We start from the raw sequence: 451,330 nt of genomic DNA on the forward strand, positions 1-451,330 counted from the left end.
GTAGCCGGCCTGGTCGTAGCCCCGGTCGTCGTAGCCGCCGCGCTGCTGCTGCGGAGGCTCCTGACCGTAGTTGCCGCCCTGGTCGTAGCCGCCGGCGGGCTGGCCGTAGCCGGCCTGGTCGTAGCCCCGGTCGTCGTAGCCGCCGCGCTGCTGCTGCGGAGGCTCCTGACCGTAGTTGCCGCCCTGGTCGTAGCCGCCGGCCGGTTGGCCGTAGCCGCCCTGGTCGTACCTGCCAGCCTCCGGAGCGCCGTATCCTGCGGTCGGCTCGGCGGCGCGACCGCCGTACGGGGCGGCCTCGGGCTGGCCGTACCCCTGCCCCTGCTCGGGCTGGTAGACGCCGGTGGCGTACGGGTCGGCCGGGGCCGGGTACTGGGTGCTGTCGCCGGTGTAACGGCCGGTCGGCTCGTCGAACCGCTCGCCGTAACCGGCTGCGCCGGCGGGAGCCGGCGGGTAGGCGGCGGTGCCGCCCGGGGCGTCGTAATCACGACCGCCGTAGCCGGCACCGGAGGCTGGGGCGGTCCCGTAGCCGGCACCGGAGGCTGGAGCATTGCCGTAACCGGCACCGGGCGCGGCACCGTAGCCGTCACCGGCCGCACCAGCGCCGTAACCGCCCTCGGGGCCGGCCGGGGAGCCGTAGCCGCCACCGGAGGCGGGGGCGTTGCCGTAGCCGCCGGCACCGTACCCAGCGGACGCTGGCTCCTCGCCGTAGCCCGCGCCACCCCAACCCTGCTGACCCGCGCCGCCGTAAGGCTGGGCAGGCGCGGCGTACGGGTCCGGCGGCACGTCGTCGACCACCGGGCGGTGCATCATCGTCGGCGCCTCGCTCAGCGCCGCGCCGCCGACCATCGTCGGATCCGCTCCACCGCCGGGCCGACCGCCGACCACGCGGGTCTGGTCGTCCGGACCGCGGAAACCGCCCCGTGAGGGAGGCACCACACCGCCGCCGACAGCCGCCGGAGCGTCGTCGTCGTCGCCGTTCTCCCTGCGCTTCATCCAGAGCAGCACGATCGTGCCGACACCGGCGGCGACCAGGAGACCACCGAGCAGAATGATCAGGTACGAGCTGAAGCCGCCGCCGTCGTCCTCGCTGTTCGCGGCGTTCGCCGGAGCACCCTGGCTGGCCTCCTCGGTGGGCTCCTCCTCGGTGCCCTCCTCGGTCGCCTCCTCGGTGGGAGTGGCCTCGGGAGTGGCGGACGGCGTGGCGCTGGGCGTCGTCTCGACCTTGATCGCGAGGCTGAGCCGCTGACCGGTGACGGCCTGCCCGGCGGTGGCGTTCAGGGACTTGAACGCCTTGATGTTGTCGAACGACGCGCCGAGGTCGATCCGTCCGGGCGCGATCGGGTTCTGGGTGGTGCCGGTGAACCGGAAGTCACCGCTGCCATTGCTGGTGGCGTCGTAACGGTGACCGGCGGTGTCCTGGAGGACCACGAACGCGTTCGCCACGGCCTTGCCGTCGCCCTGCGCGACCACCTTGCCGGAGACCGACCGCACGGTCTGGTTCTGCGGCGGCGGCGGAGCGGCCTTGCCCTTCACAGTCAGCGAGACGGTGGCGGTGTCCGGGCCCGACTCGGCCTCGACGGCCACCGTGATGGTCGCGGTCGCGTCGCCGGCGTTGTCGTTCGCCGCGATCCTGACCAGCGCCGACCCTGTCGGGTTGCCCAGGCCGCCGCCGGAGAGTTTGACGTCGCCGCAACCACTGGCGCAGGTGACGCCGGACGGCAGGCCGGCGAGGCTGACCTTCGCTGACTCGTCGCCATTACCCCCGGTGACGCGCACGGTGATTGTGGCGTCGCTGCCGGCGTTTACGGTGATCGAGCCGGGGGAAACGCTGACATCTGCGGCCATGGCTGGTGTGGCGGGGACGGCGAGCAGAGCGCCGGCAACCAGCGCTGCGACCACACCGGCCCGCTGCTTCCAGGCACGTCGGTGTGTTGACACGTCCACCGCCTTCCGGGCTGACTTCCCTCTGACCGGCGGGGCGCCGGGCCGGGGATCATCACGGTACGAATACGCCGTCGGCAACTATGCCTTGTCCGACTGCCTGAGCGCGACCCAGGGCCAGCGTCGCGTGTTTGGCCTGGGGGTCGTATCGTCCCGTCGTGTCCTCTCCGCACAGTAAGTCCGCTGCCGTTGCGGCCGCGTTGTCGGCGCTCGACGAGGGTCGTACACCCGAACGGCCGGTGTTCCGAGAGGCGGTCCGGTCGTTGTTGGCCGTCCTCGCGGAGCGCGCCCCCGGCCGATCGGTGGAGGTGCGCGTTCCACCATACGGGGCGATCCAGTGCGTACCGGGGCCTCGACACACCAGGGGAAATCCACCAAACGTGGTCGAGATGGCCCCGAACACCTGGTTGGAGCTGGCAACCGGCAGGGTCGCCTGGGCGGAGGCGGTCACCGACGGTCGCGTCCAGATGAGTGGCAACCGCGCGGACCTCTCGGCGTATCTGCCCCTCTAGTTGTCCCGATGTCCACTCCCCGTGACGCTGAGCAGGGAAATCGTGACTTTCTGTATTGACGCCGATTCGCGTACACTGTCAGGCGATGACAGTGGTCCCGGCAGAGGAGAGTGGATCCGCCCGTGATCCCCGCCCGGCCGGTCCAGACCAGCATGAGGGAGCGGTAGGTGCCCCGAGGCGACGGCCGGCTGAGCCACGACCTTGATCCCCAACGACCTGGCCCCCAGGATGCCTGTGGCGTCTTCGGCGTCTGGGCCCCCGGCGAAGAGGTTGCCAATCTGACCTACTTCGGCCTCTACGCCCTACAGCACCGCGGCCAGGAGGCGGCGGGCATCGCGGTGAGCGATGGCTCGGGCGTGGTGGTCTACAAGGACCTCGGCCTCGTGGCGCAGGTCTTCGACGAGCCCACCCTGGCCAGCCTGCGTGGTCACCTGGCGATCGGTCACGCCCGATACTCCACCACCGGCGCGTCCAACTGGGAGAACGCCCAGCCGACGATCCGGTCGACGACCTCCGGCACGACCATCGCGCTGGCCCACAACGGCAACCTGGTCAACACGGCCGAGTTGGAGAAGGAGGTCGCCGAGCGCGGCCTCATCGCGGACGGCTCGACAAACGACACCTCCCTGGTGACGATGCTGCTCGCCAGCCGACCGGATCTGTCGGTCGAGGCGGCCGCGCTGGAGGTGCTGCCGCAGCTGCGCGGCGCGTTCAGTTTCGTCTTCATGGACGAGTCGACCCTCTACGCGGCCCGCGATCCGCACGGCGTCCGCCCGCTGGTGCTCGGCCGCCTTGAGCGCGGCTGGGTCGTCGCCAGCGAGACGGCCGCCCTGGACATCGTCGGTGCCAGCGTGGTGCGCGAGGTCGAGCCGGGCGAGTTGATCGCGATCGACGAGAACGGGCTGCGCTCCACCCGGTTCGCCGCGCCGGAGCCGAAGGGCTGCCTCTTCGAGTACGTCTACATCGCCCGCCCGGATGCCACCATCGCCGGGCGCAACGTCCACTCGGCGCGGGTGCAGATCGGCCGGCAGTTGGCCAAGGAGCACCCGGTCGAGGCCGACCTGGTGATCCCGGTGCCCGAGTCGGGCACCCCGGCCGCCATCGGGTACGCGGAGGCGTCCGGCATCACGTACGGCGCCGGCCTGATGAAGAACCCGTACGTGGGTCGCACCTTCATCCAGCCGTCGCAGACCCTGCGTCAGCTCGGCATCCGGCTCAAGCTCAACCCGCTGCGGGAGAACGTCCGCGGCAAGCGGTTGGTGGTGGTGGACGACTCGATCGTGCGCGGCAACACCCAGCGCGCCATCGTGCGGATGCTGCGTGAGGCGGGGGCGCTGGAGGTGCACGTCCGGATCTCCTCCCCGCCGGTCAGCTGGCCGTGCTTCTACGGCATCGACTTCGCCACCCGGGCGGAGCTGCTGGCCAACGGGTTGGACAACGACGGCATCCGGCGCTCCATCGGCGCCGACACGCTGGGCTTCGTTTCCCTTCCCGGTCTGATCGCCGCGACCGAGCAGCCGAAGACCAGGTTGTGTCGGGCGTGTTTCGATGGGGAGTACCCGATCGAGTTGCCAGCCGGCAACCTGATCGGTAAGCACCTGCTCGAAGGGGTGGGTCGACGCGTCGCCAACTCGGCGCCGGAGGCCCCGCTCACCAACGGCTCGTCCGTCGCCACTCCGGGTGGCGTTACCGCAAACCGCCCGTAGCACCAACCGGCGCGGCCCGGCTACCGCCGGCGGCACCGAGAACCAAAGGGGAGAACCGTGACGCACGTGTCCGAGCGCAACGGCGCAGGAAGCAGCCCGACCGGCGCCGGTGGCGACCGCCAGCCGTGGACGGGCGGTGCTGGCCGCCAGGCGCGCAAACGCTCGGTCTCGTACGCCGACGCCGGTGTCTCCATCGATGCGGGTGACCGCGCGGTGGAGTTGCTCAAGTCGAAGGTGCGGCAGACCCGCCGTCCCGAGGTGCTCGGTGACCTCGGTGGCTTCGCCGGCCTGTTCCGGCTGGACACGAAGAAGTACAAGAGCCCGATCCTGGCGTCCTCCACCGACGGGGTGGGCACCAAGCTGGTGATCGCCCAGCAGATGGACATTCACGACACGGTCGGCATCGACCTCGTCGCGATGGTCGTCGACGACCTGGTGGCCTGCGGCGCCGAGCCGCTGTTCCTGCTCGACTACATCGCCACCGGCGAGGTGGTGCCGGACAAGGTCGCCGAGATCGGCGCGGGCATCGCCGACGGCTGCCGCTACGCCGGCTGCGCGCTGCTGGGCGGGGAGACCGCCGAGCACCCCGGCGTCCTGCGTCCGGACGAGTACGACATCTCCGCGACCGGCGTGGGCGTGGTCGAGGAAGCCGACATCCTGAGCCCCGAGCGGGTCGAGGTGGGCGACGTCGTGATCGCCATGCGCTCCTCCGGCCTGCACTCCAACGGGTACTCGCTGGTCCGGCACGTGCTGCTGGGCGCGGCCCGGATGCGTCTGGACATCGTGATCGACGACTTCGGTCGGCAGCGGACCCTCGGCGAGGAGCTGCTCACGCCGACCAAGATCTACGCCAAGGACTGCCTCAAGCTGATCGCCGAGGCCGAGGTGCGGGCGCTGTCCCACATCACCGGTGGCGGCATCCCCGGAAACCTGGTCCGGGTGCTGCCCGAGCACGTGGACGCGGTGGTCAACCGGTCCACCTGGAAGCCGCAGCCGATCTTCGACCTGATCCAGACGAAGGGTCGGATCGACGACCACGACATGGAGTCGACCTTCAACATGGGCGTCGGCATGTTCGCGATCGTCTCGGCCGAGGATGCCGACCGGGCGCTGGCCACCCTGACCGGCCGTGGTGTCGAGGCGTGGCAGGCCGGCGAGATCATCGAAGGCACCGGCAACGTGCAGATGGTCGGTCAGCACACCCGAGGATGATCACCCTCCGGTGATCGTACGGGCACCTGATCAGGGCTTCACCCGAGTGGCCAATGCCGCCTAGCCTGAAGGGCTCAGGCTAGGCGGAGGAGGGCAATGGCTGCTCGGGGACAGTCGTTCAGCGGGATGCGCGGCCTTGCCGCCGTCCCGTCGTACGTCGTCATGCAGCCCACCACCCTCTGCAACCTCGACTGCGCGTACTGCTATCTGCCGTTTCGCGCCGCCGACCGCCGGATGCCGGTGGCGGTGGCCGAGGCGGTCGCGGCCGCTGTCAATCCGTGGGCGGCGACTGGTCGGTTCTCCGTCGTGTGGCATGGCGGCGAGCCCCTGGCCGCCGGTCGAGAGCACCTGGCCGATCTGATCGCCCCGTTCGGGCCGGCGGTCGAGCACCACGTGCAGACCAACGCCACCCTCATCGACGACGACTGGTGCGATTTCTTCGCCCGGCACGAGATGCGGGTGAGCGTGAGCGTCGACGGGCCCCGGGCGCGTAACGGCGACCGGGTCAACCGGGGCGGTCAGCCGGCGTACGACCGGATCCTGCACGGCATCTCGGTGCTGCGCCGGCGCGGTCTGCCCTTCTCCGCGCTGGCAGTGGTGTCCCGGCCCGAGCCGGGGCTCGCCACCGAGCTGTACGACTACTTCCTCGAGCTGGGCTGCGACGTGCTGGGCATCAACATCGAGGAGACCGAAGGGGTCAACACCCGCGACAACCGCCACGACCCGTCGGCGGTGTCCGCGTTCTGGGCGGAGTTGGTCGGTGCGTGGCGTCGGGAGCCCCGGATCCACCTCCGCGAGATCGAGTGGTCGTTGCGTTACGCCGCGGCGGTGCTTGACAACTCGGCGGACGGGGTGCTGCCCCGCCATCTGGACCCGATCCCGACGATCGGTCACGACGGCTCGGTGATCGTGCTGTCGCCGGAGTTGGCCGGGTTCACCGACCCCCGCTACGGCGACTTCAGCAGCGGCAACGTGCTGACGACCCCGTTGGCGCAGATCCTCGGCAACGCGGCGTCGACGCCGTGGGTGGGGGAGTTCCTGTCCGGTGTGGAGGCGTGTCGGGCGTCCTGCCCGTACTTCGGCTTCTGCGGTGGTGGTCATGCCGCCAACCGTTACTTCGAACTGGGGCGTTTTGACGGTACGGAGACCGAGCACTGCCGCAACAGCAAGATCCGCCTATTGGAGGGAGTGTTGGAGCATGCCCGAGACCACCAGTCACCGGCGGCCTGAGCGCGAAGCGGACGACGGAGTCACCGAACGGGTGCGGGACGCGGCTCCCGCGCTCGTCGCGCTGCTTCAGGAGGCCGAGGACGCACGGCTGCTGCGTTCGGAGGTGTCGGGCGGAGGGGGCTCCAGCGCGGTCTGCGCCTGGAACCACTTCGAGAACATCCCGACGTTCTACAACTGGAACAATCGCCCGCGCTGAGGGAGCCGTTGTCAGGGGCCTGTCGAGCGGCCGGAGTGGATCCGGTCGGGCCAGGCCCCTGATCGTCGGCGACTGCACCTGCTCGGGACGTGGGTGAGCACGCGGGGGTTACCGCGTGCTCAGCTGCGTCGAGAGGTCAGCGGGTCGGACGGACCCAGGGATCTGGGTCGTCGTCAGCGTGATCCTCATCATCATCGCCGACGGACTCTTTAGAGTCGTCGTCGAAGTGGTGCTCAGACTTACCAGCACCCGCCAGTTCGCGCTGCAAAGCGGTGAGGTCGGTGTTCGGGGAGTGGTACTTCAACTCCCGCGCCACCTTAGTCTGCTTGGCCTTAGCACGGCCGCGCCCCATGGCTCGACCCCCTCGCACAGAATGCGGGGCAGCCCGAAGGCGGGCCCCGATGACGTCAGGCATCTCTCGTGGCTCTTACGGTACATGGGGATGCCATCGTTCGGCACCTCGGGTTACCGTCAGCCGGCTCTGCGCGTCGCGTCGATCCGGCCGTCACCCAGTGTACTGGGTAAGGGGCGGAACGGTTAGCACCCGTGACACCGGACAAACCGCATCAAATTTGACCCCGGCTCAGCTTACCCAGCGAGGCCCGGCACCGGGGCCCGGAGGCGGATCTCGTTCGACCCGCCCCCGGGGACGCGCTCAGCGCAGGTGGATCGCGCGCAGCCGGCCGACGTCCGCCATCCGGCGCTCCGCCAGCCGGTCGGCGGCCACCGCCGGGGGCACGCCCTCCGCGTCAGCCAGGTGCAGGATCTCGCGGGTGGTGTCGTAGATCCGGGTCGCCCGCAGCTTCGCCCGGTCGAAGTTGAAGCCCTCGATCTCGTCGGCCACCTGGATCACGCCGCCCGCGTTGACCACGTAGTCCGGGGTGTAGAGGATGCCCCGGTCGGCCAGCAGCTTCTCGATGCCCGGGTGGGCGAGCTGGTTGTTCGCCGCCCCGGTGACCACCTTGGCGCGCAACGCCGGCACGGTGTCGTCGTTCAGGGCGCCACCCAGCGCGCACGGCGCGTACACGTCGATGTCCGCGGCGACCAGCGCGCTGGCGTCGTCGACGAGGGTGACCTCAGGGTGGTTGCTGCGCACCCACGCCAGCGCCTTCGGGTTGACGTCGGTGGCGACCACCTCGGCGCCGTCCTCCAGCAGGTGCCCGGTGAGGTACTTGCCGACCTTGCCCAGCCCGGCCACGCCGACCCGCCGGCCCCGCAGGCTCGGAGTGCCCCACACGTGCTCGGCAGCGGCCCGCATCCCCTGGAAGACACCCCAGGCGGTGAGGATCGACGAGTCGCCGGCGCCGCCGTGCTCGACGCTGCGCCCGGTCACGTAGCGGGTCTCCCGGGCCACCACGTCCATGTCCGCCACGTACGTGCCGACGTCACAGGCGGTGTAGTAGCGACCGCCCAGCGACTCCACGAAGCGGCCGTACGCGCGCAGGAGCGTCTCGCTCTTGATCTGCTCCGGGTCGCCCCAGATGACGGCCTTGCCGCCGCCCAGGTCCAGCCCGGCGAGCGCGTTCTTGTACGCCATCCCGCGGGACAGGTCCAGCACGTCGGCGAGGGCGTCGTCCTCGCTCGCGTACGGGTAGAAGCGGGTGCCGCCGAGTGCCGGGCCCAGCGCGGTGGAGTAGATCCCGATGATCGCCTTCAGGCCGCTCTGCTTGTCCTGGCAGAACACGACCTGTTCGTGGCCGGTCGATACCGGGTCGTCGGTGCTCGCGAATACGCCCATTGCTGGCTCCTACTGTGGTGTGCGTCCTTGTGGGACGTGGACCTGGTGGACCCCGGCGGGGATGCTGCCGGTGTGACCGAGCCTAGTATCGGCCGCCGGGCAGGCGCTCGACGTGCCTCCGCCGTCCCACGGTGCGGCGCGCGTGCTCCGGCCGCTGACCGCGTACGGGCGTGGTTCGTGGGAGGATCGCGCGGTGCCGTCGCTCTTCGCTTCTTACCTGCGCGTGTACGAACCGCTGGCCGCGTTCGATCGGGACCGGCAGAGCTACTGGCGCCGCTACGTCTCGGAGGGGCGCGCGATCGCCCCGGTCGAGGGGCCCGGTCGGCAGCGGACGGCGGTGATCGAGGCGCTGGGCGCTGGCTGGACCCGGCTGCCGGACCTGCCGGAGGAGGCGTACGTCCTGGAGACGGACGACGGCCTGCTGGTCTGCCCGTGGAACCTGCGCATCCGGGTCGCTGAGGCGGCGCTCAGCGCCCGGGACGGGGTGCCCTCGGTGCTCGCCGACGCCTTCGTGCCGCCGGTGCTCGCCGGGCAGGCCAGGGCAGTGGTGGACGACTGGCGCAGTGGCGCCCGGGTGCTGGAGCACGGGGTGCCCCGGGTGCACGAGCAGATCGCCACCTGGGGCGTACCGCTGCGGTGGTTCGTGCTCTTCGACCCGGCGGAGCGGGACCTGGTCACCCAGCCGGGCCGGCGGGCGTTGCGCTACCGCACCGAGATCTCCAAGGCTCGACGCCGCTCGTCGCGGGCGCTGTCGGTGCTGCGCAAGTCGGTGGGCGAGGCGCCGATCACCGAGGCGGTGGAGGAGGCGGCCCGCTGGCTGGAGGAATTCCATCCGCGGTCCGTGGTCGAGCTGGACTACGGCGGCCTGGTCGACCTGCTCTCCGACGAGACGCTCGCCGCGGACGACTCGCCCGAGCTGGTCGCCGGTGGCCTCGCGGGGCTGTCGCGCGGCGAGGCCGAGGAGGCGTCGGCCGCGTACGACAAATTGGTGGCCCGGTGGCGCGCGGTGCAGCTGTTGGAGCGGTGCAACTAGGGCATATCACCTTAGGAGCGCTCCCAAGGCGAGTTGTGCTCGTAGTTGACGCATCACGAACCGTGATCATGAGTCCTAATAAGGTACTTTCTGCCGTGTAAAAGTCGTAAAAATCGGGCATGGTTCATCCGTCCGTCTAGGGACCTTCATCCGTTCGGCCCATGTCGGACATCGGGGACTAGCCGGACCATGGGAGACGCGTCGGCCGGCGGGACCCCGGCCGATGTCTATACATGTGGAGGAGTGACCGATGGCATCGCGAACGCACGAACCAGAGCCGCTACTCACGCCGGCCGAGGTGGCGTCGATGTTCCGGGTCGACCCGAAGACGGTGACCCGGTGGGCCAAGGCTGGCAAGCTCAGTGCCATCCGCACCCTGGGTGGCCACCGTCGGTACCGTGAGTCGGAGGTCAGGGCGCTTTTGCAGGGCCAGATCCCGCAGCAGCGGCAGGGCGACTGAGCAGCGATAGTTCTTCGAAAGGGGCGGTGGATCTCGATCCGCCGCCCCTTTCGTGTGCGCCGCCGAGCACGACCCCGACCGCGCGTCAGCGCCGCAGGGTCAGCGCCGCAGGGTCAGCGGCGTGGCTCGGCCAACGTCACCCTGATGCCCACCGTGCCGCCCTCGCCGCGACGCAACCGGCTGCTCAGCAGACTCAGTCGACCGATCACGCGGTACTTGTGCTTGAGCAGGTCGCGGATCCGGCCGGTGTCACCACCTCCGTAGAGCGTCGCGTGAGCTGGCACCTCCGCCCCGTGTGGTCGACCCCGGACGTCGCACGGGGCGATGGTCACCTCGCCGTTGCGGCGGATCCGCTTGACCTTGCCGGAGTCGGCCCGGGTCCAGACCGCCAACGCCTCGCCGTCGCGCACCGCCCAGACCGGGGTCGGCACCGCCCGACCGTCCTTGCGGAAGGTCGTGAGCAGGATGTACTTCTCGGCCGACAGTCGGTCCAGCATGGTCACGCCGCCAGGATACGGCCGGTGCGGGGCACTGAGTGGCCAGATAGCGTGAACGTCGTGACGGTGGAGCCCCAGATCGGTGACGTGGTCGGTGAACTGCTGCGGGACACGCTCGCCGTGGCCACCGGGGTGGGCCCCCGGCCCCTGGTCGGTGGTCGACTGCCGCGACCGGTCATCGAGATCATCGAACGGGACGACGGTCTGATCAACGGCGCCCCGTCCGCGCACTACCTGGACGGGCCGGCGGAGTGGCAGCCGTACGACCACCGCGCGGTGGACCGGGCGCACGGCGAGACGCTGGACATCGGCACCGGAGCCGGCCGCATCGCGCTGCTGCTCCAGGAGCGCGGCGTACCGGTCACCGGGCTGGACACCTCCGCCGGCGCGCTGGAGGTGAGCCGGCGTCGCGGTGTCCGGCGGCTGGTGCACGGCACCGTCGACACGCACGTCGCCGACGGGGCGCGGTACGACACGTTCCTGCTGCTCGGCAACAACCTCGGGCTGTTCGAGGGGCGGGAGCGTGCTCCCGAGTTCCTGGCCGCGCTGGCCGCGCTGGCCCGACCGGGGGCGCAGATCATCGCGCAGGGCACCAACCCGTACGGCACCCGCGACCCGCTGCACACCGGCTACCACGAGCGCAACCGTCGACGCGGCCGGTTCGGTGGCCAGCTGCGGCTGCGGCTGCGCTACCGCGAGTTGAGCACCGAGTGGTTCGACTACCTGGTCTGCTCGGCAGACGAGTTCGCCGGCCTGGTGCACGGCACCGGTTGGCGGCTCACCGATGTGGACGACCGTGACGCCCCCTACTACCTGGCCACCCTGCGCCTCGTCGACTGAGCAGGATGGCCCCCGCTCACCGCCGGGCGGAGAGCGGGGGCCGTCCGTACGTCTCAGACCTGGACGGTCGGGGGGAGCTGCTCGGGCGGAAGGCCGCCGTCGCCGTCGACCACCTCGTCCGGTTGGCCGTCCTCGTCGATGTCGACCATGGTGATGTCCACCTTGCCGTCACCGTCGGTGTCGAACTGGAACAGGTCCGCCTTGCCGTCGCCGTCGGTGTCGACCACCCACACGTCGGTCTTGCCGTCGTTGTTGGTGTCGGCGCGCAGCAGTTCGACCCGCTCATCGCCTCGGGTCTCCACGGTCTCCCCGGCGGTGACGCTCTCCGGTGCCTGGCTCATGTCGATGCGGTCCTTCCCTCGGTTGACGGGGCGTCATTACCCGATCCGGCGCTCCCCCACGCATGGTCCGGGTCGTCGCGCTGTCTAGGGTCGCACCATGAGCGAGCGGAGCGGGCGGGACACCCGGTCAGGCGTAGCGGGGACCCCGCGCATCGGCGGGCAGGACAGGGAGGCGTGATGAGCGATCGTTTCGTGGTCGTCGGTGCCGGCACGATGGGGCTTGGCATCGCGTACGTGGCGGCCGGTACCGGGCACGCCGTCGAGTTGGTCGAGGTGGATCCCGAGCGGGGTACGGCCGCGCTGAACCGGCTCGCCGAGCTGTGGGAGCGGGCGGTGCAGCGCGGGAAGTTGAGCGCCGACGAGGCCGCCACGAACCGGCAGCGGGTGACGCTGCGCCCAACCCTCGCCGATGTCGCTCCCGCCCCCCAGGTGATCGTGGAGGCGGTGCCGGAGCGCCTCGAGCTGAAGCGTGCGGTGCTCAGGGACGCCGCCGCGCTGCGTCCGGCTCTGCTGGGCAGCAACACCTCCAGCATCGCCATCGGGGCGCTGGCCGCCGAGTTGGACGCGCCCGAGCGCTTCCTCGGCCTGCACTTCTTCAACCCGGTCTGGGCGATGGCGCTGCTGGAGATCGTGGTCGGCCCGGCCACCGCCGAGGAGACCACCGCCGCGGCCGTCGCGCTCGCCGGCCGGCTCGGCAAGGACCCCGTCGTCGTACGCGACATGCCCGGATTCGCCACCTCCCGGCTCGGGGTCACCCTCGGGCTGGAGGCGATCCGGATGGTCGCCGACGAGGTGGCCAGCCCGGCGGACATCGACAAGGCCATGGTGCTCGGCTACCGGCACCCGATCGGGCCGTTGGAGCTCACCGACCTGGTTGGGCTCGACGTGCGGCTGGACATCGCCCGCACCCTTCAGGCCGCGTACGGGGACCGTTTCGCGCCGCCGCAGATGCTGGTGGAGATGGTGGCCGCCGGGCGGCTGGGCAAGAAGTCCGGGCAGGGCTTCTACCGCTGGGAAGGCGGGGTCAGGCAGTGAGCGGCCTGCGGATCGAGGAACGTCCGGACCGGCTGGTGGTCACGCTGGACCGGCCGGAGAAGCGCAACGCCATCGACGCCGACCTGATCGCCGAGCTGCACCAGGTCTGCGCCGAGTTGGAGGCCCGCCCGCGCCTGCTGCTGCTCACCGGCGGCGCGTCGGGCATCTTCGCCGGTGGCGCCGACATCGGCCAACTGCGCGAACGGGGTCGCACGGACGCCCTCGCCGCGATCAACTCGGCTGCCTTCGCCCGTATCCGGGCGCTGCCGATGCCGACCGTGGCGGCCGTCGACGGCCCGGCGTTGGGCGGTGGCGCCGAGCTGGCGTACGCCTGCGATCTGCGGGTGTGCACGGCGCGGGCGGTCTTCGGGCAACCGGAGGTGCGGTTGGGCATCCTGGCCGGCGCCGGCGCGACCCACCGGCTGCCGGCGTTGATCGGCGAGGGCCGGGCCAAGGAGCTGCTCTTCACGGGCCGGCGGGTGGACGCCGCTGAGGCGCTGCGGATCGGCCTGGTGAACCGGGTGGTGGACGAGCCCGGCGAGCTGCTGACGGTGGCGCACGCGTTGCTGGACGAGATCGCCCTGGGCTCACCGCTGGCGGTGCGGCTGACCAAACTGGCGGTGGACGCGCCGGCCGCCGCGCACCCGCACCTCGACCTGGTCAGCCAGGCGGTGCTCTTCGAGGACGATGAGAAGCACCGCCGGATGACCGAGTTCCTGGAGCGCCGCCGGCCGCGCTGATCCCGCGTACGCAGAAACGGCCGCACCGGCGCGAAGCCGGTGCGGCCGTCGTGGTTTCTGGGCCTGCCTACTGCCGGATCTGCACCCCGGCGTCGGCCAGGCCGCGGATCACCTGGGCGGACTCACCGAAACCGATGATCAGCACGGCGTCCGCGCCGAATTCCTTGATCTCCTTCGCGCCGCCGCTGAAGTCGACCGGAGCGGCCTTCGCGTCGGCCGGCGGCTCGTACGTCAACAGCTTGAGCCGGTCGTTGGCGATACCGGCCTTCTCCAGCTCGTCACGGACGGTGCCCTGGAGACCCTCACCGTAGGAGTCCTTGCGGGCGACGATGACGATCTTCTGTGACCCGTCGCGGAGGATCACGTCGGCCAGCGCCCGGCCCTGGAGGCTGTCCGGCGGGGCGGTACGGAAGTAGAGGCCCTGGTCGTCGACGTCGGTCAGGCTGCTGTCGGTGTTGGACGGGGAGAAGAGAATCTTCCCGGCCTGCACCACGTCCGGCAGCACCGCCCGGGAGATGCCCGAACCGCCGGCACCGATGATCACGCTGACGCCGTCCGTCACGTGCTTGGCCACCGTCGCCTTGGCCACCGCCGGGTTGGTGCCGTCGTCGCCGTCGAGCCACGTCACCGGCTTGCCCAGTGCGCCGCCAGCGGCGTTGACCTCCTTGATCGCCAGCGCCGCGCCGGCGGCCATCGGCGGGTAGGCGATCGAGAGGTCACCGGTCTTCGGCAGCAGGCCGCCCAGGATCAGCGGCTCCTGGTCGGCGGCGGCGCCACCCGGGCGCTGCTTCTTCGGCTTCGGCGGGGCCTTGGTGCTCGCCGCCGACTCGATGCCGGCGCCGACGAACTCGGTCTTGCCGTCGTTGATCTGCTGCCCGTCGAAGGTCAGCGTCGCGTAGCTGGCGGTGGCCGGCTCACCCTTGTCGGTGAAGCCCGCCCGGGTCAGCGACACGCCGCGGTACTCGATGTCCTGCCCGTTGCGGGCCAGCGCGAGACAACTCGTCGGGTCTTCGCAGCGCTGCCCGTCGTTGGTCACCGCGACGATCTGCTTGGTGATGGCGGCCGGGTCGGTGCTCCCTGCCAACTGGGCGGCGAGCACGGCGATCACCACCGCGTCGTACGTCTCCGCGGAGTACACGAAGTCCGTCAGCGCCGGATTGACGGCCCGTAGCCGGCCCTTGAAGTCGTCTGGCAGCGGCACGAGGGGCGTGGTGCCCTTCATCCCGTCGACGAGACTCGCCCGTTCCTTCAACTCCGCTGGATAGGAGTTGAGCATGTTGCCGTCCGTGCCGTAGAGGCGCACCTGTTGGGCGCTGGCCTCTTCGGGCTTGTCATCCCCGCAAGCGCTTGTGGCGAGCAGGATCGTCGCGCAGGCAGCCAGTGTGGCTACCCGCGAGCGGCGTGATACGAACATGGTCGTCCTTCCTCCGGCGAAGGTCCGCTGCGCACATTAGCGTGCCGAGGCCGGCGGCGGGACCGTGGAGGTGGCGTAATGCGCAGGTAGCTCGCGTTGAACACGGACAGTGACGGTTGAGGGGGCGCTTGACCACCCGTCCTACTGTGCGCTGCGTGACGGATCTACCACAGCAGACGTTCGATGACGCGGCCGCCGTGCTCCGTTCGGCGCTGACCGGCGATGGAGACGCGGTGGTGGGAGCCTTCGACGCGGTCGTCAACCGGGCCGGCCTGGACGGCGCGTACGACGTCGCCTGGTGCCTGGCCGCGACGATGCTCGGTGACGCGCCGGCAGCCAGCGGGGCGGCGCTCGACTTTCCGGGGATCGATCAGGCCGGGTACGACACCCGCTGGGTGGCCCGCTTCGTCAGCGCGTACGCGAATCGGGACGAGCCGACCGGGGAGGCGCTGTTCGGCGCGGCGGCCGCCGACGGGCTGCTCCCCGACTGCCTGCTCACACTCGCCGGTTCGACGATCGCCACACTGCGCAGCCGCGCGGAGTGAACCGCCGCCGGGTCGCGGCGTCCGTCGGGGGGCGGACGCCGCGACAGTGCGGGTCGGTCAGAACGCGTGGTACGCGATGAGCGGTTCGTACTCGTAGCGCAGGTTCTCGAAGCGGACCCGGAAGTTGACGCCGTCCCGGACGTTGGTCGCCACCGTGATCCAGCCCGAGTTGGCCGGCAGGTAGGTCCAGTAGTTGCAGGCGCTGGTCTTGTCGACGAAGATCACGCACGCGTCGGTGGCGTACACGCTCGCGTTGCGCACGTTGATGTCGCGGCAGCGCGTCGTGGTGCGGTACTGGCCGGCTGAGCCGCCGTACCGGCCGGTCTCGAAGTACGACCGGACCGCCCCGCCGTAACAGGTGGCGAGCGGGGCGAACACGTTCGGCCCGGAGCTGACCGGCGTGGTCGGTGTGGTCGGCTCCGCCTGGGCGGGCGTGCCGACGGAGAGCAGTGCGGTGGCCGTGGCGACGGCGAGCAGACGAGCGGTCGGGGATGGCATCCGTTCGTTCCTCCAAACAGTTGGTCAACGGTCCGTGTTGGACTGATCATCTGGCCGTGACGATGATACGTATCGATCGACTACCGCGCGGCCCCGGTGATGTCCGGCCCGTGTGGTAGCTCTGTAGGCATGTCCGAGGCCATGCTCAGCAAGGTGCGCAAGCTGTTGGCCCAGGCCGAGGACCCGGCCTGCACGCCGGCCGAGTCCGCCGCGTTCACCGCCAAGGCGACCGAGCTGATCGCCCGCTACGGCGTCGACCGGGCGCTGCTCGCCGCCCGGGACCCGACCACCGATCCGGTCGGCGATCGGGTGCTGGACGTCGTCGCCCCGTACGCCCGCGACAAGGTCGGCCTGCTCGCCGCCGTGGCCGAGCCGCTGCGCTGCCGTTGCGTACGCCGCCGGCAGGGCAACGGCTTCGCCCTGCACCTCTTCGGCTTCGCCAGTGACCTGGAGCGAGTCGACCTGCTCTTCACCTCACTGCTCGTGCAGGCGGCGCACGGCCTGGCCGCCACGGAGGTGCCCGCCGACGACCACCCCGCCGCCTTCCGCCGCTCCTGGCTGGCCGGCTTCGCGGAGGTGGTCGGAGGGCGACTCTGGGCGGCGGAGTCGGCGGCGGCCAGCGAGTCGGGCACCTCGTCGGTGGCGCTGGTGCTGGCCGACCGGTCCGACCGGGTGCAGCGCCGGCTCACCGAGGAGTACCCACGGCTGCGTACGGCACCGCCACGTCGGTTGGGCGGCACCGGCTTCGGTTCGGGGGCGGAGGCCGGCGAACGCGCGAACCTCGGTGGTCGGGACCTCGGCGGCGCCGCTGCCGGTCGGCGGCTCGGCCGCTGACCCGGTAGGCCGTCAGGCCGCCGTGCTGGGGCGATGGCGCGACACCGTGGCGACGTAGCGGGTGAGCAGCTCGTGCCAGCCGGCTGTGAGCGCCTTGCGGTAACCCTCGGCAGCCTCGCCATGCCGGTCGAAGTGCCGGTGCTCCAGTTCGAGCCGGGTCTGTTCCGGCCCCTCGGCATGGAACAGCACCTCGACCTCGCTCGCGCGGGCCGGGTCCGGGACCGGTGCCCGGTCGGGGCCGATCTGCCACACGAAGACCAGCCGGCGAGGCGGATCCCAGGTGAGCACCCGGCCCCAGTCGGCCCGGAAACCGTACGGGCCGATCTCGTAGAGCATGCCGCCGGCCCGAGGCTCCATGCCCAGCTCGGCCAGTGCGTCCGGGCCGGACCAGGTGTATTCGGTGACCCACCAGTCGGTCAGCTCGTCGCTGAAGACCGCGAATGCGTGCTCGGCGGCACCCGGGACGAGAACGCTGCACCGAAGAGAGAACTGGCCGACGTCCTGCCGGATGTCGGCCGGATCAGTCAATTCCTGTCCCATAGGCCCGGACCATACCGGCTGATGCCTCGGTGTGCAGCTTCGCGCGGTGCCCGGTTCCAGACAGAGGGTCGTCGAGTCGTCACGGACGGGATGCCCGGCCGGAAAGCGGGTAACCGCGCGGACGACCGGGACTTTCGTGCGGGCGGGCGGGAGATCATGAGCGAGAACGCGCAGCAACGAGGGCCGGACCGGACCGTCGACGACGCCGCAGACCCGGACGTCCTGCTCGACATTCCGAAGGTCACCGTCGACTCCATCCGACTGGCGGTCGACGGTCTGGAGGCCGACCTGTCGCTGCGGGCCCGGGTGGCCAACCTGCTCCAGGTCGACGCCGGCGTACGGGTGCACCTCAACGGCGGCGAGTTGAACATCGACGGGGTGAACGCCGAGGCGCAGCTGCGGGTGCGGTTGGAGCAGTTGACAAGGATCCTGGGCCGCGCGCTCGACACGCTCGACCACAACCCACACATCATCGAGACGCTCGCGCGCACGGCCGGCACCGCCGTCGACGACATGAACCGCGGTGCCCAGCAGTTGGCCGCAGGCTCAGCGGAGATCAAGGCATCGGGTCGACGCTCGGACGACGTCCGCGACGAGCCGAGCCGGCAGGTCGGCGCAGCCAGCCCAGTGGCCGACCGCGACCAGCTGGGCTCCGACCGGACCGGTCCGGGTCGGCCTTCGGGCTCCGGCCAGCGGGGCCCCGATCGCCATGGTCCCGATCGCCGTGGTCTCGATCGCCGTGGTCTCGATCGCCATGGTCCCGATCGCCGTGGTCTCGATCAGCCGGAGCTGGATCAGCCGGGCCCTGGGCGACCGGCTCCTGACCGGCCGAATGCGGGTCGGGCGGATGCGGGTCGGTCCGGGGCTGGTCCGGTCGGCTCAGGACCGGGTGCCGGCGGTCCTGGACCGCGAGCCGGTGGCCCAGGACCGGCCGACCAGGCGCAGCCGCAGGAGCAGCGTCCGGAGGGCCGTGGGCCGCAGGGCCCGCAGTCGGAGGGGCAGCAGCAGGAGGGCCAGCGTTCGCAGGGCCAGCGTCCGGAGACCGGCCCGCCGGCTGCCGCCCATGGCTCGGAGGGTCAGCGGCACGAGGGTCCGCGTCGCACCGAAGAAGCCCGCAAACAGTCGGATGGGTCGGGGCCGCGCCCGTCCGGTGGCGGTGACGGTGGTCTGCCGGGCGCGGCGCAGGCTGCGGCCCAGAGCGCGGCCCAGTTCGCCGAGCAGGCGGGGGAGACGCTGCGAGAGGCCGGACGCAGCGTGTGGGAGGCGATCCAGGGCAGCGTGGCCCAGCATCGCCCGCAGGGTCGCCGCGACCACTGACGCCGCGCAGTCGCGCGTCACGTCCGGCGCCGCTGTCATGGGTCAATCCGCCGCAGGGTGCGTCACGTCCGCCGCGCTGCCCCCACGCGGAGGCCGCCCCGGGCATGATCGACTCGGTTTCCTTGAATACGCGGTGTCGCGCCAGCCGGGACCCCGCGACTTCCAGAAAGTCGTGTTGACCACACCCGCCAAAGCAAGATCCCCACCTGCGTATTCGCTGGTGGGGATCTCTGTAGCCCGGCGAAAGGCTATGTGGCCAGGGGCGGGGTCGAACCGCCGACCTTCCGATTTTCAGTCGGACGCTCGTACCAACTGAGCTACCTGGCCGTGTCGCTCGGCTCATGTTACCCGGCAACCGGACGAACCGGCGGCAAGGCGACCTGCTCCGATACGCAGAACGCCGCGCGGGGCGCGGCGTCAGCGCTGCGGTCCTGACGGGACTTGAACCCGCGACCTCCGCCTTGACAGGGCGGCGAGCACTCCAACTGCTCCACAGGACCTAGCTTGTGTTGCTCCGGCTTTCGCCGGCCTTGCCCCGGCTTTCGCCGGTCGTGCCCCCAACGGGATTCGAACCCGTGCTACCGCCTTGAAAGGGCGGCGTCCTGGGCCGCTAGACGATGAGGGCGGCCCCGCCATCATTGCACACTCGCAACTTCAAGCGGACTTGCTCCCATCCGGCCCCGCCGGAGGCTTCGAAAGCATACGTGATGCTCCGTCGGTCGACAAAATCGGTATCGGCAAGGGCTTGGGACGGGCAATAACAGCAGGTCAGAGCGGTTCTAGCGGAGTCGGGTTATGCCGAAGCGCTGCTTCAGGTCGGCGATCACCTTTGGGCATGCGGCGAGTGTCGCGGCCCGATCACCGCCTCCGTCATGCAGAAGAACGATCGCACCGGGCCGGGTGGCGGAGTGGACACGCTTGCCGATCGTGGCTGCGGTCGGCTTGTCCCAGTCCTGCGGGTCGACCGACCAGTGCAGTGGACGCATGCCGAGGTCCTTGGCCACCCTGACCACCTCCGACGTCCACCGGCCGCCGGGCTGCCGGTAGAACGACACCTTCGCGCCGGGAACGGCCTTCTGGATGGCCTTGTTGGTGCGGTCCAGGTCGGCCCGGATCTCGCCGACGGGTCGACGGGCGAGCTCGAGGTCGTGTCGCCAGCTGTGGTTGCAGAGCTGGTGTCCCTCCCGGACGATCCGCCGGACCAACTCCGGGTGACGCTGTGCCTCGCGACCGACGACGCAGAAGGTCGCTGTCACCTTGGCGGCCTTCAGCTGGTCGAGCACCTTGGGTGTCCAGGCCGGGCTGGGCCCGTCGTCGAATGTCAGGGCCACCGGGCGTACGCCGGTGTTGCGCCCCAGGCCGGAGGGGAGCTTGGCCGGCAGCGGCCGCAGCGGCGGCTTGGCCGGCTTGGTGACGCTGGGGTGCGGTTTCGGGGTGGGCGGCGGTATCGACTCCACCGGCTTCGGAGCGGCGGCCGGTGTGATGGTGCGGGTTGGCTGGGCGCAGCCGGACAGGAGCAGCGCCACGGCGAGGACGGACGCCAGGATGGCGCGGGCTTGCATGTGCTCGCTCCCGGAGGGTCGGGGTAGGCGGACCCGCCCGACGGTAGTTCACGCCGCGATCCGGCGACAGTGCGATCAGTCACGCCTCGACTGGTCCAGGGAGTCGCGGACGGCGGCGGAGAGCGAGACCGCCTCGGCCAGGTCGACCGGCCGCACCACCCCGGCGGGCAGTGTGTCGGCTCGCCAGCCGGGGCCGGCGGCGAGCACCAGCAACGGGCGCCGGGGGGCAGCGAGCAGCGCGCTGAGTTGGGTCGGGTCGGCGGTGGCCCGGGTGTGCGACCAGAGCACCACGGCGGCCGGTCCGGTCCGGTTGACCGCCTCGACGAGAGCGGCCACCGGCACCCGGGCGCCGAGCATCCGGTAGCTGACACCGGCTTCCGCGAGAGCTGCCGCCAACGCTTCCAGCGGCAGCGTGTGCTGTTCCTCGTCGGCGCAGGAGAGCAGGATCCGGGCCGGCCCGGTGGGGACGTTGGCCCGACTGGCCGCCGCGAGCGCTTCCGAGACGCAGCGGGACATCAGGTGTTCCACCTCGATCAGGCCGGCGGTGGCGGCGTGCCGTTCGCCGATGCCGGCGAGCACCGGGCGCAGCAGGCCCTCCCAGGTGGCCACGACTCCGTTGGTGGCCAGGGCGTGCGCGATCGTCTCGCTGATCGCCGCCGTGTCCAGTCGCATGGCGGCCCGGGCCAGGCCGCGCGCCGCCGGACCGGCACGGCCGACCGGGATGGAGCCGCCGCCGTCCCGGCCGGTCGGGTGGATCCGGGCGGGGGCGACGGTGCCGTTGGGCATCGGGTCCGGTGCCTGGCGGGCCCAGCGGGCCGCCTCGGCGGGGCTCACTCCCTCGGCGGTGAGCCGTCGCATGATTTCGAGACGGGCCAGATCGGTGGGTGTGTACCGGCGGTGGTGACCGGGGATGTGTTCGCTGGGCCCGAGCCCGTAGCGCTGGTGCCAGGTGCGGAGGGTCGTCACCGCGACCCCCAACCGACGTGCGACGGCGCCCGCGCTCAGCGCCTCATCGACCACCCGACCGCTCCGCCGTGTCATCCGCCGACGATCCGGGCAGCGTCATGGCCGGGCCGGTTGCGCCCGACCGGGACTCCGCGGGGCGGAGCAGCCGGTGCACCACCCCGCCCAGCCAGGGCGCGTACGACCGGGGGTCGAGCTTCAACTCGGCCTCCAACGCGGCGGGGTCGGCCCACCGCAGCTCGGCCACCTCGTCCGGGTCGGGCAGCAGCGGAGCGCCGGGCAGGAACTCGCCGCGCAGCACGTGGTCGTACTCGAACTCGACCCGACCGGTCGCCGGGTCCTCGGCGTAGTAGACGTAGATGCCGACCTCGGTCAGCTCGACCGGGCCCGCGCCCAACTCCTCGCGCAGCCGTCGGTTGGCCGCCTCGGCGAGCGACTCGCCAGGCTGTGGGTGGCCGCAGCAGGAGTTGGCCCAGCGCAGCGGGAACCGGGTCTTGACGGCGGCTCGGCGCTGGAGCAGCACCTGGCCGTCCGGGTCCACCAGCAACACCGAGAAGGCCCGGTGCAGCTGCCCCGGTGGTTGGTGCGCGGCCGCGACGGTCGTCTCGCCGTGGGCCGTGCCGGTCTCGTCGACCAGCTCGACGAGGTGCTTCTCGCGGCTGCTCATCGGCCTTCCCCGGTGATCCGGCCGGCGGCGAGCTTGCCGGAGATGAGCACCATCGGTACGCCGACGCCGGGTTGGGTCCCGGAGCCGACGAAGACCACGTTCGACAGGCCGCGGTGCAGGTTGGACGGGCGGAACGGGCCGGTCTGGAAGAGGGTGTGCGCGGCGGCGAACGGAGTGCCGGCGGCCATCCCCTGCTCCTCCCACTCGGCGGGGGTGATCGCCCGGAGCACCTCGACCCCGGCGCCGAAGCCGACGTAGCCGCGCTCCTCCAGGGTGCCGATGAGCTGGTCGGTGTAGCGCTGGGTCAGGTCGCCGCGCCACTCGAACGGCGCCCGGTGCAGGTTGGGCACCGGGGCGAGCACGTAGTAGGTGTGTCGGTCCGGCGGGGCCACCGCGGGGTCGGTCCGGCTGGGGTTGGTCACCAGCAGCGACGGATCGGTCATCAGCTCACCCCGTCGGATGACCTCATCGAAGGTGCCCTTCCACGCGCGCCCGAAGTGGATGTTGTGATGGGCGATCTTCGCATAGGCCTGTCGGGAGCCGACGTGCAGAACGACGCAGGACGGCGAGTAGGTGAGCCGGCGCTGCGGCGCGGCGGGGAGCAGGTCCCGGTAGGCGACCGGCAGGTCGGGGTTGAGCACCACCACGTCCGCCGGCACCAGGTCGCCGTCGGCGGTGAGCACTCCGGTGGCGCGGCCGTTGACGGTCTCCACCCGGGTCACTGTGGTGTCGTACCGGATCTGCACGCCGTGCTTCTCGGCCGCGCCGGCCATCGCCCTGGAGACCGCGTGGATGCCGCCGCGGGGGAAGTAGACCCCGGCCACCGAGTCGAGGTACGCGATCACCGCGTAGATGGCCAGCGCGTCGTGTGGCGCGAGGCCGGCGTACATCGCCTGGAACGAGAAGATCCGCTGGGTACGCGGGTCCCGGAAGAACTGGTTGATCTTCGTCTGGAGGCGCCGGAAAGCCCCGCCGCTGAGCAACTTGAGCAGGTTGCCGGTGATCAGGTCGGTCGGCGCGTCCAGGTTGCGCTCGATGAAGTCGGTGCGCTCCAGCCGCCACAGCTCTCGCGCGTACTCGACGAACCGCAGGTAGCCGTCGGCCTCCCGGGGCCCGCACACCCGGGAGATCTCGGCCGCCATCCGGGTGGTGTCGGTGAGCACGTCGAGGGTCGAGCCATCCGGGTAGTACGCCCGGTAGGCGGGGTCGAGCGGGGTCAGGTCCAGCCAGTCGTGCAGCTCCTCGCCGACCGCGCCGAGCGCCTCGGCGATCAGGTCGGGCATGGTGAGCACGGTCGGGCCCGTGTCGAACTCGTAGCCGTCAACGCCGAGGCGTCCGGCCCGCCCGCCGGGCACCGGCTCGCGTTCCAGCACCGTCACCTGTCGACCGCTGCCGGCCAGGTGCAGCGCGCAGGCGAGCCCGCCCAGCCCGGCCCCGACGACCACCACCCGGTCCGTCCGTCCTGTCACCGTCCGCACGTGACCACCTCCTCGCTCAAGTCGCTCATCAGGCCCGCCGGTTGGCAGCGGCGGTGGCCAGCCCGGTCAACGCTGTCCGCGCCGTCTGGTCCACGGGTGCGGCGTCGAGCGCGGCCAGCGCGTCGCTGACCCGCTCGGCGATCATCTGCTCCACCCGGGTCACCGCGCCGGTCTCGGCGACCAGCTCGGCGAGTGCGTCGACCGATCCGTCGGCGGCCCGCTCCAACGCCGCGAGCTGGGCCGGGGTGGCCAGCTCACGGGCCAGCGTGAGCAGCGTGGTCGGCTTGCCGGTGCGCAGGTCGTCCCCGGCCGGTTTGCCGGTGGCCGCCGGGTCGCCGTAGACGCCCAGCAGGTCGTCGCGGAGCTGGAACGCTTCGCCGACAGCCAGGCCGTAGCGGGAGTACGCGGAGACCAGCGGGTCGTCGGCGGGCACCCCGGCCAGGCAGGCGCCGAAGAGCAGTGGTCGCTGGACTGTGTAGCTGGCGGTCTTGTAGCGGGCCACCCGTAGCGCCCGGTCGACCGACCAGCTGGCCGGGTCGTTCTCACCGAGCACGTCGAGATACTGCCCGGCGACCGTCTCGACCCGCATCTGGTCGTAGCAGCGGCGCACCTCGAAGAGCCGGCTCGACGGAACCGAGGCGTGGGCCAGCAACTGGTCGGCCCAGACCATGCAGAGGTCGCCGATGAGCACGGCGACGGCCTCACCGAACCGGCCGGGATCTCCCCGGTGGCCGGCGGCGACGTGCTGTTCGGCGAGCGCGACGTGGGCGGTGGGCCGGCCACGGCGGGTGGTGGACGCGTCCATCACGTCGTCGTGCACCAGCGCGAAGGTGTGCAGCAGCTCGAGCGCGGCCAGCGCGGGCAGCACCGGTGGCAGCGCCGCGGTGCCGCCGACGGCCCCACGCCAGCCCCAGTAGGCGAACGTGGACCGGATCCGCTTGCCGCCGGTCAGGACGGCTTCCCGCGCGGTGGCGGCGAAACTGCCCATCGACGCGTCGATCTCGGTGAGGGCGTCGACCTCGGCGGTGAGGAAAGTGTCAAGGATTTCATCGACCGCCGTGACCAGATCGTGGGTATAAGCAGCCAGAACGGCGCGGACCGGATCGTCTCCGTCGGCCGGCCCTGCCGGCGCCACGCGGGTCACGTTGCCCGCAACTGCGTCGTTGGCCATGCGGCTGAGCGTACCCTAGGCTACGAGTTGCGTCGATTGGTGCGTCGATAATGGAGGAGGGCCGGTGGAAACTGATCTCACCGCTGCCTATGACCGGTGCCGTGAGCTGCACAAACGCCACGGCCGCACCTACTATCTCGCCACCCGCCTGCTTCCCGCGTGGAAACGACGACATGTGCACGCCCTCTACGGGTTCACGCGCTACGCGGACGAGATCGTCGACAGCACCGAGGACCTGCCGCCGGCCGAGCGGGCCGCTCTGCTGGACCGCTGGGCCAGCCAGTTCGTGGCCGGTCTGCACGGTGCGCCGGTCGACGACCCACTGTTGCCGGCGGTGCTGCACACGATCGCCGTCTTCGATCTCGACCGGGACGACTTTGCGTCGTTTCTGAAGAGCATGGCGATGGACCTGACCGTCACCGCATACCCGACCTACGACCACCTGCTCGACTACATGGAGGGCTCGGCGGCGGTCATCGGCACCATGATGCTGCCGATCCTGGGCAGCTCCGACCCGGTGGCAGCCCGGGAGCCGGCCCGGCAACTCGGCTTCGCCTTCCAGCTCACCAACTTCATCCGGGACGTCGCCGAGGACCTCGACCGGGGCCGCACCTACCTGCCGGACGAGGACATGGCGAAGTTCGGGGTCACCCGCGAGGAGTTGGCCGAGGCCCGCGCCCGAGGTCACGTCACCCCCCGGATCCGCGAGCTGATCGAGTACGAGGTGACCCGCGCCCAGGCGCACTACGCCGCCGCCGCACCGGGCATCACCATGCTGGCGCCCGCCTCGCAGGCCTGCATGCGCACCGCGTACGCCCTCTATGGCGGCATCCTCGACGAGGTGGCCGCGCAGGACTACGACGTCTTCGTCCAGCGGGCCCTGGTGCCGCAGCGGCGACGGATGGCGGTGGCCGCGCGGGCCCTGCTCACCTCGACGGGTACGCCGGTCGTCATCCCCGGGCCGACGATCGAGCCGGAGAGCCGGTGACCGCGAGTACGGCGATCGTGCTCTTCACCCGCGACCTGCGGGTGAACGACCACCCGGCGCTGGCCACCACCTGTGCGGCGTTCGACCAGGTGGTGCCGCTGTACGTGCTCGACCCGGCGCTGGCCGACCTCTCCGCCAACCGCACCCGCTTCCTGCACCAGGCCCTCGCCGACCTGCGCGACCAACTCCGTGAGCGTGGCGGCGACCTGGTGGTCCGGCACGGCGACCCGGTGGCCGAGACGATCCGGCTGGCCGACGAGGTCGGGGCCACCGCCGTCGCGCTCTCGGCCGACGTCAGCCACTACGCGGGCCGCCGGGAGCGGCGACTACGCGCCGAGTGCGAGCGGCATGGGCTGCACCTGCGCCTGTTTCCCGGGTTGACGGTTGTCGAGCCGGGCGCGTTGCGCCCCGGTGGCGGCGGCGACCACTACCGGGTGTTCAGCCCGTACCACCGGGCCTGGGCGGCCAACCGGTGGCGCGAGGAGCTGGCCGCGCCTCGGCGGATCGCGCTGCCCGACCGGGTACGCGTGGGTCGGTTGCCGGCGCTGCCGAACGGCGACTCGCCCGACGCGGCCATCGGAGGCGAGCGGGTCGCCCGCCAGCGGCTCACCGACTGGCTGCCCGACCTGAACCGGTACGGCGATCAGCACGACGACATGGCCGGCGACGACACCTCCCGGCTCAGCCCGTACCTGCGCTTCGGCTGCGTGTCACCGCTGGCGGTGGCGAACCGCGCCGGCGACCGGTCCGGCCCGTTCGTCAGGCAGCTCTGCTGGCGGGACTTCTACTACCAGGTCACCGCCGCCTTCCCGGAGATCTCGACCGCGGCGTACCGGCGGGGTGCCACCGAGCAGTGGCGCTACGACGACGACGCGTTGGCGGCCTGGACCGAGGGACGCACCGGGATGCCGATCGTCGACGCCGGGATGCGGCAGATGCTGGCCCAGGGCTGGATGCACAACCGGGCCCGGCTGATCACCGCCGGCTACCTGACCAAGCACCTCGGGCAGGACTGGCGGTCCGGGGTGGCGGTCTTCTTCCGCTGGCTGCTCGACGGGGACGTGGCGAACAACTCCGGCAACTGGCAGTGGGTCGCCGGCACCGGCAACGACACGAAGCCGTACCGGGGGTTCAACCCCGTCCGGCAGGCCGAACGGTACGACCCGGACGGCGACTACGTGCGCCGGTGGGTGCCGGAGCTGGCCGCGGTGCAGGGCAAGGCCATCCACCAGCCGTGGCGGCTGCCCGAGGCCCTGCGCCAGACGCTCGACTACCCGCCGCCCCTCTCGGTGCCCGGCACCGACCCCGTCTGGCTGCGCTGATCAGAGCACCGAGTGCAACACCTCGACCAGTTCGTCGACCCGGTCGTGCTCGGCGAGGTGCGCCGTGGCGTACGCGAAGGTGTAGCCCCGCTCGGGGTCGGCCCACGCGCTGCTGCCGCCGATGCCGCCCATGCCCCAACTGCCGTCCGGCTCCCGTTGCATACCCAACGTCCAGCGGGCGTCGCGGTCCAACACCAGGTCCGGTCCGTCGTACTGGACCCGGGTCGCCTCCGCGATCAGATCCGGGCTGAACAGCCGAACCCCGTCCAGGACACCACCGGCCAGCAGGCCGGCGTAGAGCCGGGCCAGGCCAGCCGAGGTGGCGTGCAGGTTGACCGCTGGCACCTCGGCACCCCGCCAGAGCGGGCTGTTCAGCACGGCGAGGTCCAGCCCGCCAGCCGGGTTGCCCATCGCTCGCGCTCGCAGCGAGCCCGGCTCGCCGAGCGCTCGAACCGGCCACTGCGGGTCGCCGTAGCGCAGCTCGGCGCAGCGCCGCTGGTCCGGCTCGGACAGCCCGAAGCCGAGGTCGAGCTGCCACCGGTCGGCGATCTCCTCGGCCAGGAAACGGCCCACCGACCGCCCGTCGACGCGGCGGACCACCTCGCCCACCAGGTGCCCGTACGTCCAGGCGTGTTCCCCGGCGACAGTGCCCGGCGACCACTCGGGGTCGGCGGCGGCCAGGTCGCCGGTGAGCAGCGCCCAGTCGGCGATCGCGGTGGTCGGTCGGGGCACCGGGAAGGCCGGCAGCCCGGCGGTGTGCGACAGCACCTGGCGCACTGTGGCGGGGGTGCGGAACTCCGGCCAGTACGTGTTGACGGGCGAGTCGAGGTCGACCTTCTCCCGGTCGACGAGCATCAGCAGGCAGAGCGCAGCCACCGGCTTGCCGACCGAGTAGACGTTGACCAGCGAGTCCGGCAGCCACGGCTCGCCGCCCGGCCCGTGGCCGCTGCGGGAGCCGCCGGTCAGGTCCACGACCGGTTGCCCGTCGTACCAGACGGTCAGGGCGGCGCCGGTTTCCCGGCCGGAGGCGAGCAGGTCGTGGAAGCAGTCCCGGACCGGAGCGAAGCGTGCGTGCATCCGGCCACGGTAGGCGTCCGGGCCGGTGCGCGTGCCGATTTTTCCGGCGACCCCGGTGGTTGGTGTGGTGTCGCCGGGGGATGCTGTTCGGTGTGGCGGAACCGGAGCTGGTGGATGTCGTCGTGGTCGGGCTCGGGGTCGGCGGCGAGGAGGTGGCCGAGCGACTTGCCGAGGCCGGCTTGAGCGTGGTCGGCGTCGAACGGGATCTCGTCGGCGGGGAATGCCCGTACTGGGGCTGCATCCCGAGCAAGATGATGATCAGAGCCGCCAACGCGCTCGCCGAGGCTCGCCGGGTCGACGGGCTCGCCGGGACGGCGCAGGTCCAGCCGGACTGGGCGCCGGTGGCGAAGCGGATCCGCGAGGAAGCCACCGACACCTGGGACGACACAGTCGCGGCGGAGCGGTTCATCGGCAAGGGTGGCCGACTCGTGCGGGGCAGCGGTCGGCTCGACGGTCCACGCCGGGTCCGCGTCGGTGACCAGGTGTTCGAGGCCCGACACGGGGTGGTGCTGGGCACCGGCACCCGCCCGTCGGTGCCGCCGATCGACGGCTTGGCCGACACGCCGTACTGGACCAACCACCAGGCGATCGAGGTCGAGGAGCTGCCACAGACGCTGCTCGTGCTGGGTGGCGGCGCGATCGGCCTGGAGTTGGCGCAGGTCTTCGCCCGCTTCGGGGTCCGGGTCACAGTGGTCGAGGCGCTCGACCGTGTGCTGGCCGTCGAGGAACCCGAGGCGTCCGAGGTCGCCGCCGCGGCGCTGCGCGCGGACGGCGTGGAGATCCACACCGGGGTACGCGCCGAACGGGTCGAGCACGACGGGACCAGATTCACCCTGCACGGTGGCGGCGGCGCGGAGTTCACCGCCGACCGGCTGCTGGTGGTGACCGGCCGCAAGGCCCACCTCGCCGAGCTGGGCCTGGACACGATCGGCCTGGACGCCAGCCAGCGTTACCTCCCGGTGGACGACCGTCTGCACGTCACCGACCACGTCTGGGCGGTCGGCGACATCACCGGCGAGGGTGCCTTCACGCACATCGCCATGTACCAGGCGGGAATCGTCATCGCCGACATCCTGGCCCGCGCCCGGCAGGCGAAGGCGGGCGCGGACGCCAGCGGCACCTCCAGCGTGGTCGGCGGAGCGATGGGCGCGTCCAGCTCGCTGGCCGCCAGCGGATCGAGCGGGTCAGCAGGCACCATCCCGCGAGCCGACTACCGCGCGCTGCCCCGGGTGACCTTCACCGATCCCGAGATCGGCGCGGTCGGGCTCACCGAGCAGCAGGCCCGCGAACGCGGCATCAACGTGCAGGTCGGTTTCACCAAATTGAGCAGTTCGACGCGGGGCTGGATCCACCGGGTCGGCGACGACGGTTTCATCAAGGTCGTGGCGGACGCCGACCAGGGCGTGCTGATCGGCGCGACCTCGGCCGGCCCGGCCGGCGGCGAGGTGTTGTCCGCGCTGGTGGTGGCGGTACACGCGGCGGTGCCACTGAGTCAGCTCCGGCACATGATCTACGCGTACCCGACCTTCCACAGGGCCATCGAAACCGCTCTACAAGACCTGTCCTGACCTCAGATCAGCCGGTGGGCAGCAAGCGCAGCGCATTTTGCTGTTCATTTCTTTCATGCAAGTGACGTACCATTGCGGTCGTGACCAAGCGGTTGACTGAAGTTGCCAAGAAGGCGGGCGTCAGCGAGGCCACCGTCAGCCGGGTGCTCAACGGCCGCGACGGCGTCTCCGAGGCGACCCGCACCGCAGTGCTCACGGCGCTGGACGTGCTCGGTTACGAGCGGCCGACCAAGCTTCGCGGCGAACGCGCCCGGCTGGTCGGGCTGGTGCTGCCCGAGTTGCAGAACCCGATCTTCCCGGCGCTGGCCGAGGTGGTCACCGGCACTCTCGCCCAGCGCGGCTACACCCCGGCGCTCTGTGCCCGCACCATCGGCGGCGTCTCCGAGATGGACTATGTGGAGATGCTCCTCGACCACCAGGTCTCCGGGGTGATCTTCGCTGGCGGGTCGTACGCGCTCGCCGACGCCAAACACGACCACTACCGTCGGCTGACCGACCGAGGGCTTCCGGTCGTGCTGGTCAACGCCGGCGTGGACGAGTTGGGGTTCCCCCGGGTCTCCACCGACGACGCGGTGGCGGTGGAGCAGGCGTACGGGCACCTGCGCTCGCTCGGGCACGAACGCATCGGCATGGTGCTCGGCCCGGAGGGACATGTGCCGTCCCGACGCAAGCTCGACGCGATGATGAAGGCCGCGGGCTGGGACGAGGGTGACGCCGAGTGCGTCGAGCGTTCGAGCTTCTCGATGGAGGGTGCGCGGGTCGCCGCGACCAAGTTGGTCGAGAGGGGCGTGACCGGCATCATCTGCGCCAGTGACGTGCTGGCGCTGGGCACGATCCGCGCGGCCCGGCGGTTAGGGCGTTCGGTTCCGGCCGACGTGTCGGTGGTGGGTTTCGACGACTCCGCCTTCATGACGTGCACCGATCCGCCGTTGACCACCGTGCGGCAGCCGATCGAGACGATGGGGCAGGCCGCCGTGGATCTGCTGGTCACCCAGATAGAGGGCGCCGGCGTCCTCCAGGACGAGCTGCTGTTCGAGCCGGAGTTGGTGGTGCGGGGTTCCACCGCGCCAGCCCCCGGCCGCTAGGCACCACACCGAACGACGCTTCGGCCGTCGACCGCCTCTCGCGGTCGGCGGCCGTTTTCGTCGTTGCTCGCCGCCGTCGGCATCGACCGGGCCGAATGACCGGTCATAGACCATCAATAGCTAACAAGTCGGGCCTCTTTCAGCGTCTTGCCAACATCTGTCGTAACCACGTCGTGTCCTTTCGGAACAGCGTCGATACCTTGCCGAAATGAGTCGGCCTCGTTACAGTGACTCCACTCACACCTGGCTCCGACGCAGCTACTGGGCGTCAGGTCGTATCACCGCAGATCAGCGAAGGTCATTGGAGTCACCCGTTCCCGAAGGGATGGACAGATGTCCGTACCGCACTACCGAAAGGCTGCGGCGGTTGCGCTCGTGGCCGGCCTGGGGCTCAGCCTCACGGCATGCTCCACGAAGAGCGACGACAAGGGCTCGAACGCCAGCGGCAAGGTCACCATCACTGTCGACTGCCAGCCGGTCGGCGCCCAGAAGGAGCTGCTGAAGAACTGGAACGACGACGTCGCCGAGTTCCAGAAGCAGAACCCGGACATCACCATCAAGAGCGTCAGCGTCGGCGAGCAGTGCAACAACCCGCCGGACTTCACCGCCCGCCTCGCCGGCGGCACCGTGACCGACGTGTTCTACGGGTACATGACCGATCTCCAGCAGGTGCTCGACTCCGGTCAGGCGATGGACATCAGCCAGTACGCCAACAAGGACACCGTCCCGACCTGGGACAGCGTCGACCCCGCGCTCAAGGAGGTCTTCACCGACGGCGGCAAGCTCTACGCCGTTCCGGTGAAGAACTACTCGATGGGTCTGGTCTACAACAAGGCCCTGTTCCAGCAGGCCGGGCTGGACGTGAACAGCCCGCCCAAGACCTGGGCCGAGGTCCGTGCCGCCGCCAAGAAGATCTCCGCACTCGGCAAGGGCATCGCCGGTTACTCCGAGTACAGCGCCGGCAACACCGGCGGCTGGCACTTCACCTCCCTGCTCTACTCGCAGGGCGGCAAGGTGCTGAGCGAGGACGGCAAGAAGGCCGACTTCAACAACCCCATGGGCAAGCAGGTCCTGCAGAACCTCAAGGACATGCGGTACGGCGACAACAGCATGGGCGCCCGTCAGCTGCTCCAGTGGGGCGACCTGCTGACGAACGCCGGCGCGGGCAAGGTCGGCATGTTCATCGGCGCGCCGGACGCCACCCAGGCGATCGTCAGCCAGTTCCAGGGCAAGTTCCAGGACTGGGCGATGGCTCCGCTGCCCGGACAGGACGGCGCGGCGAAGGGGACGCTCGGTGGTGGCGAGGGCTACTTCTTCAAGAAGGACCTCACTCCCGAGCAGGTCAAGGCCGGTCTGAAGTGGGTCGCGTACCAGAAGCTCACCCCGGGCAAGGGCCAGTTCGACTACGTCCGGGCCAAGCCGCAGAACTACCCGGTTGGTCTGCCCCAGCCGCTGCTCTTCGCCAACGGCAGTGACGCGCAGAAGCAGGAGTTGGAGCTGCGTAAGGCGAACGCGAACGTCGACACGACGAACTTCGCGCTCTTCGAGGCGACCCCGGTTCCGATCAAGGGTGAGCCGCGCAACGCCCAGGCCGTCTACGCGGTGCTCGATGCCGCGATGTCGGGTGTGCTGACCAACCCGAACTCGAACATCGACGCACTGCTCAAGACCGCCGAGGAGAAGGTCAACCAGCTCCTCGCCGCCGAGAGCTGACCGATCGTGTGGGGGCCGGTACGCCGACCCGGCCCCCACACTCCCCACCCCGCGCCATCGACGTCACCGACTCACCCAGGAGTTGCCTTGGCGATCACCACCGTCCCGGAGACCCGCAGGAAACCGGGCCGCCCGCCGTCGCCGTACTCGGCGAGGCCGCAGCGCACCAGCCTCGGCCGCAAGGTACGGGACAACCTGACCGGTCACGCGTTCCTGATCGGGGCGGTGCTCTGCTTCGTCGTCTTCTCCTGGTACCCGATGATCCGCGGCATCGTCATGAGCTTCCAGCGGACCCGGCGCGGCGAGACCACCTGGGTGGGCTGGGACAACTACTCCCGCATCATCGCCGACCCGAGCTTCTGGACGGCCTGGCAGAACACCTTCTACTTCACGGTGCTCGCGCTCGCCCTCGGCTACGTGGTGCCGTTCTTCGTGGCGATCCTGCTCAACGAGTTCCGCCACGCCAAGGGGTACCTGCGGATCCTGGTCTACCTGCCGGTGATGCTGCCGCCGGCCTCGGCGCTGTTCCTCTTCAAGTTCTACGCGTACGACCCCAGCGAGGCCGGGCTCTTCAACGCGATCCTCAAGGCGCTGCACCTGCCCACCTCGCAGTGGATGCAGTCGCCCGAGATGACGATGCCGGCCATGGTGGTCGCGTCGACCTGGATGAACATGGGCGGCGCGGTGCTCATCTACCTGGCGTCGTTGCAGAACATCCCCGGCGAGCTCTACGAGGCCGCCGAGCTGGACGGCGCCGGGATCTGGCGGCGGATCGTGCACGTCACGATCCCGCAGACCCGGCTCATCCTCGCGCTCCTGGCGATGCTCCAGATCGTCGCCACGATGCAGCTCTTCATCGAGCCCCTGATCCTCGCCAACGGTGCGGGCGCGGAGGACTCCGCGACCTCGGTGGCGTACCTCATCTACCAGCACGGGTTCTTCCAGAACGACCTCAACGGCGCCGCCGCGCTGGGCGTGATCATGCTCGTGGTGCTGGCCGGCTTCTCCGCCGTGTACGTGCGGCTGACTGCGAAACAGGACTAGGACGGCGAGGAATGGCACAGGATTCCGGAACCCGGACCCTCATCTCCCACTCCCAGCTGAGTCGGGGGCGCGGCAAGGTCATCTACTGGACGCTGCTGGTCATCGTCGTGGCGGGGTTCACCCTCGTGTTCCTCGGCCCGCTCTACTGGATGGTCACCGGCGCGCTCAAGTCCGGCCAGGAGATCGCGCAGACCCCGCCCTCGCTGTTCCCGAAGGACCCGCAGCCGCAGAACTACATCGACGCCTGGAACAACCTGGCCCTCGCCAAGCTGCTGTTCAACACCTTCTACTACGCGATCGGCGCGGTGCTGTTCCAACTGGTCTTCGACAGCGCGGCGGCGTACTCGTTGTCCAAGCTCCGGCCGATCTTCGGCAACGCGATCCTCGGCCTGATGCTGGCGACGCTGATGATCCCGGCGATGGTCCTCATCGTGCCGCAGTACGTGACGGTGCTCGACCTGCCGATCCTGCACATCAACCTGCTGGACTCGCCGTTCGCCATCTGGCTGCCGATGGTCGCCAACGCGTTCAACATCTTCCTGCTGAAGCGGTTCTTCGACTCGATCCCCGAGGAGCTGATGGCCGCCGCCCTCATGGACGGGGCGTCGTCGCTGCGTACGCTCTGGTCGATCATCCTGCCGCTGTCGCGTCCCATCCTCGGCGTCGTCTCGATCTTCGCCGTGACGGCGGTGTGGAAGGACTTCCTCTGGCCGAAGCTGGTCATGCCCTCGCCCGAGACCCGGACGGTGAGCGTCGGCATCTACACCTTCGCCGGCGGCACACCGATGAACGTGGTGATCGCCGCGTCGGTCATCGCCGCGATCCCGACGGTCATCATCTTCCTGATCTTCCAACGGAACATCATGTCCGGTCTGACCACGGGCAGCATCAAGGGATAACCACCACCGCATCCTTCCGCGGCGAACAACGACCGTTCGCCCGACACATGACCAGGTCCGGCGAACCCGCCGACGTACTGACGCAGAAAGCAGGTGCTCGTGTCCACAGCTGACAGAAGTCCGTGGTGGCGTGGAGCCGTGATCTACCAGGTGTATCCCCGGAGCTTCGCCGACGGTAACGGCGACGGCATCGGAGACATCGCCGGCATCCGGTCCCGGCTGAACCACCTGTCCGCGCTCGGCGTCGACGCGATCTGGTTCAGCCCCTGGTACCCGTCGCCGATGGCGGACGCCGGCTACGACGTCTCCGACTACCGCGACATCGACCCGGTCTTCGGCACCCTGGCCGAGGTGGAGGCGCTGATCGCGGAGGCGCACGCGCTGGGCATCCGGACCATCGTCGACGTGGTGCCCAACCACTGCTCCGACGCGCACCCCTGGTTCCAGGCCGCGCTCGCCGGCGGACCCGGCGCGCCCGAACGGGACCTGTTCTGGTTCCGGCCCGGCCGGGGCCCCAACGGCGACGAGCGACCCACCGACTGGATCGGCGAGTTCGGCGGCGAGACCTGGACCCGCACCACCAACCCGGACGGCACCCCCGGCGACTGGTACCTGCACCTGTTCGCCCCCCAGCAGCCGGACTTCAACTGGGACCACCCCCGGGTGCGGGAGGAGTTCGAGGACATCCTGCGGTTCTGGTTCGACCGGGGCGTGGACGGCATCCGGATCGACTCGGCCGGGCTCCTGGTCAAGGACGGGACGCTGCCCGAGGTCCGCGAGGACGAGCCGCACCCGTTCCACGACCTCGACGGCGTGCACGACATCTACCGGGGCTGGCGTCGGGTCGCCGACGAGTACGCCGACCGGGCGCTGATCGGTGAGGTGTGGTTGCCGGACCGGCAGCGGTTCGCCAACTACCTGCGCCCGGACGAGCTGCACGCCGCGTTCAACTTCGACTTTCTCGGCTGCGCCTGGGACGCCGCGGCGCTGCGGGAGAGCATCGACGGGACGTTGAGCGCGCACGCGCCGGTCAACGCGCCGGCCACCTGGGTGCTCTCGAACCACGACGTCACCCGGCACGTCACTCGCTACGGTCGCGCGGACACGCGGTTCAGCTTCGCCGCCAAGCGCGAGGGCACCCCCACCGACCTGGAGCTGGGCACCCACCGGGCCCGCGCCGCCGCGCTGCTCTCGCTGTCGCTGCCCGGTGCCGCCTACGTCTACCAGGGCGAGGAACTGGGCCTCTACGAGGTCGAGGACATCCCGTACGCGATGCGGCAGGACCCCATGTGGGAGCGGTCCGGCCGGATCGACCCCGGTCGGGACGGCTGCCGCGTGCCGCTGCCGTGGGCCGGGGACGAGCCGCCGTTCGAGTTCAGCCCCGAGGGTTCCGCGGCGCCCTGGCTGCCGCAGCCGGCCGACTGGAAGGAGCGGACGGCCAGCGCGCAGACCGGCGACTCGGCCTCGATGCTGGAGCTGTACCGGGCGGCGATCCAGGCCCGCAAGGCCGACCCGGCGCTCGGTGACGGTGAGCTGACCTGGCTGCCCGCCCCGGACGGGGTGTTGGCGTTCAGCCGTGGCGGGGGCTTCACCTGCCTGGTCAACCTGTCCGCCGCGCCGGTGCCGATGCCAGCTCAGGGGGAGTTGCTGCTGGCCAGCGGGCCGCTCGACGACGGGTTGCTGCCGGCCGACACAGCGGTCTGGCTGCGTACCGCCGAATCCACCGACGGGCCGCGCGGGGCGGACGGCCCGGCCTGACCTGACTCTGCTCGCCGTGGTGCCGGCGGCCCGTCCCGGCCGCCGGCACCACGCCACCCAGGAAGGGAGAACCGAGGGGGGACGCGCGACACCGCACCGACACGGGGGGATCTGGCCTGCCTGACGAAAGGGAGAGCGCAGCTCATGGCCAACCACACCACCGGCACCCCGCACCACCTTCGACACCCGACCAGGGCACTGTTGGCCGCCATCTCCGCCACAGTGCTCGCCGCCACCTCGGTGACCGTCCTCGCGGTCACCGGCACCGCGACCCCGGCCTCGGCGGCGGGGTTGTCCCCCTTCGACATCCCCAACCGGGGCGCCACTGTGCCGTTCATCGAGCACGAGGCGGAGAAGGTCGCCCACAACGGCACGAAGATCGGCCCGGACCGGCGCTACGGCACGCTGCCGTCCGAGGCGTCCGGCCGGGAGGCGGTCACCCTGGACGCCGTCGGTGAGTACGTCGAGTTCACCCTCACCGCCCCGGCCAACGCTGTCACCTTCCGCTACAGCCTGCCGGACAACTCGGCCGGCACCGGCCGGGATGCCGCCATCGACCTGCGGGCCAACGGCAACCTGCTGAAGTCGGTCCCGGTGACGTCGAAGTACGGCTGGTACTACGGCGGATACCCGTTCAACAACAACCCGGGTGACACCAACCCGCACCACTTCTACGACGAGACCCGGGCGCTGTTCGGCAGCACCCAGCCGGCCGGCACGAAGATCCGGCTCCAGGTCTCCTCGACGGCGCAGTCGCCCACCTTCACCATCGACCTGGCCGACTTCGAGCTTGTCGCGCCGATCGCCAAGCCCTCCGGTGTCATCGACGTGGTCACCGACTTCGGGGCCGATCCGAGCGGCGCGACCGACTCGACGGCGAAGTTCCAGGCGGCTGTCGACGCCGGCAAGGCGCAGGGCCGGGCGGTCTGGATCCCGACCGGCACCTTCACCCTCTGGGATCACGTGGTGGTCGACGGGGTGACTCTGCGCGGCGCGGGCCCCTGGTATTCGGTGCTCGGCGGCCGGCACCCCACCGAGCGGAACAGGTCCGTCGGCATCTACGGCAAGTACGTTCCCGGTGGCGGCTACACCGGCCCGGTCCGCTCGCACGAGGCGAACGGGCCCAGCCGCAACGTCACGCTGCGCGACTTCGCCATCATCGGCGACATCCGGGAACGGGTCGACGACGACCAGGTCAACGCCCTGGGCGGGGCGATGACCAACTCGGTGGTGGACAACCTCTGGCTGGAGAACACGAAGGTCGGGGCGTGGATGGACGGCCCGATGGACAACTTCACCATCCGCAACAGCCGGATCCTGGACCAGACCGCGGACGGGGTGAACTTCCACACCGGGGTGACGAACTCGACGGTGACGAACACGTTCGTCCGCAACACCGGTGACGACGCGTTGGCGATGTGGGCGCAGAGCGTGCCGAACGTCAACAACTCCTTCACCCGCAACACCATCGGCGTGACCCTGCTGGCGAACCACCTGGTCAGCTACGGTGGTCGCGACATCAAGATCACCGACAACGTGACCGCCGACTCGCTGACCAACGGCGGCGGCATCCACGTCGCGAACCGCTATCCGGGTGTGCAGGGCGACACAGCGGTCCGAGGCACCTGGACGATCGCCCGGAACACGTTGATCCGCAACGGCAACTCGGACTACAACTGGAACTTCGGCGTCGGGGCGATCTGGTTCTCCGCCCTCAACGAGTCGTTCCAGCAGGCCACCATCAACATCACCGACACCGACATCCTGGACAGCTCCTACGCGGCGCTGCACTGGATCGAGGGTCAGACCAGCGGCATCAACCTCTCCAACGTGCGGATCGACGGCGCCGGCACGTACGCGCTCCAGGTGCAGGCACCCAGCCAGGTGTCCTTCACCAACGTGCGGGCCACCAACATCGCGCAGAGCAACCCGATGCACAACTGCGTGGGCGGTGGCTTCCAGATCACCCAGGGCTCCGGCAACTCCGGCTGGTACACCCCGACCCCGTACTGCGGCCCGTGGCCCGACCCCCAGTGGGGTGGCGGACCCACCTCGCCGCCGCCCACCACGACCCCGCCCCCGACGACGCCGCCGCCGACCACCCCACCGCCCACCACGCCGCCCCCGACCAGCGGGAACCTGGCGCTGGGCCGGTCGACGACCGCCACCAGCACCAACCAGAGCTACACGGCCGCCAACGTGGTGGACGGCAACGCGTCGACGTACTGGGAGAGCGCCAACAACGCCTTCCCCCAGTCGGTGACCATCGACCTGGGTGCGTCCCGGTCGGTCGACCGGGTGGCGCTCAAGCTGCCCAGCGGTTGGGAGCAACGCACCCAGACCCTGTCGGTGCTCGGCTCCACCGACGGCTCGTCGTACACCACACTGGCGTCGTCCGCCGGTCGGGTCTTCGCCCCCGGCTCGGGCAACACGGTGTCGATCGGGCTGCCGTCCGGTGACCGCCGCTACATCCGGGTCACCGTCACCGGCAACAGCGGCTGGCCGGCCGCGCAACTCTCCGAGGTCGAGGTGTACGGCGGCACCCAGACCACCCCGCCGCCGACCACCCCGCCCCCGACCACGCCGCCCCCGACCACACCGCCCCCGACCACGCCGCCGCCCAGCGGCAACCTCGCGGCCGGACGGTCGATCACCGAGACCAGCCACTCCGACGTGTACGCCGCCCCCAACGCGGTGGACGGCAACGCGAACACCTACTGGGAGAGCGCCAACAACGCGTTCCCGCAGTCGCTGACGGTGGACCTGGGCGCCGACCGGTCGGTGTCCCGGGTCGTGCTGAAGCTCCCACCCTCATCGGCCTGGCAGACGCGTACGCAGACGCTGGCGGTGCTCGGCTCCACGAACGGGTCGACGTTCAGCACGCTGAAGGCGTCCGCCGGCTACAGCTTCAACCCGGCCAGCGGCAACACGGTCACCGTGACCTTCACGGCGACCACCCAGCGGTACCTGCGGCTGACCGTCACCGGCAACAGCGGCTGGCCGGCCGGCCAGCTCAGCGAGTTCGAGATCTACTCCAGCTAGGTCCGGTGCCTCCGCCCGGACCGGGCGGGGGCATCCGGTCCGGGCGTCCCGGCGCAACGCCGCGCCGGCCGTCCAACCCCGTCCCCACCCAGCACCGTCCCCCACCTGTCGCGGAACGACGGGAGTACCCCTGCACCCGTCGCCGGGCAACGCACCCACACCCACCCCCGAAAGAGGTGTAGCGACCCCATGTCCAGTAACGGCACCAGACGAGGCACGCCGCCAACCGGCGCGCTCAATCCCGTCTCCCGCACGGGCCACCGACGGCTGCTCGCCGGCGTACTCGCCGGCGTGCTCCTCGCCACCGCCCCGGTCGTCACCCCCATGGCGAGCGCGGCACCAACGGCCGACCCGTCCGCAGCCGCCGCCCGCGTGGCCATGCTCGCCGGGCTCTCCGCCACCATGACCGCCAGCAGCTACAACCAGAACTACGTGGCGGGCAACGCCAACGACGGCAACGCGTCGACCTACTGGGAGAGCGCCAACAACGCGTTCCCGCAGTGGATCCAGGCTGATCTGGGCGCCACTGTCAGCGTGGACCGGGTGGTGCTCAAGCTGCCACCCGCGTCGGACTGGCAGACCCGTACGCAGACGCTGTCGGTCCTGGGCTCGACGAACGGCTCGTCCTTCACCACCCTGAAGGCGTCCGCCGGCTACACCTTCAACCCGAGCAGCGGCAACACCGCGACCGTCAGCTTCACCGCCGCCAGCACCCGCTACGTACGCGTGCAGGTCACCGGCAACACCGGTTGGCCGGCCGCCCAGCTGTCCGAGGTCGAGGTGTACGGCGCGACCGGCAGCACCGACACCCAGGCTCCCAGCGTGCCGGGCAACCTGGCCTACACCCAGCCGGCCAGCGGACAGATCCGGCTCGCCTGGTCGGCGTCGACCGACAACGTCGGGGTGACCGGCTACGACGTCTACGCCAACGGTGCGCTGCGCGGCAGCGTCAGCGGTTCGACGCTCACGTACACCGACAGCCAGGCGGACAGCGCCACGGTGTCGTACTACGTGCGGGCCAAGGACGCCGCCGGCAACCAGTCGGCGAACAGCAACACCGTGACCCGGACCGGCACCGGCAACCCGCCGACCGGCTCCAACCTGGCGATCGGCAAGCCGATCAGCGCCTCCGGGTTCGTGCACACGTTCGTGGCCACCAACGCCAACGACAACAACGTGGCCACCTACTGGGAGGGCAACGGCAACCCGAGCACGCTGACCGTGCAGCTCGGCGCGAACGCCACCCTCAGCCAGGTCGTCGTGAAGCTCAACCCGGACTCGGCGTGGGGCGCGCGTACCCAGAACATCACTGTGCTCGGCCGGGACCAGGGCTCGTCGAGCTTCACCACCCTGGTCGGCGCGGCGAACTACAACTTCAACCCGGGCAGCGGCAACACGGTGACCATCCCGGTCTCCGGCGCGGCGGCCGACGTACGGCTCTCGATCGCCTCGAACACCGGTGCCCCAGCCGGTCAGGTGGCCGAGTTCCAGGTCTTCGGCACCCCGGCCCCGAACCCGGACCTGACCGTTACCGGCATGTCGTTCAGCCCGTCCGCACCGGTGGAGACCAGCACCATCACGCTCTCCGCGACGGTACGTAACGCGGGCTCGGCGGCCTCCGGCGCGACCAACGTCAACTTCTACCTGGGCTCCACCCGGGTGGGCACGGCCTCGGTCGGCGGTCTCGCGGCCGGTGCCTCGACCACTGTCAGCGCCAGCATCGGCACCCGGGACTCGGGCAGCTACCCGCTCAGCGCCAAGGTCGACGAGTCGAACACCGTCGTCGAGCAGGACGACACCAACAACAGCTACACCAACCCCAGCCCGCTGGTCGTCGCCGCGGTCGCCAGCTCCGACCTGGTCGCCTCGGCGGTCGCCTGGTCGCCGGGCAACCCGTCGGCGGGCAACACTGTGACCTTCTCCGTGTCCGTCCGCAACGCCGGCAACCAGGCTTCCGCCTCCGGTGCGCACGGCATCACCCTGACCGTGCTCAACGAGTCCGGCACCGTGGTCCGTACCCTGACCGGCTCCTACTCCGGCGTGATCAACGCCGGTGCCACGGTCGGCCCGATCAGCCTGGGCACCTGGACCGCCGCGAACGGCAAGTACACCGTCCGGGTGGTGCTCGCCGTGGACGGCAACGAGCTGCCGGTGAAGCAGGCCAACAACACCAGTGACCGGCCGCTCTTCGTCGGTCGCGGTGCCAACATGCCGTACGACATGTACGAGGCCGAGGACGGCGTCGTCGGCGGCGGCGCGGCGGTCGTCGGACCGAACCGGGAGATCGGCGACCTGGCCGGCGAGGCGTCCGGCCGGCGGGCGGTGACCCTCAACTCGACCGGCAGCTACGTCGAGTTCACCACCCGGGCCAGCACCAACACGCTGGTCACCCGCTTCTCCATCCCGGATGCGCCGGGCGGCGGTGGAATCACCTCGACACTGAACGTCTACGTCAACGGCACCTTCCACAAGGCCATCGACCTGACCTCCCGGTACGCCTGGCTGTACGGCAGCGAGGCCAGCCCGGGCAACTCGCCGAGCGCGGGCGGACCGCGGCACATCTACGACGAAGCCAACGTCATGCTCAACTCCACCGTCCCGGCCGGCAGCAAGATCCGTCTTCAGAAGGACCCGGCCAACACCACCACGTACGCCATCGACTTCATCAACACGGAGCAGGTGGCGCCGATCGCCAACCCGGACCCGGCGCGCTACACCACCCCGACCGGCTTCACCCACCAGGACGTGCAGAACGCCCTGGACCGGGTGCGGATGGACACCACCGGCAACCTGGTCGGGGTGTACCTGCCGGCTGGTAACTACTCCACCTCGTCGAAGTTCCAGGTGTACGGCAAGGCCGTCCAGGTGACCGGCGCCGGCCCCTGGTACACCCGGTTCAACGCTCCGTCGGGCCAGGACAACACCGACATCGGCTTCCGGGCCGAGAACTCGGCGGCGAACTCCTCCTTCAAGAACTTCGCCTACTTCGGCAACTACACCTCCCGGATCGACGGTCCGGGCAAGGTGTTCGACTTCGCCAACGTGTCGAACATCGTGATCGACAACATCTGGAACGAGCACATGGTGTGCCTCTACTGGGGCGCGAACACCGACTACATGACGATCAAGAACTCCCGGATCCGGAACATGTTCGCCGACGGCATCAACATGACCAACGGGAGCACCAACAACCTGGTCAGCAACAACGACGCCCGGGCCACCGGCGACGACAGCTTCGCGCTGTTCTCGGCCATCGACGCGGGCGGCGCCGACATGAAGGACAACATCTACGAGAACCTGACCTCGACCCTGACCTGGCGGGCCGCCGGTGTCGCCGTGTACGGCGGCTACGGCAACACGTTCCGCAACATCTACATCGCGGACACCCTGGTCTACTCGGGCATCACCATCAGCTCGCTCGACTTCGGCTACCCGATGAACGGCTTCGGTGCCAACCCGCCGACCCGGTTCGAGAACATCTCGATCGTGCGGGCCGGTGGGCACTTCTGGGGTGGGCAGACCTTCCCGGCGATCTGGGTCTTCTCTGCCTCGAAGGTGTTCCAGGGCATCCGGGTCAGCGATGTCGACATCATCGATCCGACCTACAGCGGCATCATGTTCCAGACCAACTACGTCGGTGGGCAGCCGCAGAACCCGATCACCGACACGGTCTTCACGAACGTCTCGATCAGCGGTGCCCGGAAGAGCGGGGACGCCTACGACGCGAAGTCCGGCTTCGCCATCTGGGCGAACCCCATGCCGGAGGCGGGGCAGGGGCCGGCTGTCGGCTCGGTCACCTTCAACAACCTGCGGCTGAGCAACAACGCCGTGGACATCCAGAACCCCACGACGACCTTCACCATCAACCGCAACTGATTCACCCGGTAGCCGACGCCGTCGGGGGGACCCACCCTCCCGGCGGCGTCGCGCCGTGTCGGCCCTCGCCCGCGGCGAACCGGGCCGCGCCGGCCGCCGCGTCAGTGGCCAGCGAATCCATCCCGTACGCCAACTCGGTCGCCAGCGCTTCCGACTCGGGTCGTCCCGCACCGGCCAGCAGTGCGGCGCGGTCGTTGCGCAGGCAGGTCTGCGGATGCCGGGCAATCACCGCCGCCAACTCCTCGGCCGCGGCCCGCGCCTGGCCGGGTGGCACCAACCGATTGACCAACCCCATCGAGTACGCCTCGTCGGCCGGCACCGGCCGGCCGGTGAGGATCAGGTCCATGGCCCGACTCTCGCCGATCAACCGGGGCAGCCGGACGGTGCCACCGTCGATCAGCGGCACTCCCCAGCGGCGGCAGAAGACCCCGAGAGTCGCGTCGGACTCGGCGACCCGCAGGTCACACCAGAGCGCCAGTTCGAGCCCGCCCGCCACCGCGTACCCGGAGATCGCCGCGATCACCGGTTTGCTGAGCGTCATCCGGGTCGGACCCATCGGGCCGTCCCCCTCGGGCTCGACCCGGTTGCCGCTCGGTGTGCCGATCGCCTTGAGGTCGGCACCGGCGCAGAACGTCCCACCGGCGCCCCAGAGCACTGCCACCAACGCGTCCGGATCAGCCTCGAAGGCCCGAAACGCGTCCGCCAGCGCCCGAGCCGTAGGACCGTCCACGGCGTTCCGAGCGTCCGCCCGGTCCAGCACCACTGTGGTGACCGCCCCGACCCGCTCCACCCGTACACCCATCCCGCCAGCATGCCGGCCCGGCCCCACCCCCACAATCCCCGTCGATCTTGCACTTTGGGTTGTCGATTCGCCCCTTGTGACCCGGGTTTTGTGAGCACAAACTGCAAGATCGGCGGCCTGGGTGATGCGGCAGGTTTGTCGCCGCTGGCCGGTTTGCGACGGCGAACGCCGGGAAGTCGGTACGCGTGCGAGCACTTTTGACGAAAGTTGAACAGGACTCCCGGCTGGACCGCGCGGGTGACCGGTTGCAGAAGGTCGTTCTGGGGACGCTACGTCCACGTCGGCTGCGCGACCTGTTGCACGGGGTGACCCTCGGGCATCCGCTGCACCCGGCGATGGTGCAGGTGCCGGTCGGCGCGTGGATCAGCGCCGCGGTGCTGGACCTCATGCCCGGGCAGCGCCGGCCCGCCACGGTGCTGGTCGGTCTGGGCACCGTCAGCGCGCTGCCAGCGGCGGTCGCCGGTCTGAACGACTGGGCGGCACTCGCCCGGGACCAGCGCCGGGTCGGCCTGGTGCACGCCGCCGCCAACACCGTCGGCATGACGCTCTACGCCGGCTCGCTGGCCGCCCGGCTGTCCGGCCGCCACGGAATGGGTCGTGCCCTCGGCTTTCTCGGGCTCTCCACGGTGAGCCTCGGCGCGTACATCGGGGGTCACCTGGCGTACAAGCAGGGAGCGCAGGTCAACCAGAGCGTCTCAGAGCTGCACCGGATGACCGATGGCTGGCACTCGCTGGCCGACATGGCGACGCTGCCGCAACGCACCCTGATCACCCGAGAGGTGGACGACGACATCTCGGTGATCCTCTACCGGCACGGTGACGAGGTGACAGTGATGTTGGAGCGCTGCCCGCACCAGAGCGGGCCGCTCGGCGAGGGTGAGGTGCAGGAGATCGACGGCCACGCCTGCGTGGTCTGCCCGTGGCACGGCAGCGCATTCCGGCTCAACGGCGGCGAGGTCGTACAGGGGCCCTCCGGCAACGACCAGCAGACCCTGCCCACCCGGATCCAGAACGGCGTGCTTCAGACCCGCCTGCCCTGACCCGTTCCGCGCTGGCCCGCCCGCGCTGGCCCGCCCGCGCTGGCCCGCCCGCGCTGGCCCGTTCGCGCTGGCCCGCCCGCGCCGTAGCCTGGCCCGGGCGCCTGGGGCGTGGGGATGCCTCACCTCACGCAGATGCTCCGCATCCAAGGCAGTAACTCCTTCGACGCTGATGTCTGTGAGTCATCATGATGACTCACAGACATCTCGCTCTCCGGGACGTTGCCCCGGCCGCCCCGCCAGGGCGGCGTGACCAGACCGCTTCGGCGCGATCGGCGCGACGTGAAGGAACCAGGTCCAGCGTGGGGTGGCCAGCCGCGTGCAGGCGCGGCGTGGGGCCGGCGGACGCCGCCGACCGGGGCGGCCAGCCGCGTCGCAGGCGTGGCGTGCGGGCCGCTCAGGTGCGTCGGTGTCGGCCGACCGGCGGACCGTCCGGTACCGAGTCCAGGCCGTGCCCGCCGTCGAACAGCCCGCCCTCGCCGCCAACGCCAGCCCAGCCCTCGTCACCACCCCGGCCCGCAGGGCCGGCGGCCGTCATTCCGCCACGGGGTGCCGTGCCACCGGAAAGTGCCATCCCGCTGCCCGGGAACGCCGTGCTGCCGGGGTAAGCCATTCCGCTGCCGGCGGGTGCCACCTCGCTGCCGGCGGGCATCGCCCCAATGCCAGTAGGTGCGACCCCGCTACTGGCGGGTGTCATCCCACTGCCGGGCGTCATCCCACTGCCGGGCGTCACCCCACTGGCGGGCGTCACCCCACTGCCCAGAGGTGCGACCCCACTGCCGACAGGCGTCGTCCCGCCGCCGCGAGGTGCGAAGTCGCTCCCGCCCGGTGCCCCGCCGCCGTGCGGTGTCGCCGGGCCTTCGATGGCCGCGGCCGCCCGGCTGGCAGCCCAGGCGGCACCGCTCCCGGCCGCCCCACCACCGCCACGCCGGCCCGCGCCACTGCCTTGGCCTACGCCCCTGTCACCCTGGCCCGCGCCCCTGTCACCCTGGCCCGTGCCACTGCCACCCTGGCCCGCGCCACTGCTTCGGCCCGTGCTTCGGCCCGAGCCACTGCTTCGGCCCGAGCCACCGTTTCGGTCCGAGCCACCGTTTCGGTCCGAGCCACCGTTTCGGTCCGAGCCACTGCTTCGGCCCGTGCCTGCGCCGCTTCGGCCCGCACCGCGGCGTGATGTGCGGGAGGACGCGGCCAGTCGGGGAGCCGCCCCTGCGGTGGCTGGACGGCGGCGCAGCCCCAGGACTGCGCCGATCTGAGCGCCGACGATGCTCGCCACGGCCAGCACGGCAGAGACCGCCAGCGGGCGGTTCACCCGATCGGCGGGACCGACCCGGGCTGCACCGACCGTCATCGCTGGTGGTTGGCCCGCTGACTCCGTACCGCTGGGTGGTGCCGGGGCCACCCGCGGCGGTGCGGCCCGCTCGGGCGCGGGCCGGGGCGCGGGCGGCTTCGGCGCCGCGGCCCTGTCGACGAGCCGACCGGTGGCGTGCTGTCGGGACCCCTGGTCGGCGGCCTCCGTGGGCAGTCGGAGCAGTTGGCCGGGGCGGATCCGGTCCGGGTCGTCGAGCTTGTTCAGCTTGGCGAGCTGTCGGTAGTCGTCGAACTCGTCCAGGTACCGTTCGGCCACCTCCCCGAGGTAGTCGCCCCGGGCCACCCGGTACACCGGTGCGGGCTCGTCGTTCGCCGCCGAGGCGCCGGGTGCGGCCAGCCCCGTCCCAGCCAGGCCGAGCGGGCCGCCCCGGGCCACCGGCGCTGCCGTGTCTGGTGTCGTCGCGGCTCGGCTCGGCGCGGCCAGGGTGGTGACGGACGTTGCGCTCGGACTCGCGTACACGGGAGTGCTGTAGATCGCTGCGGCGCTGGCGGCGGCCGGGCTGGCGACCAGGATCAGCGCGACCGAGCCGACCAGCGCGGCGGCGGCCTTCTGCTGGCGGCCCATCCGGGGCAGCTTCGGCGCCGGCCGGCGCAGGGTCTGTGCGCCCAGTTCGACGAGGACGGAGAAGGCGAACGTGGCCCAGCCGAACCACCCGGCCAGGGCCAACGCCCGCAGGAAGAGCTGACCGTCGTCCCGGCTGGTCAGCGCGGTGCCCACCTCGCTGATCGTGGGGAGGTGATCGGGCAGCGGGTTACCGGCGAAGGCCAGCAACGCGATCGGCGCGCCGACCAGCAGCACCAGGAGCACGGCCAGCGCGCCGATGCCGGTGAGGATCCGTCCGGTCCGCCGTACGACGGACCCACCCGATACGGGCATGGCTGCCTTCCTTCCTACGGTGTTGCGGTGATGGCACGCGCGGTCGCCTCGCCGGTGACGGTGACCGTCTTCTCCTGGATGAACGGCCCGATCATGGAGCGCTGGTAGGTGATGGAGACAGTCACCCGGATCAGGGTCTCCCCGTCGACATCGGGGAAGTTCACGGTGTGGCCTGCGGTTTTCACGGCGTTCAGGTAGTTGGCCACCGCCTTGCGCGCCTCCGGCTCGTCGATCCGCTTCGGCCCGCCCTCGATGGCGGTGGCCCGGTCGATGGCCTGACCGCCGGCCCGGGCCGCCTCGGCGGCCAGGTTCTGGGCGTGTTGCAGGGTGCGGAGCTGCCCGGCGGCGTCGAAGGAGAGGCCGATGATGGCCAGTACGCCGACCATCGTCACAGCGAGAAAGATGCTCACCCGGCCGTGCTCACCTGCCCGCGAGGGCCGGGCAGCCGACGTGGTCGCCGTCATTGCCGACTCCGGTAACGGTCAAGTGGGGAGGTGAACTCCGCGGTGATCAGCCGATCACTCTTCATTCCGGGCAGGATGCCGAGGGTGATGTCCTTGAAGGACACCAGGCAGCTGATCTTCACCGTCACGGTGGCGTTCGAACCGACCGAGCTGCTGAAGGCCTCGTCGAAGCTGGAGTCGTTGCCGGGCGACTTGCCGGTGAACGTCGGGGCCAGGTCGTTGGCGCAGGCCAGGCCATGCCAGTCCAACTGGTCCTGGGCGGCTTCCAGCGCGTTCTCCCGGGCGGTGTCGGCATTCCGGGAGATCGAGGCGGCCCGGGCGGCGTCGTGCGCGGCGGTCTGGAGCGTCTCCGCTGCCACGGCGCTGCGCCCGACCACGCCGGCCAGCACCATCAGCGCGATGAACGCGGGCGCGAGGACCGCCACCTCGATGGAGACCGAGCCCCGCTCGGCGGTACGGGTCATGGCGGTGTCACCCTCTCCACCGTTCCATGGGCGGTCTGCTGAATTGCGAAGTCCACGCCCGGCACCACGGACAGGGACCGGCCGCTGACCGTGCAGGTCACGTCGGTCGTGGTGGTCTCGCAGGTCGGCCCGGCCTTCTCCCAGCCCACCAGCCAGCCGCCGGCGCCCTTCAGGAAGCGGGAGGCGCTCTCCACCCCGGCACCGTTGCCCGCCTGGTACGTCCGCTGGGCGTTGACGCCACTCTGCGCGGCGTTCAACGCGGTGGAGCGGGCGAGGAAGACGGCCGCGACCTGGATCGAGGCGAAGAGCAGCACCAGGATCAGCGGCATCATCACGGCGAGTTCCACCGGGTTCGCGCCCCGCTCGCGGTCGCCGGCCGCGAGGCGGCGCCGGGCGGCGGTGACCGCCCGGCTCCACCTCGGGTACCCGGCTCGACGCATCCCGGCTACTTCGGGTCCGTGTGGTTCGGGATGCCGGTCATCCAGTTGTTGGCCTTGGTCAGGGCCAGGGCGGTGACGGCCATGGCGACCGCGACCAGACCGGCGATGATCACCGCGGTGGGCACCGGGCTGTCGCCACGCTCACCGTCGCGGCGCAGTTCGGCCAGGCGCGTCGTCACCACGACGTGCAGGTAGCTGAGGATGGACATGGCGTTCTCTCCTTCAGGGGGCGGGGTCAGACACGGGCGATGAACGGATAGAGGACGAACCCGAGCAGCACGAAGACGAGCAGCGCGCCCGGGATGTCGAGCTTGCTGGTGATCCCCTCGGCGCGGGCGAGGTTGTCGGTGCGGATCTGGTCGCGGAGCGAGTCGGCCCGGCTGCGCAGCGTCTCGTGCACCTGCGCGCCCTCGCTGCCGGAGGAACGCATGATCGCGCCGACGTCGCCCAGCTCGGGAATGCCGATCTTGTCGGCGAGGTCGCGCAGTTCGTCCCAGGGCGCGTGCATCTGCATCTGGGCGATCCGCAGCGACTCCTGGAGCCGGTCGAACACCCAGCCGTCGCAGACCGCAGCCGCCCGCTCCAGCGACTGCACCGGCCCGTGCGCCGCGGAGAGCTGCAACGCCACCAGGTCGAGGTAGGTACAGACCGCCTGGCGGAACTCGTCGCGGGCGGCGGCAGCCTTGGTCAGTACGGCGCGGTGCGCCAGCAGGGCGGCCAGCAACGCCAGGCCGAGGCTGCCCAGCACCGGCACCACCAGCGGGAACGGAATGCCGAGCGCCCACAGCACCACCCCGAGCAGTGTCGGTGTGGCCAACCCGATCAGCGCGGAGAGCAGCACCGACAACGCGTACTGCTCGGGCGTCTGACCGATCAGGGCGAGCTGCATCTGCGGGGGTCGCAGCCAGCGGGACATCCCGGTCAGCCAGTCGAGTCGCCGGGACGCGGGCGTGGACACCCGGCCGGTGCCCGGCGGCTGATGCAGCCGGCGCAGCGCGGGCCCGAGCGCCGGTGTAGCCGGCACCAACTCCCGGACCACCAGGAACACACCCAGACCGATCCCGGCGCCACCGCAGACCGCGAGGGCGAACTGCCAGTTCACGATCACGCGAGCCGCCTCTCGCTCGCGACTGCGGGGCTCCGCTGCGCTGCACTCCTCGCCCTCACGCGATCACCTCGCTAGGGTTGGGCGCCGGCAGGAACCGGGCCGGCCGTTGCGGCTGGCTCATCGACCGCACCCAGGCCAGCAGGCCGATGAAGGCGGCGCCGAGGGCGGCCATCACCAGCTGACCCACCGGGGTGCCGTACGGCCTGATGTACTCGGTGTTGATCAGCCCGTACGCCAGGGTCGCCAGCGTCATCCCGGTGAGGAAGCGGACCGCGAACCGGGGCTGGGTGCGCTTGGCCTCGATCTCCCGCCGGGTGGCCACCTCCGCGGACGCCGCGCCGGCGATCGAGCCGAGCACGTCACCCAGCCGCTCACCCCGGTCGGACAGGTGCAGGATCAGCGCCGCGACCACCTGGTCGCAGACCGGGTCGGCGATCTCGTCGGCGAACGCCAGCAGCGCGGAGCGGGCCATCCAGCCGGCCTGGAGGCGGGCCGCGAGCAGCCGCACCTCGTCCTCGACGCCGGGTGGCACGCTGCCGATCGTGCCGATGATCGCCTGCTGGAGGCCCTGCCCGGTGCCGGAGACGTCCTTGAGCCGGCGGGTCCACTCGCCGACCGCCTCGATCCGGGCGATGGCCCGCTGTTCGGCCTTGCCGACCCCGAACAGCCACGGGGTGCCGGGCACCGCCACCGCCACCAGCAGGCCCACCACCGGCAACCCGGTCAGCAGGAACGCCAACGCGCCGGCGACCAGCGCGGCGACCAGCAGCGCCTGATACGCGCGCTGCTCAGCCGGCGTGCTGCCTGGCCCGCGCCACAGTCGGCTCAGCCCCGGCCCGCTGCCCGGCCCTGGCCCGGGGGGGCGACGGGTGCCGACCAGGGCGACCACGGCCAGCAGCAGCCCGGCCACACAGGCGGCGCCGGAGACCACCGCGATCACCTCGAGGCTGTCGAACATCAGGTCACCCGCCGGGCCAGTCGGGTCTGCCGAGGCCGCCGCCAGGCACCGGCACCGGCCTCGACCCACCGGGTCAGCAGCCGCGCGTCGTAACCCACCCGCAGCAACTGGTCGCGGACCCGTTCCGGCAGGTGCCGGGGGACCGCGCGACCGTCCGGGCCGGGCCCGAAGACGGTGGTGGTGGTGATGCGACCGGCTTCGCCGGCCCCGATCACCTCCTCCACGTGCGAGACGAACCGGTGCTTCCGCCCGCCGATCGCGGTCTCGTCCTCGATGGTGACGTAGACGATCAGGTCGAGCGCGTTGCCGGCCATCCGGCGGGCCTGGTCGACTGTCATCTCGCGGCCGTGCGCCAGGGCCAGCTCGACGATCCGTTCACCGACACCGGCGGCGGTACGGGCGTGGATGGTGCACATCGACCCCCGGCTGGTGGTCATCGCCTGGAGCATCGGCACGATCTCGCGGGACCGCACTTCGCCCACGATGATCCGTAGGACGCCCATCCGCAGGGACAACGGGATCAGGTCGGCGATGGTCACCTCACCGGCCGGGCGGCCGTCGAAGCCGCGCTCACCGTGCCCCTCGCGGGCCTCGAAGCTCATCACCGCCCGGTGCCGCTCCCGGCGGCGGGCCGGGAGCAGTTCCCGACTCTCCTCCAGCAGCACGTACGGCTCATCCTGCGGAATCTCGTTCATCAGCGCGCGGATGACAGTGGTCTTTCCGGCACCGGCCAACCCGGCGACCATGATGTTCAGACCGGCGCGCATCGCGGCGCGGAGGAAGTCGCGCAGCAGCGGATCGATCATCTCGTCCAGGTCACCTCGGGCGCCCGCGAGGTCGTCGAGGCTGACGTCCAGGGTGTTGTGCTTGCGGATCACCGCGTACGGGCGGTGACTGACCAGGAACACCGCGGCCAGCCGGCTGCCGTCGGGCAGTTGCAGGTCGAGGGTGGGCTTCACCGTGGAGAGGGACCGCTCGGTCGCGCCCGCCCGACGGGCCGCCGCCTGGAGGATCTCCACCAGCTCGGCGTCGCTGTCGGCGATCGGCTCGGCCCAGTCCACCCCACCGCCGTGCCGGGTGATGCGTACCTGGTCGCAGCCGAGGATGTGCACCTCTTCGATGGTGTCGTCGACGAGCAGCGTCTGTAGCCGGCCGAGCCCGACCAGCTCGGCGGTCACCTGGTCGAGCAGCATGCGTTCGTCGCCGGCGGCCATCGGCGTGCCGGACCGGCGCACCGAGTCCGCGTACGCGGCGACCACAGTGACGGCGAGCCGGGCCCGCTCGGTGTCCTCTTCGTCGACAGTGAACTCCCGGCCGCGCTGCCATACGGTGAGCCGTTCGGTGAGTTCCCGGCGCAGCTCGCGGACCACCTGGAAGTCCATCCGGGCCCGAGGTGGCGACTCGGGCGGCGGGGTGGTCGCGGGCGTCGACGGCGGCTGCGGCCCGGACTGGTGGTGCCGGCCGTTCGGCAGGGCCAGGGGCGGCGCGGTGGAGGTCACTGCCGGTGGCTGCTGGCGCGGATCGGTGGAGACCGGCTCAAACCGCATCCGGCACCCCCTGCTGCACGGGCCACGCCAACCGGGCCCGTCGCCGCTCCAGGAGCGACCCGATCGGGACCTCCAGCGCCGCCGCCGCGCGCATCAGCGGCCGACCGGCCCGCACGGTCCCGCCCAGGGCGAGCACCCCGGCGGTACGCGCATCGTGCGGCAGCCGTGCGATGACGGGCAGTTTCAGGGCGCGGCTGATCTCGGCCCGCCCGTGCCCGTCGCCGACCAGCAGCAGCCGCAGGGTGCCCGGGGGCACCCGGTGCTCGGCGAAGTCCCGTTCGATCGCGGTGACCACCGCGCGGGTGCCGGAGAGGTCCGGCAGGTTCGCCCGGGTCACCAACAGCACCACCGAGGCGGCCCGCAGCACCGGCCAGGGAGGCCCGGTCACGTGCAGCCGACCACAGTCGACAAGGACGTCGTAGCCGGGGGTGCCACGGTCGAGGGCGTCGAAGTAGTCGGCGAAGCGCTGCCACAGCGGGGTGACGCTGCCGCTCTGGGCCGGGTCGACGAGGCCGGGCAGCAGCAGTCGTTCCCGGCGTGGGGCGTCCAGGTCGACCAACTGGGACCAGAACGCGGTCTCCAGGTTGCCGTCGCGCAACTCGCCGACGGCCAGCTCTCCGATGCCTCGTGGGCCGTCCAGTTGGCCGCCGAGGTATCCGGCGAGTATCGAGCCGCCGGCCGGGTCGCATTCGGCTACCACCAGCCGCCGGTGCCAGGCCAGCGCGCAGGCCAGTGCCGAGGTGGTGACGCCGGGTGAACCCTTCGCGGACACCAGCGCGATGATCGCCATGCTCAGGCCGCCTCGGTCAGTACGACGGCGAGCCGTTCCTGTGCGGCGAGCGCCACCACCGCTGGCACATCACGGGTCAGTAGCGCCAGGTACAGGACCCTGTCGTCGTTGGCTGGGCTGACCATGTCGATGACGGTGGCCGAGAACCGGGTGCCGGCGGCGGCCGGGTCTCCGTCGGCATCGTTGTCCGGGGTGCTGACCAGCAGGACCTTGTCGCCGGGGTGCAGTTCGCGGGCCGGCACCTGGGCGGTCTTCAGGCCGAGCGCGATCTGCTGCTGGCCGGGGCCGAGCAGCGGGTCGTCGGTGACCTGTCCCAGGGTGAGCAGCGTGCCCGGAAGCAGCGCGACAGCGGCCCGTTTGCCGACCACCTCGTCGAGCCGTGCGGCGGGCACCGGGCGCAACCCCTGGCCGCCGGCGACCTGCACGGTGACCAGGTCGGCCGCGCTGATCTCCCGGCCCACCTCGACCGGTCGTGCCACCGCCAGATAGCTGCCGGTGGCCCGTACCGAGGTGACCGCGAAGGCCGCGCCCAGCCCGCCCAGCGCGATCAGGAGGACGGCGAGACCGAGCAGCCCGGGACGCACCCGGCGCTGGCGGACCACTGTGGGCGGGTTGACGGGTGCGTCCACTGACGGGGTCCCGTTGCGCGTTGCGAGGCTCATCTGGTGACCACCTGGAGTTCGTTGATCTGGATCTGCACGATGCCGCTTCTCCGGGTCTGCGGGATCACCCGCCTTGTGGCGTCGCTGTTGGTCCACCAGCTCACCGTCCAGTGCGTGGTGGCGGTGACGTCGTAGGTGTCTGCCTTCGGGTAGCCCTTGTCGTAGCCGCAGTCCGGGGAGGTGGAACCCGCCCGCGTGCCCGTGGCCTTGTACTCGGTGCCGGCGCTGTAACAGGGGACCGTCTTGCCGTTGCCCATGTCCCAGTCGATCCGGTCGACCTTCGCTTCGATGTAGACGGTCAGACCCCGGTCGGACTCGTCGGCGTAGAGCGGGCCGAAGTAGTTCTTCCCCGGGGTTGCCCACATCCAGACGGGCAGGCCGACCAGGCCGGGGCCGATGCTCTTTCGGGGTGCCACCTTCAGCCGGGCCGGCAGCAGACTGATCGACGCCAGGGCGCGACGGGCCAGCTCCTCCGGGTCCGGCGGTGCGCCGAAGCCGGCCGGCGGGTCGGCCAGCGACACCACCTCCTGGGCACCCAGGTCGCCGCCGTTGCAGGTTTGCAGGTACCACTGCTCACCCTCGGGGGGTTCGACAGGCCCCTCGGTCAGCTTGTAGTAGCACCCGTCGCCGCTGTTGAACCAGCCCAGGTCCTCGTCGTAGCAGGGGATGGTCCGCCCGTTCCACTGGCAGACGCCGCTCCCGCCGCCGCCCCCGTCGTCTCCGCCCCCACCGTTGTCCCCGCCGCCGCCGGGATCACCGGGGTTGCCGGGCTCGTCGTCCCAGACGCTGCAGTCGGGTTGGTCGGGCGGGCAGCCGGCTCCCGGGTCGGCCCGTAGGGCGGCGGTGGCCGGCGGGGCCGCACCCACCACCAGCAGGAGCGTGAGGCCGATCCCGGCGAGCGCGCGTCGGGTTGTCACGGCCCGGCTCAGCACGGCTGGTCCCGGTGCGTCGCGCCGTAGTTGATCAGCCAGCGACCGTTCGGATATCGGGTCGCGGTGGCGGTGGAGAGGTGTCTGCCGCCACCGCTGCCCGGCACAGCGCGCTTGTCCTTGGCGTAGACCAGCCGGTAGCCGGTCGTGTCCAGGCAGTCCTGGATCTCCACCGTGGCCGGCTTCGCGTCCAGGCTGACGGCGGTCACGGTCGGGTCGGACTTGAACGTCCCGGTACGCATAGCGCCGTGCTCCTTGGCCTCGCGAATTGACACCCGGACCCGAGTCAAAAGTGGATCACCGAGGAACCGGGACAGTTCCGGTGAACGCGGATCACTGCGCAGGCCGGCCGTGCGCGAGGCCGCGAGATAACCGGAGTACGCGTCAAGTGCCGCCTTTTCGGCAGCGCGTCGTTCGACGTCGGAATCGGTCCGGGGTCCGTTGTCGCGGACTTCCGTCGGCCGTTCGACCGCCTCCCGTCCACTGGCGCAGGCGGTGACCGGCATCGCCGCCACGCCCACCAGCAGGCAGATTGCCGCTCTTCTGAGCTGCCTTCCGCGCACCGTCGAGCCTCCTCGTGGTCGCCCGGGGCGGTGAGGGTTCACCGCCGTCGGGCATACGGAAGCGCGCCCGGATCAGCACATCCGGAGCCTTCATTGCGCTTCTGTATTCACCGATACGGATCTTCTACAAATTGGGGGTCCTGTGTCGTCCGATGGTGAAGGTGAGGCTTGCGTCACACCCAAGGGGCGAGCATAGGCTGACGCTCGCCGATGCAACAGAGGCAATTCAAGCGAACACTCAGCGTGATGACAGGTGGTGGTGGCAGGTGTCGACACTGCTCCCCGGGCAATGGGCGAGCGATCTGTCGTTATTGATGGGGCGTCGCCGGGCCGGACGAGTTCACCACAGTCGCGTCACCGGTCGCGGGAGTGGGACATCGCGGTCTCATCCCGGCATTCGACCGACGTCGGCACCCCGTCGGCGGGCTGCCTCGTCCGACGGCATGCCTGACTCGGAACTGGTCGAAAGCGCCCGCGCGGGCTCCGGTCGGCAGGTCGCTTTCTGCGCCATCCGCTACACCGCAGCGAGCGTGCGATCACGATCCGTGTTCACCGTCGCAGGGGAGCAGTCAGCCGCAATGGAGGAGACATGGCGCTGACCGGACCACCGGCGGCCACCCCCGGTCGGGAAGACCGACCCGATCGGAGTCCGGCACCCCGGCCGTCCGGTGCCACGACGGAACCCGCAGGCCAGGCGACGCCCGCTCCGCCGCGCGAACGACCGGGCGACCTCGCCTCGGCGGGGGCACGCACCCGGGTCTCGACAGTGTTCGCGATCCTCGCGATCAGTCCGCTGATGCGCTTGGCGGCGCTGCGCCACGCCGTACCCCCGGGTCTGCCCAGCCGGAGTGGTTGCGACGCCTGCGGCGCGCCGGTCGGCCTGACCCACCCCTGGCCGGCGCTGGGCCCGGCGGCCCGGTGCGGTCAGTGCCGCGCCCGGGTCGGCCCACCGCCGGCCACCGTCGAGCTGGCACTGCTCGCGGCGGCGGTGCTGCTGGCCATCGCCGGTCCACCGGGCGGGGCGCTGCCGGCGCTGATCTGGTGGCTGGGCTGGACCATCCCGGCGATCCTCGTCGACCTGGCCGTGCACCGGTTGCCGGATCGGCTCACACTGCCCGCGGCGGCCGGGACCTGGCTGCTGCTCGGCGTGGCAGCGCTCGACGCCGACCCGGGGCACTGGCTGCGAGTTGTCATCGGTGGCACCGGGCTGGCGCTCTTCTTCGCCAGCACGGCGGTGCTGCTCGGCCGCCGCGGCTTCGGGCTGGGCGACGCCAAGCTGGCGCTCAGCGTCGGCGCGCTGCTCGGCTGGTACGGCTGGCCGGTGCTGCTGTTCGGGCTGGTGCTCACCTTCGGGCTCTCCGCCCTGGTGAGTCTGGTCCTGCTGGCCACCCGCCGTGCCAACTGGAGCACCCACCTGCCGTTCGGCCCGTTCCTGCTGCTCGGCACAACGGCCGCCCTCCTGCTGGCGACCTGACCCGCCTCGTCGCTGGTCAGGGGCGGGATCGGCTGGCGAGCTTGGGGGCCGGGCTGCCGGAACGGTTGGCCCTGCGGCGGAGCACCTCGCTGGTCGGGCGGGCCAGCAACGGGGTGAGCACCACGGCGACCAGGGCGCCGAGCAGCACACCCGCGATCACGTCGTGCGGGTAGTGCACGCCCACGAAGACCCGTGAGAAGGCGCCGAGCGCGGCCAGGGGCAGCGCGATCAGGCCGAGTCGGCGGGAGAGCAGCAACGTGGTGACCGCCAACGCGCCGGCGATGGTGGCGTGGTTGCTGGGGAACGACCAGTCGCCCGGCGGTGGGCAGACGCCCGCGATGATCTCCCGACCGATCGACCGGCAGGGGCGATCCTCGTCCACCACAGTCTTGAGGAACTCACTGCCCACGTACGCCAGTACGGCCGGCACAGGCGCGATCAGGGCCAGTGCCCGGTCGTGCGGGCCGCCGGAACGGCGGCTCAGCGCGGCCATCACCAGCAGCGCGCCGAGTAGCAGGATCACCCCCTCGGTGGCGTGCCCGACGAACCACTGCACCGGCTCTGGGCTACCGGCGGCGGCGTCGACGACGTCGCTGTACCACTCGGCGCTGATCTCCGGAACGTCAATGCTGCCGTTGTCGACCATGCATCACCTCACTTCACGTTCATACCCCGTTCACCCTGGGAACACCCTAGGAACGCGGCAGAGGACACTGCTCCTGTCGAAGGTCGGGTGGGCTGCACGACCTTCGTCCAGGATTCGCACAGCCGGCTCTGGTTGCCTGTTGCAGGAGGACGTCGACATTCACAGGAGGCTTCGTGCAGACCGGTTCGGCCACCGAACAACCGCAGTCCACCGCCGCTACCGCGGACGACGAGACCTGGCGGATCCGGCGCACGGAGGCCGACATGGACCGGCTCGGCGAGACCGAGTCGATCTTCGCGTTGGGCAACGGGTGGATCGGCTGGCGTGGGGTGCTCGACGAGGGTGCCCCTTGCGGGATGCCGGGCAGTTACGTCAGTGGCTTCCACGAGCGGCGTGAGCTGAGCTATCCCGAGGAGGGGTACGCGTTCCCGCCGGCCAGCGACACCGTCATCAGCGCACCGAACGCCGCACTGATCCGGCTCTGGGTCGACGACGAGCCGTTGGATCTCCGGACCGGGTCGCTGCACAGCCATGAACGGGTGCTCGATCTGCGTACCGGCGTGCTGCGCCGGGAGACCGAGTGGATCTCACCGGCCGGGCGGGGCGTACGCATCCGCAGCACCCGGTTGGTGTCCCTGCCGCGTCGCCCGGTGGCTGCCGTCCGGTACGAGGTCGAGCCGTTGGACACCGCCGTCGAGCTGAGGGTCAGCTCGGACCTGCTGGCCAACGAGAAGGTGCCGGAGCGTTCGGACGACCCTCGGGCCGCCTCGGTGCCCACCGACCCGTTGACCGCCGAGACGTACAGCGCGACCGGCCTCGACGGCGTGCTGGTGCACCGCACCGAGCGCAGCGGCCAGCGTGTGGCGGTCGCGGTCAGTCACCTGCTGGAAGGCCCGGGCACTGTGACGACCAGCGGCGACTGCACCCCGGACCGGGTACGGCTGACCGTGACGGGTCGCCTGCACCCGGGGGAGCGGTTGCGGCTGACGAAGTTCGCCGCCTACGAGTGGGCGGCGGTCGACGCGACGCCCGCTGACGAGTTGGCCGCCCTGGTCGCCGCCGAGGCGGACGCGGCGCGCGCGGACGGCTTCGACGCCCTGCTCACCGACCAGCGCGCCGCCCTGGACGCGGCCTGGCAGGTCGCCGACGTGCGGCTCGACGGCGATCCGGAGCTTCAGCAGGCCGTCCGGTTCGCGATGTTCCACCTGATCCAGGCCGGTCGCCCGGACTCCGACCGGACCATCTCGGCCAAGGGGTTGACCGGCAACGGCTACGACGGGCACGTCCTCTGGGACACCGAGAGTTACGTCCTGCCGGTGCTCACCTACCTGGCCCCGGCAGTGGCCCGCTCGGCGTTGAGGTGGCGGCACGCCCACCTGCCCGAGGCGCGGGAGCGGGCCGCCGAGCTGCGGTTGACCGGCGCGACCTTCCCGTGGCGCACCATCGGCGGCCGGGAAAGCTCCGGCTACTGGCCGGCGGGCACCGCAGCGCTGCACGTCAACGCCGACATCGCCGACGCGGTGCTGCGCTACCTGGCGGCCACCGACGACCAGCGGTTCCTGGCCGAGGCGGGGCTGGAACTGCTGGTCGAGACCGCCCGGCTCTGGCACGGCTTCGGCCACTGGTCGGGCGATGGCGGCTTCCACCTGCACGGGGTGACCGGCCCGGACGAGTACGCCGCGCTGGTCGACGACAACGTGTTCACCAACCTGATGGCGAAGCGCAACCTGCGCGGCGCGGCGGACGCCGCCGAGGGGCATCCCGAGCTGGCCGACCGGCTCGGCGTGGACCGCGACGAGGTGGCCGGCTGGCGAGCCGCCGCCGACGCGATGGCCATCCCGTACGACAGCGAGCGCGGGGTGCACCAGCAGGCCGCCGGCTTCACTGAACAGCCCGAGTGGGATTTCGCGAACACCGGTGACGACGACTACCCGCTGCTGCTGCACTTTCCGTACCTGGAGCTGTACCGCAAGCAGGTGGTGAAGCAGGCCGATCTGGTGCTGGCCATGCAGCTCTGCCCCGGTGAGTTCACCGCCGACGAGAAGGCCCGCAACCTGGCCTACTACGAGGCCCGCACGGTCCGCGACTCCTCGCTGTCGGCGGCCCCGCAGGCCGTACTGGCCGCCGAGGTCGGGCACCTGGATCTGGCGTACGACCTGTTCGCCGAGTCGGTCCTGCAGGACCTGGCCGACCTGGGCGACAAGACCGCCGACGGGCTGCACCTGGCTTCGCTGGCCGGCGCGTGGCTGGCCCTGGTGCAGGGCTTCGGTGGGCTGCGCGACGACCGGAGGGTGCTCTCCTTCGACCCCCGGCTGCCGCGCCGGATCGACAGACTGGCGTTCAGCCTGCGCTGGCGTGGCCACCTGCTGCGGGTCACGTTGACTCCGGCCGAGGCCCGCTACGAGCTGCCCGACGCCGCCGCGGACGCCGAGGTCGAGCTGTTGCACCACGGCGAGTCGCTGCGGGTCACCGGCGCCGAGCCGGTCACCCGGCCGATGCCGCCGGTGCCCGACCCCGGTCCGGAACCGCCCTCCCCGCCCGGCCGCCGCCCCACCCGCCGCTCAGCCGACTGAGTCGCCCCGACCGGTTCGGGCCGGCAGGCGCGGCTTCGTCCCGAGTCGGCGCGGGCTCCAGCTCAGGTCGGGGCGGGACCGCCGGCCATCCGCTCGCGGACGGTCTCCAGCGCCTCGAAGGCGTACGCCCAGTTGTGGCACTTGAAGCTGCGCAGGCCGTCGATCGCTGTGTGACAGTCGGAGCAGCGCACCCCGGCGATGGCGTCCGGGATCTCGGTGTTGACGTACTTGCGCTCGCCCAGGATGACCGTGGCGATCATGGCCTTGTCGTGCAGGCCGGAGAGCGCCGACGAGACGATGTCGTACCAGGTGACCCGTCGGCGGCACTTCGGGCAGTCAGGTTCGTCGCCGCTGACCCAGAGCGGGGCGCCGATGCTGCGCGCTGGCATGCCGAGCAGTTTCTCCAGCCGCCGGACGTCCGACTCGGGGGTGGTCCAGCGGTGTCGGCCGGGCAGTGATGCGGGCGAGTCGTACACGGCGCGGAACAGGTCGTTGTCGACCTGCACGGTCTCGCGCTGAGCGGTCATCGGCGTCCCTCCTCGTTGAGTCGGCGCCCCCACCGTGGCCAGCGGTGACCATGGGCGCAGCCGGATCAACGACACGAGGGGGCGGTGGGTCGTCGCTCCGCCGCTGACCGCTTTCGCCTCCGGTGGCCGGCCTCGGGTGGTACGACGGACACAGGGCGTGCGTCGGCGGGAGGAGCGCCGATGGCGGGCAGACCCGAACGGTTGCTGCGGGGCGGCAACTCGCCGCTGAGCGCCTCGTTCCTGGAGCTGTTCTTCGACCTGGCGTTCGTGCTCGCCCTCAGTCAGTTGGCCGCCCACCTGCTGCACGACCTCAGCCTGGCCGGCGCGCTGCGTACCGCCCTGCTGTTGGCGGGTGTCTGGTGGATCTGGGTGCCCACCACCTGGTTCGCCGACTGGTACGACCCGGAGAGTCCGGCGGTGCGCTGGTTGCTGGTGGGTGCCGCGCTGGGCAGCCTGCTGGCCGGGGTGGCGATCCCGCAGGCGCTGGACGGGCGGGGCCTGCTCTTCGCCGGCGCGTACGTCTCGGTGCACATCGCCCGGGGCGTTGTCACCGCCGTCGGGCTGCGTGGTCATCCGCGACAGATTCGAACGCTGCGCATCCTCTGCTGGTTCAGCGTCTCCGCCGTACCGTGGTTGGTCGGTGGGCTTCTGCCGCAGTGGCGGGAGCCGCTCTGGCTGCTCGCCCTCGCCATCGACCTCACCGGCCCGCGACTCCGCTGGCCCACGCCGGGGATGGGCCGGACCGGGCGGCAGGAGCTGCACCTGGCTGGCGAGCACTTCGCCGAGCGGTACCAGCAGATCATGATCATCGCGCTCGGCGAGCTCGTCCTGGTCGCCGGCCTCTCGTACGCCGGCACCGATCTCCACTTCCCGCAGACTGTCGCGTTCCTGCTGGTCTTCGCCACCGCCGTGCTGATCGGTCTGCTCTATGTCACGCCCGCCGGCCAGCGCCTCGGCCCCGCCATCGAGCGTGCCGATCCGGCCCGTCTCGGCGTCATCACCGGATATCTGCACCTGGTGATGATCGCCGGGCTGGTGGTCACCTCAGTGGGCGCCGAGCTGAGCATCGCGCACCCTCTGCGAACTGGTGACCTCACAGCGGTCCTGTTCATCCTGAGCGGCCCGATGCTGTTCCTCCTCGGGCGGATCCTCTTCTCGGCGGCGATCCACCGGCGACTCTCCTGGCCCCGGGTCGCCGCCCTGTTCGTGCTGGCCGGCGCGGCGGTTGTTCTGCGGATGCCGCTGCTGGCGGTCAGCGCGGTCGCCACCGGGGTGGCGCTCGCCGTGGTCGCCCTGGACCACGCCGGCATCGGGTCCTACCGCCACCGAGCTGGCGCGTAGTCAAGAAGCCTGACTAAAGTCAGGCATATGGACTCGGCTCTCATCGCCGCCGTGCGGCGCTTCAACCGGACGGTCACCCAACGGGTGGGCGCGCTCGACGACGAGTACATGGCCCAGGGGCGCCCTCTCGGGCAGGCTCGGCTGCTCTGGGAGATCGGCCCCGCCGGTGCCGAGGTCGCCGCGCTACGGGCCCGGCTCGGCCTGGACTCCGGATATCTCAGTCGACTCCTGCGCACCCTCGAGAACGACGGCCTCGTCACCGTCGGACCGGTCGACCAGACCGGCGCCGACGGCCGGGTCCGCGTCGCCACGCTCACCGAGGCCGGCCGGACCCAGTGGGCCGACCTCGACCAGCGGTCGGACAATCTCGCCGCCTCGATCCTCGAACCACTCACCGAACACCGCCGCGAACGACTCGTCACCGCCATGGCCGAGGTCGAACGGCTGCTCATGGGCTCGATGGTCGTCATCGAGCCGTGCCCGCCGAGCGACCCGCGAGCCCGTGCGTGCCTGCGGGCCTACGCCCGCGACATCGCACGACGATTCGACGACGGGTTCGACCCCGCACTGAGCAAACCGCTCCCCGACGAAGCGCTCGTCCCGCCCAACGGGGTGCTCCTGCTCGCCACCCTCAACAGCGAACCGATCGGCTGCGGCGCGGTCAAACTCCACCCCGACGCGCCCGCCGAGGTCAAACGGGTGTGGGTGTCCGACACCGTACGCGGGCTCGGCGTCGGGCGACGACTGCTGGGCGAGCTGGAACGGTACGCCGCCGAGCGCGGCGCGACAGCGGTCCGGCTGGACACCAACCGCAACCTCACCGAGGCGATCGCCCTGTACCGGGCGACCGGTTACCGGGAGATCGAGGCGTACAACACCGAGCCGTACGCCCACCACTGGTTCGAGAAGCAGCTGGGGCACTGACGGCCGCAACCGTCCGGTGATCGGGCGTCGCGTTCGCGGCGGCTACAGCCGCTCGAAGCTCTCTATGCCGGCGAGTTTCAGCACCTCGGTCCGGGTCGCCGGGCATTCCCTGCGGGTCTGGTCGTCGATGTCACGGCCGTTGGGTACAGGGCCCTGCTTCTCGTACCAGGAATAGAGGTTCACTGTGAGGTTCGCCATCGCGCCCGTCTCGGACCCGATTCCCTTGAGCGTCGGCACCTGGCCGTCCAGGTAGGCGCACACGTCCTTCGCCGACACCGGAGAGCCGTCGGCCGGAGCGGATCCGGCCGCGCTGGTCGGTCCTGTCGTGTCTTGCACCGCAGTGGGCTCGGGCGCGTCGGCCTCGGTGCACGCCGTCAGGGCGAGCACGAGGCAGATTGCTGGTGCGAGCGGTCGGAACGTACTCATTGGATTTTGTCCTCACGGGGTTCGCGGTGGGTAGGGGTTCCGGCGGCGTTCGCGGCGACGAGCCAGAGGCCGGTGGGCAGCCGGTAGCCGACGCCGGGCTCACGGAACCGGCCGAGCAGCCGGGCGACCCCCGCCCGGGCCGAGGCCTGACCAGCCGGCGGAGCCGCCCGGTAGGCGGCACCGGCCGGGCCGACCTCGATGAGCCATTCGGCCACCGCGTCGGCGTCGTCAGGAGTTTCCAGGGCGACATCGCACGGTGTGATCGTGACGGCGGTGAAGCCGGCGGCGGTGAGGATCCGGGTGGGCCGCGCCGGGTCGGCGAACGCGAACGGACCGGGCTCGTCACCGACCGGGAGTGGTGGTAACGGCCCGAGATGCGGTGCGGCGCCGAGCATCGCCGCGGACAGCCACGGGTTGACGCCACTGTCGCGGAAGACGGTCGCGGCGAGGCGCCCTCCCGGGCGCAGTGATCGCCGGATCGTGCGGCAGCCGGCAACCGGGTCCGCCAACAACATCAGGGTCATTCGTGAGAACGCCGCGTCGAACGGGGCACCAGGCACGACATCGAGAGTGTCGATGTCGGCCACATGAAATTGGATGGCCGGGTACCCGTCAGTGGGAAATCGGCGTCGAGCGGCGGTCACCATCGCCTCGTCGATGTCGACACCGATCGCCGCGCCGGTCTCGCCGACTGCGACGGCGATCTCGGCCGTGGTGCCGCCGCAGCCGCAGCCCACATCGAGGATTCGCTCGGCGGGTCGTGCGGCCAGTCGATCCATGGCAGCCGCGCCCAACGGCCGACCGGTCTCGTCCTGCCGAACGGCGTGGCGAATCCAGCCAGCTGCCGCGCCCGCCCAGAAAGCGGCGCCGCGAGCCCGCAGGCTGGCGGTGTCGGCCATCAGAACGGCATCTCGGCGCCGTCGACGCTCATCGAGCGGAAGTGAGCCGCCTTCGTCGGGTCGAAGCCGTCCTCCTGCGCCGCCAAGCCAGCAGCCCGGACCAGCCGTTCGGACTGGAACCGGCGGAATGCCGCCTCGTCCTGCCAGATGTTGATGATCCGCCAGCCGTCCTCCGTCGGCCCGGCGACATGCGCGACAAGGCCCGGCGGTCGGTCCGGTCCGAGGTGTCGTTCCACCTGCCGGTACTCCGCCTCGCTGACGCCGGGCATCTCCTGCAACACACCGAACGGCATGGCCGCCACCTCTCGATAGAGTTAAACTCTATCCAATAGAGCACTACACTCGAGAGGTGGTTGTCAAGAGACGTTATGACTCTTCCCGCCGACAGGAGCAGGCCCGACAGACCCGGCGAGCGATCCTCGAAGCGGCTGGCCGGCTGTTCGTCGACCCGGGCTACGCGGCCACACCGCTGACCGCTGTCGCCGTGGAAGCCGGCGTCGCGGTCCAGACCCTGTACGCGGTGTTCGGCAGCAAGCGGCAACTGCTCTCCCAGCTGGTCGACGTCACCCTGGCCGGCGACGACGAACCGGTGGCCCTGCCGGACCGGCCCTTCGTCGCCGAGATCCGCGCCCTCGCCGACCCCCAGGCCAAGCTCGCCCGCTACGCACGTCACCTTGCCGAGGTCAACGCCCGGCAGGCCCAGGTGATGCTCGCGCTGGCCGGCGCTGCCACGGCCGATCCGGACGCCGCCGAGATCTGGCGCAAGAACGTCGACGACCGCCGCCGCGGCATGGCCATGTTCGCCGCCGAACTAGTCGGCACGGGAGGCGTATGCCCCGACCTGGGCGTCGACCAGGTGGCCGACATCCTCTGGTTGGCCCAGGACGTCCGCAACTTCGACTGGCTCGTCCGGCAATGCGGATGGACGATCGAGCAGTACCAGCGGTGGTATGTGGACACGGTCAGCGGCGCAATCATCGCCGGCGCCGAATGACGGAGAGCGCCGGTCATGGCGTGCTGCCGAAGCTGTGGCCACTTGGCCCGCCGACGCGGCGGGCTATTCGACGGGGTGAAGACCCCGCGCGTTGCTGGCGAAGGAGCGGATGAGTTCCGTCTCGCTGCCGGTACGCCAGATCAGCCCCCACCGGCCCGGAGGAGCGTCGTGGATGGGCACGTAGGCGATGTCCGGCCTCGCGTAGTAGCGCGCAGCCTGGGCGTGTACCGGCGAGACGGCTTCGCCCGTGACGAGGATCGGGATCATCTCCTGGAAGTTGGAGACCGACGGGCCGATCGGGATCAACCGCCCGCTGGGTGTGCGTACGGGCACCAGGGTCTCCCGCCAGTAGTCCGGCCGGGCCCCGCCCATGACCGTCTCGTCCGCCAGGTCCTCGTAGGAGACCGATGTGCGGCCCGCCAACCGGTGCGTTGCCCCTACGGCCAGCACGATGGGCTCGGTGTAGATCACCGGGCCGACGGTGAGGTCCGGTTCCCTCACGGGCAGCCACACGATCTGCACGTCGATGTCGCCGGCGCGCAGCCGACCGAAGGGATCGCCGAAGTCGACATGCCGGAGCTGCACCTCACACTCAGGGTGGTCCTTCGCGAACCCGTCGAACAACTCGCGGAAGTCATGGAGGTTGACGGCGATGGACCCGACCCGCAGCACCCCGGTCTTGCCGCGTGCGGCGAGCCTGGCCCGGTCCATGCCCTCGTGCAGACCTCGGTACATGGGCTCGATGTCGTCGAAGAGCCGTTTGCCGATCGGTGTGAGTGCCACCTGCCGGTTGTTCCGCTCGAACAGCGCGGCACCGATCCGACGTTCCTGCTTCTTGATCGCCTGGCTGACCCGGGCCTGGGTCACGTGCAGCCGCTCGGCGGTGCGGGTGAAGTGAAGTTCCTCCGCCAGGGTCAGAAAGATCTCGATGTCGCGGAGTTCCATGTGCCGTTCCCGATCCACGCATTAGCGAAGGGTTATGGCACGTTACCAGTTGTGATCTTGTAGCCCGGTGTCTTGCCGGGCAGGCTGATGGACGTCGTCGCCGAACAGCGACCGGCAGCCTGAACGAGGAGATCGTCGTGCGCAAGCTCGTGTATTACATCGCAGCCACCCTGGACGGCTTCATCGCCGGCCCCGACGGCGCCGACCCGACCGGCCCCGGCGGGTTCTGGCCCATTCCGGACGACTACCTGCGCCACCTCGTCGCGGAGTACCCGGAGACCCTCCCCGGTCCGGCCCGGCAGGCGTTCGGCATCACCGATCAGGGCAGCCGGTTCGACACCGTGGTGGAAGGGCGCAACTCCTACGAGGTGGGCCTGAAGGCCGGTGTGACCGACGCGTACCCGCACCTGCGCCACCTGGTGTTCTCCCGGACGCTGGGCAGCAGCCCGGACCCGGCCGTCGAGGTCATCGGCCAAGATCCGATCGCCACGGTACGAGAGTTGAAGCGCCACGACGGCAAGGACGTCTGGGTGATCGGCGGCGGCGCGCTGGCCGGTGCCCTCTACTCCGAGATCGACCAGCTGATCATCAAGCTTGCCCCGCTGACCATTGGCGCCGGCATCCCGCTCTTCGGCCGTGACGCCGTCTTCGCACCACGCACCTGGCGCCTGACCGACCACACAGTTCTGGACAGTGGCGCACTCTTCCTCACCTACGCCCGTGCACAGACCGGAACCGAGACCGCGTGAGGGCACCGCACCCATGACCAACGCCCTCGCCCGGGCCATCAACATGACCTGGACGTGAGCGGCGGCCACGCGTGCCGGCACCCGTTCCTGCTCCCCGCGGCGAGGTAAAGGTGCGCGACGACTCGGGGCTTGGCTCTACGCTCCTCACCATGTTCGCACCAGTGAAGATCATCTCAAGTGGTCTGGAGATCCGTGAGTTCGGCCCGCAGGACGCCGGCCAGCTGGCGGCGTTCGTGGCCGCCGATGATCGGACCGGACTGCCGCCAGGCTCACCGCAACGGTCCGTTGTCGGGCCGCTGGTGCCGATCGCGCACCAGCGGCCCGTCGGCTCACCCCTTCACCGCGCCGGCGGTGAGCCCTTCGGTCAGGAAGCGCTGCCCCAGGGCGTACATGATCACCACGGGGATGCTGACCAGCAGCGACGCCGCGGCGAGTTGTCCCTGCGGCACGACGTCTCCGGCGATCATGGATTGCATCCCCACCGGGAGCGTCTTGTACTCGTCCTTCGTGATGAACACGAAGGCGAAGAGGAACTCGTTCCAGGCGTTGGTCAGGGTGAAGAGCGCGACCGCCAGCAGCCCTGGCTTGGCCAGCGGCAGCACCACCCGGCCGAATGCCTGGATGCGGCTGCAACCGTCGACCAGGGCGGCCTCCTCCAACTCGATGGGGATCGACGAGAAGTACCCCACCAGCAGCCAGGTGGCGAACGGCAGTGTGAAGGTCGGGTACGTCACCACCAGGGACCACAACGAGTCGGTGAGCCGGGCGCCGATGAGCATCTGGTACAGCGGGATGAACAGCAGCGCGCCCGGCATCACGTAGGTGAGCAGCACCGTGACGGTGAAGCCCTGCGCCCCGCGGAACCGCAGCCGGGCCAGCGCGTAGCCCGCCAGGGCGGCGCAGACCAGTGCCACAGCGGTCGACGCCGCGGACACCAGCAGGGTGTTGAGATACCAGCGGCCGAACGGTTGGTTGTCGAACAGGGCGCCGAACTGCTCAAGCGTCCACGGCGTCGGCCACAGGTCGTCGGTACGCATGACGACCTGACCCTCGGACTTGAAGGCCGTGACGAAGATCCAGTACAGCGGGCCCAGCACGAAGAAGAGCAAGCCAGCCAGCGCAGCCCAGGAACCCACACCCGAGACCACTGTCGACGAACGGCGACCACCTCGGGACTGGAGGGTCGAGACCACCCGGCCGACCCCCGCCGCGATCAGCAGGATCACACCGAGGACCACCGCCGCCTTCCAGAAGATCTGCGGTGATGCCCAGAGCAGCAGACCGGTGACCAGTGCGGTGACGACCCACGGCAGCGCCCGCCGCGCCGTCCCGGCCCAGCGCTGTGCGCCGATCCTCAGCGCTGTGCGGCGTCGCCGGGGCAGTTTGATGTTGGTGTCCTGGCGCAACAACCGGACCAGGACGAACACCAGCCCGCCGATGATCGGCAGCATGACGAGCGTTACCGCCGCGCCCGCGCCGTACTGCAGCTGCAGGATGGCCTTCGAGTAGGCGATGAGCACGTACGGCGCCGTCACGTCGCCAGGGCCGCCCTGCGTCAGCAACCAGACGAGGTCGAAGTTGTTGAACGTCCAGATCGACGACAGGGTCACCGTCACGGTGATCACGTGGCGCAGTCCGGGCAGCGTCACGCTTCTGAACCGCTGCCACGCCGAGGCGCCGTCGATGGTCGCCGCCTCGTAGAGGTCCGCCGGGATGGCCTTCAACCCGGCGAGGAAACACACTGTGAAGAACGGCACCCCCTTCCAGACGTTGACGAGGATCACCGACGGCATGGCCAGCGACGGGTCGGACAGCCAGCCCGCGGGCCAGCTGTCGACAAGATGCGCGCTGGCCAGCAGCGGCCCGATCCCGGTGGCGGTGAGCAGCGTGTTGACGCTGCCGAAGATCGGGTCGAGCAGCGCGCGCCAGCTGAACGCCGTCACCACCGTCGGCACCACCCACGGCACCAGGAGCAGCCCGGCCAGCACGGCCCGCCCACGTCGGCGATGGTGCAGCAGCAGGGCGGCGGCCAACCCCAGCACGACCTTGAAAATCTCGGCGTACGCGGTGAATACGAACGAGTTCACCACGCCGGTGTGGAACTGGTCGTCGCCGACGAGCGCGAGGTAGTTGTCCAGGCCGACGAAGACGGTGTCCTGCCCGTGCCGTTCCGTGGTGCTGGTGATGATCGACCGGGCGATCGGCACGAGGACGAGCCCGCCGACCAGCACCGCCATCGGTGCCAGGAACAGGGCCGCGAGTCGCCAGTCGCGGCCCAGCCGCCGCTGGACTGCGGTGAGGGAGCCGGGCCCCGACGGCGAGGATTTCCTCGCCGCCGGGACCCGGGCAGGACGGACAGACCTCACTGCGGCAGCCCCTGCTGGTTGAAGATCTGCACCATCTTCGCGTGGGCGGCCGACACGGCCTGCGCCGGCGCGGTGCCCTGCACGACCTGCTGCATCATGTCGGTGAGGACGTAGGCCGACCCCACCGCCTGCTGGCCCGCGCTGGCCTTCTGCGGGAAGGTCAGGCCGTTCTTCGTGTTCAGCGGCAGCTTCAATTCAGTGATTCTGCGCAGCATGGGGAACGCCGGGTCGCCACTGGTGAAGAACGGGTCGGCGTCCCAGACCTTTTCCCAGGCGGGCATCACCAGGCCGGGCGCCTCCTTCGCCACACCGAGCAGCGCGGGCGCGCTGACCAGGTACTGCGCCAGGAGCTTGGCGAGTGCCGGGTTCTTGGCACCCTTGAAGACGACGAAGCCCTGCGACTGGCCGAGCAGCAGCGGATTGTCGGTCGCCGGCCCGATGCAGTCGGAGAACACGTGGGTGTTCGCGTGCACCGGGTTCTTCTTGGTCCTGGAGTCCGCGTACACGCTGAACTGGTTGCGGGTGTAGCCGAGGATCCCGGCGAGCCAGTTCTCGTTGTTGCTGGTGTCGGTCCAGCTCGCGATCCCCGGTGGCAACATCGGCTTGTACTTCGGGTTGGTGTAGATGTCGCCGAGGAAGGTCACCGCCTGCACGGTCTCCGGGGAGTTGAAGGTGACCTTCCGGCCGTCGTTGGCGGCGATCGACCCGCCGTAGGCGTTGATCAGCGCCTCGATCATGCCGTTGCCGTCACCGGACCGGTTCACCGTCATGCCCCAGCCGAACCGGCGCTTGGCCGGATCGGAGATCTCCAGGCACAGGTCCCGCAGCTCCTCCCAGCTGTAGATGTCCTTGGGGGTGATGCCCTTGTCCTGCATCCAGTCCTTGCGCAGGAACGACCCGATCCCGATGAAGTGGTACGGGATGGCGAACCACTTGCCGTCGAAGACGCAGAAGTTCTTGGCCTCGGCGCAGGGCTCGCCGTACTTGGCGGTCAGCGCCGTGACGACGTCCGTCACGTCCTCCAGGTCGCCCAGCGCCTGGAACTGGGCGACGAACCGCGAGTCGGTCATGAACGCCAGGTCACGGGCTACCCCGCCCTTGACCTCGGCGTCGATCTTGGCCACCACGTCACCGGCGTCGGCCTGGACCAGACTGTTTTCGATCTTCGTGCCGGTGGTGTCGGCGAACTTCTTGATCGAGCTGTCGAGGGCTTCGTTCGCCGCCGTCGAGTACAGCTTCTGCGACAGCATGCCCATCGAGGAGCCCTTCACCGCCGCCGCGGCGTCAATCAGCTCCTGCGGAACCTCCGGCTGCACCCTGCTGGGCGGATCGGAGTCGCCACCGCACGCGGCCAGACCGGCCGCGCCGAGCACCCCAACCCCCATCCCCAGAAAGCCGCGCCGTGACCACCCCGACTTGTTCTCCATGGACATTCGCCTCCTTCATCTCTCCGCGCACGGCTGCACGCCGAAGGCACAGCTGGCGGACACCGCGACGGTTGTGTTCCAGTTGGTTTCTGCCGGCGACCACCGAGGGTCGCCCGTCGAGATCAGTGCGTCGGTGGGTCGCCACGGTGGTGAGCGGGCCCGCCCGTCACCGTGGGACGGCCACTGCCGCGCGCTTCGTCGGTGCCACCCGAGACATGTCGGGTGCCGCTCGTCGGATGGCGCGACGGGGTCGAGGCGATCGGCGACCGGGCCGAGGCAGTAGCGCTGACGTTCCAGTTCGGTCGGGTCACGGGACCACCGCCGTTCGAGATTTCGAACTAGGTTCGATATACCGGATCGAGTGGTCGCGACGCTAGAACAGTGCGAAGAGCGATGTCAATGTTTCGATGTTGTTTCGAACCGAAAGCGGGAGGCGCCCTATCGAGGCTGCGCCCGGTAGCCCATGCGAGCCGACAACGCGGCCGCCCCCTCGCGGACCAACCCGGTCCACTCCACCTGCACCTGAGGCGTCCAACGGATGATCGGCGCGGACAGGCTCATCCCAGCGATGATGGCGCCGGTGTGGTCCCGGATCCCCGCGGCGACGCACCGCATCGCAGTGTCCGACTCACCGATGTCGACAGCGACGCCCTCCACCCGGACCCGGTCCAGATGTTCACGAAGAAGATCCGGATCGGTGATGCTGTCCGGCGTCATACCCGGCAGGGGGTCCTTCAGCAGGACGGCATCCAGGTCCGCCTCATCGAGGGCCGACAGCAGCACCTTGCCCACGGCCGTGCAGTGGGCGGGCAGCCGCAGCCCGACCCCGGAAACCATCCGAACCGGGTGGGTGCTGTCAAACTTGACGAGGTAGATCACATCGGCGCCGTCGAGCACCGCCACATGAACCGCCTCGTCGCACGCGGCGGCCACGTCCCGCGCGACGCCCTGCGCCTCGCGTACCAGATCAAGCCGACCCGCGAACGCCGCGCCCAACTGGAACAGCGGCATGCCGAGCCGATACTGCACGGGCTGACCCGGTATGGAGATCAGGTACGCACGAGCCTCAAGCGTCACGAGCAACTCGTGGACGGTCGTGCGGGGCAGATCGAGGCGCTCCATCACCTGGCGGGCCGACAGTTGGGGGCAGTCCAGAAACAGTTCCAGGACGTCGAGTGCGCGGATGACCGCCGGTACCACACGGGGCATGTTCGATAGTCCCTTCGCAGTGCCGGACCCGTGTCAACGATCTCCACACGAGCCAGCACCTGAAGAGGATATCTACGTCAGCCCGCGGCGCCAGGTGCCAACCTCGTCGTTGATCCGCTGCAACGCGCCCGGATTTGCGGGCGTTCAGGACCCGGTCGTCTGGAATCTGTGGAGCGCGGCCTCGGCCACCCGGGTGAGGTGTTCGGCGCCGCCGGGCTTGTTGCCCTCCGCCTGAACGACCACCAAGGTGGTGCCGGTCCGGACGAGGATGACGTCCCACTCCAGCGTGTCAGGACCCGACGTCGTGGCGTTGGTGACGTGAAGGCTGTCATCGCCCAACTGCGGCCCGGCCGCGACCGCGACCGCGAAGCGATGACTGCCGCCCTGGTCGGGCAGCACGAGGGTCGGGCAACTGCCGATGAACATCCGCAGGTCCGCCATCGCTCGCCGTGCGCCGTCGTCGGTGTAGGTCCTGAGGACTTCCGTTCCCACCCACAGGTCATCGGGACCCGCGTCGAAGCTGAGGGTGGCTGCGGCTATCGCTGACGGAGTCCCGGTCAGTCGCCTCGCCGACAGCAGCGGGATCACGCTGCGCGAACACGACGCGTCGACGTCTGGACGTCGATCGCCAGCATCGAGTGCCATGGTGGTCGCGATGTCCACGGTGAAGCCGGGCGGTAGCGACTCCGGGGTCACCAGGCGTGCGGACAGCGCGGCGGAGTACCCGGGCCCGCCGGTCGCCGGAACCGCCGGCGAGGGCGACTTCGTGGCTGTCGCCTGCTTCCTTGCCTGCGCGGATGGATCCGCTCCGGGAGCCGCCGGAGAACCGCAGGCGGCCGCCACGGAGACGGTCGCCACCGCGACGAACCCACGCAGCAGAATCCTGTGCACCGGGCAGCCTCCGCCTCTCGCCGAAAGGCGTCAGGCTACCAGCGCGCGACGTCTGCCATCAGTCAGCGAATGTGACCCACCGGGGGCGTCGCCGATCAAGCTGACGTTACACAGAGCCGGTGTCAGTTGTGCCTGTCCCCTACGCTGCGCCAGGCAGTTGGTGCGAGCAGTCCATTAGGGAGCGCGGAGCCGCATGGTCGACGAGATCAAGTACGAGTACAAGACCGTACGGCCAGTTCGCGGCACCGACGGCTGGGTCATCTCGAAGATGCAGAAGGATGGCTGGGAGCTCGTGCAACAGACCCCAGGCACGCTTCGCTCCACCGTCAACTTCCGTCGGTCGAAGAAGCCGCAGCCGTGGCTCCTGATCGGCGCGGCTGCCGCCGTCCTCGTGATCCTGGCCATCGTCATCGGCACTGCCTCGGCACTCAGTGGCGGAGACGAAAAGGAGGACGGGCCAGAAAAGTCGACGGCTGCGGTGGGCGAGAAACCGTCTGCTACGCCGGCTCCGACCGCTGTCGAGTCGGCTGCCACTGAGGTGATCACGCCGCAGAACAATCCGGAGTTCGCCGCGCTGCTGAAGGCAGACGATTGCGACGACGCGAATCTTGCCTTCGCGACCAGGTACGAGGGCAAGACGGTCGCGTTCAACGGCTCGATCGTGAACGTGGCGCCCCACGGCGACTACGACACCCGCTACGACTTCCTCCTGGGCCCCGGCGACATGGGACCGAACACGACGGTCGGCCCAGCCTTCAAGTACGAGGACGTCAACATCCTCGACCTGAAACTAACCGGCAAGAAGATCCCCGCCGCTGTCGGCGTTGGCGACAAGTTCCGCTTCGTCGCCGAGGTAGGTAAGTTCAACCCCGCCCAGTGCCTCTTCTTCCTCGACCCGGTCTCGACGGAAGCCCGGTAGCCAAGATGGGCAGCGCGCTGGAGCGGTGCAACCCGGGGCCCTAGCCGTTGGCCGGCACCAGACCGGTCCGTCGGTCCTCCTCGCTAGGGTGCTGCCGTGGATCACGATGGTCGTACCCTGCCGACTCCGCTGTCCGAAGCTCACGAAGTCGGCTTCGACTACAGGGACGGCGTCGGCGTCGATTTCGAGCCGTACCCGCACTTCCTCGACTCGGGCGAGATTGCCGAGTGGTGGAGAGCGTGGACCGGAAACGCCGAGCTGGACGGTTCCGAGTTCCGGGTCTTCGGGCAGGACGGCACCGGCGGCCTCGCCGCGTTCTGGCTGGTGCGTCACGGTGAGCCGATCGAGCAGCAGCCGGTGGTGTTTCTCGGTTCGGAGGGCGAAACGGGGGTCGTGGCGCAAACCCTGTGGGACTACCTGTGGCTCGTCGCCGACGGTTTCGGTCCGTGGGAAGCTACGGTCTATCCCGATCACGAACACGAGCCTCGTACGGATGCCCGCCTTGCGGAGATCGCCCAACGCTGGGCACCGTCGCGTCGCAGGTCGGCGGATGACGTCATTACCGCAGCGCGGGAAGAGTTCCCCGGCTTTGATGAGCTGATCGGCTCACTGTGCCGGTAGTTGCGAGGGGTGCTCGACAAGAGTGGGACCGACGAGAGCCCACCGCCCAACTCTTTGATGATCTGGGCCTTCCTCACGCGCGTGCGGGAGGACAGCGAGCGGCGGCAACCTCCACCGCTGCCGACCCTTCAGGCGTGGGCTGACGCACAGAGCGCGGGCAGGCGCTCCACCGCATCCGATGCTATGCCGACCACCAGTTTCCCGGAACGGCCGACCGAACGCCGGGGTAGGCGCGACGCTGGAACCGAACGGCAGTCGATTGGCTGACACGTGCGGAGGTGGCAACGCATGCCCGACGATCCCCGATACCAGCAGGCCCTCGACACCGCGGAACGCCTCCTCGGCCAACCGTTGACCCTGCCGCTGGCCGACGGGGAACCCGCGGTCGGTCAGGACTTCCGGCGGTTGGCGACCGAGCACACCTTCGGCGACTCGTGGCCGCGACCGGGCCTGGACCTGCGGAGCCGCTGCCTGATCTCGGTGGCCGTCGCGGCGGCGCTGGGTACCCACGAGCCGCTGCGGGGGCAGTTGCGCATCGCGCTGACGTCCGGCGTGACCAAGGAGGAGATCGTCGAGCTCTTCATCCACCTTGAGGCGTACGCCGGGGCGGCCCGGGCGTTCGACAGCTACCAGGTGGCCGCGGCGGTCTTCGGCGAGCACCGCTGACGACGCTGCCACCATCCCGTCTGCCGCAGCGGAACTGGCCGCCCATCTCATCACGCCTGAGTTGTGTCCTGGCCGTGCCCGATGATCTTCGGTCGGAGTTGTCGCAGCTCAGAGGCGCTGAATGGTGGGCCGCCAGGGACTCGAACCCTGAACCTATGGATTAAAAGTCCACAGCTCTGCCATTGAGCTAGCGGCCCGCGCGCTCAGGTTACCCGACCGTCTGCGGCCCGGCTGATGTCCGCCCCCGGTCCGGCGGAGCGATGCCGGTCTACGCCCGCGCCACAGGACCTCCGTCGACGGTGCAGGGCTCAGCGACCCGCTCGCGCACCGGCCTGACGTCTCCGGCAAACTCCCACACCACTTTGTCACCGGTATAGCTTCATCACCGATATATTGACGTCATGCCCACACCCACGCCGCTGCGGGAACCCACCTTCTTGATCCTCACCGCGCTCGCACGGGAACCCATGCACGGCTACGGCATCACCAGCGACGTCGCGGCCCTCTCCGGTGGGCGGTTGGCGCTGCGGCCCGGCACCCTCTACGGCGCACTCGACCGCCTCGCCGACGAGGGGCTGGTCGAGCGGGACCGCGAGGAGGTCGTCGAGGGTCGGCTGCGCCGCTACTACCGGCTCACCGAGGTTGGCCGGTCCGTGCTCACAGCCGAAACCGAACGACTGCGCCGCAACGTCGAGGCCGCCACGCAGCGGTTACGTGCTCGACCTGCGGACAACCGCGCCGCCGATGGCATCACACGCGGCCCTCTGACGGTTGCCCGCCCCATCCTTCGACCGACCGGAGGCCCGGCATGAACCAGCCCAACCCCGCGCAGGATCAGGCCGGGTCGCCGTTGGAGTCCCGCTACCGGCGGCTGCTGTGGGTCTACCCGGGTGACTACCAGGCTGAGCGGGGCGACGAGATCGTCGGCACGTACCTCGACACCGTCGATCCGGGGCGGCGCTGGCCATCCCCACACGACGCCGTCGACCTGCTCGGCGCCGGGCTCCGGGAGCGACTGCGCGGGTACGGCGCTCTCGGGCTGGTTGCGGCTCTCCCGCTGGCCGCGACCGCCGCGCTGAACACCCTGGTCGCGGTCTCCGTCTTCCTGCTCCTGCAGATCGAGTTCGAAGATCCCCGCTTCGCCGGGCTGGATCCGGTCGGCCCGTTCCAGACCCTCGGGGCCGTGATCTGGCTGGGCTGGCTGCTCGTCGCCCTCACCGCCACGGCGCTGCCCGGGGCCTGGGCCCGCTCTGTCGCGGCCGGCGGTCTCCTGCTGACCGTCGTCGTGCCGCCCGTGGCCGCCGTCACCGGGCAGCCCGGGCCGCCGCTGTTCGTGCTGGTTCCTGCCGTCGCGCTCGGCTTGGCCACGCTCGCGCTGCCCTCCCATCCCGGCTGGGTGGCGCGTGGCCTGCCGCCGCTCACTGCCGGTTGTGTAACGGTCGCATCGGTGGCATTCAGCGCCGCCGAGAACGGCGGGAACATGTTCACCTCGTACGGCTCGACCCCCGAGCTGTTGGCGATGGTCGGGGGGTTGATGTTCGCGCTGGTCCTGCTCGTCGGCCTCGGTCGCGCCCTGCGAGCGGACGACGCTGGCCTCTGGGCGACAGTGCTGCTCGCCACCCCGGCCGCCCTGTTCGGCGCCAACCAGCTCAGCCAAGGGATCTGGGGCAGCCAGGGAGGTGGACCGACCTCGGCGGCCTACGCCACCACGACCGGGTCGATCCTTCTTGTCGGCGCGGCGCTGCTGGCAGCGGCCCTCGCCGGCCAGGCCGCACGACACCAGACCGTACGTCGGCGAGTGCTCGACGACGCCTGCCCAACCTGCGGACACCGCTCGACCGCTACGGCACGGGCCTGACGTCGGGCAGGACCCAGGTGGCGGGACTCGGGATCCCGGAAGTTGGGCGCTTCTGGGCGCTCGGATGCCGCGACTTTCAGGAAGTCGAGTGGATCAAGGGGTGGGGCGGGCCACCGCGCTGGTGGGTGGTTGAGCTGCTGCTGGGCGGGTACGGGGTCGGGCATGCGGATCGTGGTGGTGGGGGCGAGCGGCAACGTCGGTACGGCGCTGCTCCGGCGGCTGCGCCGGGAGCGGGGCGTCGAGCTGGCCGGGGTCGTTCGACGGTTGCCCGGCCCGGATGCCGGCGAGCCGTACGACCAGGTTGAGTGGCACTCCTGCGACATCGGCGCGCCGGGCGCGGCCGGGCAGCTCGCCGAGGTGTTCGCGGGTGCGGACGCGGTGGTGCACCTGGCCTGGCAGATCCAGCCCAGCCACGACCAGCGGGTGCTGCGCCGGACCAACGTCGAGGGCAGCCGGGCGGTGATCAACGCGGTGGTCCAGGCCGGCGTGCCAGCCCTGGTGTACGCCTCGTCGGTCGGCACCTACGCGCCCGGCCCGAAGGACCACCCGATCAGTGAGCGCTGGCCGGCCACCGGTGTGCCCGGTTCGTCGTACAGCGAGCACAAGGCGGAGGTGGAGGCGCTGCTGGACGGGCTCGAACGGGATCACCCGACGCTGCGGGTGGTACGGATGCGCCCCGGGTTGATCTTCCAGCGGGCCGCCGGTGCGGAGATCACGCGTTACTTCCTCGGCCCGTTGGCGCCGGTGCGGCTGCTGCGCTTCGGCCGGATCCCGCTGGTGCCGGCGAACCGCCGGTTGCGGATGCAGGCGGTGCACGCCGACGACGTGGCTGACGCGTACGCCCGGGCGGTGTTGGGTGATGTTCGCGGCGCCTTCAACGTCGCCGCGGACCCGGTGCTTACTCCGGAGCTGGTGGCTCGGCACTTCCACGGTTGGACGGTGCCGGTCGCCGCGCCCGTGCTGCGGGCGGCGGCGGCGCTGAGCTGGCGGGCGCGGCTGCAACCGGTCGACGCGGGCTGGGTGGAGCTGGGTCTGAACGCCCCGCTGATGTCCAGCGAGCGTGCGGAGACCGAGCTGGGCTGGCAGCCGAAGATCAGCGCGCTGACGGCGCTCAAGGAACTCTTCGCCGGGATGGCCGACGGCGACCACACATCGAGCCCTCCGATGTCCGGCGCACCGAACCTGCCCGGCCGCCCCGCCGCCCTCCTCCACGCCCGCCCCCCAGGCGAAGGAAACCCCTACTGAGGTACGCGGCCTCAGCTCAGTTTGGAGCCCGTCACAGTGGGGTTGCGGGCGCCCAGGAAGAAGATGCCGGGGAAGCCACGGGTCTCGAACTTGGCGCTGGGGTTGCGCCGCAGGGTCGAGTTTTCGATCCTCATCGTGCCGGTGCGGTTGTTGCTCACGAAGAAGACCGCGCCGCCGCCCTCGTTGGCAGTGTTGTTCTCGATGATCGTGCCGGCGATCCGTACGGTGAACTCGTTGCCGTCGCAGTAGATCGCGCCGCCGCTGCCGCCGCCGGGCGTACCGGACTTGGCCGGGTTGGCGCCGCTGCCGATTGCCTCGTTGTTCCTGAGCAGGCTGTTCAGCACCACCCACGACACACCGATGCTGCTCAGCGCCCCACCGTTGGAGCAGGAGCCGCCGTCGAAGGTGCTGCCCACCACGTACACCGGCTTGTTCTCGTACTGGCTCAGCACCCGGACGCCCGCGCCACCCAGGTCGGGGCCGGTGCGGTCGCAGCGGTTGCGGACGAAGCGCGAGTTGACCACCTTCAGCCGGCCGCCGCGTACGAAGATCGCCCCACCGCCGCCGCCCTCGGCCTTCTCGCCTGTGGAGTTGCCGTCGGCGAAGGTGAGGTTCTGGACGGTGAGCTGCGGGTGATCCTGGTTCTGGCAGTGCGAGGTGGTGAAGCCCTGGGCCTCGTCGCAGGTGTTCATGTAGAGGATGCGGCGCTGCCCCTGGCCGCTCAGCGTGACGGTGCCGCCGCCGTCCAGCACGATCTTCGGCCCGTTGGCGTTGCGGACCTTGGCGGTGGCGGCCATCTTGATCGTCACCGGGGCCGGTCCACAGTTGAATGTGATGACTCCGCCGGCCGCGACGGCCTTCACCACCGCCGCGGAGGTGCAACTCGCCGGGGTGCCCGTGCCGATTCTCCGGGTCGGCTTCGAGGTGTCCACCGCGCGCGCCTCGGCCGGCACGGTGGCCCTGCCGTTCGGGTTGCCGGCGGCGAGCACCTTGTTGGCGGGCTTCGGGCTGGCGCTGGCCCCCGGGCCGCCGAGGCCGTCGCGAGCCCCCAACGCCTCACCCTGACCGCCGGTGGGCAGGGCCGTCGGCGAGGCGGTCGAGCCGGCCTCGAAGGTGGGGGCCGGGTCGTTGGGCGCGCAGGCGGGCAGGGTCGCGGTGGCGACACCGAGGACGAGGAGAGCGGCAAGCGACGTCATGCGCACCCCCGTGATGCTAGGAGCCACGACGGCATCGCGACGAATCCGCCGAGCCGTTTTAATGCACTGCTAAGCCACGTCCGCCGCCCGCCGCGCCGGATCCGGTGCGGTGAGCGGTGGTCAGGCGTGGGAGAGGGCGAAGGCGGTCAGGAAGCCGGCGACGGTGATCAAACCGACCAGCAGGTGAGCGTTCTCGAACGCCTCCGGGATCATGGTGTCGGTGATCATGGCGAGGATCGCGCCGGCGGCCAACGCGGTGATTGCGGCCATCACCTCCGGCGGCGCGCCCCCCAGCAGCGTGTTGCCGACCAGCGCGGCGACGCCACTGATCAGCGCGATCCCGGTCCAGAGCAGGAACACGTACCGTCGGGTGCGGCCGGCCTGGCGCATGCCGGCGGCGCTGGACAGCCCCTCCGGGACGTTGCTGAGGAACACCGCCGCCACCGTGACCAGGCTGACCGCGCCGCCGCCGAGCAGGCTGGCGCCGATAACGACCGATTCCGGTACGCCGTCGAGCAGCGCGCCGACGGCGAGCGCCGAGCCAGAACCAGGCTGCTCGCTCTCGGAGGGTTGCTGGTCGCCGGACCGCTTCCGGTGCCGGGCGCCGTGTCGGGCGAGAGCCAGGTTGGCCACTGTGTAGACCACCGCGCCGGCGGCAGCGCCGAGAGCGGTGGGCAGGAGCCCGCCCTGCGCGTGCGCCTCGGCGATCAACTCGAACGACACGGCGGAGAGCAGCACTCCCGCGCCGAACGCCATGATCGACGCGATGAGGCGCTGCGGCACCCGGGCGAACCAGCCGACCGCCGCCCCGACCAGCAGAGCCGACCCGGCCAGCAACCCCCATCCACCCGCCTGTAACCACTCCGGCATTCGCGGGACCGTACCCACGTTCGCCGAGGCGACAAACCCGTTTGTGAGGAGGGCTCAGAAGTCGGCGAAGAGGTACGGCACCCGCCGGGGGAAGAGGCTGCGCAACTCCGTGGCGGCGTCCACCGGCACCTCGCCCAGACCGCGCAGTGGCAGCTCGGCCGGGTCCAGCACCCCGTACGCGAGGGCGGAGAGACCGGCTGCGGTGAGCGTGGCGGTCGGCGCGCGGCCGGTGCTGTCGTCGACCAATTCCAGCGCCCCGGTCGTGCCGTCGAGCAGGTGGGTGCCGGCCAACCAGCGGTCCCCGGTCAGCTCGATCCGCACCCGGCCCGGGCCTGCGGGCAGCCCGCTCAGCGCGTTCAGCGACAGCAGCCGGGCCATCGGCGCGGACGCACCCGGCACCTGGGTACGGGCCTCGACGTGCACGTCCAGGTCGGTCAGCCACAGCTCGGGCAACTCGTCCGGCGGAACCTGAACGGTGATCCGCTGGATCTGGTCGACGTGCCGGGCGAAGAACTGCAACAGCAGCGCCCGCGCGAGCGGGTCGGTGACCAGCAGTTCGTTGCCGTGCAGCGTGCCGCCGTAATCCTCGATCCGGTACGTCACCGCGCCGGTGACCTCCCCGCCGACCCGGGCGGTGAGCAGCCAGTACTCGTCACGGTCACGCATCCCGACCCCTCGGTAGTCCGGGAAGATCGCGAAGCCGTGTCGTTCCTGGAGGTTGCGTTCGGTGAACGCCCGCCACGCCGGATAGCCGGCGGCGACGCGTTCCCAGCCGACCTCGCCGGGCAGGTCCACCCGGAGCAGCGAGCCCAGGTTGGCCGGGGTGAAGGTGACCCGGCGCGGCTTGGGTAGCCCGATGTAGCCGAACCGGGCGTAGAAGCTGGGCCGGAACGGATAGAGCGCGCTGAGCGGATGGCCCTCGTCGCGCATCTCGTCGAGGAGTTGGTGCAGCAACGTCCGGACGTGTCCCTGCCGGCGGGCCAGCGGATGGGTCGCCACCCCGGCGACACCGGCCATCGGCAGCACCACCCCGCGCAGGTTCTGTCGCATCGGGATGGCCGAGACGGCGGCCAACGTGGTGCCGTCCTCCTCGGCGATCAACGTCCGGTTGCCCTGGTTGTAGGGCAGGTAGTCGCGGAACTCCGCCGTCCGGGCGGCGCTGAGCGGCGAGGACTCGAAGGCGTACGCGGCAAGCGGAAAGCTGGTGGTGAGACGGTCGTCGTCGGTCACCCGGCGAATGGTCATTCGCCCATCTCAACCCGCCGCGCGGGTCGCAGCAACCGGATTGGCCCGATCCACGGCCGGCCCGGCGTCAGCCGACCGGCAGGTGCCGCAGGTGGCGACGGCGGCGCAGGCGGACGCTGGCCACCGCGGCCACGCCCAGAGCCAGAAGGGCGGTGACGGCGACCCCGTGCAGCAGGCCACGGGAGAGGTAGCCCTGGTCGGTGTTGTCGACCGTCCAGGTGGCGATCTCCCGGCTCGACCAGAACGGCGTCAACCTCGCCCCCGACCCGGCCGGGTCGATCAGCATCTGCACCGTCACCACTGTGAGCAGCAGCAGCGTGCCCTCCAACTCGCGGGGCAGCAGCGCACCGATCAGCATTCCGAACGGCGCCGCCACCGCGACGGAACAGAGCAGCGCCGCCGCCAGGCCGCCGTACCGCAGGTCCGCGCCGTCGATCATCGGGAGCAGGAAGAAGGGTACGGAGATGACCAGTCCCACCGTCCACAGGCCGAGCATCCGACCGAGATAGAGATGGTGCGGGCGGTAGCCGGCCAGCCGCAGCCTCGGCTCCAACTCGCGGGCCGCGGTCGTGGCGAACAGCGCGGCGGTGCTCACCGCCCAACCCACGCCGAGCAGCAGCGAGCGAACCGACTGCCCGAGGTAGGCGTCCCGCCGAATCAGGTAGAAGGTCAACGGCATCATCAACAACAGCAGGAGTACGCCTCGACGCCGCAGCAGCTCCCGCACTGTCATCTCGGCGACGGTGACGAGCCGGTTCACGGGCGGCCTCCCTGGATGCCGGGCGCGTGCCACCCGGACTCGTGTGCCGGGGTCAGGTCGAGCACGATGTCCACCCGGTCGAGTTGGTTGAGCAGGTGGGTCACCACGACGATGGCCGTGCCGGCGTCGCGCAACCTGCTGAGCTGGTCCCAGAAGTTGACGTACGTGCCCTGGTCGAAGCCCTGGTACGGCTCGTCGAGCAGGAGCACGTCGGGGGCGCTGAGCGTGGACATGGTCAGGTTGAGCTTCTGTCGGGTGCCGCCGGAGAGGTGGCGGGCCTGCACGTCGCCGCCCGCTTCCCAGCCGAGCTGCCGGGCCGCCGCCCGACCGGCGCGGCGGGCCGGGCCCCGGGCCACACCCTGACCGGCGCCGACCAGCACGAAATGCTCGTCGGCGAGCAGGAAGTCGGCGGTGCCGCCGGATTGCGGGCAGTAGCCGAGCCGCCCGGAAACGGTCACCTCACCGGCGTCCGGCGACATGAGGCCGGCGCAGATCCGGAGGAAGGTGCTCTTGCCGCAGCCGTTCGCGCCGACGACGGCGGCGATCTGTCCGGCCCGGACGGTGAGCGTGGCGTCGCGCAGCACGGTTCGCCGTCCGTACCGCTTGGTGATGCCTGCCGCGTGCAGCCGGACCGGCCCGGGGCGCGGGCCGGGCGCGGTGCCGATGCTCTCCACGACAGCGCCCGCGTACTGCTGGGGTGGGCCGAAGACGACCCAGGGGTCGCCGCCGCCCTCGCGTAGGTGCGTGGCGGCCTCGGCGACCACGTGCCGTGCGGCGTCCGCCGCGACCCGGCGCTGGTGCAGCTCGGCTGTGAGGGTACGCAGCCAATCGTCGGCGTTCACCGGGTGACCCCCTTCGTGACGATGTCGTTCACCGGCCGGACGAAGGTGAGCCAGGCGCTGCCGCCGGCGTGGAGCGCCGCGTGCCCGTCGTCGGTGAGCCGGTAGTACTTGCGGGCCGGCCCGGCGTTGCCCTCCCGCCACTGCGCGGTCACCAGGCCGGTCTTCTGTAGGCGCAGCAGCACCGGGTAGAGCGTGCCGCCCTGGATCGGCCCGACGCCCGCCGCGTCGAGCGCCTGGGCGAGTTGGTAGCCGTAGGACTCGCCTTTGGACAGCAGGGCCAGGACGCAGATGTCGAGCACCCCCCGCAGCCACTGCCCGCGCCGGTCGGAATCCACCCGTCGGACAGTAGCGGTGCTAGCTAGATGGCACAACCACCTACTGTGGCAGCGGTACCCGAACCAGTCGGTTCGGGTGAGCCGCCGAGGGAGCCGTACGGGTCAGCGGGCGACGACGTCGGAGACCACGACTGTGACGTTGTCCGGTGCGCCGGCGTGGTGAGCCAGCTTCACCAGCTGCTCACCGCACTGCTGGCGGTCGGCGTACATGCCCAGGGCCGCGGCGATGGCCTCGTCCTCGACGTAGTCGGAGAGCCCGTCGCTGCACAGCAGCAGCCGGTCACCGGCGACCACGGTGAGCACCCCGACCGCCGGTGGGGTGTCGGCGCCCTGCACGGCCCGGGTCACCAGGGACCGCTGCGGGTGGTGGCGGGCCTGCTCGGGAGAGAGGGTCCCCTGATCGACAAGCGCCTGCACGAACGTGTCGTCCCGGGTGAGCTGGGTCAGCTCCCCCTCACGCAGCAGGTAGCAGCGGGAGTCGCCCACCTGGGCCAGCACCAGCGTCTCCCCGGCCAGCAGCGCCGCGGTGAGCGTCGTACCCATGCCGTCCCGGCTCGGGTCGACGGTGATGGCGGCGTGGATGCGCTGGTTGGCGGTGCTGACCACGGCACGCAGCGCGTCGGCGGCGCCGTCGGGGTCGGTGGGGGGAGCCAGCTCGTCCAGGATCCGGATCACGATCTCGCTCGCCACCTCGCCCGCAGGCAGCCCACCCATGCCGTCGGCGACCGCGATCAGGCGGTCACCGGCGAGGGCGGAGTCCTCGTTGTTGGTGCGCACCAAGCCGATGTCGTTGAGGATGACCGAGCGGAGGATCAGCGTCATGGGGTCAAGCTTGCCAAGAACAACCGGCATTCGTCTCTACGCCTCCTACCTAGGTCGAGAAATGATTGCGATTATCGTCGACGAGGTCGACGGTCCGTGACCGATCGGCGCGGTCTCAGCGGCGCGGATAGCGCAGCAGCAGGCTCGCGGCGACCTCCTCGTCGCCCACCGCCGCGTAGCTGTGTGGCACGTCCGACACCCAGCGGAGGTGGCCACCGGCCGTGGCCGTCAGCGGTGCGTCGGCCGGCCCGGCGCGCAGCACCCCGGCGAACACGGTGACGTGCTCGGTGACTCCCGCCGGGTGGGCGGGCGAGAGCTGGCCGGCGCCGGGCGCGACCCGCATCCGGTACAGCTCGTAGGTCGCGTCGGTGTCGGTGAAGACCTCCAGCAGGGTGGCGGTGACCGCGGCGCCGTGCACGGTGGGCCCGGCGGCGGGCTCCGCCAGCACCGCCGTCAGCGGTACGCCGAGCTGCGCGGTGACCGCCCAGAGCGTCTCCAGGGTCGGGTTGCGGGTGCCGTGCTCCAGGCCGGAGAGGGTGGCCTTTCCGACACCGGCGAGCCGGGCGAGTGTGGACAGCGACATCCCCTGCTCCTCGCGCAGGGTGCGGACCCGGCGCCCGACGACGGCGGGATCCACGTCGAGGCCCGGGCGGGGGGCTGGTGGTGGGTGCGGCACCCGGCTATCGTGCTACACGCTTCCGTTCCGTAAACGGAACAGTCGGGAGGAGTGTGGTGGCCGGACGCGTGCAACCGGTGCTGGCAGGGGCAGTGACCGCGCTGGTGGGCTTCGCCAGCTCGTTCACCGTCGTGCTGGCCGGGCTCCGAGCGGCAGGCGCGTCGGACGCACAAGCCGCCTCCGGCCTGCTCGCTCTCTGCGTGGCATGTGGGTTCGCCGCCGCCTGGCTGGGCTGGCGGTACCGGATACCGATGAGCGTGGCCTGGTCCACTCCGGGCGCGGCGCTGCTGGTGGCGACCGGGCCACCGCCGGGAGGATGGCCGGTAGCGGTGGGCGCCTTCCTCGTCTCCGGTGTGCTGATCGTCGCGGCCGGGTTGTTCCCGCCGCTCGGCCGTGCGGTAGCCGCCATCCCCAAGCCGGTGGCCGGCGCCATGCTCGCCGGGGTGCTGTTGCCGCTGTGCACCGCCCCGGTCCGCGCGCTGGTCGAGCTGCCGGTGGTGGCCGGATCGGTGGTGGTCGGTTGGCTGCTGCTGCACCGGTTCGCCCGACGCTGGGCGGTGCCCGGTGCGCTGGTGGTGGCCGTGGCGGCGATCGCACTGACCGCACCGCCGACCGGCCTTACCGCTGCCGCCCTGATCCCGTCGGTCACGCTGACCGCGCCAGCCTGGAACGCGTCCGCACTCGTCGGGGTGGCACTGCCACTGTTCCTGGTCACCATGGCCGCGCAGAACGTGCCCGGCATGGCGGTGCTGGTCGGCTACGGCTACCGGCCGCCGTTCGGCGCCGCACTGCGGACCACCGGCCTGGCCAGTCTGCTCGCCGCCCCGGCCGGTGGGCACGCGGTGAACCTCGCGGCGATCACCGCCGCGCTGGCCGCCGGCCCCGACGCGCACCCCGACCCGGAGCGCCGATGGGTCGCCTCGGTCACCGCAGGTGTCGGGCTGGCCGTGCTCGGACTGGGCGCCGGCGTGGCCACCACGCTGGTGGCGGTCGCCCCTCCGATCCTCATCGAGGCGGTCGCCGGGCTGGCGCTGCTGGGCGCCCTCGCCACCGCGCTCGCTGCGGCGGTGACCGAGCCGGCGACCCGGGAGGCCGCCGTGGTCACCTTCGTGGTGACCGCGTCCGGGGTGACGCTGATCGGCGTGGGCGGCGCGTTCTGGGGCCTGGTCGCGGGCTGCCTGATGCTGCTTCTCTTCCACCGCCGCCAACCCGCCCCGGCCGCGCCCGCCTCCGCCGCGCCGGACGAGTCCGCTCACGCCGCGCCGGACGAGCCTGCCCCGGCCGCGTCGGGCGAGCCTGCCCCAGCCGCGCCGGACGAGCCTGCCCCGGCCGCGCCGGGCAGATCCACTCGGGTTTCATGAAGTCGGGCCGTCCCGAGGCTCCGGACACCCCGATTTCCGTGAACCTGAGTCGATCAGGGCCGTTGGGTCACTCCTCGGGCGGCAGGTCGGCCACCCCGACGGCCAGGAGGACCCGACCGTCGGCCACCGACCCGATCCGATCGGCCGGTACGTAGACCGCGCCCGTGCGGGTCAGGTCGGTCGAGACCTTCAGATAGCCGCTGTGCAGCAGTCGCGCCGCCAGATCTGCTGGGACGTCCGGCTCCTCGACCGCGGTCGCCTCGATCAGCTCGTCCAGGCTGCTGCCCGGGTCGGCGGTCGGTGTCTGGACGGTCACCGCGTTCGGGTCACCCCGCTGGACGAGGTCCACGGTGCCGACCTCGGTGCCAGCTGAGTCGATCACCGGCATCCCGGTGGTGATCCGCGAGATGGTCGCCTGCTGCTCGTCCTGCTGGTCCATCCCGGTGCGGTTCCCAGGGCGACGCGCCGCTAAACGCCGCCGCCAACCCACCCCGCCAATCCGCTGCCGGCCCGCCTGCCCGTCCCTCCCACCCGCCGCGCAGCGGCAGCGGCAGCCGTGGCCTCGGTGTGGTCGCACCTCGTTCCAGAGCAGTGGCTCAGAGGTGGCCGGTCCGGAGGCGGTGGGCCGGGGGAGGCGATGGGCTCGGAGGCTGTGGGCCCGGGAGGGGCGATGGGCGGAGGCGATGGGCCGGGGGAGGCGATGGGCTGGGGGGCGATGGGCTCGGGAGCGTGATGACTGTGAGTCATATTTATGCCTCAGAGTCATCACCGCCAAAAGCAATACCGCCTCCACGGCCCGCGCAAGGTGGCGGCGGCAGGCCGCCACGCCAGTGGCACGCAGTAGACGGCACGCAGCGGCACGCAGCGCCCGGCACGCAGCATGCAGTGACGGCATCCAGCGCCCGGCACGCAGCAGACGGCACCCAGCACGCAGCGCCCGGCACCCTCGCCCGTGCACGTGTTCCGCGCACTCAGGTGTTCGGGAGGGTCCAGCCGCCGGGCGGGCGGGGGGACAGCTCCCGCCAGGTGTCCGGGCCGTCGAGCAGCGCCCGGACGGTGTCCTCGGCCTCGTCCGCACTGCCGTACTCGTAGAAACGGGAGATGCCCTCGGCGCCGCCGGCCCGCTGCTCGACGTGCCAGCGGTCGGCGTCCACCCGCAGGAAGACATCCCGCCGGGCCAGCCGCCCCCACTTCCCGTTCCACCAGTGCTTTCGCTGCTCCATGGCGGGACTCTATCGAACACACGTACGAGAAGATGCGGCCCCTGCGGGATTCCCGCAGGGGCCGATGTGCATCCGTTCGGGTCAGCGCTGCGTCGGCGGCTCCGGGCGGCGGCCCAGCACGTCGTCCAGCGCCCCACGCTGCTGGCCAGGGGTGGTGTGGCCGGCAGAGACCAGGGCGTCCCGGATCTCCGTGAGCAGCTTGACCTCCTCGCTCGGCGCCGAGGGCGGCGGCTCTTCGCCCCGCTTGCGCCGCTCGGCCAGCCGGTTCATCGGGTAGACGACCAGGAAGTACAGCGCCAGTGCGGTGAGCAGGAAGGTGATCACCGCGTTGACGAAGGCGATCCAGTCGAACGGGATGCCACGGAAGCTGGGTGCCGTGCCGGCCAAACCCTTGTCGCTGCCGGTGATGAGCAGCACGAAGACCCGGATCAGTGGGTCGAGGAACGACTTGGTGAGCTGGGTGACCACGCCCGTGAACGCGGCGCCGATGACGACACCGACCGCCAGGTCGACGACGTTGCCGCGCATGATGAAGTCTTTGAAGCCCTTGAGCATTCGTACTCCCGAGGTGTCCGCTTTTCTGTCGGGCACAACCTATGCCCGTTCGGCGGGTTCCAGAAAAGCGCCGGCTTCGAGCGCCGCCCGGCCGGGATCGCCGGCCCGGATCGCCTCGACCAGCCGGGTGTGGTCGACGTAGCGCTCGGGCGTGAGTTCCCCGCCCATGGCCTGGGCGACTGTGCTGCGCAGTGCGGTGCCCACCGAGGCGTACAGCTCGGCGAGCATGGCGTTGTGCGCGGCGGCGACCACCGCCGTGTGCAGTGCCGCGTCGGCCTCGACGAACGCGTCGACCCGGCCGCCGTGCCAGGCGGCCTCGCGCTGGGCGAGCGCGCCGTCGAGCGCCGCCAGGTCCTCCGGGGTACGCCGCAACGCGGCGAGCCGGGCGGCCTCCACCTCGAAGGCGCGGCGTACCTCGATGACCTCGGTCATCCGGTCGTCGCCGAGTCGGCGGGCGACCACCGGGGCCAGTTCGTCGGTGGACACCACGTAGGTGCCGGAGCCCTGCCGGCACTCCAGCACCCCGGCGTGCACCAGGGCGCGGACCGCCTCGCGGACCGTGTTGCGCCCGACGCCCAGCGCGGCGACCAGTTGTGGCTCGGTGGGGATGCGCCCTCCGACGGGCCATTCGCCGCCCAGGATGCGGACGCGGAGCTGCTCGGTGGTCTGCCGGACCCGGTGGCCGCGCGGTGGCACAGCGGGCTGGCCGCGGGGCGGTGCCGGCGGCGCGGAGGGGAATTCAACCGACGGTGGCACTGGTTACATCACCGGTCCCAAATTCATCCCATGATTGTAGGTTAGCGGTCATGACCCCGCCACCAACCGCCGCTCCGGCGCTGCCCGCCCCCGTCGCCGTCGACCCTCGTCCGACGCGGGACCCCGGCACCGGCCGGCGGACGCACCCGGCGACCGGTGGCGCGCTGGTGCTGGTCGGGATGCTGCTGGTCGCGCTCAACCTGCGCGCCGTGGTGACGAGCCTCGGCGCACTGCTCGACGAGGTCCGCGACGGGCTGGGCCTCTCCGGCGTCACCGCCGGCCTCGTCACCACGTTGCCGACCATCGCGTTCGCCGGGCTCGGCGCGCTCACCCCGTGGCTGGTCCGCCGGGTGGCGCCGGCCCGGGTGCTGGTGGTCGCCATGCTCGCCCTCGCCGTCGGCCAGGTGCTCCGGGTCGCCACCGACTCGGCCCTGATCTTCGTGCTCACCAGCGCGCTGGCGCTGTCCGGCATCGCGGTCGCCAACATCCTGCTGCCGATGCTGGTCAAGCAGCACTTCCCGCACCGCACCGGCCTGGTCACCGGCGCGTACACGATGGCGTTGACAGTGGGCACGACGGTGGCCGCCGCCTCCGCGGTGCCGATCGCGCACGCCTTCGGGTCGTGGCGGGCCGGGCTCGGCGTGTGGGCCGCGATGGCCGCGGTGGCCGTACTCCCGTGGGTGCCGCTGGCGCTGCGGGCCCGCGCCGCGGCGCGGCGGGCGACCCCGACGGCGGCCGTCGCCACGCCCACGCGGGTCCGGCCGGCGCGGACCCGGCTCGGTTGGGCGATGGCCGTCTACTTCGGGGCGCAGTCGCTCAGCGGGTACGCGATCATGGGCTGGCTGGCCCAACTGTTCCGCGACGCCGGCTACCAGCCGGAGTCGGCCGGGCTGCTGCTCGCCGGGGTGACCGCGCTCGGCGTGCCGATCGCGCTGCTGATGCCCACCCTGGCCGGTCGGCTCGGCAGCCTGCGGCCGCTGGTGCTCGGGCTCACCACCGCGTCGGCACTGGCCTACCTGGGGTTGGCGCTCGCACCGCACGGTGCCGCGCTGCTCTGGGTCGCCCTCCTGGCGATCGGGCAGGGCGCGTTCCCGATGATCCTGACCGCCATCGGCCTACGCGCCCGCACCGCCGAGGGCACCGTCGCGCTCTCCGCGTTCGCGCAGAGCACGGGGTACGTGATCGCCGCCCTGGGCCCGCTGATGGTCGGCATCCTCTACGAGGCCACCGGCGGCTGGACCGCGCCGATCGGGTTCCTGCTGGGTGCCCTCGCCGTGCAGACGACGGCGGGCATGGCGATCGCTCGTCCCCGTTACGTCGAGGACGAGTGACGCACGCCGACGGTCAGGTCAGGAGGAAGCCGGCGTCGGTTCGCCGGCGACTGCCTCATCCACCGTCGGGTAGGTGTGCAGCACCTCGACCAGCCCGCTCACCTCAAGGATGCGCAGCACGCCGCGCTGCGGGGCGGCCAGCCGGACCACGCCGCCGGCCTCGTCGCAGCTGTTCTTGGCGCGGACGAAGACCGACAGGCCGGTCGAGTCGCAGAACGAGACGTCCGCCAGGTCGAACACCAGCCGGTTGCGGCCCTTGTCGAGCAGGTCGGTGATCTGGTCCTGCAGCTGCGGTGCGGTGGCCATGTCCAGCTCGCCCGCGACCGCTACGACGACCACGTCGCCGCGTTGTTCCGTGTGCACCGTCAACGACATTCGCCAGACCTCCTGTTATCGGGGGAACGGTATCCCACGACCACCCTCAGAGGTAGAACGGGAGCCGTCATCCGGTGGCCATCGTCATTCCGTTGCTACGGGGCAAGTAGTTGATCAGACCCCGGTGATAGAGTCCGCCCGGTCCAGGTCAAGGGGGTTCGAAATGGCGTTGAGCACCGAAGAAAGTGGTCGGCTCGCCGCGCTGCTCAGCGGGCAGGACGAACGGGTCACGACTCGGTGGACCGAGATCGTCACCAGTTCGTTGCGGGGCCGGCTGAGCCAGGCAGAGCTGCGCCGGCAGGTCCAGGATCTGCACGGCGCCATCGTCGCCACGAGCGAGCAGGGCACCATCGACCTGTCCGCCGAAAGCGCCGGCGAACTGCGCGCCGCGCTCTCCGAGCTGTCTCGTGGCCGGGCCCGGCAGGGCTTCTCCGCCACCGAGACCACGATCAGCGTCTTCGCGCTGAAGGACGTGCTGGCCGAACTGGTGCAGGAGGCCGGGGGCCCGAACGCGCTGCAGGACTACGTCGCCTTCTCGAAGTTGATCGACGAGATGGGCCTGTTCACCTTCGAGAGCTTCGTCCGCACCCGGGAGAGCCTGATCGCCGACCAGGCCGAGCAGTTGCTCGAGCTCTCCACGCCGGTGGTCAAGCTCTGGGAGGGCGTCGTCGCCGTGCCGCTGGTCGGCACCCTGGACTCGGCCCGGGCCCAGGTGGTCATGGAGCGCCTGCTGCAGACCCTCGTCGACACCGGCTCGCCGTACGCGATCATCGACATCACCGGCGTACCGGCGGTGGACACCCAGGTCGCCCAGCACATCCTGAAGACCGTGGTGGCCGCCCGACTGATGGGTGCCGACTGCATCATCTCGGGCATCCGCCCGCAGATCGCGCAGACCATCGTGGCGCTCGGCATCGAGTTCGGTGACATCGCCACCAAGGCGAGTCTCGCCGACGCGTTGCGCCACGTGCTGCGGCTCAACGGGGTGGAGACCGCCCGTCGCCAGCCGCGCCGGGGCTTCTGATGGAACGCGTACCGATCCTCAAGATCGGCGACATCCTGCTCGTCTCCATCCAGCTCGACATGTCCGACCAGACGGCGGTCCAGCTCCAGGAGGATCTGGCCGAGCGGATCGTGGACACCGGCTGCCACGGCGTCATCATCGACATCACCGCGCTGGACATCGTCGACTCCTTCGTGGGGCGGATGCTCTCCGCCATCGCGTCGATCTCCAAGGTGCTCGACGCCGAGACGGTGGTGGTCGGGATGCGTCCGGCCGTCGCCATCACCCTTGTCGAACTCGGGCTGTCGCTGAACGGCATCCGTACCGCGCTGAACGTCGAGCGCGGCATGGAACTGATCGCGGCTGCCCACGCCGACGAGCTCGACCACCAGCTCGACGACGATCCGGACGCCGAGACGGCCACGCCGTGACCGCGGGCGTCGACCTGGGCCAGCCGCAGGCGCAGTCGGTCCGCAGCGATGAGGACGTGGTGCGCGTCCGGCAGCTGGTCCGCGCCGTGGCGGTGGCCAGCAAGCTGTCCCTCGTCGACCAGACCAAGGTGGTCACCGCGGCGAGCGAGTTGGCCCGCAACACCCTGGTGTACGGCGGCGGCGGTTCGGTCGAGGTGACGATCGTGGACAACGGTCGACGCAAGGGCGTGCAGATCGTGTTCGCCGACTCCGGGCCGGGTATCGCCGACCTCGATCTGGCCATGACCGACGGCTACACCAGCGGCGGCGGCCTCGGCCTCGGGCTCAGTGGGTCGCGACGCCTGGTCGACGAGTTCCAGATCGAGACGTCGGCGGGGACCGGTACGCGGATCACTGTCACCAAGTGGTCCAGGTGAACGCCGACGCGGTCACCGACAGTGGCATCTGGTTCCGAGTGGAGTCCAGCAGCGCCGCGAGTGCCGTCCGGCGTGCCGCCGAACGGCTCGGCGCGCAGGTGGAGATGAGCGGGGCCCGCATCGCCGACCTGGCCATCGTCGCCGCCGAGCTGACCAGCAACCTGGTCAAGCACGCCGACGACGGTGTCCTGCTGCTCCGACCGGTACGCCGGGCCGGGCAGGCCGGTGTGGAGTTGGTGGCGATCGACTCCGGGCCCGGCATGGCCGACCTGACCGTCTCGTCCCAGGACGGGCACTCCACCACCGGCACACTCGGCATCGGTCTCGGTGCCATCGTCCGGCAGGCCAGCTGGTTCGACGGATACTCGCTGCCCGGCCGGGGCACAGCCCTCGCCGTGCAGGTCTGGCCGGCCGAGGCGGCGCGGCCGTCCTGGGCCGGCGCCCTCAGCCGACCGATCACCGGCGAGGCGATCAGCGGCGACGGCTACGCCGTGCGGGTCGTCGACGGGCGGCACCAGGTGCTGGTGAGCGACGGGTTGGGGCACGGCCCGCTGGCCGGGGCCGCCACCGACGCGGCGCTCGCCGCGTTCCGCAACGCCCCGGCCGGCCCACCGGCGACGGTGGTCGGTCACCTGCACCGCGGCATGTCGCACACCCGTGGTGCCGCACTCGCGGTCGCCGAGTTGGCACCCGAGGCCGGGGTGCTGCACTACGCGGGCCTGGGCAACATCTCCGGCGTGGTCGTCGAGGGAGACGGCAAACGGCGAGGGCTGGTGTCACTGCCCGGCATCGCCGGGCACCAGCGACCGACAATCCGGGAGTACGACTACCCGTTCGGTCCGGACGCCCGGCTGGTGATGCACAGCGACGGGGTGGTCGACCGTTGGCGGTTGGCCGACTACCCGGGCCTGGCGGAGCGGTCCCCGCTGGTGATGGCGGCGACCCTGCTCCGTGACGCCGGTGTGCGACGTGACGACGCCTGCGTGCTGGTCGCGAGGTCCTGGACATGACCGGCGAGCCGGCCGCGCTGCCGCTGCTGCAGATGGCGCTGCGGGTCGAACAGGACATCTTCGTGATCCGCCAACGGGGGCGCGAGGTGGCCGCGGTGGTCGGCCTCGAACACCAGGACCAGGTGCGGATCGCCACAGCGCTCAGCGAGGTCGCCCGAGACCTGCTGCGGACGGCCGGGGGAGCGGACGTCTCGTTCCACGTCGACGCGGGCGCCGACGGCCGGTTCCACCTGCGCGCCGACCTGGCCCCGGTGTCCCCGCTGCCGGACGACCGCTACCAACCGCAGTCCGGCGCGGTGTCCCGACTGGTCGACACACTGAGCGTGTCGACCGTCGAGGGGGTTACGGTCGTACGGATGTCCCGACGAGTCCCGGCCAACGCGCCGATGCCGACCCCGGAGCGGTTCGCCGAGTTCCGTACGGAACTCGGCCGCACCGCGCCGAGCAGTGCGCTGGACGAGTTGACAGTGCAGAACGGGCAGCTCATCTCCGCACTGGACGAGGTGCGCAGTCAGCGCGACGAGCTGGCCGTGCTGAACGAGGAGCTGGCCGAGACCAACCGCGGCGTGCTGGCGCTCTACAACCAGCTCACCGAGGAGTTGGAGGAGACCAACCGGGGCGTCGTCGCCCTCTACGCCGAGCTGGACGAGAAGTCGGCCCAGCTCCGCGCGGCGAGTGAGTCGAAGAGCCGGTTCCTGGCCAACGTGAGCCACGAGCTGCGCGCGCCGGTCACCGCGATCATCGGCCTGGGGCGGCTGCTCACCGACTCCGCCTCCGACCCGCTCACCGACGAGCAGGGCCGCCAGGTCGATCTGATCCGCTCATCGGCGGCGGACCTGCTCAACCTGGTCAACGAACTCCTCGACCTGGCCAAGGCGGAGTCCGGTCGGATCGAGCCGGACGTGACCGAGGTCGACCTGCGGCCGCTCTTCGGTCAACTACGCGGCACCCTGCGCGCGCTGGCCACCCGCCCGGAGGTGGAGCTCGTCGTGGAGGAGCTCACCGGGCCAGCCCTGCTGCGCACCGACGAGGTGCTGCTCGGTCAGGTGCTGCGCAACCTGCTGCACAACGGGTTGAAGTTCACCGAGCGCGGCGAGGTGCGGCTGCGGGCCAGCCAACACGGCGACCGTTGGCAGTTCGAGGTCAGCGACACCGGGCCGGGCATCGCCCCGGAGCTGCACGACCGGATCTTCGAGGAGTTCTACCAGATCCCCGGCGCCACCCGGGTCGGCGGCACCGGCCTCGGTCTGCCGTACGCCCGGCGGTTGGTGACGCTGCTCGGCGGGTCACTGGAGCTGACCAGCGCGGCCGGCGAAGGCAGCACGTTCACCGTCTCCCTGCCCACAGGCGGGGCGTGACGGCGTGGACGGCATGCCGACAACCATCCTGGTGGTCGACGACAGTCGTACCAAGCGTTATCTGCTGGTCAGCTGGCTGACCCGGGCCGGGTTCACGGTGCTGGAGGCCGAGAACGGCGCCGAGGCGTTGGCTCGGGTCGAGGTGGACCGGATCGACCTGGTGGTCCTCGACGTCCGGCTGCCCGACCTGAGTGGCTACGAGGTCTGCGAACAGATCAAGGTTCGGCACCCGGCGATGCCGGTCATCCACGCGTCGGCGCACGCCGTGGACGTGTCCGACCGCGCTCAGGGGCTGACCCGGGGCGCTGACGCGTACCTGACCGAGCCGATCGAGCCCGAGGAGCTGATCGCCACCACCCGGGCGGTGTTGCGCTACTACCAGGCGCGGCAGCGTGCCGAACTGCTCGCCGAGCGGCTGCTCGGGTTGGCCGACACGACAGTCGCGGTGCACGCCGCGCCGACCTTCGCGCGTCTGCTGGAAGCCGCCGCCGAGGGCGCCGCCCAGATCTTCAGGAGCCCGGCGGCGGTGGTCGCCGAAACCTTCGACGGTGACTGCCTCGCGGGCGTCTGCGGCGGTCCCGGCACGGCGGCCACCGTGGTGCCGTGGGTCGTCGACGACACCGGGGTGCCCACCGGCGCCACGGTGCGGGTGGAGGCCCCGGAGAGCTGGGCTCTCGTCGACTGGCCGGCGGACGACACTGTGACAGTCGCCGCCGCCCGACTGCGCGAGGATCGGGCACCGCTGTACGTGGTAGTTCCGACCGCCACCCAGACCGCGCAGACCCCGGTGCTCAAGCAACTGGCCCAGGCGGTGGCGGCGGCCGTGGAGGGGCAGCGTTCGTTCGACGAGGAGCACCGGATCGCTGTCACCCTCCAACGCAGCCTGCTCCCGCGAGGGCTGCCCACGGTGGCCGGCCTGGACCTCGCGGTGCGCTACGAGCCGGCCAGCGCGCAGACCGAGGTGGGCGGCGACTTCTACGAGCTGGTGATGCTCGACGGTCACCTGCTGCTCGCGATCGGGGACGTCGCCGGCCACTCGCTGCACGCGGCGACAGTGATGGCCGAGCTGCGGCACGCGGTGCGGGCGTACGCGGTCGAGGGCCACCAGCCCGGCGAGATCCTGCACCGCGTCAACGAGCTGATGCGGACACTGCTGCCGGACGAGGTGGCGACGCTCTGCGTGCTGCTGCTGCACCCGCCGACCGGACGGGTCCGGCTGGCCAGTGCCGGGCACCTTCCACCGCTACTGGTCAGGGACGGCACTGTCGAGTTCGTGCAGCATTCCGCGCCGCTGCTCGGCGTTCGCGCCCCGCGCCCGGCCGACCTGGAGTTCGTGGTGCCGGCCGGGGCCACGCTGGTCTTCTACACCGACGGGCTGATCGAGCGACGGGACGCCACCATCGACGAGGGGCTGGCCGCACTGGCCGGGGTCGCCGCGACTGTCGACGGTGACCTGGACCAGTTCTGCGCCCGTCTGCTGGTGGAACTGGCCCCACCGGAGATCCAGGACGACGTCGCTGTGGTCGTCCTGCGTCGTCGCTGATCTGCGGCTTTCTCAGCTCTGCAAGCTTCCCGGCTTTCTCAGCGCACCGAGCGGGCGTACGCGGCGGGGGACACCCCGGCCACGGCGGTGAAGTCACGGACCAGGTGGGCCTGGTCGCTGTAGCCGAGGTCGGCGGCGAGGTCGGCCCAGCTCAGCGGGCCACCGGTGGCCTGTTCGACCGCCTCCTGAAGCCGGTAGCGGCGGATCACCCACTTCGGCCCGACCCCCACGTACTCGATGAACAGCCGCTGCAACCGGCGGACCGGAACGTCGTGCCGCGCGGCGAGGTCGTCGACGCGCAGCACAGTGCGGTCGGTACGGATCGCCTCGGCCAGTCGGACGGCCTCCTCGGCCAGCGGGTCCGGCTCCGGCTGCCAGGCGGTGAGGAGGGTGTCCAGCGCCCGGCAGCGCTCGTCGTCGCTGGCCGCCGAGGTGGGGGATGCGCCCACGCCCACCGGGACGTCCGGGTGGGTCAACCGGCCGAAGGGCAGCGGCTCCCTACGGCCGGTCAGTTCGCTGACTGACCGCCGCCAGAACGGGTGGAAGCCGCCGGGGCGGAACTGCACCCCCGACACCCGGCCGGTGCAGTTGAGCGTGATCCGGAACAGGTCGCGGCCCACCCCGGCCACCTCGCCGGACTCGGGCCCGTCGCCGTCCCGTCGAAACACCACGTTGACCGCCGGGTGCGGCACGACCCGTTGCTCGAACGGCGCGCACAACGCCCAGTCGATCAACCAGTAGTGCTCGACCCACGGGCGCAGCGACTCCGCCGGCAGATGTCGGCGGAAGCGCATCTCGCGCAGCAGGCGTCCGGGGTCGAGAATTCCCCGGCTGTCGCCACGCGGTCGCTGTCGCATTTGTTCAAGACCACCCTCATACGCTGGCCGTATGTCCACTCAGACTAGCGAGCTGCTGGCGGCCGCCGCGCCGCGAACCGTCGATGTCGTACGGGGTGTCTCCGACGACCAACTGGACCTGCCCACCCCGTGCAGCGACTATCTGGTCCGTGATCTGCTCAACCATCTCTTCCAGGTGGTGGTCAACTTTCAGGATCTGGCCGAGAAGCGAGAGGTGGAGTGGGCCGAGAAGCCCGATCACCTGGGCGATGGCTGGCGGGACCGCTTCGAGGCGGAGACCGGCCGGTTGGTGACCGCCTGGTCGGATCCGTCCACCCTGGAGGGTGTGTCGCCGGGCATGGGCATGCCGCAGTCCGTCATCGGCGGCATGGCCCTGCTGGACCTGACAGTGCACGGTTGGGATCTCGCGGTCGCCACCGGCCAGCCGTACCAGCCAGCCCCGGAGGCGGTGGCCGAGCTGCACGCGCTGGTGGAGCAGTTGGGCCCCACCGCCCGCAAGATGGGCGTCTTCGCCGACCCACCCCCCACCCCACCCCCCACCCCCACCCCCAACCTGGCCCACCTCCTGACCCAGACCGGCCGCACCCCCACCTGGCCCCAAACCCCCTAACCCCCGGGGTACGCCCTTCTCTCGTTGATCATGAAGTTATTGCCCTCGGTCTCGGCGTGTCGGCGCAATAACTTCATGATCAACGGGGTGGGGGTGGGGGTGGGGGTGGGGGTGGGGGGTTGTTGACTTGGGTATTCGCTGGGTGAATAGTGGGCGGGGTGTCTACGCCGCATGTTCTGCTCGGGTTGCTCGCTGGGGGCAGCCGGCACGGGTATGAACTGAAGCGTGCGCACGACGAGCGGCTGCCGCGCGCTCGGCCGCTGGCCTTCGGGCAGGTCTACGCCACTCTCGGCCGCCTCGAACGTGACGGGCTGGTGGCTGCCGCCGGCCAGGACCGGGTGGCCGGGCCGGATCGCACGGCGTACGAGCTGACCGATCAGGGGCGGGACGCGCTGGACCAGTGGCTGTCCACTGTGGAAGCACCAATGCCGTACGTGGCCAGCACGCTCTTCGCCAAGGTCGTGGTCGCGCTGCTGGTCGCCGATGTCGATCGGGCCCGGTCGTACCTGATCGCCCAGCGGGCCGCGCACACCGCACGGTTGCGTGAGTTGACCGCGGTCAAGGGCGAACCGTCCGCCACCCTCAGCGATGTGGTCGCGGCCGATTTCGCGATCGCCCACCTCGACGCGGATCTGCGGTGGTTGCACGCCACCCTGCTCCGGGTCGCCGACTGGCACCGGGAGGTCCATCCGTGACGCAACTCCAGGCTCGCGGCGTGGTTCGGGCGTACGGCCCGACGCCCGCACTGCGCGGCGTGACGCTCGACCTGGCCGAGGGCGAGATCGTCGCCGTCACCGGGCCGAGTGGCTGCGGCAAGTCGACACTGCTGCACTGCCTGGCCGGGATTCTCCGGCCGGACGCCGGCGAGGTCACCTGGCGTGGGCACCGCATCGACACCTGGTCGGAGGCGGCCCGGTCCCGGCTGCGGCGCACCGAGTTCGGGGTGCTGTTCCAGTTCGGTCAGCTGGTGGCCGAGTTGACCGCCGCCGAGAACGTCGCCCTGCCCCTGCTCCTCGCCGGCACGGGGCGGCGAGAGGCACGGACGGCGGCGCTCACCTGGCTGGAACGGTTCGGGGTGGCTGAGGTGGCCGACGTCCGGCCGGGTGAGATGTCCGGGGGTCAGCAGCAACGTTGCGCCACGGCGCGGGCGCTGGTGACCGAGCCTCGGGTGCTCTTCGCCGACGAGCCGACCGGCGCACTGGACACGCTCACCGGCGAGCAGGTCCTCACCCAACTGGTCCGGCTCGCCCGCGAGCAGCGCACCGCCGTCGTGCTGGTCACCCACGAGCCGCGGATCGCCGCGTACGCGGATCGGGAGATCGTGCTGCGTGACGGCCTGGTGGACCACACCGGCCTGGGGCTCGACGTGCCGCTGGCCGGCGGTGCCCGGTGAGGCCGACGACGCTGCTCCGCCTCGCGCTCGCCGGCACCCGCACCGACACCGCCCGGGTGGTGCTCACCGCGCTCAGCGCCCTGTTGGCCACCCTGGCCGGGCTCGCGGCGCTCACCGTGCTGGCCATCGAGAAACCCGCCGGCGACGCCTGGGAGCAGTCCGAGCAGTACCGCAACGCGCTGCTGCGGGAGCCGGGGTTGCGCGGCGGCACGGCGTTCGCGCTGCTGATGCTGATGGTCCCGGTGCTGGCGCTGGCCGGCCAGTGCGCGCGGCTCGGCGCGCCGGCCCGGGACCGCCGGTTGGCGGCGATCCGGCTCGCTGGCGCCACTCCGGGCCAGGTCACCAGACTTGTGGTGTTGGAGACCGGCGTGGCCGCGCTGCTCGGCACGCTCGTCGGGCTGGGTGTCTACCTGGTCGGCCGCGACCTGCTGCACCGCCCGGACGCGCAAGGTCGACTGGCCCTGCCCACCGACGTGCTGCCGTCGACCGGCGCGCTGGCCGGCGTGGTGCTCGGTCTGCCGGTCGTGGCGGCGCTGGCCACCGCCCTGATGCTGCGTACGGTCACCACCAGCCCGCTCGGGGTGAGTCGTAAGGCCGCCCGCGAGCGCGGGCCAGGCCCGTGGGCCGGGCTCCTGATCGGGTTCGGCGTGGTCTCGTTCGCGCTGATCCGCCCGGTGGTCTACCGGGTCGCCGACGGGCAGATGGCGGGCCGGCTGGTGCCACTGCTGTTCGCGGTGGGCGCGCTCGCCGCGATGATCGGGGTGGTGATCGGCACCGGCTGGCTGTCGTACCACTGCGGGCGGTTGTTACGTCGGCACGCCCGCAGGCCCGCTGCCCTGCTCGCGGCGGGCCGGCTGATGGCCGATCCGTGGGCGGGCAGCCGTACGTTCGCGGCGCTGCTCGCCGCCCTGATCTTCGGCGCGGGTGCGGCAGCCCAGCGCGCCTACTTCGCCACGAAGGACCAGATCGAGCGGGAGCAGAGCCGACTCGCCGGGGCGGACGGTGCCGCCAACCCCTTCTACCTGTCGACGATGGATCTCGTCGACGGCGCGATCGCCGTGGCCATCCTTATCGCGACGGGCGGGCTGATCGTCGCGCTGGTCGAGGGGATCGTCGCCCGACGCCGCGCCTACGCCGCGTTGGTCGCCACCGGGGTGCCCCGCGCCACGCTGGGCCGTTCGGTGGCCTGGCAGGCGTTGGTGCCGGCCGTGCCGGCGATCCTGCTCGCGCTCACCGTTGGCACGCTGCTCGGCCGAGGGCTCGTCGCGGACGTGTCGGAGGGCGGCGGTTCGACGTTGATCTGCGAGGCCCCGGCCGCGCTCTGCGACGACCCTGCCACCCGGGACCAGTACTCCCGCATCGTGTACTACCCCTCGGTGCAGCGAGCCGTTCCCGTACCTCTGGAGCACCTGGCGTGGCTCGGCGCCGGCGCCCTGGCGGCGGTGCTGGTGACGGTCGGTGTCGGCCTGCTCTTCCTGCGCGCCAGCACCGCTTTGGACGAGCTGCGGACGACCTGATCCGAACGGCCCCGCCGGCCGGCCTGACCCAGCCCTCGGGTCAGGCGGCGAGCAGGCCGGAGGAGAGTGCGATCAAGGCGCCGACCACTGCCGAACAACAGCAGACCAGCAGCCCGGCGACCACCGCGAGGATCAGCCAGACCCGGCGGTCCCGCGCCACCGCCGCCACGCTCGGTCGGCGGACGTCCTCGGCCGCTTCGCCGTCACTATCCGTAGCCCCGGTCACCCCGGAAGTCTAGGCCGCGACATCCGCCACGACCCGGAAAGGCCCGGCCGCGCATGCGCGACTCGGCCATGATCGCGCCCGATCGTCGGAGTGGCTGGTCTCCCAGAGCTGCCGAGGGAACCACTCCCACCACCGAACGCGATCATGCCGACCCGTCGGGTCAGGCGTGGCCGATGCGGTCCAGGATCCAGGCGTTGATGAACGCCTCCTCGCGCCACGAGTCGTAGCGTCCGCTCGGGCCGCCGTGCCCGGCACCCATCTCGGTCTTCAGCAGGTAGTCGCCGCCCGGGGCGACCGCCCGCAGCCGGGCGATCCACTTCGCCGGCTCCGAGTAGAGCACCCGGGTGTCGTTGAGGCTGGTCACCGCGAGGATCGCGGGATAGTCAACAGCGGCCACGTTCTCGTACGGGGTGTAGGACTTCATGTACGCGTACACCTCGGGGTCGTCGAGGGGGTTGCCCCACTCCTCCCACTCGGTGACGGTCAGCGGCAGCGACGGGTCGAGGATCGACGTGAGCGCGTCCACGAACGGCACCTGCGCCACGATCCCGGCGAACGCGTCCGGCGCGAGGTTGGCCACCGCGCCCATCAGCAGGCCACCGGCCGACGCGCCCCGGGCGACAAGCCTGTCGCTGGCCGTCCAGCCGGCCTTGACGAGGTGCTGTGCGCACGCCACGAAGTCGGTGAAGGTGTTCTTCTTGGCCAGCAGCTTGCCCTGGTCGTACCACCGTCGGCCCAGCTCACCGCCACCCCGGGTGTGCGCCACCGCGAAGACCACGCCCCGGTCCAACAGGGACAGCCGGGCCACCGAGAACCACGGGTCCATGCTGGCCTCGTAGGAGCCGTAGCCGTACAGCTCGCAGGGCGCCGAACCGTCCCGGGGGGTGCCGATGCGGCAGACCAGTGAGATCGGCACCCGGGTGCCGTCGTCGGCGAGCGCCCAGTCACGGTGCTGCTCGTACTCGGCCGGGTCGTACGGTCGCCCGTCCGGACCGGGCAGCACCGGCTTCTGCTTCAGCAGCACCATCTGCCGGGTGACCAGGTCGTAGTCGTACACCGAGTCGGGAGTGATCAGCGAGGAGTAGCGCAGCCGGACCTGGCCGGTGCGGTACTCCGGGTTGGCGTCCAACCCGACGCTGTAGAGCGGCTCGGGGAAGTCGATGTCGTACCCGTCGTCACTGCCCACCGGCAGCACCCGCAGCCCGGTGAGCCCGTCGGTGCGCAGCGACACCACCAGGTGGTTGGCGAAGGCGTCGACGGCCTCCAGTCGGGTGCCGGGGGTGTGCTCGATCAGCGGCACCCAGTCGCCCGGTACGTCCGCCGAGGTGAACGCCAGCGCGAAGTCCTCCGCGCCGTCGTTGTGCAGGATCAGGAAACGGTGGCCGTGGTGCTCCACCGTGTATTCGACGCCCTGTCGGCGGGGGGCGACCACAGCCGGCGCGCCGGTCGGGTTGCCGGCGGGGATCACCAGCACCTCGCTGGTCACCTTGCTGTGCACGTCGATGAGGATGAACTTCTCCGACCGGGTCAGCTCCACCCCCACCCAGAACCGCTCGTCGTCCTCCTGGTGGACCACCACGTCGTCGGCGGCGGCGGAGCCGATGGTGTGCCGCCAGACCCGGTTCGGCCGCCAGGCGTCGTCCACAGTCACGTAGAACAGCACCGAGGCGTCCGACGACCAGGCGGTGCCGTAGAACGTGTCAGGCACCTCGTCCGGCAGCAGCTCGCCGGTGGTCAGGTCCTTCACCCGCAGAGTGAACCGCTCGTCACCGGAGAAGTCGGTGGAGTAGGCCAGCCAGCGACCGTCCGGGCTGACGTCGAATGCGCCGAGCGAGAAGAAGTCGTGCCCCTCGGCCAGCAGGTTGCCGTCGAGCAGCACCTCCTCGCCGTCGAGCGGGGCGCCGTCCGCGCTGACCGGCGGGTCGGTCTCACCGTCGCGGACCGCCCGGCGACACTGCACTCCGTACTGTTGTCCCTCGACCGTCCGGGTGTAGTACCAGTGCCCGCCCTTGCGGGTCGGCACTGACAGGTCGGTCTCCTGGGTGCGTCGGCGAGTCTCCTCGAACAGGTCGGCCCGCAGGTCGGCCAGGTGTGCGGTGCGCGCGTCGGTGTACTCGTTCTCGGCGGTCAGGTAGGCGATCGTCTCCGGGTCGTCCTTGACGGCGAGCCAGGCGTACTCGTCGACGACGGTGTCGCCGTGGTGGGTGCGCTCGCTGGGCACCCGCTTCGCCGCGGGCGGGGCAGTCTCGGTGGTCACGGCGGCCACGTTACCGGCCGGCAGCCGCAGCGCGCCGGACCAGCGGCATCCCGATACTCGCCGCCACGGCTTTCGAACACATGTACGATGGCCGGCATGGCGGCAGCAGCGAGTTCCCTAGGCCGGTCCGGAGCCCTCGAGATCACCCGGCGGTTGGCGGCGATCTGCGGTCCACCGTTCTCCCGGCTGGCCGGGCCCGCCGACGAGGTGGCGGGGCGCCCGGCGCGCTGGGTCGCCGTCCCGGGCGGCCCGCACGCCGCCGCCGAGGTGCTGCGGCTGGCCGCCGTGCACGATCTGACTGTGGTGCCCCGAGGCGCGGGCACGAAGATCGACTGGGGCGCCGCCCCCGTCCAGGTCGACATCCTGCTCGACACCGGCCGGTTGGCCGGCATCGGTCACGAGCCGGTCGACTCGCTCGTGGCCGACGTGGGTGCCGGCACTCCACTGCGGGCGGTGCAGGCCACCCTGGAGCGCACCGGGCAGCGGCTCGCCATGGACGCCCCCTCACCCGGCGCGACACTGGGCGGTGTGCTCGCCGCCGGCGAGGCCGGCCCGCTGCGCCACCGTCACGGCAGCCCCTGCGACCAACTGCTCGGTGTGCGTTACCTCGCCGCCGACGGCGAGCTGATCAGCGTCGGTGGCGGCGCGCCCGGGCTCGACCTGGCCCGCCTGCTCTGCGGCTCCCAGGGAGCGCTCGGCGTGCTGGTGTCGGCGAGCCTGCGGGTGCAGCCGGTGCCGGCGAGCAGGCTCTGGGTGTCCCGCCCGGTGTGGACGCCCTTGGAGGTGCACGACCTGGTCCGGACGATCCTCGCCGCTCGGCTGGAGCCGTCGGCCATCGAGCTGGACCTGCCCGGAGGCACCCCCCGCCCCCGTACGTCGTACCCGCCCGGTCACCCGGCGGCCACCGCCCGGGAGCGCCACCCGTCGATGTCAGGCCGGGCCGGCGCCCCGTCCCGGGCCGGCAGCCTGGTGGTGCTGCTTGAGGGCGGCCCCGCCGACGTCAATGAGCGCGCCGAGCGGTTGGTCGGGCTGCTGCACGGGGAGGCGACGATCGCGCACTCCGCGCCGACGTGGTGGCGCCGCTACCCGTTCGCCCCCGGCGACACGGCGCTGCGGCTGGAGGTGCCGATCGGCGACCTGCACGCGGCCGTCTACGCGCTGCGCGACGCGGCCGGTGCGCCGGTGCCGGTGCGCGGCTCGGCCGGGCTGGGCGTGGTGCACGCGGCACTGCCCGGGGCGCTGGCAGCCGACCGGGTGGCGTCCATCCTGGCCGCCGTCAGAGGGGTGCTGTTGGCCCGGCAGGGTCGCTGCGTGGTGGTCTCCGCTCCGGCGGCGGTCCGCCAGGCGGTCGACCTCTGGGGCGAGCTGGCCGGCCTGGCCCAGTTGCGGGCCGCGAAGCGGCACCTGGATCCGGAGCACCGGCTCGCGCCCGGCCGGCTCCCCGGCGGCCTGTGAGACCGGGCCGGGCAGAGGGTCAGTCCATCCACCACCGGTGCATGTCCAGCAGCGGCGGGGTGAGACGGGCCACCATCACCAGCAGGCCGCCCACCGCGCCGGCCAGCAGCAGTGACCGGGTCACCCGGGGCAGGACCGCGCGCTCCCGGGCGACCACCGCCCCCGCGACGATCGCCAACGGCAGCCCGAGCACCGCGCCCGTCAGGTAGAGCACCGCCACCACGGGGTGGAGCACACCGAAGAAGGCGATGTCCTTCGGGTCGTACGCGCCGGTCAGCATCTCGGCCGGGCCGACGCCGGCGCTCGTCATCCGTCCGACGTAGAGCAGAAGCACGGCGAGGAACCCGCCGATGGTCGCTAACTGCGCGGCGATCAGGGCCCGGACCGCCGGCCGGGAGTACGACGTGACCTGCGCGACGCTCGTCATGGCCGTCAATCTACCCAGCGGGCCGACGTCCGGGGGCCCGTGCGGCGGTCAGGTCGCGTCGTTGCGGAGCACCAGGACGGCGATGTCGTCCCGGGGCGGCTCGACCGAGAAGTTGATCGCTGCGGCGCGCAGCCGGGCGGCCACCACGTCGGCCGAATATCCGGCCAGGGGCGCGGCGGCGTCCCGCAGCCGGTCGGTGCCGAACAGCTCCCGGCCGCGCCTCCGCTCGGTGACGCCATCGGTGTAGAAGATCAGCGAGTCGCCCGGCGCGAGCGTGATCTCCGCCGTCGGCGAGGTGATCGTGTCGAGCAGGCCGAGCGCGGTGCCGCCGGTGCCGACGAACCCGGCGCCGCCCGCTGCGGCAAGCAGCACCGGCCGGTCGTGCCCGGCAAGGTGCAGCGAGACGTCCAACTGGTCACCCTCGCCCGGCCCGACCGCTGCCAGCGCCAGCGTGCAGTAGCGACCGCCACCGCGCTCGACAAGTGTCTCGTTGAGCCGCGCCAGCGCCTCCGGTAACGGTTTGCCGTCGCCGACCAGCACGCGGATCACGTCCCGGACCAGCCCGGTCACCGCGGCGGCCTGGACACCCTTGCCCGAGACGTCACCGATCACCACCAGCCAGCGCCCGTCCGGCAGCGGCACCACGTCGTAGAAGTCGCCACCCACCTCGGCGTCGTCGCCGGTCGGGACGTACTCGGCGGCGAAACCGATCCCGTCGACCAGCGGCAGCACCGGCGGCAGCAGAGACTGCTGGAGCGTCTGCGCCACCCGACGGCGTTCGGCGTGGATCCGGGCGTTCTCGATGGCCAGCGCGGCCCGTCGGGCCACGTCCTCCAACACGGCCACCTCGTCCGGGTCGTGCCGGTGCCGCTGGTGCCGCCCTACCGCCAGGGTCCCGAGTCGCTGCCCGCGCGCGATCAGCGGAACGGCGAAACCCTCCATCGGCCCGCCCAGGGGAATCTGCGCCGCGCTGCGGGACGCCTCGCGCAGGCGGGCCTGGATCGAGTCCGGACCGGTCTCGGCCAGCACCTTGTGCAGTTGCGGAAGCATCGACTCGTCGGCGTGGCTGGCCGCCGCCAGCCGGAGCCGACCCCACTCGTCAGTGGTGTGCACCGCGCACCACTGACCGAGTCGCGGCACCACCAACTGCGGCACCAGCGCCATGGTCAGGTCGACGTCGAGCGACTGGGCCAGCAGCTCGCTCGCCTCGGCCAGGAAGGTCAGCCACACCTGCCGGCGGACGTCGGCCCGGCGCAGTCGGTCGTTCTCCAGGTGCAGCGACAGCCGCTCGGCGGTGAGCACCGCCAACGGTTGGGCGTACGCCGACGGGGCGGCGTCCAACTCCAACTCCCCGGCGTACGGGCGCTGCACAGTCAGTGGCACCCGGAGCAGTTCGCTGCCGGGGCGGGGTGGCCGACCGAAGCGGGCCAGCACCTGGCTGCCCTGCCCGTCGCCCCGGTCCAGGCGGATCGTGCCGCCGGCTGCGCCGACCATCTCGGCGACCCGGCTGAGCAGGCTGGTGGCGAAGTCGGGCAACGGGTCGTCCCCGTACAGGTCGGGGGCGGTCTGCATGAGTTCGCTCATCGCGCTGGCGCTCGGCGCGGACCCGTCGGTGCCCGTCCAGGGGCCGGCGTTGGCCGGTGTCGACTCGCTGATGGTCCCGCTGGTGGGCAGGTCGGTGCCGGGGCGGTCCAGCCGGAACCAGACGCCCTTGCCGGTGGGCAGGTACGTGGTGCCCCAGCGGCTGGCGAAGTGGTCGACGAGCAACAGGCCCCGGCCCCGCACGGAGACCTCGTTGATCTCGGCGGAGTCGTTGCGGTCGCCGACGGTCAGCTCGTCGCCGGAACCGGGCGCGAAGTCGGAGACGGTGACGGTCAGCCCGATCTCGTCCGCGACGACCTCGATGTCCAGTTCGGTACGGGCGTGCTCGACGGCGTTGGTGGTCAGCTCGGTGGTGAGCAGCAGCGCCTCGTTGGCCAGCTCGTCCAGGTGTGACTCGGTCAACACCGAGCGGACCACGGCGCGGGCGGCGGCCGGTGTGCGCCGGTCGGCGGGCAGCCGGACGCGCCGGACGGCCCCGTCCTGGGCCCCGGCCGTCGCGGGCCCAACCTCGCCTGACACCCCCGTATCCTCCACCGTCGCACTGCCGGGTGCCAAGCCGATCAACGATCCGGTGCTGTCGCGTCGCTCAGCGGCACCGCTGGTGGCGCTGGGGGCGGACGCGTCGAAACGATTGGCGCGGGAGCCGGGCGAGGTTTGCGGCGCGGCGTGCCGGCTCGACGCCGATCGGGCGGGTCGCCGGGGCGATCGATGCCACCTGGCGGGTCGCACACCCTGGCACCACGGCGCGCGCGGGCACAATATGGGGTGCCGGTGTGTCCGCACGGACCGGCGCCCCCCGAGTTGAGCGAGGAATGATGACCACGTCGAAGCAGTCGGTGGCGGATCCGTCCGCGCTCGACAACGAGGCGCTCCTCGGTGAGTTGACCGAGGCACTGCGACGGATCGGGCGGGGCGACCTGAAGGTCCGGCTTCCCCGCCGGGCCGGCGCGGCCGGTGAGGTGGCGGACGCCTTCAACGAGGTGGTCTCGCTCCAGGAGCGGCAGTACCTGGACCTGCGGCGGATCAGTCGGATCGTCGGTCGCGACGGCCGGCTCACCGAGCGGCTCGACGACGAGGGGCTGGACGGCTCCTGGGCGGAGGGGCAGCGGGCGATCAACTCGCTGATCGACGACCTGGGTCGACCGACCACGGAGATCGCCCGGGTGATCGTTGCGGTCGCCGACGGTGACCTGTCCCAGCACATGGCGTTGGAGATCGACGGTCGGCCGCTGCGCGGTGAGTACCTGCGCATCGGGCGCACCGTGAACACGATGGTGGACCAGCTGTCGTCGTTCTCCAACGAGGTGACCCGGGTGGCCCGTGAGGTGGGCACCGAGGGCAAGTTGGGTGGCCAGGCCGATGTGCGGGGCGTCGCCGGCACCTGGAAGGACCTCACCGACTCGGTGAACACCATGGCGTCGAACCTGACCGGTCAGGTGCGGTCGATCTCGCAGGTGGCGACGGCGGTGGCCAAGGGTGACCTGTCGCAGAAGATCACCGTCGGCGCGCGTGGTGAGGTGGCCGAGCTGGCCGCCACGATGAACTACCTCACCGACACGCTGCGGCTCTTCGCCGAGCAGGTGACCCGGGTGGCCCGTGAGGTCGGCACCGAGGGCAAGTTGGGCGGCCAGGCCGAGGTGCCGAACGTGGCCGGCACCTGGAAGGACCTGACCGACAGCGTCAACTCGATGGCGTCGAACCTGACCGCCCAGGTCCGTAACATCGCGCAGGTCTCCACGGCGGTGGCGCGCGGCGACCTGTCGCAGAAGATCACGGTGGCGGCGCAGGGCGAGATCCTGGAGCTGAAGGACACCGTCAACACGATGGTGGACCAGTTGTCGTCGTTCGCCGACGAGGTGACCCGGGTCGCGCGTGAGGTGGGCATCGAGGGCAAGTTGGGCGGCCAGGCCCAGGTGCGCGGCGTCTCCGGCACCTGGCGGGACCTCACCGAGAACGTCAACCAGTTGGCCGGCAACCTGACCAGCCAGGTCCGCAACATTTCCCAGGTCTCCACCGCCGTGGCGAAGGGCGACCTGTCGCAGAAGATCACGGTGGACGCCCAGGGCGAGATCCTGGAGCTGAAGAACACCGTCAACACGATGGTCGACCAGTTGTCGTCGTTCGCCGACGAGGTGACCCGGGTGGCCCGTGAGGTGGGCACCGAGGGCAACCTGGGCGGTCAGGCGCAGGTGAAGGGCGTTTCCGGCACCTGGCGGGACCTGACCGACAACGTGAACTCGATGGCGTCGAACCTGACCAGTCAGGTCCGCAACATCGCCTCGGTGACCACCGCGGTGGCGAAGGGTGACCTGTCGCAGAAGATCACGGTGGACGCGCGGGGCGAGATCCTGGAGCTGAAGTCGACTGTCAACACGATGGTGGATCAGTTGTCGTCGTTCGCCGACGAGGTGACCCGGGTCGCGCGTGAGGTGGGCACCGAGGGCAAGCTCGGTGGTCAGGCGCAGGTGCGCGGGGTCGCCGGCACCTGGCGCGACCTGACCGACAACGTGAACTCGATGGCGTCGAACCTTACCGCCCAGGTCCGCAACATCGCCCAGGTCTCGACGGCAGTGGCGAAGGGTGACCTGTCGCAGAAGATCACGGTGGACGCGCGGGGCGAGATCCTGGAGCTGAAGTCGACTGTCAACACGATGGTGGACCAGTTGTCGTCGTTCGCCGACGAGGTGACCCGGGTGGCCCGCGAGGTGGGCACCGAGGGCAAGCTCGGTGGTCAGGCGCAGGTGAAGGGCGTTTCCGGCACCTGGCGCGACTTGACCGACAACGTGAACTCGATGGCGTCGAACCTGACCAGTCAGGTCCGCAACATCGCCTCGGTGACCACCGCCGTGGCGAAGGGCGACCTGTCGCAGAAGATCACGGTGGACGCCCAGGGCGAGATCCTGGAGCTGAAGTCGACAGTCAACACGATGGTCGATCAGCTGTCGTCGTTCGCCGACGAGGTGACCCGGGTGGCCCGCGAGGTCGGTATCGAGGGCAAGCTCGGTGGTCAGGCGCAGGTGAAGGGCGTCTCCGGCACCTGGCGCGACCTCACCGAGAACGTCAACCAGCTCGCCTCGACGCTGACCACGCAGTTGCGGGCCATCGCCCAGGTGTCCACGTCGGTGACCCGGGGCGACCTGACCCAGCGGATCGCGGTCAAGGCGCAGGGCGAGGTCGCCGAGCTGAAGGACAACATCAACCAGATGATCGTCACCCTCCGGGAGACGACCAAGAAGAACGCCGAGCAGGGCTGGCTGGACTCCAACCTCGCCCGGATCGGCGGCCTGTTGCAGGGCCAGCGCGACCTCGGCGAGGTCTGCCGCATGATCATGACGGAGGTGACTCCGCTGGTCGACGCCCAGCTCGGCGCCTTCTTCCTGGCCGACGACACCGACGGCAGCATGCGGCTGCGGCTGACCTCCTCGTACGGGTACGTGGCGCGGGGGCACGACGTCACCTTCGGGCCGGGTGAGGGGCTGGTCGGGCAGACCGCGCTCTCCCGACGCACGATCCGGGTCAGCGCCTCCCCGAACAGTCGGCTCACCCTCCGGTCCGGCCTGGCCGAGACACCCCCGTCCGACCTGGTGGTGCTCCCCGTCCTGTTCGAGGGCGAGCTGCTCGGGGTGATCGAGTTCGCCAGCGTGTCGGCCTTCTCCGAACTGCACCTGTCGTTCCTGGAGCGCTTGGTGCTCACCATCGGCATCGCTGTCAACACCATCCAGGCCAACCGGCGTACGGAGGAGCTGCTGGCCCAGTCGCAGCGGCTGGCGCACGAGATGCAGGAGCAGTCGGCGGAGTTGCAGCGCACCAACGCCGAGCTGGAGGAGAAGGCCACTCTGCTGTCCGAGCAGAAGGGCAACATCGAGACGAAGAACCGGGAGATCGAGCTGGCGCGGCTGGGCCTGGAGGAGAAGGCGCAGCAGCTGACCCGGGCGTCGGCGTACAAGTCGGAGTTCCTGGCCAACATGAGCCACGAACTGCGGACTCCGCTGAACTCGTTGTTGCTGCTGGCCCGCCTGCTGGCCGAGAACTCGGAGCAGAACCTCAGCCCGAAGCAGATCGAGTTCGCCCGGACCATCCACGGGTCCGGCTCCGATCTGCTGCGACTGATCGACGACATCCTCGACCTGTCCAAGATCGAGGCGGGCCGGATGGACGTCGAGCCGACCGAGATCCGCTTCACCGAGCTGCGCGGCTACGTCGAGCAGGCGTTCGCCCCGCAGGCCGAGGAGAAGAACCTGGACTTCCAGGTACGGGTGAGCAAGGACCTGCCGCCGGCGTTGGTGACCGACGCGCAGCGGTTGCAGCAGATCCTGCGCAACCTGCTCTCCAACGCGGTGAAGTTCACCGACAACGGTGCGGTGACGCTGCGGATCGCCCCGGCCGCGGAGAACGCGGTGTTCGACGTGCCGGCGCTGACGAACGCTCAGCAGGTGATCGCCTTCACCGTGATCGACACCGGGATCGGCATCTCCGACGACAAGTTGTCGATCATCTTCGAGGCGTTCCAGCAGGCCGACGGCACGACCAGTCGCCGGTACGGCGGCACCGGGCTGGGCCTGTCGATCAGCCGCGATCTGGCCCGACTGATCGGCGGCACCATCACCGTCTCGTCCGCGCCCGGCCAGGGCTCGACCTTCACGCTGTTCGTGCCGCAGGTGCTGGCCCCGGACGCGGTGGTCGTGCCGCAGATGCCGTCGCCGCAGCGCGCCGGGCTGCCGTCGTCGCTGCTGATGCCGCCACTGGAGCTGCTGCCGGAACGGCCGGAGGCACCGGCCACCCGTCAACTGGACGGTGCCACGGTGCTGATCGTGGACGACGACGTACGCAACGTCTTCGCCTTGACCAGCGCGTTGGAGCTGCACGGGATGACCGTGCTGTACTCGGACAACGGGGCGGACGGTGTCCGTCTGCTGGCCGAGCATCCGGAGGTGGACATCGTGCTGATGGACGCCATGATGCCCGACCAGGACGGTTACGAGACCACCCGCCAGATTCGCCGCAACCACCGGTTCGCCGACCTTCCGGTGGTCTTCCTGACCGCGAAGGCGATGCCGGGTGACCGTGAGTCGGCGCTCGCTGCCGGGGGCAGCGACTACATCACCAAGCCGGTCGACCTGGACGACCTGATCGAACTGATGTCGTCCTGGATCAACGGCAGCCGGACCGAGGAGACTTCGTGACCCAGATGGCCAAAGCGCTGCTCGTTGACGACCGGCGGCAGAACCTGACGGCCCTGGAGGCGATTCTTCAGGGCCTGCCGGTCCAGTCCGTGGCGGTGGAGAGCGGCGAGGCGGCGCTCAAGCAACTGCTGGTGGACGACTTCGCGGTGATCCTGTTGGACGCGCAGATGCCGGACATGGACGGCTTCGAGACGGCGAGCCACATCAAGCGCCGCGAGCGGACCCGGCACGTGCCGATCATCTTTCTCACCGCCGCCGACCGGGACGCCCAGCTCGCCCTCCGGGGTTACCAGGTGGGCGCTGTGGACTACCTCACCAAGCCGTTCGACCCGTGGGTGCTCCGGGCCAAGGTGTCGGTCTTCGTCGAGCTGTGGGTGAAGACCCGGCAGTTGGCCACCCAGTCGGATCTGGTCCGGGAGCGCGACACGCAGTGGCGGCGGCTCACCGAAGCGGTCGACGAGGCGACCGCCCAGCTCCGCTCGGACGACCCGGAGGTCCGCGACCGGGCGGTGCGGCTGCTCGAGCAGGCCCGCTGGGGGAACACCGCCTGACGCGGCGGGACGGGACGGCTCAGCCGGTGGGCTGGTCGTTACGGATCATCAGGGCACTGCGCAGGCCGGTGATGTCCAGTACGCGGATCAGGAAGTCGCCCACGTGCGTCAGCATCAGCAGGCTCTGCGCGTGGCTGGCCTTGCGGCTGAGCACGACAAGGGTGCCCAGCCCCTGCGAGTCGCAGAAGGTGACGCCACCGAGGTCGAGGATGATCTTCGGGGGTGGGTCGGCCAGCACCTCGTTGACGACGGTGGAGAGCTGGGCCGCTGTGAGCATGTCGATCTCACCGGCCAGGCGCAAGACTGCTTCGTCGCCCGTCCGGTGTAGCGTGATGGACAGTTCGGCACGATCCACCCGGTCAGCCTAGCGCGATCCGACCGACCTGGCCTGTCGAGGCCGCGAGCCGCTGCCGTCCAGGCCACGAGGCCCCCGTGTCGGCGCTGCTGACCGGCGCGGGTCACAGGTGAGCCGGGTAACCCCACCACGGGGTGGCTGCTGGTTGACCGTCCGGCGCTGTCACAATGGCGGCATCGTGACCGACATCTTTCCCGCCGGATCCGGCCGCTACCCAGCCGATGCGCCGGCCTCCGAGGCCCTGTTCGACCGCGCCCGCGCCATCGTGCCGGGCGGGGTGAACTCCCCTGTGCGTGCCTTCCAGGCGGTCGGCGGCACCCCGCGTTTCATGGTCCGTGGTGAGGGCCCGTGGCTGTACGACGCCGACGGTCGCCGCTACGTCGACCTGGTCTGCTCCTGGGGTCCGCTGATCCTCGGGCACGCCCACCCGGAGGTGGTGGAGGCCGTCCAGGCCGCCGCCGCCCGGGGCACCAGCTTCGGCACGCCCACCCCCGGTGAGGTGGAGTTGGCCGCCGAGATCGTCGCCCGGACCCCGGTCGAGCAGGTCCGCCTGGTCAACTCCGGCACCGAGGCGACAATGTCGGCGATCCGGCTGGCCCGCGGCTTCACCGGCCGCTCGAAGATCATCAAGTTCGCCGGTTGCTACCACGGTCACGTCGACGCGCTGCTCGCCGCCGCCGGCTCCGGCGTGGCCACCCTGGGCCTGCCCGACTCGCCCGGCGTGACCGGCGCGGCGGCCAGCGAGACGATAGTGCTTCCGTACAACGACATCCGGGCCGTCGAGGAGGCCTTCGCCGCCGAGGGCCCGCACATCGCCGCGGTGATCACCGAGGCCGCCGCCGGCAACATGGGTGTGGTGGCCCCCCGCGACGGCTTCAACCAGCAGCTCGCCCGGATCGCGCACGCCCACGGCGCCCTGCTGGTGGTGGACGAGGTGATGACCGGGTTCCGGGTCTCCCGCGCCGGGTGGCACGGCCTCGACGCCTCCGACGCGGACCTGTGGACGTACGGCAAGGTCATGGGTGGCGGCCTGCCCGCCGCGGCGTTCGGCGGGCGCGCGGACATCATGGAGCGGCTCGCGCCGGCCGGCCCGGTCTACCAGGCCGGCACCCTCTCCGGTAACCCGCTGGCCTGCGCCGCCGGCCTGGCGACCCTGCGGCTCGCCGACGACGCGCTGTACCAGCGCCTCGACGAGACGGCCGCCGTGGTGGGCAAGCTCGCGTCCGACGCGTTGGCCGCCGCCGGGGTCCCGCACCGACTGTCGTACGCGGGCAGCATGTTCTCGATCTTCTTCACCGACGCCGACGTGGTCGACTACGACAGCGCGCGCACCCAGCAGGTGCCCGCGTTCAAGGCGTTCTTCCACGCGATGCTCGCCGCCGGCGTCTACCTGCCGCCGAGCGCGTTCGAGTCGTGGTTCGTCTCGGCGGCGCTCGACGACGCCGCTCTGGAGCACATCGCCGCCGCGCTGCCCACCGCGGCGAACGCGGCGGCAGCGGCTGGTCACGGGGGGTAGACAACGTTGAGCAAGACTGTGGTTCACGTGCTGCGGCACGGCGAGGTGCACAACCCCGACCAGATCCTCTACGGCCGGCTGCCCGGTTTCCGCCTCTCCGAGCTGGGTGTGCAGATGGCCAAGGCCGCCGCGGAGGGCCTGGCCGAGCGGGAGATCGTGCACGTGGTGGCCAGCCCGCTGGAGCGCGCCCAGCAGACCGCCGAGCCGATCGCCGCCCAGTTCGGGCTGCCGGTCGGGGTGGACGAGCGGCTCATCGAGAGCGCCAACTGGTTCGAGGGCAAGAAGGTCTCCCCGGGTGACGGGTCGTTCCGCGACCCGCGCAACTGGTGGGTGCTGCGCGACCCGGTGACCCCGTCCTGGGGTGAGGCGTACCGGGTGATCGCCGAGCGGATGTTCGCCGCCGTGCACGCCGCCCGGGTCGCCGCCGAGGGACGCGAGGCGGTGCTGGTGTCGCACCAGCTCCCGATCTGGACGCTGCGCCGTCACGTCGAGCGCAAGCGGCTCTGGCACGACCCGCGCAAGCGGCAGTGCGGCCTGGCGAGTCTCACCTCGTTCCACTTCGACGGCGCGAAGGTGGCGGGCATCGGCTACAGCGAGCCGGCCGCGCACCTGATCGCTCTCTCCGCGACCGCCCGGACGGCCAAGGGGGCCTGATGAACGCCCGGAGGTGGACCGCCGGTCTGCTCGCCACCGTCGCCGCGGTGGCGCTGGTCGGCTGCACGTCCGGGGGCGGCGGGGAGAAGCAGTGCACCAGCGACGGCCTCACGATCACCTGTGCGCCGGACCAGCGGTCGAAGACGCCCAAGGTGGTCGGCGAACTGCTCACCGGTGGCCGGTACGACGTCTCGCAGGCGCGCGGTCAGGTCGTCGTCGTCAACTTCTGGGGTTCCTGGTGCGCGCCCTGCCGCGCGGAGGCTGACGACCTGGAGGACACCTACCAGGCCACCAAGGCGACCGGGGTGACCTTCCTGGGCGTCAACGTGCAGGACAGCAAGGACAAGGCGATCGCCTTCGAGCGGGGGCGGGTCACCTACCCGAGCATCTTCGACCCGTCCAGCAGTCAGGCGCTGAACTTCGACATCCCGCCCAACTCCACGCCGGCGACGGTGGTCCTCGATCGCGACGGCCGGATCGCCGTGGTGATCCGTCGCGCCACGACCAGGGACGAGCTACGGCCGATCGTCGAACGGGTCGCCGCCGAGAAGCCGGCGTCGAACTGATGGGCGAGACCTTCCGGGAGTTGGCCCTCAGCGGGCCGCTGCTGCTGGCCATCGGCGCGGCGGCGCTCGCCGGCCTGGTCAGCTTCCTCTCCCCGTGCGTCCTCCCGCTCGTCCCCGGCTACCTGTCGTACGTGACCGGTCTGGCCGGCGCGGACCTGGAGGGCCGGCGGCCGCAGGCCGATCCCGCGCCGGCCGGCGGGGGTGTCGCGGTCAAGGAACGGGTCGCGCGGGTCGGCGCGGTCAAGGGTCGGGTGCTCGCCGGGACGCTGCTCTTCATCGGCGGCTTCACAGTCGTCTTCGTGGCCTCCGCGATCCTCTTCGCCAGCATCGGGCGGGTGTTCTTCGACTACAAGCGCGAGTTGCAGATCGGCGTCGGTGTGCTGATCATCGTGGCGGGGTTGAGCTACCTCGGGATGATCCCGGCCCTGCAACGGGAGTTCCGGATCTCCCGGTTGCCGTCGGCGGGGCTGCTCGGCGCACCGGTCTTCGGGGCGGTCTTCGCGCTCAGCTGGGTGCCCTGCACCGGCCCCACCCTCGGCGCGGTGATGATGATGGCCACCGCCAGCGGCCAGACCGACCGGGCCGTGGTGCTCGCCGTGGCGTACTGCCTCGGGTTGGGGATACCGTTCATCGTCTTCGGGCTGGGCTTCGAACGCCTGCTCGGGGTCTTCCGCGCCGTTCGGCGCAACAGCCGCTGGGTCACCCGGGTCGGCGGTGCCCTGCTCATCCTGATCGGTCTGGCCCTGGTCACCGGCGGATGGCAGAGCTTCGTGATCTGGCTGCAGACCACCGTCGGGGTGGGCGAGGTGAGCATCTGATGACGGTCGTCGACGACCGACCGGAGACCGCGGCGCCCGCGCCACGCCGCCGGCCGAACCGGCTGCTGGCCCTGCTGCGCAACTCGTGGCGGCAGCTCACCAGCATGCGTACGGCGCTGATCCTGCTCTTCCTGCTGGCGATCGCCGCCATTCCCGGCTCGGTGCTGCCGCAGCGCGGAATCAGCCCGGAGAAGGTCAACGAGTACTTCGTCGACCACCCCGACTGGGCCCCTCGACTGGACCGGATCGGCGCGTTCGAGGTCTTCGGGTCGGTCTGGTTCTCCGCGATCTACCTGCTGCTGTTCACCTCCCTGATCGGCTGCATCACGCCCCGGCTGCGCGACCACGTCCGCACGCTGCGGTCCCGTCCGCCGGCCGCGCCGAAGCGGATGGCCCGGCTGCCGCAGCACACAGTGCTGTCCGCCCCGCCCGGTGGGGCGGCGGCGATCGCGGAGGTGCTGCGCAAGCGGCGCTGGCGCGTCGAGGTGCGCGGCGACGAGGTCTCCGCCGAGAAGGGCTACCTCAAGGAGACCGGCAACCTGCTGTTCCACACCTCGCTGATCGCGGTGCTGATCGGGGTGGCGCTCGGTTCCTGGTACGGCTGGAGCGGCAACCGGCTGCTGGTGGCCGGCGCGGACAACGCGTTCTGCAACACCCGCCAGCAGTACGCCGAGGCGAAGCTCGGCCCCCAGGTGGACAGCGCCGACCTGCCCGGCTTCTGCCTGCGGCTGGACGACTTCCAGGCCCGGTTCCTGGCCTCCGGCCAGCCGGAGTTCTTCAACGCCAGGGTGACAGTCAACGGTCCGGACGAGCCGACCCGCAGCGCCGACTTCTCGGTGAACTCGCCGCTGCGGCTGAACGACGCGAGCGTCTACCTGCTCGGCCACGGGTACGCCCCGGTGATCCGCTACACCGACCGGTTCGGCAACAGCCAGATCAGTGACGAGCCGTTCCTGACCACCGGCGACATGGGCCTGACCAGCGAGGGGCTGGCGGCCTTCCCGGACGCGAACGTCGACCCGGCGACCGGCCAGCGCGCACCGGATCTGCAGATGGCGTTCACCGGCATCTACCTGCCCACCGCGCCCGAGCAGGCGCCGTTCGTCCGCTCGCAGTACCCGACCGAGCGCAACCCTGCGCTGAACCTGGTCGCCTACCGCGGCAACCTCGGCCTGGACGCCGGTATCCCCGGCTCGGTCTACCAGCTCGACCAGCGGCAGGTGCGGGCCGGCAAGGTCAAGGAAGTCGGCACCAAACTGCTCCGCAAGGGCGAGACCTGGAAGCTGGACGACGGCACGACAGTCGAGTTCCTGGGCACCGAGCGGTACGTCACCCTCTCCGTCCGGCACGACCCCGGCTCGACGATGCTGCTGGTCAGCTGCGGCGTCCTGCTGATCGGGCTGATGGGTTCGCTGTTCGGAAAGCGCCGCCGGGTGTTCTTCCGGGTGGTGTCGGCCGACCCCGGGAACGGATCTCCGACGAGCGGTAGTAGCTTGATGGAGGTCGGTGGGTTGCCACGCACCGACTATCCAGGGTTCGCCGACGAGTTCACCCAGCTGGTCGCCGCCGTCAGCGGTGCCGACCGGGCTGGTGCTGGCGCTGACACCGCTGACCGGGCCGGCGTGCGAGAAGGAGCCGAGTGATGTCCGCACTCTCCGACAATCTGGTGACATTCGCGATCCTGGCGTACCTGGTCGCGATGATCGGCCACGCCGTCGAGTACGCGCTGGGCAACGCCCGTACCCGGGTCGCCACGGCGGCTCCGGTACGCGAGTTGGTAGGTGCCGGTGGCGTCCCGACGCCGTCCGCGCCGGTCCCTTCGCCACCGACGGTCGACCGCTCGGCCGGGCGGGCGCGGCTCGCGGGCCTGATCGGGGTGGGTGCCACCGCGGTGGCCGCCGCGCTGCACCTGGGGGCACTGGTCACCCGTGGGCTCGCCGCGGACCGGATGCCGTGGGGCAACATGTACGAGTTCGTGCTCACCGTGACGTTCATCGGGGTGGCCGCCTGGCTGGTGGTGCTCTGGAAGCGGCCGTCGCTGCGCAAGCTCGGGCTCTTCCTCACCCTGGTGATGGTGTTGCTGGTCGCCACCGCCGAGCTGGTGCTGTACGTGCCGATCGTGCCGCTGGTCCCGGCGCTGAACTCGTACTGGTTCATCATCCACGTCTCGACGATCGTCTTCGCGTCCGGCATCTTCCTGCTCGGCGTGGTGCCGGCGGTCGGCTTCCTGATGCGCAGCGGGTACGAGCAGGGCAAGCGGAGTTTCCCGTACATCCTGGCGAAGCGGCTGCCCGGTGCGGCCGGCCTGGAGCGGCTGACCTTCGCGCTGCACGCCTTCGCGTTCCCGATCTTCACCTTCGCGGTGATCGCCGGTGCCATCTGGGCCGAGGCGGCCTGGGGTCGGCCGTGGGGCTGGGACCCGAAGGAGACCTGGGCGTTCATCTCCTGGGTGGTCTACGCCGGCTACCTGCACGCCCGCGCGACGCCCAGCGTGAAGCGCAACGTGGCCACCTGGATCGCGGTGCTCGGCTTCCTCACCGTGCTGATGAACCTGTTCGGCGTGAACATCTTCTTCACCGGCCTGCACTCGTACGGCGGGCTGGACTGAACCACAGTTGGCAGAATGTAGAACTACACTTCTTAGAAGCGTAGTTCTACATTTTGTAGGGGTGGTAGTGAAGCTCTCCAAACCAGCGGAAATCTTCGACCGCGACGCCGAATGGGCGGAGCTGGTCCGGTTCGCCACGGACGACCGGGCCGGTGCGACGCTGGGCGTGGTCAGCGGCCGTCGCCGGCAGGGCAAGACACTGCTGTTGTACGAGTTGGCCCGCGCTACCCACGGCTTCTACTTCGGGGCGACCGAGGCGACCCCGGCAGAGTCCCTGCGTCGACTCGGGGAGGCACTCGGCCGGCACACCGACGCGCCTGGCCCGCTCCGCCTGGAAGACTGGTCGGGTGCGGTCGACGCGCTGCTCGCACTCGGCCAGCGCCGCCCGGTCACCGTGGTGATCGACGAGTTCCCCTACCTTGCTCGATCCAGTCGGGAACTCCCGTCGATCATTCAGCACGCCCTCACGCCGGGCCGGGTCGAGCGCACCGAATCTCGTACGCGCCTGCTGCTGTGCGGTTCGGCACTGTCGTTCATGGGTGGCCTGCTTGCCGGTTCGGCTCCGCTGCGCGGACGGGCCGGGCTGGAACTGCCCGTGCCACCGCTGGACTACCGGGCAGCCGCAAAATTCTGGGGGATCGATGACCCTTCACTCGCCGCCCGCGTGTTCGCCATCGTCGGAGGCACACCGGCCTACCGACGGGAGTACGTCCAGGACGATGTACCCGACGGGCCAGACGATTTTGACGATTGGGTAGTGCGCGCGGTGCTGAATCCAGCCCGCCCGTTGTTCCGCGAGGCTCGCTATCTGCTCGCCGAGGATCCCGACCTGCGGGACACCGCGCTCTACCATTCCGTACTGTCTGCGGTCGCCGAAGGCAACGGCACCCGAGGGGGGATCGCCGGGTACATCGGACGGAAGGCCACCGACCTCCAGCACCCGCTCACCGTCCTTGAGGACGCCGGCCTCCTCATCCGCGAGCCCGATCCGCTCCGTAGCGGGCGTAGCCGTTACCGCATCGCCGAACCCCTGATCACCTTCTATCAGGCGGTCATGCGGCCCTCCTGGACGGCCTTGGAGCAACGGCGTGGCACGGACGTCTGGAGGCGTTCCAACCGCCGGTACTCAAGCGGGGTGCTGGGTCCGGCATTCGAGGAGATCGTTCGGCAGTGGGCTCTGCGCTTCGCCACGCCGGAGACGTTCGGCGGTGTCGTCGCGGAGGCCAGCGCGGCCGTCCTCAGCGATCCCTCCACTCGCACCAGCCTGGAACTCGACCTGGTTGCATTCGGGGAGCCACCGTTCGGCGACGGCCCTCGGCCGCTGCTCGCCATCGGCGAGATCAAGTGGGGTCGCACGCTGGGTCGGGCCGAGTTGGATCGACTGGGCCGGGCACGTGACCTGCTCGCCGCGCGTCCCGGCCTGGACGCGCGGGACGCCCGGTTGCTGCTGGCAAGCGCCGCGGGCTTCACCGACGAACTTCGGCACGCGGCAGGTCAGCGTCCCGATGTCGTCCTTGTCGACCCGTCGCGGCTCTATTCGGGCGACTGAGGGCGCCCGGGCCGCAGGGGAGGATGTCGACGGCTGCGGGTGCTGCGCAGGGTCTCGTCCACGCGCAGAGTGACCTGGTACGACACCTCCGGCAGGTCAACCAGCTCGATCCGTTCGCCGCGCAGCGCCAGTTGGGCGTGCAGCTCCCGGGCGATGGCGTCGCGAAGCGCGACCAGCAGAGGAGACAGCCCGTCCGGGTCACCAACGACGAAGGCGTCAGACATGGATCCACCCTGCCCCCGCGTCCCGCCGATCCGCCACCGGGGGTGAGATGTGTCCGCCAGGCTTGACCCGGCTCGGGCTGAGCCGCCCAACCCCCCGATATCCGCGTCATGTGATGACACGTTCAGCGCTCGCTACCGTGCGGCAGGTGGGTCGGGTGACCCACCGATCGCGGCGGAAGGTGGGTGCGGTGACCACAGTGGTGTCGACGGCGGCGCTGATCCGGGAGCAGCTCCGGCGGTCCCGGCTCGCGGCCGGGCTGACTCAGGAGGAGTACGGCAAACGGGCGCACTACTCGCCGTCCATGGTGTCGGCCGTCGAGCTGGGGCAGACGGCACCCAACGAGGCGTACCTGAAGCGGGCCGACGAGGTGCTCGACACCGGTGGCTTGCTGACCTCGCTCCGCGACCTGGGCCGGCGCGACGGCGAGCCGGTCTGGTTCCGTCCGTGGCTGGAGGTCGAGCGGGTCGCCACACAGCTGCGCTGCTTCGAGGCGACGATGATTCCCGGGCTGTTGCAGACCGCCGACTACGCCCGGGCGGTGTTCCGGCTCGACCTGGGGCTGACCGCAGACCGGGTGGAGGAGTTGGTGGCGGCCCGGCTGGAGCGGCAGACGATCCTCGACCGGGAGCACCCGCCGCAGCTCACCGCTGTGATCGACGAGGCCGCGTTGCAGCGCTTCGCGGAGGGCTGCGCCGGGGTGCTGGCCGACCAGTTGCGGCACCTGGTGGCGTGCGCCCGCCGCCCGCACATCAGGGTGCACGTGCTGCCGCAGGGTGTGGGTCTGCACGCCGGCCTCTTCGGGCCGTTCATCCTCGGCCGCACCGCCGACGGCAGTTGGCTCGGCTTCCTCGACAACCAGACCGGTGGCACCGCCGTGGACGACATCTTCGAGGTGGCGACCCTGCTCGGAAGGTGGGAGAGTCTGCGCAGTGACGCGCTGCCCCGGCAGCAGTCGATCGACCTGCTCGAGGAGATCGTGAAGCCATGGATCTGACCGGAGCCCGCTGGCGCAAGTCCACCCGGAGCGGCAACAACAGCGGTGCGTGCGTCGAGGTCGCCGACAACCTGGCCGGCCGGGTGCACGTCCGCGATTCCAAGGACCGCGACGGCGGCCTGCTGACCTTCACCCCGGCCGCGTGGCGGGCCTTCGTCGAGCTGGCCCGCACCCACTGACCATCCGCTGAACCGGTCGGCCGGTAGCCGCGATCAGCCCCTCAACCAGCCGGCCGGCAGTCGCGGTCAGCCGCTGAAACAGCCGGCCGGCAATCCGCGATCAGCCGCCGAACCGGTCGGCCGACAATCCGCGGTCAGCCGTTGGACCGGTCGGCCGGCGGCCCGCGATCAGCCGCCGAACCAGCCGGGCACGTCGAGCCGGAACCAGTTGGCCGAGGCCATCGTGCCGAGGTCGTCTTCCATCGCGGTGACCCGTTCCGGGCCGAGCGTGTCTGCCCACTGTGCACGCAGCCGGTCGAAGATCTCGGCCGAGCGGCGTAGCCCGTCGGCGCCGCGCGGGGTCACCCGGACCAGCCGCCGTCGGGCGTCGGTGGGGTCGTCGACCCGCTCCAGGTAGCCGACGGCCACCAACCGGTCGACGGTCTTGCCGGCGGCCTGTTTGGAGATGCCCAGCCGCTGGCCCAGCTCGGTGGCGGTGGTGCCCTCCGCGCCGACCGCCTGGAGCACGAACCCGTGCATCGGTCGCAGCTCCGGATGCCCCTCCCGGGCCAGCTCGGCGTGCAGGTCGTCGATCAGCGTCCGGAAGCCGGCCAGCAGCAACAGCGGCAGCGCGAAGCCGGGGCGCGCGGGATCAGCGGTTGCCATCTTCGACAACCACGTTTACTATTTCGTCAACCACGTTGACCATCTTACGTCGTCCGATCCGAGCTCTGGAAAGTAGGCAGCCATGTCCGTCTTCACCGCTCACACCGCCGAAACCGCGCCCGCCGCCGCCCGACGAGCCATCAAGGGCGTGCACGGCCGGTTCGGCTGGCTGCCCAGCGCGGTGGCGCTGATAGCCGACTCGCCGCAGTTGCTCACCGGCTTCCTCACCGCCAGCGCGGGCTTCGAGCAGACCGACCTCGCCCCGCTGGAGCGGGAGGTGGTCATCCTGGCGGTCTCCACCAGTCACGAATGCCATTTTTGCGTCGCCCTGCACAGCGGCAAGCTCACCCAACTCGGCGCGACCGCCGAGCTGATCACCGCGCTGCGTGCCGGCTCGGCGCTGCCCGACCCACGACTGGAGGCGCTGCGCCGATTCACACTGGCCGTGCTCGACCACCGGGGCGCAGTGCCGGACGACGAACTGGACGACTTCCTGGCCGCCGGCTACCAGCCCCGGCACGCGCTGGACGTGGTGCTGGGCGTCGGCGCGTACACCATGTCCACCTTTGCCAACCGGCTCACCCGGGCACCGCTCGACCCGCCACTGGCCGCCCACGCCTGGACGCCCGCCGCCTGACCGCTGACACCTGCGGGCCCTGCTCAGGCCGCCTGGAGGAAGTCGCGCAACAGGGCGAGCATCTCGTCCGGACGCTCCTCGTACAGCCAGTGCCCGCAGTCCTCGATCACCTCGCCGCGCACCGTGTCGGCGTACCGGCGGACCTGCTCGGCGACCTGCCCACCGAGGCTGGCCGCCGCCCCGACGGCCAGCACCGGCATGGTCAGCTTCGTGCCCCGGTACGCAGCGTTGTCCGCGATGTCCTGCTCGAACGCCCGGAAGTAGGCGAAGCTGGCCCGCAGATGTGCCGGGTCGCGCAGATGGCTGGCGAACTCCTCGATGTCGGGCGCGCTGATGCTGCCCTTGCGCACCATCAGCGCGTCGGTGAACCTGTCCACCCAGAGCGACTCCCGCCCGTCGACCAGCGCCTCCGGAAGCCCGTTGCCGAGGGAGAAGTAGCCAAAGTTCCACACCCCGGGCCCGGCCGAGGTGAGCGCAGGGAACGTGTAGATGCTCTCGTCGGGGATCGGCGCCTCGGTGAGCGCCAGCCGGCTCACCCGCTGCGGATGGGCGGCGGCGTACGCGTACGCCACCATGGTCCCCAGGTCGTGCCCGACCAGTCGAAGGTCACTGACCAGGCCGAGTTGGTCGAGTAGTCCGTGCAGGTCGGCGGCGACCGTCTTCTTGTCGTACCCGCCGTCCGGGGCGTCGCTGCCCCCGAAGCCGCGCAGGTCGGGCGCTACCACGTCGAAGGAGCGCCTCAACTCGGGCAGCAGGTGCCGCCACATGTACCAGCACTGCGGGTATCCGTGCAGCAGCACCAGCGGCGGGCCGGCGCCGCCACGGACGTAGTTCATGGTGATCTGGCCGACCCGAGCCCGCTGCTCGGTGAACCCCGCCGGAACCCGTTCCACGCCCATCGCCGCCTCCGCCCGCTGTCCGTCTGCCCGGCTACCCGCTCAACCGCCCGCCATGCCCGCGAGGTTCGGGTTCTGCCGGTTGATCCACTCGCCTTCCTTGAAGTCGCGGTGTCCGGCGGCCTGGGACACCGCGACTTCCTGAAAGCCGAGTCGATCTACGGGCGATCGCGAGCGTCACAGCACCCGGCTTGGGCCGTTCGGGAGCCCGTGCGGGAGACTGGGTGACATGGCGGCTCGTGGCTTCCCGTACACCGATCTCAAGGACTTCCTCGCGGCGCTGGAGCGCGCGGGGGAGTTGCGCCGGGTCGACGTCCCGGTCGATCCGACCCTGGAGATCAGCGAGGTGGTCACCCGCACGGTGCGGGCCGGCGGCCCGGCGCTGCTCTTTGAGCGTCCGACCCGGGGCGAGATGCCGGTGGCGATCAACCTGTTCGGCACCGAGAAGCGGATGGCGATGGCCCTCGGGGTGGAGAACCTCGACGAGATCGGCGCGCGGATCGGCGAGATGCTCAAGCCGGAACTGCCGCAGGGCTTCTCGGGCATGATGGGCGGGCTCGGCAAGGTCATGCAGCTCAAGTCCATGCCGCCGAAGAAGGTCAAGACGGCCCCCTGCCAGCAGGTGGTCTACCGCGGCGACGACGTCGACCTCAATCGGTTGCCCGGGCTGCAGGTCTGGCCGGGCGACGGCGGGATCTTCCACAACTTCGGGCTGACCCACACCAAGCACCCCGAGACGGGCAAGCGCAACCTCGGGCTCTACCGCCTGCAGCAGCACTCGCACAACACCATCGGTATGCACTGGCAGATCCACAAGAACTCCACGGCGCACCACGCGGTCGCCGAGCGGCTCGGGCAGCGCCTGCCGGTCGCGATCGCCATCGGTGCCGACCCCGCGGTCGCCTACTCGGCCAGCGCGCCACTGCCTGCGGACATCGACGAGTACCTGTTCGCCGGTTTCCTGAGCGGCGAGCGGGTGGAGATGGTCGACTGCCTGACCGTGCCGCTGCAGGTGCCGGCGCACGCGCAGATCGTGCTGGAGGGTTACATCGAGCCGGGCGAGCGACTGCCGGAGGGCCCGTTCGGCGACCACACCGGCTTCTACACGCCGGTCGAGCCGTTCCCGGTGATGCACATCGAAGCGATGACCATGCAGCGCAACCCCGTCTACCACTCGATCGTCACGTCGCAGCCGCCGCAGGAGGACCACGGCCTCGGCAAGGCCACCGAGCGGATCTTCGCACCACTGCTGCGCTTCCTGATCCCGGACATCGTCGATTACAACCTGCCCGCCGCCGGGGTCTTCCACAACTGCGCGATCGTGTCGATCCGTAAGCGCTACCCGAAGCACGCGCAGAAGGTGATGAACGCGATCTGGGGCGCGCACATGATGTCGCTGACCAAGCTGATCGTGATCGTCGACGAGGACTGCGACGTGCACGACTACAACGAGGTGGCCTTCCGCGCCTTCGGCAACGTCGACTACGGCCGCGACCTGCTGCTCACCGAAGGGCCCGTCGATCACCTCGACCACGCTTCGTACCAGCAGTTCTGGGGTGGCAAGGCCGGCGTCGACGCGACCCGCAAGCTGCCCACCGAGGGCTACACCCGCGGCTGGCCGGAGGGGATGATCATGAGTCCCGAGGTCACGTCCCTGGTCGACAAGCGCTGGAAGGAGTACGGAATCTGATGGCCGTTCTCGACGCACCGGCCGAGAAGCCGGGCCGGGTCAAGTCCTTCCTCAAGCTCGTGGCGATCGAGCACTCGGTGTTCGCGCTGCCCTTCGCGTACCTGTCGGCGCTGAGCGCCATGCAGGTCAACGGTGGGCGCGTGCGCTGGTGGGACCTGCTGCTGATCACCGTGGCGATGGTCGGGGCGCGGACGTTCGCGATGGCCGCCAACCGGATCCTCGATCGCAAGATCGACGCGCGGAACCCGCGTACCGCCGGCCGGGAACTGGTCACCGGAGCGGTGAGCGTGCGGACGGCCTGGACCGGCGCGGCCGTCGCGCTGGTGGTCTTCCTCGCCGCAGCGGCTCTGCTCAACCCGCTCTGCCTGGTGCTCGCGCCGCTGGCCGTGGTGCCACTGGTCGTCTACCCCTACGCCAAGCGGTTCACCAACTGGCCGCACGCCATCCTCGGGATCGCCCAGGCGGTCGGCCCGGTCGGCGCCTGGCTCGCGGTCACCGGCACCCTGGACGGCTCCTGGCCGGCCTGGCTGCTCGGCGTGGGGGTCGGGCTGTGGATCGGCGGCTTCGACCTGATCTACGCCTGTCAGGATTCCGAGATCGACCAGGAGATCGGCGTGCACAGCGTGCCGGCCCGGTACGGTCGGCGCTTCGCCCTGCACGCCTCCACTGTCGCGCACGTGGTGACCTTCGGGTTGTTCGTCTGGTTCGGCGCGCTGATCGGTTTCGGCTGGCTCTGGTGGATCGGGCTGGCGTTGACCGCTGTCGCGTTCGGCTACCAGCACCTGGTGGTCACGCCGACCGACCTGAGCAAGGTCAACCGGGCGTTCTTCACCGCCAACGGGTTCGTCGGCATCGCGCTGTTCGTGTTCGCCCTGCTCGATCTTGTGGTGCGGCTCGGCCTGAGCGGCTAGTCCTGGCCGCTGTGGCGGCGGCCGACGGCGGCGGTGCGCTCGGCACCGCCGCCGTCGGCGTTTCCCGGCGAGGGTCTGCTCGTCGAGCGGACCGGCGAGCGTTCGATCGTCGTCACGGTGGCCGACGCCGGCACCGCCGCCGCCCTGCTCAACACCCTCGCCGACCGTCACCGGCGGACCCTTTGACCCGGTAGCCCACCCCCCCGGGGATCAGCTCCAGGACGCCGAATATCGATCGCTCTCCAGCGACCAGTCGATCGTGCCGCGCACCGAGCGGGCGACCCCCTCAACGTGCGCGGCCACCGCCGGATCCAGTTCCGGGCCGAAGGACGGGATCGTGGCCCGCAGCTCCATGAACCGCCCCATCGCCGTGCGCCAGCGATCCACCGCCGCTTCCACTGCCCGCTCGTCCGGCAGGCGCTGCTCCCTCGCGATGGCCAGCACCAGGTTGTGCCCGCCTGAGATGACGCGGTCCTTCTCCAACGACACCAGGTCGTTGAACCAGGAGAGCAGGTCGTTGCCGGTTGCCGCCAGTGCCCGTAGCGCCGGGTGGTGGTAGACGGGGTCTGGCAGCGCGTGACCGGTGACGAACTCGATCATGGTGTACGACACGTACGCCGCCGAGGTCGCCCGGCGCAGCGCAACGTATTCGGCGACAGTGGGGAAGTGGCTCCTGGTCTTGTTCTCCGCCTCCGTACGGTCGCCTTCCAGGTGGTGGGCGACCGCGTCGGCGAAGCGCTGCTGCCAGGACGGGGGCATCCGGGCACGCGGCGCCTGCCACGCGTCCGCGAGCATCCGGCGCAGCGGTCCCCGAAACCCCGCCGTGCGGGCGCCGGGGCCGTGGCGCAGCACCTGGAGCACGCCGTCCCGCAGGGCAGCGACGTCCGCGCCGCTCGCACCGTGCGGTCCGTCGCAGGCGTCGTCGAGCAGGAAGAACCAGGTCCAGAGAGCGGCGACCGTACGCAGATCGGCGGCGCCGGCGTCAGGGTAGAGCCGACCCGCATACCAGGCGATGCGACCGGCGTCCAGCCGACACAGCTCGTCGTCGTCCAGCGGCAGGTCGAAACGGCGCACCCAGCCCGCCAGCCACTCCTGGGTCTCCTCGGCATGCGGCGAGCACCGCGAGGGAAGGGGACATTCGGCACGTAGTGTGCGGGCTGCCGCCACCGTCATCGGTCGTACCGTCCCTCCGGTTGCTGCACAGAGGTTTCCCCCAGCCGAGCATGTCAGAAATCGGCTGTCGATGATGTCCGTCGTGGGCCGGGAGGACGGCGGACGGGCGAGGGCGGGGGCCACGGCACGGCGCCCGGCCGGACCAGGCAGGCTGGGGGCATGCGGGAACCATGGGTGGTCGGGGTCTCCGGTGCCTCCGGCACGCCGTACGCGGCGGCCGTCATCGGCGGACTGCTCGACGCGGGCGAGCCGGTGGACCTGATCGTGTCCCGGGCGGCACGACTCACAGTGCTCGACGAGACCGGCCGCCCCTTCCGTGACGGGCACTGGGCCGAAGACCTCGCCGCCTGGCTGGATCGGGACCTGACCGCGGCGGATGTGCGGCACTGGCCGGCCGGCGACCTGGCCGCCGGGCCGAGCAGCGGCTCCTACCGGGTACGCGGAATGGCAGTGGTCCCGGCCAGCACTGCCGCCTGCGCGGGCATCGCGATCGGGCTCTCGAAGGACCTGTTGCAGCGCGCCGCCGAGGTCAACCTCAAGGAACGCCGTCCCGTGGTGCTGGTCCCCCGGGAGACACCGGTGACCCGCAGCCACCTGGAGCACCTCATCGCCCTGCACGACGCGGGCGCGGTGGTGCTGCCGGCCAGCCCCGGCTTCTACGGCGCCGGGGCGGCGGCCAGCGCGCAGCAACTGGTCGACTTCGTGGCCGGCAAGGTGCTGGACGCGCTCGGCGTCCCGCACACCCTGTTCCGGCGGTGGTCCGGCCAGCTCGGCGCGGCCCGGAGCTGAGCCGTCCCGCGCGTGCTGCGCCGTCCCGCTCGCGCTGCGCCGTCCCGCTCGCGCTGTGCCGTCCCGCTCGCGCTGGGCATTGTTGTGCTGCTCAGCACGAGCGGTGCTGCCGCCCGGCGGTTGGCCGAAGCGGGACGCGGACCGGACTGGTGTCCGGTCCGCGTGGCGTTGTCCGCACCAGTTCAGTACATGCCGGCGTTGGCCGGACCCGGCCCCGTGGATGCTGCCGGCCCCACATTGCGTGGCTTACCGACCTCATCCACTTCGTCCAGCATGCCCTCCCCCTCAAGCAGGGCTCGCACCTCGGATTCCCGAAACCGGCGATGCCCGCCTGGAGTCCGGATGCTTCCTATCCGGCCGGCCGCCGCCCATCTCGTCACAGTTTTCGGGTCTACCCGAAACAGCGCGGCGACCTCACCCGGTGTCAGCAGGCGATCTCCAGTGTCCACAGCCCCCTCCTCGCGTCGACGAAGCCCCCGGCTGAACACACTGCCCCCGGCTGGTGCGTAGCCCAGAGCCGTCATGAGGGACGTATGGCAATTACAGCACCAGGGACATGGCCTGTCCGCCCAAACGCGAAAAATGCACTGAGTGGGGAGTTAGTAATGTTACTGGTGCTACCTCGACCCTGACCGGTGGTTTGTGAACAGTGACTCACCGCTCAGTCCAACGGGTGCCGAAGGCCGCACGTTACGCGTCAGCGGTTAAGGTGACTCTCTGTGGATGCCATCGACCTGAGCCTCGTCGACCTGCTGCGCGGCAACGCCCGCCTCTCGTACGCCGAGTTGGCCCGTCAGGTGGGTCTCTCGGCGCCGGCCGTGCACGAGCGGGTCGGCAAGCTGGAGAGCAGCGGCGTCGTCCGGGGTTACCGCGCGGATGTGGCCCCGGAGTCGATCGGGTTGGGTGTCACGGCGCTGATCGGCATCGTCGAGGACTCCGGTGCCGACAGCGACGACATGCTGGAGTCGCTGCGGGTGCTGCCCGAGATCGAGTCCTGCTACTTCATGGCCGGCGTGGAGTCGTTCCTGCTCAAGGCGCGGGTCGGCACGATCGCCGAGCTGGAGCAGTTGATCGTGCGGTTGAACCGGACGCCGGGGGTGGCCTCCACCCGTACCGCCATCGCGCTCTCCACGAAGTGGGAGAACCGCCCCCAGCCGGTCGGCCCGCCCGCGGCCTGACCGCCGCGTACCCCTGGTGTCGCCCGGGCGGCCAGCGGTAGCGTGCGCCGATGACCCAGCCTGCGCGCCCCGTGGCCGTGGTGACCGGCGCTGCCGGCGGCCTGGGCCGTGCCATCGCCACCGCGCTGCACACCGACGGTTGGTCGGTGCTGCTCACCGACCTCGACCCGGTGGCGGTCCAGAGCGCCGCCGCGCCGCTCGGCGGCTGGTCGGCCGCCCTGGACGTCCGGGACGAGGCCGCGTGCGCCGCCGTCGCCGCGACCGCGGCAGGCCGGGGTGACCTGGCCCTCTGGGTCAACAACGCCGGCATCCTGGTGACCGGTGCGTCGTGGGAGCACGACGCCGCGACCCGCCGTCGGCTGCTCGACGTGAACACCCACGGGGCCATGAACGGCACCCTCGCCGCGCTGACCGTGATGCGCGCCCAGGGTCACGGCCACGTGCTCAACGTCGTCTCGCTGGCCGGGCTGATCGCCGCGCCCGGCGAGACGGTGTACGCGGCCAGCAAGCACGCTCTGCTGGCCTTCAGCCTCGGCACCCTGTCCGACCTGCGGATGGCCGGGTACCGGCGGGTGCACGTCTCCTGCCTCTGCCCGGACGGCATCTGGACCCCGATGCTGCACGACCGGCTGGACGACCCGGGGGCGGTGGCCTCGTTCACCGGATCGATGCTGACCGCGCAGCAGGTGGCGGCGCGGGTCGTCCGGCTGGCCCGCCGGCCACGTCCGGTGGTCAGCCTGCCCCGCTGGCGGGGAGCGCAGGTGCGCCTGTTGGACGCACTGCCCAGGCTGGCCGTCGCACTCACCCCGATCGTCCGGGCCGCCGGCCGCGCCGGTCAGCGCCGCCAACGCCGCAGGTCAACGCCGCCGGACCCGCGCTGACCACCGCTGGCCCGCTTGCTAGGTTTCCGAGCGTGACTCATCTCGACCGGTGCGACGAATCCAGCCGAACCTGGGTGACCGAGGCGATCGCCGCCGTCGAGGCAGACGCCAACCGGTCCGCCGACACCCACCTGCTGCCGTTCCCGCTGCCCAGGGAATGGGGGATCGACCTCTACCTCAAGGACGAGTCGTCACACCCCACCGGCTCGCTGAAGCACCGGCTGGCCCGTTCACTGTTCCTCTACGGGCTCTGCAACGGCTGGATCGGGCCGCGCACCACGATCGTCGAGGCGTCGTCGGGTTCCACGGCGGTCTCCGAGGCGTACTTCGCCCGGATGCTGGGCCTGCCGTTCATCGCGGTGATGCCCGCCTCCACCTCGCCCGAGAAGATCACGCAGATCGAGTTCCAGGGCGGCCGGTGCCACCTGGTCGACGACCCGGCGAGCGTGGTGGTCGAGGCCCGGTGGCTCGCCGAGGACTCCGGCGGGCACTTCATGGACCAGTTCACCTACGCCGAGCGGGCGACCGACTGGCGGGGCAACAACAACATCGCCGAGTCGATCTACGCGCAGTTGGAGCTGGAGCGGCACCCGATCCCCGCCTGGGTCGTGGTGGGCGCCGGCACCGGGGGCACCAGCGCGACCATCGGCCGCTACGCCCGGTACCGCCGGCTCGCCACCAAGCTCTGCGTCGTCGACCCGGAGAACTCGGCGTTCTACCCGGCCTGGCTGGCCGCCGACTGGTCGGTACGCACCGGGAAGGGCTCCCGCATCGAGGGGATCGGCCGGCCCACCGTGGAGGCGTCGTTCCTGCCCTCGGTGGTGGACCGGATGGTCCAGGTGCCGGACGCGGCGTCCCTGGCCGCCATGCGCGCCGGCTCGGCCCTGCTCGGCCGCCGGGTGGGCGGGTCCACCGGCACCAACCTGTGGGGCGCGTTCGGACTGATCGCCGCGATGCTCGCCGAGCGTCGGACCGGCTCGGTGGTCACCCTGATCTGCGACCCGGGCGACCGGTACGCCGACACGTACTACGCCGACGACTGGGTGGCCGCCCAGGGCCTCGACCTGGCTCCGCACCTGGCCACCATCGAACGCTTCCTGGCCAGCGGGACCTGGCCCGCCTGAAGCGGTCAGCGGATCCCGGCCCCCCCGGGCGGCCGAGCCACTGGCCCGCCACGATGCTGATCAGCGCGGATCGATCCGTTCGGCCAGCCCGGGGTAGCGCACCACGTAGCCGCTGTCGTCCAGATCGATGTCGGCTGTGAAGGTGCCGCTGGCGAAGCGCACCCGACCGGGCCCGCGCCCGGTGTAGATCTGCTCGGCCGGCACCACCTCCAGGCCGGGCAGCAGCACCCAGGCAACTGTGATCCGGTGCGCCACATCGGCCGGCTCCGCCGCCATCCGAAGCCGGTGGACCGGCAGGGTGTTGAACAGCGGCGAACCGCTCAGGTCGACGTCGAGCGCGTCGGCCAGCCGGTCCGGGTCGTCCGTACCCGGCAGGCCGGCCCGGGGATGACCGGCCGCGACCAGGGCGGCGTCCAGGTCGCCCTGCTCGGCGGTGGTCACCCGCCAGCGGCCGGCGGCCCGATCCAGGGTCACCCGGCGCAGCCAGCCGAGACCCTCTGCCTCGACCTCGACGCGGGTGGTGGCCCAGTCCGGCGTGGTGGTCAGCTGATAGCGGGCGGTCCACGGGATCGGGTCCACGGCGAGCAGAGTGCCCCGGGCCGCCAACCCGTGGCCGTCGTCGAGTAGAACCTGCTCGCTGCCGGCGGTGTCCGTCCGGGACCAGAAGATCGACTTAGGCATGGTCGGCATGAGCCGGACGTTACGCGACCCGTTCGGTATCGGCAGGGCATGCGCGAACGCCGCCGCGAAGCCTGGGCTTCACGACGGCGTTCGGTGGATCAATCAGTAGGTACGAGCTGCCGGTCGCCCGCCGAAACCGCGCCGGTCGTCACGCGGGCGGTCCTCGCGGGGCCGGTCGTCGCGGGGCCGGTCGTCCCGGACCCGGCTCTCCGGGCGGAACCCACCCCGAGCATCCCGGTCGCCGAAGCGCCGTTCACCCTGCGGCCGGTCGCCGAAGCGTCGCTCGCCGGTCGGTCGGTCGCCCCGACCGTCGCGGTCACCGAACTGCGGCCGGTCGCCGAAGCGGCGCTCGCCCTGCGGCCGGTCGCCGTACCCCCGGGTGTCCCGATCGGCGTAACGCCGCTCGCCCTGCGGTCGGTCACCGTAGCTCCGGTCACCCTGCGGTCGGTCGCTGTGCTGCCGGTCGCCGAAGCGGCGCTCGCCCTGCGGTCGGTCGCTGTAGCTCCGCTCGCCCTGCGGGCGGCCGCCGTAGCTCCGGTCACCCTGCGGTCGGTCGCTGTAGCTCCGGTCACCCTGCGGGCGGTCACCGAAGCGGCGCTCGCCCTGCGGCCGTCCACCGTAGCTCCGGTCACCCTGCGGCCGTCCACCGTAGCTCCGGTCGCCCTGCGGGCGGTCGCCGTAGCGCCGCTCGCCGGTGGGCCGGTCGCCGTAGCGCCGCTCGCCTCCCGTGCGGTCGCCGAACCGGCGCGGTCCGCCGGAGCGGTCGCCGTAGCCCCGGGGCTCCGCCTCGAGGCGGACCGGGACGCCACTGGGCTCGCGGGCGCCGACCAGCTCGGCCAACGCCGCGTCCCCGACCCGGACCCGGGTCTCGGCCGGCGCGACGCCGGCCTTCTCCATCATCGCCAGGGTGGTACGGCGCTGCTTGGGCAGCACCAGCGTGGCGACCGCGCCCGACTCGCCGGCCCGGGCGGTACGCCCCGCGCGGTGCAGGTAGTCCTTGGGGTCCTTCGGCGGGTCGACGTGCAGCACCAGGGTGACCCCGTCGACGTGGATGCCTCGCGCCGCCACGTCCGTGGCGACCAGCACGTTCATCCGGCCCTCACGGAACTCGGCGAGCGTCTTGGTGCGCATCCGCTGGGTCTTGCCGCCGTGCAGCCCACCGGCGCGTACGCCGACGGCCGCGAGCTGCTCGACCAGCCGGTCCACACCGAGCTGCGTGCGGGCGAAGACCATGGTCCGGCCGTCCCGGGCGGCGATCGAGGCCGCCACCGGGAACTTCTCGTGCGGCGGGATCAACAGCATGTGGTGGTCCATGGTGGACACCGAGGCGGTGGAGGGCGCCGTGGAGTGGGTGACCGGGTCGGTCATGAACCGCTTGACCAACGCGTCGACGTCACCGTCCAAGGTGGCCGAGAAGAGCAGCCGCTGACCGCCCGCAGGCGTCTTCGCCAGCAGATCGGTCACCTCGGGCAGGAAGCCCATGTCGGCCATCTGGTCGGCCTCGTCGAGCACCGTCACCTCGACGTCGTCGAGCTGGCAGATGCCCCGCTCGATGAGGTCGCCGAGCCGGCCCGGGGTGGCCACGATGATCTCCACGCCGCGGCGCAGCGCGTCGATCTGTCGGTCGTACGGAACGCCGCCGACGGCGGTCTTGAGGAAGATGCCGACGGACTTGCCCAATGGCACCAGAGCGTCGTTGACCTGCATGGCCAGCTCGCGGGTGGGCACCAGGACCAGGGCGCGCGGGCGCATCGGCCGGGCCCGGTTACGGGTGGCCAGCCGGGCGATCATCGGCAGACCGAAGGCGAGCGTCTTGCCCGACCCGGTCTGCCCGCGGCCCAGCACGTCGCGGCCGGCGAGCGCGTCCGGAACGGTGGCCCGCTGGATCTCGAACGGGCTGGTGATGCCCTGCTGGGCCAGCGCGCGGACCAACTGCTCCGGAAGGCCGAGAGCGGCGAAGCTCATCGGCTCGGCGGTCTCGGTGGTCTCGGCGGTCTCGGCGGTCTCGGCGGTCTCGGTCTGAGCTGTCGTTACCGCAGGGGTGCCGGCATCGCTCGGGGCGACGTCGAGCTGCTCCCGGGAGGCGTCGGCCGCCGGGACTGAGTTGAAAACGGACGTAACGGTGCCGTGGTCAGCAGAGGTGGTCAACAAAAACCTTTCGAGCGGGGCGCATCTTCGCGATGGCCTGCCGCGGCTGTGCCGCCGGATCGCCCGCAAGATCGCCCAGGGGCGCACACCACGCGCGCCGGGTCAGTGATCTCGACCAGTGTACGGCGGTCTGGCGAAGTCGCCAGTCGGTTGACCGACCGTAGTGGGCGGACTCACCATCGCCGGCGCTCGCTGGCTCACCCGTTGAGCACGCTGCCCACCAGACCGTCCAAGGCGTCGCCGGCCAGCAGGACGACCATGACACTGATCGCCACCAGCAGCCCCAGCGCGGCGGCCAGGACGATCATCACCCGGGCGTTACTGGACCGTTCGGCCGGCGTGTCGGACCACCCCTGGGCCAGGATGTGCCCGGTCAGCGAGCCAGAGTTCTCCACCGCGTTGGCGGGTATCGCGATAGTGGTGAAGCCGGCGCCCTCGCCGTTGCCGTAGACGGTGCCAGCCAGGTCGGTGCGGTTGTCGCGCCGCCCACCACGGGCGCCGGCGCCGTCCCGTCCGGCGGAGTCAGCCGGCGGGCCGCCAGGCGGCGCGGTCACCCGCGAGTTTCCGGCGTTCGCGGTCGACGAAGGTGCCCCGGCGGTGGACGGTGGCCAGCTCGGCAGTGCTGGTGCGGGCACCACCGGCGGCGCGGAGGCGGCTGCACCGGCCCATCCGGCACCGGACGTCGGGCGGGTCGCCCCGGTGGGGGACGACCACCCGGCCGGTGGTGCGGAGACCGAGGCGCTGGCCCGTACGCCGGGCGTGTCGATCATCGCGGGCGGCGGCGGAAACGGCGGTGCCGGCATCGGGCCGGGCGGGGCCGGTGGTGCCGGCACCGGCGGACCGGGTGGCGGCAGCGGCGGGCTCGGGACGGGCGGCGTCGGCGGACCGGGGATGGGCGGCATCGGCGAGGGCGGCGGGGACGGCGGGCCCGGAAGGGGTGGAACCGGACCGGGCGGCGGCGTCGGTCGGGGACCCGGCGTCGGCGCCGGACCGGGCGGGTACGGACCCGGGGCCGGCGCGGGCTCCGGTTCCGGTGGCGACGGCTGGGTCGGCCCGGGGCCGGGTGGCGTGGGGTCCGGCTCCGGCTCCGGCTCCGGAGTCGGCGGCGTCGGAGGTTGGGCCGGCTCGGCACCCACCGGCGCGGCTCGATAGACGGCGGGCGCGCTCTCGCGACGGTCCGGGGTGCCCAGGGCGCTGGCAGTGCCCCGGCTGCTGCTCGGAACCGTGGCGCTGGCCCGGGCCGGCGCTGAGGAGTCGCTTCGCTGGCCCGGCAACGACACGTCGGCTGGGCTGGCCGAGCCGGTCGCACGGTAGGTGGTCGCGGTGACCGGAGCGCTGGCCGGCAGGTCACTGCGGAGAGCGCCGGCGGTCACGACGCTGGCACGTGCGCGTACCGGTGCCGCCGCCGGGCTCTGGCGCTCGTCGCCGGCCGCCGCGTCGTCATCGGCGTCGGTCGAGTCGTCAGCGACGACCGCTGCCGTGCCACCGCCGACCTGACCGCTGACCGCCGTGCCGCTGACCGCCGGGGCGGCGTCGCTGGCGGCGGAGCCGGCGTCCGTCGAGCTGGTGTCGCTGCCTGTCGAGCTGGTGGCAGCCGGGTTGGCGTCGCTGGCAGCCACCGGCTCGGCGGTGTCCGGCCCCGGTGGGCCGGGCTGGTCGACGGTGTCCGGCCCTGGTGGGCCGGCCTGGTCGACCACGGGGTCGACAGTCTCCGCCGGATCTCTCTGCTCGGCCATTTCCGCCCTCCGCGCCGTGCTCGCACCCGGACCCGTGACGTCGAGTCGGATGTGTCTGGTTGTCACGGTGCCACAGATCTTCCCGAGCGGACAGCCGGAGCCGGTCGTGGCGGATCAGCCCGTGGCGCTGGGGCTGCCCGTCGCGCTGCCACTGCTCGACGCGCTCGTGCTGGCCTTCGGCGTGGTCGGCGGAGACGTGCTGGCAGGCGCGCTGGTCGTCGCCGGAGGCAGGGTCGTCGGAGGGTTGCTCGCAGTGCTCGACGGCTTCGGCGTGGTGCCGCCGGTCGCAGTGGGCGTCGGGGTGGTCGTCAGCGTCGGCGTCGGCGTGGGCGTCGCGCTCTCGGTGGGCTTCGGGGTGGTGGTCTTCGTCGGCGACGGCGTCGGCGTCGGCTTGGTGGTCTTCGTCGGCGACGGGGTGGGCTTCGGGGTCGACACGGGCGGGGTCGGGTTGGTCACGACCGGTGCCGGCACCGCGCCGATCACCCGGGTGGCGGCGTACAGCCGGGACCAGCGGACGACCGAGATCTTGACGACGTCGCCAGTGGTGGGCGCCTGCACCATCTTGCCGTTGCCGATGTACATGCCGACGTGGTGGATCGTCGTCCAGCTGCTGCCTGAGGCGAAGAAGAGCAGGTCGCCGGGGAGCAGCGCGCTCTGCGGGACGGTGCGGCCCCGGGTGGCGGCGTACTGGTCGCGGGAGACCCGTGGCAGGTCGAAGTAGTCAGCGCCGGGGGACCGGTACGCCGCCCACATCAGGCCGGAGCAGTCGAACTGGTTCGGCCCCTCCTCGGACCACTTGTACGGGTCGCCGAGCTGGGCGAGCGCGTACCGGACCGCGGCCAGTGCCCGGGGGTGCGCGGCCATGCCGCTGATGCTCTGGTTGGAGACGTAGCCGGCACCGATCTGCTGCTCGGCGGCCTCCTGCTGACGTTCGATCTCGATCAGCGCGGCGGCGTTGTCCCGGCGCAGCTTGAGCAGGCTCGCCTCGGCGGTGCGCAGCGCCGTCTCACCGGTGGTGAACTCCGCCTCGGCGGCGGCAAGCAGATCCTTGGCCTGGCTGTGCTTCTGGTACGCGGCCTGCTCGCCCGCGCGGGCCCGGGACAGCTCCCCGGCCACGCCGGTGGTGCCGCCGTCGACCTTCTCGCCACGGGTGATCGCCTGGAGGCGGCTCAGCCCGCGGATGTCCTGGGCGAAGTCGCCCGGCGGCAGCGCGGCGGCGGCCTTGACGGCCTCGGCGGCGGCGGTGTCGGCCGACTGCTGGGCCCGGAGCAGGGCGTCCTGCGCGGTCGCCAGCGCCTTGCCGGCCGCGTCGAGCTGCGCCTGGGCGTCGACGCGTTTCTGCCGCCTCACCAGCAAATCCTCGCCGAGCGCGCCGACCTGGACCTCACCGGCGGAGATCGCGGTGGCCAGCGGACCGTTGCCGATGTTGACCACCGGAGGGGCGGGCACGCCGGCGACCGGCGCGCTGCCCGGCAGTTGGAGCGAGCCGGTGACCGCCGGGCGCGAACCCGTGTCCGGCACTGTGGTCGGCACGCCGGGCTCCGCGTACGCGGGGGTGGCCAGCACGGCTGCGGCGATCGCGCCGAGCAGGGCGGCCCAGAGCTTCGGACGCAGGACCGGCGAGATCACCGGGCTCCGTCGTCGCTGCCGTCGCCCGCGCCCGCTGTAGACCATGCCGCTCCCCGTCCAACCACTCGTCGCCGCGCTCGGTGGGCGCGACCGCCGGGACGGTACCAGTGTGTGTGTTCCGCCCCACGTTGTTACTACCGCACCGCGCCACTCATGTCGATGTGTTGCCGGGTTACGGGAGGCTGAGAGTCTGGTGAGGTGGGTCGCTGCCAGCGACCGTGCCGCCGGGCCCGTCGGTGTCGCGACGTACGCTCGATCCGGACCGCAGGTGGAAGGGACGTGCCATGGACGCCGGACTCAAGCGTGAGCTCGAAGCGAAGGTGTACGCCGGTGAGCGGCTGACCCGGGAGGACGGGGTCGCCCTCTACGAGAGCGACGACCTGACCTGGCTGGGGCGGCTGGCGCACCACAAGCGCACCGAGCTGAACGGCGAGCGGGTGATGTTCAACGTCAACCGGCACCTCAACCTGACGAACGTCTGCTCGGCGTCCTGTGCGTACTGCTCGTTCCAGCGCAAGCCGGGCGAGAAGGACGCGTACACGATGCGCATCGACGAGGCGGTCCGCAAGGCCAAGGAGATGGAGGATGAGCAGCTCACCGAGTTGCACATCGTCAACGGCCTGCACCCCACGCTGCCCTGGCGTTACTACCCGAAGGTGCTGCGCGAGCTGAAGGCGGCGCTGCCGAACGTCAAGCTCAAGTGCTTCACGGCGACCGAGGTGCAGTGGTTCGAGAAGATCAGCGGCCTGAGCGCCGACGAGATCCTCGACGAGCTGATGGACGCTGGTCTGGAGTCGCTGACCGGTGGCGGCGCGGAGATCTTCGACTGGGAGGTCCGACAGCACATCGTCGACCACGCCTGCCACTGGGAAGACTGGTCGCGCATCCACGCCCTGGCGCACAGCAAGGGCATGAAAACCCCGGCGACGATGCTGTACGGCCACATCGAGGAGCCCCGGCACCGCGTCGACCACGTGCTGCGGCTGCGTGAGTTGCAGGACGAGACCGGCGGCTTCGCGGTCTTCATCCCGCTGCGCTACCAGCACGACTTCGTCGACTCGGCGGACGGCAAGATCCGCAACCGGATCCAGGCGCGCACCACGATGGCCTCGCCGGCCGAGTCGCTGAAGACGTTCGCCGTCTCCCGGCTGCTCTTCGACAACGTGCCGCACCTGAAGAACTTCTGGGTGATGCACGGGCTTTCGGTTGCCCAGCTCTCGCTGAACTTCGGCGTGGACGACCTGGACGGCTCCGTCGTCGAATACAAGATCACCCACGACGCCGACTCGTACGGCACCCCGAACACCATGCACCGGGACGACCTGCTGCACCTGATCTGGGACGCCGGCTTCCAGCCCGTCGAGCGGGACACCCGCTACAACGTGGTCCGGGAGTACGACAAGGCCCCGTCGCTGGCCGAGCGGCGCGCCGAGCCGCAGCAGGTCTGGGCCTGAGCCACCACGTACCCTCGCAGTCGATGACCGAGCAACGAGGACCTGAGCCGCAGAGCGGGTTTCCCCGCCGGGACGCCGAGGGCCGCATCCGTACCCTGGGCGATCTGCTCGGGGTGTGCCTGGCCGGCCTGGTCATCGGCGTGCTCGCGTTGGTGTTGTTCGACTGGGCGTTCGCCTCGATCGGCGCCGGCGACTTCGGGCACACGAACGGTTGGCTGGCGGTGATCCTGCCGGCCTGGCTGTTCTGGGACGACTTCCGGGCCTGGGAGTTCGGCGCGGCCCGGGTGGTGGCGGCGGTGGTCGCCGCTGCCGTCGGGGTGTTCGCCGGGTTGCTGATCGCCGGTCTGGGTGCGGGGTTGCCGCCGCTGCTCTCCGGGGCGTTGGCGGCGGCGGCGTTCACTGTGGCGTACGCGGCCCTCTGGTTCCCGGGTGTCCGCTGGCTGGCCCGCCGGACCGGCTGACCGCGACCGCCCGTCGGGCGGCTCGACCCTTCCGCCGGCAGTGGCGGGCGACGGAGAGAACGGAGTGGTGCAGGTGAGTGCCGCGCTCAAGTACACGCTGGGCCGGATCGGGCTGTTCGTCGCAGTGCTGGCGGGCCTCTGGCTGGTCGACATGAACGTGTTCCTGAAGCTGATGCTGGCGCTGGTGTTCTCCGCCGCGCTGTCCTTCTTCCTGCTGCGTGGTTGGCGGGACGAGATGGCCGGGGAGATCGCCGAAGCAGCCGAGCGCCGCCGCACCGAGAAGGAACGCCTCCGCTCCGCCCTGGCCGGCGAAGACCACACCCCGACCCCCACCCCCGACCCCCCCACCCAAACCCCCGACTCCCAGCGTTGATCATGAAGTTATTGCCACGACACGCCGACCGGCCGGGCAATAACTTCATGATCAACCGCAGGTGACCCGCCGGCCGGAGCTGATCCCGGGCGCGGGGCAGAGGGTTACCAGTTGGTGGAGCCGGAGCGCTTGGGCCAGGGCTTTGAGATCGGCTTGATCAGGTACGCGATGCCACCCGAGCCGCCGGAGACGCCGCCGCTGACGTTGGTGCGCTTGGTGCGCAGCCAGATCTGCTCGAACTGCGCACGCTTGTAGACGTTGCGCACGACGTCGTTGCTGGACGAGGCCGGGTCGTTGACGATCACGTCGCCGTCGGCGGTGAAGCCGACCACCACGAAGAGGTGCCCGGAGGTGCCGTAGTTCGCCCCGTCCAGCTCACTGGCGAGGAATGACTGGCTGGTCACGACGGGGATGCCGGCGGCGATGAAGCGCTCCAGCTCGTCCAGCGAGTGCAGCCGGGTCACCCGGCCCTCCAGCCCGGGGAAGCTGGCCGCGTACGCGGTGTTGAACGGCCAGTTGCCCGCGCCGTCGTACGCGTAGTCGTAGGTCATCCGGGCGGCGTGGTTGACGGTCGGGTCGGGGTAGGTCGGGTCCACCCAGGAGGTGTCGGCCGCCGACGGTCTGCGACCCCAGTACTCGACGACCATCTCCGTCGAGGTGGGTGAGCACCACGCCTCGCCGCCGCCGTCGTACTCGGGGTAGTGCCCGGAGTGCACGTTCTGCGAGTAGCGCGGCACGGGCAGTTCCCGGCCCCAGGCGATGTGTCCGGCGCTCGGCGGCACGGTGAACCGGTCCGGCACCGTGGAACTCATCGCGCCGAGCATCCGGACCACCGGGGCGGCGCTCTGCCCGGGTGCGCGGTAGAGGGTCAGCTTGAGCTGGTACGACCGCAGCAGCACTCCGGCGGTGGCGTCGTCGATGCTGAAGGTGTCGGTCCAGATCGTCGACCAGGGATCGCCCTGCCGGTTGACGCTGGTCCGCTTGATGTCGGTGTCGCCGGACGCCCAGCGACCCAGGACGTACCACGGGGTCTGGTCGCCGCTGGTGTAGCTGCCCTGCATCTCCACCTGGATCCAGGTGCCGGCGGGGGTCTCCGCGTTCCAGGAGGCGATCAGTTCGGTGGCGTCGAACCCGACCCGGGTCACCGGCGAGGTCCAGGTGCCGTACTCCCAGGTGCGGGTGGTGCCGGTGTGCGGGTCCGCGTACTCGGTGGTGCCGGCCGGGCGGGCCAGGGTGACGCCCGATCGGGCGCCGGGCACGACGCGGGTGCCGGCCCGGCTGCCCCGGTGCCAATCGGCGGGCCCGGACCAGTCCTGGTAGGTGATCTGCTCGTCGTGGGCGGGGGCGGGCGGGTGCGCCGCCAGCGCGGGTGTGGCGCTGGTGAGCAGGGTGAGCGTGGTGACGCCGGCGAGGGCGGCCGCGCGCAGGCGGGGTCTGGCCATGGGTGCTCCGCGGTGTCGAGGGGGCATCGTCGCTGGTCAGTTTTCCGCTTGGAGGGAAGTTTCGCCAGGTGTTGATAGGTGGAAAATCATTGCCGCCATGATGATCCGCCTGGGATGGCCAACGCAACGATCAATATTGATATGACCATGTGACAGGTGGTGAAGTGTCCTTCACCGAGCGGGATCTCCCGCCCATCGAGGAGGTAGTCCATGGCCCTCCGCACGCCCATCCCCCTCCGCCGTGTCCTGGTGCTCGCTGTCGTCACCGGGCTGGGCATCGTCACCGTCGCCGCCGGCCCGGTCACCGCCGGCCCGACCGCCGCCCGACCGGCACCGGACCGCACCGCTGAGCAGGCCGCCGCCGGCTACCGGGTGCTCGGGCCCCGGACCCTCGCCGACCGCAACGCGGTGGCCCGCACCGGAGCCGCCATCGACTACTCCGAACACGGCGTGCTGCACATCTCGGCCACCGCGGCCGAGGCCGCCGCGATCGGCAAGCTCGGCTTCCGGTTGGAACCGCTCGCCCCGCCGCCCAACGCCGAGCGCGGCGCCGGCGACTTCGGCGCGCTGGCCTTCCCGCCGGCCGACTCGAACTACCACGACTACGCGGAACTGACCGCCGTCGTGAACCAGGTCGTCGCCGACCACCCGGCGATCGCCCGCAAGATCAGCATCGGATCGTCGTACGAGGGCCGCGACCTGATGGCCGTGAAGATCTCCGACAACGTCGGCACCGACGAGAACGAGCCGGAGATCCTGTTCAACTCCCAGCAGCACGCTCGTGAGCACCTGACCGTCGAGATGGCGATCTACCTGCTCAATCTCTTCACCGACAGCTACGGCAGCGACTCCCGGATCACCAACATCGTCAACGGCCGGGAGCTCTGGATCGTGCCGACGGTCAACCCGGACGGCAGCGAGTACGACATCGCCACCGGGTCGTACCGGTCCTGGCGCAAGAACCGGCAGCCCAACAGCGGCTCGTCCAACGTCGGCACCGACCTGAACCGCAACTGGTCCTACAACTGGGGATGCTGCGGAGGCTCGTCCGGCACCACCTCGTCGGAGACCTACCGGGGGCCGTCGGCGTTCTCCGCGCCCGAGACGCAGGCGCTGCGCAACTTCGTCAACGGCCGGGTCGTCGGCGGTGTGCAGCAGATCAAGGCCAACATCGACTTCCACACGTACTCGCAGCTGGTGCTCTGGCCGTACGGCTACACCACGGCGAACACCGCGACCGGGATGAACGCGGACCAGTACAACACCTTCGCCACCATCGGTCAGCAGATGGCGGCCACCAACGGCTACACCCCGGAACAGTCGAGCGATCTCTACATCACCGACGGAGACAGCCTCGACTGGATGTGGGCGACCCACAACATCTGGGCGTACACCTTCGAGATGTACCCGGGCTCGTCCGGCGGCGGCGGCTTCTACCCGCCCGACGAGGTGATCCCGGCGCAGACCTCGCGCAACCGGGACGCGGTGCTGCTCCTCAGCGAGTACGCCGACTGCCCGTACCGGGCCATCGGAAAGCAGGCGCAGTACTGCGGCGGCGGTGGCGGCACCACTGTCTGGTCGGACACCTTCGAGACCGCCACCGGCTGGACCATCAACCCGTCCGGCACCGACACCGCCACCCTCGGCGCGTTCGAGCGGGGCGCCGCCCAGGCGACCACGTCCTCCGGAGCCAAGCAGCTCACCCCGTACGCCGGGTCCAACGACCTGGTCACCGGCCGGCTCGCCGGCTCGGCGGCCGGTGACTACGACGTGGACGGCGGAGTGACCAGTGCCCGGTCACCGGCTGTGACACTGCCGTCGTCCGGCACGCTGACGCTCTCACTCGCCTGGTACCTGGCGCACGGCTCGAACGCCTCGTCGGCGGACTACCTGCGGGTGAGCGTGGTGCACAACGGCGGCACCACAGCGCTGCTCACCCAGGCCGGCGCGGCCAGCAACCGTAACGGAACCTGGGCGGTAGCCAACCTCAACCTCACCCCGTACGCCGGCCAGTCGGTCCGCGTGCTCGTCGAGGCGGCGGACGCGTCCGGAGCCAGCCTTGTGGAGGCGGCTGTGGACAACGTCACCATCACGTCCTCCTGATCGGGTGGGGCCCCGTCCCGCCCCGGCGGGGCCCCACCACCCGCTCCTGAGCCTCCAGATCCGGGACAAACCCCTCGTGCACCACCGCTCTGAGATCGACCCACGCTGATCGGCCCTTGATCGATCCGGCACGTCCCGGCGGTGCGCTACCGTCTTAGCGACCAGTCCGCAGCGAAGCCGGTGCTCATCCCGGCGCTGTCCCGCAACTGTGATGCCCCACCGGTCGGTGGGGACGAGCCAGGTCGCCTACGGATCGGTCGCGAAACGCGCTCTCGAGGAAGGGCGCCTCGTGGGCGGGCGTACGAAAGTCCCTGTCGGCGAAGCACCACACTCCTCGACCGACAGGAGGCCCCTATGAACAGACGTACCCCTCGGATCTTCGCGGCGACCCTCGCGGTCGCCGCGCTCGCCCTCGGCGCCTGCGCCGAGAAGGCCGACGACAAGCCGAGCGCCGGCACCGCTGCCGCCGCGTACCCGGTCACCGTCGGCGCGCTCACCCTCGACAAGCGCCCCGAGAAGATCGTCGTGCTGTCGCCCACCGCCACCGAGATGCTCTTCGCGATCGGTGCCGGCCCGCAGGTGACCGCCGTCGACGACCAGTCGAACTACCCGGCCGACGTGCCCAAGACCGACCTCTCCGCCTTCCAGCCGAACGCCGAGGCGATCGCCGGCAAGAACCCTGACCTGGTGGTGCTCTCCGACGACCGCAACAAGATCGTCGAGCAGCTCGGCAAGCTGAAGATTCCGGTGTACCAGACCCCGGCGGCGGTCACGCTCGACGACTCGTACCGGCAGATCACCGAGCTGGGCACCCTGACCGGTCACGCCGACCAGGCCACCGACGTCGCCACCCGGATGAAGGACGACATCGCCAAGCTGGTCAAGGACCTGCCGCAGCGCGCCGAGAAGCTCACCTACTTCCACGAGCTGGGCCCGGAGCTCTACAGCGCCACCAGCAAGACCTTCATCGGCTCGCTCTACAGCCAGGCCGGCCTGACCAACATCGCCGACCCGGCCGACGCGGACGGTAAGAACTTCGGCTACCCGCAGCTGTCCCAGGAGATCATCGTCAAGGCCGACCCGGACTTCGTCTTCCTGGCCGATGCCAAGTGCTGCCAGCAGAGCGCCGACACGGTCAAGGCGCGCAGTGGCTGGGCGGGCCTCACCGCGGTGAAGAACAACCAGGTCGTCGCCCTCGACGACGACATCGCCTCCCGCTGGGGCCCACGGGTCGTGGACCTGCTCCGGGTCATCGTCGACGCGGTCGCCAAGGTGCCCGCGTGACCGTCGTCCGTCGGTGACCGGGCCGCGACAGGTGTCCGATCCGGCACCAACCGGTCAGCCGACCGAGCCGCCACCGCCATCCCCGCGGGCCGAGCCACGTTCTCCGGCCCGGCCCGCCGGGCTGCGGTCCACGGCCCGGCCCGCCGGGCTGCGGTCCACGGCCCGGCCCGCCGGGCTGCCGTCCGGGGCCCGGCCCGCCGGGCTGCGCATGCGGTGGCTGGTCGCGGGCCTGGTGGCGGTGCTCGTCGCGCTCGTCGTCGGGGTGTCGCTCGGCCCGGTGAGCCTGCCCCCGGGCAGCGTCGCCGCCGAGCTGCTCAACCTGATTCCCGGGGTGCACCTCGACAGCGGGCTGACCGAACGTGAGATCGCGATCGTCACCGAGCTGCGCCTGCCCCGGGTGGTGCTGGGCCTGCTCGTCGGCGGTCTGCTCGCCCTCGCCGGTGGTTGCTACCAGGGCGTGTTCCGCAACCCGCTGGCCGACCCGTACCTGCTCGGTGTGGCCGCCGGCGCCGGCCTCGCGGTCACCGCGGCGATCGCCCTCGGCGGCGCCGGCCGGCAGGGGACGCTCTCCGGGTTGCCGATGACCATTCCGCTGGCCGCGTTCGCCGGTTCGCTGCTCGCCGTCACGATGACCTACGTGCTCGGCGCGGCCGGTGGGCGACGCGGATCACCGGCCATGCTGATCCTGGCCGGGGTGGCGGTCTCCGCGTTCCTCTCCGCCGGGCAGACGTACCTCCTGCAACGCAACGCCGACACCATCCAGCCGGTGTACTCCTGGTTGCTCGGCCGGCTCGCCACCGCCGGTTGGCACGACGTACTGCTGGTGCTGCCGTACGCCGCGCTGACCACCGTGGTGGTGCTGCTGCACCGCCGCGAGCTGGATGTCCTCGCGGTCGGCGACGACGAGGCGAGGAGTCTGGGCCTGCACCCGCAGCGCACCCGGTACCTGTTGATCGCCGCCGCATCGCTGGGCACCGCCGCGGCGGTCTCCGCGACCGGCCTGATCGGCTTCGTCGGCATCATCGTGCCGCACACCGTCCGGCTGCTCGCCGGGTCCAGCTACCGGGTGATCCTGCCGATGTCACTGCTGTTCGGCGGCGCGTTCCTGGCGCTGACCGATGTGGTGGCCCGCACCGCCGCCGCTCCGTCCGAGCTGCCCATCGGAGTGGTGACCGCCCTGCTGGGCGGCCCGTTCTTCGTCCTCGTGCTGCGGACCGCCCGGCGAGCGCTCACGTGAGCCACGAACCCGCCGCCGGCACGCCGGCCGTCGAGGTGCGCGGGCTGCACGTCGACCTCGGTGGCACGCCGATCCTGACCGGCGTCGACCTCACCGTCGCCGTCGGCGAGTGGGTCACCGTGATCGGCCCGAACGGCGCCGGCAAATCCACCCTGTTGCGCGCCGTCGGCGGCCTGCTGCCCGCGCCGAGGGCGATCAGTCTCTTCGGTACGCCGAGTGCCGCGCTGCGCCGCCGGGACCGCGCCCGGATAGTGGCCACGGTGGCGCAGTCCCCGGTGGTGCCGCCCGGCATGTCGGTGCTGGACTACGTGCTGCTCGGCCGCACCCCGTACATCCCGACCCTGGGCCGGGAGTCGACAGCCGACGTCGACGCCGTGCACGAGGTGCTGGGGCGGTTGGACCTCGCCGGCTTCCACCGTCGCGAACTGGCCACCCTCTCCGGCGGCGAACGGCAGCGGGTGTTCCTCGCCCGCGCGCTCGCCCAGGGCGCGACACTGCTGCTGCTCGACGAGCCGACCAGCGCGCTCGACATCGGCCACCAGCAGGACGTGCTCGAAGTCGTCGACCAGCTGCGCCGGGAGCACGGCCTGACCGTCCTGGCCACGATGCACGACCTCTCCCTGGCCGGGGAGTACGCCGACCGGATGGTGATGCTCGCCGCCGGTCAGGTGGTGGCCGCCGGAACTCCGACTGAGGTGCTGACCGAGGAGCTGCTCGCCACCCACTACCGGGCCAGCGTCCGGGTGGTCCCCGGCTCCCACGGCCCCCTGGTGGTCCCTGTCCGCCCCACCCGGCCCTGAGCACGCCCCACCCGGCCCTGAGCACGCGCCACCCGGCCCTGAGCACGCGCCACCCGGCCCTGAGCACGCGGGCGCTGGGTCAGGGGCCCAGGTCGATGACGGAGAAGAGGGCGCCCTGGGGGTCGCGGAGGGCGGCGAAGCGGCCCGCGGGGATGTCGCGGGGCGGGACCAGGATCGTTCCGCCCAGCTCGGCGGCGCGGGCCGCGGCGGCGTCCGCGTCGGCCACCGCGAAGTACACAGTCCAGTACGCGGGCAGGTCGGCCGGGAAGTCGTCGGCCAGCGGCGGCATCATCCCCGCGACGATCTGCGTCCCGAGCCGCCACCCGGTGTACGTCATCGCGCCCACCGCCTGGTCGTCGGGCTGCCAGCCGAACACCAGCTCGTAGAAGACCTTCGCGCCCTCGGGGTCGGGGGTGACCAGCTCGTTCCAGCTCATCGCACCGGGCACGTTGAACACCTCGGCACCGGCCATGGCCAGTGGCTGCCAGACGCTGAACGTGGCACCGGCCGGGTCGGCGAAGACCGCCATCCAGCCCCTGTCGAAGACCTCGAACGGTGGTACGACGACCTGCCCGCCGGCCCGTTCGACCCGGCCGGCGACCAGCTCGGCGTCGTCGGTGGCGAGGTAGGTCGACCAGATCGGGATCTGGTCCGGGATCGCGGGCGGGCCGGCGCCGGCCACCGGCTTGCCGTCGAGCAGGAAGACCGTGTAGCCGCCCGCCTCGGGTTCCGGGGTGACCCGGCCGGTCCAACCGAACAGCTCCGGGTAGAAGCGCCGCGCGTCGGTCAGGTCCGGGGTGGCCAGGTCGGCCCAGCAGGGCGTACCCGGCGGGACGGTGCTCACGTCAAGACCCCTTTCGGCCCGGCGGCCACGGCGGCCCCCTGCCGGAATCCTGGCACCGTCCCGCCGCGGCCCGGGGCGGAAACGAACGAATCGTCAGCTGAACCGGCGACCCTCGTCCCGTCGGTACGCCCAACCGGCGAGCGCGGCGAGCAACACCACCCAGACACCGAGCATGATCAGTGCCAGCGGTTGCACGTCGTAGTCGGCCACCGACGCCCACATCAGTTCGGCAGCGCCCCGGGTCGGCAGGTACGGCGCGATCGTCTCGATGAACCCGGGCGCGTCGCCCGGCGCGGAGAGCAGCCCGCCGCCGAACGCCAGCGGCAGGAAGATCAGCTGTGCCACCACGATCGCCGCCTTGCTCGGCAGCAGGTAACCGATGGCGAGCCCCATCAGCGTGAACGGCACCGAGATGACGGCCACCGTGCCGAGAGCCAGAAGGAACGCCGCCGGCGTGACCTGGGCCGCGGTCAGCGTCGCGCCGATCACCACGACCGGGATCAGCGAGAGGTAGGTCAGCGCCAGGCCGGCCAGCACCCGGCCGGCGAACCGCGGGGCCGGCCCGGTCGGCAGGGTCCGGGTGTACGGGTTCCAGGGCTGGTCGCGGTCCTCGGCGACACCGACGCCGTACTGGAAGATGTTGGCGCTCATCACCGAGAAGGTGACCATCGACGCGGTGGCGTAGGTGGCACCGACCGGATCGTCACCGGCGAACGGCACCACGAAGAAGATCATGGAGGCGGCCGGGAAGAAGGCGCTGCCGAAGACGGCCACCGGAATCCGGATGATCTCCAGGAGTTGGTAGCGGGCGTGGACCAGGGCGAGCTGCACGGTCGCCTCCTCAGACGGTGGTGGGTCGGCCGCCGGCAGCGGCGGTGGCGGGACTGTCGTCGGCAGCGGTGGGACGGTCGGTGCCGGCGAGCGTGTCTTCGCTGGACGCGTCTTCGCTGGTGATGGCGAGGAACGCCTCCTCCAGCGAGGTCGGCCGTACCTCCAGGTCGGTGAACGGGGTTTGGGCCGTGACAAGCGCTCGGACCAGTTCGTCGGCGTCGGTGGTGAGCAGGTGCAGCCGACCGTCGACCCGTTCGGTGCGAACCACCCCCGGCAGGTCGGGCAGGTCATCGGCGACCAGACTGACCCGGCGTACGCCCACGATGCCGCGCACCGCATCCACTGTGTCGTCGGCGAGCACCCGGCCCTGCCCGATGACCACCACCCGGTGGGCGAGTGCCTCCACCTCCTCCAGGTAGTGGCTGCTGAGCAACACGGTCCCGCCGTCGTCGTGGAATGCCCGGATCGCGTCCCAGAGGGTGCGCCGGGCGGCAACGTCCAGGCCCGTGGTCGGTTCGTCGAGCAGCACCAACCGGGGCCGGCCGACGAAGGCCAACGCCACCGCCAGCCTGCGGCGTTGCCCGCCGGAGAGCCCACCGGTCTGCCGTCGGGTCAGGTCGGTGAGGCCGAAGCGGTCGAGCAACTCCGCCCGGGGCACCGGGTCGGGGTAGTGCGCGGAGACGAAGTCGACGACCTCGCCGACGCGCAGTGTGCTGGGCGGGCCGGTCTCCTGCATCGTGACCCCGATCTGTCGCCGGCTCGCCGGGTCGCGGGGGTCGCCCCCGAACAGCTCGACCCGCCCCGAGCTGGGGCGGCGCAGGCCCGTCAGCAGTTTCATCAGGGTGCTCTTGCCGGCGCCGTTCGGCCCGAGCAGGCCGACCAGCTCACCGGCTTGGACTTCCAGGTCGACACGGTCGAGCGCGAGGACGTCGCCGTACCGGCGGCTGGCCTGGTCGGCGCGGGCGAGGGTCATGGCTGCTCCTTCGACGGGGTGGGGTCGAGCAGGGCGCGGATTGCTTCGGTGTACTCCTCGAATGCCAGCCGACCTCGCCGGCTGAGCCCGACCAGGGTCGTCGGAGTGCGTCCACGATGGGTCTTGCTGATCTCCACGTAGCCGGCGTCCTCGAGTTTGCGCAGGTGCACCGAGAGGTTGCCGGCGGTCATCGCGAGCAGCTCCTGCAGGCGGGGGAACGCGATCTTGTCGTTGACGTTGAGAGCGGAGAGGCTGGCGACGACCCGCAGCCGGGCCTGCGCGTGGATGACCGGATCCAGCTCGGTCACGGCTGCTGTCGCTGTCGCTGCCGCCGCCGGGCGAGCGCGCCGGCCACCAGCATTCCGCCGCCGCCGGCCAACGCCACGATGAGCGGGTGCCAGCCCGGCCCGGCGAACGCCCCGACCAGGTTGATCACGCTGATCCAGACGCCCAGCCGGAACAGGTCCTGGTCCAGCCAGACCGCCCCGCCGGCCATGTGCAGCGCACCGGTCAGCCCGACGGCGGTCGCCGACCAGAGCAGCGCCGCCAGGTCGTGCGGCAGGTGTTCGGAGATCCGGCCCAGCCCCGCGTAGACGCTGACCGTTCCGAGCGCCCAGGCGTACCCGTACCACTTGCCGCGCCGGGCGGAGTCGCCGGTCACCTGGCCGTAGGCCCGCATGCTGACCACCGCCTGGGTCGCTCCGGCGGCCGCGAGCAGTACGAAGAGGACGGTCAGCGGCAGCCAGCTCGGCAGTGCGACCAGCGCCCGCTCACCCGGGGGGAATCGCAGGAAGAACAGCCCGAAACCGACCAGCCAGGCGACACCCCACGGCCAGTAGAGCAGGCGGGCGTCGGGGTCGAGCTGGCGTGCCGTCGCTGACCGCTGGTCCTGGATCAGCCGGAGCGCCGCTGCGGCGTCAGTGGGTGGTGAATCATCGTCGAGGTCCACGCAAACTACTTTACGACACAAAGTCGAGCGGGGTGACCCCGTCATCACCGACGGGACCCCCCGATGCCGGCGAGCATTGCCTATGGTGGTTCAGTCGTGACGACTGATCCGTCGCACAGGCCACAGGGGAGGGTTCGTGTCAAGCCCGAGCAATGAGCTGGAGGTCCAGCCGGAGGCTCTGACGGCGTTCGCCGCCGGGTCCAAGGATCGGGCGGCCCGTTTCCGCGAACTGCACCGCGCCTTCGGCGACGGGCACGTGCCACGGCACGCCTTCGGGGTGATGCCGGCGTCCTTCAACCTCGCGGCGTCGTACGCCGAGCAGTTCGAGGCGTGCCTTCAAGGGCTGGCCGACGGCGCCGAGATGATGGCGGACATCGCCGAGGGGCTCACCGACACCGCCGCCGCCTACACCGGCACCGACGTGGCCAACACCGACCTCTTCGTGCCCGGCCGCCCGCCCGCTCCCGACCTCATCGCACCCGGCCCCTGGTCGGGTGGCAACGGCGCTCCGACCGGTTCGGTGCCGGCGTGAGCACCGAGGCGTTGCAGCGCAACAAGACCTACTTCGAGCAGATCGTCTCGGGCACGCCCGAGCCCTTCAAGCCGCTCTCCAACGCGGTGCTCTGGCCGTTCGAGCAGCTGTTGGAGCTGGTCGCCGGCGAACCGGACGACCTGATGCGGGCCGCGCAGCTCTGCCTGGACACCGGCGCTGCGGTACGGGAGATCGCCGGTGACCAGATCGCCGACCGGGCCCGCCTGCGTGGCGCCTGGTCGGGCGACGCGGCCGAGGGCTTCCACGCCTCCATGGAGTCGGTCGAGGCGGCGATCGAGGAGCTGGCCCAGGGGCTCGACGGCACCAAGGACGTGCTGGTCGAGGCGGCGAACGCGGCGGTGGACGCGTTCAATCTGCTGGTCGAGCTGATCCTTGAGTTCCTGCTCTGGTTCCTCACCGAGGTGATCATCGCGGCGGTGGCCGCGGCGCTGAGCGCCGGCGTCTCGTTGGCCGCCACGGTGGTCCGGGTGCTGGCCCGGCTGGCCACCACGGTGGGTCGGATGGTCAAGGTCGTCGCTCGGTTCGCCGAGGTGCTCACCCGCCTCGCCGCCCGGCTGGGCAAGGTCGCCGGGCAGCTCCGCAAGTACGCGGAGACCGTCATGGAGATCAAGAAGCGAAAGAAGCAGTACAAGCTGCTCAGCAAGGGCGGCTGGACGCCCGAGGGGCGGGCCTTCCAGGTCGAGAAGTTCAAGACTCTCTTCCCGGGCAAGTTCGTCATCAACCAGGTCTCGCCGGTCAACATCCCCGGGTTCGGCGGCGCTCTGCTGGACACCGGCGTGGGCCTGCACGACATCTCCGACGGGCAGAAGGACCGCAACTATCTGGTGGACGGCACGTACAGCGAGGACCTGGGCCCGTACACAGCGGGTGTGCAGAATGTCTTCGACTCCATCGTGAACTGAGAGGCAGCCATGACCTTCCCCGCCCTGGACCGAATCGAGGCGCTGGCTCGCAACCTCGACGGATGGCAGCGGCAACTCGCCGATCGGATGGCGGAGCTGGAGCAGACCAGCGCCGAGGGTGTGAGCGACTCCGGTCTGGTGCGGGTCACCGCCGCGGCCGACGGCAAGATCCTTTCTTCGGAGCTGAACGCGCGGGCGATGCGACTGGACTCCTACAGCCTGGCCGAGGAGTTCACCGCAGCCGCCAACCGGGCGCAGGAAGCCGCCGCGGCCCGCGTCCGGGAGTTGGTCGGGGAGGTCATCGGCGACGCAGGCGCCGGTCCGCGCCGGTCCGCCGACTACGAGGGACACTGATGACGACCGACGGGAGCCAGACACGGTACGTCGAGGGGATCACCCGACTGCTGGCGGCCGGGGAGCAGGTGCGCGCGGTGGCCCAGGTGCGAGCGGGCGGCGGGCTGACGCCGGCGCCTCCTTCGCAGCCGTCGACCCCACCCGCCACGGGTGGGCCGGGCTTCCTGGGTGTCCTGCTCAACGTGCTGTCCCCGAACATCACCTTCGGTCGGGCAGACAACGCCGTCGACTGGCTCTTCTTCGGTGTCGGAGGTCGAGGCGATCCGGATTCCCAGGCATCCGTGCTGCACCACGCCCTGACCGCGGCGGCGAAGGGCCCCGGCCTCCGGACCCTCGTGCTGGGGGTCACCGACCAGCGGCTGCTGCTCGGCGCGACAGCACCCGTCGGCCTGCTCTCCAGCTCGACGGCTGACGAACAGGCGCAGGCCGACATCGAACTGCTCGGGTCCGTCCCGCGCACGACCGTCGCCGCCCGGTTCGGCAGGTACCGGTTGAACTGGAAGCGGCTGCGGATCGACTTCGCCGACGGGTCGTGGCTGTCGTTCCACGTGCCGCTGGCCGACTCCAGCCGCCCGCTGCGGGAGGCCGCGGCAGCCCTGTCAGCCGGCTGAGCCACCGACGAGCGGGGCGGGCAGCGGCGCAACGTGCAGCACCGCCAGCCGGGACACCGCCCGGGTGAGCACCACGTACAACCGGTGCAGTCCGCGCGGCTCGGCCGCGACGATCGCGGCCGGCTCGACCACCACCACATGGTCGTACTCCAGGCCCTTGACCAGCGTCGCCGGCACCACCGTGACCCGCTCCGCGGCCGCCACGTCGTCGGCGGTCGCGGTCTCGACACCGGCCTCGGCCAGCGCCGCGCGCAGGCCGTCGACCGCGTCGTCCGCGGCGATCACCCCGACCGATCCGTCGTGCGCGAGCGCCGCGCGCACCTCGGCCACCGTCGCCGAGGTCAGGTCGGTTACCGTACGCACGTCCAGGCCGCCGTCGTGTCGCAGCGACTCAGCCGGCGGTACGTCCACCGCGAGCGCCGGGAGCAGCAGGTTCGCGAATGCGACGACTGCGGCCGGCACCCGGAACCCGATGGTCAACGGGACCACCACCGCGTCCGGCTTGCCCAGATGGGCGAGAGATTCCCTCCAGTCCGTCGCCGCCCACGGCGCGGTGCCCTGGGCGAGATCACCGAGGAGCGTGACCGAGCCGTGCTCACTGCGCCGAGCGATGGCCCGACACTGCATCGGGGAGAGGTCCTGCGCCTCGTCCACCACGACGTGCCCGAACCCGGAGAGCCGTTCCAGCAGCCCGGTCGCCTCGTCGATCAGCACCGCGTCCGCAGCGGTCCAACGGGTCGCCTTCGGCGTGCGGGCTGGCTTCACCCACGTCAACTGCGCCTGCTCAGCGTCGCTGAGCAGCCCGTCCGCTGCGGCGGCGAGCCGGTCCGGATCGGAGAACAGGCCGTGCACCAGCCCTTCCGGGGTGAGCGACGGCCAGACCGCGTCCAGGAAGTCGAGCACCGGCCGGCAGCGGCTCATCCGGCGCAGCCAGGCATCGCTTGGCGACTCCGCACGCCGCGCCTCGGCCTGCCGTTGCAGCAGACTCACCACCCGCGCCTGGACACGTTCCCGACCCGTGCCGTACGGCAGCCCCTCCCGGCGGGTCTCCTCGACGATCCGGTGCAACGGCTCCACCCCGATGCGCCAGCGGAACGAGCCGTCCGACACGGTGATCGACTCGGTCGGAGTGCCGATCTGCGCCTGCACGGCGCGTCGCAGCACGCTCGCCATCCGTACATCGTGTTTGAGCGCGGCCACCGCCGGGGCCTCGACCGCCCGAACCGCCACCCGGGAGATCAACTCCTCCACAGTGGCCTGCTCGACCTCGACCTCACCGAGCGCCGGCAGCACCGCCGCGATGTACGACAGGAACGCCCGGTTCGGCCCGACGATCAACACACCCGCCCGTCGCAACCGCTCCCGGTGCAGGTAGAGCAGGTACGCGGCCCGGTGCAGACCCACGGCCGTCTTCCCCGTACCCGGCGCGCCCTGCACACAGATCGAGTCGGCGAGATCAGCCCGGACCAGCTCGTCCTGCTCCGGCTGGATCGTGGCGACGATGTCCCGCATCGGCCCGACGCGTGGACGCTCGATCTCGGCGGTGAGGATCCGACTGGTCGTACCGAGCTCTTCGCCCCGATCCAGCCGCTCATCCTCGAAGCTGGTCAGCACACCATTGCTGAACCCGAACCGTCGCCGAACCGCCACCCCCTGCGGATCCCGCACACTGGCCCGGTAGAACGAACGGGAGACCGGTGCCCGCCAGTCCAGCACCAACGGCTCACCACGATCATCGGTGACATGCCGCCGCCCCACGTGATACCGCCGACCGTGATGATCGCCGCTGGCGTCAGGCGGGGTCGGCTCGATGGCGGGCCTGCCGGCTGTGGTCCGGTTGCCTGTGGCCGTGTTGCCTGTGGTCCCGTTGCCTGTGGCCGTCTTGCCTGCGGTGCTGTTGTCAGGGGCGCCGGCGAAGTCGAGGCGGCCGAAGAAGAGCGGGGTGGTCGGGTCGTCGGCCAGCTCGGCGACCCGGCGGGCGAGGGTGCGGCCGAGCGTCTCGGCCGCGTACGCGTCGCCGGCCACCTGGTCACCGGTGGCGAAAAGAGACTCGGCCCGCTCCCGCATCCGACCCAGTGCCGCCCGCGAGGTGCTGAGATGTGCGCGTTCGGCGGCCAGGTCCGCGTCGAGGCCGGTGTCAGTGTCGGTGTCGAGGTCAAGTGCGGGCATGCTGACGTCCCATCGTTCACATCTGCTGCGCGCTCGCGTGTCCGGGGGCGGATGGCCGGCCGCCCGGCGCGAAGACGTCCGTTCCGGTGCAGCTCACCTCGGCCGTCAAGCGGCCTGCAACCCTACGCTTCCCAACCCGCCACAGCCATCGAATTACCGACGCGACCACCCGTCCGAGACGGCGTGTCGCCCGGTCGGCTGTCGCTGGGCGATCACGCCCCGCCCGAGGCCGTGCTTTCTCCTGCCGCGACCGCGCGCCGCCAGTGATCGACTCGACTCGGCTTTCAGGAAGTCGCGTGGCCTGGGCCGGTGGGACGCCCCGGTTTCCAGCAAGCCGAGTCAATCAGCGGGAGGCGCGCGGCTCGGGATGGCAGGGGACAGCAGGGCTAGCAGGGCTGTCGCGGTCGTTGATCGCGGTGGCGGTGGCGGTGGCGGTGGCGGTGGCGGTGGCGGTGGCGGTGGCAGGGCGCGGCCGTCCGCCGCGGTCGCCGGTCGCTGATCGCGGTGGCGCGGTGGCAAGGCGCGGGCCCTCCGTCGTGGTCGCCGGTCACCGGTCGCCGGTGACGCTGGCAAGGCGCGGCTGTCTGTCGCGGTTGCCGGTCGCGGTGGTGGTGGGAGGGCGCGGCTGTCTGTCGCGGTTGCCGGTCGGGGTGGCAAGGCGCGGTCAGGGTCGCCGTGGCGGTCGCCGGTCGCGGTGGCAGGCGTGGTTGCGGGCGGAGTGGCCGTGGCCGGCCGCTTCAGCAGCGCAGGTGGTAGAGGTTGCGACGCGGGGTCGTAGTGGGTCTAGCCAGCTGGGCGGGAGGAATTCAGGTCGGCCGTCCGCGAGCCGGACCGTCCAGTCGCCGCGGTGGATGAGCCGGTGGTGGTAACCGCAGAGCAGCACCGCATTGCCCAGCGCCGTCACCCCACCGTCGGCCCAGTGTCGGATGTGGTGGCCGTCGCACCATCTCGGCGGTCGATCACAACCAGGAAAGGCGCAACCGCCGTCTCGCAGGACCAGCGCGCGTCGCAATGGGCCGGTGAAGAGCCGGCGCTGCCGGCCGACGTCCAGGACCTGACTGTTGCCGTCGAGCACGACCGGCAGCACACCCGCGTCGCAGGCCAGGCGCCGGACCGCACCGGGGGTGAGGTGCGTGCCGGTCTCCAGTGTTCCGGCGCGTACGCCGTTGACCAGTTCCTCCAGCGCAACGGTCACCACCAGCTGAGGACGGTCGCCGCCGTTGTCGGGCAGCTGACCGGTGCGTAGAGCCAGTCGGCAGATCTCGCCCAACGCATCAGCGCGGCGCTGACCAGGACTGCGGTCATCCTGCCCACCGGCTGGAGCGCAGAGCGGATCGATCGCCTCGCGCAGCAGGCTCGCGGTTTCGGTGTCGAGGTTGCCGCTGAGGCGTACCTGGCCGTTGCGTTGCTCGGAAAGCGTGACGTGCCGGCGGGCCTCTGCTCGCTCGGTGGCCCGCTCCAGAGCCTTCAACTCAGCCTGGTCGGCCAATTCCGGGGCGACGTGCGCGAGGACGCGCTCGCCGAGCCGGCTCAGGCTTGTCGGATCGAAGCGGTCGGCCAAGGCGACCAGTAGTTGGGTGGCCTTGTCCGCAACCTCGGGGCCTGCTTCGACCGGGAGGGCGGCGATCGTTTCGGCCACCACCCGACCCTGCTCAACCGTCATGACACCGGCGAGCAGAGCGTCGCGCACCGCTGGCGGAGCAGCGTCGATGGTGGCGGCGAGCTGGACCAGTTGGCGGGCGCTGCGCCCCGAGAGCCGCAGCCGCTCCCGGAGCCACACGGCAGTGGACGAGGCGCCCTGAGCGACCGCCACCCCGCGACCGTCCAACTCGCGGACCAGACCGAGCTGGACTGCGGCCAACCGCTGCCCCAACACGTGGGTCGCGTCGAGCGAAGCAAGCAACTCGTCATCGGAGAGCGCCCAGAGCGCGGTTTCGGCGAAGTCATCAACTGCCCCGCTCACCTGCGCCAACGCCTCCAACATATAACCAGAATAGAACTGGTGTACGACACTTTGCAGTCGCCTTGATCAATGAGTGGAACTGACATCATCGAGCATCGTGAGCTGCCGGCTCGCCGTGCCCGATTTCCCCCGCCAGCTTGCGCGTCCGCCGAAGCCGCGCTGCCGAAGCCGCGCTCGCTGGCCCGCGCTCGCCGTCGAATCGGCCTGCTCGCTGCCGAAGGTGACGGCGTGGCCGACGCGCGGTGGCCCGAGCGGGACGCGGAGGTGATGGCAGGTTGGGGAGGCTGCCGGGATCATGGGTGTATGACCGAGGCCCGCTCCGATTCGCGCCGGATGACGATCAGCGACCCCCAGGTGATGCGGGCGATGGCCCATCCGGCCCGGATTGCGATCATGGAGTATTTGAACAGTCGCGAGAGTGGTGGGACCGCCACCGAATGTGCCGAGATCGTCGGGCTCTCGCCGAGCGCTACCAGTTATCACCTGCGGGCGTTGGCGAAGTTCGGTCTGGTCGAGCAGGCACCGAGCCGTGGGGACGCGCGCGAGCGGCTGTGGCGGGTGTCGAGCCCGAGTGTCCTGGTCGAGGCCGGTCGTGATGCCGGGCCTGAGGCGCGTGCGGCGGAGCGGGCGCTGGTGGAGGCGCATGCGGTCCGGGACATCGAGCGGACCCGGGACTGGTTGCGGCGCGCCGGGGACGAGCCTGCGGAGTGGTACAACACGACGCTGTTCGCTGACACGTTGCTTCTGTTGACCGCGGAGGAGTTGAGCGGGCTGAACGACGCGGTCATGGCGCTGCTTCGGCCGTACCAGGCGCGCCGCCGGCAGGCCGACCCGCCGCCGGGGGCGCGTTCGGTCGCTGTGCAGTACCGGACGGTGCCCCTGGCGTAACGACCCTTGCATGAATCAGTTGTGAAGGATTATTTTCGAAGTATGTCCTTCACAACTGATGAGTCGCGCTGGTCGGACGTCTGGCTCGCCGCCGCTGCCCGGGGCACCACGATCTGCGGCGACTTCCTCGCCGCGACCGCGCTGGCGCTGGCGCTACAGGGTGCCGGTGCCGGTGGGCTGGCCGTGTCGGGGCTGCTGCTGGCCGCCACCCTGCCCCTGGTGGTGCTCGCCCCACTCGCGGGCAGACTCGCCGACCGGACAGACAGCCGTACCCTGCTGGTGACCATCGGGTTCGGCCAGGCCGCAATCTGCGCGCTCCTTGCCGTCGTCGAACAGCCGGTCCTGGTGGTAGGGCTCGTCGCCCTGCTGGCCTGCGGGCTCGCGGTCACCCAACCCTGCCTCGCCGCGCTGCTGCCGGCGATGGTCCGCCCGGCCGACCTGCCGCGAGCCAGCGCGATCAGCCAGACCGCCGTATCGCTCGGTGCGCTCGGCGGCCCGGTGCTGGCCGGTCTGCTGGTGGGACAGTTCGGCACCCGCGTACCGCTGCTTCTCGATGCCGCGACCTACCTGGCGCTCGTGGTCGCGGGCCTACTCCTGCGGACCCGACGCGGCGGCCGACGGTCCGCCGCCGCGGCCAGCAAGACCGCAGCCAGCGGCACCGCACCCAGCAAGGCCGCACCCAGCGAGACCGCGGCCAGCGCCGCCGCAGCCAGCGAGGCCGCCGTGAGCAGCGAGACCGCCGCCAGTCGGGCCGCCGCCGTCAGCAGTCCGGCCGTTTCGGGCGGTGTGCCAACCCCGGGGGGTACGGAGGTCGGCTGGCGGCTGCGCCGCGATCCGCTGATGCTCGTCATGGTGGTGAGCACTGCCGTGGTGATCGCGGCGATCGGCGGCATCAACGTGATCGAGGTCTTCTTCATCCGCGAGACCCTGGGGGGCTCGGCGACCACGTACGGCCTGGTCAGCGCCGCGTGGATGGCCGGCATGCTGCCGGGGACCTGGCTCGCCGTACGGCTTGCCCGGCGGCTCGACGACGACGGCGCGTTTGGTACGGGGGGTGTTGGCCACTCTGGCCGTGTGCAGCCTGATGGTGTTGCTGGCGGCGACGGTGCCGGCGGCAGGTGTGCTGGTGCCGCTCTGGTTGGTGGGTGGTGCGGCCAACGGTGGCGAGAACGTCTTCGCCAACCTGCTCACCGCTCGGCGGGTACCGGAGGCGATGCGCGCGCGGGCGTACGCCAGCTACGGCGCGGCGGTGCAGGGTGGCTCGATGGCGGGCTTTCTGATCGGCGGGGCGCTGCTGGCGGTCGTCCCGCCTCGGCCGCTGATCGCCGGCGCCGGTGTGGTCGGGCTGCTGGTGGTGCTGGCTTTCGTCCCGGTCTTAGCCAGGGCGGCACGACGGTCGTCAAGTGCGGGCTTGGCCACTCCGGGCCGGCCCGCCGAGCCGGAGCCGGCAGCCGGGGATACGGTCGGGCCATGGCTGAGCGCATCGCACGCCCGCGGGTCGGGCACATCCAGTTCCTGAACTGCCTGCCGATCTACTGGGGTCTGATGCGCTCCGGTGCCCTGCTCGACGTCGACCTGCAGAAGGACTCGCCGGACCGGTTGAGCGCGGCGCTGGTCGCCGGCGACCTCGACATCGGCCCGATCACGCTGTTGGAGTATCTGAAGCACGCCGACGAGTTGCTGCTCCTGCCCGACCTGGCGGTGGGCAGCGACGGGCCGGTGCTCTCGGTCAACATGGTCTCCACCCGGCCGCTCGCCGAGCTGGACGGCGCCCGGGTGGCGCTCGGCTCGACCTCGCGGACCGGGGTGATGACGGCTCAGCTGCTGCTCGCCGAGCAGTACAACGTGCGGCCCGAGTACTTCCGCTGCCCGCCGGACCTGACCCAGATGCTGCTGGAGGCCGACGCGGCCGTGCTGATCGGGGACGTGGCGCTGCGGGCGTACTACGAGGCACCGCAGAAGGGCCTCACTGTCACCGACCTCGGGCAGGCGTGGCGGGAATGGACCGGGCTGCCGATGGTCTTCGCCGTCTGGGCGGTCCGCCGTGACTTCGCCGCCGCCCACCCGGGCCTGGTGAAGGAGGTGCACGAGGCCTTCCTGCGCTCGCGGGATCTCTGCCTGGCCGAGTTGGACCAGGTCGCCGAGGCGGCTGCCCGCTGGGAGGCCTTCGACGCGGAGACGCTGGCCACGTACTTCCGGGCCCTCGACTTCTCCCTCGGCGAGCGGCAGGTCATCGGGCTGCGCGAGTGGGCCCGTCGGGCCGCCGCCATCGGCGAGGCCCCGGCGCTGCCGGACGGCGGCCCGGAGTTCTTCGCCGGCTGACCGCTGCCAAGCCGGGCCGGCAGAGCGCCGAGCTGCCAACCACGCCCCGGGTCAGAGGTCCCGGGGCGGGCGCGGCCGGCGTCAGCCTGAGCGGCTCAGGTGCCGGGGCGGAGCAGTGCCTCGGTGATCTTCTCGCAGTTCTTCATGCCGTAGTCGTAGCCCATGTTGATCGGGTATTTGACCATCACGCCCATCGTCCAGGTGTCACCGATGGCCAGGCAGTTGATGTGCATCTCCTGCTCCTTGGTCCGGTCGATCCACCCGTTCTTGATGGCGATCTTCTTCTGCTCGGAGGCCGGGAAGGCCTTGCGGATACCGAAGTCGCCGGCTCCGCGAACCAGTTTCATCTCGTTGAGCAGCCACTTGGTCCACTTCGGCCCGGCGGCTGTGCCGGTGACGATGCAGTTGCCCATTCGGGCGGTGTCCCGGGGGGAGAGCGCCGTCCGGCTCCAACCCTTGTCGGGGGCGACGCTGCTGTCGGTCAGTTTGCACATGGAGATGAGTCGCTTGATCGACGCTTCCCGGTCGACCTGGTTGTAGAACTGTTCGGCCCTGGTGTTGTCGCTGTCCCGGATGATCCGCGTCGCGTCGGCGAGCTTCGCGTCGCTCGGGGTCTGGCCGGCGTCGGCCGCGCGACGCAGGTAGTCGGCGACGATCCACGCCTTGATCATCGAGGCGGTCGTGCTGGTCTCGCCCATGTTCTTCGAACCGATGATCTTTCCGGTTCGGCGGTCGAGGACGCTCCAGGAATACCAGCCCTCGATGTTCAGGTCGAGGTCCTTGGCAGCGAACGGCAGCGGCTCCAGCGACGGGCTGGGCTTCGGCGACGGCGAGGACGGCTGGCGGGCGCTGCGGTCGGTGCCGGAGCCGGTGGGGCGGTCGCTGGTGCCGGAGCCGGCGTCGCCCCACTGGGCCGCGGCGGACGACTCGAACGGCGACCCGGGCAGCAGTCGCAGCGACACCAGGACCAGCCCGATGAGGATGACCGCGACGGCGATCAGCCGAACCGGGGAGGCCTCGCCGCCGCCGTTGCGGCGGTCGACTCGGCGGTTGCCGGCCATCAGAGCTTTCCGACCGGCTGCTGCGGCACCTTGAGAGCGGCGCCCGGCTGCGGGGTGACCAGTTGGGTGGCCACACTGGCGCAGACCTTCGCGCCGTAGTCCAGACCGGTCCTGATCGGGTAGCGCAGCATCACCGCGAGGCTCCACTTGCTGGTGACGGCGAGGCAGTTGACGTGCCAGTCGCCGTCGCCGTAGATGGGGGTCCAGCCGTTCTTGATGCTGACCGGGCCCTGAGAGGTGATCGATTTGGGTAGACCGTCGATGATCCCCCAGCGGCCACCACCGGAGGAGGGTTTCTGGTCCTTGGCCGCGGTGGTGCCCCTCACCTTGCTCATCTGGTCCAACACCCACTTGGTCCACTTCGGGCCGGCAGCCTTGCCGTCGGCGATGCAGTCGCCGACGCGAGCCGCGTCGCGGGGGGACATCCGGGTGAAACTCCAGTAGCCGGTGTACGGCTGGACGTTGCCGCGCTTGGTGTCGGTCAGCCCGCAGATCTTGATCGCCCGCTGGATCACCGCGTCGGGGACGCTGCTGGACGAGGGCTTGTAGGAGCCACCCGCAGCGGCGTGGATCTTGTTGGCGGCTCCGTCGTTGCTGTCGATGATGGCGAGGCTGGCCAGCTTCTTCATCGCTGCGGGCGGCTCCCTGTCGCCGAGCTGTCGCAGATAGTCGGAGACGATCCACGCCTTGATCATCGACTCGGTGGAGCTGGTCGCGGTCATGTTCGGCGACCCGGAGATCTTGCCCGTCTTGCGGTCCAGCAGGGCCCACGAGAAGAACTCACCCTTGAAGCTCACCGACACCGGGCCGGCGGCCAGGGTGGGCGGCGGTGGTGGAGTGGGCGCGGGCGCGGCCACGCTCGACGTGCCGCCTCCACCGCCTCCGCCGCTGTCGTCGCTGGCGAGTCGGGCGTACGCGGTGGGGACCAGTAGGACGCCGCCGAGCACGACCGCCGTGATGGCGAGCACCAGGGTCACGCGAGATCGCATGAGTGGGTGAACTCCAGGTGTCAGGGCCGGGGGGACCGGCTTGTCGTCGGGACGAATCGGGTGCGATCGCCGAGGCCGGGGGAGGTGGCCTCTGTGGAGATGTCGACGTCGGCAGCCGATCGGTTGTCCGGCAGAAGTCTACGTCCGGACCAGCGGACCGCCAGGGTCCGACACTAGGCAACCTGGGATAAAGGCGGGATATGGGGCCGGTATGAGGTTTTTGCAGTGATTCATCTTTGTTTCGTGGCCTAGGTCACGGCGACGTAACGGTCCTCGGGTAGCGCAAAGCAGTCATCCGCTCACAGATGGGATGGGCGGATTCCTGTTACACCCCCTGGTGCAACGAGGCGCAAGCTGTAACACTTAGCCTCATGTATGGCAACGACTTCTCCGCCCCGGACGCCGCCACCGACGAGGCGCCCGGCGGCCTGCTGGGCGAGGTCGAGGCCGCCGAGGCCGAGCTGCGCGCAGCGGCGGCGCGCGGGCGGCGTGGCGGACCCGCTCCGGACGAGGACCTGGCGGCGTACTTCGCGGAGGTCGTCGACGCCGAGCAGAAGATCGAGCCCCGTGACTGGATGCCCGAGGCGTACCGGCGGACGCTGATCCGGCAGATCGCCCAGCACGCCCACTCCGAGATCATCGGCATGCAGCCGGAGGGCAACTGGATCAGTCGGGCGCCGTCGCTCAAGCGCAAGGCGATCCTGCTGGCCAAGGTGCAGGACGAGGCGGGTCACGGTCTCTACCTCTACGCCGCCGCCGAGACCCTCGGCATCAGCCGCGACGAGCTGGTCCAACTGCTGCTCGACGGCCGCCAGAAGTACAGCTCGATCTTCAACTACCCCACTTTGAGCTGGGCCGACGTGGGCGCCATCGGGTGGTTGGTGGACGGCGCGGCGATCGTCAACCAGGTCCCGCTCTGCCGCTGCTCCTACGGCCCGTACGCCCGGGCGATGATCCGGGTCTGCAAGGAGGAGTCGTTCCACCAGCGGCAGGGCTACGAGATCCTGCACACCCTGGCGCACGGCACCCCCGCGCAGCAGGCGATGGCGCAGGACGCGGTGGACCGTTGGTGGTACCCGTCGCTGGCCATGTTCGGCCCGCCGGACGGCAACTCCACGCACTCCGCCCAGTCGATGGCCTGGAAGATCAAGCGCTTCTCGAACGACGATCTGCGCCAACGCTTCGTCGACATGTGCGTCCAGCAGGCCGAGATCCTCGGGCTGCGCATCCCCGATGCGGACCTGCGCTGGAACGACGAGCGGCAGGCGTACGACTACACCCAGCCGGACTATGACGAGCTGATGCAGGTGATCTCGGGCGACGGGCCGTGCAACCGGGAGCGGATGGCCCACCGCCGGGCCGCGCACGCCGACGGCGCCTGGGTACGCGAGGCCGCCGCGGCGTACGCCGCGAAGCGGGCGGGACAGAAGGAGACGGTGGCCGCGTGAGCGAGCGTAGCGAGCAAGCCGGACAACCCGGCATGACGAGTCATTCGCCTCTGTGGGAGGTCTTCGTGCGGGCCCGGCGTGGGCTGTCGCACACGCACGTCGGCAGCCTGCACGCGCCCGACGCCGAGCTTGCCCTGCGCAACGCCCGCGACCTCTACACCCGCCGCCAGGAGGGCGTGTCGATCTGGGTGGTGCCGGCCGGTGCGATCACCGCGTCCAGCCCGGACGAGAAGGACGCCTTCTTCGACCCGGCCGCCGACAAGGTGTACCGCCATCCCACCTTCTACGAGGTGCCGGACGGGGTGGCCCACCTGTGAGCGAGCGGAGCGAACGAACCAGCCAGCTCAGCAGCGGGGCGCTTCGCGCCACCGCCGAGCGAAGCGAGGTGACGGCGTGAACGGGCCCTTCGACTTCACCCTCTCGCTCGCCGACGACGCGTTGATCGCGGCCCAGCGGCTGGCCGAGTGGACCACCCGCGCGCCGGAGATGGAAGAGGACATCGCGCTGGCGAACATCGCCCTCGACCAGCTCGGGGCGGCGCGGCTGCTGCTGTCGTACGCCGGCGAGCTGGAGGGCGCCGGCCGCGACGAGGACGCGTTGGCGTACCTGCGCGACGACCGCGAGTTCCGCAACGCGCTAGTGGTCGAGCTGCCCAACGACGACTTCGCGGTGACGATGGCGAAGCTGTTCTTCCTGGCGGCGTACCAACTGCCGTTGTACACGGCGCTGGCCGGCTGCGCGGACGAGCGGCTGGCCGCCATCGGCGCGAAGGCGCGCAAGGAGTCGGCGTACCACCTGGACCATGGCGCGCTGTGGGTGAAGCGGCTCGGTGACGGCACCGAGGAGTCGCATCGTCGGATGCAGGCTGCCGTCGACCAGGTGTGGCCGTACACCCACGAGCTGTTCGCCGCGGACCCGGCGGCTCCGGTCGATCCGGCAACCCTGCGGTCCTCGTTCGACGAGGTCGTCGGCCCGGTGCTGGCCGAGGCGACGCTCACCCAGCCGGGCAGTTCCTGGGCCCCGGCCGGTGGGCGGGCCGGTGTGCACACCGAGCACCTGGCCTACCTGCTCGCCGAGATGCAGGTGCTGCACCGCGCCCACCCCGGAGCGAAGTGGTGAGCGCGCCGAGCGCGAGCCCGGCAATCGCTGACCGCGCCGGCAGGGCGAGCGCACGGGAGGCCGCCGCCAGCGTCGTGGACCCGGAGATCCGGGTCATCACCATCGACGAGCTGGGCATCCTGCGGGCGGTCGAGGAGGATCCGGCCAGTGGCCGGGTGACCGTCACCATCACCCCGACCTACACCGGCTGCCCGGCGATGGACGTGATCCGGGCCGACATCCGCCGCGCGCTCGCCGCCGCCGGCCACCCGGACGCGCAGGTCCAGACCGTCTACAGCCCACCGTGGAGCACCGACTGGATCTCCGAGGGTGGGCGGGCCAAGCTCGCCGCCGCCGGGATCGCCCCGCCGGCCCCGGTGCCCGCCGCCGGCGTCGTGTCCCTGACGCTCGCGGTCCGCTGCCCGCAGTGCGGTTCACCGGAGACCGAGCAGGTCAGCCGGTTCGGTTCCACAGCGTGCAAGGCGTTGTGGCGGTGCCGTTCCTGCTCCGAACCCTTCGACCACCTGAAGGCGCTGTGACTGTCACCATCACCCGCCCGGTTCGCCGCCGGCCGGTCTTCCATCCGTTGTCCGTCGCTGCCGTCGACCGGCTCACCGACGACTCCGTGGCGGTGACCTTCGCCGTACCCGAGGAACTGCGGGAGACCTTCGCGTTCCGCGCCGGCCAGCACCTCACCGTGCGGCGAGCCGCGGAGGACGGCACGGACGTGCGCCGGTCGTACTCGATCTGCTCCACCCCCGACGACCTCGCCCGGCACGGCCGGTTGCGGATCGGGGTGCGGGAGATCCCCGGCGGCGCCTTCTCGGCGTTCGCGTGCGGGGCGCTGCGCGGTGGCGACACCGTGGAGGTGCTGCCGCCGCTGGGCACCTTCACCACGGCGTTCGCGCCGGACCGGGCGCGGCACTACGGCGCGGTCGTCGCCGGCTCCGGCATCACCCCGGTGCTCGGGCTGGTCGCGACGGCCCTGGCCGTCGAGCCAGCCAGCACCTTCACCCTGGTGTACGGCAACCGCACGGCGAACACCGTGATGTTCGCCGAGGAACTGGCCGACCTGAAGGACCGTTACCCCACCCGGCTGCACCTGGTGCACGTCCTCTCCCGGGAACAGGGCGAGTCGCCGCTGCTCTCCGGTCGGATCGACGCCGAGCGGCTGGGCCGGTTGCTGGGCACCATCGTGCCGGGCGACCTGATCGAGGAGTGGTTCCTCTGCGGCCCGTACGGCATGGTGGTCGACGTCCGGGACGTGCTCACCGCACGCGGGCTGCCCGAGTCGGCGGTGCACACCGAGCTGTTCCACGTCGACACGCCACCGGAGCCGGTGCGCCGACCCGTCGACCAGGCGGGCGCCGGGGCCGAGGTGACCATCGTGCTGGACGGCCGGTCGTCGAGCTTCACCATGGGTCGTGAGGAACGGGTGCTGGACGCCGCGCTGAAGGTGCGGGGTGAGCTGCCGTACGCCTGCAAGGGTGGCGTCTGCTCGACCTGCAAGGCGAAGGTCGTGGACGGCGCTGTCACGATGGCCCGCAACTACGCGCTGGAGCCCGACGAACTGGCCGCCGGCTACGTGCTGACCTGCCAGTCCAGCCCGACCACCGACAGGCTCACTGTCGACTACGACGCCTAGACCACCCCACCCCACCCCACCCCACCCCTCATCCGCGCCGATCTTGCATTTTCGGTTGTCGATATGCGCGGAATGCCCTCGTGTGTCGCGACAGTAAGTGCAAGATCGCGGTGAGGTGTGGCGGCGACCCGCTTGGTGCTGGCTTCGGTGGGGTCCAGCGTCTGCGGAGCGAATCACAGCCTGAACACCCCTCAGGGCAGGGGCGCGTCACCGGCGTAGGCTCGGGGTGTGACGGTGAGCCGGGAGATCGACGACATCCTGCAGCGCGGCGCGGACGGCGGGCGGATCACGCCCGAGGAGGCGCTGCTGCTCTACACCGAGGCGCCCTTCCACGCGTTGGGCGAGGCGGCGGACGCGGTGCGCCGGCGGCGCTACCCGGACAACGTCGTCACCTACCTGATCGACCGCAACATCAACTACACGAACGTCTGCGTGACGGCGTGCAAGTTCTGCGCGTTCTACCGGGCGCCCAAGCACAAGGAAGGGTGGACCCACCCGACCGAGGAGATCCTGCGCCGCTGCGGCGAGGCGGTCGAGCTGGGCGCCACCCAGGTGATGCTCCAGGGCGGGCACCACCCGGACTACGGCGTGGAGTACTACGAGGAGCTGTTCTCCTCGGTCAAGCAGGCGTACCCGCAGCTGGTCATCCACTCGATCGGCCCCAGCGAGATCCTGCACATGGCCAAGGTCTCCGGGGTGAGCCTGGACGAGGCCATCGCCCGGATCAAGACCGCCGGCCTGGACTCGATCGCCGGCGCCGGCGCGGAGATGCTGCCCGAGCGGCCCCGCAAGGCGATCGCCCCCCTCAAGGAGTCGGGCGAGCGCTGGCTGGAGGTCATGGAGCTGGCCCACCGGCAGGGCATCGAGTCGACCGCCACCATGATGATGGGCACCGGCGAGACGCACGCCGAGCGGATCGAGCACCTGCGCATGATCCGTGACGTGCAGGACCGCACCGGCGGTTTCCGGTCGTTCATCCCGTGGACGTACCAGCCGGAGAACAACCACCTGAAGGGCCGCACCCAGGCGACCACCCTGGAATACCTGCGGCTGGTCGCGGTGGCCCGGCTCTTCTTCGAGACCGTGCCGCACCTGCAGGCGTCCTGGTTGACCACCGGCAAGGACGTCGGGCAGCTTTCGCTGCACATGGGCGTGGACGACCTCGGGTCGATCATGCTGGAGGAGAACGTCATCTCCTCCGCCGGTGCCCGGCACCGCTCCAACCTGCACGAGCTGATCGGCATGATCCGCTCGGCGGACCGGATCCCCGCGCAGCGCGACACCCTCTACAACCGGCTCGCCGTGCACCACACGCCGGCCGACGACCCGACCGACGAGCGGGTGGTCTCGCACTTCTCCTCGATCGCGCTGCCCGGCGGAGGCGCGGGCCGATCCCTGCCGCTGGTGGACGTCAGCTGACGGTCGACACCCGGCCGTTCGGCTGATCGACGCTCATGCTCCCGCCGGGTCACCCCGGCGGTACGGGTGGTCCCCGTCGCCGCAGCGTCAGCCTCTCCGGTCTGGGGCTGGTGGAGATGATGGTCGGCGGCTAGCGTCCCGGCTCATATTCGTCGCCACCGTCGACGAAAGAGGCTGTCCTCCATCGGCCCGCTGCGGGTCGTTCATATAACGCACGGCAGTACGGGCGGGATGGGTGACCATCCCGCCCGTACTGTCTGCGCAGCTCGGGCCGGACGGACGAAAACGGCTCCGCCCGCTGGCGTGGAAGATCGGCCTCCGATAGCGTCCGCTCGTTCCGCAACCATTCTTCCTTCCCTACCCCCCGGGGGACTGATGACAGCGTTCCACCGCTCGACGCTGGTGCGCGCCAGTGTCGTGGCGCTGCTCGCGGCCGGCGGCATCGCCGCCGTGGCCGCTCCAGTGCTGGCGGCCGAGCAGGCCGATCTGGCCCTGGTGCCGCTCAGCTACAACCTGGCCAAGGGTGTCACGGAGGCCAAGAGCAAGCCGTTCAAGTTCTCCGTCGACAACAGCCGGAGCGAGGAAGACGCCAAGGGCGTCAGTTACACGGTGGACACCAGCAAGCTGAAGACGAACAAGGTCCGGGTCGTGGTGCCCGACGGCTGCCGGGTGAACGGCAAGAAGTTCACCTGCCGCCTCGGCGACCTGGCCGCCGGCACCAGCGAGGACTTCGGTATCCCGATCTTCTCCACCGGTGGCAAGGGCGCCGCCGGCACCCTGGTGGTCACCATCCGCTCGGCCACCGAGGACCCCAACAAGGAAGACAACAAGGTCGAGCACGACATCACCGTCACCGAGCCCGGGTACGACCTGACCAGTTGGGTGCAGGACGTCAACGCCAACGTCGTGCTGAATGGCGTCAACGGCGACGACCCCGACCTTCGGCCGGTGCGGCCGGGCGAGACGGTGCCGGTCGACTGGGCGGTCTACAACGACGGCAGCCGCAAGGCCACCGGTCTCGCCTACGTGCTGACCCTGCCGGCGGGCGTCACCTTCGACACCCTGCCCGACACGTGCACCACGCAGACGTTCGGTGTCGCTCAGGCGCTCTGCCAGGACGACGGCGCGGTGATCCGCCCCGGTGACTACTACACCGCGGACATCAAGGTGACAGTCGGCAAGGACGTCACCGAACCCGTGCTGCGGGTCGGCGAGCTGGTGGCGCACGGCCTGGACGCGGCAGCGGGCCAGCCCGAGAAGCAGCCACGGCGGGCCAGCACCGCCCAGCGGAAGGCCTTCACCGAGATCGACGAGGGCGACAACCAGGCGATCTTCGACGTCTTCGTCGACCAGACCGTCGACCCGACGCCGACGCCGACGGTCACGCCGACCGAGTCGCCGACCCCGACGCCGACGGTCACGCCGACCGAGTCTCCGACGCCGACGCCGACGGTCACGCCGACCGAGACGCCGACGCCGACGGAGACGCCGACCCCGACGCCGACGGTCACCCCGACCGAGACGCCGACGGAGACGCCGACGCCGACGCCGACGGTCACCCCGACCGGGACGCCGACGCCGACCGAGACGCCGACCCCGACGCCGACGGTCACCCCGACCGCGACGCCGACCCCGACGGAGACGCCGACCCCGACGCCGACGGTCACCCCCACGGCGACGCCGACCCCGACGGTCACTCCGACGAAGACGCCGACCGTTACGCCGACCCCGACCGCAACGGAGACGCCGACGGCCACTCCGACCGCGACTGCCACTCCGACGCCGATCCCCAGCGGTACGACGACGCCGGGCACGACCGTCTCGCCGGGTGCCGGTGATGGTTCCACCGGTGGTGGCTCCGGCGGTGGCGGCCTGCCGGTGACCGGTGTGCAGGTTGGCCTGATCGGCGGCATCGGCGTGATCATCCTGCTGGTGGGTGGGGCGCTGCTGGTGCTCACCCGTCGCCGCAAGGTGGTCCTGGTCTCGCCGACGGACGAGAAGTCGACCGACTGACACCGCTGTCCTGACCAGCGGCGCGCACGAGCGGCGCGACCGCGACGGGTGCCATGGCGACAGGCGTTCTGACCGAGGTGTCACGGACGCGGGTACGACGCGAGGGCGGGGTGGGCGACCACCCCGCCCTTTCGCGTACGGGGTGCGGGCCGCCCACCCAGCGAACGTCGGTTGGCGGGCGGCTGGCAGAGTGAGGGGGTGAGCCGTACCCCGCAGGGCCAGCGCGCCAGTCTGGACAAGCAGCCGCACGAGGTCGCCGCGATGTTCGACGGCGTGGCAGAGCGTTACGACCTGACCAACACGGTGATCTCGCTGGGCCAGGATCGCTCCTGGCGGCGGGCCACCCGGGCGGCGCTCGGGCTGCGGCCGGGCGAGCGGGTGCTGGACGTGGGCGCGGGCACCGGCGTCTCGACGCGCGAGCTGGCCCAGTCCGGGGCGTACGCGGTCGGGGTCGACCTGTCACTGGGCATGTTGCACACCGGCAAGCGGGCCCGGCCCGAGGTGCCGCTGCTGGCGGGAGACGCGCTGCGGCTGCCGTTCACCGACGCCAGCTTCGACGCGGTGACCATCTCCTTCGCGTTGCGCAACGTCAACGACACCGACGCGGCGCTGCGTGAGCTGGCCCGGGTGACCCGGCCGGGCGGCCGGCTGGTGGTCTGCGAGTTCAGCACCCCGGTCAACCCGGTCTTCCGGACGGTCTACCTGTCGTACCTGATGCGGTCGCTGCCGGCGGTAGCCCGCACTGTGTCGAGCAACCCCGAGGCGTACGTCTATCTCGCCGAGTCGGTCCGCGCCTGGCCGGCGCAGTCCGCGCTGGCCGGCCGGGTGGCCGCAGCCGGGTGGGGGCGCGTGGCGTGGCGCAACCTGACCGGTGGCGTGGTGGCCCTGCACCGGGGGATCCGCGAGTAGCGGGCGGACCGCACCACACGACACTGACAATTATTCAGGTTCCGTAAATATCGGACTTGGTCCACTTTGCCCGGTACGCTCGATCGCATGACCGGAGCAGACCCGGCGGACCCGGTGGCCGCGACCGATGACGACGCGGCCGAGCTCATCTCCCAGTTGCGCGAGTTGGCCGGGGCCGACCCGGTGGAGGTCCGGCAGGTGGTCGCCGAGGTTCTGGCGGCACTGGACCGGGCGGCGGGTGGGGCGCTCCGCGAGCATCTGCCGGAGACAATTCGGGTCGATGCGGGCTTGGACGCCTCCAGCCCGGCCTGACACCTGACCGCTGTGGACGGTGGTGAGCTGTCACATCGGCGAGTTAGGTACCCCTGATCCTGCGCTGGTATGACGCCGGTCATACACTCGTCCCGTCTGGCTTGTGAAGCATTTCACGAGCGTGCGGGAGGAGGCGCGGATGACCGCGGTGGAACATGACGCCGACGTCATTGTCGTGGGCGCCGGTCCCGGTGGATCAGCGACTGCGTACCACCTGGCCCGGCACGGCGTACGGGTGCTGTTGTTGGAGAAGACCGAGTTCCCCCGGGAGAAGGTCTGCGGCGACGGGTTGACCCCGCGCGCGGTGCGCCAGCTCATCCGCATGGGTGTGGACACCTCGCCCGAGGCGGGCTGGCTGCACAACCGTGGCCTGCGGGTCATCGGCGGTGGGGTGCGCCTCGAACTGGACTGGCCGGAGCTGGCCAGCTTCCCCAACTACGGTCTGGTGCGCACGCGCCTGGACTTCGACGACCTGCTCGCCCAGCGGGCGGTGGCTGCCGGCGCGAAACTTCGGACCAGCGTCAACGTGCTGGGCCCGGTGCTCGACGGCGATGGCCGCGTCACCGGCGTCGAGGCGGAGGTCGGGCCGGGCAAGGAGCCCACCACCTTCCACGCCCCGCTGGTCGTCGCGGCGGACGGCGTCTCCGGCCGGTTCCCGCTGGCGCTCGGGCTGGGCAAGCGGGAGGACCGGCCGATCGGTGTCGCCGTCCGCCGCTACTACCGCTCGCCGGCCAAGCACGAGGACAACTACCTGGAGTCCTGGCTGGAGCTGCGCAGCAAGGACAGCGGCGACAACCTGCTGCCCGGGTACGGCTGGATCTTCGGCCTCGGTGACGGGCGGGTCAACGTCGGGCTCGGCGTGCTCAACTCGTCCTCGGCGTTCGGCAAGACCAACTACCGCCGGCTGCTGACCGACTGGCTCGCAAACACCCCGGAAGACTGGGGGATGACCGACGAGACCAACGCCGACGGCCCGATCCTCGGTGCCGCGCTGCCGATGGGCTTCAACCGGGTGCCCCACTACACCCGGGGAGTGCTGCTGGTCGGCGACTCAGGCGGCATGGTCAACCCGTTCAACGGCGAGGGCATCGCGTACGCGATGGAGTCCGGCGAACTGGCCGCGGAGGTCATGCTCCAGGCCCTCGCCCGGCCGGCCGGCCCGGAACGCGAGCGCGCGTTGTTGGCGTACCCGAACGAGTTGAAGGCCCGGCTCGGCGGCTACTACCGGCTGGGCGGCATCTTCGTGAAACTGATCGGCCGCCCCGAGATCATGCGGATCGCCACCAAACACGGCATGCCGCACCCGACGCTGATGCGTTTCGTGCTCAAGCTGTTGGCCAACCTGACCGACCCGCGCGGCGGGGACGCGATGGATCGGGTCATCAACGCGATGACGAAGGCCGCCCCAGCCGTATAAGTAGGACGGCATCGGTGCTGGTCAAGGCCCCGATGCCGACAAAGATCGACCCCCGCCGACTGCCACTGCGAGGGACGTGAATAGTGTGATTTTCGTCAAGCACCGAGGGCAGGGAAGGACGAGCAGGAGAAAACGATGACGCTCTCGCCTTACGCACCGATCATCGGGCTGTTCGCCCTCGCCGCGGCGTTCTCGCTGTTTTCCGTCGGCGCCGCCCGCTTCGCCGGTCCCCGTCGCTACAACAAGGCCAAACTCGAGGCTTACGAGTGCGGCATCGAGCCCAGCCCGCAGCCGGTCGGCGGCGGGCGGTTCCCGATCAAGTTCTACCTGACGGCGATGCTCTTCATCGTCTTCGACATCGAGATCATCTTCCTCTACCCCTGGGCGGTCTCGTTCGACGCTCTGCCGATCTTCGGCTTCGTGGAGATGGTCCTGTTCATCGTCGCGGTCTTCGTTGCGTACGCCTACGTGTGGCGGCGCGGCGGCCTGGACTGGGACTGAGGAAGGAACGTCAGATGGGCATCGAGGAGAAGCTTCCCGCCGGCGTCCTGCTCACCTCGGTGGAGAAGCTGGTCAACTGGTCTCGGAAGTCGTCCGTGTGGGGCGCCACCTTCGGCCTGGCCTGCTGCGCCATCGAGATGATGGCCGCCGGTGGTCCGCACTACGACATGGGCCGCTGGGGCATGGAGGTCTTCCGGGCGTCGCCCCGGCAGGCCGACCTGATGATCGTGGCCGGCCGGGTGAGTCAGAAGATGGCCCCGGTGCTGCGCCAGATCTACGACCAGATGGCCGAGCCGCGCTGGGTGCTCTCGATGGGCGTCTGCGCCAGCAGCGGCGGCATGTTCAACAACTACGCGATCGTGCAGGGCGTCGACCACGTGGTGCCGGTCGACATGTACCTGCCCGGCTGCCCGCCCCGGCCGGAGATGCTCATCGACGCGATCCTCAAGCTCCGCGAGAAGATCATGTATGAGCCGCTGGGCCCGAACGGCCGCAAGATGCTGGCGGCCCGCCAGGAGCGCGGCGACGTTCCGATCGTCCCCTACGGCTCGATGCCCTCCTCGTACCGCAGCGACAAGGCCCGGCGCGCCGAGTGGACCCGGGCGGTCCGTGAGGGCCGCGAGGAGCAGCTGCGCATCGAGAACTGGATGAACGCTCAGAACCACCTCCACCCGCAGGCAGGCCCGAAATGACGTCACCCACCGACAAGCCAAACGACGGCGGGGTGCCGGTACCGGTCACCCCGGTCGGCGCCAGCAGCACCGCCCCGGCGGAGTACCCGCCGGCCAGCCCGGCGGGGCGCGGCATGTTCGGCAACCAGGGCACCGGCGACGTGTCCGGCTACGGCGGCCTGGTCCGCCAGCGCCAGCCCATCGAAGAGGCGTCCCGGCCGTACGGGGGCTACTTCGACGAGGTCCGCGACGCGCTGGAGGAGGCGTACCCGGCCTTCAACGACGCCATCGAGAAGGTGGTGGTCGACCGGGGTGAGCTGACCCTGCACGTACGCCCGGAGCGGATCGCCGAGGTGTGCCAGGTGATGCGGGACGACCTGGCGCTGCGCTTCGAGCTGTGCTCCTCGGTGTCCGGTGTGGACTACCTCGGCGCCGACGAGCGCCGGCTGCACGTGGTCTACCTGCTCACCTCGATGACGTACCGGCGGCGGGTCCGGCTGGAGGCCGCGGTCTCCGTCGAAGCCCCACACCTGCCCAGCGTGACCGCCGTCTACCCGACGGCGGACTGGCAGGAGCGCGAGGCGTACGACATGTTCGGCATCGTCTTCGACGGCCACCCCAACCTGACCCGGATCCTCATGCCGGACGACTGGGAGGGCCACCCGCAGCGTAAGGACTACCCGCTCGGCGGCATCCCCGTCGAGTACAAGGGCGCGGAGATCCAGCCGCCGAGCGAGCGGAGGTCGTACCAGTGACGACGTCGAACTACGCCAGCGAGCGCGAGACCGACGAGGGCCGGGTCTTCACCGTCACCGGTGGGGACTGGGACACCATCGTCTCGGGCACCGACCCGATCAACGACGAGCGGATCATCGTCAACATGGGTCCGCAGCACCCGTCCACCCACGGGGTGCTGCGGCTGATCCTGGAGCTGGAGGGAGAGACGGTCCGCGAGGCCCGCTCGGTCATCGGCTACCTGCACACCGGCATCGAGAAGAACCTCGAATACCGCAACTGGGTCCAGGGTTCGACGTTCGTGACCCGGATGGACTACCTCGCCCCGATCTTCAACGAGACGGCGTACGCCCTCGCGGTCGAGAAGCTGCTCGGCATCACCGACGACATCACCGAGCGGGCCACCACGATCCGCGTGCTGATGATGGAGCTCAACCGGATCTCGTCGCACCTGGTCTGGCTGGCCACCACCGGCATGGAGCTGGGCGCGATCTCGATCATGTTGTACGGCTTCCGCGAGCGGGAGTACATCCTCGACATCTTCGAGACCATCACCGGCCTGCGCATGAACCACGCGTACGTGCGGCCGGGCGGTGTGGCGCAGGACGTGCCGGACGAGGCGATCGTCAAGATCCGCGAGTTCCTCAAGATGATGCCGAAGAAGCTCAAGGAGTACGAGGACCTCCTCTCCGGCCAGCCGATCTGGACCGCGCGGACGAAGGGCGTCGCGGTGCTGGACGTCACCGGCTGCGTGGCGCTCGGCATCACCGGCCCGGTGCTGCGCTCCGCCGGCCTCGCCTGGGATCTGCGCAAGACCATGCCGTACTGCGGCTACGAGACGTACGAGTTCGACGTGCCGACCCACCCCGACGGTGACGTGTGGGGTCGCTACCTGGTCCGGCTCGCCGAGATCCGGGAGTCGATGAAGCTGGTCGAGCAGGCGCTGGACCGGCTCCGTCCCGGCCCGGTGATGGTCGCCGACCGCAAGATCGCCTGGCCGGCGCAGCTCGCCATCGGCGTCGACGGCATGGGCAACTCGCTGGAGCACGTCGCGAAGATCATGGGTCAGTCGATGGAGTCGCTGATCCACCACTTCAAGCTGGTGACCGAGGGCTTCCGGGTCCCGCCCGGCCAGGTGTACGTCGCCATCGAGGCGCCCCGCGGCGAGCTGGGCGTCCACGCGGTCTCCGACGGCGGCACCCGGCCCTACCGGGTGCACTACCGGGAGCCCAGCTTCGTCAACCTGCAGGCCCTCCCGGCGATGGCCGAGGGCGGTCTGATCGCCGACGTGATCGCCGGCGGCGCCTCGTTGGACCCGGTGATGGGCGGGTGTGACAGGTGAGTGCGAGGAGTGAGCTTGCGAGCCCCGCAGTCGCGAACGGAAGGCGGCTCTGATGACGACGACTTTCACTGACGAGACCCGGGAGCGGGCGCGCGACATCATCGCCCGTTACCCGGCGGACCGGTCCCGCTCGGCGTTGCTGCCGCTGCTGCACCTGGTGCAGGCCGAAGAGGGGTACGTCTCCCCGGCCGGGGTCGCGTTCTGCGCCGAGGTGCTGGGGCTGAACAAGGCCCAGGTCGGCGCGGTGGCCACCTTCTACACGATGTACAAGCGCAAGCCGACCGGTGACTTCCTGGTCAGCGTCTGCACCAACACGATGTGCAACGTGCTCGGTGGCCAGGAGGTCTACGACACCCTCGCCGAGCACCTGGGCGTCGGGCACGACGAGACCACGACGGACGGCACGATCACGCTGGAGCACGCCGAGTGCCTGGCGGCGTGTGACTACGGCCCGGTGATGACCGTCAACTATGACTTCTTCGACGGCGTGGACGCCTCCACCGCTGTCGGTGTGGTGGACGAGTTGCGGGCCGGCGGTCGGCCGATGCCGACCCGGGGCGCCCGGCTCTGCACCCTGAAGGAGATGGCGGTGCAGCTCGCCGGTTTCGCCGACGAGCGCGACGGTGCGGTCGCCGACGGCGGCCCGGGCGAGCCCACCCTGCGCGGGCTGCGGCTGGCCCAGCAGCACGGCGTCTCGGTGCCGGGCTTCGACCCGAACACCCCGATCCGCAGCAAGGCCGAGGCCGACAAGGCCGCCGCCGAGGCGAAGGCGAAGGCGGAGGCCGCCAAGCCGGCGCCCGTCGAGGCCAGCGCTGCGCCGGTCAAGGGCGGAGACGGGGCGTCCGCCCCGACCGGGATCGCCGAGCAGGCGTTGCCGGAGACCGCCACCGGCAGCACCGCACCGGACGTCAAGGCACCGGACGACAAGTCGCCGCAGGTGCGTACCGCCGAGACCCGGCAGCCGGACGCGGGCGCGGCAGTGCCGGACGCCCCCGGCACGAAGGTCCCGACGGACGGCACCGGCACCGCGCCCGAGGCTGGTGACGCGCGGTCGGCCGAGGCCGCCGGCGTGGCGGCCAACGCGCCGGCCAGCGACGGCAAGCCCGCCGGCGACGAGGCCGGGGCGCAGGAGCGCAACCTCACCGAAGCGAAGGCTGGGACGGACGCCGACGGCGCCGGACCGGCGGACGCGAACGAAACGGGGGCCCAGAAGTGACCACTCCCCGCCCGGAGACGCTGGCCAAGCTGACGCCGGTGCTGACCAAGCGCTGGCTCTCGCCGGACGCCTGGCGCATCGGCACGTACGAGCAGTTGGACGGCTACGCCGCGTTGCGCAAGGCGCTCAAGGCCCACCCGGACGACCTGATCCAGCTGATCAAGGACTCCGGGCTGCGGGGCCGGGGCGGCGCCGGCTTCCCGACCGGCCTCAAGTGGGGCTTCATCCCGCAGGGCGACGGCAAGCCGCACTACCTGGTGGTCAACGCCGACGAGGGCGAGCCGGGCACCTGCAAGGACCTGCCGCTGATGACCCACGACCCGCACGCGCTGGTCGAGGGCGTCATCATCGCCTCGTACGCGATCCGGGCCGCCCGCGCCTACATCTACATCAGGGGCGAGGCGGTGCACGCCGCGCGCCGGCTGCGCAACGCGGTCCAGGAGGCGTACGACAAGGGTTACCTGGGCCGGAACATCCTGCGCAGTGGCTACGACCTGGAGCTGGTGGTGCACTCCGGCGCCGGGGCGTACATCTGCGGCGAGGAGACGGCGCTGCTGGACTCGCTGGAGGGGTTCCGGGGTCAGCCCCGGCTGCGCCCGCCGTTCCCGGCCACCCACGGCCTGTACGCGAGCCCGACGGTGGTGAACAACGTCGGCACCATCGCCAGCGTGCCGCCGATCGTGCTCGGTGGGGCCGACTGGTGGAAGAGCATGGGCACCGAGAAGTCCTCCGGGCCGATGATCTACTCGCTCTCGGGCCGGGTCGTCAACCCGGGCCAGTACGAGTGCTCGATGGGTGTCACGCTGCGCGAGCTGCTGGAGTTGGCCGGTGGCATGCAGCCCGGCCACAACCTGCGGTTCTGGACCCCGGGCGGCTCCTCCACCCCGCTGCTCGCCGCCGAGCACCTGGACGTGCCACTGGACTTCGAGGGGGTGGCGGCGGCCGGCTCGATCCTCGGCACCACGGCCACCCAGATCTTCTCCGACCAGGACTGCCCGGTCTACGCGACGTACCGGTGGCTGGAGTTCTACCACCACGAGTCGTGCGGCAAGTGCACCCCGTGCCGTGAGGGCAACTACTGGATGGTCCGGGTCTACCGGCGGATCCTCGCCGGTCAGGGCACCCACGAAGACCTGGACACCCTGCTGGACACCTGCGACAACATCCTCGGCCGCTCGTTCTGCGGTCTGGGTGACGGCGCGACCAGCTCGGTGACCTCCTCGCTGCAGTACTTCAAGCAGGACTACCTCGACTACATCGAGGGTCGGACCGCACCCAAGCTGTCGGAGAAGACCCTGGTAGGGGCGCACTGATGACCGACGTAGCCAAGCAGACCGAGACCGTCACCCTCACCATCGACGGCGTCGAGGTCACCGCCCCCAAGGGGACGCTGCTGATCCGGGTCGCCGAGCAGATGGGCACCGAGATCCCCCGGTTCTGCGACCACCCGCTGCTGGCCCCGGCCGGCGCGTGCCGGCAGTGTCTGGTCGAGGTGGAGGGCCAGCGCAAGCCGGTCGCCTCCTGCACCCAGACCGTCGCCGACGGCATGGTCGTGCGTACCCAGATCACCTCCCCGGTCGCCAAGAAGGCGCAGGAGGGGGTGATGGAGCTGCTGCTGCTCAACCACCCGCTGGACTGCCCGATGTGTGACAAGGGCGGCGAGTGCCCGCTCCAGAACCAGGCGATGTCCACCGGCCGCACCGACTCGCGCTTCCACGAGCACAAGCGGGAGTACGAGAAGCCGATGGCGATCAGCAGCCAGGTGCTGCTGGACCGCGAGCGTTGCGTGCTCTGCCAGCGGTGCACCCGGTTCTCCGAGGAGATCGCCGGCGACAAGTTCATCGACCTGATGGGCCGGTCGTCCGCCGAGGAGATCAACATCTACCGGGACGACGCGTACGGCGAAGAGGGCGACGCCGGGGACGTCCCGTTCAACTCCTACTTCTCCGGCAACACGGTGCAGATCTGCCCGGTGGGTGCGCTGACCGGTGCCCAGTACCGTTTCCGCGCCCGCCCGTTCGACCTGGTCTCCAGCCCGAGCGTCTGCGAGCACTGCTCGGCCGGCTGCGGGCAGCGCACCGACTGGCGGCGTGGCAAGGTGCTGCGCCGGCTGGCCGGCGACGAGCCGGCGGTGAACGAGGAGTGGAACTGCGACAAGGGCCGTTGGGGCTTCCAGTACACCCGGGCCGCCGACCGGCTGACCACTCCGCTGGTCCGGGACGAGAGCACCGGTGAGCTGCGGGAGGCGTCCTGGAGTGAGGCGCTCACCGTCGCCGCCGAAGGGCTGCACATCGCTCGGGAGAGCGGGCAGGGCACCGCAGTGCTCACCGGCGGCCGGCTGACCGTCGAGGACGCCTACGCCTACGCCAAGTTCGCCCGGGTCGCGCTGAACACCAACGACATCGACTTCCGGGCCCGCCCGGTCTCCCGCGAGGAGGCCGACTTCCTGGCCAGCTCGGTCGCCGGGGTCACCGACGTCACCTACACCGACGTGGAGAACGCGCCGGCGGTGGTGCTGGTGGGCCTGGAGCCCGAGGAGGAGTGCCCGATCCTCTTCCTGCGGCTGCGCAAGGCGTACCTGAAGAAGACCCTGACCGTGTACGCGCTGGCGCCCTTCGCCACCCGCGGCCTGGAGAAGCTCGGTGCCAAGCTGGCCCGGGTGGTGCCGGGCGAGGAGGCCAGCGTGCTCGCCGAGCACGCAACGGTCAGCGAGGCGCTGAGCGCACCGGGTGCGATCCTCATCGTCGGCGAGCGGCTGGCCAGCGTGCCGGGCGGACTTTCCGCCGCGGCCGACGTGGCCCGGCGTACCGGCGCGAAGCTGGCCTGGGTGCCGCGGCGCGCTGGTGACCGCGGCGCTGTCGACGCGGGCTGCCTGCCCAACCTGCTCCCCGGTGGTCGCCTGGTCACCGAGCCGGCCGCCCGGGCCGAGCTGGGTGAGGCGTGGGACATCCCGGCCGGGGTGATCCCGAGCCAGGCCGGTCGGGACACCGACGGGATCCTGGCCGCGGCCGCCAACGGGCAGCTCGGCGCGCTTGTCGTCGGCGGTGTCGACCCGGCCGACCTGGCCGACCCGCGACTGGCCGAGTCCGCCCTGGACGCGGTGCCGTTCCTGGTCAGCCTCGAGCTGCGGGCCAGCGCGGTGACCCGGCGGGCGAACGTGGTGCTGCCGGTCGCCCCGGTGGCCGAGAAGGCCGGAAGCTTCCTGGACTGGGAAGGCCGGCTGCGCCCGTTCGAGGCGGTGCTGAACACCTCCGCGATGACCGACGGCCGGGTGCTCGACGCGCTGGCCGCGCTGCTCGACGTACGCCTCGGCACGGCCGACGTGCTGAGTGTGCGTCGTGAGCTGGGCACGCTGCCGGCGACGCGGATGTCCCGGCCGGCCGCGCCGTCGGTCGCACCGGGCCGTGTGCCGCAGCCGAACGCCGGGGAGGCCGTGCTGGCCACCTGGCACCAGCTGGTGGACCTCGGCACCCTGACCGAGGGCGACGAGAACCTCGCCGGGACCGCCCGCCCGCCGGTGGTCCGGCTGGGTAAGGGCACCGCCGAGGCGCTCGGTGTGGTCGACGGTGACGCGGTCACGGTCGGCACCGACCGGGGGGCGCTGACCCTGCCGGCGGAACTCACCGAGATGCCGGACGGCGTGGTCTGGCTGCCGACCAACTCACCCGGCTCGACCGTGCGGCGCAGCCTCGGGGCGACGTCCGGCGCGGTCGTCCGGATCTCCGTCCCCGCACCGAGTACGGCCATCCCGGCCGGACGCGTGGCGGCCGACGAGACCGGTCTCCCGGGTCCGCTCCTCAACACCGGGGGTAACCAGTGAGTCCGATCTACCTGGCCCAGGATCCGACGCTGGCCGACTTCGGCCGGGATCCGTGGTGGCTGGTCCTCGGCAAGATTGTCTTCGCGTTCGCCTTCGGTCTGCTGGCCACCCTGCTCGGTGTCTGGTTCGAACGGCGCGTGGTCGGTTACATGCAGGTGCGGCCCGGCCCCAACCAGGTCGGCCCGTTCGGCCTGCTGCAGACCCTCGCCGACGGCCTGAAGATGGCCTTCAAGGAGGACATCCTGCCGAAGGCGGCCGACAAGGTCGTCTACTTCTTCGCCCCGACCATCTCGGTGATCTGCGCGGTCACCGCCCTGTCGGTGGTGCCGTTCGGCCCGATGGTGAGCATCTTCGGTCACCACACGCCGTTGCAGGTCACCGATGTGCCGGTGGCGGTGCTGCTGCTGCTCGCCTGCTCCTCGATGGGCGTCTACGGCATCGTGCTGGGCGGCTGGGCCTCGGGCTCGACGTACCCCCTGCTGGGTGGTCTCCGGTCGAGCGCCCAGATGATCTCGTACGAGGTCGCGATGGGGCTCAGCATCGTGGCGGTCTTCATGACCGCCGGCACGATGAGCACCAGCGGGATCGTCGCCGCTCAGGGCGACGGCACCGAGCTGACCGTCTTCGGCCAGACCATCCCGGCGCCGGGCTGGTACGCGATCCTGCTGCTGCCGAGCTTCATCATCTTCTTCATCGCCACAGTGGGTGAGACCAACCGGGCGCCGTTCGACCTGCCCGAGGCCGAGTCCGAGCTGGTCGCCGGCTTCATGACGGAATACAGCTCGCTGAAGTTCGCGCTCTTCATGCTCAGCGAGTACGTCGCGATGGTGACCATGTCCGCTGTCACCACCACGCTGTTCCTCGGCGGTTGGCGGGCACCCTGGCCGATCACCATCTGGGAGGGCGCCAACTCCGGTTGGTGGCCGATGCTCTGGTTCTTCGGCAAGGTGATCGCCCTGGTCTTCGTCTTCGTGTGGTTGCGTGGCACGCTGCCCCGGCTGCGGTACGACCAGTTCATGCGGCTCGGCTGGAAGGTGCTGCTGCCGATCAACCTGGCCTGGATCCTGGTCCTGTCGGGCCTGCGCTCCATCGAGGACTGGGACACCCGCGGCAAGGTGATCGCCGTCGGCATCCCGGCCGGCATCCTGCTGATCGCCACGATCTTCTGGCCCAGCCGGCGCCCGACGCCGACGCCGACGACGCAGGAACAGGTCGACAACCGGCCGCACGGGAGCTTCCCGCTGCCACCGATGGATCTTCAGGTACCACCGAGCCCGCGCATCACGCGCGTGGTCGCCGAGCGGGAGCCGGCCAACATCGTTGCCGGCTCGGACTCCAGGGAGGTGTGACGTGGGCGCGATCACCGGAACGTTCAAGGGATTCGGTGTCACCTTCTCGCACATGTTCAGGAAGGTCGTCACGACCGACTACCCGTTCAAGCCGCCGGTGTCGGCGCCGCGCTACCACGGGCGGCACATCCTCAACCGGCACCCGGACGGCCTGGAGAAGTGCATCGGCTGCGAGCTGTGTGCCTGGGCCTGCCCGGCGGACGCGATCTACGTCGAGGGTGGCGACAACACCGACGAGGAGCGCTTCTCGCCGGGTGAGCGGTACGCCAGCATCTACCAGATCAACTACGCCCGCTGCATCTTCTGCGGGCTGTGCATCGAGGCCTGCCCGACCCGGTCGCTCACCATGAGCAACGAGTACGAGTTGGCCCGGGACAACCGGCAGGACCTGATCTTCACCAAGGAGCAGTTGCTCGCGCCGTTGCTGGAGGGCATGGAGCAGCCTCCGCACCCGATGCGGCTGGGTGACAGCGAGAAGGACTACTACGTCGGCGCGCTGGACAACCCGGGCACCTCCGCCGGTGCGGAGACGTCCCCGATGGGCCCCGGCCGCTACCAGGTCGAGGAGCACCCCGGCGTGACGTTCCCGGGCGCCGAGCAGGCCGCCCAGCGCGTGGCGGCCGGCAAGGGAGAGGGAGCATGACCACGTCTACGGTGCTCGCCGCGGCGGGTTCGGTCTCCACCGGTGAGGCGGTCACCTTCTGGATCCTCGCCCCGCTCGCGCTGATCGGCGGGATCGGGATGGTGGCCGCGCGCAACGCCGTGCACTCGGCGCTGTGGCTGGTGCTGACAATGCTCTGCCTGGGCGTGTTCTACGTGCTCCAGGCCGGCCCGTTCATCGGCATGGTGCAGATCATCGTCTACACCGGCGCGATCATGATGCTGTTCCTCTTCGTGCTGATGCTGGTCGGCAGGGACTCCACGGACTCGCTGATCGAGACGCTGCGCGGCCAGCGCGTCGCCGCGATCGTGCTCGGCCTGGGCTTCGCCGGTCTGGTCGGCACCGGCCTCTACCAGGCGCTGGACCGGACCAACACGGTCGGTCTGGAGCAGGTCAACGCCGAGGGGAACGTGCAGGGCATCGCCCGGCTGCTGTTCACCAAGTACGTCTTCGCGTTCGAGCTGACCTCGGCGCTGCTGATCACCGCGGCGGTCGGTGCCATGGTGCTGGCCCACGTCGAGCGGCGGAAGCAGGACAAGGTCGACCAGGTGTCCACCATGAAGGCACGCTTCGCCCCGGGCAACTACCCCGGCCCGAAGCCGGGCCCCGGCGTCTTCGCGACCTCCTCCTCGGTGGCCACTCCGGCCCGGCTGCCCGACGGCCGCCTGACCGACCGCAGCACCCCGGCGATCCTTCCGCAGCGCGAGCTGACCGCCGAGGAGACCTCGCTGAAGGGGACGGACAAGTAATGGGATCGTTCTTCTCGGTCGAGCCGACCTACTACCTCGTGCTCGCCGCGGTGCTGTTCACCATCGGCGCCGCCGGGGTGCTGGTCCGGCGCAACGCGCTCGTGCTGTTCATGTGCGTGGAGCTGATGCTCAACGCGGCCAACCTGACGCTGGTCACCTTCAGCCGGATCAACGGTGACCTCAACGGCCAGATCATGGCGTTCTTCGTGATGGTGGTGGCGGCGGCCGAGGTCGTGGTCGGGCTCGCGATCATCATGTCCATCTTCCGGACGCGACGCTCGGCGAGTGTCGACGACGCCAATCTGCTCAAGTACTAGAGGGGTCCTCCGGTGGAAGAGACTGTGGAATACGCCCAGGCCACGGGGCTGCTTGGGGGCGTCTGGCTGCTGGTGGCGATCCCGCTGCTCAGCGCGGCAATCCTGCTGCTGCTCGGCCGCCGGGCCGACCGCTGGGGGCACTGGTTGGGCGTCGCCGCCATCGGCGCCGCGTTCGTGCTCGGCCTGAGCTTCTTCTTCCAGCTGCGTGGCCTGGAGAACAAGTCCGTCGAGCTGAGCCTCTGGGACTTCATCGCCGTCGGTGATCTGCGCGTCGACTTCGGCCTGCTGTTCGACCCGCTGGCCGCGGTCTTCGTACTGCTGATCACCGGGGTGGGTTTCCTGATCCACCTGTACGCGGTGGAGTACATGTCGCACGACGCGGGCCGTCGTCGGTTCTTCGCGTACTTCAACCTGTTCGTCGCGGCGATGCTGCTGCTGGTGCTCGGCAACAACTACGTGATGCTGTACTTCGGCTGGGAGGGCGTCGGTCTGGCGTCGTACCTGCTGATCTCCTTCTGGACCGAGCGGCCGAGCGCGGCCACCGCCGGCAAGAAGGCGTTCCTGATGAACCGGGTCGGCGACGCCGGCCTGGCCATCGGCATCTTCATCATGTTCGCCACCCTGGGCACCACCCAGTACGACGAGGTGTTCAACGGTGTCGGCGCGCTGACCGGCACCACGGTGCTGGTCCTCGGCCTGTTGCTGCTGCTCGGGGCGGCCGGCAAGTCCGGTCAGTTCCCGCTCCAGGCGTGGTTGCCGGACGCGATGGAGGGCCCGACCCCCGTGTCGGCGCTCATCCACGCCGCCACCATGGTCACCGCTGGCGTCTACCTGATCGCCCGGTCCAACCCGATCTTCTCGGCCAACTCGACGCTGCAACTCGTGGTGGTCAGCGTCGGCGCGCTCACCCTGCTGATCGGCTGCATCATCGGTGCGGCCAAGGACGACATCAAGCGGGTGCTCGCCTGGTCGACGGTGAGCCAGATCGGCTACATGTTCCTCGGTGTCGGCCTCGGCGGCGCGGCGTACGCGCTGGCCATCGTGCACCTGCTGGCGCACGGCTTCTTCAAGGCCAACATGTTCCTGGGCGCGGGCTCGGTCATGCACGGGATGAAGGACCAGGTCGACATCCGCCGCTTCGGTGGGCTGTCCAAGTACATGAAGATCACCTGGTTGACCTTCATGATGGGTTGGCTGGCCATCATCGGCATGTTCCCCTTCTCCGGCTTCTTCTCCAAGGAGCCGATCATCGTGGCCGCCTTCGAGCGGGAGGACTGGACCGCCTGGCTCTTCGGCGGTGCGGCACTGCTCGGCGCCGGGCTCACCGCGTTCTACATGACGCGGCTGTTCGTCCTCACGTTCCACGGGCCGCAGCGGTGGACCGAGGACATCGAGCACCCGCACGAGTCGCCGAAGCTGATGACCATCCCGCTGATCCTGCTGGCGGTCGGGTCGGTCGGCGCCGGCTTCCTGCTCGCCACGTCCGTTCCGGACTGGTTGACGGAGACCGCCGGACTGGGCGGCGAGCACGCGGAGCACGAGGCGGTCCTCTCGCACACCGTGATCACCATCCTGTCGCTGCTGGTGACCGTGCTCGGTGCCGGGCTCGCCTGGTTCCTGTTCCGCGCCGGCACCGCCACCGCGCCGCAGCCGGCCGGGGTGCTGGTCACCGCCGCCCGGCGCAACCTCTACACCGACACGGTCAACGAGGCGGTCTTCGAGAAGCCGGGCATCTTCCTCACCCGGGCGCTGGTGTACCTCGACAACCGGGGCATCGACGGGCTCGTCAACGGGCTCGCCGCAGCTGTCGGCGGCGGCTCGGGTCGCCTCCGTCGGATGCAGACCGGCTTTGTCCGCTCGTACGCCACCTCGATCCTGGCCGGTGCGCTGCTGGTGATGGCGGCGTTCCTGGCGGTGCAGGCGGGGTGGTTGGCGTGATCGACCTCTTTCCGGCCGCCCCCGCCGGCGGACCACGCAGTGACGACGGAGGTAAGGCCGCATAATGTCCAACTTCCCGTTCCTCTCGGTGCTCACCGTGGCGCCGCTGGTGGGTGCCCTGGTGGTGGCCTTCCTGCCGCGCCACCGCCCGGAGCTGGCCAAGCAGGTGGCGTTCGCCTGGTCGCTGCTCGTGCTGGTGCTCTCGGTGGTGATGTGGGTCAGCTTCAACGCCGGCGGTGACCGGTTCCAGTTCCGCGAGTCGTACTCCTGGATCCCGAACTGGGGGGTCAGCTTCACCTTCGCCGCCGACGGCATCGCGCTGGTGATGCTGATGCTGATCGCGGTGCTGGTGCCGCTGGTGATCCTGGCGTCCTGGCACGACGCGGAGTCGTCGAAGCGGTCGGTGCCCGTCTACTTCGCACTGCTGCTGGTCCTCGAGTGCACGATGATCGGCGTCTTCGCGGCCGCCGACGTCTTCCTGTTCTACGTGTTCTTCGAGGTCATGCTGGTGCCGATGTACTTCCTCATCGGCAGCTACGGCGGCCACCAGCGGCAGTACGCGGCGGTGAAGTTCTTCCTCTACTCGCTCGTCGGCGGTCTGTTCATGCTGGCCGCGGTGATCGGCCTGTGGGTGGTCGGCGGGAAGACCTTCGACTGGCAGGCGCTCTCGCAGGTCGACATCAGCACCGGCACCGAGCGGTGGCTGTTCCTCGGCTTCTTCCTCGCGTTCGCCATCAAGGCGCCGTTCTTCCCGTTCCACACCTGGTTGCCCGACGCCGGTGGCGCCGCCCCGGCGGGGGCGGCGGCGCTGCTCGTCGGCGTGCTGGACAAGGTCGGCACCTTCGGCATCCTGCGCTACTGCCTGCCGCTGTTCCCGGAGGCGTCGAAGTGGTTCGCGCCGTGGGCGCTGGCCCTGGGCGTGATCGGCATCGTCTACGCCGCGCTGCTGGCGGTCGGCCAGAACGACCTCAAGCGGCTGGTGTCGTACACCTCGATCGCGCACTTCGGCTTCATCGGCGTGGGCATCTTCGCCTTCACCACCCAGGCCGGCACCGGCGCGGTGCTCTACATGCTCAACCACGGGCTGGCAACCGGCCTGCTCTTCCTGGTGGTGGGCATGCTGATCTCCCGGCGTGGTTCGTCGCTGATCAGCGACTTCGGTGGCGCCGGCAAGCTCGTCCCAGTGCTCGCCGGGGTGCTCTTCTTCGCCGGTCTCGCCTCGCTCGCGCTGCCCGGCACGGCACCGTTCATCTCCGAGTTCCTGGTGCTGATCGGCACGTTCACAGTGAACAAGCCGGTCGCGGTGATCGCCACGCTCGGCATCATCCTGGCCGCCGCGTACGTGCTGTGGATGGTGCAGCGCACCACCCAGGGCACGCTCAACCCGGCTCTCACCGAGGTCGACGGGATGCGCAAGGACCTCAACCTGCGCGAGAAGGTCGTGGTCGCCCCGCTGATCGCGCTGATCGTGCTGCTCGGCTTCTTCCCCAAGCCGGTCACTGACGTGATCAACCCCGCCGTCCAGGCGACAATGGACGACATCGGCAGAACCGACCCGGCGCCGTCCGTGGGCGGCACCGTCCAGGAGGCGGCAAAGTGACCGAGTTGAAGCTGCCGTCGATCGACTACGCGGCGATCTCTCCGATCCTGATCATGCTGGGCACCGCGTTGCTCGGCGTGCTGGTCGAGGCCCTGGTGCCTCGTCGCTGGCGGCACGTGGTGCAGTTGACGCTGGCGCTGCTCGCCGTGCTCGCGGCACTGACCATGGTGGTCCTCAGCGCCGATGAGCGGATCATCACGGCGGGCCAGGCGCTCGCGATCGACGGGCCGACGCTGTTCCTCCAGGGCGCGATCCTGGTGCTGGCGGCCATGGCGCTGCTGCTCATCGGTGACCGCTCGGTCGAGCGGGGCGGGGCGTTCGTCGCCCAGGCCGCGGTGACCGCGGAGTCGGCCGACGACCGGCGGCAGGCCGAGGGTCGCAACGGTCTCACCGAGGTCTACCCGCTGACCACGTTCGCGATCGGCGGCATGCTGATCTTCGTGGCGGCGAACGACCTGCTGACCATGTTCATCGCCCTCGAGGTCTTCTCCCTGCCGCTCTACCTGCTCTGCGCGCTGGCCCGTCGCCGGCGTCTGCTGAGCCAGGAGGCGGCGATGAAGTACTTCCTGCTCGGCGCGTACGCCTCGGCGTTCTTCCTGTTCGGCGTGGCCCTGATCTACGGCTTCACCGCCGGAATCCCGGGCCGCACGGCCGGCGTCGACTTCGCCACCATCCACGCGGCGGTGGGCGAGTCGCCGGCCAGCCCGGTGCTGCTCTTCGCCGGCATGGCACTGCTCGCCATCGGTCTGCTCTTCAAGGCCGCGGCGGCCCCGTTCCACGTCTGGACCCCGGACGTCTACCAGGGCGCTCCGACCCCGGTCACCGCTTTCATGGCGGCCTGCACCAAGGTCGCCGCGTTCGGTGCCCTGCTGCGCGTCTTCCAGGTCGCCTTCGCCGACGCCAACTGGGACTTCACGCCGGTCCTCGGCGCGGTGGCGGTGCTGACCATGCTCATCGGCGCGGTGCTCGCGGTCACCCAGACCGACATCAAGCGACTGCTCGCGTACTCCTCGATCGCCAACGCCGGCTACCTGCTGGTCGGTGTGTTGGCGCCGAGCCGCGACGGGCTGGCCGGCACGATGTTCTACCTGGTCGCGTACGGCTTCTCGGTGCTGGCCGCGTTCGCCGTGGTGACGCTGGTACGCGACGACGACGGCGAGGCCACCCACCTGTCCCGCTGGGCCGGGCTGGGCCGCCGGTCGCCGTTCTTCGCCGCGCTGTTCACGTTCATCCTGCTGGCCTTCGCCGGCATTCCGCTGACCAGCGGCTTCACCAGCAAGTTCGCCATCTTCGGGCCGGCGCTGGAGGGTGGCCAGGCCTGGCTGGTGATCGCCGGTGTGCTGACCAGCATGATTCTGGCGTTCCCGTACCTGCGGGTCGTGGTGATGATGTGGCTCTCCGAGCCGGGCGAGTCGACCCCGACCGTCACGGTGCCCGGTGGGCTCACCGCCGCCGCGCTGATGATCGGTGTGGTGGCGACCCTGGTGTTGGGTGTCGCCCCGGCGCCGCTGCTCGATCTGGCTACCGGAGCCGCCGAATTCGTTAGATGACCGAAGGATCGATCACCGGGGGTCGGCGCGTGTTCACGTGCCGGCCCCCGGTGCGTATCCCCGGGCCGGAGCAGGTCGAACGGGTGTGGCATGGTTGATAGCGTGGTGAATCCGGCGGGCGAGCGTTCAGGTGCCTCCGGCTCCGGCGGTCGACGGGGTCGGGCGAGCACGAGTCAGTTCGGCGCGCTTGGCCTGAGCCTCGCCGATCCCCGTGTCGAGGCGTCCGTGCTGGGTCTGCTGGACACGGTCGAGGTCGAGTTGCGGGCCAGCGTGGCCAGTGCCGACCCGTTCGTCACCGAGGCCGCCCGGCACCTCGTCGAGGCCGGCGGGAAGCGGTTCCGGCCGTTGCTGGTGGCGCTCGGCGCCCAGTTCGGCGATCCGACCGGTGCGCAGGTGGTCCCGGCCGCCGTGGTGATGGAGCTCACTCACCTCGCCACCCTCTACCACGACGACGTGATGGACGAGGCAGCCGTCCGCCGGGGCGCGCCGAGCGCGAACTCCCGGTGGACCAACTCGGTCGCCATCCTGGTCGGCGACTACCTCTTCGCCCGCGCGGCGGACATCGCCGCCGACCTGGGCCCCGAGGCGGTCCGGTTGCAGGCGCGCACCTTCGCCCGGCTGGTGCACGGCCAGATCGCGGAGACGGTCGGGCCGCGCGCCGACGACGACCCGGTGGCCCACTACCTGCACGTGATCGCTGAGAAGACCGGCTCGTTGATCGCCACGTCCGCCCGGTTCGGCGGCATGTTCGGTGGCGCCGCCCCCGAGCACGTGGAGGCCCTCGCCGGGTACGGCGAGACGATCGGCGTCGCCTTCCAGCTCTCCGACGACCTGCTGGACATCGCCTCCGAGTCGGTGCAGTCGGGCAAGACCCCCGGCACGGACCTGCGCGAGGGTGTTCCGACGTTGCCGGTGCTCTACGCCCGCGAGGCGGACGACTCCGACGCGTCGTCGGTGCGGCTGCGGGAGATCCTGGCGACCGGCCCGTTGACCGACGACGCGCTGCACGCCGAGGCGTTGGGGCTGCTCCGGGAGAGCCCGGCGCTCAAGCGGGCCCGGGAGACAGTCCGCAGCTACGCCGAGGACGCCCGCGCGCAGCTCGCCCCGCTGCCGCACGGCCCCTCCCGCAGTGCGCTGGAGTCGCTCTGCGACTACATCGCCGACCGCACCAGCTGATCCACGCCACGGCCCTTCTCAGCGCCGGCGCGGGTCAACAGTCGGCTGCCGACGAGCATGAAGGCGGCGGCGAGCAGCATCGCCACGGCCGCGACGGTCCACATCGCCGGGTAACCGAGGTGGGCGGCGAGCGGGCCCAGGCTCAGCGGGCCGAGGCAGCCGCCCGCGTACACCCCGGTCTGTGTGATCGAGGTGGCGGCGGCCGGTGACTGCGGGTGGAGTCGGACCACCGCGAAGTTCATCAGGCCGGGCCAGGCCCAGCCCAGGCCGAAGCCGAGCACCACACCGACCACCAACGGCACCGAGCCGGTCAACGCGAGCAGGCCCAGCCCGACCGCGCCGACGAGCAGCATCGCGGCGATGAGGGCGACGTGACCGGTCTCGCGGCGGTCGGCCAACCAGCCCGCGCCCACCCGGGCCGCCACGCAGACAGCGCTACCCAGGGTCAGGGTGAGACCGGCGAGGCCCGGCGACAGACCTCGGGCCGCCGAGGAGTCCACCAGGAAGGTGCCGAGCGCGTTGGCCGCGCCCGACGCCAACGTCGCCGCCGCGCCGATCACCACCAGCGCCGCCGTCGCCCGCCCCGCACGCGTGGCGCCGGACCGACGGGCCGGGCCAGGCAACTGTCGGGGTACGGCGGCCAGCGTCGTCAGCGCCGCCACGGCGGCGGCCACGAACGCCCAGCGCCAGCCGGCGGTGAGCGCGATGGTGGGCACCGCCGCGCCGGCCAGCAGAGTGGAGACCGGGATGGCGGCCTGCTTGACACCGAACGACAGCCCCTGCCGCCGGGCCGGCACGTGCTGGGCCAGCGCCGCGTTGCTGGCCAACTGGCCGAGCGCGTTCGCGGCGGCGCTGAGCGCCAGCAGACCGACCAGCACCAGGTACGACCTGGCGAAGGCGGCAACGGCCAGCATCGACCCGGCGGCCAGCACGATGCCGCAGCGGGCGACCACCGCCGGTCCGTACCGCTCGACCAACCGCCCGGAGGGCACCGAGGCCAGCGCGCTGACCCCGAAGTAGACGGAGACGGCAAGGCCCAGGCCGGCCGGTGAGAAGCCGAGGTCCGTGCCCATCTGCACGGCGAGACCGCCGAGCAGGAAGACGGGGAGTACGCAGGCCACCGTGGTGACGACTGCGCCGGCGCTGGCCCGGACCGGACGGGGTTGGGCAACGGCCGGATCGGGGGTGTTCGAGGTGTCGGTCATCGTTCGGCAAACCTACGCGAGCCCTGCTCACCGCACTCCCGGTGACCGGCAGGCAACAACCTGTGGATGGTGATCTGGCATCCTCGACCCGAACAGGCATTTCGCACCGGGCCTGTTTTTCATATGGTGTAAGTCCACGGCGGCGGAGGTGGTTGTGCGCGACCCCTTGGCAGAACCTTCGGACCTGATTCGCAGCGTGTCCCGAGCGCTACGGGTGCTGGAGTCGGTCGGTCGTGCCCCGAAGGGCCTGACCGTCAAGCAGATCGCCAGACGCTGCGAGCTGACCGTGGCCACCACCTACCACCTGGTTCGCACCCTCGCCTACGAGGGCTACGTGATCCGTCGCGAGGACGGCACGTACATCGTGGGGTTGGAGGTGGCCGACCGGTACCGGGAGCTGGTGACGGCGTTCCGGGGCCCGCCGGCGGTCGGCGAGACACTGCGCCGGGCCGCCCTGGACACCGGCTACAGCCACTACCTTGGTCGGTTCGTCGGCGGCCAGGTGGCCCTCACCGCCGTCGCCGAGGGGCACCGCTCGCCCTACCTGGAGGATCTGGTCCCCGGCTTCGACGAGGGTGCGCACGCGACAGCGCTCGGCAAGTCGCTGCTCGCCACCCTCACGACCGACCAGCGCTACCGCTATCTGCGCGAGTACGGCATGCGCCCGTTCACCACCGCCACGCTCACCACCACCGAGACTTTCGAGGCGGACCTGGCCGCCGGCGACCGGCGCGGCATGCAACTGGAGATGGGGCAGTTCCGCCAGGGGGTGGCCTGCGCCGCGGTGCTCGTCGCGCCGGACAAGGACATGGAACGCCGGGTCGTGCTGGCCTGCGCGTTGCCGGCCAGCGAGATGATGACCTCCGCCCGGGTGGTACGCGCCAAGCTGCTCACAGTGGCCCGCAGCGTGGCCGACGGCATCGCCAGCGACAACTGACCGCCGAGAGGCCCTCTCCCGGGCTGGCAGAGGGCCTCTCGGGGCGGTCCAACGCGGGACCGCCGGAGCAACGTCAGTGGCTGTCGTGCCGTCAGCTGCCCACCGGGCCGCCGTCGAGGCGCCAGGTGACCACCACGCCCGGCTTGGCGTAGTCACCGTCCGGCCAGTTCGAGGCCGGGTTCTCCACCGAGGCCCCGGTGATCTCGCCCGGGTGCTGCACGGCGACGAAGACCGAGCGGTTGTCGCCGGTGATGAACGGGCCGCAGGTCTCCGCGCCGAGCGGCACCGTCAGGAACTGCTTGAGGTGACCCCGCTCCGGACCCTCCACGGCGGTGGCGAACAGACCGTCGTTGCTGCCCAGCGCGTTGCCGTCGGTGGAGATCCAGAGGTTGCCGGTGGCGTCGAAGGCGACGTTGTCCGGGCAGGAGATCGGGGAGACCTTGGTCTTGTCGTACCCGGCGAAGAAGGTCGACGGGTCGGTCGGGTCGCCGCACACGATCGGCAACGACCAGGCGAAGGCCTCCGAGGTGTTGTCGTTGCGGTCCTCGACCAGTTCCAGGATCTGCCCGTGCTTGTTGGCGTTGCGGGGGTTGGCCTCGTCCGGCCTCGGGTTGCTGCCGACGCCCCGGTTGGTGTTGTTGGTCAGCGCCACGTACACCTTGCCGGTGAGCAGGCTCGGCTCGACGTCCTCGGGGCGGTCCATCTTGGTCGCGCCGACCTTGTCACCGGCGAGCCGGGTGAAGGTGAGCACGTCCGCCGCGGTCATCCCGTCGACGAACGACCGGTTGCCGCTGACCAGCCTGATCCAGCGGCCCCGACCGTTGAACGCGCCGTCGGTGGGGAGCTTGCCCGTGCCGTCGATCTCGGCGGCGCTGGTCTGGTCGAGCTTCGCCACGTAGAGCGTGCCGGACTCCAGCAGGGTCAGGTTGTGCTTGCGGGCAGCCCAGGAGTTGCCCTTCATGAACTTCTTGTCCGAGACGAACTTGTAGAGGTAGTCGAACCGCTCGTCGTCGCCCATGTACGCGACCACGTGGCCGTCCTTCGCGACGATCACGTTGGCGCCCTCGTGCTTGAACCGGCCCATCGCGGTGTGCTTGCGCGGGCGGCTCTCCGGGTCGAACGGGTCGATCTCGACGACCCAGCCGAACCGGTGTGCCTCGTTGGGGTGCTTCGCCAGGTCGAAGCGCTCGTCCGCGCGCTCCCACTTGCGGCTGCCGCTGGGGTAGCGGCTGGCGGTGCTGATGCCGTAACGGTCCAGCTTCGGCTTCAGCTCGGCCGGGGCGGCGTCGGCGCCCACGAAGTACTGGTTGAAGTTCTCCTCGCCGGAGAGCACGGTGCCCCACGGGGTCACGCCACCGGCGCAGTTGTTCAGCGTGCCTACGACCGTACGGCCCCTGGGGTCGGCGGCGGTCTTCAGCCAGGCCGAGCCGGCGGCCGGGCCGGTCAGGTCGAACTTGGTGCTCAGGGCGGTGACCCGCCGGTTGTACGGCCGCGGGCCCTTGCCGACCGGCTTCCACTGCCCGGTGCCCGCGACCCGCTCAAGCTCCACCACCGACATGCCGTGCGCGGCCATGGCGGTGCGCACCTGCTCCACGGAGAGCCCGTCCAGGCCGGGGAAGCCCGGGAACATCAGGTCCTCGTTGGTGTACTCGTGGTTGACCACGAGCAGCGCCCGCTTGCCCTGCTTGTCCAGCGGCAGCACGCCCACGAAGTCGTTGTTGTAGCCGAACTGCCTGGACTGCGCGGCGGCGGTCTGGTGGTGCAGGTCGAACTCCGGCGCGCCCGGCAGCACCGGGTCACCCCACTTGATCACCACGGCGTGGTCGTAGCCGTTCGGCACGACCAGGGTGTCCAGCTTGTTCGGAGGGATCGGCTTGAAGGTCAGCGCGCCACTGCCGATCCCGGTGCTCGGACGACCGAACCCGAAGTTCTCCGGAACGTCCGGGGCGGTCGGGGCCGCCATGGCCGGGGCCGCCCCGGCGAGCGCGCCGGCCGCCGTGCCGCCGAAACCGAGCACCAGCGCGCCCACCGCGCCGGCCCGGACCACGCCACGCCGCGACACCTCGGCGTTCACCACGTCACCGAAGTACGCGTTGTCGGAGGTGTTCGGGACCGGGTGGTCACACGCGTTTCCGCACCGGTACAGACAGGTCATGGCATCACGGGTGCCATGACGGGTGCCGTTCAACAGGGGGAGCAGCCGGGGACGGTCGCTCATGGGGGAGGCCTCCAGAGATGTCGGTGGCACGACAAGCGGCGTACCAGCCGGACGCTAGGAGGACGTGGTGAGCGCTCGTCAGCCGCGATGTGAACCGGGCATGAACACCTCTCCGGGCGGCACCCGTCTGACCTCGGGCTGAACCGATCGGCGTGACCGCACGTATTCCCGAGCGGACGCACCGCCGGACGCGCGCCGGAAGCGAGGAGACCGCCATCAGCGACCACGACGCCCAACTGCTCCGCGCGCTGCACGACGAGCACGCGGAGGCGCTGTACGCCCATGCCCTGCGGCTGGTCAACGGGGACCGGCAGCGGGCCGAGGACCTGGTGCAGGAGACGCTGCTGCGGGCCTGGCGACATCCGGAGTCACTCGACCCGAGGCGCGGATCGGTGCGGTCCTGGCTGTTCACCACCGCCCGTAACCTGGCCATCGACGCCTGGCGGCGGCGATCCACCCGGGTCGGCGAGGTGTTCACCGACGATCTGCCCGAACCGCCCGAGGTGATCGACGAGGCCGAACGGGCGGTGGAGGCGTGGACCGTCGCCGAGGCGCTGAACCGGCTCAGCCCGACCCACCGGGAGGTGCTGGTCGAGTGCTTCTACCAGGGGCGGTCGGTGGCCGAGGCGGCGTCCCGCCTGGGCGTACCGCCAGGGACCGTGAAATCCCGCACCCACTACGCGCTGCGGTCTCTACGGTTGGTCCTGGCCGAGATGGGGGTGACGGGATGACCCGGTGCGAGTTCGCGTACGACGACGGCGCGTACGTGCTGGGCGCCCTGGCCCCCGCCGAACGGGCGGCGTACGAGCGGCACCTCAGCGGCTGCGCCTCGTGCCGGGAGGCGGTCGCCGAGATCGCCGTCCTGCCTGGGTTGCTCGGGCGCCTCGACCCGGCCGGGTTGGAGCAGATCCTGCCGCCGCCGGCCCCGCCCCGGGTGCCCGCGCTGCTCGACGAGGCCCGCCAGCGTCGTCGTCGGGAACGCGCCGCGGACCGGCGACGGTACGCACTGACCACACTGGCCGCCGCCGGGCTGGCGTTGCTGGTTGGTGTCGGCACCGCAGTGGCGCTGCCTCGACCGGTCGACCCGCCCAGCGTGCAGGGCAAGCCCGCCCCGCAGGTGTCGATGGTGGCCATGCGACCGGTGGCTTCCGCCGGGCCGGTGCACGCCGACCTCGGGTTGACCGGCACGAAGTGGGGCACCGAGGTGAGAATGCGTTGCGGGTACGACGCGCGGACGAGCTACGGCAAGGCGTATCCGTTCCGGCTGGTGGCCCGGGGCCCGAACGGCGCCAGCGAGCAGATCGGCTCCTGGCTGGCGGCTCCCGGCGACGACCTGAGCTTCACCGGCACGACGAGGTTCACCGACGCCGAGCTGGTCAGCGTGGAGCTCCAGAAAGCCGACGGCACCCCCCTCCTGACCTACGCCGTCCCGTAACCCACCCCGCCCCTTCCGCGATCTTGCACTTTGTGCCCTTCCACAAGGGGCACGGAGGGCATATCGGCGACAGAAACTGCAAGATCGCGGGGGTTGTCAGGGGGTTGGGACGGGCGTTGGGAGAGGGGTGGGCCGGCGGGTGCGGCGGGAGGCTCGGACGGCGTCGGCGGTGAAGACGATCAGGGCCAGCCAGACCAGCGCGAAGCCCGCCAGCCGGGCCGGGGGCATCGGCTCGTGGAAGATCAGCACCCCGCAGCCGAGCTGAAGGATCGGCGCCAGGTACTGGACCATGCCCAGGCTGCTCAAAGGCAGCCGGTTGGCCGCCCCGGCGAACAGCAGCAGCGGGATCGCCGTGGCCGCGCCGGCCAGCACCAGCAGCGCGGTGTGCCCGGCCGAGACGTGCCCGAAGGTCAGGTCGGCCTTCGCCGTCAGCCAGCCCAGGTAGCCCAGCGCCGGCAACGCCAGCACCGCCGACTCGACGAACAGCCCCTCCGCCGCCGGCAGCCCGAGCCGCTTCTTCACCAGGCCGTAGCCGGCGAAGCTGAACGCCAGGGTCAACGCCAGCCAGGGCAGCCGTCCGTAGTCCACGGTGAGCACCGCGACCGCCGACGCGCCGATGCCCAGCGCCACCCACTGCGCCGGGCGTAGCCGCTCCCGCAGCACCGTCACCCCGAGCAGCACCACGACCAGCGGGTTGATGAAGTAGCCGAGCGCGGTCTCCACCACCCGGTCCGAGTTCACCCCGTAGATGTAGGTGCCCCAGTTGACAGCGATCAGCGCGGCGGCGGCGACGATCCCCGCCACCGCCCACCGGCGGCGCAGCAACGCCCGCAGGAAGCCGATGTTGCGCAGCGCGCCCAGCAGCAGAGCCACGAAGACCACCGACCAGACGATCCGGTGGGCCAGGATCTCCAGCGGGCCGGCGGGTCGCAGCAGCTTCAGGTAGAGCGGAAAGAAACCCCAGAGCAGGTACGCGCCGAGGCCGTAGAGGTATCCCAGGCGGAGTGGCGTCACGTCTCCACCGTAAGGGGCGTAGTGCTGCTTTGTTCCTTTCCGGTGAGCGGGGTCACCGGGGCTCGCCGGTTCAGCTGCATCCACCGTTGCGGCGCGTCCAGCGGGGTGAAGCCCACCCCCGCGTACACCTGGTGGGCGTCGTTGGTGCAGAGCAGGATCCGGCGTACGCCCAGCTCATCCAGGTGGTCCCGGACCGCGCCGGCCAGCCGTCCGCCCAGCCCGCGACCCCGGGCGGCGCGGTCGACGTACACGTCGCAGAGCCAGGCGAAGGTGGCACCGTCGGTGACGACCCGGGCCACGGCGACCTGGCGGCCGTCCTCCGGCCGGTAGATGCCGAACGGCAGCGAGCCGGCGAACGACCGCTCGGTGGTCTCCCGGTCCCGTCCGAGCGCCCAGTACGCGTCGGTGGACAACCAGTGGTGCACCAGATCGAGGTCGATCCGCTCCGGATCGGTGCTGAGCAAGTGGCCGTCGGAATAGGTCAGCGAGAACATGCAGCGACGCTAACCGCCGAGGTGGGCGGTCAGGCCGCCACATTCCCGAACTCTGGTCATCGGCCCGCCGGGGCCCCGGCCGAGGTCGGAGCCCCGGACGGACCGGGTCGGTGCTGGCTGGTCGGCGGTCAGTCCCGGTCGAGGACGGCGCCGAGGATCCAGGTCACGATGCTCACGAAGAGGGCGCCGAGCACTGCCGCCGGCCAGAAACCGTCCACCGAGAACGGCAACCCGGCCTGGTCGGCGATCCAGCTGGTGAGCAGGAAGAGCAGCCCGTTCACCACCAGGGCGATGAGACCCAGGGTCAGCAGGTAGAAGCCACAACCGACGGTCTTGATGATCGGCTGGAGAACAGCGTTGACCACACCGAAGATCACCGCCACCAGGAGCAGCGTGGTCACCGTCTCGGTGGCCGAGTTCGAATCCAGGGAGATGCCCGGGATGAGGAGCGTGGCCAGCCAGAAAGCCAGAGCTGTGCTGGCCAGCCGAATCAGCAGACCTTTCAGAAAACCCATGGCGGGGATCGTGCCACGGACACCGCAGCGACGTAACCCGCCGGCTGGCGCGTCCGGTGGAATCAGCCGCGCGTCGGCGGGCCGATCAGTTGCGCCTCGATCGGAGTGGGGGAGAGCAGTGCCCAGCGCAGCGCCCGACGGTTGACCACCGCCACCATGTCCTCCCGGATCCGGGTCAGCCACTCGGCCGACCCGCCCAGCCCCAGCGCGGCTCCGGCCAGGGTGGCCTCGGCGGAGGTCAGTGGCTGGAGCAACGCCAGGTCGGCGCGGCTCAACGCGTCCACATCGGCCGGGGTCAGCTCGTCGCGAACCACCAGGGTGGCCCGCCACGGCGGGCCCGGCACGGCCTCGGCCGCCACCGGCCCGGCGTCGACGATCAGCAGCAACGGCCGCAGCGCGGTGCCCACCCCGTCGGCGACCGCCCGACCGGGAGGGAGTAACGGGATCGTCCCGCCCGGTGCGCCAACCCCACGGACGAACGGCTCCCAGGCCCGTGGCCGGGCGGTCTGCACCACCACCAGGGCGCCGAGTGCCAGGGCGCGCAGGGCCACCAGCTGGGCTGCCCGTACCCCGCCGACCAGCAGCACGCGGGTGCTCTCCGGCCGGAACAGTCGCACTGTGACGGCGCGGCCGTGCCGGTTGGTGCCGACCATCATTCCCGCGTCGCCCACTGACAGCTCCCAGTCGTCCACTGTCGGCCCGGGTCGCGCCCCGGGCGCCGGTGGGCGGGGCTGCGCGCCGGGTGCCGTCAGCGCCAACGGCAGCGTGGCGGCCAGCCCGCACAGGTGCGCGCCGTCGAGCCGTCGCAGCTTTCCGCCCAGGTCGGTCACCAGCCGGACCAGCGCCTCGCTGGCCGCCGCCAACTCGGCCACCGTCCCGGCGGCCAGGCGTACGGTCAGCTCGGTCGGCACTCCGCCGGCCGTGGGCGGAGCCGACGACGTCGACATCGTCGGCGACGGGCCTGAGCAGATCGACACCGTCGTGGCCGTCGCCGGCAGCGCCAGCAGGCGGGGCACCAGCCGGCGTCCAGCCGCAACGCCCGCGTCGGGCCAGTGGAGCAGACGGAAGGTGGCCTGGACGAGACTGCCGGACCGGATCGCCGGCCACGACTCCCGGACCGGGTCGCCGTCGTGGTGGGCCAGCTCGCCCAGTACGCGCAGCGCCGCCGGCACCCCGAGCGGTCGCGCGGCCAACGGCCCGAGCCGGCGGACGATCCGGCGGACAGTGCCGGCGAGTACCCGGCGCAGGTCCTCCTCGGACCAACCGTTCACCCGCAGCACCCGGACCGCCACCACCGCCCGCTCGCGCCCGGCGAGCCGCCCGTCGGTGAGCTGCCGGTACGACGTGCCGACAGTGCCACCGGCGCTCGGCACCGGCGCCGGCGCACCGGCGAGCAGCAGTTGGACCAGCAGCGGGGGCTGGTCCGGCCCGGTCGGGGGGAGCAACGCGGCCGGGGCGGGGATCGCCTGGGACACGTCACCCAGCAGGTCGCCGGGGTCGCCGAGCTCCAGGAGCGCGACCATGCCGGTGGTGTCCTCCAGGAGGGCCGCCGGCCCGCCGGTCAACTCGGTCGAGCGGACCACGGTGCCCGGGGCGACCAGGTCGAGCAGTTCGGCCGCGTCGGCCGGCCCGGTCAACGCCCGCCGACGGGTGAGGTGCCCGACGGCGGTGCCCAGCCACTCGAACAGCCACCGGCCCCGCACCGGCACCCAGGCGGCGGCCACCAGCAGCACGGCCACCAGTACGGCTGCCGCGACGACCGGCGCGGGTCGGCCGAGGGTGACGAGCACCAGGGCCGCCGCGACCTGTGCGGTGACCAGTTGGCCGGCTCGCGCTCCGGCAGCCGCACGACGGCCGAGTGCGACCCAGTGGGCCGCCGGCGACCGGCGACGGGGGGTGCGCTGCTCGACCGGCGGCGGGCCGCTGTCGGTGGATCGGCCCGGCCCGCCCACCCGTGGGGAGGCGCCTGCCTCGGACCCGACCGGGGTCGGCGGGTGCGGCCCTCCGGTGGTGATCGCCGGCACCGTGCCTCCTCGACCAGTGGGGACCGGGGTCGGGCGGCCGGCCGCCCTCCGGCGGCCCGTCACGCGCCGCGACGTGGCTGCGGCACATCGTAAGCGACCGATGGCCGCCTCGGTTGTCCACAGGGGAAGCCGGTGGGGTAGCAGAACCGCTACGAGGTCGCTACCGTCAGCCACGAAGTCCTTCGCTGACCCGTGTCTCAGTGCTCGAAAGACCGGGCCAAGCGACGACGCGTCGCCCCGGGATGGGCGCGTCGACGGCCAGGTGCGATCCGAGAGACGAGGTGACGTCCGGATGTCCCAAACCAAGGCAGAAGCAGCGGTGATGCAGCAGACTGCCGCGAAGTTCGAGCAGGTGGACCAGTCGTTGCAGTCCATGCTGACCGGCCTGCTGGCCGAGCTGGAGGTGTTGCAGCAGGCCTGGCGTGGCGCTGGTGGCCGGTCGTTCGAGCAGGTCAAGCAGCAGTGGTCACAGGACCAGGCGGCGCTGCACCGCGCGCTGCGCGAGACCGCCGGTGCGATCCGCACCGCCGGTCGGCAGTACCACGCGTCCGACGACGAGGTGGCCAGCCGGGTGGCCGGCACCAACCGCGGCGGCATCCAGCTGCCGCTCTGATCCCGCTGGGGAGGGAATTCGATGGACCATGGTGTGCTGGTCGTCAACTTCGCCGCGCTGCAGCAGGCCGGCGCTGACATTCAGAAGGCGTTGAACACCCTCGACGCGCAGCTCGGTCAACTCGAACGTGACGCCGCCCCGCTGGTGGCGAGCTGGACGGGCGACGCGCAGCAGGCCTACGAGCAGCGGCAGGCGCGGTGGCGTTCGGCCTCGCAGGACCTGCAGGGGATGCTGCGTGACATCAGGTTGGCGGTGAACGACTCCGCCACCGACTACCTGGACACCGAGAAGAAGAACACCGGGCTGTTCCAGTGAACGATGTGGGCCGGGAGCGCTGACCGTGTCCGGGCCAGCGCCCCGCCCGCAGCCGGTCGGCGGCGAGGGCCGTGTGCGGGCGGGCTCAGGCCCTGTGCGGGCGGCCTCAAGCCGGGCCGGCCGGTCGCCAGCGTCGACGGGTGCCCCGGGGCACCACCAGGGCGAGCAGCGCCACTGTGACCGCCGTGATGCCGACCACCGCCCCGACCAGCAGGGCTCGGTCCCGTGCGGCGACCCGACGGGCCTGATGGGCGAGCTGCGCCGGGTCGGCCCGGTCGTCGGCGAGCGCGGCGACCGGCGGCGCACCGGCCGCACGGCCGCCGCTGGTCTCGGTGACCGCCCGGTAGGGGTTCAACACTCCGGCGCCGTACCCGCCGCCCCGGCCCGCGCCCGGAGCTGGGTCGGCGGTGGCGATGATCCGCTCCGCCACCTGGGCGGCGGTCAACTCCGGCCGGTACTCCCGCAGCAACGCGGCGGTGGCGGCCACGAAGGGCGCCGCGTAACTGGTCCCCTCGACCCGATGGTGGCCGACACCAGGTGCGGCGGTCAGCACCTCGCTGCCCGGAGCGACGAGATCGACGTACGAGCCGGTCTGCGAGAACGCCGCCCGCCCGCCGTCCGCCCCGATCGCGCCCACGCCGAGCACCCCGTCGTAGCCGGCGGGGAATGGTCGGGGGTTCCCACTGTCGTGCAGGTTGCCGGCGGCGGCCACCAGCACCACGTCCCGGTCGACCGCGTACCGCACTGCCGACCGGACCTCCGGGTCGTCCGCGTACAGCACGACGGACAGGTTCACCACGTCGGCGTCATGGTCGACGGCCCACCGGATGGCCCGGGCGAACTCGCCGGCGCTGACCGTACGCCCCGACTCCCGCCCCTGCACGACCTGCTGTTCGCTCACCCGCACCGGCAGGATTCGGGCACCCGGTGCCAGGCCGCGGAAGGCCACGTCGGGGCGGGGTGCCGCGGCGATGATGCTCGCCACACCGGTGCCGTGCCCGGCGCAGTCCCGACCGCCGTCCCCGCCGGGGTCGAGCAGGTCGGTGCCGGCCAGCACCCTCCCAGCCAGTTGCGGGTGCACCCGGTCCACCCCGGAGTCGACCACCGCGACCGTCACCCCGTCGCCGGTGGCCAGCGGCGCGAGCCGCGCCGGGTCGTACCGTTGCTGTGGCCAGGGCCTGGCGGCGACCGGCCGGACGGGGGCGAGCGGGGTCGCGCAGGCCGGTGCCGACGCGCCGAGACCGGCCGTGGCGGCGACGGTCGGAAGGGCCGGTACGGTCAACAGGCTGGCGGCCAGACCTGCGAGGACCGGGCGCGTGATCGATCGGGACATCGACACCCTCCGTATCGTGTCGGCTCCGAAACGGGATGTTATCGCCTCCCTCGGGCCCTGGCAGGCCGCCGCCGGCCAGCCATTGTGATCTTGGTACCACCTTGTAGGTTGTACGCGATACCTGTGGCCTGTTCTCGGAAGGGGAGGTGGCCGTGACCGCATGGGAACCGGCCACGGAGGCCGAGGTGGCGATGCGCGACGCGCTGCGCGCGAACGACCAGGAGCTCTACTTCCGGCTCCTGTCCCGCACCGATGTGCTGCTGCCGGTCTCCGCGCCGACGCAGCCCGGCCAGCCACCTGCCGGATGGGGCACCTGGACCACCGGCGGCCGGACCCACGTCCTGGCCTTCACCTCCGCCGCCGCACTGCGAGCCTGCCTCGGCGATCACGCCGGCAGCAACCGGCGCATTCCCTTCGCCGACCTCGCGGCCAGCTGGCCCAACCACGAGTGGTGGCTCGCCGTCAATCCGGGTCTGCCGGTCGAGGGTTACCTGCCGGCCTGGTTCGTGTCGCAGTTGTCCCGAGGTGACGTGCGGCTGCCCGGCCGTGCCATGGGTGCCCGCGCTCGCCTGGAGCGGGCCGAGACCCTGGCCCGCACCCGGCCCGGCGCGCCACCGCGGGACGCTGCCACAGCCGCTGGATCACCTCCCGTGACGGGGGTGGCCTCGTCCGCGCCCGAGAGCGCTCCGCTCGCACCCCGAAGGCCCGTGCGGAGCCCGGGCCCTCGGGTGGGTGCCCCGCCGGTGCCGGGTCCGACGCCCCGGCCACCCGCCACTGCTGAGCCGCCGCGCCGACCTGGCGAGGAGGACCTGCCCGCCGCCGGTCAGCGGCACCCGACCGAACCGCCTCGGCCCGGCCCAGGCGTCGGAGCACTGCCCCGCACCGGCCGGCCGTCCCGGTTCACCCCGTTGGCGACCGCCGGCCCCACCACCGACCAGGCTGGGCCGGGTGCAGGCTGGCCGGCAGCGACCCGGCCGGGCGACGTCGACGGCCCCGCCCCGACCAACGGCAACGGTGGCCCCCAGGCCGCGCCTCGGCGCTCCTTCTTCGACCCCACTCCGGCCCGCGACCCGGCCGCGAGCGGGGGACGCCCCGGTGACCGGGCGGCCCCGCCGACCCGGTTCGGTCGAGGCAGCCAGCCCTTCCCTCGCCGCCGCCCAGCCGATGCGCCGGCCGACGAGACCGCGACACGGGCCTTTCCGATGGCGGCGGACCCGGCCGCCACCCAGCCGGTACGACGGCCGGAGGGCGGCCTCGGCGCGCCCCGCGGGATGGACGCGCCGTCGTCCGGCGAGGAGATCACCCAGCCGCTGCCGCCGCGCCGGCACAAACCGCTGGCCGAGGAGCCCACCCGCGCGTTCCGGGTGAGCGGTGAGCCTCGCCCGACCAGTGCGCCGGGGCGGGCATCGGCTGAGGAGACGCAGGCGATTCCCCAGGACCGGCCGGGCCGGTTCGAGCCGGCGGAGGATCTGCCGGTGTCCGTCGCGGAACCGGTCTCCGGGCCGCCTGCGCCGCGCCGAGGCTTCACGCCCATCGTCATCGAGGGCACCATCATCGAGTCCCGCGACCTCACCGACCCGGTCGAGAGCAGCGGGCCGGTCGACGCGCCCCGGCGGCCCAGCCCCGCCGAGGCCGCCCCGCCGCCGTTCGGCTTGACGCCCCCCGGTCCGGGCCTGTTCGGTCCGTCGTCGCCCAGCCCCACCGAGGCCGCCGCGCCACCACCGATCGGCACGGCGTCCTCCGATCCGGGCCTGTTCACGGCGTCCCCCAGCCCCGCTGAGGCCGCCCCGCCGCCGTTCGCCAGCCCCGGTCCGTTCGCACCCCCGTCCTTCAGCCCCGATCAGTCCGCCCCTGGCCCGTCCGTCCCACAGCCCGTGGTTCCGGCGGAGTCCGGCGCTGTCGGCGATGGCGTGGGCAACCTGGGGGCCGACGCCCCGCTCAGTGACGATCGCTCCGACAGCGGGGGCTCGTCGGGAAGCCCGGCCGGCGGCGAGAGCATGACCGCGGACGACGGCCCCTACCCGCCTGCCGACGAGCCGCCACCGGTCGAGTTCGAGCCGGCGAACACGGTCGAGGAAGACCTGCTCAATGCCGCCGGCTCGGGCAGCACCGACACGTTCCTCTCCACCCTGTTGCTGGCTCGGGTGCTGCTGCCGGCGGCACCGGACTCGGCGCGGGGAAGCCGCCCCGGGGATCCCGGCTTCGTCTGGCGTACCGGGCAGCTCGACGGCGAGACGTACGTGGTGGTCTACACGTCGTCGGAGCGCCTCGCCGACCATGTCGAGGGGGACATCGACACGGTCCGGGTGAAGTTCGCGCAACTGATCCGGCGCTGGCCCGACGAGGACTGGTCGTTCGCCGTCAACCCGGGCACGCCGGTGGGTGCCAAGTTGCCCGGCGAGCAGATCGTCGCGTTGGCCAACTGGGCCGCCGAGGTGGGGCTCGGGGACGACCTGGAAGTGGACCAGGTGGAAGCGCCGGCCGTGGCCGAACCCGCCGCCCGTCCCCGGTACGCCCCCGCAGCGGTCGACCCGGCCCGGCCGACGGTCATGCAGAAGGCGATCGCCCCCAGCCAGCTCGCGTACTACCTGGATCGCGGGTACGACCGGGTGTCCGGGTTCGTGCACCGGGCCGGTGAGCTGTCCCACCTGAGCACACCGGCTCAGCTGCACGAGGCACTGGGCCTGAGCTACCCCGGCTCGCCGTTCGCCCAGGACGCCGAGGAGATCTACGTGCTGCGCTGGCCGGCGCACCGACCGAGCCTCTACCGCATCCCGTACGGCGGTCAGAACGAGCCGGCCATGCGGGCCATGGAGGGCTGGGTCATCGAACGCCCGCCGTTCCGGGGCAACGGCTTCGCCCCGGGTGAGAGCAGCGACGTGGTGGCGGAGTTCAAGGTGGACAGCGCACGGCTACCGCACGGCGCCCAACTCTGGCGCATCGGCGCGGACGGCAGCGAGCGGGTGGTCGCCGAGCTGGACACCGACTCGGTCACCTGGCGACGGGTCGGGGAGGCGTGATGCGCGACGGCTACGTGGCCCGTTGGCGGGGCCGGGAATACCAGGCCAGCCCGGACGGCGACGACATCCGCCTCTACCAGCCCGAGCCGGGTGAGGGCTTCGAGGAGGTCCGCGCGGGCCGCTACGTCCGGGTGCTGCCGGCGAGCGAGATCGAGGATCTGGCGTACGTGCGGACCACCTGCACCTGGCAGGGGCAGCCGTTCATAGTGCTCGGCGAGCACGACGCCTGGCTGCGGGTGGAATACACCGGTGGTCGCTGGCCGGTGGCCGAGGCGATGCGGCTGGAGGTCTTCGACTTCGGCGTCTACCAGGGTTGGGCACCGGCCGCCGAGGTCACCGACCTGCGGGAGCAGCGGGTCTGACCGGTCAGGTCTTCGCCCATCGCAGGATCTCGCCGAGCACCAGCTCCGGTGCCTCCAGGTGCGGGAAGTGCCCCACCCCGTCGAGCAGTCGCCACTCGTACGGGGCGACGACGTACCGGCCGGAACCCAGCGCGGTGCGGGGCAGGGAGGCGGTGTCCAGGGCGCCGTGCAGCTGCAGGGTCGGGGTGGACAGCGGCTTCTGCATCAGGCGGACGAACCGGTAGCCGTGCAGTCGCAGCAGCGAGCGGAACGCCCAGCGGTAACCCTCCAGCGCGCAGAACGCGGCCTGCGGGATGCACATCGCCTCCCGGCACCGCTCGGCGTACGCCTCGAAGTCCGGACCGGCCACCCACTGTGGGCCGCCCCAGCGGCGCATGATCTCGCCGACGGCCGCGGCGCCGTCGCGGGTCAGGACGTGCTCGTAGCGGGGTAGCTGGAACTTCAACGCCGGGGTGGACGCGGTGAACTGCCCGCGCGGGTCGGCGAAGATGGCGGCGCGCAGTCGCAGCGGGTGCGGTGCCCCCAGCACGACGAGCCGGCGGACCAGGGACGGGTGGAACGAGGCCACCGTCCAGGCCACCATGCCGCCGAGGCCGCTGCCGACGATCGTCGTGGACCGTTCACCGAGCGCCCGGATCAGTCCGGCGATGTCGGCGGCGAGGGTGTAGCCGTCGTACCCCCGGGGTGGTTTGTCGCTCGCCCCGTAGCCGCGCAGGTCGACGGCGACCGCCCGGAAGCCGGCGTCGGCGATCGCCGGCAGCATCTGGTGCCAGGCCCACCAGTGCTCTGGGAAGCCGTGCAGGAAGAGCACCATCGGCCCGGTGCCGCCCTCGACCACGTGGAACCGGCTGCCGTTGGCGCCGACGAAACGGTGCGTCCACGGCCCCTCGGTGAGGACACAGGACTCGTCGACGGCCCCGCCGCGCTGGTCGGTCATGGCAGACAGCCTAGGACCCGGTTGCCGCAGGCGACCCTGGCGGTCACGTTGAACAGGGGAAAGCCCCGGGTTGCCCCGGATCGGGCCCGGGGGAGTTGGCTCGACCGTCCCCGGAAACAGGGTCCGGGTCATCCGGGAGGGTTGCGCACAAAGCGCGACGCCCGGGCAGATGACCTGCCCGGGCGTCGCTGTTGGTGCGGGATCAGTGGTCAGCTGACCCGGATCTTCATCGAGGTGCCGTCCTGCTCCAGAACCTTGATCTTGACACCGGTAGCGGGGAGCTTGACGCCGTGGTTCGGCAGCTCCTCGTAGAAGTACTTCTTGGTGTCGTCGAACAGCGGCTCAGCGGCCTGGCCACGGATGTACTGCGGCTGGCTGTTGAGGTGCAGGGTGAACGAGTCCGCCTTGTTCAGGCTGAACGGTGCGTCGTACATCTGGACGCGGGCCCGCCACGGAGCCCCCGTCAGGTTGTAGATCGGGCGCGGGTGCGCGTCGATGTACAGGTTGCGACCCTCACCCGGGTGACCACCCGGGTTGGTCGGCGACGCCGGGGCGGTGTTGTTGTCGTCCCAGCGGGTGTTCCAGTACGAGATGAGCAGGCCCTCCTGGTACGCGTAGTGGTCCACCCAGTCCGGGCGGGTGTTCGCGTAGCCGAAGAAGTACGGGCCGGTCTTCAGGTACTTGTCGTACGAGACGTACGACCGGTTGCCGGCGATGTAGAAGTTGTCGAACTCGTCGGTGTAGGTGGCACCGACGACCTCCCACTCGTCGAGCGCCCAACCGGCGTCGGTCTCGGCACCGTCGCTGAGCACGGTCTGACCGTCGGCGGTCACGGTGATCGCGTCACCGAAGAAGCCGCCCTCGGAGACCCCACCGTCGGTGACGTAGTGCAGGCGGACCTGCGCCACCTTGCCGGCCAGCGAGTTCAGCGGGATGTTGATGTCGGCCCACGCGCCGTTGCTGCTGCCGTCGAGAGCCGGGCGGCCGGCTCCGTCGACGCCGATTGGCTGGCCGTTGACCGTGCCGTCCAGGTCGGCCCAGGTCTGACCGCCGTCCGTCGACGCCTCGAAGTAGAGGTAGTCGTAGGTCTCCTCGATGCTGTACTTGCCCTTGAGCGACAGCGCCGCCGCGGACTTACCGGTGAGGTCGAACGTCCTCGTCATGGTGCCGTCGAGGTTGTCCTTGTTACCGGAGAAGTACTGCTTCGAGCCCTCGAACGGCGCGCCGTAGTTGAAGGTGTACTCCCGCTTCGGAAGCACGACAACGACGGCCTGTGCCTTCTTCGAGTTGTATTCCTGCGGGCCAAGCTCCATCGTGCGCTTCTGCCCCGCCACGACCACCTCGTAGTCGAGCCAACCGAGCTGGAACTTGTTCCATGCGCCGAGGTCGCCGCCCCGGTCGCCGATGCCGACGTCGTTCTTGGCGCCGAGCCTGCTCTGGGCCATCAGGGTCCAGTGCTCATTGCTGTTGTCCGCCGGGCCGTAGTCGTCCGGCAGGCCCAGGTCGTGGCCGTACTCGTGGTAGAAGACGCTACGACCGCCGTTTTCCGGCTGGATCGTGTAGTCGCGAATCCAGACGCCGGTGTTGCCGATCTGGGTGCCGCCGATCGGGAAGTTCGGCGGGCCCACGGGCGAGCTGTTGAACGCCGACCAACGGTGGCTCCAGATCGCGTCCTCACCCTGCTGCGGGTCACCGTCGGCCTGGTCGCCGCCGGAGTGGACGATCTGGAAGTGGTCGATGTAGCCGTCCGACTCGTTGAAGTCGCCGTCACCGTCGTAGTCGAAGCGGTCCCACTGGTCGAAGGACTTCATCTCGGTGGCGATCTGCGCGTCCGTCCGGCCCTTGGCCTTCTGGTCGGCGACCCACTGGGTGGCGGCGTCGCGGATCAGGTTCCAGGTGTTCGGGCAGACGTTGTCGGCGCACACGGCGGGATCGCCGGTCGGGTCGTCGTCGGCCTTCGGGTCGTCGGAGCGGCCGTAGCGGGCTTCGTTGTACCGGACCTTGACCCAGTCGGTCACCTCACCCTCGACGGTGTAGCGACCCGAGGACTGCGCCTCGTAGTACTGCTTGAGCGACTCGTCGCCCGGGTTGGTGCCGAAGTAGAGCTGGCGGAAGTGGTCCGGGCTGAAGTCCGGCTGCCAGATGGTGGAGTTGTCCACGGCCCGGTTGGGCTCGGGGATCTTGTTGTGCAGCGGCCCATCGAACGTCGCCGGGCCGGCGACGTCCGGGTTCATGTCCTTGTCCGGGTAGGACGGGTGCCGCTCGTCACCGAACTCGGCCAGGATCACGAAGATCTTGTCAGTCCGCTCACGCTTGAGCTCGACGTACTGGTCCTTCGTCGCCTGAGCGCCAGCGGCGGAGCGCGCGTTGGCGTTGGTGGCCGTCTTGCCGACCTGGCCGACCTTGACGACAGTGCTGCCGTTGCGCTCGATCGGCTTGCTGCGCCCGCTCAGCACGTCGGCGAGACCCTGCTCACGCAGCGCGCGGCGCTTGTCCTCGAGCTTGTCGGGGAGTTCGTCCTTCAGCGCTTGTGGTTCAGCAGCGGCCGGTGCCGCTGCCGGCAGTTTGGGCTGCGGGGCGGCCGAGGCGGACGGGCCGAACGCCAGGCCTGTCGCCGTCAGTGAGAGCCCGAGCAGACCCACTGCGACTTTGCGCACGTGGTACCTCCGGTGTGAGGGAACCGGCCCAACGGGGGTACGGGCCGGTGGGAGATCGATCCCACTAGTGGGACCATTGGTGAACATAGTTACTGGCGGGACAGGTGGGAAGACGAACGCGTCGATTTGTTGCAAGATTTTGTTGGGAATGCTTTTCAGCGTCACACCCCGCCGGTTCATCAGCCGCGCTGAGCAGCGCGGGTGCGGCCATGACCGTATACAACGACATTTCTCGATCAATCTGACCGCGCGCAAGACAGTGGGGCCGGCAGCGTCTCCGCCACCGGCCCCACAGTCAGTTGTCGAGCAGTGAAACAGTTACTTCTTTGCCGGGGTCACGTAGATCTGGGCCGACGAGTTGTCCCCGGCAGCCTTCTTGATCGTCAGCGAGACGCCGTAGTTCACGCCGGCGTCGCCCGGGTTGCCGGTACCCAGCACGATCGCGCCACCGCCCAGGGTCACGCCGTAGAACTCCGGCGCAGGGCTGCCGTCCGGGTTGGTGACCCGGGTGGTGTACGGCGCGTTGTTACGCGACGGCAGGACCACCGACGCGTCGTTGTCGCGGGCGTAGGCAGCACCGTCGCGCATCTCGATGCCCGGGTACCAGCCCTTGGCGTCGGTGAACGCCTTCACCGGCGGCAGCCCCTTGAACTTCGTGCAGTACGCGCTGTACGGCTCGTCGGCCGCCTCCAGGCACTCGGTGAACGGGTACGTCCGGTTCAGCGTGAACGCAGCGTTCGACGACTGCGGGCGGCTGGGCAGGTTGTCGGTCACCGACGGGTCCTTCACCGCCGCCTCGCCGGTACGGCGCAGCGGGTCGAAGTGCGAGTCGACGATGAGCAGGCCGCCCTTCGCGCCGTAGCTGGGCAGCGCGGTCATCTGCCCGGTGACGTGGTTGACGTCGCCGAGCGCGGTGTCCCGGTACCACACCAGCATGCCCGGAGCGTTGTAGGAGATCCGGTCGACCTTCCACGCCTCGTGCGAGTAGATGGTGTCGTAGGCGTACTGCAGGCCCTTGTCGAAGCCGTCGAAGTTACGCCACTCCGCCAGGTAGTACTGGGCGTGCACCTCGGTGCCGCTGGAGACCTTCCAGCCCGCGCCGGTGGTGTCGACGAAGGTGCCGCCGGTGGCCGTCCAGCCGTTGGCGCCGCCCTCGACGTCGTCACTCCAGGTGGTGGCGCCGCCGCCGGTGACCGAGAAGTCGTCGACGAACCAGTTGCGCTCCTCGAACGCCTCGTCGGTGGCCAGACGCAGCCGCACCTGAACCGTCGTCCCGGCGTACGCCGACAGGTCGACGTAGTCGTGCCGCCAGCCGTCGGTGCTGCCGGTGAGGCCGTACTTCTTGCCGCCGAAGTCGTTCATCCGGCCGTTCGGGTCCGGGTAGCCGTCCGGCGTGGTGACCACCGTGCCGCCCTCGTCGTACACCTTCTGCTCGGTCCAGGTCGTACCGCCGTCGGTGGAGAGCTCGACGAAGCCGTAGTCCCAGTCCTCCTCGATGATGTAGTTGTTCCACATCCAGAACTTCGAGTCGGCGGCTGCCGGCACGTCGACCGAGCGGCTCAGCTTGACGTCCGCCCACTCCTGGTCGTTGTTGCTGTGCCACATCTTCGTGCCGCTGTGCGGGGTCGCCAGCGTCGTCACCTTGTCCGGCAGGTCGACCTTGATGCCGTCCTCGGAGTCGATCGGGGTGCGCGACGTCTGGCCGAGCTTCACCTCGCGCGGGTTCGACCCGGGGCGGATGGTCAGCGGGTCGGCCCAACCGAGCACCCACTTGTCCCAGATGCCCATGTGCGTGGGCAGCGCCTGGAAGATCTCACCGGAGTGCGAGCCCGAGGCCATCAGGTCCCAGAAGTCCACGTCGGAGTCGGCGTTGCCGGACGTGTCGTAGAGGTCCGGCAGACCCAGGTCGTGGCCGAACTCGTGGGCGAAGACACCAACGCCGGCGTCTTCCGGCTGCACGATGTAGTTCGACGCCTTCAGGTTGGTGCCCGGGATGGTGTAGCCACCGGCGACCGTGGAGGAGTGCGCCCACACCGCGTACACGCCCTGGTCGCCGCCGCCACGGGACTTGCCCTGGCCGGCGTGCACCAGCACGAGGTGGTCGATCACGCCGTCCGGCTCGAAGACGTTGCCGTCACCGTCGCGGTCGGCCTGGTCCTCGATGTCGTAGTCGGCCCACGGGAAGGTCGGGTCCTTCGCGACGAGCGCGTCGATCGCGTCGGTCGCCAGGCGGCCCGCGCCGGCCGGGTTGTCGGGGTGGCCGTTCATCGACTGCTCACGGCCGGGAACCCACGCGCCGGTCTCGTCCTGGAAGCAGCGGTTGGCCGCGTACCAGCCCTCCGAGTGCGGCACGGTGATCCACGGGCTGGCCTGCCCGTCCACCGTGTACGCGTTCTTGGACATCTCCAGGTACATGTTGTGCATGGTGCGACCGGACAGGTCGATGCCCTTCTTGCCGTCCGGGCCCTTCAGGTCCGTGCGGACCCGCTCGGTGATGCCCTTCTTGCTGTAGAGCATCTTGTTGTAGTGCTGCGGCGAGAAGTCCGGCACCCACATCGAGTTGTTGTCCTCGTGGGGCAGGCGCGCCGGGTCCGCGATCTTGTTGTGCTTCGGGCCGTTCTGGACCGAGCCGGGGACGCAGGTGCGGTCCTCGAACACCGTCTTGGGGACCATGACGTTCGTGAAGTCGTCGTTGGCCTTGTCGTTGAACTCCACCAGCAGCGTCAGCAGCTTCGCCGTCTGGGTGGTCGGGGCCTTCTTGAACTTGCGGGGGTTCTGACCCGTCTTCAGCGACTTGGCCTCGTCCTTGGCCAGCTGCCGTGCGGTCACCGGGTTGCCCCGGGCGTGCTTCTGGTCGAACGCGCGCGCGGATTCCGCGGCAGGGGTGTAGATGCCACCCTTGCCCTTCACCTCACGGCCGGTGGTGTCCGGCTGCACCTCGGGCTCGGCGTAGTTGATGTAGTGCTCGTCCGCGCCGATCACCGCCTGGGGGGTGCCGGACGACGGCTGGGCTGCCGCACTGCCACTCACGGTCAGTGACGTGGCCGCGAGGGCGATGACGGGCAGCGCGACGAGTAGTCGTCGCCGCGTCCTGGACTGCGGTTTGTGGTTCATGCCGCTCCGTTTCTCGGGCATGGGGAGGAGGACGTTGGCGTGGTCGACCATCGAAGTGATGCGTGTCGAACTCTTCCAACCTGCGTGAACCTAAAGCACAACCGGCCGAAAGGACAGTGGTGGCCGATGCCTGTGCCCGTTCAGCTTTCCCCGACTCCCCCGACCGACCGATGTGACACCAGCAGTGCCGCGCAACCCGCACCCGTAAGACATGACAGAGGGTGGCGGCCCGAACAGACCGCCACCCTCCAATGAGTACGCCTACCGTCAGTCCTCGTCGGACTTCGTACCGCTCATCCCCGAGGAGATCAGGTCCATCACCGAGGAGTCCTGCAACGTCGTCACGTCGCCCAGCGAGCGGTTCTCCGCCACGTCCCGCAGCAACCGTCGCATGATCTTGCCGGAGCGGGTCTTCGGCAGTTCCGGCACCAGCATGATCTGCCGCGGCTTGGCGATCGGGCCGAGCGTCTTCGACACGTGGTTGCGCAGGTCGGCGATGAGCTGCTCACCCGCCTCGCCGGCGATGTCCGTGCTGCCCCGCGGGATGGCGAACGCGACGATCGCCTGACCGGTGGTCGGGTCGGTCGCACCGACGACCGCCGCCTCGGCCACCGACGGGTGCGACACCAACGCCGACTCCACCTCGGTCGTCGAGATGTTGTGCCCGGACACCAACATCACGTCGTCCACCCGGCCGAGCAGCCAGATGTGCCCGTCGTCGTCCTTCTTCGCACCGTCGCCGGCGAAGTACATGCCCTGGAAACGCGACCAGTACGTGTCGATGAACCGGTCGTCGTCACCCCAGATGGTGCGCAGCATCGACGGCCATGGCTCGCGCAGCACCAGGTAGCCGCCACCACCGTTCGGCACCGACTGGCCCTGGTCGTCCACCACGTCGGCCACGATGCCCGGCAGCGGCGTCATCGCCGAGCCCGGCTTGGCCGCGGTCACCCCCGGCAACGGCGAGATCATGATGGCGCCCGTCTCGGTCTGCCACCAGGTGTCCACCACCGGCAGCTCGCCCCGGCCGATGTGCTCCCGGTACCACATCCACGCCTCCGGGTTGATCGGCTCGCCGACGCTGCCCAACAGGCGCAGCGACGACAGGTCGAAGCCCGCCGGGATGTCGTCGCCCCACTTCATCATCGTCCGGATCAGCGTGGGAGCGGTGTAGAGGATGCTCACCCCGTACTTGTCGACGATCTCCCAGAACCGGCCCTTGTGCGGCGTGTCCGGGGTCCCCTCGTACATCACCTGGGTGGCGCCGTTGGAGAGCGGGCCGTACACGATGTAGGAGTGCCCGGTGACCCAGCCGATGTCGGCCGTGCACCAGTAGACGTCCGTCTCCGGCTTCAGGTCGAACACCGCGTGCGTGGTGTACGACGCCTGGGTGAGGTAGCCGCCGGTGGTGTGCAGGATGCCCTTCGGGCGGGCCGTGGTGCCGCTGGTGTAGAGGATGAACAGCGGGTGCTCGGCGTCGAACGGCTGCGCGGTGTGCTCGGGCGACGCGGTCTCCACCGTCTCGTGCCACCAGTGGTCCTTCTCCGACCACGCCACGTCCTCGCCGGTGCGGCGGACCACGAGCACGTGATCCACCGACGGGGAGTTCGCCACCGCCTCGTCCACAATGGGCTTCAACGCCGACGGCTTGCCCCGCCGGTAACCACCGTCCGCGGTGATCACCACCTTGGCGCTGGCGTCCTGGATCCGGTTGCTCAACGAGTCGGCGGAGAAGCCACCGAAGACCACACTGTGCGCGGCGCCGATCCGGGCGCACGCCAACATCGCCACCGCCGCCTCCGGGATCATCGGCAGGTAGATCGCCACCCGGTCGCCGGCGGTCACCCCGAGGTCGGTGAGCGCGTTCGCCGCCCGGCAGGTCAGCTCGTGCAGGTCCGCGTACGTGATGGTGCGGGTGTCGCCCGGCTCGCCCTCCCAGTGGATCGCGACCTTGTCGCCCCGGCCCGCCTCGACGTGCCGGTCCAGGCAGTTGTACGCGACGTTGAGCTGCCCACCCACGAACCACTTCGCGAACGGCGGGTTCGACCAGTCGAGCACCTCATCCCACTTCTTCGACCAGGCCAGCCGATCGGCCTGCTTCGCCCAGAAGGCCAGCCGGTCGGCCTCAGCCTCGGCGTACGCGTCGATGGTGACGTTGGCGTGCGCGGCGAGTTCGGCCGGCGGGGGGAACTGGCGCGTCTCGTTCAGCAGATTGGCCAATGCCTCGCTCATGCCGTGACTCCTCATCCTCGGGGTGACCTGGGTCTCGATGGCACGAGGGTAGTCGCGGGGCCTGCGCCCGGCCACGGCTGCCCACTGCCTCGCGCCGAGCGGCCCCCGGGGCGCGCCCGGCGGCCCGTCCCACCTGTCCCCGCCGCGCGGGAGGCCTTGATCAACACGGATTCACGGAAATCGCGGTGTCCAAGCCAGGCGGACACCCCAACTTCAAGGAACCCGTGTTGACCTTGCCGGAAGTGCCGCAGCGGGTCGGCTGTGCGGCCGGGCAAGGCGCGCAGGCCCTCCTCGGCCGTGGCCGCGCCGAGGCGGCTCGCGGCGGGTGGGGGCGAAGCTGCGCCGGGTGAGGTGCCGCGCCGGGCGGGTGGTCCGGGTCGCGTTGCGGGCGGGTGCGGCCCGACGCGCCGGGCCGGGTCGTTAGCGTGGCGGGGTGACCACCGACCCGCTCGCCCCGTTGCTCGCTCTCGCCGACATCGCCGCCGCCGTCGAGCAGGCCCGCGCGCAGTTCGACCAGGCGCTCGGGCACCGGGCGCTGCGCCGGCACGGCGGACAGGTCGCCGCCGAGGTCAGCCTGCGCTCCGCTGTCGCCAGCGCGGCCCTCGAAGGGGCCGGGCACGAGCGGGAGGCGGTCCGGGCCGGCACCGTCACCGACCCGGTGCTCCAGGGGGCGCTGCGGGTCGCCGGCGCGCTGCCGGGCCTGAGCGAGCTGTGGCCGAAGGCACCCCGCCAGGCGCTCGCCAAGCTGCACGTGCTCGCCGCACGGGACCTGGTGTCGGAGGCCGAGCTGGGCCGCCCGGTCGCCGACCCGGTGGTCGCCACCCGACTGGACGGGCTGGCCGGCCTCGTCGCCGGCGGCACGAAGGTCTCCCCGTTGGTGCTCGCCGCTGTCGTACACGGGGAGTTGTTGAACCTGCGCCCGTTCGCCGGGCCGTCCGGCGTGGTGGCCCGGGGGGCGGCCCGACTGGTGCTGCTCGCCAGTGGCCTCGACCCGCGTGGCCTGCTCGCCGTCGACGTCGGGCACCGCGAGCGGGAGCCCGAGTACGTCGGCGCGGCCGGTGCCTTCGCCACCGGCACCCCCGACGGGCTGCGCTCCTGGCTACGGCACTACATGGCCGCCGTCGAGGTCGCCGCCGACCAGCTCACCGCCATCGGAGACGAGATCCTCGCCGCCGCCTGAGCAGTTGGACGGGTGGTGTCAGGCGGTGGTGGCGGCTCGGGTTCGGCGGTGACGGCCGTACCAGGCGATGCCGATGGCCACACCCACCCCGACCCCCAGAGCCGCCGCGGCCACCGGAACGGCGGGCCGTTCCCGCAACCGCCGGCCCAGCGGGATCGGGTGCCGGAACTCCAGCACCGGCCACGCGTTCTCCGAAGCCAGCTTGCGCAACTGCCGGTCCGGGTTGACCACACTCGGGTGGCCCACGCACTCCAACAACGGGCGATCGCTGTACGAGTCGGAATAGGCGTACGAATCAGCCAGGTCGTAGTCCCGGGCGGCGGCCAACTCGGTGACCGCCTCGACCTTGCTCGGGCCCGCAGCGTAGAACTCGACCTCGCCGCTGTACCGGCCGTCCTCCACCGTCATCCGGGTCGCGATCACGTCGGTCACCCCGAGCAGCTCACCGATCGGCCGGACCATCTCCTCGCCGGACGCCGACACCAGCACCACGTCCCGCCCAGCCGCCTGGTGCTCCACGATCAGGGCGGCTGCCTCGGCGTACACGTAGGGGTTGATCAGCTCGTGCAGCGTCTCCGCGACGATCTGACGGACCTGCTCCACCTGCCAGCCCTTGCAGAGCGCAGCCAGGTAGTCCCGTGTTCGGGCCATGGTCTGCTCGTCGGTGCCGCCCAGCCGGAACATCAGCTGCGCGTACGCCGACTTGACCACGTCACGCCGGGTGATCAGCCCATCCCGGTAGAACGGCCGACCGAACGCCAGGGCGCTCGACTTGGCGATGACGGTCTTGTCCAGATCGAAGAAAGCGGCACTTCGGCCCACGGCGCGAAAGTCTAGCCGGATGGTCTATCGTCGGCGGGTGCCCGGGGTCATGCCACCCCTCAGACCTGCGGGCTCTCCGCTCCGCGTGATCACGCTCACACTCTGCGAGGAGATTTTCGCAGTGAGTGGAGGCAGCACCACTCGACGTGACGGGTCCGCTCAGGCAGACTTGTCCCTACGACGAGCTTTCACATCCCCGAAACAGGCAGACCCTCAGCGGTTGCACCCCCCGTGACCGCTGAGTGGTTCGGCTCGACCCCCCCGGAGCCGAACCTCCGACGACCCCCGTCTCCCCCCGACGGGGGTCGTCCCTTTCCGGGGAGCGCTCCCGACCTGCTGAAGGCACATCTCCCAGGTCAGCCGGTCGAGGCGACGGGCGGAAAGTCAGCGAATCGTCAGCGAAGGTCAGCCGGACCCGGTCGGCGTAGTCCTCGGGCGTGTGCGTGTACCGGTCCAGCGTCGTCGACGCCTTCTCGTGGCCGACCACCCGCTGCACCACGTTGACCGGCACCCCGTCCGTCACCAGCCAGGTGATGTACGAGTGCCGAAGGTCGTGGAACCGCAGCCCGCCGACTGCCGACCCTGCCGCGTGCGCCACCGCCGCAGCCTCCGTCGAAAACTTCGCCTGCTGCTCCCGGCCGTTCCGGTCCGGCCATGCCGCCATCCACCGGCTCGGCGCTACCTCGGTGACCCGGCCGAACAATCCGGCCCGCACCAACGACGGCAGCCATACCCGCCGACGGAAGTTCGACCGCCGCTGCGGCCCGCCGTCCCGGTCGGCGAAGACCAGCGCGCGGCCGTCCGGCGAGGCGGGGCCGCGCCGCTGGCGCAGCTCGTCGACAAGGAATGGCGGCATCGGCACCGCCCGCACGCCAGCCCGACTCTTCGGGTACGCCCGCAGCACGATCCCGTCGTGGGTCTCCACGGCCACCTGGGCGACGTACAACAGCCCTCGATCAAGGTCCACCGCCTCCCACGGCAGGCCCGCGCACTCACCCCAGCGCAGTCCCGCCCCAGCGGCGGCGCAGACGATTCCCCGATGTTCGGTCGGGACGGCGGGGAGCAGCCGGCCGAGGAACGCCTCTCGGCTGATCGTGCCCGCGCGAGCCTCACCCGCCCGGTTGCGGGGCACCCGGACCCCCTCGCAGGGGTTGACCGCGAGAAGCCGAGCCCGGATCGCCGTCTGCATGATCATCGAGAGCAGCCCGAGGTGCTTCGCCGTGGTCGAGGGCGCCAGAGTCCGACCGAGGTTGGTCACCCACTCCTGTACCGCCAGATAGTCAATCCGCCCCAATGGCCATTCGGCCCACTGCGGCAGCAGATGGGCTCGCAACATCGACTCCGTCCGCTCGCTCGTCCGAGCCTCCACCGACCGCCCAGCCAGCCACCGAACCACGAACTCGTCGAACCGCATCTTGCTCGCGTGCGGATCGACATACGTGCCCTTGTTCAGAGAACCCTCAACCTCCGCGAGGTAGGCGTTCGCTGCCTTCTTGGTGCGGAAGGTCTTGGCCTTCTGCCGATTCGCCGAGTCCCGCCAGTTCGCCCGGTACGTGCCCGCCGGAGTCTTGATGACGAAGCCCACGATCACCGACCTCCGCGTGGCGCTTCGGTACCGGTGGCGGCAAGGTCACCGGATGCTCCGTCAAGCCAGGCGTGGAAGCGGCTAACCGGCACCACCCAGCGTCGCCCCAGGCGCTCGGCGGGGATCTGCCCGGACCGGACCAGGGCGTAGGCCGAACTGACCGACAGGGACAACATGACGGCCACTTCCTTGACTGTGTAGACCGCCCGGACCGGCCGGGGATGGGCTTCGCCAACCCGAGGGCCAGCCTGCCGTGGCGCGAACGGCACGACGATGGACAAGGTTTCCTCCGAGGGGTTCATGCCGCGAGCGCGGCGGGTTGATCGGTTGCCGAAACGGGGTGGGCTGTTCGTATGCGTGCGGTGTCGAGGTCTGCTCGCCATCGGATGCGGGCCGAGATCGCGCGCAGGAGGCGGTGTTCCAGGGGCGGCACGTCGGGGTCTTCGGGGCGGGCGAGCTCGAACCGGTACCGCTTCGACCCGTCCGCGTCGTCGGCCGCCTGGTCCTGGTCCTCGGTGTCGGCCATGCCCCCGGCGAGGATGGCGCGCACCCAGGCTCGGTTGTCGGCGCGGTGGTCGGCGAGGGTCTTGCCGGACCACTGTCGGGAGACGAGTACGCGTCGGCCGGTGAAGCCGAGGGTGGAGCGTTGGTGGACCTTCCCGGTGCACCGGCCGGGGGTCAAGCCCGCCTTGACGCAGTCGGGCTGGACGCCGTAAAGCAGCCAGTTGGCGCAGGTCGGCGAGCACGGCAGTACGGACAGTTCGGCGTGGAGCCGGTCGAAGTGCGCCTTCTGCGGGTCTGAGCGGGGCTTGGCTTGGTCGGTCAGATCCTTGGTGACGTACTTGGTCACGTACCGGATCGACCGTTCGGCGTCCGTGGTGCCTTGTTCGATGCCTCGTGCGTCGATGCGACCCAGTCGGGCCACGTAGGCGGGCCGGCTGTCGGGTTCCTCCAGGGCGTCGAGCGCTTCACCCCAGGTGGGCAGGGGTTCGCGGGTCTTCGGGTCGACGTACGCCTGTCGGTCGACTTCCCAGACTGGCGGCTTGTCGACCCCGTAGGCCAGTTCGTCGAAGCGGGGCCACCACACCTGGTGGTAGGTGGCCGCCGCGATCTGCTTGAGCAGCCGACGCGGAAGGGTGCCCCGGATGGCGAAGTGCGCGTGTGGGGCAAGTCGGCGTTGCAGCTCCACGGCCCCGGCGTACTGAACGTTCCAGCCGGCGGCGCGGCGGACGTTCTGCCACCACCGGTCCAGGACTCGGGCGAAGTGGATCGAGTCCAAGGCCGCCCGTCGGTAGTCGTAAGTGGTTGGGTCGACGGGGGTGCCGAGCACGTCGTCATGAGGGCCGTGGCGCTGGCCGCATTCGCACGGCGCGATGTAGGCGCCGCGTCGAAGGTGGGAGTGCACCGGCCCGTGCGAGCCCAGGGTGAGCGTGACGAGCATGGACGGCCGGTAGGTCTTCCCCGCCTTGCCGGAGTAGGCGCGGCCGACGGTGCGCGGGTCAACGGGCAACCGGGGCAGGTCGGGCGAGTCCTGCCGCCGCCGGGTGGATCGCTTGCGTCGGGGTCGCTCGTCGCGGTCCTTGGGCGTGAGGTGCCCGCGCAGGCTGGTTTCGCCAAGGGCTTCGTCCAGCTCGGCTATCGCGGCGTCGATCTCGGCCAGGTGGGCGGCCCGCTCGTCGGGAGTCATCGGCTGGTACTGCACGGCTTCGCGTTCGAACTCCAGGTGCGCCCTGACCCGCACCAGGGCGAGGACGTCTTCCCCGGGCTTGTCGGGGCGCACGGCGGGTTCGTCGGCGAGGTGCCAGCCCTCGCGGATCTGTTGAATGCGCAGCCGCCGGCCCCGCTCGGCGCAGGGCTTGCACTTGACGGCGAGGGTCGCGCCGCAGGGCACTTCGACGACCTCGGTGAGGCCGGTGGTGGTGTCGGTGCGGCGCAGGGCCAGGGGCCGGACGCAGACGCCGTTCTGTTCGGCGAGCTGCTTGAGCGCGTCCTTCGCGAGGGGTTTACGCAGCCGGTCGGCCCGGGATCCCGGGCGGGGCTGCTCGACGGGAGTCGTGGGGATGAGTTCGAGTTGATTCACCGGCTCTGCTCCAGGTCGAAGCTGTTGCTGTTGCGGGGCGTGAAGGCCGTCGCTGACACGGGCACCAGTCCTGGCCGCCGCTGAACCGGCGTCACGGGGACCGGGTGGGGCTGCTTGTCGGTGGCCTCCACGGCGACGGTCATCGCCTGGTCCTCGTCGACAGATGGCCGGCCGTCGGCCGGGTTATAGCCGGGCGAGGCGTCACCCCACTCGCTGGCGTCGACCGGCTTGTCGACGGGTGCCGCCGGGGTGGTGGAGAAGATGAGCTTGGACAGGCCGAGGAACGCCAGCGCCGGCACGGCCGACAGCAGCGCCCCGGACACGCCCGGCTTTGCTACGGCGAGTTGCGCGGACAGGGACAGGGCGACGGCGCAGATGAGCAGGAACATCGGGTACCCGATCGGTCCGTCGGTGCGGCGCCGCCGCCGGATGGTGAGTAGCGCGGCGAGGGGTAGAAGTTCGGAGATGGCGGCGTTGGCCCAGCCGAACCAGTCACCGGTACCCGGCGGGGAGTTGGCCATGGTCCAGTCGTGCACGTGGGTGAACGACGCCGCTCCGGCCAGCCCTCCGACGGTCAGGACGATGAGCACCAGGACCACGCCCTCTACGCGGTCTGCGTTGGTCTTCACCGGGTCATCCCCTCGTCGTCGGTGTCGCAGAGTCGGCGGTAGTCGCGACCCAGCTCGCGGATGTCGTCATCGGTGAGGTAGGCGAATCGCACCCGGACGGGTTCGCGGACGCCGTCGAGGACGACGAATCCCACGCCGGGCAACGATTCGGGGATGCGGTCACACAGGGCTCCCCGGTCACGGGCGGCGTCGCCGAGGACCATGTCCACCTGCTCCGGCTCGGTCAGCCGCAGCCCGATGCGGGTGGGGAACAGGTCCCGGAACGGGAGCACGTCCTTACGCGGGTCCTGCAACGCCGCCACCACGTGCACCCCGACCGCGCGGCCCTGCGACAGCAGCAGCCCGAGGGATTCCTTGATCCGGTCGCGGACCTTCCGATCGGTGATGTACGCCGTCAGCGCCGCCAACTCGTCGACCACCAGGACCAGCAACGGCTCCTCCACGGTCGGCGTGTGCTGGCGGGTGACCCCGCGCAGCCGGGCGGCCCGCAGCCGCATCCGCTTCACGGCCTCGTCGAGGACGCCGGCCATACCGTCGGGGTCGTCGTAGGAGAACCGGGTGAACAGCGGCACCCCGGCCGCCAACTCCATGCCGCCCTTCGGGTCGAACGCCCACACCTCGACAAGCCCAGAGCGGATGCCGCCGGCCAGGGAGCGGATCAGTGACCACAGCACCGATCCCTTGCCCGCACCGGTCGCGCCCGCGATGAGGACGTGTGAACCGGTCAGCCGCAACCGGTACGCCTGTCCGTCTTCCCGGACGCCGAGCGGCAGCCCATCCAGGTCCGGAACGTCGCCTACCGGTAGCGGCGCCACGATGCCGGCAAGCGGGTCGCGGCGCATCAAGCGGACCACCACCCGATCCGGCCGGGCCGTCGAGCGGGCCTGACCGGTGGGCAGGCGAAATGCGTAGGCGAGGCGTTCCGCGGCCTGCCCCCAGTCGTCGGGGATCTGGCCCGGCAGCATCCGCACGGTCAGCTCATCGCCGTAGCGGTCGCAGCGCACCCGCAGCAGGCGGGGCACGTACCGGTCACCGCCGAATACCGTCGCGAGCCCGCAGGTAGCCATGACCGACGCCCACCGAGGCCGGTACACCACCAGGGCGCGGATCCGAGCGACGAGCGGGTACCAGCCGAATCGCAGCCACGACGACGGGCGCCACCGCCACCAGACCACGCAGACGGCGACAACCGCCGCGATGACGCTGGCCAGGGCGAGGCCACCGAACTCGACCCGCACCCATAGCGCGAGGCCCGCAGGCACGGTGATCCACCAATAACGGGCCGCCAGCACGGCGAGGCGGAACAGCCCCCGACCCAGCCACCAGAACACCAGCAGCCAGCCCGGAACCCGCCACGCGGGAAGACGCACGTTCATCGGCGCGACGGGGATCTTGTCCCCCGGAATGATGTTGATCAGAGGCACAGGTCACCGCCCTGACCACGACGGCCACGGCCCAGCGTCGAGACGCAAGACCGGCAGGACATCCGGCGCAGGTCGAACCGGCGCGGCTTCACCCACTTCAAGCAGCGGGGGCAACGGATCGCCGAGACCGAGCCAAGAGCTGGCGGCAGCCGCAGCGCCGAACGGACGACCGCCTCCACCTCCCGGTAGGCGTGCCGAAGGCCGGCCAGGTGGGGGCGGAAGACCATCAGCAGCGCGCCGACCAGCAGCGGCACGGCAACGACCAGGGCAGCGTGAACTACGGTGGGCATCACGCCCTCCTTCATCAGACGAGGGATGGGAGAGCGCGGAGCGGGCCGGGACTCTTGGCGGGGAAACGACCCGCCCCGCGCGCAAAACCGCAACCGGTCAGGCAGCCACCGAACCGGCCACAATTGACGCCGGACGGACAGCGGTAGCCCGCAGGGAGTACGCCATGCGGGAGCGGCAGTCACCCGAGGACCGGCCCGGCTTGCACCGCTGCGAATCCACGTACGGAGTGAGGGTCAAGCCCTCGAACTCCACAGCCGGCGGGTAGCCCGGCACCGTCGACGGTGGCGGCACCGGCTGCTGCGGCGCCACCACCTTTACCTTCACCTCAGTCGACCGGCCGAACTTCCCGGCCTCCGGGTCCAGGTCCATCACCCGGACCACCCAGACCCGCTCCCCGGTCTCCTTGTCCCGCGCCTGGTTGTCCGCCTCACTACGCCGCTCAAAGTCGATCTGCGGCGACACTCCGAGGCACAGCGCCCCGGCGGGGAAGACGTACTCGGACGGGACAGGCACCTTCAACGTCATCGGAACCACGACGCAACCTCCATCTTTGACAGCAACTCAACCAGTTGACTTGTTAAGTCGGATCAAAAATAAGCGCGGCTCACTTAGCTTGTCAAGTGAGGTATTTACCTGGATTAGTCGAGCGGGTAGACGTCTTCGAGATCGTGCCGGCGGGCCGGCAGGAGAAGATCCACCGCCAGCAACGGCTTCCCCGTCCGATCACAGACGGAGAGGAGCACTGTCAGCACCGGGTCGCCCTCATCGACTTGCAGCAGCTGCGCCTCTTCGGCGTCAGGGAGACGGGCCGATATCCGCTCGCTGACGTGGTCGAAGCGCACGCGCTTGCGAGATGCGACGTGCCGCAGCAGCCCTTCGGGAAGAACGTTGGCACCGCCCACCCCTGTCCCAGCGGCCAAGTCGGGTCGGAGGTAGGCCGTGCCGAGTTCGACCGGGCCGAGACTCTCGACGGCGATAACGCGGCGACGCGCGACCACTACCGTGCCCGGCTCCAAGCCCAGCGCTACCGCTGCACGAGGAGGGGCGGGCACCTCGCCGGCAGCGAGCAGGGTGGAGCCGAAACGCTCGTCGTCTTCCAACACGCCGTAACGGCGCTCTCTCTGCCGTTGACCAGCGTCAGCGGGTCGACCGAGGACGAAGCGCCCCTTGCCCTGCCGGCTATCAATCCAACCGTCTTGCCGCAGCAGGTCCAGGGCTCGCACGACGACTGGTCGGGAGGCGCCGAACTCGCGGACCAGTTCGGTTTCGCTGGGCAGCATCGAGCCTGGCGGGTACGTGCCGTCCTGGATGCGTTGCTGCACCGCATTGACGATCACGACGTACTTCGGCGGCGCAACTTCGATCGGCACCGTTTCACCCCAGACGACAACTCAGCTTGTCAACAGGCTATCTGCGCTGCTCAGGTTCTGTCCATCGCCCCGCGTTGGCCATCCGGCTCGGTCTCGGGGCGAAGCTGCTCTGCCACTGGCTCAAAGCGGTCTTCAAGCGGGCGTTCTCCGCTCGAAGGCCAGCTTCTACGCCATCCCGCGCTGTCAGCTCGTCGACGACGGCACGGAGAAAGCCGTAGACCTGTTCTTCGGCCAAGCCGCGTCGCCCGAGCTTGGTGCGACGGAACCGAATTCGCTTCACCTGCTCCGGGCAGAGCCGGGCCAAGCGCGATGCTGCCCGGAACACGCCAACCGAATGCATGGTCACCGCAAGCTCCTCGAAGTTGAAACCGTCGTACGGGCCTTCCGACTCGCTGCGCTCTGCCCGGTGGGGCTTGAGGGAGTGGATGGTGTGCGACCAGCGGCGAGAGCAGCAGCCGGAGCGAGAAGCTTCAAGCCGGCGCGCTGCACGAAAATCTCTCGCCGGTCCAGGGCTTTGCCCGCCCGATCGAGTGAGTAGCCGGTCAGCCAAACCCAGCCCTCGTACGTCGGCCGGTCGCAGACTTTGATGACTCGGAAGATCAGCGAGCGATCCGCGCCGAACTGCACCGACGCGTCGCTGCCGACGTGCAGAACGTCGCCCGGCTTTGGAACCATCACCACCCGCCCTCGATCAGTGGATGGGCACCGAAGCAGGCGGGCTGTGGCCACGGCCGACACCGCGAATCGCTTGCCTGCACCTGCTCCGGTGCCCTGCTCAGGACGCAACCGCTACGACAACTGCCGCCGATCGTGTGTACCTACCGGTGCCGGCGCAGTCCGGGCAGTCCCGCCGTTGCAGCCGGTCCGGATCACTCGGTGCGCGAAGGGACCGCCGAGGACTGGCCATCTTCCATCCACGCCCCTCACAGCCCGAGCAGGAAACTTCGGCCCGTGAAGCGTGGTGCGTCGCCCCACCCGATTGCCCCTCGCCCACGCACCAGAGGAGCCGGATACCGCTCCCGACCACGCCCGTACCCGAGTCGGCGCGGGTACGAGCCGCCCGGCGTCGTTTCGCCACGTGCACCTCAGCGGCGAGTACATGCACAATTGCGGTGGGTGAGACGTCCATGGTGGAGATAGAACACCCGGTTGTGGAGACCGATCGAGGACCGAAACAGCACCTCTGACGGACCTCGGGCGGACACCATGAGGACCTGCGTTGTGTTCAGGACCTCGCGTAAGTGAGCGTGGAGATAGCCCATCAGGAAGGCGTCGACGATGGCCCGAGACCGCCACGAACCCCGCACCGTCCTGGAGTACCTGATCCAGTGCAGCGACCGTACGTACGAGGAACTGGCCGACGAGTTCAGCCGCATGGACTCCCGCGCGGCGATCAGCGCGCGGCACCTCGGGCGGCTGGCACGCGGCGAACGGGACCTGGCCTCATCAAACCCCGCCACCCGGCGCGCGTTGCAGGCCATGTTCGGCAAGCCGGTCGATGAATTGCAGCGCCCCTGGGCATCCCACCAGTTGACCCCTGCGCCGGCCCGACACCTCATCGTCGAGCCCACCGGCGCCGGCCCGGAAAGGAACCTCCTCGCCATGGCCGCACAACGTGCCCGCCAGTACGCCATGCTCGCCGCCGAAGCCACTTCCCCGGCAGCCATCGACCAGCTCACCGAGGACGTTCAGCGCCTCGCACTGGCCTACCCGCAGCGACCGGTCAGCCAGATCCTGCCGGACCTGGCCGAAACTCAGGACACCCTGTTCACGCTGCTCGAACGTCGCCAACAGCCGACCCAGTCGCGCGACCTGCACTTCCTCGCGGGCATCACCAGTGGCCTACTCGCCAAGGTCTCCCACGACATGGCCGACCCGCACTCCGCGATGCTGCAAGCCCGCACCGCGGTTCTATGTGCTGATCAGTCCGGCCACCCCGGCTTGCAAGCCTGGCTCCGCGGACTTCAATCGCTGGTCGCCTATTGGGCCGGCCGGTACGCCGAAGCGGTCCGCTACGCCGAGGCGGGACGCGAGTACGCCGCCCAAGCAGGCGGCACCTCTGCCGTATGGTTGCCCGTCAGCGCTGCACGTGCCTACGCCGCACTCGGTAATGCGGAACAGGCCAAGGCCGCCATCACCGAGGCTGAGGAAACCTGGTCCCGGGTGCGCCCCGACGAGATGGACGAGATCGGCGGCATCTGCACCTTCAACCAGCCCCGCACCCTCTACTACGCCAGCGACGCCCTCGCCTGGCTGCCCGGCGAAGCCGACGCCACCGAGCGCTACGCCCTGCGTGCCGTCCAGGCGTACTCCGACCGCTACGACCCGGCGTGGGCCTTCGGCGACCAGGCCGGCTCCCACACCAACCTCGCCATTGCCCGCGTCGCCAGCGGAGAACTCGACGCCGCCACTGATGCCCTCGCCCCCGTGCTCGATCTTCCCGCCGACCAGCGCATCAACGGCGTCATCCACTCGGTCCGTCGCGTCCACCAGGCCATCACCCGTGCTGGCCACGCCAATGACGCCCGTGACCTCATCGATGGCATCGAGCACTTCACGCACACGCCTGCCAACGCCCTTCCTCGATAAGGCACCATCAGCACATGTACCCGATCACCATCCCCGGCCGCGTCATCACTCTTCGCGAACTGCGACCCGATGACGCGGCCGACGCTTTGGCGATCGTCGGTGACAACCGGGTCACGCAGTGGCTCTCGTTCGACAGACGCGACCAGGCCGCCACTGTCGCCATGGTTGAGGGAGCTGTAAGCCGCGCGCAGGTCGATCCGCGCACTGAGTACTACCTAGCCGTCGCTGACACCTCCGACCGGATGATCGGCTTCGCCCGCCTCGGACTCTCCGGGCACCAGGCTGCCAAGCTTGGCTACGCCATCGGCGCCGATCACTGGGGACACGGCTACGCCACCGACGCAGCCCGAACCATCATCGACTACGGCTTCCGAGAGCTGAAGCTTCACCGCATCACCGCAGCTATCGGCCCCGACAACGCTTCCTCCATCGCCGTCGCCAAGCGGCTCGGGATGCAGTACGAAGGCCGGCTACGCGATCACGTCTTCACCAACGGTGCCTGGCGCGACTCCCAGCTCTACTCGATCCTTGCCCCGGAGTGGAACGACACCGCCGACTGATCGCCATCGTCGCGCAGCACGCGGGCGAGCAGTTCCGATCATGGCCCCGGTACGATCGCCGCCATGCGCGACGCCGACACGCCGCCGCAGGAACCCGCCGACCGCCTTGACGCCCGCACCGAATTCACACCTCGCCAGCAAGCGGCCGTCATCCGGACCGCCGCAGCCGAGGTGCACCAGCGTGTGCAGGAGTGGCGCCACTCGCCCGGCTGGCACGACACACCGACGAACGCATACCGGTATCAGGCGACCGTGGTCGCAGTGGCGGCGCTTGACGCACTGCCCGAGCCGGCAACTGACCAGGCACTCTCCGGGCTGGTCGATGCCGTCCGACCCCTACTTGCTGAGTGGCGACCGAGCCGGCCTGGCCCTGAGCAGCAGATCTTTGTCGCGGTCGAACGACTCCACAAAGCGTGCGGTTAGCACTGCGGTTAGCACCGACCGCGCTGAGTTTCTGTACGTCTTCAAGGCGGCGCCCGTCGGCTGGCGCGGAGAGCGGGAAGCCCAAGGGCCGCCGCTGACGGTAGCGCCGAGAGTGGTTGAGTTTCGTTGGCCGGCAGCCTGCCGAGCCGCGCCCGATCGGCGCGGCACAGGGAAGGGCACGCCGGGTCCGCGCAGCGGGTCGCGGCGGCGGGTTGGTCACGGTTAACGCGCCTCCGGCGGGGGCGCAACGACTCCGAGATGGCCGAGGTTCCGTCGGCGGGTCGCGGTCAGTGAGTGGTTGCGCTGGGCCATCCCGCCAGCCGAGGACCCGGGCAAGCCGAGCAGACCGCCACCCGGCCCGCCATCGTCCGAACGTGCGTCAAGGTCCGCTTGACGTCGCGGACCGGGTGGCGGCCCGCTCCCAATGAGGGCGGGTCGGCGGCAGACGGGATGGGGCAACTCGTCCTGGTGATCGATTCCAAATCTCCAGCTAAGTGATTAGATTGATCACTATTCCGATGGGGATCGAGAGGAGGAGCGCGCAGATAAAGGCCAGGCGTCTAGCGCCTGTCGTGGTTCCTCCCTCGTGAGTGATCTCGAAGCCAGGGAAGGCCCAAATATAGGCTAGAAGTGGCGAAAGTATCATCAGGATGATAATCGGGGAAGTTCCGAGGGCTGACACAAAGTTGTTTCCGCTGTTAAACATTGGCAAGGCGATGGCAAAACCGGCCAAACCTCCGACCAAAGTTATCAAGGCTAGGCCAGGACCTGTGCGAAGGAAATGCCACCGAGGGACGCCTTTGTCGATCTCGTCGGACAGTTCTGTAAAGGTCTGACGAACCCAATCCCGCCAGCTAGACGAGACTTGCAGCGTGAGCCCTTGGCCAGACTCAAGCTCACTATCGAACGTAAGCTCCAGTTGCGGAGATGAAAAGCCCTTTAGTTTGAACGTCATCCGTTTAAAGGTGCGCCGGTCTATTGCTGCAACGACTGCATGTAGAGATCCGGAGATGCTTTCACTGCCCTCACTGATACGAGCGGTGGCGACAGCCGATTTGGCGTCCGAAAGGCAAGTGCAGAAACGTGCTGTTTCCTCGTGCTCTTGGTGTTGCTCTAAGATTTCGTTTCTCACCTTTTCGGCGGCATTCTCGAAAATGTCCGCAATCGCGTGAATCTCCTTGATGTCACCCGCCCACGTTCTCCAACATCTGGACCGAGAGGTGTATCGCACAAAGTCACTCACGATCGAAGGGTAACGGTCGACCGCTCCAAACGGGTGCAGCGACGGCCCGGGTGGCGCGAGAAAGCTTGGGACATAAGGGTGACACTGTCGTTACGAAGATCAGCAGGCACAGATCCGGCACATTCGACAGCAGCAAGGCATGCGAGACGTCGAGAGTTGCCGCAGCTAACCACGCCGCGTCGGGCCGTGGGGCACACAGAGGGCACGAGAAACCGTGAAACGTCGTCAAGCAGCGAGCAACCATGGCAGCCCGAGAAATCTTCTGAGCAGGTGTCGGACAGCATCGCCGCTGGCAGCGCGGCAGCGGCCCTTAGTTCCGCTTCAACTCGGCGTGGTGAGTAGCGGGCTGGGTCTGTGCACGCGATCGCCTCTATTGGTCGCGTGTGTCCAGATCCGCGGCAAGGTCGGCCGCTTGGTTGGCCATGTGTTGGCGTTCCTCCGGGTCGATGGTTTGTTCCCACTCACGGAAGCGTTGGTAGTGGTCGAGCAGCATGCCGCCGTAGGCATCGCTGGCGGCAATCTGTCGAAGGTCGGTGTGGCCGGCCAGGACGTCGCGAGCCATCTCTTGGAGGTCTTCGCCGGCGACGCCATCGCGGAGTTGGGCGAGGCTGGCATGGAGGAGTTTGGCAAGCCCTTGGTTGCCTTCGGTGAGTTCGAGGAACTGCTGCTCTGGTTGCGATTCAGGTTGCGTCACGGAGCACCGGGCTTGTGTAGGGCTGATCGGGCAGGGGGACCTGGGACAGGTTGCCGCCCTGCTCGGCGAGGGTCTTCATGAAGCTGAAGAAGCCGAGGATCAGGGTACCTCCGGTCTGGATCTTCAGCGCGGCGTCATTGACCTTTTTGACTAGTTCAATGGCTTGCCAGGTGGCGATGCCGTACCCGGCGACGGCACCAACGCCGGTCTCGATGAGTGCGGTGCCGGCGGCGGCGCTGACGCCGATGATGATGGCTTTGTCGATCATCAGCTTGATGAGGCCGCCGATCATGTCGGCTAACAGCCAGATTGCTCGTCCGGCTTCGTGGTACTGCTCCTCGATCTGAGCCAGGACGACGTTCTGCTCAACCGCTGCGGTCCCGAGTTGGCGGAAGTAGTTGAACGCGGCGTCGGCGGCCTGGCCGTCCCACTGCTGGTCGAGCTGGGAGGAGATCAGGCTGACGTTCTGGCCGAGGGCTTGCAGGCTCTGGCCGAGGTTGCCGTAGGCGTCGCCTGCTTTGTAGAAGCTCTCCCAGTCGCCGACGAAGACGTTGGTGATGGTGCCGATGACGTCGTAGCCGGCCACGTCTTTAATGATCTGGTTGATCCAATGGGAGATGGAGATGGCGTCCAGGATGCCGATGGGATTGGCGAAGCCCTTGGTCAGTGAGGCATCCGGTTGGCCGGGCTCCAGTAGGAAATCTGTCGGCTCTCTCATGGCATGTTCCCACTTAGTGGGCGCCCGCCGGGGAGTTCGTACCCGCTGCGGTCGACACTCGGGTACGTGGCGTCCAGGCGGGCCGCGTTGCCAGTGTCGGTGTGCCGGTAGTAGTTCGCGGTGGCTTGCAGCGCATTGCGTGACTTTTGCAGCAGGTCGACCAGGTGGGTGAGCCGCTTGGTCATTTCGTCGACGAGGTTCCCATGCGCCTGCCATGCCTTGTTGAGGAGCCCTTGGTTGTCGAACTGCATGTCGGTGTGCTTGAGCATGTATGCCCTCGCGGTCTGGGCATCGTTGCTCGCGTCGTTGATGAGGGACGCGGCCCGTTCCAGGGCACCGGGTTCGACAGAGAAGCTCACGACAGTCGGTCCCCGATGATGCCTGTTACGACGAGCAGGACAGCGGCGGCGAGCAACGCGAGTCCCATGATTCGGCCACGCCGCTTCGATTCGGCGTTGTTGGTTGCCCGGTAGACGCGCAAGCCGGTCACTGCGGCCACGCCGAGGGGCACCGCGACCAAGAGGAAACCGAGGAACGACCACGGGTCGAAGACTCCGCGTTCGTCTCCGGCGATGGCTAGCTGGTAGACGACGTTGCCTAGGGCGAGAAGGCAGAAGAAGAACAGCACCATCGACACCAGCGCCACGCTCTTGCGGAAGTCATGCCACTGATCCAGCTTCTCCGGCACCGCCGTCACCCGATCCGTCTGCCCGGCTTCGCTCACGCCCGCACCATGCCACAGGGCAACCACCGAGCGCGACCCCGCCTTCACCGAGTGGCACAGCCCTGCGAGGCAGACGTCAGCACGGAGCGGCTGTCACCTCTACGGAAGACGGCAACGGGGCTGAACGGAGACAGCCGGAAGCGACCGGGGCGGATCATCACCCGATGCCAGAGCCGTATGCGCGAAGCAGCCGAACGCCATGCACAGTTCTTGTAAGCGAGTCGGCTGGGAAGCGGGCTAGCGATGCGACTGCCGAAACGTTCTCATCAGGATCAAGGCGCTCCGCGCGGCGCGGGCCGGGGCGCGGTAACCGGCTCCTGACGGAGCCGCCGCCCCGGCCGCCTACGGCGCCGGGGCGGAAAGTCAGCCGGCCCGAACCTCCACACCCCGCCCCGCGCGTCACCCCTGGGGTCAGTGAGGTGACCCGGTGACGAGTCCGGATGACCGCGGCTTGGCGGACATGCTTTAGCCGTCCTCCGCGATCCGAAGGCGCGCGAAGACCGGCAGGCACCCAGGCAGCCGGAGTTGCCGAACAGCGGTCACGGGCCGCTGAGGCCCATGAGAAGGGGAGGTAGGTGGAGAGGATGGGAGGTGAGGGAGGGGCGGGGTTAGGGCTGCCTCCGGCGGGGGCCAGACGACTCCGAGATGGAGTTGCCGAACGATTTCGGTGGGTGGGTGGTTGGGGCTGCCATCCCGTCTACCACCGACCCAGGCGAGCCGAGCAGACCAGGGCCAGGGCGCCAAGGTCGTTCGTCCGGTAGGGCGCTCCACCTTGGCGCCCTGGCCCTGGCCCGCTCCACGGTGTGTGGGTCGGCGGCAGACGGGATGGCAGTCAACAAGGGGTGTCGGACACGAGCGACCGTCTCCGCCTCGGCCAGCCAACTGGGTTAAAACGAAGTGCGGACAGCCGCTAGATAGCCTTCCCTCTCACATGAGAAGGTTGACGAACTTCTCTTGATCATTTCTAGCGGGGAGCGGTCGAGCGTGAGCATCGTAGAGACCTACTGGTCGGGAGTATCTCGGCGCCTCCAAGAGGAGGTCGATACCTTCAACCAGCTAATCGGCCACGCTGGGGAGCAGGGTCGCGAAAACGAGCAATCTCTGATCTCGCTCATGGCCCGCCTTCTTCCTAAAAGCCTCGGGATTGGCACTGGAATCGTCATCGACGCCGATGGAGGTCGATCGAAACAATCGGACATCATTATCTTTGATCTGAACAATCAACCAACGATCATGGCTCAAACTAATCAGATGTTATTCCCCGTTGAAAATACTTTTATGGTCATTGAGGTTAAAACAACTCTCAACGCGGACGAGATAGAGGAGTGTGCGGGCAAAAAGTCGTCGCTGAATAAACTGAAGCCGCGCGGCACGAGCCTGCCGGACTTCTGCGTGGTCGCCTATCATGCGGAGGCACTAACCGCTCCCATCACTGTCAACCTCCTCCGAGCGGTTGAGGAGGCGCAGCGGCCCGATCTTCTTTGCGTCGTATCCGGAGGGCTGCTTACTGGGAGAGCCGACATCATGACGGGTGCCGGTCAAAGTGCGTATCCTGCCGGCATTGCTGCTCTTCATCGCCGCGACGGCGAGGGTAGCCGCGTGTCTAATGATTGGGATGTACCTGAAGCGAATGAGAACGGATCCTTCGTCCTGAGGGATGGAATTCGCCATCCCATCACTCGCAAGGGCCGGAAGAAGAATGAACGTCTAGTTGCGGAACCAGGGCGGGCTCTGCTCAATTTCTGCTCTCTAATGCTCACGATGCTTGCCGACAAGAAGGCCATCCCAGAGCCATCGCTTCGGCATTACATGCAAGACGTCGCTAAAGAGCTGGTCGTCATCCCGGATTCAATTTAAGTAGCGGGAAGCCTTCGTTGCGGATAGGAAATCCCGAGCCGTCATTGATGTCACGCCCAGTGTCAGGCAGGCATCGTTGAGGGACATGCGGGTGGGAAGGCTGCTCCGATCCTCTGTAACGACGCTTATGCCGACCTGCGGATGTTCCCTGGAGATCATCAGCGCCATCGCAGCTACCAAGACAGGCGATTGCTCGTTTTCGTCGTCGTAGTCACAAAGGTCCTCACACTGGCCGAGAACCTCCTCCTGCCATTTACCTGGAAGCTTCTTGAGCTGCCGATGGCCGCTCACGGCCTTGATCCAGGTGTGGATCGTCTCACCGGTAGCCCACTTAGCGCAGTCATGCACGATTTGGTCGGGAAAACAGAGATGGCCCAGCCTGACCATGTCCGTAAGTTCATCGAGTACGTTCGGAAGTGAATCAACCTCGCACAGTCGGGGTATCATCAACACGGCATGGTCATCGATGACGTATAGGGTCTCGCCATCCATCAGCCGACGTTCTCCAGCCGCCGCTCAAGACTGCGCAACTGGTCGCCGTTGACGTCAAGGTATTTGCGAGTATCCGTTTCGGACAATAGACCACGCTGACGCGCCGTCAGCACCGCCCGTGCGTAGGTAGAGCCATATTCGCGAAGGCGGATGATCGGAGTAGTTTGCGCCTCTCTCGAAAAGCCCTGGTCTACTTCCGTGCCCGGCTTCCGCACCAACTCATAGAGTTTCCAGTTCGCCCAGCCAAGCTTAATGAGGCGAAGGGCGACGCATTGGTAACTAGCCTTGAACCGATTAGAGATAAGCCTAATCGCATCCAAGTCGTCGTCCTCGATGCGGGTGCGGCCCTTGCCAATCCTTAGCCGTACATAGGATTCTAGATGGCGTCGCGGCAGGAGAAATGCCGAGGCGAACTCATCACACCATCTCTCGGTAGCGTCATTAGGCTTCTCGCAGACCGCCTGTTCATTTTTGATGAGGTGCCCGAGCTCATGCAAAATCGTGAACGACCGGGCTGCGGCCACATGGCCCTTGGTGTTGTACGCGATGACGGGCACCGACCGATGTGCGATTGAGAAGCCACGGCAGTGGTCATCCCCCATCGAGAGTTGAAGGACGATTAGCCCTCGGTCTTCGAGCGCGGCTCGGAGCGTCTTCGTTACGGCACTCTTGCTTGTCGCCTTCACCTGGTCGTCTACATGCCAGCCCAGCCACTTCCGGACCGTTCTAGCGACTTCTTCGGCGTCCGAATAATACGGCGGAAGGATAAGTCGGTCATCGAGTTGGAGCTGTTGCTGCGCCCAGTAGACGATTTTTTGCCGTCGAGAAGCCTTTCGGATTTCGTCCAGCTCGTTTCTGGACAGCGTGCGTTCCCCCGTGCTTCCGATTGGGGAGCGAAAAGCGGTAGGGGTAACTGTAGGTACAGGCGGTCGTGGTAGAAAGAAGAGAGAGGTAGGCCGACTTAGCTCTTTTGCTACCGCACGCAGTTGACCAGTGGACGGCTGTGCGTCACCACTTAACCACGCACCGACCACTTCCGGTGCTAGATGAAGGTCATTTGCTAGCTGATCCTCGCTGACTCCGGCCTGCTCCATCGCCCAAGCCAGCATGGTGGGATTGATAGACATCTTCACCGCCGGCATGTCTAGACCCTACCCAGGGTCTCGGGTTACGTCACCTGTGGTAGTGGTGGATCTTTAGATACAGTCGTCTGCTTGACACGAGCCAGGCGTTGTGACGCCGGTTGAACTATCGTGCCGCCGTTCATCGTCCGACCGACGCCGCTCGCGCACGGAAGGCCACTTCTATCCCTAGAACCTCCCCGCCGCCGATGCCCGGTAGTTCGACGTACGTAAGTATCGAACGGGTGTACGACATTCCTGGGATGTCGTGGCTTCAACGAACCGGACCCGCGTCTCGTATCGGGTCGCCGCTCGACAGGAGATACGGACGAGGAGCGCAGGGGGTTCGACCGGGCGGAGAGGCAGGACGACCCGCGCATCCGGTCAAGCCGGTAGTCCAGGGAGCAGCGTGCAGCGAACGTGCAACATGTGAGGGTGATCACCGGTAAGAGCGGTCAACCACAGCCATCGGTGCGGGGTGCAGCAGGAGCCCAGACAGCAAGATCCCCACCTGCGTTTCCGCTGGTGGGGACCTCTGTAGCCCGGCGAAAGGCTATGTGGCCAGGGGCGGGGTCGAACCGCCGACCTTCCGATTTTCAGTCGGACGCTCGCCGCGCGCTCGCGGACTGCCCTGCGGGCGGCCTGCGGCCGTCCTCGGGCGCCCGCAGCGCGTCACCCAGTAGTCAGCGAATCGTCAGCAAACGTCGTACCGCGTGGTGACTCCCGATCATGCTCGACAGCACTACTGGTGCGTCTGACCACGCGGCACGGCACTTGATCACACTCGCTGCTACGTCAGGTCACTTTCCCCCCGACGGGGGTCGTCCCTTTCCCGTGGGAGCGCGCCACCCGACACCACTCGGCACCAGAAGGCTCGCTCGTGCCCTGAAAGCGGGGGTCTGCTGCTCGGTCGGGTCTCCACCCCCACGTCGTCGCGGGCCGTGCGACCGCCGCCTGGCGTGTAATTTCCCAGCGGGACGAGCTGAGGAGGAACGCGTGGCTGCTGGTGGCTTCTCGTCGAAACGGCTGGCCCGGGTGCGGGGGTTCCTTGAGCACCACGTCGAGTCCGGCTTCGTCCCGGGCATGGTGGTCGTCCTCGCCCGGCACGGTGAGGTGCACATCGAAGCGACGGGTCAGCTCGCGTTCGAGGGTCCCGGGTCGCAGACGCCGATGGCGGCCGACACGATCTGCCGCCTGGGCTCGATGTCGAAGCCGGTCGTCGCCGCGTGTGCGATGACCCTCGTCGAGGACTGCACCCTCCGCCTCGACGATCCGGTCGACGATCTTCTCCCGGAGTTGGCGGACATGTCAGTGCTCGCCGATCCTCACGGCCCGCTGGACGACACCGTCCCGGCGGAACGCCCGATAACGCTGCGGGACGTCCTGGACGGCACCCTTGGCACCGGCATGGTCCCCGCCGAGCCGGGCACGGTGCCGATCGCCGACGCGTTGGGCGCACTCGAATATCAGTCGCCGGACGCGTGGATCCGCCAGCTCGGTGACCTTCCGCTCGTCCACCAGCCAGGTGAGCGCTGGATGTACGACACCGCCGCCAACGTGACCGGCGTGCTCATCGCCCGGGCCACCGGCATGTCCTTCGGGGACGCGATCCGTGAGCGGGTCTGCAAGCCACTGGGGATGGTCGACACCGCCTTCAACGTGGGTAGCGAGAGCATCGACCGGTGCGCTACGGCGTACGAGCAGGACAACGCCGCCAGCGGCGAGCCGGTTGTCGAGGACGGTCCCGACGGGCGGTTCAGTCGACCGCGCCTGTTCGAGTCCGGTGGCGGCGGGCTCGTCTCGACCGCCAGGGACTACCTCGCCTTCGCCTCGGCGCTGCTTGCCGGAGGTGTCCACGGCGGCGAGCGGGTGCTGTCGCGGCCTGCGGTGACGCTGATGACGAGCGACCACCTGACCGCGGCCCAGAAGGCCGTCTCCGGGTTCTGGCCCGGCTACTTCGACGCCATCGGCTGGGGTTTCGGAATGTCGGTCCGGACCCGCCGCACACACCTCGGGCCCTCGGTCGGCAGCTACGGATGGCCCGGCTTCTACGGCACGGCCTGGTACAACGACCCCGCCGAGGACCTGACGGCGATCGTGTTCATGCAGCGGGCACACGCTGGCGACCAGCGGCTGCCGATGTGGCACGACTTCTGGACCACCGTCTACCAGGCGATCGACGACTGACCGCAGCGTTCGTTCCCCGGTTGGCGGCACCCGCCCGAGGCCGCGCGGTAATCCCGGGGCCCTCAGCGACACAAGCCATTGTGAGAGTCGCCGAGGCAATGGGGGTTCGGGTGGGTCCACCGAAGAAGCGGGATGAGGGCTGGTTCACCAGCCTCTACGCCGCCGAGTACGAGCACATAGTTCGATACGGCCTGCGTCGGCTCGCTGACCGGGATGCCTCGGCGGAGCTTGCCCAGGAGGTCTTCGTCGTCGCCTGGCGTCGTCGCGCCGAGGTGCCGGAGCGCAGCCTGCCCTGGCTCTACGGGGTGGCCCGACGCCTTCTGGCGAACCAGTGGCGGTCGCGACGCGGCGCACCGGACCTCCTCCCGATCACCGATGTCGACCTTGAGCGACTGGCCGGATCGTCGGGTGCCGACACGAGCGTCGGGGTCGCCGACATCTGGACCGCACTGGCCAACCTCAACGACCTCGACCAGGAGATTCTCCGGCTGGTCGGCTGGGAGGAGCTGACGGTGTCCGAGGCGGCCAAGGTTCTCGGCTGCACCGGGGCGACCGCGGCAGTGCGCCTGCACCGCGCCCGCCGTCGCCTTGCCGAAGCGATGTCGGCCCGGCCCGCGCAGACCGGGCATCGACCGGTGTTGGCGACCATTCGAGAGGATCTGTGATGTTCGGAGCAGAGCGAACCCGTACTCTTCTCGGCCCGGCCGACCCGGCCCGCAACGCCGCCGTCGGGCCACCGCCGGTCTCGGCTCGCGAGCTCATCGACCGCGCGAGCGCTACCGAGACGGTCGCCGGGCGTCGTCGCGTACACCCGACCCGTCGGCTGGTCCTGACGGCCGGGACGCTGGCGGTCGCAGCCGGTGCCGTGGCGGTGCTCCAGCCGCTCGGCGAGCGCGCACCGGAGGCCCCGCGCGGGCCTGGAGACGCAGCGGGGTTGGTGCTCGTGCCGGTCGCCTACCAGTTCGACGCGGATCCGCCGGCCGCCGGCCCGCAGCTGCGCTTGCTGGCCGACAAGATCAAAGATGCGGCGTACGACCACCAGCGCGGCCGCTACATGTATCACCACACGAAGGTGTGGGGCGATCCGGTGATGACCTCCGCCGACGGTCGCCACCACGTCGCCTTCGCCGGGGCCTCCAAGGTCTGGCAGGCCGCAGACGGGACCGGCAGTCAGATCAACACACAGCTGGAGCCGCAGTACCCCGACCAGGAGTCCCGGGACTACTGGCAGCGAGCCTTCGATTCGCGTCCGGCGGTCGAGGGCACCCCTGCTCCGGCCATGATCCCGCTGCCGCCGCAGGAACTCAGGCCGCCGTCGGCCGTCCCGGCCGAGCTACGGGAGCTGCTGAAGGTCGAATACGGCGCAGGGGCGGCGAGCAAGGAGGTCAGCACGCTCTACGGCCGGTACGTCGTACCGCGTGCGACCCGAGCGGCGGTCCTGCGGGTCCTCGCCGACGTGCCCGGCTTCCGCTGGCGGGGGCAGGTCACGGACCGCGCCGGTCGGAACGGGGTCGCCGTCACCTTCGACGACCGCGAACACGACGCGCAATCTCTTCTGGTCTTCGATCCGACGACGGGCGAACTGCTCGCCGATGAGCGGTTGACGCTGTCACCAGTGCGGATCAGCTCGTACCAGGTGATCCTCGATGCCGGCTGGACCGACCGGGTCGGCTGACCGCGACCTGCGGGGCCGCTCCTTTCGGGAGCGGCCCCGCTGTTTTTCCGCAACGGCCGTAGCTGCCGCGATGCCCGCGCCCGTAGCAGATCAACTGTCTCGGTGGCGGTTTTCCACAGGCCACCAGGTTGTCCACAGGCGACGACATCGGGACGGCTCGTGGGGTGGATTCCGAGCACTGTCGACGGCATACCAGAGCCCGACCGCTGGAGGCCGCGATGCCACCCCGTACCACGGTTCCGCCGATCCGCCGGCTCCCGCTGGTCGTCACCGGCGACGACGACCTGCTCGACGATGTGCTCCGGCTCGCCGCCGTCGGCGGCACGGAGGTGGAACTCGCCCGCGACCCAGCGGCTGCCCGCACCCGGTGGCTTACCGCGCCCCTGGTGCTGCTCGGCGCCGACCAGGCGCAGGCCTGCCTGCGCGCCCGGTTGCCGCAGCGCCCTCGGCTGGTGCTGCTCGGCCGGGCTGGTCAGCTCGACCCTGGCTGGCAGATCGCCGAGCTGATCGGGGCCGAGCACGTCGCCACGCTGCCGGCCGCAGAGCCGTGGTTGGTGGATCGGTTCGCCGAACATCATCCGGATCGTCCGGCCGGCGTCGGCGCCCGTGTCGTCGCGGTCCTCGGTGGTCGGGGCGGTGCGGGGGCGAGTGTGTTCGCCGGTGGTCTGGCGGTGACCGCCGCCCGGGCCCGGTTGCGCACCCTCCTGGTCGACGCCGACCCGCTCGGTGGTGGCCTCGACCTCGTGCTGGGCTGGGAGCAGTTGGAAGGCCTGCGCTGGCCGTCGCTCACCAGCGCCGACGGACGGGTGGACGCCCCTGCGCTGGTGCAGGCCCTGCCCAGCCGGGGTGACCTCGTGGTGCTCTCCTGGGACCGCGGCGAGATGCTGCCGCTGCCGGTGACGGCGATGGCGGCGACGGTCGACGCGGCCCGGCGTGGGCGCGACTTCGTGGTGATCGACCTGCCCCGACAGTTGGACGAAGCGGCTGTGGTGGCGCTGCAAGCCGCGGACCAGGCGTTTGTTGTCGTGCCGGCCGAGTTGCGTGCCACCGCGGCGGCCACTCGGGTGGTGGCCGCGGCCGCCCCGCACTGCGCTGCACTCTCGGTGGTGGTGCGCGGGCCCGCACCCGGGCGGTTGCGGGCGTCCGAGGTGGCACGGGCGCTGGGCCTCCCCTTGGCCGGCACGTTGCGCCCCGAGCCGGAGCTCTGCCGTCGGCTGGAACGGGGCGAGGCGCCGGCAGCCGGGGGCAAGGGCCCACTCGCCGTGCTCTGCCAACGGATCGTCACCGACCTCACCGGCGCGCCGGCTGCGGGTGCGGCGTGACCGCCGGGCCGGAGGACGGCACGCTCGCCGCCCGGGTACGGCAGCGGATCGCCGCCGCCGCCACCCCGGTCACCGCGGCGGCCATCGTCTCCGCGGTACGGGCCGAACCCGCCGCCGCAGTGCTCGGTGACACCGCCATGCTGCGGATCGCCGACCGGGTGCGCGACGACCTCGTCGGCGCCGGGCCGTTGGCGCCGCTGCTCGCCGACCCGGAGGTCACCGACGTCCTCGTCAACGGCGTCCGGGTCTGGGTCGACCGCGGGTCGGGGCTGCACCAGGTCGCCGTCCCGATGGGCTCGGTGGAGGACGTCCGTCGATTGGCGCAGCGGCTGATCGCCAGCGCGGGGCGGCGGCTCGACGACGGCTCCCCGTACGCGGACGCGCGGCTTCCCGACGGCACCCGACTGCACGCCGTCCTGCCGCCGGTGGCGACCGAAGGTCCCTACCTCTCGCTGCGGACCTTCCGGCACCGGCCGTTCACCCTCGACGAGCTGGTACGCCAGGGGACCGTGCCGCGACCGCTGGCACCACTGCTCGCCGCAGTTGTGGCGGCCCGGTTGGCGTACCTGGTGACCGGGGGCACCGGGTCGGGCAAGACCACCCTGCTCAACACCCTGCTGGGGATGGTGCCGACCACCGAACGGATCGTGCTGGTGGAGGACGCCGCCGAACTGCGTCCGGGGCATCCGCACGTGGTGGGGCTCCAGGCACGTACCGCCAATGTGGAGGGGACGGGCGTGGTCAGCCTGGCGGACCTGGTCCGGCAGGCGTTGCGGATGCGCCCGGACCGGCTGGTTGTCGGGGAGTGCCGGGGCGGTGAGGTGGTCGACCTGCTGGCCGCGCTCAACACCGGCCATGACGGGGGCGCGGGCACCCTGCACGCCAACACACCGTCGGACGTGCCGGCCCGGTTGGAGGCCCTCGGCATGTTGGGTGGGCTGCCTCGCGCCGCGCTGCACGCCCAGGTGGCCGCCGCGTTGCAGGTGCTGTTCCAGGTACGACGCGGCGACCGGGGTCGCGTCCTGGAATCGGTCTGCCTGCTGCTGCCCGAGGGGCCCGAACGCATGGTGACGGTGGTGCCCGCCTGGGTGCGCGGCAGCGGGCTCGGGCTCGCCGCCCGTGCCCTCGGGGCGCTGCTGCGGGAGCGCGGGGTGGCGGTGCCACCCATCCTCAGCGAACCATGGCCCGGATCGGCGGGTCCGGCATGACCGCCGAGACGATGCTGGTTGCGGCGCTGCTCCTTGTCGCCGCTGCCCTGGTGGCGTGGCCCGTGCGGACCATTCGGTCCCGTCGCCGCCGCGTGCTGGCACCGGAGCGGATGTCCGGCTGTGTTGATCCGGATGACGCCCTGGTGCAGTGGATCAGGGAACTCGGTCGCACGCCGGACGGGCCGGTCGACGGCACCGGAGCTGCCCCGACCAAGGGTCATCCGGTCGGCATCGCGGGCGAGTCGGGTGCCACCGCGGGTGCCAACGAAAGACGGACGGCACTCGGCTGGCCCGACCGGGACGTCACCCGCAGCCCGAGGTGGCCGGGAGCGGCAGACGGGTTCACACGTCCGGAGGGGCCGACGCGCCCGCCGGCCCGGCGGGATCCCCGACGCCCGACCGGCACCGCCCGCCCGGGGGTGGTCCCCACGATGCTCGATGCCGAACGGCAGCCGGGCGCGTCAGCGGCCACGATCACGATCGGTGTCAGCGGCGTGGACACGGCCGGTCGGAACGACGTCTCCGGCCCGGCAACCGCTGACAGGCACGGCGACCTGGACGCCGGCTGTCGAGGCGGCGCGTCCGCCGGGGCGGCGTCCGACGGGTGCGCGATCGTGGACTGCCGCGCCCACGGGCGCGTCGGCGCGATCGGAGGAAGGCCGGGTACGCCTCCATCGGTGCGCATCGCGCGATCGACGACCCGTGTGCTGCCGGTGGTCGGTCTGCTTGGCGGCGGGGTGGGTGCCGTGGTCGGCGGTCCGGTGGCTGCGGTCGCGGTGGCCGGGTACGGCACGCTGGCCGTGCGCGCCGCGCTGCGTTGGCGAGTGAACCGGAGCGCCGAGCGGGACAGACGACGTGGGCTGGACCAGCTCTGCGGCCTCGCGGCGGACCTGCGGGCCGGCCTGCCCGTCCCACACGTGCTCGACGTCACGGCCGTCGGGAGTGACGGGGGGAGTCGCCTACGTCAGCTGACCTCGGCGGCGGTGCGCTTGGCCGACCGGACCGGCGCGCCGCTGGCGGAGCTCTTGGAGCGGATCGAGGCGGACGCACGGGCGACCGACCGGGGTCTGGCCGCGGCGGCGGCCCAGGCGGCCGGTGCCCGGGCCACGGCCTGGCTACTGGCGGCCCTGCCGGTTGGCGGGATCGGGCTGGGGTACGGCATCGGCGTCGACCCCATGGCGGTGCTCCTGCACAGCACGGTCGGCGGCGCCAGCGCGGTTGTCGCGGTCGCCCTTCAGGTAGTGGGCCTCCTCTGGGCGGAACGGCTGGGCGCGGCACCGGGGCGGGCCGGATGACCGCCCAAGGCCCAGCCAGGCGGCGACCGGACGTGATCCGGCTCGTGGCGGTGCTGGCTGGGCTCGCCGTGGCCATCGTCGTCGAGGGCTGGCTCGGGCTGCTCGGCGCTATCCCGGCCGCGTTCCTGCTCGATCTCCTGTTGCGGCGGATCGAGTCGCCCGCCGTGCGTCGGCGGCGGCAGCAGGAGGCCGCCGACCTACCGCTCGCCGCCGACCTGCTGGCCGCGGCGATGCGGGCGGGCGTCCCGGTGGATCGCTCGGTACTGGCCGTCGCCGAGGCACTGGACGGGCCACTCGCCGGCCGGTTGGCCCGGGTCGGCCGCACGCTGCTGCTCGGTGGTGGCCCAGCAGAGGCATGGTCCGCGCTGGACGGAGTGCCCGGCGCGGAGCGCCTGACCGCAGCGGCGTTGCGGTCGGCAAACAGTGGTGCCGCCCTGGCCGGCGCGCTGACCCGGCTCGCCGACGACCTGCGCGCCGACCGGGCCACCGCTGCCGAGGCGTCGGCCCGCCGGGCGGGTGTGCTCATCGTCCTGCCGCTGGGGCTCTGCTTCCTGCCCGCGTTCATTCTCGCCGGACTCGTGCCGGTGATCGTCGCCGTTCTCGGCGACGTGCTCTGACCCATCGAGAAGGGAAACAGTCATGCGCAAACTCATCGCACGCCTGCGCGGTGATGCCGGAATGAACACGGCCGAGTACGCCGTGGGCACCCTCGCCGCGGTCGCCTTCGCCGGGATCCTGTTGAAGGTGCTGACCTCCGGCAACGTCCAGTCGGCACTGACCGCCGTCATCGACCGGGCACTGAAGTGATCGAGCGCCGGCAGGCCGGCCGCGATCCAGGTTCGAGCGTTCCCGGGCCGGCGGCACGCGGCGGGCGGAGACTTCGCGTCCTCCCGCGGACCGTTGGCGGGGACCGGGGGTCCTTCACCGCCGAACTGGCGGCCGGCCTGCCGGCGCTGCTCCTGCTCCTGCTGGCCGGCCTGACCGCTGTCAACGCCGTCAGCGCACAGGCGGGTTGCCTGCACGCGGCCCGGGAGGCTGCGCTCGCCGCCGCCCGGGGCGCGGACGGCGGCGCGGAGGGTGACAGCGCGGCGCCGCCGGGCGCGGCGGTTTCAGTGTCCGTCGACGGTGACCGGGTGCGGGCGACGGTACGGGCACCCGTCCGGACGTTGGGCGGCCGGCTACCGCGGATCACAGTGGTCGCCACCGCGGTCGCCGCCGTCGAACCGGGCGCGCACGAGGGGAGCTGGTAGTGCGAAGAGATCCGTCACCCGGCACCGGTCACCCACCGGCTTCCGGGGAGCACGTTGACGGCCGGCCGGACCGGCAGCGAGGTGGCGCTACGGTCCTGCTGCTGGCGATGGGGCTCGTCTTCGTGGTGTTCGGGACGTTCGGCGCCGCCATCGTCGCCGCCGGAATGGCGAGCCAGCGGGCGGCGGTAGCAGCCGACCTCGGCGCGCTGGCCGGGGCGGCGCGGGCGCTCGACGGCGACGCCGCAGCGTGCGCGTCCGCATCCGACCTCGCCGGTCGCAACGACGGCCGGCTGGTCGGCTGTCACCTCGACGGGATGGACGTGCTGGTGACGGTCGAGGTGGCGTTCACACCACTACCCGGCCTGACCCGGGTGGCTACGGCGAGCGCCCGCGCCGGCCCGGTACGTAGTTGAGCCGGGTGGTTGCCCGCCTGACCGGCGTCGTGGTGTCAAACGCGGGAACGGGTCGTTGCGCGGCTGACGGAGCTGGGGCCATCGGGGATTGGTGGGCGCTACGGAGCTGAATCGTTTACGACGCTGGGCGTGATGCGTTTACGACATCAGCTCCAAAGGGGGAGCGGACCGCATCCGGGGGCAGGGGGGCCAGGGCGCCTGCGGCCCGCCGGCCGGGACTGGTTGAGGTCCAGGTCCCGGCCGGCAGCCGAGGATTGGGTGGCCGCCACGGCGACCGTGGAGGGTCGCCGCACCGCCGTGGCCCGGGCCGGGTGTGTCAGCGGGCCTGGAGCGCGTCGAGGGCGACGGCCATCGCGATGACCAGGCGACGGTCGATCTGCGGGTTCTGCACCTCGACGACGTACTTGTCGCGCAGGCCCCACTTCTTGACCACCGTGAAGACCGGCTGACCGCCTGCGGTGAAGTCGAAGTGGTACGGCAGCCAGGACAGCGAGTCGACGAATCGACGCAGCAGTGCCACCGGCATGCTCCGCTCCTGGCCCGTCACCTGCGGCAGACCGGCCTGCTCGACGTGCCAGGTGGAGCGCAGCAGCGACTGGGCGAAGTCCTTGCGGAACAGCCCGATCGGGTTGCCGGCCGCGTCGGTGACGTCGTACGTGGCGCCGAGGTCGATGCGCTGGCGGGCCTTGAAGCCGAGCAGAGGCTGCTGCTTGGAGTCATCCGTGTAGATGGTCACCTGCTCCTTGAAGGCGAGCCGCTTCTGCTGCGCGAACGCCAGCAGCTCACCCTCGGTGCCGTCGGGGGCGACCGCCCGGACCTCGTACTGGTTGACCATCATGCGCAGTCGCTGGCGGATGTGGAACTGGTGCTGGCCCTGCAAGTTGTCGAGCTGCATGTGCACTCCTCCGGGGGTTGGTGCGCCGGAGTCTCGCACAGCCCGACAACCGTCGCGTCCCTGCCGCCCTTGTTCAGCTGCTGCTGGGTAGCCGTCGAGGTCGCTGGACGACTACCCAGCACGGAGTGGTCACTGGTGCCCTGGCAGGACCACTCCGAAAGACGTCAGCGACTGTCGACGGAGTTCGCGGCCCGCAGCGACCAGGTGTTCAGCACCTGGTGGATGCCGCGCAGCCGCTCGTTGATCTGTTCCAGCCGTTCCGCCTGGGCCAGGGCGGCCAGTGCCGACCCCAGCGCGATCTGCTGGTCGAGGGTGAGATTGTCCTGGTCGATGGTGTAGAGCAGGTCGACGGTTTCGGCGATGGTGTCGGCCACGGCTTCTCCTCGGGCACGGGGGCGGTCGGCAACATGGGCATCGATGGAAGCGCTCCCACACCATTGTGCCCCGTGCCAGGCCGATTCATGCAAGCCGCTCAGTCCGGCAGGTTCGCCAACACCACGTCGAGCACCCGGATCGCGTCCGGCTTGGAGAGGGGATTGTTGCCGTTGCCGCATTTCGGTGACTGCACGCAGGACGGACAACCGGCCTCACAGCCGCACTCCGCGATCGCGTCCCGGGTCGCCCGCAGCCACGCCGCCGCCGTCCCGTACGCCCGCTCGGAGAACCCGGCGCCACCCGGATGCCCGTCGTAGACGAAGACGGTCGGCGCCTCGGTGTCGGGGTGCAGGGCGGTGGAGAGCCCGCCGATGTCCCACCGGTCGCACGTGGCCATCAGCGGCAGCAGGCCGATCGCGGCGTGTTCGGCGGCGTGCAGCGCACCCGGCACGTCGGCCGGCTGGACCCCGGCGAGGGCCAACGACTGCGGTGACAGGGTGAACCAGACCGCCACCGTGCGAAGCTCCCGGGTGGGCAGGTCGAGCGGCCGGGTGTCGATCACCTCGCCGGTGGCGATCCGCCGCCGCTGGTACGACACCACCTGACTGGTCACATCCACCTCACCGAGGAACATGCCCACCGGGCCGGCGTCCACGTACGAGCGCACCGACACCACCGACAGGTCGGTGACGTCGCGGGCGTGGGTGGACCAGTCCGGTTCCTCGGCGCGTACCAGCGCGCAACCGTCGGCCAGGTCCAGCTGGTCGACCACGTACGAGACGCCCTGGTGCAGATAGACCGCGCCGGAATGCAGCAGGAAGTGCGACGAGCCGCCGTCGACAGTGCCGAGCAGCCGGCCGGTCGACGACTCCACCACCGCGACCGGGGCGCCGCCCTCGCCGCGCAGGTCCACCTCTGGCCGCTCGCGGTGCCGCCAGTACCAACCGGTGGGCCGCTGCCGCAGCGCCCCCGCCGCGACCAGCTCGTCGACCGCCTCCTTCGCCCCCTCGCCGAAGAGCGCCAGGTCGGCAGGTGTGAGCGGCGCCTCCACCGCGGCGCAGGCCAGCTGCGGTGCCAGCACGTACGGGTTGGCCGGGTCGAGCACCGTCGCCTCCACCGGCGCGCCGAAGATCGCCTCCGGGTGGTGCACCAGGTAGGTGTCCAGGGGGTCGTCCCGGGCCACCAGCACCGCGAGGGCCTCCTGCCCGGAACGCCCGGCGCGGCCCGCCTGCTGCCACAGCGACGCCCGGGTGCCCGGGTAGCCGCAGATCAGCACCGCGTCGAGCCCGACCAGGTCCACGCCCAGCTCCAGCGCGTTGGTGGAGGCCAGGCCGAGCAGGTCGCCGTGCAGCAGCGCCCGTTCCAGCTCGCGCCGCTCCTCCCGCAGGTAGCCACCCCGGTAGGCGGCCACCCGGTCGCCGAGCCCCGGAACCGCGTCGTCCAGCGCTCGACGCGCGTTGGTGGCCACCACCTCGGCGCCCTTGCGGGAGCGGACGAAGGCGAGGGTGCGTACTCCCTCGGCGACCGTGTCGGCGAGCAGGTCCGCGGTCTCGCGCAGCGCCGACCGGCGGACCTGGTGGAGCTCGTCGTGTTCGCCCGTCGCCTGCGGCGGCACCGGGGTCGAGGCCGACGAGTCGGGTGGCAGCAGCGGCGGTTCCCAGAGCGCGAAGGTGACCCCGCCGCGGGGGGAGGCGTCCTCGGTGACCGCCGTCACCGGCAGCCCGGTCAGCCGCCCGGCCGCGGTGGCCGGGTCACCGGACGTCGCCGAGGCGAGCACGAACACCGGGGTGGCCCCGAACCGGGCGGACTGCCGGCGCAGCCGACGCAGCACGTGCGCGACGTGCGAGCCGAACACGCCCCGGTACGTGTGGCACTCGTCGATCACCACGTACGCGAGTCGGCGCAGGAAGCCGGACCACTGGGCGTGCCCGGGCAGGATGCCGTGGTGCAGCATGTCCGGGTTGGTCAGCACGAACCGGGAGTGCCGCCGGATCCACTCCCGCTCGGTGCGCGGAGTGTCCCCGTCGTAGCAGGCGGGGCGTACCCCTTCCAGCTCCAGCGCGGAGACGGCGCGCAACTGGTCCGCGGCGAGGGCCTTGGTCGGTGCCAGGTAGAGCACCGTGGCCCGGGGGTCGGCGAGCACTGTGGCCAGGGCGGGCAGTTGGTACGCCAGTGACTTGCCGGACGCGGTGCCGGTGGCGACGACGACGTGCTGGCCCTCGTACGCCAGGTTGGCAGCCTCGGCCTGGTGCTGCCACGGCGCGACCACGCCGCGTCGGGTGAACGCCGCGCGCAACTCCGCCGGTGCCCACGACGGCCACGGCGCGGGCACCCCGGCGCGGGCCGGCACCCGCTCGACGTGGGTGACCGGGTCGGCGGCGCCTCGGGCGCGTAGCCGGCGCAGCAGGTCGGCGGGCGCTGGCCCGGTGCCGGGACCAGCGGATACGGTGGCTGCGGACGACGACTCCAGGTCGTGGCGCGGCGTGCCGCGCGCGGAGCTGAAGTCGTTGGAGGTCACGCCCTGCACTCTCGCACTGGTGTTCGGAGATGAAAAGTCGGACACCGGGGTAAGGGGAAGCCTCCGCTGGCGTCCGCAGGCCGCCCCGGCGGTAGTGGTTAGATGCCCACGAGAGTTTACGGCTCTGGCGAGGAGGACCGATGGAGCTGTCACTGGCGACCCGCACCGTGGGCGAGCACACGGTGCTTGAGGTCGGTGGTGAGGTGGACGTCTACACCGCGCCCCGGCTCCGTGAGCGACTCCTCGAACTGATCGACGGTGGCGCCCGTCACGTGGTGGTGGACCTCGGTCGGGTGGACTTCCTCGACTCCACCGGGCTGGGCGTGCTGGTCGGCGCGCTCAAGCGGCTCCGCTCGGCCAGCGGTTCGTTCGCGCTGGTCTGCGACAAGGAGCCGCTGCTCAAGATTTTCCGGATCACCGCGTTGGACCAGGTGTTTCCGCTGCACCCGACGGTCGACGCGGCGGTCAGCGCCGACTCGGCGGGCGCCGACGCGTGATGGCGACAGTCAAGCTCTCCTTCTCGCCCGCTCCGGTGCACGTGCGCACCGCCCGCCTGGTCGGCGTCGCCGTTGCCCGGCGGGCCGGTGTGCGGGAGGACCTGCTGGACGAGGTGCGCCTGGCCATCGGTGAGGCGTGCACCCGCGCGGTGGCCCTGCACCGGCAGTACGGCCTGGCCGACCCGGTGCTGGTCGAGATGTCCGACGGTGGCTCGTACGCCGTGCGGGTGGTGGACCGGGCGCCGATCGAGGCGGGTATCGGTCTGACCGCGCTGCCGCCCGACGAACTGGCCAACGAGTCGCTGACCGATGAGGCGCTCACCACCGGCGTCGGCTTCGCGCTGCTCGCCGGTTTCGTCGAGGACCTCCAGGTGCGCCCGGTCGACGAGGGCATCGGCACCGAGGTGCGGATGGTGTGGCCGGTCGGCCGCTGACCAGTTCCGCTGCGTAGGCCGCGTCCCCTGCTGGGGATGCGGCCTTCTTTGCATGGATCGGGCCCTATATCAGATTTCGTTTCATAACACAGCGACGAAGATCATCGCGACACGGTGCCACCTGGGTGTGACCTCCAACACTGTGGAGGGCTACAGTACCCGGGTTGTCAGCAAGTGACCTATCCCGCAGCCAGCGGGTATGGGTGTTCATCGCTGGTCCGCTGGTGGGTTGGCGCGCGCTTGCGAGTCCGCATCCAGGCGTCGGTCAGTGCGTCTCCACTCACCGGCGCGATTGTTCGGTAACAGGAGGACACAGATGTCCGAGACCTTGGCCGCCGACGGCGGCGGGCTTTCCCTTACCGGAAGCAATGTCACCTACGTCGTCATCGCCGCGGTTGTCGCGCTGGTGGCGCTCGGTTTCGCTGCCGCCCTGACGAAAACGGTGCTGGCCGCTGGTAAGGGCACCGAGAAAATGCAGGAGATCTCGGGGGCCGTCCAGGAGGGCGCCTCGGCCTACCTGCTCCGACAGTTCCGCACCCTGGCGATCTTCGTGGTCATCGCCGTCGTGCTGCTTTTCCTGCTTCCGGTGCACGACACCGACGGCAGTGAGCTTGCGGTGAAGCTCGGCCGGTCGCTCTTCTTCGTGGTGGGCGCCCTGTTCAGCGCGTTCATCGGCGGTGCCGGCATGTGGCTGGCCACCAGAGCCAACCTGCGGGTGGCCGCCGCCGCGAGGGAGCGGGCAGGCGGCCGCGAGGCGGCCATGAAGATCGCGTTCCGGACCGGCGGTGTCGTCGGCTTCTTCACCGTCGGCCTCGGCCTCTTCGGTGCCGCGCTCGTCGTTCTGATCTACCGGGGCGACGCGCCGACAGTGCTGGAGGGCTTCGGCTTCGGCGCCGCCCTGCTCGCGATGTTCATGCGGGTCGGTGGCGGCATCTTCACCAAGGCCGCCGACGTCGGCGCCGACCTGGTCGGCAAGGTCGAGCAGGGCATCCCCGAGGACGACCCGCGCAACGCCGCCACCATCGCCGACAACGTGGGCGACAACGTCGGTGACTGCGCCGGCATGGCCGCCGACCTGTTCGAGTCGTACGCGGTCACGCTGGTCGCCGCGCTGATCCTCGGCCGCGCCGCGTTCGGCGAGGAGGGCCTGGTCTTCCCGCTGATCATCTCCACCATCGGCGTGCTGATCGCGATCGTCGGCGTCTTCATCACCCGGCTGCGTGCGACCGACCGCAACGCCCTGACCGCGATCAACCGGGCCTTCTACCTGTCGGCTGTGCTCTCCGCGGTGCTGGTGGCTGTCGCCGCCTTCGCGTACCTCCCGGCGACGTTCGGCGAGTTCGACAGCGGGCTCACCGACGCGCCTGGCAACCCCCGGCTGGTCGCCATCGGCGCGGTCGTGATCGGCATCGTGCTGGCCGCCGCGATCCAGGCGCTGACCGGCTACTTCACCGAGACCAACAGGCGACCGGTGCAGGACATCGGCAAGAGCTCGCAGACCGGTGCCGCAACCGTCATCCTGGCCGGCATCAGCATCGGTCTGGAGTCGGCGGTCTACTCGGCGCTCCTGATCGGCGCCGGCGTCTTCGGGGCGTTCCTCCTCGGCGGCAGCTCCATCACGCTGTCGCTGTTCGCGGTGGCGCTGGCCGGCACCGGCCTGCTCACCACTGTCGGCGTGATCGTCGCGATGGACACCTTCGGGCCGATCTCCGACAACGCCCAGGGCATCGCCGAGATGTCCGGTGACCTCGACGAGCACGGCGCTCGCACGCTCACCGAACTGGACGCCGTCGGCAACACCACCAAGGCGATCACCAAGGGCATCGCGATCGCCACGGCGGTCCTCGCGGCGACCGCGCTGTTCGGCTCCTACACCGACTCGCTCCGCAGCGCGTACGAGGACGCTGGCGTGGGCGACGTCGGTACGGAGATCCTCAACTCGCTGAACGTGGCGAACCCGCGCAACCTGGTCGGCCTGATCATCGGCGCGGCGGTGGTCTTCCTCTTCTCCGGGTTGGCCATCAACGCGGTGTCCCGCTCGGCCGGTGCCGTGGTGATGGAGGTCCGCCGGCAGTTCCGTGAGCTGCCCGGCATCATGGACGGCACCCAGCGCCCGGAGTACGGCAAGGTCGTCGACATCTGCACCCGGGACGCGCAGCGCGAGCTGATGACCCCCGGCCTGCTCGCCATCCTGGCGCCGATCGCTGTCGGCTTCGGCCTCGGGCCCGGCGCGCTCGCGGCGTACCTGGCCGGTGCGATCGGTGCCGGAACCCTGATGGCGGTGTTCCTGTCCAACTCCGGTGGGGCCTGGGACAACGCCAAGAAGCTGGTCGAGGACGGCGCGTACGGGGGCAAGGGCTCCGAGGCGCACGCCGCCACTGTCATCGGCGACACCGTCGGCGACCCGTTCAAGGACACCGCCGGCCCGGCGATCAACCCGCTGATCAAGGTGATGAACCTGGTCTCGCTGCTGATCGCACCCGCCGTGGTGGCCTGGAGCGTCGGCGACGAACGCAACGTCGGCCTGCGGGTCGGCATCGCGCTGGTCGCGACGCTGATCATCGTGGCGTCGGTGGTGTTCAGCAAGCGCAAGGGCATCGCGATGTCCGACTCGGACGCTGACGGCAACACCGGCGCGGGCAGCACCGACCACCGCCCGGAGACGGTCAACGCCTGACCCAGGAACGGCCCGGGGTCCCCGGTCGACGTGGCTTGTCGACCGGGGACCCCGGCCGTCCGGCCCGATGCCACACCTGGCCAAAGGCCGTACGCTGCAACGCATGCGTACGTGCCGGGCGTCTGCCGCCGGAAAGCTCACGGTGGTCCTGGCCACGATCGTCGTTCTGGCCGGCTGCGGCGGCGGCCCCAGCCCACGGGCCTGGGCGGCCTCGGTCTGTGGCGCCCTCACCCCGTGGCGCTCCGAGATCAACAAGTTGACCAGCAGCACCGACGAGCAGATGACCGCGCAGACCACGCCGGCGCAGGCCAAGGAGAACCTGGTGCGGCTCTTCGACGGGGCGGAGCAGGCCAGCGAGGCCGCGCGCCGCAAGGTCGAGAAGGCGGGCATCCCGGAGGCGGAGAACGGCGAGGCCATCTCCGCGGGTTTCCGCAGCTCGCTGGGGAAGATGCGGGACGCGTACGGCCGTGCCCGGGACACCATCGACGGCCTGGGCACCGGCGAGCCGACGGTCTTCTACGACGGCGTGCGGGCCGCCGTGGAGACCCTCAACAAGGAGTACGACGCCGGCGCGCTGGACACCAGCAAGCTCAACTCCGAGGAGTTGAAACAGGCATTCGACGAGGTGCCGGAGTGTCGCTGAGCGGGCTCGGTGACACCGGGAAGGCAGAGCCGCCCCCGGCGCTGTTCCCCGCGCCCGAGTCCGACACGCCCACTCCCGGGCGACGCCGTGGCGGCGCGCCGCAGGACCGCCCGTCGCCGGACGGCCCGGTTCGGAACGGCCCGCCCCAGACGGACGACGCGGGCCGGCAACTTGTCTTCTTCGGCGCGGATGCGGCCGAACCGACAGTCGCCGACCTGGCCGGGCTGCTCGCCGGGCCGGCCGAGGTGGTCCGGATGGGCGGCACCGCCCGGCTCTCGGTGCAGGTGGACGCCGCCTGGCGGGTGCACGTGCTCGTCGCCGAGCTGGCGTCGCGTGGGCTGGCGGCGAGCTGGGAGCCGACCGAGGGCGCGCGACACGCCGTTCGTACGTCGTACACCCGGATCTTGAAGCCGCTGGCGGCCGCCTGGCTGCACGGTACGACGAAGCGTCCGCCGGCCGCGTTCCACCTGACCGGTCGGCGTTTGCGGCTGTGGCTCGCCGCCGCCGGGACGCCGGAGCCTCCGGACTGCTTCCTGTTGCGCCTGGGCGTCGACGACCAGGAGTGTTGGGAGCCGATCGGCGTGGCGCTCGCCTCGGCGGGGCTGGCCGGGGCGCTGCTCGGCCCGGGTGAGGGCGGCCCGGCGTACCGGATCACCGGCCGCCGCCGGTTGGCGCGGCTCGCCGAGCTGGTCGGCGGGCCGCCGCCCGCGACACCACCCGAAGCCTGGCCAACCTGACCCACCCCTCATCGTGTCGATCATGGAGTTGTGGTGGGGGATTTATTGCTCTCCCGGGGCTAAAACGCCCACCATGAGTCCATGATCGACGCGGTTGGGCGGCGGCTTGAGACGGTGCGGCCGGGTGTCTGGTGCCGGACAGACGGCGGGTCGATCCAGGCGGAAAACGGGCGGGTCGTGGGCCCGCCATCGTCACAGTGACCCGCTTCGAGCCCTACCCACGGTGTACGGTGGCGCCGTCCGGCAGTGCCGAGCGCGGCGGAGCGGCGTCGACAGCCGCGTCGAAGCGGTTTGCGGCCCGCGAAACCCGAAACGCGGGCGGCGCGTTACGTTGGACATCCGGACCGCCGGTGCGACGGCGGGGTCGAAAGCGGTCGCTGTCCGGGCGCCGGCAGGCCACGAGCAGGAGTGAGGTCGGGGAGAGACGTGCCGAGCAACGCTGGAACCACCCGTCTGGTCATCGTCGAGTCACCGGCGAAGGCCAAGACGATCTCGGGCTACCTCGGCCCGGGGTACGTCGTGGAGGCCAGCTTCGGTCACGTCCGCGACCTGCCACGCAACGCCGCCGATGTGCCGGCCAAGCACAAGAAGGAGCCCTGGGCCCGGCTCGGGGTGGACGTCGACAACGGCTTCCAGGCTCTCTACGTCGTCTCCGCCGACCGCAAGCAGCAGATCAGCAAGCTGGTGAAGCTGGCAAAGGAAGTCGACGAGATCTTCCTGGCGACGGATGAGGACCGTGAGGGCGAGGCGATCGCCTGGCACCTGGTCGAGACGCTCAAGCCCAAGGTCCCGGTCAAGCGGATGGTCTTCCACGAGATCACCAAGCCGGCGATCCAGGCGGCGGTGGCCAACCCCCGGGAGATCGACCGCGATCTGGTGGACGCCCAGGAGGCGCGCCGGATCCTCGACCGCCTGTACGGCTACGAGGTCTCCCCGGTGCTGTGGAAGAAGGTCATGCCGCGGCTCTCGGCAGGCCGGGTGCAGTCCGTGGCGACCCGCATCGTGGTCGAGCGGGAGCGGCAGCGGATGGCCTTCCGCACCGCCGAATACTGGGACATCCTGGCCAGCCTCGCGGTGGCCAACGCCGGTGAGGGCCCGCGTGCGTTCAACGCCACCCTGATCGCTCTCAACGGCGACCGGATCGCCACCGGTAAGGACTTCGAGCCGACCACCGGTCGCGTCCGGGCCGGCGCTGGCGTCGTGCACCTCGACGAGAGTGGCGCCCGGGGTCTCGCGGCCCGACTGGAGGGGCGGCCGTTCACCGTCACCCGGGTGGAGGAGAAGCCCTACCGCCGTCGCCCGTACGCGCCGTTCATCACCTCGACCCTCCAGCAGGAGGCGGCCCGCAAGCTGCGCCTGTCCTCGCAGCAGACGATGCGCACCGCGCAGCGCCTGTACGAGAACGGCTACATCACCTATATGCGTACCGACTCGGTCAACCTGTCGGAGACCGCCATCTCGGCGGCCCGCCGACAGATCGTCGAGCTGTACGGCGAGCGCAGCGTTCCGCCGGAGCCGCGCCGCTACACCGGCAAGGTGAAGAACGCGCAGGAGGCGCACGAGGCGATCCGCCCGGCGGGGGACAACTTCCGTACCCCGGGCGAGGTGGCCAAGGAGCTGTCCGCCGAGGAGTTCAAGCTCTACGAGCTGATCTGGCGGCGCACCATCGCCTCGCAGATGACCGACGCGGTCGGTTCCAGCGTGTCGGTGCGCATCCGGGCGGTCTCCACCTCGCAGGAGGAAGCCGACTTCGGCGCGACCGGCAAGACCATCACCGACCCGGGCTTCCTGCGCGCCTACGTCGAGTCGAGCGACGACGAGAACGCCGAGGCCGAGGACGCCGAGCGTCGGCTGCCCACCCTGGTCAAGGACCAGCGGCTGACCGCCGACGAGCTTGCCGCGCAGGGCCACCACACCCAGCCGCCGTCGCGCTACACCGAAGCGTCGCTGGTCAAGGCCCTGGAAGAGCTGGGCATCGGTCGCCCGTCCACCTACGCGTCGATCATGCAGACGATCCAGGACCGGGGGTACGTCACCAAGCGCGGCCAGGCGATGATCCCGACCTTCCTGGCCTTCGCGGTGATCGGGCTGATGGAGCGGCACTACCCCCGCCTGATCGACTACGACTTCACCGCCACGATGGAGAACGAGCTGGACGAGATCGCCGGCGGTGACCACGCGGCGGTCGACTTCCTCACGGCGTTCTACTTCGGCAGCTCCAACGGTGCCGGCGACCAGGACATCGCTCGTTCCGGCGGGCTCAAGAAGCTGGTCACCGAGAACCTCAACGACATCGACGCCCGCAGCGTCAACTCCATCCCGCTCTTCACCGACGACGACGGCCGCGAGGTCGTCGTGCGGGTCGGCCGCTACGGGCCGTACCTGCAACGGGAGCTGCCCGGCGGCGAGCAGCCGGCACCGGCCGCGGCCTCCGGTGAGGGCGAGGAGGGCGGCACCCAGGGTGACCGCGCGCCGATCCCCGAGGGCCTGGCCCCGGACGAGCTGACCCCGGAGAAGGTGCACGAGCTGTTCCTGGGCGGCAGCGGCGAGCGCAAGCTCGGCGACGACCCCGGCACCGGCGAGCCGATCGTGCTCAAGTCCGGCCGGTTCGGCCCGTACGTGTCCAGCGGCGAGCGGAAGTCGTCGTTGCTGCGTACGCAGACCCCGGACTCGCTGACCCTGGAGGAGGCGCTCAAGCTGCTCAGCCTTCCCCGGCTGGTGGGTGTCGCGCCGGACGGCGTCGAGGTCTTCGCGAACAACGGTCGCTACGGCCCGTACGTCAAGCAGGGCGAGGAGTTCCGTTCGCTCGAGTCCGAGGACCAGATGTTCACTGTCAGCCTGGACGAGGCGCTGGCTCTGCTGGCCGCCCCGAAGGCCCGTGGACGGCGTGCCGCGGCACCGCCGCTGCGCGAGATGGGCGTGGACCCGGCGACCGAGAAGCCTCTGGTGATCAAGGACGGCCGGTTCGGCCCGTACGTGACCGACGGGGAGTTCAACGCGTCGCTGCGGCGCGGGCAGACGCCGGAGGAGTTGAGCCTCGCCGAGGCATCCGAGATGCTGGCCGAGAAGCGGGCCAAGGGTCCGGCGCCGCGGAAGAAGGCGGCGGCGAAGAAGGCGCCCGCGAAGAAGGCGACGGCCACCAAGAAGACGGCCGCCGCCAGCAAGTCCACGGCCGCGAAGAAGACCACCACTGCCAAGGCGACGGCGGCGAAGAAGGCTCCGGCGAAGAAGGCCGCCCCGCGCAAGGCCGCCACCAGCACGGAGTAGCCCTGCCGCGCCGTCTGATCCGTCGGGCGGCGCCGTTCCGACGCTCCAGATCTTGGACAGTTTCCGTCTTGTCTGAACGGGAACTGTCCAGGATCTATTTTTTGGTGTTTCGGGTCACGAGAGCGGCCGGGGCCCTTCGCGTTTCGCCGGTACCGTCGTACCGTATGGCCATGCCGATAAGGAAGAGGCGTGCGGGCGGAGAGAAGCGGGATGCCGTTCTCGACGCCGTTGCCGGCGTCTTGGCCAGCCGCGGTTACGAGAACACCCGCTTCACGGACGTGTCGGCTGCCGGTGGGGTAGCGATCAGCACCCTCCAGACCTACTTCGGCTCCCGCGAAGACATGATCATCGAGGCGATGCAGGTGTTCACCGACCGGGAGGTGGAGGCCCTGCGAGCCGTCTCCACCGCCGAGGACGATCCGTGGCGACGACTTGTCGCGTTAATCGACCGGAGCCTGCACAACTCGGAGCAGACCCGGCAGGTTCTGGTCGAGTTCTGGCGCTCCGCGATGCGCGACGACGAGCTGCGCGACTACAGCGCCAACGTGCAGGAGCGGTACCGGGCACCCTTTTTGGCCGCCGTCCGGGAAGGCGCTGCCCGTGGTGCGTTCACGCTGGCCCACGACGCCGAGGCGGTGACGGACCTCCTGCTCTCTGCGCTGGCCGGTCTGATCATCTCTCGCGTCCAGCACCATTCCACGCCGGCACCGGCGGACTTCCGCGATGTCCTCCTGACCCAGCTCAGGCTGATGCTGGGCGTCAACGGCTCCCGAACCGAACGGATCGAGACACGATGACCACCGTCGAAATCACCCGTTTCCGCGTCCCTGCCGAGCGCGCGGACGCCCTGCTGGCCGCGCGGCCGGCGATGCTGCGTGACTTCCAGGCCGACCGTGGTGGCTTCCTCGGTGCGCGACTGATCCGGCTGACGGCCGACGAGTGGCTGGACCTCGTCTTCTGGGCCTCGTCCGAGGACTACGCCGAATCCCGTCGCCGGGGCGCCAACCTGCCCGGCATCCAGACGTTCTTCGCGCTGATCGAATCAGTGATCAGCATGGAGGAGGGCACCACCACCGACCTGGACCGGCCATGATCTGGACCGCCGGTTTCCGTACCGGGTTGCTCAGCCCGTACGAGCAGCTCCAGTTCAGCGAACCCCGTGGCTTCGCCGACCAGACCGTCCGTCAGGTGCTGCACCTGGCCGGCGGCGGGGAGGACTTCCGGGTACGGCTGACGAACCGCTACGGCCGCACCCCGTTGACCATCGGGGCTGCCACGGTCGCCGTCGGCGGCCAGCGGGTCGCCCTCACCGTCGACGGCGCGGAGCGTCACGTCATCCCGGCGGGTGAGGAGGTGGTCACCGACCCGGTGGGCATCCCCGTCGCGGCCGGCACGGATCTGGTGCTGAGCCTCTATCTTCCGGAGCGGACCGGTCTGGCCACCCATTCGCACAAGCCGGCCGAGGTCGCCCGGATAGTCGACGGCGATCACGTCACCTCTCCCGATCTGGTCGGGGCCGAGCAGGTCGAGGCCAGGTACCACCTCGCGGGCGTCGACGTGCTCGCCCCCCCGGACACCGCCGTCGCCGTTGCCTTCGGCGACTCCTGGTTCGAAGGCGTCGGCACCACGACGAGCGCGAATCGTCGCTCGGTCGACGTCCTCAACCGGCGTCTGAAGCGCGGGTGGGTGGTCAACCAGGGCATCGCCGGGAACCGTCTCCTACGCGACGGCGTCGGTGAACACGCGCTGGCGCGCTTCGACAGTGACGTCCTCTCCATCCCCGCCCTGACCCACGTCCTGGTCCACTTCGGTATCAACGACCTCGGTCTCCCGGTCATGTTGGGCGAGCCGGCCGTCACCGCCGACGCTCTCGTCGGGGGCTTCCGGGCGCTGGCGGACCGCGCCCACGGCGCCGGTCTGCGGGTCGTCGTCGCCACCATCGGCCCCTTCGCGGGCGCCGGCCCGGAGATCAGCACGCCGGAGGGCCTCGCCACCCGACGCGAGGTGAACGACTGGATCCGCACGACGGACGCCTTCGACGCCGTCTTCGATGTGGCGAGCGCCGTCGCGGACCCGCACGCCCCCGACCACATCCACCCGGCGCTGGACAACGGCGACGGCATGCACCTGAACGACAGGGGCGCGGAGGCGATGGCCGACGCGGTGAACCTGGACGACCTGGCGCTTTAAGGCCTGTTTCATACGAACTGGCCGGCCTGCGCCGGGCCCGGACGACGACTCGGCTCGACCGCCCTTATGGAACAGGCCTTGGCGCTGCTCACCGCGACGGCGCGTACAAACGTGAGCCGTCAGACCCCGAGGACGTACTTCAGGTGGGGGTTGGTGAAGACGCGGTGGGGGTCGAGCCGGTCGCGGACGGCCTGGAAGTCCGCGAAGCGGGGGTACGCGGTGGCCAGCGAGGCGGCGTCGCGGTAGTGCAGCTTGCCCCAGTGCGGGCGACCGCCCAGCCCGGCGGCCACCTGCTCGAAGGCCCGGAAGTACGGCTCGTACGGCATGCCGACGTACTGGTGCACGGCGATGTAGGCGTTGTCCCGGCCGTAGCCGTGCGACAGCCAGACGTCGTCGGCGGCGGTGAATCGCACCTCCACCGGAAAGAGCACCTTGAACGGCAGGCCGTCCACGATCCGCTGGAGCGCGGCGAGCGCCTCGGGCAACGCCTCCCGGGGCAGGCCGTACTCCATCTCCACGAAGCGGACCCGGCGCGACGTGCAGAAGACCCGGTCGGAGCGTCCGGTGTACTGCCGTTCGGTGAGGGCGCGGGCGGAGACCGCGCTGATCCCCGGGGCCAGCGCGGGCACGACCCGGCCGAGTCGGCAGGCGCCGGCGAAGACCCGGTTGGGCAGGAATTCGTCGTCCAACCAGCCGCGCCAGCGGGACAGCGGCCGGTCGTTGGCGGGTACCCGGTCGTTGGCCTTGACCTGCACCCGGGACGTGTACGGGAACCAGTAGAACTCGACGTGGTCGTGTCGGCCGATCAGCTCGGGTAGTTCGCCGAGCACGTCGGCCAGTTCGGCAGGTCGTTCGTGGGCGCGCAGGACGAAGGCGTCCACGCAACGCAGGGTCACCTCCACCAGGACGCCGAGCGCGCCGAGCGACACCCGGGCGGCGGCAAGGACGTCGGGATGCTCGTCGGCGGAGCAGCGCAGCACCTCGCCGGTGCCGGTGACCAGTGTGATCGCCTCGACGAAGGTGGAGAGGCACCCATAGGCGGCTCCGGTGCCGTGGGTGCCGGTGGAGATCGCCCCGGCGACGGTCTGCGCGTCGATGTCGCCGAGGTTGGGCAGTGCGAGGCCGTGCCGGGCGAGCAGGCCGTTGAGCGTGTGCAGGGTCATGCCCGCGGGCACGGTGACCAGTCGGTGTGCGACGTCCACGCTGACGGTGGTGTCCAGGTCGGACAGGTCCATCCGACGGTCGTCGGGGAGCGCGACGGCGGTGAACGAGTGGCCGCTGCCCGTCACCCGGATCCGACCGCCGTCGTCGGCGGCGGATCTGACGGCTTCTGCGACGTCGGTCGGCGAGCCGGGGCGCAGGATCGCGCTGGCGCTGCCACGCTGGTTCCCGGCCCAGTTGGACCATCCAGCCCCGAGCGGTGCGGTGCGGACCATGCGCGCTCCTCATTCATGAATATGAACTGACTTCATATCAGGAACGTTCTAGCTGGTAAATACCGCAATTGCGATCCGCTCGTTGTACCGGTAGTCACGGACTCGTGACGTGGAGATATGTTCATCCGTCGAAGGGGGGTGGCGCAGAGTGTCCACACCAGCCGCCACGACCGGGCCGCTGCGCCGCGTACCGGTGCAAGGTCGAAGTGTCGCGCGGGTACAGCGCATGTTGGATGCCTGCGCCGAACTCGTCGACGAGGTGGGGTACGAGGGGCTGACCACCACCCTGCTCGCCGAGCGGGCCGAGGTGGCGATCGGGTCGGTCTACCAGTTCTTTCCGGACAAGCGAGCCATCGTGCAGGCGTTGACCCTGCGGACCATGGAGTCCTACCTCCAGCGCCTCGACGAGCGGTTCGCCTCCGACGAGATGACCCACTGGTGGGACGGCGTCGACGCGGGCATCGACGAGTACATCACGATGCACCGGACCGTCCCCGGCTTCCGTACCCTGCACTTCGGCGACGTGGTCGACCTGCACCTGCTCGACGAGCAGCGGGACAACAACGGCGTGATCGCCGACCAGTTGGCCCGGGTGCTCACCGAGCGTTTCGGGCTCACCGACGTGCCCAAGCTGCGCTTCGTGCTGGAGATCGCCGTCGAGGCGGCGGACGCGCTGATCAAGCTCGCGTTCCGTCGGAAGTCCGACGGTGACGAGCGGGTGCTGCTGGAGGCGAAGGCGTTGATCCGGGAGTACCTGCACCGCCAGGTCGACGGCCCGGACAACGGCCGGTCCGCAGTCGGCAAGCAGGCCGAGGCGCCCCAACCCGCCTGAGTCGGCGCGGGGCGCCGGCCCCGGCCGGCGGTGGGGGCGGCTGTCCGGTCTCAGAGGAAGGCCTGCCCCTCACCCCGGTAGGTGGGGACGGTCGCCACGACCGTGTCGCCCTCGATCAGGTGCAGCTCGTTGACCCGTTCACACAGCTCACCCGCCTTGGCGTGCCGGAACCACACCCGGTCGCCGACGCGCAGCCCGGCTGCCGCCGCTCCGGACAGCGGAGTCTGCACCTCGCCGGCGCCCTCGGCGCCGACCAGCTTCAGCCCTACCGGTAGCCACGGCCGGGGCAGTCGACTGTCGGCGGCCGGACCGGAGGCGATCCAGCCGCCGCCGAGCACCGTCGCCAGTTCCGGCGTCGGTCGGCGGACCACAGCGCAGGCGAAGAACGCCGCCGGGGTGGGCCGCCAGGCGCGGTACGCGTCGAACAGCGTCGGCCCGTACAGGCCCGATCCCGCGGTGATCTCGGTTACCGCGGGATCGGCGCTGGTCGCGGCCATGCTGCCGGTGCCGCCGCCGTTGACGAACTCCAGGTCGGCGTGCTCGCGTACCGCGGCGACCGCCGCACCACGGCGGGCCAGCAACTCGCGGTACGACCCGCGCTGGGCCAGCCTGATCGCGCCCGCCAGCAGCGTATTGCCCGGCGGCGCGTCACCCAGGCCGGCGATCTGCGCCTCGTACGACATCAGCCCGACCAGCCGGAAGCCGGGCCGACCGGCGACGGCGGCGGCGAGCGCGCCGGCCGCCCGGGCGCTGTGCACCGGTGAGCGGCGGACGCCGACGTGCACCCCGCGCAGCGGTCGCCAGGAGGCGTCCAGATCCAGGCAGAGCCGTAGCTCGGCGCGCTGCTCCGGGGCCTTGATGGCGTCGATGAGGTCGAGTTGGCCGGTGCTGTCGATCATCAGGGTGATCGCGGCGGCGAGTGTCTGGTCGGCGCCCAGCTCGGCGAGGGCGGCCCGGTCGGCGCTCGGGTACGCGACCAGCACGTCGTCGCTGACGCCGGCGCGGACCAACCAGATCGCCTCGGGCAGTGTGAAGGCCATCACGCCCTGCCAGTCGGGCCGGGCGAGGGCTCGACTGATCAATTCCCGGCTGCGGACCGACTTGCTGGCGAGCCGGACCGGTTTTCCCGCTGCGCGGTCGGCCAGGGCGGCCGAATTGGCGTCGAAGGCGGTGAGGTCGACCACCGCGTACGGGGGGTCGAGGTGGGCAGTCGCCCGATCCAGGCGCTCGCGAAGTTTGTCGCTTTCGATGGCCACGTGTGCACGCTAACTGTCTGACGGAGAATGCGAAATACCCTCGCGTACGTCCGGGCTGCGGTCGGTACCTTCGGCGGCCTAGGCTCAGCGAGCAGGAGAATGTCGCCCGGGGGGTGGCCCCCACCGGGTCTAGAGTGTTGCACCGGAGGTGCCCAGCGATGGGCCGGCACGTGGAGGTACGGCCATCGAAAGCCAGAACAGCGGCGAGTCGCCCGGCGTGTCGCGCTCGGGTGACCAGTCGGACAACGCCGCCACGCAGCCCAACAGCGGTCAGGTTGATCCGTCCGGTTATGCCGCGATCCGGTCCGTGCTGCGCATCCGGCCGTTCCGCCGGCTCTGGATCGTGCTCGGCGCGGCCTCCTTCGGTGACTGGCTCGGCCTGCTGGCCACCGCACTCTTCGCCGCCTCGCAGGTGCAGGGCAGCACCGCCCAGGGCGCCGCGTTCGGCGGGGTCACCGCGATCCGGCTGCTGCCCGCGCTGGTGCTCGGCCCGGTGGCCGGCGTCTTCGCCGACCGGTTCGACCGGCGCTGGACGATGGTCATCTGCGACCTGCTGCGCTTCGTGCTCTTCGCGTCCATTCCGCTCTACGCCCTCAGTGGGGCCGCGGGCGGCCTGGTGGTCGGCTGGGCGCTGATCGCCACCTTCCTGATCGAGTCGCTCACCCTGCTCTGGATCCCGGCCAAGGAGGCCGCGGTCCCGAACCTGATCCCGCGGGCCCGGCTGGAAGCGGCCAACCAGCTCACCCTGATCACCACGTATGGCCTCACCCCGATCGCCGCCGCCATCGGCCTCGCCGTGCTCGACCGTGGCGTCCGTGGCGCCGCTGGCGGCGACCTGCCGAACTGGGCGGAACCGGCCCAGCTCGCACTCTGGTTCAACGCCTTCTCCCGGCTCGCCACCGCCCTGGTGGTGGCGTTCGGGATCAAGGAGATCAGCGAGGCGCAGCGCGGCGAGGCGGAGCGTGCCGAGCAGAGCATGTTCCGGCAGTTCTCCGAGGGCTGGAAGTACATCGGCCAGACCCCGCTGGTGCGTGGCCTGGTGCTGGGCATCTTCGGCGCGTTCGCCGGTGGCGGCATCGTGGTCGGTACCGCCAAGTTCTTCGCCAACTCGCTGGGCGCCGGCGACGCCGCGTTCTCACTGCTCTTCGGCGCCATGTTCGCCGGTCTGGCGCTCGGCATCGGGCTCGGCCCGATGGTCGTCAAGGAGATGTCCCGGCGTCGCTGGTTCGGCATGAGCATCGTGCTGGCCAGCGCCGCCGTGATGACCCTCGCCTTCGCCATCCACCTGTCCATGGCGATCGTCGGCGCGGTGCTGGTCGGCGCCGGCGCCGGCATGGCCTTCCTGGCCGGCACCACGCTGCTGGGCGGGGAGGTTGCCGACGAGGTGCGCGGCCGGGTCTTCGCGGTGGTGCAGATCGGCACCCGACTGGTGCTGATCCTGGCCATCGGGCTGAGCAGCGTGTTGGTCGGCGTCGGTGGCTCGCGCAAGCTGGAGATCGCCGACCTCGGCATCTCCGTCTCCTCCACCCGACTGCTGCTGCTCGCCGCCGGTGCTGCCGGCATCTTCGCCGGGATCAGCGCGTTCGGCCAGATGGACGACAAGAAGGGCGTCCCGGTCCTCGCCGACCTGTGGGGCTCCATCCGTGGCCGTCCGCTGATGCCCGCCGAGCCGTTCGTCTCCGCCGGGCTCTTCGTGGTCTTCGAGGGCGGCGAGGGCGCGGGGAAGTCCACCCAGCTCACCGCGCTCTCCGAGCGGTTGCGCGGTCACGGCCGAGAGGTGGTGCTCACCCGCGAGCCGGGGGCCACCGGCGTCGGCCGGCGAATCCGGTCGCTGGTGCTGGACACCTCCGGCGACGACGCGCCCTCCCCCCGGGCCGAGGCGCTGCTCTACGCCGCCGACCGGGCGCACCACGTGGCCACCGTCGTCCGGCCCGCGCTGGTTCGGGGCGGCGTGGTGATCAGTGACCGGTACGTCGACTCGTCCCTGGCGTACCAGGGCGCCGGCCGGACACTGCCCGTCGACGAGGTCTCCTGGCTCTCCTCCTGGGCCACCGGTGGGCTCAAGCCCGACCTGGTGGTGCTGCTGGACGTCGAACCGCGCACCGGTCTGTCCCGGGTGGCCTCGCGCAACACCGGCACCGACCGGCTGGAGGCCGAGTCGGTCGCCTTCCACGAGCGCGTCCGGTACGCGTTCCTCGACCTCGCCGCCGCCGACCCGAAGCGCTACCTGGTGCTCGACGCGTCCCGGCCGGCCGACGAGATCACCGGGCTGGTGGTCCGGCGGGTCGAGGAGATGCTCGGCAAGCCGGGTGGCATCGTGCACCCGCGACCGGCGCAGGGCCCGGACACCTCGGTGCAACCTGAGTTATCCGACGCGGAGCTGGTGACGATGGAGCACAAGACCTGATGCCGGACGTCTTCGCCGACCTGGTCGGCCAGGACGAGGCGGTGGTCGAGCTGCGGCGCGCCGCAGCGGCGGCCGCCGCCGTCCTGCGTGCTGGCGCAGCCGCGTTGGTCACCGCCGGCCCGAACGGCGGTGACGGGTCCGCGGGCGACGACGCAGTGACCGGCGTGGACCCGTCCGCCGGGATGACGCACGCGTGGATCTTCACAGGGCCTCCCGGTTCCGGCCGCTCGGTCGCCGCGCGCGCGTTCGCCGCCGCACTCCAGTGCGTGCACGGCACCGGTTGCGGTGAGTGCCCCGGCTGCCACACCACGATGGGTGCCACCAACGCCGACGTGCGGATGGTGGTGCCGGAAGGGCTCTCCATCGGCGTCGGCGAGATGCGCGCCCTGGTGCTCCGCGCGGCCAGCACCCCGTCCGGCGGGCGCTGGCAGGTGGTGGTCATCGAGGACGCCGACCGGCTCACCGAGGCCGCCGGCAACGCGCTGCTCAAGGCGATCGAGGAACCACCGCCGCGGACGGTCTTCCTGCTCTGCGCCCCGTCCACCCACCCGGACGACATCTCGGTGACCATCCGGTCGCGCTGCCGGGTCGTACCCCTGCGGCAGCCGCCGGCCGCAGCGGTGGCCGAGGTGCTGGTTCGTCGGGACGGCATCGCACCCGACGTGGCGCAGTGGGCGGCGTCGGCCGCGCAGGGTCACGTGGGTCGGGCCCGCCGACTGGCCCGCGACCCGGAGGCCCGCAAACGACGCGAGGCGGTGCTCGCGGTGCCGCGCCGGTTGACCGGTGTCGGCGCGGCGTTCGACGCGGCGTCCGCACTCATCGAGGCGGCCGAAGCGGAGGCCGAGGCGTCGGTCACCGAGGCCGACACGACCGAGCGGGCGGCACTGGAGACCGCGCTCGGCGCGGGCGGCACCGGCCGGGGCGCGGCCGGCGCCCTGCGAGGCGCTGCCGGGCAGCTCAAGGAGCTGGAGAAGCGGCAGAAGTCCCGGGCCACCCGGGCCCAGCGGGACGCACTGGACCGGGCACTGGTCGACCTCGCGGGCTTCTACCGGGACGCGCTCACCATGGCGCTGCGCGCACCCGTCGCCCCGGTGCACACCGACACGGCCGCGCTCGCCGGTGCTGGCGCGCAGAAGTGGGACGCCGACGGGGCGCTGCGCCGGCTGGAGGCCGTGCTCGCCTGCCGTGCGGCGATCGAGGCGAACGTCAAGCCGCGGATCGCGGTCGAGGCGATGATGCTCGCTCTCTGGAAGGGCTGACCCGCACTTCCCGGCCGTTGTCCACAGGCATCGACAGGCCCGATTGCGGTGCGGTACGGTCCCTGTGCCGTGGTGACGGTGGCACCACACTGAGTGATGAATCACCCGGGAGGAGTCGGCCGATGCCGCGGGGGGAGATCGACGAGGCCTGGATCGAGGAAGCGGTGCGACGCTACCGCCGGATCGAGTCCCTCCAGGCCGAGTTCGACCAGGCGGTGTCGACCGTCGAAGTGACCGTCCGCTCGCCGGACGGCCTGGTCGAGGTGGTGGTCACCGCCGGTGGACGGATCACCGACGTCCGGTTCCTCGGGCCGCTGCACAGCCGCAGCCCGCGCGACGTCGCCGGTTCCGTGCAGGCTGCGGTCACCGCGGCGGCCGACGCCGCCGAATGGGCCCGGGAAAAGCTGCACAACGAGACGTTCGCCGCCTACCGACCGCTCGCGGGGGCCTGAGATGGACACACTGCGCGCGCTCTCCGCCCGACTGGACGAGGCGAGCGCCACGCTCACCGTCATTTCGCACACCGTCACCGCCAGCGATCCGGCCCAGGCCGCGTTCGGCGCCGACGCACCGGGCCGCCCGGGCGAGATCGGTCGGGCGCTGCACCGGCAGTGGACCACCGCCACCGACGACCGGGCCCGGGAGGCCCGCGCCGCGGCCGGTCGACTGGCCGCCGCCGCGGCTGCCGTGCGGGAGGCCGCCGACCGCTACGCCGAGGTCGACCGGGCGGCCCGCCGCCGGCTCACCGGGGAACCGTGATGGACGCGCTGGACCGGCTCGCCGAGCCCGGCCTCGACCTGCTCCGCCGGGTGGACAGACTGATCGCGGCCGGTGTCCCCGAGGGGCACCGGGTCTGGCCGCTACTGCGCCGCATGCAGGTGCTGCCGGGCGACGCGGTTCGCGGCTTCCTCGACCTGCACCCCGTGCCGCTCGCCAGCGCCGGCCACGCGGTGCGCCGGCTCGTCCGGGGGTACGACGACGTCTCCGCCGCGCTCACCGACCCGGTGCTCTGGTCCGGTCCGGCCGCCACGGCGTACGGGCACCAGCGGGCGGCGCTGCTGCGCCACCTCGACGAGGGGCCGGACAGCCTGGTCGGGCGACTCGAATCCACCGCCGGTTACGCCGACGCCCTCGCCGACTGGGTGGAGGGCAGCCGACTCGCGCTGGCCCGCACGTTGGCCGATGTGCTCCGCTCGGCCGAAGCGGTCGCCGTGGTCGCCGCCACCGCCGCCGGTGCGTCGACCCGCCCCGGGCCGGTCGGGCCCGGTGTGGCCGACGCCGCCGAGATCGCCGCACGGGTGCTGGCGGTGCTCTGCGTCGCGTACGACGGTGCGGAGACGCTGCTGCGTCAGTGGGGGCCGAGCCTGGCCGAGACCGCGTGGCGTCCGCCAACGGAAGGGCGTCCCCACTACGACCAGCCCACCCGGGTCGGCTGGTAGCTGAGCCCGGCCCTCCGGCCGTGACCGTTCTGCCTCGGACAGGCCACGGCGTCGCTCGCGGGCGCCTGACCTGAAGCCGGCGCCCACGGCGACGCCGTGGTCTTCCCCCTGCACCCCCCGCAGGTCTGCCTCCACTCAACGCCGCCGAGGCACGTCTTGTCTCCTGCCCGGCCCCGGATTCAACCGTCCGGGCGAGCAGCAACGGCACGACGGGACGCCAGGCAATAGGTCGAGTCGACGGTCATGAATGGCAGCGGGGCGTAGCCGGCCGGTGCGCCTTGCGCCGTGACCCGTCGTAGGGTGGGGGGATGGGCATGCTCTGCGCGGTCAGCTTCAACCGGTACGGGCGGCTCTACTACCTCGACCCGGGCGAGTTGCGTCCGCAGGTGGGCGACCGGGTGCTGGTGCCCACCGATGACGGGCCCGAGGTGGCGGAGTGCGTGTGGGCCGCGCAGTGGGTGACCGAGGAGACCGACGGCTTCCCCCGCCTGGTCGGGTTGGCCGGCGATGACGACCTCCGCCGGGACGAGGCGTTGCGTCGCCGCAAGGCCGAGGCCAAGGTGGCCGCGAAACGGCTGATCCGCTCGCACGGCCTGCCGATGAAGGTGGTGGCGGTCGACCATGTGCTCGGCTCCGCCGAGAGCGGCGGTGAGCGCAGCACCGTCTACTTCACCGCCCCGCACCGGGTGGACTTCCGGTCCCTCGTCCGCGACCTGGGCGCGACCCTGCACTGTCGGGTGGAGTTGCGTCAGCTCTCCGCCCGCGACTCCGCGCGGGTGCAGGGCGGCATCGGCTCCTGCGGTCGGGACCTGTGCTGCGCCACGTTCCTCACCGACTTCGAGCCGGTGACCATCCGGATGGCGAAGGACCAGGACCTTCCGCTCAACCCGCTGCGCATCTCCGGCGCGTGCGGGCGGCTGATGTGCTGCCTCAAGTACGAGCATCCGCTGTATCAAAGATTTCAGGAGACCGCCCCGGCGGTCGGCAGTCGGGTCTCCACCCCCGAGGGTGACGGCCGGGTCGTCGGCCACAGCGTCCCCCGCGACGCGGTGACCGTACGCCTGGACGCCGACGGCTCGCGCTCCTCCTGCTCCCGCGCTTCCGTGTGCGGGCCGAGACAGGCGCACGAGCAGCGATACCCGGAGAGCTGAGCCGGACGAACGGGGCGGGTCCGTCACCGCGACCCGCCCCGCGCCGGATCAGAGTTCCCGGTAGTAGACGGTTACCGGCAGTGGGGTGCAACCGAGTGTTTCGTAGAGGGCTCGGGCGGGCGCGTGGAATCCGTCTCCACCCGTGCCGATCATGACGACCTCGGCCCCGAGCCCGCGCATCGCGCTGAAGGCGTGTTCGCACAGCGCGGCACCCACCCCTTGCTGGCGGTGCCTCGCGGCCACGGCGAGGATGGTGATGCTGCCATTCTTCCGCGCTGGCTCCACGGACCAGGCCACGTAGCCGGCGGTGGTGTCGTTGAGCTCAGCGACAGCGATGTACCGGTGCTGGTCGGGGTCGTGCAGCTCGGCGACCTGTTTGACATAGTCTTCGCGCCAGGTGCCGTGCTGGTTGGCGAAGACCAACTCGCCGACAAGGGGCCGGAAAGAGTCTTCGTGGAACGGTCCGAACGTCTCGATGGTCAATTCGGTGAGCTGGGCGAGGTCATGCTGAAGAAACGAGCGGATACGCATGTGATGGTGCCTCTCAAGCTGAGGTGCTGAAGCCAACAAATCGGGCATCAACCGGTCAGCTAGCGGCCGGGAACGGCGGCGAGCCGACCCTCAGTGGCGGGTGCGCCAAGCGGCGAAGCAACTCACGGGCAAAATCCTAGCGGGCACTGCAACCGCATTCGTTGTGTAGTGCGGCGAGACGAATGCCTCTGGCAAGGTGAGGGCACCCGCTGTGCCAGCGCTTTCAGGAGACCGCCCCGGCGATCGGCAGTCGGGTCTCCACCCCGAGGGTGACGGCCGGGTCGTCGGCCACACCCCTAACCCACCGCCGGACCGCCCCCTCCGGCCCACCGCCGGACCGCCCCCTCCGGCGTTGATCATGAAGTTGTTGCCGTCCCGAACGACGTGTCGGGGCAATAACTTCATGATCAACGGCGGCATGAGGTTCGCAGGTGGGGGTGGGGTGGGTTGGGTCAGCGCAGGACTGTGGGGGGTTCCGTTAGGTGGGGAGTCAGGGGGGACTTGGGGGTCAGCCAACTTTGGGTGGGGGACTGGTCGGGGTTCACCTGCCAGTCGCGGGAGGCCCGGTCCACCCCCAGCGGATAGATGGTCAACGTGCCGTCCGGGTCGATGCGCAGTCGCAGGAACGACTTCGAGTCCTCGATGCCCTGGCCGGCGAAGAGTTCGTTGACGTTCACGCCGAACGAGCCCGCCACCAGCAGGTACGCCGCCACCAGTTGGCTGGCGACCAGTCCGATCACCGGGCCGTAGAGCACCGCCGCGGCGACCGCCGGCAGCGGCCACGGCCAGTCGTAGAACGGCAGCGCCAACCAGACCCAGGTGCCGCCCGCCGCCAGAGCCACCTGCGCCACGCCGTGGCCGACGCCGAGGATCCAGTGCCTTGCGTGGCGTTTGCCGCTCGCGCTCGGCGGCTTGGCGAACAGGGCCGCGGCGATCACCGTCACGAGCACCATCACCACCAGCGGGACGCTGAACAGCCGCTGGTCGGTGCTGTCGGCCCAGTTCGCCGTCGCACCGGCCATGGCCAGCATCAGCAGGGTGTGCAGGGTGCCAAGCAACGTGGTGAAGCCGGGATTGCGCAACGGCAACCGGGGGAAGATGCCCCAGCCGTAGCGGCGCGACCGCGCGGCGTCCGGGTAACGGGCCACCAGGTCGTACGGCTGGGCGGTGCTGGCCTTGCGGGTCAGCGTGTCCCGCGGCGGCACCTCGATGCGCTCCGGCAGCTTGTGCGTGGGGTAGAGGTACGCGCCGCCCCCACCGCAGGTAATGAGCTGCCGGTCGGCCCCCGAGTAGCGGGCGTAGTGGTGCAGGTCGCCCGAGAGCAACAGCCGCACCCGCGCCCCGGTCGGATCGATGATCGTGCGGATGAAGTAGTCGATCGAGTCGTACGCCGTGGGGTCGTCGGCGGCCTTGACCCAGGTCGGCGCTGGCGCCGCAATGATCACCTTGGACTCCGGCCCGAGCCGGCGGGCCACCTCGTCGAAGTAGGCCAGCTGCGGGTCGTCCAGGTACGAGCCGGACTGGTCGTCCACGCCGAGCAACCACCAGTCGGCCGGCAACTCCACGGCGAAGTACGACCGGGACTGCCCGGTGCCCCAGCCCGCGAAGTTGCGGTCCCGGGAGCGGACGAACAACCGCAGGAACGCGGTGAGGCCGTCGTACCAGTCGTGGTTGCCCGGCACCGCGAAGAGCGTCGGCTTCTCGGCCGGCGCCACCGGCAGGGCGGCCTGGTAGGGCCCCTTGCACCGGTCCTCGTACGCGGCGTAGGCCGCCGACGGGTACACCTGGTCGCCGCCCATCACCAGCGTCTGCGCCCGGGGCAGGCGGTGCCCGTCGACGGTCAGTTCGGGTTGCGCCAGCAGGTACGCCACGGAGTAGGTGGCGTTGAAGCCGTCGCCGAGGTCGGCCACGTAGTCGAGCCACAGCCCGCCGTCCGGCCCGACCTGGCGGAAGACGTCGTCGCCGAACGCGTTCTGCAACTCACGCTTGTCGAGGTACGCCCCGAAAAGCACCGCCAGCAGCGTCCGGATGCCGGTGCTGATCAACAGGAACGGCGCCAGCCACGGCACCGGCTTGCGCGGTGTGAAGCCCAACTCCAGCGGGTCGGTGCTGCGCGGCCGGTGGGCGGCGCGTTCACCGGCCGGCGCACGGTCAGGGCGTTCGGCGGGCTCGTCCTGACGTTCGGGGTGGTCGCGTTCGTCGCTCACCCGCCGCAGCGTAGTCCCGGACCCGATCATCCGCTGTCCGGTAATCGTCCAGATGGCGGCCGATGTCCGGTTGGTGCTGGCCGGCGCGACGGGGGTATCCCGTTCGGTCGGTGGCGCCGGGGTGCCGTACACTTGCTGATCGTTGCCGCCTTAGCTCAGTCGGCTAGAGCGACGCACTCGTAATGCGTAGGTCGACGGTTCGATTCCGTCAGGCGGCTCCACGGAAAGGCCCAGGTCACTGACGTGATCTGGGCCTTTTGCATGCCGCCGAGCGGCCTGCCTGCTCACCGGACCGCAGCGTCCTGCTCCGCTCATGCCGATGGACCGTCGTCCCATTAGCGTGCACCCATGGCCAAGTCGTTGGACGTCTCAAGTCCGGCTGCGCGTCGGGAAGCGCTCCGGATGGTTGACGTGGACGATCCTGGGCCTCAGCACGCGGTGCTCCGCGAGATTTTCGACCTCGAAAGAGCCTGGCGCGAAGGTCCGGACCCGGGTGGGAGCGATGAGTACGAGCAGATCTACCTAGCAGCCTTCCTGCTGTTCCTGATCGGTGACCCCGCGGACTCGCCGCGCCTTTACGGAGCGAAGTTCCGCACAGGTGACATGGACCTGGGCATCGGCTTCGATGCCCAGGCCATCTTCGGAGCGGGCCGGCGTGAAACGCTTCAGTGGCTACTGGACAACGGCTACACCGACGAGCACGCGCATCTGTCCGAGTGGCTACCACAGGGGGAAGACCCGAAGATCGAAGACTGGGCTGCGCATGTACGCCGATACTTCTACTCACCGGACGGCATGCTGCGTCTGGATCCGCTCTAGGACAGAGGTCACCCGCCAAACGCCGGCCCTGCTGCGAGTTGCATACCGCGCCGGTACCCGAGACCGATGTGCCTCCGGCAGGGATCTTCGACAGAGATGGGCTTTGATGCGCGTTGGTCACCCGTGCATAAGCTTTTGCGTGACAGAGCCAGATCCGCCACTGCGGCACCTGAGCGCGAACGAGGCAGGAGTCCTAGAAGCGCTTCTCCGCCACCACTTCGCAGGTGCTGAGGAGCTCCGCGTGCAAGCGCGAGACGTCCTGGCCCGCCCCGGATGCGGGTGTGGATGCGGGACCATCCACCTCTTCCCACAAGGCAAGAACCTTCCCGCCTCGCCGGCACAGACTCCGGTGCGGGTAGAAGGGCAGTTTCCCGATCAGGAAGGGCAGTGGTTTGGAGGCATCTTGCTCTTCCTTGCCAGCGGGCAGCTCGCGGAGCTGGAGGTTCACTCGTTCGGTGACCCGTTGCCCATGCCGAAACCCGATCAGGTGCTCTGGCTCCTGAGAACCGGCGAAAGCACCTGTGTTCCACTGCCCAACCAGCCGGAGCGAGGACCGGCAGGGGATCAGTGATTCGAGAGCAGCCAGCGTGGCGACGCAGGTCAAGCCAGGCCGCTGCCGGGCGAGGTGGGTTTCTGCAGGGCGATCGTCGCCGCCATGGAAACGTTGGGCACGCAGGCCAGGGTCTATGGTGTCGCGGTGGATGATCATCACACTACCGAGACCTCCGGACACTCGGACCAGCATGAGATGTTCAGATCCCTGCCGTTCCCCTTCAGCGGCGGCCGGTTCCCGGACAACCTGGGGGCAGTGGTGCAGCGGACGGTGCTGGAGGGTCGAGAGCCGGCGCGCGAGGTGACCCACACCGACGACAACTCCTGGTTGGTCGGCGACGGCGTCAACGATCCGAATCAGCCTGACGCAGTAGTCGCGACATGCCTCAGGCATGTCATGGAGCTGAACTCATCGGTGGCTCAACTTGCCAGCCTCCCGCTCGGCCAGTCTGCTTTTCGGAAGAACCCGGGCGAGCCGTGGGTGATTGAAACTCACTCCTGGTCGGAGGAGTGATCTACCGACTACATGGCTGATGGCCTGCCTCACTCCTAATCCGGTCCTTGAGAGGCCGGACCGCGGGCACCGGCACTGAGAGATGCCGGGAGCCGTATCAGCAGCTCGGGTCGGTCGGAGGGCTTGCCGCCGTCCAGCGAACCCGGAGCTCGCGCAGGTTGTCGACCCCGCAGAGCCTGATCAGTCGACGAGCATATGTATTCGGGCAAACCGCTGCTCCGGCAATCTGTGTCAATTTGACGACCGAAATGCTCGGTGCGCGTGGTCGCAGCTCTCGACCGTAGTGATCGTTCGACCATTCCTCGCATCAGCCAGAGGGATGATATGTCCGGCATGCTTACGTTTATGTGGAGTCGCTAAGAGGTCGTCGCTCGCGGCTAAGCCAAACAGCCTTGGCGCAGATTGCGGTAAGGAGCTCTGCTGGGCGGCTGCCGGCATGCGGCGGGCCGGGGTGGTGTGGTGCCGCCGTGGGACCATGCGACGGTGCCACTTGAGAGCTACCTCCAAATGATCCAGGGCGTCATTACTCGGTTGGCTACCCAATCGACGACGATCAAGGGATGGTGCGTCACGGTGACTGCGGCCGTACTCGGATTTGGGGCAAACGCGACATCCCCGATCATATCCATCATTGCCTTCTACGTAATATCGGCTTTCGCGTGCCTTGACGCCTACTACTTGGGACTAGAGCGAGCGCACCGTGACCTGTACCAGTTGGCAGTGCAAGGTATAGCTGAACCTTGGTCGTTCGGTATTCGCAGGCCGGGTGCCAGGGAGATGATGCAGGCCATGCGCAGCCCTTCAATCGCTTTGCCCTATGGCGCATCGCTGCTGGCAGCTACCGCAGTTAGTGTGTACGTCACGCTCAAGTGACGGCAGGGCCCTTCCGTCCGAGAGGTTTCAAGCAAAGTGAAACCAAACTGTGAGTCCTTTACTATATGGCGCGGAGTTTCCCTGCCTCGTTATCTATCAACCGATTATGCCGGTGGCCGGAGTCGTTGATATGCAGAGAGAAAAGCAGTTTGGTCCGGAGCTGCATCGCCTACGGACGGCCTGTGGCATGTCGCTTCGCGCACTCGCGATGGCCGTGCCCTGCAGTGCGGGCTATTTGAGCAAAGTAGAGCGAGGTCTGCGGCATCCAGCTCCATCAGTCGCACAGCGGCTCGACGCAGTGATGGCTGCCGACGGTGAGCTAAGTATGTTGGCGCGTACCCTTGGCCGTCGGAGTGGAGCTGCTGCCACTGTCCCGGGGCAGGCCGCGCCAACAACCCGGTTGGCGCGCGCCTTTGATGCCACCGCCGCGGCAGCGGCGGCCTTTGCGGACGACCACGAACTGTTGGCGCAAAGCGCGCGGAACGTTTTCGAGACGTTGCGTGAACAGGGACGAGTCGTCTCACCAATCGTGCTGTTGCCAGCGTTGGCGTCGAAATTCGGTGCCATACGCGGGGCTGCCGACATGGTAAGTGGCGAAACTCGTTCGCAGCTGCTGTCAATAGCGGCTCGCTATGCGGAGTACGCGGGTTGGATGATTCAGGAGGCCGGGGATGCTCCGGGCGCGCTGGTGCTGACCGAGAGAGCCGCCAATCTTGCTCGTGCGGCGGGTGACCACACGATGGCCGAGTACGCGTTGCTACGACGTGCGGATATTGCCTTGTACGGGCACGACGCCCGGATAGTTGTTGCCTGGGCCATCCGGGCGGAGAGCGGCGTGTCGCCTGAGGTGCGTCTGCTGGCTGCTCAGCGGGCAGCGCAGGGCTGGGCGGTACTTGGCCAACGATCTCGTTGCCTATCGGCGTTGGCGCGTGCGGCCGACGAGACAGCTGCGGTGGAGGAGTCAACAGTCGACCTTGGATCCTCGCTGGGATCCCGGGGTGGCGGTCGATTGATGCAGATCGTGCGGGGATGGTGTTACCTGGACCTCGGCATCCCGCGTAAAGCTGTCGATGCGCTCGAGATCGGGATGTCTTTGGTGCCTACGGACGCCCGCCGTGCGCGTGCTCTGTATGGCGTCCGGCTCGCCCTCTCGCACGCAGTCTGCGGGAACGTGCATCACGCTTACGATGCGGGGATGACGGCGTTGGACGAGGCCGCGCATGTGGATTCGGCCTCGGTGCGGCATCAGTTGCGTCTACTGGCCGCGGCGGCGCGAGGGTGGCCACATGATGCGCGACTCGACCAATTCCGTAGACGGATCGATGGTGAGCTGGCCGCCGCGCGACGTCTATCGTGATGCAACTCGACGGTGCAAATGGGGCGTGTCGGGACAAAGTGTCCGAACCAGGGCGCCTGAGCGATTCATCTGGACTGATTGGTGCGGTCGCATCATCGCTGACAGTCAGCGTCGACTGATCTCGCCCAAGCGGCGTTGAGGTAGCGGCAGCAGGCAGCAGGCAGCAGGCAGCAGGCAGCAGGCAGCAGGCAACGGGCAACGGGCAACACCTGCTGATCATGGATTGCGCTGCCCATACTTACGGATGGGTCAGCGCTCTGTAGCGTTCCAGGAACGAACGAATGGATCTATTGAATGAGTGGCATCTTCATCAATTACCGAACGGTGGATTCAGCTCTGGGTGCCGTCATGCTTGACAACAAACTCGTCGAGCGCTTCGGGAGGGATCTGGTCTTCCGTGATGACCGTTCTCTGCCGATGGGGAAAGCATTTGAGCGGATCCTTTGGGATCGACTCCAGACTAGCGACGTAGTTCTCGCCGTCATCGGACCGCATTGGTTGACAGAAGCCGTTGACGGTTCGCAATTAATTGCGGACTCGAACGACTTCGTGCATCGAGAGATTGCCAAGGCGCTGGACCTCAACCTTAACGTCGTCCCCGTGCTGGTAGGCGATACACGGTTGCCAAAGCCTCAAGAGCTCCCGCAGGCGCTGCGGCGGTTGCCCGAGTATAAAGCCTTTTCGATTCGGGCCCGCAATCCGGAACCGGACATTAACCGGCTGGTCGACCAGCTCGCAGAACTTCCAGCATTTGCGAGCTTGGCCCCGCCGGAGAGCCCTCCGCAGCGGCGCCCTACGCCAGCTGGCGAAGGTCAGGCCGTACATAATCACGTCGACACAGTGCGCGGCGAGAACATTGTATTCGGGTTCCAGAACCGTGGTTGACGTCACGGCTTCTGAAGATGGAAAGAGCCCAGAACCCGAATACCTCGATCGTTGCGATGCAAACGCCGGTCGGCAGGTGGTTTACAACATCATCCATCGAGCCGAAATCCAAGGCAGTGCGACCTTCGGCTTTGATGGTCCAGGCCGCAAGGAGGCGTACCAACTTACCGGCCGGGTGGGCTCGTCGGAGTTGGAGCGACTCAATCATTTCTACGTCCACCCTCGTTCGTTTCGCGCCGTAGCAAAGAGGCTGCGCGAACAGCACATCGTTGTGCTTCAGGGGCAGCCGAGTAGTGGGCGTCGCGCTGGAGCAATTCAGCTTCTGCGTGAGGTCGCACCAGAGCTGCCGCTCGTAAGTTTTTCTCCGACGTGCACCTTTGCCGACTTAGGCACGAAGAAACTCGAGAAACGGGGCTACCTGCTACCAGACAAGTTGGATGAGCGGGACGTCAGCGGATCCCAGCTAGAGGGAATCGCGCAAGCGGTCAAGGATGCCGAGGCATTTCTTGTAGTGACGGCCACCATCGCCACGACGCCGCACGATATGAGGGATATAGTGCATCCTTGGCCGATGCCTGCTCCCGAGGTGTTGCTCGCCGAATACCTGGAAAAGTACGGCGCCGGAGTCGCTGAGGACGATCGGCGAGTGGCACTGGCCCAGCTGCCGGCCGACGCTACACCGCGGCAGGTGATCACAGTTGGAAAGCGCCTCGTCGCCGGGAAAAGTGGCACAGAAGCACTGGGCGTGCTTAGCGAAGAGAACGCCGCCCGCGTCGCGCAGTGGTTTGACAGCCAGCCGACGTTGGCCAATGTGCAATTCATTTCTGCCTTGGCCTTCCTTGAGCAGACCTCGGAATCAGACTTCGAGCTGGCGTTGCGGCAGCTGGTTGATGCCATGGCACCCGAGACCGCAGCTCCTGAGGTCATGGCGGCGGACACTGTGGTCCCCCAACAGCGCAGTAACCGTTTCGCCGCAGGCAGTCTGGCTGCTGTAATCAGTGAGGCTGACGCGTACGGGACGACCGGCCGTCGGGTGGAATTCAAACAGTTCGTCAGCCACGAACGGCTCGTAGCGTGCCTCCATGAGCGTTACGACGCACAGCTATGGGGCCCGCTTACGCATTGGATCCGGATGTTGTCCAAGCGGCGCCATCTTGAGGTGCAGGCTTCGATCGCTCGGGGAGTTGCCCAGCTTTGGAAAATCGATCGGTCGGTTGCTGAGGATTCTTTCCTGACGCCCTGGTCCAAAGGGACCGCTGCAGAACAGCTCACCGCTGTCCTGATGTTGTGGTGGCTCGGTCATGACAGCGGAACCGCCGACGCCGCACTGAAATATGCCACTCAATGGGCCGCCATGGGCACTGTCGCGCAGCGACGTGCATCGATCGTGGCACTGAGTGGTTCACTAGGCCTCCGGTATCCCAAGGATGCTCTCAAGTGGATGTGGCGATCAGCGACTGTGGCCCGCAATCAGAAAGAGCTTGAGTTGGCCCGATCCTCAATGGTGGACTTTTGCGCCGAGGCCGGAAAGGATCCCGAGACTCTTGCCGTGATCCTGCGTAAAGTGCTGTCATTGGTTGAGGGCCTGCCCCCGCATCCTTTTGTGCAGCGTGAGGGGTTCCGGCTTGTTGCGGAGATCCTTGCGGTGCGATCCGGTCGGCTGTTGCTACCGACGACCTGTCTTCTGAAGGTGACGGACAGTGCGAGCGTGCTGGGTCAGCTGTGGGCCCGCGTCCTGGTGTTTCGTCCGGCTCGCCGCCGCGCCGTCGAATCCCTCTGTACATGCCTGCGCGAGCTGGAGCACACAGGCTCTGGCGGGAAGCGCCTGATAAACCAATCCGGCATCGGTTCGCAGCACACCACCGAAGAGCTGGGCCGGCGCTTGTTGGCAGCCCTGCCAGACGGCCTGGAGCGGAGGCTGCTCTACGCCGATGTCGCTCGCTGCCTCCAACGCCTTGATCGGCACGACGGCGACCGTATCCACAGCGACCGGATCCTGCACGCCCTTAAAGCGGCCTTCTAGGGGAGACTACAAATGCCATATCCCATCATCGAAGAGGTCCAGCTCGACGAGGTGCGGCGCGGACTCTTCCGGCGTACCCGCCGTGACGTGGGACAGCTACCCCGGCAGCGTCCTGGAACAGTTCTGGTATTCCAGGTCAGTAACCGTTACGTCATCGCGCCAGGGCAGCGACTTCGCGGAGACGAACCCGTCGTCGTCGATGCTGCCTCCGTGAGCGTCGTTGACGTTCGGCAACGCATGGTGCCCGTCCGGCTGGAGCTACCGTCGGCGAATCCGGCGAACGTCTTTGCCGTGCGGGTTACTTTCAGCTGTCGGGTACGCGAGGCGGAGACGGTCGTCGCCACCCATGCCGACATGATGGAGGATCTGGCGTCGTATTTGCGGCAGGACCGGCAGCTTCGGGCGCTGGCCAACGGTTACACGCTCGAGGAACTAGCCGACGCGCGAGACGCCTTGTCCGCACAGATTGAGGCCCGGTTTAGCCTGAAGCCGGTGGAATTGGAGGGCGTCGAGGTCCTGCTCGGCGACGTCGATGTGTTGACGCCGAAGGACCTTATCGACTTTGAGCGCTCGCGCCAGGAGTTGAACCGGAATCAGATTTTGGAAATGGTCCACCGAGACTTCGACCGCAGCCAGGCCGCACTAATCGAGGACATTCTTAACCGTGGTCCGCAGGCCGTCGAAGCTCTGGCTATCCGCCTCGGTGAGGTCAGTCTCGGCAACGCCACCATACGTAGCTACGGCGAGGACGACAAATCAACCGGCCGGCTTCTTGAGATGCTGACGAACCTAGCCTCCTACGGGCATGCTGACCAAGTGCCAATCGACACTGCTCTCATCATCGACAAGATCGTTGCGAAGGTCGCCGGCGATTCGCAATCGGTTACGTTTAGGGACACTGCCCTTCCACTGGGCGATCCTGCGACTGCGATCGGCCGTCGGGCAACGTCCCAGGAGGCCCGTTCAAACAGCGGGAAGGAAGACGATGATTGGCGCGGCAGTTCGGAGCCCCAGGACGTCGACGACGATGACTTCTGAGCAGCGCAGGAAGGGGCCGGTAGTCGGTCCGGGAACTTCTTCCGCTGGATGGCTCCTTAGCCGGATTGGGGGCAACGACGAAGAGGTGCTCGCGCACGTCCCAGCAGAGAAGTCACGTGCTAGCGCCCTCGGCGGCGTGGTACTTGGCACCGCCCTGCTATCGGCGCTCGAAATGTATTTACTGATCCACACTGTAAATGACGGCTTTGCTTTTCTCGCTCTTGTCGCCGTGCCCGCATGGTTCGCATTCATCTTGAGCTTCGACCGACTCCTGATGATCAAATTATCCGGCGGTCAGTGGACTAGCAAGCTCAAAATGACCGCACCGCGGGTCGCTTTAGCGATCCTGTTCGGATTTGTGCTGGCCGAGCCGTTGCTGCTGACAATATTCCACACAGCAATTGAAGAGCGAATTCGTTCGGAGCGGGCAGCCACCGTGAGTAATGCGGAGGCCAGTTATCAGCGCTGCAACGCTCTGGCCTCGGATGGTCGCCGGGCCGGGCAGAACCTGCCGGAGTGTCGTGAGTACCTTCTGAGCGTCACCGCTGACGTTGTCGGTCCCACCGACGAGCTAACTCGGACTAAGCAAAGTTTGGATACTTTGCAGAAAAATTTCGCTGACGTTCAGGCTGCTTACGACAAGATGACCCAACGAACCTGGCGTGAGTGCAACGGGCTTACTGGTGACGACGTAACTGGGCGGCCTGGCGTTGGCCCAGAATGTCGGAACTTCCGCAACCAGCAGGATTTGTTTTACCGTGCTAACCAGATTGCGGTCAAAGGCGAGCAGGTCAAGCTCCTACAGGATAAGTTGCCGATGCTCGAGCAGGACGTGCGCTTGGCAGTTCAGCTGTACACAGAACAGGTGGGCGCACAGACTAGTCAAGCTCTGAATCAGATCCGAGCAACGCAGCAGGAAATCGGCTTGCTTGAAAGAATGGCATCATTCGACGAGCTGCGCGCGGATAACAGATACTTGACTACGGCGACCTGGTTCCTCCGCCTGTTCCTCACTGCGATCGAGTGTGCCCCCGTGATCGTCAAGCTGTCCAGCGATAAGACAGCCTATGACGACGTTCTGGATGCGACATTGCGTAGCCAGCAAACAATTGCGATGACTCGCATAAAGCGCACGGAACTGGACACTACCTATGGTGACCGGTTGGCCGTCGAAGAGCGTCAGCAGGACCTGAAGGATGAGCAGCAGAAGCTCCGCCGACGCGATCGAAGTCGAGATCTTCAGAGTGACATCGATCTGGATCACGCTATTCGTCAGCGCGCTGAGCAGTTGCGCTCTCAGAAAGCGAAGACTTAGGGGGAGGCTGCGCAACTGTCCGTCGTTGGCAACTACCGGAGCGGTTTTCGACGGCCTGGCTTGCTGTGGAGGCGTGGTCGGGAGCGTGCTGCGTGCCGTGTGCCGCTGTTGATCCAACCGCCGGCCACGGCCCCGACGCTGGTGCCGACGGTGGGCCGCCTCCTGGGTCACTGTCACTTCATCGGCCCCGAGCCCGGCGCGGACGCCGACCTTCAGGCGATGCCGGCCAGTCCGCCGCCACCGAATATCCAGGTTGCTGCGTCGCGGATCATCGATCGCCGCCCACGGCCGAATACTGCTACCGACGTACGCAGTCTCGGCTGGCGGCGGCGACGGAAGATTGACGACTGGCGGTCAGGGGTGCCGTCGGCCGACGATGATTCCGCCGAGTCGGCTCTCCGCCGAGGTGACGGTGGTCTGCGAGTCGACGGTGAACCCGTGCTGACGCAGCCAGGCCGCCACCTGGGATGGCTGTCGACGATGGACGCGCACGTTCATCGGGTGCCCGCCGTACCCCTCGGTCTTCAGGGTCGTTTCGTCGCCCACGTGGAAGCCGAGCAGCAGCGGGCCACCGGGGCGCACGACCCGCCGGAAGTGCGCGAACACGACGCCGATCTGGTCGTCGGGGATGTGGATGAGGGAGTACCAGGCGACCAGGCCGGCGACCGAGCCGTCGGCCAGATGGAGGTCGGTCATCGAGCCAACCTCGAACCTCAGTTCCGGGTGATCGCGGCGGGCCACGTCGATCATCCCGGGCGAGAGGTCGATCCCGAAGGCGTCGACGCCGAGCGTGTGCAGGTGGGCGGTGATGCGCCCCGTTCCGCAGCCCACGTCCGCGACCGGCCCACCGCCGGCGGCCAGCACCAGCTCCGCAAACGAGGCCAGAGCAGCTCGTTCGTACGGTGCTTCCGCGAGGAGGTCACGCACCAGGCGCGCGTAGCTGACCGCCACGGTGTCGTAGGAGGTGCGAGTATCAGACAGCCAGCCGTCTACCGTCACCACGCCAACGTTAATTCAGCGACACGACCGGCACCTTGGAGGCGTCCACCCATGACTCCCGCACCGGTGATCGTGAGTCTGCCCATCGCCGACCGTCCGACCTCCTACCGGTTCTACCGCGAGGGCCTCGGCCTCCAAGCCGTGGGCGAGTTGGCCGACGACGGTCTCCCGGAGCCGTTGCAGTTCGTGGTCAATGACGGGCTGCGCCTGATGCTCGTCCCGACCGGCGGCTTCGGTTGGGTGATCGGCCGGCACGAGGTCGCCCCGAGGGGCCAGAGCGAGTGCCTGCTGAACCTCACTGTCGACTCGCCTGTCGACGCGGACGCGGTCGTCGAACGGGCCCGCGCTGCCGGCGCCGAGGTCATCACCGAGACGTCCGACCACCCCTGGGGGTACGCGGGCGTCTTCGCCGACCCGGACGGTCACTTGTGGATGGTCTCCGCCGCGGAGTCCTGAAAGCGTCGGTGGTGGTGGTTACGGTCTTGCGGTGACCGTGACCACGGATGCCCCTGGAACGCTGCCCACCGCTGCTGACGAGGCCCGGCTGTGGGCCCTCATCGAGTCGGCCTGGGCCGAGTTGGGCGCCGAGCCCCTGGCGCTGCGTCAGGCCCTCGTCGAGCGCGACCCCGCCGCTGACGACGGCGATGATGTCGACGATGACGACCCGTCCTACGCGATCGACGCCTGGCTTGATGCCTTCCTGGACCGGCTCGGGCAGTTGACCGTCGAGCTGACCGGGCAGGAGTTGACGGATCTGGACCGGGTGGTGGAGCGCAAGCTGTACGACATCGATCGGGAGGACATCCACGAGGTGACCGACGGGTCGGACGACGGCTTCCTCTACGCCCGAGGTTTCATCGTCGCCCTGGGTCGGGCCTACTACGAAGCTGTTCGTGCCGACCCCGCGATGGCGCTGCTGGACGCCGACTGCGAAGGCATGTGTTACCTCTTCGCGCACCTGCACAACGACCGGTTCGGTTCGTGGCCGGAGACCGGCTCGGGGATCTCCCGGGAGTCGTTCGGCAACCCGGACGGTTGGTCGGCCTGGCCTGCCGACGAGGCGGACCGGTCGCAGTCGGCCGAGGCGTAGCCGATCCGACCCGGCGCGGCCGATCAGACGTAGATCTTCGTGGCGTACTCGGGGCCGTAGTGCCGTTCCAGATCTTCGAGGCTCTCCGTCGGGGCCTCGACCTCCTTGATCAGGCGTGGCCGGGACGGCAGTGCCTCGGGCTGCCAGGTCTCCGGCCGCCACAGCGCGGACCGCAGGAACGCCTTCGCGCAGTGGTAGAAGATCTGCTCGATCTCCACCACCACGGCGAGCACCGGCCGGTGCCCCTTGACCACCATGTCGTCGAACCAGGGCGCGTCGCTGACCAGGCGGGCCCGCCCGTTGATGCGCAGCGTGTCGGTCCGCCCGGGGATCAGGAAGAGCAACCCGATGTGCGGGTTGTCGAGGATGTTGCGGTAGCCGTCGGCCCGCTTGTTGCCGGGCCGCTCCGGCAGCGCGAGCGTCGTGTCGTCCAGCACCAGGGCGAACCCGGCCGGGTCGCCCTTGGGTGAGACGTCGCAGCTCCCGTCCGCGCCGGCCGTGGCCATCAGGCAGAACGGTGAGGCAGCGAGCCACTCGCGGTCCCGTTCGTGCAGGCGGGTGCGGTCCTTGTTGGCGGTCCGCGTGCTCGGCTCACCGAGCAACTCGCGTAACTCCTCGTGCGAGGTGATCTCCACCGTCACGTTGGTCCTCCCTCAGGCGTTGACCCGGTGGTGGGCACCACCGTCATCAGCCTAGGCCGCAGTGACCAGCGCGAGGTTTGTGCCGGGTTGCCGGGGGTACGGCCTCACCCGATGCGCTCGCCGACGTGGACCGTTCCGCAGGACGCCGACCAGTGGAGGCCGGGAGATGGAGAGCCGACTCAAGGTGCTGGGTCACCCAGTCCATCCGATGCTTGTCATGTTCCCGGTGGCGCTGCTGGCCACTGCGGTGCTGTTCGACCTGGTGGACGCCGTCGGCGGTCCCGACTTCCTCGGCGAGGTCGCGTACTGGAACATCACCGTCGGCCTGATTGGCGGCCTGCTCGCCGCGGCGGCCGGCTCGTTCGACCTGCTGGCGATACCGAGCGGCACCCGCGCCAAGCGGGTGGGTCTGCTGCACGCGGGCGCCAACGTCGCGGTGATCCTGCTCTTCGCCGCCGTGTGGGCGGTGCGGCTCAACGCGGACTCCCGGGCCGCCGGCGGGGCGCTGATCGCCATCGAGCTGGTCGCGCTGGCGATTCTCGGCATCAGCGCCTGGCTCGGTGGCGAGCTGGTCGACCGGCTCGGTGTGGGAGTCGACAGTGACGCCGGCCTGGACGCGCCCAGCTCACTACGGCCGCCGACGGCCACCCAGCGGATCGGAGAGGTGTGATGAGCGAGCAGCAGTTTGGCGGCTTCGGCCGGGGGTGGCGCGGCAGCCGGCAGCAGGGCTGGGACCCGATGGGGGAGTTGCAGTCGCTGCGCTCTGAGTTGAGTCGCCTGGTCGGTGGTCGCGGCGGGGCGTCCGACGTCGAGTTGACCGAGACCTCGGACGGCTGGGAGGTCGTCGTCCGGTTGCCCGGAGTGGCGCCGGAGGAGGTGGCCGTCGAGTTGGACGACCGCGAGTTGTGCGTGCGAGCCCGCTCGGAGGCGGAGGTCAACGCCGACCACGGAATCCCCGGCGGCTTCGAGACGCGCGGCTTCGAATACCGGGTCAACCTGCCGGCGCGGGTCGACCCGGACACCATCGACGCGGTGATGGACCACGGCCTGCTGCGGGTGCGGCTGCCACGGGCAACGCGGCCCGCGCCGCGCACCATCACCGTCGGCCGCACCGGGCCGCGCTCCGGCGACCTCTCCACTGGTACGCCGATGCCAGCCGATCCCGCCGCGGACCGGGAGCTGCACCGCCCGGACACCGCCGGCGAGATCGACCGGCCGTAGCGGGTCGGGTGGTCACCCCGTCCGTGCTCGGCCCGACCGCCGAGCGCCTTCCCGACGTACGGCGGATCGCCGTGCTGCGCGCCAACGCGCTCGGTGACTTCATCTTCGCCCTGCCGGCGCTGGACGCCCTGCGCACCGCGTACCCCTCGGCGGAGATCGTGCTGCTCGGCGCGCCGTGGCACGCGAAGCTCTGGCGCGACCGGCCCGGCCCGGTGGACCGGGTGCTGGTGGTGCCGCCGGCCCCCGGCATCCGTACGCCGGAGCCGGGCGAGCCGGAGTCGTCGATCGACGACTTCGTGGCCGCTGCCGCCGCTGCGGAGTTCGACCTGGCGGTGCAGATCCACGGCGGGGGTGCCAACTCCAACCCGTTGATCAGCCGACTCGGTGCCCGGTTGACCGTCGGCCTGCGCGCCGAGGACGCGCCGCAGCTGGACCGGTGGCTGCGCTACGTCTACTACCAGCACGAGGTGATCCGCTACCTGGAGGTGGTGGCGTTGGCGGGAGCGCCGGCCACCACCATCACGCCGACGCTGGCGGTGACCGACGCCGACCGGGCCGAGGCCGCCCAGGTGCTCGGCCCGGCGAGCCGTCCCCGGGTGGCGTTGCATCCGGGCGCCACCGACACCCGCCGCCGCTGGCCCGCCGAGCGCTTCGCCGAGGTGGCCCGTGCGCTGCACGAGGACGGCTACGAGGTGCTGGTCACCGGCACGCCCTCCGAGCAGGAGGTGGTGGACCAGGTCGTCGCTGCGGCGCAGGTGCCGGTGGGCCCACAGGTGGGCACGCTCAGCCTGGGTGGGTTGGTGGGCTGCTACGCCGACTGTGCGTTGGTCGTCTCGAACGACACCGGGCCGCTGCACCTGGCCGCCGCGGTGGGCACGCCAACGGTGGGCATCTTCTGGGTCGGCAACCTGATCAACGGGGCCAGCCCGCTGCGGGGCCGGCACCGCCCGATCAGCTCGTGGACGGTGCACTGCCCGGTCTGCGGGGTCGACTGCACGCCGGGCATCTATCCGCACCGACCCGGCGACGGTGACTGCCCGCATCGGGACTCGTTCGTGACCGACGTACCGGTGATCGAGGTGCTGGAAGCCGCCCGGGAGTTGCTCACCCGGTAGTTCAGGCCGGCTGCGGGGTGTCCTCCTCGGCGAGGACGACCTCCCACGCCTCCACGTCACGGTCGGTGACGGTGGTGGGGGACTCCAGGTGGTACGCGCCGCTGGGCAGGATGCCCGCGCCACCGTAGCGGGACAACACGGCCAGCTGCGCCGCCACGTCCTCGCCCTGGTGCTTCTCCTGCACCCGACGCCAGAAGTCGAAGCCGCCGGCGTCGACGAGCTTGGCCCGGTCGTAGAGCACGCACCCGCCGATCCAGGAGACCTTGTACGCCCGCCACGCGCCCGGTGGCAGCGCCAACTGCTCGGTGATGTGCAGCAGGTTCGCGGCCGAGTGGATCCGGGCCCGGTTCCACTGCGGGGTGTCGGGTCGGATGCGCTCCGGTGTGGGCGGCCCGACCCACTCCTCGTAGTGGCCGTGCGACTCCGGCCGCACGTCGTCGGTGTACGAGAGCCCGTGCACGCCGTTGCCGACGAACCCGCAGCCCAGCTCACCGATCGCGGTGACCAGTCGGTGCAGCGCACCCGGTTCCAGCCAGATGTCGTCGTCGAGGCTGAGGACGTACCGGGCGGCCGAGGCGGCGAGCAGGTAGGCGCGGTGTTCGGCCAAACCCCGTCGGGGCAGCCGGCGGGTCAGCAGCACCGGGTGGCCCCGGTGGCGCAGCGCCCGGACCATTGTGGCGGCGGCGGGATGCGCGTACGCCGGATCCCCGTCGGACTGATCGCTGACGACCACGCCGAAGCCGGGCACCCCGTCCTGGGCGGCGAGCCCGCCCAGGGTGACGGCCAGTTCGGCGGGCCGGTTCCGGGTCGGAATCAGCACGTCGACCAGCCGGTCGGTGCGGAACTCCTCCGGGGTGCCGGCGTCGAGAGGGCGGTTCACGACGCCTGGGTGCGCAGCGACGGGTCGGGCTCCCGGTCGTCGAGGTGTGGCGACGGGTCCTGGCTGTGCGACCGGATCCGCTCGATGATCGCGGAGGTGGACCGGTCCGGCACGTACCCCAGGGTGCGCACCTGGCCGCCGAGGCGGCGCACCAGCGGCGCCTCCGGCACCAGCTCGGGCGGATAGTCGCCGCCCTTGACGTACACGTCAGGTCGGACCGCCTCGATCAGCGCCGCTGGTGAATCCTCCTCGAAGACCACCACGTGGTCCACGCAGGCGAGCGCGGCGAGCAGGGCACCCCGGTCCTCGACCGGGTTGACCGGCCGGTCCGGGCCCTTCAGCCGTCGTACGCTGCCGTCCGAGTTGACCGCCACGATGAGCAGGTCGCCCAACGCGCGGGCCTGTTCCAGGTAGCGCACATGCCCGCGATGCAGGACGTCGAAGCAGCCGTTGGTGAAGACCACCGACCGTCCCGCCTCGCGGTACCCGGCGACGATCGTGTCCAACTCGTCGCCGCTGACCAGCGCGGGGTGGCTCGTGGTGTCGGTCGGCTCGCCCAACGCGGCGAGCAGGTCGTCGCGTCGGCACACGCAGGTACCGGTGTCCGAGACGGTGATGGTGGCCGCGAGTTGGGCGAGTTGGGCGGCGGTCGGCAGGGGCGCGTCGGCGGCCAGGGCCAACGTCATCGCCGCCAGGTACGCGTCGCCGGCGCCCACGGCGTGGCTTGCCGGCACCGGAGTGCTGTGGCTGCGGCGTGGCTCCCCGTCGGCTCCGCCGACCACAGCGCCCTCGGTGTCCAGGGTCACCGCGACCACGTCGGCACCGGTGTGCGCACGCAGTTCGGCCAGCCGCGACTTGGCCAGGACAGCCCGGTCGACGCCCTCCCCGGCCCGGGTGTTCACTGTGACGCCGGTGCCTGTGACGCTGAGCCCGTCGCCGGTGAGGGCGACCCGACCCTCGCCCGGGGTGGGCTCGCCGACCGGCCCCGGGCGGTCGGCCCGGGTCAGCTCGGCGGCGGTGTCGTCGGCGCGTACCGCCCCCGGGGCCGCGCCGACGGTCATCTCGGACGGCCCGTCGACGGGGTCGCCGTCCGGGTGTTCCAGGTGCAGTTCGGTTCCGCCGGTCGGTCGGGTCGTACCGCCCGCGCGGGCCAACAGTCGGGTCGCCTCGGCGAAGCTGGGGGTGACCACTGTCGGCGCGAGACCCCTCCAGTCGGCCAGGTCGTGGGCGTCCAGCGCGACTGTGGCGTACCGCTGGCGGTTCTCGACCAGCCACGCGCGGACCGGCGCGGGCAGCGCGCCCAGGCCGTAGTCGCAGACCACCAGGGTCGGCGCCTCCCCACCGGCGGCGGCGCGCAACTCCTCGGTGGCGCAAGTCAGGGCGGTGAGCAGCCGGCTCACCCCGTCGTGGTCCAACGCGTCCTCCGGGTCGCCGGAGTCCTCACGCAGCAGGATCTGGTTGCCGGCCAACATCCGCCGCTTCACCGGTGTGGGTCGCCCGGGTTGGTTGACGGTGCGGTCCCAGACGCTCGCGCGGTCTAGGCAGTCGTGCAGTTCGTCCCCGGCGACGTCGGCGCCGACCGGTGCCACCAGCACCGCCCGGCCGCCGAGGGCGGCGACGTTGACGGCGGTGTTCGCGGCCCCACCGGCGGCGGAGATCCGCCGACGCAGGGTGAGGACCGGGGCGGGCGCCTCCCGGCAGAGCCGGTCGGAGTCGGCGAACCGCCATTCGTCCAACATGGCGTCACCGACGATCAGGACTGGGCGTCCGAGCCAGCTCTCCACGACGGTGGCGAGCCGGCGCTGCTCCGCTGCTGCTCCTGCCATGCCTCCCCGGGTCCCCAGCGGCCTGGCGGACAAACCTGCGCGCCGACCGGTCCCGCCGCTGGTCAGGCGGTCTTCGGCGGTGTCTGACCGGTCCGAGCCGGTCCGACACCGCTCCGACCTGTTTCGGGCGTTCGAGGGCGGGAAGGGGATTGAGGTACCCCCGAGAGGAGATGTACCGAGATGGCAGCGACATTGCAGGGCAAGCGGATCGCCTTCCTGGCCGCCGACGGCGTCGAGGAGGTCGAGTACGTCCAGCCACGCGAGGCGGTCGAGGCCGCTGGCGCGACGGCCGAGCTGGTCTCGCTGAAGCCCGGTTCCATCCAGTCCTTCAACCACCTGGACCACTCCGAGACGTACGACGTGGACGTGACCGTCGACAAGGCCGACGCCGCCGGCTACGACGCGTTGGTGCTGCCCGGAGGGGTGGCGAACCCGGACTTCCTGCGGGGCGACCCGGACGCGGTGCGGTTCGTGAAGGCGTTCTTCGACGCGGACAAGCCCGTCGGGGTGATCTGTCACGGCCCGTGGACGCTGATCGAGGCGGACGTGGTGCGTGGCCGTCGGATCACCTCCTGGCCGACCCTGCGTACCGACCTGACGAACGCGGGAGCCACCTGGGTGGACGAGGAGTGCGTCACCGACGGCAACCTGACCAGCAGCCGCAAACCCGACGACCTCCCCGCCTTCTGCGCAACGATCACCAAAACCTTCACGACCCCCTAACCCCACCCCCAGTCTTTCCCCGGTGATCAAGAGGTTTGCGTCAGGAATGCGGTGCGTCCTGACGCAAACCTCTTGATCACCGCCAGGGTGCGGGGCGTGAGAGGGGGAGCGCGCGGGGGTTGGTTTTTTGGTGGGTTGGCGCATGTTCTGCGGCTCGCGGGATAGAAGGCCACATGACCACCGAAGCCTCAGATGCGCCGGTGCTGAACCGTCAGCAGATCCGGCTGCTCATGTTGGGCCTGATGACCGGCATGCTGCTGGCCGCACTCGACCAGACCATCGTCGGTACGGCGCTGCCGACCATCGTGGGCGAGCTGGGCGGGATCAACCACTACTCGTGGGTGGTCACCGCGTACCTGCTCGCCTCGACCGCGTCGACGCCGCTCTACGGCAAGATGGCCGACCTGTACGGGCGTCGGCCGGTCTTCCTCTTCTCGATCGGCACGTTCCTGGTCGGGTCGTTGCTGGCCGGGCTGTCGCAGAACATGACCCAGCTGATCGTCACCCGGGGCATCCAGGGTCTCGGCGCCGGCGGTCTGCTGACGCTCGCGTTCACCATCATCTCGGACGTGGTGTCACCCCGGGAACGTGGTAAGTACCAGGGCCTCTTCGGCGCGGTCTTCGGGATCTCGTCGGTCGCCGGGCCGCTCGTGGGCGGTTACTTCGCGGAGACCGACTGGAGGTGGATCTTCTACATCAACGTGCCGCTGGCGATCCTGGCGATCGTCGTCTGCTACCACGTGATGCGGCTGATCCCGTTCGAACGCCGGGACCACTCGATCGACTGGCTCGGTGCCGGCCTGCTGGTGGCCGGGGTGAGTTCCCTGCTGCTCGCGCTGAGCTGGGGCGGCAACGAGTACGCCTGGGGCTCCGGCGTGATCATCACGTTGTTCGTGGTCGGTGCGGTGCTGGGGGTGCTCTTCGTCCTCCAGGAGGCCCGGGTGGCCGAGCCGATCCTGCCGCTGCGGCTGTTCCGGAACGCCACCTTCGCGTTGGCCAACTCGGCGCTGCTCATCATCGGTCTGGTGATGTTCGGTTCGATCATCTTCATTCCGCTGTACCTGCAGATCGTGAAGGGCGCCTCGCCGACCCGGAGCGGTCTGCTGATGCTGCCGATGATGGCCGGCATCATCATCACCTCGATCCTGACCGGCCGCGCGATGACCCGGATCGGCCGGTACAAGTGGTTCCCGGTGGCCGGTTCGGCGACCCTCCTGGTCGGCATGTTCCTCTTCACCCAGTTGGAGGTGGCCACCTCGCTCTGGGTGGCGTTCGGGTACATGGTGGTGATCGGCGTCGGGCTGGGCCTGTGCATGCAGTCGCTGATCCTGGCGGTGCAGAACGCGGTCTCGGTACGCGACCTGGGTGCCGGCACCTCCTCGGCGACCTTCTTCCGGTCGCTGGGTGGTTCGTTCGGGGTGGCGATCCTCGGCACTGTGCTCTCGTCCCGGCTGACCGGTGGGCTCGCCGACCGGTTGCCCGGCGCGATCGCGCAGCTCCCGCCGCAGGAGCAGGCCGCGGTCGCGGCGAGTGGCGGCGCCAACATCTCGATCAACGATCCGGCCACCATCCTGGCCCTGCCGGGGCCGGTGCGCGCGGCCATCCAGGGTGCCTTCGTCGACGCGCTGGACATGGTCTTCCTGACCGCCGGCCTGATCGCGATCGTGGCGGTCGTGGTCACCCTGACCCTGCCCAACACGCAGCTGCGGGGTGCCGGCCCGAAGGGTGCCACCGGTGGCGCCGACCCGCTCGGCGGGGAGGCACCGGCTCCGGGCGGCAAGCCGTTGACCCGCGAGTCGAAGGAGGAGGCGGCCGCCGACATGGAGGCCAAGTCCCAGACGATGATCTGAGCGTCTCGACACCGACCGTCCCGGATCGCTCCGGGGCGGTCGGCGTCATCCGGGGCGTCGGTGGTCAGGCGGGGCTGCGGTACGCGCCTTACCACCAGGTCGACCCGGGGTGCGGCCCTACTTGAGGATGAGCCGGTTCGTCTTCTCGAAGACGTCCAGGTCGGCAAGGGTTTCGACGACCGAGGTGGAGAGTGGGGTGGGAAACCGGTCGCGGGCGAAGAAACCCGCGTCGGTGGTCTCGTCGGTGACCCGGGCCAACTGCCCGTCCCACTCCTCGACCTTGAACGCGGTCGTGAACACCTGGTACGTGTGCCCGTACATGTTGGTGCTCGTCCGGTCCGGGCCGGTGTAGAGGGCGAACGCGCAGACCCGCAGCGCGCGCAGGCCGGTTTCCTCACGGACCTCGCGTACCGCGCAGTCGGCTATCGACTCGCCCAGCTCCATCGCGCCGGCCGGCATGGCCCACTGGCCGTTGTCCGAGCGTTTGATCAGCAGAATGCGTCCGGCGTCGTCGTTGACCACGGCACGAGCGCCGACGAACATCAGCGTCCGATCGCCGGCGATCGCCCGCAACTGCCCCACGTACGAGTCGGCCCAGGAGATGCTCACCTGCGACAACTTACCGGGGGTTCCCAACGTGTGACCGGCGACACTAGCTTGTTACCCATGCGTAGCACGATGATGGACGCCCCTCTGCAGATCTCCCGGATCCTCGACCACGGTGCACTGGTGCACGGCTCGGCCGAGGTGGTCACCTGGACGGGCGCCGAGCCCCGCCGGATGACGTACGCCGAGGTGGGCCGGGCCGCCGCCCGGCTGGCACACGGGCTACGCGACGAGTGTGGGGTGACCGGCGACGAGCGGGTCGCGACCTTCATGTGGAACAACAACGAGCACCTGGTCGCCTACTTCGCGGTGCCGAGCATGGGTGCGGTGCTGCACACGCTCAACATCCGGCTCTTCCCCGACCAGGTCGTCTACATCGCCAACCACGCCGAGGACCGGGTGGTCCTCGTCGACAGCACGCTCATCCCGCTGCTGGCCCGGGTGATCGGTGAGCTGACCACCGTGCGGCACGTCGTGGTGGTCGGCGGTGGCGACCCGGCGCCGCTGGTGGCCGCGGCCGGCGACCGGATCACTGTGCACCACTGGGACGCGTTGCTCGCCGACCGGCCCGAGGTGTACGACTGGCCCGAGGTGGACGAGCGCGACGCCGCCGCGCTCTGCTACACCTCGGGCACCACCGGCAACCCGAAGGGCGTGGCCTACTCGCACCGGTCGATCTATCTGCACTCGTTGCAGGTCTGCATGCCGGAGGGTTTCGGCCTCGGCCCGACCGACCGCGAGTTGGCCATCGTGCCGATGTTCCACGCCATGTCCTGGGGCCTGCCCTACGCGGCCTTCCTCTCCGGCGCGTCGCTGATCATGCCGGACCGGTTCCTCCAGGCCGCGCCGATCGCCGAGATGATCGCCGCCGAGAAGCCCACCCTGGCCGGTGCGGTGCCGACCATCTGGACCGACCTGCTGGCCTACCTGGACACCCACGACGTGGACACCTCCTCGCTCGGTGAGGTGATCGTCGGCGGCTCGGCATGCCCGCCGGCGCTGATGCACGCGTTCGACGAACGGCACGGTATCGACGTCATCCACGCCTGGGGGATGACCGAGATGTCCCCGCTGGGGTCGGTCTCGCGTCCGCCCGCCGGAGCGACCGGTGACGATGCCTGGCGCTACCGCTACACCCAGGGGCGGGTGCCGGCGGGCGTGCAGGCGCGGATCGTCGGCCCGTCGGGCGACCCGATGCCCACCGACGGCACGGCAGTGGGTGAGCTGGAGGTCCGGGGGCCGTGGGTGACCGCCCGGTACGTCGGTGACGACGCCCCGGACGAGGAGAAGTTCCGCGACGGCTGGCTGCGGACCGGCGACGTGGGCACCCTCTCGCCGGACGGGTACATCAACCTGACCGACCGCGCCAAGGACGTGATCAAGTCCGGCGGCGAGTGGATCTCGTCGGTGGAGTTGGAGAACGCGCTGATGGCCCACCCGGCGGTGCTGGAGGCGTGCGTGGTGGGGGTCCCGGACGAGCGATGGGACGAACGTCCGCTGGCCACCGTCGTGGTCCGGGAGGGCGCTTCGGTGACCGCCGAGGAATTGCGGGACTTCCTGGCCGGGTCGGTGGCGCGCTGGCAGTTGCCCGAGCGCTGGGCGTTCATCGACACGGTGCCGAAGACCAGCGTGGGCAAGTTCGACAAGAAGGTCGTCCGTTCGCGGTACGCCGAAGGCGAGCTGACTGTCCGGGAGCTGACAGCCCCGTAACGTTTTCCCCGGCACTGTCGCCTGTTGGGGCGGGAGTACTCCTGAACCCTCCCCAGGGGCGGCCCCGGCGTTCGCACCGCGCCGGGGCCGCCCGCTCCACGCGGGGTAACCCGCACCGCCATTGTTGCGAAACTTGTTCGCATCTGTCCTGCTGACGGGAAAATCGGGTGGTCGGCGACCCGATCAGGCGTCGCTGGTGGTGATGAGCACCTTGCCCACCGTCGAGTCCTCCACCGCCTGGTGCGCCGCGGCCGCCTCCGCCAGCGGGTAGTAGTGCAACGGCAGGCCGGCGTCCGCGCCGACCCGGATGCCACCCTGGCTGGCCGCCGCCGCCACGTCCTTCACGCCCTGCGCCTTGGCCGCCTTCGGCTCGGTGTAGACCAGGACGAACTGCCAGCGGGCGTTCGGCGCCATCATCGCCCGGATCGGGATGCTCACCTCGTCCCCGCCGTTGTCGGCGTACATGCAGACCGCGCCGCCGTGCCGCAGCACCCGTGCGTCGACCGAGGCGTTGCGGGCGGGGGCGACCTCCACGATCGTGTGGACCCCGTCGGGAGCGATCTTGTGGACCTCCTCGACCACGTCCTGCTCCCGATAGTTGATCACGAAGGATGCGCCGGCCGCGGCTGCGAGCTGGGCCTTCTCCGCGCTGCTCACAGTGGCGATCACAGTGGCGTCGGCCCACCGGGCGAGCTGGATCGCGGCGTTGCCGACCGCGCCCGCGCCGCCCTGCACCAGCACCGTGTGATCCGCCAGCGCGCCCGCCCGCAGCGTGTCCGGCATGAACTCGCCAGCCGTCAGGCAGCGGTGCGCGGTGAGGAACGGAATGCCGAGGGCCGCGCCCAGCTCGAACGGAGCGGCACCGAGACGTACCGCCTGCCGGACCGGCACCAGCGTGTACTCCGCCGTCGTGCCCCACTGTCGCTGCCAGGCGGCCTCCCAGACCCACACCCGCTCACCGATCAGGTCGGGGTCGACCCCATCGCCGACCGCCTCGACCAACCCCGCGCCGTCCTGCCCGGGGATCTGCCACCCGTTCGGCGGGCTGTTGCGGCGGGACTTCCAGTCGGTCGGGTTCACCCCGGAGACCGCCATCCGCACCAGGACCTCGCCCGCCCCCGGCTCGGGCACCGGGCGGTCGACCAGGTCGAGCACCGAAGGGTCGCCGTTGCGTTCGTACACGATGGCCTTCATCCGTGGTCTCTACCCGGCTCGAACCGGGTCAACCCAGCTCGTCCACCAGCTCCGGGGTCAGCTCACCGATCGCGTTCAGCGTCGCCACGGCCAGCCCGGCGGCGTCCGGATCGAGCGGGTACGAGCCGTGCGGCACCGCCACCACCCGCATCCCCGACGCCGCGGCGGAACGCACCCCGTTGGACGAGTCCTCCACCGCCACACACCGGGTCGGGTCGACGCCGAGGCGCTGCGCCACGCTCAGGTACACGTCCGGTGCGGGCTTGCCCCGCTCGGTCTGCTCGGTGGAGAGGGTCGCGCCGAACGCGTCGGTCAGGCCGGTCGCCGCCAGCGCCGCCTCGATCAGCCGGGTCGGCGACGAACTGGCCAACCCGAGCGGCCACCGCGCGGCCAGCCCGCGAACGACCTGGTCGGCGCCGTCGATCAGGGGTACGTGGTCCCGGTAGCGTCGGGCCATCTCCTCGACCACCTCGACGGCGACCTGCTCGGCGGTGCGGTCGACGCCCAGCTCTCCGCTGAGGTAGTGCGCCCACTCACCGGTGCTCATCCCCATCAGTCGGCGTTGCGTGTCGGGCTGCCACGTCCCGCCGTGCGCCGCCACGTACGCCCGCCGGACCTCCTCCCACACCGGCTCGGAATCCACGATCACGCCGTCCAGGTCGAAGACCACAGCATCAGTCACGGGCCCATCCTGCCCGACCGGTGGGTGCCCGGTCAGCCGGGCAGCGCGGGTAGACCGAGCGGGCTGCCCTCGGGGAGCAGGGTGTGGGCGGACCGGGCGATCGGCTCCAGCAGCTCCCGCAGCCGGTCCGTGTCGTCGGCGCCGAGCGCCTGCCAGGAGTGCGCGGCGGCCAGGTCGGTGGCGTCCTCGATGGCCTGGAACTCGGCCCGGGCGTGGTCGGTGGCCGCGCCGTCACCGGTCAGCCAACCCCGCTCGGTGAGCCGTTCGCGGGCGGCCTGCCACTGCTCCTCGGACCAGCCCCGGCCCAGCAGGTACTGCGGTGGCGAACCGTCCAGCGCCATCCGCGCGGTCAGCGTCTCCACCGGGTCCAGGCCGGCGGCCACCAGCGCCGCCACGTGCCCGTCCCCCCGGTGCTCCCGCAGCGTGGTGGCGGCCTGCCAGAGCCGCGCCAACGGGTACTCACCGGCCGGGAGGGCCGCGTTCGCCGCGCCGAGCACCCGGCCGGCGGTCTGCGCCGCCGATGCGGCCCGTTCCAACAGGTCGGCGGCCTCCACCAGGTGCGACTCAGGAAGCTCGTAGGTCAACTCGGCGAGCGCCTGCACCGCACCGGTCAGGCGGGCGCGCAGCGCCTCCTGGGGAGTGGCCAACCGCCACACCGCAGGCAGTGCCCGGGTCACCATCGGCGGCGCGAAGTTGAAGAAGGCGGCGATCACCGGGGCCGCCTCGGCGGCTCCCAGCGGCGCGGCCCGGCCGGCGAAGTAACCGCGCCAGTAGCCGCGCAACCCGACCGCCTCGTACGCGGCACGCGCCCGGGGGTGAAGGTAGGTGACAGCGTGGACCGGCTCGAAGTACGCCCACATCGACCGGGCAGTCCGCCCAGGCTCGTCCAGCGCAGTCACATGCACCTCCGCGTCGCGGTTCCGGATGCTCACCCCGGGCGGTGAACCGCCCGGGGTGACGCCGAACCTACTGCCGCTGGGTGACGGGCCGGAAGCCCCATGTGAACAACTCCATCCCGTCCCGGCGACAACCGGGACGATCCGGACAGGTCACTGGGCGGCGAGCACGTCCACCACGAAGCGCAGCGGACCGGTCGGACGTCCACCGGCGTTGGCCTCGTCGTTGCCGTACGCCAGCTCGCCCGGGATGTCGAGCTGCACCCGGCTGCCCACTGTCACCCCGACCAGGCCCTGGTCCCAGCCCGGAATGACCTGGCCGACGCCGATCGGGAAGGTGGCCGGCTGCCCGGCCTTCCACGAGGAGTCGAACTCCTTGCCGTCCTTGAAGAACACCCCCACGTAGTTGGTGGTGATGTTCTGGCCCTTCTGCACGGCCGGGCCCTTGCCCTTGATCAGCGGGGTGACGGTGAGCTTCTTGAGCTCACCGGTGCCCGGCGTCACCGTCGGCTTGGTGCCCAGCGCCGGGTCGGAGCCCTCGGGCAGCTGCGGAGCGGGGGGCGCGCCAGCCTCGTCGGGGGCCGGAGCGGAGGCGGACGGGGTCGCGTCGGCCTGGGTCTTGGGCTTGTCGTCGCCCCCGCCGATCGCCACGAAGACGCCGATCAGCGTCGCGGCCACGGCGAGGGCGGCGAGGCTGCTGAGCCCGGCGTTGATCTTCCGCCTCCGGTCGGCGGCCTTCTTCTCCGCCAACTGGGCGGCCAGGCGGCGCCCCGACTTGGTTGCCGGGCTCTGGTCCGGGCCCGTCTGCTGCGTCCGCTCGCTCACGTCGTCGACTCCCTGCTGCGAAGTGTGGCCGGCACCCGGTGCCGGGGGGAAAGCCGACGCACACGGTACCCGCACAGCGGCCCACCGTGCCCGCCGCGGACGCCTCGGATCGCCCAGCGCGACAGTTCCGGGTCTTTCCCGGGCGGTTATTGCGGGACGACCATGAAGTCGGTCACGAACGAGGTGACCCGCCCGTCGGCGGCACGGCCGATCCAGGTGCCGTAGCAGCCGTCGCCCCAACCGGTGGCCACTGTGACGACGTTGGCACCGCTGGCCTCGTCCAACACGGCGGTGATCAGCCCTGGAACCGGGGACGAGGGCAGCTCGGCCGGAATGAAGACCTCCTCGACCAGGTCGGAGTCCCAGCCCTCCAGGACGGCGAGGGCGGTCGGGTCGGCGAAGGTGCCGACGCCGGCATCCACCCCGTAGCCGAAGTAGTCGTCCCCTCCGAGCGTGGCGACGTCCTGGTCACCCGCGACGGCCGGCTCCCAGCGGATCGTCGGCTCGGCTGAGACGACCAGTTCCAGCGCGGCGACCCGCCGGTCCACCTCGGCGTCCTCCCGGAGCACCACAGCCACCCAGGCGCGCGCGGGATGCCGCCCCGGCGGCACTGTCACGGTGAACGGCTCCGCCTCCGGGCAGACCAGCGGGTCACACCCGACCACACGGCCGGTCGGCAACACGATGTCGCCCACCGGGTGCACCTCGATCAGGTATCCGCCGTGCTGGTCGGTGAAGCGGGCGCCGGGCGTCAGTAACCGGTCCAGATCAGGGGTGTACGGCATGGGGGCTCCTCCGGTCGCCAGCGGCCGGCGGAGCGTACCCGGCGAGGCGGACACCGCCGCCGCTGCCGTACGGTCAGGCGCTCTTGCGGGGTGCGGTCTTGCGTGCGGCGGTCTTCTTCGCCGGCTCCGCCTTCTTCGCGGCGGTCTTCTTGGTGGCGGTCTTCTTCGCCGGCTCCGCCGCCTTCTTCTCGGCCGTCTTCTTCGCCGCGGTCTTCTTCGCGGGTGCCTTGGCCGCCTTCTGCTCGGCTGCCTTCTGCGCCGACCGGGCCGACGAGATGGGCGTCGGCGCACCCCCGCCACCACCCCCGCCGGCGGGCTGCTCGCCGCGAGCCGCCTTGGCGCGCTCCACCGAGGCCTTCAACGCCGCCATCAGGTCCACCGCCGCGGCCGGGGCCTCCTCGACCTCCTCCGGCTGGACGACCTCCCGACCCTCCACCTTGGCGTCGATGACCTCCTGCAACGCGGCCCGGTAGTCGTCTGTGAAGACGTCCGGCTCGAACTCGCCGGTCATCGAGTCGATCAGCGAGCTGGCCATGGCCAGCTCCGGGGGGCGCACCTTGAGGTCCTCGTCGAGGAAACCGAAGTCCGGGGTACGGATCTCGTCCGGCCAGAGCATGGTGTTGAGCAGCAGCACACCCTCACGGACCCGCAGCGTGGCCAGCTGCTCCCGCTGGCGCAGCGCCACCTTGACGATGGCCACCCGCTCCGAGTCGATGAGCGCGTCGCGCAGCAGCACGTACGGCTTGGTCGCGGCGCCCTCCGGCTCGAGGAAGTACGCCTTGTTGTAGAGGATCGGGTCGACCTGCTCGGCCGGCACGAACTCCAGCACGTCGATGGCACGGGAGCTGGTCAGCGGCAGGTCGGCGAAGTCCTCGTCGGTGAGGATCACCATTTCACCGCCGCCGATGTCGTAGCCCTTGGCGATGTCGTCGTAGGTGACCTCTTCGCCGCAGACCGAGCAGGTGCGCTTGTAGCGGATCCGGCCGCCGTCCTCGCGGTGCACCTGGTGGAACCGAATGTCCTTCTCCTCGGTCGCGGAGTAGAGCTTCACCCCGATCGAGACGAGCCCGAACGACACGGCTCCCTTCCAGATGGCACGCATCCTGCGCTCCCTTCCCCGGTATCGACCATGCTCGCATCCGAAGGAACCTGACGCGAGGTGTTCGGCCCGCTACTACAATTCGGGTCGTGCCCGGAGCGCCGCTCAAGCCGATGCTCGCGATGACCGGGCCGCTCCCGGCCGGCGACGGCTGGGCGTACGAGTTCAAGTGGGACGGTGTCCGCGCCCTGGCCGACATCTCAGGTGGTGGTCAACACCTGTATGCCCGCTCCGGCGTGGAGATCACCGCCGCGTACCCGGAGTTGGCAACCCTGCCCGAGCAGGTCGACGACGCGCTGCTCGACGGTGAGGTGGTGCTGCTCGGCCAGGGTGGGCAGCCGTCGTTCACCGCGCTGGCCGAGCGGATGCACGTCCGGGACCGGGCCAAGGCGGCCCGGTTGGCAGCGGTCATGCCGGTGACGTACATGATCTTCGACCTGCTCCGGCTGAACGGCGACGACCTGACCGGCTGGCCGTACGAGCGCCGCCGTGAGGCGTTGGACGCGCTGGCGCTCGGTGGCCTCCGGTGGGCGGTGCCACCGATGTTCACCGACGGGCCAGCGACCTACGAGGCGGCCGGGGAGCACGGCCTGGAAGGTGTGATGGCCAAGCGCTCCGGGGCCGTCTACCGCCCGGGGGTGCGCTCGCCGGACTGGGTGAAGGTCAAGCTCGAGGTGACCGGCGACTTCGTCATCGGCGGTTGGCGACCGGGCGCTCGCCGGATCGGCGGGCTGCTGGTCGGGGTGCCCGGCCCGGACGGTCGACTGATCTACCGGGGTCGGGTCGGCGGCGGGATCGGCGCGGCCATCGAGCGGCAGCTCCTCGCCGAGCTGGAGCCGCTGCGCTCCGGCGTGTCACCGTTCGCGCCGGGGGTGCCGCGCGAGGATGCGCGGGGCGCCATCTGGGTAGAACCCCGGGTGGTGGTGGAGGTGAAGTACGGCCAGCGCACCCCCGACGGCCGGCTGCGCTTCCCCCGGGTGCTGCGGTTGCGCCCGGACAAGCCTCCGGAGGAGGTCGACGATGCCGGCTGATCGGCTACGGGTGGACGTCGAGGGCCGCGCGCTGGAGCTGTCCAACCTGGACAAGGTGCTCTACCCGGCGGCCGGGTTCACCAAGGGTGAGGTGATCGACTACTACACCCGGATCTCGCCGGTGCTGCTGCCGCACCTGCGCGGCCGACCGGTCACCCGGATCCGCTTCCCCAACGGGGTGGACGACAAGTCGTTCTTCGAGAAGAACACGCCGGCCGCGACCCCGGACTGGGTGCGGGTGGAGAACCTGCCGGCACCCGGGTCGACGAAGGGCCGGGAAACCATCGACTACGTGGTCGCCGACGACCTTCCCACCCTGGTCTGGCTGGCCAACCTGGCCGCCCTGGAGCTGCACACACCGCAGTGGAGGGTGGGCGAGCACCCGGACATGATGGTCGTCGACCTGGACCCGGGCCCGCCGGCCGGGCTGGCCGAGTGTTGCCCGGTGGCGGTGCTGATGCGCGACCGCCTCGCCGACGACGGCATCGAGTCGTACCCGAAGACGTCCGGCAAGAAGGGCATGCAGCTCTGCTGCCCGATCGCCGGCACCCAGTCGTCCGACCTCGTCTCCGACTACGCCCGGCGGATCGCGCAGGAGTTGGAGAAGGCCCACCCGAAGCTGATCGTGTCGAAGATGGCGAAGAACCTTCGACCGGGCAAGGTCTTCATCGACTGGAGCCAGAACAACGCGGCGAAGACCACAGTGGCGCCGTACTCGCTGCGGGCCCAGTCGGTGCCGTCGGTGTCGACGCCGCTGACCTGGGACGAGGTGGAGGCCGGCGCTCGCGGCCGGAAGCCGGCCGTCCGCCAGTTCACCGCCGCCGAGGTCCTGGCCCGGGTCGAGGAGTACGACGACCTGCTCGGCCCTCTGCTCGACGGCGGCCCGGAACTGCCCACCCACTGACGCGGCGCAGCCGCCACCAGGCGCCGCCGACCAGGGCGAGCGTGAGGACTGTGACCGCGACGTCGCCGGCCAGGGCCGCCGCCGGGCTCGCCGGGGAGTAGGGCGGCACCAGGTACGCGAACGCGGCGGCGATGACCAGGCCCGCCGACCCGGCCGCGAGCACGTGCCGTTGCCCCCAACCGCTGCCCGACGACCAGTAGGCGATCAGGGCCCCGGCGAAGGCTGCCAGCGTCAGTGCCACAGTCACTCCCGCCCAGCCGGGCGTCAGGTCGCCGCCGAACCGGACGAGGACGACCAGCAGACCCACCCAGAGCGGGTGCGGCACCCGACGGGCCCGACGCGGGCGGGGGTGACGCCAGCGGGGCAGCAGGGCCACGGCGACGAGGGCGACGACCACCACGGCGGCGAAGGACAGTTGGAGCGGGCTGGCCAGGAAGCCTTTGTCCCCGTTGATGTCCGAGAAGATGAACAGACTGCCGAGCAGGTAAATCAGACCGACGACGAGGAGGCCGGGGCGGCCCAGCCACGGCCGCAGCCGGCGATCCGCACCGAGGAACGACTCGATCAGTACGATCGGCGCGCAGATGGTCAGCACGATGTGGTTGCCGACGTAGTCGAACGCCTGCCGGAGGCTGAATTCGAGCCCCGGCACCAGCGACGCCTCGGCGGCGGCGCGGGTGTCGGCGTACTGCGTGTCGTCAAGGAAGTCGGGGTTGAACAACGACTGGTCGACCAGCCCGGCCTGGAGTACGCCGAACGCGGCGGCGAGCAGCACGATCGTCGGCCAGCCCGCGCCGAGGTGCCGGGCGGTCTCCCGGATGAGGATCGCCGCACCGCCGTACATCGGGCCCAGGAAGATCAGCACCGGGAGGAAGCCGTCGATGGCGAAGCCACCCCACGAGCACTCGGCCGCCCACGGGGCGAGCAACAGCAACGCGATCACCGGCAGGAGCCGCCGGCGAAGAGGCAGACGGTCGGCGGATACGAGACGGTCGGCGGCGGGGCGGTCGCCGGTGACGGGGTCGGAACCGGTCGGCATGGGCGCTCCTCGGCGGCGTTCTCTTCGGGGGTCACCTGCACGGTGCCCGGGCCACCCGGCCACCCGATACGGCCATCGGCTGACGACCGGCGCTACCAAAGTCGTTGAGTACTGTGATGCCGACGTCGACCCGGGGAGCGTGGAGATGCAGCCAACCGACACGGCCGACCTGGCGGCCCGGCCCGTCGAGGCCGAGCGCCCGCTGCTCAGCTACCGCGACGAGGCGACCGGCGAGCGCGTCGACCTGACCGCTCAGCAGGTAGGCCAGTGGGCGGCCCGGAGCGCCGGCCTGCTGCGGGACGGTTGCGGCCTTGGCCCCGGCAGCCGCGTAGCGGTCCTGCTGCCGCCGCACTGGCGTACCGCCGCTGTGTTGTTGGGGGCTTGGGCCTCGGGCCTGGCGGTGTCGTTCCGCCCGCGCGCCACCGCGGGCCTGGCGGTCCTCGAACCGGGCGGCGACCGGCCGTTCGATGCGGTCTTCGTGACGCCGGAGCGGCAGGACGACTGGCTGGAGGACGTGCCGGACGCGCCGCACCGATACCTCGTCGGCACCGGTCCGGGGCGGCTGGACGACGTGCCGTTGGGCTGGTTGGACTGGTCCGCCGAGGTGCTCCGGCACGGCGACGGCACGCCCGACCACGCGGCCATCCACCCGTCGGACCCGGCCACCGCTGACGGCACCACCTACGGCCAGTGGGGTGCGCTCGCCCAGGAGTTCGCCACGATGCTGGACCTGCGCGCCGGCGACCGCCTGCTGGTCGACGCCGCCGAGACCGAGCAGCCGCTGAAGTGGTTGCTCGCACCGCTCTCGGTCGGCGCGTCAGTGGTGATCAGCGCCAACCTCGACCCGGCGCGGCGGGACTCGATCGTCACCGCGGAACGCATCACCCGCGTCCTCTGAGGCCGTCTCGAGTCACCCGACCGATGGAGCCGCCGCCTTCCGTCAGCTCTCACATTCCCCCTGCTCATACGCTTCGCCGAAGGCACGCGCGATGGTCCGGGCGCGGCCACTGTGCACAGCGGCGGAGGGTTGATGGCTTCGAGGCGTACACCTCGGGTTGTGGTCGCGGCGGTCGCCGGCGGACTCTTCGCCCTCGGGGTGGTCGCGCCCGGCCCGGCGGCGGCGCCGCTGCCCCGCGCGGCCCAGGCCGACGGACCCACGGACCCCGACCCGCGCGAGCCGCGCCCGCCGCTGCTCCCCGCCGACTTCCAGGGCACCGGCCGGTACGTCGTGCGGGACCTCGGCATCGACGTGCCGTTCTCCTGGCAGGGCCGGGACGGCAACAGCCAGATGATCGCCGGCGGCCCGGACCACCCGATCTGGTTCACGAACCTGATCTACGAGAACACGCTCTACACGCTCACCTACAAGTGGCCGAACATCCCGCTGTTCCCGCCCCGCGCGTGCAGCAAGGTCCCGGGTTTCTTCAACCGGCAGATCTTCAACGACAAGCTGAAGACCGCCCGTTACGTGGGGCCGGAAATCCTCCAGGGTGAGAAGGACCTACATGTCGACCACTGGCGGGTCGGGGTGGTCGGCGGCTCCGCGGTGCCAGGGGAGTTCTTCCGGTTCCCGATCGCGCTCGGTGACATCTACGTCGACCAGCACGACCCGAGCCGGTGGTGGCAGGTGTTGCAGTTCGGGTTGCAGAACCTTTTCGACCCGGAGCTGGACGAATGGTTCACAATGGACACCTTCGACCACCGCTCCGGCGAGGTCACCCTCCCCGACCGCTGCCCACCCCCGACCTCGTAGCGCATCCGGCGCACGCCTTCCGCCTTGATCGACCCGGTTCCCGCGAGGCCGGGGCATCCGAGTGCTGCCGGGCGCCGCGATATTGGCATTGAGTCGATCAAACAAGGTGTCGCTACTGTGGTACCGCCGGTAGTACCATTTGCAGGTGCCCTCCATAGACAAGCTCGTCGAGGCGATGCGAAGGAACCAGCAGAACGTCGCCTACAACGATCTCTACGGGGTGTGTGAGCACTACTTCGGCAAGCCTCGGCAAGCTGGCAGCTCCCACGCGGTCTTCAAGATGCCCTGGGTGGGTGACCCGCGCGTCAACATCCAGAACGACAAGGGCAAGGCCAAGGCATATCAGGTACGGCAAGTGATCAAGGCGATCGACAAGAAGGGGGCCTCGTGATGCAGACCGAACCCCGTCCTGAGGTGTCCCACTACACCTACCGCGTCACCTGGTCCGTCGAGGATCGCGAATTTGTCGCCACCTGCGCCGAGTTCCCATCCCTCTCCTGGCTGGCGCCTTCGCAGATCGATGCTCTAGAGGGCTTGCAGGACTTGCTAAGGAAGACTGTGGCCGACATGGAGGATGAGGGAGAGCAGGTGCCGCAGCCATTTGCCGAGCGGAACTACTCGGGCAAGTTCAACCTCCGCGTCGGGGAGAGCCTGCACCGCGAACTCGCAATCCAGGCTGCCGAAGACGGGATGAGCCTCAACCAGTACGTCTTGCGCAAGCTCCGCGCCGCCTGACGGCGACCACGCTTCCCACTTGCTGAACGCGAAGGTCGCCCCGAACGCCCTACCGCTGGACACGTCACCAGGAAGCGCGGTCAGAGGGCGAACAGCAGGGCGGCGTCCAGGAGGACGACGACGGCTGTGGCGAAGTGGATGCCGAATGCCACAGCCTTCGTTCCGCCGTTGCGCAGCACGATGACGGTGTCGCCCAGCGGGACGAGCGCGACGATCAGCATGAACCACGCGACCGCGTCGGCGGTCGTGAAGGCGATCAGGGCGAGGCCGAGCAGCCCGAACGTGAGGTCCTTCAGTCCTTTGACCGTCAGGTAGGCGGGGTCGCCGTCCGGACGGGCCGGTACGCCGTACCCGGCGGCGGCGGCCTGCGGTACCAGCAGGAACCGCGCACCGATGAAGACGACGAAGAGGCTGAGTACGACGGCGAGCCCGTAGGCGATGAAGGACAGCATGAGTCCGGCTCCAATTCCTAGCGCTGCTAGATACGGGAGCAACGCTAGCAGAGCATCGGCAGAACTGCTAGCAGTGCTAGGGTTGCTGTCATGTCGATGCAGGGACGCCGGGAGCGCGAACGGGCGGAACGGGAGCAGGCGATCATCACCGCGGCTCGCGACCTGGCCCTGGCGGAGGGCTGGGACGCGGTGACCACCCGGCGGCTGGCGGCCGAAATCGAGTACAGCCAGCCCGTCCTCTACAGCCACTTCAAGGGCAAGGACGCCATCATGGCGGCGGTAGCCGTCGAGGGCTTTGCCGAACTGGCCGCCACGCTCGTCTCAGCCCGAGCGTCGGCCGCCGACTCCCGTCAGGCGGTCGCCGACGTCGCAGCGGCGTACGCCTCCTTCGCCGAACAGCGGCCCGCGATCTACGACGCGATGTTCACCCTCGCCGTGGACCTGCCGTTCGCCAGCCAGGACGTCCCGACCGACCTGGCCCGGGGCTTCGCCGAGTTGGCCGAGACGGTGCGCCCATTCGTCGGCAACGACGACCTGGAGGCGGTCACCGAGACGTTCTGGAGCGGCCTGCACGGGCTGGTCACGCTGATGCGCAGCGGCCGGCTCCGCCGCGCCGACCACGACCGCCGGCTCGCGGTCCTGGTGGACCGCTTCTCCCGTTGAGCGATGCCGGTCAAGGCTGACGCGGTCGTCGCGCGCACGGCGCGAGGTGGTCGGTGGGCAGAGCGCACCGCGCTGATCGACTCGGGTTCCAGGAAAGCGGGGCATCACAGCGCCCCGAACACCGCGACTTCCTGGAAACCGAGTCGATCAAGGCCGCGCGGGGGTCAGTCGACCGTGGGCAGCTTCGGGCCGAGGACGTCGTCGGCGTCGACGATCGTGTACGCGTACCCCTGCTCGGCGAGGAAGCGCTGCCGGTGTGCCGCGTACTCGGTGTCGATCGTGTCCCGGGACACCACGGTGTAGAAGTGCGCCTGCCGGCCGTCGGCCTTCGGCCGCAGCACCCGACCGAGCCGCTGCGCCTCCTCCTGGCGCGAGCCGAACGTCCCGGACACCTGGATCGCCACCGCCGCCTCGGGCAGGTCGATGGAGAAGTTGCCGACCTTGGAGATCACGAGGGTCCGAATCTCACCGGTGCGGAAGGCGTCGAAGAGCCGCTCCCGCTCCTTGTTCGTGGTCGAGCCCTGGATGATCGGCGCGTCGAGGTACTCGCCGAGTTGGTGCAGCTGATCGATGTACGCGCCGATCACGAGCACCTGATCCTCGGGATGCCGCTCCACGAGCGCGCGAACCACAGGTAGCTTCGTCCGGGCGGTCGCCGCCATCCGGTAACGCTCCTCGGCCTCCGCCGTCGCGTACGACATCCGCTCCGCGTCGGTGAGGGTCACCCGGACCTCGGTGCACTCGGCCGGGGCGATCCAGCCCTGCGACTCGATGTCCTTCCACGGCGCGTCGTACCGCTTCGGCCCGATCAGGCTGAACACGTCGCCCTCGCGGCCGTCCTCGCGTACCAGAGTCGCGGTGAGGCCCAGCCGACGGCGGGCCTGGAGGTCCGCCGTGAACCGGAAGATCGGCGCGGGCAGCAGGTGCACCTCGTCGTAGACGACCAGGCCCCAGTCGCGGGCCCCGAAGAGGTCCAGGTGGGTGAACGCGCCGCCGCGCCGCGAGGTGAGCACCTGGTACGTGGCGATGGTGACCGGACGGATCTCCTTGCGCTCGCCCGAGTACTCGCCGATCTCCTCCTCGGTCAGCGAGGTACGGGCGATCAGCTCCCGCTTCCACTGCCGACCGGCAACCGTGTTGGTGACCAGGATCAGGGTGGTCGCCTTCGCCTCGGCCATCGCTGCCGCGCCGACCAGGGTCTTGCCGGCACCGCAGGGCAGCACCACCACCCCCGACCCGCCGGCCCAGAACGCCTCCACGGCTTCCCGCTGGTACGAGCGCAGCGTCCACGGCTTGCGCCCGTCCTTGCCGGCCTCGGCCAGCTCGATCGGGTGCGCCTCACCGTCGACGTAACCGGCCAGGTCCTCCGCCGGCCAGCCCAGCTTGAGCAGCGCCTGCTTGAGACGGCCACGCTCGGACGGGTGCACCCGGATGGTGTCGTCGTCGATCTTGTCGCCGAGCATCCCGGCGAGCTTCTTGCTCTTGGCCACCTCGATCAGCACCAGCCGGTCCAGTGCGCGCAGCACCAGCCCGTACGCCGGGTCGTTGGCGAGCTGGAGCCGGCCGTACCGGTCCATCGTCTCGGCCACGTCCACCAGCAGCGCGTGCGGCACCGGGTAGCGGGAGTACTTGAGAAGCGAATCCACCACTCCCTCGGCGTCGTGCCCCGCCGCGCGGGCGTTCCACAGACCCAGCGGGGTCAGTCGGTAGGTGTGCACGTGCTCCGGCGAGCGTTCCAGCTCCGCGAACGGCGCGATCGCCATCCGGCAGGCCTGCGCGTCGGGGTGGTCGATCTCCAGCAGCAGGGTCTTGTCCGACTGCACGATCAGTGGTCCACCGCTCACGCCAGCGTCCTCTCCTCGGTTGGCCGACCGGCCGGAACGGGTCGCATACCCGCTGCTGGCCGACCATCCAGTGTTGCACGATGCGGGACGGCGAAAGAAAGATGCTCACCGGACGCAACCGTGATGGCACTCACGAACGTCTAGTAAAGGGACAACTGTCTGGGGAGGGCCCATGGAGCATGTTCGGATCGCCTCCCGGCTGGTTGCCCTCGTGGTGGTCGTGCTGGTCGGCGCGGGAGCGTGCGCGTTCGATCCGCAGTCCGGCGGGAGTGGTGGCGGGGGAGCCGCCCCAGCCGGTGCGGCGGAACAGGCAACGGGGGCGGGCGACACGTCCGGGTCCGACCAGCACGGCCGGCCCACCCCGGCCGCGCCCACCGCGAAACCCTCCCGGAAACCCACGCCGAAGCCGACCCGCCCGGCACCCACCACGACCCCCGGCACCGGTACGCCGACAGTCGCCGGCTGCCCCCAGGGGCAGCACCAGCGGGCGGTGGAGACCCACCTGGCCCGGTTGGGCGGGTTCGGGGCGGTGACAGTGGACGGCCGGCAGTCCGCCGCCGACTGCGCGGCGATCAAGAAGTTCCAGAAGAGGTACGGCATTCGCCCCGTCGAGGGTCGCGCCGGACCAACCACCCTCGACGTGGCCCAGCGCCTCGCCACCACCGACACGACGCGCTGCAAGGCCGGCACCGGCACCACGTTCTGCGTGGACCTCACCCGGCAGACCGTCTGGGCGCTCCGCGGCGGCAAGGTGATCATGGCGCCGACGGTGACCCGCACCGGCATGTCCGGCTACCGCACCCCGGCCGGCACGTACGCCGTCAACTACCGCAACCCCAAGGAGTGGTCCAACCCGTACGAGGTGTGGCTGCCGTACTGGCAGCACTTCACCCAGGGGATGGGCTTCCACGAAACCACCACCTACCTGCACGAAAAGTCGATCGGCTCGCACGGCTGCGTCAACCTGCTGCACGCCGACGCCGTCCGGATGTGGGAGCTCGGCAAGGTCGGCACCCGGGTGGTGCTGATCGGCCGACGCCCCGGCACCTGAGTGACACGGAGCGAATCGCGGCGATAACCCCCTGTCCGACCGGACCAACGAGTGTCACCCTTGGAGTCCAGGGCCGGACCGGGCGGGGAGGCTGGGCATGACGGTCGACCGTGACGTGATCGCGGAGCACGAACACGCACCACCCGACGAGGTGTCCCGAGCGACGGTGATCGCGTACGTCGTCGCGGCGACACTCCTGCTCGGGTGGTTCCTCTTCGGCTGGCTGGTGCTCCAGCAGGGCTTCGTCGACTCCATCGGCGAGTCCGCCGGTGCCGGCTTCGCGCTGCTGCTGATCATCTCGGTGGTCGGCACCGTACGCCGCAGTCGCCGCTGACCGACGGCGTCCGCGCGGTGGCACCCGTCGGTCAGTCCGCCACCACCGCCGCGGTGATCCGGTGCAGCGCGAACGTGTGCAGCATCTCGGTCCGTTCGTCCTCGGCCCGCAGGTAGCCGGCACCGATCGAGACCGGCTTGAGCAGGCGTGACGCCGTCGCCCCGTGCGCGTCGACGTAGCCCACCCAGACCAGCGCCTTGTCCCGGACCGCCTGCTGGAGCACCGCCAGTGCCTCGCTGTGGGTGTGCGCCGGCACCGGGCCGCCGCCCAGCCCGGGCGCACCGCCGCGCACCACGGCAGGCGCCCGTCGGGCGGCCCGTGCCGCCGCGTCGCCGCGACGGATGTGCTCCACCACACCGAGCAGCCGGGGCATGGGCAGCTTCGGGGCGGCCAGCGGATCGATCGTCCGGGTGGTCACCGACACCCGGGGCGGGGCCCGCCGGATTCGCGGCCGGGCCAGCACAGTGCTGCCGGTGCCGTCCTCCTGCACCGGGGCGTACCCCGCGTCGCGCAGCGCACCCAGCAGCCGACCAACCTGGTACTGCGTACACAGCACCGTCGGCGCGAGCCGGCGCAGCGCCAACGACTCCAGCCGCCGGTCGGCCAGCACCTCGCTGATCAGCGTCTCGTCGTCGCTGCGCAGGTACGCCCCGGCCAGGCCGACCCGCAGCCCGCCGTGCTTACGGGCCACGTCGTCGATCAGGTAGGTGAGCCCCTGCGGCACCGGGGTACGTGACCGACGCCGGAACACGTCATGCAGGTCGTCGGCCGTGTAGCCGGAATCTAGGGCCCGCCGCACGCTCGCCGTGGTGACCCGGTGCACGCTGGCCCCGCCGGCCGACTCCAGCTCGGTCATCGCCTCCAACTCGACGGCGAGCGCCGGCTCGGGTGGGCCGGGCACCACCACTGTCAGGTCGGCCTGCACCAGGAAGTGGTCGACCGGTGCGGGCAGCAGGGCGTCCAGCGCCCGCGCGGTACTGGACGGGTCACCGCTCTCGACGTCGGCGTGCACGCCCAGCGGGTCGTCACCCCGCTCGTCGGTCGACGTCAGGTCCCCCAGCAGCAGCCGACCGTACGAGGTGAGCGCCCCCAGCCCTGTCACGCCCAGCTGTGCGGCCTCGGCCAGCACCTCCCGGTGCGCGGCGTCCCGGCCCCGGCTGCGACGGGGAGACCGCCAGTCCAGCAGCTCCTGCACCTCTTCCGGGGTGGGCGCCGTCGCCGGCTCCAGATCGGCGAGTACGCCGAGCACCGCCCGTCGGGTGGCCGGCACGCTGGCCCGCTCGGCCTCGGCGGAGAGCGCGGTGATCGGCCGGTCCCGGTCGTCACGGCGGCCCACCAGCCCCACCTGCCGGGTCATGGTCAGCCACGCTCGGGCGAGCTGCTCCCACCGTTGGGCCAGCGAGGCGGCCCGCCACACCTCGTACCCGCCGGTCGGCAGCACCTGCTGATCCGCCCCGTACCGGCCGGTGGTCGCACCGGGCATCTCCAGCTCACCGAGGAGCCCCGCCGCGTACGCCACCTCCAGCAGCAGCGCGGTGGTCGGTTCGTCCAGCCCGGCGGTACGCGCCAACCGGCGCAGGTCCCGTACGCCGATGCCACCCGAACGCAGCACCGGCGCGGGCTCGTCGGCGAGCTGCTCCAGCAGCCCTTCGGTGTGCCGGACCACCTCCATGGACTGCCCGGCTCCGGCCGAGTCGACCGCTTTCGGCTCGCGCGGCGCGGCGGCCACCGGCGGCGGGCTGGTACGCAGCGGCCCGAGGGGGCCGCTGTCGCGGCGCAGCAGCAGGCCGACCTCGCGGGGCAGCTCCACAGTTCCGCTGGCCGTGGACGAGCCGGTCGTCGCCGGGACCAGCAGCCGGTTGTCGACGAGCCACCGCACCGGGGAGCCGGTCGGCGCGCCACCGTTCGTCGGGTCGGTGAGGACCGGGTCCGCCGCGCCGAGCGGCGGCGCCTGCAACGCCCCCGGCGGCACGCTGCCCACCGGTGGGCCGGCCGCCAACCGGTCCAGGATCGCCCGGGCCGAGGGCGGGGCGGCGAGCACCGTCCGTCGCAGCTTCGCCGGGTCCGCGCAGAGCGCGGCCGCGCGCGGGTCCAGCTCCGCGGCCGGTCGGCCGAGCCCAGCGGGGTACGGGGAGACTTCGTCGACGGCGGGCAACACCTGGAGCGCGTGCTCCGGGCCGTACAGCAGGAAGAGCGCACGCAGTCGGCCCACGGCGGCCCGGACGGCCGTCGGAGCCGGCGGGTGCGGCCCGGCGGTCGCCATCGCGAGCACGGTGTCGATGGCCGTGGTGGCGTCGTCCGGGTTCCGGGTGAGGCGGGCGGCGTCGAGGATCTGGAGGGTGAACTGGTCCAGGCCGTCCAGCGCGCGGGCCACGGAGACCCGGGACTGGGCCCGGATGGCCAGGGCGGAGACGTCGGCCGGCACGGGCACGACGAGGTCGGGCCGCAGTTGGAGGAGCGCGGCCAGTGACTCGTCGGGCAGCGACCGCAGGTGGTCGGCGAGTGAGGTGGTCATCGTCTTTCCACGCTAGCCCGGCACCGGGCTTCCGCGCCCCTCGGACGTCCGGTCGGCTGGGAGTAGCCGGTACGTTTCTCGACATGCCCGCACTGACCGTCGGATTCGACCTCGACATGACCCTGGTGGACTCCCGCCCCGGCATCGCCGCGGCGTACCGGGCGTTGACCGCGAGGACCGGTGTGCCGGTCGACGCCGAGCTGGCGGTGTCCCGGCTCGGGCCGCCGCTGCGTACCGAGATCGCGCACTGGTTCCCGCCGGATCAGGTCGAGTCGGCCGTGCGGGTGTATCGCGAGCTGTACCCGGCGTACGCGATCACCCCGACGCTCCTGCTGCCCGGCGCGCGGGAGGCCATCGAGGCGATCCGTGCGCGCGGTGGCCGGGTGCTGGTCGTCACGTCCAAGATCGGCCGGCTGGCCCGGTTGCACCTGGACCACCTCGGTCTCACTGTCGACGAGTTGGCCGGCGACCTGTTCGCCGAGCAGAAGGCGACCGCTCTGCGGGAGCACGGCGCCACCCACTACGTCGGTGACCACGTCGCGGACATGGTGGCGGCGGCGGCGGCCGGGGTGCCCGGCATCGGTGTGGCGACCGGCCCCTGCTCCTCCGATGAGCTGCGCGCGGCCGGGGCGGAAGTGGTGCTGGACGAGCTCACCGAATTCCCAGCGGCGCTCGACCGGATGATCCAGCTAGCCTTGGAGCAGTAGCGGCTCAAGTGAAGCAGGGGTTTTCAGGTGCCTACGGGTCGAGTGAAGTGGTACGACACGGCCAAGGGATACGGCTTCGTCACGAGTGACGAGGGCGGCGACGTGTTCCTGCCCAAGGGGGCGCTGCCGGCGGGTGTCACCGACCTCAAGGGTGGCCAGCGGGTCGACTTCAGCGTGGTGGACAGCCGCCGGGGCTCGCAGGCCATGGGGGTCAAGCTGCTGGACGCGCCGCCGTCGATGTCGGAGCTGCGCCGTCGGCCGGCTGAGGAACTGCACGGCCTGGTCGAAGACATGATCAAGGTGCTGGAGGCGAAGGTCCAGCCGGACCTGCGCCGGGGTCGGTACCCGGACAAGAAGTCCGCGCAGAAGATCGCTCAGCTGGTCCACGCGGTGGCCCGCGAGCTGGAGGTCTGAGGCACCAGGCCGGCGGTGGCGGCCCGGTCGAGCAGTGCCGCCACCGCGGCGAAACCGGCCTCGCCCAGGTCCGCTGTGAACTCGTTGACGTAGAGGCCGATGTGCCGGTCGACCACGTCGAGTTCCATCTCCTGGGCGTGCGCCAGCACGTACTCCCGGCTGGCCGCCGGGTCCGCCCAGGCCTGCCGGACCGACTCGCGGACCCAACCGGCCGCGGCCTGCGGGTCGACCGCCTCGCGTCGGGCCAGGATCGCGCCGAGGGGGATGGGTAGGCCGGTGTCGGCCTCCCACCACTCGCCGAGGTCGACGAGGGCGCTCAGGCCGTGCCGGTGGTAGGTGAACCGGGCCTCGTGGATGACCAGCCCAGCGTCGTAACGCCCAGCCGCCACGCCCGGCATGATCTCGTGGAACGGCACCACCTCGATCCGGGCCGGTGGCCGCCCGGCCGACCAGAGCCGGAACAGCAGGTAAGCGGTGGTCCGGTCACCCGGCACCGCCACAGTGGCACCGGTCAGGTCGGTGCGGTCCGGGCCGCCGTCGCGGTCGCCCCGGGTGAGCACCAGCGGACCACAACCTCGACCGAGGGCGCCGCCGCAGGGCAGCAGGTGGTAGTCGTCGAGCAGCCAGGGCAGCGCCGCGAAGCTCACCTTCACCAGGTCGAACGCGCCCCGCTCGGCCGCCGTGTTGGTGACGTCCACGTCGGCGTACGTCACCTCGACCGGCGGTGCGCCGGGCACCCGCCCGTGTACCAGCGCGTGGAAGACGAACGTGTCGTTGGGGCAGGGCGAGATCGCCAGGGAGAGCGCCACACCCTCACGGTAGTCCCGCGCCCGGCTCGCGGCCCGCGCCCACCCCACCCGGTGTGATCCGCGTCGGAGATCCGTGATGACCGGCTGGTGGGCACGGGCCGTGGCCGGTCGCCGGCAGCAGCGTGGGTGCCGGCCCGTTGTGACGCGGGGGTCGGGCACCTGTCTCGGATTCCCTTTGGAGCTGATATCGCAAACGAATCGCACTGGGCTCAGGGCGGTCGTCCACCGACCCGAGCGGTTGTCCACAGCTTTGTCCACAGCTCTGGCCGGGGTGTTGATAGTGCGCTGACCAGCGGGGAGCATCGGTCTGTGACCGAGGCGAGTGACCACACGGATGAGAGCAGCGGGGTCGATCTCGGTCCGGCGCTCCGCGCTCTGCGTCGGCGGGCCGATCTGAGTCAGCGGCAGTTGGCCGAGAGATCTGAGGCGCGCCGCGCTGCCGCACTGCGCCTGGGCCATCCTGGCAAGCGCCGCTTCTCCTGAGCGTCGGCCGGGTCAGCGCAGTGCCGGGGCTGCTGCGGTCAGGGCGGCCAGGGCTTCGCGCAGCCGCCAGGCGTCCCGGTCGCGGGGGCCGATCGGGTTGGAGATCGTGCGCAGTTCGGCGAAGGGCACCCCGGCCTGCGCCGCGGCGACCGCGACGCCGTACCCCTCCATGGCTTCGGCGACCGCTTCCGGATGCCTCCGGCGCAGCTCGTCGGTGCTGGCCGTGGTGCCGGTGACGGTGCTGACCGTGAGCACCGGGCCGGCCGTGGCCGTCGGGAGGGCGGCCCGCAGTGCCGCCAGCAGGCCCGGGTCCGCCGGCACCCTGCTGCCCGCACCGAGCAGCGCGGGCGGCATGCCCAGCTCGTCGACCGGGATGAAGCCGTCGGGCGACTCGGCACCCAGGTCGGCGGCGATGCTGGCGGTGCCGAGCACCGTGTCGCCGACCTCGGCCCGCCCGGTGAAGCCGCCGGCCACGCCGGCGCTGACCACCGCACGGTACGGACGACCGGCGGCCTCTGCCAGCGCCAGCAGCCGGGCGGTGGCGGCACCGGCGAGGGCCGGGCCCACACCGATCGGGGTGACGGTCACGCTGGGGTCGGTCAGCCCGGAGCGGACCGCGTCCGCCTCGGCTGGAACCGCCGTCACCACGAGCAGCCCGGTCACGAGACTGAGCCGGGGGACTCGCGGCGGGTTTCGTCGTCGGCCCCGCCACCCGGGCCGCCAACGGCCGACGACGGGCGGTAGATGTGGTAGCCCGGCGGGGCGAGGCTCGGGTCGTCGTACTGCGGTGAGCTGGTCTGGGCCGGGGCCGGTGAGGTCGGTGTGGGGTCCCCGGGCTCGTCCGCCGGCTCGTCCTCGGTCAGCTCGTCGTCACCGAGCGGTCGGCCGGCCAGCTTTTCACCGCGCAGCCGGGCGGCGGCCAGCACACCCCGGATCGCCGCCAGTACGCCGACCCCGGCGGCCACGGCGATGCCCATCCGGCCGTCGAACGGCACCAGCCCGAGCCCACCGCCGGCGACGAAGGCGAGCATCAGCACCGTCTCGGAGTGGGCGAAGGAACTGGCCCGCAACCGTTCCGGGATGCGCTCCTGGATCGAGGCGTCCACCGCCAGCTTCGCTATCCCGCTGGCCAGCGCGGCGACAAGGCAGAGCAGGGCGACCATCAGCAGCGAGAACTGGATGACGGCGAGCACCGCCACCCCGGCCACGATGATCATGCTGCTGGACTGGATGGCGGTCGGCCGGTGGATGCGCAGCCGGGTGCCGATGGCGGTGGCCAGGAAGGTGCCGACCGCGAGCGCGCCGCCGACCACGCCCAACGCCCACTCGGCGCCCAGATCCCGGCCGAACACCACTGTGGTCAGGTCGCCCTTCTTGATCGCGAAGGCGAGGAAGAGCAGCAGGAAGCCGTAGAGCGCGCGTAGCGTCGCCGCGCCGATCAGGGTGGCGATCACCAGCCGGCCGGACGGTCGGCCCCGGCCCAGCGGCCGGTCGCCACGGCGGCGGCCCAGCGCGCGCAGTGGCCGGGGGACCCGCTCCGGTGGCTCCGAGTCGGCCTTCGGTGGCAGGCGCAACGAGATCACCATGCCGACCAGGAAGATCACCGATGCGACCCGTAGCGGCCACTGCGGCCCGAACCAGAACGCGGCCAACCCGATCGGCGCCACCAGCGCACCCGCGACGGTGCCGTAGACGCTGGCCCGGGCACCCACCTGCGACAGACCGAGCCCTTCCGGCAGCAACCGGGGCACCGCCGCGGATCGGGCCACGCCGTACGCCCGGGAGAGCGCGAGCACCCCGAACGCGGCCGGGTAGAGCCCGAAGCCGTGGATGTAGTCGGATATCAACCAGGCCAGGAAGGCGCGCCCGAGCATCGTCGCGGCCAGGGCGTACCGCCGGCCGTGCCGGAAGTGATCCAGCAGCGGGCCCACCACCGGGGCGAGCATCGCGAACGGCACCATGGTCACCAGCAGGTAGAGCGCGACCTTGCTGCGGGCCTCGCCGAGCGGCACGTTGAAGAAGATCGTGCCGGCCAGACCGATGGCGATCAGGGTGTCACCGGCGCAGGAGAGCGCGTGCAGGTCGAACAGGCGAACCATGCCGACCTCGCCGCCGGCACCCCGGGCGCGGGCCCGACCGGCCCGGCGGGTCACCCAGCGGCCGCTACCCACCGAACCACGCAACAGCAGACGGATGGCGCGAATGCCGGTGCCGACGGTCCGCCCGAGGACGGATCGCCCGGAGCGGGAGTACGACGGCATGTGCACCATCCTCGCCCATCTGATCCGGGTACGCCGCACCACCGCTGGGAAAGGTTCCCCGGGAGTCCCTGTCACCCCTGCGAGGCGCATGGGGAACAATGGTCGGGTGACCAGGCCCGTCTCCACCCGTGCCGCCCGTCTCGACCAGGTCTGCGCCGCCGCCGTCGAGGTGGCCCGCGCTGGCATCACCGAGGTGGACGCCGACGATGTCGGCGACCACCTGCAGGTCGTTGCCGAGGGCGATCGGCTGGTCACCCACTACTTCGAATGTCGCCTCGCCGGCTACAACGGCTGGCGCTGGGCGGTCACCGTCACCCGGGTGTCGCGCAGCAAGACCGTGACCATCTGCGAGACGGTGTTGCTGCCCGGCCCGGACGCGCTGCTCGCGCCCGGCTGGCTGCCCTGGCAGGAGCGGCTCAAGCCGGGCGACCTGGGTCCGGGTGACCTGCTCCCGACCTCGCCCGACGACGATCGACTTGTCCCCGGTTACCTGCTCTCCGACGACCCGGCGGTCGAGGAGACGGCCTGGGAGTTGGGGCTCGGGCGCGCCCGCGTGCTCTCCCGGGAGGGTCGCATCGACACGGCGCAGCGCTGGTACGAAGGTGACCACGGCCCCGCCGCGGCCATCTCGTCCGCCGCTCCGGCCGCCGCCCGCTGCGGCACCTGCGGCTTCTACCTGCCGCTGGCAGGTGCCATGCGGCAGGCATTCGGGGCGTGCGGCAACTTCTACGCTCCCGACGACGGCCGGGTGGTGAGCGCCGACCACGGGTGCGGCGCACACTCCGAGACGTTGATCGAGGTGGCCGAGACCGCTGTCGACGAGCTGCCCACCATCTACGACGACAGCGCGGTGGAGGCCATGTCGGTCAGCCGGGCCCCGGGCTCGGTGGAGGCCGCTGAGCCGGCGGAGCCGTACGGGCACTCCTGATCGTCCGCGCCGGAGTGCTCCGGCGCGGCGGCCAGCTCACCTCGCGCGGCGACGTCGTCGGTTGGCGTCGTGCCGCATCATCACGGCGAGGCCCGGGAAACCCCACAGGAAGCCGGCGAGGCAGGTCCAGAGCCAGTTCTGGTGACCGTGGTCGGTCAGCCAGCCTCTGAAGAAGATCAGCAGGACCAGCCCGGCCACGGCCCACGCGATCAACCCGGCGAGGGCGAACGGCACCATCGGCGGATCCAGTGGTGCGGGCCGCGGTGGCTGCTCGTTCGGCATTCGGCAAGCGTACGGGATCTACTTCCCCTGCCCACCGACGATCTGGGACGATGCGCGCGACAACTGGAAGATCACCTGCGAGGACCTGATGGCCGTAGCGCCGCCCGAGAACGGCACACCTTCCAACTCCGCCCCTCCGCGTAACGGTTTCGACCGGTTCTTCGAGATTTCCGCCCGTGGCTCGACGTTGAGCCGTGAGGTACGCGGTGGTCTGGCGACCTTCTTCACGATGGCGTACATCGTGGTGCTCAACCCGCTGATCCTGGGTGGCGCCGTCGACGGTGACGGCAAGAGCCTCCCGATTCCCGCGCTGGCTGCCGCGACCGCGCTGGTCGCCGGCCTGATGACCATCCTGATGGGTGTGGTCGGCCGGTTCCCGCTGGCGCTCGCCGCCGGCCTGGGTGTCAACGCGCTCGTGGCGTACGAGATCGCCCCCGAGATGACGTGGGCAGACGCGATGGGCCTGGTGGTGATCGAGGGTCTGATCATCGCGGTGCTGGTGCTGACCGGTCTGCGGACCGCTGTGTTCCGCTCGGTGCCGACCCAGATGAAGAGTGCGATCGGGGTCGGCATCGGTCTGTTCCTGACCATCATCGGCCTGGTGGACGCCGGCTTCGTCCGGCGCATCCCGGACGATGCCAACACCACAGTTCCGGTCGGCCTGGGCATCGGCGGCAAGCTGGTGAGCTGGCCGATGCTGGTCTTCGTGGTGGGCCTGCTGATCACGCTGGTGCTGGTGGTCCGTCGGGTGAAGGGCGCGATCCTGATCGGCATCCTCGCCTCGACGGTGCTCGCGGTGATCGTGGAGGCGATCGGCAACATCGGCCCGTCGTTCGTCAACGGTCAGCCCAACCCGAAGGGCTGGTCGCTGAACGTGCCGGAGTTGCCGAAGTCGGTGGTCGACCTGCCGGACCTGTCGCTGCTCGGCAAGTTCAACGTGTTGGACTCGTGGGGCCGAGCCGGTTGGCTGGTCGTGCTGATGTTCATCTTCACGCTGTTGATCACGGATTTCTTCGACACCATGGGCACGATGGTCGCGGTCGGCCAGGAGGGTGGCCTGCTCGACGAGCAGGGCACTCCGCCGAAGGCCAAGGAGATCCTGCTTGTCGACTCGATCGCGGCGGCGGCCGGCGGTGCGGCCAGCACCTCCAGCAACACGTCGTACATCGAGAGCGCCGCCGGTGTCGCGGAGGGTGCCCGGACCGGTGTGGCCAACCTGGTCACCGGCGTGCTCTTCCTGCTCGCGATGTTCCTGGCGCCGCTGGTCGTGATCGTGCCGTTCGAGGCGGCGTCGACGGCACTGGTGGTGGTCGGGTTCCTGATGATGACAGCGGTCCGGACGATCGACTGGTCCGACTACGAGATCGCCATTCCGGCCTTCCTCACCATCGTGTTGATGCCGTTCACCTACTCGATCTCCAACGGGATCGGCGCCGGTCTGATCACCTTCGTGGTGGTCAAGCTGGCGCGGGGCAAGGCCCGGGAGATCCACCCGTTGCTGTACGGGGTGGCCGTGCTGTTCGTGCTGTACTTCCTGCGTGGGCCGATCGAGTCCCTGGTGCTCTGAGGTCTCGTCCGGGCGGGGAGTCGATCAGGATTCCCCGCCCGTACCATCTGAATCCCCTCGTGAGCCTGGTCATAACGGATGTCGTTAGCCATGCTCATTAGTTAAGCTAACTACTGTGACGGAGCGGACGGTGACGGCGGAACGCGTGCCACCGGCGCAGCTGGCTCCCCAGCTGCGTGATGCGATCACCCGACTCAACCGGCGGGTCCGACAGGCCCGACCGGTCGGCGACCTCACGGTCACCCAGGTCTCCGCGCTCACCAGCCTGCGGCTGGCGGGCGCGATGACACCCCGTGAGCTGGCCGACGTGGAGCGGGTGCAGCCGCCGACGATGACCAAGATCGTCGGGAAGCTGGAGGACCGCGGCCTTGTGCAGCGGACACCCCATCCGACCGACGGGCGGCAGGTCATCCTCGCGGCGACCGAAGGAGCGCAGGCCGTGCTCGACCAGTTCGAGCGGGCCCGCGACGAATGGCTGGCCCACCGGCTGGCCGCGCTCGACGAGGACGAACGGGAGACCCTGCAGAGGGCCGCCCAGATTCTTCAGCAGCTCGCTCGCGCCTGAGCCGCGCCCGCGCCACCGGGTCCGTGCCGTCACCTGTCGATGACGCGTACGTCCGAGGAGGCGCACCAAGAGTGCAGGCCAAGCTGAGCACGATGTTCCAGTCCCTACAGGTCCGCAACTACCGGCTCTTCGCATCCGGGCAACTGATCAAACTGATCGGTGTCTGGATGATGTTCATCGCCCAGGACTGGCTCGTCCTCGACCTCTCCGACAACTCGGCGACCGCGCTCGGTGTGGTGACCGCCTGTCAGTTCACCCCGGTGCTGCTGCTCACCCTGTTCTCCGGCCGGCTCGCCGACCGGTACGACAAGCGGGTGCTGCTCTTCGTCGCCAACGCCTTCTGGAGTGTGCTGGCGCTCGGCATGGCGGTGCTGGTCCTCACCGACCTGGTGCAGCTCTGGCACGTCTTCGCCTTCGCCGCCCTGCTCGGCACGGCCAACGCCGTGGAGACCCCGGTCCGGCAGGCGTTCGTCTCCGAACTCGTCGGCACGCCGCTGCTGCCCAACGCGTTGTCGCTGAACGCCGCCGTGTTCAACTCGGCGCGGATCGTCGGCCCGGCCGTCGCCGGCCTGGCGATCGCCGCGTTCGACGTGGGCCCGGTCTTCCTGTTCACCGCCCTCAGTTCGGTCGCGCCCCTGGTCAACGTGGTCCGGATGCGGACGGCCGACCTGCACCGCGACGCCCTGCTGCCCCGCGACGAGCGGGCGTCCGCAAAGGTCATCGACGGGCTGCGGTACGTGTCCCGTCGCCCCGACCTGCTGCTGCCGATGGCTGTCATGTCGGTGATCGGCATGTCGCTGTTCAACTTCCAGCTCACCCTCGCCGCGCTGGCGAAGACGGTCTTCCACACCGGTGCCGCCTCCTTCGGCCTGTTCAGCACGGCGCTGGCCGTGGGCGCGCTCGGCGGCGCGCTCAGCGGCACCGGTCGACGCAGCCGGCCGTCGGTCTGGCTGGTGCTCGGCGCGGCGATCGCCTGCGCCAGCTTCGGCACCCTGGTCGGTCTCGCCTCGACGTACTGGCTGGTCGTGGCCCTGCTGGTGCCGACCGGCTTCTTCATGGTCTTCTTCGCCCAGGCCGCCAACCAGCGGGTCCAGTTGGGCGTGGACGCGGCCTTCCGGGGTCGGGTGATGGCGCTGTGGGTGCTGGTGTTCCTGGGTACCAACCCGGTCGGCGCGCCGCTGATCGGCTGGGTCGCGGAGCACTACGGTGCCGGTGCCAGCATCTGGATGGGTGGGCTCATCTCGCTGGCCGCCGCGGTGATCGCCCTCACCTGGCAGCTTCGCCACTCCGGTGCCCGGCTGCGTTTCCGGGTGCTGCCGATGCCCCGCTTCTACGTCACCTCCACCGACTGCTGAGGTTTACCACCAGCTCCGGCCGCGTCCGGTTGCGCGGATTGCTCGGATGCGGCCAAATCGCTGGCGGGGTGGCACGGTGGGGCTTAGCGTCGATGCGTGGGAGTCGGACACGCGCTGATGCTGGCCCTGGCGTTTCTCGCCGTGGCCACGCTGCCGGCGGCGTTCGCCCTGCTCTTCTGCTACGACGAGATTCTCGACCGGGTGGTCTGCGGCTGGTCCGAGTGGCGTGACCGCCGACGGGAGAAGCGCACGATCGCCAGACTCGACCGTGCCATCGAGGCCGACGCGCTGACCCGGGACATCGACCTCAGCGAGTTCGACAGCGTTGACCGCCGGCCGCTGGAGCAGCTCGCCGCCGACCTGCGCCGTCTCGGCGGTCAGCGGGTCGGCGGTAGCGGTCGCTCGATGGTCTGGCACAGCGCGCTGCTCCAGGCGTACGACGACCGGCTTCGTCTCGCCTGCCGCGCCCTCGGCATCGCCGAGCACCTCGCCGAGCTGGAGGGCGTCGACCAGGAGATCGAGCGGGTGCGGGTGGAGGGCGTGCTGCACGCCGCCGGTCTGGCCCTTCCGGCGGCCCGCCCCGGGCAGCGGCAGCGACACCGCTGACCCGCCCGCCAGTCGGTCACCGCCGATCCGGTTGCCCGGTGGCCTGGGCAGCGGGTTGGGTCCCGGTGTGAAGCACCGCGCGGCCCTGCTCGGCGGCGCGGACGACGCTCTCACTGATGAAGTCGAGGAAACGGGCGATGTTCTCCAGGCGGGCGGCGGCGGGGGTCTGCGGGCCGAGAATGGCGACGCCCTGGCGCGCGGTTGCGACGAGCTGGTCGTTGGCCCGGGCGCTGGCGATCGTCGCCTGGTAGAACAGCTCGTCGTCGACCACGTAGCGGTCGCGGCGGCGTTCGTCGCGTTCCCGGCGGACGAGGCTCTGACTCTCCAGGAAGGTGATGGCCTTGGAGATGGACGCCGGGCTGACCTGGAGGCGCTGGGCGAGCTGTGACGCGGTGAGGCTGGCCGAGTCGGTGATGAACAGGTGGGTCAGGACCCGGGCCGCCATCTTGGGCAGGCCCGAAGCCATGAGGACCGTGGTGAACGTCTCCCCGTACTCCGCCACGGCCCCGGCGTCACGTCCATGCTCCTGAGGGAGCGCGCTGGCCCCCGGTGAGGTGACTGTCCTGCGCCGCTGGGCGCGACGTTCGGTGGCGCGGTGGGCCAGCTCGGCGCGGTAGGCGGTGGGGCCGCCGTTGCGCATCACCTCGCGGGTGACTGTCGACGTGGGACGGTCGAGGCGCCGGGCGATCTCCGCGTAGGGGAGGCTGTCGATCAGCCCCAGCGCGATCTGCTGGCGCTCCTGCTGACTGAGTCTGCCTCCCGGCATCACGATCTCCCCGGTGATTCCTCGTCGCGTCCGCTGACTGCCCCACCATAGCGTTCACCCTCCGCCTGTTGCAACGGTTGCGACCTAGGTCGTTGCGTTATCTCCGGGATCGTTGCAACACTTTATGAACTCTGAGCTGCATTTATGCAACTCCAACGCAACAGACTTGTTGCCCAAATCTGGAAAGCAACGTAGCGTTTCCGTTGTCAGAAAGAACTGCCAACGCAGGAGAACACGATGCAGACGTTCGACACCCCCGCCCCCATCTCGGCCGTCCTCGACATCCCCGCCGGACGGATCCAGTTGATCGCCGCGGACCGCGCCGACACCGTCGTCGAGGTTCTGCCCAGCGACCCCTCGAAGAAGCGCGACACCAGGGCCGCCGAGCAGACCACTGTCGCCTACACCGACGGCGTCCTGCGGATCACGGCCTCGGCCCCCGGCAACCCGCTCGTCGGCCCGTCCGGGTCGCTGGAGGTGACAGTTCAGCTCCCCGCCGGCTCGACGATCAAGGCCAGGACCGCCAGCGCGGAACTTCGCGGCGTCGGGCGTCTCGGCGACATGGCCTTCGACGGGGCGTACCGCCAGATCAAGATCGACGAGGTCGCAAGCCTGCGGCTCACCGCGATCGACGGCGACGTCGAGGTCGGCCGGCTCAACGGCCCCGCCGAGATCAGCACCGCCCGGGGTGACATCCGGATCGCCGAGGCCGTGCGCGGCGCGGTCGTGCTCAGCACCCAGTCCGGCGACATCTCGGTCGGTGCCGCCGCCGGCGTCTCCGCCGCACTCGACGCCGGCACCGGCCACGGCCGGGTCAGCAACGCCCTCAAGAACGACGGCACCACGACGCTCGACATCCGCGCCACCACCTCCCAGGGCGACATCACCGCCCGGAGCCTCTGAACCCCACCACGACCAGGCGACAGGAGTACGACATGAACCCAGCTACCCCGTGGACCGGCATGGTGTCGGTCGACGACACGGCCCTGGCCGTCACCGACACCGGTGGCCCCGGCATCCCGGTGGTCTACCTCAACGGCCAGTTCGCCACCCAGGGCTACTGGCGGCGGGTCATCGCCGAACTGGGCACCGAGTTCCGGCACATCACCTACGACGAGCGGGCTCGCGGCAGAAAGTCGCAGCGCTCAGCCGACTACTCGTTCGAAGCTGCCGTCCGGGACGTCGACGCCGTACTCGTATCCCGGGGGGTGGCCCAGGTGTTGCTGGTGGGCTGGTCCTACGGAGCGGTTGTCGGGGCGCACTGGGCCAACCGGAACCCGGAGCGTGCCCTGGGCGCGGTCCTGGTCGACGGCGCGTTCCCGCACGACTGGCTCGACGATGCCATGGCGCAACGGATCCGCAGGATGTTCCGACGGATGAACCTGTTCATGCCGCTGCTCCGCCCGACCGGCCTGACCCCACGGATGAACGCCGACCAGATGGCGGACAGCAACATCGAACTGGGCGAACTCTCCCGCGAGCGCGAACTGGGCCCGGTGCTGGACGCCATCAGCGTCCCGGTGCGGTACGTCGTCGCCTCGGGAACGTCCCTCGGCAGTCGCGGGGACGAGCAGGAGCAGATCCGCGCCAGCCTCGACGCGGTGACCGCCCGCAACCCGCACATCACCATCGGGGCGAAGGTCGCCAGCAACCACGGTGCGATCCTCAAGAAGGACTTCCGCGCCGTCGCCGAAGCGGTACGCGGAGTCAACGCCCTCAGCCGAACCGCAAGAAGGACCCTCAACGAGGATGCGTAGTCGGCCGCTACACCGCGCCGATCTTGCAGTTTCGGTCGCCGAGACGGGCGGATTGCCCAGTGAGTCTGGACAGAAAGTGCAAGATCGCCGGGCGGACCGTGTCGCTCAGGGAGCTGAGGTTCGAACGCGCGCGTTGACGGGTGACACAGGGTCACCCGTCAACGCGAGGCGTCAGGAGGATTCGCGGGCGGCCGGGCCGCTGCCGAAGAGCACGTCGTCCCAGCTCGGCAGCCGCTTGCGTGGCTTGCCGTTGGCGTCGGTGGACTCGCCGCCGGTGGCCGCCGCGGCGCCCGTGCGGCGAGGCCGCAGCACCGCCAGCGACGGCACGGCCGGCACCTCCTTGGGCGCGTCCGAATCGTCGTCGAAGGCCGAGCCCTGGCCACCGCCGAGCAGCGCGGCGGCACCCCCACCGACCGGCCGCTGCCGGGGCGCGTCCGACCCGGCCAGGGCAGCCGGGGTACGCGGCTCCAGCCCGCGACCCGACGAACCGCCGAGCGGACGGTCCAGGGAGGCGAGCAGGGCGTCACGGCCGGCCCGGATCGGATCACGGCCAGGGCGCGGGTGCTCGGACGCCGCTGGCAGACCGTGCCCGCCACGACTCGGCTCGCCGCGCGACGGGCCCGGCAGGGCGTGCCCGCCGCGCTCGGGTGCCGGCTCCTGGCCGAGGATCGGCGTGGGCCGCTCGGCGCACAGGTACTGCGCCATGTCGTCGTGCGGCGTGACCACCTGTCGCGCCTTGTCCATGTCCCAGATGGCCTGCGCGGTGGCCTTGCCCGACGGCCAGGTGGCGATGATCCGCCAGGTGCCGTCGTCGCGCCGGTACGCGTCCCAGGAGATCTTCTCGGTGTCGATGCCGTGCTGGCTCAGCCGGCCGTTGACCACCTCGGCGAGCGGGGTGGGCTTCTCCGCGCCCTTGAGTCGGGTGCGCCGGGCGTGCTGGGCGAGCATCGCCCGCTCCTGCAACACCGGGCCGGCGTAACGCAGCACGCGGTCGACCGGCACCCCGGCGATCCGGGCGACGTCCTCCGCGGACTCACCGGAGCGGATGCGGGCCTGGATGTCCCGGGGGGACAGTGAGGGAATTGGGTCGACGGTGCTCGGTGCCACCGCGAGCGGCGGGGCACCCGGCTCGGGGTGCATCACACCGGCGATGCGTTCGTCGATGGGCAGGGCCAGGAGGCGCCCAACCTCGTCGGCGAGCACCAGTGCCTGGCCGTCCTCGGAGAGGGCGACGAAGCGTACTGGGCGCATAACGTTGCCTCCGTCCCGCTTCGCTGGCCGCACACCACGAGTCGGCCACCCAGGCGTCTCGGACCACCGTACGCGCATCTGTCTCGGGGTGGGGGAAGCGACACCCCGCATGTCGTGACTGAGCTGCGGCGATGATCACGGTCGGTGTCCGTGGAGGCTCCAACGGACACCGACCGTGACGAACGTCAGAGTCGCTCGACCACGTAGTCGATGGACGCGGTGAGCGCCTCGACATCTGCCGGCTCGACGGCCGGGAACAGCGCCACCCGCAGCTGGTTGCGACCAAGCTTGCGGTAGGGCTCAGTGTCCACGATGCCGTTGGCGCGCAGCGCCTTGGCGATCGCCGTGGCATCCACCCCGTCGGCGAAGTCGATGGTGGCGACCACGTTGGAGCGCAGCGCCGGGTCGGTGACGAACGGGGTGGCCACGCTGGACCGCTCGGCCCAGCCGTAGACCGCTGCGGCGCTCTCGGCGGTGCGCTTCGCCGCCCAGGACAGGCCGCCCTGCGCGTTCATCCAGTCGGTCTGCTCGGCGGCCAGGAAGATGGTGGCCAGCGCCGGGGTGTTGTAGGTCTGCTCCAGCCGCGAGTTGTCGATAGCGGTGACCAGGTCGAGGAAGGCGGGGATGTAGCGCCCCGACGCCTTGATCTCGGCGGCCCGGTCCAGTGCGGCCGGCGACATCAGAGCCAGCCACAGACCGCCATCGGAGCCGAAGCACTTCTGCGGGGCGAAGTAGTAGACATCGGTCTCACCGACGTTGACGTCCAGGCCACCCGCGCCGGAGGTCGCGTCGACAAGCAGCAGCGCGCCCTCGTCGGCACCGGCCACCCGGCTGATCGGGACGGCCACACCGGTCGAGGTCTCGTTCTGCGGCGTCGCGTACGCGTCCACGCCGGACTCGGCGACCAGGGTCGGCGCGCTGCCCGCCTCGGACTTGCGGACGGTCGGCTCACCCAGGAACGGGGCGTCCTTGACCGACTTGGCGAACTTGGCGCCGAACTCGCCGAAGCTGGCGAACTGGGCCCGCTCGCGAATCAGGCCGAAGGTGGCGACCTCCCAGAACGCGGTGGTGCCGCCGTTGCCGATGACCACCTCGTAGCCCTCGGGCAGCGAGAAGAACTCGGCGATGCCGGAGCGCAGCCGGGCAACCTGGTCACGGACCGTCTTCTGCCGGTGCGAGGTGCCGAGGTAGGTGGTCGCGACCTCGGTGAGGGCGGACACCGCCTCCGGGCGGACCTTGGACGGGCCGCAGCCGAAGCGTCCATCGGCGGGCTTGATCTCATCGGGAATCCGGATGATCGGTGCGTCAGCCACGGTCTTGAAGATCCTTCCGCAAGGGCGAGGGCGGGCCCGGCGACACTGCCGGCCCTCATCCTCGCACCCGGACCGGACGACGGTGGGCGGGGTCCCGGCGGTCGGTCTGAGTCCTTCGCCACAGTCGGCTCCGGTGACCGACGACAACGACCACTCTTCGACGCGCGGCGTGGACAAGGGGCCCTTCCTCGACGCCGGACGTCGAGGAAGGGCCCCTTGTCGATCAGCTCAGACGCCGTGCGGGATGGCCGCCCAGCCCTCGACGTCGGACGGCTTACGGGTCTCCGGACCCATGTAGCGGGCGGACGGGCGGACCAGCCGCTGCAGGCGCTTCTGCTCCAGGATGTGCGCGCTCCAGCCGCCCATCCGCGCGCAGGTGAACATCGAGGTGAACATGTGCGCCGGTACCTCGGCGAAGTCCAGCACCACGGCCGACCAGAACTCGACGTTGGTGGCCAGCACCCGGTCCGGGCGGCGGGCCTGAAGCTCGGCGAGGGCGGCCTTCTCCAGCGCCTCGGCGATCTCGAAGCGCGGCGCGCCCAACTCCTTGGCCGTACGCCGGAGCACTCGGGCGCGCGGGTCCTCGGCACGGTAGACGCGGTGGCCGAAGCCCATCAACCGCTCACCGCGGTCGAGGACGCCCTTGACGTAGCCCTCCGCGTCGCCGCTGCGCTCCACCGCCTCCAGCATGCTGAGCACCCGCGACGGGGCGCCGCCGTGCAACGGGCCGGAGAGGGCGCCGATGCCCGACGAGATGCAGGCAGCCGCGTCCGCACCGGTGGAGGCGACGATGCGAGCGGTGAAGGTGGACGCGTTGAGGCCGTGCTCGGCGGCCGAGATGAAGTACGCGTCGACTGCCTTGACGTGCCGCGGGTCCGGCTCGCCGCGCCAGCGCTTCATGAACCGCTCGACGATGGTCTGCGCCTTGTCGATCTCCTTCTGCGGCACCGCCGGCAGGCCGAGGCCGCGGGCGGACTGGGCGACGAAGGATAGCGCGGTCACCGAGACCCGGGCGAGATCCTCACGGGCCTGCTCGTCGGAGATGTCCAGCAGTTGGTTGAGACCCCAGTACGGGGCCAGCATGGCGACTGCGGACTGCACGTCGACGCGGATGTCACCGGAGTGCACCGGCACCGGGAACGGCTCCGCCGGCGGCAGGCCCGGCCCGAACCGGCCGTCGACGAGCAGCGCCCAGACGTTGCCGAACGACACCTGGCCGATCAGATCCTCGATGTCGACTCCGCGATAGCGCAGCGCACCGCCCTCACGGTCAGGTTCGGCGATCTCGGTCTCGAAGGCGACGACGCCCTCCAGCCCGGGTTTGAAATCGGCCATGTCGCTCTCCTGGATCTGGTCGGTGCGCCCGATCGCTCATCCGGCCCGGATCGGCCGAGCGCCTTAGGCGACCCTCAGGGATGTGTTCGCAACATACTGCCTGCTGAGTAAGGGATACGCGACCCGCTGCGACTGTGCTGCACACGACATCCCCGGGCGCGCATTCTCCGTCCGGCTCGGTGAGACTGGGGCAGGGCGGGCTGGTCAGCGCGGGAGGGTGCTGGTGGGGCCCCCGAGAAGGAGTGGGACGTGACGGGCGACACACCCGCCCCGGCCGCGATGCGTAACGAGTACGCCGCGGACCTGGGCCTGACCGAGGCTGACCTGGCCGCCGACTGGCACACCCAGTTCGACAGCTGGTTCGCCGACGCGGTGGCCTTCGGGCTACCCGAACCGAACGCCATGGTGGTGGGTACCGCCGACCCGGCCGGCCGGCCGAGCGGACGGACGGTGCTGCTGAAGGGGTACGACCCGGAGGGCTTCGTCTTCTTCACCAACCACCTGTCGCGCAAGGGCGTCGAGGCGACCGCCAACCCGTACGCCAGCCTGGTCTTTCCGTGGTTTTCCATGCAGCGCCAGGTGGTGGTCGCCGGACGGGTCACGCCGGTCGACCGTGCCACGAGCGAGGCGTACTTCGCCAGCCGACCGCGCGGCTCCCAACTGGGTGCCTGGGCCAGCCCGCAGTCGCAGGTGGTGTCGGATCGGGCGGCGTTGGAGCAGCGGTACCAGGAGGCGGTCGAGCGGTTCGTCGACCAGGCCGAGATTCCGACCCCGTCGCACTGGGGAGGGCTGCGGGTCCAACCCGAGTCGGTGGAGTTCTGGCAGGGCCGGGCCGGCCGGTTGCACGACCGGCTCCGCTTCCGTCGCCTCGACGAGGGTGGCTGGATCGTCGAGCGGTTGGCGCCGTGACGGGTGTGCGGGAGACCCGGCCGCGCGCAGCGCGCCGCTGGGCGATCGACGTGCGTCCGCTGCGGGTTCCGGCGTACCGCCGGCTCTGGCTCGGCAACACGGTGGCGATGTTCGGCTTCCAGTTCACCGCCGTCGCGGTGCCGGTGGAGATGTACGCCCTGACCCGGGACTCGTTCTGGGTGGGCCTGCTGGGCGTGGCTGCCTTCGTACCGTTGCTGGTCTTCGGGCTCTGGGGCGGCGCGGTCGCCGACGCCCGTGACCGGCGTGCGGTGCTGCTCGGCGGCTCATTGTTGCTCTGGGCATCCACTCTCGGGTTGCTGCTCCAGGCGGTGCTGGACGTGGGCAGCCCGGTGCTGCTGCTGGCGTTGATGGCGTTGCAGTCGGTGGCCTTCGCGATCAGCTCGCCGGCCCGTAGCGCCATGCTGCCCCGGCTGGTGCCGGAGGACCTGGTGGCGTCCGCGACCACCCTGAACTACACGACCTTCACCGCCGCCTCGGTCGCCGGCCCGCTCGCCGCCGGTCTGATCCTCTCCGCCTCGTCGGACACCACTGTGGTCCTGCCGATCGCCTACGGGCTGGACGCGGTGCTGTTCACCGCGATGCTCTGGGCGGCGCTGCGGCTGCCCTCGCTCCCGCCCGAGCCCAGCGCCGACGGCCAGGTCCGGCGTGCCGGTCTGGCCAGCGTCGTCGACGGGTTCCGCTACCTGGCCACCACCCCGGTCCTGCTGCTGTCCTTCGGGGTGGACCTGATCGCGATGATCCTCGCCATGCCACGGGCCCTCTTTCCGGAGATCGCGCACGAGCGCTTCGGTGGCGGTGGCTCGGTCGGTCTGCTCTACAGCGCCATCGCGATCGGCTCGATGATCGGTGGGTTGACCTCCGGCTGGATCGGCCGGCTCCGCCGGCAGGGGCTCGGCCTGGTGCTGGCGGTGGTCGGCTGGGGCCTGGCGATCGCCGCCGCCGGGTTGGCCCACCAGCTCTGGCTGATGGTCGTGCTCCTCGCCGTGGCCGGCGCCGCCGACCTGATCAGCGCGGTGCTGCGTCAGTCGATGCTGCTGGTCTACGCACCGGACCGGATGCGCGGCCGACTCCAGGGCGTGAACACGGTGGTGGTGGCGGGTGGCCCACGCCTGGGTGATCTGCGCGCCGGCACCATGGCCGCCGGGTTCGGTGGCGGGGTGGCCTGGGTGGCCGGTGGGCTCGCCTCCGCGGTGCTCGTGGTGGTGCTCGCTGTCGCGTTCCCGGCGCTGCTGCGCTACCGGGCGGCGACGGCGTCGAGCGACAACCGGACCTGACCGGTTAGTGTCGCCGGCATGGAAAGCCCCGATCCGCGCCCGTTCTCCGGCGCCCAGTGGACCATCTCCGCCGCCGGCCACGAGGCCGTCATCGTGGAGGTCGGCGGTGGGCTCCGGACGTACCGGCATGACGGTGTCGACCTGCTCGACGGGTACCAGACCGACGAGGTCTGCCCCGGTTGCACCGGGCAGGTGCTGGCACCGTGGCCGAACCGGATCCGCGATGGTCGCTACTCGTTCGACGGGCGGACGCACCAGCTTTCGCTGACCGAGCCGGAGCGGCACGTGGCCATCCACGGGCTGGTCAACTGGGTGCCGTGGCAGTTGCTGGAGCAGTCGGCGGAGGCCGTGACGGTCGGATACGACCTGCCGCCGCAGCCCGGCTACCCGTGGCCGCTGCGGCTGCGCAGCCGGTGGAGCGTCGACGCGGACGGGCTGCGCGCCGAGCACGAGGTGACGAACATCGGCGGGGAGCTTGCCCCGTTCGGCTTCTCCGTGCACCCGTACCTGCAACTGCCGGGCGTCGCGGTGGACGACCTGGTGATGCGGCTGCCCACCCGCAGCCGTGTGCTGGTGGACGGTCGACTGCTGCCGGTGGGGGTCACCCCGGTGGCCGGCACCGAGTACGACTGGACCAGCCCCCGCCGGATCGGCGCTGCCGTGTTGGACTCCTGCTTCGGCGAGGTGATCTCCGACGCCGACGGCGGTTCGTCGGTGAGCCTCGCCGCGCCGGACGGTTCAGCCGCGGTGAGCATCTGGGCGGACGCCGAGTTCGGCTGGTGGCAGGTGTTCACCGGGGACGCCCTCACCGGCGAGCGGCACCGCCGTTCGGTGGCAATCGAGCCGATGACCTGCCCACCGGACGCGTTCCGGTCGGGCAAGGACCTGCTCACCCTCAAGTCCGGCGCGACCTGGCGAGGTGCCTGGGGCATCCGCCCCGGCGCCTGATGGAGTTCGCCGAGGTCGTCCGCCGGCGGCGGATGGTGCGCAACTACGACCCGGACCGCCCGGTCCCGCCCGACGTGGTGGACCGGTTGCTCGACCACGCGGTCCGCGCGCCGTCGGCCGGCTTCGCCCAGGGCTGGGGTTTCCTGGTGTTGGAGGAGTTGGCCGATCGGGAGCGGTTCTGGGCGGCCACCACGCCCAATGGCGGCGGGCGGGAGCGTTGGCTCGCGGGCATGCGCCGGGCACCAGTGATCGTGGTGCCGCACGCCAACGAGTCGGCCTACCTGCGGCGGTACGCGGAGCCGGACAAGGGCTGGACGGATCAGTCCTCGGACCGGTGGCCGGTGCCGTACTGGCACGTGGACGCCGGCTTCGCGGCGTTGCTGATGCTGCTCACCGCTGTGGACGAGGGGCTGGGGGCGTGCTTCTTCGGCATTCCACAGCAGCGGATCGCCGCCTACCGGGACGCGTTCGGCGTGCCGGCGGAGTACCAACCCATCGGTGCCGTCACAATCGGTTACCGTGCGGCCGACCATCGGTCACCATCGTTGCGCCGTGGACGTCGTCCGATGGACGAGGTGGTGCGGCGCGGTCGGTGGAACTGACGCTGACGTCCCGTTCGTCCGGTTCAGGATCGGACGAGCGATAGCGAAACTGACATCAGGGAGCAGAACGTAGCGTGCGCTGGGCGGCTAGGCTGGCACGGTCATCGGTGCCGCGCCGCGCGGTGCCCGCCGCGGCCCGGCTCGGCGCCGTCGGTCGGCCCGGCCACGGGGAGGGGAGCGTGCCGTCGTGATCTTCAGAGCGGTCCGGGACGGGCGTCCCTATCCGGAGCACAATCTGACGCTCAAGCAGTGGGCGGAGATCCCGCCGAGGCCACTGCGCCTGGATCAGATGATCACCACCAAGCGCGAGTTGGCGCTGGACAAGCTGCTCGCCGAGGATTCGACCTTCTACGGTGACCTCTTCCCGCACGTCGTGCAGTGGAACGGCGGGCTCTACCTGGAGGACGGGCTGCACCGGGCGCTGCGCGCAGCCCTCCAGCAGCGCAACCAGATCCACGCGCGGGTGCTGGTGCTCTCCGGGCCCATCGAGTGACGAGCCCTTCTTTCCCGCGCTGAGCCTTCGTTAGGGTGGCGTCCATGACCGCTGCGCTGGATCTGCTCGACCTGGACCCGTCGCTCAGCGAGGAGGAGCGGCAGATCCGCGACGTCGTCCGCCAACTCGTCGACGACCGGGTGCGACCCCACGTCGCCGACTGGTACGAGGACGGCCGGGTGCCCGCCCGGGAACTGGCCCGTGAGTTCGGCAAGCTCGGCCTGCTCGGCATGCACCTGACCGGCTACGGCTGCGCCGGCGCCTCCGCTGTCGCCTACGGCCTGGCCTGCCAGGAGCTGGAAGCCGGCGACTCCGGCCTCCGCTCCCTGGTCTCCGTGCAGGGATCGCTCGCCATGTACGCCATCTGGCGTTACGGCAGCGAGGAGCAGAAGCAACGGTGGCTGCCGTCGATGGCCACCGGTGAGGCGATCGGCTGCTTCGGCCTGACCGAGCCGGATCACGGCTCCGACCCCGCCTCGATGGCCACCCGGGCCCGCCGCGACGGCGACGACTGGGTTCTCACCGGCGGGAAGATGTGGATCACCAACGCCCCGATCGCGGACGTCGCGGTGATCTGGGCGCGCACCGACGAGGGCGTACGGGGTTTCGCCGTACCCATGGACACCCCCGGCGTCACGGCCCGGGAGATCCGCCGAAAGATGTCGCTGCGCGCGTCGGTGACCGGCGAGATCGTGCTCGACGACGTCCGGCTCCCGGCCGACGCCCAACTACCCGAAGCGGTCGGGCTCAAGGCACCGCTGAGCTGCCTCACCGAGGCCCGCTACGGCATCGTCTGGGGAGCGGTGGGCGCGGCCCGCGACTGCCTCGACACCACACTGGCGTACGCGACCACCCGCACCCAGTTCGGTCGCCCACTGGCCGGCTTCCAACTCACCCAGGCGAAGCTCGCCGACATGGCCGTCGAGTTGGTGAAGGGGCAACTGCTCGCGCTGCACCTGGGCCGGCTCGCCGACGCCCGGCGACTGCGGCCCGAGCAGGTCAGCGTGGGCAAGCTGAACAACGTGCGGGAGGCGCTGGCCATCGCCCGGCAGTGCCGCACCATCCTCGGCGCCAACGGTGTCTCCGGCGAGTACCCGGTGATGCGGCACGCCAACAACCTGGAGAGCGTGCTGACCTACGAGGGCACCTCCGAGATCCACCAACTGGTCATCGGGCAGCGGCTGACCGGGCTCTCCGCATTCGCCTGACCTGCTCGTTTGTCACTTCCTGGCGCTCGCCGCGCGACTGTCGTATCGGGGCCGTACCGTCATTGACAGACGACGTGTCTGACGAGGACGGTGAGCGTGATGGCCCGCGACGCTGGCAGCAACGAGCCCACGAGAGAGTTCCCCGGTTACCCGACCGGTGACGATCTCAAGGCGCGGTCGACCGCTACAACCGGGTGGACCATGGACACGCCGGGTGGCCCCGGCGAGCCGGCCGGTCCCGGTGGACCCGCTGGCCCCGGTGGGCCTGGAGATCCCGGTGGCCCGACGAGCGGTGGCGATGGCCCCGTCGGTGGTGGTGGCGGTGGGGCGGCCCGTGGTCTGCTCCTGCTGCTCGGCGCCGCCGCGCTGGCAGTGGTCGTGCTGCTCGGCATCCAGGCGACCGGCATTCTGCCGGAGTTCCGCAACCCGTTCGCCAAGGAGCAGACCGACCGCAGCCAGCCACCGCTGCTGAAGTCGATCCAGGACCTGAGCCGCTACGTGGCCGCGGAGGGCAACTTCCAGGTCGTGGTCGACACGCAGAACGACAGGCGCAACGTTCCGGACTTCCTGCTCAACGAGCGCACCCTGTTCGTCGGGGCCGGCAGTGTCGAGGCGTACGTCGACTTCACGAAGATCGGTGAGGGCGCCGTCGTCCAGTCCGCCGACGGCAAGTCCGTCGAGATCAAACTGCCCGCTCCGCAACTCGGTGAGACCAACCTCGACATGGAGAAGAGCTACGTCTTCGCCGAGCAGCGCGGTCTGCTCAACCGACTCGGTGACCTGGTCGGCAACGACCCCAACCGGCAGCAGCAGGTCTACAAGCTCGCCGAGGACCGGATCACCGCCGCCGCCCGGGACAGCGGGCTCTCGGCCCGAGCCGAGGAGAACACCCGCAAGATGCTGGAGGGGCTGCTCCGCTCCCTCGGCTACCAGCAGATCACTGTCACCTACATCGCCCCCTGACCTGCCCTCCGTACGCCGAAGCGCCCGCCCCGACCTCCGTCGGAGCGGGCGCTCCCGTCTCTACCGCCGCCGCGTCCTCCCCCAAGATCCGCCGCCCGGGGTGGGGTGTGACCGTGGCGGGTGGGTCAGTGTTGGGCGGATCAGTGTCCGGTGGACGCGAGGTAGCGGTCCTCGTTCGGCATCAGCACCCACAGGATCAGGTAGACGATCACCTGCGTGCCGGGCAGTAGCAGCGACAGCAGGAACAACAGCCGGACCATTCCGGCCGACATGCCGAACCGCCGCCCGAGACCGGCGCAGACACCAGCCATCATGCGCCCCTCGCGGGGCCGAACCAGTTTGCGACTCATCGTCGTACTCCCACTCTGCGGCGGTGCGCCGCGTCTGCAATCCACGGTAGAAAGGGATGGCCACCTCGCCCTCGGTCCCGAGGAGGAGCGGCGACCCGTGGACCCGTAGGTGCTTTACCCGGGCAACCCCTCGCTGACGCCTCCCCGAGCCGCCCGCCGCAGCCAGGCGGGCGTGGCGGGCGGGGCGTGGGGCAGGAGACGGTGGTCGGGTGTTCACGTCCCGGACCGGGTGGCGGGTGAGCTGGGCGGGTAGGCTGGTAGATCGGCCTTCCACACCCCGGGAGGCCGGCACCCCATACCCCGGACGGTCACGAGCGGGGCCGCCAGACCGGCGGTCACGACCCGGCCGGGTCCCGTACGCCGGGACGACGGCGAGGAAGCGCAGCCATGATCAGTGTTTTCGACCTCTTCAGCGTCGGTATCGGGCCGTCCAGCTCACACACGGTGGGGCCGATGCGGGCCGCGCGGACGTTCGTCGGAGGGCTGAAGGCCGACGGGCTGCTCAGCGACACGGCGCGGGTGCAGGCCGAGCTGTTCGGCTCGCTGGGCGCCACCGGGCACGGCCACGGCAGTGGTCCGGCGGTGCTGCTCGGGTTGGCCGGCGAGTCGCCGGAGACCGTCGACACGGACACCGTCGGTCCTCGGGTCGAGCGGATCCGGGCCGAGCGGCGGATCAACATCCTCGACGCGCACGAGATCGACTTCGACCCGGATCGGGATCTGACGCTGCACCGCCGCCGGTCGTTGCCGTACCACCCGAACGGGATGACCTTCGCGGCGTACGACCGGGCCGGCACCGAGCTGCGCAGCCGCACCTACTACTCGGTGGGTGGCGGGTTCGTGGTGGACGAGGCGGCTGCCGGGGCGGACCGGATCAAGCCGGACAGCACCGTGGTGCGGTACCCCTTCCTGACCGGGGCGCAACTCCTCGACGTCACCACCCGCACCGGGCTGTCGATCAGCGAGGTGATGCTCGCCAACGAGCGTTCCTGGCGCAGCGAGGCGGACATCCGGGCCGGTCTGCTGGAGATCTGGCGGGTGATGCAGGAGTGCGTGCGCAACGGCTGCGAGCGCGACGGCGTACTCCCTGGGGGGTTGAAGGTCCGCCGGCGCGCGGCGGAGCTGCGGCGTGGCCTGGAGGCGGAGGCCGGGTCGGCCGACCCGCTGCACGCGATGGACTGGGTGACCCTGTTCGCGCTGGCGGTCAACGAGGAGAACGCCGCGGGTGGCCGGGTGGTCACCGCGCCGACCAACGGCGCGGCCGGGATCATTCCGGCGGTGCTGCACTACTACACCCGGTTCGTGCCGGACGCCGATGACGAGGGTGTGGTGCGGTTCCTGCTGACGGCGGGCGCGATCGGTGTGCTGTTCAAGGAGAACGCCTCGATCTCGGGCGCCGAGGTGGGCTGTCAGGGTGAGGTCGGTTCGGCGTGCTCGATGGCGGCGGCGGGGCTGGCCGAGGTGCTCGGTGGCACCCCGGAGCAGGTGGAGAACGCGGCCGAGATCGGGATGGAGCACAACCTCGGGTTGACCTGTGACCCGGTGGGTGGCCTGGTGCAGATCCCCTGCATCGAGCGGAACGCGGTGGCTAGCATCAAGGCGATCACGGCCTCCCGGTTGGCGTTGCGCGGCGACGGGGTGCACAAGGTGTCGCTGGACAAGGTCATCAAGACCATGCGGGAGACCGGCGCCGACATGAAGGTCAAGTACAAGGAGACGGCGCGTGGCGGTTTGGCCGTCAACGTGATCGAGTGCTGAGTCCGGTCGATTCGGGGCAATCGTTCACCGACTGCTAACCTGTCGTCCGTTTCAGGAGGCGGGAGGCTGCGGTGACCTCTGGCGTCGCGGCGTTGTGGTCGCACCGCAACTCGCTGCGCATCCTGGTCAGGCGGGATCTCGCGGTCAAGTACCAGCAGTCGGTGCTGGGCTACTTCTGGTCGTTGATCGAGCCGCTCGGCATGGGCGCCATCTACTGGTTCGTCTTCGGGGTGCTCTACTCCCGGGACACCGGTCGGCACCTCGGTGAGGCGGCCGGGTCGTACCCGTTGTTCCTGATCACCGGCATCTTCGCCTGGATGTGGACCAGCTCCGCGCTGAGTGAGGCGACGAACGCGCTGACCGGCCAGTCCCGGCTGATCACCACGATGAACGTGCCGCGTCAGGTGTTTCCGATCGGCCGGGTCACCGGCCGGTTCGCCGAGTACGCGGCCGGCCTGCCGATCCTGATCGCCATCGCGGTGATCTACGCGGTGCACGGCCGGATCCACCCGGGTTGGTCGCTGCTCTCCCTGCCGCTGGCGGTGGCCGTCCAGGCCGTTCTGCTGACCGGGCTCGCCCTGCTGCTGTCCGCGTGGAACGTGCTGATGCGCGACGTGGAACGGCTGATGCGGCTGATCATCCGGGTGCTCTTCTACGCCACGCCGATCATCTACCCGCTCAGCCTGGTCCGGGAGTCCGGGCTGCCCGGCTGGCTGAAGGTGGTGTACGAGCTGAACCCGCTGGTCGGGATCTTCCAGCTGCACCACGCGATCTGGTACCCGGACGAGTTCCCGGACGCCCGACTGCTCGCCACCACGATCGTCGGCAGCCTGCTGGTGCTGGCCGCCGGTTGGTGGTCGTTCCGCCGGTTGGAGCCTGCCGTGCTCAAGGAGCTCTGAGGTGGCCGCGCCGATCATCGAGGCGGACGGCCTGGGCATTCGGTTCGTCCGCAACCGTCGCCGTCAGCTCCGCCTGCGGGAGTTGTTCATCCACCGGGGCGCCCGTGGCGCGCTGCCCGGCCAGTTCTGGCCGTTGCGGGACGTGTCGTTCGCAGTGCAGCCCGGCGAGACCGTCGGGGTGATCGGGCGCAACGGCACCGGCAAGAGCACACTGCTGCGGCTGATCGCCGGGGTGCTCATCCCGGACGAGGGCGACATCCGGGTGCACGGCGCGGTGGCGCCGTTGCTGGAGTTGTCCGCCGGTTTCTCCAACGACCTGACCGGGCGGGAGAACCTGCACCTGGTCGGTGGGCTGCACGGACTGTCGACGAGCTACCTGAAGCGGCACTTCGACGAGATCGTCGAGTTCGCCGGTGAGCAGGTGGAACGGGCCATCGACACGTCGGTGCGGCACTACTCGTCGGGGATGAAGGTGCGGCTCGGCTTCGCGATCATCTCGCACCTGCCGCACCCGATCCTGCTGATGGACGAGGTGACCGCGGTCGGGGACGCGGAGTTCCGCAAGAAGTGTTACGCGACGATTGATCGTCTGCTCGGGGAGGGGCGCACGCTGGTGCTGGTGTCACACAACGAAAAGGACCTGACCCGGTTCTGCCGTCGGGGGTTGTACCTCGACGCGGGCCGGTTGACGCTCGACGGCACCATCGCCGAGGCGCTCGACGCGTACCACGCAGCGGTTCCGCGGTGACGCTCGCGATCGTGCTCGCCGCCGGAACGTCCGCGGCGGGCCTCACCACGGCGGGCCTCACCACGGCGACAGGTGAGCCACTGGCCGACCGGTTGGCCGCCCAGTTGCGCCTGGCCGGGGCGGACGAGGTGCGCTTCGCCGCCACCCTCGACGAGTTGTCCGACCTGGTCACCACCGCGACCGCCCCGGTGCTGATCACCGGCACCGACCTGGTCGCGCACACCGCCGTACTGCGGCACCTGGCCACCAGCCCGGTGGGCCCCACCGTGGCGCTGGTGCTCGGCGACCCGCCGGTGCCCGGTCGGACCGCCGTGCGGGAGGAGCGCGGCCAGGTGGTCGACGCCGGCGCGTTGGACGCCCTCGACGGGGCTGCCACGGGCGTGTTCGGCGGCGCGCTGCGGGTCGGCGTGGACGACCTGCCGACCCTCGCGGCCGCCGCCCGGGCCGCCGCGTCCGGGATGCTTCCCGTCGCCGCGCCGATCGGCCCGGCCGGAGACGTGGCGCCGCTGCCGGCGGCCGGCGGGGTCGGGGCCGGCGGGTCGGTTGCGGCCGGTGGCCCCGGGTCCGCCGTGGACCGGCTCTTCGCGGGCCTCACGGCGCTCGGCACCCTGGTCTTCGCCCAGCGGGTACGCCTGCTCGTCGCCCACCGGGTCGAGGACCCGGCCGGGCTGACCGCTGCCGAGGCGGCGGTGACCGCTGTCGACGAGGACCGGGCCGAGTTGCGGCTGTCGGTGAAGGAGAAGGACGACTTCTTCTCCACCTACTTCGTCAGCACCTGGTCGCCGTACCTGGTCCGGCTCTCGGCCCGGCTCCGGCTCACCCCGACCGGGGTGACGGTGATCTCGGTGCTCTTCGCGCTTGGCGCGGCGGTGCTGTTCGGGGTCGGTGGGCGGCCCGCGCTGGTCGGTGGCGCGGTGCTGCTCTACCTCGGCTTCGTGCTCGACTGCGTGGACGGCCAACTGGCCCGCTACACCCGGCACTTCAGCGCCTGGGGTGGCTGGCTGGACACCATGGCGGACCGGGCCAAGGAGTACCTGGTCTACGCCGGGTTGGGCTTCGGTGTGAGCCACGCTGGGCTGGGCAACGGGTGGGCGCTCGCGATCGCCGCGATGACGTTGCAGACCGTCCGGCACATGACCGACACCTGGTACGGGGTGCTGCACGACGAGGCGGCCCGCCGCCCGCGTACGGCCACGAACGCCAGCGGCGGGATCGGCGACCGGCTCAACGCCGCGTCGACCCGGGTGCAGGCGGACACCGGGTCGGTGTCGTACTGGCTGAAGCGGACTGTGGTCTTCCCGATCGGTGAGCGGTGGGCGCTGATCGCGCTGACCGTGGCGCTGTTCAACCCACTGGTCAGCCTGATCGCCGTGCTGGTCTGGGGGGTGCTGGCGTTCGCGTACACCGGGGCGCTGCGGACCCTGCGGGCCCGGTGGATGTGGGTGCCGGTGCTGGACACGGTCGACGCCACCCTGCACCGCGATGACGGCCCGTTGGCCCGCTGGCTGCCGGTGGTCCGCCCGATGGGGCCACTGACCCTGGCGGTCATCGCCGCGCTCGGCCCGGCGGTGCTTCTGGTAGCGGCGCTGCTGAGCGACGCCCCGGACGGGCTGCGCTGGGCGGTGCCGGTGGCACTGCTGGTGCTGCTCATCGGTGGCCTCGGGGCCGGGGCGGCGCACAACGGCCCGCTGGACTGGCTGGTGCCCGCGGCGTTGCGGGCCGCCGAGTACCTGTTCGCCATCGCGGTCGGGGTGGTCGGTGCGGCACCCGGTTGGCTGATCTTCGGGTACGTCTTCGTGCTCACCGTGCACCACTACGACCTGACCGCCCGGTTGGAGAAGCGGCAGGCGGCACCGCCCCTGCACGCGGCGACGCTGGGCTGGGAGGGGCGTTCGGTGCTGCTGGCCCTCGCGGCGATCGCCGGTATTGCGGGTGTCGGACTGGCTACACTCGGTGCGTACCTTCTCGTGGTTTTCGTGGTGAGCGTCGTCCTGGCCTGGTTCGTGCGACCGGCCCGTAGCGCGCGGGCGTCGGTGGCGCCGGCGGGCGCTGGAGGTGCCGCGCCGCGCTGACGGAGGGCGGCCGGATGACTCTGATCAGCTTCGTGGTGCCGGCCTTCCGGGTGCAGGGATACCTGCGGGAGTGCCTGGACTCCATCCTCGGTCAGCCGGAGACCGACATCGAGGTGATCGCCGTCGACGACTGCTCCCCGGACGCCAGCGGCGACATCATCGACGAGTACGCGGCCCGCGACCAGCGGGTCCACTCGGTCCGGCTGCCGGAGAACGTCGGCCTCGGTCCGGCCCGGAACATCGGGCTGGACCGGGCCGTCGGCGAGTACGTGTGGTTCCTCGACGGCGACGACTGGCTGGCTCCGGAGTGTCTGACCGAGGTCGCCGAACGGTTGCGGGTCACCCGCCCGGACGTCCTGCTGGTCGACCACGTCCGCACCCACTGGAACAACACCGCCACCCGCAGCGCGATGGCCGAGGTGTTTCCGGAGTCCCCGGGGCCGGGCACCTTCCGCCTGCGGGACCGGCCGCAGGCGATGCACCTGCTGCACACCGCGTGGAACCGGCTGGTCCGGCGGGAGTTCCTCACCGACCTGGGGTTGCGTTTCGCGCCCGGCTGGTACGAGGATGTCTCCTTCAGCTACCCGGTGCTGATGGCCGCGCACCGGATCGGCGTACTCGACCGGGTCTGCGTCAACTACCGCCAGCGCCGCGCCGGCGCGATCACCCGGACCCGGGGTGACCGGCACTTCGAGGTGTTCCCGCAGTGGCACCGGGTCTTCCACCTGATGGATGCGTGGGGGCCGGCGACGGAGGCCCTGCGGCCGGCGGTCTTCGAACGGATGATCTGGCACTACCTGACAGTGCTCGGCAACGGTCAGCGGATCGCCCCGGAACTGCGGGAGGCGTTCTTCGCGCAGATCACCGCGGACTACGAGCGCTGGCTGCCGCCCGGCGGCTATCCGGTGCCGGACGGGGTCGAGGGGATCAAGCACAAGCTTGTCGCCTCCGGCCGGTGGCGCACCTTCAGCGCGTTGCGAGCCGCCAGCCGGGCCCGTGACGCCGCCCGTCGACGGGCCCGCACCGCGCGGCGCACTGTCGGCCCGGTCGCCCGGCGCGGTGCCCGGCTGACCCGGGACGGGCTGCTGCGTGAGTACTACCGGGCCGAGTTGCGGCGGCCGGTCGACCCGACGCTCGCGGTGTACGCCGCGTACTGGTACCGGGGCTACTCCTGCAACCCGGCGGCCATCTACGAGGTCGCCCGCCGGTTGGCGCCGGGGGTGCGCGGGGTGTGGGTGGTGCGCCGGGACCGGGTGGAGGCCGTGCCGGCCGGAGTGGAGTACGTGGTGGCCGGCACGCCGGCGTACTACCGGGTGCTCGCCCGCGCCCGGTGGCTGGTCAACAACGTCAACTTTCCGGACTTCGTCCGCAAGCGACCGGAACAGGTGCACGTGCAGACCCACCACGGCACGCCGGTCAAGGTGATGGGGCTTGATCAGCAGCGCCACCCGATCGGCGCGGGTCGGATGGACTTCGCCGGGCTGCTGCGCCGGGTGGACCGCTGGGACTACAGCGTCAGCGCCAACAGCTTCTCCACCCAGATGTGGGACCGGGCGTACCCGGCCACGTACACCACGCTGGAGGTGGGGTACCCGCGCAACGACCGCCTGGTCACCGCGGGCCCGGACGAGGTGCGCCGACTCCGCGCGGAGTTCGGCCTCGACCCCGACGAACAGGTCGTCCTGTACGCCCCGACGCACCGCGAGCACCTGCCCGGCTACCGGCCACCGTTCGACCCGGACCGGTTCGTCCAGGCGCTGGGTGACTCGGGCCGGTTACTGATGCGCAGTCACTACTTCCACGACCGTGATCGACGCCCCGGCCAGCCGAGGGACTGGGAGCGGGTTAGGGACGTCAGCGGCCATCAACGGGTGGAGGATCTGTACCTGGTGGCGGATGTGCTGGTCACCGACTACTCGTCGGCCATGTTCGACTATGCGGTGTTGGACCGGCCGATCGTGCTCTACACCCCGGACTGGGAGGCGTACCGGCTGGCCCGGGGGGTCTACTTCGACGTCACCGCCGAACCGCCGGGCGCGGTGGCCTCCACTTTTGCCGATCTGCTCGATCTGTTCCGCACCGACGGGGTGCGCTCGGACGCGGCGACCAAGGCCCGCGAGCATTTCCGGGACCGGTTCTGCACGTTGGACGACGGGCGGGCGGCGGAGCGCGTGGTGCGGCGGGTGTTCCTCGGGGAGCCGGACGAGCGGTCAACGCGCTGCTGATCGCGGTTTCTGTCGTGTAATAGCAGCGTCATCGATCGAACATGAGACGTTTACCCGATGTCACAAACCCATGATCCTGGTCACAGTCTTGGGGGGTTCGGCCAACGCGCGCTGGGGGGGAAGACGGTGAGCACCGTCACGCTCAAGGATGTGACCAAGGTTTTCCGAGATGGCACGCTGGCCGTCGACAGCATCAACCTCGATGTGAACGACGGCGAATTCCTGGTGCTGCTCGGGCCGTCCGGGTGCGGCAAGTCGACAGTGCTGCGAATGATCGCCGGGCTGGAGGAGCCGACCACCGGTGCGGTGATGCTCGACGGGGAGTTGGCGAACGACCTCCCCCCACGCGACCGCCGGATCGCCATGGTCTTCCAGGACTTCGCCCTCTACCCGCACATGACGGTCGGCGACAACATCGCCTTCCCGCTGCGACTGGCGGGGGTCGAGCCGGAGCCGCGGGGCGAGCGGGTCAGCGACGTGGCGAGCGCGCTGGGCATCGGTGACGTGCTGGCCCGCAAGCCGGGTCAGCTCTCCGGCGGGCAGCGGCAGCGGGTGGCGATGGGCCGCGCGATCGTCCGCCGGCCCGGCCTGTTCCTGATGGACGAGCCGCTGTCCAACCTGGACAGCGGCCTGCGCGCCGAGTTGCGCGCGGAGATCTCCGGCCTGACCCGCGAGCTGGGCGTCACCACTGTCTACGTCACGCACGACCAGGCCGAGGCGCTCACCATGGCCGACCGGGTGGCGATCATGCGTCGCGGCGTGCTTCAGGACGTGGGCACACCGACCCAGGTGTACGGCCGGCCGGCGACGCTCTACGTCGCGGCGTTCCTGGGCAGCCCACGGATGAACCTGCTGGAGGCGTCGGTCTACGTCCATCTCGACCGGTACGTCACGCTCAACCTCGGTGACCAGTCGCTCTACCTGCCCTGGAACGACATCCGCAGTCGGGCGGTGGCGCACTACCACGGTGAGCGGATCGTGGTCGGCATGCGGGCCGAGGCGCTCACCCCGGTCGCACCGGACAGCCCAGGCGACGTGCTGCGCGGGCGGATCCGCTACCTGGAGCACCACGGGCACGAGTCGCTGGCGTTCCTCGACATCGGCGCGACCGCGATCGTGGTCGACGAGATGGGTGCTCCGCTCGACCCGCCGCCGGTCGGCCAACGCGGCCTACGCCGCTTCGGCTCGGTGATGCAGCGGCTCACCGGCAAGCCGGTGGACGCGCAGGAGGCTCCGGCCAGTGGCGTCCAGACCAGCGTGCTGCCCGATCCGGGCCGGCACCACCGCCGCCCGGCGGAGCTGGCGGTGCGGCTGGCGCCGTACCCGGCGGTCAGCGCCGGTCACCCGCTCGCCGTCTCGGTACGGATGGACGCGCTGCACTTCTTCGACGAGCGTGGCGACCGGATCGACGTGGGTTGGCGCTGACGACGTCTGACCGTGCCATGGCGGCGAAGTCGCTGGTTGCCGGCCTGGTTACCGGTGAGTAACGTCAGGCCATGACTATCGACTCCCGCCAGGTGGCGGCCGGCATGCTGGAAGCGGTGCCGTTCGCTCGCACGCTCGGTATCGAGTTCGTCGAGGTGGCACCCGAGGCGGAGGGCGGCGTGCGGGCAGTCGTCCGGCTGCCCGACTCGGCGGCCACCCACAACCACATCGGCGGGCCGCACGCCGGCGCCATGTTCACCCTCGGCGAGACGGCCTCCGGCGCGGTCGTGCTGGCTGCCTTCGGGCGACTGCTCGACCAGGCCGTGCCACTGGCCGTCCGGGCCGAGATCGCCTACCGGAAACTCGCCATGGGTCCGGTGCTGGCCACCGCGCGACTCGGCCGGCCGGCGGCCGAGGTGACCGAGGAGTTGGCCGCCGGTCGACGACCGGAATTCCCCGTCACGGTCCAGATCACCACCGAGGACGGCAAGCCGACCTCGGAGATGACAGTGATCTGGACGCTGCGACCGAACTGAAACACCTCAGGGCGGCCGAAACGGGTTTGCGTGCCCAGCAGGGTGGATAGATTCGTACCGTGCTGGGCCTACCTGCTCACGTGACCGCCTGTCTCTTCGACCTGGACGGTGTGCTGACGCAGACCGCCCGCGTACACAACGCCGCCTGGACGCAGACGTTCGACGAGTTCCTCAGTCAGCGCGCAGCGACCTCCGGTGAACCGTTCCAACCGTTCGACCCGGGCCCGGACTACAACCGCTACGTCGACGGCCGCCCCCGGGCCGACGGCGTGCGGTCGTTCCTCGCCTCCCGAGGGATCGTGTTGCCCGAGGGCAGCCCTGACGACCCGCCGGAGGCGGAGACCGTCAACGGCCTGGGCAACCGCAAGAACGTCCTGCTGCTGCACCGTCTGCGTACCGCAGGCGTCGAGGTCTACCCGGGCTCGGTGCGGTATCTGAAGGCGGCGAGCGCCGCCGGGCTCCGCCGCGCCGTGGTCACCGCCAGCGCGAACGGGGGCGAGGTGGTGGCCGCCGCCGGGCTGGAGCCGCTGCTGGAGGCGCGGGTGGACGGGATCGTCGCCCGCACGCAGGGGCTGCGCGGCAAACCACACCCCGACTCGTTCCTCGCCGGTGCCAGGCTGCTCGGCGTCGATCCGACGCAGGCCGCCGTCTTCGAGGACGCGCTCTCCGGTGTGGCCGCCGGCCGCGCCGGGGGCTTCGGCTACGTGGTCGGCGTCGACCGGGTCGGGCAGGCCGACGAGCTGCTGGCCCACGGGGCCGACATCGTGGTGACCGACCTCGCCGACCTGCTCGACGGCGCGAACCCTCCGGCGCCGAACCGCACCGCCACCGACCCGCTCGCCGCCGAACGAGGCTCCGGATGATTCGGGAGCGCGCCTACCCGGTCGAGCCGTGGCACGTCCGGGAGACCCGGCTGGACATGGACGTGCTGGCCCAGTCCGAGTCGGTCTTCGCGCTCTCCAACGGGCACGTCGGCCTGCGGGGCAACCTCGACGAGGGCGAACCGCACGGCCTGCCCGGCACCTACCTCAACTCGTTCTACGAGCTGCGTCCACTGCCGTACGCGGAGGCGGGCTACGGCTTCCCCGAGTCCGGGCAGACCATCGTCAACGTCACCAACGGCAAACTGATCCGGCTGCTGGTCGACGACGAACCGCTCGATGTGCGTTACGGCGAGCTGATCGCCCACGAGCGGATCCTCGACCTGCGGGCCGGCACGCTGCACCGGGAGCTGCACTGGCGCTCGCCCGCCGGCCGGGAGGTCAAGGTCCGCAGCACCCGTCTCGTCTCGTTCACCCAGCGGTCCGTGGCCGCCATCAGCTACGAGGTGGAGGCCGTCGACGGCCCGCTGCGGTTGATCGTGCAGTCCGAGTTGGTGGCGAACGAATCGCTGCCCGCGCAGAGCAAGGACCCCCGGGTCGCGGCGGTGCTGGAGTCGCCTCTCCTGGCCGAGGAGGAGCTGACCACCCCCGACGGCGGCCAGCTGATCCACCGCACGAAGGTCTCCGGTCTACGGGTCGCCGCCGCCATGGAGCACGAGGTGCACGGCCCGGACCACACCACCATCGAGTCCGAGGGTTACCAGGACTGGGTCCGGACCACCATCGCCTGCGTGCTCCAGCCCGGCGAGAAGCTGCGGGTGATCAAGTATCTGACGTACAGCTGGTCGAGTCGCCGCTCTCTGCCGGCGTTGCGCGACCAGGTCGGCGCGGCACTCGCCGGCGCCCGACTCGACGGATGGGACGGGCTGCACCGGGAGCAGCGCAACTACCTCGACGCGTTCTGGGACGCCTCCGACGTGCTGGTCGAGGGCGACCCGGAGGTGCAGCAGGCGGTCCGCTTCGGGCTCTTCCACGTGTTGCAGGCCGGCGCGCGGGCCGAGCAGCGGCCGATCTCGGCGAAGGGGCTGACCGGCCCCGGTTACGACGGACACGCCTTCTGGGACACCGAGATGTTCGTCCTTCCGGTGCTCACGTACACCCAGCCGAGCGCGGTGCGCAGCGCGTTGCAGTGGCGACACAGCACGCTGGAATCGGCGCGCGAACGCGCCGAGACGCTCAACCTCAAGGGCGCCGCCTTCCCCTGGCGCACCATCGGCGGCCCGGAATCATCCGGGTACTGGCCGGCCGGAACGGCAGCCTTCCACATCGCCGCCGACATCGCCGACGCCGTGCGCCGCTACGTGATGGTCACCGGGGACACCCAGCTGGAACGGGAGATCGGGCTGGAGCTGCTGGTGGAGACCGCCCGGCTGTGGCGCTCGATCGGTCACCACGACCGGCACGGGCAGTTCCACATCGACGGTGTCACCGGCCCGGACGAGTACACCGCAGTGAAGAACGACAACGTCTACACCAACCTGATGGCGCAGCGGAACCTGCTCGCCGCCGCCGACGTGGTCATGCGCCACCGGGACGAGGCGTTCCACCTCGGGGTCACCGACGAGGAGGCCGCGAGCTGGCGGGACGCCGCCACCTCCATGCACGTCCCGTACGACGATGAGCTCGAGGTCCACCAGCAGGTCGAGGGCTTCACCCGACTCCAGGAATGGGACTTCACGCACACACCGGCGGAGAAGTACCCGTTGCTGCTGCACTACCCGTACTTCGAGCTGTACCGCAAGCAGGTGGTGAAGCAGGCCGACCTGGTCCTCGCCATGCACTGGCGGGGCGACGCCTTCACACCCGAGGAGAAGGTGCGCAACTTCCTCTACTACGAGCGCCGCACCGTACGCGACTCGTCGTTGTCGGCGTGCACCCAGTCGGTGCTCGCCGCCGAGGTGGGCCACCCCGAACTCGCGCACACCTACCTGCGTGAGGCCGCGTTGATGGACCTGCACGACCTCAACGAGAACACCCGCGACGGCGTCCACATGGCGTCGTTGGCCGGCGCGTGGCTCGCCCTGGTCAGCGGGTTGGGCGGTCTACGCGACCACGACGGCGAGCTGTCCTTCGCCCCCCGGCTGTCCAGCCGACTCAGCCGGTTGGAGTTCTCACTCCAGTGGCGGGGGCTGTCGCTGCGGGTGGATGTCCGGCCGCACCAGACGACGTACTCGCTGCGACACGGCGGCCCGGACGACGTGGTGGAGCTGCGCCACCATGACCAGGTACTGCGGGTGACCTGCGACGAGCCGGTGACGGTACCGGTGCCGCCGGCCGAGCCGTCCGGCCCGCCGCCCGAGCAGCCACCGGGCCGGTCCCCGCTGCTGCGGTTGCCCGAACGCGAACAGTGACGGGCGGGGCGGGAGTCTTCCCGCCCCGCCCGCGCTGTTGATCAGACCGGATTGCCGGCCCAGGTTGATCAGACCGGCTCGCCGGTCGAGGTGGATCAGACCGGCTCGCCGGTGGACGGACGCCCGATCGCGTCCCGGGGCGCCGCCGCCTTCGGGTCGTCGGGCAGCCGGGCCGAAGCGGCCTGGTCGCCGAAATCCTGGTCCCCGACGTCCTGGTTGCGCTCGGCGTCCTGTTCACGCTGGGCTCGCTCGGTCAGCTGCTGCTGCCGGGAAATCTGCTGCTTGGCCATGGCGATCCTCGCGATCCGTCGGGGCGCGGCTGCGCCGACACGGTCTGCGGTCGCTCGTCGCGTACCCGGCGCCCCAGCCGACAAACGCGGCCCGGCAGCGGGCGCACGGCCTCGGGTGAACGCCGTCGCGGCGTGCGTGCCCGGCGGCTGGCGGGGTAACCGGGCCACCGGCGAGTACGCGGAGGTGGGGCATGGACGAGCAGCGCAGCGTGACCATCCCGGTCGGGGACGCTCAACTCCCCGCCGACCTGACGCTGCCCGCCCAGCCTGTCGGCGTGGTGCTGTTCGCGCATGGCAGCGGCAGTTCCCGGCACAGCCCGCGCAACGTGGCGGTGGCCCGGACGCTGAACGACAGTGGGCTCGGGACGGTGCTGGCGGACCTGCTCACTCCGGCCGAGGACGAGGTGGACGCGCGAACAGCCGAACTGCGCTTCGACATCGGGCTGCTGGCCAGCCGGCTGGCCGGGATCGTCGACTGGCTGGCCGTCGAGCGTCCTGCCGGCGATGCGCCGATCGGCCTGTTCGGGGCCAGCACGGGTGCTGCCGCTGCCCTGGTCGCGGCGTCGTCCCGCGCCGATCGGGTGGCCGCAGTGGTCAGCAGGGGTGGTCGGCCGGACCTGGCCGGGAACGCGCTGGCCCAGGTGCGTACCCCGACGTTGCTCCTGGTCGGCGGGCTCGACGAAGAGGTGATCACGCTCAACGAGCGGGCGCTGGCCGAGTTGGGGGAGGTCGGCGAGTTGCGGGTGATCCCCGGCGCCACCCATCTCTTCGAGGAGCCCGGCACCCTTGAGCAGGTCGCCGATCAGGCTGGCACCTGGTTCACCACGCACCTCGGTCGATGATGATCACTCCGAGGGCAGGAGAGCCGAGGCCGAGCGGCGCTGTTGGACGGTGTCGATGACGCGCCAGAGGACGGCGGTGATCGGGACGCTGACGAACGCCCCAGCAATACCCGCGATCAGCGTGCCAGCGGTGACCGCCACCAGGATCACCGCCGGATGCAGTCGGACCTGCCGCTTCATGACCAGCGGCTCCAGCAGGTTGCCCTCGATCTGCTGCACGGCGATCACCGCCGCGAGGGTGAGCAGCGCTGTGGTCGGCCCGTTGGCTGCCAGCGCCACCAGCACCGCCACCGCGCCGGCCACCGTCGCCCCGATGATCGGCACGAACCCGCCGAGGAACGTGATCAACGCCAGCGGCAGGGCTAGTGGCACCCGCAGCACCACGAGAGCCAGCCCGATGCCCAGCGCGTCGATAGCGGCGATGAACATGGTTCCCCGGCTGTACGCGCCCAACGTCTGCCAACCGTTACGGCCGGCCTCGGCCAGCACTGGTTGGTTCGGGCCGGACGCCCGGGACAGCACCCAGTGCCACATGGACCGGCCGTCCTTGAGCAGGAAGAAGAGCAGCACCAGAGCCAGCAGCGCGGAGCCGAACACCTCGGTGGCGGTCCGGGCGCCGGCCACCGGGTCGGGTGAGCTGCCGCTGAGCCCTTCCCGGGCCTGGTCGACCAGCCGGTCCAGCTGTGCCTCGCTGACCGGAAGGGTGGACGTCACGAAGTCCCGGCTGCGTTCGACCCCCTGCGTCAACTCCTGGCTGAGCTGATCGAACTGGCTGGCGGTCAGGTTCCACACCAGAGCGCCGACGCCGACCAGGATGCCGAGCAGCAGCAGTACGGTGCAGAGCGCGGCCAGCGCCGTCGGCAGGCGCAACCGGCGCAGCAGCAGCAGGACCGGATCCAGCAGCGCGGTGAGGAAGATGGTGGCGGCCAGCGCGATGGCCAGCGGCGCCAACAGGACGGCGATCCGGCCGAGCAGGTACAGCCCTGCGGCGATCACCACCAGGCAGGCGCTCCACAACACAGCGGTCCGGACCAGCCACGGCAGCGCCGCCCAGGTCTGGCGCGGCCCGGGGCCGCCTGTCGGTCCGGGTACCTCTGCGGCCATGTCGGTCCTCCTCGATGTCGACGAGGTCGGTACCCGGTCGGTCGTGCCCCGACACCCGAATCGCTGGCCGTTGCCCGCGCGGATCGTACGTCGGCCGGAGTGACGCCGGTGGGTGTTCGCCAATCACGTCCGGAGCGGCGGCGTTTGGGTGGTCCGGCCGAGGGAACGCGAAGGGGACGGACCAGACTGAGGAGGAACGCCATGGGTGACTTCATGGACAAGGCCAAGGACTTCGCGGACAAGCATGACAAGCAGGTCGACCAGGGTGCGGAGAAGGCCGGCGACATGGCCGACAAGCGCACCGGCGGCAAGTACGGCGATCAGATCGACAAGGGCGTCGACCAGGCCCAGGCGCGCACCGGCGAGGGCGATCAGGTCCGCTGACCCGCCGCGCTTCTCCCGGGCCGCCGAGCCTCGGCGACCCGGGAGTGCCGGGTCCGGACGATGCGGATCAGCGCTTGTCGCGTAACTCGTCCATCGTGGTCGGCCGGCCGCTCAACGCGTCGCGCAACCGGTCGACCAGGCCGATGCCGGGGGCGAGCAGCTTGTTCGCCGGTGGGTGCTCCGGGCTTCCCGGGTGCGGCCGGGTCGGCCCGATCTCCTTGATCACCGTCACCCGGGCGGCGATCTCGACCAGCTCCTCCCGGGCCGTCGCCGCGCGCAGCCGCGGAAAGAGCTCCTTCTCCTCTTCCGCCACGTGGTGTCGGACGGTGCTGGTCAGGTGGGCGAGCAGTTCGTCGAAGCGGGGGTCGGACGGGTCGGCTGACTCCAGCTCCTTCATGGTCCGCTCGGCGTCGGCGTGCTCCGCGATCTCCCGATCGGCGATCTCGTTGCCGTCGGGCAGCACCTTTCGGGCGATCGGATACACGTACGCCTCCTCGGCCACCGAGTGGCGGACGAGTTCGGCGATCACCACGTCGGCGAGGTGGCGGCGGTGCTCGGCGGTGCCCTGCCGGGTCGCCAACTCGACGAGGACCGCCTCGATCGCACGATGATCGGAGACCAGGATGTCGACGGCGTCGTGGTCGTCGGTGTTCGGTGGATTGGTCATTGTCACGGCCCCTTACCGGTTGCGGATCGGTGGGAGGTGTGTGGCTCTGGTACCCCCACGGGGCTGCACAAACCCACGGTTGACGATGCGTACGACGTTGTTTTTGGTACCTGCGGGGGCTGTGGTGCCCGGCCGCCACGATTGCTGTGCCGCCGCCGGGGTAACCGCCGCCATGGCCGACGAACGCCCACCCGCCGACCGCGATCAGTCGCGGTTCGATGAGACCGCCGAGCGGACGGTCCGGCGGGTGCGGCACCGTGGCGGGCAGGCCGGCCGGATCCGGGCCCGGCAGTGGGAGGTCACTCTGGTGATCTCCATCCAGGCCGGGCTGGCCGCGGCCATCGCCGCCCTGCTCGCCAAGAATCTGCTCGGCCAGGGATCGCACGTCTTCGCCCCCGCCGCCGCCGTCGGTACGATCGCCACCGCCATCGGGCAGCGGGCCCGCCGGACCTTCGAGCTGTTGGGCGGCGTGGCCCTGGGCATCATCATCGGCGACACGCTGCGATTCCTGCTCGGCTCGGGACCGTGGCAGACCGGCGTGGTGGTCGCGTTGGCCATCGCCAGCGCGTTGCTGGTGGCCGGCAAGGGTGGTCCGCTCGTCGGCCAGGCCGGCGGTACCGCCGTGCTGATCGCCACGCTGGCCCCGATGCAACGTGGCCTGGAGGTGCCCCGCATCTTCGACGCGCTCGTCGGTGGGGCGGTCGGCCTGGTGGTGGTCGCGCTGTTGTTGCCGATCAATCCGATGCGGGTGCTGGACCGGGCCGCGGCACCGATCTTCGCGATCCTCTGCGAGCAACTCGACGAGCTGGCGCAGGCGATGCGCGAGCGCGACGTCGCCCGGACCATGGGCGTTCTCGACCGGCTTCGCAGCACCGAGGACGACCTGGGCCGGTTGCACGATGCGCTCAGCGGCGCCGAGGAGGTGGTGACGATCGCCCCGGTGCGCTGGCACCGCCGGCAGCAGTACCACCGTTACGCCCGCAGCGCGGGCCACCTGGAGCGGTTACTGCTGGACACTCGCGCCATGGCCCGCTGGTCGACCACCGCGTTGCAGTACGACGAGCCGATCCCACCGGAGCTGCCGGACGCGATGGCCCGACTGGGTCAGGCGGTGGCGGAGATGCGTGCGGAGTGCAAGGTCGGCGACGACACCCAGCGCACCCGTCGACTGGTCGAGCAGTGCGCCGAGTTGGCCGGGCGGGCATCGGCGACCGGGGTCAAGTCGTTCGGCGAATCCCTCGTCACCGGGCTGCGTACCGCAGCCAGCGACCTGCTCCGGGCAGCGGGTTCCGAACCGGAGGACGCCAACCGGATCGTGCGCCGCGCGGCCGGAGCCGGCGAGGCGGAGATCCACCCGCCACTCCACCGACAACTGCACAGGGCCCCACCGACGCGAGCCGCCCGAGCCCGCCGACGCGCGCACCTCGCCAACCGCCGTGACAACGGTCGGGCCGGCCTCCCCGCACGGGAGAGGCCGGCCCGGTGAAGCGTCCGGATCAGGAGGAGTAGCCGCGCTCGGCGATCCAGTTGGCGACCTTCGGCAGGCTCATCCAGTACTCGCCCAACGCCGGGTCGGCCGGGTCGGCGACCCGGATCGTGTCACCACCGTCGCGGTAGCCGACGAGGGTCAGGTAGTGGCCACCCTCGTACGAGTGCGGGTTGCCGTCGGTGTCCACTGTCGTGCCCTTGATGTTGGCCACCACCGGGCGGCCGGCGTCGACCGCGGCCAGCACGTCACGGCGCAGCTGCTCGACCTGGTCGGGGCGGGCCACCGAATCACGGATCTCGGTGGTCCGGTACTTGCCGCCGGTCAGTTCGTTGAGCACCCGGGTGGTGTCCAGGGCCGAGGGGGTGCCCGCCTCGGTGGTGCCCAGCAGCCGGGCCACCTCGTCCTGGGAGAGCGCCTTGCCCTGGGCGGACAACGCGATCCTGGTCGCGGCCGGGCCGCAGTAGTAGAAGTTCGGCTGGGCCTGGTAGTCGACGCCGAGGACCCGCTCGGCGTGCCTGTCGGTCTGGCTCGGCGAAGCCGGAGCGGCGGGTGCCGGCGCGGCCTGCGCGGCCACCGCCGGGCCGAGGGCGCAGCCGCCGGCGACGAGCAGGCCGACGACGGACAGGCCGCTCTTCTGGACGATCGGGTTCATGGTCGAGTCTCCGTTCGGGGGTTGTCGGCTCCGACAAGCGGAGGGCGGCAGCACCGGGAATGGCGCTCGGCGCAACACGGGGGCCGACCACCTGTGGTCTCGGCCCTGGGCGTACCGAGGGCGTAACGGCTCTGCTCCACGGAGAATTCCGCCGGCTGAGGGCACCGGGCCCGCACGGCGTCCCTGCCCGACCCGAACCGGTCATCGGGGACAGACGGTCAGCTCAGAGGCTGCCCAACAACCTGGTCACGGTGATCTCGATGACCACCCGCTCCGGATTCGGGCGTGGTGTCCGATACCGCTCGGCGTACCGCCGCTCGGCCTCCGCCACCGCGGCCGGATCCGACCGCAGCACCGCGCGGCCCTCGATGGTCAACCAGCGGCGGCCATCCACGTGGCAGACGGCCACCGCCGCGCCAGCCTCGCCGGCAGCCGCCACCTGACGGGCTTTGCGGGAGGCGCCGGAGGTGATGACCCGGGCCAGGCCGGCCGCCGGGTCGAGCGTCACCCCGACCGGTACGACGTGCGGGGTGCCGTCCGCCCGCAGGGTGGTCAGCGTCGCCAGGTGTCGTTCGGCGCAGAAGGCGACAACCCGCTCATCGTGCACGTCCAACCGATGATCGCCCGCCATGCCCGTCCCCTGTCCGCCGAACCGACCCCGATCATGGCACGCGGCGGCGCACCTGGCCCCGATCCGGCGGGGCGTCCGGCTGACCGGGCAGCTGGCGACCTGCCGCCCGACGTTGGTGCACCAGCCGGGTCAGGTAGATCAGCGCGGCGGCCAGGACCCCCATGTCATCCAGGTAGATCGGGTCCGGCAGCACGTCGACCGGGAAGATCGTGTAGATCAGCGCCCCGTAGAAGGCGACCTTGCCGCCGGCGCCCAGCCCGGTCAGCATCCGCCGGGTACGCACCACCCGCACCGCCAGCACCACGGCACCGACCAGTGTGGCGAGCGCCAGGATGCTGGCGATCACCACGAGGACCCACGCCTGTCGGGACATGCCGTCACGCTAACCCACCCGAGCCCGCGCGGCTCAGAACGCGGGCACCGTCGCACGGCCGCGAGCGGTCACCTTGTTCTCCCGGGTCTGCTCGACGTTCTCCCGGGGCTGCGCGCCCACCGGCCGGGCAACCTCGCTCAGCGGCAGCACCGACGCGGACTCGGCGACCCGTCGCCCGCTCGCGGCGTGCGCCTCCTCGCGCAGACTGCGAGCCGCGGCAACCGCCAACTCCGCCGCCCGCCACGCGCTCTGCTCCCGCTCGCGGGCCGCGGCGTGCCGGGCCGCCAGGTTGTCCCGGATCGCCCGCTGGAGCACCAGCTCCTGCTCGACCGGGTGCAGTCGCGGGTCCCAGCCGTCGCGGTGCGCGAAGACGTCGCTGAGCTGCTCCACCGACAGGTCCCGCCGCCAGTACGCATCCAGCGCCGCCCGGTGCAGGTAGCGCTCGCGGTCCGCGTACTCGGCGGGGGTCCGCGCGGTGTGCGGCAGCGGCATGGCGGCCGCCGCGTCCAACCGCCGTACGCCAGCCTCGGCCGCCTCGTACGTCAACCAGGCCGCTTCGACCGCCTCCTGCGCGGCCACCCACTCCGCCCGGCGGCGCTGCACGGTGGTGGTCGCCCGCTCGGCGGCCACCGCGACCTCCTGCGCGTAACGGCTCTGCTCCCGCTCCTCCTGGGCCTGCTCAAGTTGGCTCGGCATTGCGGCGCGCCGGATCCGGGAACCCGGGTCGAAGCGGAGCCGGCCGGGTCGCAGCAGGAGAGCGGAGACAACGACGGCTACCACCCCGAGCAGGCTCAGCCAGATGACGGCGGCCCGGGAGAGGTCGGGCAGGACGGCGGAGAGGATGGTTTGCATGTAACAGCACCTCGCGGTCGAAGGCGGGTATCGACGGGCGGCGGGAAGGCGCGGCAGCACCGGTCGGCACGGTGGCGGGATGATCCGTGGACGGCGAACTCAGGTGCCGTGCGGGAGGATCAGCCGGGATCGGGCCCCGGGGATCGCCGGGCCTGGCTCAGCGGGCGGCGGGTGGGCCGCGTCGCGCGGGGGAGCCACGGCCGGGATCGGCGGCCGGGACGTGCACCGGGCTAGCCGCGACCGGACCGGTCGCCGTGGCGGTGTCGAGCGTGCCAGCCGGCGGGGCTTCAGCGGCCTGGTCGGCTCGCTCGTCGGCCGGGCCGGCGTCGGGGCTGACACTCGCCACCCGGCTGCTCACGGCGCTGGGCCGCAGCTGCGTGGGGGTGGGCGGTGGGGTCGCGGCGAGAGCGGCACCGAGGCCGACCGCGAGGACCAGTGCGGTGACCGCCAGGCGGGTCAGTTCCCGCAGTGACCGCAGCGCAGCCCACCTGGCTGGGCGGACGGACGCTACGGAAGGCACCCGACCAACCTATCGCCAGTTCCGGCCAACCGCAGCACGGCGATGGACGGCGCGGGCGTGACCGCCACCACCATGCGCACTGTGGACGCCGCCGATCAGGGCCCAGGAACGGCAACGCCCCCGACCGGATCGGGTCCGATCGGGGGCACCGTGAATCGGTGGGCCGTGGTCAGTCGCCGGTGCCGAGCACCGGGGGCGCAGGCCTCTCGTCGCCCTGCCACACCATCTCGTCCTCGGTCAGCCAGGTCAGCCGCTCGTCGGAGTCGTCGTCCTGCGCACGCCCCTGCCCGCCGAGCACACCGGGACGACCGCCGCCGGACCCCGGCCGGGCGTTGCCACCGGTCATGGCCGGACGGCCGCCGCTCCCACCACGCTGGCCGTCGATGCTGCGCCCGACCCCGTTGGCGGCACGGGTCTCCGCCGGGGGCGCGCCACCGCCGGTCGGTCGAGCCGAGGTGGGGGCCGCGCTGCCCGAGCCGGCGAGCGCGCCGCTGCGCAACACCCCGCCGGCCGGTGCCCCGCCCTGCGCCCCGTAGAGCAGGCCGGGGCCGGTGCTCGCCGCGGTGGGCGCGCCGGCCGGCCCGGACAGCCCGACCAGCCCGGCGGCACCCCCGCCGAGCAGCGCGCCGCCGAGAAGCGGGTCGGCTCCGGCGAGGGATGTGCCGCCGCCAGCGAGGTCGCTGCCAGCGCCGGTCGGAACGGTGACGACAGCCGCCCCGCCGCCGGTGACCGCGCCGACCTCGCCCGGCGTCGAACCGTCGCCCGGCAGTTGGGCGACATGGTCGGGCGTCGAGATGGTGGCGTCACCCTTGCGCCCGGTGTCGGCGCCGGTGTGGGGGCCGCCGCTCACCCGGGCGATCGCCGAGACGCTCTGTGGCGTCGTCGGGTCCTTCCGGGCGGTGGTCGGCGTGTCCGGGTCCGGTGGGGGCGGTTCGACCACCCGGTCGTAGGCGGAGATCTCGTAACTGTTGGCCAGGCCGGCCACCAGGTTCACCATCCGCTGGTGGGCCTTCTCCTGCTCTGCCTTGTCCTGCTGGTGACCCGCGATGCCTCCGACGATCAGACCGGTCAGACCGAAGACCGCGCCACCCTTGATCGCACCGCCGATCGCCTTGTCGTTGTCGTCGGTCTCCTCCGGGCTCTCAGCCTGCTTGTGGGCGTCGCGCAGATGGTCGGCCATCATGGTCAACCCCTGCCTGATGCCGGCCATCCCTTCGCCCAACGCGTCAGTGTGGGCGACGATGAAGCTGAGTCGCCGGTGGAACTCCTGACCCGCCGAACCCGTCCAGGTGTTGGCGAGCTTGTCGAGGTCGCCGCTCAGCTCCCGGCCGAGACCGTCGAGGATGCCCTTGAGCTCGGCCCACTGGGTGGCCACGCCCTCGATCTGCTCCGGCTTGCCCGCCATCAGGCCGTCGTACAGCTGCTGGTGACTGTTGCCCTGGTAGCGCTGGGTGTAGTCAGACACGCCCGTCCTCCTTCGGCTGCAACGCCCGGTCGACCGGGGTCAGCGCGGCGGTGACATCGTCGGCGTTTGCCGCGTTACGCGCCTCGGCGGTGCGGTAGTTGTTCAGGATCGTGCTCGTCGCCTGCTGTGCCGCCAGCACCGCCTGCCGGATCCGTTCGGCCTGGTCGACATAGGACTGGTGGACCTCGCTGTAGCGACGCGCCTTGTCGGTGGCGTCGAAGAACGAGCCCAGAGCCGGAGGACGGCACTGCATCTCGGTGTTGAGCTTGCGCAGCACCGACTCGGCCTGGCTCAACCGCGACGCCAGGTGCTCGTGGAAGTCCTCAAGGGACAACAGGTCGACTTCCGTACGCCCGGCCATGGCAACATCCCCGTCGTTCTGGTTGACAACCGTCAGCGGCATCCAGGTTAGTCCACCAGTGCGACTCCGGGCGACCCGTCGAAGCTGCTCAGCCGTCGGCGTCGGTCGATTCCGTGGACCCCCCGCCGGTCCCACCGCTCGACGGGGTGCCACTGGCCGGACTCGACGATGTCGACCCCGACGGTTGCGCGGCGGACGGCGTGCCCGACGGCGGTGCCGCTGACGGCGAGCCCGACCTCGGCGCGGTCGACGGCGGTGCGGTCGGTGCCGGCCCGTCGGCAGCGAAGACGGCGAACGCGTCCTCGCGGTCCAGCGTCGGCCCGGTCGGGATCAGTGCGAGCAGGGAGCCGGGCACCGCCAGTGGGGTGATCCCGCCGTAACCGAGCACGTCGAGGGTCTCCGCCGAAGCGAGCGGATACCGGATGCCCTGCGGGCTGATCAGGTAGATCGTCGACCCGGCGGCACCGGAACCGCTGGTCCCGGCACCGGGCGAGGCCTGCGCGATGACACCCTTGCCGCCGGGCAGCAGCACCGCCTCAGCGGTGCGTACGGCGTCGCGCCTGGTCTGGCGCACCGGCACCAGGCCCGGATCGCTGTCGGTCAACTCGGTCGGCACCCGGTCGAAGACCTCCAGGGTGGTGGTCGGCGGGCCGCCCGCGCTGCCCTTGCGGTACGTAGCGCACAGCGTGGTCTGACCGGGCTGGGCCGGGTAGAGGGCGGGCATCGTCGCCGGCACCCCCTCCTCCTCGATCCGCCGCTCCTCGAACGCCTCGCTGGCCTGGTTCGGGGTGATGTCGGTGATCCGACCGCCGTTGCTGACGAGCAGCAGAGCGGTGATCTCACTGATCGAGACGAGAGCGTCCCGGGTCAGCACGTAGTGCCGCCCGGCGGCCTTGAACACCGAACCGACGTCGTACGTCTGCCCTGCCACAGTGCGACTGCTGGGTTGACCCTCGCCGGGCAGTGACGGCCGGCGCAGCGGTGGCCCGGCCGGCACGGCGTTGAGCAGCTGCTGTCCGACCTGGAGTCGCTCGGTGCCGGCCATCCGCAGCGCCGTGATCGTGCGGGACGGATCGAGCAGCTGGAGTCGGGTGTTGTTGGTGACCAGGTACCGCTGGTCGTTCACCGAGACCAGCACCGCCCGGTCACCCAGCGGCGTGCCGCCGGGCAGCGCCCGGTCGATCACCAGCCGGGTGCTGGAGCGCTGCCGGTCGACCGGGTCGGGCACGTCGCAGACCGACCAGGGCAGGCCGGTCAGCGACTTGCGGTCCGGCAGGGCGTCCGGTGCCCCGACGATGCCGACGGTGACGCCGCGGGGCCGGTCCCGCAGCGACGCCTGGGACATCGTCCGCACCTGGGCACTCGCATCGTTCACGATGAGGCGTGCCGAGGTGTAGTTGAGCGTCGGGTGCAACTTGCCCTCGATGAACACGTACGTCGCGCCGGTCTCCCGTTCGATGACCAGGGTCTGGTCGTCCAGCGGTGCCGCGCCACCGGTCAACTGGCCGTAGGCCCCGACCCCGCCCAGCACGATGGCCGCGGTGAGGACACTGCCGAAGACGGCCATGCCGAGCCGTCGCATCGGCAGGTTGGTGGTCTCCGGATCGCCCGACAGCAAGGCGGAGACGATGCGGCGGGTGACGAAGCGGTACGCCTGCACCTGATCGCGGCGGGTCCGCATGACTTACCTCCGGCGGGGTGGATCCGCGACGATCAGGGTCGGGGTGCCGTCGCGGGCTTCCCTACGATAAGGGGCCGACTGTGGTTCCTAGGGACCACCGCTCGTGGCCGGCACCGGAGAAGACCCGGCGCAGAGTCGTACCGTGCAGGAGGGACAGTCAGCGATGACGCAGGTTCAGGCGCCACCCGTCCGAGCGGTCACGGACCCTGTCGACGTTCCGACCCGGCCGGCGCCCCCGGCCGAGCAGCCCGGCCGTGGACGGGTCGGCCCCGTGCTGGTCGGGCAGCTCGTCGTACTGGAGCTGTGCGTGGTCGGCGTCTGGGCCGCCACGGCCGGACCCAGCTGGGTGCTCGCCGCGGCGGGTGTCGCTTCGCTGCTGGTCGTCCTGGCGGCCTTCGCCCGTCGGGGTGGCCGCTGGTGGTTCGAGGACCTGCTGCTGCGCCGGCGTCTGCGGCGACGTGGTGACCGGGCGTCGGCAGCGCTGGCCAGCGGCACGGCGACCGACCCGAGGTTGGCTGCGCTCGCTCCCGAGCTGAGCGTCATCGAGTTGACCGACCGAGGCACCCGGCTCGGCATCGGGCGCGACGACCAGGGCTGGTTCGCCGCCGTCGCCCTGCAGTCCGCCACCGGTGCGGCGGTCGGCTCGGTCGACGCCGCCGCCGTGGACCGCGCGCTGCGGGTGCTCGCGGACTTCAGCGCCCCGGTCTCCCGGGCCCAGGTCGTCGCGCACACGTTGGTCTGGTACCCGGCACCCGGCGCGCCGCCGGCTGCTCACCGGACCGTCTGGGTGGCGGTGCGGCTCACCGTCCGGGACGCCCGGGTCGAGGCGGTGAGCCGGGGCGGCGGGTTGACCGGCGTACACCGGACGGTGGCGGCCGGCATCGGCCGGCTCGGCAAGGCGCTGACCTCGGCGGGGCTGGCACATCGCCCACTGGGCCGGGAGGAGCTGCGTGCGGCCATCGTCTCGGCTGCCGGCCTCGACCTGGTGCCCGAGGCGCCGGCCGAGAGTTGGCGCGGGTTGCGCGGCGGCGGCTGGACGCACCGCTGCATGGCGCTGCGGGGCCGCTTCGACGCGCCGCTCGGTCCGCTGGTGGACGCGATCACCGCGACCTCGGCGCCGTCGCACACGGTGGCCGTGACCGTCTCGTCGGACGGTCGGGTGGCGGCACCGCTGCTGCGGGTCGCGGCGATGGACAACCACGTCGAGGCCCTGGTCAAGGTGGTTCGCGACGTCGCCGGCCGGGTGGGCGCGTCCACCCGGCCGATGGACGGTCAGCACGGCCCGGGGGTCTACGCCACCGCTCCGGTCGCGTCGGCGCTGGGCGTCTCCACCGATCTGCGGTCGCGCTGACCGGTGCGGGGGCGCACGGTCAGGGGCGGAGGTTGACGATCCAGCCGTAGAGGCCGCAGACCCAGAAGGCGAGCGGCACCAGCGAGATGATGAGCAGGATCTCGGCGATGTCGAGCAGGCGGCCCCAGACCGGCGAGATGCGCTTGCCGGCGACGGTCAGACCGTAGATCAGGCTGATCACCGCGGCGAGCACCAGACCGCCCAGGATCAGGCCGAGCCGGACCGGCAGCGACCCACCGGCGAAGGTGGTCGCGGCGGCCAGGCCCAGACCCACGGTGCCGGCCAGCAGCACCGGGGTGCGCTGCGCCCGGCCCAGGAGAGGACGGGCCCGCAGCAGTGCCAGCAGGGCCAGCACCAGGCAGAGCAGCACCGCGGGCAGGCGCCCGTCCAGGGCCAGCACGAGTTGCGCGCCCAGCACCAGCAGCGACACCGTCCACAGCAGACCGGTCAGGAACGCGTCGGCGCGCTCACTCTGCTGGAGCACCTGCCGGCCGTCCACCGACTCGCTGTCGGTCTTCAGGTCCTCCGGACCGGTCGGAATCGACGGCACCGGCAGCCGGGCCAGCCGGTAGGCCATCATCGGCAGCGCCGGCACCACGCCGAACGCGACCGCCGCGACCACCGCGGCGGAGGCCGCCGCGTCGAGGCCGAGGGCCAGGCAGAGCACGGCGCCCAGGCCGGTCGCGGCCGCGACCCCGATCGCGGCGAAGAAGAGGGGGTACCGGTCGCCGACCGCCAGCACCGCCACCGCGCCGGCTACCACCGCGGCGGTCGCCGCGAGCAGGACATGCGGACTGGCCAGGTCGTTCAGCGCCCGATCACCGGCCAGCAGCAGCAGGCCACCGGTGGCCGCGTGCACCAGGCCGACCAGGGCCAGCACCGCGCCGATGCCGCTGTCACCGGCGGCCCTGGACAGCACCGCCGCGCCCACCAACAGCGCCACCGCGACCAGCAGCGCGGCCAGCGCGCCGGGCAGGTGCGGCGGACCGGCGAAGAGGGCGGCGAGCGCGCCGGCGCCGAGCGCCGCCGCCGCGAAGACCACAGCGAAGGATCGGGTCGCGCCGACCTGCCAGGCGCCTGGGCGCTGGTTGGTCGCGGTGGCGACCGCGTCCACCACGTCGTCGAAGACGATCTCCGGCGCGGCGTCGGACCGGGGGTTGAAGTAGAGCACCTCACCGTCCCGGACGCTGAGCTGCGCCGCGGTACGACCACCGTCGAGGGGCGCACCGCCCAACCGGGACAGTGCCCAGCCGCCGTGCCGCGCACCCTCGTCGGCCATGTCCTCACCGGCGTAGCGCAGCAGCGTGGGAAGCAAGTCGGCCAACGGCACGTCCGACGGCAGCGCCAGGTCCATCCGGGTACGCGGGGCCACGATGGTGATCCGGCTGAGACCGCCGGTCGCCGTCTTCGTCGCCACAGTGGCCTCCAGGTGTGCGTCTGTGATCGGCTGGCTGGGATGCCGCGGTCCGGGTCCACCGCGCACACGGCAGATTACCTACGATGACGGCACGTACGATGCCCACCCGCGGGCGGTGTTCCGCGGGCCGCACGTCATCAGGGCCGCTTCTGGGGAGGAGACAGCCGTGAGCACTGTGGTGTTCCGCCGGCTCCCGCGTCAGCCGGGGCCGGCCCTGCCGCGCGGCGAGGTGCTGCTGGAGTCGCCTCCTGAGCTGCCCGAGCCGACACCCCGCGGGATGGGGCAGCTGCTCATGATCCTGCCGATGTTCTGCGGGGTCGGCGCCATGGCGTTCCTCTACGCCGGCAAGGGCGGCGGCATGATGACCTACGTTGCCGGTGGTCTGTTCGGTGTCTCGATGCTCGGCATGGCGATCGGCTCGTTGGCCAACAGCGGCGGCAAGGACAAGGCGGAGCTGAACGCCGATCGCCGTGACTACATGCGCTACCTGGCGCAGATGCGCAAGCGCACCCGGCGTGCCGCCGAGCAGCAGCGGGCCGCGATGGCGTGGCGGCACCCGGAGCCCGACGCGCTCTGGTCGATCGCCGCGTCCCGGCGACTCTGGGAGCGGCGGATCACCGAGGACGACTTCGGTGAGACCCGGATCGCCCTCGGCCCGCAGCGGCTCGCCGTGGAGATCGTCCCACCGGAGACGAAGCCGGTGGAGGACCTGGAGCCGATGAGCGCCATCGCGCTCCGCCGGTTCGTCCGGGCACACTCCACGGTGCCCGAACTGCCGACGGCGCTGTCGGTGCGCGCGTTCAGTCGGGTGGTGCTGCGCGGCGACCGCGAGCCGGTGCTCGACCTGACCCGGGCGGCGCTGGGGCAGCTGACCACCTTCCACGCACCGGACGACCTGGTGATCGCTGTGGTCGCCGCACCCGACCGGCAGTCGTCCTGGGACTGGGTGAAGTGGCTGCCACACGCCCACCACAGCGGTCGGACGGACGCTGCGGGCGCACGCCGGCTGGTCTTCGCCAGCCTGGCCGAGGCCGAGGCCTCGCTCGCCGCCGAGCTGGCCGGGCGGCCCCGGTTCGCGCCGGAGGCCAAGCCGCTGACCACCGCCCCGCACCTGGTCGTGGTGATCGACGGCGGGGAGATCTCGCCGACCTGCCAGCTGGTCGGCCCGGGTCTGCTCGGGGCCACCGTGATCGACCTTTCCGGGACGGTGCCGCGCGACGCCGGCCGCTGGCTGCTCTGCCTCGACGTGAACGACGGAGGCTCACTCGACCTGGTCCGGGGCACCTCGTCGTCGACGCTGGGTCGTCCCGACCGACTCAGCGCGGAGGCCGCCGAGGGGTTGGCCCGACAGATCGCCCCCTTCCGGCTCTCCCAGCAGCAGACCGGCGGCGACGAGCCGCTGGCCCGCAGCACCGAGCTGCCGGACCTGCTCGGCGTCGGCGATGCCGCGGCGGTGGACGTGCAGAACACCTGGCGCCCGCGTGGGCACCGCGACCGGCTGCGCATCCCGCTCGGTGTCGGCCCGGACGGCAACGTGGTCGAGCTCGACTTCAAGGAGTCGGCGCACGAGGGCATGGGCCCGCACGGTCTGGTGATCGGTGCGACCGGCTCCGGCAAGAGCGAGCTGCTGCGTACGGTGGTGGCCGCGTTGGCGGTGACCCACTCGTCGGAGGAACTGAACTTCGTCCTGGTGGACTTCAAGGGCGGCGCTACCTTCGCCTCGCTGGAGGCGCTGCCGCACACCAGCGCGGTGATCACCAACCTGGCCGACGAGCTGCCGCTCGTCGACCGGATGCGCGACGCGCTCGCCGGTGAGATGGTGCGCCGCCAGGAGTTGCTGCGGGCGGCCGGCAACTACGTCTCCCGTTTCGAGTACGAGAAGGCGCGCTCGGCCGGTGAGCCGCTGGCGCCGATGCCCAGCTTGTTGATCATCTGTGACGAGTTCAGCGAACTGCTCGCCGCCAAGCCGGACTTCATCGACCTGTTCGTGATGATCGGCCGGTTGGGTCGGTCCCTCGGCGTGCACCTGCTGCTGGCCAGCCAGCGCCTCGAGGAGGGCAAGCTGCGGGGCCTCGACACGCACCTGTCGTACCGGATCGGTCTGCGGACCTTCTCCGCTGTGGAGAGCCGGATCGTGCTCGGCGTCCCGGACGCGTACGAGCTGCCGAACGCGCCGGGCCACGGCTATCTGAAGACGGACACCAGCACCATGCTGCGGTTCCGGGCCGCGTACGTGTCCGGGGCGTACCGGGCGCCGGGGCAGCAGGCCTCCGCCTCGCAGGCGCTGGTGCAGCGCCGGATCGTGCCCTACGGTCTCGACTTCGTGCCGGTGCAGGTCCCGCAGGTGCCGGTGACCACCGCTCCGGAGGCGGAGCAGCCTGCCGACGGCAAGGCAGTGGCGATGCTCGACGTGCTGATCGACCAGCTCAAGGGTCGGGGCCGCCCGGCGCACCAGGTCTGGTTGCCGCCGTTGGCCGACCCGCCGGGTCTGGGCGAGCTGCTCGGTCCGCTGGCGGTGGACCCGACCTACGGGTTGTGCACCGCCTCCTGGCCGGGGCGCGGGCGACTGACAGTGCCTGTCGGCGTTGTGGACCGCCCTTACGAGCAGCGTCGGGATCCGATGATGGTCGAGCTGGCCGGGGCCGGCGGCAACGTGGTCATCGTCGGTCGGTCGCTGAGTGGCAAGAGCACGATGCTGCGTACGCTGCTGGCCTCGTTGGCGCTCACGCACACGCCGCGGGAGGTGCAGTTCTTCTGCCTGGACTTCGGTGGGGGCGCGCTGCGCAGCATGGAGCGGTTGCCGCACGTGGCCGGGGTGGCGGGGCGGCGCGACGTCGAGGCGGTCCGCCGGACGGTGGCCGAGGTGGTCGCCGTCCTGGACGATCGGGAGGGTCGTTTCGCCCAGCACGGCATCGACTCGGTGGCGAGTTACCGTCGTCGCCGTGCCGCCGGTGAGTTCGCCGACGACCCGTTCGGCGACGTGTTCCTGGTGGTGGACGGGTGGAACACCCTGCGTCAGGAGTACGAGGAGCTGGAGCAGACCATCACCACGTTGGCCAACCGGGGCCTCGGCTTCGGTGTGCACGTGGTGCTCACCGCCGTGCGGTGGGCGGAGATCCGGATCAACATGCGGGATCTGCTCGGCACCAAGTTGGAGTTGCGTCTCGGTGACGCGTCGGAGTCCGAGATCGACCGTCGGGCGGCGAACAACGTGCCGGAGAAGTCGCCCGGTCGCGGCCTGACCCGGGACAAGCTGCATTTCCTCACCGCGATCTCGCGGATCGACGGCCGTCGCGACATCGATGATCTGGGCGAGGCCTCGCTGTCCCTGGCCGGGCACGTGGCGGCGAACTGGCCGGGGCGTCCGGCGCCGAAGGTTCGGTTGCTGCCGCGCCGGCTGCCGGTGACGGAGCTGGCCCGGATCATCGACCGCTCGGCGCCCGGTCTCCCGATCGGTGTCAACGAGTCGGCACTCGCGCCGGTCTACCTGGACCTGGCCAACGAGCCGCACCTGACGGTCTTCGGCGACGCGGAGTGCGGCAAGACCAACCTGCTGCGCCTGATCGCCCGGGGGATCACCGAGCGGTACACGCCGGCGCAGGCCCGGCTGGTGATCGCCGACTACCGGCGTGGCCTGCTGGGGGCGGTGGAGGGTGATCACCTGCTCGACTACGCCCCGTCGAACCAGGCGTTCGCCCAGGGGCTGGGGTCGATCCGCAGCGCGCTGTCCAACCGGCTGCCCGGCCCGGACGTGACCACCGCCCAGCTGCGTGATCGGAGCTGGTGGAAGGGTCCGGATCTCTACATCCTGGTGGACGACTACGACCTGGTGGCATCGGGCGGCAGCAACCCACTGAGCGCCCTCCAGGAGTTGTTGCCGCAGGCCCGCGACATCGGTCTGCACCTGATCGTCACGCGCCGCGTCGGTGGTGTGTCCAGGGCGCTGTACGAGCCGGTGCTGCAACGGCTGCGCGAGTTGGACTCGCCGGGCCTGCTGATGTCCGGCAACCGGGAGGAGGGCGCGGTCTTCGGCACGTTGCGGCCGAGCCCGCAACCGGCCGGTCGGGGCACCCTGGTTCGCCGTCGCGATGGCCAGCAGCTGATTCAGACGGCCTGGTCTGAGCCGGCCTGAGCGCTGTCGTTCGTTCGGTAGGGGCCGGCGGCCCGTTCCGGTCCGATTCACCACCATCCATCGAACGTCGCCGGTCAGGGCTGCGAGGGCTGGACAGGTTCCGCTACGGTCTTCACTGGAGTGTCCGTCGGTGGGGTGTTGCTGCCTTGCCGCGGGGGAGGGGTGCGGCGAAGCCGCCACCACAACAGACGGAAGGGTGTGAAGCATGGCGTTCGAGGTCGAAGCTGCGACTCTGCATACCGCCGCGAGTGACGTGCGGTCCACGCGCAGCGAGGTCGACGGCGAGCTGAAGAAGCTCTGGAACGTGGTCGACGACTTGGCCATGGCGTGGAAGGGTCAGGCGTCCACGGGCTTCCAGTCGCTGATGACGCGCTGGAACGAGGACACCGTCAAACTGCTGACGGCGATGGACAGCATCGCTGACCTGCTCGACAAGTCGGGTACGACGCACCAGGTCAACGACGAAGAGCAGCAGCAGATGCTGGACAAGTTCCACTCTGCTCTCAACCCGTGATCCGTAGCCGGCAGAGGAGGAAATCGTGACGATCAAAGTTGACTATGCGGTCCTCGAGAGCAGCAACCAGCAGATGCAGGCCATCTCGAAGACCCTCGAGGAAAAGCTCGACACGCTGCGGTCGATGCTGACCAAGCTGCACTGGGACGGCGAGGACCGGGTTGCCTACGAGCAGCACCAGGCGAAGTGGGACGCGGCGGTCCGGGACATCAACCGGATCCTGAACGAGATCGGCGGTGCCGTGGGCATCGCCCGCGAAAACTACCTCACCACGGAGATGAGCAACTCCAAGGTGTGGAGCTGAGGCATTCGCACAAGCGGCTCCGGTCCGGTTCGCCCGGCCCGGAGCCGCTTCGTGTCTGGCGTTGGCGGGCGTAGGCGTCGGCGTCGGGCTGCGGTGCTCAGCTCAGCCGGCGGTTGGTGCGTCGTTTCGTCGGCCGGGGCGCCAGTCGCGTCGGCGGCCCAGGGCCATGATCGGTCGCGCGAGCAGCAGCAGCCCGGCGAGTAGCCCGCCGATGACCGCCACCCAGATCGCTGTGGGGCGCTGCCAGCTCAGCGGGTCGTCCCGCACGGCGGGCGCCGGGAGCGCGCCGGCCGGCGGGTTCGCCCTGGTGCCGAGCAGGCTCGACACCGCCCGGTACGGGTTGACCATCCCGTGCCCGATGTCGGCGTTCTGGCCCTCGGGTGGGTTGTCCGCGGTGCGCTTCAGCCGATCCGCTACCTGCTGCGGGTCGAGACCGGGGTAGGCGGCCCGGACCAGCGCGGCCGCTCCCGACACGTACGCGGCGGCGTAGCTGGTGCCGCCCTCCGGCACGGTGCGGTAGCCGCTGTTTCCGGGTGCCGGCCCGACGATGTTCATCCCGGGTGCGGCGATGTCGACGTAGTCGCCGCTGATCGAGGTGCCGACGTGGCCGCCCTGCTCGTCCACCCCGCCGACCGCTATCACCCCGGGGTAGGCGGCCGGGTAACCCGGCAGGTTCTGCGAATCTTCCGACCGGTTGCCCGCGGCGGCGACCAGCACCACCCCTTTGGCCAGCGCGCGCTCGACGGCCGCCGTCAGTTCGGGGCGGGGAACCGTGGTCAGGGACAGGTTGATCACGTCGGCGCCCTGCTCGACCGCCCAGTCGATGGCCGCGGCGATCTGCGCGGGAAGTTGCGGGTTGTTGACCGCGCCGAGTTGCGGCAGCACCCGGATCGGCAGGATGCGGGCGGCCGGGGCGATGCCGCTGAAGGGGACGACGGTGCCCTCCCGGCCCGCGATGATGCCCGCGATCAGCGTGCCGTGCCCGGCCTCGTCGCACTGGCCCTGGCGGGCCGGCAGGCCGTTGAAGTCGCGACCCTCGAGCACCTGCCCCTTGAGGAGCGGGTGGGCGGCGGAGACTCCGGAGTCGATCACGGCCACCGTGATCCCGGCGCCCCGGGACAGCGGCCACGCCGAGGACGGCTCCAGCCGGCGGAGCGCCCACGGCATCTGGGTCAGGCTGTCGGTGCCGGTGGGACCGCAGAGAGGCGGCGCGGCGCTCGCGGGGGAGGGTGCCACCACGCCGGCGCCGAGCAGGACCGCCAGCGTTCCACTGAGGACGCCGCGAAGGGCACGGCGGGACGGGGTCGCGCTCAACGACGGGCATTCGCGCACCCGCAAAGGTTACCGCCGTGACCGTTGGTCAGCGGCCCCGGTGACCGGGGTCAGGCCCGGGGCTCCGCCTTCGCTGTGGACGCGTCGGCGAACAGCGCGAGCAGGTCGCCGACCTGCCGGTCGGCCTCGGCTGGGTGCCGGAACCGGCCGGCCGGGTTGAGGGTGTATTCGTTGCGTCGTCCGACCCGGGTGCGGTGCAGGTAACCGTCCGCCTCCAGGTCGGCGACGATCGCCTGCGCGGCCCGTTCGGTCACCCCGACCTCGGCTGCGACGTCACGCAGCCGGGCGGTCGGATCGCGGGCGATGGCCAGCAGGACGTGCCCGTGATTGGTGAGGAACGTCCAGTTCCGCCCACTGCCGGTGTCGCCTGTCACCGTGCTCGCCATCGTGTGACCGCCCTTCCGGATGTCCGTCTGCCCTCGCGAGAGTCTGGTCCGCCCCGCCCCGGGAAGGTTGCCCAGGGTATGGCCGGAGTCAACGTATGAAATCTAAATCACGCATACCTTGACGCATCTTACGGTGCGTGTGACGGTGGAGCACGAGCCAGCGCCCGCCGCCCGGCCGGCGGAGAGCCGGTTTGACCAGGTCAGATGCGTCGAGACGAGGTGCGGGATGAGTCATACCGGGAGCTCCGGCGGTCAGCCGGGTCCGCAGCGGATTACCGACGGGGCCACCGCGCTCAGTGAGCCGACCCGGGCGTACGCGGAACTGGTCGCCGGCAACCGGCGCTTCGTCGATGGCGCCCCACGCCACCCCAACCAGGATGCCGGGCACCGGGCCGCGGTGGCCGACGGGCAACACCCGTTCGCGGTGATCGTCGGCTGCTCCGACTCGCGACTGGCTGCCGAGATCATCTTCGACCGGGGGCTGGGCGACCTGTTCGTGGTTCGCACCGCCGGGCACACCGCCGGCCCCGAGGTGCTCGGCAGCGTCGAGTACGCGGTGACAGTGCTCGGCACCCCGCTGGTGGTGGTGCTCGGTCACGACTCCTGCGGTGCGGTGCAGGCCGCCCGGGAGTCCGCCGCGACCGGTACCGCGCCGAGTGGCCATCTGCGCGCCGTGGTCGACGCCGTGCTGCCCAGCCTGCGCCGGGCCGCGGACGAGGGCGTGGACGACATCGACGGCATCGTCGACATCCACATCGCACAGACCGTCGAGACGCTGCTCGGGCAGTCGCCCGTGCTGGCCGACGAGGTGGCGCGGGGGCGGTGCGCGGTGGTGGGCGTGTCCTACCGACTGGCAGCCGGAGCGGTACGCCCGGTGGCCGCCGTTCCGGCCGGCTTCACGACGTTGACGACTCCGGCCTCGACCGACCCGGCCGCGCCTGCCACCGTCTGACGCGACGAGGGCCGCTCCGCGTTACGCGGAACGGCCCTCGACGGGGATCGTGCGGGTCAGAGCAGCGACATGTGGACGTGGTCGGTGTGGTTCGACGGCCCGCTGTACGAACTCCAGCCGGTGGCCGGGAACCAGATCTGCCGGTTCCAGATCACGTAGTAGATGCCGAGCCGGTCGGCGTTACGGATGAGGAACGCGGCGACGTTGTTGCCGTACGTCCGGGTGTCGTTGTTGTGCCACGGGGAGAACCCGCTCTTCTGTAGCGACCAGTCGCAGGCGCGGCCCTTCGGGTGCTCCCACGGCCCGCCGGGGCGGTAGCAGCCGACGAACCGGTTGAAGCCGGCCGCCTTGACCTCCTTGTACGCGTGCAGCGTGCGCGGCGTGATGCAGCCGGAGGTGGTGGGGTCGTTCTCGCTGCACGACTGGGCCTTCCAGTCACCGTCGGCAGTGCGACCCGGGCCGATCTTCGCGACCTTGGAGGTGGCATCCACCAGGCCGCCGGTGAAACCCTTGCCGCCGACGAGGGAGAGCGCCTTGTCGGCCTCGCTCTTGCGCTTCGCCATCAGGGCGGTCTGCTTCTGCTGCTCGCGCACCTCGGTGTCGAGGGCCAGCTTGGCCTGCTCGGCGCGGGCCTTCACCTCGTTGACCTCGGAGAGCTTCTTCTCGTTGACCATGTTGATCTCGTCGAGCAGCCCGGCGCGCTGGACGAACGAGTCGGGCGCGTCGCTCTCCAGCAGCATCGCGACCGCGCCGATCCGGCCGGTCCGGTACGCCTGTGCGGCGATCTGCCCGACCTGCGGGGCCAACGCGTCCAGTTCGGCCTTGGCCCGGTTGACCTCCGCCGCCAACTCGCTCTGCCGCTTCTTGGACTTGTCCAGCTTGGACTTCGCGGCGGAGTAGTCACGGTTGGCCTGCTCGATGACGTCGTTGAGCAGCTTGGGCTCGCCGTCCTCCTCGTGCCCGGACGGTGTGGGGTTCGTCGGGGCGGCGTGCGCCGGGAACGGCCCGGCGAACACGGTCAGTGCGGCGATCACGGCCACCACGGGTGTCAACCAGCGGCGTAGGGGTGCCGTCACAATGTTCCCTTCCGTCGACCGCCGACCGGGTTAGCTGACGGGTTCGGGGCGGAAGTGGCCCCTACCGCTGATGCGGATTCACCCCAGGTACCTGGGTCCCCGGCTCGCCGGTTGGCGATTGGGCGGTGGCACCGCAGACGCCGCTTCGCGCCTTCATCGGTAACCGGCAGCGAGGTTACCCGAGAGTCGACCGGCTGAGCTACGCCTGGATGCCGACCAAAAGCGTCATTTCGCCATAGCGTTGAGTGACCAGTGACGGGGTTCTCAGGGTGGATGCCCGATCTGGTCACGCTGAGGAGTGTCACCATGCCGTATCCGTGCTCCTGTTCGACTTCGGCCACCGGTCGGTGGCCTCGGGTGGGGGTGCGGTCCGCGTCCGGTCCGGTTCGTCGGAGCCGGCCGTTCGCGGTGAGCTGAGTGCGGCCAGTGCCTCGCTGCGGTCCGGCTGGGGCCGGGGCTGGGGCGCGGGAGCGTCGGTGGGCGCTGAGGCGTCGCTGCGCCCGGCGGCGGTGACCACCGCGGCCAGCCCGGTGGTCAGCGGCACGGCGGCGATCAGACCGAGGGTGGCGACCGCGCTGCGGACGATCTCCTGCGCGAGGAACTCACTGGTGAGGATCTGCCCGATCGGCCGCGAGTCGGCGGTGAGCAGGAGCAGCAGGGGCAGTGACGCACCCGCGTACGCCAGCACGATGGTGTTGACAGTGGAGGCGATGTGCGCGCGGCCGACCCGGGTGGCGGCACGGTAGAGCTGCAACCGGGTCAGCCCGGGGTTGGCGTTCGCCAGTTCGGTGACGGTGGCCGCCTGGGTGACCGTCACGTCGTCGAGTACCCCGAGTGACCCGATGATGATTCCGGCGAGCAGCAGTCCGTGCAGGTCCACGTCGCCCTGGAACATCGACAGGGTGGTGGCGTCCTCGCTGCCGAAGCCGGTGAGGTGGGTCGCGGCGGTGGCGATGGTGGCGAGCACGCCGGTCAGGACCAGGCTGCCCAGGGTGCCGAGCACCGCGACCGAGGTCTGTGCGGTGACCCCGTGGGTCAGATAGAGCACCACGAACATGATCAGGGCCGCGCCGACCACCGCCACCAGCAGCGGTGACCTGCCGGCGCTGATGCCCGGCAGCACGAAGGTGAGCAGGATGGCGAAGCTGGCGGCCAGCCCGGCGAGCGCGGCCAGACCTCGCCACCGACCGAACGCGACGATCGCGGCCGCGAAGATCACCGCCAGCCACACCATCGGGGTGCCGCGTTGGTGCTCGGCGATGTTCCAGTTGCTGGTGGCGGGATCGGTCGGGTCGGCCAGCTCGACCAGGACCACCTCGTCGCCGACCTCGACCCGGGGTGCGCCGGGCCCGTCGGGCACCGGAGTCCGTACCTGCTGGCCGGCGGTCGGCCCGTCGTCCACCCGCACGTCGACAGTGCCGCACCGCCCATCGCCGACCCTCGGTGTGCCCTCGGGGACCGACGGCGCCGGCGGGCACGGCTCGCTCACCACCCGTGTGACAGTGCCGGGGTAGCGCGGCACGTCGGCACCACCATCGGTCTGCGGTGACCCGCCGCGCGGCCAGAGCAGCACCGCGGCCAGCACGGTGGCGACGAAGAGGGGTACCACAGTCACGACGAGGATCCGTCGCACCCGAGGCGGGGCGGACGGAGCGGGGTGAGTGTGGTCGGCGGCCAAGGTGAGACTCCCAACGATCCGGTGCGGGATACGGGTCAGCGGGCCGGGCGGTTCACCGTTGCGGTGGAAACGCGGCGGACGGCGGGGCGGATCGCTGCCTGATGACCGCTTGATCACGGACGGTCAGTGCTCGGCCCGGTCGGCCGAGGGCACCGCCACGACGTGGCGGCGCCGGTGCCCGACTGTGCAGCGGCATTCGGAGGGCCATCGGGGGAGATGCTAGCCAGCCCCTCCGAGGGTTGCAGGTCGCGGCGGAGTGTCGGGCGGCCGAACCGCTCGCGCGGCGGTCTCCGGGGCGGCATGTTGGAGCCATGCCCGCTCCGTCACCGTCCGGCCCCGACCGACCGCGACACGCCGAACCCGTGCCACACGACAAGCATTCCGGGCACGACAAGCACGCCGGACACGATCCGGCGATGTTTCGCCGCCGGTTCTGGGTCTGCCTGGTGTTGACCATCCCGGTGGTGCTGACGAGTCATCTCGTGTCGGGTCGGCTGGGCCTGAGCGGGGACGTCGTCCCCGGTCAGGGCTGGGTGGGCCCGGTGCTCGGCTCGGTGGTGTTCTGGTGGGGCGGTTGGCCGTTCCTGGTTGGCGCGGTTCGAGAGGTCCGGGACCGGGCGCCCGGGATGATGCTGCTGGTCGCGATGGCGATCACCGTCGCGTACGCCGCGTCCCTGGCGACCAGCGTCGGCGTCTTCGACCTGGACTTCTGGTGGGAGTTGGCCGCGCTGGTCACCATCATGCTGCTCGGGCACTGGCAGGAGATGAAGGCCATCGGACAGGCCCGGGGAGCGCTGGCGGCGCTGGCCGCGCTGTTGCCGGACGAGGCCGAACGGGTGCCGGCGGACGGGCGGGTCGAGGCCGTGCCGGTGACGGGCCTGCGGATCGGCGACGTGGTGCTGGTCCGGCCGGGAGGCCGGGTGCCGGCGGACGGCCGTGTCGTCGAGGGCGGCGCTGAGCTGGACGAATCGATGATCACCGGGGAGTCGCGGCCGGTCGTCCGGACGACTGGCGACCGGGTGGTGGCCGGCACCGTCGCCACCGACTCGGCGATCCGGGTGCGCGTCGAGGCGTTGGGTGAGCAGACCGCCCTCGCCGGCATCCAGCGGATGGTCGCCCAGGCCCAGGCTTCCGGTGGACGGGCCCAACTGTTGGCCGACCGGTTCGCCGCCGCGCTGTTCTACCTGGCCACCGGCACCGCCGTGCTGACCGTGCTGGTCTGGACCGCGCTCGGTCAGCCCGACGAGGCGGTGGTCCGTGCGGTCACCGTCCTGGTGATCGCCTGCCCGCACGCGCTGGGTCTCGCCATCCCGCTGGTCGTCGCGCTCTCCACCGCGCTCGCTGCACGGTCCGGGATTCTGGTCAAGGACCGGTTGGCCCTGGAGCGGATGCGGACCGTCGGCGCCGTGCTCTTCGACAAGACCGGCACGCTGACCCGAGGCGAGCACGGGGTGACCGACCTGGCGACGGCGTCCGGCGTCGAGCGGAGCGAGGTGCTGCGGATCGCGGCCGGTGTCGAGTCGGATAGCGAACATCCGTTGGCCCGGGCGATAGTGGCGGCGGCCGGCCGCGGCGGCCCGGCCCGGGCAGCCGGGTTCCGGTCGCTGCCGGGCCGCGGTGTGAAGGCGACAATCGACGGTACGGAGTACGCGGTGGGCGGGCCGGCGCTGCTGCGCGAACTGGGCGTTTCGCTCCCGGCGGAGCTGGAGGCCGCGACCGGGCGGTGGTCGGCGCGGGGTGCCGCGGTGTTGCACCTGGTGCGGCTGCCCGACGCCGTGCTCGGTGCGTTCGCGTTGACCGACGAGGTGCGTCCGGAGGCCCGGCGCGCTGTCGACGAGTTGCGTGCCGAGGGTGTCCGGACCATCGCCATGATCACCGGTGACGCCCGGCCGGTGGCCGAGGCGGTCGCCGCCGACCTCGGCTTCCGGCCCGGCGTCGACGAGGTCTTCGCCGAGGTGCTGCCGGCCGAGAAGGACGATCGGGTGGCCGAGCTCCAGCGGCGGGGGTTGGTGGTGGCGATGGTCGGTGACGGGGTGAACGACGCGCCTGCGCTGGCCCGGGCGGACGTGGGCATCGCGATCGGCGCGGGCACCGATGTGGCCATCGAGTCCGCCGGGGTGGTGCTGGCATCCTCGGACCCGCGCGGGGTGGGGGCCGTGGTGCGGCTGTCCCGGGCGTCGTACCGGAAGATGCGACAGAACCTGGCCTGGGCGGCCGGCTACAACGTGGTGGCGCTGCCGCTGGCCGCCGGGGTGCTGGCCTGGGCGGGTGTGGCGTTGAGCCCGGCGGTGGCCGCGGTGCTGATGTCGGCGTCGACGATCGTGGTGGCGCTCAACGCTCAGTTGCTGCGCCGGGTCCGTCTCGATCCCGCGCCGGACTGAGCGCGGTCAGCCGCGCTTCATGAGCCGGCCGACCGCCGCCATCATCTCGGTGGCCATCTCGTCGGCCCGACCCTCGGCGGCGCCCTCGTGCATGCAGTGCCGGGCGTGCCCGTCGAGCAGCCCGAGGGCCACCTTGTCGAGGGCGGCCTGGATGGCGGAGATCTGGGTGAGCACGTCGATGCAGTAGCGGTCGTCGTCGACCATCTTCTCGATGCCCCGGACCTGCCCCTCGACGCGGCGGAGCCGCGCGAGCAGCTGGTCCTTGCTGGCGGTGTATCCGCGGATCGGGGTGGGTGCGGTCATACCGACCAGGATAGCGTACCCCCAGGGGGTATGGTACGGTCGGTTCTGTTGAGATACCCCCACCGGGTACCGGTACCACGAAGGAGACGATCCAATGGTCGACACGACGTACCAGGTGCAGGGCATGACCTGCGGGCACTGCGTCAGCGCGGTGAGCGCCGAGGTCGGCGCCATCGCGGGTGTGCGTGACGTCCAGGTCGACCTCGCCGCCGGCCGGGTCACCGTCAGCAGCGACCAGCCGCTGGACACCGCCGTCGTCCGGGCCGCTGTCGACGAGGCCGGTTACGACCTCGTCGACGCGTGATCGGCGGGTCGGCGTGCGTACCGTGACGAAACTGGCCGGGTTCGCCGTTGGCCTGGCGGCGGTCTTCGGCGCCGCCTACGGGATCGGCCGGGTCGTCGACCCCGCCCCGGTCGCCGAGAGCCGGCACGACGATGCCACCACCCCGACGGCGGACGAGCGGGGCGGGACGGGCGATCGGCTGCCCGGCGGCTTGCTCGTCTCCGAACGTGGCTACACCCTCGAACCGATCGACGCCCCGGCCGACGAGTTCGCCTTCCGGATCGCCGGCCCGGACGGCCGCCCGGTCACCCGGTACGACGTGGCGCACGACAGGCAGATGCACCTGATCGTCGCCCGTCGGGACCTCTCCGGCTTCCGCCACGTCCACCCCGAGCTGGCCGCGGACGGCACCTGGCGGGTCGACACCCCGCTGGCCGGCCCCGGGCAGTGGCGGGCGTTCGCCGACTTCACCCCTACCGGGGGCGAGTCGCTGACCCTGGGCATGGACGTGACAGTCCCCGGCGAGCTGACCGAACGGCCGTTGCCCGCCCCGACGACCAGCACCACGGTCGACGGCTACACGGTCACCCTGACCGGTGCGCCGCAGCCCGGTCGGACGTCGTCGCTGACCCTGACCGTCAGCCGGGACGGGCAGCCGGTCACCGACCTGGAGCCCTACCTGGGCGCGTACGGGCACCTGGTGGCACTGCGTCGGGGCGATCTGGCCTACCTGCACGTGCACCCGGACGGGACACCCGGCGACGGGCGCACCCGGCCCGGTCCGGCCGTCACCTTCCTCGCCGAGGTGCCATCGGTCGGCAGCTACCGGCTCTACCTCGACTTCCAACACGGCGGGAGGGTGCACACCGCCGAGTTCACAGTGGTCGCCGGCGCTGCCCCGACCGGAGACGCCCCCAAACCGAGCGGGCCCGCACCGACCGGCGGGGCCGACCACGGCACCCCCGGGCACGGACACGACTGACGGGACCAGACGATGACCACCACCAGCAGACCGCTGCCCGAGGCGCCGAACCGGATCGAACTGGCGATCAGCGGGATGACCTGCGCCGCGTGCGCCGCCCGCATCGAGAAGAAGCTCAACCGGATGGACGGGGTGAGCGCCACCGTCAACTACGCCACCGAGAAGGCGACAGTCCGGTACGCCGACGGCGTCACGCCCGACGACCTGATCGGGACAGTGCAGAAGACCGGTTACACAGCGGCGCTGCCAGCCCCGCCCAGCGCGGAACCCCCGGTGGACCCGTTGCGGGGGCCCCGTACCCGGCTCTGGGTGTCGGTGGCCCTGAGCGTGCCGGTGGTCCTGCTGGCCATGGTCCCGGCCTGGCAGTTCGACTACTGGCAGTGGCTGTCGCTGACCCTGGCCGCCCCGGTGGTGGTCTGGGGCGGGCTGCCGTTCCACCGGGCCGCCTGGACCAACCTGCGGCACGGCGCGGCCACAATGGACACACTGGTGTCGCTCGGCACGTTGGCCGCGTTCGGCTGGTCGCTCTGGGCGCTCTTCCTCGGTGACGCGGGGATGCCCGGGATGACGCACCCGTTCCGCTTCGACATCGTCCGGAGCGACGGCGCCGGCAACATCTACCTGGAGGCGGCCGCCGGGGTCACCGTGTTCATCCTGGCCGGTCGCTACTTCGAGGCCCGGTCCAAGCGAACTGCCGGCGCCGCCCTACGCGCCCTGCTCGATCTCGGCGCCAAGGACGTGACGGTGCTGCGTGACGGCGTGGAGAGCCTGATCCCGGTGGACCGGCTCGCCGTCGGTGACCGGTTCGTGGTCCGCCCCGGGGAGAAGATCGCCACCGACGGGGTGGTCGACGAGGGCACCTCCGCCGTCGACGCCAGCATGCTCACCGGTGAGTCGGTGCCGGTCGAGGTCGCCCCGGGTGACGGCGTGGTCGGCGCAACGATCAACGCGGGTGGGCGGCTGATCGTCACCGCCACCCGGGTCGGGGCGGACACCCAGCTCGCCCGGATGGCCGACCTGGTGGAGCAGGCGCAGAGCGGCAAGGCGGCGGTGCAGCGGCTGGCGGACCGGATCTCCGGGGTCTTCGTGCCGATCGTCATCACCCTCGCCGTCGGCACGCTCGGCTGGTGGCTCGGCACCGGGGCCGGCCCGACCGCCGCGTTCACCGCCGCCGTGGCCGTGCTGATCATCGCCTGTCCGTGCGCGCTCGGCCTGGCCACCCCGACCGCGCTGCTGGTCGGCACCGGTCGGGGCGCCCAGCTCGGTGTGCTGATCAAGGGCCCGGAGGTGCTGGAGTCGACACGTCGGGTGGACACCGTGGTGCTCGACAAGACCGGCACCGTGACGACCGGCCGGATGACGCTGGTGGATGTGGTGCCGGCGAGCGGCGTGGACCGGGCCGAGCTGCTCCGGCTCGCCGGGGCGGTGGAGGCCGCCTCCGAGCACCCGATCGCCCGTGCGGTAGCGGCCGCTGCCACCGAGGCGGGCGCGTTGCCCCCGGTGAGCGCCTTCGGCAACCTCGAAGGGCTGGGGGTGAGCGGCACCGTCGACGGGCGGGCCGTGCTGGTCGGCCGGGTCCGGCTGCTGCGCGAGCGTGAGATCGACGTACCCCCGGAGGTCGAGTGGGCGGTGCGCGACGCCGAGGCCGCCGGCCGTACGCCGATCGTCGCCGGCTGGGACGGCCAGGCCCGGGGCGTGCTCACTGTCGCCGACGTGGTCCGGCCGACCAGCCGGGCGGCGGTGGCCCGGCTGCGCGGGCTGGGGCTGACTCCGGTCCTGCTGACCGGGGACAACACCACTGTGGCTCGCGCGGTCGCCACCGAGGTGGGCGTCGACGAGGTGATCGCCGAGGTGCTGCCGGCCGGGAAGGTCGACGTGATCAAGCGGCTCCAGGCCGAGGGGCGGTCGGTGGCGATGGTCGGTGACGGGGTCAACGACGCCCCGGCGCTGGCCCAGGCCGACCTGGGGCTGGCCATGGGCACCGGCGCGGACGTGGCGATCGAGGCGGCCGACCTCACCCTCGTCCGGGGCGACCTGGACGCCGCGGTGGACGCCATCCGGTTGTCCCGCCGCACGCTCGGCATCATCCGGGGCAACCTGTTCTGGGCGTTCGGCTACAACGTGGCGGCCCTGCCGTTGGCCGCCGCCGGGCTGCTCAACCCGATGATCGCCGGTGCCACGATGGCGCTGTCATCGGTCTTCGTGGTGGCCAACAGCCTGCGCCTGCGTCGCTTCCGGTCGGCCGCTGCCGATCTGTGACGACGGTAATGATTGGGCCGGTGACGACGGGGGTACCTCTGTGGTTGTAGCGAAGCTTGCAATGCTTGCAATGGAGGTTGGCAATGGGATTCGACGACAAGATCAACAACGCCACCGAGGACGCGACCGGCAAGCTGAAGGAAGGCGCCGGTCGGGCCACCGACAACGAGCAGCTGGAGGCGGAGGGTCGCGCTGACCAGTCCACCGCCAAGCTCAAGCAGGCGGGCGAGAAGATCAAGGACGCCTTCAAGAGCTGACGTACGACGTAACCCGCACGCCGGGCCGGTGATCATCACCGGCCCGGCGTGCTGTGTGTCCGGCCTCTTTCGCCGACCCTGAGATCCCCCTGATTCCGCTCTGCATCCGCACCGCAGTTCGCCGACACCTGCTAACTTTCGTTGGCATGTGCAAGGGCTGGTTATGAGCACCGCCTCACCGCCGACCGGCGACGACCTGGTCCGGGTGCTGGCCACCCTGGCCAACCCGCACCGGCTGCGGGTCGTCGCCGCGCTGGCCCGCGAGCGTGCGTACGTCAGCGGGCTGGCCCGGCAACTGGGCATCAGCCGAGCGCTGTTGCAGGTCCACCTACGGAAGCTGGCGGCGGCCGGGCTGGTCACCGCCCGCCTGGAGTTGTCGGAGGACGGGAAGGCCATGAACTACTACGAGGTGGAGCCGTTCGTGCTCACACTCACCCCCGCGGTCATCGCGGCTGCTGTCGAGACGCTGACCGTGCCCGACTCGACCGAGCAACCAGGAGCGGCGCGATGACCGGGATGAGCGAACACGACTGGACCGAGGTGGTCGGCGCGATCGGCATCTTCGCCTTCCTGATCAGCGTGGTCACGGTGACCGTCGTGCAACTCGCCAAGACCCGTCGGGCCCGGTACGAGGCGGACCGGGCGGACGGCTACCGCCAGCTCGCCGAGACGGCCGCTCAGGCCCAGGCGGAGAACGCCCGACTGCTCGCGGCGATGGACGGCCGTCTGGGCGGGATGGAGACCCGGATGACCACGCTCGAACGCGTCCTGCGCGAGGTCGACTGACCCGGCGGACGAGAGAGGCCCCGGGCCGTCGAGCGGCTACTCGACGGCCCGGGTGGAAGCAGCATCACCTCGCCCAGTGGGCGAGTTTCACCGGCAACGCTCCTTCGAGGAGAGGACAGCACCTCATGCTGCGCGTACGCAAATCCGCAGTCGGCTGGGCCGTCGCCCTGGCCCTGACTGCCGCCGGCCTGACCCCGGCGAGCCCGGCCGCCGCCCGACCACAGCCCGCCCCGACGATCGACTGGCGGCCCTGCGCCACTGACACCAACGCCACTGACACCGGCGCCGAGTGCGGCACCCTGTCGCTGCCGGTGGACTGGAACCGACCCGGGGGTGAGCGCTTCGACCTGTCGCTGGCCCGCCGGCTCGCCGACCCGGCCACCCGGAAAGGCGCGCTGGTCTTCGGCCCCGGCGGGCCGGGCGACAGCGGGGTCGACCGGGTGGTGGACGGCAGCTCCCGATTCAGCGCCGACCTGCGCGCCCGGTTCGACATCGTCAGCTTCGACCCACGCGGCACCGGCGGCAGCCACCCGGTGGTCTGTGCCCGGGACCTGCTCGCCCGACAACCGCAACTGATCGCCGACCAGGCGCAGTTCGACGCCACACTGGCCAACAACGCGCTGCTGCGCGCCGACTGCCGGGCCCGCACCGGGGCGCTCTACGACCACGTCGACACCACCAGCGCCGCCCGCGACCTGGACGCGGTCCGCGCCGCGCTCGGCGAACGGCAGTTGACCTTCCACGGCAGCTCGTACGGCACCCTGCTCGGGCAGCGGTACGCCGAGCTGTACCCCGACCGGGTCCGGGCCATGGTGCTGGAGGCCACGATGGACCACAGCGTCGGCACCCGTGCCCTCCTCGACAGCCAGGCCCTCGCCGCGGAGGGTGCGTTCGACGAGTTCGTTGCCTGGTGTGACCGGTCCGCGGCCTGTGCACTGCACGGTCGGGACTTCCGGGCGATCTGGGCCGAGCTGCACGCGCGGGCCGAGCGCGGCCTGTTGACCGACCCGAAGCGGCCCGGGGTGGTGCTGACCCCGTTCGAATTGAGCCGGCTCACCCACAAGGAGTTCTACGACACCTGGCGGTGGCCGGGCCTGGCCGAGTGGCTGGGCAGGATGGATGCCGCCACCGCCATTCGAAGCGCCGGCCCATCGACCGCCGACGCCGTGGCTCCGTACCCCTTCGCGGTTTTCTGTCAGGACTGGAGCCTGCCGGTGCGCGACTACCGCGAGTACGTCGGACATCTGCGCCGGGCGGCCCGGCTCGCGCCGGACCTGCGCTACCCGCCGGCGCTGTTCGCCCTGGTCACCTGCCTGGGCACCCCGACGCCGGTGGCCAACCCGCAGCATCGGCTACGGGTCCACACCGACGTGCCGCTGCTGCTCGCCGCCACAGTGCACGACCCGGCCACTGGCTACGACTGGGCGCGCAACGTGGCGCGACAGTTGGGCCGGCACGGCGCGGTGCTCACCTACCAGGGGTGGGGGCACGGCAGCTACAGCAGTAGCCCGTGCGTGCAACGAGCCGTCGACTCGTACCTGACCGATCGGGTGGTGCCCGCCCGGGGTGCCAGCTGCCCGGCCATCGAACCCGAGGTGTGACCGCCGCTGCCGGCCGCCGGGCGCCCGGCGGCCGGCAGCGCTGTGCTCAGCGGCGGTGACAATTGTTGCCAAAGCGGCAAGGCGACGTCGCTCAGCCCTGCCCGGTCAGCCGGGCCGCCCGCACCTCCAGGTAGCGCTGCTCGGGCCGGCTCGTGGTGCCCCGCGCCGCCACCAGGTACGCCTCCCGCGCCGCACCGACCTCCCCGGCCAGCTCCAACAGGTGAGCCCGGACTGCGGCCAGCCGGTGGTGCCCGGCCGTGCGTTCGTCGGCGTCCAACGGCGTGAGCAGGGCGAGGCCGGCCCGGGGCCCGTCGACCATGGCCACCGCCACCGCCTGGTTGAGGGTGACCATCGGGTTCGGCGCGATCCGGGCCAGCAGTCGGTAGAGCGCGACGATCTGCCGCCAGTCCGTCTCGGCCGCCGTCGACGCCTCGGCGTGCACAGCGGCGATGGCCGCCTGGAGCTGGTACGGGCCGGGCGGCGACCAGGTCAGCGCCTCGGTGATCAGCGCTACCCCCTCCGCGATGGCGGCGGCGTCCCACCGGGAACGGTCCTGCTCCGCCAGCGGCACCAACTCTCCGTCCGGCCCCACCCTGGCCGCCCGGTGCGCATCGGTCAGCAGCATCAGCGCCAGCAGCCCGGTCACCTCGCCGTCGTCCGGCAGCAGCCCGCGCAGGATGCGAGCCAGCCGGATCGCCTCGCCGGTCAGCTCGGCCCGGCGCAGGTCCTGGCCACTGGACGCGGTGTAGCCCTCGTTGAAGATCAGGTAGAGCACCCGCAGCACCGTGCCCAGCCGCTCGCCCCGTTCGGCCGGCCCGGGCATCGTGAACCGTGCCCCGGCAGCCTCGATCCGCTGCTTGGCCCGTCGGATCCGTTGACTCATCGTCGCCTCGGGCACCAGGTGCGCCCGGGCGATCTGGGCGGTGCTGAGACCGCCGACCGCCCGCAGTGTGAGCGCCACCTGCGCCGAGCCGGGCAGCGCCGGGTGGCAGCAGAGGAACAGCAGCGTGAGGGTGTCGTCGTCGGCCGCAACGGTGGGCTCCGCGTCCGCCGCGGGCGCCACCCCGGCGTACGCCGGCTCGCGCCGCGCCACCGTCGCCTCGCGGTCCCGGCGCGCGCTCTCGCTGCGCCACTCGTCGGTGAGCCGGCGGGTGGCAACGGTGAGCAGCCAGGCGCGCGGGTTGTCCGGTACGCCCTGCCCGGGCCACTGCGTCGCAGCGGCGAGCAGCGCCTCCTGGACCGCGTCCTCGCACCTGTCGAACTGTCCGTGCCGACGGACCAGCAGGCCGAGGACCTGCGGCGCGAAGGTGCGCAGCAGATCCTCGACCGTCCGGTCCTCGGTCACATCTCCGTCCCGGCCTCGTCCATGATCGGGCGGACCTCCATCGCGCCGCCGTACCGGACGTCCGGCCAGCGGGCCGCGATCTCGGCAGCCCGTTGCGGGCTGTCGCAGTCGACGGCCAGGTAGCCGGCGAACTGCTCCTTGCTCTCCATGAACGGGCCGTCGAGGACCTCGGGGCTGCCGTCCACGAGCCGGACCGTCAACGTCTGCGACGGATTCGCCAACGCCTGGCCGCCGATCAGCTCGCCGGTCTCGGTCAGCTCCTTCATGATCTCGTCGACCTCACCGAAGAGGGCGGTGCGCTCCTGCTCGCTCAGACTCTCGGTGAAGCCGGGCCGGTTCCAGATCAGCAGCATGTACTTCACGGCGATTGCTCCTCAGGCTCTGGCCGCACCCCGATCGGGGCGCGACTCACCGGAGGGTCGGAGCCGATCCCCCGATCCCTACCGCGTACCGAAGAAAATCGCAGAAACATCCGCCGGGGGCGTTCCCACGCCGGACGGTTCAGCGCGGATCGGGTCGGCCGGGCACCTGTCGGGGCTTCCGGGCGCCACCGACGTCCAGCGAGGCCCGGTCGGCGGCCGAGGTGCCGGACGACCAGCCCTCGGCATCGCGAACGCTGAGCCGATGCCGGGTGACGCCGGGGAAGAGCGTGTCCAACCGCTCCCGGACCGCCTCGCCCCGCGCCGCGAGCACCGGCAACAGCCGTTCCGCCCCGGCCGTCTCGGCCGCCGCCTCATCCGCCGCGTTGGTCGCCGCCTCGGTGGCCGTGCGCAGCCGCTCGCCGATCCGCAGCGCGAACGCGTTGAGGAAGGACTCGTCCCAGACCTTCGTCCGCCGCCCCGACCCCGACCGGCGCTCGGCACGGCCACGCAGCATCGCCGCCGTGGCCTGGACCAGCAGCGACGTGTAGAGCAACTCGACCGCCACCAGGTCGGCCGGCCAGCCCAGCACTGTGGCGAAGCCCAGATCGTCGGACCAGACCGCCTCGCACCGGTTCGCCGCCGCCACCTCCTGCACCAGCAGCGCCTTCGCGCCCGCGTACGGGGTGTCGGTGCTCAGACGTACCCCGCCGGGCAGGTCCCCGCGCTCGGACCCGGCCGCCAGCAGCGCTTCGTCGATGCTGTGCCGGGCGATCAGCTCCTGGGCCTTTCCCGTCAGTGCCTCCGCCTCCGCCGGGAAGGTCGTCGACTCGGCCTTCGCCAGCAGCGCCCGCACCCGATCCAGCATCGGCGACCCGCTGCGAGCCGTGCCCGCCGTGCGGGGCAGTGCCGCGCCGCTCGTGCCCGGTGGTGGGCGCAGCACCGCGATCGGCGGCAGGCTCTCCACCAGCGCGAGAGCGTCCACTGCCGAGCGGAGCGCGTCGGCCCGGTCCAGTCCCTCCCGGCTGGCCCAACCGGCCACCACGCTGCCGTCGGCACCGCCCTCGGCGGCCACCAGTTCGCGTAACTGGTCGTCCCACCAGGCCGGGACCGGCTCGGCCTGGTCACGCCGCTGGGCGGCCATCGCCGCACGGACCAGCCGCGCCGCGCGGCCGTCGAGCCGTCGACTGGTGATCCGGTCCACGTCGACCGGCTGCCAACCGCGCGGCCAGAGCCGACCCAGTGCCCGGACCAGGCGACGCAGCAGAGCGGCGTCCACCGCCGTGCTGCCGTCCGCGGCGCCGGTGCCGACCATCAGTTGGTCCAGCTGCCGTTCGGCCTGCCGTACGTCAGTGCCGCGCACCGCCGCGAGCGCGTTGGCGACGAGTTCGTCCGCGTCCGGCACGGGCACCTCCTTCTCTGGATCTGGCTGTCGCTGCCCCTCCAGGCTCCATGATCATGCCGTCAGTGGCCCGGGAGCCACGAAACGGGGATGTGGCCGGCCCGTCCGGCCCTCCCACCCACGCTGATCCGGCTTGATCCACGCGGCACCGCCGGCTTGATCAACACGGCTTCCCGGAAGTCGCGGTATCCAACCCGGGCGGACACCCCGGTTTCGCCAAACTCGTGTTGATCACGCCCGGTTGGGTGCCCGTCATCAGCTTCGGCGGCATGGTTTGTCTGCTCCGGGGTAATTTGAGGCCCGCCTGACGTGGATGCGAGGTGTGTGATGGCTGGTTCACGCGCGTCGAGCCAACGCATCGTCGACGTCCGTTCCTCCACCCTCGTCGGCGTCCTGATCGGCATCGCGATCATGGCGGCGGTCGACGAGATCGTCTTCCACCAACTCCTCGCCTGGCACCACTTCTACGACCGCTCCACCCCCTCGATGGCGCTGCTCTCGGACGGGCTGCTGCACGCCGCCGAGGTGATCGCCCTGGTCGGCGGGTTCTTCTGGTTCGCCGACCTGCGTCGACGGAGCGCCCTCTCGAGCCGGCTGGCCTGGGGCGGCTTCCTGCTCGGCGCCGGCGGATTCCAGCTCTTCGACGGAATCGTCGACCACAAGGTGCTCCGGCTGCACCAGATCCGCTACGGCGTACACCTGCTGCCGTACGACGTGCTGTGGATCGCGGCCGGCGCGGTGCTGCTGCTGGCCGGCGTGGCTGTCCTGTGGCGGGCCCGTTCCCGCCGGCCCGACGCCGGCCCCCGATGACGGCGGTCGGGCCGCTGGCGCACGCCGGACACGGTGCGGCCGGGCCGACCTGGTTCCCGCTGGTCCCGGTCGCGTTGTTGGCGGTCGGTTACGTGCTGGCCGGCGTCCGGGACCCGCGGGGGTGGGACCATCGGCGGACCGCCTCCTGGCTGGTCGGCTGCGCCCTGCTGGCGGTCGCCGTCGGGCCGCTCGCCCAACTCCCCGACAACCCGGGCGGGCACATGGCGCAGCACCTGCTGCTCGGCATGCTGGCCCCGCTGGGGCTGGTGCTCGCCGCCCCGGTGACGCTGCTGCTGCGGGTCGCGCCGCCGCCGGTACGCCGAGCGGTCGGCCGGTTGCTGCGCGCGCGCCCGCTGCACCTGCTCGCCCACCCGGCCACCGCCGCGCTGCTGACCACCGGCGGGTTGGCGTTGGTGCTGCTCACCCCGCTGTACGCGGCGGCCGAACGGCAACCCGTCCTACACCACGCCGTACACCTGCACTACCTGGCCGCCGGGTACTTCTTCGCCTGGTCGCTGGCCGGGCCGGACCCGGCACCGCGCCGCCCGGGACTGGCGGTGCGAATCGGTGCCCTCCTCGGCGCGGCGGCCGGCCACGCCGTGCTGGCCAAGTACCTGTACGCCCAGGCCGAAACCCTCCCGCCCGGCCTCACCGACCGCGACCCGGAAGCGTTCCGCTCGGCCGCCCAACTGATGTACTACGGCGGCGACCTGGCCGAGTTGCTCCTGGCCGCGGCCCTCTTCGCCACCTGGTACCACTCCCACCGCCCCCGCCCGTCCCCACCTCCGTTGATCAAGAAGTTTGCGTCACCGGAAGGCGATTCCTTGACGCAAACCTCTTGATCAGCTCGAAGGCGGGGTTGCCAGTGCGGCGGAGAGCTGGCGTAAGAACGAGCGGATCTCGTCCTCACCGTGGGGCGTCTCCGCCTGGTCGTTCAGCGGGCCCGAATAGAGCAGCGCCTGCTCCAACGCGTCCCGCGTCTCAGCCCGGTCGCCCGGGTAGAGCCCGGCGGTCACCCCGTCGACGACCCGGGCCACTACCGAGTCGTCGATCACCCGGTCGAACTGAATCCCGTAGAGGATCCCGTTCACGTGGCCCTTCCAACTGTCCGTACCCATGCTCGTCGACTCCCCTAAAAGATCTGGCTGCCGTCCCAGGCAAGGATCGGAACCCCGCCCACACCGTTGCGCTTGAACTCGGCGTCGAGATTGGCCATGTGGCTCACGTCGGGCTGGTAATGACCGCTGCGCGCCGTGGCGTACTGGACCCTACCGTCCTTGACGACCAGCTCGCCCGCCGCGGCGACCGGCTGCCCGTTGCCCAAAGTGGAGTGGTGGAAATCGCCGACCTTCTGGTAGTTGGACGCGTAGAGGTTGCCGTTCCGGTCCATCACGAAGATCGCCTGACCGTTTCCGCTGAACACGGTCTGGGCGCTCGACGTGTCGAACGGTTCGCCATTTCTGGCGCTGCGCAACATGCCGTTGCTGTCGAAGAAGACCCGGTGCTGTTCGAGCTCCTCTGGACTGAGCCGGCGCACCGCCGTCGGAAAGTGCCCTCCGGGCAGGTGCTCGTTGCGGTACTTGTCGAGCATCGGCTTCGTGTGATGGTAGCGCGGGGAGGTGTGCGGGCCGGGTACAGCGGGTCGTCCCGGGCCACCCGGCTTCGCGCCCTTGCGGTTGAAACGGCGTAGCAGCGTCTTTGCACGCTTCAACAACCGCGGAATGATCTCCTTGACGACCCGCTCGATGATCTCCTTGATGATCCGCTGGATCGCCATCCGGGCAAGGCCGATCGATACGGGGATCGAGGCCAACGAGGAGCCGAGACTGGGTGCCGCTGCTGCCAACGCGATCGCTACCTGAACCACCAGAATCGTCAGCTGGACGATGACGAGGACCTTCTGGGTCAGGGTGATGATGGCCATCACCAGCAACGCCATGCCGATCAGCTCGGCAGCCTGCGCGCCGTCCTCCATCCGGCGCGGTGCACCCTCCTCGTCCTGCCACGCCTGCTCGAACGCGCGGACGTCGTCCCCGCTGTTCGTCATCCCGACCTTCGCCGCGCCCGCCTCCGCCTCCCCGACCGCTGTGCGGAGCCGGCCGGCGAACGCGAACCACAGTTGGGACGCCTGGAAAAGCAACTCCTCGTCGGCGGCCGGCCAGGTGAACCCGACCCATCCCAGGGCCTCGGCGAGTTCAGGAGGGAGTTGCATACCCACTGGGCAGCTCCATCCTCGTAAAGAGCTCGGTGTTCGCGATTTCGGTCGTCTCGTGGGCGTCGGCACTGGCGTCGAGGTTCCCGGCGGCCTCCAACAACTGGTCGGCCATCGACCGGTAGACGTCGAGCGCGTGGGTGAGGACTTCCATGTACGCGGCGCCGAAGAGCGAGCCCGCCTCGTCGTCGCCCCACGGGTTACCCGCCCCGTTGACAGTCGACTCGAGGCTGGCGATCTCCGCGCCGAGCTGCTGGCCGGTTGTCGCGAGCGACGCCGCCGCGCCGTGGAGAGCGTCGAGGTCGACCTGGATCCCGTCGGACATGACTCAGCGCGGGCCTGTCCGGCGGGTGACGACGTCGAGGTCGCCGATCATCTGCTGGAAACCCCGGAATGCGTCTTCCGAGACACGTTCGAGCTGCTTGCCGAGGGCCACGGTGTCGACGTGAGCGGCCGCCGTCAGCTCAGCTCTGCGGGCGCGTTCGTCGGCCTGCGCTGCCTGGACCGCCTCCAGGACATACTCGGCGATGGCACCGGTGCCAGCCCGGGACAGGCTCGGATCGATCACCAGGGTCTGCAGGGCGCCGAAGGCGGTGACCTCCGCCTCGACGAGACCATTCCCGCCGGTGCCCCGCCCCGTCAGTTGATCGAACGCGGGTGTGGCACGGTCATCCTGCTCGTCGGCGTCGTCCGGCTGTGGCGTGGCGGTACCCGGAATCTGGCCGAGCAGGCGCATGGCCTCTTCGAGTGAGCGGCTGAGGCCGGCCGGGTCGATTCCGCTCGCCATGCTCGTCCCCTTTGGTCTGCCAGTTCACGATCAGGACGACGGTATCAACGTGACACCCGTGGAGGTGCCCCGCCGAGTCCCCTGTGGATCGGCGCTGCCGTCGGCCGCCGGGCTCACCGCCAGGCGGTGAGAATCTCCTCGACCGGTAGGACGTCCTGCTCCAGATCGGGTGCCGGGGTCGGCCGCGCGGTCGGGGTGCGGTCGAAGCGGGGTGCGGGGGCCGGCTGGATCTCGCCGCCCACCTCGACGAACGTGCCCCGGGCCGCGTTGTGCGGGTGGGCGTGCGCCTCGCCGGGGGCGAGCACCGGCGCGACGCAGGCGTCCAGGTCGGCGAAGACAGCCGTCCACTCGTCCCGGGTGCGCTGGGCGAACCGTTCGGTGAACCGGCGGCGCAGCTCGTCCCAGCCGCTCGGGTCGTACTGGGCGGGCAGGTCCGGGTCGTCGGCGAGGCCGAGGCCGGTGAGCAGTACGGCGTAGAAGGCCGGTTCCATCGCGCCGACTGCCATGAATCCACCGTCGGCGGTGGCGTACGTGTCGTAGAACGGGGCCCCGCCGTCGAACATGTTGCCCCCGCGTGGGGCGGCCCACAGGCCGGCGCCGAGCAGCCCGTGCAGGAACGAGGTGAGCAGCGCTGAGCCGTCCACCATCGCCGCGTCGACCACCTGGCCGAAGCCGGAGCGCTCCCGCTCCAGCAGCGCGGCCAGCACCCCGACGGCGAGCAGCATCCCGCCGCCGCCGAAGTCGCCGAGCAGGTTCATCGGCGCGTACGGGCGTTCGCCGGCCCGTCCGAGCGGCTCCAACGCCCCGGCCACCGCGATGTAGTCGATGTCGTGCCCGGCTCGGGCTGCCAGCGGGCCGTCCTGACCCCAGCCGGTCATCCGCGCGTACACCAGTCGGGGGTTGCGGGCCTGGCACACCTCCGGCCCGAAGCCGAGCCGCTCGGCCACCCCCGGCCGGTACGCCTCGACCAGCACGTCCGCGCGCTCGGCGAGGCGCAGCAGGTCCGCCACCCCGGCCGGGGACTTGAGGTCCAGCGCGGTGACCTGCCGGCCGCGTTGCAACGGCCCGCTGGTCGGTGCGGCCAGCCGGCCCGCTCCCGGTGCGCCCGGCCGGTCCACCCGCACCACGTCCGCGCCGAGGTCGGCGAGCACCATGCAGCCGAACGGCGCCGGGGCGAGGCTGGCCAGCTCGACCACGCGCACCCCGGCCAGCGGCCCGCCGCGGGACGCCGTCACGCGACGCCCGCCGGTTCGGCCCGAAGGCGGCCATCGTCAGGCGCTCCCGACGGCGGGCCCGGCAGGGCGGCGAGCCGGTCGGCCAGGTCGGCGGGGGGCGTGAACCGGTCGCCGTAGCGGTCGGCCAGCTCGGTGGCACGGGCCGCGAAGCCGGCCGGGCCGCCCGTGTACTGCCGGACGTAGCGGATCACCCCGCCCGTCCACGCCGGGAAGCCGATGCCGAGGATCGAGCCGATGTTGGCGTCGGTCTCGGTGCGCAGCACCCCCTCGTCGAGGCAGCGCAGCGCGTCCAGCGCCTCGGCGAAGAGCATCCGCTCCTGAAGGTCGGTGAACGGCACCGCCCGACCCACGTCGGTGATCAGGTCGGCGAGCCCGGACCACAGCCGGCCCCGGGCACCCTCGTCGTAGGAGTAGAAGCCGCGTCCGGCGGCGCGCCCCGGCCGGTCGTACGCGTCGACCAGCTCGTCCACCAGGCGGTGCGCCGGCAGCGGGCGGAACTCCTCGCTGGCCGCCTCGAACTGGCGGCGGATCCGTTGGATCAGCGTGAGACTGACCTCGTCGGCCAGCGCCAGCGGCCCGGTCGGGTAGCCGGCCTGGAGGGCGGCCTGCTCCACCGATGCGGCGGGGACACCCTCGGCTACCATGCCGACCGCCTCGTCGATGAACCTGCCGATCACCCGGCTGGTGAAGAAACCCCGGCCGTCGTTGACCACGATCGGGGTCTTGCCGATCCGCCGGCCCAGGTCGAAGGCCCGGGCCAGCGCCACGTCCCCGGTCCGCTCGCCCACCACGATCTCCAGCAGCGGCATCCGGTCCACCGGCGAGAAGAAGTGCATGCCGATGAAGTCCGCAGGCCGGTCCACGCCGGCGGCCAGGCCGGTGATCGGCAGGGTGGAGGTGTTGGAGGCGAGCAGCGCGTCGGGTGCCAGGACGGGTAGCACCTCGGCGAAGACCTGCTGCTTCAGCGCCGGGTCCTCGAAGACCGCCTCGATGACCGCGTCGCAGCCGGCCAGCGCGTCCGCCTGGTCGGTGGTGGTGATCCGATCCAGTACGGCGCGGGCGTCCGCCTCGGTCGTGCGGCCCTTGCGTACGGCGCGGGCCAGTAGGCGCTCGGCGTGTTCGCGGGCCCGGCCGGCGGCCTCCGGCGTGACGTCCTTGACCACGACGTCCAGCCCGGCTGTGGCGCAGGCGTACGCGATGCCCGCGCCCATCATGCCGGCACCGAGCACCGCCACCCGGTGTACCGGTGCGGCGTCCACACCGGTCGGTCGGGCCGCGCCACCGTTGACGGCCTTCAGGTCGAAGAAGAACGCACCGATCATGTTCTTGGCGACCTGCCCGGTGAGCAGCCCGATCAGGTGCCGGGTCTCCACGGTCAGGGCGGTCTCCAGGTCGACCTGTGCGCCCTCGACGGCGGCGGCCAGGATCGCCTCGGGTGCGGGTAGCCGGGCACCCTTGAGCTGCTTGCGCAGCGTCGCCGGGAAGGCGGGCAGTTGTGCGGCCAGCGAGCGGCTTGCCGGGGTGCCGCCGGGCATCCGATAGTCCGGCCGGTCCCACGGTTGCGCCGGGTGCGGGTTCGCCGCGATCCAGGCCCGTGCCCGGTCCAGCAGTTCGGTGGGCGTGGCGACCACCTCGTCGACCAGCCCGACCGACAGCGCCTCGGTCGGGCGCATCCGCCGGCCGGTGAGCAGCACCGTGGTCAGCGCGCCGGCCAGGCCGAGCATCCGCACGGTCCGGGTGACGCCACCCGCCCCGGGCAGCAGGCCCAGCGTCACCTCGGGCAGCCCGAGCCGGCTGCCGGGGGTGTCCAGCGCGATCCGGTGGTGGCAGGCGAGCGCGATCTCCAGGCCACCGCCGAGCGCGGAGCCGTTGACCGCGGCGACCACCGGTCGGCCCAGCGTCTCCAGCCGGCGCAGGTCCCGTTTGATGGCGCCGAGCAGGTCGGCCAGGTCGGGCGCGTCGGCGCGGGTCGCCCGGATCATCTCAGGCAGGTCACCGCCGGCGAAGAAGGTCGACTTCGCGCTGGTCACTATGACGCCGACGAGATCGCTCTCGGCCTCCAGCCGGTCCAGCACAGCGCTCATCGAGGCGGCGTACGCCCGGTTCATGGTGTTGGCGGACTGGGTGGGGTCGTCCAGGGTGAGCGTGACGATGCCGTCGGCGCCGCGGTCGTACCGGATGGTGTTTGTCATTGTCGTCCTCCGGGTCAGCAGCGCTCGAGAACTGTGGCGACGCCCATGCCGCCGCCGATGCACAGGGTCACCACGGCACGGCGCAGGTCACGGCGCTCCAACTCGTCCAACGCCGTACCGAGCAGCATCGCTCCGGTCGCGCCGAGCGGGTGGCCGAGCGCGATAGCGCCGCCGTTGACGTTCACCCGGTCCGGGTCGAGGCCCAGGTCGCGGACGTACTTGAGCACCACCGCGGCGAACGCCTCGTTGATCTCGAACAGGTCGATGTCGTCGACTGTCAGCCCGGCTACGGCCAGCGCCTTGTGGGTGGCCGGGATCGGGCCGGTCAACATCAGCGTCGGGTCCGCGCCGGTGACCGCAGCGCCGACGATCCGGGCGCGCGGGGTGAGCCCAAGATCCCGACCAACCTGCTCCGAACCGATCAGCGCCAGCGCCGCGCCGTCCACGATGCCGGACGAGTTGCCCGCGTGGTGGACGTGCTCGATGGCCTCCAGCCAGTGGAACTTCTGCAACGCGACCGCGTCGAAGCCGGCCGCCTCACCCATTGTGGCGAACGACGGGGTGAGCTTGGCCAGCGCCTCCCGGGTCGTCTCCGGGCGCGGGTGCTCGTCCACGGTGAGGATGTCCAGGCCGTTGCCGTCGCGGACCGGCACCAGCGAGCGGGCGAAGTATCCGCCGGCCATCGCCTTGGCGGCGCGCTCCTGTGACCGCAGCGCGTAGCCGTCCACGTCGTCGCGGGTGAAGCCCTCCAGGGTGGCGATCAGGTCCGCGCTGACGCCCTGCGGCACGAACGACGTGGCCAGCGCGGTCTCCGGATCGGTGGCCCAGGCCGCCCCGTCGGAGCCCATCGGCACCCGGGACATCGACTCGACCCCGCCGGCGAGCAGCAGATGCTCCCAACCGGAGCGGATTCGCGCGGCGGCGGAGTTGACCGCCTCCAACCCGGAGGCGCAGAACCTGTTGAGCTGCACCCCGCCGACCTGGTCCGGCAGCCCGGCCAGCAGCGCGGCCGCCCGGGCCAGGTCGCCGCCCTGCTCGCCGACCGGGGTCACGATGCCGAGCAGCAGGTCCTCCAGCCGGCCGACGTCCAGGCCGGGGTTGCGCTCCCGCAACGCGTCGATCAGGCCGACCACCAGGGAGATCGGCTTGACCCCGTGCAGCGCGCCGGTGTCCCGGCCGCGTCCGCGCGGGGTGCGGACCGCGTCATAGACGTACGCCTCAGAGGGCACGGGCGATCAGCTCCTTCATGATCTCGTTGGTGCCGCCGTAGATCTTCTGGACGCGGGCGTCGGCGTACATCCGGGCGATCGGGTACTCCGTCGTGTAGCCGTAGCCACCGAAGAGCTGAAGGCACCTGTCGACGACCTCGCACTGCCCGTCGGTGAGCCACGACTTCGCCATCGCCGCTGTGGAAACGTCCAGGTCGCCACGGTCGTGCCGGACTATGCAGTCGTCCAGGAAGACCCTGCTGACCCGGGCGCGGGTGGCGCACTCGGCGAGCACCATCCGGGTGTTCTGGTGACCCATCAGCGTCTTGCCGAAGGCGGTTCGCTCCTTGGCGTACGCGACGGTCAGCGCGACCGCCCGTTCCATGGCGGCGACCGCGCCCACGCCGATGACCAGCCGTTCCTGCGGAAGCTGCTGCATGAGTTGGACGAAGCCCAGCCCTTCGGCGCCGCCGAGCAGGTTGGCCGCCGGCACCCGGAACTCGTCGAAGAACAACTCCGCCGTGTCATTGGCGTGCAGGCCGATCTTGGATAGCAACCGGCCTCGCCGGAAGCCGTCCGGGTCGCCGCCCACCTCGCAGACCAGCAGCGAGACGCCGGCCGCCCGCTGCTCGGGGTCGGTCTTCACGGCCACGATGATCAGGTCGGCCAGGCCACCGTTGGTGATGAACGTCTTCGCGCCGGTGACCAGGTAGTCGTCGCCGTCGCGGACCGCCCGGGTCCGCATCGCCTGAAGATCGGAGCCGCCGTCCGGTTCGGTCATCGCGATCGCGCCGACCAGCTCACCGCTGCACAGGCCGGGCAGCCAGCGCCGCTTCTGCTCCTCGCTGCCGTACGCCACCAGGTAGCCGGTGACGATGCCACTGTGGACGGCGAGGCCCAAACTGCTCTCCCCGGTGTACGCCTGCTCGTGCAGCAGCACCGCCTCGTGGGTGAACCCGCCGCCTCCACCGCCGTACTCCTCCGGGACCGACAGGCCGAGCAGCCCCAGCTCACCGGCGCGCCGGTAGTGCTCGCGGTCCGGGTGGCCCTGCGCGAGGAGGCGTTCGGCGTGCGGCAGCACCTCCTTGGTGAAGAAGGTGCGGGCCAGTTCGGCGAGGTCGTCGTGTTCCGGTTCGCGCCAGGGCGAGGGGGAGCCGTGGAGCGGGGGCGTCGGCATGTGCACCACCCTCGCGCGCTGTTGGCAGCATGTCAATAAGTCGTGATCGACTGCCGACACGGGGGTCGTCGCGGCGTTCCGGAACCGCAGCCCGGGGCAGTCAGGCCCGGGCCAGGTGCGCTGCGGTCTCCGTCACCGGACGCGCGGAGATCTTGGACCTGCGCTGCCGCAGTGACCGGACGCGCGGAGATCTTGGACCTGCGCTGCCGCAGTGACCGGACGCGCGGAGATCTTGGACAGTTTCCGCCGAGCTAACGGAAAGTGTCCAAGATTGCGAGATCTCGCTCCGTCGTGAGGCGGGAGTGCGAACTACTCGGCCTCGTCGCCGTCGGTGGGACGCGGCGGGCGATGCTCGGCGATCCACGCCTCCACATCGGCACGCAGCCAGACCGTGGTCCCGTGCAGCCGCTGGAACGGCGCGGGGAAGGTCGGATAGCGGATGAGCTGACGCATCCGGGACCGGCTCACGCCGCCGAGCAACTCCTGCAACTCGTGCGGACCGACCAGTGGACCCGGGATCTCACCCATCACCTGACGGTAGGGCGATCAGGAATGCCTAATTGCGTCTACCTACTTGCGCAGTCCTTCCGAACGGGTGAAGGTGAACTCATCGGCCCGGCTGGGGCTCGGGCCGAATTGGTCAGCGATCGCGAGTGCTGGGAGGAGGCCCGATGGATCAGGCGACGGAGTTGGCGTGGTTGCGGGAGCGGGTCGGGGGACTGGAGACGGCGCTGCACTGCGCGCGCAGGGAGCTGTTCGATCTCCGTTGTCGGCTGACGTTGATCGGCCGGGTGGTCCAGGACGTCGAGCGGGTTCAGCGAGCACCCGGGGTGGCGGTGGGTGCGATCAACGCGGCGCTCTACTCCGAGGCATCCAACCTGCGCCACCTGGGCCGGCATCTGGTCCGGCGTCGCCCGGGCGTCCGGTGATCACTTGATGCTGAGCAGCTCTGGAACCGCCTTGACAACTACTGAGCATCAAGCGATCAAGGTGAGGAACGGCGGCCGACCGGTGGGCTGTCGATAGGGTCGGGCAGATGAGTGTCGAGACGGCTCCGCGCCGCCGCCGTTTGGAGCCGGACACCCGGCGGGGGCAGATCCTGGCCTGCGCGGTCCGGCTGTTCGGCGAGCGCCCGTACGCGGACGTGTCGACCACCGACGTGGCCCGCGAGGCAGGTGTCGCTCGTGGCCTGGTCAACCATTACTTCGGTGCGAAGAAGGACCTCTACCTGGAGGTCGTCCGGGTCATGGTGACCATCCCCGAGGTTGCCCTGGAGCGGCTGCCCAAGGGTGATCTCCGGACCCGGGTCGACGCCAGCGTCACCTGGTTCCTCGACGTGGTGTCCCGGCACAGCACCTCGTGGCTGGCGGCGGTCACCGCCCGGGGGATGGGCGGCGACGCCGACGTGGAGCGGGTGCTCGCCGAGGCCGAGGAGGTCGCCGCGGACCGGATGCTGGTCGCCGTCGGGCTGGCCGGCGAGGCGGAGCACCGGGAGGAGTTGCGCGGGATGGTCCGCGCGTACGGCGGGCTGGCGACGTCGACCGCCCGCGAGTGGCTTCAGCGCGGCGCGCTGACCCGCGCCCAGGTGCACCTGCTGCTCACCGCCACCCTGCTGACCATCGTTGAGCAGGTCATCCCGCAGGCCCTCGCCGACGACGGTTCGCCCCGCCCACCGGGCTGAGAGCAGCAGGACCCGCTCAGGCCGCGCGACGGCCGGCCCGACTCGTCCGTGATGCCCCAGCGGCGTGCCCCGCCCGCGCAGCCGAGGCGGCCTGACCGCCCGAAGCAGCCTGATCAACCCGCGCAGCCGGGGCGACTGCACCGAACTGCGCCGCCGGTGCGGCGAACCGGTCGGCCGCCTGCGCCGGATAGGACTCGGGGCGTACCACCCGCAGCGGCCGGTCGACCTCGTCGGCCCCGAAGCGCCAGCGGGACGGCGTCGGCTGCCGCTGTGGTGCCGGGCCACCGGGGCGCAGACCGGGCCGGGACAGCGCCACGGTGATCAGGTAGCCGACCACCAGGAAGCCGTGGCTGATCAGCCGTTCCCCGCCCACCGATCCGGTGGCCAGGTCATTGACCGACAGCAGCAGCAACGTGCCGACGAACGCGCTGAGCATCGGCAGCAGCCCGGCGGGCGGGCTGCGGCGCAACGCCACGAACAGGAAGCCGGCGCCCACTGCCACGTTCCACGCCGCCGACTCGTGCCACAGGTGCTGGCCGGTGGGGTGCAGGTGGTCGGCGGTCGCGCCCCGGCCGACCTGGGCCAGGCCGAGCACCAGTTGCACCGCGCCGAGCAGCCCGAGCGCCGACCGCAGGCCGGCGACGAGCGGGCCTCGTCCGAACGCCGCGCGCAGGCCGGCGGCGAACTGACCCCGTCCGGGCACCTTCCGCAGGCCGGCGACCAGCGGGCCACGCCGCCACCGTGACCGGCGGGCCGGGGCCGCGCTGACGGCGGCAAGGATCGCCGCCGTCCGGTCGGGCACCTCGACCACCAATCGGGTACGGACCCGACGGGTCACCGCGACCGCCGCCGTGAACCAGGCCCGGCAATCGGCACACCCGTCGAGGTGCCCCTGCACCGCCGCCAGTTCGGCGGCGGTCTCCTCCCCATCCAACTGCGCGGACAGGACCTCCCGCCACTGCTCACACCCCATGTATCGGTAGTCGCTCCGGCAGCCGCTCCGGTTCCCGGCGACCGTGACCCGTTGTGGAATACTCGCCGGATCATGACGCGTTACGGCCTGCTGATCCTGCCCGCCACCAACCGGGTGTACGCCCGCGCCGCAGTCGACCTCACCCGGGCCGAGCTGGAGATCTTCGGCCGCTCGGCGCTGGACGGCCGGATCGGTGAGCTGGACACCGAGGTCGTCGGAGGGGCGTCCTACATCACGTTCACCGGCGACGGGCTGACCGAGCGTGACCTGGCCGTCCTGGGCAACCTCTCCGCCGGGTACGCGTTGTTCGAGATCGTCGGTGAGCTGTTGCGGCCGATCGAGTGGAGCCGTCTGGACCGCTACGACGACGATCTGCTCACCATTCAGAAGTACCCGGGCAAGACCAATGAGCAGTTCACCAAGTTGCTGCTCAACGTCACACTGCTCGCCTCGGACTGGGCCGCCGAGATGACCAGCCGCCGGTTCCGGGTGCTCGACCCGCTCTGTGGTCGGGGCACCACCCTCAACCAGGCGCTGATGTACGGCTTCGACGCCGCTGGGATCGAGCGCGACCAGAAGGACGTCGAGGCGTACCGGGCGTTCGTCACCACCTGGCTGAAGCAGAAGCGGGTCAAGCACCGGGTGCTGGAGTCGGGGCCGGTGCGGCGGGAGCGCAAGGTGGTCGGCCGGCGGGTACGGATCGAGTTGGCGGCGACCCGTGAGGAGCACAAGGCCGGCCAGACGCAACTGCTGGACGTGGTCAACGCCGACACCACCCGCTCAGCGGAGTTCTTCCGCCCGGAGACCGTGGACCTGGTCGTCGCCGACGCGCCGTACGGCGTGCAGCACGGCAGCCGTACCGCCGGGCAGGGGTTGACCCGCGACCCGCTGGCGTTGCTCGCGGACGCCGCGCCGGTCTGGGCCCGGTTGTTGCGGCCCGGCGGTGCGCTCGGCATCTCCTGGAACACCCACGTCGCCAGTCGGGACGACGCGGCGGCGGCGTTGGCCGACGCCGGCCTGACAGTGGTCGACGACGAGCCCTACCGCGCGCTGCGGCACCGGGTGGACCAGTCGATCATGCGCGATGTGCTGGTGGCACGCCGCCCGGCCTGACCGCAGGCCTCGCCCCTCCGCCCCTCCGCCCCTGCGCCGCGCCGTGCGTCACCCCATCGGGGTCGCGCACGGTCTCGTGCGTCCTTTGCTCTGCACCCGCGGAGGCGACACTCACGGTCCGTAGCTGGTGCCTCCGCGGGTGCAGAGCAAAGGGGGTGGACAACTGGTCTCGACCCCCCGGACCACCGAGGGGTTTGTGCCGCATTTCACCTGTTCAGTGGGCGGGCGTGAAAACCACGTCAAGAAAAGGTTCGCCCCCGTCATGGTCGCGTTATGACCCCTGCCGTTCGGCGGGTGGTGGGGCTTTGATTGCCCGGCGCGACCGGAAGGCGGTCGCGACGAACCTTTCCGGCTGAGGAGTCAGCGTGTCTGACGTGGTGTTCGTGGTCCTGACGGTGGTGCTGTTCGCAGTGCTCGCCCTGGTGGTCCGGGCGGTGGAGAAGCTGTGAACGCGGTAAACGCCGTCGGTCTGGTGCTCGCGGTCGTCCTGGGCGCGTTCCTGGTGTTCGCCCTGCTGTTTCCGGAGCGCTTCTGATGACCATGACAACAGCGGGCGTCATCTTCGTGTTGACGCTGGTGGCGGCCCTGGTCGCCGTATACAAGCCGTTCGGCGACTACATGTTCCGGGCGGTCTCCGGGACGAAGCAGTCCCGTGTCGAGCGGGGCATCTTCCGACTGGTCGGGGTCAACCCGGCAGCCGAGCAGACCTGGGGCGTGTACGCCCGCAGCGTGCTGGCGTTCTCCGCGGTCTCGATCCTGTTCCTGTACCTGTTCCAGCGGGTGCAGAACCACCTGTGGCTGTCGCTCGGGTTCGACCCGGTGGTGCCGCACGGCGCGTGGAACACGGCCGTGTCGTTCGTGACGAACACGAACTGGCAGTCGTACTCGGGTGAGTCGACGATGGGCCACCTGGTGCAGATGGCTGGTCTGGCCGTGCAGAACTTCGTGTCGGCGGCGGTCGGCATCGCGGTGGCTGTCGCGTTGGTACGCGGCTTCGCCCGCAGCCGCACCGGGCAGCTCGGCAACTTCTGGGTCGACCTGACCCGGATCACGCTGCGGATCCTGCTGCCGATCGCGGTGCTCGGCGCCATCGCGTTGATGATCGGCGGGGCGGTGCAGAATCTGTCCGCCGGCACCGACGTGAGCACGCTGACCGGCGGCACCCAGACCATCACCGGTGGTCCGGTCGCCAGCCAGGAAGTGATCAAGGAGCTGGGCACCAACGGTGGTGGCTTCTACAACGTCAACAGCGCGCACCCGTTCGAGAACCCGACAACCTGGACGAACTGGCTGGAGATCTTTCTGATCTTCCTGATCCCGTTCAGCCTGCCCCGGGTCTTCGGCCGGATGGTCGGGCAGAACCGGCAGGGCTACGCCATCGCCGCGGTGATGGGCATCCTCGCGTTCCTCAGCGTCGCCATCACCAACATCTTCGAGCTGGCCGGCCACGGCACTGTGCCGCAGGCGGTCGGCGCGGCGATGGAGGGCAAGGAGGTCCGGTTCGACGTGTCGAACTCGGCCACCTTCGCCGCCGCCACCACGCTCACCTCGACCGGTGCGGTGAACTCGTTCCACGACTCGTTCACCTCGCTCGGCGGCATGATGACGATGGTCAACATGATGCTCGGCGAGGTCGCGCCGGGCGGCACCGGTTCGGGGCTGTACGGCCTGCTCATCCTCGCGGTGATCACGGTCTTCGTGGCCGGGCTGATGGTGGGTCGCACTCCCGAGTACCTGGGCAAGAAGATCGGGTCCCGCGAGATCAAGTTCGCCTCGCTCTACTTCCTGATCACGCCGATCCTGGTGCTCGTCGGTACGGCGGCGGCGTTCGGCACCGGCAACAACTCCACGGCGCTCAACGTCGGCCCGCACGGCCTCTCCGAGGTGCTGTACGCGTTCACCTCGGCCAGCAACAACAACGGCTCGGCGTTCGGCGGCATCACGGTCAACACCACCTGGTGGGACACCGCGCTCGGGTTGTGCATGCTGCTGGGCAGGTTCCTGCCGCTGATCTTCGTGCTTGCGTTGGCCGGCTCGCTGGCCCGCCAGGCACCCACCCCCGCGTCCGAGGGCACCCTGCCGACCCACCGACCGCTGTTCATCGGCATGGTCGTCGGCGTCACAGTGGTCCTCGTCGCGCTGACCTTCCTGCCCGCGCTCGCGCTCGGTCCGCTGGCAGAGGGGCTCTGACCATCATGAGGAACGAGGACATGTCCGTCACGTCCGCCCCAACAGAGCAACTCCCCGGTACGCCCGCCACCCAGGGCAACCGGATCGGTGGAGGGCTGCTCGACCCCAAGCAGTTGATCCGGTCCCTGCCGGACGCGGTACGCAAGCTGAACCCCGCCACGATGTGGCGCAACCCGGTGATGTTGATCGTGGAGGTCGGTGCGGCCTTCACCACCGTCCTGGCGGTGGCCGACCCGTCGGTGTTCGCCTGGGCGATCACCATCTGGCTCTGGCTGACGGTGGTCTTCGCCAACCTGGCCGAGGCGGTCGCCGAGGGTCGGGGCAAGGCCCAGGCCGCGACCCTGCGGCAGGCGAAGAAGGACACCATCGCCACCCGGCTGATCGACTGGAAGCCGGGCGCGCGGGCCAACACCTACCGCGACGAGGCGGTGCCGGCGCCGGACCTGCGTCAGGGCGACGTGGTGCTCGTCGAGGCGGGCGGCATCATCCCCGGTGACGGTGACATCGTCGAGGGCATCGCCAGCGTCGACGAGTCGGCCATCACCGGTGAGTCGGCCCCGGTCATCCGGGAGTCCGGCGGCGACCGCAGCGCGGTCACCGGTGGCACCAAGGTGCTCTCCGACCAGATCATCGTGAAGATCACCCAGAAGCCCGGGGAGAGCTTCATCGACCGGATGATCGCCCTGGTCGAGGGGGCCAACCGGCAGAAGACGCCGAACGAGATCGCGCTGAACATCCTGCTCGCCGCGCTCACTGTCATCTTCCTGCTGGCCGTCGTCACCCTCCAGCCGCTGGCCATCTTCTCCAAGGCGTACCAGGCGGCAGCGCCGGACAGCGGGGCGATCACCGGTTCCGGTGTCACCGGGGTGGTGCTGGTGTCGCTGCTGGTCTGCCTGATCCCCACCACCATCGGGGCGCTGCTCTCCGCCATCGGCATCGCCGGCATGGACCGCCTCGTCCAGCGCAACGTCCTGGCTATGAGCGGTCGGGCCGTCGAGGCGGCCGGCGACGTCAACACCCTGCTGCTGGACAAGACCGGCACCATCACGCTGGGCAACCGGCAGGCCGCCGAGTTCGTCCCGGTCGAGGGGGTCGACGCCGCGACGTTGGCCGACGCCGCGCAGATGTCCAGCCTGGCCGACGAGACCCCGGAGGGGCGCTCGGTGGTCGTCCTGGCGAAGAACGAGTTCGGGCTGCGCGAGCGCGAGCCCGGCGTGATGCCGCACGCCACCTTCGTACCGTTCACCGCGCAGACCCGGATGAGCGGCGTCGACCTCACCCCGGACGCCAGCGTGGACGCCGGCGCGGTGGGCACGGCCCGCCGGGTCCGCAAGGGCGCCGCCGCAGCGGTGATGAAGTGGGTACGGGAGAACGGCGGTCACCCGACCGAGCAGGTCGGCGAGATCGTGGACGCGATCAGCGGCACCGGCGGCACCCCGCTGGTCGTCGCCGAGCACGTCGACGGTGCGCCCGCCCGCGCCCTGGGCGTCATCCACCTCAAGGACGTCGTCAAGTCCGGCATGCGCGAACGGTTCGACGAGATGCGCCGGATGGGCATCCGCACCGTGATGATCACCGGCGACAACCCGCGTACCGCGAAGGCGATCGCCGACGAGGCCGGGGTGGACGACTTCCTGGCCGAGGCGACGCCGGAGGACAAGCTCGCGCTGATCAAGCGGGAGCAGGAGGGCGGTCGGCTGGTCGCGATGACCGGTGACGGCACCAACGACGCGCCGGCGCTCGCCCAGGCCGACGTCGGGGTGGCCATGAACACGGGCACGTCGGCCGCCAAGGAGGCCGGCAACATGGTCGACCTCGACTCCGACCCGACCAAGCTGATCGAGATCGTGGAGATCGGCAAGCAGTTGCTGATCACGCGTGGCGCGCTGACCACGTTCAGCATCTCGAACGACATCGCGAAGTACTTCGCGATCATCCCGGCCATGTTCGCCGGCCTCTACCCGAGCCTGGACGCGCTGAACATCATGCGGCTGGCCAGCCCGGAGTCGGCGATCCTGTCCGCTGTCATCTTCAACGCCCTGGTGATCATCGCGCTGATCCCGCTCGCCCTGCGCGGCGTGCGATACCGGCCGGCCGCCGCGTCGAAGCTGCTCAGCCGCAACCTGCTGGTCTACGGGCTGGGCGGCATCATCGTGCCGTTCATCGGGATCAAAATCATCGACCTGCTCATCCAGTTCATCCCGGGGATTTCGTGATGCGCCTACCCACCTGGATCGCCCAACACCTCGCCGCGCTGCGCGCCGTACTCGTCTTCACGGTGCTGCTCGGCCTGGTCTACCCGCTGGCCCTGGTAGCGCTCGGTCAGCTACCCGGCCTCAACCACAAGACCGACGGTTCGCTGATCTCCTCGGGCGGGACGGTTGTCGGCAGCGCGCTGATCGGCCAGTCCTTCACCGACGCGGACGGCAACCCGATCGCCCGGTACTTCCAGTCCCGCCCCTCCGCCGCCGGCGACGGCTACGACCCGACCTCCACCTCGGCCAGCAACCTGGGCCCGGAGAGCGTTGTCGACACCATCGCCACCGACCCGGAGGAATCCAGCGAGAGCCTGCTCACCCAGGTGTGTGGGCGCAGCAAGTCGGTCGGCGAGCTCAACGGCGTCGACGGCCGGCGCCCGTACTGCACCGACGACGGGGTGGGTGCCGTGCTCGCGGTGTTCCGCGCCGACGGTCTGACCGGCCCGGTCACCCGGGTGGTCAGCGTCAACCAGGCCGCCCCGGCCACGCCGTTCGTCAGCGAGTACCAGGGCGTGACGGTGGAGCCGGCCCAGCCTGGCGAGGACTACGTGGCCGCCGGCGGGGTGATCACCCCGATCCGGGGCGACGCGCCCGCCGACCCGGCGGTGCCGGCCGACGCGGTCACCGCCAGCGCCAGCGGTCTCGACCCGCAGATCAGCCCGGCGTACGCCGAGTTGCAGGTGAACCGGGTCGCGCGGGAGCGCGGCGCGGACCCGGCGGCGGTCCGCAAGCTGGTCAAGGAGCACACCGACGGGCGGGCGCTCGGCTTCATGGGTGAGCCCGGCGTGAACGTGCTGGAGCTCAACCTCGCGCTCGACAAGCAGTTCGCCGCACGCTGAGCACCCTCGCGGGCGGGGTCGTGCCCACCGGGCGCGGCCCCGCCCGCCGATCTGACCAGGGAGGATGGTCCCCGTGCCACGCGGAGAACTGCGCATCTATCTGGGGGCCGCCCCCGGCGTCGGTAAGACGTACGCCATGTTGGAGGAGGCCCAGCGGCGGGCCGCGCGCGGCACCGACGTGGTGATCGGTTTCGTGGAGACCCACGGCCGTCAACACACCGCCGCGATGCTCGGCGACCTGGAGCAGGTGCCCCGCCGGACCATGGACTACCGCGGCGCGGCGTTCACCGAGATGGACTTGGACGCGGTGTTGGCCCGCCGACCACAGATCGCGGTCGTCGACGAGCTGGCGCACAGCAACGTGCCCGGTTCCCGGCACGACAAGCGCTGGCAGGACGTCCAGGAGCTGCTCGACGCGGGGATCGACGTGCTCTCCACTGTCAACGTGCAGCACCTGGAGTCGCTCAACGACGTCGTCGCGCAGATCACCGGCACCACCCAGCGGGAGACCGTGCCGGACGAGATCGTCCGCGCCGCCGAGCAGGTCGAGCTTGTCGACATGACCCCGGAGGCGCTGCGTCGGCGGATGGCGCACGGCAACATCTACCGACCCGACAAGATCGACGCCGCGTTGGGCAACTACTTCCGGGTCGGCAACCTCACCGCGCTGCGCGAGCTGGCGCTGCTCTGGCTGGCCGACAAGGTCGACGAGCAGCTCGACCGCTACCGCAGCCAGCAGGGCATCGCTGCCACCTGGGAGGCCCGGGAACGGGTGGTGGTCGCGCTCACCGGTGGCCCGGAGGGCGAGACGCTGATCCGCCGCGCCGCCCGGGTAGCGGCCCGCAGCAAGGGCGCCGACCTGCTCGCCGTGCACGTGGCCCGCAGCGACGGCCTGGCCGGGGCCGACCCGGCCCAGCTGGCCCGGCAACGGGTGCTGGTGGAGAGCCTGGGCGGCACGTACCACCAGGTGCTCGGCACCGACGTGCCGGCCGCGCTGCTGGACTTCGCCCAGGGCGTGAACGCCACCCAGTTGGTGCTGGGGGCCAGCCGGCGGGGTCGCCTCGCGCAGGTCTTCGCAAGGGGCGTCGGGGTGACCACCACAGCGCTCTCCGGCTCGATCGACGTGCACCTGGTCACCCACAAACAGGCCGGCAAGGGCCGGAGGGCGGCGGCCGTACCGGCGGCGCTGTCCCGACGCCGCCGGCTGCTCGGCTTCGGCCTGGCGGTGCTGGGCATGCCGCTGCTCACAGTGCTGCTGAAGACCCTGCCCGACCTGACGTTGACGAACGACATCCTGCTGTTCCTCGCCGGGGTGGTCGGGGTCGCGCTGGTCGGCGGGGTGTGGCCGGCCCTGGTCGCCGCGCTCGGCGGCTCGCTGCTGCTCAACTGGTTCTTCACCCCGCCCTTCCGCACGCTCACCATCGCCGAGGCGGACAACCTGCTCGCCCTGGCCGTCTTCGTCGGGGTGGCCCTGGCCGTGAGCTGGATCGTCGACGTGGCCGCCCGGCGTACCCGGGAGGCCGCGCGGGCCGCCGCCGACGCACAGACCCTCGCCGCCGTGGCCGGTGGTGTGCTGCGCGGCGAACGTCCGCTGCCCGCCCTGCTCGATCAGCTCCGGGAGACCTTCGGGCTGCGCGCGGTGAGCGTGCTGGAGTTGGCTGAGGAGGCCAGCGGGCGACCGGAGCGGGCTCGCGAGGAGCACGCCTGGTGCGTGGTGGCGAGCGTCGGCGAGCAGCCGGCGTGCACACCCGACGCCGGCGAGACCGCAGTGCCGGTCGACGAGCGGATCACTGTCGTGCTCAGCGGCCGGCGGTTGGAGGCGGCCGACCGGCGCATCGTCGAGGCGTTCGCCGCCCAGGCCGCCGTCGCGCTGCGCCAGGAACGGCTCGCCGAGGAGGCCGCCACCGCCCGGCCCCTCGCCGCTGCCGACCGGATGCGCACCGCGCTGCTCGCGGCGGTCAGCCACGATCTGCGTACGCCACTGGCGTCCGCGAAGGCGGCCGTGACCAGCCTGCGCAGCCACGACATCGAGTTCGACGAGTCCGACCGCGAGGAGTTGCTGGAGACCGCCGAGGAGTCGCTGGACCGGCTCGCCCGGCTGGTCGGCAACCTGCTGGACATGAGCCGGCTCCAGGCGGGCGTGCTGGGCATCTCGGCGACCGCGATCGGCCTGGAGGACGCCGTACCCCTGGCGCTCGACGAACTTGGCCCGGTGGCGGCGACGGTCGGCACTGACATTCCGGCCGACCTGCCGGCCGCCACCGCCGACCCGGGCCTGCTGGAACGGGTGCTTGTCAACATCGTCGCCAACGCGCTGCGGTACAGCCCGCCCGGTCAGCCGCCCACGATCACCGCGAGCGCCCACGCCGGCCAGGTCGAGCTGCGGGTGATCGACCGGGGGCCGGGCATCCCGGAGGACCAGTGGGAGCACGTCTTCCTGCCGTTCCAACGTCTCGGCGACCGGGACAACCAGACGGGTGTCGGTCTCGGTCTTGCCCTGTCCCGGGGGTTGGCCGAGGCGATGGGTGGCAGCATCACCCCGGAGACCACGCCCGGTGGTGGGCTCACCATGGTGCTGCGGCTGCCTGCCGCGCCGACCAGCTCGGAGGGGCCGCAGGAATGACGCGCATCCTGGTCGTCGACGACGAACCGCAGATCCTGCGTGCCCTGCACATCAACCTGCGCGCCCGCCGGTACGACGTGGACGTGGCCGGCACCGGGGCCGCCGCGTTGAAGGCCGCCGCCAGCCACCCGCCCGACCTGGTGGTGCTGGACCTCGGCCTGCCCGACATCGACGGGGTGGAGGTGATCCGGGGCCTGCGCGGGTGGACCACAGTGCCGATCATCGTGCTCTCCGGTCGGGCCGGCAGTGAGGACAAGGTCGCCGCGCTGGACGCGGGCGCGGACGACTACGTCACCAAGCCGTTCGGGGTGGAGGAGCTGCTGGCCCGCATCCGCGCGGTGACCCGCCGTCTCGGCGGGCCCAGCGAGGCGGTGCCGGCCCTGCGGATCGGCCAGCACACCGTCGACCTGGCCGACCACAGCGTGCGGCGCGACGACGGCACCGAGGTCAAGCTGACCCCCACCCAGTGGAGCGTGCTGGAGAAGCTGCTGCGTCACCCCGGCAAGCTGGTCAGCCAACGTCAGCTCCTCCAGGACGTGTGGGGGCCGGAATACCAGAACGAGACCAACTACCTGCGGCAGTACCTGGCCCAGCTGCGGCGCAAGCTGGAGGACGACCCGGCCCGCCCCCGCCACCTCATCACCGAGCCGGGAATGGGTTACCGCTACCGGCCGTGAACCGTTGACACCCGCCGGCAGAGATTGAAGAATTTCGCTCGCAGCGGCAGCGGCGTGCTTCTGTAACCGTCCCTCCACCGGTTACCCCTCGGGAGCCCGCCGTGTCCGTGCCTCTGCCTCTGCCCCTGTCCCGTCGTCGGCTGCTGGTCGCCGGCGGTGCCGGCCTCGTCCTGGCCGGTCTCACCGACCCGTTCCGGGCCGTCTCCGCCCGAGCCGCCGTCACCACCGCCGACCTTGTCGTCTACGGCGCCACCTCCGGCGGGCTGGCCGCCGCGATCACCATGCGCCGGCTCGGCCGCACCGCAGTGGTGGTGGAGCCAACCGGTCACGTCGGCGGGTTGAGCACCGCCGGGCTGGGCGCCACCGACACCGGCGTCCAGGCGTCCATCGGCGGGCTCGCCGCCGAGTTCTACCGCCGGGTGTACGTGAAGTACCACGGCGGAACCCTCACGTCGACGTCGCCGCTGCGGATGACCTTCGAACCGCACGTCGCCACCGCCGTCTTCGCCGAGATGCTGGCCGAGGCGGGCGTGCCGGTGGTCGTCGACGCCCGGCTGGCCGGCCTGGGCCGAACCGCGAACCGGATCACCGAGCTGCGCACCGAGGACGGGTCGATCTACCGGGGCGGGGTGTTCGTCGACGCCACCTACGAGGGCGACCTGCTGGCCATGGCCGGCGTCGGGTTCACCGTCGGGCGGGAGTCAAACGACACCTACGGCGAGACGATCAACGGGGTGCAGTCGCGCAACACCCACCAGTTCGCCTACCCCGTCGACCCGTACGTGACGGCCGGCTCGCCCGCCAGTGGACTGCTGCCGGGCATCTCCGCCACTCCGCTCGCCCCGCAGGGCAGCGGCGACGACAGGATCCAGGCGTACTGCTTCCGGATGTGCCTGACCCAGGCGGCCAACCGGATCCCGTTCGGCAAGCCGTCCGGCTACGACCCGATCCGGTACGAGCTGCTGCTGCGGCACATCCAGGCCGGCTTCGCGGGACCGTACTTCACCACCCACTCGGTCGGTGGCGGGAAGACCGACTCCAACAACAACGGTGCCGTGTCGACCGACAATATCGGCTTCAACTACGCGTACCCGACGGCGAGCTGGGCGACGCGCGAGAGCATCATCGCCGAGCACCGCACGTACCAGCAGGGGTTGATGTGGTTCCTGGCCAATGACAGCCGACTGCCGGCGTCGGTTCGCGACTCGACCGCCCGGTGGGGGCTGCCGGTCGACGAGTTCACCGGCAGCGGCGGCTGGCCGCCGCTGCTCTACATCCGCGAGGCCCGCCGGATGATCTCCGCGTACGTGATGACCGAGGCCGACTGTCGGGGCCGGGTACGCGCCACCGACTCGGTGGGCCTGGCCAGCTACACGATGGACTCGCACAACTGTCAGCGGGTGGTCGTCGACGGCAAGGTGCGCAACGAGGGCGATGTGCAGATCGGTGTGCCGGCGCCGTACCCGGTGAGCTACCGCGCGATCGTGCCGCACGAGGCGCAGTGCGCCAACCTGCTCGTGCCGGTGTGCCTCTCGGCGAGTCACATCGCCTACGGCTCGATCCGGATGGAACCCGTGTTCATGATCCTCGGGCAGGCCGCGGCCACCGCGGCGTCCCTGGCCCTCACCGGGAACGTCGCCGTGCAGGCCGTCTCCGTGCCAGCCCTCCAGACCCGGCTGCGCCAGGACGGCGCGGTGCTGGAGTGGGGCTCCACCAGCGAGGTGATCCTGGACAACGCGTCGACCAGCGGGATCACCCGGGCCGGAACGTGGCTGCGCAGCACCAGCATCGGTGGTTACTACGGCGGGGACTACGAGCACGACGGCAACACCGCCAAGGGCGTCAACCGGCTGCGGTTCCGCCCGACGCTACCGGTCTCCGGGTCGTGGACGGTGCAGTTGCGCTGGACCGCTGACCCCAACCGGGCGAGCAACGTGCCGGTGGACATCGCGTACTCCGGGGGGTTGGTCACCCGGACCGTCGACCAGCGGCAGTCCGGGGGTCAGTGGGTACCGCTGGGCACCTACCCGTTCACGGCGGGCACGGAGGGGAGCGTGTTGATCCGCACCGAGGACACCGACGGCCACGTGATCGCCGACGCGGTGCGCTTCGTCCGGGCCTGACCGCTCGAAACGGCGGCGGTCTCCGAGCGGGCAGCGGTCTCCGGGCGGACGGCGGTCTCCGGGCGGGCGGCGGTCTCCGGGCGGGCGGCGGTCCTCGGGTCGAGCGGCGGTGCCACCAGCAGCGGGTCGACCTGGATCACCTCGATCCCGAGCGGGCGCAGCATGCCCCGCAGTGCCGACTCGCACAGCTCCTCCCAGGGCTGCTCCGCGCCCATCGCGGCGACCAGCAGCTCGGGTCTGGTGAAGGCGATGCCCACCCGTTGCCCCTGTGGGGAGCGGCCGGTCCGCACCGTCCGCACCAGCCGTCCCGGCAGATCGCGCACCGGAACGGCGAAGACTATCGGGGCCTCGTCCATTGTCGGGTTGGTCCTTCCCGTTCGTGCCGCGGTTGCGGCGGTTGCTGCCTGCGCCGCGGTTGCGGCGGTTGCTGCCTGCGCCGCGGTTGCGGCGGTTGCTGGCTGCGCCGCGGTTGCGGCGGTCGTTGGTTGTGCGGCGGTTGTTGGTTGTGCCACGGTTGCGGCGGTCACCGGCTGAATCGTTCGATGTCGTGGGCGAAGCGGCGGATCGTCGCGGCCCGTGCCCAGGACGGCGCGGGAACCGCGACGACCGGCACGGACGCGCGCGTCACGCAGTACCGGGTGACATTCCCGCGCGACCTACCGAACCGGCCGCGATCCGGGATGCCGACGACGAGCAGGTCGGACTCCCGATCCGCGTGGTCGACGAGCACCTGCCCGGCGTACCCCTGGGTCGCCACCAGCCGCACTGTCACGTCCCGGGGCAGGCCACCGAGCGCCGCGTCGAACACGCCGTGCAGGTAGACCAGGGCCGCCCGGTCGCACTCGTCCTGCCATCGCCAGGTCAGGGTGCCGGGCCGCCACGTCGGCGCGAAGACCCAGGCGCGGACGGCGTCCAGTTGCGCTCCGTCGCGGCGGGCCAACTGCATCGCGCGCCGCAACGCCTGCATTCCGGCGAACGACCTGTCGACTCCGACCACGATCCGGTGGGGCTGGGTTGGGCGGCTCATGCGGCGGACACCACCCAGGCCGGGGCGTCGGTCGCGGTACGCGGATCGGTCGGCGTGATCAGGTCGAGCGCGCGCAGGATGTAGTTGGCCTCGACCACCTCCACCCCGGCGCGCAGGCGCAGGTCGGCCACGGCGCGGTGCAGCACTGTGATGCTGCCGGCGGACAGACGGACCACGGCGTCGACGTCGGCGGCGATCCACCACGCCGCGACCGCGCACGGCTCGTGCCGCAGGTACTCCACCAGGTGACTGCCGGGCGCGGATGGGCCGAGCCGGACGCTGACCAGCGCCTCGTGCCGCCGCTCGGGCTCGCTCGCCCCGGTCACGGTCTCACCGGGGTCGCCGTCTGTGCCGGGTGGCGGTCCTCCGCGTTCCCAGCGTGTCATCCGCCAAGGACTCATGGACCCATCGTCACCACCGGGCGACGGCGGTGCGCCAGTCGATACGCCGTTTCGACGGGCCACCGCCAAATCTTGACGACGCGTTCACGCGGAGCGCTCTCCGGTCAGTTGCCGGAGAACCCGACGCCCACCAACCGTTCCGAGACGGCCCAGAGGCGGGTGGCGTCGTCGATGCTCCGGGCGGAACGGTAGACGGCCAACTCGGTCGGCGCTCCGGTGAACTGACCCAGCCCGTCCGGGCCGTAGAACCGGCCGCCCTGCGCCTGCGGGCTGGTGGCCGCGTACAGGGCGGGGCGCAGCCCGGCCTCCACCGAGTGCACCAGGAAGCCCCAACGGGCCAGCCGACTCATCACCGTGTGGTGCAGCGAGGGCCGGTTGCGGCCCAGGTTGGGACCGGACGCGTACAGGTTCGTCATCGTGGTTCCCGGGTGGGCGACGTTGCTGACGATTCCCCAGCCGCCGGCTCGACTGAGCCGGTCCAGTTCCAGCCCGAACAGCAGGGTGGCGAGCTTGGAGGCGTTGTAGGCGCGGATCGACGCGTACCTGCTGTCGCTCTGCAGGTCGTCCCAGTCCAGCCGGCCGGAGCGGGCGGCACTGCTCGACATGGTGGTGACCCGCGCCCGCCCGGCGCGGAGCAGCGGCAGAAGCCGTCCGGTCAGCGCGAAGTGGCCCAGGTGGTTGGTGCCGAGTTGCAGCTCGAAGCCCTCCGCTGTGACGTGCCGGGTGGGGGGTGTCATCACGCCCGCGTTATTGATCATGAGGTGGATCGGCCGGCCCTCGCCCAGCAGCGTGTCGGCCAGCGCGGCCACCGAGTCCAGCGAAGCGAGGTCCAGCTGCCGGGTCGACACGACGGCGCCCGGTGCGGCGGCCCGTACGGCGTCCAGCGCGGCGGCGCCTTTGGCAGGGTTGCGGACCGGCAGCACCACCTCGGCGCCGGCCTGCGCCAGCCGGGTGGCCAGGCCGAGGCCCAGCCCGTCGCTGCCGCCGGTCACGACGGCGAGTTTTCCAGTCAGGTCCGGAACGGTCAGGTCGAGCACGACATCCCCCAGGTCGACGGTGTCCTTCATCGGTCGTGGACAAGCCTGGATCGGTCGCCGGCCGGCACCCAGGGTGGCCTTGTCCAGGGATCACCGGTCCCTGGCTCGGGGAAGCTGCCGGCCGGGCCGACACGGGGAGTAGCGTTCCAGGCGGACCAAGATCGGCGTACGAGGAGGCACGGTGCAGACGACGACGGTGGACATCCCGACCAGCGACGGAGTGGCGGACGCGAGTCTGACCCGACCGGACGGCGAGGGCCCGTTCCCGGCGGTGCTGCTCTTCATGGACGCCTTCGGGCCGCGCCCCCGCCTGGTCGAGATGGCCGAGCGGATCGCCGCCCGGGGCTACCTGGTGCTGACGCCCCACTTGTTCTACCGGGGCGGCCGGGCACCGCTGTTCGACCTGGCCCGCCTCGCTGAGCCCGACCAGCGCGGCGCGCTCTTCGCGAAGATCGCGCCGCTGGCCCAGGCGCTGACCCCCGAGGCGATCAGCCGGGACACCGCCGCGTACACCGACTTCCTGGCCGCCCGCGACGACGTCCGGCCGGGCCCGGTCGCCATCACCGGCTACTGCCTGGGCGGCACGAACGCGCTACGGGCCATCGAGGCGCACCCGGACCGCATCGCGGCCATCGCCAGCTTCCACGGCGGGCACCTCGTCACCGACGCGCCGGACAGCCCCCACCTGGGCGTTGCCTCGATCATCGGCGAGGTGTACTTCGGGCACGCCGACGCCGACCAGTCGGCGACACCCGAGCAGATCGCCACGCTGGAGAAGGCGCTCGACGCCGCCGGGGTGCGCTACCGCTCCGAGGTGTACGCGGGCGCGCACCACGGCTTCACCATGGCAGACACCCCGATGTTCGACGAGCAGGCCACCGAGCGGCACTGGGCCGCCCTGTTCGACGTCCTGGACCGCGCCCTGCCCGTCAGCTGACGAGCGCGCCGGCCCGGTCAGCGGCGCAGCAGCACCGGGCCGGCGTCGATGCGCGTGCGGAACAGCGCGTACGGCTTGCGCCGCAGGTCCTTGCCCCGCTGGTACTGCGGCTGCCGGTGCAGTTGGTTGGCGGTGACGTAGAGGTACCCGTCGGTGGCCACCGACATGGTGTCCGGCCAGAGCAGTCGCGGGTCGTGTACCAGCGTCTCGTACTCGCCGTCGGGCAGTCGACGCAGCACTGCGTTGTGCTCGTACGAGGTGAGGTAGAGCCGCCCCGCGTCGTCGCTCTCCAACCCGTCCGAGGCGGTGCCCCGGTCGCCCTCGTCGACCACTGTGGCGGCGACCGCCTCCTGGGTGACGCCCGGGTCGACCAGCGCCTCGGTGGACACGCTGTGCAGGCGTCGGGACGCCAGCGGACAGTAGTAGAGCCGTTCGCCGTCGGCGGAGATGGCGATGCCGTCGGAGCCCATGCTCACCGGCTTCGGCGGGCCGTCGGCCGGCCGTTCGAGGAACGGTCGGCCCTCCACCACCGGCCGGAACGACGTCAGCGGTTCCGCCTTTGTGGACGGGTGGTCGTGCAGTCGCCGCCAGGAGGCTCCGCTGGCCAGGTCCACAACGATGATCCCGTTCGGCCCGGAGGCCGCCGAGTCGGTGATGTACGCGACCCCCGCCTCGCCCCGCCGCAGGTCGAAGCGGACGTCGTTGAGGTACGTCGTCGGCAGCGCCACGTCCGCCGGGAAGGTGATCACCTGGGCGACGGTGTCCGTGTCCAGGTCGATCCGGACCAGCTTGGGGCCGCCCGGCTTGGTGGGCTGGAACATCGGGCTGCCGGTGTCCAGCACCCAGAGCCGGTCGGCCGGGTCCACCACGATGCTCTGCACCGAAACGAACGCGCCCGCGTCGTCGTCGCCGGACGGGTCGTTCCAGGCCTGGTCGGGGTAGGGCACCTCCTGACCGTCGCGCAGCTCGACGACCGTGGCCGGCACCTCGTCGCCCCATTTCGGGAAGTTGACGAAGATCCGGCCGGAGTGCGAGACGCTCACCCCGGTCGGCATCGGCCCGGTGAAAGTGTGCACCAGATCCAGCTCGCCCATCGGCTCGTCGCCGACCGGCCCGTTCATGACGTCCGCCCCACGGTGCTCATCGCCCGCCCCTTCCGACCCGCCGGATGTCCCGCTCCACCGCTGCTATTCCCGCCCGGACGTCCGGTATGCGTCGCCGGTCAGCGGAGCCGGAAGGGACGGCGGGGCCGGAGGGCGGGCCGGTCCGGGTTTCGGTCAGGCCACCGGCGCGGCGGCCCTGGCTGCGGGCAGGCCGGGGACGGGGACGTCCACCGCGAGTAGCGCTCCGTCCTCCGGGCCGGGCGTGTCCAGCCCCACCCGGGCGGTGCCGATGAAGAGTCGCCGCAGGTCGGGGCCGCCCAGGCAGATCCCGGCCGGCTGTTTCGCGGGCAGCCGGATCTCCTGCTCCAGGGTCCCGTCCGGCCGGTAGCGGCGGACCGCCGAACCGCCCCACAGGGCGATCCAGAGGTGACCGGCGGCGTCGACGGTCATGCCGTCCGGGCCGCCGTCCGCGGATGGCAACCGGAGGAACGGCTCCCGCCCGTTCAGGGCCCCGGTCGCGGGGTCGACGGTGAACCGGTCGATCTCGCCGCGCGGCGTGTCGGCGAGGTACATGGTGGTGCCGGTGGCGTCGAACGCCGGTCCGTTCGGGATGGTCAGTCCGGTGACCGCGGGCACCGGTGCCGCGCCGGGGGTGAGGCGGAACAGCGTGCCTCCGCCGGGCGTCATCGCGTACGTCATGCAGCCGGCCCAGAAGTTGCCGTGCGGGTCGGCGACCGCGTCGTTCATCCGGGTGGGTTCGGGTGCGTCACCGACCAGGTCGGCGACCGGTCGGGGGTCGCCGGTGGCGGGCAGCACTGTGAGACCGGTTCCGGCGGCGGCCAGCCAGTCACCGGGCCGGCCGGCCACCGGGGCTACCGCGCCGAGCGGGACGTCGAGACGGCGCACCTCCCGTAGCGCGGCGGGGGCGTCGCCGTCGGTTTCCAGCAGTCGTCCGGCCAGCAGATCGACGAGGATCAGGCGGTCGTCGACCCAGCGCAGCCCTTCACCCAACTCCAACCGGTCGGTGCTCCAGACGGTCGGCTCGGTCAGCTCCATCTCGCTCCTCCAAACGATCTGCGGGGGCGGCGGCGGGCGGTCCTGCCGATAGCGGTGACCGCCCACAGCCCGGTCAGCGGACCGTACCGCCCGGCTCGTGGTCCAGCAGCGCCAGCTCCGCCCGGTCGGGCAGGCCCTCCCAGTCGCCCCGGGTGGCGACCGCGAACGCGCCGGTGGTGACGGCCCGGTCCAGTCGGCCAGGGCTCGGCTCGGCCTCACGCCGGTTCAGGCCGGGACGAACTCCCGGCATCGACGTAGCGCGGCGAGGGCGAGTGGAGCCTCACGGCCGGCGATCCCGGCTTCCAACTCGGCCACCGCACTCGCCGCCCGCGCCGGTTCACCAGTCGCGGCTGCCGCTTCGGCCAACACCAGCACGGCCTCGGCGGCCCATGCCAGGACGCCCTTTCCGCGTACCAGCGACAGCGCCTCGGCCGCGTGCCGGACCGCCTCGTCCGGCCTGTCGACCAGCAGCAGCCGGGCAAGCGCCGAGAGTGCCTGCACCAGTGGCCAGATCGCGCCGACCCGTCGAGCGTCGGCCACCACATCCCGTAGCGCCCGTTCAGCGGCCTCCACGTCGTCGCGGCGTCCGGCGGTGCTGCGGAGGTCGTTGCGTCCCTCGGCGGTGCCGCCGCGTTCGTTGCGTCCCTCAGCGGTGCCGCCGTGTTCGTTGCGTCCCTCGGCGGTGCCGCCGTGTCCGGTGCCGGCAACGAGCGCCAGCACCGTGGCCAGTTCGGCCCGCGCGTCCAGCAGGGTGACCGGCATCCGCTCGGCGTTGGCCACCAACCGGCCGAGCCGTTCGGCGAGCCCGTCCAGCCGGCCGGCGGCCCGGTCCAGTGACAGTTCGGTCGCCTGCACCAGGGACGCCAGCCGCTCGTACCCGGTCTCGTCGACAAGCGCCCGACCGGCCGTCAGCAACGCTTCGGCCTGCTCCGGGTGGCCGGCGTGCAGCGCGCCCTGCGCCCAGTTCAGGCAGGCTCGCGCGTGCTCGCGGGGCCGGTCGGCCAAGTCGGCGGACGCGCGCAGCTCGGAGATGATCGCCCACGCCGCCGGGTCGCCCAGCTCCAGCAGCAACGAGGCTCGGGCGATGCGGACCGCGAGGTGCGCAGCCGGATCCCCGCTGGCGGCGGCGGCGGTCTCCGCCTCCGCGCAGCGGGCCAGGTGGTCGTCGACGTGCCGGCCGACGACGGTGTCGGGGGCCGCCAGCACCGCGAGCGCCGGGGCCTTGCGGCGCGGCGCGCGCAGGTACGGCACGGCACGCTCGATCTCGGTGTACCCGCGCAGCGCCTCGCCCTGCTGTCGCAGCATCCGCCCGAGCACAAGACCCAGCTCACCTCGGGCACCCGGCGGCAGCCGCCGGTCGGCGAGCAGCCGTTCCAGCACCGGGATCGCCTCGGCCTGGCTGAGTCCGTCGATGGCGGAACGGCCCAACTTGGCGGCGAGCCGAACCCGTACCGGTCGGGGCAGTTCGGCGATGTCCATCGTCTGGAGCAGGAAGCTGGCCGCTGTCGCGTCGTCGCCGCGCTCGGTGGCGAGGTCGGCGGCCGCCTCGGCGTTGCGGACGAAGTCGGCGCCGCTGCCGGCTCGACGGTAGTGGTGCGCCAGTTGGGCCACCGGCCTCGGCAGCTCCTGTTCCAACACCCGCGCCACCCGCAGGTGCAGCCACTCCCGGCTCTCCCGGGGCACCAGGTCGTACACCACCTGTCGGGCCAGGTCGTGCCGGAACCGCAGGCCGTCTCCGGCGTCGTGCAGCAGGCCCGCCCGGTGCGCGGCGGTCAACGCCGCGCCGATCGCCACCCGATCGAGGGTGAGCACCGAGGCGAGGATGCGCTGATCAGGCGTCATCCCCAGTACGGCCGCCGCGCCGAGCACCTCCCGGGTGGCCTCGTCGAGCGGACGCAGCCGCCAGAGCAGCACGTCACGCAGGACGAAAGGGACACTGTCGTCGGCCAGCGGGTCGCCGCCCCGCTCGGCGAGCGTCCGCAGCACCTCCTCGACGACGAACGGGATGCCTGCCGTGCGGTCGAGCAAAGTGGCGGTCAGCTGCTGCGGCGGATCATCGAGGCGCAGGGTGCGGGCCGCCAACCGGCGTACGTCGGCGGCGTCCAGCGGGCCGAGCGCAACGCGCGTGACGCTCCACGGGGGAGTCCGGGCCAGGGCGTCGTGGATCGGCGTACTGCTTCCCGGGGTCGCCGTACGGGCGGTCAGCACCACTGCCAGCCCCTCCACCGGGTGGGTGCTCAGGTAGGCGAGAAGTTCGCAGGTCGCCGGGTCCGCCCAGTGCAGATCCTCCAGCAACAGCGTGGCCGGACTCAGCGCGGCGAGCACCGCCGCGACGGCGCGGAGCAGGCGATGTCGTTCGGCCGCCGGGTCGGTCAACGGGGGCGGGGCGTCCGGCAGCACGTCGGCCAGTTCGGGTAGCAGCGGCGCGAGGGCGCCGGCCACCGGGTTGAGCGGACCGAGTCGGTCGGCGCAGCCCCGGATCGCGTCCAGCAGCACGCCGAGCGGGAAGGGCTCGGGCACGTCGTCGCACTCGCCGACGAGGTGTCGTCCGGGGAGGTCGGCGAGCAGTTCGGCGACGAGTCGACTCTTGCCGATCCCGGGCTCACCCTCCAGCAGGATCAGGCAGGGCGGGGTGGTGACGAGCCGGCGTAGCTGCGCCAGTTCTGCCGCTCGGCCGACGAACTCGACGGGCCCGCGCAGACGTTCGGGGCGGACGGGAGTTGGGTTCCCGCCGCCCCGTTTCTTGTCCTCGCCACTGTCGATCACCGTTGGCCGAGCAGATCACCTCTGCCCGGCGCGACGGTGGGCCGGCGGACCGGCGGTGACCTGAGTCACACGCCGATCCGCCGGGTGGGGGGTGCAGTCAGGACTGGATGGTGACGGGCACTGTCTTCAGCGACCCGTCCCCGTTGCGGAACTCCACCACGCCGACGTAGCGCTGACCCGGAGCGAGTCCGAACCAGCGCACTGTCAGGTTCGCCGTCGCGCCCGGCTGTACGCTGCGCTGCTTCGGGTCGATGGTGAACCGGCCGGTGGAGGTGCCCGGCGCGCCCGGCAGGTAGCTGGTGACTGTGTACGCGTTGGCGCCGTCCTTGATGTTCTCGGTGAACTCCTGCTCGACGACCACGATGTAGTCACCGGCCCCGTCCGGCAGGGTGACCTTGGCGCCGATCCGGGTGCTGACCGTGGCGGTGACGAACTTCCCGGACTTGTCGTAGACGTTGAGGCTGAACTCGGTGCACTCCATCACGCCCTCCTCGTCGTCCCAGTCGATGTGGGAGCAGGTGGGCCGCGCCGACGTCACGTGGATCTCCGGACTGCGGGTGCCGGCCGGGACGTGCAGGGTGGTCCTGCTGATCGATGCGGGCAGCGGCACCGGCAGGTTGTTCGACGTGCTCCAGTCCCAGCTCGGCCCGTCGCCCTTCAGGGTGACCACGTTGCTGGTGCCCGAGGTCAGGCCGGAGAGCTGGGAGACCAGCTGACCCTTGAAGCCGACCTCGGCGGCGATCCGGACGCTGCCGAAGGTGCCCTTGCCGGTGATGGCGTCGGGGGCGACCAAACCGGAATTGTGTACGACGAGCGGGCTGCGTACCTCGTGCTTGAACTGGTCGCCCCAGGTCAGCGAACCGTCGGCCCAGGTGTCGAACGCACCACCTGTGTTGGTGACCTCCACCGTGAAGCGGGCGCTGTGGCCCGGACGGATCTGCAGCTTCTTCGGGGTGACAGTGACCTTGTACCCCGGCGGGGCCTGCACGGAGGAGGTGTAGGTGCTGGTCTTGTCGCTGACGTTGGTGACGGTGCGGGTCACGGTCTGCTTGCCCACCATCCGGCCCAGTGAGATCGACGGGTAGTTGAGCTGTGCCGTGTCGATCGCGCCGATGGTGTCGCAGCCGTCCAGGTCGCTGAGCCCGTAGTCGCTGCCACGGTCGGCGGACACCCCGCACAGGTACTTGATCCAGTCCTGCTGGTTGGAGTCGTAGACCAGGCCCGGGTCGAATGCGCTGCCCGGCTCCACCTGACCGGCGCCGTAGTTCAGCGGAGTCGCGTCGTACGTGCCGATCTTGATCGGATTGCCCTTGTCGGTCTTGTCCACGGCGCTGGTCATCAGCGCCGAGCGGACCGCGGCCGGCGACCAGTCGGGGTGCTTGGCCAGCAGCAGGGCGGCGATACCGGCGATGTGCGGCGCCGCCATCGAGGTGCCCGACTCCAGGGCGAAGTCGTTGCCGCCGATGGACGGGGAGAACGCGGCGACGATGTCCTGACCGGGCGCGCTGATGTCCGGCTTGAGCAGCTCACCGGCGTTCAGGTTCGACGGGCCCGCCGAGGAGAACGCGGCGACCGATGGGGCCTCCACCGTCTCCAGCCTGCTCGGCGAGATGGTCGCCGTGGCGTTGCCCTTGGCGACGTACGCCGTGACGGTGGCCAGGTCGACCTCGTTGATGTGCACGGTCGGCACGGTCTGCACGTCGGCGTTGAGGGAGTTCAGCTCTTCGTTGTACAACACCATGCCGACGCCGCCGGCCCGCGCCACCTCGATGCTCTTGTCGGTACGCGGGATCTCGCCGCGCAGGCAGAGCACGATCGCGCCCTTGACCTTGGCCGGATCCAACGTGTCGTCGGCGCAGAGACCGGCACCGTAGGCGCCGTCCGGATCGATCGCGCTGTCCTTCGCGAAGACCAGTCGGGCCGGCCCGACACCGGTCTCGCCCATGCCCACGCCGGCGATCGTGGTGCCGTTGCCGAGGGTCAGCTTCCGGGTGTTCTGCTGGTCGGTCGTGCTCGCGGCCACCGTGGTCAGCCACGGCGTCGAGTTGTCGACAGTGTTGGCGAACGGGCCGGAGTTGCCGGCGGCGGCGGCGACGAACACCCCGGCGGCGGCCGCGTTGAAGAACGTCGCGTCGACCGCCCCGAACCGCTCGGTGTCGTCACCGATCGAGTAGTTGATCACGTCGACGCCGTCCGCGACCGCGTCGTCGATGGCGTGCACGATGTCGATGTCGGTGCCGGTCGCGCCGCCCGCACCGTTGTCGTACAGAGCCTTGTAGATCGCCAACCGCGCAGCCGGCGCCATGCCGGAGATCATGCCCAGGTCCTGGGTGCCCGACGTGGCCCGCACGCCGTGGATACCGGCCGCGGTGCTGGCGGTGTGGGTGCCGTGGCCGTTGCGGTCGCGCGGCGAGGAGTAGTCGTCCGGGAAGGCATCAGCGATGCCGCTGTCGTTGTACCAACGTGCCCCGATCACCTTGTTGTTGCAGGTGACCGGCGCTTCGACGCCGACGTCGCAGGTGCCCTTCCACTTGGCGTCGATGACGGCCTGGTCGGGGCGCGGGCTGGGCAGCGGCGCGAAGCTCGCGCTCTCCGGCCAGTAGCCGCTGTCGATGACCCCGATGATGACGCCCTCACCAGCCCGGGAGTCTCCACCGAACTCCTTCTTCCACACCCCCCCCTTGCCGGTCAGGCCCAGGTAATCGGGGGTGTGTGAGGTGGCGGCGTGCACCTTCTGGCTCTTGTACACCGCTCGGACACCGGTTGTGGCGCGTAGCCGGGCGGCCTGCGGCCCGGTGAGGTCGGCGGCGAAGCCGTTGAACGCGGTCTCCATGGTGACGCGGGTACGGTCGGCTGGCACGCCGACGTGGTCCAGCACCGACTTACGCTGCTGGCGCAGGTGATTCCGGTACGCGTTGGCGTTCCCGGACGCGCGGTTCAGCTTGGCCCCGTCGGCCGGCTTGGTGGCCGCGATCCCTGGAACCCCGCCGGTGTAGGTGGCCAGCGGCTCCTCGGCGAGCTGGACGAGGTAGCGGGCGGTCGGCCCACTGCCGGCCGGCGCGGCGGTGGCGCTGGCGCTGGCGGGCAGGCCGGTCAGGCCGGCCGCGGTCAGCGCAACGGCGGCCAGCATGCTGACCCCGTACCTGGCCCGTCCGGTCCGATGTGCGTTCGGTTGTGGCACGTCGTTGCCTCCACGTTCGGTGCCGGCCGCCACGACTGATGACGGTGGCCGAAACCTAGGATCGGTACCGATCATCGAGAAGCACCCGTAACCTGCCTGTCATCTTGGAAACAAGCTCGTAACACAACGGGTACTTTGCGCGTCATTTGGAAGCGCCGACCTGAGGGATCTGTGCCATTTGGTCGGGCGCGACGCCGCCTGCCATCCGTCTCAATGGTCCTGTTCGGACGGTGCGCGACGTGGCTTGTCTGACGCTCGTCCACCCCTGGTACGACGGCAGCATCCGGAACCACGCCACAACGTACGCGCGGACCGCAGCCGACTCACCCGGTTCCAGGACCTGCCGGTCCCGTAGGTCGAGGTGGCGCTCGACGCGATCCTCGACGCCCACCTCGCCGTCAGCGCCGCCGGCCTGGTCCCGGTTGGCCTAGCCGCAGTCGGTCTTTGCGGCAGCTGCTTCCTGTACGACTTCGTCGCGAGCCTCGGCCCACCGATGAACAGGCGAAGCAAACGACAGGGTCGGTGGTTCGGTGGCCCGGGCCGCCTTCGTCCGCGTTGTCGAGCAGGCGGAGCGACGTCCGCGTGCCGTCGAGCAGGCGGGGCTTCGCCTATGTCTTGTCCAGGCGGAGCCGCGCCCGCGTCCCGTCGAGCAAGCGGAGCGGGCCGCCGATCCAGGACCTGGCCACCGGAGTAGCGCCTTGCCCGAGACCGCAGGCGGATTGGTGGCTCGGCTTGAGGGGTCGCGCTGACCGAGCAGGTCGGCCGCGTGCTCACCGGCCGGTCGGCGTTGGCTGGCGGGCTCCTCCTATGTGCGTCGGTGGTAGTGGTTGCGGCGGGGGAGTTGTTCGGGGTCGAGCCAGGCGGGTGGGACGAATTCGGGGTGACCGTCGCCGCTGAGTTGGATGGTCCAGTCGCTGTGGTGCAGGTGTCGGTGGTGGTGGCCGCAGAGGAGGACGGCGTTGGTCAGGTTGGTGGGGCCGCCGTCGGCCCAGTGGTGGATGTGGTGGGCGTCGCACCAGCGGGGTGGTCGGTCGCAGCCGGGGAAGGCGCAGCCGCGGTCGCGGAGTACGAGGGCGCGGCGTAGTGGGCCGGTGATGAGTCGGCGTTGTCGTCCGACGTCGAGGATCTGGCCGGTGCCGCCGAGGATGGTGGGCAGGATGGTGGCGTCGCAGGCGAGCCGGCGCACTGTTTGCGGGGTGAGGGGCAGGCCGGTGTCGAGGGTGCCGCTGCTCAGCTGCCGGGTCAGCGCGTCGTAGGTGGTGGTGACGACGATCTGGGCGGAGTCGGCGCCGCTGACGGGTAGCTCGCCGGTCCGTAGGGCGAGTCGGCAGACCTCGGTGAGGGCGTCGTGGCGTCGTTGCCCGGGGGACCGCGAGTCATCCGGCCCAGACGGGGCGGTCAGCGGATCGATGGCGGCGCGGAACAGGCCGGCGGTTTCGGTGTCGAGGGTGCCGGTGAGTCGCAGTCGACCGTCGGTCTGCTCGGACAGGGTGAGGTGTCGGTCGCGGGTGGCGCGGGCGGTTTCGGTGTCGAGGGCGGCTTGGGCGGCGGCGTCGGCGAGGTCGGGGGCGACGTGGTCGAGGATGCGGGTGCCGAGTTTGCGCAGCAGGGTGGGGTCGAACTGTGTGGCCCAGTCGGTGAGCAGGCTGACGGCTTTGTCGGCGGCCTGCGTGCCGGCGGTGGCGTGCACGGTGGTGGCGGTGTCGGTGATGACCCGGGCCTGGTCGAGGGTGATGTGTCCGTCGGCGAGCGCTTGTCGGATGCCGGGGCTGCCGGTGTCGAGGGCGGTGGCGAGGTCGACGAGCCGGCGGGCGGCGGGAACAGTGAGCCGGAGTCGTTCGCGGAGCCAGACTGCGGTGGTGGATGCTCCTTGGGTGCGGGCGGTGCCGCGGCCGTCGATCTCGCGGATCAGGGTCAGCTTGACGGCGGCCAGGCGCTGCTCCAAGCGGTGCGCGGCGTCGAGCGCGGCGATCAGATCGTGTTCCGGGAGTGACCAGGCGGGGGCGTCGACGCACGTGGCGATCGCGTCGTCTGCCTGCGCCAACTCCTCGACCATGACACGAGACTAGAACAGGTGTACGACATATTTGGTCGGCCATGATCGATGCGATGTCGGGGCTCGATGCCGATCACGGCTGCTCCGCGACCGAGGCGGACCAGGCTCGTTCAGTTGAGGAAGCTGCGCCCGTGCTGCGCCCGTGCCGCGCCGTCTCAGCTCGCGACTGTCGGCCGGGCCGAGGTGCCGCGAGGGGCGCTGGTGGGCGCAGCCAGCGAAAGGCCTGCGCCGGGACCGGGTAGCGCTGGTTCGGCCGCGCTGTGGTCAGTCGCGCCGGACGAGGCCTGGGCCGGCGATGATGTCGATGTCGCCGTCGGCGACCTCGTGGCCGGCGGCGCAGCGGAGCACCGCGCGGATCGGTTCGCCGCAGTCGTGGTGGGTGGCGACGACGGACGGGCCGGTGTCGGTGGCGGCCCAGGTGTCGCCCCAGTTCCGCAGTGCGGTGATGACGGGCAGGAGGTCCCGGCCCTTGCGGGTGAGTTGGTACTCGTGACGGGTGCGCTGCCCGGGCTCCCGGTAGGGGATTCGTTCGAGCAGTTCGGCGGCGACCATTTCCTTGAGGCGGGCGGCCATGGCGGGCTCGCCGACGCCGACCCGGCGGACGAAGTCGTCGAAGCGGCGCGTGCCGAGCAGGGCCTCGCGCATGATCAGGACCGTTGACCTGCTGCCCACGATGTCCATCGCCCGGGCTACCGAGCAGTTCTCGCTCGTCCAGGAATCGCGATCGTCTCGTAGGTCCTCCATGCCCACCAGCCTACCTGACTTGCATGAAGGCTAGCCAGGTGCTTAACTGGGTCGCGCTGACTTCAGCATACGCAAGTCAGACCCCAGCCTGAAGGATCTTCAGTGACCACCAGCGCCACGGCCCCGACCCCACCCGGAGCGACCCCACCCGGAACGAGCCGACCCGGAGCGAGCCCGCCCGGGAAGATCCCACCGGGTCCGGCGGCACACGGGTCGGCCGCCCCTACCCGCTCGTCCTTGCGCGGCTCCCGCCCGGTGACCCTGATCGCCATGTGCCTGGGCGCGATGATCACGTTCCTGCAGATCACCGCGACGGTCTCCGCGTTGACCACGATCCAGCGGGACCTGCGGGTCGACCCCACCACTCTGGTCTGGATCCCCAGCGCCTACACCCTGATGGTGGCGAGCGCCGTGCTGTCCGCGGCCACCCTGGGCAGCCGCTACGGGCGTAAGCGCATGTTCGGCGCCGGGGTCGTCGCGATGATCCTCGGCGCAGCCGTCGTGGCTGAGGCTCCGACCGTCGGGTGGGTGATCGTCGGGCAGTTGGTCGCCGGCCTCGGCGGGGCGCTGATCCTGCCGAACAGCCTGGCGATCCTCGGTGCGACGTTCACCGATCCGCACCGACGGACCGAGGTCATCACCGCCTGGTCGGCGGCGTCCGGCATCGGCCTCGCGATCGGCCCACTCATCGCCGGCTTCCTGCTGCGGCACTACCAGTGGCACAGCGTCTACCTGTCGACGATCGCGCTGGGTCTGGTCACCCTCGTCGTCGCCATCGTCGGGGTGGTCGAGTCCCGGCCGAGCCCCGCCCGACTCGACGTGCCCGGCCTGCTGCTGGGTACCGTCGCCATCGCGGCCGCCGTCTACGCGCTGATCCAGGGCGGCAAGGTCGGCTACACCGACCCGGTGGTGTCGACGGCCTGGGTCGTCGCGGTCGTCGCACTTGTCGCGTTCGTGCTGGTCGAGCTGCGGACCAGTGCGCCGATGCTCGACGTGCGGCTGTTCCGGTCCGCGTCGTTCAGCGCCGTCATGGTCGTCGGCGCGGTGTCGCTGTTCGGCTTCACCGGCGTGGCGATCCTGCTGGTCCTCTTCCACGAACGTGCCCAGGCACTCAGCCCGCTGGACACCGGCTGGCGCATGCTGGTGCTCTTCGGCGCGTACGTGCTGGTCGCCTTCGGTGCCGGGCGCGCGATCCGCCGTACCGGATTCAAGGCGCCGTTGACCCTCGGCCTGGTCCTCGCTGCGGTGGCCAGCTTCGCGCTGGCCAACCAGGGGCCAACCACGTCGTTCGGTGACCGCTGGGCGCTGTTCGCGTTGTTCGGCGCGGCCACCGGTCTGGTGGTGGCCCCGGCGACGGCGGCGGCGTTGGCCAGCGTCGCGCCCGCCCAGGCCGGTATGGCCTCCGGCGCGGTGAACGCCGCCCGCCAGGTCGGCTCGGTGCTCGGCTCGTCCCTGCTCGGCACGCTCCTCACCACCACGATGGTGGCCGACCTGCCGGTCCGGCTCGCCGCGCACCAGATCGACGAACCCACCAGTACCGCCGTGCGGGCGGCGGTGGCCTCCGGCGCCAACGGCAGCCAACCCCTGCCCGACCCGGTCCGGGCGGCGATCGCGGAGGCGCTGACCTCCGGTGTCCAGGCCGGGCTGCGGGTCACCGGCATCGTCTTCCTCGTCACCGCGGTGCTGGCGCTCACCCTGATCCGCAACCGGCCGCACCAGCAGCACCAGCAGCACCAGCACTGAGCCGCACGAACGCTAGGAGGCGAGCGCGTCCAGTTCCTCGATGGCGTCGGTCGGCAGTTTCAGGTCGACCGCCGCCATGTTCTCCCGCAGGTGCGCCAGGCTGGAAGTGCCGGGAATCAGGACGGTGGTGGGAGACCGCTGAAGCAGCCAGGCGAGGGCGACCTGCTGAGGTGAGGCTCCCAGTCGGGCGGCCACGCCGTCGAGCGTGTCGGACTGCAACGGCGTGAACCCGCCGAGCGGGAAGAACGCCGCGAACGCGATGTTCTCCGCCGCGCACCTGTCGACCACTGCGTCATCCCGGCGGTTGGCGAGGTTGTAGAGGTTCTGCACGGTGACCACCGGCGCGATGGCCTGGGCCTCGTCGAGCTGGTCGAGCGTCACGTTGCTGAGCCCGAGGTGCCGGATCAGGCCCTCCTGCCGCAGCTCCGCCAGGGCGGCGAACTGCGCACCGAGCGGCGCGTCGCCGGTGCCCTCCGCCACGCCCACCCGCAGGTTGACCACGTCGAGGACGTCCAGGCCGAGATGCTGGAGGTTCTCCCGTACCTGGGCCTTGAGGTCGTCCGGCTCCAGGGCCGGGATCCAGGAGCGGTCGGCGCCGCGGCGCGCGCCGACCTTGGTGACCAGGTGCAGACCCTGGGGGTACGGGTGAAGCGCCTCGCGGATCAGCTCGTTGACCACGACGGGCCCGTAGAAGTCGCTGGTGTCGATGTGTCGGACACCCAGCTCGACGGCCTCGCGGAGTACGGCGAGCGCCTGCTCGCGGTCGCGGGGCGGGCCGAAGACACCCGGGCCGGCCAACTGCATCGCCCCGTAGCCCATCCGGCTCAGGGTGAGGCCGTCGGCGGGGGTGAGGGCGCCGCCGGGAAGGTTCTCGCTCATCTCATCCTCTTGTCAGTAGTCGTGATGACATCCGTGGCCGAACGGATCCGGCCCTTCGACGACTGTCCGCCGGGAGTGGCTGGGGTGGCAGGGCGAGCTGTTCCTGGTAGTGACACAGCCAGTCACCGGGCCGCCCGGCGATCTACCGTCGGTGGCATGGACGCAACGAACCCGCTCGGCGACTTCCTGCGCGCTCGCCGGGAGCAGACCCGCCCCGAGGACGTCGGGCTCGGCCCGGGGATGGGCCTGCGCCGGGTGCCGGGGCTGCGGCGCGAGGAGGTGGCGATGCTGGCCGGCATCAGCGCCGACTACTACCTCCGACTGGAGCAGGGGCGCGAGCGGCACCCCTCGGTGCAGGTCCTCGATGCCCTCGCCGGGGTGTTGCGGCTGGATCCGGAGGCGACCGCGTACATGATCGGGTTGAGCCGGGCGCGGTCGCGACGGGCGGCCCGACCGGCTGCCGAGCGGGTGCCGGCCAGCATCCTGCACCTGCTCAGGCAGCTCTCCATGCCGGCCTTCGTGCAGAATCGCTACCTCGACATCCTGGCCTCGAACCCGATGGCGAGGGCGCTGTCGTCGAATCTGGCCCCGGGTGCCAACCGACTCCGCGCCGTGTTCCTGGACGAGGCCGAGCGGGAGCTGTTCCGCGACTGGCGGCAGGCGATGCAGAGCGTGGTGGGGCAGATGCGTGCCGACTCCGGCGGGGCCACCGACGACCCACGGTTGACGGCGCTGGTGGGGGAGTTGTCCCTCAAGAGCGACTGCTTCCGGCAACTGTGGGCGCGCCACGAGGTGCGTCGGCGGGAGGGCGTCGTCAGCCGACTGCACCACCCCGAGGTGGGCGACCTCGACCTGTACTGCGACAAGCTCGCCGTGGCGGGCGCCGACGGGCAGCTGCTGGTGATCTACCACGCCGAGCCCGGTACGGAGTCCGCCCGCTCGTTGGCGCTGCTCGGCTCGATCGCCGCCAGCAGTGCGGACGACGTGCCGGACAGCCTCCGCCCCGGCGACCCGGCCCGTCTCTATCCGCTGGAGTGAGCCGGTCATGGCCGCTGCGGGCCGCCTGCGTGGGGATGTGCTCGTACCAACGGACTTGACGACGCTTGTTTGTGAGTGCACACTTACAAACATGCGATCCACCGCCGAGGCCCGCCGGGTCACCGTCCTGAACACTGCGGTGTCGGTGTTCGCGCGCGCCGGCTTCCACGCCACCCCGGTCACCGCCGTGGCCGCCGCCGCCGGCATCTCCGAGGCGTACGTATTCCGACTCTTCTCCGGGAAGCTCGGCTTGTTCGTGGCGGCGGCCGGGGCGTGTTTCGACCGGATCGCCGACGCGATCGAGGCGGGCGCGGAGCGCGCCGTGGGCGGCAGCCCGGAGGAGATCCTCGACGCCATGGGCGATGCCTACGCGGAGCTGATCGCCGATCGCGACCTGCTGCTCTTCCAGGTGCAGGCACAGGCCGTCACGGACATCCCGGAGGTCGCCGAGGCGGTGCGGGCCGGCTACCGGCGGGTCGCGACCTTCGTGCAGAGTCGGGCCCGGGCCAGCGACGCGCAGGTGCAGCAGTTCTTCGCGTACGGCCAGTTGTGCCACCTGATCGTGACGGCCGGCCTGGAGGAGGTCCCGGAGCCCTGGGCTCGCGCCCTGACCGCCGGTATCCGCCACCCCTGACCGACCCCGATGGTGGGCCGCCTCGGCGGCCCCATCTTTTGACCAGACAAGTGCGTGAGTGCACACTTACAAACAAGGAGCTCCGATGACGACCACCGACACGACGATCACCGAAGTGGTACTGCCCGGCGTGGTGGAGCCTGACGGCCTCCTGCTGCACCGACGCGCGATGCCCGTCCCCGCCCGGGGGCAGGCGCTCGTCCAGGTAGAGGCCACCGGCATCTCGTTCGCCGAGCAGCAGATGCGCCACGCGCTCTACCCCGGCCAGCCGAAGTTTCCGTTCGTGCCCGGCTACGACCTGGTCGGCACGGTGCGGGCGGTCGGCCCCGGCGGCGACGACGCGTTGGTCGGTACCCGGGTGGCGGCGGTCACCAAGACCGGTGCCTGGGCCACGCACGCGCTTGTCGACATCGACGCCCTGGCCCCGGTGCCCGCGGGTCTGGACCCCGCTGCGGCCGAGACCGTCGTCGTCAACGGGGTGACCGCCTGGCAGATGCTGCGGGACGCCAACCTGACGGCCGGACAGACCATCCTCGTGCACGGCGCGAACGGCGGCGTCGGGAGCGTGCTCGTCCAACTCGGCCGGCACCTCGGCCTGCGGGTCATCGGCACCGCCGCCGAACGGCACCACGCCGGGCTGCGCGAACTCGGCGTCGAACCGCTCGACTACCGCGACCCGGACATGGCCGCGCGGGTCCGCGAACTGTCGCCGGGCGGGGTCGACGCCGTCTTCGACCCGGTCGCCGGCCCGGGCGTACGCACGTCGTATGCCCTGCTCGCCCCCGGCGGCACGTTGGTCGTCTACGGCAACGCCGCTGCCGTCGGCACCGGGCAGTCGGTCGCGTGGGTCTTCGTGAAGCTGCTGGCCCGCCTCTACACCTGGAACGCGCTGCCCAACGGCCACCGCGCCGGCTTCTACAACTTCTGGGCCGGCCAGCTCACCCGGCGCTCCGCGTTCCGCCGTCGCCTGCGTACCGACCTCGGCATCGTGCTCGACCTGCTGCGGCAGGGAGTGATCGTGCCGCAGATCGCCGCCCGCTACCCGCTCAGCGAGGTTTCCGCAGCACTGGTGTTCGCCGAGAACCGCAGCCGGGCCGGCAAGGTGGTGCTGGAGCCCTGACCTCCGGCCCGCCCAGGGCGCTGGTGCGGCGGGCCGCCGGCGGCTCGGTCGTCACGACGCGCCCTGGGGCGTACGCCACTCGTGGACGCCGGGTTCGCGGCGGGCGAGGTAGCCTCACGCTCGCACTACGTGCTCCTGTTACCGGGGAGACAGGGGGAGGTGGAGCGTGGCCGACATCGGCGAGGTGGTCCGTTGGTTGCAGCTCAACGCGCCCCGAGGTGGCCCGGACGAGGTGTCGCAGCTGGTTGCCCGAGCGGCGCCCGAGATCGGCGCCAGCGAGATCGTGATCTATCTGGCCGACTACACGCAGACTCTCCTCGTGCCGCTGCTCGGCGCGGGAACCGACCGGGACCAGCTGCCGCTCGAGACGACGCTCGCCGGCCGGGCCTTCACCACCCTCGACATCCAGCGTGCGCCCGACAACCCGGACCGGCTGTGGGTGCCACTGCTGCTCGGGTGTGAGCGGATGGGCGTACTGGAAGTCGTCTCGCCGGCCGCCGCCGACGAGGCGATGGATGCTCCAGCCTGGGAGGTGGCGGTCAACGTCGCCCAGATCCTGGTGAACCGCCGGCTCTACGGTGACGTGGTCGAGCGGATGCGGCGGCGGATGCCGATGCAGGTCGCTGCCGAGATCGTGTGGGGCCTGCTTCCGCCGCTGACCTTCGCCACCGACGACCTGGTGGTCACCGCCATCCTCGAACCGTGCTACGACGTCGGCGGCGACATCTTCGACTACGCGTTGAACGACGACGTGCTCAGCGTCGGGCTCTTCGACACCTGCGGGCACGGCATCAAGGCGAGCACCCTGGCCTCGCTCGTGGTCAGCGCGTACCGCAATGCCCGTCGGTGTGGCCTCGACCTGGTCGACACGGCGATCAGCATCGACCGGTGGGTGCGCTCCGAGCACCCGAACTTCTTCGCTACCGGGTTGCTCATCGAGTTGGACCGCCGGACCGGCCGGCTCAGCATGATCAACGCGGGGCATCCCGGTGCGATGTTGCTGCGTGACGGCAAGGCCGTTCGGGAGCTACCCGGGCCGACCGTGTTGCCGCTCGGCCTGGGCCACATGTCACCCCGCCGACCGCAGGTGCACGTGGAGAATCTGCACCCGGGCGACCGCATCCTCGCCTACACCGACGGCATCACCGACGCCCGTAGCGCCCAGGGGGAGCAGTTCGGGGTGGACCGGCTCGTCGACTTCGTCAACCGTGCCCTGAACGACGGATTGCCCAGCCCGGAGACGATGCGTCGCCTGGTCCGCGCGGTCGTCGGCTACCAGGATGACCAGCTCGAGGACGACGCGACGGCCCTCTTCCTGGAGTGGCGGCCACCGCACCTGCCGCTCGCGCACCTCCGCGACCTCGCCGCGCTCAGACCCTGACCCCTCGCGCAGTGGGATTTTGCACTCGCAGTGCACTTGTCTCCGATTGCGGGGCTGTCTAGCGTCACCTCATGGCTGACTCATGGACCTTCGCCGTGGCGCGTGACGACCTCGGGCAGACCACGCTCGTCGATGGCTCCACCCCTGTCCTGTCCGACGGCGAGGCGCTGCTGCGCGTGGACCGCGTCGGCCTCACCGCCAACAACGTGACCTACGCGGTGCTCGGCGACTCGATGCGGTACTGGCAGTTCTTCCCACCGGCGGCCCAGGGCCTCGGGCCGCAGTGGGGTCTGCCGCCGCTCTGGGGCTTCGCCGAGGTGGTCGCCTCGGCGGTGGCCGGTGTCGAGGTGGGGCAACGGGTCTACGGCTACCTCCCACCCGCCGGTCACCTCGTGGTGCGGCCGGACCGGGTGGACGCGTCCGGGTTCCGCGAGGCGAGCCCGCACCGGGCCGAGCTGCCGTCGCCGTACAACGCGTACCGGTCGACCACCGGCGACCCGGCGTACCAGCGCGACCAGGAGGACCTGCTGATCCTGTTCCGGCCGCTGTTCTTCACCTCGTTCATGCTGGCCGACCAGGTCGTCGACAACGACTTCTACGGTGCCGAGGCGCTGCTGGTGTCATCGGCGTCGAGCAAGACCGCGTACGCCGCCGCGTTCGAGCTGCACCGGCGCGGGCCGCGCCTGATCGGTCTCACCTCACCGGGCAACCTGGCGTTCACCCGGTCGCTCGGCTGCTACGACGAGGTCGTGTCGTACGACGACATCGACTCCCTCGACGTGGTCCCGAGCGTCTACCTCGACCTGTCCGGCGCGCCCTCGACCCGCGCCGCCCTGCGTCGACGTCTCGGCGACCGGCTCGTCCGGGACATCGCGGTCGGGCTCACCAACCAGACGCCGAACGCCGACGCCGCCGAGGAGGTGTTCTTCGCACCGGTGCAGATGCGCAAGCGCAGCCACGACTGGGGTCGCGACGGGCTCGACCAGCGGTTCACCGAGGCGTGGCAACGCTTCGCCGCCGTAGTGAGCCAGTGGCTCGACGTTCGGGTGGGTGCCGGGCCGGCGGCCCTCCAGCACGCGTGGCTCGATGTCCTCGCCGGTCGTACGCCGCCACGGGTGGGTCACGTCGTCCAACTGTGAACCGGCTCAGGCGGCGATGTCGTCGCTGAGCTGGTGACGCAGCGTGGCCAGTGAGCGGGTGATCAGCCGGGACACGTGCATCTGTGACACGCCGATCCGATCGGCGATCTGGGCCTGGGTCAGATTGCCGTGGAAGCGCAGGCTGAGGATCTGGCGCTCGCGTTCCGGCAGCGTCGCGAGGGCCGGGCCGAGGGCGACGCGGATCTCGACGAGGTCGATCTCGTGGTCGTCGTCGCCGAGGGTGTCGCCGAGCTCCCGGTTGCCGTCGGTGCCGATCGGGGTGGACAGCGACGTGGCCCGGTAGGCACGCGCGCCCTCCAGCCCTTCCAGGACGGTCTCCTCGGACACGTCGAGGTAGGTGGCGATGTCAGCCACCGTGGGCAGGCGGCCGAGGCTCTGGGTCAGGACGCCGTTGGCGGCGCTGATCGACAGACGTAGCTCCTGCAGGCGGCGGGGCACCCGCACCGCCCAGGTGCGATCCCGGAAGTACCGCTTGATCTCGCCGATGATGGTGGGGATGGCGTACCCGCTGAAGTCGATCCCCCGGCTGTGGTCGAAGTTGTCGACGGCCTTGATGAGCCCCACCGAGGCGGTCTGGGCCAGGTCGTCGTCGGGGGCGCCGCGTCCGCTGTAGCGGCGTGCCAGGTGCCGGGCGAGTGGCAGCCACGCTTCGATGGTGCGCTCCCGCAGCGCCGGGCGCCGGGGGTCGTGCGGCGAGGTCATCGCCAGTGCGGCGAGGAGGTCCTCCGGGCTCTGGTCCCTGTTGCGCTGGCCGACCCGGGTGCTCGTGGCGCTCTCGGCGGTGGCTGTGGCTGCGGCGTTCTCGACGATCGTGGACATGGGTGGTCCCTCCGGCGTTCGCCCGTCGATCGGATCGACCGGAAGGATCTCCGAACCGGCTTGTGGCCGGGGGCGCACCTGCGGGCAGGAGCGCGCTGTCGCAACACCACGATCACGGGCCTGGCCACCGCGTCATGTCTTTCACGTGATGAAGCGACCCTACCCGAACGTCCGACTGATTACTAGCCGAAAGTATGAATCGGAGCAGGTCTAGGCCGTCCAGAGAAGGGGTTGCGCCCCAGCTCAGCCGCGCTGGGCGGGGGCGTCGACAGCAGCCGAGGCTGTCTGGGCGGACTCCACCGCGAACGGGTGGCGCAGTCGCCGCATGGCCTCCTCGCTGCTGTCGAAGGTCACCGCCGGTCCGTCCAGCACGTCACCGTGCGACGTGGCGAGGAACAGTGCGGGTCGACCGTTGTCGTTCGATGTCATGCAGGGATCCTGTCTCTTTGAAAGGGGTGCGTCTGGGGCCTCGGCAACATCGGCCGTGCGACCTGGTGACGCTTCGGCGCACACGCTGGCGCCCGAATGCTGGTGTCCTGTTGCACGGGCGAGCGCCCGGCGACACCGACACCCCGCACCATACCCGCCGCCGCCGACACATATGCGCCGCCGACGGACCCGCCTCGCTTGTGGCGAACCGACCGCCCGGGAATTCTGTAATCCCACCCGCTGCCGCGAGTCTCCGATCTTGAGGGCGGTCAGCACAACCAGCGTGGGCGCCGCGCGGATGAGCACCAAGGGAGTGAGACCCATGTCGTCAGCCGGTCGAGCACTGCCCGATGTCGGGTTGGTCGTCGCGGCCCGGCAGGGCGACCAGCGCGCGCTCGACGACGTCGTCGCGGCCTCGCTCCCGCTGGTCTACAACATCGTCGGCCGTGCGCTGCGCGGGCACGCCGACGTCGACGACGTCGTCCAGGAGACGTTGGTACGGGTGATCCGGTATCTGCCCGCGCTCAACGACCCGGCGGCATACCGGTCCTGGCTGGTGGCGATCACCATCCGCCAGGTGCGGGACTGGGAGACGCGCCGACGTGTCGCGCTCAACCGGGATGCCGGGCTGGACGCGATCCACAACGTGCCCGACCCCGCCTCCGACTTCGCGGGGATGACCATCCTCCGGCTCGGCCTCACCGACCAACGACGCGAGGTCGCCGAGGCGACCCGCTGGCTCGACCCGGACGACCAGGAACTGCTCTCGCTGTGGTGGCTGGAGGAGACCGGCGAGATCGACCGGAACGAGGTCGCCGACGCGCTCGGGTTGTCGCCCGGGCACGTCGCGGTGCGGATCCACCGGATGAAGGAGCAGATCCAGAGCGCCCGAGGCGTCGTACGAGCGCTTCGCGCCCGCCCCGGCTGCCCGGACCTGGGCGGCGTGACCGCCGAGTGGGACGGCACGCCCAGCTCGCTGTGGCGCAAGCGACTGGCTCGACACGTCCGTGACTGCGCGTTCTGCGGACGGCTGGGAACCACCCTCCTGCCGATCGATCGACTGCTCGCCGGCATGCCGTTGCTGCCGCTGCCGGCGGGTCTCGGCGCCCACCTGCCAAGCGCTGCCGCCCCGGCAGCCGCCGCTCAGGCAGTCCCGCCGCCCGGCCCGACTGCCGCACCCGCCGCCGAACCGACGGCACCCGGCGCGGTGCCCACCGACGCGGGCGGCGGCCCGAGCGTCGTCGACCTCGCGGTGAACCGACCCCGTGGCCTCGTGCCGTCCCTCGCCGCCGGTGTGGCCGCCGCCGTCCTGGCCATCACCATGGCGGTGGTGATCCAGCCGGACGACCCCTCCGCGCCCTCGTGGGCGGCGCCGCCGTCCGCCGTGCCCACCGCCGTCGCCACCCCGAGCGTCGCGCCCTCGCCGAGCGCACGCCCCTCGTCGAAAGCTCCGGTAGCGCCGGCGGTCAGCTCCGACCGCAAGGGTGTCGGGGTGTGGAACTTCGCCGGGGCGAGTCAGGCGTTGGCGAACTCCAAGGCCGGCTGGTACTACACCTGGGGCACCCAGCACCCGGGGATCAGCACGCCGCGCGGTGCGACGTTCGTGCCGATGATCCGCAGCGCGGAGAACGTCACCGCCGCAGAGCTGGCGCGGGCCAGGGCCGCCGGGCCGTACCTGCTCACCTTCAACGAGCCGGACATGCCCGAGCAGGCGAACATGACCGTCGAGCAGGCGTTGGACCTGTGGCCGCAGCTGATGGCGACGGGCAGCAAACTGGGCAGCCCGGCGGTCGCCTGGGGTGGGCCGGACCCGCAGGGTTGGCTGGACAGGTTCATGACCGGCGCCCAGGCCCGCGGCCACCGGGTGGACTTCATCACGCTGCACTGGTTCGGCGCCGACTTCACGACCGCCACCGCGGTGGCCCAACTCCGGCAGTATCTCCAGGCCGTCTACCAGCGGTACCGGAAGCCGATCTGGCTGACCGAGTTCGCGCTGATCCGCTTCGCCGGGGGCGGTTCGCAGTTCCCCAGTCAGCAGCAGCAGGCGGCCTTCCTCACCGCGGCCACCGCCATGCTCGGTCAACTGCCCTACCTACAGCGCTACGCCTGGTTCGGGCTACCCGCCACGGACAAGGATCGGTCCGGACTGTTCAGCGACGGGGCCGAGGCGACAGTGGTCGGCCGCGCGTTCCAAGCCGCCCGTTGAGCACCGGCGAACGGATGGCGGAGCGCCGAGGCTTTCGCGTACGGGCCGGGCGGCTGATCGGCGTCGTCGCGACACTGGTCGCCACGGCGGTGGCCGTCGGGCTCAGCCAGGGCTGGGGCCGCACCAACCCGGCACCAGCAACGTCGACGGTGGCAGCGTCGTCGGCCGCTGCGGCACCGACCGCCCCGGTGGTGCTCAACGGCACCGACGACGCCTTCATCCAACTGCTGATCCCGATGAACGAGGGCGCGCTCGCGCTGATCGACCAGCTCGACACCCGCCCGGCGGATCCGTCGTTGCGGGCCCTCCTCGGCGAGGTCCGGAAGGCTCATCAGGCGGAGTTGCGCGACCTGCGGGGGCTCCTGGCCGCGGGCAACGTGCCGGAGCTGAACATCCACGAGGGGCATCAGATGCCCGGCATGGTCACCCCGGCCAGCCTCGCCGAGCTACGTGCCGCATCCGACACGGAGGTGTCGTCCCGGGCGGCCGGCCTGATCCGGGCGCACCTCGCGCAGACAGTGGTGCTGTGCCGGGGCGAGCAGACCGCCGGGGGAAGCCCGGAGCTGAAGGCGCTCGCCGGCCGGATCCAACAGGCGCGGGCCGCCGAGCTGAACACGCTGGACAACCGACCCGGCGCGCCCACCGCCGCACCGGGCGGCTGAGCATGCGGCCCGGAGGTCCGGCCGATGCGGACGTCTGACCTGCACGTCGACGTCCACCCACAGTCCCGGGCGTCCCGTCCCGCCCACCGTGCCGTCGCGTCGGACGCCGTCCGTCCGGTGCGGCGCGCGACGCACCGGACCCGCAGCGCGTCCCTGCCCGAGGCGGTCGCCCCGATGCCGGTTGCCGGCTGGCGCGGTGGCCACCGGCGCGCCGCCGGCCGGGCCACCATCGTCGCCTCGGTCCTGACGGTCAGCCTCGGGTGGCTGATCGCGATCCTGGTCGCGCCGCACGTCACCCTCTCTCCGGGTGCGCGGATGGTCGCCCTCTTCTGCCACCTGACCTGCCTGGTGGTGGGCTTCGGCGCGGTGCTGACGGTGGACTGGTTCAGCCTTCGCTGGCTGCTGCGCCGGGAACCGCTCGGCACCGTGCTGACCGCCGCCCGTGGCGCGCACCTGCTCATCTGGCTGGGTCTGGTGGGTCTGCTCGCCAGTGGGGCCGCCCTCGGACCGGACACGTCGTCCGGGCTGGTCTGGGTCAAGTTGCTCGCGGTGCTGGTGGTCGGCATCAACGGGCTGTTCCTCGGCCGGGTCCGGGATCGACTCGTGGCGGTGCAGGGCCGCCCACAGTGGTCCGCCCTGCTGCCCGGTGTCGCCGCCGCCACGATCTCGCAGCTCGCCTGGTGGACCGCGACCCTCGTCGGCTTCTGGAACGCCAACGGCTGACGGCCGGTGGTCAGGCCGGCGTCGGGTGCCTCTCCGCGAACCGGGCGCGGGTCAGGAACGCGAGTTGGGCCCGCTTGTCCGGCATGTCGATCTCGGAGTCGAAGGTGAAGCCCTCGATCTCCAGTCGGCGCAGGGCGAGGTGGTTGCGGACGTCCGGTTCCACCACGATGCGCTGCGCGGCCGGGTCGCGGAACAGGAAGCGGGCGATGGCCGGGCCGGCCGCGTTGGTGAGGCTGCGGGCGAGGCGTCGGTCGGGGCTGAGCAGCAGGTGCATCCCCACGTCACCGGGCTGGACGGGGTAGCGCTCGCCGACCGGGTCCGCCTCGGGCTGATAGCTCTGGAAGAGGCCTACCGGCTCCCCGTCGACCGTGATCAGGTACGCGTGGTGCGTTGGCAGACTGTCCACAAAGGCGTAGATCTCGCGTACCTCGTCGAGGGTGTGCGAACCCATGCCCCAGAAGGAGTTGCGGGGCATGGTCACCCAACCGTGCAGGAGAGCGGCGTCCCGGTCCGGGTCGACTGTCACCAACGACAGCTCGCCGAGACCGACGATCTTCTCCTGGTACGTCATCGGGCGCTGTCCTCTGTTCCATCCGGGGCGCAACTTAGGTTAACCTCCCCTAACCAAGGATGACCTTACCTGGAGGGGTGCGTGAAACGGAACTGGGAGGCCCTGGTCCTCAAGGCCATGGGAGGGCGGGACTTTCAGTTGACCGTCCTGGGCACCGAGTCAGTCGACGGGCACTACCAGCGACTCCTCCTGGACGGGGGCGGCCTGCTGGAGGCGTGCGGGGTGCACCCCACCATGTGGATCAGGCTGTGGTTCGACAACGACGGCCGAGCCCACCAACGCGCGTACACGCTGGTCGACCCCGACCCGGCCACCGGCCGATTCACCCTCGAATTCGCCATCCACGACGGCTGCGCCGCCCGCTGGGCCACCACGGCCACCGTCGGCGACACCATCAGCGCGACAGTGCAGGGCAGCGCCTTCGAGCTGCCCGACCCCGCGCCCGAGCACCTCTACCTGGTCGGGGACGCGGCCTCGCTGCCCGCGGTGAACAGCCTGCTCGACGCCGGTGCCGACATCCCGGCGACGGTGTGGCTGGAGTACGCCCACGAGGGCGAGAAGGCACTCGCGCTGCGGGCCCGTGAGCACCACGACATCACCTGGGTGCCGCGGCGCGACGAGGGTCAGCACCTCGTCGACACGGTCTGCGCGGCAGTGCCGACCAGCGGCGCGGGCCACTACTGGGTGGCCTGCGAGGCGGCAACCACCCGGGGCATCACCCGGCACCTCCGCAAGACGTTGGGCGTCGACAAGGACCGGTTGACCTCCCTCGGCTACTGGAAAGCGGCATGAAGGGCCGGCTCGGCACCCTGACCGCGCTGTACGTCACCCAGTACCTCGGCGTCGGCTTCATCACCGTCGGGCTCACCGCCATCCTGCGCGACGGTGGCACCTCGCTGGACACGTTGGCGCTGTTGCAGATCGTCGGTCTGATCTGGCCCATCAAGTTCCTCTGGGCACCGATCCTCGACCGGTACGGCTCACGGCACCGCGGCCACTACCGCTCCTGGTTGCTCGTACTCCAGACCGCTCTGGTGCTCGCCCTGCTGGCGTTGCTGCCCTTCGCCAGTCCGGCCGACGCGCTCGGCCCGATCGTCGCGATCTGCGCCGCGTACGTGTTCTTCTCGGCCACCCAGGACATCGCCGTGGACGCCGTGGCGGTCCGGATGCTGGCCGATTCGGCCCGGGGAACCGGCAACGGCATCCAGGTAGCGGCGAGCTACCTCGGCAACCTGCTCGGCGGCGGCGCCTGCGTCCTGGTCTACGACCAGTTCGGCTGGGCGCCGGCGATCGGCCTGCTGGTCGCGATGACGGCGGTCGGCCTGCTGGTGGTGTGGCGGTTCCAGGAGCCTCCCCGTACCGACCGGGTGGAACGGATCGGCGCCGCCTACCGGGCGCTGCTGTCGGTGTTCGGCCAGCCGGGCTGCCGGTGGTGGACCTTCGGCGTGGTGCCGCTGGTCTACGTCGGTGCGGGCATGGCGTACGCCCTGGTCACCCCGGCGCTGGTCGACGCCGGGTGGTCGTTGGGTCGGATCGGCGTCGTCACCGGTGTGGTGACCAGCGTCCCGGCCATCGTGGCGGGCCTGGTGGCGGGGCTCGGGATCGGGCGGTTCGGGCGCGGTGGCGTGCTCGTGGTCGGCGGCGTCGCGCTCACGGTGTCGACGTTGTTGCTGCTGCCGCTGATGAACGGCCGCGCGCCGCTGGGCGGGACGGTCGCCGCGCTCTGCTGCTTCATGGTGGCCTACACCGTCGCCAACGTCGTGCTCTACACGGTCAACATGGACTACTCCCGGCCCGACACCGGCGGTACCGACTTCACTGTGCTGTCGTCGTTCGGCCTGGTCTGCTCGTTCGTGGCGGCGTCCATCGGTCTCGCGGCGGCCGACCGGGTCGGCTACCCGGCGGTCGCGGTCGCGGCCATCGTGCTGGTGGCCGCCGGCGTCGCCCTCGGCCTCGTCCACCAGCGGCGGTTCCCGCACCGGCCCGGCCCCGCCGTCGGCCCGGCGGTCGAGCAGACCTCCGCCCAGCCGGCGGTGGACGGCGTCAAGGCGGTGGCGTGACCGCGGTCCAGCCGGCCACCGACACCGCGACATCGGCACGACTTCCACAGCGATGGCTCATCCTGGCCGTGCTGTGCGTCGCGCAACTGGTAGTGGTGTTGGACAACACCGTGCTGACCGTGGCGGTGCCGGTGCTCACCACCGAGTTGGGCGCCAGCACCGCCGAGGTGCAATGGATGATCAACGCGTACGCGTTGGTGCTGTCCGGGTTGCTGCTCACCGCCGGTAGCGCCGCCGATCGGTACGGCCGCCGTCGGATGCTGCTCGCCGGGCTGGTCCTGTTCGGGGTCGGCTCGCTGGCCGCCGGTCTGGCCAGCACCAGCGGGCAGTTGATCGCCGCGCGGGCCGGGATGGGCGTCGGTGGGGCGTTGCTGGTCACCGCGACGCTCGCGGTGGCGATGCAGGTCTTCGACGCCGCCGAGCGGTCCCGGGCGATCGGCATCTGGGCGGCCACCAGCGCGTTGGGCTTCGCCGTCGGGCCACCGATCGGCGGCACGATCCTCGCGCATCTGCCGTGGGGCGCGATCTTCCTGATGAACGTGCCGATCGTGCTGGTCTGCCTGCTCGTCGCTCGCGCGCTGGTCCCGGAGTCTCGCGGGCCGGCCGGCGGCCGACTCGACGTGCTGGGCGCCGTGCTCTCCACCGCTGGTCTGACCGCTGTCGTCTGGGCGATCATCTCCGGGCCGGAGCGCGGCTGGGCCTCGACCGAGGTGGTCGGCGCGGCGGTCGTCGGCGTACTCCTGCTCGGGATCTTCGTGCGGTGGGAGCGACGGATCACGCACCCGATGCTGGACATGCGCTTCTTCCGGGACCGGCGCTTCGTCGGTGCGATCTCCGGCGTCGTGCTGATCACGTTCGGCGCAACCGGCGCGCTGTTCCTGCTCACCCAGCACCTCCAGTTCGTCAGGGGTTACCCCGCCTGGGAGGCCGGTCTGCGGATGGCGCCCTTCGCGCTCTCCATCGTGCTGCTCAACGTCAGCGGCGTCGTCGCGAGTGTGATCCGTCGGCTCGGCCTCGCGGTCGCCATCGCCGTTGGCATGACGCTGCTCGCGGCCGGTCTCGCGCTGGTCACAGTCTTTCCGTCCGACGGGTACGGGGTGCTGCTGGTCGGGTTGCTCGTCATGGGTGTCGGCTGCGCATTGGCCAATCCGGCCATCGTCGAGGCGGTGATGAGCGCGATCCCGACGGCGAAGGCCGGCGCGGGCGCGGGTGTCGACGGCACCATGACCGAGGTCGGCAGCAGTCTCGGCATCGCGGTGCTGGGTGCCGTGCTGAACGCCCGGTTCGCGGCGCTGCTGCCGGCGGCCCTGGCCGGCGCCGGGTCGTTTCCCGCGGCCCTCGCCGCAGCCCGTGGAGGAGCTGAGCGGGAGGCGGTGACCGCCGCCTTCGCCTCGGCACTGGAGACGGGGCAGTTGGTGGGCGCGGCTGCGGTGTTGATCGGTGGCCTGGTGGCCGCCGGGTTGCTACACAGGGCAGACCGCATCAAATCCGTTTAATAAGGATAGGCTACCCTAATAGCGACATCGTGGTAGTCGACGGAGGCGGTATGCAGCTGTACCTGACCGCGCTCAACCCCACCGACGCGCTCCTGGACGGGTTACTCCCGGCGGCGGCGTCGCTCGGGCTGTCGGCGACCGTGCTGACCGACCGGCCCGCCGAATGGCCGGCCGACGTGCGGGTGGCGCGCTGCGCCGTCCGCGACCCGGCCGCTGTGGTAGCGGCGGCGGCCCCCGCCCGGCCCCTGGCGCTACTGTCCAACAGCGACCATCTCCAGGAGGCCACCGCGATCGCCGCCCGAAAGCTCGGCCTGCCCGGCAAGGACCCGGACGCCGCCCGTCTCTGCAAGGACAAGGCCGCGGCCCGCCGGGCGATCGCCGCTGCGGGCCTCGATCTGGTACGCACCGTCACCGTCGACCCCGGCGCCACGCCGGACGTGCCGACAGTGATGTACCCGGCGGTGGTCAAACCCCGCGAGGGAGTGGCCAGTGAGGACGCCTACCTGGTGACCGACAACGCCGAGCTGGTCGCCCGGGTCGCCGAGATCCGTGGCCGGCGGCCGGACGTGGCACTGGTGGTCGAGGAGTACCTCGCCGGTGAGCTGCGGACCTTCGAGACCCTCGGTGACGGCACCGAGCTGGCCTCCCTCGGCGGATGGCGCACCGGCCTCGGCCCGCCGCCGACCTTCACCGAGGAGAGCCTCGCCTGGTCGCCCCCGGCGGAGTTGGCACGCACCCGGTTGCGGGAGCGGCTCGACGCCCTCGGGGTCGGCTTCGGCGCCTGCCACGCCGAGTACGTCGTCTCCGACGGCCGGGTCCGGCTCATCGAGGTGAACTACCGTCTCATCGGCGACCGGATGGACCTGATCCTCGCCGACCTGCTCGGTGTGCCGTTGTTCGAGTACGTCATCCGGCTGCACCTCGGCGAACCGCTGGCCGCCCTCGGCCTGCCCCACACCGTCGACCGCTACGCCCGGGTCGAGTACGTCTGCGCGGACCGCTCCGGCCGTCTCGTCGCCGCACCGGGGCCCCTCGACACCGTCGACGGCGACGTCCGGCTGGGCTGCCGTCCGCTGCGCGAGGTGGGCCGCACCGCCGAGCACACCGGCACGAACCGCGACTACCTCGCCGTGCTGCACGGGATCGGCCCCGACGAGGCCACCGTCCGGCAGTCGCTGACCGGCCTCCGCGACAGCCTCCAGTGGACCATCGTCGGGTGAGCGACGACTGTGAGCGGGAGGTCCTCGCCCGGGTGCTCGACGCCCTGCTGCGCGAGGATCACCTCGGTCTGCGCAGCGCCGGCCGAGCGGACGGCCCCGGCTGGTGGCAGGTGCCGCACCCCGACGGACTGCTGCGCATTCCGGTCCGGGCGGACGGGTTCCAGCAGGCCCTGCGCAGCGCCGCGCCGATGGTGCTGCTGGTGACCCGCGCCGGCGAGACGCAGCGCGCGGAGACGCTGGACGGACTGTTGACGCTGCTCGCCCCGTACGACAACGCCGAGGCCGAGGCCGGCTGGCGGGACTTCGGCGTCGAGTGCCGCGCCGACCTGCGGGCCCGACGCCTCGCCGCCCGCAACCGGGCACGGGTGCTCACCGAGGTGGCCGCCGAACGCGCGCACACCCCGACCGGCCTGCCGGCGGCGCTCCTGGACGACGTGCTCGCCGCCCACCACGGCCACCCCGTCTACCCCACCGACCGGTGCCGGCACGGTCTTCGCGACGACGAACTGCTCCGGTACGCCCCGGAGCACGCCCCACGGTTCGCGCTGCGCTGGTACGCCGCCCCGGCCGACGACGTCCGACTCGCTGGCGAGCTGCCAGCGTGGTGGCCGAGCGCGCCGCGACCGGATCAGCTGCTGCTGCCAGCGCATCCGATCACTGTGGCCCGCGACGCGCTCGCGGTGGTCGACCTGCCGGTGACCCCGGTGCGACCCACCCTCTCCATGCGGACGGTGGCGCTCGACCACGACCCGTACCTGCATCTCAAACTGCCGCTGCCGACCGCGAGTCTCGGCGCGCGTAACCGACGCACGCTGCAACCGGGCTCGCTCGCCGACGGCGCGGCCGTCGCCGGGCTGCTCGACCGGATCGCCACCGCCGAACCCCGCTTCGCCGGCCGGATCCGGCACGCCGACGAGAGCACCTGGGCGCACGTCGACGGCGACGAGCGCCGCGGTTTCCTGCTGCGCCGATTTCCGCGCGACCTGGGCGGCGTCCAGGTGGTGCCGGTCGCGGCCCTCGCCGCCGCCGACCCGGCGGCGGGCACGGTCCTCGAACGGATCAGCCCGCAGCGGCCCGTCGCGCTGCTGGAGTCCTACCTGGACCTGCTGCTCGACTGGCACGTCTTCCTCTGGCTGCGCCACGGCATCGCGCTGGAGGCGCACCCGCAGAACATCCACCTGCTGGTCCACCCGGACGGCACTGTCGGCCTGCTCTACAAGGACAACGACGGCGCCCGGCTCGACAGGCGACACGACGGCGTGAACGGGCTCGCCCTGCACGACGACCGGATGTGGGCGCGCGACCCGCACGAGTTGGCCGACGTGTTCATCACCATCACCCTGCACCTGGCCGCCGCCGCGCCACTGGTCGCCCTGGCCGCCCGAGGACTGCCCGTGCCGACACCCGCCGAGGCGCTGGTGCCCCGGCTCGCCGCCGCCCGCGACCGGTGGGGCGACGGACCGGCGGTGCGGACCTTCACCGAGCAGGTCCTGCACGCCGCCCAGTTGCCCATCAAGGCGATGCTCACCGCCGGCACCCTGCTGCCCAAACAGCGGCTCGGCTGCACCGACATCAACAAGTACTACCTGCGTACCGGCCCGAACTACCTCCGGGAGACACGATGACGAGCGCCCAGCTGCGCTCCCGGCCGGCCACCGACACCGGTCAGCGCGCCGACCTGGCCGCCGCCCACGCCCTCTTCGGCTGCCTGCTGCGCGAGCTGGCCCCGCCGGACGGCACCCCGACCGTTGTCGACGGCGCGGTACGGCTGCTACTGCGGCACCTCGACGTCACAGTGCGCTGTGAGGTCGCGCGAACCTCGCCGCTCGGCGCGCACCGCTACAGCGGCCCGGTCCAACGCAGCACGGGCAGTGGACGGTGGAAGGACCTGGACGCGGACGGGTTGGCCGCCCTGGTCACGGCGGAACTCACCACCCGTACCGGCCTGGTCAACGACGAGTTCGCCGAGCAGGTCAGGGCCAGCCGGGACACCGTGGCCCGGCTGCTGGCCGACCGACCGGCCGAGGATCCAACCCCCACCGGTGAGCCCGCCATCGACGCGTACGTCGACTCCGAGCAGTCGTTGGTCTTCGGCCACCCGCACCACCCCACCCCGAAATGGCGCAGCGGCGACCCGGACAGTTGGCGGGCGTACGCGCCGGAGCTGCGCACCGCGTTCCGGCTGCACTGGCTGGCCGTACCGGACGACCTGACCGCCGACGCCGGGCCGTTCGATCCGCTGGTGGCCGCGCTCGACCCGCCACGTCCCCCGCGCGGGTACCGCGTCCTACCGGTGCACCCCTGGCAGCTGTCGCTGATCCCGCCCACCCACCCACGGCTGCGTGACCTGGGGGCGGCCGGTGTGCCGGTACGACCCACGGCGAGCGTCCGTACCCTCTACGCCCCCGAGGCCGACCTGTTCGTGAAGACCAGCCTGCACGTGCGGATCACCAACTGTCTGCGCAAGAACGCCCGCTACGAGCTCACCGGAGCGGTGGCGCTGACCGAGCTGCTGGCCCGGGTGCCGCTGCCGGACGGGGTGGGGCTGCTCGCCGAGCCCGCCTACCGCACTGTCGACGTCCCGGGCCCGGACGAGGCGTACGGGACGATCCTGCGCGGCGGTCTGCGTCCGCACCTGCGTCCCGGCGACACCCCGGTGCTGGCGGCGGCTCTGGCCGCGACGCCGCTGGTGACGTCGGATCCGGTGGCCTGGTGGCGCGCGTACGTCGGCCTGCTGGTGCCGGCGGTGCTGCGCAGCTGGCTCAGCCACGGCGTCGTGCACGAGGCGCACCTGCAGAACGTCGTCGTCGTGCTCGACCGGGATCACCATCCGGTACGCATGCTGCTGCGCGACCTGGAGGGGGTGAAGCTGGACGCCGACCGGTGGGACACCTGGTCGGACGGCGTCCCGGCGCAGGTCCGCTACGGTCCCCGGGCCGCCCACCGCCGGATCGTCTACTGCCTGTTCGTCAACCACCTCGGGGGGATCAGCGGGGCCCTCGCCGACGCGCGCTCGGGAATCGAACGGCAGCTGTGGCAGGAGGTGCGCGCCGTCGTCGAGGCGGTGGCCGCCGACCTCGGTGAGCCGGCGGAGCTGCGCGCGCTGCTGACCGGGGAACCGCTGCTGGCCAAGGCGAACCTGCTGGTCCGGTGGCGGCGTGACGCCGACCGGGCCGCGCCGTTCGTGCCGGTGCCGAACCCGATGGGTGGGCCACTATGACCCGACCGGTCTACGTCCACGACCTCGACGCGCTGGCCGGGCAGGCCAGCGCCATCCGGGCGGCGCTGCCCCGGCCGGTCGAGCTGCTCTACGCGGTCAAGGCCAATCCGGATGCCGGTGTGCTGCGCACCCTCGCGCCGATCGTGGACGGGTTCGAGGCGGCCAGCCGGGGCGAGCTGCGCAGGCTGGCGGAGGTGCTGCCCGGACGGGCGCCCGCCGCGTACGCCGGACCGGGCAAGACCGACGCGGACCTCGCCGCCGCTCTCGCCGCCGGGGTGCGCCGCATCCACGTCGAGTCCCCCACCGAGCTGACGCGACTCGGCGCGCTGGCCACCGCGGCGGGCCGGTCGGCCCAGGTGCTGCTGCGGGTGAACCTGCCTGTCGACGCGCCGGGCGCGAGCCTGGTCATGGGCGGTGGACCCAGCCCGTTCGGCATGGACCCGGCCGACGCGGTGGCGTGCGCCCGCCGCCCGCCCGCCGGCATCGACGTACGCGGAATCCACGCCCACCTGGCCAGCGGACTGGACGCACCGCTCGCCGCGACGGTCGCCGCCGCCGTGGTCGACTGGGCGGCGGCCGAGGTCGACGCCGCCGAGGTCGACGTCGGCGGCGGCATGACCGTCGACTACACCGACCCGGACGCGCGGTTCGACTGGCCGGGCTACGGCCAGGCCCTGGCGGACGTCCTCGACAGGCACCCGGGCGTGCGGCTGCGCATCGAGCCGGGCCGGTCGGTCACCGCCTACTGCGGGGCGTACCTCACCGAGGTCGTCGACGTGAAGCGTTCCTACGGCGAGTGGTTCGTGGTGGTGGCCGGTGGGACGCACCACCTACGGACTCCGGCGGCGAAGGGGCACGCGCAGCCGTTCACAGTGCACCCACGGCCGGGTGCCGGCGGCCCCCGCACCGACGGCGGGCCGGTCACCGTGGTCGGGCAACTCTGCACCCCGAAGGACGTGCTGTCCTTCTCGGCCACCGCGGGGCCGATCGGCGTGGGTGACGTGCTGGCCTTCAGCATGGCCGGGGCGTACGCCTGGAACATCAGCCACCGTGACTTCCTGCTGCACGAGCCCCCGCACTTTCGCGCCGGTGACCTGCACGAAGTGGCTGTCGAGTGGGCGGCCCGGCCGCTCGGGACGTGAGCCCGGGAGGCTCGATCGGCTCGGTGTGTTATCGATAACATGCTATCTTTCACCCGGGAGTGAAGGGCACGCTCCCGGTCACCCGAGCCAGCGGCGAAGACGCGCCGAGGGGCCCGCCCCCTCCCGCCGCCTTCCCGGTCGGTGACCAGTCCGGGCCCCCGTCGATGCCAGGCGACCCCTGTTGGTCGTCGAACGGCAAGGAGCCCCAGCAATGCTGAGACGTAGGTTCTTCCTCCCATCCATCGCGGCCGCGGCGCTTGTTCTCGCGGCCACCACCGGCGGCGTGTTGAGCGGCGGCTTCGGTGCGACGGCGGTGGCCGCCACCAACGGCACCCTCGCGGCGACCGCCGGCTGCGGCAAGGCCCCCACGCTCGCCAGCGGGACGCGGACGATTCAGAGCAGCGGACAGAGTCGTACGTACAACCTGCGGATCCCGGACGGTTACGACCGGAACCGCCCCTACCGGCTGATCTTCGGCTTCCACTGGTTGAACGGCTCGGCCAACAACGTCACCTCGGCCGGTTACTACGGGCTCCAGCCGCTGTCGAACAACAGCGCGATCTTCGTTGCCCCGCAGGGCCTCAACGCCGGCTGGGCCAACACCAACGGTCGGGACCTGACCCTCTTCGACGACATCTCCCGGCAGATCGAGAACGATCTGTGCGTGGACACCACCCAGCGCTTCGCCCTGGGCTGGAGCTACGGCGGAGCGATGAGTTACGCGGTGGCGTGCGCCCGGCCCACGATCATCCGCGCGGTCACCGTCCTGTCCGGCGCGAACCTCAGCGGGTGCAACGGGGGCACGCAGCCGGTCGCCTACTTCGGCATCCACGGCATCTACGACAGCGTGCTGAACATCTCCCAGGGTCGCCAACTGCGCGACACGTTCGTCCGAAACAACGGCTGCACCGCGCAGAGCCCACGGGAGCCGAGCCGAGGCAGCCTCACCCACATCACCACGACGTACGCGGGTTGCCGGGCCGGCTACCCGGTGCAGTGGGCGGCGTTCGACGGGGACCACACCCCGAGCCCGGTGGACGGTTCGGGCAGCCCCAACGACTCGCGGACCTGGACCTCGGGGGAGATCTGGAGGTTCTTCAGCCAGTTCGCGTCGACCACGCCGCCGCCGACCGACCCGCCGACCGACCCGCCGACCGACCCGCCCACTGGTCCGCCGACCAGCCCGCCGCCGACCGGGGGTCCCGGCACCTGCGCTGCCACCTACCGGACGACCAACACCTGGCCCGGCGGTTTCCAGGTCGAGGTGACAGTGGCCAACACCTCCACCGCGCCCTTGAACGGCTGGACGGTGGGCCTGACTCTGGCCAGTGGTCAGGCCATCAGCAGTCTGTGGAGTGGCATCAACACGGGCACCACCGGCAGCGTCACGGTCAGGAACGCCGCCTACAACGGCACAGTTGGCCCGAGCGCGTCGACCACCTTCGGGTTCACCGCCACGGGCAACGGTGCCACCGCGCCCAGCAGCGTCACCTGCACCAGCCCCTGAGTTCGGCAGAGGGAGGGCCCGGAGTCGACCGGCTCCGGGCCCCGCGGCTGAGCCGACGGGCCTTTGCGAACAGTTCACGGTAGGGAAGGGCCCTTCGCTGACGGACCGTGCGCGCGTCGTACCGTTGCGGACATGAACCCGGCCGTCAGGCGAATCGCGACCGATGCCCTCATCGCGGTCGTCGTCGCGGCCGTGGTGGCGGTGGCGATCCGGGTCGCCGACGAGCCCGGCGCCCGGCCGCCGGACGCGCGTGCCTACGCGATCGGCGCGGTGATCGGGCTGCTGCTGGTCTTCCGACGCCGCTGGCCGCTGCTGGTGCTGGTCGGCTCGGTCACCGCGCTGATGATCTACTACGTCCTCGAGTACCCGGGCATCCCGCCCGCCCTCCCGCTGGCCGCCGCCCTCTTCTCCGTCGCGGCCGCAGGCCGGTTCACCTGGGCGCTCGTCGTCGCCGGGTTCTTCGTCGTCCTTGAGCTGATCATGCGGTACACGCTGCTCGGCGAGGGTTTCTTCCCCGCTCTCTCGGCCACCCTCGAAGAGGGCTCGCTGCTCGCGGCAGTGGTGCTGCTCGCCGAGACGATCCGCACCCGCCGGGTCCGGCTGGCCGAGGCACAGCAACGTCTCGCTGTGATGCGCCAGGAGCGTCAACACGAGGTCGCCCAGGAGCGGCTCCGCATCGCCCGCGAGGTCCACGACGTACTCGGTCACACGATCGCCGCGATCAGTGTGCAGGCGAGCCTCGCCGACGACATCTTCGACAGCAAGCCGGCCGAGGCGCGGGCGGCGCTGCGGAGCATCCGGGGTGCGGCACGTGACGCCATGCACGAGGTCCGCTCGGCCATCGGCATGCTCCGCGACGCCGGTGAGGTACCCGATCTGGCGCGTGTCTTCGCGGTCGCCGAACAGGCCGGCGTGAAGGTGCGGTCGGGAATCGCGGGCACCCCGCGCCCGGTCCCGCCGGAGGTGGCGCTCTCGGTCTACCGGATCGTGCAGGAGTCGATCACGAACACCGTCAAGCACGCCGAAGCAACGACGGTCGACGTCACGATCGCCTACGCGGGCGACGCCGTCACAGTGGAGATCGTCGACGACGGGGTCGGGCCCGGGGCTGACCGGCGGGGGCACGGGGTGGCCGGCATGCGGGAACGGGCCATGGCCACCGGCGGATCCCTTGAGGCCGGGCCCCGGCCGGAGGGTGGGGGGTTCCGGGTGGCCGCGCGGCTGCCGGTCGAGGTGGGGGAGACAGCGTGACGATCCGGATGGTGCTGGCGGACGACCAGACACTCGTGCGGGCCGGCTTCCGGGGCCTGCTCGACCACAGCGACGACCTGGAGGTGGTCGGTGAGGCGTCCAACGGCGCCCAGGCTGTCGAGATGGTTGCCGCGACCCGGCCGGACATCGTGCTGATGGACGTGCGAATGCCGGTGCTCGACGGCGTGCGGGCCACGGCCGCGATCGTCGAGCGGTTCCCGGCCGTGCGGGTCATCGTCCTGACCACCTTCGAGCTCGACGAGTACGTCTTCGAGGCGCTGCGGGCCGGCGCGAGTGGCTTCCTGCTCAAGGACATCGAGCCCGACGAGCTGCGCCAGGCGGTGCGGGTGGTGGCCGGCGGCGACATGTTGATCTCGCCGCGGGTGACGAGCCGGCTGGTGGGCGCGTTCGTCAGCCAGGTCGCACCGACGCCCGTCGACGGCGGCCGGCTGGCGGTGTTGACCGACCGCGAGCGCGAGGTGATGAGCCTGGTGGCCATCGGGCTGACGAACGAGGAGATCGGACGCCGGCTGTCGATGAGCCCGGCCACGGCCCGTACCCACGTCCACCGAGCCATGGTCAAGCTCCGCGTCCGCGACCGCGCGCAACTCGTCGTCCTCGCCTACCAGACGGGGCTCGTCGCGCCCGGCAGCTGACTACGGCCCCTGTTTCCCGGGTGGTGCGGGCTACGGCGATTCCCGTACGCACCGGCCGGTCCTCGGCGGATGCCACGCGGTACGCAGCCTTCGTACGTTGGCGTCATGTTCGAGGTTGGAGAGAACGCCGACGGGATCCTGGCCGGGGTCCTGTTCCTGATCTGGCTGTCCGCGGCGATCCTCGCCACGCGGCTGGCCTGGCGGCCGACACCCGAGGCGCTGCGGAAGAGCGCCCGTCGGTTGCTGCGCCTGCTCGTCGCCGCGCTGGTGGTGCTGATCGTCAAGTGCGTCGCGATCGGGTTGATGCTCGCCGTCGACTGGATCTTTGCCGACAACCGCGTGATCGTGCAGATGCCGCTCCTGCTGCTGCCGATGTTGGCCGTCGCACTCTGGACCGTGCCGGGCCTGCGCGCCCTGGCCAGCCGCGACAACGCACCGGTCGACGCCGGGACGCGCTCCGCCGCCGCCGACCCTCGATTCGTCGTGCCGGTCCAGGTGACGGCCGTGGCGACAGTTGTCGGCGTCTACTTCGCGTACGTGTCCCGTCCGGTCCCGTCCTACCTCGACGACATCGCGACCCACTCCGCGCCGATCCTGCTGTCGGCGGTGGTGCTGTGGTTCTGGCAGGGGAGTCGCCTGCGGGTCGTCACCGCCACGGACTTCGCGCGCCGGGGCCGGCGGGCCCGCAATCTGCGCGCCACCGCGCAGGCCACCGTCGTGGTGCTGGTCGTCGCCGCCGCCATCACCTACGTGGCGCAGAGCAGCAGGCTGCCCGACCGGATGAGCATGATGTCGCACGACAACGTCGACTACGGCGGAGGCCCGTCGTTCGGTCACGGCGGTCATCGAGGGGTCTCCGTCGACGACCTGCGTGGGCCGCGGACCGGCAGGCCCGACAGGGCCTTCACCCTGACCGCGAAGAACGCGACGGTACGGCTCTCGTCGGGCGCGGAGATCGAGGCGCTGACGTACAACGGACAGTCGCCCGGGCCGGAGCTGCGGGTCCGCGAGGGAGACCTCGTCGAGGTGACGCTGCACAACGAGATTCCCGACGAGAACGTGACCATCCACTGGCACGGTCTCGACGTCCCCAACGGTGAGGACGGCGTGGCCGGCGCGACGCAGAACGCGGTGGAGCCGGGCGGCAGCTTCACCTACCGGTTCCTCGCCGAGCAGGTCGGCACCTTCTGGTACCACACCCACCAGAACCCACTGGAGGCGATCAGGCGGGGCCTGTTCGGCGCGCTGATCGTCGAGCCGCGCGGCGGACCACCACCCGGCGAACGGGACTTCGTCGTGCAGGCCCACGAGTGGCGTACGCCGACCGACGCCATCGTCTCGTTCGGCACGAGTGACACGCTGCAACGCCAGGAGGTCGCCCCGGGCACTCCGGTGCGGCTGCGTCTGGTCAACACCGACAACAACCCGTCCACCGACAGCCGTCCGCGGTCCCTGACGGTCAACGGCACACCGGTACGGGTGGCGGCGATCGACGGGGTCGACGTCAACGGTCCGACTCCGCTGACCGACCCGCGGTTGGGGCTGGCGACCGGTGGACGCTACGACGTGACGTTCACGATGCCGGCGGTCCCGGTGCGGCTGACGGACCTCGCCAACCGCGACGCCGGGCTGGTCCTGGCGCCACCGGGCGACACGTCGACGCCGAGGATCGTCGACGATGGGGACCGGTTCGACCCCCTGTCGTACGGCTCCGGCGGCTCGCGTCCCTTCGACGCCGGCTCGTCGTACGACCGCTCGTTCACCCAGCTCCTCGACGACCGGCTGTCCTTCTACAACGGGGGTCTCCACCTGGTGCCGATCATCAACGGGCACAGCTTCCCCGACACGCCGACGCTCATGGTCCGGGCGGACGACGTGGTCAAGGTGCGGATCGTCAACCGCAGCCACCAGAACCACCCGATGCATCTGCACGGCCATCACGCGTTGGTCCTGTCCCGCAACGGGGTCGCCGCGACCGGGTCACCGTGGTGGATCGACAGCCTCGACGTGATCCCCGGCGAGATCTACGAGATCGCCTTCACGGCGGACAACCCGGGTCTCTGGATGGACCACTGCCACAACCTCGACCACGCGGCCAACGGCATGGTGATGCACCTCGCCTACGAGGGCGTCACGTCCCCCTATGAGCTGGGTCGCGGCACTCCCAACCAGCCGGAGTAGACGGACCTGTCGCGTCTTCCGACCGAGCAAGTGCGCGGTTGAACCGAACTCCATCGGTTCTCGACACTGGTGGGGGAGGTGCGGACATGACTGGTGACTTCAGCGATTTCAAGGTGGCGGATCTGTCGCTGGCAGCCTTCGGGCGTAAGGAGATCGAGCTGGCCGAGCACGAGATGCCGGGTCTGATGTCGATCCGGAGGGAGTTCGCCTCGCGGCAACCGTTGAAGGGCGCTCGGATCACCGGCTCGCTGCACATGACAATCCAGACGGCCGTGTTGATCGAGACGTTGGTGGCGCTCGGCGCTCGGGTCAGGTGGGCGTCCTGCAACATCTTCTCCACCCAGGACCACGCGGCGGCGGCGATCGTGGTCGGCCCGACCGGCACCCCGGACGCCCCGGCGGGTGTCCCGGTCTACGCCTGGAAGGGCGAATCCCTCGACGAGTACTGGTGGTGCACCCAGCAGGCGCTGCTCTGGCCGGACGGCCAGGGCCCGAACATGATCCTCGACGACGGTGGTGACGCCACGCTGCTGGTGCACAAGGGCGCCGAGTTCGAGGCGATCGGCGCGGTCCCGTCGCCGGAGAGCGCGGACTCCGAGGAGTACGAGGTCATCCTCGGTGTGTTGACGCGGTCGTTGCGCGAGGACGACCGCCGCTGGACGCGGGTCGCGGCCGGGATCAGGGGGGTGACCGAGGAGACCACCACGGGCGTGCACCGGCTGTACGAGATGCAGCATGCAGGAAGCCTGCTCTTCCCGGCGATCAACGTGAACGACTCGGTGACCAAGAGCAAGTTCGACAACAAGTACGGCTGCCGGCACTCGCTGATCGACGGGATCAACCGGGCCACCGATGTGCTGATCGGCGGGAAGGTCGCCGTGGTGTTCGGTTACGGCGACGTCGGCAAGGGCTGCGCCGAGAGTCTGCGTGGTCAGGGTGCGCGGGTCATCGTGACCGAGGTGGATCCGATCTGCGCCCTCCAGGCGGCGATGGACGGCTACCAGGTCGCGACCATCGACGACGTGGTCGAGACCGCTGACATCTTCGTGACCGCGACGGGCTGCCTCAGCGTGATCACCAACGAGCACATGGCGCGGATGAAGCACCAGGCGATCGTGGGAAACATCGGCCACTTCGACAACGAGATCGACATGGCAGGTCTCGCGAAACGCGACGATGTCGAGCGGATCACCGTGAAGCCGCAGGTGGATGAGTGGCGCTTCGCCGACGGCCACTCGATCATCGTGCTGTCCGAGGGCCGGCTGTTGAACCTGGGCAACGCCACCGGTCATCCGAGCTTCGTGATGTCGAACAGCTTCGCCAACCAGACCATCGCGCAGATCGAGCTGTTCGCCAGGACCGACCAGTACCCGATCGGTGTCCACACCCTTCCCAAGCACCTGGACGAGAAGGTGGCCCGACTCCACCTCTCCGCGCTGGGTGTCCGCCTCACCGAACTGACGAAGGAGCAAGCCAGCTACCTCGGCGTCCCGGTCGAAGGGCCCTACAAGCCCGACCACTACCGCTACTGAGAGGGCCCGTCCGCATGATCGCCGTGTCCGGCTCGATCGCGACCGACCATCTGATGCGCTTTCCGGGGCGGTTCGCCGAGCAACTCGTCGCCGGCAGCCTCGACACCGTCTCGCTCTCGTTCCTCGTCGACGACCTCGTCGTCCGGCGCGGCGGGGTCGCCGCCAACATCGCCTTCGGGCTCGCCCAACTCGGGCACCGGCCGGTGCTGCTCGGCGCGGTCGGCGGTGACTTCGGCGACTACCGCAGCTGGCTGGAGCGGCACGGGGTCGACTGCTCGGAGGTGCAGGTCAGCTCCGTCGCCCACACCGCCCGGTTCATCTGCACCACCGACACCGACCTCTGCCAGATCGCCTCGTTCTATCCCGGCGCGATGGGCGAGCCCGACCGGATCAGCCTCGACGGTGTCGCCGAGCGCGCCGGAGGGCTCGGGCTCGTCATCGTCGCCGCGGAGAACCCGGACACGATGCTCGCCCGCGCCGCGGCCTGCCGTCGGCTGGGCCTGCCCTTCGCCGCCGACCCGTCACAGCAGTTGGCCCGGATGCCGTCGGCCGACATCGAGGCGATGATCGACGGCGCTGGCTACCTGTTGACGAACGAGTACGAGGCGGCGCTGCTGGAGTCGAAGACCGGGCTCAGCGAAGACGACATCCTGCGCCGCGTGGGTGTGCGGGTCGTGACGCTGGGCGCCAACGGGGTACGGATCACCGGGCGGGACGGCGACGTCCTGGTGCCGGCGGCCCGGGTGGGCGACATCGTCGACCCGACAGGCGTCGGCGACGGCTTTCGGGCCGGCTTCTTCGCCGCGCTCGCCGCGGACCTGCCCATCGAGCGGGCGGCGCAGGTCGGCTGTGTTCTGGCGGCGCACGTGTTGGAGGTCGAGGGTCC

424 protein-coding genes, 6 tRNA genes, 4 pseudogenes and 1 riboswitch (1 of these 435 only partly in view) are annotated in these 451,330 nt (G+C 70.8%); of the genes and pseudogenes, 249 read left to right on the forward strand and 185 right to left on the reverse strand.

Going from position 1 to position 451,330, the window contains the following annotated elements:
* Positions 1 to 1,938, reverse strand: a 1,938-nt coding sequence (locus ABZU43_RS01945; RefSeq protein WP_355004712.1) for a carboxypeptidase regulatory-like domain-containing protein, incomplete at its 3' end; no start/stop codon positions are given.
* Between the two features lie 161 nt (positions 1,939 to 2,099).
* Between ABZU43_RS01945 and ABZU43_RS01950 the strand changes: the two genes are divergently transcribed.
* The 5 genes from ABZU43_RS01950 to amcA all read left to right on the forward strand — a co-directional run bounded on the left by ABZU43_RS01950 (position 2,100) and on the right by amcA (position 6,797).
* A complete protein-coding gene (locus ABZU43_RS01950; RefSeq protein ID WP_238672767.1) occupies positions 2,100 to 2,453 on the forward strand; it encodes a sterol carrier family protein in 354 nt (117 codons plus the stop codon).
* A gap of 167 nt (positions 2,454 to 2,620) precedes the next feature.
* Entirely contained in the window at positions 2,621 to 4,159 is a 1,539-nt protein-coding gene (purF, locus tag ABZU43_RS01955) for an amidophosphoribosyltransferase (RefSeq protein WP_355004713.1), read from the forward strand.
* 57 nt (positions 4,160 to 4,216) lie between these two features.
* Positions 4,217 to 5,371 carry a phosphoribosylformylglycinamidine cyclo-ligase gene (purM, locus tag ABZU43_RS01960; protein ID WP_354943702.1) on the forward strand — a complete coding sequence of 385 codons (1,155 nt, stop codon included), beginning with the start codon at positions 4,217 to 4,219 and terminating at the stop codon, positions 5,369 to 5,371.
* Between the two features lie 126 nt (positions 5,372 to 5,497).
* Entirely contained in the window at positions 5,498 to 6,601 is a 1,104-nt protein-coding gene (gene amcB, locus ABZU43_RS01965; RefSeq protein ID WP_355005171.1) for a cyclophane-forming radical SAM peptide maturase AmcB, read from the forward strand.
* Positions 6,570 to 6,797, forward strand: a complete 228-nt coding sequence (gene amcA, locus ABZU43_RS01970; protein ID WP_355004714.1) for a multiple cyclophane-containing RiPP AmcA — start codon at positions 6,570 to 6,572, stop codon at positions 6,795 to 6,797. Before amcB ends, amcA begins: the two co-directional genes overlap by 32 nt.
* A gap of 136 nt (positions 6,798 to 6,933) precedes the next feature.
* Here the strand turns inward: amcA and ABZU43_RS01975 are convergent, their stop codons facing one another.
* Positions 6,934 to 7,149, reverse strand: a complete 216-nt coding sequence (locus ABZU43_RS01975; RefSeq protein WP_124821603.1) for a DUF3073 domain-containing protein — start codon at positions 7,147 to 7,149, stop codon at positions 6,934 to 6,936.
* Between the two features lie 303 nt (positions 7,150 to 7,452).
* Complete coding sequence (locus tag ABZU43_RS01980) at positions 7,453 to 8,535, reverse strand: Glu/Leu/Phe/Val dehydrogenase (RefSeq protein WP_355004715.1); 1,083 nt, start codon at positions 8,533 to 8,535, stop codon at positions 7,453 to 7,455.
* 193 nt (positions 8,536 to 8,728) lie between these two features.
* On the opposite strand from ABZU43_RS01980, the gene ABZU43_RS01985 reads away from it, so the two are divergent.
* Positions 8,729 to 9,568, forward strand: a complete 840-nt coding sequence (locus tag ABZU43_RS01985; protein WP_203123410.1) for a hypothetical protein — start codon at positions 8,729 to 8,731, stop codon at positions 9,566 to 9,568.
* A 250-nt stretch (positions 9,569 to 9,818) separates the two neighbouring features.
* Positions 9,819 to 10,028, forward strand: a complete 210-nt coding sequence (locus tag ABZU43_RS01990) for a BldC family transcriptional regulator (RefSeq protein WP_007073996.1) — start codon at positions 9,819 to 9,821, stop codon at positions 10,026 to 10,028.
* 113 nt (positions 10,029 to 10,141) lie between these two features.
* Here the strand turns inward: ABZU43_RS01990 and ABZU43_RS01995 are convergent, their stop codons facing one another.
* The gene (locus ABZU43_RS01995) at positions 10,142 to 10,531 is read right to left on the reverse strand and encodes a PPOX class F420-dependent oxidoreductase (RefSeq protein ID WP_355004716.1); all 390 of its coding nucleotides are present in this window, start codon (positions 10,529 to 10,531) and stop codon (positions 10,142 to 10,144) included.
* 54 nt (positions 10,532 to 10,585) lie between these two features.
* Here ABZU43_RS01995 and ABZU43_RS02000 point away from each other — a divergent pair, with 54 nt between their 5' ends.
* Complete coding sequence (locus ABZU43_RS02000) at positions 10,586 to 11,365, forward strand: class I SAM-dependent methyltransferase (RefSeq protein WP_355004717.1); 780 nt, start codon at positions 10,586 to 10,588, stop codon at positions 11,363 to 11,365.
* A 53-nt stretch (positions 11,366 to 11,418) separates the two neighbouring features.
* Here ABZU43_RS02000 and ABZU43_RS02005 read toward each other — a convergent pair whose 3' ends face one another.
* The gene (locus ABZU43_RS02005; protein ID WP_355004718.1) at positions 11,419 to 11,706 is read right to left on the reverse strand and encodes a hypothetical protein; all 288 of its coding nucleotides are present in this window, start codon (positions 11,704 to 11,706) and stop codon (positions 11,419 to 11,421) included.
* A gap of 177 nt (positions 11,707 to 11,883) precedes the next feature.
* Here ABZU43_RS02005 and ABZU43_RS02010 point away from each other — a divergent pair, with 177 nt between their 5' ends.
* Both ABZU43_RS02010 and ABZU43_RS02015 read left to right on the forward strand, forming a co-directional pair.
* Entirely contained in the window at positions 11,884 to 12,741 is an 858-nt protein-coding gene (locus ABZU43_RS02010) for a 3-hydroxyacyl-CoA dehydrogenase family protein (RefSeq protein WP_355004719.1), read from the forward strand.
* Positions 12,738 to 13,481 (forward strand): enoyl-CoA hydratase/isomerase family protein, encoded by a 744-nt coding sequence (locus tag ABZU43_RS02015; RefSeq protein WP_112586217.1) that lies wholly within the window; start codon positions 12,738 to 12,740, stop codon positions 13,479 to 13,481. Before ABZU43_RS02010 ends, ABZU43_RS02015 begins: the two co-directional genes overlap by 4 nt.
* 67 nt (positions 13,482 to 13,548) lie before the next feature.
* Here the strand turns inward: ABZU43_RS02015 and ABZU43_RS02020 are convergent, their stop codons facing one another.
* Positions 13,549 to 14,895: an ABC transporter substrate-binding protein gene (locus ABZU43_RS02020; RefSeq protein ID WP_355004720.1), complete on the reverse strand. Its 1,347-nt coding sequence runs from the start codon at positions 14,893 to 14,895 to the stop codon at positions 13,549 to 13,551.
* A gap of 155 nt (positions 14,896 to 15,050) precedes the next feature.
* Here ABZU43_RS02020 and ABZU43_RS02025 point away from each other — a divergent pair, with 155 nt between their 5' ends.
* Positions 15,051 to 15,440, forward strand: coding sequence for a hypothetical protein (locus tag ABZU43_RS02025; protein ID WP_355004721.1), 390 nt, complete (start codon positions 15,051 to 15,053; stop codon positions 15,438 to 15,440).
* 57 nt (positions 15,441 to 15,497) lie between these two features.
* Here the strand turns inward: ABZU43_RS02025 and ABZU43_RS02030 are convergent, their stop codons facing one another.
* Positions 15,498 to 15,938: a hypothetical protein gene (locus ABZU43_RS02030; protein WP_238672776.1), complete on the reverse strand. Its 441-nt coding sequence runs from the start codon at positions 15,936 to 15,938 to the stop codon at positions 15,498 to 15,500.
* A gap of 129 nt (positions 15,939 to 16,067) precedes the next feature.
* Between ABZU43_RS02030 and ABZU43_RS02035 the strand changes: the two genes are divergently transcribed.
* On the forward strand, positions 16,068 to 16,772 hold the full coding sequence (locus tag ABZU43_RS02035) for a DUF2786 domain-containing protein (RefSeq protein WP_355004722.1): 705 nt from the start codon (positions 16,068 to 16,070) through the stop codon (positions 16,770 to 16,772).
* Between the two features lie 12 nt (positions 16,773 to 16,784).
* On the opposite strand, the gene ABZU43_RS02040 is transcribed toward ABZU43_RS02035, so the two are convergent.
* Positions 16,785 to 17,312: an SRPBCC family protein gene (locus ABZU43_RS02040; protein ID WP_355004723.1), complete on the reverse strand. Its 528-nt coding sequence runs from the start codon at positions 17,310 to 17,312 to the stop codon at positions 16,785 to 16,787.
* Positions 17,313 to 17,468: 156 nt separating this feature from the next.
* On the opposite strand from ABZU43_RS02040, the gene ABZU43_RS02045 reads away from it, so the two are divergent.
* Entirely contained in the window at positions 17,469 to 18,629 is a 1,161-nt protein-coding gene (locus tag ABZU43_RS02045; protein WP_355004724.1) for a hypothetical protein, read from the forward strand.
* Positions 18,630 to 18,882: 253 nt separating this feature from the next.
* Here the strand turns inward: ABZU43_RS02045 and ABZU43_RS02050 are convergent.
* The 8 genes from ABZU43_RS02050 to ABZU43_RS02085 form a co-directional block, all read right to left on the reverse strand.
* Positions 18,883 to 18,956: transfer RNA gene (locus ABZU43_RS02050), tRNA-Phe, on the reverse strand.
* 99 nt (positions 18,957 to 19,055) lie between these two features.
* Positions 19,056 to 19,129 (reverse strand) — tRNA-Asp (locus ABZU43_RS02055).
* Positions 19,130 to 19,181: 52 nt separating this feature from the next.
* Positions 19,182 to 19,254 (reverse strand) — tRNA-Glu (locus ABZU43_RS02060).
* A 154-nt stretch (positions 19,255 to 19,408) separates the two neighbouring features.
* Positions 19,409 to 20,191 (reverse strand): polysaccharide deacetylase family protein, encoded by a 783-nt coding sequence (locus tag ABZU43_RS02065; protein WP_355004725.1) that lies wholly within the window; start codon positions 20,189 to 20,191, stop codon positions 19,409 to 19,411.
* Positions 20,192 to 20,266: 75 nt separating this feature from the next.
* A complete protein-coding gene (locus ABZU43_RS02070; protein ID WP_355005172.1) occupies positions 20,267 to 21,211 on the reverse strand; it encodes a MerR family transcriptional regulator in 945 nt (314 codons plus the stop codon).
* Positions 21,201 to 21,821, reverse strand: coding sequence for an isopentenyl-diphosphate Delta-isomerase (idi, locus tag ABZU43_RS02075; RefSeq protein WP_355004726.1), 621 nt, complete (start codon positions 21,819 to 21,821; stop codon positions 21,201 to 21,203). The genes ABZU43_RS02070 and idi overlap by 11 nt, the downstream gene beginning before the upstream one ends.
* Complete coding sequence (crtI, locus tag ABZU43_RS02080; RefSeq protein WP_355004727.1) at positions 21,818 to 23,299, reverse strand: phytoene desaturase family protein; 1,482 nt, start codon at positions 23,297 to 23,299, stop codon at positions 21,818 to 21,820. The genes idi and crtI overlap by 4 nt, the downstream gene beginning before the upstream one ends.
* A gap of 28 nt (positions 23,300 to 23,327) precedes the next feature.
* Positions 23,328 to 24,470, reverse strand: coding sequence for a polyprenyl synthetase family protein (locus ABZU43_RS02085; protein WP_355004728.1), 1,143 nt, complete (start codon positions 24,468 to 24,470; stop codon positions 23,328 to 23,330).
* A gap of 64 nt (positions 24,471 to 24,534) precedes the next feature.
* Here ABZU43_RS02085 and ABZU43_RS02090 point away from each other — a divergent pair, with 64 nt between their 5' ends.
* Positions 24,535 to 25,458, forward strand: coding sequence for a phytoene/squalene synthase family protein (locus tag ABZU43_RS02090; RefSeq protein WP_355004729.1), 924 nt, complete (start codon positions 24,535 to 24,537; stop codon positions 25,456 to 25,458).
* Positions 25,455 to 26,780, forward strand: coding sequence for a deoxyribodipyrimidine photo-lyase (locus tag ABZU43_RS02095; RefSeq protein ID WP_355004730.1), 1,326 nt, complete (start codon positions 25,455 to 25,457; stop codon positions 26,778 to 26,780). The genes ABZU43_RS02090 and ABZU43_RS02095 overlap by 4 nt, the downstream gene beginning before the upstream one ends.
* On the opposite strand, the gene ABZU43_RS02100 is transcribed toward ABZU43_RS02095, so the two are convergent.
* Positions 26,781 to 27,857 carry a serine hydrolase domain-containing protein gene (locus tag ABZU43_RS02100; protein WP_355004731.1) on the reverse strand — a complete coding sequence of 359 codons (1,077 nt, stop codon included), beginning with the start codon at positions 27,855 to 27,857 and terminating at the stop codon, positions 26,781 to 26,783.
* Between the two features lie 80 nt (positions 27,858 to 27,937).
* Between ABZU43_RS02100 and ABZU43_RS02105 the strand changes: the two genes are divergently transcribed.
* The 8 genes from ABZU43_RS02105 to ABZU43_RS02140 all read left to right on the forward strand — a co-directional run bounded on the left by ABZU43_RS02105 (position 27,938) and on the right by ABZU43_RS02140 (position 42,842).
* On the forward strand, positions 27,938 to 29,425 hold the full coding sequence (locus ABZU43_RS02105) for an FAD-dependent oxidoreductase (RefSeq protein WP_355004732.1): 1,488 nt from the start codon (positions 27,938 to 27,940) through the stop codon (positions 29,423 to 29,425).
* Between the two features lie 80 nt (positions 29,426 to 29,505).
* The gene (locus ABZU43_RS02110) at positions 29,506 to 30,510 is read left to right on the forward strand and encodes a LacI family DNA-binding transcriptional regulator (protein WP_112586239.1); all 1,005 of its coding nucleotides are present in this window, start codon (positions 29,506 to 29,508) and stop codon (positions 30,508 to 30,510) included.
* Positions 30,511 to 30,843: 333 nt separating this feature from the next.
* Complete coding sequence (locus ABZU43_RS02115) at positions 30,844 to 32,223, forward strand: extracellular solute-binding protein (RefSeq protein WP_355004733.1); 1,380 nt, start codon at positions 30,844 to 30,846, stop codon at positions 32,221 to 32,223.
* Between the two features lie 87 nt (positions 32,224 to 32,310).
* Positions 32,311 to 33,267, forward strand: a complete 957-nt coding sequence (locus ABZU43_RS02120; protein ID WP_355004734.1) for a sugar ABC transporter permease — start codon at positions 32,311 to 32,313, stop codon at positions 33,265 to 33,267.
* An 11-nt stretch (positions 33,268 to 33,278) separates the two neighbouring features.
* Positions 33,279 to 34,166 (forward strand): carbohydrate ABC transporter permease, encoded by an 888-nt coding sequence (locus ABZU43_RS02125; RefSeq protein ID WP_355004735.1) that lies wholly within the window; start codon positions 33,279 to 33,281, stop codon positions 34,164 to 34,166.
* A 138-nt stretch (positions 34,167 to 34,304) separates the two neighbouring features.
* Positions 34,305 to 35,924: a glycoside hydrolase family 13 protein gene (locus tag ABZU43_RS02130; RefSeq protein ID WP_355004736.1), complete on the forward strand. Its 1,620-nt coding sequence runs from the start codon at positions 34,305 to 34,307 to the stop codon at positions 35,922 to 35,924.
* A 144-nt stretch (positions 35,925 to 36,068) separates the two neighbouring features.
* A complete protein-coding gene (locus tag ABZU43_RS02135; RefSeq protein WP_355004737.1) occupies positions 36,069 to 38,966 on the forward strand; it encodes a discoidin domain-containing protein in 2,898 nt (965 codons plus the stop codon).
* 189 nt (positions 38,967 to 39,155) lie between these two features.
* Positions 39,156 to 42,842 (forward strand): discoidin domain-containing protein, encoded by a 3,687-nt coding sequence (locus tag ABZU43_RS02140; protein ID WP_355004738.1) that lies wholly within the window; start codon positions 39,156 to 39,158, stop codon positions 42,840 to 42,842.
* 1 nt (position 42,843) lies between these two features.
* Here the strand turns inward: ABZU43_RS02140 and ABZU43_RS02145 are convergent, their stop codons facing one another.
* Positions 42,844 to 43,644 carry a crotonase/enoyl-CoA hydratase family protein gene (locus tag ABZU43_RS02145; RefSeq protein WP_355004739.1) on the reverse strand — a complete coding sequence of 267 codons (801 nt, stop codon included), beginning with the start codon at positions 43,642 to 43,644 and terminating at the stop codon, positions 42,844 to 42,846.
* A 185-nt stretch (positions 43,645 to 43,829) separates the two neighbouring features.
* Here ABZU43_RS02145 and ABZU43_RS02150 point away from each other — a divergent pair, with 185 nt between their 5' ends.
* A complete protein-coding gene (locus tag ABZU43_RS02150; RefSeq protein ID WP_355004740.1) occupies positions 43,830 to 44,684 on the forward strand; it encodes a Rieske 2Fe-2S domain-containing protein in 855 nt (284 codons plus the stop codon).
* A gap of 1,207 nt (positions 44,685 to 45,891) precedes the next feature.
* Here ABZU43_RS02150 and ABZU43_RS02155 read toward each other — a convergent pair.
* The 12 genes and pseudogenes from ABZU43_RS02155 to ABZU43_RS02210 all read right to left on the reverse strand — a co-directional run.
* Positions 45,892 to 46,926 (reverse strand): annotated as a pseudogene (locus ABZU43_RS02155) (LysM domain-containing protein); the annotation flags it as partial.
* A gap of 14 nt (positions 46,927 to 46,940) precedes the next feature.
* Positions 46,941 to 47,390 carry a pilus assembly protein TadG-related protein gene (locus ABZU43_RS02160; protein WP_355004741.1) on the reverse strand — a complete coding sequence of 150 codons (450 nt, stop codon included), beginning with the start codon at positions 47,388 to 47,390 and terminating at the stop codon, positions 46,941 to 46,943.
* Positions 47,387 to 47,854, reverse strand: coding sequence for a TadE/TadG family type IV pilus assembly protein (locus ABZU43_RS02165; protein WP_355004742.1), 468 nt, complete (start codon positions 47,852 to 47,854; stop codon positions 47,387 to 47,389). The genes ABZU43_RS02160 and ABZU43_RS02165 overlap by 4 nt, the downstream gene beginning before the upstream one ends.
* Positions 47,851 to 48,294, reverse strand: coding sequence for a TadE family protein (locus ABZU43_RS02170; RefSeq protein WP_355004743.1), 444 nt, complete (start codon positions 48,292 to 48,294; stop codon positions 47,851 to 47,853). The genes ABZU43_RS02165 and ABZU43_RS02170 overlap by 4 nt, the downstream gene beginning before the upstream one ends.
* Before the next feature lie 5 nt (positions 48,295 to 48,299).
* The gene (locus ABZU43_RS02175; protein WP_355004744.1) at positions 48,300 to 48,503 is read right to left on the reverse strand and encodes a hypothetical protein; all 204 of its coding nucleotides are present in this window, start codon (positions 48,501 to 48,503) and stop codon (positions 48,300 to 48,302) included.
* Positions 48,504 to 48,529: 26 nt separating this feature from the next.
* Positions 48,530 to 49,402 carry a type II secretion system F family protein gene (locus ABZU43_RS02180; RefSeq protein ID WP_355004745.1) on the reverse strand — a complete coding sequence of 291 codons (873 nt, stop codon included), beginning with the start codon at positions 49,400 to 49,402 and terminating at the stop codon, positions 48,530 to 48,532.
* A gap of 55 nt (positions 49,403 to 49,457) precedes the next feature.
* On the reverse strand, positions 49,458 to 50,360 hold the full coding sequence (locus ABZU43_RS02185) for a type II secretion system F family protein (protein WP_355004746.1): 903 nt from the start codon (positions 50,358 to 50,360) through the stop codon (positions 49,458 to 49,460).
* Positions 50,360 to 51,907 (reverse strand): ATPase, T2SS/T4P/T4SS family, encoded by a 1,548-nt coding sequence (locus ABZU43_RS02190; RefSeq protein ID WP_355004747.1) that lies wholly within the window; start codon positions 51,905 to 51,907, stop codon positions 50,360 to 50,362. The genes ABZU43_RS02185 and ABZU43_RS02190 overlap by 1 nt, the downstream gene beginning before the upstream one ends.
* Entirely contained in the window at positions 51,897 to 52,697 is an 801-nt protein-coding gene (locus ABZU43_RS02195; RefSeq protein WP_355004748.1) for a ParA family protein, read from the reverse strand. Before ABZU43_RS02195 ends, ABZU43_RS02190 begins: the two co-directional genes overlap by 11 nt.
* A 2-nt stretch (positions 52,698 to 52,699) precedes the next feature.
* The gene (locus tag ABZU43_RS02200; protein ID WP_355004749.1) at positions 52,700 to 53,359 is read right to left on the reverse strand and encodes an SAF domain-containing protein; all 660 of its coding nucleotides are present in this window, start codon (positions 53,357 to 53,359) and stop codon (positions 52,700 to 52,702) included.
* A complete protein-coding gene (locus ABZU43_RS02205; RefSeq protein ID WP_355004750.1) occupies positions 53,356 to 54,291 on the reverse strand; it encodes a hypothetical protein in 936 nt (311 codons plus the stop codon). Before ABZU43_RS02205 ends, ABZU43_RS02200 begins: the two co-directional genes overlap by 4 nt.
* The gene (locus ABZU43_RS02210) at positions 54,285 to 54,851 is read right to left on the reverse strand and encodes a hypothetical protein (protein ID WP_355004751.1); all 567 of its coding nucleotides are present in this window, start codon (positions 54,849 to 54,851) and stop codon (positions 54,285 to 54,287) included. Before ABZU43_RS02210 ends, ABZU43_RS02205 begins: the two co-directional genes overlap by 7 nt.
* Before the next feature lie 796 nt (positions 54,852 to 55,647).
* Between ABZU43_RS02210 and ABZU43_RS02215 the strand changes: the two genes are divergently transcribed.
* Positions 55,648 to 56,325 carry an A24 family peptidase gene (locus tag ABZU43_RS02215; protein ID WP_355005173.1) on the forward strand — a complete coding sequence of 226 codons (678 nt, stop codon included), beginning with the start codon at positions 55,648 to 55,650 and terminating at the stop codon, positions 56,323 to 56,325.
* A 16-nt stretch (positions 56,326 to 56,341) separates the two neighbouring features.
* Here the strand turns inward: ABZU43_RS02215 and ABZU43_RS02220 are convergent, their stop codons facing one another.
* Complete coding sequence (locus ABZU43_RS02220) at positions 56,342 to 56,971, reverse strand: phosphatase PAP2 family protein (protein ID WP_355004752.1); 630 nt, start codon at positions 56,969 to 56,971, stop codon at positions 56,342 to 56,344.
* A 263-nt stretch (positions 56,972 to 57,234) separates the two neighbouring features.
* Here ABZU43_RS02220 and ABZU43_RS02225 point away from each other — a divergent pair, with 263 nt between their 5' ends.
* Complete coding sequence (locus tag ABZU43_RS02225; RefSeq protein WP_355005174.1) at positions 57,235 to 59,544, forward strand: glycosyl hydrolase family 65 protein; 2,310 nt, start codon at positions 57,235 to 57,237, stop codon at positions 59,542 to 59,544.
* Between the two features lie 62 nt (positions 59,545 to 59,606).
* On the opposite strand, the gene ABZU43_RS02230 is transcribed toward ABZU43_RS02225, so the two are convergent.
* Positions 59,607 to 60,071 (reverse strand): hypothetical protein, encoded by a 465-nt coding sequence (locus ABZU43_RS02230; protein WP_355004753.1) that lies wholly within the window; start codon positions 60,069 to 60,071, stop codon positions 59,607 to 59,609.
* 180 nt (positions 60,072 to 60,251) lie between these two features.
* Here ABZU43_RS02230 and ABZU43_RS02235 point away from each other — a divergent pair, with 180 nt between their 5' ends.
* Together ABZU43_RS02235 and ABZU43_RS02240 are read left to right on the forward strand one after the other, a co-directional pair.
* Complete coding sequence (locus ABZU43_RS02235; protein ID WP_355004754.1) at positions 60,252 to 61,412, forward strand: low temperature requirement protein A; 1,161 nt, start codon at positions 60,252 to 60,254, stop codon at positions 61,410 to 61,412.
* A 27-nt stretch (positions 61,413 to 61,439) separates the two neighbouring features.
* Complete coding sequence (locus tag ABZU43_RS02240) at positions 61,440 to 62,336, forward strand: helix-turn-helix domain-containing GNAT family N-acetyltransferase (protein WP_355004755.1); 897 nt, start codon at positions 61,440 to 61,442, stop codon at positions 62,334 to 62,336.
* Positions 62,337 to 62,378: 42 nt separating this feature from the next.
* On the opposite strand, the gene ABZU43_RS02245 is transcribed toward ABZU43_RS02240, so the two are convergent.
* Genes ABZU43_RS02245 through ABZU43_RS02255 form a run of 3 tightly spaced genes read right to left on the reverse strand, consistent with a single transcriptional unit; the run spans position 62,379 to position 63,954 of the window.
* The gene (locus ABZU43_RS02245) at positions 62,379 to 62,723 is read right to left on the reverse strand and encodes a hypothetical protein (RefSeq protein WP_355004756.1); all 345 of its coding nucleotides are present in this window, start codon (positions 62,721 to 62,723) and stop codon (positions 62,379 to 62,381) included.
* A gap of 35 nt (positions 62,724 to 62,758) precedes the next feature.
* Entirely contained in the window at positions 62,759 to 63,661 is a 903-nt protein-coding gene (locus tag ABZU43_RS02250) for a methyltransferase domain-containing protein (protein WP_355004757.1), read from the reverse strand.
* Positions 63,661 to 63,954, reverse strand: a complete 294-nt coding sequence (locus ABZU43_RS02255; RefSeq protein ID WP_355004758.1) for a hypothetical protein — start codon at positions 63,952 to 63,954, stop codon at positions 63,661 to 63,663. The genes ABZU43_RS02250 and ABZU43_RS02255 overlap by 1 nt, the downstream gene beginning before the upstream one ends.
* A gap of 56 nt (positions 63,955 to 64,010) precedes the next feature.
* On the opposite strand from ABZU43_RS02255, the gene ABZU43_RS02260 reads away from it, so the two are divergent.
* A complete protein-coding gene (locus ABZU43_RS02260) occupies positions 64,011 to 64,655 on the forward strand; it encodes a TetR/AcrR family transcriptional regulator (RefSeq protein WP_355004759.1) in 645 nt (214 codons plus the stop codon).
* A gap of 63 nt (positions 64,656 to 64,718) precedes the next feature.
* On the opposite strand, the gene ABZU43_RS02265 is transcribed toward ABZU43_RS02260, so the two are convergent.
* Positions 64,719 to 65,600 carry a LysR family transcriptional regulator gene (locus ABZU43_RS02265; protein ID WP_355004760.1) on the reverse strand — a complete coding sequence of 294 codons (882 nt, stop codon included), beginning with the start codon at positions 65,598 to 65,600 and terminating at the stop codon, positions 64,719 to 64,721.
* Positions 65,601 to 65,737: 137 nt separating this feature from the next.
* Here ABZU43_RS02265 and ABZU43_RS02270 point away from each other — a divergent pair, with 137 nt between their 5' ends.
* A complete protein-coding gene (locus ABZU43_RS02270) occupies positions 65,738 to 66,349 on the forward strand; it encodes a dihydrofolate reductase family protein (RefSeq protein ID WP_355004761.1) in 612 nt (203 codons plus the stop codon).
* A 329-nt stretch (positions 66,350 to 66,678) separates the two neighbouring features.
* Here ABZU43_RS02270 and ABZU43_RS02275 read toward each other — a convergent pair whose 3' ends face one another.
* The 4 genes from ABZU43_RS02275 to ABZU43_RS02290 form a co-directional block, all read right to left on the reverse strand.
* Positions 66,679 to 68,715 (reverse strand): ABC transporter permease subunit, encoded by a 2,037-nt coding sequence (locus tag ABZU43_RS02275; protein ID WP_355004762.1) that lies wholly within the window; start codon positions 68,713 to 68,715, stop codon positions 66,679 to 66,681.
* Positions 68,712 to 70,142 (reverse strand): extracellular solute-binding protein, encoded by a 1,431-nt coding sequence (locus ABZU43_RS02280; RefSeq protein WP_355004763.1) that lies wholly within the window; start codon positions 70,140 to 70,142, stop codon positions 68,712 to 68,714. The genes ABZU43_RS02275 and ABZU43_RS02280 overlap by 4 nt, the downstream gene beginning before the upstream one ends.
* Positions 70,143 to 70,580: 438 nt before the next feature.
* Positions 70,581 to 71,351, reverse strand: coding sequence for an IclR family transcriptional regulator (locus ABZU43_RS02285; protein WP_355004764.1), 771 nt, complete (start codon positions 71,349 to 71,351; stop codon positions 70,581 to 70,583).
* Positions 71,352 to 71,495: 144 nt separating this feature from the next.
* Positions 71,496 to 72,014: a hypothetical protein gene (locus ABZU43_RS02290; protein ID WP_355004765.1), complete on the reverse strand. Its 519-nt coding sequence runs from the start codon at positions 72,012 to 72,014 to the stop codon at positions 71,496 to 71,498.
* A gap of 421 nt (positions 72,015 to 72,435) precedes the next feature.
* Between ABZU43_RS02290 and ABZU43_RS02295 the strand changes: the two genes are divergently transcribed.
* From ABZU43_RS02295 to ABZU43_RS02305, 3 genes are all read left to right on the forward strand, one after another.
* Complete coding sequence (locus ABZU43_RS02295; protein WP_355004766.1) at positions 72,436 to 73,161, forward strand: DUF4839 domain-containing protein; 726 nt, start codon at positions 72,436 to 72,438, stop codon at positions 73,159 to 73,161.
* A 96-nt stretch (positions 73,162 to 73,257) separates the two neighbouring features.
* Positions 73,258 to 73,782, forward strand: coding sequence for an SMI1/KNR4 family protein (locus ABZU43_RS02300; RefSeq protein ID WP_355004767.1), 525 nt, complete (start codon positions 73,258 to 73,260; stop codon positions 73,780 to 73,782).
* Positions 73,783 to 74,070: 288 nt separating this feature from the next.
* Entirely contained in the window at positions 74,071 to 74,448 is a 378-nt protein-coding gene (locus tag ABZU43_RS02305; RefSeq protein ID WP_088986731.1) for a carboxymuconolactone decarboxylase family protein, read from the forward strand.
* A 122-nt stretch (positions 74,449 to 74,570) separates the two neighbouring features.
* On the opposite strand, the gene ABZU43_RS02310 is transcribed toward ABZU43_RS02305, so the two are convergent.
* Positions 74,571 to 74,645, reverse strand: a tRNA-Lys gene (locus tag ABZU43_RS02310).
* A gap of 204 nt (positions 74,646 to 74,849) precedes the next feature.
* On the opposite strand from ABZU43_RS02310, the gene ABZU43_RS02315 reads away from it, so the two are divergent.
* The 3 genes from ABZU43_RS02315 to ABZU43_RS02325 all read left to right on the forward strand — a co-directional run bounded on the left by ABZU43_RS02315 (position 74,850) and on the right by ABZU43_RS02325 (position 77,551).
* On the forward strand, positions 74,850 to 75,260 hold the full coding sequence (locus ABZU43_RS02315; RefSeq protein WP_355004768.1) for a helix-turn-helix transcriptional regulator: 411 nt from the start codon (positions 74,850 to 74,852) through the stop codon (positions 75,258 to 75,260).
* The gene (locus ABZU43_RS02320; RefSeq protein WP_355004769.1) at positions 75,257 to 76,306 is read left to right on the forward strand and encodes a GlsB/YeaQ/YmgE family stress response membrane protein; all 1,050 of its coding nucleotides are present in this window, start codon (positions 75,257 to 75,259) and stop codon (positions 76,304 to 76,306) included. Before ABZU43_RS02315 ends, ABZU43_RS02320 begins: the two co-directional genes overlap by 4 nt.
* Positions 76,307 to 76,468: 162 nt before the next feature.
* Entirely contained in the window at positions 76,469 to 77,551 is a 1,083-nt protein-coding gene (locus tag ABZU43_RS02325) for an NAD-dependent epimerase/dehydratase family protein (protein WP_355004770.1), read from the forward strand.
* Between the two features lie 11 nt (positions 77,552 to 77,562).
* Here ABZU43_RS02325 and ABZU43_RS02330 read toward each other — a convergent pair whose 3' ends face one another.
* From ABZU43_RS02330 to ABZU43_RS02365, 8 genes are all read right to left on the reverse strand, one after another.
* The gene (locus tag ABZU43_RS02330) at positions 77,563 to 78,747 is read right to left on the reverse strand and encodes a hypothetical protein (protein WP_355005175.1); all 1,185 of its coding nucleotides are present in this window, start codon (positions 78,745 to 78,747) and stop codon (positions 77,563 to 77,565) included.
* A 120-nt stretch (positions 78,748 to 78,867) separates the two neighbouring features.
* A complete protein-coding gene (locus ABZU43_RS02335) occupies positions 78,868 to 79,617 on the reverse strand; it encodes a ZIP family zinc transporter (protein WP_355004771.1) in 750 nt (249 codons plus the stop codon).
* 54 nt (positions 79,618 to 79,671) lie between these two features.
* Positions 79,672 to 80,847 (reverse strand): GNAT family N-acetyltransferase, encoded by a 1,176-nt coding sequence (locus tag ABZU43_RS02340; protein WP_355004772.1) that lies wholly within the window; start codon positions 80,845 to 80,847, stop codon positions 79,672 to 79,674.
* A gap of 82 nt (positions 80,848 to 80,929) precedes the next feature.
* Complete coding sequence (locus ABZU43_RS02345) at positions 80,930 to 81,622, reverse strand: ABC transporter permease (RefSeq protein ID WP_355004773.1); 693 nt, start codon at positions 81,620 to 81,622, stop codon at positions 80,930 to 80,932.
* Positions 81,619 to 82,464 carry an ATP-binding cassette domain-containing protein gene (locus ABZU43_RS02350; RefSeq protein ID WP_355004774.1) on the reverse strand — a complete coding sequence of 282 codons (846 nt, stop codon included), beginning with the start codon at positions 82,462 to 82,464 and terminating at the stop codon, positions 81,619 to 81,621. The genes ABZU43_RS02345 and ABZU43_RS02350 overlap by 4 nt, the downstream gene beginning before the upstream one ends.
* Positions 82,461 to 82,799: a PadR family transcriptional regulator gene (locus ABZU43_RS02355; RefSeq protein WP_355004775.1), complete on the reverse strand. Its 339-nt coding sequence runs from the start codon at positions 82,797 to 82,799 to the stop codon at positions 82,461 to 82,463. Before ABZU43_RS02355 ends, ABZU43_RS02350 begins: the two co-directional genes overlap by 4 nt.
* 102 nt (positions 82,800 to 82,901) lie before the next feature.
* Positions 82,902 to 83,621, reverse strand: coding sequence for a protein phosphatase 2C domain-containing protein (locus tag ABZU43_RS02360; RefSeq protein WP_355004776.1), 720 nt, complete (start codon positions 83,619 to 83,621; stop codon positions 82,902 to 82,904).
* A gap of 115 nt (positions 83,622 to 83,736) precedes the next feature.
* Complete coding sequence (locus ABZU43_RS02365; RefSeq protein ID WP_355004777.1) at positions 83,737 to 84,297, reverse strand: XRE family transcriptional regulator; 561 nt, start codon at positions 84,295 to 84,297, stop codon at positions 83,737 to 83,739.
* Between the two features lie 56 nt (positions 84,298 to 84,353).
* Here ABZU43_RS02365 and ABZU43_RS02370 point away from each other — a divergent pair, with 56 nt between their 5' ends.
* Positions 84,354 to 85,658, forward strand: a complete 1,305-nt coding sequence (locus tag ABZU43_RS02370) for a benzoate/H(+) symporter BenE family transporter (RefSeq protein WP_355004778.1) — start codon at positions 84,354 to 84,356, stop codon at positions 85,656 to 85,658.
* A 67-nt stretch (positions 85,659 to 85,725) separates the two neighbouring features.
* Here ABZU43_RS02370 and ABZU43_RS02375 read toward each other — a convergent pair whose 3' ends face one another.
* From ABZU43_RS02375 to ABZU43_RS02390, 4 genes are all read right to left on the reverse strand, one after another.
* Positions 85,726 to 86,097: a hypothetical protein gene (locus tag ABZU43_RS02375; protein WP_091395802.1), complete on the reverse strand. Its 372-nt coding sequence runs from the start codon at positions 86,095 to 86,097 to the stop codon at positions 85,726 to 85,728.
* A 532-nt stretch (positions 86,098 to 86,629) separates the two neighbouring features.
* Positions 86,630 to 86,881 (reverse strand): hypothetical protein, encoded by a 252-nt coding sequence (locus tag ABZU43_RS02380; protein WP_030332357.1) that lies wholly within the window; start codon positions 86,879 to 86,881, stop codon positions 86,630 to 86,632.
* A gap of 81 nt (positions 86,882 to 86,962) precedes the next feature.
* A complete protein-coding gene (gene mscL, locus ABZU43_RS02385; RefSeq protein WP_355004779.1) occupies positions 86,963 to 87,436 on the reverse strand; it encodes a large conductance mechanosensitive channel protein MscL in 474 nt (157 codons plus the stop codon).
* Between the two features lie 39 nt (positions 87,437 to 87,475).
* Entirely contained in the window at positions 87,476 to 88,132 is a 657-nt protein-coding gene (locus ABZU43_RS02390; RefSeq protein ID WP_355004780.1) for a FadR/GntR family transcriptional regulator, read from the reverse strand.
* A 239-nt stretch (positions 88,133 to 88,371) separates the two neighbouring features.
* On the opposite strand from ABZU43_RS02390, the gene ABZU43_RS02395 reads away from it, so the two are divergent.
* Positions 88,372 to 89,523 carry an MFS transporter gene (locus tag ABZU43_RS02395; protein ID WP_355005176.1) on the forward strand — a complete coding sequence of 384 codons (1,152 nt, stop codon included), beginning with the start codon at positions 88,372 to 88,374 and terminating at the stop codon, positions 89,521 to 89,523.
* Positions 89,524 to 89,541: 18 nt separating this feature from the next.
* Here ABZU43_RS02395 and ABZU43_RS02400 read toward each other — a convergent pair whose 3' ends face one another.
* The gene (locus tag ABZU43_RS02400; protein WP_030332365.1) at positions 89,542 to 89,898 is read right to left on the reverse strand and encodes an STAS domain-containing protein; all 357 of its coding nucleotides are present in this window, start codon (positions 89,896 to 89,898) and stop codon (positions 89,542 to 89,544) included.
* A gap of 163 nt (positions 89,899 to 90,061) precedes the next feature.
* Between ABZU43_RS02400 and ABZU43_RS02405 the strand changes: the two genes are divergently transcribed.
* From ABZU43_RS02405 to ABZU43_RS02430, 6 genes are read left to right on the forward strand one after another with little or no spacing between them, the layout of a single operon-like run.
* Complete coding sequence (locus ABZU43_RS02405) at positions 90,062 to 90,922, forward strand: STAS domain-containing protein (RefSeq protein WP_355004781.1); 861 nt, start codon at positions 90,062 to 90,064, stop codon at positions 90,920 to 90,922.
* Entirely contained in the window at positions 90,922 to 91,332 is a 411-nt protein-coding gene (locus ABZU43_RS02410; RefSeq protein WP_355004782.1) for an STAS domain-containing protein, read from the forward strand. Before ABZU43_RS02405 ends, ABZU43_RS02410 begins: the two co-directional genes overlap by 1 nt.
* A complete protein-coding gene (locus ABZU43_RS02415) occupies positions 91,329 to 91,748 on the forward strand; it encodes an anti-sigma regulatory factor (protein ID WP_355004783.1) in 420 nt (139 codons plus the stop codon). The genes ABZU43_RS02410 and ABZU43_RS02415 overlap by 4 nt, the downstream gene beginning before the upstream one ends.
* Entirely contained in the window at positions 91,745 to 92,758 is a 1,014-nt protein-coding gene (locus ABZU43_RS02420) for a SpoIIE family protein phosphatase (RefSeq protein WP_355005177.1), read from the forward strand. The genes ABZU43_RS02415 and ABZU43_RS02420 overlap by 4 nt, the downstream gene beginning before the upstream one ends.
* A complete protein-coding gene (locus ABZU43_RS02425) occupies positions 92,755 to 94,116 on the forward strand; it encodes a sensor histidine kinase (RefSeq protein WP_355004784.1) in 1,362 nt (453 codons plus the stop codon). Before ABZU43_RS02420 ends, ABZU43_RS02425 begins: the two co-directional genes overlap by 4 nt.
* 13 nt (positions 94,117 to 94,129) lie before the next feature.
* The gene (locus ABZU43_RS02430) at positions 94,130 to 95,659 is read left to right on the forward strand and encodes a SpoIIE family protein phosphatase (RefSeq protein WP_355004785.1); all 1,530 of its coding nucleotides are present in this window, start codon (positions 94,130 to 94,132) and stop codon (positions 95,657 to 95,659) included.
* Between the two features lie 38 nt (positions 95,660 to 95,697).
* Here the strand turns inward: ABZU43_RS02430 and ABZU43_RS02435 are convergent, their stop codons facing one another.
* Complete coding sequence (locus ABZU43_RS02435) at positions 95,698 to 96,516, reverse strand: AraC family transcriptional regulator (RefSeq protein WP_355004786.1); 819 nt, start codon at positions 96,514 to 96,516, stop codon at positions 95,698 to 95,700.
* Between the two features lie 31 nt (positions 96,517 to 96,547).
* On the opposite strand from ABZU43_RS02435, the gene ABZU43_RS02440 reads away from it, so the two are divergent.
* The 4 genes from ABZU43_RS02440 (at position 96,548) to ABZU43_RS02455 (ending at position 100,036) form a co-directional block, all read left to right on the forward strand.
* A complete protein-coding gene (locus ABZU43_RS02440) occupies positions 96,548 to 97,126 on the forward strand; it encodes a TIGR03086 family metal-binding protein (protein ID WP_355004787.1) in 579 nt (192 codons plus the stop codon).
* A gap of 158 nt (positions 97,127 to 97,284) precedes the next feature.
* Entirely contained in the window at positions 97,285 to 97,821 is a 537-nt protein-coding gene (locus tag ABZU43_RS02445; RefSeq protein WP_355004788.1) for a PadR family transcriptional regulator, read from the forward strand.
* Positions 97,818 to 98,519 (forward strand): ABC transporter ATP-binding protein, encoded by a 702-nt coding sequence (locus tag ABZU43_RS02450; RefSeq protein WP_355004789.1) that lies wholly within the window; start codon positions 97,818 to 97,820, stop codon positions 98,517 to 98,519. Before ABZU43_RS02445 ends, ABZU43_RS02450 begins: the two co-directional genes overlap by 4 nt.
* Positions 98,516 to 100,036, forward strand: a complete 1,521-nt coding sequence (locus ABZU43_RS02455) for an FtsX-like permease family protein (RefSeq protein WP_355004790.1) — start codon at positions 98,516 to 98,518, stop codon at positions 100,034 to 100,036. Before ABZU43_RS02450 ends, ABZU43_RS02455 begins: the two co-directional genes overlap by 4 nt.
* 40 nt (positions 100,037 to 100,076) lie before the next feature.
* Here ABZU43_RS02455 and ABZU43_RS02460 read toward each other — a convergent pair whose 3' ends face one another.
* Positions 100,077 to 100,262: a hypothetical protein gene (locus ABZU43_RS02460; RefSeq protein ID WP_355004791.1), complete on the reverse strand. Its 186-nt coding sequence runs from the start codon at positions 100,260 to 100,262 to the stop codon at positions 100,077 to 100,079.
* A gap of 160 nt (positions 100,263 to 100,422) precedes the next feature.
* Positions 100,423 to 102,519, reverse strand: a complete 2,097-nt coding sequence (locus tag ABZU43_RS02465; protein WP_355004792.1) for a S9 family peptidase — start codon at positions 102,517 to 102,519, stop codon at positions 100,423 to 100,425.
* A 96-nt stretch (positions 102,520 to 102,615) separates the two neighbouring features.
* Between ABZU43_RS02465 and ABZU43_RS02470 the strand changes: the two genes are divergently transcribed.
* Positions 102,616 to 103,974, forward strand: coding sequence for an FAD-binding oxidoreductase (locus ABZU43_RS02470; RefSeq protein ID WP_355004793.1), 1,359 nt, complete (start codon positions 102,616 to 102,618; stop codon positions 103,972 to 103,974).
* Positions 103,975 to 103,993: 19 nt separating this feature from the next.
* Here the strand turns inward: ABZU43_RS02470 and ABZU43_RS02475 are convergent, their stop codons facing one another.
* Both ABZU43_RS02475 and ABZU43_RS02480 read right to left on the reverse strand, forming a co-directional pair.
* Complete coding sequence (locus ABZU43_RS02475; protein WP_355004794.1) at positions 103,994 to 104,401, reverse strand: hypothetical protein; 408 nt, start codon at positions 104,399 to 104,401, stop codon at positions 103,994 to 103,996.
* A 48-nt stretch (positions 104,402 to 104,449) separates the two neighbouring features.
* On the reverse strand, positions 104,450 to 106,522 hold the full coding sequence (locus tag ABZU43_RS02480) for a SpoIIE family protein phosphatase (protein WP_355004795.1): 2,073 nt from the start codon (positions 106,520 to 106,522) through the stop codon (positions 104,450 to 104,452).
* A gap of 296 nt (positions 106,523 to 106,818) precedes the next feature.
* Between ABZU43_RS02480 and ABZU43_RS02485 the strand changes: the two genes are divergently transcribed.
* Together ABZU43_RS02485 and ABZU43_RS02490 are read left to right on the forward strand one after the other, a co-directional pair.
* Positions 106,819 to 111,186 carry a HAMP domain-containing protein gene (locus tag ABZU43_RS02485; protein ID WP_355004796.1) on the forward strand — a complete coding sequence of 1,456 codons (4,368 nt, stop codon included), beginning with the start codon at positions 106,819 to 106,821 and terminating at the stop codon, positions 111,184 to 111,186.
* The gene (locus ABZU43_RS02490) at positions 111,183 to 111,737 is read left to right on the forward strand and encodes a response regulator (RefSeq protein WP_355004797.1); all 555 of its coding nucleotides are present in this window, start codon (positions 111,183 to 111,185) and stop codon (positions 111,735 to 111,737) included. The genes ABZU43_RS02485 and ABZU43_RS02490 overlap by 4 nt, the downstream gene beginning before the upstream one ends.
* A gap of 19 nt (positions 111,738 to 111,756) precedes the next feature.
* On the opposite strand, the gene ABZU43_RS02495 is transcribed toward ABZU43_RS02490, so the two are convergent.
* Positions 111,757 to 112,092, reverse strand: coding sequence for an STAS domain-containing protein (locus ABZU43_RS02495; RefSeq protein ID WP_355004798.1), 336 nt, complete (start codon positions 112,090 to 112,092; stop codon positions 111,757 to 111,759).
* Between the two features lie 178 nt (positions 112,093 to 112,270).
* Here ABZU43_RS02495 and hemL point away from each other — a divergent pair, with 178 nt between their 5' ends.
* The 7 genes from hemL (at position 112,271) to ABZU43_RS02530 (ending at position 119,803) form a co-directional block, all read left to right on the forward strand.
* Entirely contained in the window at positions 112,271 to 113,608 is a 1,338-nt protein-coding gene (gene hemL / locus ABZU43_RS02500) for a glutamate-1-semialdehyde 2,1-aminomutase (protein ID WP_355004799.1), read from the forward strand.
* Positions 113,609 to 113,614: 6 nt separating this feature from the next.
* The gene (locus ABZU43_RS02505; RefSeq protein ID WP_355004800.1) at positions 113,615 to 114,262 is read left to right on the forward strand and encodes a histidine phosphatase family protein; all 648 of its coding nucleotides are present in this window, start codon (positions 113,615 to 113,617) and stop codon (positions 114,260 to 114,262) included.
* Positions 114,262 to 114,828, forward strand: coding sequence for a TlpA disulfide reductase family protein (locus ABZU43_RS02510; protein WP_355004801.1), 567 nt, complete (start codon positions 114,262 to 114,264; stop codon positions 114,826 to 114,828). Before ABZU43_RS02505 ends, ABZU43_RS02510 begins: the two co-directional genes overlap by 1 nt.
* Positions 114,828 to 115,646 (forward strand): cytochrome c biogenesis protein CcdA, encoded by an 819-nt coding sequence (locus tag ABZU43_RS02515; RefSeq protein ID WP_355004802.1) that lies wholly within the window; start codon positions 114,828 to 114,830, stop codon positions 115,644 to 115,646. Before ABZU43_RS02510 ends, ABZU43_RS02515 begins: the two co-directional genes overlap by 1 nt.
* Positions 115,646 to 117,289: a cytochrome c biogenesis protein ResB gene (locus tag ABZU43_RS02520; RefSeq protein ID WP_355004803.1), complete on the forward strand. Its 1,644-nt coding sequence runs from the start codon at positions 115,646 to 115,648 to the stop codon at positions 117,287 to 117,289. The genes ABZU43_RS02515 and ABZU43_RS02520 overlap by 1 nt, the downstream gene beginning before the upstream one ends.
* Positions 117,289 to 118,254, forward strand: coding sequence for a c-type cytochrome biogenesis protein CcsB (gene ccsB, locus ABZU43_RS02525; RefSeq protein ID WP_355004804.1), 966 nt, complete (start codon positions 117,289 to 117,291; stop codon positions 118,252 to 118,254). The genes ABZU43_RS02520 and ccsB overlap by 1 nt, the downstream gene beginning before the upstream one ends.
* A 61-nt stretch (positions 118,255 to 118,315) precedes the next feature.
* Positions 118,316 to 119,803, forward strand: a complete 1,488-nt coding sequence (locus ABZU43_RS02530) for an ATP-binding protein (RefSeq protein ID WP_355004805.1) — start codon at positions 118,316 to 118,318, stop codon at positions 119,801 to 119,803.
* Here ABZU43_RS02530 and ABZU43_RS02535 read toward each other — a convergent pair.
* Positions 119,788 to 120,027 carry a hypothetical protein gene (locus ABZU43_RS02535; protein ID WP_355004806.1) on the reverse strand — a complete coding sequence of 80 codons (240 nt, stop codon included), beginning with the start codon at positions 120,025 to 120,027 and terminating at the stop codon, positions 119,788 to 119,790. The two genes, ABZU43_RS02530 and ABZU43_RS02535, sit on opposite strands and share 16 nt — an antisense overlap.
* A 188-nt stretch (positions 120,028 to 120,215) precedes the next feature.
* Between ABZU43_RS02535 and ABZU43_RS02540 the strand changes: the two genes are divergently transcribed.
* Entirely contained in the window at positions 120,216 to 121,022 is an 807-nt protein-coding gene (locus tag ABZU43_RS02540; RefSeq protein WP_355004807.1) for a helix-turn-helix transcriptional regulator, read from the forward strand.
* A complete protein-coding gene (locus ABZU43_RS02545) occupies positions 121,013 to 121,201 on the forward strand; it encodes a DUF397 domain-containing protein (protein ID WP_355004808.1) in 189 nt (62 codons plus the stop codon). The genes ABZU43_RS02540 and ABZU43_RS02545 overlap by 10 nt, the downstream gene beginning before the upstream one ends.
* Positions 121,202 to 121,369: 168 nt before the next feature.
* On the opposite strand, the gene ABZU43_RS02550 is transcribed toward ABZU43_RS02545, so the two are convergent.
* The gene (locus ABZU43_RS02550) at positions 121,370 to 121,846 is read right to left on the reverse strand and encodes a MarR family transcriptional regulator (RefSeq protein WP_355004809.1); all 477 of its coding nucleotides are present in this window, start codon (positions 121,844 to 121,846) and stop codon (positions 121,370 to 121,372) included.
* Between the two features lie 82 nt (positions 121,847 to 121,928).
* Between ABZU43_RS02550 and ABZU43_RS02555 the strand changes: the two genes are divergently transcribed.
* Positions 121,929 to 122,483 carry a carboxymuconolactone decarboxylase family protein gene (locus ABZU43_RS02555; protein ID WP_355004810.1) on the forward strand — a complete coding sequence of 185 codons (555 nt, stop codon included), beginning with the start codon at positions 121,929 to 121,931 and terminating at the stop codon, positions 122,481 to 122,483.
* Positions 122,484 to 122,506: 23 nt separating this feature from the next.
* Here ABZU43_RS02555 and ABZU43_RS02560 read toward each other — a convergent pair whose 3' ends face one another.
* Complete coding sequence (locus tag ABZU43_RS02560; RefSeq protein WP_355004811.1) at positions 122,507 to 123,382, reverse strand: alpha/beta hydrolase; 876 nt, start codon at positions 123,380 to 123,382, stop codon at positions 122,507 to 122,509.
* A 226-nt stretch (positions 123,383 to 123,608) separates the two neighbouring features.
* On the opposite strand from ABZU43_RS02560, the gene ABZU43_RS02565 reads away from it, so the two are divergent.
* Genes ABZU43_RS02565 through ABZU43_RS02575 form a run of 3 tightly spaced genes read left to right on the forward strand, consistent with a single transcriptional unit; the run spans position 123,609 to position 126,166 of the window.
* On the forward strand, positions 123,609 to 125,069 hold the full coding sequence (locus ABZU43_RS02565) for a menaquinone biosynthesis decarboxylase (protein WP_355004812.1): 1,461 nt from the start codon (positions 123,609 to 123,611) through the stop codon (positions 125,067 to 125,069).
* Positions 125,069 to 125,980, forward strand: coding sequence for a menaquinone biosynthesis prenyltransferase MqnP (gene mqnP, locus ABZU43_RS02570; RefSeq protein ID WP_355004813.1), 912 nt, complete (start codon positions 125,069 to 125,071; stop codon positions 125,978 to 125,980). Before ABZU43_RS02565 ends, mqnP begins: the two co-directional genes overlap by 1 nt.
* Before the next feature lie 33 nt (positions 125,981 to 126,013).
* On the forward strand, positions 126,014 to 126,166 hold the full coding sequence (locus tag ABZU43_RS02575; RefSeq protein WP_355004814.1) for a hypothetical protein: 153 nt from the start codon (positions 126,014 to 126,016) through the stop codon (positions 126,164 to 126,166).
* 24 nt (positions 126,167 to 126,190) lie between these two features.
* Here ABZU43_RS02575 and ABZU43_RS02580 read toward each other — a convergent pair whose 3' ends face one another.
* Positions 126,191 to 127,054 carry a terpene synthase gene (locus tag ABZU43_RS02580; RefSeq protein WP_355004815.1) on the reverse strand — a complete coding sequence of 288 codons (864 nt, stop codon included), beginning with the start codon at positions 127,052 to 127,054 and terminating at the stop codon, positions 126,191 to 126,193.
* 258 nt (positions 127,055 to 127,312) lie between these two features.
* Here ABZU43_RS02580 and ABZU43_RS02585 point away from each other — a divergent pair, with 258 nt between their 5' ends.
* Positions 127,313 to 127,942, forward strand: a complete 630-nt coding sequence (locus ABZU43_RS02585; protein WP_355004816.1) for a UbiX family flavin prenyltransferase — start codon at positions 127,313 to 127,315, stop codon at positions 127,940 to 127,942.
* Between the two features lie 182 nt (positions 127,943 to 128,124).
* Here ABZU43_RS02585 and ABZU43_RS02590 read toward each other — a convergent pair whose 3' ends face one another.
* A complete protein-coding gene (locus ABZU43_RS02590) occupies positions 128,125 to 128,391 on the reverse strand; it encodes a BldC family transcriptional regulator (protein WP_007454516.1) in 267 nt (88 codons plus the stop codon).
* A 270-nt stretch (positions 128,392 to 128,661) separates the two neighbouring features.
* Here ABZU43_RS02590 and ABZU43_RS02595 point away from each other — a divergent pair, with 270 nt between their 5' ends.
* Genes ABZU43_RS02595 through ABZU43_RS02605 form a run of 3 tightly spaced genes read left to right on the forward strand, consistent with a single transcriptional unit; the run spans position 128,662 to position 131,125 of the window.
* Complete coding sequence (locus tag ABZU43_RS02595; protein ID WP_091395696.1) at positions 128,662 to 129,120, forward strand: Lrp/AsnC family transcriptional regulator; 459 nt, start codon at positions 128,662 to 128,664, stop codon at positions 129,118 to 129,120.
* 50 nt (positions 129,121 to 129,170) lie between these two features.
* A complete protein-coding gene (locus ABZU43_RS02600) occupies positions 129,171 to 130,001 on the forward strand; it encodes an SDR family NAD(P)-dependent oxidoreductase (RefSeq protein WP_355004817.1) in 831 nt (276 codons plus the stop codon).
* Positions 130,002 to 130,033: 32 nt separating this feature from the next.
* Positions 130,034 to 131,125 (forward strand): PLP-dependent cysteine synthase family protein, encoded by a 1,092-nt coding sequence (locus ABZU43_RS02605; protein ID WP_355004818.1) that lies wholly within the window; start codon positions 130,034 to 130,036, stop codon positions 131,123 to 131,125.
* A gap of 60 nt (positions 131,126 to 131,185) precedes the next feature.
* Here ABZU43_RS02605 and ABZU43_RS02610 read toward each other — a convergent pair whose 3' ends face one another.
* The 4 genes from ABZU43_RS02610 to ABZU43_RS02625 form a co-directional block, all read right to left on the reverse strand.
* The gene (locus ABZU43_RS02610) at positions 131,186 to 131,806 is read right to left on the reverse strand and encodes a putative glycolipid-binding domain-containing protein (protein WP_355005178.1); all 621 of its coding nucleotides are present in this window, start codon (positions 131,804 to 131,806) and stop codon (positions 131,186 to 131,188) included.
* 102 nt (positions 131,807 to 131,908) lie between these two features.
* On the reverse strand, positions 131,909 to 133,771 hold the full coding sequence (locus ABZU43_RS02615; protein ID WP_355005179.1) for a DEAD/DEAH box helicase: 1,863 nt from the start codon (positions 133,769 to 133,771) through the stop codon (positions 131,909 to 131,911).
* A 380-nt stretch (positions 133,772 to 134,151) separates the two neighbouring features.
* Positions 134,152 to 135,690, reverse strand: a complete 1,539-nt coding sequence (locus ABZU43_RS02620; protein ID WP_355004819.1) for a hypothetical protein — start codon at positions 135,688 to 135,690, stop codon at positions 134,152 to 134,154.
* Positions 135,691 to 135,804: 114 nt separating this feature from the next.
* The gene (locus tag ABZU43_RS02625; RefSeq protein ID WP_355004820.1) at positions 135,805 to 137,364 is read right to left on the reverse strand and encodes an NlpC/P60 family protein; all 1,560 of its coding nucleotides are present in this window, start codon (positions 137,362 to 137,364) and stop codon (positions 135,805 to 135,807) included.
* A 239-nt stretch (positions 137,365 to 137,603) separates the two neighbouring features.
* Between ABZU43_RS02625 and mqnE the strand changes: the two genes are divergently transcribed.
* The 3 genes from mqnE (at position 137,604) to ABZU43_RS02640 (ending at position 139,607) form a co-directional block, all read left to right on the forward strand.
* Positions 137,604 to 138,773 carry an aminofutalosine synthase MqnE gene (gene mqnE, locus ABZU43_RS02630; protein ID WP_091395685.1) on the forward strand — a complete coding sequence of 390 codons (1,170 nt, stop codon included), beginning with the start codon at positions 137,604 to 137,606 and terminating at the stop codon, positions 138,771 to 138,773.
* Positions 138,774 to 138,796: 23 nt separating this feature from the next.
* Entirely contained in the window at positions 138,797 to 139,234 is a 438-nt protein-coding gene (locus tag ABZU43_RS02635; RefSeq protein ID WP_355004821.1) for a hypothetical protein, read from the forward strand.
* Between the two features lie 73 nt (positions 139,235 to 139,307).
* Positions 139,308 to 139,607, forward strand: a complete 300-nt coding sequence (locus ABZU43_RS02640; protein ID WP_355005180.1) for a DUF4229 domain-containing protein — start codon at positions 139,308 to 139,310, stop codon at positions 139,605 to 139,607.
* A gap of 104 nt (positions 139,608 to 139,711) precedes the next feature.
* Here ABZU43_RS02640 and ABZU43_RS02645 read toward each other — a convergent pair whose 3' ends face one another.
* Entirely contained in the window at positions 139,712 to 141,049 is a 1,338-nt protein-coding gene (locus ABZU43_RS02645; protein WP_355004822.1) for a C39 family peptidase, read from the reverse strand.
* 210 nt (positions 141,050 to 141,259) lie between these two features.
* Here ABZU43_RS02645 and ABZU43_RS02650 point away from each other — a divergent pair, with 210 nt between their 5' ends.
* The 4 genes from ABZU43_RS02650 (at position 141,260) to ABZU43_RS02665 (ending at position 146,473) form a co-directional block, all read left to right on the forward strand.
* Positions 141,260 to 143,152 carry a M14 family metallopeptidase gene (locus ABZU43_RS02650; RefSeq protein WP_355004823.1) on the forward strand — a complete coding sequence of 631 codons (1,893 nt, stop codon included), beginning with the start codon at positions 141,260 to 141,262 and terminating at the stop codon, positions 143,150 to 143,152.
* A gap of 354 nt (positions 143,153 to 143,506) precedes the next feature.
* On the forward strand, positions 143,507 to 144,436 hold the full coding sequence (locus tag ABZU43_RS02655) for an ABC transporter substrate-binding protein (protein WP_355004824.1): 930 nt from the start codon (positions 143,507 to 143,509) through the stop codon (positions 144,434 to 144,436).
* 208 nt (positions 144,437 to 144,644) lie between these two features.
* Positions 144,645 to 145,673: an iron ABC transporter permease gene (locus tag ABZU43_RS02660; protein ID WP_355005181.1), complete on the forward strand. Its 1,029-nt coding sequence runs from the start codon at positions 144,645 to 144,647 to the stop codon at positions 145,671 to 145,673.
* Positions 145,670 to 146,473 carry an ABC transporter ATP-binding protein gene (locus tag ABZU43_RS02665; RefSeq protein WP_355004825.1) on the forward strand — a complete coding sequence of 268 codons (804 nt, stop codon included), beginning with the start codon at positions 145,670 to 145,672 and terminating at the stop codon, positions 146,471 to 146,473. The genes ABZU43_RS02660 and ABZU43_RS02665 overlap by 4 nt, the downstream gene beginning before the upstream one ends.
* A 79-nt stretch (positions 146,474 to 146,552) precedes the next feature.
* Here ABZU43_RS02665 and ABZU43_RS02670 read toward each other — a convergent pair whose 3' ends face one another.
* The 5 genes from ABZU43_RS02670 to ABZU43_RS02690 all read right to left on the reverse strand — a co-directional run bounded on the left by ABZU43_RS02670 (position 146,553) and on the right by ABZU43_RS02690 (position 150,070).
* Positions 146,553 to 147,317 carry a VOC family protein gene (locus tag ABZU43_RS02670; protein WP_355004826.1) on the reverse strand — a complete coding sequence of 255 codons (765 nt, stop codon included), beginning with the start codon at positions 147,315 to 147,317 and terminating at the stop codon, positions 146,553 to 146,555.
* A gap of 93 nt (positions 147,318 to 147,410) precedes the next feature.
* A complete protein-coding gene (locus tag ABZU43_RS02675) occupies positions 147,411 to 148,148 on the reverse strand; it encodes an ABC transporter permease (protein WP_355004827.1) in 738 nt (245 codons plus the stop codon).
* Between the two features lie 10 nt (positions 148,149 to 148,158).
* Positions 148,159 to 149,121, reverse strand: a complete 963-nt coding sequence (locus ABZU43_RS02680; protein ID WP_355004828.1) for an ABC transporter ATP-binding protein — start codon at positions 149,119 to 149,121, stop codon at positions 148,159 to 148,161.
* Positions 149,118 to 149,429, reverse strand: coding sequence for a transcriptional regulator (locus ABZU43_RS02685; protein WP_355004829.1), 312 nt, complete (start codon positions 149,427 to 149,429; stop codon positions 149,118 to 149,120). Before ABZU43_RS02685 ends, ABZU43_RS02680 begins: the two co-directional genes overlap by 4 nt.
* Complete coding sequence (locus ABZU43_RS02690; RefSeq protein WP_355004830.1) at positions 149,426 to 150,070, reverse strand: transporter; 645 nt, start codon at positions 150,068 to 150,070, stop codon at positions 149,426 to 149,428. Before ABZU43_RS02690 ends, ABZU43_RS02685 begins: the two co-directional genes overlap by 4 nt.
* 136 nt (positions 150,071 to 150,206) lie before the next feature.
* On the opposite strand from ABZU43_RS02690, the gene ABZU43_RS02695 reads away from it, so the two are divergent.
* The 4 genes from ABZU43_RS02695 to ABZU43_RS02710 are packed head-to-tail and all read left to right on the forward strand — an operon-like array spanning position 150,207 to position 152,490.
* Positions 150,207 to 150,602, forward strand: a complete 396-nt coding sequence (locus tag ABZU43_RS02695) for a type VII secretion target (protein ID WP_355004831.1) — start codon at positions 150,207 to 150,209, stop codon at positions 150,600 to 150,602.
* A complete protein-coding gene (locus tag ABZU43_RS02700) occupies positions 150,599 to 151,525 on the forward strand; it encodes a WXG100 family type VII secretion target (protein ID WP_355004832.1) in 927 nt (308 codons plus the stop codon). The genes ABZU43_RS02695 and ABZU43_RS02700 overlap by 4 nt, the downstream gene beginning before the upstream one ends.
* A gap of 9 nt (positions 151,526 to 151,534) precedes the next feature.
* The gene (locus ABZU43_RS02705) at positions 151,535 to 151,879 is read left to right on the forward strand and encodes a YbaB/EbfC family nucleoid-associated protein (protein ID WP_355004833.1); all 345 of its coding nucleotides are present in this window, start codon (positions 151,535 to 151,537) and stop codon (positions 151,877 to 151,879) included.
* A complete protein-coding gene (locus ABZU43_RS02710; protein WP_355004834.1) occupies positions 151,879 to 152,490 on the forward strand; it encodes a hypothetical protein in 612 nt (203 codons plus the stop codon). Before ABZU43_RS02705 ends, ABZU43_RS02710 begins: the two co-directional genes overlap by 1 nt.
* On the opposite strand, the gene ABZU43_RS02715 is transcribed toward ABZU43_RS02710, so the two are convergent.
* Together ABZU43_RS02715 and ABZU43_RS02720 are read right to left on the reverse strand one after the other, a co-directional pair.
* Positions 152,479 to 154,659: an AAA family ATPase gene (locus tag ABZU43_RS02715; protein ID WP_355004835.1), complete on the reverse strand. Its 2,181-nt coding sequence runs from the start codon at positions 154,657 to 154,659 to the stop codon at positions 152,479 to 152,481. The two genes, ABZU43_RS02710 and ABZU43_RS02715, sit on opposite strands and share 12 nt — an antisense overlap.
* Before the next feature lie 664 nt (positions 154,660 to 155,323).
* Positions 155,324 to 156,643 carry a DUF222 domain-containing protein gene (locus ABZU43_RS02720; RefSeq protein WP_355004836.1) on the reverse strand — a complete coding sequence of 440 codons (1,320 nt, stop codon included), beginning with the start codon at positions 156,641 to 156,643 and terminating at the stop codon, positions 155,324 to 155,326.
* A 282-nt stretch (positions 156,644 to 156,925) separates the two neighbouring features.
* On the opposite strand from ABZU43_RS02720, the gene ABZU43_RS02725 reads away from it, so the two are divergent.
* From ABZU43_RS02725 to ABZU43_RS02740, 4 genes and pseudogenes are all read left to right on the forward strand, one after another.
* Positions 156,926 to 157,510, forward strand: coding sequence for a winged helix-turn-helix domain-containing protein (locus ABZU43_RS02725; protein WP_355004837.1), 585 nt, complete (start codon positions 156,926 to 156,928; stop codon positions 157,508 to 157,510).
* Positions 157,511 to 157,552: 42 nt separating this feature from the next.
* Positions 157,553 to 158,074: pseudogene (locus tag ABZU43_RS02730) on the forward strand (MFS transporter); the annotation flags it as partial.
* 520 nt (positions 158,075 to 158,594) lie between these two features.
* Positions 158,595 to 159,029: a hypothetical protein gene (locus tag ABZU43_RS02735; protein WP_355005182.1), complete on the forward strand. Its 435-nt coding sequence runs from the start codon at positions 158,595 to 158,597 to the stop codon at positions 159,027 to 159,029.
* A complete protein-coding gene (locus ABZU43_RS02740) occupies positions 158,981 to 159,832 on the forward strand; it encodes a menaquinone biosynthesis protein (RefSeq protein ID WP_355005183.1) in 852 nt (283 codons plus the stop codon). The genes ABZU43_RS02735 and ABZU43_RS02740 overlap by 49 nt, the downstream gene beginning before the upstream one ends.
* 95 nt (positions 159,833 to 159,927) lie before the next feature.
* Here the strand turns inward: ABZU43_RS02740 and ABZU43_RS02745 are convergent, their stop codons facing one another.
* Entirely contained in the window at positions 159,928 to 160,893 is a 966-nt protein-coding gene (locus ABZU43_RS02745; protein WP_355004838.1) for a hypothetical protein, read from the reverse strand.
* Positions 160,893 to 161,882, reverse strand: coding sequence for a hypothetical protein (locus tag ABZU43_RS02750; RefSeq protein WP_355004839.1), 990 nt, complete (start codon positions 161,880 to 161,882; stop codon positions 160,893 to 160,895). The genes ABZU43_RS02745 and ABZU43_RS02750 overlap by 1 nt, the downstream gene beginning before the upstream one ends.
* Positions 161,883 to 162,253: 371 nt before the next feature.
* On the opposite strand from ABZU43_RS02750, the gene paaA reads away from it, so the two are divergent.
* The 25 genes and pseudogenes from paaA to ABZU43_RS02875 all read left to right on the forward strand — a co-directional run bounded on the left by paaA (position 162,254) and on the right by ABZU43_RS02875 (position 189,768).
* Complete coding sequence (paaA, locus tag ABZU43_RS02755) at positions 162,254 to 163,330, forward strand: 1,2-phenylacetyl-CoA epoxidase subunit PaaA (protein ID WP_355004840.1); 1,077 nt, start codon at positions 162,254 to 162,256, stop codon at positions 163,328 to 163,330.
* Between the two features lie 32 nt (positions 163,331 to 163,362).
* Positions 163,363 to 163,647 (forward strand): 1,2-phenylacetyl-CoA epoxidase subunit PaaB, encoded by a 285-nt coding sequence (gene paaB, locus ABZU43_RS02760; RefSeq protein WP_238668904.1) that lies wholly within the window; start codon positions 163,363 to 163,365, stop codon positions 163,645 to 163,647.
* 76 nt (positions 163,648 to 163,723) lie between these two features.
* Positions 163,724 to 164,449 (forward strand): 1,2-phenylacetyl-CoA epoxidase subunit PaaC, encoded by a 726-nt coding sequence (paaC, locus tag ABZU43_RS02765; RefSeq protein ID WP_355004841.1) that lies wholly within the window; start codon positions 163,724 to 163,726, stop codon positions 164,447 to 164,449.
* Between the two features lie 23 nt (positions 164,450 to 164,472).
* Positions 164,473 to 164,967, forward strand: a complete 495-nt coding sequence (paaD, locus tag ABZU43_RS02770; protein WP_355005184.1) for a 1,2-phenylacetyl-CoA epoxidase subunit PaaD — start codon at positions 164,473 to 164,475, stop codon at positions 164,965 to 164,967.
* Positions 164,964 to 166,073: a 1,2-phenylacetyl-CoA epoxidase subunit PaaE gene (gene paaE, locus ABZU43_RS02775; RefSeq protein ID WP_355004842.1), complete on the forward strand. Its 1,110-nt coding sequence runs from the start codon at positions 164,964 to 164,966 to the stop codon at positions 166,071 to 166,073. Before paaD ends, paaE begins: the two co-directional genes overlap by 4 nt.
* Positions 166,074 to 166,301: 228 nt before the next feature.
* Entirely contained in the window at positions 166,302 to 167,492 is a 1,191-nt protein-coding gene (mqnC, locus tag ABZU43_RS02780) for a cyclic dehypoxanthinyl futalosine synthase (protein ID WP_355004843.1), read from the forward strand.
* Positions 167,493 to 167,867: 375 nt separating this feature from the next.
* Positions 167,868 to 168,953: pseudogene (locus ABZU43_RS02785) on the forward strand (cell wall anchor protein); the annotation flags it as partial.
* A 750-nt stretch (positions 168,954 to 169,703) separates the two neighbouring features.
* Entirely contained in the window at positions 169,704 to 170,414 is a 711-nt protein-coding gene (locus tag ABZU43_RS02790) for a demethylmenaquinone methyltransferase (protein ID WP_355004844.1), read from the forward strand.
* 87 nt (positions 170,415 to 170,501) lie between these two features.
* Positions 170,502 to 170,726 (forward strand): hypothetical protein, encoded by a 225-nt coding sequence (locus ABZU43_RS02795; RefSeq protein WP_091395588.1) that lies wholly within the window; start codon positions 170,502 to 170,504, stop codon positions 170,724 to 170,726.
* Between the two features lie 139 nt (positions 170,727 to 170,865).
* The gene (locus tag ABZU43_RS02800; protein WP_355004845.1) at positions 170,866 to 172,143 is read left to right on the forward strand and encodes a geranylgeranyl reductase family protein; all 1,278 of its coding nucleotides are present in this window, start codon (positions 170,866 to 170,868) and stop codon (positions 172,141 to 172,143) included.
* A 135-nt stretch (positions 172,144 to 172,278) separates the two neighbouring features.
* Positions 172,279 to 172,644, forward strand: coding sequence for an NADH-quinone oxidoreductase subunit A (locus ABZU43_RS02805; protein WP_074316036.1), 366 nt, complete (start codon positions 172,279 to 172,281; stop codon positions 172,642 to 172,644).
* A 14-nt stretch (positions 172,645 to 172,658) separates the two neighbouring features.
* Positions 172,659 to 173,336 carry an NADH-quinone oxidoreductase subunit B gene (locus tag ABZU43_RS02810; protein ID WP_124821345.1) on the forward strand — a complete coding sequence of 226 codons (678 nt, stop codon included), beginning with the start codon at positions 172,659 to 172,661 and terminating at the stop codon, positions 173,334 to 173,336.
* Positions 173,333 to 174,070 carry an NADH-quinone oxidoreductase subunit C gene (locus ABZU43_RS02815; protein WP_355004846.1) on the forward strand — a complete coding sequence of 246 codons (738 nt, stop codon included), beginning with the start codon at positions 173,333 to 173,335 and terminating at the stop codon, positions 174,068 to 174,070. The genes ABZU43_RS02810 and ABZU43_RS02815 overlap by 4 nt, the downstream gene beginning before the upstream one ends.
* Positions 174,067 to 175,392 (forward strand): NADH-quinone oxidoreductase subunit D, encoded by a 1,326-nt coding sequence (locus tag ABZU43_RS02820; protein ID WP_355004847.1) that lies wholly within the window; start codon positions 174,067 to 174,069, stop codon positions 175,390 to 175,392. The genes ABZU43_RS02815 and ABZU43_RS02820 overlap by 4 nt, the downstream gene beginning before the upstream one ends.
* A gap of 52 nt (positions 175,393 to 175,444) precedes the next feature.
* Positions 175,445 to 176,608, forward strand: coding sequence for an NADH-quinone oxidoreductase subunit NuoE (gene nuoE / locus ABZU43_RS02825; protein WP_355004848.1), 1,164 nt, complete (start codon positions 175,445 to 175,447; stop codon positions 176,606 to 176,608).
* Positions 176,605 to 177,921 carry an NADH-quinone oxidoreductase subunit NuoF gene (gene nuoF / locus ABZU43_RS02830; protein WP_238668747.1) on the forward strand — a complete coding sequence of 439 codons (1,317 nt, stop codon included), beginning with the start codon at positions 176,605 to 176,607 and terminating at the stop codon, positions 177,919 to 177,921. The genes nuoE and nuoF overlap by 4 nt, the downstream gene beginning before the upstream one ends.
* On the forward strand, positions 177,921 to 180,428 hold the full coding sequence (locus tag ABZU43_RS02835; RefSeq protein ID WP_355004849.1) for an NADH-quinone oxidoreductase subunit G: 2,508 nt from the start codon (positions 177,921 to 177,923) through the stop codon (positions 180,426 to 180,428). Before nuoF ends, ABZU43_RS02835 begins: the two co-directional genes overlap by 1 nt.
* Positions 180,425 to 181,777, forward strand: coding sequence for an NADH-quinone oxidoreductase subunit NuoH (gene nuoH / locus ABZU43_RS02840; protein ID WP_355004850.1), 1,353 nt, complete (start codon positions 180,425 to 180,427; stop codon positions 181,775 to 181,777). Before ABZU43_RS02835 ends, nuoH begins: the two co-directional genes overlap by 4 nt.
* 1 nt (position 181,778) lies before the next feature.
* Positions 181,779 to 182,420: an NADH-quinone oxidoreductase subunit NuoI gene (gene nuoI, locus ABZU43_RS02845; protein WP_355004851.1), complete on the forward strand. Its 642-nt coding sequence runs from the start codon at positions 181,779 to 181,781 to the stop codon at positions 182,418 to 182,420.
* A complete protein-coding gene (locus ABZU43_RS02850; RefSeq protein ID WP_355004852.1) occupies positions 182,417 to 183,187 on the forward strand; it encodes an NADH-quinone oxidoreductase subunit J in 771 nt (256 codons plus the stop codon). The genes nuoI and ABZU43_RS02850 overlap by 4 nt, the downstream gene beginning before the upstream one ends.
* Positions 183,187 to 183,504, forward strand: coding sequence for an NADH-quinone oxidoreductase subunit NuoK (gene nuoK / locus ABZU43_RS02855; protein ID WP_355004853.1), 318 nt, complete (start codon positions 183,187 to 183,189; stop codon positions 183,502 to 183,504). The genes ABZU43_RS02850 and nuoK overlap by 1 nt, the downstream gene beginning before the upstream one ends.
* Positions 183,505 to 183,516: 12 nt before the next feature.
* Positions 183,517 to 185,442, forward strand: a complete 1,926-nt coding sequence (gene nuoL, locus ABZU43_RS02860) for an NADH-quinone oxidoreductase subunit L (RefSeq protein ID WP_355004854.1) — start codon at positions 183,517 to 183,519, stop codon at positions 185,440 to 185,442.
* Positions 185,443 to 185,506: 64 nt separating this feature from the next.
* Positions 185,507 to 187,042 carry an NADH-quinone oxidoreductase subunit M gene (locus tag ABZU43_RS02865; RefSeq protein ID WP_355004855.1) on the forward strand — a complete coding sequence of 512 codons (1,536 nt, stop codon included), beginning with the start codon at positions 185,507 to 185,509 and terminating at the stop codon, positions 187,040 to 187,042.
* Entirely contained in the window at positions 187,039 to 188,592 is a 1,554-nt protein-coding gene (gene nuoN, locus ABZU43_RS02870) for an NADH-quinone oxidoreductase subunit NuoN (protein ID WP_355004856.1), read from the forward strand. The genes ABZU43_RS02865 and nuoN overlap by 4 nt, the downstream gene beginning before the upstream one ends.
* A gap of 90 nt (positions 188,593 to 188,682) precedes the next feature.
* The gene (locus tag ABZU43_RS02875) at positions 188,683 to 189,768 is read left to right on the forward strand and encodes a polyprenyl synthetase family protein (protein ID WP_355004857.1); all 1,086 of its coding nucleotides are present in this window, start codon (positions 188,683 to 188,685) and stop codon (positions 189,766 to 189,768) included.
* Here the strand turns inward: ABZU43_RS02875 and ABZU43_RS02880 are convergent.
* Entirely contained in the window at positions 189,744 to 190,973 is a 1,230-nt protein-coding gene (locus ABZU43_RS02880) for an MFS transporter (RefSeq protein WP_355004858.1), read from the reverse strand. The two genes, ABZU43_RS02875 and ABZU43_RS02880, sit on opposite strands and share 25 nt — an antisense overlap.
* A 154-nt stretch (positions 190,974 to 191,127) precedes the next feature.
* Here ABZU43_RS02880 and ABZU43_RS02885 point away from each other — a divergent pair, with 154 nt between their 5' ends.
* Positions 191,128 to 191,910 (forward strand): IclR family transcriptional regulator C-terminal domain-containing protein, encoded by a 783-nt coding sequence (locus ABZU43_RS02885; RefSeq protein ID WP_238679885.1) that lies wholly within the window; start codon positions 191,128 to 191,130, stop codon positions 191,908 to 191,910.
* A gap of 91 nt (positions 191,911 to 192,001) precedes the next feature.
* On the opposite strand, the gene ABZU43_RS02890 is transcribed toward ABZU43_RS02885, so the two are convergent.
* A complete protein-coding gene (locus ABZU43_RS02890; protein ID WP_355004859.1) occupies positions 192,002 to 194,128 on the reverse strand; it encodes a PhoX family phosphatase in 2,127 nt (708 codons plus the stop codon).
* A gap of 215 nt (positions 194,129 to 194,343) precedes the next feature.
* On the opposite strand from ABZU43_RS02890, the gene ABZU43_RS02895 reads away from it, so the two are divergent.
* Together ABZU43_RS02895 and ABZU43_RS02900 are read left to right on the forward strand one after the other, a co-directional pair.
* Positions 194,344 to 194,859, forward strand: coding sequence for a sigma-70 family RNA polymerase sigma factor (locus tag ABZU43_RS02895; protein WP_051708644.1), 516 nt, complete (start codon positions 194,344 to 194,346; stop codon positions 194,857 to 194,859).
* Entirely contained in the window at positions 194,856 to 195,563 is a 708-nt protein-coding gene (locus ABZU43_RS02900) for a zf-HC2 domain-containing protein (protein ID WP_355004860.1), read from the forward strand. The genes ABZU43_RS02895 and ABZU43_RS02900 overlap by 4 nt, the downstream gene beginning before the upstream one ends.
* A 96-nt stretch (positions 195,564 to 195,659) precedes the next feature.
* On the opposite strand, the gene rarD is transcribed toward ABZU43_RS02900, so the two are convergent.
* The 4 genes from rarD to eccE all read right to left on the reverse strand — a co-directional run bounded on the left by rarD (position 195,660) and on the right by eccE (position 199,610).
* On the reverse strand, positions 195,660 to 196,577 hold the full coding sequence (rarD, locus tag ABZU43_RS02905; RefSeq protein ID WP_355004861.1) for an EamA family transporter RarD: 918 nt from the start codon (positions 196,575 to 196,577) through the stop codon (positions 195,660 to 195,662).
* Positions 196,574 to 197,071: a GNAT family N-acetyltransferase gene (locus ABZU43_RS02910; RefSeq protein ID WP_355004862.1), complete on the reverse strand. Its 498-nt coding sequence runs from the start codon at positions 197,069 to 197,071 to the stop codon at positions 196,574 to 196,576. The genes rarD and ABZU43_RS02910 overlap by 4 nt, the downstream gene beginning before the upstream one ends.
* 128 nt (positions 197,072 to 197,199) lie before the next feature.
* Positions 197,200 to 197,586, reverse strand: coding sequence for a phage holin family protein (locus ABZU43_RS02915; protein WP_091395522.1), 387 nt, complete (start codon positions 197,584 to 197,586; stop codon positions 197,200 to 197,202).
* 62 nt (positions 197,587 to 197,648) lie between these two features.
* Complete coding sequence (gene eccE, locus ABZU43_RS02920) at positions 197,649 to 199,610, reverse strand: type VII secretion protein EccE (RefSeq protein ID WP_355004863.1); 1,962 nt, start codon at positions 199,608 to 199,610, stop codon at positions 197,649 to 197,651.
* A 292-nt stretch (positions 199,611 to 199,902) separates the two neighbouring features.
* Between eccE and ABZU43_RS02925 the strand changes: the two genes are divergently transcribed.
* Entirely contained in the window at positions 199,903 to 200,223 is a 321-nt protein-coding gene (locus tag ABZU43_RS02925; protein WP_091395516.1) for a WXG100 family type VII secretion target, read from the forward strand.
* Between the two features lie 21 nt (positions 200,224 to 200,244).
* Entirely contained in the window at positions 200,245 to 200,538 is a 294-nt protein-coding gene (locus ABZU43_RS02930) for a WXG100 family type VII secretion target (protein ID WP_355004864.1), read from the forward strand.
* A 106-nt stretch (positions 200,539 to 200,644) separates the two neighbouring features.
* Here the strand turns inward: ABZU43_RS02930 and mycP (ABZU43_RS02935) are convergent, their stop codons facing one another.
* Positions 200,645 to 201,871, reverse strand: coding sequence for a type VII secretion-associated serine protease mycosin (gene mycP, locus ABZU43_RS02935; protein WP_355004865.1), 1,227 nt, complete (start codon positions 201,869 to 201,871; stop codon positions 200,645 to 200,647).
* A 152-nt stretch (positions 201,872 to 202,023) separates the two neighbouring features.
* Between mycP (ABZU43_RS02935) and ABZU43_RS02940 the strand changes: the two genes are divergently transcribed.
* Both ABZU43_RS02940 and ABZU43_RS02945 read left to right on the forward strand, forming a co-directional pair.
* Positions 202,024 to 204,891 (forward strand): SseB family protein, encoded by a 2,868-nt coding sequence (locus ABZU43_RS02940; protein WP_355004866.1) that lies wholly within the window; start codon positions 202,024 to 202,026, stop codon positions 204,889 to 204,891.
* Positions 204,888 to 205,253: a hypothetical protein gene (locus ABZU43_RS02945; RefSeq protein ID WP_355004867.1), complete on the forward strand. Its 366-nt coding sequence runs from the start codon at positions 204,888 to 204,890 to the stop codon at positions 205,251 to 205,253. The genes ABZU43_RS02940 and ABZU43_RS02945 overlap by 4 nt, the downstream gene beginning before the upstream one ends.
* Positions 205,254 to 205,257: 4 nt before the next feature.
* Here the strand turns inward: ABZU43_RS02945 and ABZU43_RS02950 are convergent, their stop codons facing one another.
* From ABZU43_RS02950 to acs, 4 genes are all read right to left on the reverse strand, one after another.
* Positions 205,258 to 206,190, reverse strand: coding sequence for an alpha/beta hydrolase (locus tag ABZU43_RS02950; RefSeq protein WP_355004868.1), 933 nt, complete (start codon positions 206,188 to 206,190; stop codon positions 205,258 to 205,260).
* Between the two features lie 209 nt (positions 206,191 to 206,399).
* Entirely contained in the window at positions 206,400 to 208,832 is a 2,433-nt protein-coding gene (locus ABZU43_RS02955) for an immune inhibitor A domain-containing protein (protein ID WP_355005185.1), read from the reverse strand.
* 333 nt (positions 208,833 to 209,165) lie between these two features.
* Positions 209,166 to 211,961, reverse strand: a complete 2,796-nt coding sequence (locus ABZU43_RS02960; protein WP_355004869.1) for an immune inhibitor A domain-containing protein — start codon at positions 211,959 to 211,961, stop codon at positions 209,166 to 209,168.
* A 267-nt stretch (positions 211,962 to 212,228) separates the two neighbouring features.
* Entirely contained in the window at positions 212,229 to 214,193 is a 1,965-nt protein-coding gene (acs, locus tag ABZU43_RS02965) for an acetate--CoA ligase (protein ID WP_355004870.1), read from the reverse strand.
* A gap of 433 nt (positions 214,194 to 214,626) precedes the next feature.
* On the opposite strand from acs, the gene ABZU43_RS02970 reads away from it, so the two are divergent.
* The gene (locus tag ABZU43_RS02970) at positions 214,627 to 215,373 is read left to right on the forward strand and encodes an oxidoreductase (protein WP_355004871.1); all 747 of its coding nucleotides are present in this window, start codon (positions 214,627 to 214,629) and stop codon (positions 215,371 to 215,373) included.
* An 18-nt stretch (positions 215,374 to 215,391) separates the two neighbouring features.
* Here ABZU43_RS02970 and ABZU43_RS02975 read toward each other — a convergent pair whose 3' ends face one another.
* From ABZU43_RS02975 to ABZU43_RS03020, 10 genes are all read right to left on the reverse strand, one after another.
* Positions 215,392 to 216,195: an HAD-IB family hydrolase gene (locus tag ABZU43_RS02975; protein WP_355004872.1), complete on the reverse strand. Its 804-nt coding sequence runs from the start codon at positions 216,193 to 216,195 to the stop codon at positions 215,392 to 215,394.
* Positions 216,196 to 216,370: 175 nt separating this feature from the next.
* On the reverse strand, positions 216,371 to 217,780 hold the full coding sequence (locus tag ABZU43_RS02980; protein WP_355004873.1) for a site-specific integrase: 1,410 nt from the start codon (positions 217,778 to 217,780) through the stop codon (positions 216,371 to 216,373).
* 2 nt (positions 217,781 to 217,782) lie between these two features.
* The gene (locus tag ABZU43_RS02985; RefSeq protein ID WP_355004874.1) at positions 217,783 to 218,163 is read right to left on the reverse strand and encodes a helix-turn-helix domain-containing protein; all 381 of its coding nucleotides are present in this window, start codon (positions 218,161 to 218,163) and stop codon (positions 217,783 to 217,785) included.
* Entirely contained in the window at positions 218,079 to 219,860 is a 1,782-nt protein-coding gene (locus tag ABZU43_RS02990) for a replication initiator (protein ID WP_355004875.1), read from the reverse strand. Before ABZU43_RS02990 ends, ABZU43_RS02985 begins: the two co-directional genes overlap by 85 nt.
* Positions 219,857 to 220,489: a DUF2637 domain-containing protein gene (locus ABZU43_RS02995; RefSeq protein WP_355004876.1), complete on the reverse strand. Its 633-nt coding sequence runs from the start codon at positions 220,487 to 220,489 to the stop codon at positions 219,857 to 219,859. Before ABZU43_RS02995 ends, ABZU43_RS02990 begins: the two co-directional genes overlap by 4 nt.
* Positions 220,486 to 221,913, reverse strand: a complete 1,428-nt coding sequence (locus ABZU43_RS03000; RefSeq protein WP_355004877.1) for an FtsK/SpoIIIE domain-containing protein — start codon at positions 221,911 to 221,913, stop codon at positions 220,486 to 220,488. The genes ABZU43_RS02995 and ABZU43_RS03000 overlap by 4 nt, the downstream gene beginning before the upstream one ends.
* On the reverse strand, positions 221,904 to 222,203 hold the full coding sequence (locus tag ABZU43_RS03005; RefSeq protein WP_355004878.1) for a hypothetical protein: 300 nt from the start codon (positions 222,201 to 222,203) through the stop codon (positions 221,904 to 221,906). The genes ABZU43_RS03000 and ABZU43_RS03005 overlap by 10 nt, the downstream gene beginning before the upstream one ends.
* Before the next feature lie 97 nt (positions 222,204 to 222,300).
* On the reverse strand, positions 222,301 to 222,738 hold the full coding sequence (locus ABZU43_RS03010; protein ID WP_112681399.1) for a hypothetical protein: 438 nt from the start codon (positions 222,736 to 222,738) through the stop codon (positions 222,301 to 222,303).
* Positions 222,739 to 222,842: 104 nt separating this feature from the next.
* A complete protein-coding gene (locus ABZU43_RS03015) occupies positions 222,843 to 223,574 on the reverse strand; it encodes a GntR family transcriptional regulator (RefSeq protein ID WP_355004879.1) in 732 nt (243 codons plus the stop codon).
* Between the two features lie 37 nt (positions 223,575 to 223,611).
* Positions 223,612 to 223,914, reverse strand: a complete 303-nt coding sequence (locus tag ABZU43_RS03020) for a DivIVA domain-containing protein (RefSeq protein ID WP_355005186.1) — start codon at positions 223,912 to 223,914, stop codon at positions 223,612 to 223,614.
* Between the two features lie 938 nt (positions 223,915 to 224,852).
* Between ABZU43_RS03020 and ABZU43_RS03025 the strand changes: the two genes are divergently transcribed.
* The 3 genes from ABZU43_RS03025 to ABZU43_RS03035 all read left to right on the forward strand — a co-directional run bounded on the left by ABZU43_RS03025 (position 224,853) and on the right by ABZU43_RS03035 (position 227,146).
* Positions 224,853 to 226,163 (forward strand): hypothetical protein, encoded by a 1,311-nt coding sequence (locus tag ABZU43_RS03025; RefSeq protein ID WP_355004880.1) that lies wholly within the window; start codon positions 224,853 to 224,855, stop codon positions 226,161 to 226,163.
* Between the two features lie 14 nt (positions 226,164 to 226,177).
* Entirely contained in the window at positions 226,178 to 226,723 is a 546-nt protein-coding gene (locus tag ABZU43_RS03030; RefSeq protein WP_355004881.1) for a GNAT family protein, read from the forward strand.
* Between the two features lie 63 nt (positions 226,724 to 226,786).
* Positions 226,787 to 227,146, forward strand: coding sequence for a hypothetical protein (locus ABZU43_RS03035; protein ID WP_355004882.1), 360 nt, complete (start codon positions 226,787 to 226,789; stop codon positions 227,144 to 227,146).
* Between the two features lie 490 nt (positions 227,147 to 227,636).
* Here ABZU43_RS03035 and ABZU43_RS03040 read toward each other — a convergent pair whose 3' ends face one another.
* The 5 genes from ABZU43_RS03040 to ABZU43_RS03060 form a co-directional block, all read right to left on the reverse strand.
* On the reverse strand, positions 227,637 to 228,389 hold the full coding sequence (locus tag ABZU43_RS03040) for a hypothetical protein (protein ID WP_355004883.1): 753 nt from the start codon (positions 228,387 to 228,389) through the stop codon (positions 227,637 to 227,639).
* Between the two features lie 370 nt (positions 228,390 to 228,759).
* Positions 228,760 to 229,083: a hypothetical protein gene (locus ABZU43_RS03045; RefSeq protein WP_355004884.1), complete on the reverse strand. Its 324-nt coding sequence runs from the start codon at positions 229,081 to 229,083 to the stop codon at positions 228,760 to 228,762.
* Positions 229,070 to 229,801, reverse strand: a complete 732-nt coding sequence (locus ABZU43_RS03050) for a hypothetical protein (RefSeq protein WP_355004885.1) — start codon at positions 229,799 to 229,801, stop codon at positions 229,070 to 229,072. The genes ABZU43_RS03045 and ABZU43_RS03050 overlap by 14 nt, the downstream gene beginning before the upstream one ends.
* Positions 229,798 to 230,160, reverse strand: a complete 363-nt coding sequence (locus ABZU43_RS03055) for a WXG100 family type VII secretion target (RefSeq protein WP_355004886.1) — start codon at positions 230,158 to 230,160, stop codon at positions 229,798 to 229,800. Before ABZU43_RS03055 ends, ABZU43_RS03050 begins: the two co-directional genes overlap by 4 nt.
* On the reverse strand, positions 230,157 to 230,525 hold the full coding sequence (locus tag ABZU43_RS03060) for a hypothetical protein (protein WP_355004887.1): 369 nt from the start codon (positions 230,523 to 230,525) through the stop codon (positions 230,157 to 230,159). The genes ABZU43_RS03055 and ABZU43_RS03060 overlap by 4 nt, the downstream gene beginning before the upstream one ends.
* A gap of 984 nt (positions 230,526 to 231,509) precedes the next feature.
* Here ABZU43_RS03060 and ABZU43_RS03065 point away from each other — a divergent pair.
* Positions 231,510 to 232,382 (forward strand): DUF6602 domain-containing protein, encoded by an 873-nt coding sequence (locus tag ABZU43_RS03065; protein ID WP_355004888.1) that lies wholly within the window; start codon positions 231,510 to 231,512, stop codon positions 232,380 to 232,382.
* Here ABZU43_RS03065 and ABZU43_RS03070 read toward each other — a convergent pair.
* The 3 genes from ABZU43_RS03070 to ABZU43_RS03080 form a co-directional block, all read right to left on the reverse strand.
* Complete coding sequence (locus ABZU43_RS03070; RefSeq protein ID WP_355004889.1) at positions 232,374 to 232,874, reverse strand: hypothetical protein; 501 nt, start codon at positions 232,872 to 232,874, stop codon at positions 232,374 to 232,376. The two genes, ABZU43_RS03065 and ABZU43_RS03070, sit on opposite strands and share 9 nt — an antisense overlap.
* Positions 232,874 to 234,016 carry an XRE family transcriptional regulator gene (locus ABZU43_RS03075; RefSeq protein WP_355004890.1) on the reverse strand — a complete coding sequence of 381 codons (1,143 nt, stop codon included), beginning with the start codon at positions 234,014 to 234,016 and terminating at the stop codon, positions 232,874 to 232,876. The genes ABZU43_RS03070 and ABZU43_RS03075 overlap by 1 nt, the downstream gene beginning before the upstream one ends.
* Positions 234,017 to 234,553: 537 nt before the next feature.
* Positions 234,554 to 234,615: transfer RNA gene (locus tag ABZU43_RS03080), tRNA-Phe, on the reverse strand.
* Positions 234,616 to 234,991: 376 nt separating this feature from the next.
* Between ABZU43_RS03080 and ABZU43_RS03085 the strand changes: the two genes are divergently transcribed.
* From ABZU43_RS03085 to ABZU43_RS03130, 10 genes are all read left to right on the forward strand, one after another.
* Positions 234,992 to 236,182, forward strand: coding sequence for a serine hydrolase domain-containing protein (locus ABZU43_RS03085; RefSeq protein ID WP_355004891.1), 1,191 nt, complete (start codon positions 234,992 to 234,994; stop codon positions 236,180 to 236,182).
* 110 nt (positions 236,183 to 236,292) lie between these two features.
* Complete coding sequence (locus tag ABZU43_RS03090; protein WP_355004892.1) at positions 236,293 to 236,847, forward strand: sigma-70 family RNA polymerase sigma factor; 555 nt, start codon at positions 236,293 to 236,295, stop codon at positions 236,845 to 236,847.
* The gene (locus tag ABZU43_RS03095) at positions 236,847 to 237,857 is read left to right on the forward strand and encodes a CU044_5270 family protein (RefSeq protein WP_355004893.1); all 1,011 of its coding nucleotides are present in this window, start codon (positions 236,847 to 236,849) and stop codon (positions 237,855 to 237,857) included. The genes ABZU43_RS03090 and ABZU43_RS03095 overlap by 1 nt, the downstream gene beginning before the upstream one ends.
* 218 nt (positions 237,858 to 238,075) lie before the next feature.
* The gene (ssd, locus tag ABZU43_RS03100) at positions 238,076 to 239,179 is read left to right on the forward strand and encodes a septum site-determining protein Ssd (protein WP_355004894.1); all 1,104 of its coding nucleotides are present in this window, start codon (positions 238,076 to 238,078) and stop codon (positions 239,177 to 239,179) included.
* Positions 239,176 to 240,387 (forward strand): TadA family conjugal transfer-associated ATPase, encoded by a 1,212-nt coding sequence (locus ABZU43_RS03105; protein ID WP_355004895.1) that lies wholly within the window; start codon positions 239,176 to 239,178, stop codon positions 240,385 to 240,387. Before ssd ends, ABZU43_RS03105 begins: the two co-directional genes overlap by 4 nt.
* The gene (locus ABZU43_RS03110; protein ID WP_355004896.1) at positions 240,384 to 241,682 is read left to right on the forward strand and encodes a hypothetical protein; all 1,299 of its coding nucleotides are present in this window, start codon (positions 240,384 to 240,386) and stop codon (positions 241,680 to 241,682) included. The genes ABZU43_RS03105 and ABZU43_RS03110 overlap by 4 nt, the downstream gene beginning before the upstream one ends.
* Positions 241,679 to 242,299: a type II secretion system F family protein gene (locus ABZU43_RS03115; protein WP_355004897.1), complete on the forward strand. Its 621-nt coding sequence runs from the start codon at positions 241,679 to 241,681 to the stop codon at positions 242,297 to 242,299. The genes ABZU43_RS03110 and ABZU43_RS03115 overlap by 4 nt, the downstream gene beginning before the upstream one ends.
* A 22-nt stretch (positions 242,300 to 242,321) precedes the next feature.
* Positions 242,322 to 242,489, forward strand: a complete 168-nt coding sequence (locus tag ABZU43_RS03120) for a DUF4244 domain-containing protein (RefSeq protein WP_081883916.1) — start codon at positions 242,322 to 242,324, stop codon at positions 242,487 to 242,489.
* A 125-nt stretch (positions 242,490 to 242,614) separates the two neighbouring features.
* Positions 242,615 to 242,932 carry a TadE family type IV pilus minor pilin gene (locus tag ABZU43_RS03125; RefSeq protein ID WP_355005187.1) on the forward strand — a complete coding sequence of 106 codons (318 nt, stop codon included), beginning with the start codon at positions 242,615 to 242,617 and terminating at the stop codon, positions 242,930 to 242,932.
* Positions 242,932 to 243,345 (forward strand): Rv3654c family TadE-like protein, encoded by a 414-nt coding sequence (locus ABZU43_RS03130; RefSeq protein ID WP_355004898.1) that lies wholly within the window; start codon positions 242,932 to 242,934, stop codon positions 243,343 to 243,345. Before ABZU43_RS03125 ends, ABZU43_RS03130 begins: the two co-directional genes overlap by 1 nt.
* Positions 243,346 to 243,661: 316 nt before the next feature.
* On the opposite strand, the gene ABZU43_RS03135 is transcribed toward ABZU43_RS03130, so the two are convergent.
* From ABZU43_RS03135 to ABZU43_RS03145, 3 genes are all read right to left on the reverse strand, one after another.
* Positions 243,662 to 244,240 carry a hypothetical protein gene (locus ABZU43_RS03135; RefSeq protein ID WP_238668797.1) on the reverse strand — a complete coding sequence of 193 codons (579 nt, stop codon included), beginning with the start codon at positions 244,238 to 244,240 and terminating at the stop codon, positions 243,662 to 243,664.
* A 164-nt stretch (positions 244,241 to 244,404) separates the two neighbouring features.
* Positions 244,405 to 244,614, reverse strand: coding sequence for a hypothetical protein (locus tag ABZU43_RS03140; protein WP_355004899.1), 210 nt, complete (start codon positions 244,612 to 244,614; stop codon positions 244,405 to 244,407).
* Positions 244,615 to 244,712: 98 nt separating this feature from the next.
* A complete protein-coding gene (locus ABZU43_RS03145) occupies positions 244,713 to 247,133 on the reverse strand; it encodes a DEAD/DEAH box helicase (protein WP_355004900.1) in 2,421 nt (806 codons plus the stop codon).
* Positions 247,134 to 247,273: 140 nt separating this feature from the next.
* On the opposite strand from ABZU43_RS03145, the gene ABZU43_RS03150 reads away from it, so the two are divergent.
* The 9 genes from ABZU43_RS03150 to ABZU43_RS03190 all read left to right on the forward strand — a co-directional run bounded on the left by ABZU43_RS03150 (position 247,274) and on the right by ABZU43_RS03190 (position 257,578).
* Positions 247,274 to 247,630, forward strand: a complete 357-nt coding sequence (locus tag ABZU43_RS03150; RefSeq protein ID WP_355004901.1) for an STAS domain-containing protein — start codon at positions 247,274 to 247,276, stop codon at positions 247,628 to 247,630.
* The gene (locus tag ABZU43_RS03155; protein WP_030334228.1) at positions 247,627 to 248,064 is read left to right on the forward strand and encodes an ATP-binding protein; all 438 of its coding nucleotides are present in this window, start codon (positions 247,627 to 247,629) and stop codon (positions 248,062 to 248,064) included. Before ABZU43_RS03150 ends, ABZU43_RS03155 begins: the two co-directional genes overlap by 4 nt.
* A gap of 316 nt (positions 248,065 to 248,380) precedes the next feature.
* Positions 248,381 to 250,741 carry a sodium-translocating pyrophosphatase gene (locus ABZU43_RS03160; protein ID WP_355004902.1) on the forward strand — a complete coding sequence of 787 codons (2,361 nt, stop codon included), beginning with the start codon at positions 248,381 to 248,383 and terminating at the stop codon, positions 250,739 to 250,741.
* A 103-nt stretch (positions 250,742 to 250,844) separates the two neighbouring features.
* Positions 250,845 to 251,384, forward strand: coding sequence for a hypothetical protein (locus ABZU43_RS03165; protein WP_355004903.1), 540 nt, complete (start codon positions 250,845 to 250,847; stop codon positions 251,382 to 251,384).
* The gene (locus tag ABZU43_RS03170) at positions 251,375 to 252,121 is read left to right on the forward strand and encodes a hypothetical protein (RefSeq protein ID WP_355004904.1); all 747 of its coding nucleotides are present in this window, start codon (positions 251,375 to 251,377) and stop codon (positions 252,119 to 252,121) included. Before ABZU43_RS03165 ends, ABZU43_RS03170 begins: the two co-directional genes overlap by 10 nt.
* A gap of 426 nt (positions 252,122 to 252,547) precedes the next feature.
* Positions 252,548 to 255,388: a type I DNA topoisomerase gene (topA, locus tag ABZU43_RS03175; RefSeq protein ID WP_355004905.1), complete on the forward strand. Its 2,841-nt coding sequence runs from the start codon at positions 252,548 to 252,550 to the stop codon at positions 255,386 to 255,388.
* 170 nt (positions 255,389 to 255,558) lie between these two features.
* Positions 255,559 to 256,185: a TetR/AcrR family transcriptional regulator gene (locus ABZU43_RS03180; protein ID WP_355004906.1), complete on the forward strand. Its 627-nt coding sequence runs from the start codon at positions 255,559 to 255,561 to the stop codon at positions 256,183 to 256,185.
* Positions 256,182 to 256,481 carry a hypothetical protein gene (locus ABZU43_RS03185; RefSeq protein ID WP_355004907.1) on the forward strand — a complete coding sequence of 100 codons (300 nt, stop codon included), beginning with the start codon at positions 256,182 to 256,184 and terminating at the stop codon, positions 256,479 to 256,481. The genes ABZU43_RS03180 and ABZU43_RS03185 overlap by 4 nt, the downstream gene beginning before the upstream one ends.
* A complete protein-coding gene (locus ABZU43_RS03190; RefSeq protein WP_355004908.1) occupies positions 256,478 to 257,578 on the forward strand; it encodes a GDSL-type esterase/lipase family protein in 1,101 nt (366 codons plus the stop codon). Before ABZU43_RS03185 ends, ABZU43_RS03190 begins: the two co-directional genes overlap by 4 nt.
* A 119-nt stretch (positions 257,579 to 257,697) precedes the next feature.
* Here the strand turns inward: ABZU43_RS03190 and ABZU43_RS03195 are convergent, their stop codons facing one another.
* Positions 257,698 to 259,014 carry a D-arabinono-1,4-lactone oxidase gene (locus tag ABZU43_RS03195; protein ID WP_355004909.1) on the reverse strand — a complete coding sequence of 439 codons (1,317 nt, stop codon included), beginning with the start codon at positions 259,012 to 259,014 and terminating at the stop codon, positions 257,698 to 257,700.
* Positions 259,015 to 259,240: 226 nt separating this feature from the next.
* On the opposite strand from ABZU43_RS03195, the gene ABZU43_RS03200 reads away from it, so the two are divergent.
* Positions 259,241 to 259,846 carry a TetR family transcriptional regulator gene (locus tag ABZU43_RS03200; protein ID WP_355004910.1) on the forward strand — a complete coding sequence of 202 codons (606 nt, stop codon included), beginning with the start codon at positions 259,241 to 259,243 and terminating at the stop codon, positions 259,844 to 259,846.
* A 50-nt stretch (positions 259,847 to 259,896) separates the two neighbouring features.
* Here ABZU43_RS03200 and ABZU43_RS03205 read toward each other — a convergent pair whose 3' ends face one another.
* Positions 259,897 to 261,102: an amino acid deaminase/aldolase gene (locus tag ABZU43_RS03205; RefSeq protein WP_355004911.1), complete on the reverse strand. Its 1,206-nt coding sequence runs from the start codon at positions 261,100 to 261,102 to the stop codon at positions 259,897 to 259,899.
* 307 nt (positions 261,103 to 261,409) lie between these two features.
* On the opposite strand from ABZU43_RS03205, the gene tmk reads away from it, so the two are divergent.
* From tmk to ricT, 6 genes are all read left to right on the forward strand, one after another.
* A complete protein-coding gene (tmk, locus tag ABZU43_RS03210; RefSeq protein ID WP_355005188.1) occupies positions 261,410 to 263,509 on the forward strand; it encodes a dTMP kinase in 2,100 nt (699 codons plus the stop codon).
* Complete coding sequence (locus ABZU43_RS03215; RefSeq protein WP_355004912.1) at positions 263,509 to 264,768, forward strand: DNA polymerase III subunit delta'; 1,260 nt, start codon at positions 263,509 to 263,511, stop codon at positions 264,766 to 264,768. Before tmk ends, ABZU43_RS03215 begins: the two co-directional genes overlap by 1 nt.
* A 122-nt stretch (positions 264,769 to 264,890) precedes the next feature.
* On the forward strand, positions 264,891 to 265,220 hold the full coding sequence (locus ABZU43_RS03220) for a YbaB/EbfC family nucleoid-associated protein (RefSeq protein WP_053659404.1): 330 nt from the start codon (positions 264,891 to 264,893) through the stop codon (positions 265,218 to 265,220).
* A gap of 1 nt (position 265,221) precedes the next feature.
* Positions 265,222 to 265,527 (forward strand): type VII secretion target, encoded by a 306-nt coding sequence (locus tag ABZU43_RS03225; RefSeq protein ID WP_355004913.1) that lies wholly within the window; start codon positions 265,222 to 265,224, stop codon positions 265,525 to 265,527.
* The gene (locus ABZU43_RS03230) at positions 265,527 to 266,207 is read left to right on the forward strand and encodes a hypothetical protein (protein WP_355004914.1); all 681 of its coding nucleotides are present in this window, start codon (positions 265,527 to 265,529) and stop codon (positions 266,205 to 266,207) included. The genes ABZU43_RS03225 and ABZU43_RS03230 overlap by 1 nt, the downstream gene beginning before the upstream one ends.
* A gap of 308 nt (positions 266,208 to 266,515) precedes the next feature.
* Positions 266,516 to 267,358: a regulatory iron-sulfur-containing complex subunit RicT gene (ricT, locus tag ABZU43_RS03235; RefSeq protein WP_355004915.1), complete on the forward strand. Its 843-nt coding sequence runs from the start codon at positions 266,516 to 266,518 to the stop codon at positions 267,356 to 267,358.
* Positions 267,359 to 267,406: 48 nt separating this feature from the next.
* Here the strand turns inward: ricT and ABZU43_RS03240 are convergent, their stop codons facing one another.
* The gene (locus ABZU43_RS03240) at positions 267,407 to 267,889 is read right to left on the reverse strand and encodes a GNAT family N-acetyltransferase (RefSeq protein WP_355004916.1); all 483 of its coding nucleotides are present in this window, start codon (positions 267,887 to 267,889) and stop codon (positions 267,407 to 267,409) included.
* A gap of 452 nt (positions 267,890 to 268,341) precedes the next feature.
* Positions 268,342 to 270,096 (reverse strand): metallophosphoesterase, encoded by a 1,755-nt coding sequence (locus ABZU43_RS03245; protein ID WP_355004917.1) that lies wholly within the window; start codon positions 270,094 to 270,096, stop codon positions 268,342 to 268,344.
* Positions 270,097 to 270,240: 144 nt separating this feature from the next.
* On the opposite strand from ABZU43_RS03245, the gene ABZU43_RS03250 reads away from it, so the two are divergent.
* Both ABZU43_RS03250 and ABZU43_RS03255 read left to right on the forward strand, forming a co-directional pair.
* Positions 270,241 to 270,317: transfer RNA gene (locus tag ABZU43_RS03250), tRNA-Thr, on the forward strand.
* Positions 270,318 to 270,444: 127 nt separating this feature from the next.
* Entirely contained in the window at positions 270,445 to 270,915 is a 471-nt protein-coding gene (locus tag ABZU43_RS03255; protein WP_355004918.1) for a hypothetical protein, read from the forward strand.
* A gap of 193 nt (positions 270,916 to 271,108) precedes the next feature.
* Here the strand turns inward: ABZU43_RS03255 and ABZU43_RS03260 are convergent, their stop codons facing one another.
* A complete protein-coding gene (locus ABZU43_RS03260; protein WP_355004919.1) occupies positions 271,109 to 271,624 on the reverse strand; it encodes a hypothetical protein in 516 nt (171 codons plus the stop codon).
* On the opposite strand from ABZU43_RS03260, the gene ABZU43_RS03265 reads away from it, so the two are divergent.
* The 8 genes and pseudogenes from ABZU43_RS03265 (at position 271,613) to ABZU43_RS03300 (ending at position 279,472) form a co-directional block, all read left to right on the forward strand.
* Positions 271,613 to 271,981: a hypothetical protein gene (locus tag ABZU43_RS03265; RefSeq protein ID WP_355004920.1), complete on the forward strand. Its 369-nt coding sequence runs from the start codon at positions 271,613 to 271,615 to the stop codon at positions 271,979 to 271,981. The two genes, ABZU43_RS03260 and ABZU43_RS03265, sit on opposite strands and share 12 nt — an antisense overlap.
* Before the next feature lie 483 nt (positions 271,982 to 272,464).
* Complete coding sequence (locus ABZU43_RS03270; RefSeq protein WP_355004921.1) at positions 272,465 to 272,854, forward strand: hypothetical protein; 390 nt, start codon at positions 272,465 to 272,467, stop codon at positions 272,852 to 272,854.
* 130 nt (positions 272,855 to 272,984) lie between these two features.
* A pseudogene (locus ABZU43_RS03275) lies at positions 272,985 to 273,164 on the forward strand (helix-turn-helix transcriptional regulator); the annotation flags it as partial.
* A 90-nt stretch (positions 273,165 to 273,254) separates the two neighbouring features.
* Entirely contained in the window at positions 273,255 to 274,211 is a 957-nt protein-coding gene (locus tag ABZU43_RS03280) for a hypothetical protein (protein ID WP_355005202.1), read from the forward strand.
* A 294-nt stretch (positions 274,212 to 274,505) separates the two neighbouring features.
* Entirely contained in the window at positions 274,506 to 275,096 is a 591-nt protein-coding gene (locus ABZU43_RS03285) for a toll/interleukin-1 receptor domain-containing protein (protein ID WP_355004922.1), read from the forward strand.
* On the forward strand, positions 275,089 to 277,119 hold the full coding sequence (locus tag ABZU43_RS03290) for a hypothetical protein (RefSeq protein WP_355004923.1): 2,031 nt from the start codon (positions 275,089 to 275,091) through the stop codon (positions 277,117 to 277,119). Before ABZU43_RS03285 ends, ABZU43_RS03290 begins: the two co-directional genes overlap by 8 nt.
* A 12-nt stretch (positions 277,120 to 277,131) precedes the next feature.
* Positions 277,132 to 278,157, forward strand: coding sequence for an SPFH domain-containing protein (locus tag ABZU43_RS03295; RefSeq protein ID WP_355004924.1), 1,026 nt, complete (start codon positions 277,132 to 277,134; stop codon positions 278,155 to 278,157).
* Positions 278,147 to 279,472, forward strand: a complete 1,326-nt coding sequence (locus ABZU43_RS03300; protein WP_355004925.1) for a DUF4407 domain-containing protein — start codon at positions 278,147 to 278,149, stop codon at positions 279,470 to 279,472. Before ABZU43_RS03295 ends, ABZU43_RS03300 begins: the two co-directional genes overlap by 11 nt.
* A gap of 354 nt (positions 279,473 to 279,826) precedes the next feature.
* Here ABZU43_RS03300 and ABZU43_RS03305 read toward each other — a convergent pair whose 3' ends face one another.
* Positions 279,827 to 280,471, reverse strand: coding sequence for a class I SAM-dependent methyltransferase (locus tag ABZU43_RS03305; RefSeq protein WP_355004926.1), 645 nt, complete (start codon positions 280,469 to 280,471; stop codon positions 279,827 to 279,829).
* 51 nt (positions 280,472 to 280,522) lie between these two features.
* Here ABZU43_RS03305 and ABZU43_RS03310 point away from each other — a divergent pair, with 51 nt between their 5' ends.
* On the forward strand, positions 280,523 to 280,927 hold the full coding sequence (locus tag ABZU43_RS03310; RefSeq protein WP_355004927.1) for a VOC family protein: 405 nt from the start codon (positions 280,523 to 280,525) through the stop codon (positions 280,925 to 280,927).
* A 31-nt stretch (positions 280,928 to 280,958) separates the two neighbouring features.
* The gene (locus tag ABZU43_RS03315; protein ID WP_355004928.1) at positions 280,959 to 281,561 is read left to right on the forward strand and encodes a DUF4240 domain-containing protein; all 603 of its coding nucleotides are present in this window, start codon (positions 280,959 to 280,961) and stop codon (positions 281,559 to 281,561) included.
* 23 nt (positions 281,562 to 281,584) lie between these two features.
* Here the strand turns inward: ABZU43_RS03315 and ABZU43_RS03320 are convergent, their stop codons facing one another.
* Positions 281,585 to 282,202 carry a pyridoxamine 5'-phosphate oxidase family protein gene (locus ABZU43_RS03320; RefSeq protein ID WP_355004929.1) on the reverse strand — a complete coding sequence of 206 codons (618 nt, stop codon included), beginning with the start codon at positions 282,200 to 282,202 and terminating at the stop codon, positions 281,585 to 281,587.
* A 166-nt stretch (positions 282,203 to 282,368) separates the two neighbouring features.
* On the opposite strand from ABZU43_RS03320, the gene ABZU43_RS03325 reads away from it, so the two are divergent.
* The 3 genes from ABZU43_RS03325 to ABZU43_RS03335 are packed head-to-tail and all read left to right on the forward strand — an operon-like array spanning position 282,369 to position 284,538.
* A complete protein-coding gene (locus tag ABZU43_RS03325) occupies positions 282,369 to 282,872 on the forward strand; it encodes a DUF2231 domain-containing protein (RefSeq protein ID WP_355004930.1) in 504 nt (167 codons plus the stop codon).
* A complete protein-coding gene (locus ABZU43_RS03330; RefSeq protein WP_355004931.1) occupies positions 282,872 to 283,423 on the forward strand; it encodes an Hsp20/alpha crystallin family protein in 552 nt (183 codons plus the stop codon). Before ABZU43_RS03325 ends, ABZU43_RS03330 begins: the two co-directional genes overlap by 1 nt.
* A gap of 8 nt (positions 283,424 to 283,431) precedes the next feature.
* A complete protein-coding gene (locus ABZU43_RS03335; RefSeq protein ID WP_355004932.1) occupies positions 283,432 to 284,538 on the forward strand; it encodes a glycosyltransferase family 9 protein in 1,107 nt (368 codons plus the stop codon).
* Position 284,539: 1 nt separating this feature from the next.
* Here ABZU43_RS03335 and ABZU43_RS03340 read toward each other — a convergent pair whose 3' ends face one another.
* A complete protein-coding gene (locus ABZU43_RS03340; RefSeq protein ID WP_355004933.1) occupies positions 284,540 to 285,418 on the reverse strand; it encodes a glycosyltransferase family A protein in 879 nt (292 codons plus the stop codon).
* Positions 285,415 to 287,244, reverse strand: a complete 1,830-nt coding sequence (gene rfaE2 / locus ABZU43_RS03345; protein WP_355004934.1) for a D-glycero-beta-D-manno-heptose 1-phosphate adenylyltransferase — start codon at positions 287,242 to 287,244, stop codon at positions 285,415 to 285,417. Before rfaE2 ends, ABZU43_RS03340 begins: the two co-directional genes overlap by 4 nt.
* Before the next feature lie 180 nt (positions 287,245 to 287,424).
* Here rfaE2 and ABZU43_RS03350 point away from each other — a divergent pair, with 180 nt between their 5' ends.
* Positions 287,425 to 287,967 carry a type 1 glutamine amidotransferase domain-containing protein gene (locus ABZU43_RS03350; RefSeq protein ID WP_355004935.1) on the forward strand — a complete coding sequence of 181 codons (543 nt, stop codon included), beginning with the start codon at positions 287,425 to 287,427 and terminating at the stop codon, positions 287,965 to 287,967.
* A gap of 173 nt (positions 287,968 to 288,140) precedes the next feature.
* The gene (locus ABZU43_RS03355; RefSeq protein ID WP_355004936.1) at positions 288,141 to 289,817 is read left to right on the forward strand and encodes an MDR family MFS transporter; all 1,677 of its coding nucleotides are present in this window, start codon (positions 288,141 to 288,143) and stop codon (positions 289,815 to 289,817) included.
* A 117-nt stretch (positions 289,818 to 289,934) separates the two neighbouring features.
* On the opposite strand, the gene ABZU43_RS03360 is transcribed toward ABZU43_RS03355, so the two are convergent.
* On the reverse strand, positions 289,935 to 290,426 hold the full coding sequence (locus ABZU43_RS03360) for an NUDIX domain-containing protein (protein ID WP_355004937.1): 492 nt from the start codon (positions 290,424 to 290,426) through the stop codon (positions 289,935 to 289,937).
* A gap of 57 nt (positions 290,427 to 290,483) precedes the next feature.
* Here ABZU43_RS03360 and ABZU43_RS03365 point away from each other — a divergent pair, with 57 nt between their 5' ends.
* Complete coding sequence (locus ABZU43_RS03365) at positions 290,484 to 292,133, forward strand: fatty acid--CoA ligase (protein WP_355004938.1); 1,650 nt, start codon at positions 290,484 to 290,486, stop codon at positions 292,131 to 292,133.
* A gap of 183 nt (positions 292,134 to 292,316) precedes the next feature.
* On the opposite strand, the gene ABZU43_RS03370 is transcribed toward ABZU43_RS03365, so the two are convergent.
* The 6 genes from ABZU43_RS03370 to ABZU43_RS03395 all read right to left on the reverse strand — a co-directional run bounded on the left by ABZU43_RS03370 (position 292,317) and on the right by ABZU43_RS03395 (position 297,617).
* Positions 292,317 to 293,327, reverse strand: a complete 1,011-nt coding sequence (locus tag ABZU43_RS03370) for an NADPH:quinone reductase (RefSeq protein WP_355004939.1) — start codon at positions 293,325 to 293,327, stop codon at positions 292,317 to 292,319.
* Between the two features lie 28 nt (positions 293,328 to 293,355).
* Entirely contained in the window at positions 293,356 to 294,009 is a 654-nt protein-coding gene (locus tag ABZU43_RS03375; RefSeq protein ID WP_355004940.1) for an HAD family phosphatase, read from the reverse strand.
* 32 nt (positions 294,010 to 294,041) lie between these two features.
* Entirely contained in the window at positions 294,042 to 294,869 is an 828-nt protein-coding gene (locus ABZU43_RS03380; RefSeq protein WP_355005189.1) for a hypothetical protein, read from the reverse strand.
* A 189-nt stretch (positions 294,870 to 295,058) separates the two neighbouring features.
* Entirely contained in the window at positions 295,059 to 295,730 is a 672-nt protein-coding gene (locus tag ABZU43_RS03385) for an FKBP-type peptidyl-prolyl cis-trans isomerase (RefSeq protein WP_355004941.1), read from the reverse strand.
* Positions 295,731 to 295,876: 146 nt separating this feature from the next.
* Complete coding sequence (locus ABZU43_RS03390; RefSeq protein WP_355004942.1) at positions 295,877 to 296,515, reverse strand: DUF4241 domain-containing protein; 639 nt, start codon at positions 296,513 to 296,515, stop codon at positions 295,877 to 295,879.
* Positions 296,516 to 296,588: 73 nt separating this feature from the next.
* Positions 296,589 to 297,617, reverse strand: coding sequence for a Ku protein (locus tag ABZU43_RS03395; RefSeq protein ID WP_355004943.1), 1,029 nt, complete (start codon positions 297,615 to 297,617; stop codon positions 296,589 to 296,591).
* A gap of 86 nt (positions 297,618 to 297,703) precedes the next feature.
* Between ABZU43_RS03395 and ligD (ABZU43_RS03400) the strand changes: the two genes are divergently transcribed.
* Both ligD (ABZU43_RS03400) and ligD (ABZU43_RS03405) read left to right on the forward strand, forming a co-directional pair.
* Positions 297,704 to 298,645, forward strand: a complete 942-nt coding sequence (ligD, locus tag ABZU43_RS03400) for a non-homologous end-joining DNA ligase (protein WP_355004944.1) — start codon at positions 297,704 to 297,706, stop codon at positions 298,643 to 298,645.
* Positions 298,635 to 299,549: a non-homologous end-joining DNA ligase gene (gene ligD, locus ABZU43_RS03405; RefSeq protein ID WP_355004945.1), complete on the forward strand. Its 915-nt coding sequence runs from the start codon at positions 298,635 to 298,637 to the stop codon at positions 299,547 to 299,549. Before ligD (ABZU43_RS03400) ends, ligD (ABZU43_RS03405) begins: the two co-directional genes overlap by 11 nt.
* On the opposite strand, the gene ABZU43_RS03410 is transcribed toward ligD (ABZU43_RS03405), so the two are convergent.
* Positions 299,458 to 300,588, reverse strand: coding sequence for a hypothetical protein (locus ABZU43_RS03410; protein WP_355004946.1), 1,131 nt, complete (start codon positions 300,586 to 300,588; stop codon positions 299,458 to 299,460). The genes ligD (ABZU43_RS03405) and ABZU43_RS03410 overlap by 92 nt on opposite strands.
* A 145-nt stretch (positions 300,589 to 300,733) precedes the next feature.
* Between ABZU43_RS03410 and ABZU43_RS03415 the strand changes: the two genes are divergently transcribed.
* From ABZU43_RS03415 to ABZU43_RS03430, 4 genes are all read left to right on the forward strand, one after another.
* Complete coding sequence (locus tag ABZU43_RS03415) at positions 300,734 to 301,486, forward strand: TIGR03089 family protein (RefSeq protein ID WP_355004947.1); 753 nt, start codon at positions 300,734 to 300,736, stop codon at positions 301,484 to 301,486.
* Positions 301,487 to 301,618: 132 nt separating this feature from the next.
* Positions 301,619 to 302,341 carry a hypothetical protein gene (locus ABZU43_RS03420; protein WP_355004948.1) on the forward strand — a complete coding sequence of 241 codons (723 nt, stop codon included), beginning with the start codon at positions 301,619 to 301,621 and terminating at the stop codon, positions 302,339 to 302,341.
* A 145-nt stretch (positions 302,342 to 302,486) separates the two neighbouring features.
* Positions 302,487 to 302,732 carry a toxin HicA gene (locus tag ABZU43_RS03425; RefSeq protein WP_355004949.1) on the forward strand — a complete coding sequence of 82 codons (246 nt, stop codon included), beginning with the start codon at positions 302,487 to 302,489 and terminating at the stop codon, positions 302,730 to 302,732.
* Positions 302,732 to 303,076 (forward strand): toxin-antitoxin system HicB family antitoxin, encoded by a 345-nt coding sequence (locus ABZU43_RS03430; RefSeq protein WP_355005190.1) that lies wholly within the window; start codon positions 302,732 to 302,734, stop codon positions 303,074 to 303,076. Before ABZU43_RS03425 ends, ABZU43_RS03430 begins: the two co-directional genes overlap by 1 nt.
* A gap of 80 nt (positions 303,077 to 303,156) precedes the next feature.
* On the opposite strand, the gene ABZU43_RS03435 is transcribed toward ABZU43_RS03430, so the two are convergent.
* Positions 303,157 to 303,528, reverse strand: coding sequence for a DUF4267 domain-containing protein (locus ABZU43_RS03435; protein ID WP_355004950.1), 372 nt, complete (start codon positions 303,526 to 303,528; stop codon positions 303,157 to 303,159).
* 90 nt (positions 303,529 to 303,618) lie between these two features.
* Between ABZU43_RS03435 and ABZU43_RS03440 the strand changes: the two genes are divergently transcribed.
* A complete protein-coding gene (locus ABZU43_RS03440; RefSeq protein ID WP_355004951.1) occupies positions 303,619 to 304,191 on the forward strand; it encodes a TetR/AcrR family transcriptional regulator in 573 nt (190 codons plus the stop codon).
* 164 nt (positions 304,192 to 304,355) lie between these two features.
* Here ABZU43_RS03440 and ABZU43_RS03445 read toward each other — a convergent pair whose 3' ends face one another.
* Complete coding sequence (locus tag ABZU43_RS03445) at positions 304,356 to 306,035, reverse strand: DNA repair helicase XPB (RefSeq protein WP_355004952.1); 1,680 nt, start codon at positions 306,033 to 306,035, stop codon at positions 304,356 to 304,358.
* Between the two features lie 172 nt (positions 306,036 to 306,207).
* Between ABZU43_RS03445 and ABZU43_RS03450 the strand changes: the two genes are divergently transcribed.
* Together ABZU43_RS03450 and ABZU43_RS03455 are read left to right on the forward strand one after the other, a co-directional pair.
* On the forward strand, positions 306,208 to 307,086 hold the full coding sequence (locus ABZU43_RS03450; RefSeq protein WP_355004953.1) for a L,D-transpeptidase family protein: 879 nt from the start codon (positions 306,208 to 306,210) through the stop codon (positions 307,084 to 307,086).
* A gap of 97 nt (positions 307,087 to 307,183) precedes the next feature.
* Positions 307,184 to 307,420 carry a hypothetical protein gene (locus tag ABZU43_RS03455; protein WP_355004954.1) on the forward strand — a complete coding sequence of 79 codons (237 nt, stop codon included), beginning with the start codon at positions 307,184 to 307,186 and terminating at the stop codon, positions 307,418 to 307,420.
* Between the two features lie 31 nt (positions 307,421 to 307,451).
* On the opposite strand, the gene ABZU43_RS03460 is transcribed toward ABZU43_RS03455, so the two are convergent.
* Entirely contained in the window at positions 307,452 to 309,935 is a 2,484-nt protein-coding gene (locus ABZU43_RS03460; RefSeq protein ID WP_355004955.1) for a helicase-associated domain-containing protein, read from the reverse strand.
* An 83-nt stretch (positions 309,936 to 310,018) separates the two neighbouring features.
* Here ABZU43_RS03460 and ABZU43_RS03465 point away from each other — a divergent pair, with 83 nt between their 5' ends.
* Together ABZU43_RS03465 and ABZU43_RS03470 are read left to right on the forward strand one after the other, a co-directional pair.
* Positions 310,019 to 310,642 carry an HAD hydrolase-like protein gene (locus ABZU43_RS03465; RefSeq protein WP_355004956.1) on the forward strand — a complete coding sequence of 208 codons (624 nt, stop codon included), beginning with the start codon at positions 310,019 to 310,021 and terminating at the stop codon, positions 310,640 to 310,642.
* A 27-nt stretch (positions 310,643 to 310,669) separates the two neighbouring features.
* Positions 310,670 to 311,056: a cold shock domain-containing protein gene (locus ABZU43_RS03470; protein WP_355004957.1), complete on the forward strand. Its 387-nt coding sequence runs from the start codon at positions 310,670 to 310,672 to the stop codon at positions 311,054 to 311,056.
* On the opposite strand, the gene ABZU43_RS03475 is transcribed toward ABZU43_RS03470, so the two are convergent.
* The 3 genes from ABZU43_RS03475 to ABZU43_RS03485 form a co-directional block, all read right to left on the reverse strand.
* Positions 311,017 to 311,865, reverse strand: coding sequence for a 1,4-dihydroxy-6-naphthoate synthase (locus ABZU43_RS03475; RefSeq protein ID WP_355004958.1), 849 nt, complete (start codon positions 311,863 to 311,865; stop codon positions 311,017 to 311,019). The genes ABZU43_RS03470 and ABZU43_RS03475 overlap by 40 nt on opposite strands.
* 495 nt (positions 311,866 to 312,360) lie before the next feature.
* Positions 312,361 to 313,011, reverse strand: a complete 651-nt coding sequence (locus tag ABZU43_RS03480; RefSeq protein ID WP_355004959.1) for a futalosine hydrolase — start codon at positions 313,009 to 313,011, stop codon at positions 312,361 to 312,363.
* The gene (locus tag ABZU43_RS03485) at positions 313,008 to 314,609 is read right to left on the reverse strand and encodes an MFS transporter (RefSeq protein ID WP_355004960.1); all 1,602 of its coding nucleotides are present in this window, start codon (positions 314,607 to 314,609) and stop codon (positions 313,008 to 313,010) included. The genes ABZU43_RS03480 and ABZU43_RS03485 overlap by 4 nt, the downstream gene beginning before the upstream one ends.
* 88 nt (positions 314,610 to 314,697) lie before the next feature.
* Here ABZU43_RS03485 and ABZU43_RS03490 point away from each other — a divergent pair, with 88 nt between their 5' ends.
* On the forward strand, positions 314,698 to 315,537 hold the full coding sequence (locus ABZU43_RS03490; protein ID WP_355004961.1) for a DUF3027 domain-containing protein: 840 nt from the start codon (positions 314,698 to 314,700) through the stop codon (positions 315,535 to 315,537).
* Between the two features lie 36 nt (positions 315,538 to 315,573).
* Here the strand turns inward: ABZU43_RS03490 and ABZU43_RS03495 are convergent, their stop codons facing one another.
* Positions 315,574 to 315,819 (reverse strand): DUF2530 domain-containing protein, encoded by a 246-nt coding sequence (locus tag ABZU43_RS03495; protein ID WP_091395273.1) that lies wholly within the window; start codon positions 315,817 to 315,819, stop codon positions 315,574 to 315,576.
* 88 nt (positions 315,820 to 315,907) lie between these two features.
* On the opposite strand from ABZU43_RS03495, the gene ABZU43_RS03500 reads away from it, so the two are divergent.
* From ABZU43_RS03500 to ABZU43_RS03515, 4 genes are all read left to right on the forward strand, one after another.
* Positions 315,908 to 317,386 carry an NCS2 family permease gene (locus ABZU43_RS03500; RefSeq protein WP_355004962.1) on the forward strand — a complete coding sequence of 493 codons (1,479 nt, stop codon included), beginning with the start codon at positions 315,908 to 315,910 and terminating at the stop codon, positions 317,384 to 317,386.
* A gap of 115 nt (positions 317,387 to 317,501) precedes the next feature.
* Entirely contained in the window at positions 317,502 to 317,951 is a 450-nt protein-coding gene (locus tag ABZU43_RS03505; protein ID WP_355004963.1) for a MarR family transcriptional regulator, read from the forward strand.
* Positions 317,952 to 318,022: 71 nt separating this feature from the next.
* Positions 318,023 to 319,306 (forward strand): MFS transporter, encoded by a 1,284-nt coding sequence (locus ABZU43_RS03510; protein WP_355004964.1) that lies wholly within the window; start codon positions 318,023 to 318,025, stop codon positions 319,304 to 319,306.
* A 96-nt stretch (positions 319,307 to 319,402) separates the two neighbouring features.
* Positions 319,403 to 319,912, forward strand: coding sequence for a hypothetical protein (locus tag ABZU43_RS03515; RefSeq protein ID WP_355004965.1), 510 nt, complete (start codon positions 319,403 to 319,405; stop codon positions 319,910 to 319,912).
* A gap of 16 nt (positions 319,913 to 319,928) precedes the next feature.
* On the opposite strand, the gene ABZU43_RS03520 is transcribed toward ABZU43_RS03515, so the two are convergent.
* Complete coding sequence (locus ABZU43_RS03520) at positions 319,929 to 320,678, reverse strand: helix-turn-helix domain-containing protein (RefSeq protein WP_355004966.1); 750 nt, start codon at positions 320,676 to 320,678, stop codon at positions 319,929 to 319,931.
* A gap of 237 nt (positions 320,679 to 320,915) precedes the next feature.
* Here ABZU43_RS03520 and ABZU43_RS03525 point away from each other — a divergent pair, with 237 nt between their 5' ends.
* A complete protein-coding gene (locus tag ABZU43_RS03525) occupies positions 320,916 to 321,581 on the forward strand; it encodes a DUF4097 family beta strand repeat-containing protein (protein WP_355004967.1) in 666 nt (221 codons plus the stop codon).
* A gap of 32 nt (positions 321,582 to 321,613) precedes the next feature.
* Positions 321,614 to 322,435, forward strand: coding sequence for an alpha/beta hydrolase (locus tag ABZU43_RS03530; RefSeq protein ID WP_355004968.1), 822 nt, complete (start codon positions 321,614 to 321,616; stop codon positions 322,433 to 322,435).
* Positions 322,436 to 322,606: 171 nt separating this feature from the next.
* Here the strand turns inward: ABZU43_RS03530 and sepH are convergent, their stop codons facing one another.
* From sepH to ABZU43_RS03545, 3 genes are all read right to left on the reverse strand, one after another.
* Positions 322,607 to 323,686, reverse strand: coding sequence for a septation protein SepH (sepH, locus tag ABZU43_RS03535; protein ID WP_355004969.1), 1,080 nt, complete (start codon positions 323,684 to 323,686; stop codon positions 322,607 to 322,609).
* A 185-nt stretch (positions 323,687 to 323,871) separates the two neighbouring features.
* Entirely contained in the window at positions 323,872 to 324,999 is a 1,128-nt protein-coding gene (gene serC / locus ABZU43_RS03540) for a phosphoserine transaminase (RefSeq protein WP_355004970.1), read from the reverse strand.
* A 228-nt stretch (positions 325,000 to 325,227) separates the two neighbouring features.
* Positions 325,228 to 326,334 (reverse strand): citrate synthase 2, encoded by a 1,107-nt coding sequence (locus ABZU43_RS03545; RefSeq protein WP_091395245.1) that lies wholly within the window; start codon positions 326,332 to 326,334, stop codon positions 325,228 to 325,230.
* A gap of 279 nt (positions 326,335 to 326,613) precedes the next feature.
* Here ABZU43_RS03545 and pdxH point away from each other — a divergent pair, with 279 nt between their 5' ends.
* The 7 genes from pdxH (at position 326,614) to ABZU43_RS03580 (ending at position 332,752) form a co-directional block, all read left to right on the forward strand.
* The gene (gene pdxH / locus ABZU43_RS03550) at positions 326,614 to 327,243 is read left to right on the forward strand and encodes a pyridoxamine 5'-phosphate oxidase (protein WP_355005191.1); all 630 of its coding nucleotides are present in this window, start codon (positions 326,614 to 326,616) and stop codon (positions 327,241 to 327,243) included.
* Entirely contained in the window at positions 327,240 to 328,538 is a 1,299-nt protein-coding gene (locus ABZU43_RS03555) for an MFS transporter (protein WP_355004971.1), read from the forward strand. Before pdxH ends, ABZU43_RS03555 begins: the two co-directional genes overlap by 4 nt.
* An 18-nt stretch (positions 328,539 to 328,556) precedes the next feature.
* Positions 328,557 to 329,486, forward strand: coding sequence for an aldose 1-epimerase family protein (locus ABZU43_RS03560; RefSeq protein ID WP_355004972.1), 930 nt, complete (start codon positions 328,557 to 328,559; stop codon positions 329,484 to 329,486).
* Entirely contained in the window at positions 329,486 to 330,088 is a 603-nt protein-coding gene (locus tag ABZU43_RS03565; RefSeq protein WP_355004973.1) for a nitroreductase family protein, read from the forward strand. The genes ABZU43_RS03560 and ABZU43_RS03565 overlap by 1 nt, the downstream gene beginning before the upstream one ends.
* 187 nt (positions 330,089 to 330,275) lie before the next feature.
* Positions 330,276 to 330,581 (forward strand): type II toxin-antitoxin system VapB family antitoxin, encoded by a 306-nt coding sequence (locus ABZU43_RS03570; RefSeq protein ID WP_091395231.1) that lies wholly within the window; start codon positions 330,276 to 330,278, stop codon positions 330,579 to 330,581.
* 44 nt (positions 330,582 to 330,625) lie between these two features.
* Complete coding sequence (locus ABZU43_RS03575; RefSeq protein WP_355004974.1) at positions 330,626 to 331,789, forward strand: acyl-CoA dehydrogenase family protein; 1,164 nt, start codon at positions 330,626 to 330,628, stop codon at positions 331,787 to 331,789.
* A 99-nt stretch (positions 331,790 to 331,888) separates the two neighbouring features.
* Complete coding sequence (locus ABZU43_RS03580; RefSeq protein WP_355004975.1) at positions 331,889 to 332,752, forward strand: DUF4230 domain-containing protein; 864 nt, start codon at positions 331,889 to 331,891, stop codon at positions 332,750 to 332,752.
* A gap of 140 nt (positions 332,753 to 332,892) precedes the next feature.
* On the opposite strand, the gene ABZU43_RS03585 is transcribed toward ABZU43_RS03580, so the two are convergent.
* Positions 332,893 to 333,102 carry a PspC domain-containing protein gene (locus tag ABZU43_RS03585; RefSeq protein WP_355004976.1) on the reverse strand — a complete coding sequence of 70 codons (210 nt, stop codon included), beginning with the start codon at positions 333,100 to 333,102 and terminating at the stop codon, positions 332,893 to 332,895.
* Positions 333,103 to 333,489: 387 nt separating this feature from the next.
* Here ABZU43_RS03585 and ABZU43_RS03590 point away from each other — a divergent pair, with 387 nt between their 5' ends.
* The 9 genes from ABZU43_RS03590 (at position 333,490) to ABZU43_RS03630 (ending at position 345,997) form a co-directional block, all read left to right on the forward strand.
* The gene (locus tag ABZU43_RS03590) at positions 333,490 to 334,860 is read left to right on the forward strand and encodes an L-serine ammonia-lyase (protein ID WP_355004977.1); all 1,371 of its coding nucleotides are present in this window, start codon (positions 333,490 to 333,492) and stop codon (positions 334,858 to 334,860) included.
* Positions 334,861 to 334,931: 71 nt separating this feature from the next.
* Complete coding sequence (locus ABZU43_RS03595; protein ID WP_112581809.1) at positions 334,932 to 335,759, forward strand: ABC transporter permease; 828 nt, start codon at positions 334,932 to 334,934, stop codon at positions 335,757 to 335,759.
* Between the two features lies 1 nt (position 335,760).
* Positions 335,761 to 336,507 carry an ABC transporter ATP-binding protein gene (locus ABZU43_RS03600; protein WP_355004978.1) on the forward strand — a complete coding sequence of 249 codons (747 nt, stop codon included), beginning with the start codon at positions 335,761 to 335,763 and terminating at the stop codon, positions 336,505 to 336,507.
* A gap of 80 nt (positions 336,508 to 336,587) precedes the next feature.
* Complete coding sequence (locus ABZU43_RS03605; protein WP_355005192.1) at positions 336,588 to 338,579, forward strand: DUF5941 domain-containing protein; 1,992 nt, start codon at positions 336,588 to 336,590, stop codon at positions 338,577 to 338,579.
* A gap of 14 nt (positions 338,580 to 338,593) precedes the next feature.
* The gene (locus ABZU43_RS03610; protein WP_355004979.1) at positions 338,594 to 340,804 is read left to right on the forward strand and encodes a bifunctional glycosyltransferase family 2 protein/CDP-glycerol:glycerophosphate glycerophosphotransferase; all 2,211 of its coding nucleotides are present in this window, start codon (positions 338,594 to 338,596) and stop codon (positions 340,802 to 340,804) included.
* Positions 340,805 to 340,930: 126 nt separating this feature from the next.
* Positions 340,931 to 342,229, forward strand: coding sequence for an ABC transporter ATP-binding protein (locus tag ABZU43_RS03615; protein ID WP_355004980.1), 1,299 nt, complete (start codon positions 340,931 to 340,933; stop codon positions 342,227 to 342,229).
* Between the two features lie 71 nt (positions 342,230 to 342,300).
* A complete protein-coding gene (locus ABZU43_RS03620) occupies positions 342,301 to 342,765 on the forward strand; it encodes a DUF4442 domain-containing protein (protein WP_355004981.1) in 465 nt (154 codons plus the stop codon).
* Between the two features lie 59 nt (positions 342,766 to 342,824).
* A complete protein-coding gene (locus ABZU43_RS03625) occupies positions 342,825 to 343,628 on the forward strand; it encodes a beta-phosphoglucomutase family hydrolase (protein ID WP_355004982.1) in 804 nt (267 codons plus the stop codon).
* On the forward strand, positions 343,625 to 345,997 hold the full coding sequence (locus ABZU43_RS03630; protein WP_355004983.1) for a glycoside hydrolase family 65 protein: 2,373 nt from the start codon (positions 343,625 to 343,627) through the stop codon (positions 345,995 to 345,997). Before ABZU43_RS03625 ends, ABZU43_RS03630 begins: the two co-directional genes overlap by 4 nt.
* A 95-nt stretch (positions 345,998 to 346,092) precedes the next feature.
* Here the strand turns inward: ABZU43_RS03630 and ABZU43_RS03635 are convergent, their stop codons facing one another.
* Entirely contained in the window at positions 346,093 to 346,287 is a 195-nt protein-coding gene (locus tag ABZU43_RS03635) for a hypothetical protein (protein ID WP_355004984.1), read from the reverse strand.
* A gap of 191 nt (positions 346,288 to 346,478) precedes the next feature.
* Between ABZU43_RS03635 and ABZU43_RS03640 the strand changes: the two genes are divergently transcribed.
* Positions 346,479 to 347,129 (forward strand): alpha/beta fold hydrolase, encoded by a 651-nt coding sequence (locus tag ABZU43_RS03640; protein ID WP_355004985.1) that lies wholly within the window; start codon positions 346,479 to 346,481, stop codon positions 347,127 to 347,129.
* Between the two features lie 3 nt (positions 347,130 to 347,132).
* Here ABZU43_RS03640 and ABZU43_RS03645 read toward each other — a convergent pair whose 3' ends face one another.
* On the reverse strand, positions 347,133 to 348,233 hold the full coding sequence (locus ABZU43_RS03645) for an AI-2E family transporter (RefSeq protein ID WP_355004986.1): 1,101 nt from the start codon (positions 348,231 to 348,233) through the stop codon (positions 347,133 to 347,135).
* A 201-nt stretch (positions 348,234 to 348,434) separates the two neighbouring features.
* Here ABZU43_RS03645 and ABZU43_RS03650 point away from each other — a divergent pair, with 201 nt between their 5' ends.
* Positions 348,435 to 348,617: an antitoxin gene (locus ABZU43_RS03650; protein WP_091395189.1), complete on the forward strand. Its 183-nt coding sequence runs from the start codon at positions 348,435 to 348,437 to the stop codon at positions 348,615 to 348,617.
* A 67-nt stretch (positions 348,618 to 348,684) separates the two neighbouring features.
* Here the strand turns inward: ABZU43_RS03650 and ABZU43_RS03655 are convergent, their stop codons facing one another.
* On the reverse strand, positions 348,685 to 349,284 hold the full coding sequence (locus tag ABZU43_RS03655) for a hemerythrin domain-containing protein (RefSeq protein WP_355004987.1): 600 nt from the start codon (positions 349,282 to 349,284) through the stop codon (positions 348,685 to 348,687).
* A 172-nt stretch (positions 349,285 to 349,456) separates the two neighbouring features.
* On the opposite strand from ABZU43_RS03655, the gene ABZU43_RS03660 reads away from it, so the two are divergent.
* Entirely contained in the window at positions 349,457 to 350,770 is a 1,314-nt protein-coding gene (locus tag ABZU43_RS03660) for an FUSC family protein (RefSeq protein WP_355004988.1), read from the forward strand.
* Between the two features lie 10 nt (positions 350,771 to 350,780).
* Here the strand turns inward: ABZU43_RS03660 and ABZU43_RS03665 are convergent, their stop codons facing one another.
* The 8 genes from ABZU43_RS03665 to eccB form a co-directional block, all read right to left on the reverse strand.
* Positions 350,781 to 351,425, reverse strand: coding sequence for a C39 family peptidase (locus ABZU43_RS03665; protein ID WP_355004989.1), 645 nt, complete (start codon positions 351,423 to 351,425; stop codon positions 350,781 to 350,783).
* 223 nt (positions 351,426 to 351,648) lie between these two features.
* Entirely contained in the window at positions 351,649 to 352,056 is a 408-nt protein-coding gene (locus tag ABZU43_RS03670) for a TIGR03618 family F420-dependent PPOX class oxidoreductase (protein ID WP_355004990.1), read from the reverse strand.
* A 31-nt stretch (positions 352,057 to 352,087) separates the two neighbouring features.
* Positions 352,088 to 352,429, reverse strand: coding sequence for a YkvA family protein (locus tag ABZU43_RS03675; RefSeq protein ID WP_091395179.1), 342 nt, complete (start codon positions 352,427 to 352,429; stop codon positions 352,088 to 352,090).
* Positions 352,430 to 352,462: 33 nt separating this feature from the next.
* Entirely contained in the window at positions 352,463 to 353,281 is an 819-nt protein-coding gene (locus tag ABZU43_RS03680) for a hypothetical protein (protein WP_355004991.1), read from the reverse strand.
* Between the two features lie 157 nt (positions 353,282 to 353,438).
* The gene (locus ABZU43_RS03685) at positions 353,439 to 353,801 is read right to left on the reverse strand and encodes a hypothetical protein (protein WP_355004992.1); all 363 of its coding nucleotides are present in this window, start codon (positions 353,799 to 353,801) and stop codon (positions 353,439 to 353,441) included.
* 169 nt (positions 353,802 to 353,970) lie between these two features.
* On the reverse strand, positions 353,971 to 355,266 hold the full coding sequence (locus ABZU43_RS03690; protein ID WP_355004993.1) for a WXG100 family type VII secretion target: 1,296 nt from the start codon (positions 355,264 to 355,266) through the stop codon (positions 353,971 to 353,973).
* A complete protein-coding gene (locus tag ABZU43_RS03695) occupies positions 355,259 to 355,669 on the reverse strand; it encodes a hypothetical protein (protein WP_355004994.1) in 411 nt (136 codons plus the stop codon). Before ABZU43_RS03695 ends, ABZU43_RS03690 begins: the two co-directional genes overlap by 8 nt.
* Positions 355,670 to 355,715: 46 nt before the next feature.
* Positions 355,716 to 357,308 carry a type VII secretion protein EccB gene (eccB, locus tag ABZU43_RS03700; RefSeq protein WP_355004995.1) on the reverse strand — a complete coding sequence of 531 codons (1,593 nt, stop codon included), beginning with the start codon at positions 357,306 to 357,308 and terminating at the stop codon, positions 355,716 to 355,718.
* Positions 357,309 to 357,471: 163 nt separating this feature from the next.
* Between eccB and ABZU43_RS03705 the strand changes: the two genes are divergently transcribed.
* Positions 357,472 to 358,659, forward strand: coding sequence for a type VII secretion protein EccE (locus ABZU43_RS03705; protein ID WP_355004996.1), 1,188 nt, complete (start codon positions 357,472 to 357,474; stop codon positions 358,657 to 358,659).
* 19 nt (positions 358,660 to 358,678) lie between these two features.
* Here ABZU43_RS03705 and eccD read toward each other — a convergent pair whose 3' ends face one another.
* A complete protein-coding gene (eccD, locus tag ABZU43_RS03710) occupies positions 358,679 to 360,076 on the reverse strand; it encodes a type VII secretion integral membrane protein EccD (RefSeq protein WP_355004997.1) in 1,398 nt (465 codons plus the stop codon).
* Between the two features lie 166 nt (positions 360,077 to 360,242).
* On the opposite strand from eccD, the gene eccCa reads away from it, so the two are divergent.
* From eccCa to ABZU43_RS03725, 3 genes are all read left to right on the forward strand, one after another.
* Positions 360,243 to 364,208 carry a type VII secretion protein EccCa gene (gene eccCa, locus ABZU43_RS03715; RefSeq protein ID WP_355004998.1) on the forward strand — a complete coding sequence of 1,322 codons (3,966 nt, stop codon included), beginning with the start codon at positions 360,243 to 360,245 and terminating at the stop codon, positions 364,206 to 364,208.
* Between the two features lie 205 nt (positions 364,209 to 364,413).
* Entirely contained in the window at positions 364,414 to 364,722 is a 309-nt protein-coding gene (locus tag ABZU43_RS03720; RefSeq protein ID WP_139583998.1) for a WXG100 family type VII secretion target, read from the forward strand.
* A 25-nt stretch (positions 364,723 to 364,747) separates the two neighbouring features.
* On the forward strand, positions 364,748 to 365,026 hold the full coding sequence (locus ABZU43_RS03725; RefSeq protein ID WP_030329555.1) for a WXG100 family type VII secretion target: 279 nt from the start codon (positions 364,748 to 364,750) through the stop codon (positions 365,024 to 365,026).
* Positions 365,027 to 365,128: 102 nt separating this feature from the next.
* On the opposite strand, the gene mycP (ABZU43_RS03730) is transcribed toward ABZU43_RS03725, so the two are convergent.
* Entirely contained in the window at positions 365,129 to 366,358 is a 1,230-nt protein-coding gene (mycP, locus tag ABZU43_RS03730) for a type VII secretion-associated serine protease mycosin (RefSeq protein ID WP_355004999.1), read from the reverse strand.
* A 50-nt stretch (positions 366,359 to 366,408) separates the two neighbouring features.
* Positions 366,409 to 366,744: a MarR family winged helix-turn-helix transcriptional regulator gene (locus tag ABZU43_RS03735; protein ID WP_355005000.1), complete on the reverse strand. Its 336-nt coding sequence runs from the start codon at positions 366,742 to 366,744 to the stop codon at positions 366,409 to 366,411.
* A gap of 226 nt (positions 366,745 to 366,970) precedes the next feature.
* On the opposite strand from ABZU43_RS03735, the gene ABZU43_RS03740 reads away from it, so the two are divergent.
* Positions 366,971 to 367,696, forward strand: coding sequence for a carbonic anhydrase (locus ABZU43_RS03740; protein WP_355005001.1), 726 nt, complete (start codon positions 366,971 to 366,973; stop codon positions 367,694 to 367,696).
* A gap of 56 nt (positions 367,697 to 367,752) precedes the next feature.
* On the opposite strand, the gene ABZU43_RS03745 is transcribed toward ABZU43_RS03740, so the two are convergent.
* Positions 367,753 to 368,772 carry a hypothetical protein gene (locus ABZU43_RS03745; protein WP_355005002.1) on the reverse strand — a complete coding sequence of 340 codons (1,020 nt, stop codon included), beginning with the start codon at positions 368,770 to 368,772 and terminating at the stop codon, positions 367,753 to 367,755.
* Positions 368,773 to 368,776: 4 nt separating this feature from the next.
* Positions 368,777 to 368,907, reverse strand: a riboswitch (cyclic di-AMP (ydaO/yuaA leader).
* Positions 368,908 to 369,073: 166 nt separating this feature from the next.
* The gene (locus ABZU43_RS03750; protein ID WP_355005003.1) at positions 369,074 to 370,450 is read right to left on the reverse strand and encodes a YibE/F family protein; all 1,377 of its coding nucleotides are present in this window, start codon (positions 370,448 to 370,450) and stop codon (positions 369,074 to 369,076) included.
* A 416-nt stretch (positions 370,451 to 370,866) separates the two neighbouring features.
* Here ABZU43_RS03750 and ABZU43_RS03755 point away from each other — a divergent pair, with 416 nt between their 5' ends.
* Positions 370,867 to 372,831, forward strand: coding sequence for a copper-translocating P-type ATPase (locus ABZU43_RS03755; RefSeq protein WP_355005004.1), 1,965 nt, complete (start codon positions 370,867 to 370,869; stop codon positions 372,829 to 372,831).
* Positions 372,832 to 372,837: 6 nt separating this feature from the next.
* On the opposite strand, the gene ABZU43_RS03760 is transcribed toward ABZU43_RS03755, so the two are convergent.
* Entirely contained in the window at positions 372,838 to 373,134 is a 297-nt protein-coding gene (locus ABZU43_RS03760; RefSeq protein ID WP_030329541.1) for a metal-sensitive transcriptional regulator, read from the reverse strand.
* Positions 373,135 to 373,228: 94 nt separating this feature from the next.
* Here ABZU43_RS03760 and ABZU43_RS03765 point away from each other — a divergent pair, with 94 nt between their 5' ends.
* The 7 genes from ABZU43_RS03765 (at position 373,229) to ABZU43_RS03795 (ending at position 379,302) form a co-directional block, all read left to right on the forward strand.
* Positions 373,229 to 373,438, forward strand: coding sequence for a copper ion binding protein (locus ABZU43_RS03765; protein WP_238681977.1), 210 nt, complete (start codon positions 373,229 to 373,231; stop codon positions 373,436 to 373,438).
* A 13-nt stretch (positions 373,439 to 373,451) separates the two neighbouring features.
* Positions 373,452 to 374,399, forward strand: coding sequence for a hypothetical protein (locus ABZU43_RS03770; protein WP_355005005.1), 948 nt, complete (start codon positions 373,452 to 373,454; stop codon positions 374,397 to 374,399).
* Between the two features lie 12 nt (positions 374,400 to 374,411).
* Positions 374,412 to 376,658, forward strand: a complete 2,247-nt coding sequence (locus ABZU43_RS03775; RefSeq protein ID WP_355005006.1) for a heavy metal translocating P-type ATPase — start codon at positions 374,412 to 374,414, stop codon at positions 376,656 to 376,658.
* A gap of 83 nt (positions 376,659 to 376,741) precedes the next feature.
* The gene (locus ABZU43_RS03780) at positions 376,742 to 376,915 is read left to right on the forward strand and encodes a CsbD family protein (protein ID WP_036410891.1); all 174 of its coding nucleotides are present in this window, start codon (positions 376,742 to 376,744) and stop codon (positions 376,913 to 376,915) included.
* Between the two features lie 163 nt (positions 376,916 to 377,078).
* Positions 377,079 to 377,426, forward strand: coding sequence for a helix-turn-helix domain-containing protein (locus tag ABZU43_RS03785; protein ID WP_355005007.1), 348 nt, complete (start codon positions 377,079 to 377,081; stop codon positions 377,424 to 377,426).
* Positions 377,423 to 377,701, forward strand: a complete 279-nt coding sequence (locus ABZU43_RS03790; protein ID WP_355005008.1) for a hypothetical protein — start codon at positions 377,423 to 377,425, stop codon at positions 377,699 to 377,701. Before ABZU43_RS03785 ends, ABZU43_RS03790 begins: the two co-directional genes overlap by 4 nt.
* Positions 377,702 to 377,826: 125 nt before the next feature.
* A complete protein-coding gene (locus ABZU43_RS03795; RefSeq protein WP_355005009.1) occupies positions 377,827 to 379,302 on the forward strand; it encodes an alpha/beta hydrolase in 1,476 nt (491 codons plus the stop codon).
* A 91-nt stretch (positions 379,303 to 379,393) separates the two neighbouring features.
* Here ABZU43_RS03795 and ABZU43_RS03800 read toward each other — a convergent pair whose 3' ends face one another.
* The 3 genes from ABZU43_RS03800 to ABZU43_RS03810 all read right to left on the reverse strand — a co-directional run bounded on the left by ABZU43_RS03800 (position 379,394) and on the right by ABZU43_RS03810 (position 382,411).
* Positions 379,394 to 380,647, reverse strand: coding sequence for a sigma-70 family RNA polymerase sigma factor (locus ABZU43_RS03800; protein WP_355005010.1), 1,254 nt, complete (start codon positions 380,645 to 380,647; stop codon positions 379,394 to 379,396).
* On the reverse strand, positions 380,644 to 381,000 hold the full coding sequence (locus ABZU43_RS03805; protein WP_355005193.1) for a YciI family protein: 357 nt from the start codon (positions 380,998 to 381,000) through the stop codon (positions 380,644 to 380,646). Before ABZU43_RS03805 ends, ABZU43_RS03800 begins: the two co-directional genes overlap by 4 nt.
* A gap of 148 nt (positions 381,001 to 381,148) precedes the next feature.
* A complete protein-coding gene (locus ABZU43_RS03810; protein ID WP_355005011.1) occupies positions 381,149 to 382,411 on the reverse strand; it encodes a DUF2786 domain-containing protein in 1,263 nt (420 codons plus the stop codon).
* Positions 382,412 to 382,735: 324 nt separating this feature from the next.
* Here ABZU43_RS03810 and ABZU43_RS03815 point away from each other — a divergent pair, with 324 nt between their 5' ends.
* Together ABZU43_RS03815 and ABZU43_RS03820 are read left to right on the forward strand one after the other, a co-directional pair.
* A complete protein-coding gene (locus tag ABZU43_RS03815) occupies positions 382,736 to 383,218 on the forward strand; it encodes a DUF2243 domain-containing protein (RefSeq protein WP_355005012.1) in 483 nt (160 codons plus the stop codon).
* Complete coding sequence (locus tag ABZU43_RS03820; RefSeq protein ID WP_355005013.1) at positions 383,215 to 384,060, forward strand: cytochrome c oxidase assembly protein; 846 nt, start codon at positions 383,215 to 383,217, stop codon at positions 384,058 to 384,060. The genes ABZU43_RS03815 and ABZU43_RS03820 overlap by 4 nt, the downstream gene beginning before the upstream one ends.
* Here ABZU43_RS03820 and ABZU43_RS03825 read toward each other — a convergent pair whose 3' ends face one another.
* The 9 genes from ABZU43_RS03825 to ABZU43_RS03865 form a co-directional block, all read right to left on the reverse strand.
* The gene (locus ABZU43_RS03825; RefSeq protein ID WP_355005014.1) at positions 384,061 to 384,309 is read right to left on the reverse strand and encodes a hypothetical protein; all 249 of its coding nucleotides are present in this window, start codon (positions 384,307 to 384,309) and stop codon (positions 384,061 to 384,063) included. It abuts the gene before it with no gap.
* Between the two features lie 41 nt (positions 384,310 to 384,350).
* A complete protein-coding gene (locus tag ABZU43_RS03830; RefSeq protein WP_355005015.1) occupies positions 384,351 to 385,265 on the reverse strand; it encodes a hypothetical protein in 915 nt (304 codons plus the stop codon).
* 148 nt (positions 385,266 to 385,413) lie between these two features.
* The gene (locus ABZU43_RS03835) at positions 385,414 to 385,755 is read right to left on the reverse strand and encodes a hypothetical protein (RefSeq protein WP_355005016.1); all 342 of its coding nucleotides are present in this window, start codon (positions 385,753 to 385,755) and stop codon (positions 385,414 to 385,416) included.
* Positions 385,756 to 385,758: 3 nt separating this feature from the next.
* Complete coding sequence (locus ABZU43_RS03840) at positions 385,759 to 386,166, reverse strand: YbaB/EbfC family nucleoid-associated protein (protein WP_355005017.1); 408 nt, start codon at positions 386,164 to 386,166, stop codon at positions 385,759 to 385,761.
* A gap of 164 nt (positions 386,167 to 386,330) precedes the next feature.
* A complete protein-coding gene (locus tag ABZU43_RS03845) occupies positions 386,331 to 387,452 on the reverse strand; it encodes a CaiB/BaiF CoA-transferase family protein (protein ID WP_355005018.1) in 1,122 nt (373 codons plus the stop codon).
* On the reverse strand, positions 387,449 to 389,644 hold the full coding sequence (locus ABZU43_RS03850; RefSeq protein WP_355005019.1) for a 3-hydroxyacyl-CoA dehydrogenase NAD-binding domain-containing protein: 2,196 nt from the start codon (positions 389,642 to 389,644) through the stop codon (positions 387,449 to 387,451). Before ABZU43_RS03850 ends, ABZU43_RS03845 begins: the two co-directional genes overlap by 4 nt.
* A 14-nt stretch (positions 389,645 to 389,658) precedes the next feature.
* Positions 389,659 to 390,873 (reverse strand): acetyl-CoA C-acetyltransferase, encoded by a 1,215-nt coding sequence (locus ABZU43_RS03855; RefSeq protein ID WP_355005020.1) that lies wholly within the window; start codon positions 390,871 to 390,873, stop codon positions 389,659 to 389,661.
* On the reverse strand, positions 390,863 to 392,029 hold the full coding sequence (locus tag ABZU43_RS03860; RefSeq protein ID WP_355005021.1) for an acyl-CoA dehydrogenase family protein: 1,167 nt from the start codon (positions 392,027 to 392,029) through the stop codon (positions 390,863 to 390,865). Before ABZU43_RS03860 ends, ABZU43_RS03855 begins: the two co-directional genes overlap by 11 nt.
* Positions 392,030 to 392,338: 309 nt before the next feature.
* The gene (locus tag ABZU43_RS03865) at positions 392,339 to 392,557 is read right to left on the reverse strand and encodes a hypothetical protein (RefSeq protein ID WP_355005022.1); all 219 of its coding nucleotides are present in this window, start codon (positions 392,555 to 392,557) and stop codon (positions 392,339 to 392,341) included.
* Between the two features lie 143 nt (positions 392,558 to 392,700).
* On the opposite strand from ABZU43_RS03865, the gene ABZU43_RS03870 reads away from it, so the two are divergent.
* Complete coding sequence (locus ABZU43_RS03870) at positions 392,701 to 392,958, forward strand: hypothetical protein (protein ID WP_355005023.1); 258 nt, start codon at positions 392,701 to 392,703, stop codon at positions 392,956 to 392,958.
* Between the two features lie 107 nt (positions 392,959 to 393,065).
* On the forward strand, positions 393,066 to 393,710 hold the full coding sequence (locus ABZU43_RS03875; protein ID WP_355005024.1) for a TetR/AcrR family transcriptional regulator: 645 nt from the start codon (positions 393,066 to 393,068) through the stop codon (positions 393,708 to 393,710).
* Between the two features lie 16 nt (positions 393,711 to 393,726).
* Here ABZU43_RS03875 and ABZU43_RS03880 read toward each other — a convergent pair whose 3' ends face one another.
* On the reverse strand, positions 393,727 to 394,683 hold the full coding sequence (locus tag ABZU43_RS03880; protein WP_355005025.1) for a zf-HC2 domain-containing protein: 957 nt from the start codon (positions 394,681 to 394,683) through the stop codon (positions 393,727 to 393,729).
* A gap of 72 nt (positions 394,684 to 394,755) precedes the next feature.
* On the opposite strand from ABZU43_RS03880, the gene ABZU43_RS03885 reads away from it, so the two are divergent.
* From ABZU43_RS03885 to ABZU43_RS03920, 8 genes are all read left to right on the forward strand, one after another.
* Complete coding sequence (locus ABZU43_RS03885) at positions 394,756 to 395,796, forward strand: SAM-dependent methyltransferase (RefSeq protein WP_355005026.1); 1,041 nt, start codon at positions 394,756 to 394,758, stop codon at positions 395,794 to 395,796.
* A 445-nt stretch (positions 395,797 to 396,241) separates the two neighbouring features.
* Positions 396,242 to 396,331, forward strand: a complete 90-nt coding sequence (kdpF, locus tag ABZU43_RS03890; RefSeq protein WP_036410889.1) for a K(+)-transporting ATPase subunit F — start codon at positions 396,242 to 396,244, stop codon at positions 396,329 to 396,331.
* The gene (kdpA, locus tag ABZU43_RS03895) at positions 396,331 to 397,986 is read left to right on the forward strand and encodes a potassium-transporting ATPase subunit KdpA (RefSeq protein ID WP_238681997.1); all 1,656 of its coding nucleotides are present in this window, start codon (positions 396,331 to 396,333) and stop codon (positions 397,984 to 397,986) included. Before kdpF ends, kdpA begins: the two co-directional genes overlap by 1 nt.
* 20 nt (positions 397,987 to 398,006) lie before the next feature.
* Positions 398,007 to 400,202, forward strand: coding sequence for a potassium-transporting ATPase subunit KdpB (kdpB, locus tag ABZU43_RS03900; protein ID WP_355005027.1), 2,196 nt, complete (start codon positions 398,007 to 398,009; stop codon positions 400,200 to 400,202).
* Complete coding sequence (locus tag ABZU43_RS03905) at positions 400,202 to 401,083, forward strand: potassium-transporting ATPase subunit C (protein WP_355005028.1); 882 nt, start codon at positions 400,202 to 400,204, stop codon at positions 401,081 to 401,083. Before kdpB ends, ABZU43_RS03905 begins: the two co-directional genes overlap by 1 nt.
* 73 nt (positions 401,084 to 401,156) lie before the next feature.
* Positions 401,157 to 403,706, forward strand: a complete 2,550-nt coding sequence (locus tag ABZU43_RS03910) for a DUF4118 domain-containing protein (protein ID WP_355005029.1) — start codon at positions 401,157 to 401,159, stop codon at positions 403,704 to 403,706.
* Entirely contained in the window at positions 403,703 to 404,383 is a 681-nt protein-coding gene (locus ABZU43_RS03915; protein WP_355005030.1) for a response regulator, read from the forward strand. The genes ABZU43_RS03910 and ABZU43_RS03915 overlap by 4 nt, the downstream gene beginning before the upstream one ends.
* 101 nt (positions 404,384 to 404,484) lie before the next feature.
* A complete protein-coding gene (locus tag ABZU43_RS03920; protein WP_355005031.1) occupies positions 404,485 to 406,506 on the forward strand; it encodes an FAD-dependent oxidoreductase in 2,022 nt (673 codons plus the stop codon).
* Here ABZU43_RS03920 and ABZU43_RS03925 read toward each other — a convergent pair.
* From ABZU43_RS03925 to ABZU43_RS03940, 4 genes are all read right to left on the reverse strand, one after another.
* The gene (locus ABZU43_RS03925; protein ID WP_355005032.1) at positions 406,407 to 406,862 is read right to left on the reverse strand and encodes an SAV_915 family protein; all 456 of its coding nucleotides are present in this window, start codon (positions 406,860 to 406,862) and stop codon (positions 406,407 to 406,409) included. The two genes, ABZU43_RS03920 and ABZU43_RS03925, sit on opposite strands and share 100 nt — an antisense overlap.
* A 167-nt stretch (positions 406,863 to 407,029) precedes the next feature.
* Positions 407,030 to 407,533, reverse strand: a complete 504-nt coding sequence (locus ABZU43_RS03930) for a universal stress protein (RefSeq protein ID WP_355005033.1) — start codon at positions 407,531 to 407,533, stop codon at positions 407,030 to 407,032.
* Positions 407,530 to 407,859 carry a hypothetical protein gene (locus tag ABZU43_RS03935; protein WP_355005034.1) on the reverse strand — a complete coding sequence of 110 codons (330 nt, stop codon included), beginning with the start codon at positions 407,857 to 407,859 and terminating at the stop codon, positions 407,530 to 407,532. Before ABZU43_RS03935 ends, ABZU43_RS03930 begins: the two co-directional genes overlap by 4 nt.
* Positions 407,860 to 408,038: 179 nt before the next feature.
* Positions 408,039 to 409,001: an SDR family oxidoreductase gene (locus ABZU43_RS03940; protein ID WP_355005035.1), complete on the reverse strand. Its 963-nt coding sequence runs from the start codon at positions 408,999 to 409,001 to the stop codon at positions 408,039 to 408,041.
* Positions 409,002 to 409,152: 151 nt separating this feature from the next.
* On the opposite strand from ABZU43_RS03940, the gene ABZU43_RS03945 reads away from it, so the two are divergent.
* Entirely contained in the window at positions 409,153 to 409,908 is a 756-nt protein-coding gene (locus ABZU43_RS03945; RefSeq protein ID WP_355005036.1) for a dienelactone hydrolase family protein, read from the forward strand.
* A 17-nt stretch (positions 409,909 to 409,925) separates the two neighbouring features.
* Here the strand turns inward: ABZU43_RS03945 and ABZU43_RS03950 are convergent, their stop codons facing one another.
* From ABZU43_RS03950 to ABZU43_RS03980, 7 genes are all read right to left on the reverse strand, one after another.
* Positions 409,926 to 411,029, reverse strand: coding sequence for an L-dopachrome tautomerase-related protein (locus ABZU43_RS03950; RefSeq protein WP_355005037.1), 1,104 nt, complete (start codon positions 411,027 to 411,029; stop codon positions 409,926 to 409,928).
* A 156-nt stretch (positions 411,030 to 411,185) separates the two neighbouring features.
* Positions 411,186 to 412,067, reverse strand: coding sequence for an SMP-30/gluconolactonase/LRE family protein (locus ABZU43_RS03955; protein ID WP_355005038.1), 882 nt, complete (start codon positions 412,065 to 412,067; stop codon positions 411,186 to 411,188).
* 73 nt (positions 412,068 to 412,140) lie between these two features.
* Positions 412,141 to 412,317 carry a hypothetical protein gene (locus ABZU43_RS03960; protein WP_355005039.1) on the reverse strand — a complete coding sequence of 59 codons (177 nt, stop codon included), beginning with the start codon at positions 412,315 to 412,317 and terminating at the stop codon, positions 412,141 to 412,143.
* Positions 412,293 to 414,833, reverse strand: coding sequence for an AAA family ATPase (locus ABZU43_RS03965; RefSeq protein ID WP_355005040.1), 2,541 nt, complete (start codon positions 414,831 to 414,833; stop codon positions 412,293 to 412,295). Before ABZU43_RS03965 ends, ABZU43_RS03960 begins: the two co-directional genes overlap by 25 nt.
* 97 nt (positions 414,834 to 414,930) lie before the next feature.
* A complete protein-coding gene (locus ABZU43_RS03970; protein WP_355005041.1) occupies positions 414,931 to 417,963 on the reverse strand; it encodes a S8 family serine peptidase in 3,033 nt (1,010 codons plus the stop codon).
* Positions 417,964 to 418,819: 856 nt separating this feature from the next.
* Complete coding sequence (locus ABZU43_RS03975; RefSeq protein ID WP_355005042.1) at positions 418,820 to 420,070, reverse strand: DUF222 domain-containing protein; 1,251 nt, start codon at positions 420,068 to 420,070, stop codon at positions 418,820 to 418,822.
* 264 nt (positions 420,071 to 420,334) lie between these two features.
* Positions 420,335 to 420,814, reverse strand: a complete 480-nt coding sequence (locus tag ABZU43_RS03980) for a helix-turn-helix domain-containing protein (RefSeq protein ID WP_355005043.1) — start codon at positions 420,812 to 420,814, stop codon at positions 420,335 to 420,337.
* Positions 420,815 to 421,051: 237 nt separating this feature from the next.
* On the opposite strand from ABZU43_RS03980, the gene ABZU43_RS03985 reads away from it, so the two are divergent.
* Entirely contained in the window at positions 421,052 to 422,557 is a 1,506-nt protein-coding gene (locus ABZU43_RS03985) for an MFS transporter (RefSeq protein ID WP_355005044.1), read from the forward strand.
* 12 nt (positions 422,558 to 422,569) lie between these two features.
* Here the strand turns inward: ABZU43_RS03985 and ABZU43_RS03990 are convergent, their stop codons facing one another.
* Positions 422,570 to 423,436, reverse strand: a complete 867-nt coding sequence (locus ABZU43_RS03990) for an oxidoreductase (protein WP_355005045.1) — start codon at positions 423,434 to 423,436, stop codon at positions 422,570 to 422,572.
* A 156-nt stretch (positions 423,437 to 423,592) separates the two neighbouring features.
* Between ABZU43_RS03990 and ABZU43_RS03995 the strand changes: the two genes are divergently transcribed.
* The 5 genes from ABZU43_RS03995 (at position 423,593) to ABZU43_RS04015 (ending at position 428,748) form a co-directional block, all read left to right on the forward strand.
* The gene (locus ABZU43_RS03995) at positions 423,593 to 424,474 is read left to right on the forward strand and encodes a helix-turn-helix transcriptional regulator (RefSeq protein ID WP_355005046.1); all 882 of its coding nucleotides are present in this window, start codon (positions 423,593 to 423,595) and stop codon (positions 424,472 to 424,474) included.
* Positions 424,475 to 424,565: 91 nt separating this feature from the next.
* Positions 424,566 to 425,108 (forward strand): TetR/AcrR family transcriptional regulator, encoded by a 543-nt coding sequence (locus ABZU43_RS04000; RefSeq protein ID WP_355005047.1) that lies wholly within the window; start codon positions 424,566 to 424,568, stop codon positions 425,106 to 425,108.
* Between the two features lie 85 nt (positions 425,109 to 425,193).
* The gene (locus tag ABZU43_RS04005; RefSeq protein ID WP_355005048.1) at positions 425,194 to 426,228 is read left to right on the forward strand and encodes a medium chain dehydrogenase/reductase family protein; all 1,035 of its coding nucleotides are present in this window, start codon (positions 425,194 to 425,196) and stop codon (positions 426,226 to 426,228) included.
* 166 nt (positions 426,229 to 426,394) lie between these two features.
* A complete protein-coding gene (locus ABZU43_RS04010) occupies positions 426,395 to 427,609 on the forward strand; it encodes a PP2C family protein-serine/threonine phosphatase (RefSeq protein WP_355005049.1) in 1,215 nt (404 codons plus the stop codon).
* A 71-nt stretch (positions 427,610 to 427,680) separates the two neighbouring features.
* Entirely contained in the window at positions 427,681 to 428,748 is a 1,068-nt protein-coding gene (locus tag ABZU43_RS04015; protein WP_355005050.1) for a DUF2855 family protein, read from the forward strand.
* A 6-nt stretch (positions 428,749 to 428,754) separates the two neighbouring features.
* On the opposite strand, the gene ABZU43_RS04020 is transcribed toward ABZU43_RS04015, so the two are convergent.
* On the reverse strand, positions 428,755 to 429,471 hold the full coding sequence (locus tag ABZU43_RS04020) for a SigB/SigF/SigG family RNA polymerase sigma factor (RefSeq protein ID WP_355005194.1): 717 nt from the start codon (positions 429,469 to 429,471) through the stop codon (positions 428,755 to 428,757).
* Positions 429,472 to 429,831: 360 nt separating this feature from the next.
* Positions 429,832 to 430,017 carry a hypothetical protein gene (locus tag ABZU43_RS04025; RefSeq protein WP_355005051.1) on the reverse strand — a complete coding sequence of 62 codons (186 nt, stop codon included), beginning with the start codon at positions 430,015 to 430,017 and terminating at the stop codon, positions 429,832 to 429,834.
* A gap of 322 nt (positions 430,018 to 430,339) precedes the next feature.
* On the opposite strand from ABZU43_RS04025, the gene ABZU43_RS04030 reads away from it, so the two are divergent.
* The 3 genes from ABZU43_RS04030 to ABZU43_RS04040 are packed head-to-tail and all read left to right on the forward strand — an operon-like array spanning position 430,340 to position 433,608.
* Positions 430,340 to 432,223 (forward strand): sigma-70 family RNA polymerase sigma factor, encoded by a 1,884-nt coding sequence (locus tag ABZU43_RS04030; protein WP_355005052.1) that lies wholly within the window; start codon positions 430,340 to 430,342, stop codon positions 432,221 to 432,223.
* Positions 432,224 to 432,237: 14 nt separating this feature from the next.
* Complete coding sequence (locus ABZU43_RS04035; protein WP_355005053.1) at positions 432,238 to 432,885, forward strand: DUF305 domain-containing protein; 648 nt, start codon at positions 432,238 to 432,240, stop codon at positions 432,883 to 432,885.
* A 24-nt stretch (positions 432,886 to 432,909) separates the two neighbouring features.
* Entirely contained in the window at positions 432,910 to 433,608 is a 699-nt protein-coding gene (locus ABZU43_RS04040; RefSeq protein WP_355005054.1) for a hypothetical protein, read from the forward strand.
* A 10-nt stretch (positions 433,609 to 433,618) separates the two neighbouring features.
* Here ABZU43_RS04040 and ABZU43_RS04045 read toward each other — a convergent pair whose 3' ends face one another.
* Positions 433,619 to 434,179 carry a GNAT family N-acetyltransferase gene (locus tag ABZU43_RS04045; RefSeq protein WP_355005055.1) on the reverse strand — a complete coding sequence of 187 codons (561 nt, stop codon included), beginning with the start codon at positions 434,177 to 434,179 and terminating at the stop codon, positions 433,619 to 433,621.
* 81 nt (positions 434,180 to 434,260) lie between these two features.
* On the opposite strand from ABZU43_RS04045, the gene ABZU43_RS04050 reads away from it, so the two are divergent.
* The 13 genes from ABZU43_RS04050 to ABZU43_RS04110 form a co-directional block, all read left to right on the forward strand.
* Complete coding sequence (locus ABZU43_RS04050; protein WP_355005056.1) at positions 434,261 to 434,971, forward strand: siderophore-interacting protein; 711 nt, start codon at positions 434,261 to 434,263, stop codon at positions 434,969 to 434,971.
* Entirely contained in the window at positions 434,968 to 436,239 is a 1,272-nt protein-coding gene (locus ABZU43_RS04055) for an MFS transporter (protein ID WP_355005057.1), read from the forward strand. Before ABZU43_RS04050 ends, ABZU43_RS04055 begins: the two co-directional genes overlap by 4 nt.
* Positions 436,236 to 437,735 carry an MFS transporter gene (locus ABZU43_RS04060; protein ID WP_355005058.1) on the forward strand — a complete coding sequence of 500 codons (1,500 nt, stop codon included), beginning with the start codon at positions 436,236 to 436,238 and terminating at the stop codon, positions 437,733 to 437,735. The genes ABZU43_RS04055 and ABZU43_RS04060 overlap by 4 nt, the downstream gene beginning before the upstream one ends.
* Positions 437,736 to 437,785: 50 nt before the next feature.
* Positions 437,786 to 438,955, forward strand: a complete 1,170-nt coding sequence (locus tag ABZU43_RS04065) for a siderophore biosynthesis protein (RefSeq protein WP_355005059.1) — start codon at positions 437,786 to 437,788, stop codon at positions 438,953 to 438,955.
* Positions 438,952 to 440,580: an IucA/IucC family protein gene (locus ABZU43_RS04070; protein WP_355005060.1), complete on the forward strand. Its 1,629-nt coding sequence runs from the start codon at positions 438,952 to 438,954 to the stop codon at positions 440,578 to 440,580. Before ABZU43_RS04065 ends, ABZU43_RS04070 begins: the two co-directional genes overlap by 4 nt.
* Positions 440,577 to 442,175, forward strand: coding sequence for an IucA/IucC family protein (locus tag ABZU43_RS04075; protein ID WP_355005061.1), 1,599 nt, complete (start codon positions 440,577 to 440,579; stop codon positions 442,173 to 442,175). The genes ABZU43_RS04070 and ABZU43_RS04075 overlap by 4 nt, the downstream gene beginning before the upstream one ends.
* Positions 442,172 to 443,317: an alanine racemase gene (locus ABZU43_RS04080; protein WP_355005062.1), complete on the forward strand. Its 1,146-nt coding sequence runs from the start codon at positions 442,172 to 442,174 to the stop codon at positions 443,315 to 443,317. The genes ABZU43_RS04075 and ABZU43_RS04080 overlap by 4 nt, the downstream gene beginning before the upstream one ends.
* 211 nt (positions 443,318 to 443,528) lie before the next feature.
* Positions 443,529 to 444,824: a cellulose binding domain-containing protein gene (locus ABZU43_RS04085; RefSeq protein WP_355005063.1), complete on the forward strand. Its 1,296-nt coding sequence runs from the start codon at positions 443,529 to 443,531 to the stop codon at positions 444,822 to 444,824.
* 132 nt (positions 444,825 to 444,956) lie between these two features.
* Positions 444,957 to 446,075 carry a sensor histidine kinase gene (locus ABZU43_RS04090; protein WP_355005064.1) on the forward strand — a complete coding sequence of 373 codons (1,119 nt, stop codon included), beginning with the start codon at positions 444,957 to 444,959 and terminating at the stop codon, positions 446,073 to 446,075.
* A complete protein-coding gene (locus ABZU43_RS04095) occupies positions 446,072 to 446,731 on the forward strand; it encodes a response regulator transcription factor (protein WP_355005065.1) in 660 nt (219 codons plus the stop codon). The genes ABZU43_RS04090 and ABZU43_RS04095 overlap by 4 nt, the downstream gene beginning before the upstream one ends.
* Before the next feature lie 105 nt (positions 446,732 to 446,836).
* Positions 446,837 to 448,912 carry a multicopper oxidase family protein gene (locus ABZU43_RS04100; RefSeq protein WP_355005066.1) on the forward strand — a complete coding sequence of 692 codons (2,076 nt, stop codon included), beginning with the start codon at positions 446,837 to 446,839 and terminating at the stop codon, positions 448,910 to 448,912.
* A gap of 86 nt (positions 448,913 to 448,998) precedes the next feature.
* Positions 448,999 to 450,444 carry an adenosylhomocysteinase gene (gene ahcY, locus ABZU43_RS04105; protein ID WP_355005067.1) on the forward strand — a complete coding sequence of 482 codons (1,446 nt, stop codon included), beginning with the start codon at positions 448,999 to 449,001 and terminating at the stop codon, positions 450,442 to 450,444.
* Between the two features lie 14 nt (positions 450,445 to 450,458).
* Positions 450,459 to 451,330: the 5' portion of a carbohydrate kinase family protein gene (locus ABZU43_RS04110; protein ID WP_355005068.1), read on the forward strand. It continues 106 nt past the right edge of the window; only the first 872 of its 978 coding nucleotides appear in the window; it begins with the start codon at positions 450,459 to 450,461; its stop codon lies off the right edge, out of view.

It is taken from the genome of Micromonospora sp. NPDC005205 (assembly GCF_040608275.1).
GTDB lineage: Bacteria > Actinomycetota > Actinomycetes > Mycobacteriales > Micromonosporaceae > Micromonospora.

Excerpts from the sequence above, each read along its gene's own strand:
- amcB (WP_355005171.1), top strand. The coding sequence starts at position 5,498 with ATGCGCGGCCTTGCCGCCGTCCCGTCGTACGTCGTCATGCAGCCCACC.
- amcA (WP_355004714.1), top strand. The coding sequence starts at position 6,570 with ATGCCCGAGACCACCAGTCACCGGCGGCCTGAGCGCGAAGCGGACGAC.
- ABZU43_RS01975 (WP_124821603.1), bottom strand. The coding sequence starts at position 7,149 with ATGGGGCGCGGCCGTGCTAAGGCCAAGCAGACTAAGGTGGCGCGGGAG.
- ABZU43_RS01980 (WP_355004715.1), bottom strand. The coding sequence starts at position 8,535 with ATGGGCGTATTCGCGAGCACCGACGACCCGGTATCGACCGGCCACGAA.
- ABZU43_RS01990 (WP_007073996.1), top strand. The coding sequence starts at position 9,819 with ATGGCATCGCGAACGCACGAACCAGAGCCGCTACTCACGCCGGCCGAG.
- ABZU43_RS02005 (WP_355004718.1), bottom strand. The coding sequence starts at position 11,706 with ATGAGCCAGGCACCGGAGAGCGTCACCGCCGGGGAGACCGTGGAGACC.
- ABZU43_RS02010 (WP_355004719.1), top strand. The coding sequence starts at position 11,884 with ATGAGCGATCGTTTCGTGGTCGTCGGTGCCGGCACGATGGGGCTTGGC.
- ABZU43_RS02020 (WP_355004720.1), bottom strand. The coding sequence starts at position 14,895 with ATGTTCGTATCACGCCGCTCGCGGGTAGCCACACTGGCTGCCTGCGCG.
- ABZU43_RS02030 (WP_238672776.1), bottom strand. The coding sequence starts at position 15,938 with ATGCCATCCCCGACCGCTCGTCTGCTCGCCGTCGCCACGGCCACCGCA.
- ABZU43_RS02035 (WP_355004722.1), top strand. The coding sequence starts at position 16,068 with ATGTCCGAGGCCATGCTCAGCAAGGTGCGCAAGCTGTTGGCCCAGGCC.
- ABZU43_RS02040 (WP_355004723.1), bottom strand. The coding sequence starts at position 17,312 with ATGGGACAGGAATTGACTGATCCGGCCGACATCCGGCAGGACGTCGGC.
- ABZU43_RS02045 (WP_355004724.1), top strand. The coding sequence starts at position 17,469 with ATGAGCGAGAACGCGCAGCAACGAGGGCCGGACCGGACCGTCGACGAC.
- ABZU43_RS02065 (WP_355004725.1), bottom strand. The coding sequence starts at position 20,191 with ATGCAAGCCCGCGCCATCCTGGCGTCCGTCCTCGCCGTGGCGCTGCTC.
- idi (WP_355004726.1), bottom strand. The coding sequence starts at position 21,821 with ATGAGCAGCCGCGAGAAGCACCTCGTCGAGCTGGTCGACGAGACCGGC.
- ABZU43_RS02085 (WP_355004728.1), bottom strand. The coding sequence starts at position 24,470 with ATGGCCAACGACGCAGTTGCGGGCAACGTGACCCGCGTGGCGCCGGCA.
- ABZU43_RS02100 (WP_355004731.1), bottom strand. The coding sequence starts at position 27,857 with ATGCACGCACGCTTCGCTCCGGTCCGGGACTGCTTCCACGACCTGCTC.
- ABZU43_RS02105 (WP_355004732.1), top strand. The coding sequence starts at position 27,938 with ATGCTGTTCGGTGTGGCGGAACCGGAGCTGGTGGATGTCGTCGTGGTC.
- ABZU43_RS02115 (WP_355004733.1), top strand. The coding sequence starts at position 30,844 with ATGTCCGTACCGCACTACCGAAAGGCTGCGGCGGTTGCGCTCGTGGCC.
- ABZU43_RS02125 (WP_355004735.1), top strand. The coding sequence starts at position 33,279 with ATGGCACAGGATTCCGGAACCCGGACCCTCATCTCCCACTCCCAGCTG.
- ABZU43_RS02135 (WP_355004737.1), top strand. The coding sequence starts at position 36,069 with ATGGCCAACCACACCACCGGCACCCCGCACCACCTTCGACACCCGACC.
- ABZU43_RS02140 (WP_355004738.1), top strand. The coding sequence starts at position 39,156 with ATGTCCAGTAACGGCACCAGACGAGGCACGCCGCCAACCGGCGCGCTC.
- ABZU43_RS02145 (WP_355004739.1), bottom strand. The coding sequence starts at position 43,644 with ATGGGTGTACGGGTGGAGCGGGTCGGGGCGGTCACCACAGTGGTGCTG.
- ABZU43_RS02160 (WP_355004741.1), bottom strand. The coding sequence starts at position 47,390 with ATGACGGCGACCACGTCGGCTGCCCGGCCCTCGCGGGCAGGTGAGCAC.
- ABZU43_RS02165 (WP_355004742.1), bottom strand. The coding sequence starts at position 47,854 with ATGACCCGTACCGCCGAGCGGGGCTCGGTCTCCATCGAGGTGGCGGTC.
- ABZU43_RS02170 (WP_355004743.1), bottom strand. The coding sequence starts at position 48,294 with ATGCGTCGAGCCGGGTACCCGAGGTGGAGCCGGGCGGTCACCGCCGCC.
- ABZU43_RS02175 (WP_355004744.1), bottom strand. The coding sequence starts at position 48,503 with ATGTCCATCCTCAGCTACCTGCACGTCGTGGTGACGACGCGCCTGGCC.
- ABZU43_RS02185 (WP_355004746.1), bottom strand. The coding sequence starts at position 50,360 with ATGTTCGACAGCCTCGAGGTGATCGCGGTGGTCTCCGGCGCCGCCTGT.
- ABZU43_RS02190 (WP_355004747.1), bottom strand. The coding sequence starts at position 51,907 with ATGCGGTTTGAGCCGGTCTCCACCGATCCGCGCCAGCAGCCACCGGCA.
- ABZU43_RS02195 (WP_355004748.1), bottom strand. The coding sequence starts at position 52,697 with ATGGCGATCATCGCGCTGGTGTCCGCGAAGGGTTCACCCGGCGTCACC.
- ABZU43_RS02200 (WP_355004749.1), bottom strand. The coding sequence starts at position 53,359 with ATGAGCCTCGCAACGCGCAACGGGACCCCGTCAGTGGACGCACCCGTC.
- ABZU43_RS02215 (WP_355005173.1), top strand. The coding sequence starts at position 55,648 with ATGCGCTTGGCGGCGCTGCGCCACGCCGTACCCCCGGGTCTGCCCAGC.
- ABZU43_RS02220 (WP_355004752.1), bottom strand. The coding sequence starts at position 56,971 with ATGGTCGACAACGGCAGCATTGACGTTCCGGAGATCAGCGCCGAGTGG.
- ABZU43_RS02225 (WP_355005174.1), top strand. The coding sequence starts at position 57,235 with ATGGACCGGCTCGGCGAGACCGAGTCGATCTTCGCGTTGGGCAACGGG.
- ABZU43_RS02230 (WP_355004753.1), bottom strand. The coding sequence starts at position 60,071 with ATGACCGCTCAGCGCGAGACCGTGCAGGTCGACAACGACCTGTTCCGC.
- ABZU43_RS02235 (WP_355004754.1), top strand. The coding sequence starts at position 60,252 with ATGGCGGGCAGACCCGAACGGTTGCTGCGGGGCGGCAACTCGCCGCTG.
- ABZU43_RS02240 (WP_355004755.1), top strand. The coding sequence starts at position 61,440 with ATGGACTCGGCTCTCATCGCCGCCGTGCGGCGCTTCAACCGGACGGTC.
- ABZU43_RS02250 (WP_355004757.1), bottom strand. The coding sequence starts at position 63,661 with ATGGCCGACACCGCCAGCCTGCGGGCTCGCGGCGCCGCTTTCTGGGCG.
- ABZU43_RS02255 (WP_355004758.1), bottom strand. The coding sequence starts at position 63,954 with ATGCCGTTCGGTGTGTTGCAGGAGATGCCCGGCGTCAGCGAGGCGGAG.
- ABZU43_RS02265 (WP_355004760.1), bottom strand. The coding sequence starts at position 65,600 with ATGGAACTCCGCGACATCGAGATCTTTCTGACCCTGGCGGAGGAACTT.
- ABZU43_RS02280 (WP_355004763.1), bottom strand. The coding sequence starts at position 70,142 with ATGGAGAACAAGTCGGGGTGGTCACGGCGCGGCTTTCTGGGGATGGGG.
- ABZU43_RS02285 (WP_355004764.1), bottom strand. The coding sequence starts at position 71,351 with ATGCCCCGTGTGGTACCGGCGGTCATCCGCGCACTCGACGTCCTGGAA.
- ABZU43_RS02295 (WP_355004766.1), top strand. The coding sequence starts at position 72,436 with ATGGTCGACGAGATCAAGTACGAGTACAAGACCGTACGGCCAGTTCGC.
- ABZU43_RS02305 (WP_088986731.1), top strand. The coding sequence starts at position 74,071 with ATGCCCGACGATCCCCGATACCAGCAGGCCCTCGACACCGCGGAACGC.
- ABZU43_RS02315 (WP_355004768.1), top strand. The coding sequence starts at position 74,850 with ATGCCCACACCCACGCCGCTGCGGGAACCCACCTTCTTGATCCTCACC.
- ABZU43_RS02320 (WP_355004769.1), top strand. The coding sequence starts at position 75,257 with ATGAACCAGCCCAACCCCGCGCAGGATCAGGCCGGGTCGCCGTTGGAG.
- ABZU43_RS02325 (WP_355004770.1), top strand. The coding sequence starts at position 76,469 with ATGCGGATCGTGGTGGTGGGGGCGAGCGGCAACGTCGGTACGGCGCTG.
- ABZU43_RS02330 (WP_355005175.1), bottom strand. The coding sequence starts at position 78,747 with ATGACGTCGCTTGCCGCTCTCCTCGTCCTCGGTGTCGCCACCGCGACC.
- ABZU43_RS02335 (WP_355004771.1), bottom strand. The coding sequence starts at position 79,617 with ATGCCGGAGTGGTTACAGGCGGGTGGATGGGGGTTGCTGGCCGGGTCG.
- ABZU43_RS02360 (WP_355004776.1), bottom strand. The coding sequence starts at position 83,621 with ATGACGCTGATCCTCCGCTCGGTCATCCTCAACGACATCGGCTTGGTG.
- ABZU43_RS02375 (WP_091395802.1), bottom strand. The coding sequence starts at position 86,097 with ATGGACCAGCAGGACGAGCAGCAGGCGACCATCTCGCGGATCACCACC.
- ABZU43_RS02380 (WP_030332357.1), bottom strand. The coding sequence starts at position 86,881 with ATGGAGCAGCGAAAGCACTGGTGGAACGGGAAGTGGGGGCGGCTGGCC.
- mscL (WP_355004779.1), bottom strand. The coding sequence starts at position 87,436 with ATGCTCAAGGGCTTCAAAGACTTCATCATGCGCGGCAACGTCGTCGAC.
- ABZU43_RS02395 (WP_355005176.1), top strand. The coding sequence starts at position 88,372 with ATGCTGCTGGTCGCGCTCAACCTGCGCGCCGTGGTGACGAGCCTCGGC.
- ABZU43_RS02400 (WP_030332365.1), bottom strand. The coding sequence starts at position 89,898 with ATGTCGTTGACGGTGCACACGGAACAACGCGGCGACGTGGTCGTCGTA.
- ABZU43_RS02405 (WP_355004781.1), top strand. The coding sequence starts at position 90,062 with ATGGCGTTGAGCACCGAAGAAAGTGGTCGGCTCGCCGCGCTGCTCAGC.
- ABZU43_RS02410 (WP_355004782.1), top strand. The coding sequence starts at position 90,922 with ATGGAACGCGTACCGATCCTCAAGATCGGCGACATCCTGCTCGTCTCC.
- ABZU43_RS02425 (WP_355004784.1), top strand. The coding sequence starts at position 92,755 with ATGACCGGCGAGCCGGCCGCGCTGCCGCTGCTGCAGATGGCGCTGCGG.
- ABZU43_RS02430 (WP_355004785.1), top strand. The coding sequence starts at position 94,130 with ATGCCGACAACCATCCTGGTGGTCGACGACAGTCGTACCAAGCGTTAT.
- ABZU43_RS02435 (WP_355004786.1), bottom strand. The coding sequence starts at position 96,516 with ATGCGACAGCGACCGCGTGGCGACAGCCGGGGAATTCTCGACCCCGGA.
- ABZU43_RS02440 (WP_355004787.1), top strand. The coding sequence starts at position 96,548 with ATGTCCACTCAGACTAGCGAGCTGCTGGCGGCCGCCGCGCCGCGAACC.
- ABZU43_RS02470 (WP_355004793.1), top strand. The coding sequence starts at position 102,616 with ATGGCGGCAGCAGCGAGTTCCCTAGGCCGGTCCGGAGCCCTCGAGATC.
- ABZU43_RS02475 (WP_355004794.1), bottom strand. The coding sequence starts at position 104,401 with ATGACGAGCGTCGCGCAGGTCACGTCGTACTCCCGGCCGGCGGTCCGG.
- ABZU43_RS02485 (WP_355004796.1), top strand. The coding sequence starts at position 106,819 with ATGACCACGTCGAAGCAGTCGGTGGCGGATCCGTCCGCGCTCGACAAC.
- ABZU43_RS02510 (WP_355004801.1), top strand. The coding sequence starts at position 114,262 with ATGAACGCCCGGAGGTGGACCGCCGGTCTGCTCGCCACCGTCGCCGCG.
- ABZU43_RS02515 (WP_355004802.1), top strand. The coding sequence starts at position 114,828 with ATGGGCGAGACCTTCCGGGAGTTGGCCCTCAGCGGGCCGCTGCTGCTG.
- ABZU43_RS02520 (WP_355004803.1), top strand. The coding sequence starts at position 115,646 with ATGACGGTCGTCGACGACCGACCGGAGACCGCGGCGCCCGCGCCACGC.
- ccsB (WP_355004804.1), top strand. The coding sequence starts at position 117,289 with ATGTCCGCACTCTCCGACAATCTGGTGACATTCGCGATCCTGGCGTAC.
- ABZU43_RS02535 (WP_355004806.1), bottom strand. The coding sequence starts at position 120,027 with ATGTCTGACGCCTTCGTCGTTGGTGACCCGGACGGGCTGTCTCCTCTG.
- ABZU43_RS02545 (WP_355004808.1), top strand. The coding sequence starts at position 121,013 with ATGGATCTGACCGGAGCCCGCTGGCGCAAGTCCACCCGGAGCGGCAAC.
- ABZU43_RS02550 (WP_355004809.1), bottom strand. The coding sequence starts at position 121,846 with ATGGCAACCGCTGATCCCGCGCGCCCCGGCTTCGCGCTGCCGCTGTTG.
- ABZU43_RS02555 (WP_355004810.1), top strand. The coding sequence starts at position 121,929 with ATGTCCGTCTTCACCGCTCACACCGCCGAAACCGCGCCCGCCGCCGCC.
- ABZU43_RS02560 (WP_355004811.1), bottom strand. The coding sequence starts at position 123,382 with ATGGGCGTGGAACGGGTTCCGGCGGGGTTCACCGAGCAGCGGGCTCGG.
- ABZU43_RS02565 (WP_355004812.1), top strand. The coding sequence starts at position 123,609 with ATGGCGGCTCGTGGCTTCCCGTACACCGATCTCAAGGACTTCCTCGCG.
- mqnP (WP_355004813.1), top strand. The coding sequence starts at position 125,069 with ATGGCCGTTCTCGACGCACCGGCCGAGAAGCCGGGCCGGGTCAAGTCC.
- ABZU43_RS02585 (WP_355004816.1), top strand. The coding sequence starts at position 127,313 with ATGCGGGAACCATGGGTGGTCGGGGTCTCCGGTGCCTCCGGCACGCCG.
- ABZU43_RS02600 (WP_355004817.1), top strand. The coding sequence starts at position 129,171 with ATGACCCAGCCTGCGCGCCCCGTGGCCGTGGTGACCGGCGCTGCCGGC.
- ABZU43_RS02610 (WP_355005178.1), bottom strand. The coding sequence starts at position 131,806 with ATGCCTAAGTCGATCTTCTGGTCCCGGACGGACACCGCCGGCAGCGAG.
- ABZU43_RS02615 (WP_355005179.1), bottom strand. The coding sequence starts at position 133,771 with ATGAGCTTCGCCGCTCTCGGCCTTCCGGAGCAGTTGGTCCGCGCGCTG.
- ABZU43_RS02620 (WP_355004819.1), bottom strand. The coding sequence starts at position 135,690 with ATGGCCGAGCAGAGAGATCCGGCGGAGACTGTCGACCCCGTGGTCGAC.
- ABZU43_RS02625 (WP_355004820.1), bottom strand. The coding sequence starts at position 137,364 with ATGGTCTACAGCGGGCGCGGGCGACGGCAGCGACGACGGAGCCCGGTG.
- mqnE (WP_091395685.1), top strand. The coding sequence starts at position 137,604 with ATGGACGCCGGACTCAAGCGTGAGCTCGAAGCGAAGGTGTACGCCGGT.
- ABZU43_RS02635 (WP_355004821.1), top strand. The coding sequence starts at position 138,797 with ATGACCGAGCAACGAGGACCTGAGCCGCAGAGCGGGTTTCCCCGCCGG.
- ABZU43_RS02645 (WP_355004822.1), bottom strand. The coding sequence starts at position 141,049 with ATGGCCAGACCCCGCCTGCGCGCGGCCGCCCTCGCCGGCGTCACCACG.
- ABZU43_RS02650 (WP_355004823.1), top strand. The coding sequence starts at position 141,260 with ATGGCCCTCCGCACGCCCATCCCCCTCCGCCGTGTCCTGGTGCTCGCT.
- ABZU43_RS02655 (WP_355004824.1), top strand. The coding sequence starts at position 143,507 with ATGAACAGACGTACCCCTCGGATCTTCGCGGCGACCCTCGCGGTCGCC.
- ABZU43_RS02660 (WP_355005181.1), top strand. The coding sequence starts at position 144,645 with ATGCGGTGGCTGGTCGCGGGCCTGGTGGCGGTGCTCGTCGCGCTCGTC.
- ABZU43_RS02680 (WP_355004828.1), bottom strand. The coding sequence starts at position 149,121 with ATGACCCTCGCCCGCGCCGACCAGGCCAGCCGCCGGTACGGCGACGTC.
- ABZU43_RS02705 (WP_355004833.1), top strand. The coding sequence starts at position 151,535 with ATGACCTTCCCCGCCCTGGACCGAATCGAGGCGCTGGCTCGCAACCTC.
- ABZU43_RS02710 (WP_355004834.1), top strand. The coding sequence starts at position 151,879 with ATGACGACCGACGGGAGCCAGACACGGTACGTCGAGGGGATCACCCGA.
- ABZU43_RS02715 (WP_355004835.1), bottom strand. The coding sequence starts at position 154,659 with ATGCCCGCACTTGACCTCGACACCGACACTGACACCGGCCTCGACGCG.
- ABZU43_RS02720 (WP_355004836.1), bottom strand. The coding sequence starts at position 156,643 with ATGTTGGAGGCGTTGGCGCAGGTGAGCGGGGCAGTTGATGACTTCGCC.
- ABZU43_RS02725 (WP_355004837.1), top strand. The coding sequence starts at position 156,926 with ATGACCGAGGCCCGCTCCGATTCGCGCCGGATGACGATCAGCGACCCC.
- ABZU43_RS02735 (WP_355005182.1), top strand. The coding sequence starts at position 158,595 with ATGGTGTTGCTGGCGGCGACGGTGCCGGCGGCAGGTGTGCTGGTGCCG.
- ABZU43_RS02740 (WP_355005183.1), top strand. The coding sequence starts at position 158,981 with ATGGCTGAGCGCATCGCACGCCCGCGGGTCGGGCACATCCAGTTCCTG.
- ABZU43_RS02745 (WP_355004838.1), bottom strand. The coding sequence starts at position 160,893 with ATGGCCGGCAACCGCCGAGTCGACCGCCGCAACGGCGGCGGCGAGGCC.
- ABZU43_RS02750 (WP_355004839.1), bottom strand. The coding sequence starts at position 161,882 with ATGCGATCTCGCGTGACCCTGGTGCTCGCCATCACGGCGGTCGTGCTC.
- paaA (WP_355004840.1), top strand. The coding sequence starts at position 162,254 with ATGTATGGCAACGACTTCTCCGCCCCGGACGCCGCCACCGACGAGGCG.
- paaB (WP_238668904.1), top strand. The coding sequence starts at position 163,363 with ATGACGAGTCATTCGCCTCTGTGGGAGGTCTTCGTGCGGGCCCGGCGT.
- ABZU43_RS02795 (WP_091395588.1), top strand. The coding sequence starts at position 170,502 with ATGACCGGAGCAGACCCGGCGGACCCGGTGGCCGCGACCGATGACGAC.
- ABZU43_RS02800 (WP_355004845.1), top strand. The coding sequence starts at position 170,866 with ATGACCGCGGTGGAACATGACGCCGACGTCATTGTCGTGGGCGCCGGT.
- ABZU43_RS02805 (WP_074316036.1), top strand. The coding sequence starts at position 172,279 with ATGACGCTCTCGCCTTACGCACCGATCATCGGGCTGTTCGCCCTCGCC.
- ABZU43_RS02810 (WP_124821345.1), top strand. The coding sequence starts at position 172,659 with ATGGGCATCGAGGAGAAGCTTCCCGCCGGCGTCCTGCTCACCTCGGTG.
- ABZU43_RS02815 (WP_355004846.1), top strand. The coding sequence starts at position 173,333 with ATGACGTCACCCACCGACAAGCCAAACGACGGCGGGGTGCCGGTACCG.
- nuoE (WP_355004848.1), top strand. The coding sequence starts at position 175,445 with ATGACGACGACTTTCACTGACGAGACCCGGGAGCGGGCGCGCGACATC.
- ABZU43_RS02835 (WP_355004849.1), top strand. The coding sequence starts at position 177,921 with ATGACCGACGTAGCCAAGCAGACCGAGACCGTCACCCTCACCATCGAC.
- ABZU43_RS02850 (WP_355004852.1), top strand. The coding sequence starts at position 182,417 with ATGACCACGTCTACGGTGCTCGCCGCGGCGGGTTCGGTCTCCACCGGT.
- nuoK (WP_355004853.1), top strand. The coding sequence starts at position 183,187 with ATGGGATCGTTCTTCTCGGTCGAGCCGACCTACTACCTCGTGCTCGCC.
- ABZU43_RS02865 (WP_355004855.1), top strand. The coding sequence starts at position 185,507 with ATGTCCAACTTCCCGTTCCTCTCGGTGCTCACCGTGGCGCCGCTGGTG.
- ABZU43_RS02875 (WP_355004857.1), top strand. The coding sequence starts at position 188,683 with ATGGTTGATAGCGTGGTGAATCCGGCGGGCGAGCGTTCAGGTGCCTCC.
- ABZU43_RS02880 (WP_355004858.1), bottom strand. The coding sequence starts at position 190,973 with ATGACCGACACCTCGAACACCCCCGATCCGGCCGTTGCCCAACCCCGT.
- ABZU43_RS02890 (WP_355004859.1), bottom strand. The coding sequence starts at position 194,128 with ATGAGCGACCGTCCCCGGCTGCTCCCCCTGTTGAACGGCACCCGTCAT.
- ABZU43_RS02900 (WP_355004860.1), top strand. The coding sequence starts at position 194,856 with ATGACCCGGTGCGAGTTCGCGTACGACGACGGCGCGTACGTGCTGGGC.
- ABZU43_RS02910 (WP_355004862.1), bottom strand. The coding sequence starts at position 197,071 with ATGTTCTCGCTGACCTATTCCGACGGCCACTTGCTCAGCACCGATCCG.
- ABZU43_RS02915 (WP_091395522.1), bottom strand. The coding sequence starts at position 197,586 with ATGGGTTTTCTGAAAGGTCTGCTGATTCGGCTGGCCAGCACAGCTCTG.
- ABZU43_RS02925 (WP_091395516.1), top strand. The coding sequence starts at position 199,903 with ATGTCCCAAACCAAGGCAGAAGCAGCGGTGATGCAGCAGACTGCCGCG.
- ABZU43_RS02930 (WP_355004864.1), top strand. The coding sequence starts at position 200,245 with ATGGACCATGGTGTGCTGGTCGTCAACTTCGCCGCGCTGCAGCAGGCC.
- mycP (WP_355004865.1), bottom strand. The coding sequence starts at position 201,871 with ATGTCCCGATCGATCACGCGCCCGGTCCTCGCAGGTCTGGCCGCCAGC.
- ABZU43_RS02950 (WP_355004868.1), bottom strand. The coding sequence starts at position 206,190 with ATGACCGACCAGCGCGGCGGGGCCGTCGACGAGTCCTGTGTCCTCACC.
- ABZU43_RS02960 (WP_355004869.1), bottom strand. The coding sequence starts at position 211,961 with ATGAACCACAAACCGCAGTCCAGGACGCGGCGACGACTACTCGTCGCG.
- acs (WP_355004870.1), bottom strand. The coding sequence starts at position 214,193 with ATGAGCGAGGCATTGGCCAATCTGCTGAACGAGACGCGCCAGTTCCCC.
- ABZU43_RS02985 (WP_355004874.1), bottom strand. The coding sequence starts at position 218,163 with ATGGCGAGCAGACCTCGACACCGCACGCATACGAACAGCCCACCCCGT.
- ABZU43_RS03005 (WP_355004878.1), bottom strand. The coding sequence starts at position 222,203 with ATGCCCACCGTAGTTCACGCTGCCCTGGTCGTTGCCGTGCCGCTGCTG.
- ABZU43_RS03020 (WP_355005186.1), bottom strand. The coding sequence starts at position 223,914 with ATGCATTCGGTTGGCGTGTTCCGGGCAGCATCGCGCTTGGCCCGGCTC.
- ABZU43_RS03025 (WP_355004880.1), top strand. The coding sequence starts at position 224,853 with ATGGCCCGAGACCGCCACGAACCCCGCACCGTCCTGGAGTACCTGATC.
- ABZU43_RS03030 (WP_355004881.1), top strand. The coding sequence starts at position 226,178 with ATGTACCCGATCACCATCCCCGGCCGCGTCATCACTCTTCGCGAACTG.
- ABZU43_RS03035 (WP_355004882.1), top strand. The coding sequence starts at position 226,787 with ATGCGCGACGCCGACACGCCGCCGCAGGAACCCGCCGACCGCCTTGAC.
- ABZU43_RS03050 (WP_355004885.1), bottom strand. The coding sequence starts at position 229,801 with ATGAGAGAGCCGACAGATTTCCTACTGGAGCCCGGCCAACCGGATGCC.
- ABZU43_RS03070 (WP_355004889.1), bottom strand. The coding sequence starts at position 232,874 with ATGGATGGCGAGACCCTATACGTCATCGATGACCATGCCGTGTTGATG.
- ABZU43_RS03075 (WP_355004890.1), bottom strand. The coding sequence starts at position 234,016 with ATGCCGGCGGTGAAGATGTCTATCAATCCCACCATGCTGGCTTGGGCG.
- ABZU43_RS03095 (WP_355004893.1), top strand. The coding sequence starts at position 236,847 with ATGTTCGGAGCAGAGCGAACCCGTACTCTTCTCGGCCCGGCCGACCCG.
- ssd (WP_355004894.1), top strand. The coding sequence starts at position 238,076 with ATGCCACCCCGTACCACGGTTCCGCCGATCCGCCGGCTCCCGCTGGTC.
- ABZU43_RS03110 (WP_355004896.1), top strand. The coding sequence starts at position 240,384 with ATGACCGCCGAGACGATGCTGGTTGCGGCGCTGCTCCTTGTCGCCGCT.
- ABZU43_RS03115 (WP_355004897.1), top strand. The coding sequence starts at position 241,679 with ATGACCGCCCAAGGCCCAGCCAGGCGGCGACCGGACGTGATCCGGCTC.
- ABZU43_RS03120 (WP_081883916.1), top strand. The coding sequence starts at position 242,322 with ATGCGCAAACTCATCGCACGCCTGCGCGGTGATGCCGGAATGAACACG.
- ABZU43_RS03135 (WP_238668797.1), bottom strand. The coding sequence starts at position 244,240 with ATGCAGCTCGACAACTTGCAGGGCCAGCACCAGTTCCACATCCGCCAG.
- ABZU43_RS03150 (WP_355004901.1), top strand. The coding sequence starts at position 247,274 with ATGGAGCTGTCACTGGCGACCCGCACCGTGGGCGAGCACACGGTGCTT.
- ABZU43_RS03160 (WP_355004902.1), top strand. The coding sequence starts at position 248,381 with ATGTCCGAGACCTTGGCCGCCGACGGCGGCGGGCTTTCCCTTACCGGA.
- ABZU43_RS03165 (WP_355004903.1), top strand. The coding sequence starts at position 250,845 with ATGCGTACGTGCCGGGCGTCTGCCGCCGGAAAGCTCACGGTGGTCCTG.
- ABZU43_RS03180 (WP_355004906.1), top strand. The coding sequence starts at position 255,559 with ATGCCGATAAGGAAGAGGCGTGCGGGCGGAGAGAAGCGGGATGCCGTT.
- ABZU43_RS03185 (WP_355004907.1), top strand. The coding sequence starts at position 256,182 with ATGACCACCGTCGAAATCACCCGTTTCCGCGTCCCTGCCGAGCGCGCG.
- ABZU43_RS03190 (WP_355004908.1), top strand. The coding sequence starts at position 256,478 with ATGATCTGGACCGCCGGTTTCCGTACCGGGTTGCTCAGCCCGTACGAG.
- ABZU43_RS03195 (WP_355004909.1), bottom strand. The coding sequence starts at position 259,014 with ATGGTCCGCACCGCACCGCTCGGGGCTGGATGGTCCAACTGGGCCGGG.
- ABZU43_RS03200 (WP_355004910.1), top strand. The coding sequence starts at position 259,241 with ATGTTGGATGCCTGCGCCGAACTCGTCGACGAGGTGGGGTACGAGGGG.
- ABZU43_RS03215 (WP_355004912.1), top strand. The coding sequence starts at position 263,509 with ATGCCGGACGTCTTCGCCGACCTGGTCGGCCAGGACGAGGCGGTGGTC.
- ABZU43_RS03220 (WP_053659404.1), top strand. The coding sequence starts at position 264,891 with ATGCCGCGGGGGGAGATCGACGAGGCCTGGATCGAGGAAGCGGTGCGA.
- ABZU43_RS03225 (WP_355004913.1), top strand. The coding sequence starts at position 265,222 with ATGGACACACTGCGCGCGCTCTCCGCCCGACTGGACGAGGCGAGCGCC.
- ABZU43_RS03230 (WP_355004914.1), top strand. The coding sequence starts at position 265,527 with ATGGACGCGCTGGACCGGCTCGCCGAGCCCGGCCTCGACCTGCTCCGC.
- ricT (WP_355004915.1), top strand. The coding sequence starts at position 266,516 with ATGGGCATGCTCTGCGCGGTCAGCTTCAACCGGTACGGGCGGCTCTAC.
- ABZU43_RS03240 (WP_355004916.1), bottom strand. The coding sequence starts at position 267,889 with ATGCGTATCCGCTCGTTTCTTCAGCATGACCTCGCCCAGCTCACCGAA.
- ABZU43_RS03255 (WP_355004918.1), top strand. The coding sequence starts at position 270,445 with ATGGCCAAGTCGTTGGACGTCTCAAGTCCGGCTGCGCGTCGGGAAGCG.
- ABZU43_RS03260 (WP_355004919.1), bottom strand. The coding sequence starts at position 271,624 with ATGATCATCCACCGCGACACCATAGACCCTGGCCTGCGTGCCCAACGT.
- ABZU43_RS03285 (WP_355004922.1), top strand. The coding sequence starts at position 274,506 with ATGAGTGGCATCTTCATCAATTACCGAACGGTGGATTCAGCTCTGGGT.
- ABZU43_RS03295 (WP_355004924.1), top strand. The coding sequence starts at position 277,132 with ATGCCATATCCCATCATCGAAGAGGTCCAGCTCGACGAGGTGCGGCGC.
- ABZU43_RS03300 (WP_355004925.1), top strand. The coding sequence starts at position 278,147 with ATGACTTCTGAGCAGCGCAGGAAGGGGCCGGTAGTCGGTCCGGGAACT.
- ABZU43_RS03310 (WP_355004927.1), top strand. The coding sequence starts at position 280,523 with ATGACTCCCGCACCGGTGATCGTGAGTCTGCCCATCGCCGACCGTCCG.
- ABZU43_RS03325 (WP_355004930.1), top strand. The coding sequence starts at position 282,369 with ATGGAGAGCCGACTCAAGGTGCTGGGTCACCCAGTCCATCCGATGCTT.
- ABZU43_RS03330 (WP_355004931.1), top strand. The coding sequence starts at position 282,872 with ATGAGCGAGCAGCAGTTTGGCGGCTTCGGCCGGGGGTGGCGCGGCAGC.
- rfaE2 (WP_355004934.1), bottom strand. The coding sequence starts at position 287,244 with ATGGCAGGAGCAGCAGCGGAGCAGCGCCGGCTCGCCACCGTCGTGGAG.
- ABZU43_RS03350 (WP_355004935.1), top strand. The coding sequence starts at position 287,425 with ATGGCAGCGACATTGCAGGGCAAGCGGATCGCCTTCCTGGCCGCCGAC.
- ABZU43_RS03355 (WP_355004936.1), top strand. The coding sequence starts at position 288,141 with ATGACCACCGAAGCCTCAGATGCGCCGGTGCTGAACCGTCAGCAGATC.
- ABZU43_RS03365 (WP_355004938.1), top strand. The coding sequence starts at position 290,484 with ATGCGTAGCACGATGATGGACGCCCCTCTGCAGATCTCCCGGATCCTC.
- ABZU43_RS03370 (WP_355004939.1), bottom strand. The coding sequence starts at position 293,327 with ATGAAGGCCATCGTGTACGAACGCAACGGCGACCCTTCGGTGCTCGAC.
- ABZU43_RS03380 (WP_355005189.1), bottom strand. The coding sequence starts at position 294,869 with ATGTGGGCGTACTTCGAGCCGGTCCACGCTGTCACCTACCTTCACCCC.
- ABZU43_RS03390 (WP_355004942.1), bottom strand. The coding sequence starts at position 296,515 with ATGCCGTACACCCCTGATCTGGACCGGTTACTGACGCCCGGCGCCCGC.
- ABZU43_RS03395 (WP_355004943.1), bottom strand. The coding sequence starts at position 297,617 with ATGCGTGCCATCTGGAAGGGAGCCGTGTCGTTCGGGCTCGTCTCGATC.
- ligD (WP_355004945.1), top strand. The coding sequence starts at position 298,635 with ATGCCGGCTGATCGGCTACGGGTGGACGTCGAGGGCCGCGCGCTGGAG.
- ABZU43_RS03410 (WP_355004946.1), bottom strand. The coding sequence starts at position 300,588 with ATGCCGACCGGTTCCGACCCCGTCACCGGCGACCGCCCCGCCGCCGAC.
- ABZU43_RS03415 (WP_355004947.1), top strand. The coding sequence starts at position 300,734 with ATGCAGCCAACCGACACGGCCGACCTGGCGGCCCGGCCCGTCGAGGCC.
- ABZU43_RS03420 (WP_355004948.1), top strand. The coding sequence starts at position 301,619 with ATGGCTTCGAGGCGTACACCTCGGGTTGTGGTCGCGGCGGTCGCCGGC.
- ABZU43_RS03430 (WP_355005190.1), top strand. The coding sequence starts at position 302,732 with ATGCAGACCGAACCCCGTCCTGAGGTGTCCCACTACACCTACCGCGTC.
- ABZU43_RS03435 (WP_355004950.1), bottom strand. The coding sequence starts at position 303,528 with ATGCTGTCCTTCATCGCCTACGGGCTCGCCGTCGTACTCAGCCTCTTC.
- ABZU43_RS03440 (WP_355004951.1), top strand. The coding sequence starts at position 303,619 with ATGTCGATGCAGGGACGCCGGGAGCGCGAACGGGCGGAACGGGAGCAG.
- ABZU43_RS03450 (WP_355004953.1), top strand. The coding sequence starts at position 306,208 with ATGGAGCATGTTCGGATCGCCTCCCGGCTGGTTGCCCTCGTGGTGGTC.
- ABZU43_RS03455 (WP_355004954.1), top strand. The coding sequence starts at position 307,184 with ATGACGGTCGACCGTGACGTGATCGCGGAGCACGAACACGCACCACCC.
- ABZU43_RS03460 (WP_355004955.1), bottom strand. The coding sequence starts at position 309,935 with ATGACCACCTCACTCGCCGACCACCTGCGGTCGCTGCCCGACGAGTCA.
- ABZU43_RS03465 (WP_355004956.1), top strand. The coding sequence starts at position 310,019 with ATGCCCGCACTGACCGTCGGATTCGACCTCGACATGACCCTGGTGGAC.
- ABZU43_RS03485 (WP_355004960.1), bottom strand. The coding sequence starts at position 314,609 with ATGCCGTCGTACTCCCGCTCCGGGCGATCCGTCCTCGGGCGGACCGTC.
- ABZU43_RS03490 (WP_355004961.1), top strand. The coding sequence starts at position 314,698 with ATGGGGAACAATGGTCGGGTGACCAGGCCCGTCTCCACCCGTGCCGCC.
- ABZU43_RS03495 (WP_091395273.1), bottom strand. The coding sequence starts at position 315,819 with ATGCCGAACGAGCAGCCACCGCGGCCCGCACCACTGGATCCGCCGATG.
- ABZU43_RS03500 (WP_355004962.1), top strand. The coding sequence starts at position 315,908 with ATGGCCGTAGCGCCGCCCGAGAACGGCACACCTTCCAACTCCGCCCCT.
- ABZU43_RS03520 (WP_355004966.1), bottom strand. The coding sequence starts at position 320,678 with ATGCCGGGAGGCAGACTCAGTCAGCAGGAGCGCCAGCAGATCGCGCTG.
- ABZU43_RS03525 (WP_355004967.1), top strand. The coding sequence starts at position 320,916 with ATGCAGACGTTCGACACCCCCGCCCCCATCTCGGCCGTCCTCGACATC.
- ABZU43_RS03530 (WP_355004968.1), top strand. The coding sequence starts at position 321,614 with ATGAACCCAGCTACCCCGTGGACCGGCATGGTGTCGGTCGACGACACG.
- sepH (WP_355004969.1), bottom strand. The coding sequence starts at position 323,686 with ATGCGCCCAGTACGCTTCGTCGCCCTCTCCGAGGACGGCCAGGCACTG.
- ABZU43_RS03545 (WP_091395245.1), bottom strand. The coding sequence starts at position 326,334 with ATGGCCGATTTCAAACCCGGGCTGGAGGGCGTCGTCGCCTTCGAGACC.
- pdxH (WP_355005191.1), top strand. The coding sequence starts at position 326,614 with ATGCGTAACGAGTACGCCGCGGACCTGGGCCTGACCGAGGCTGACCTG.
- ABZU43_RS03560 (WP_355004972.1), top strand. The coding sequence starts at position 328,557 with ATGGAAAGCCCCGATCCGCGCCCGTTCTCCGGCGCCCAGTGGACCATC.
- ABZU43_RS03565 (WP_355004973.1), top strand. The coding sequence starts at position 329,486 with ATGGAGTTCGCCGAGGTCGTCCGCCGGCGGCGGATGGTGCGCAACTAC.
- ABZU43_RS03575 (WP_355004974.1), top strand. The coding sequence starts at position 330,626 with ATGACCGCTGCGCTGGATCTGCTCGACCTGGACCCGTCGCTCAGCGAG.
- ABZU43_RS03580 (WP_355004975.1), top strand. The coding sequence starts at position 331,889 with ATGGCCCGCGACGCTGGCAGCAACGAGCCCACGAGAGAGTTCCCCGGT.
- ABZU43_RS03585 (WP_355004976.1), bottom strand. The coding sequence starts at position 333,102 with ATGAGTCGCAAACTGGTTCGGCCCCGCGAGGGGCGCATGATGGCTGGT.
- ABZU43_RS03590 (WP_355004977.1), top strand. The coding sequence starts at position 333,490 with ATGATCAGTGTTTTCGACCTCTTCAGCGTCGGTATCGGGCCGTCCAGC.
- ABZU43_RS03610 (WP_355004979.1), top strand. The coding sequence starts at position 338,594 with ATGACTCTGATCAGCTTCGTGGTGCCGGCCTTCCGGGTGCAGGGATAC.
- ABZU43_RS03620 (WP_355004981.1), top strand. The coding sequence starts at position 342,301 with ATGACTATCGACTCCCGCCAGGTGGCGGCCGGCATGCTGGAAGCGGTG.
- ABZU43_RS03630 (WP_355004983.1), top strand. The coding sequence starts at position 343,625 with ATGATTCGGGAGCGCGCCTACCCGGTCGAGCCGTGGCACGTCCGGGAG.
- ABZU43_RS03635 (WP_355004984.1), bottom strand. The coding sequence starts at position 346,287 with ATGGCCAAGCAGCAGATTTCCCGGCAGCAGCAGCTGACCGAGCGAGCC.
- ABZU43_RS03640 (WP_355004985.1), top strand. The coding sequence starts at position 346,479 with ATGGACGAGCAGCGCAGCGTGACCATCCCGGTCGGGGACGCTCAACTC.
- ABZU43_RS03645 (WP_355004986.1), bottom strand. The coding sequence starts at position 348,233 with ATGGCCGCAGAGGTACCCGGACCGACAGGCGGCCCCGGGCCGCGCCAG.
- ABZU43_RS03650 (WP_091395189.1), top strand. The coding sequence starts at position 348,435 with ATGGGTGACTTCATGGACAAGGCCAAGGACTTCGCGGACAAGCATGAC.
- ABZU43_RS03655 (WP_355004987.1), bottom strand. The coding sequence starts at position 349,284 with ATGACCAATCCACCGAACACCGACGACCACGACGCCGTCGACATCCTG.
- ABZU43_RS03660 (WP_355004988.1), top strand. The coding sequence starts at position 349,457 with ATGGCCGACGAACGCCCACCCGCCGACCGCGATCAGTCGCGGTTCGAT.
- ABZU43_RS03665 (WP_355004989.1), bottom strand. The coding sequence starts at position 351,425 with ATGAACCCGATCGTCCAGAAGAGCGGCCTGTCCGTCGTCGGCCTGCTC.
- ABZU43_RS03670 (WP_355004990.1), bottom strand. The coding sequence starts at position 352,056 with ATGGCGGGCGATCATCGGTTGGACGTGCACGATGAGCGGGTTGTCGCC.
- ABZU43_RS03675 (WP_091395179.1), bottom strand. The coding sequence starts at position 352,429 with ATGTCCCGACAGGCGTGGGTCCTCGTGGTGATCGCCAGCATCCTGGCG.
- ABZU43_RS03680 (WP_355004991.1), bottom strand. The coding sequence starts at position 353,281 with ATGCAAACCATCCTCTCCGCCGTCCTGCCCGACCTCTCCCGGGCCGCC.
- ABZU43_RS03695 (WP_355004994.1), bottom strand. The coding sequence starts at position 355,669 with ATGCCGCTGACGGTTGTCAACCAGAACGACGGGGATGTTGCCATGGCC.
- eccB (WP_355004995.1), bottom strand. The coding sequence starts at position 357,308 with ATGCGGACCCGCCGCGATCAGGTGCAGGCGTACCGCTTCGTCACCCGC.
- ABZU43_RS03705 (WP_355004996.1), top strand. The coding sequence starts at position 357,472 with ATGACGCAGGTTCAGGCGCCACCCGTCCGAGCGGTCACGGACCCTGTC.
- ABZU43_RS03720 (WP_139583998.1), top strand. The coding sequence starts at position 364,414 with ATGGCGTTCGAGGTCGAAGCTGCGACTCTGCATACCGCCGCGAGTGAC.
- ABZU43_RS03735 (WP_355005000.1), bottom strand. The coding sequence starts at position 366,744 with ATGGCGAGCACGGTGACAGGCGACACCGGCAGTGGGCGGAACTGGACG.
- ABZU43_RS03740 (WP_355005001.1), top strand. The coding sequence starts at position 366,971 with ATGAGTCATACCGGGAGCTCCGGCGGTCAGCCGGGTCCGCAGCGGATT.
- ABZU43_RS03755 (WP_355005004.1), top strand. The coding sequence starts at position 370,867 with ATGTTTCGCCGCCGGTTCTGGGTCTGCCTGGTGTTGACCATCCCGGTG.
- ABZU43_RS03760 (WP_030329541.1), bottom strand. The coding sequence starts at position 373,134 with ATGACCGCACCCACCCCGATCCGCGGATACACCGCCAGCAAGGACCAG.
- ABZU43_RS03765 (WP_238681977.1), top strand. The coding sequence starts at position 373,229 with ATGGTCGACACGACGTACCAGGTGCAGGGCATGACCTGCGGGCACTGC.
- ABZU43_RS03775 (WP_355005006.1), top strand. The coding sequence starts at position 374,412 with ATGACCACCACCAGCAGACCGCTGCCCGAGGCGCCGAACCGGATCGAA.
- ABZU43_RS03780 (WP_036410891.1), top strand. The coding sequence starts at position 376,742 with ATGGGATTCGACGACAAGATCAACAACGCCACCGAGGACGCGACCGGC.
- ABZU43_RS03785 (WP_355005007.1), top strand. The coding sequence starts at position 377,079 with ATGAGCACCGCCTCACCGCCGACCGGCGACGACCTGGTCCGGGTGCTG.
- ABZU43_RS03790 (WP_355005008.1), top strand. The coding sequence starts at position 377,423 with ATGACCGGGATGAGCGAACACGACTGGACCGAGGTGGTCGGCGCGATC.
- ABZU43_RS03795 (WP_355005009.1), top strand. The coding sequence starts at position 377,827 with ATGCTGCGCGTACGCAAATCCGCAGTCGGCTGGGCCGTCGCCCTGGCC.
- ABZU43_RS03805 (WP_355005193.1), bottom strand. The coding sequence starts at position 381,000 with ATGCTGCTGATCTGGAACCGGCCCGGCTTCACCGAGAGTCTGAGCGAG.
- ABZU43_RS03815 (WP_355005012.1), top strand. The coding sequence starts at position 382,736 with ATGGCTGGTTCACGCGCGTCGAGCCAACGCATCGTCGACGTCCGTTCC.
- ABZU43_RS03820 (WP_355005013.1), top strand. The coding sequence starts at position 383,215 with ATGACGGCGGTCGGGCCGCTGGCGCACGCCGGACACGGTGCGGCCGGG.
- ABZU43_RS03830 (WP_355005015.1), bottom strand. The coding sequence starts at position 385,265 with ATGACGAACAGCGGGGACGACGTCCGCGCGTTCGAGCAGGCGTGGCAG.
- ABZU43_RS03835 (WP_355005016.1), bottom strand. The coding sequence starts at position 385,755 with ATGTCCGACGGGATCCAGGTCGACCTCGACGCTCTCCACGGCGCGGCG.
- ABZU43_RS03840 (WP_355005017.1), bottom strand. The coding sequence starts at position 386,166 with ATGCGCCTGCTCGGCCAGATTCCGGGTACCGCCACGCCACAGCCGGAC.
- ABZU43_RS03850 (WP_355005019.1), bottom strand. The coding sequence starts at position 389,644 with ATGACAAACACCATCCGGTACGACCGCGGCGCCGACGGCATCGTCACG.
- ABZU43_RS03860 (WP_355005021.1), bottom strand. The coding sequence starts at position 392,029 with ATGCCGACGCCCCCGCTCCACGGCTCCCCCTCGCCCTGGCGCGAACCG.
- ABZU43_RS03865 (WP_355005022.1), bottom strand. The coding sequence starts at position 392,557 with ATGGGTGAGATCCCGGGTCCACTGGTCGGTCCGCACGAGTTGCAGGAG.
- ABZU43_RS03870 (WP_355005023.1), top strand. The coding sequence starts at position 392,701 with ATGGATCAGGCGACGGAGTTGGCGTGGTTGCGGGAGCGGGTCGGGGGA.
- ABZU43_RS03875 (WP_355005024.1), top strand. The coding sequence starts at position 393,066 with ATGAGTGTCGAGACGGCTCCGCGCCGCCGCCGTTTGGAGCCGGACACC.
- ABZU43_RS03880 (WP_355005025.1), bottom strand. The coding sequence starts at position 394,683 with ATGGGGTGTGAGCAGTGGCGGGAGGTCCTGTCCGCGCAGTTGGATGGG.
- ABZU43_RS03885 (WP_355005026.1), top strand. The coding sequence starts at position 394,756 with ATGACGCGTTACGGCCTGCTGATCCTGCCCGCCACCAACCGGGTGTAC.
- kdpA (WP_238681997.1), top strand. The coding sequence starts at position 396,331 with ATGACCATGACAACAGCGGGCGTCATCTTCGTGTTGACGCTGGTGGCG.
- kdpB (WP_355005027.1), top strand. The coding sequence starts at position 398,007 with ATGTCCGTCACGTCCGCCCCAACAGAGCAACTCCCCGGTACGCCCGCC.
- ABZU43_RS03905 (WP_355005028.1), top strand. The coding sequence starts at position 400,202 with ATGCGCCTACCCACCTGGATCGCCCAACACCTCGCCGCGCTGCGCGCC.
- ABZU43_RS03915 (WP_355005030.1), top strand. The coding sequence starts at position 403,703 with ATGACGCGCATCCTGGTCGTCGACGACGAACCGCAGATCCTGCGTGCC.
- ABZU43_RS03925 (WP_355005032.1), bottom strand. The coding sequence starts at position 406,862 with ATGGACGAGGCCCCGATAGTCTTCGCCGTTCCGGTGCGCGATCTGCCG.
- ABZU43_RS03930 (WP_355005033.1), bottom strand. The coding sequence starts at position 407,533 with ATGAGCCGCCCAACCCAGCCCCACCGGATCGTGGTCGGAGTCGACAGG.
- ABZU43_RS03940 (WP_355005035.1), bottom strand. The coding sequence starts at position 409,001 with ATGAAGGACACCGTCGACCTGGGGGATGTCGTGCTCGACCTGACCGTT.
- ABZU43_RS03950 (WP_355005037.1), bottom strand. The coding sequence starts at position 411,029 with ATGAACGGGCCGGTCGGCGACGAGCCGATGGGCGAGCTGGATCTGGTG.
- ABZU43_RS03955 (WP_355005038.1), bottom strand. The coding sequence starts at position 412,067 with ATGGAGCTGACCGAGCCGACCGTCTGGAGCACCGACCGGTTGGAGTTG.
- ABZU43_RS03960 (WP_355005039.1), bottom strand. The coding sequence starts at position 412,317 with ATGCCGGGAGTTCGTCCCGGCCTGAACCGGCGTGAGGCCGAGCCGAGC.
- ABZU43_RS03970 (WP_355005041.1), bottom strand. The coding sequence starts at position 417,963 with ATGCTGGCCGCCGTTGCGCTGACCGCGGCCGGCCTGACCGGCCTGCCC.
- ABZU43_RS03975 (WP_355005042.1), bottom strand. The coding sequence starts at position 420,070 with ATGGTCGAGGAGTTGGCGCAGGCAGACGACGCGATCGCCACGTGCGTC.
- ABZU43_RS03980 (WP_355005043.1), bottom strand. The coding sequence starts at position 420,814 with ATGGAGGACCTACGAGACGATCGCGATTCCTGGACGAGCGAGAACTGC.
- ABZU43_RS03990 (WP_355005045.1), bottom strand. The coding sequence starts at position 423,436 with ATGAGCGAGAACCTTCCCGGCGGCGCCCTCACCCCCGCCGACGGCCTC.
- ABZU43_RS03995 (WP_355005046.1), top strand. The coding sequence starts at position 423,593 with ATGGACGCAACGAACCCGCTCGGCGACTTCCTGCGCGCTCGCCGGGAG.
- ABZU43_RS04000 (WP_355005047.1), top strand. The coding sequence starts at position 424,566 with ATGCGATCCACCGCCGAGGCCCGCCGGGTCACCGTCCTGAACACTGCG.
- ABZU43_RS04005 (WP_355005048.1), top strand. The coding sequence starts at position 425,194 with ATGACGACCACCGACACGACGATCACCGAAGTGGTACTGCCCGGCGTG.
- ABZU43_RS04015 (WP_355005050.1), top strand. The coding sequence starts at position 427,681 with ATGGCTGACTCATGGACCTTCGCCGTGGCGCGTGACGACCTCGGGCAG.
- ABZU43_RS04020 (WP_355005194.1), bottom strand. The coding sequence starts at position 429,471 with ATGACCTCGCCGCACGACCCCCGGCGCCCGGCGCTGCGGGAGCGCACC.
- ABZU43_RS04025 (WP_355005051.1), bottom strand. The coding sequence starts at position 430,017 with ATGACATCGAACGACAACGGTCGACCCGCACTGTTCCTCGCCACGTCG.
- ABZU43_RS04030 (WP_355005052.1), top strand. The coding sequence starts at position 430,340 with ATGTCGTCAGCCGGTCGAGCACTGCCCGATGTCGGGTTGGTCGTCGCG.
- ABZU43_RS04035 (WP_355005053.1), top strand. The coding sequence starts at position 432,238 with ATGGCGGAGCGCCGAGGCTTTCGCGTACGGGCCGGGCGGCTGATCGGC.
- ABZU43_RS04040 (WP_355005054.1), top strand. The coding sequence starts at position 432,910 with ATGCGGACGTCTGACCTGCACGTCGACGTCCACCCACAGTCCCGGGCG.
- ABZU43_RS04045 (WP_355005055.1), bottom strand. The coding sequence starts at position 434,179 with ATGACGTACCAGGAGAAGATCGTCGGTCTCGGCGAGCTGTCGTTGGTG.
- ABZU43_RS04055 (WP_355005057.1), top strand. The coding sequence starts at position 434,968 with ATGAAGGGCCGGCTCGGCACCCTGACCGCGCTGTACGTCACCCAGTAC.
- ABZU43_RS04065 (WP_355005059.1), top strand. The coding sequence starts at position 437,786 with ATGCAGCTGTACCTGACCGCGCTCAACCCCACCGACGCGCTCCTGGAC.
- ABZU43_RS04075 (WP_355005061.1), top strand. The coding sequence starts at position 440,577 with ATGACGAGCGCCCAGCTGCGCTCCCGGCCGGCCACCGACACCGGTCAG.
- ABZU43_RS04080 (WP_355005062.1), top strand. The coding sequence starts at position 442,172 with ATGACCCGACCGGTCTACGTCCACGACCTCGACGCGCTGGCCGGGCAG.
- ABZU43_RS04085 (WP_355005063.1), top strand. The coding sequence starts at position 443,529 with ATGCTGAGACGTAGGTTCTTCCTCCCATCCATCGCGGCCGCGGCGCTT.
- ABZU43_RS04090 (WP_355005064.1), top strand. The coding sequence starts at position 444,957 with ATGAACCCGGCCGTCAGGCGAATCGCGACCGATGCCCTCATCGCGGTC.
- ABZU43_RS04100 (WP_355005066.1), top strand. The coding sequence starts at position 446,837 with ATGTTCGAGGTTGGAGAGAACGCCGACGGGATCCTGGCCGGGGTCCTG.
- ahcY (WP_355005067.1), top strand. The coding sequence starts at position 448,999 with ATGACTGGTGACTTCAGCGATTTCAAGGTGGCGGATCTGTCGCTGGCA.